A 461,373-nucleotide genomic window follows, 5' to 3' on the forward strand; every position below is an offset into this window, starting at 1 on the left:
CGTCCGCTTCCACTTATCCAGTCTAGCGTGAGTGCTGTTGGCAAGCTTAATCCAGGGGATACAGCTACTATTCTGGACAAAGTATCTGAATCCAATTCGTATTCATGGGTTAGAGGTCCTTATACTTCTGAAGAATTACTTAAATCTATGCAAGGCAAGACAACAACCAAGTTACCTAGTTCTATAAGTACACTTGAGGTGACTAAACGGGGTCCATCGGGACGAGTTATTGAGATGCAGGTAAACGGGCAAGTTCTAGAGGTGAAATATGCAGACATTTTCCGTTCTGCACTTAATGGGTTGCCAAGTACGCTATTTGATATTGTACCTATCGGAAGTTATACTGAATTAGGCTCTGACAGTACAACGGTTAAAGCAACAATGCCATCGCCTTTTTCAGCGATTTCTACTTTTGGAGGCAACAGTTTCAGTAATACACAAACGCCCATTATGAACGCTGACTCAAAGGCAAATGCTTTGAACAAAAGTCAGAAGTTTTTATTTGTAGGACGAGGTAATGGTCACGGCTTGGGACTCTCGCAATGGGGAGCCAAGGGGATGGCAGATGATGGGAATAATTATCAGGATATTTTGAAACACTATTATCAAAATGTCACTATTGTTAAGGAATGACGACACCATGGATGTAGAGTTATATAATTTTGACCTACCAGAACGATTAATTGCACAGACACCATTATTAGACCGAAGCTCTTCACGTCTGTTAACTTTAAATAAAGAGGACGGAAGTATTAAGCACGAGTCTTTCACAGCAATATTGGATTATTTACAATCAGGAGATACACTTGTGCTGAATGATACACGTGTTATTCCCGCTAGATTATTCGGTACAAAGGAAGATACAGGAGCGAAAGCAGAAGTGTTGCTGCTCAAAAATGTGAGCGAGGATCGTTGGGAAGCTCTTGTTAAGCCAGGTAAGAAGTTAAAAAAGGGAAATGTGATTCATTTCAGCGATGAGCTACAGGCTGTCATTGAAGAAGAGGGAGAGATGGGAGCGCGCATTCTTTCTTTTAACTATAAGGGCGTGTTTCAGGAAATTCTAGATCGGCTCGGACAGATGCCACTTCCACCTTACATTAAAGAAAAGTTGAATGATCGTGAACGTTATCAGACTGTATATGCACGTCATGAAGGTTCAGCTGCGGCACCTACGGCAGGTCTTCATTTCACAGATGAATTATTGGATGAGATACGTGCCAAGGGAGTGACTGTAACATTCATCACTTTGCATGTAGGACTAGGTACATTTAGACCGATGTCAGTAGAACGTGTCGAAGACCACGTCATGCATGAAGAATATTACTCTATATCCCAAGAGACAGCGGACTTGTTAAATAATGCCCGTAACCGTGGGGGAAGAATAATAGCTGTAGGTACGACTTCATGTAGAACTCTTGAAACTATTGGACAACAATGTGGTGAAGGTCCTCTCTCAGCAAGTAGTGGATGGACGAATATCTTCATGTATCCTGGGCATCAATTTACAGTAGTGAACGCATTGATCACGAACTTCCATTTACCTAAATCAACTTTAGTGATGTTAGTTAGTGCCTTGGCAGGAAGAGATCATGTATTAGAAGCGTATAAGGAAGCGGTGAAAGAGCAGTATCGTTTCTTCAGCTTCGGTGATGCTATGTTTATTTATTAAATACAGAAGAATGGCTTATTAAGGAAGGAATATACTATGGTAGCTGCAATTACTTACGAACATATTAAGACATGTAAACAGTCAGGAGCTCGTCTCGGACGAGTTCATACTCCGCACGGTGTTATTGAGACACCTACATTTATGCCTGTAGGAACACTGGCCACGGTAAAAACAATGAGTCCAGAAGAGCTTAAGCAGATGGATGCTCAGATTATTTTGAGTAACACGTATCATCTATTTCTTCGACCAGGACACGATATTATTCGTGAAGCGGGTGGGCTTCATAAATTTATGAACTGGGATCGCCCCATTCTCACAGACAGTGGTGGCTTTCAAGTATTTAGTCTGAGTGAAATGCGTAAAATTACGGAAGAGGGTGTTCATTTTCGTTCTCATCTAAACGGAGATAAATTATTCCTTTCCCCAGAGGTTGCAATGGAAATTCAGAATGCACTTGGGTCTGATATTATGATGGCATTTGATGAATGTCCACCTTATCCTGCAGAATATGATTACTTAAAGAAATCACTTGAACGAACTAGTCGTTGGGCTGAACGTTGTTTGGAAAGTCATGCTAGACCACAGGATCAAGGGCTGTTCGCTATTGTTCAGGGTGGTATGTATGAAGATTTACGCAAACAGAGTGCGCGTGATTTGACTTCCATGGATTTCCCGGGGTATGCTATTGGAGGACTGAGCGTTGGAGAGTCTAAGCAGCTGATGTATGATGTTTTAGATTACACAGTTCCACTGCTTCCTAGCAATAAACCTCGTTATTTAATGGGTGTGGGATCACCGGATGCGCTCTTAGAGGGGTCTATTCGTGGAGTGGATATGTTCGATTGTGTCTTACCGACTCGGATTGCCCGAAATGGGACAACGATGACAAGCCAAGGTAGACTTGTTATTCGGAATGCAAAATATGCACGTGATTTTGGTCCTCTAGATCCAGCATGTGATTGCTATACATGTCGAAATTATTCGAGAGCTTATTTACGGCATTTGATTAAAGCAGATGAGACCTTCGGACTGAGACTGACTACATACCACAACTTGCATTTCTTGCTAGATTTAATGCGCAAGGTCCGCGAGAGTATTATGGAAGACAGATTGCTTGATTTTCGTGATGAGTTTTTCGAACAGTATGGTCTGTATGAGAACCTCAAAGGTTTTTAAGACAGGAATTGAACTAGAAACTGGAAAGTTATTTTAAGGGGGAAGAAGAATGTTTGAATTTGCAGGTGCACCAGGAGGAGACGGAGCGGGATCTATATTTCAATTAATTTGGCCATTTGTTCTAATGTTTGCGATCTTTTATTTTTTGCTAATCCGTCCACAACAGAAGAAACAAAAGAAACGCGCTTCAATGTTAAGTGCTCTACAAAAGGGAGATAAAATTGTAACCATTGGTGGTCTTCATGGTACAATTTTGGAAATAACAGATGATATCGTTGTTATTCGTGTTAATGATGTAACGAAACTTACCTTCGACCGTAGTGCAATCAGTCAAGGTGTTCGTTCTGAGGATGCGTCAGTGTAACCAATCTTTAACTTAAAAACCTAACAAATAGAGGTTGTCCTATCCGCCATAAGGGCGTAGGGCAACCTCTATTTCCAGTTTATAAGGATGGAAGCTTGGTGCCTTCTTTCTTTATCGTACGCTTGGCCATATAAATTCCAAATGAGGATGCAAATACGCCAAGCAGTGTTCCTGCGATCATATCGGTCAACCAGTGAATTCCAAGGTAGAAAATGCTGAATAGAATAATAACAGAGCTAATTCCAGTTATGATTCTCCAGCGCATGTTACCTGATCGTGCGGCTAGAAGCATGATGGTAACTGAGAGAGATGTATGAAGACTTGGGAAGCAGTTATTTAGACCCGATAAAGGTCTATATTCTTGTTCAAATTTAGGAAATACATCTAACATTAAGAATGATACTCCGGCAGGAGGATGAGACCACACTTCATTCACCGGAAATAGTACATAAAAAGGGATAGCTACGGCATAATTCGTAATAATTGCAAAACAAATGGCGTATACGAGAACTTTATTTCGATCAATAATGTAGACTCCGATAGAACCAACCAAGAGAGATTGGAACACGATGATGTAAAAGAACACAGTAATCTGAGTAACGTATGGGTTACTGAAGATGTGCTGAACGGATTGTACAAAATGACCCTCCAGAGCATAAATCCAAGGAGTAAAGTCCGCATTGTAATCTAAGGATTCTTCAAAACTTAGCTCATACTTATTCAATAAAAGAATACAGATGACAGCTAACAGTAATACAAGAAACCTTCGTGATTTTATGAGATCCATGATGAATTTTCCGACGGGTAACAATGGAAATCTTAGAGTTCCTAACCAAATGAGTATAATGACTACACCTATAGTTGCTAATGAAATAGTTCCTAACGAATTGTACAGCACAACGTAAGTATCCTCCTCTTAATAGCATAACTTGCAATATTGTACCACAATTTGCTGATAAGAGACTAACAGATATTTTAGCGTTGATTACGCATATTAACTCCGAACATTCCTCCGAAGGAGCCTAAGACGTAAGCTGCTGCAATCCAAATCAATTTACTTAAAGAAAAGGAATTATCCAATGCGAGGAAACCTATAATCAGAATGATCACTCCATATAAGGCTCCTGTTAATCCACCCTGATACCAACCTTTGCGTCCGGATCTTTTACCAGATACTAAACCACCAATACTTACTGCACAAGCATGCACTACATAAGTATAGGCAGTTAAATCATCCTCTTTCATACCGCTTAACCACAAAAACAAGGATAAAATAAATGCACCGATCATCATCCAAGAGAAGGCGTAACATAACCCCGCTAGAATTGGATTAGTGATCCGTAGTGAGAATAGCCGTCGGATCTGTTGCATGTAAAAACCTCCTTTATTGTCCATATGTTACTGTCATTGTATGACTAGGCTTGCCCCAGTAGTACAACTCTATAGATTCTGAAAAAATAAGGATATGATAGTGCTTTTCTAATGTATGAATAGTGCTTGCAAAGCTAAAAATATAAAAAGTATTCATAAAAAAGAAGCCGAAGGGAGCGGATATAAGTGCCAGCCGATATTAGCATTTACATCTTTAGAACGCTTTTTTTGTATTTCCTTATCTTCTTAACCTTGCGTGTAATGGGGAAGCGTGAGATTGGAAAACTGTCTATCTTTGATCTGGTCATTTCCATAATGATTGCTGAAATAGCGGTATTTGTGTTGGAGGATATTAAGCGTCCTCTTTACGAAGGAATAGTCCCTATGGCCACGCTTGTCGTTGTACAGGTTCTAATTGCGTATCTTTCTTTAAAGAATCGGAAAATACGTCAATTATTTGATGGTAAACCGACAGTATTGATCTCTAACGGTAACATCCATCGGGATGCTATGAAAAAACAACGATATAATTTAGATGATCTTATGTTCCAAATGCGTGGTCAAAATATTGATAATGTTGCTGATGTAGAGTTTGCTATTTTGGAGACAACAGGACAGTTAACAGTAATCCCCAAAGATTCGCAGTCGGAAAACAAGACAAGATCCAATAAAAAGATATTTATTCCAGCTGGAAAGGTTACATACACGGGACTACCAATACCGCTAATTATGGACGGGATAGTCCAAGATGAAAGCTTGAAAATAATTAATAAGACACGATTCTGGCTTAAAAACCAAATTCGTTCTAAAGGCGCTGAAGAGTTCTCAGATGTGTTCTTCTGTTCTATCGACCATAAAGGAGAATTAAATGTAGATCTGTTAGATAAGCCAAGTGAGCCTTCTAACTAACGGAACCAATGATTTAGAATAGGAATCCTCCCTAAATCACGACGTGATACTAACTTGATTGTGAAAATGACGATCATATATAAGGTCATGCCTATGAAAGCAGACAGCAGAAATTGTAGCCATGCTATGTGATGAAAAGGCATATGGACGAAGCCCAATTGCGTACCACCGGCCATAATGAGCATGGCGGCTACAATTTTGAAGAAATCGAAATACTTGAAGCGAAAAGATAGCATTCTAATGACACTTACGCTATGAAGTAGGGTTACAATGATACTGTTGACAATAATGGCTATAACGGCTCCGTATATTCCAAATTCAGGTTGGGATGATAAGTACCAAATGATGAACAGTTTGATGATAGCGCCAATTAGCGTGTTACGTAGAGCTTTTCCTGGACGATCTAATGCTTGTAAAGTTGCTTGTAGTGGAGCCTGTACATACAAGAACAAAGCAAAGGGAGCCATCATGCGCAACATTTCTGAAATGCTGTCATTGTTGTAAAGCAATTGACAGAGTGGTGATGATAGAATAAACATCAGAACTGAGAAGGGAGCTCCGGTGACAAGTGCCAACCTTAGTGTCTGATTAAGCCTCTTATGGATGGTCACTAGATCATTACGTGCCGCAGCTTCTGACAGTGAAGGTACGAGAGATACGGCTAGCGAAGAGGTTAGTGCCCCAGGTATAAGCAATAAAGGTATGATCATGCCCTGTAAAGCCCCATATTGAGCTGTAGCAACAGATGTAGCTAGTCCAGCTACAATTAGACTTTGTGCTGTAATAATGGACTCAAATAAGTAGGAGAAGGACCCTACAAGCTTTCCGGCAGTGACAGGGATCGTTATTCTCAGCAATCTTTTGAGAAAATGACGGTCTGTAACATTCTTTTGTGTGGATTCTGAACTCTCAGTTATGTCGGAGTGATTTCTATTCTCTGCATGATATTGCCCTAGCAATATAAGTAAGCCTATAAATTCTCCAGCCATGACCCCTAGCATAGCACCTGCTGCTGCGAACTCAATTCCTTTAGGAAGGAGTAAGTAAGAGAACCACAGTACACAAACAATTCGAACTAATGTCTCTACAATGGAGGAGACAGCTGAGGGGATCATATTCTGCTTACCTTGAAAATATCCTCTGTATACAGAAGAGACCGCTATGATGACAAGCATAGGACTCATACTTACAAATGTGTGATATACTCTCGGGTCTGTCAGAATGACTTGGGTTATCCAAGGGGCAAAAAGTATAGCTAGTATCATGAATACAATACTTAGGCTTAAGGTTAAGCTTAGACTGATACGTAGAATAAGTTTTGAAGATTGGGGTTTACCCGCTGCTTCAGCTTCTGACACAAGTTTGGCTACAGCAAGGGGGATACCTCCCGTAATAAGAGTCATTAAGACTAGAAAGAAAGGATATCCTAATTGGTATATTCCAACTCCTTCAGCACCAATAATCCGGGGTAATGCAATTCTTGGGATAAATCCTAATACGCGATTAATGATGCCTGCTACTAATAATATTAGGGTTCCTTGGATAAATGTCTGCCTTTTTATCTTATTCAATGCTCACTCCCTCTTCCCCGGCCAGAACGCTAGTAGACCTTTTGTATATGGATATGCTCAACCTGTCCATTCTCATGACTTGGGTTTGAAAGAAGATTACATAAAAAAGAGGAAATGCTGGTTGGAAGGGCGAATTAAGATGTTGATATAGCCGATCGGACATCATGGAGAGGAGCAACACATGTGGGAGTTGAGGAAATAAGCAACATGCAGTTTGATGTAGACATTCAAATGATGTGTAAGAGTAAGGCAGAAGAATTCAGACTCATCGGGTATGAGCACGTGACAGGTAAAGATATCTGGACTTGTGTCAGCTCGAAATATGCGAAGGAAGGAATCCCTCCTCTCTATAAGCTGGCTAATGATATTTTATCTTTGAAGGTAACTAGTTTTATGAACTTTATGACGATGTCTGCTTATCGAGGAGCCACTTTCGATTAAGAAAGAGGTCCTTTTTATTTTATCCATATTTATAGGTTATTATTGAGTATACAAATATTGATAAATTGACTGCATTTTAACGCATAGCTATAATAGGAATATTGAGAACGAAAGGGGAACTAAGAACGGCATGAAAAGAATTATTACTTTTATCGTAACCATACTCGTATTATCTGGTGTAATGGCCGTGTCAAGCCCGGGGTTGCTGGACAAAGTCCGGTTGGGTCTAGACCTTAAGGGAGGATTTGAGATTCTCTATGAGGCTCAGCCCATTGAAGCAGGACAAAAAGTTACCACGGAATCACTAAACCAGACTGCTAAAAGCCTAGAGAAGCGTGCTAACGTTCTAGGTACAAGTGAACCGGAAGTTACAACGGAAGGCGCTAACCGGATTCGTCTTAAGATTGCCGGAGTTACCGATGAGGCAGAAGTTAGAAAAAAAATGAAAGAACCTGCTAATCTCACATTCCGCAGCGCAAATGGATGTAAAGACGCGACGGATTTTTGTAAGATTGAATTATTGGGTAGTGATTTCAAAGAAAATGGGGCAGAAGTACGTTATAATACCCTGAACCAACCTGAGATTAGCATCACAGTAAAGGACAAGGCCAAATTTGCTGAGGTAACCAAACGCTTAATTGGTAAAGAATTAGGAATTTATTTAGATGAAACTCAGCTTTCCGCTCCTGTTGTAAACTCGGAATTGACAGATGGGAATGCATCGATTACAGGTAATTACACTATGGAAGAAGCTAATACTATTCGTGATACGATTAACCTAGGTGCCTTACCTTTGAAACTAACAGAGAAATATTCTCAAAGCGTAGGGGCTACACTAGGTAAACAGTCGCTAGATAAAACGATCCAAGCGGGTCTGATAGCGTCAGCTTTTATTCTTATATTCATGATAGGAATGTATCGTTTACCAGGTATATTAGCTAGTTTTGCATTGATCTTGCACACATGGCTATTAATTCTTGTATTTGTTGCGGCGGATTTCACCTTAACACTTCCTGGTATTGCTGCATTTATTCTAGGGATTGGTATGGCTGTGGATGCCAATATTATTACGAATGAACGGATTAGAGAAGAAATGCGTAATGGAAGAAGTGTTATGTCTGCTGTTAAATTAGGGAATAAATCTTCGTTCCGTACGATTCTCGATTCCAATATTACGACTATCATTGTTGCAGGCGTCATGTTCGCATATGGAACGGGTGCTGTAAAAGGATTTGCGTTAGTGCTCATTGTAGAAATCGTATTGAGTATTGCCACGAACGTTTACTTCTCCCATTTCTTGCTTACCCTTCTGGTTAAAGCAGGTTTGCTTAAAAAGCCCAAGCAATTTGGGGTAAAGGAGAGTGAAATTCGTGCGCTTTAAAAAAGAATTTGATTTTGTTGGTGTGAGCAAGTATTTCTATACGATCTCTATTATCCTAACTATTGTTGGTATAATCTGCCTTAGCGTTTTTGGATTGAATTATGGTGTTGATTTTCGTGCTGGATCTAACGTAGATATATCTACGTCTAAAGCTCTTACAAGTGCTGAAGTACAACCCATTCTTAAAGAAATTGGGATTGGCGAGGATGCCAGTATTACTCCTGGCGACAAGCGGATTAATATTCGATTTACTGAAGTGCTAAATGAGGATCAGGATCATGCACTCAAGGCAGCTATTCTGAAGCTGGACAAGACGGCTTCCTTTGAGATTAACACGGTCGATACAGAAATGGCTAAAGAGCTTGGTCGTAATGCGATCTATGCTGTTCTGATTTCCTGTATCGGGATCATTATTTATGTGGGTATTCGATTTGAATGGCGCTTTGCTTTGGCAGCCATACTAGCTCTTCTCCATGATGCTTTCATGGTAATCACGGTATTCTCCATCTTCCGTCTTGAAGTTGATTTGATATTTATTACAGCGGTACTGACGATCATCGGTTATTCGATTAATGATACAATCGTTATATTTGACCGTATCCGTGAGAATCTGCGATTCAGTAAAACGAAAACACATGATGATATAGTAGTACTGGTTAATAAGAGTGTGAATCAGATGATTCTTCGATCTCTTTACACCGCACTTACTGTATTCATTGCAGCATTCTTCCTTTACTTATTTGGAGGAGAATCGATTAAAATGTTCTCGTTAGCTATGGTAATTGGATTGGTATTCGGTGCTTACTCTTCGATCTTTATTGCGAGCCCATTCTGGGTGTTACTTAAGAGCAAACAAAAGACTCAAAAGGCAAGTAATCCTTCAAAAGTTTAAGAAATTATATTATAAGGAAAGCCGCGTCAAAGACGACGCGGCTTTCTAAATGATGTACTCTGTATTTGTTCTTACAGTATCACACACCGTCGGTTACATATGTGACTGTGACGGCTCCGCCATATTTCGACTTGAATATCGGCATTGCAGTTGCTAGAGGGGGGCTAATGTGAGTATTGAACATTCATCACAATCTGAAAGCATCACTTGGACAGGAATCATTGGGGATTTAGTACTTGCGGTCACAAAAGGAGCGGTGGGTTATTTCTCTGAAAGTAAAGCATTACTTGGAGATGCCTTGTACTCAGCAATAGGAGCTGCAACTTCATTAGCTGATAAGCTTCCATGGACAAGAAAGAGATATGACCAGGGTAAGAAACGATCTGGTAGAATAGAATCGGTAGTAGCTGTTCTGATTTCCGTATTGGTACTAATGGGGGGGCTGCAAATTGCCGCTGCCGCTATTTGGGACCTTTCTTCTGATCAAGTACAGGCACCCGAAGGCTATGCACTTATTGCTATTTTTTGTTCTATTGCTATTAAAGAGGCTATTTTTCAATACCAATATCGACAATCTAAGAATATCAGTGATGGGAAGCATAGAAGTTATATAACAAATCATCGCTATGAAATATATACATCTCTAATTGTATTTATAGGTGTATTTCTATCGATGGTTGGTGATACGTATAGTTGGCCATGGCTATTATATATGGACTCTGTGGCAGCTTTGTTAATGTCATGTATTGTTCTTAGACGTGGATATATGCTCATTGTGAATGCCGTACAAGGTAAAATAGCTCAGCAAGAGCTTGAGGAAGAGAACTCCACCAATTTCATAGATACGGTTCAACGAGTACATGGGGTTATTACGGTAGACGATCTGAAAGCACAGGAACAAGGGCATTACGTCATTATTCATGTAAGAATAAGTGTGAATCCACGTATTACAGTATTTGAAGCACACGATATTGCAGAATGTGCTAAAAAACTTCTTATGCATCGGTTCCTTCACGTTAGTGATGCTATTATACAAGTCGTTCCTTATGATGCAGGGTACCCTTATAAGTCCAATCATGATTTGTCAGATCGGGACCTCCCAACATTGCTTCAATGATGATAAATAATGGATGATTTAGAACACAGCAAGGAAAGATAGGTGAAGACCATTGCTTCATTCGAAGTATAAGTGGCATCCGCAAATCAGTGAAGCTAAGGAGACGGTTCACGAATTATCAGAGGCATTATCGCTTTCTCCATTATTGGCTTCTTTACTGGTGAATAGAGGTATGAACACCGTAGAAAAGGCCAACTTGTTTCTAAAAGGTAACATGGAAGATCTACATGATCCTTTTCTTCTTTTAGGGATGACAGAGGCTGTACCTAGAATCAAGAAGGCAATTGATAGCGAAGAGCATATATTAATATATGGTGACTATGATGCAGATGGCGTATCAAGTACATCTCTGATGATTCTTCTTATGCGTCATTTAGGTGCATCTTTCGATATTTATATTCCTCATCGTTCAAATGAAGGGTATGGACTTCATAACCATGCTTTAGATTGGGCTAATCAACAAGGTGTATCTCTGCTAATTACAGTAGATACTGGCATTAGTGCTGTGGATCAAATCGCCTATGCTAATTCGCTTGGAATGGATGTCATTGTTACAGATCACCATGAACCTCCAGCTATTTTGCCTGACGCCTATGCATTAATTAATCCTAAGCTACCAGGGTGCCCTTATCCCTTTAAAGCTCTGGCAGGGGTAGGTGTGGCTTATAAGCTGTCACAGGCGTTGCTAGGTAATCCTCCTAGGGACTGGACAGAACTTGTCGCTATCGGTACAATTGCTGATCTAATGCCGCTGACAGGAGAGAATCGAATTCTTGTACGAGATGGACTCGAATCCATGCGCAGCACATCGTTCCCTGGTATTCAGGCTTTGCTTGAGGTTAGTGCTGTAGTCAAGGAGAATGTAACTTCTACGAATGTTGCTTTTGGTATGGCTCCCAGAATTAATGCAAGTGGAAGATTGGATCATGCAGGGAGAGCTGTGGCTCTTCTAACGACAGAAGATGCTTCTGAGGCGCTAAGATTAGCTCATGAATTAGACGGTTTAAATAAACAGAGACAACAGGTTGTAGAAGATATTGTACAAGAGGCACTGGCACAGCTGGAAGACAAGATAAGTAAGCGGGGAGTTCCCTCTGTTATTGTTCTTGCAGGTGTAGGATGGAATGTTGGTGTTGTCGGCATTGTAGCTTCTAAAATATTAGAACGTTATTATCGACCTGTTATCATACTGGGTATTGATGAAGATACTGGCATGTGTAAAGGTTCGGCTCGGTCGATTCCTAACTTGGATATCTATAAAGCTTTAACTTCATGCGATCATCTAATGGATCATTATGGGGGGCATCCAGCCGCAGCAGGGATGAGTTTACATCGAGATCAGCTTACTGATTTTGAGGCCGCTTTAGATCAATATGCGGAAGGGATTTTAACGCCTGATGATCTTGTTCCTGTGACTGAGGCAGATGGGGAATGGGAGCTAACGGATCTACCCTTATCTGTAATCGAGGGAATGAAGCTACTTGAGCCATTTGGTATGGCTAATCCTGTACCACGTTTTGTTTTACGCGGTTTAGATCTTCAAGAGACTCGCACGATGGGGCGTGAGAGCCAACACCTTAAACTGTCTCTGCAACAGGGAAACAGTAAGCTGGATGCTGTAGCTTTTGGTCAAGGTGAGCTGGCTCAGGTATTGACACTAGGAGTTACACTAGATGTCATTGGAGAGCTTACGATCAATGAATGGAATGGAACTCGTAAGGTTCAGTTAATGTTACATGATTTTACAATACCTGAACGTCAGGTATTTGATTTCCGAGGAGCGCCAGATGCTAGTACTGAAATGAATCGTTTCCGGCAAATGTTAGGACCACGTCTTCGTGGAGCTTCTGCTGAAATTGCTGTTTTGTTTGATGAACAAAGACAACCTAACTTAAGAAATCAATTGGATGATCTATCTCTTTGGGTATATGATGAGACTGGAATTACAGCAGCTAATGCCAGTGCTGATACGTTCGGAAAAGAAGTCATTACGACGCTGTTCGTGTTAGATGCGCCTCAATCATCACGACAGTTAGACGAAATGTTATCTGCGTTTAACTCGTTAAACAATATTTTCATGCTACATCCAACACAGAATGGACGAGAGAAGCTTCAAATTCCTGATCGGGAATTGTTTAAAAAGCTGTATATTCTATTGTCTAGAATGGGGCAAGGACCTATACTAGAGAACGAAGTTCTTACTCAGCTTAGTCGTCAGTCTTCTGCTTCTGTAAGAATGCTCTCGAAGATGATGGAAGTATTTGAAGAGCTTTCCTTCATCGAGCGAAGAGACGGATATATCCGATTTGTTACGAAACCCTCTAAGAAAGATTTGGGGACATCACGTTATTTCCGGGAACTTGAGATTGTTGCGGAAATGGAGCAGTACCTTCTTTATGCCAACACTTCGCAACTGACGAGTTGGATGATAACCCGTTTACAGGGAGCTTAATGAAAGCATTATTGTATGATAATAGGAGGAGAATTCATTTGGATTTAAAAAATTATATTCGTGTCATTCCTGATTTCCCCCAGCCAGGAATCAGCTTTAAAGACATTACAACGTTACTTAGTGACGGTCCTATGTATCGCAAAGCGATTGATGAAATGAAAGAATTAGTACAACATCTTCAAATTGATGTCATTGCAGGTCCAGAAGCTCGTGGTTTTGTGGTGGGTGCACCCCTAGCCTATGCTTTAGGTGTTGGGTTTGTTCCCATTCGTAAGAGTGGGAAGCTTCCTTATAAAACGATTGAAGCAGGATACAATTTGGAATACGGTAATGATAGCTTAGCTATGCATATTGATGCTATTGAAAAAGGTCAGAACGTCTTGATTGCTGATGATCTTTTAGCTACAGGCGGCACGATTGCTACTTCTGTTAATTTAGTCCGTCAACTTGGAGGGAACGTGGTAGGAGCTGCATTCCTAATTGAATTGTTACCTTTGAATGGACGCGATAAATTGCCAGATGTTGAAGTCTTTACATTGCTAAACTACGAAGATTAATAGATTAGTTTCCCGGGAAATATATATGATGAGTAACCAAAAAACCTTTTCCTATAATTAGGAAAAGGTTTTTTGGTTACTACTATACTAAGCAGAGCGGAGCTGTTTAACTTAATTAGTTGGGGTTTCATCTTTGTGCTTCTCTTGTTCATTAGACAGTCCTAGCACTTCAATTAATTTAATGAATAGACTAAGTGCAATACCTACAATCGTAGCTAGAGCCATACCCTTAAGCTCTACATCCCATAGTGTTAGCTTCACACCACTCAAACCGACGACTAAGACAAGGGTTGCCATAATCATATTCGTTGCTTTGGAGAAGTCCACCTTCTGTTCTACAAATATTCGAAGCCCTGAGGCTGCGATGACACCGAATAGTAATAGGGATACTCCCCCCATAACGGCAGGCGGTATATTAGTGATTACAGAAGAGAAGGTACCAGAGAAGGATAACAGTATGGCAATAATAGCAGCACCACCAATAACAAATACAGAATATACTTTGGTTAGAGCCATGACCCCGATATTTTCACCATAGGTCGTATTTGGGGTTGAACCTACGAAGCCAGATGCAATGGTAGAAATTCCGTTCCCTAATAATGATCGGTGAAGGCCAGGATCTTTAGAAAGATTTTTCCCTACAATGTTACTAGTGACAAGTAAGTGACCTATATGTTCCACAACAACAACCAGAGAGACTGGAATGATCGTTAGGATCACAGATAAATCCCAGCTTGGTGTGGCTAGATGCGGAGTGGAGAAGAAGTTCGCTGCAGAAATGGCTTCAGTATTAACCTCACCCATGAAATAGGCTAAAGAATATCCGGAGATAATACCGATTAGAATATGAATGATTTTGGGGAATCCACGAAACATGAGGGCTCCGATAATGGTTATACCAAGGGTTGTCATGGATATAATGATTGTAGGCATGTATGGAATCCATGGATCGCCTGAATGATCAGGAGCAATTAATCCAGCCATACCTGCCGCTACAGGCACAAGTTCAAGTCCGATTGTTGCAACAACTGCGCCCATGATTGCGGGAGGGAATACAACATCAATCCAGCCTGTGCCAGCAAGTTTTACAATAAGTGCGACGATACAAAAAATAATTCCGGTAATAATAAAAGCTCCGAGGGCTAGAGAGTAGCCTTGATCTGGATGTGATTTAATAACAGCTAACACTGGGGCTATGAAGGCAAAGCTTGAGCCTAAATAAGCTGGGATTTTACCTTTACAAATGGCAATATAGAACAAGGTTCCAATACCGTTCATCAGTAGAATCATCCCAGGATCTACACCAAAAAGATTAGGTACTAATACTGTACTACCGAACATTGCGAATAAGTGCTGTAGGCTGAGTAAAAAACCTGGGCCAAAAGGTAGCCGTTCATTTACTTGAATTTCTCGTTGCAACGAAGCTCACTCCTAGGTTCTGATTTCAATCTTATATAGATTATATAGATTTGTTACAGATTTCAACTATATTTTTAGATTTGTTGACTTAGGTGTAGATTATGGGCAAAGACTTATCTGCCTTTGGTTCCCATGGATGAAGTGTTGACGTATTCGGCCTCAAGCGTCATAATTATATAAAATCACACGGAGGGAACCTGCACAGAAGGAAAGAGTCGCGGGTTCCATTTTATATAGAAGGGAATCGGATAGGACTAGTGGGCATAGAGCGATTACTCGAAAAGGCTGAAGCCTATACAAAAGAACATGATCTGATTCGCATTCGTGAAGCGTATGAATTTGCAGACCTAGCTCATCACGGTCAAGTGCGCAAATCAGGAGAACCCTATATTTTGCATCCGCTTGCGGTTGCAGATATTGTCGTGAGTATGCAAATGGATACACTTTCCATTATTGCTGCTCTTCTGCACGATGTAGTTGAAGATACTACGGTCTCCTTAGAGGATATCCGGAGTGAATTTGGCGACACCTGTGCGATGTTAGTGGATGGATTGACCAAGCTAGAACGTATTCAATTTCGTTCTAAAGAGGAACAGCAGAATGAGAATTACCGTAAGATGTTTATTGCGATGGCCCAAGATATTCGAGTCATTGTTATTAAATTAGCGGATCGGCTTCATAATATGCGCACGCTCAAATTTCAGTCAGAAGAAAGTCAACGTCGAATTGCTTATGAAACGTTGGAAATTTTCTGTCCTATTGCTGATCGGTTGGGTATCTCTGCTATTAAAGGAGAGATGGAGGATTTATCTCTGCGTTATCTGAATCCACAGCAATATTATCGGATCGCCAATCTTATTCATAAGAAACGGGCTGAACGTGAGGAATTTATTGAGACCGTTATCCTTCGGATTAGAGAAAAGTTAGATGAGATGGGTATCGAGGGTGACTTGTCAGGTCGTCCCAAACATATTTACAGTGTGTTTAACAAGATGACTACGAAGAACAAACAATTTAATGAAATTTACGATTTGCTTGCCATTCGCATTATTGTGGACAATATTAAAGACTGTTATGCGACTCTGGGGATTATTCATACCTTGTGGAAGCCAATGCCTGGACGGTTTAAAGATTATATCGCGATGCCGAAGGCAAATATGTATCAATCGTTGCATACGACAGTTGTAGGACCGAATGGTGAGCCTACAGAGGTTCAGATTCGGACATGGGATATGCATAAAACGGCTGAATTTGGTATTGCTGCTCACTGGGCATATAAAGAAGGCAGTGCTGTAACTGGAAATTTCGAGAATAAAATGACATTTTTCCGTGAAATTTTGGAGCTTCAACATGAGGCAAAGGATGCATCTGAATTTGTCGAATCGCTCAAAATGGACTTTTTTGCTGACCTTGTCTTCGTATTTACTCCTAAAGGCGAGGTTATTGAATTACCGTCAGGGTCTGTTCCGCTAGATTTTGCATATCGAATTCATACAGAGGTTGGAAATCGAACGATAGGATCTAAAGTGAATGGTCGAATTGTGCCTTTGGATCATAAGCTGAAAACTGGGGACATTGTCGAAATTATGACATCTAAGCATTCTTACGGTCCGAGTCAGGATTGGCTCAAGATCGCTCAGTCTTCCCACGCCAGAAGTAAGATCAAACAATGGTTTAAGAAAGAAAGACGGGAAGAGAATGTCGAAAAAGGTCGTGAATCTGTTGAGCGCGAACTGAAGCGACTAGGTCTAGAGCCTTCTGAATGGATGGCAGACGACAAAATGATAGAAGTAGCTAAAAAGTTTGCTTTCAATGATATTGATGATATGTTGTCAGCAGTAGGATTTAGCGGTATTACAGCTTCGCAGATTTGTACACGTCTAACGGAGAAAATGCGTAAGGAACAAGAAGAAGCGAATCTGCTTGAATTGACCTCAGAGATTAAAGAGATCAAAGCGCCAACAACGGACAAGAAAAATCGCCCTACGAATGGTGTTCGTGTTAAGGGAATTGATAATCTGTTAGTTCGTTTTGCCCGCTGTTGTAATCCAGTCCCAGGTGATGAGATTATCGGTTATGTTACACGTGGACGTGGAGTATCCGTCCATAGAAGTGACTGTCCGAATATCCCTACTGCAGATGATGGAGAAGAAGCAGCACGGGTAATCGAAGTGGAATGGGAGAATCAGATTGAGGCTAACTATAGCGTTGACATAGAAATTACAGGTCACGATCGGAATGGCCTACTTAATGCGGTACTACAGGCTGTGTCTGAGACCAAGACGAACATATCGGCAGTAACAGGACGTTCGGATAAGAATAAAATGGCTCAGATGCATATGACCATCCTTATCCGAAATACGGATCATCTTCAATCTGTCGTAGAGCAGATCAAACGTGTGAAAGATGTTTATACGGTTCACCGTATTATCCAGTAATGTGGAGATAAGCACAAGGAGTGAGCATGACTTATGAAAGTGGTTATACAACGATGTAAGGAAGCTCGGGTCACCGTTGATGGCGAGCTTGTCGGTGCCATAGGACAAGGCTTAATGGTCTTAGTAGGGGTTACCCATGAAGATACGGAGAAGGACGCTAAATATTTAGCGGACAAGGTATCGGGACTGCGAATATTTGAAGATGCTGAAGGTAAAATGAACTTCAGTGTACTTGATACAGGAGGGGCAATACTTTCCGTATCTCAGTTTACGCTTTATGGCGATTGTCGCAAGGGGAAGCGGCCTAATTTCATGGCGGCTGCGAAGCCTGAGATGGCTAATGTCTTGTATGAATCTTTTAATCGTGAATTGATATCTAAAGGTCTACAAGTGGAGACAGGACGTTTTGGTGAGATGATGGATGTCTCCTTAACGAACTGGGGACCCGTGACGATAATTATAGATAGTCGGTTATCCGCATAGTTCATTCTGACGTTGGACATGATTAGAGTAAGGTTTCACCACACATCATGATCATGTCAAAGGAGTACTGCGGAATGCGTCAATCTCCAAAGCACAGTTCCACACAATGGCTGCCCTTGATGTCAAAAGGGAATCTTTATGAAGCTCTTCAGATGGATAGATCTGCTAATGGCTTGTCCTTTTCTATGACTCTGGAATATCCTAAAGGCAACCGAAGTGGGAGTATTCCAAGAAATTAAAAGTATATTAATTGAGCTGGAAATATATCTCTCTTCGGGACAACCTGCTGTGTAGCGGGTTGTTTTTTTGTTGCGTGTTATAAAAAGATTACATTCGGGTAATAACAAACAGATCGTATTTATTATGAGGAGGGCTTAAAATGGCGAAGCATATACAGGCATATTTTAAGACAGAAAACCAAGCGGAAATCTCAAAAACGACATTGCTTACTTACAAAACGGAACACTTAGAAGTGAGTAAACTTACGAATGCCATCGGAAGAAGAAGTAATGTTCTAATTCCATTAGTTGCGAACGATCCTTCTGGAAATGTATTTACGGGGAATGTTGTAGGCGTTGGGAGTACAATGGGTTCTGTCACACCTGGAAATGTAGTTCCTATAGTTGAAAGAAGTGATACCGCGAATTCAAATGTACCAGACGAGGAAAACACGGATGAGCAGGGAGCCTTACTGGAATCAGGAGATGTTACTATGGATGATTACGATGACTTGAGGTATGTACTTGTCGCAAAAGTTGAGGATATTCATTATCATGAGATTGTGCAAAAATTACGTCAAAATGGGGCACATATTGAAAGTTTAGATTAAAACATTATAAGGAAGCGCTTTCTATTCTGTAATATAACCGTAATATTAACTACATGTTCTCTTAACATTGTCTGTCTATAATAGACCTATGACCCCCTTTTTTAATATAACCTTGGACCTGCAATGTTGATTGCAGGTTTTTTTCTGTCATAATATGATGTCATGTCTTGACTTTAGTGCGCTAGTTCATTACAATCTAACAATAGTTTATATTTGATTCAATGACGGGAATAAGTACTCCGCGCCCCACAAGATCAGAGAAGAATCCCTTTGGCTGTAAGGATTCTCTTGATGACCGGAAGAATGACCTCCTCGAGAACAGTCGGCGAAAGACATATGTAGTAGCTGTACTGCGCTGAACGGGCGTTAATCGTGTAAAGCAGATACCCTAATGTAGTTAATTAGGGGTGTTATCTGGAATGTGGGTGGTACCACGGGTGATTTTATTTATAACAATCTCTCGTCCCTGGGTCTTTTTGAACAGGGCGAGGGATTTTTTTGTTATCTTATAATGTATGATTTTGTAAACGGAGGTAAGTTAAATGGCCTTTCAAAAACCGACAGGAACGCAGGATTTGTTACCTGGTAGCGTAGAAAAGTGGCAGTTTGTCGAAGAAAAAGCACGAGATTTGTGTCGACGCTTCAACTATCGTGAAATTCGTACGCCCATGTTTGAGCAGACGGATCTTTACGTACGGGGTGTAGGTGATACAACGGATATCGTGGAGAAGGAAATGTACACTTTCAATGATAAGGGCAATCGTAGTATGACCCTTCGTCCGGAAGGAACAGCAGGTGTGGTACGTGCTTACGTAGAGAATAAACTCTACGGGGAACCCGATGTTAGCAAGTTATATTACATTGGACCGATGTTCCGCTACGAGCGTCCGCAAGCAGGACGTTACCGTCAGTTCCATCAGTTCGGGATTGAAGCTTTTGGAGCGACAGATCCAGCTATTGATGCAGAGGTAATATCGCTTGGTTATCAATTCTGCCGTGAGCTAGGACTTCAAGGAGTAAAGGTGGAAGTGAACTCTGTCGGTAATCCTGAAATTCGGGAAGCTTACCGTGAGAAATTGCTGGCGTTCTTAAATCCCATGAGAGAGACCCTATGCAAAGATTGTCAATCCCGAATTGATCGCAATCCGATGCGGGTACTGGATTGTAAAATAGACCAGGGTAAGTTTGACGATGCACCTTCCATTCTAGATAGTCTTGATGAAGAATGCAGTAGCCACTTTGCGAAAGTGACACAACACTTGGATCGTATGGGAGTCGATTATACCGTCAATCCAAGACTGGTTCGTGGACTTGACTATTACACACACACGGCCTTTGAATTTAAGGCAGCAGGCATTGGGGCTATTGATACCATTGGAGGCGGAGGACGCTATAACGGTCTTGTGAGTGGTATTGGTGGACCTGATCAGCCGGGTATAGGAATAGGTATTGGTCTTGAACGTATTCTTCTCATTCTTGAGGATCAACAGATTGAGCTAAATGCTGCGAAGCCGCTAGATGTATATTTGGTTGCTTTGGGTGAAGAAGCCGAAACCGAGATTACGAAGCAAGTATTCAAACTACGTCAGCTGGGGATTTCAGCAGAACGTGATTACTTAGGACGTAAAATGAAAGCACAGATGAAATCGGCGGATCGCCTCCATGCTCGGTACACAGCTATTTTAGGTGACAATGAGCTAGAACGTGGTGAAATCGCTTTGAAATCGATGGAAACAGGTGAGCAGCTAACCGTCAAATTGGATGAGCTATCTCAACATCTTATTTAAAACGCCTATAAGTGCGTGTTCAAAAAGTTGACTTTTTGAACAACCTCTACATGGCTAATTATATTAAAAGGAGATTGATGAACACATGTTTAGGACCCATCAATGCGGAAATTTAACAACAGCAAATATTGGTGACACGGTTACACTGAACGGTTGGGTGCAGACTCGCCGTGACTTAGGAGGCGTATTATTCATTGATCTACGTGATCGTAGTGGAATTGTACAAATCGTATTTAATCCATCCTACTCTGGGGATGCATTAGCGATTGCTGATAAAGTTCGCAGTGAATATGTTTTATCTGTAACAGGCAGCGTTGTACAACGTGATGCAGAGACAGTTAATGCTAATCTGCCAACAGGACAAATTGAAGTCCGCATTACAGATATCGAAGTCCTGAATGGCGCTAAGACACCTCCATTCTTCATTGAAGATGGCGTAGAAGTTGATGAGTCGTTACGTTTGAAATATCGTTACCTTGACTTGCGTAGACCTGAAATGCAAAAAACGCTTATATTGCGTTCCAAAGCAGCTAAAATATTCCGTGATTTCCTTGATGGAGAAGGTTTTATTGACGTTGAAACTCCAATACTAACGAAAAGCTCACCGGAAGGTGCTCGTGATTACTTAGTACCAAGTCGTGTGCATGCAGGCGAATTCTTCGCATTGCCACAATCACCACAAATTTATAAGCAACTACTGATGGTAGGCGGCTTAGAGCGTTATTATCAAATTGCACGTTGTTTCCGTGATGAAGATCTTCGTTCTGACCGTCAACCTGAATTCACCCAAGTCGACATTGAGACATCTTTCATAGATCGCGATACGTTGTTAGCTATGATGGAACAGCTTATGGTGCGTCTGTTCAAGGAAACGATCGGTGTAGAGCTATCCATGCCATTCCAACGTATAAGCCATGCAGATGCTATGAATAAGTACGGATCAGATAAGCCGGATCTTCGTTTCGGTATGGAACTTATCGAGATGAATGATCTTGTAGGAAATAGCGGAGTAAAGGTATTTGCTTCTGTTATTGAAAAAGGCGGAGAAGTGAAGTGTCTAAATGCCAAAGGCTGTGGAACATGGAGCCGGAAAGAAATTGATGAGCTAGGTCCGTACGCAGCTCGTTATGGTGCGAAAGGACTAGCATGGATTCAAGTGAAAGAAGGCGAATTCAAGGGTCCAATCGTGAAGTTCTTTACAGAGCAAGAAATTGAAGCGATCAAGGAACGTACTGGAGCTGAAGAAGGCGACCTCTTACTCTTCTCTGCAGATACGAAGAAAGTGGTTGCGGATGTACTGGGCGCATTGCGTCTCAAAATTGGTCGTCAATTAGGATTAATCAACGATAAAGAATTTAAATTTGTATGGGTGTTGGACTTCCCATTACTTAGCTACGACGAAGACCAAAAACGCTATATAGCAGAACACCATCCTTTCACTCGTCCGAAGGATGAGGATGTAGCACTGTTCGATACAGATCCATTACAAATGCGTGCTGAAGCTTATGATATTGTACTGAATGGCTATGAAGTTGGTGGGGGCTCCATGCGGATTTACCAACGTGATATTCAGGAGAAAATGTTCGATGCGTTAGGTTTGTCACCAGAAGAAGCGTATGACAAGTTTGGTTACTTACTAGATGCTTTTGAATATGGTACTCCACCTCATGGGGGGATTGCTTTTGGATTCGATCGTCTGGTTATGTTATTGACGGGGCGTACCAACCTGCGTGAAACCATTGCATTCCCAAAAACAGCTAGTGCTACGGATCTATTAATGAACGCTCCGTCTGAGGTTGAGAACGTACAGCTAGAACAGCTTCATATCAAGCTGGCCAAAAAACCGGGTGAAGACAAGAAATAATAAAGGAGACCTTCTTACGATGGTACATCAATTCTCACGTACGGAACTTGCAATTGGGCCAGAGGGCCTTGAAATCATGAAGAATAGTACGGTGGCCGTGCTAGGGATCGGAGGAGTGGGCTCCATTGCGGTGGAAGCCCTTGCTCGTACCGGTGTGGGCCGTATTATCTTAATTGATAAAGATGTGGTGGATATCACAAATATCAACCGCCAAATTCATGCCTTGTTAACGACGGTAGGTCAGAAAAAGGCCGATCTGATGGTCGAAAGAGTCAAATTGATTAATCCAGAATGTGAAGCTATCGCGCTTAATATGTTCTATACAGATGAAACCTATGAAGAACTGTTTAAATATGAATTGGATTATGTTCTAGATGCGTCAGATACGGTCTCTTACAAAATTCATATTATAAAAGAGTGCTTGAAGCGGAACATTCCAATGATTTCGAGTATGGGTGCAGCGAACAAGATGGACCCGACTAAATTCCAAGTGGCGGACATATCCCAAACAGAGATGGACCCGCTTGCTAGAGTGATTCGTACTAAGCTGCGCAAGGATGGCATCAAGAAGGGCGTTAAAGTTGTATTCTCGACAGAGAAACCGATCAAGCCGCGTGAAGATGTGACGCAGCAGATTGTACCAGAGAATGCGCCTGAGATTCGTAAGGCGAAACAGCCGCCTGCTAGTAATGCCTTTGTGCCACCTGTGGTAGGTTTAATCATGTCTAGTGTAGCTGTGCGTGATTTGCTGTCAAAGGAAGGAATAGTGACCTGAAACGGAGAAATTCGCGCAGTGTGAAGAGTAAATCTGCTACAATTCCTGTAGAATAATAAAGATTTTTATTAAAAGCGTGGTACCGGGATCCAATGGGTGTCCGGTACGCATGCTTTTTTGTGCGGGATATAGGGGTATACTATATCGAGAATTATACAAGATGGGGGTTCTTTACTTGAGATTAGGATTTTGGAATAGAAGCTTGGGGATTCGACCAGAGGATAACTGGAAGACAGAATTGTTTGCGGGGATTATTTCGTATTTCTCTGTGGTATACATTGTCATGGTTAACGCTGCGATACTACACGATGCGGGGATGCCTATACAGGCAGCCATGGTAGCAACGCTTCTTACTTCTATTGTAGGTTGTTTGTTGATGGCCTTTGGCGGTAAGTCACCAATAATAGTCGTACCAGGTATGGGTATTAATGCCTTTTTCACATACACGCTGGTTCATTCCATGAAGCTAAGTTGGCAAGAAGCATTAGCCGTGGTGACAGTAACAGGAATTCTATTCGCGATCGTAGCATTTACGTCGCTGTATCGAATGATCAGTCAAGCGATTCCTTCAAATCTACAGCATGGGATTACAGTGGGGATTGGTTTATTTCTAACATTTATTGGACTTCAAAAAAGCGGAATCGTGATTGCACATCAGACTACTTTTGTAGCTATTGGACATTTCAATGATCCCTCTGTTATTGTGGCTTGTGTAACACTACTTTTGGCTCTCGTTCTATTTGTGCGTGATGTAAAGGGAGGACTACTGATCAGTATCCTTGTCGGGACGGGGCTGGCTTTCCTTCTAGGTGCAGTAAATACTTCACAGAAGGTAGAAGCGGGACAGACTTTTCAGCAATATGGAAAAGTATTTGCTCAGTTATCTTGGTCCAATATGGGTCAAATGGTGTTCTGGATAGCTATATTTCTATTACTGCTGATTGTGGTGTTCGAGAATATCGGTCTCATTGCTTCGCAGGTCGCTATGATTGACCGGCCGGAGAATTTCAAAGGAAGTTTGCGAGCGTTGGCGGTGGCCAATATATTTGCGGGTATATTCGGTAGTAGCCCGGTCGTGGCTGCAGCAGAGTCTACTGCTGGAATTGCAGCTGGGGCACGGACAGGGTTGTCATCTTTAGTATCAGCAATCTTATTTGGGGCAACGTTTTTTATTATACCTATCCTAACCTTAATTCCTGATAGTGCCATTGCACCGATTCTAATTGTGATCGGTGGGTTGATGGTACAAAGTGTGCGAGAAATGGACTTTACGGATCTTACGGAAGCTTTTCCTGCCTTTTTAATCATGGTTATGATTCCCTTCACATACAGTATCGTAGATGGTATGGCGTTCGGTTTCATTGCTTATCCAATCGTTAAGTTGGCTCAAAACAGGGGACGCGAGGTTTCGCCAGTATTATACGGTATTTCGTTACTGTTTGTAGCTAACTTTGTATTAAATGCACTACTTTAAAATAATGTTGTTACATAGTTATTGCGGGGTTGGGATTGTTCTTCCGATCGCTGCTGTCTCAAAATAATTAGAACAATAAAATATAACAGATAATTTGGCTAAGAGGTATCTTCTACAAGTAGAGGGTACCTCTTCTTAGTTACTATTCGTCAGAGAAGAGGGCTATAGTGTCACGGCTTGCCTTGTGATATACTTAGTATCCTTTTTGTGTCTATTTCAAAGAGGAGGGCAGACGGGGTTCAGAGGCCAAACAAATGAGCTCAAGTATTGCTACACAATAACTTTTAGGAGGTAACTGAAATTGGAGGAAAATTTTCAAAGTGCCTATCAAGAGGAAGAGAACAGGCTGAACGCAACCGTCTCAGAAATTGATAACCAGCTTCAAAGATTGCGTGGGATAGATGTCTATACGGGTCATGATTTCACGGAGCAAATTTTGGAGGCTGGGCGTGAAGAGAAGCGTCAGGATTTAAATAAAAGCCTGCAAGAGCCGTATTTTGGCCGTTTAGATTTTCAAAGTACCAAGGATCAAGATCGAAAGCCGCTATATATCGGCAAAATAGGTGTGGATCGTGAAGTGATCTCCGATCAGCCACTTGTCATTGATTGGCGTGCTCCGGTAGCGAGTCTATTCTACTCATTTACCGGTGGAGACGAAGCAGCAGCTTATGAAGCGCCGGAAGGACTAATTGAAGGTCTTGTGTACCTGAAGCGTAACGTCGTTATCCGTAAACAGATATTAGAGCGAGTTGCGGATACGTTTAACCGTGAGAGTGAACAACCTGCTGTATCTGATGAGTTTCTAGTCTATCGGCTTGGTGAGAATAAGGATAACCGTTTACGTGATATCGTCTCTACGATTCAGGCTGAACAGGATAAAATTATTCGTGCAGCGAAGAATACAGCGCTCATTATTCAAGGTGTCGCAGGTAGTGGTAAAACAACTGTAGCACTACATAGACTAGCCTTTTTGCTGTACCAATATAAAGATCAAGTATCTGCTGAAAAAATGATTATTTTTGCACCAAACCATATGTTTTTGGATTATATTTCTGACGTGCTTCCTGAATTGGGGGTCGGAGATATTCAGCAAAGTACATTCGCTGATTGGGCTATGGATGTACTTGAACTAGACCTACCGCTAGTAGATAATTCACAGACGTTGGATTATTGGTTTGAAGGTTCTGGAGGAACACGCGAAGTCAATGATGAGGTATCCGGTAGATTCAAGGGTTCCTTAGGGTTACAAAAAATGATTAAGAGCTGGATAACTGCCTTAGAATCATCCTCTGTTCCAGATGTAGATTTTATTCCATGGGAAGGTGCTGTACTGCCACAGACCCAGATTCTATATTGGTATAATGAAGAATATAAACCTTATCCTCTTGCCAAAAGAAAAGAACGAGTGATGGCGAGAATACATCGCTGGGTGGAAATGGAGCTCAAAAAGTCACCGTCTGAAGCCGTATTTAAGGATCGAAAGAAAAAGGCAGCCCAGCGAGAGAAAAGTTACGCAACGAAGTGGCCGAAATACGAGCCTTTAACTTTATATAAACAAATGTTTCGGGCGATCAAAGTCCCTACAGGTTCGCCAGAGGAGTTGCTACTAGGCATTCCTGTGCATGTTCTGAAATCAACGCAAAAGGATCTTAAACAAGACTTGATCCGTGAGGAGGATCTTCCTGCCCTTCTGTACATTCATTATTTATTGAATGATATGAAGAGTGAGCAACGATTCGATCATATCGTCATTGATGAGGCGCAGGACTTTTCACCTTTTCAGGTAGCCGTATTAGATCTATTTGTTCGAGGCCATTCTTTTACGATTCTTGGTGATTTATCTCAGGGGATCCACGCTTATCGTGGTGTTCATCATTGGGACGAGATGAGTTCATTATTTGAACCCGAGCATACTGCTTATTTCGCTTTAACTCGAAGCTACCGTTCTACCATGGAAATTATTGAATTTGCCAATGGTATTTTGGAGAAGGGTGTGGGCAGTGATTTAATGGCTGTACCCGTGTTCCGTAGCGGAGATGCGGTACGGTTGATTCAATATAGTGAGCATGGTCGATTGAATAATCTGCGTGATGCATTATCAAGACTTTCCTCAAAGGAATATCGGACGGTAGCGATTCTGACAAGGACGCTTCGAGAAGCCAAAGCGTTGTATGAGCAGATGGTAGGAGATGTAGAGGATCTGCATTTGATTGATGGTGGGAAGCAAGCTTATGAAGGCGGTTTGTCTATTCTTCCAGTTTATCTGTCAAAAGGGCTTGAATTTGATGCCGTCATTGTAGCGGATGCTGATCTTGAACATTATGGACCTCAGGCTTGGGATGCTAAGCTCATGTATGTAGGCTGTACCCGTGCGTTGCATGAGTTGTGGGTTCTCCATGGTGAACATGTGCCAGATTATTTAGGAAACTCTCAAGAGGAGATTATGGTTCACGGTTGGCCGGAAATTGAAGAAGCTACTAGGTAAAGAACACTTATAGTTATTCTTTCACTTGAGTCTACCCCTTGTTATATGAGTTAATAAGGGTGTCGGAACCGACTAAATGCTCTGAAAGGAGGCTGATTGAATTGATCACAGTATACGAGGTGGTTTCCGCGTAACGCGGAAGCCTCGCAAGAGGGAGACCATACGCGGTCTCCCTTATTTATTTGATGGGGAGTATTTGTTTGCTGGACTATCCTAAATTTGTAGGGGGCTCCCTTGTATATGAACAGCATTATTAATTATAATGTAATTAAAGATTTCATGAAATTTACAATTAGAGAGGAGGCGAAATCAATGGGTAAAAATAATTATGCTATTGGATCAGATAACGGAAAATGGTTCAAGGAGGACGTTGATTATCGCAAATTACAAAAATGGCAAGGATGTGCTTCCACCTCATTTGTTGAAGGAGCTTCAACATTATATTGAGGGAGAATTAATATACATTCCTAAGAAAAGCAATCAACGTGTGGGTTGGGGTGAACTCAGCGGTACACGTCAAATGATTACGAGTAGAAATGAAAAAATATTTGAATTGTATTCTTCGGGTCATTCCGTGGAGAATTTAATGCAATCTTATCACTTGTCGGAGGATAGCATCCGTAAAGTTATTTTTAAGATGCGCACTGAACATGGAAAAGCAACGATTCAAAGTTAGGATAATAAAGTTAACTAAAGCAAGGAAACCGATGTCCAAATGGATCTTGGTTTCCTTGCTTTATTTGGAGTGTGATATGATATAGAGGTATGAAATTAGCACAAGGAAGTGAGAAATGCATGGATTTATTTTCTTTTCAGCAGGAATCGGACTTGGGGTCACGTCTACTGGCAGACAGAATAAGACCGGTGAATCTGGATGAATATATCGGACAAGAACATATTATTGGTCCAGGAAAGCTTCTTAGACGAGCAATTGAAGGCGACCAAATATCCTCCATTTTACTTTACGGTCCACCTGGATCAGGTAAAACAACATTAGCACATATTATTTCGTTTCATACGAAGGCCGAATTTGTAAGATTGAACGCGGTTGAAGCTTCCGTCAAGGATGTTCGAGAGGTTATTGAACGTGCGCAGAGTAACAAATCGTTATATGGCACGAAAACAATTTTATTTCTAGATGAAGTCCATCGTTTCAATAGCTCTAGACAGGATGCATTACTACCGGCCGTGGAGAAGGGAACTATTATTTTTATTGGGGCTACAACAGAGAATCCTTTTCACTACGTAAACGGCGCTTTGATGAGTCGATCAACGCTGTTTCAGCTGAATGCACTGACGAAGGAACATTCTTTAATAGCTATGAAGCGGGCGCTTGTGGATGCGGAGAAGGGCCTTGGCTTCATGAAGCTACAAGCGGACGATGAGGCGTTGGATCATATTGCCACAATGGCCAATGGTGATGTACGTCGTGCATTGAATGCCTTGGAGTTGGCAGCGATGACGACACCACCAGAGAATGACGGTACCGTTCACATCACGCTGGAGGTAGCAGAGGAATCGATTAGACGCCCCCTTGTCAAAGCAGATGAATCTACCCAGTATGATGTGTTATCAGCTTTTCACAAAAGTATTCGTGGCTCCAGTGATGCTGCGTTATTCTGGTTCCTCTATGCTGTAGAGAAGCTTGGAATGGACCCTATGGTGTTCCTACGGCGTCTGATTGCAGCGAGTAGTGAAGATATCGGACTTGCTAATCCACAAGCTATGGTACAGGCTGTGAGCGCGTTAGAGGCATACCGTAACAACGGATGGCCTGAAGCGAAGCTTAACATTTCGCAAGCGATATTGTTCGCTGTAGAAAGTCCTAAATCTAATGCGGTATACACGGCTATTTCACGTGCGATGTCGGCGATAGAAGATATTAGGTCAGCAGAGGTACCACTTCATCTCCGAGATACCCACTACAAAGGGGCTGTGAAGCTTGGACATGAAGGATATAAATATCCTCATGATTATCCACAGCATTACGTGAAACAGAATTACCTTCCTACAGAGATATCAAAGCGAGTGTTCTATCAGGCTACTGAGCAGGGAAATGAATCTAAAATTAAGCTGAATCAGCAGCGACGGTTAGAAACGTGAAAATGATAGTTGAAGCACAGAAAAAGGACCTGACGATGAAATTCATCATCAGGTCCTTTTTGAAAATATAAGCATGAGTAAGTTTCAACTATTCTCTACGTATATTTCTTCTTGAGTGAAATAGGTATGAATGGGTTGTTTGCCTAAACTGCTGTATAGGCCACTTTTTCTACTTTATCTATTGTTCCGCCTCCAAGGCATTCCTCACCTTGAAAGAAAACAACTGCTTGTCCAGGCGTAATCGCCTTTTGATCATTCGCAAAGGTTACATGGACACTTCCATCTTCGAGCCAGTTCAAGGTTACCTCTTGATCAGGCTGGCGATAACGGAACTTGGCTGTACATTTGAAAGGTTCTGTAGGGATAGATGCTGAACCTGCAATCCAATTGACGCCAGTGGCGATAAGTCCCGTAGAATACAAGCTAGGGTGCTGATCCCCTTGGACAACATAGAGCACGTTATGCTTCAGGTCTTTATCGGCTACAAACCAAGGTTCACCCGAGCCAGAGCCGCCAATGCCGAGGCCTTGGCGTTGACCTAGGGTGTAATACATTAAGCCATCATGAGTCCCTTTGACTTCACCTGTTGCAATGTCGACCATATTTCCGGATTTAGCAGGTAAGTACTGACTTAGAAATTGTTTGAAATTTCGTTCGCCAATAAAACATACGCCTGTGCTGTCTTTTTTCTTAGCTGTTGAGAGACCCGCAGCTTCAGCAATACGCCGTACTTCAGGTTTAGGAAGATGTCCAATGGGAAACATAGCTTTAGAGAACTGTTGTTGATCTAACGCGTTCAGGAAGTAGGTTTGGTCCTTATTGCTATCTACTCCACGTAGCAGCTTGAAGACGCCATCTTCTTCGATTACTCTGGCATAATGACCTGTTGCTACATAATCAGCACCTAGATCGAGAGCTTTAGTCAAAAACTCACCGAATTTAATTTCCCGGTTACACATCACATCAGGATTGGGTGTTCGACCCGCTTTATATTCATCTAAGAAATAGGAAAATACTTTATCGAAGTACTCCTTTTCGAAATTGACAGTGTAGTAGGGAATATCGATCTGCTCACATACACGGCGAACGTCTTCTGCATCGTCCTCTGCCGTACAGTTTCCAAATTCGTCGGTGTCGTCCCAGTTTTTCATGAAAATGCCGATTACATCATAACCTTGCTCCTTGAGAAGTAGTGCGGTTACGGATGAATCAACACCTCCGGACATGCCGACGACGACACGAATATTTTGATTTTCTTTTGACATCGTCATCACCATTCTTATATTGAATTGTATTCATAATGTATTTTATCATAACTGAACCAAGATCACATACGCTTAATTTGTCCACCCAGGGCGAACATTCAACCATTTTGTACAGTTTCTTTTCCCTAATTGAACTGAATATGATACCATACTAAGAGTAATGATCGGAATAGAGTGGAATACTGGATTTATATCTAGTTATTACCTTTTCTTATTCGATAATCAACGATCAAATGAACAAACATAAATCATACATGGATTTTATGAAAATAGAAAGAGGTGTCATCGATGAAAATATCGACAAAAGGGCGTTATGGCTTGACCATCATGATGGAGCTTGCCGCGAGATTTGGTGAAGGACCTACCTCACTTAAAAGTATTGCTGAGAAGAATCAACTATCCGAACACTACCTTGAACAATTAATAGCCCCACTTAGAAATGCAGGTTTAGTGAAAAGTATCCGTGGAGCTTATGGTGGCTATATACTGTTTCGTGAGCCGGCTTCTATTACTGCTGGTGATGTTATCCGAGTTCTTGAAGGACCTATATCTCCTGTGGATTTCACTGAAGAGGATGATCCAGCTAAACGCGATCTATGGCTCAGAATTCGGGATGGTATTGCAAGTGCGCTTGATTCAACTACACTAGCAGATTTGATCTCTTTTGAAGAGAAAAAACAAGAAAACAACTACATGTTCTACATTTAATAGGTGGTGAGTTAATGATGAATTCAATTTATTTGGATCATGCGGCTTCCACCCCCATTCATCCTCAAGTTGCAGAGGTTATGATGAAGATCATGACAGAACAATTTGGGAATGCTTCTAGTGTTCACTCTTTCGGTAGAGCAGCCAAGCGTACGATGAGTGGAGCACGTGATAGTGTCTCTACACTATTAGGTTGTGGTCCGGATGAAGTGGTGTTCACTGGAGGGGGGACGGAGAGCGATAATTTAGCGTTGTTTGGCATTTCGTCTGCCTTGCAGACACAAGGCAAACATATTATTACGTCTGCAACGGAGCATCATGCTGTTCTACATGCATGTGCTGAACTAGAGAGACAAGGATACCAAGTGACATATCTACCTGTGGATCAGACAGGTCAGGTTCAAATAGAGGATGTTGAGAATGCGATTACGGATGAGACGATCTTAATCAGCATTATGTATGGGAATAACGAATCAGGTACAATTCAGCCTATTGAAGAAATTGGGAAGCTTGCGCAAAGCCGCGGCGTCCTTTTTCACGTGGATGCTGTGCAAGCGCTCGGGAGTGTACCTATTTCTTGCAAGGATCTACCTGTTGATTTGATGAGCTTCTCTTCACACAAAATTAATGGACCTCAAGGTGTAGGAGCATTATATATTCGCCGTGGTCTGAAGATGAATCCACGTTTGTACGGTGGGCTTCAAGAGAAGAAACGTCGTGCGGGCACGGAGAATCTAGCGGGTATTGCAGGTTTCTCTAAGGCAATGGAGATCGTTACGGAAAATATAGAAGAGAGACAATTACACTATTCATCGCTTCGTCGTACGTTACTACAAGGATTGGAACGGGAAATTGGGAGTACATCCTTTGTGGTAAATGGACATCCTTCAGCCTATCTTCCTCAAATTATTAATATAAGCATCCCAGAGATGGACACAGAAACGTTATTAATGAATTTAGACATAGCCGGAATTGCTGCGGCAAGTGGTTCGGCATGTACCTCGGGTTCTCTAGAATTATCTCATGTGCTCAAGGCAATGAAACTTCCTGATCATCTTTTGCGTTCTGCGATTCGATTTAGCTTCGGTCTGGGTAATACCATTGAAGAAATGGAAATTACAGCTCAAAAAATTGGAACCATTCTGCGTAGTATACGTATTAGATGACAGGGAATTCTCTAATGATGGACAAGGAGGGTATAGATATCTATTTCGTCGGGAAATTATAGTAGAGTAAGCATGTAAGTCGCATACGATGAACCTATAAATTTCTAGTTGAAGACGATAAGGAGGCATTCTGCTATAAAGCTTCAGGAAATGATTGAGCTTTCTGTATTCGACGTAGAAGCTGGGAAAGAAATCGGTAAAGTTTATGATTTCATTCTAAGTTCCGATTGGAAGATTCAAGCGCTTGAGCTTGAAGGTAAGGGATTGTTCTCTCATACGGCTAAGGTCGTCGCTTGGGGAGATATAATCGCATACGGTGAGGATGCCGTGATGGTTCGTAATCAACAGGCTGTTCGCAAGTTGGAAGCCGACAACATACAGTATACCTATTCGCAAGGAAAGAACAAACTGAAGGATTTACCTGTTCTAACGAAGGAAGGTGTTAGACTTGGGGTGATCTCAGATGTTTACTTTGATCAAGAAATGGGCAATACAATAATAAGTCTAGAAATAAGTGATGGTTTTGTCACAGACCTGATGGAAGGCCGTAAGTGGCTGCCTTGTACATCTGAAATGGCTATTGGAGAGAATGCGGTTATGGTTCCTTCTATGAGCGAGGAGCGGTTACGAAATGCCACTCATTCTGTAAACGGATAGGTGATCAAGAATATGAGATGTCCTAATTGCAATTCCAAAGATATTGGAAAGATCGGATCTCACCAGTTTTATTGTTGGGGTTGTTTTATTGAACTTACAGTTAACGGAGAGAAAATGTCGGTGTATCAAGTAGAAGAAGATGGAACATTGAGTTCACTGGATGATTTATTTTTTGGTGAAGAAATGCCACTCGATTTCCCTCACACACAAGTCTCTTCGTAATTGAAAGTTAATTTCTTTGAGATGATCATATTTTTACATATCAAGAGGCATCTTGTATTCATTGGCTCCGTTGAGTCAATGAATACAAGATGTTTTTTGTTTGTATATAAGCGGCTCTGGTAGACGAGTGCCGTCCTTTTGGAACGACAGAATCATTTATCTTTATAGAGATGAAATCTCGTTATATTTTAGGTTATTCTTCAAGTCGCGGACATATACTACTAATAAGAAAGCTAGTCCGCAAAAAGGAGGAATAATCGTTTGCAATCTCTCCCTCAGAATAAATGGTTTCGCCTTATGATATGGGTGTTAGTCGGATTAATCATTGTTTATTTCACATGGTTATTACGGCCTTTATTTGTACATGCCTATCAGTTTCTAAAAGTTATTCTTGCGCCCTTCTTAGTGGCTATGATTATTTCTTACGTACTAAATCCGGTGGTATGTATGCTTCAGAATCGAAAAGTCCCCCGTAGCATGGCGGTCCTGCTGATCTATGCTGTATTTATAACAAGCCTTGCTGTCATTGTGATTAATATGATTCCAATGTTTATCAAGCAGCTTGAAGAATTAAATGAGCATTTACCAGAAATGACTATGCATGCGCAAAGCTTCGTAACGAACCTCGATAATAACCTGCTACCATCGGGGGTAAGAACGGGGATTACCAATTGGTTTTTCCAATTGGAAGATAGACTGGCATTAGGGATTTCGAATTTTATGAATCATATTGGGAGTACCATTAATATGGTACTTAACATTTTTATCGTTCCTTTTCTTATCTTTTATATTTTGAAGGATTTCGATCTGCTGGAACGGACCGTTGTTGCTTATCTGCCTCGGTCTCGACGTAAATCAATTGTAGTTTTGTTAAAAGAAATTGATAATGCACTTGGCAACTATGTACGTGGTCAATTTTTGGTATGTTTCATTATCGGTGTGTTTGCTTATATCGGCTATATGATCATCGGTATGCCCTATGCTCTATTGCTAGCCAGTGTCGTAGCTATTTTTAACGTAGTACCTTATTTAGGACCTTTTCTAGGTGCTGCACCTGCAGTGGTAATGGCATCTACCGTTTCTATAAAAATGTTGTTATTGGTTGTTGTGGTGAATACGATATGTCAAATTTTAGAGAGTAATGTGATCTCTCCACAGGTGGTGGGGCGGAAACTGCATCTACATCCTGTACTTATCATCTTTTCACTTCTAGTTGGAGGGGAACTAGCAGGAATAGTTGGGCTGATATTAGCCGTTCCGTTCCTAGCTGTTATCAAGGTGATTATTGCTCATTTTTTTGCTTATTATGTGAAAAGGAAGACCATATAAGACCTAGATTGACAGAAGCATAGGACCTCTATATACTTGTACTGACAATGTGTAAACAATGGATAAATCGACGATGAAATGAAGTACGACGGTGTTCCTTACCCAGAGAACAAGCTCCTACATGACGGTAGTTATGAAGGCTGAGAGAGCTTGAAAGTGTTGCCGGCGGAAAGCTAATTTCGGAGTGTGAATCAACTTCACCGGGTGGACCCCGTTAGCAGCCGTTACAAAGGCGATCGCCAGCAATGTTCTCACAGCATATTTTATTGCGTGGAGAGAAGGCGATAACCAGGGTGGTACCGCGAGTTCCTCGTCCCTGAAGATTCAGGGGCGTTTTTTTTTGTGTTTACTGGCATGCATATGTCATACCTATATTGATGGAGGCGGTAGTTAATGAAAGCAAGTGAGATTCGTTCTAAATGGTTGGAATTTTTTACTGAAAAAGGACATAAAATCGAGCCGAGTGCTTCGCTCGTACCTCATAATGATCCATCACTTCTATGGATTAATGCTGGGATGGCTCCACTTAAGTCTTACTTTGATGGACGCGTAAAGCCTGACAATCCACGTATTGCTAATTCGCAAAAATGTATACGGACGAACGATATTGAGAATGTTGGAAAGACGCGTAGACATCATACATTTTTTGAAATGCTGGGTAACTTCTCTATTGGAGATTATTTCAAGGAGGAAGTGATTACTTGGGCATGGGAGTTCCTTACAGATAAGAAATGGATTGGCTTCGACCCTAACAAACTATATGTCACTGTATTTCCTGAGGATGAGGAAGCGTATAAATATTGGCATGAGAACATTGGACTTCCTGAAGATCATATCGTGAAGCTGGAAGATAACTTCTGGGATATCGGTGAGGGTCCTTGTGGTCCGTGTACGGAAATCTTTTATGATCGTGGTGATGCTTATGGGAAATTGGATTCTTCCGATCCTGAAATGTATCCGGGTGGAGAGAATGAGCGTTTCTTAGAAGTATGGAATCTTGTGTTCTCTCAATTTAATCACAATAAAGATGGAAGTTATACGCCACTTCCTAATAAAAATATTGATACCGGTGCAGGTCTAGAGAGATTGGCTTCTATTCTACAAAATGTAGAATCCAACTTTGACACAGATCTGTTCATGCCACTCATTGAACGTACTGCGAAGTTAGCAGGCGTGACTTATAAAGACAGTGTAGAGACGGATATTGCTTTAAAAGTCATTGCGGATCATGTTCGTACGGTTTCTTTTGCTGTAGCTGATGGAGTGCTTCCTTCTAATGAAGGACGCGGATATGTTATTCGCCGTTTACTTCGCCGGGCTGTTCGTTACGGGAAGATGATGGGGCTTAGTCGTCCGTTTATGTACACTCTGGCGGAAACGGTTGGAGACGTTATGGGTGTTTACTACCCAGAAGTTGTTGAGAAACGTGAGTTTATTGCTAAGGTTATTTTCACAGAAGAAGAGCGGTTCCATGAGACACTCTCTGATGGTCTGGCTATTCTAGAAGACATTAGTAGCCAAGCCCTTAAACAAGGTATTAAAGTGATTAATGGTAACGATGCTTTTAAATTATATGACACTTATGGTTTCCCATTTGATTTGACTGAAGACTATGCTGCAGAGCATGGCTTAACGGTAGATCGTGAAGGATTCGACACAGCCATGCAGGAGCAGCGTACACGTGCCCGTGCTGCACGGCATGAGGGAGACAGTATGAAGGTCCAAGGTGGCGTTCTTTCTGACTTTACGATTAAAAGTGAATTTGTTGGATATAATGATTGCGTAACCGAGGCACAAATTATGGCGATCATCGTCAATGATCAGTTGGTTGATACTGCAAGCGAAGGGGTAATGTGCCAAGTTGTACTCGACAAGACACCATTCTATGCGGAAAGCGGCGGACAGATTAGTGATCAGGGCTTGCTACACGGCATTAGCGTTGTAGCTAAAGTTGAAGGTCTATTCAAGGCTCCCCAAGGACAACATGTTCATCATGTACAAGTAGAGTCTGGAGAGCTGAAAGTTGGCGAGAAAGTTAAAGCGGAAGTAGATCGTACTAAACGTGCAGATATCGTGAAGAATCATACGGCTACGCATTTACTGCACAAAGCGTTAAAAGAAGTGCTTGGAGATCATGTGAATCAAGCGGGATCGCTTGTAGAAACACAACGTCTACGGTTCGATTTCTCTCATTTCGGTAGTATCACGCCAGAAGAGCTGATTACGATAGAGCAACGCGTGAACGAACAGATATGGAATAGCCTAGATGTTAATATCGAATACAAGCCTATTGATGAAGCTAAGTCACTTGGAGCTATGGCTTTGTTCGGAGAGAAGTATGGCGATATCGTACGTGTCGTACAGGTTGGAGATTACAGTCTGGAGTTATGTGGAGGTTGTCATGTCGATAATACTTCTCAGATTGGTATCTTTAAATTGGTGAGTGAAAGTGGTATTGGATCAGGAGTTCGTCGTATTGAAGCTGTTACAAGCCGTTCTGCGTATCAGTTCATGGAAGGACAGCTTGATGTATTGAAGCAATCAGCAGAATTACTTAAATCTAACCTATTGGATGTTCCGAAACGTATTGATGCATTACATCAGCAAGTTAAGGAAATGAATAGAGACAATGAATCATTACAAAGTAAATTAAGTATTATAGAAGCTGGTAAACTGAGTGATCAAGTTATATCCGTAGGGGGAGTTGATTTGTTAGCTGTTCGCGTTCAAGCGAGTAGTGTAGACGCTCTTCGTTCACTGGCTGATGAACTAAAGGGGAAACTTCCTAATGCTTTATTGGTGTTGGGAGCTGCTATGGAAGATAAAGTGAACTTTATCGTAGCGGTACCGCAAGATCTAGTGAAATCCGGTCTTCATGCGGGTAAATTGGTCAAAGAAATCGCTGCTGTATGTGGTGGCGGTGGCGGTGGTCGTCCAGACATGGCACAAGCTGGCGGTAAGGACGCAAGCAAGCTGGATGAAGCATTGGAATTGGCAAAAGAGCTTGTGGCAAGCAAGTAACGACGCCCCCCCAAAATTGTTGCTAAATATTTGGATTTATTTCACCTATAGATTTCCTTACAACGTAGTGACTATGGTATGATATGAATTAGAAACACAGATTGTTGAATCAATTGTTCAAAACATGGTTTCATGTTTTTGAGAAGCGAGGTGTCTTGAATGGATTCCATGGATAAGACGGTCAAATTTAATGTTACAGGCGATGAGTTGGAAGCTTCCTCGAAAGAGATCCTTCTAACGGTATATGATGCGTTGGTGGAGAAGGAGTATCATCCTATCAACCAAATTGTCGGATATCTTTTATCTGGTGATCCTGCCTATATACCTCGCCATAACAATGCAAGAAGCCTGATCAGAAAAAAAGAACGTGATGAGTTGATTGAAGAACTAGTTAAGTTTTATTTAGCCAATCACCGTTAGGAGAACTTCATGAGAATCATGGGATTGGATTATGGGGATCGCAGAATCGGTGTAGCAGTCAGCGATGCATTTGGCTGGACTGCTCAAGGGCTTGAAGTCATTGAACGCCGTCGTGAAGGGGCTGAGTTTGACCGGATTGCGGAAATAGTTCGTGAGCACGAGGTTTCTGAAATTGTGGTTGGTTTGCCCAAAAATATGGACGGTACCGTAGGTTTCCGGGGCCAAATATGCATTGATTTCGCAGATAAGCTGAAAGAATTATTGTCACTTCCCATTTATTTACGTGATGAGAGGTTGACAACCGTGTCTGCAGAGAAAACACTGATTGAAGCTGATGTCAGCCGGAAGAAGCGCAAAAAAGTCGTGGATATGATGGCCGCAAGTTTGATTTTGCAAAACTATTTAGATTCTAAGAGTATAAGGTGAGGGTGATACCAATGGCTAATGATAATATGAGTTTAGAAGAAGAACCGGAAATTATTTATATTCCAGATGATGAAGGCAATGAAGAAGAGTTTGAGGTCATCATGAAATTTGAAGTGGATGGTTCTGATAGTAAGTATATGATGGTTGTACCAGTGGACTCAGAAGATGAAGAAACGGATGAGGTCTATGCATTTAGATATGTAGAAGACGGTGACGATCTTCAGTTGTTTATGATTGATAATGATGAAGAATGGGCTATTGTTGAGGAAACGTTCAACACGCTTGTTGCTGAAATCGACGGAGAATAAGGGGTGTAATCTATGAGTGATTTTTCTGTGCATCAAGCTGCATGGACCAATCGTCTGAAAGAAATATTTGGACCTACTGTAGAACTTGAAGACGAGGACGGAACAACTTCTGTTTACGATCTAACGGCTGAGTTTGTAGTAGGAGATCAAAGTTATGCTGTATTGCAAAGCGTGGATGATAAGAGTGAGGAATATGACATTCTTAAAGTGGTGACTTCTGCAGAAGGCAACTTAGAGCTGGTTACGATTGATGATGATGAGGAATGGGAGAACATTGCTGAGTTATACGATGAGATGACCTTCCCACAAGACGAGATCTAGAATAATATTCTAACATTACATGCTGAGAGGGCGGATTAGTCCGCTCTTTTTGGCTGTGAAGGGACGTGGTTTTCTTGAAGGCTAGAACCAAAATCATTAGATTTCTGTTTTTGCTGCTAGTCTTGATCATTGGTGGCGCTGCGTTTTATGTATGGAATGGTATACAGCCGGTTTCAGAATCTAATGACCCTGTTACGTTTACGATTGAGCGCGGGATGGGCACAGCAGAGATTGCAGAACTGTTAGAAGACAAACAATTGATTAAGAATGAACTTATCTTTAAGGGGTATTTGAAATATACAAGTCAAGGAAGTCGCTTCCAAGCGGGAACCTACTCGGCTAAACCAGGGACGACGATGGATGAGTTGATTGCTATGCTTAACGAGGGGAATGTTCTTAAGGAAGAAATGATCCGCTTTACAATACCTGAAGGCTATACCATTGAACAGGTGACTGATAAATTAAGCACAGAAGGATTTGTCAATAAGGAAACCTTTCTGAAGCTAGTTAACGACTCATCGAGTGTTAAGAGCTCATTAGTAGCCAACATACCCAACAATACTGGCATTAAGCATGCATTAGAAGGCTATCTTTTCCCTGAAACCTATGAATTAAAAAAAGGAAGCACGGAAGCTGACATTATTGATACGATGACGTCACTGTTACAGCAGAAACTGGATAGTATTGATAATTTGGAACAAAAGTTGAAGGATCGTGGACTTCATGTGCACGAATTGTTGACGATAGCTTCTTTAGTGGAACGTGAGGTTGTCGCAGAGAAGGAGCGTTCATTGGTAGCGGGTGTTATATATAATCGCTTGGATATTGGACAAAAATTAGAAATTGATGCAACTGTGCAATATTCATTGGATCAGCCTAAGGAACGTCTCTTATTTAAAGATCTAAAAGTGGATAGCCCGTATAACACTTATTTGGTGGAAGGTCTCCCACCAGGACCGATATGTAACCCCAGTCTTGCTTCAATAAAGGCTGCTTTGAGTCCAGAGTCTACACCTTACTTGTTCTATGTAACGAAGAAAGATGGATCACAAGAGCATTTATTTGCTAAGACATATAAGGAACATTTAATGAATATTGAAAAAAGTAATAGTAAATCACAATAATAGAGGTGCAACATGAATAAAAAACCTGAGCTTTTAGTAACTGCAGGTTCTGTTGAAGAATCCAATGTTATGATGGATGCTGGTGCTGACGCGCTTTTAATCGGACAAGATAAGTTCGGTATGAGATTGTCTGGAGATTTCTCCATGGATGATATTCGAGAGACTGTCCAATTAGGACATGCCCGTAATGTTAGAATCGTTGTGAGTCTTCATAATTTAATGACGAATGATATATTGAGTCTTCTACCGGATTATGTGAAAGCGCTAGGTGAAGCGGGTGTTGATGCAGTCGAGTTTAATGATCCTGCTGTCATACTTGCGGTCAGAACGCATGCTCCTTCGGTGAAGCTGCATTGGAATGCAGAAATGACATCTACCAACTACGCAACGGCGAATTATTGGGGTAGAAAAGGTGCATCGCGTGTCGTATTGGCTAGAGAGCTTAGTATGGACGAGATTATCAGCATGAAGAATGAGCTTCAGATTGAGTCACAGGTTCAGGTACATGGGATGACAAATATTTATCATTCAAAAAGACATTTAGTGGAGAGTTATATGTCCCATCAGGGTCGTCCGGTGCTAGATGGTAACCTGAGTAAGGAAAGAGGCCTGTTTTTGATCGAAGCAGAGCGTGCTGAAGAGAGATATCCAATCTATGAAGATGTAAACGGAACACATATTATGAGTTCTGACGATATTTGTATATTAGAAGATTTACATCTACTTATTGAAAGTGGTGTGAACAGTTTTAAGGTGGAAGGACTACTCAAACCTCTTGTTTACAATGAGATGGTAGTGAAATCTTATCGCCAAGCGATCGATACTTATGTAGCTGATCCTTTAAATTATGTGTACCAGGAACAATGGATGGACAACATTCGAAATGTACAGGATCATAACCGTGAGCTATCATTCGGCTTCTTTTATAAAGAACAGGTATATTAATTACAAGCATAAGTGAGGTTGAAAAGAAATGAAGGTCATGAATGAGAAACCCAAGCATATCGGTAAAAGATATCGTCTGGATAAACCCGAGTTATTAGCACCCGCTGGAAATTTGGAAAAATTGAAATTTGCAGTACATTATGGTGCAGATGCTGTCTATATTGGGGGGCAAAAATACGGTTTGCGTTCTAACGCAGATAATTTCAGTTTCGAGGAAATGCGTGAAGGTGTAGAATTTGCTAAAAAATACGGAGCTAAAGTCATTGTAGCTACAAATATTTATACTCATAATGAGGATCTAGAAGGTATAGAGGAGTATTTAAGAAATTTACACAAAGCTGGAATTTCAGCAATTATTGTCGCCGATCCCTCTATTATTGAAATTGCACAGCGGGCGGTTCCAGAAATAGAAGTTCACCTAAGTACGCAACAATCGACAATGAATTGGCAGGCGGTTCAGTTCTGGAAGGAAGAGGGACTACCTCGTGTTGTACTAGGCCGTGAGGCTAGCCTACAGGAAATCGCTGAGATCAAACAGCATGTTGATATCGAGATTGAAGCCTTTGTACATGGAGCGATGTGTTCCTCCTTCTCTGGACGTTGTGTACTCTCTAATCATTTCACGGATAGAGATTCAAATCGTGGGGGTTGTTGTCAATCCTGTCGTTGGAAATATGACTTATTTGAAGGGTCCCCTTCAGAAGAAAATTGGGTTTCAGAAGAGGATTTTCATGAAGGTATAGTTACGCCTCCAACTAAGGTAGGAATCACAGAAATTCCATTATTTCAGCCAGAGGATAACGCCTTTTCAATGGGATCTAAAGACCTATGTATGCTGGGCAGCATCCCTGATTTGATCGAAGTAGGGATTGATAGCTTCAAAATTGAGGGGCGTATGAAATCGTTACATTATGTAGCCACGGTTGTAAATGTGTATCGACAAGCGATTGATTCTTATTTCGCTGACCCAGAAAATTATGTGCTTAAGCCAGAATGGGTTGATGAGATCAATAAGGCGGCAAACCGACCTCTTAATACAGGTTTCTTTTATGACACACCGGACCATGAAGATCATATTTATGAACCCGAAGAGAAGGGGAGTCCATATGATTTTGCTGGCTTGGTATTAGAATATGATGCTGAGAAGGGAACCGCTGTTATTCAGCAACGGAATCATTTCAAGAAGGGTCAAGAAATTGAGTTTTTTGGGCCTAACGGAACCTTTTTTAAACAAAATGTCGAAACTATATGGGATGAAAAGGGTAATGAATTAGATGCAGCAAGGCATGCATTACAGAAGGTTGTGATGAAAGTCGATCAGCCTGTAAAATACTTTGATATGATGCGAAAAAAGAATTAAATTCACTAAAGATCATTAATCCTACAGATTAATGATCTTTTTTTGTCGTAATCCAAGCTCCGTAGGTAATTAGATTTAAATAAATAAGCTAAATGCAAAGGATAATGGAAGATAGTGTCGAATAGTTAAGAAATAGCATAACGTAATAACTTACATAATGCGTCGTGCATGAAACTTAAGTGGTAGGTGAAAATTCATGGGAATAAGTCCGAAGAAGGAAATAAAGAAAGATAAAGTACAGGATAAAGTAAAGAAAGTTAGGGGGGCAATAAAGGATACTTATAAAAATCCAGGTGGAGTCAAAAGGGTGTTCAAATCAGTAAGACAGGTAAAGAAATTTAATCCATCTAAGTCGGTTGGGGTTAAGTTATTTTTGATTTTCTTTATTGCTATTATATCTTTTGTACTATTGGTAGGTATTCTTTCTTACTCAAAAGCAAAGGGAGTCATTGAGAAGAATGCGGCTAATGCCAATGAACAGACTTTAATTCAAACTGCTGATAAACTAGAACTTATATTTAATCAATTTGAAGAAAGTTCATTACAAATATTTTTTGATAATGATATGCAGGATTTACTAAATCAATTATCAGGAAACAATTCTGATTATGATTTGTTTGTATTGAATGATAAAATTGAAAAGAAATTAGTGAATCTAAGTAATGGTAATGAGTCTATTAAAGGTTTATTTATTGTACCTCCAGATGAAAAGCAGAGACCTTTCTCAACAGGGAGCATAAGCACGAAATTGGAGACAGTTCGTAGTCAAGAATGGTATGAAAAGTTAAAAGAAAAGAATGTCTCTTCCTGGTTTCCTTCAGAAGTGTCTGAAGACGGAACAAGCTATGTAAAACTAGCACGTACATTCAAAAGTATAAGAGGTAACTCTAAACCATTCGTTATCGTATTAGAGATTAAAGTGAATGTATTGATGCAACAATTAAAGAATGTTGATTTGGGTGAGGGGAGTAGGTTAGAGCTCAACTCCAAAGAGGGAATCGTTGTAGCATCCAATAAAGAAGGTTTGGCAGCTACCCAAACGACATTTACTTTTATGAATGGACAAGAAGAACCGTCGAATAGTCTAACAACTACTGATGAAAAAGGCAACGAAATTCTAGCGGTTTACAGCACGCTGGATAAAACAGGTTGGCAGCTTATTGGCACAGTTCCTACTACTGAATTGGTGAAGGATGCTAGATCTATCTTAATCCTTACAATTTGGTCTGCCGTTGCAGTTGCTGTCATTGCCCTTTTCATTGGATTGTGGTTAGTACGTATGATTGCACGTCCTTTAAGTGATTTGAAGAATTTAATGATTGAAGGTTCGAAGGGGAATCTCAAGGTTCGTTCTGGGCATGTGTCTAAAGATGAAATCGGGGAGCTCTCTGGCAGCTTCAATACGATGATGGAGCAGATAACAAATCTTGTACATCAGACGAATAATACGGCTCTGGAGGTTCTTCATACTGCGGAGGAGCTATCAGATGCATCTAAGAAAACAGCTATTTCAGCCAAAGAGATCGCTGTTGCTACTGAAGAAATAGCTAACGGTGCTAGTAGCTTGGCTACAGAAGCAGAACGAGGTAATGAACTTACAGATCATATATCGCGTCAAATGGTAGTTGTTGTTGAAGCCAATGGAGATATGGGTAAGGCAGCACGTCATGTTGAAAGTTCTAGTCAGAATGGTACTAAACAATTGAGTAACTTACTTGATTCAACACATCAGACTGAAGATATGACGCGTTCATTGATGCATAAGGTGGATGGACTCAAGGAAACGACCCTTTCGGTTAATAAAGTACTTGAAGTACTACAAAATATTACGAAGCAGACGAACATTCTTTCATTGAATGCGACCATCGAAGCAGCACGTGCTGGAGCTGCAGGTAGAGGGTTCATGGTTGTTGCTGATGAAATTCGGCAATTAGCAGAGCAATCAAAAAATTCTATCGAGATGGTTGGCGATATTACAGATCGGATTATGATGGAGATGAATGAAACGGTTAAGGCATTATCTGATGCTTATCCTCTGTTCCAGCATCAAATGAGCGTTGTACAGGAAACCAATGAAATATTCGTATCGGTTGAGGGGCAAATGGGAGACTTTATTAAACAATTGGACTCGGTAACTCAATCTATTGATGGATTAAACAATTCACAATCAATCTTAGCAGATGCAATGAGCAACGTAAGTGCAGTAGCAGAGGAGTCTTCGGCTACTTCAGAGGAAGTTGCATCATTAAGTAATGAACAACAAAGTATTGGTGAGCAATTGGTTCAGTTGTCAGCCAAACTAGAGAAAGTATCCAATGAATTAAAAAGTACATTATCTTACTTCACAATGTAGTATGCATAAAAAGAATGTAAGAAGGGTCTCTTTCTATCTAAGAAAGAGACCCTTCTTTTTTGTGTTTATTGGTGGAGATCGTGTTGGAGCTAATTCAAATCTGGTTGTGAATGGAGTGAAAGGGGCATAATGGTGGAAAAATGAAAAGAGGATGACAAGATGACATTAGGACAGAAAAAACGTATATGGGTCTCTCTTATCATATTAACGATCATTATTGTTGTTTTGATCATCCGGTTGGGATTTATACAGTTATTTATGAGAACATCACGCTTGCACGGAAGTACTTATACCCTTCAGGAAATGTCAGTGCTTCAACGAGAACGTGGAATTATACTGGATTCCGGACGGGGACGTTTCTATGATCGGAATGGGATTTCTTTAACAGGTGAAACGATACCTACTGCCGTGTTATTTCCAGTGAAGGGAGCAGTAAATCTGAACTTAGATGCAGAAAAATTAGAAGGTATTTCAGAGGCACTAGGTACGAATAAGCTCTCTTTTCAAAAGGTATGGGGTAATATAAGGGAACCCTTTATATGGAAAAATAAGAAAAATGAGGAAGTTATGGCTCTGAGTATCTCTCAGTCAAGGATCATAAATAATCTGAATATTAGTGGGATAGAAGTATTACCTTATCAAATGAGATACAAGGATGTATTATCTGGAATGCAATGGCTAGGATATTTGTCTCAGGCAGAAGCAGAACTCAATAAGAAGAATATAGGATATCATCTACAGACGGGTGCTGCAGGGTTAGAGAAGACATTAGAACCTCTGCTTCATGGGATAGGCCCTACGATTGCATATTATAGCGTTGATGGTCACAATAAACCCATTCCAGATACAGGGATCAGAGTAAAGGCTCCGGATAATCCATATTATCCGTTGAAGTTTATGACTACTATGGATAATGATCTTCAGAACAACATAGAAAAGCTCACTAGAGAATCGGGAATGGAGAAAGGTGCAGTAGTGGTACTGGATGTGAATTCAGCAGATGTTGTAGCGATGGTATCCTCTCCATTCTATAATCCTCATGATATTCATCCTGAGCGGGGCGAATGGAATAACAGAGCACTCCAAGCGACAGCTCCAGGTTCCATCTTCAAAACAGTGATCGCTGCAGCAGCATTAGAAGCAGGTATTACCTCTGCCAGCGAGCAGTTTCATTGTTCCGGACATTATGGTAAATATGGGCTATCTTGTTGGAGGGAAGGAGGACATGGCCATTTAAGTTTAGAACAAGGTTATGCTCAGTCTTGTAATGTAGTATTTGCTTCATTGGCAGAACGTCTGAGTGCTGAACAAATCGAAAGTACCGCTCATAGACTTGGACTGGGAATAAAGGTGGGATGGCAGGCTGAGAACTTTCTAGGAATGTCTTCTTTCAGACCTTTGGATCATGAAGATGCCGGTGTTATATTTGATGCTTCAAACCAGAATAGGGATGGAGGGATTCGTGTTCAGACTGGAATTGGACAGCGAGATGTCCAAGTGACACCGTTACAGGCAGCTAACTTGGTTGTTACATTACTTCATGAGGGACAGGTACAATCACCGAGAATTTTAGGGAAAATCAGTTATAATAATGGACAAACTATGAAGAACTTAGTGCCGCATCGCTTATCCTCTTCCCAAGGGACGGGAATTAAACCTAAGACAGCTAGACTATTACTTTCGTGGATGAGGCAGGTTGTGACTGAAGGAACAGGGCAATCACTAGCTACTTCAACATGGTCGTTAGCGGGCAAATCAGGTACAGCCGAAGTGGTGTGGAAAGGACAGCCTCGTAATAACCAATGGTTTATTGGATATGGACCTACGAATAAACCCAAATATGCCGTTGCTGTATTGTTTCAGAATGCTAGGGCGAATACAAAGAATCAAGCAACGGCTCTTTTTGGTCAAGTGATGGGCTTATTATCTTCCTCGTTAGGTACGACAGCGGATGGCGGCGATGGCTGACTCATATCGAATGGGGAAACTTCAAATTCATCCCGTGGCAACCTAATCCAGCTTTGTAAATATCCTTGCATTAGTAACTCTTTGATTAGAATAAGCAGTATTGGTGATAGAATCAAGCCAGCTAGACCGAATAGGGACAATGAAATGATCATAAAGGATAACATTAAGAATGCAGATGATACACCTATTGAATTTCCGGTTATTTTGGGTTCTAATAATTGACGAACAATTAATACCACCACAAGAAGGATTGTTAGGCCGATAGCAAGGCTAGTATTACCAACGATAAACAAGTACACAATCCACGGAATCAGAATTGCAGGAACGCCTACAAGGGGTAAAATATCGAACAAGGCGCTGACAAGCGCTAAGGATAGTTCACTGCCTGTTTGTAGTATGAGTAGCCCTATATACACAATTACAAAGGTTATCATGACCATAATAAGCTGAGCTTTTAAATAAGAACCAATAGATTTAAATACATGTGTCTTGAGGAATGTGAAGGCTGTTTTGAATGTCTTAGGCGATTTTTCTTTAGCAATGCGTTTCCATGTTTCAATCTCGATACTGAGAAAAAAGGCTAGAATAATGGCGATACCAAAATTAGCCATGAATGATGAGAATGAAGTCAGCGCAGTAATCATATAAGCAAAGAAGTTAACCATCCAACCTGTTGCAAAATCAGTTATGATGGTGAAATATTGATTCATTTTATCTGTAATATTTGGAGGGAGCAAGTCAATCTGATTATGTAGAAATCCCGTTAAATGCATGAATTCTCGTTGAATGACCATCGTATACTGCGGTAAGTTTTCTTGAACTTGTGCAACTTGTGAAATAACAACAAGCCCAGCTCCAAACAAAATACCTAGAATGATTAGCACGAACAATAGAACAGAGATGGAAGAAGCAAACGCTTTAGGGAGTCCTCTTCGGTGTAGGAAACGAGCAAATGGTTCAATGATCATAAAAATGAGAATAGATAGAAATACAGGTGCTGCTAGTTGGTATAGTTTACTGGAGACATACATGATTAATAATACTGTAAGTACGATGAGTCCAATGTCAAAAAAAGTACGCCAATATTTTTTGTATAGAGGTAGCATAAACTAAAAACATCTCCTTATTTTAACAATAATTTACTGAATTCTATTGTACATCATTTTCAAAAAAACGCCTATTTGTTTGGCAATTATGATAAAATGTATAATAGTGATTTTTTGGTCCCATTCTATATTGTATCAAAGTCTATCAGAGGAAAATGGGGGAATGAAATGCAGACTTTGCTGCTTTGGTTGTTCTATATTTCATCATTTTACGCATTCATCCCGGGTATGATTACTCGTATTTTTGGATTTCGAGTCTTTCGAAGGGGAAAGGGAAAACGGGCGTTTGCACTTACTTTTGATGATGGACCCGACCCGCAATACACACCCCAATTATTGGATTTACTTAAACAATATCATGCTAAAGGTACTTTTTTCGTAGTAGGAAGTAATGCCGAACAGCATCCAGAACTTATTAAGCGAATGCATGATGAAGGGCATCTCATTGGTATTCATAATTATACTCATAAGTCGAATTGGTTAATGCGTCCTAGAACTGTTCGTAATCAGATCATGAAGACAGATAAAATAATACATGATATAACGGGTGAACGTACATCTTACTACCGACCACCGTGGGGGATTATTAATTTGTTTGACTTCTCTAAGCGAAACCAATTCAAAATTGTGTTATGGTCATCTATGTTTGGAGATTGGCGTGAGAGTACGGGGGCGGATCGCTTGGCTACACGAATGCTGAGTAAATTGAAGCCTGGGGAAGTAATGCTTTTACATGATTGTGGTTCAACAGTTGGAGCTAATGCTAATGCACCAGAACAAATGCTCATTGCTTTAGATAAGGTTCTACAAGAGGCTCAGCAGCGTGATCTGCATAGTATTCGTATTGACGACATGATTTCTGCTAAAGAGAACGCAGCTGAGAAAAAGCTTTCACGTAGTAAGCTTGCCGTGGTTAAGTTGTGGTTATTATGGGAAATGATTTTCCATTTTGTTTTTCGTCTTCGAACAGTTACACCGCATAATCCATTTATCCACTATCGACTTCGTCCTTACCAAGGCAACAATATTACCCTAGACAATGGGATGGTTCTACATAAAGGTGACAAAGTGATTGAGCTTCATTTTGACAATGAAAAGTTGTTTCATATTGGAATCAATTCACGTTCAACCGTTCATTTGGCTATTAAAATGATTCGTTCAATGGAGAAAGAACTTCCTTCACTAGCACAGCAGTTAATGGACAATGATGATTTAAAGGATGCCAAGGCATTATATGGTGTAAGTATGATTAATCGTGGACCTGAGAAGTTTGGATTTAGCATTCGTGATTTACCAGAAGGTTGGTTTGCGAAAACAACAGGTCTTTATCTAAAACTTTTAATGAGAATTATACATCCAGCAGGTCAAGATCGCTTGAATGAATCCGCAGATAAATTGGTTCCCAAAATGCTTGTTATGCCAATAGATCAACTAAACAAATATTATGCGGTCAACGGCTCACATCGTAATCCAAATACGAAGGCAAATAAACAGGACCTTGGAGCTGAAGAAGAGCAATTACGGAGTGTATCTTTATTAGGAGCTTCTCAAGGATTAGAAGGTACGCCACCGATTGTATAGTATTCCTTTCAATTTAGATCGCATAATATTCAAATGAAAAAATCCGGACGCTCGTATGAGTGTCCGGATTTGTTATAAAGATCATGTATTGATTTAGTTAATGGCAATCTATTAAATCTTCAACACTCCGCCAGAACTTGCATTGGTTACTAGTTTAGAGTAACGAGCAAGATATCCTGTTTTGACTTTAGGTTCAAAGCCTTTCCAATTTTGACGACGACGCTCAAATTCCTCATCATCAATTTCAAGCTGGATTGTACGATTGTTGAGATCTAGCTCGATGATATCTCCATCCTCTACAAAGGCAATAGGTCCGCCTTCAGCAGCTTCTGGAGAAATATGTCCGATGCTAATACCACGAGATGCGCCTGAGAAACGACCATCTGTAATCAGTCCTACTTTAGCACCCAGACCCATTCCAACAATTTGTGATGTTGGAGCAAGCATTTCTGGCATACCTGGTCCACCCTTAGGACCTTCATAGCGAATGACTACAACATGTCCTTCTACTACTTTACCATTAGCAATTCCAGCTAGAGCTTCATCTTGGGAATCGAAGCAGATTGCAGGTCCTTTATGATAGCCACCTACAGAAGCGTCGACAGCACCTACTTTAATGATGGAGCCTCCTGGTGCTAAGTTCCCGAACAAGACGGCAAGTCCACCACGTTCAGAATGTGGTTGGTCTAATGGGTGGATAACATTGTGGTCAAGAATTTCACAACCCTCAACATTTTCGCGTAACGTCTTAGCAGAAACCGTAATACAGTCGCCATTAATTGCGCCTGGTTTCTTCAGTAGTTCATTAATAATGGCACTGACACCACCTGCATTGTGTAGATCCTCGATGTGCCAGTCTGAAGCTGGAGCGAGTTTAGCCAAATGAGGTACGCGGTTAGCTACTTCATTAATGCGTTCGATTGGATATTCAAGACCTGCTTCATGAGCTAGGGCCAGTGTATGCAATACGGTGTTGGTTGATCCACCCATCGCCATATCTAGCGCAAATGCATTATCTAGAGCGTCCATTGTAACGATATCTCTAGGTTTGATATCTAACTTGATGAGTTCCATTAACTGCTTAGCAGATTGTCTAACGAAATCTTTGCGTTCTGGAGCTACCGCTAGGATAGTTCCATTACCAGGTAGGGCAAGTCCCAGACCTTCTGCTAGACAGTTCATAGAGTTAGCTGTGAACATTCCAGAGCAAGATCCACAAGTAGGACAACCGAACTGTTCAAGTTCTAGCAAGCCCTCATCGGATAATTTACCTACTTGGTGAGCTCCTACACCTTCAAAGACAGAGGTAAGTGAAATGGAACGACCGTTGCTGTCCTTTCCTGCTTTCATAGGTCCACCACTGACAAATAAGGTAGGAATATTAACACGAAGGGCACCCATCATCATACCGGGGGTAATTTTGTCACAGTTCGGGATACAGACCATACCATCGAACCAGTGTGCTGCAACTACAGTTTCTAATGAATCCGCAATGATTTCGCGGCTTGGCAAAGAGTAGCGCATACCAATGTGTCCCATAGCGATACCATCATCTACACCGATCGTATTAAATTCAAAAGGAACACCTCCAGCTTCACGAATGGCTTCTTTGACAATTTTGCCGAATTCTTGAAGATGAACATGTCCTGGAACGATGTCGATATAAGAGTTACATACTGCAATAAAAGGTTTGCCGAAATCCTCTTCCTTTACGCCTGCTGCACGCAACAGACTACGGTGAGGAGCACGATCGAAGCCTTTCTTAATCATATCTGAACGCATTTTTTTGGTCTTCATGTTGTTCAATTTCCCCCCAAATAATTTATGGTTTCATTGCTTTAGCGCGGTTAATCGAAAGAGAAAACATGTAAAGGTTTTACATGAGTCTACCACAAACATATCATTTTTTCTAGCAAGCTATGAAAGAATAAGACACCACCTTTCCATTGAATAGGAGAGGTGGTGTCTTATGTTTGTTAATGCACATACTACCAGAATTATGATTGTTTTTGACACCCTGGAGGGTTACTGTTTAATACAATTCTTTAAAGAAGTGTACAGAATCCAATGTTATCATGATCGATTAAAGCCTCGACGTTCCAAGGAACTGACCCAATGGATTGAGGGTTCTATGATTGGGTGTGCTACAAAGCGTACTGCGGGTTGTGCCAATAGAATGGTTAGTATGACAGCACTTAGTATTAGGACTACTGCATCCAAAGGCCGTTGGATATGTTGATATAACCCAGATGAATAAGCTAGACGAATAATAAAGCCATGTAATAGGAACACGTATAGTGTCCGCCGACCTAATTCAGTTATGCGACTAGCATACATAGGGACCCAAGCGAGAAATGCAGCTGCCGAGATGAATTGCAAGAGATATAGAGCTATACGAAAGACACCAGAAAACCATCCATAAGATTCTAATTGCATATAAGTCATGCTTCCAAATAGCCAACCTTCGGGTAGATTCAATCCCCATAATCCTAGAATAACAAAGATACCCATAGATACGAATGCAGCGCCAAGTCTTTTTTCAAAAGTGAAAAAGTTCAAAAATTTCTCGAAATTAAGGTAGTGTCCGATTAAAAAGAATGGTAAATAAACAAAGGTCCGACTTACACTGAGCCACACGCCATCAAGTTGTAGGTATCCCACCATTACGCCCAAAATCAGAGAAATTATGATCTGATGAATAGGTGATAATTTATACATAGCTAGAGTTAACAAACGCCAAAAGAAGTGGCTAACCAGAAACCATAGCAATAGATAAGGGGCGAAGAAGGAGTGAGTAATAGATCCCATATGAAAGATAGTAATATCCAATAAAGAATAGAGGGACTGAAAAATAACATATTGTATACATATTTGAATTAATATTTCTCGTCCAATCGTACCATGTAGCTTAGCTTTAGAGAAATATCCTGTAACCAGTACAAATAGGGGCATATGAAAAGTGAGAATCCACAAGAATAGTTGATGTACCCCAGTCATTTCTTTAATTAAAGGTTCAATGGCATTGCCAACAAAAACAGTTACAATAAGTAGGAAACGTAAATTGAGAAAATAGGTTTCTCCCCGTTTTTCAAGAGTATTATCCATTGTAATTTCCTCCAGTAGCCTATCCAAAGGCGCTAATTCTCTAGAATGCTTCTCTTTATTTATCTACAATTTTAAATTACTATGCTTAACCGTTTTTAATTGTGATTTATATCACGAATGTAAGCGGTGTCACTTCAATTAGTTGTGTCTATCTATTGAATAGATTGAATACCACATACATTGACAATTTTTAACTGTCGTTCAACAATGGAATTAAATCAACGAAAGATAGTCTAAAGAGGTAAAAATGGAAGGGGGGACTGGATTGCCAATACTTCATGCAGGAATTCATCGAGTGTCTTGCGAAGGCATATTATTTGATAAAGACGGTACGTTGTTCGATTTTATGACTTTGTGGGGAGGTTGGGCAGATTCTGTATTGCAAAGAATGGAAGAAAAACTTACGCTAATCGGAGCTGAATACACAGGGGATAAACAATTCATACTTGGGACTGTACATAATGAGACAGGAAAGCTGTATAATTATGATACGAAAGGCCCTCTTGCTATGGCGACTACAGAGGAGACCATTGGGATATTAGCTTGGCAATTATACCACGCAGGAGTTCCATGGAATGAAGCTACTATGGAGGCATCGTATATTTGTAAAAGCGCTATGGAAGATGTTAAACAACGGAAACCAGCCCATCCCATGCCGGGATTACTAAATTTTTTGCTTCATTGCCGTGATTCCTCTTTGAAAATAGGGGTGGTCACATCTGATGACACTTCTTCTGCTATTGAGCAACTTCAATGGATTGGCTTGAAAGATTTCTTTCAAGTCATCATTGGCCGCGATCAAGTGAGCCAGAGTAAGCCGCATCCTGAAATGGTGGAGAAGGCAGGGATAATTCTTGGACTTCGACCAGAGCAAATGGTTCTTATTGGGGACAGTAACGGAGATATGCAGATGGCGAAGAACGCAGGGATAAGCTTGGCAATTGGGATTACTAATAGGAGCGACGGAGAAGATTACTTGCTTGATGCTGATGTGCTCATTACTAGCTATGATGAATTACAACTGAAATGATAAATGTGGAGGTAAATATAGAAATGCAAAAAATTGAAACCTTAGCTTCGTGGATTCAAGAAAGTGAGCGTATTGTTTTTTTTGGAGGAGCGGGAACTTCGACAGAGAGTGGGATTCCTGATTTTCGTTCAGCAGCAGGGTTGTATCAAAGTGAACAGCACTCACCGTACCCACCTGAGGAGATGCTAAGTCATCATTTTTTTGTAGAGCGTCCTGAGGTATTTTATGATTTCTACCGCACCAAAATGATTCATAAGGATGCTAAACCGAACACTTGCCATCATTTACTAGCTACTCTTGAGCAGCGGGGGCAGTTGAAAAGTATCATTACACAGAATATTGACGGGCTTCATCAAAAGGCTGGAAGTTCAAGGGTATTAGAATTACATGGTTCCATTCATCGCAATTATTGTATGGGATGCGCACATTTCTATGATTTGGACACCATTATTGAAAGTGTAGACTTAGTTCCTCGTTGTACCTCATGTAATTCAGTGATTAAGCCTGATGTGGTACTGTATGAAGAATCTTTAGATCAGACTATTCTTTATGAGGCTATGGAAGCGATCTCTAGCGCGGATTTGATTATTGTTGGTGGGACCTCGTTAACTGTGCAGCCAGCAGCGCAGCTAGTATCATATTATCAAGGAAATCGGTCTGTGCTACTGAACATCGATGCTACGCCTTATGATCATCGAGCAGACCTTCATATCTCACATAAAATTGGAGAAGTCATGGATCAAGTGAGTCGTATACTTGGACAATAATGAAGAAGGTTGAAGCCTGATTGTAATATTTATTCCTGGAATTAGAGAGGTGGATCATAATGGTATATACAGCAAATGAAGAAAGATATACTTCCATGAAATACAATCGTGTCGGGCGTTCGGGTCTGAACTTCCAGCAGTCTCTTTAGGTCTTTGGCATAATTTTGGTGGGGGTAATACATTTGTGCCTCTGTCTTTTTGAATGAGGACAATATTACGCCGGAAGTACTTCGTAAATTGCATGCACTGAATCAATTAGCAGCTACTAGAGGTCAGAGCTTAGCCCAGTTAGCACTATCTTGGGCATTACGTGGTAACAAATTGACATCCGTATTGATTGGAGCAAGTCGTGTTAGCCAGATTGAGGATAATGTGGCAGCTCTAAATAATCTTGAGTTCACAAGTGAAGAGCTCGATCGTATCGAGTCGATTCTTAAAACAGAGAACTAATTCCATTCTAAAGAGACATTCCTAAAGTCATATGGCTTGGGAATGTCTCTTTATTTGCTATATGGAAAAGGAAACTTATTTATCTGTTAGGGAGTATAGCTCTGATCTGCTTCAGCGCCTCCTCATAGTACTCCTCATTCTGATAGTACTCTGTAAAGTAATGCTCGAACCGCTCTAGCATTGCGCCGGCTCCTCTTGCGGTAAACCGTGCATACTGCGGTAATATAAAATCATATAACACGCGCCGCTTATCCGTGCGGATATCCTGTTCTGTTAGACCGCGTCCAATGAAATTCTGTAAGATGCGTTGGTAGCTGTCAATGAATACACGCCCAAAGTTGTAGCCGGTGGACTCATTGCCAGCATAAGTGAACATATGGCTATGAATGATACAGAATTTAGGATTATGCTCCAGTAAAGTGTACTGCCAATAGATTTGATTGAATGATGAATCAAGAAACAGCGTCCGATCATGCAATAATCCCCAATCCTCTCGGCGGAGAATAGTACCTGAGATGAATGAAGCATAAATAGAGGACGCGGTAAGATAGGAAGCTAACCCTTCTCCGGTCTCTACTTTAACTTGACCACCTTCTCCCAGCAGATCAATGTGAAAGACGGCGCAATCTTTATGGGTGTGAAGAATATGGAGTAGAGGAATAAGTGATCCTGCTACATAGAAGTCATCGTCGCCTTGAATTTTAATGAATTTCCCCTTCCCTTGCTCTAGTACATGTAGAATATTAGAATCTGCACCGATATTGTCCTGATTTCGTTCATAGAATAAATTCGTATAGGAAGCTTGATATCGTTCCACAACTTCCTGTGTAGTGTCAGTGGAAGCATTATCGGAAATACGAACTTCGATTAAATCCGTATTTCCTATTTGAGAATAGATAGACTCTAGGCATCTTGCTAGATCTTCTGCGCGATTATAGGTCGGGATACAGATGGATAGAAGGGGCTGATCGCGTCGTTTGTTAAGTAAGTGATTGGCTTCTTCAAGATCTCGGACCCGAACCCATTCACTTGAGCCAGGATCATAAACTTTAAGTAAACGGGCAGGGGAACCACCAACGACACAATAATCAGGTACATCGCGAACAACGACACTGTTTGCTGAAACAACGCTACCTTTGCCGATGGTTACATTTCCTACAATAACTGCATTAGCCCCCACCCATGCGCCTTCTCCAATAATGATGGAAGCTGTAGTTGTGGTAATTCCCTGTGAATGAATAGGAATACCAACCTCTCGGTATTGATGGTCGGTATCAGACAAATACACGTTGGGGCCAATTAACACATTGGCTTCTAATTCTACGTGGTTAACGGCAGATATAATCAGGCCTAGATTACATTGGCAACCGTCACCAATCAAGATTTTGGGAGAGGGCCCTATGCCAGGTGAGATGATGTTGAACCAATAGTGCGCTCGGATAAATACATTACTTCCAATGGATACTTCTTCGGGGTACACAAACTGTCCACCCTCCTGTACATATGTATGGGTTCCAAATCGATAGAAACGGGCAGCGAGTTGTTCCGTAATAAAGACCATTTTTATCCCCCTATTCCAAAAAGTTAAATCCTTTTCCGGATTTCTTACATATATATATACATACAGCTTGATTGAATTAAAGATTACGCTCTCTAGGTCGCCTTTAATTCATTCTATACAGATAGATTGAATTAAAGATTACGCTCCTTAGGTCGCCTTTAATTCAATCTATACAGTTAAGAAGTTTATGTTTCCTTCTCATATTCATGCCTCTTATTTGAAGAAGAAGTACTACGGATAGGTAATTCGTTACTTGGTTGTTGGGATATGCGACAACCACCATAAACGATTAGGAGGATTCATGATTCATGGAGAATTCTGCACAAAATTTAAGAGAGCAAATTTTGCGACTATCTGCGGAATACTACGCGCAAACTTGGCCTGAGAGAACGTTTGAAGCAGGGACTGACTATGTTCCTGTGAGTGGTAAGGTATTTGATCATGAGGAATTGTCCTTTTTGATCGACTCGTCCATGGATTTCTGGCTGACAGCGGGTCGTTATGCAAGTCAATTCGAGAGGAAGTTCTCTCAATTTATGAATCATCGATTTACGCTCTTGACTAATTCTGGCTCTAGCGCGAATCTGTTGGCATTGTCAGCATTAACATCTCCATCTTTAGGGGAGAGACAGCTTCGTCCAGGTGATGAGGTCATTACAGTTGCAGCTGGATTTCCCACCACGGTGAATCCAATCATTCAGCATGGACTCGTGCCTGTCTTCCTAGATGTGGATATTCCGACTTACAATATGGATGTTAAGCGACTAGAAGAGGCTGTTAGTGAGAAGACAAAGGCGATTATGGTCGCTCATACATTGGGAAATCCATTCTGCATTGATATGGTGAAGAAGTTCGCAGATAAGTATCATTTATGGCTGATTGAAGATACCTGTGATGCGGTTGGATCTTTATATAAAGGGCAACAGGTTGGATCATTTGGGGATTTGGCCACGGTGAGTTTTTACCCTGCACATCATATTACAATGGGAGAAGGTGGGGCTGTACTAACTTCAAAGCCACGTCTTAGAAAGATTGTAGAGTCTTTCCGTGATTGGGGGCGCGATTGTTGGTGTGAGCCTGGGAAAGATAATACATGTGGAAAAAGGTTCGATTGGAAGTTGGGTGATCTGCCAGAGGGTTATGATCACAAATATACGTATAGTCATATCGGATATAACTTGAAGGTTACGGACATGCAAGCCGCTATTGGTCTAGCACAGCTTAATAAGCTACCTGAGTTTATAGCCATAAGAAAACGAAATTTCAACTTTTTAAAAGAAGCACTACGGCCTTTAGAGGATGTACTTGTTTTACCTGAGGCGACACAGGACAGTGACCCTAGTTGGTTTGGTTTTCCAATGACTGTAAGAGAAAATGCTCCACTATCTCGTAATGAGCTCGTGCGAGCGTTAGAGCAGCAGCGGATCGGTACAAGATTGCTCTTTGCTGGGAATTTACTACGACAACCTGCATACAAGAACGTATCTCACCGGGTAGTTGGAGACTTAACGAATACAGATATCATTATGAGACAAACATTCTGGATTGGTGTGTATCCAGGTCTGACACAAGAGATGCTTCAGTATGTGGTTGACGTGCTTCATAAGTTGCTTCGAGGGAGGTCTTCCACATGAAGGTCGTTATTTTGGCAGGAGGTTATGGGACAAGAATAAGTGAGGAGACTCATTTGAAGCCTAAGCCAATGATTGAGGTCGGGGATAAGCCGATTCTGTGTCATATCATGAACATTTTCTCCAGTCATGGATTTCATGAATTTGTAATTTGTTTAGGATACAAAGGTCAGATGATCAAGGAATACTTTGCACAATACCATCTGCACGGGACAGATGTCACCTTCAACTTTGGTAATAACAACGAAACGATCCTCCATCATTCACATCGTCCCCCATGGAAAGTAACATTGGTGGAAACAGGACTAGATACGATGACTGGTGGTCGAATAAAGAAGATTCAAAATTATGTGGGGCAAGAACCTTTTATGCTAACCTACGGAGATGGATTATCGGATATTGATATCAGTTCGCTTGTTGCATTCCATACCATGCATGGTAAACAAGCTACTGTCACGGCTGTTCAACCGATGGGGCGATTCGGAGCTCTCCAAATTTCAGAGAATGAGGAAATTAAGGGATTTGAGGAAAAGCCAGTCGGAGATGGAGGTTGGGTGAATGGTGGCTTCTTCGTTCTTCAGCCTGAAGTATTCGATTTAATTGCAGGAAATGACACGGTGTGGGAGCAAGAACCTCTTGAGCAGCTTGCAGCACAGGGAGAATTGATGGCTTATAAGCACACGGGGTTCTGGCATCCGATGGATACCGTTCGTGATAAGAACTATTTAGAACAATTATGGAATTCAGGACAAATCAAATGGCAGAAATAAGGGGTGTCCACAAGGCGGATTCTTCGTTCTGGAATCATAGAAAGGTGTTGATCACAGGTCATACGGGTTTTAAAGGATCGTGGCTTTCTCTATGGTTGAGTTCCCTTGGAGCAGAGGTGACGGGATATGCGCTACAGCCATGTGCCACCCTTAATTTATTCAGCTTGTGTGGTGCAGATAAGATCGTACAGTCTGTCATCGCAGATATTCGTGATAAACATTGCCTGGAGCAGACTATACGTGAGGTGGAGCCGGAAATTATTATTCATATGGCCGCACAACCTCTTGTTAGAAGGTCATATCGCCTGCCTTCAGAAACCTATGAAATTAACGTGCTGGGCACGGTTTATTTACTAGAAGCCGTGAGAGCAGTTGTACAGGATGGATTAGGCATTAAAGCCGTGCTTAATGTAACGACTGATAAATGCTATGAGAACCGTGAATGGGCATGGGGATATAGGGAGAATGACAGCCTTGGAGGGCTTGATCCTTATTCCAATAGTAAGGCATGTTCGGAGCTTGTGACTGCGGCTTTCCGCAGCAGCTATTTCAGTCCGGCAGAGTATGAATCGCACGGGGTTAGTGTGGCAACAGCTAGAGCTGGTAATGTGATCGGTGGCGGTGACGGATCAGAAGACCGTTTAGTTCCAGATTGTATAAGAGCTTTACTCACAGGTAGTAGGTTTGCAATACGAAATCCTCTTGCTACTCGTCCGTGGCAACATGTTCTTGAACCCCTTCATGGATATTTACTCCTTGCACAAAAGATGGTGGAAGAAGGAGATCAATATGCGGGAGCTTGGAATTTCGGGCCAGAGGATGCCAGTGTGAAGAACGTAGAGTGGATGGTCACGAAACTAGGATCACTTTGGGGAGAACAATCTTTCTATGATTTGGATGTGGAAGGGCATCCTCATGAGGCAACGGACCTGAAGCTAGATAGTTCTAAAGCTCGAATGGGTCTAAACTGGCATCCTAAGTGGCGTGTGGAGACAGCGCTTGAGAAGACCGTAGAGTGGTTCCGAGTATACCAGAAGCAAGGGGATATAAGAGAGATGAGTCTGCGACAAATACAGGAATACATGCTCGAGCTGGTATAGGTAGACCACATGGAAAGGAGCATGAGCGTGAAGCTTTCTGATTATGTGATTGATTGTATTCGTGAACAGGGTGTCGCCCATGTATTTGAAATGATTGGGGGGGCGATCGCTCATTTGCTCGATTCAACGTATGGCAAGAGCGATATAGAGTGTGTGTCCATTCATCATGAACAGGCAGCTGCCTTCGCAGCAGAAGGGTATGCGCGTATCAATGGCAAGCTAGGCGTAGCTATGGCTACAAGTGGCCCAGGTGCACTGAATCTTTTGACAGGGGTTGGAAGCTGTTATTTCGATTCGATACCGTGCTTATTCATAACAGGTCAGGTAAATACGTACGAGTATAAATTCGATAGACCTGTCCGCCAAATTGGATTTCAAGAGACGGATATTGTCAGCATCGTTAAGCCTATCGTTAAATATGCAGAGCTTGTAGTCGATCCGTTACGTATTCGTTATCACTTAGAGAAAGCCATATTTATTGCAGGTCATGGACGGCCTGGTCCTGTATTGCTTGATCTGCCGATGGATGTTCAACGTGTGGATATTGATCCAGCGACTTTAGAGAGCTTTTTCGATAGTGAGGAGTATCGGCAATATCAATTAGCTATACCCATATGCACAAGTGAAGATATGGCAGAAGTTGTGGTGAGGCTGAAACAAGCGAAAAGGCCGGTGATTCTGGCTGGAGGTGGAATACGGGCAGGGGGAGCGGCAGAGGAGTTCCGTTCATTTGTTGATTTGACGGGGATACCTGTCGTTCATTCTTTAATGGGGTTAGATGTACTTCCGGCTACCCATCCGTCAAGCGTAGGTCTGATAGGTTCTTATGGTAATCGCTATAGCAATTTAGCGCTGGCTAATTGTGATTTCTTATTAATCTTAGGTTCGAGGCTGGATACAAGGCAGACGGGAACAAGACCGGATACCTTTGCTCGTGGAGCTGTTAAGGTACATGTGGATATCGAGGCCACGGAGTTAAATCAGAAGGTGAAGGCAGATTTCGTTATTCATGCGGATGTGAAGTCTTTTCTTATTGAAATTTCTAAAATTCTTCAAACGAATAAGGAGAAGATCTTTGATTATTCCGCGTGGTTACAGACGATCAGAGGGAATGAAAGCAAATATCCGAGTGGAAATACGGTAATAAAAGAGAGCATCATCGAGCCCAATCGGTTTATGGAGCTGTTGTCTTCTCGGAGCAGTGAGGGGGATATCATTGTACTTGATGTGGGTCAGCATCAAATGTGGGCTAGTCAATCGTTTCGATTGTTGGAAGGCCAACGCTTGTTAAATGCCGGGGGTATGGGAGCAATGGGTTTTGCATTGCCAGCGGCACTTGGTGTGGCCAAAGCTTCTCCGGGGAGTCAAGTTATCGTGATTGCAGGAGATGGTGGGATACAGGTCAATATTCAAGAGCTGCATACGATTGTACAGCATAAGCTGCCCATTAAGATTTTTGTCATGAATAATAACAATCTGGGTATGGTACGACAGTTTCAAGATCAGTATTTCGAAGGACGACGTCAATCTACGGTTCAGGGCTACAGTTGTCCTGATCTAGTAAAGATTGCAAGGGCTTTTGGAATGAAGGCATTAATGATTGATTCTAATGAACAAGCACAGTTAACGATTGATGAGGCTTTACAAACGGAGGGCCCAGTATTCGTTGAAGTGAAACTCGAGATGGATACAACCGTTAATCCAAAGCTTGCAGTCAATCGGCCAATCGAGGATATGTCGCCGTATCTTGATCGCACTGAACTAAATTCGCTGATGCTCAATGATATAGATACTAAGGAAGAATAGCCGGACTCTGATTAAATGATTTTCTCAGGGAGGGTATGTATGGTTACGATTAGCTTATGTATGATTGTGCGCAATGAAGAGAACAGTCTGCATCAATGCTTGTCTTCGGTGGAGGGCATTGCGGATGAAATGATCATCGTGGATACAGGTTCAACAGATAAGACGAAAGAGGTTGCCGCTGAGTTTGGAGCCATATTGCATGATTTCGAATGGATCGATGATTTCGCAGCAGCTCGAAATTATGCATTTAGTCAAGCAACACAGGAATATATTCTATGGTTAGATGCGGACGATACGATAACAGAAAAGGACAGGGTGCTGTTTAAAGAGTTGAAGCGAACGCTAGCTTCCGATGTGCATAGTGTGACAATGACTTATAATTTAGCTTTTGATAGAGACGGGAACGTGACTTCGAGTCTGAGGCGTAATCGTTTGATTCGTCGGGATTGTCAATTTCAGTGGATAGGTCCTGTACACGAATATTTGGCTGTGGGTGGTAACATTGTGAATAGCGATGTGTGCATTACACATAAGAAAGATAAAGAACATACAGATCGTAATTTACAGATTTATCGTAAGCGCGTGGAGCAAGGAGAACAATTTTCGCCACGGGATCTTTATTATTACGCTAACGAGCTTCGTGATCACAGCTTAGTTCAAGATGCAACGGAATATTATGAGAAGTTTCTGGCTACTGGGCAGGGGTGGATTGAAGATAATTTTCAGGCGTGTTTGAAGCTAGCGGAGTGTTATGAACAGCTTGAAGATCAGGAAAAAGGGTTCCATACCCTCTGCCGAACGTTGTTGTACGATACACCAAGAGCTGAATTCTGCTGTAAACTAGGCGCTTATTTTGTCTCAAAGCAACAATATAACCAAAGTATTTACTGGTATGAACTAGCACTACACTTACCTCCTAATGAGTCCATGGGCATCAGAAATTTAGCAATGTCGACATGGTTACCCCAGTTACAACTCAGTCTATGCTACGACCGAATCGGTCAACATCACAAGGCTAATTATCATAATGAGCTTGCCTTAAGCTTTTATCCGTCCCATCCGAGTATGCTCTATAACCGCAATTATTTCAAAAATTTATTAGGTTCAGAATACGTAGAAATAAACCGTTTCCCCAAATAATACTACTTTTATATTAATGAGGTGAGGCCGTGAAAACAAGTATTGTAATTTTGACCTATAATCAGCTCCACATGACGATTCATTGTCTGGAGAGTATCCGCCGAAATACCCCTGAGGATTATGAAATTATTGTGATCGACAACGGGTCAACAGATGAGACGGTCACCTATATGAAGACACAGACAGATGTCATTTTGCATGAGAACACAGAGAACCTCGGCTTTGGTAAAGGCTGTAATCAAGGTATTGAATGCGCCTCAGGTGATCAGATTCTTTTTCTGAATAATGATACCATTGTGACGAAGCACTGGCTGGAAAATATGCTAGATGCACTTTATAGCCATGAACGAGTAGGTATGGTGGGTCCCGTAACGAACTATTCTAGTGGTCATCAGATTATTCCGGTTCCCTATACGGAGTTATCTGGAATAGATGCCTTTGCTGAGAGTTATTGTAAAGAAAATGCTGGAAAGCATCTGGAAGTGCGGAGGCTTATCGGATTCTGTTTACTAGCTAAGCGGAGTGTTCTTGATGAGATTGGATGGTTTGACGAACAGTTCGGACTCGGGAACTATGAAGATGACGATCTTTGCTTAAGAGCCATTAGAAAAGGATACTCATTACTCGTTGCCCAAGATTCCTTCATTCATCATTTCGGTCACGCCACGATGAATCAACTACCTACAGAGGATTTACGTACACTGCTTGATAAAAATGGTAAAAAGGCGACAGAAAAATGGGGTAACAACATTCATCAATTGATTTATAAGCCAGCTATTCGTGTCAGCTTGTGTATGATTGTGTGTAATGCCGAACCATCCATACGTCATACATTAGTATCCTTAGCAGATCTAGTAGATGAAATCATTATAGTTGATACAGGCTCTACAGATCAGACCCTTGAAATAGCTAGTCAATATACACCCCATGTCTTTTCATTTGTTGGTGCTGAGGGGAATCCTATCGCTTACCAGTATGCTTTCGATGTAGCTACGAATGATTATATTCTTTGGTTACATGCAGGCGATGTATTGGACTGCAAGGAGAAGAGAGAGTTCTCAGGACTGAAGCTCTCGGTAGATAACGAGGTTAACATTATTACCATGACTGTGGGTGGAGCAACTGAACAACCTTTGCGATATCTAATTCGAAAAGATGGCGGATTTATGCCGTTGGAACATTTGGAGCGAAATCTTCAGGTGGGGAGTACGCTAGATAGCGGGATTCAAATCAAGCATATGGCATAAGGAGATGTTAGGTTAAGGTTCGGCAATAATATAATCTCCCAAAAATGAGGGTGTTCCAAAAGCCATAAATGGCTGAGGACGCCTTCTTTTTATTAACAAGGAAGAATGGGTGTTCTATAAGCCACTCTGTGAACGGAACGTTCCTCCAATCGATCTGGTCTCCAAATTTCTGGTTTGAACTCGAGCAGCAGTTGAAATTTGGAGATCAAGCATATGCTTACGGAACAGCTTTCCTTTGGAAAGCTTTTAGGCGACCAATGCCGCTTTTCCGTAATCGTTTCTTCCTCTATGCTGATTGTAGCGAAGAGGACGGAAATGTCATGGAGAAGCGAAGCGTTCGCCTTTGTCCCTGAATTTTAACCGCTAACAGCGATATATTGAAAAAAATTTGGAGGCAACAGCGATCGGAAGGACAATCCGTCCGCGTAGCGGTCATTATCAACATTAATTTTAGAATCCGTCACGAGTCTGGCTACGATAAGCACGATTATATCCCAGACTGCCACTCATTTGCTCAATGGAGACAGGGTGAGCGAACTGAGTGGACATATAGAGTATCATTTGCTTCATGGTGCGCTGAACTTGGGACTCAGTCCCAGTTAGACGAGATTGACTAGATAGAATATCTTCTGCTTCTGCAAGAATGAGGTATAAGTAACCAAGAGAAGCCAGATATGCACTTTCTTTTTTTGGTATAAAAGGCTTCTTGCATCTGGCCAATAGAGGAGCATGTGTTCTATGCACCTGGGCGTGTCAATCTGATTGGAGAACATATCGATTATAAAGGTGGTTATGTTCTACCCTCAGCACTTGAATTCGGAACGACTCTTATCTTGCGTGAAAGAGATGACAATAAAATTCATTTTGCTTCTACAAATCTTTCATTTAAGAGTACAATTGATATACATGATATTGGGAAAGTTAAGACAGATGAGTGGATCGATTATCCCATAGGTGTCATAGTTGAGTTGAAGAAAATTGCATGCCCATTGACTAAGGTTACGACCTTTTGTTCCATGGTGATATTCCGAACGGCGCAGAACATGTTGTGAAAGAGAATCAACGCGTGTTGGATTCTGTTGAGGCCCTAAATGGGAGTGATTTGGTGAAATTTGGACAACTAATGAATCAATCCCATGAGTCGCTAAGCTTCCTGTATGAAGTAAGCTGCGAGGAACTAGATGTTATGGTAGATGAAGCACAGCGTATTCAAGGAACACTTGGCGCTCGGATGACGGGAGCAGGCTTCGGTGGAAGCACAGTATCCCTCGTTCATGAAGATTCTGTAGAACAGTTTGTGAAGCAAGTTAGTGAGAATTATAAGACAAGAACGGGACTTGAGGGTGAGTTCTACGTGTGCGGCGTAGGTGACGGAGTGAAAGAACTAAAGGAGGAGATCTAGGATGGCAATCTTAGTCACAGGCGGAGCAGGATATATTGGTTCACATACTGTCGCTGCATTATTGGATCTAGGAGAAGAAGTTGTCGTTATTGATAACCTCCAGACTGGACATCGTGAAGCACTTCTTGGAGGTAAGTTGTACGAAGGGGATCTACGTGATAAAGCTTTGTTAGCCAAGCTATTCAATGAGAACGAGATTGACGCAGTAATCCATTTTGCAGCTAACTCTCTTGTAGGAGAAAGTATGCAGAATCCTGTTAAATACTATGATAATAACGTGTTTGGCACGCTGTGTCTGTTAGAAGTTATGGATGCTGCTAATGTTCGTAAAATTGTGTTCTCTTCCACAGCAGCTACCTACGGTGATCCTGAGAAGGTACCTATTGTGGAAGGAGACCGCACAGAACCTACGAATGTCTACGGTGAAACGAAGCTGATGATGGAGCGGATGATGTCATGGTTCGATAAAGTGTTAGGCATTAAATATGTAGCATTACGTTTCTTCAATGCGGCAGGTGCACATGCAAGTGGGCGAATAGGTGAAGACCATCGTCCAGAGAGTCATCTCATTCCGCTTGTATTGCAAGTAGCGCTGAAGCAACGGGAGAATATCGCTGTGTTCGGCGAAAATTATCCGACTCCAGATGGCACGTGTGTTCGTGATTATATTCATGTCAGTGACTTAGCAGATGCTCATTATCGAGCTGTAAGCTACTTACGTAATGGTAAAGACAGTAATGTATTTAATCTGGGTAACGGACAAGGATTCTCTGTGAAAGAAGTCATTGAGACAGCGAAGAAAGTTACGGGTCTTGATATTCCTGTCGTTGTACAGGAGCGCCGTGCAGGAGATCCAGCTACATTGGTAGCTTCATCTGACAAAGCGCGTAGTGTATTAGGATGGAAGCCCGCTCATGATAGTCTAGATAATATTATTCAAAGTGCTTGGAGCTGGCACCAATCCCATCCACAAGGTTATGGAGAATGGATTTCAAATCGGGCTTATGCCAGAGAATAGCGACACCTATCGTGACCTGCTAAATGCCAAAGTGATGGGTCTACTGATGAAGCGTCCATCGGAAGTAATCCAAGAGTTTTAGGATACGTCGGCACAGAGAGGCATTGAAACAGCGACAGACGGTTTCTATAAATTATCGATAGATTCGAACTACATTTCGGATGGATCGAATTTCTAACAATATTTACTGGAAGCAAGGGACGACGTACGATGACATTGAATTGACGATTAACTTGTCTAGGCCAGAAAAGAATCCTAAAGAGATTGCGATGGCTAAGTTACTCCCATCTCCAATTTATCCAAAGTACCAGCTTTGTCGTGAGAATGTGGGATACTCGGGCAGGGTTAATCACCCTCCACGTTAATATTTGCGTATCATTCTGCTTGAGATGAATAGCGTGCCTTCATTTTTCCAATATTCACCTTATGTTTACTATAACGAGCATTGTATTCCATCATGATCATGTGCCTATGGAATTGACAAAGGATACGCTAAAAAGACTAATATCCTTTGTGGACGTTATGCCACATTATTTTATTGGATCCAATGCGGATCTGCCCATTGTAGGAGGATCCATTCTAACTCATGAAGGGGGGCACACCTTCGCGATTCAAAATGCACCGAAAGAAGCTACATTTACTAACACTCAGTATAGGGGAGTAACAGTTAGTATTGTGAAATGGCCGATATCTGTTTTGCGCCTGACGTCACAAGACAGCAGTGTATTGCTAGAGAGTGCAATGACATCTATGAATCGTGGAAGCAGTATAGTGACCCGGAGGCTGACATTATAGCCTACACTTGTTCATGAGTGTATAGTAATGACCGTTTTTCTTATTTCTGGGAAGACGGTTTGTTTCATATGAGGTGTAAGGCTTATAATGTATAGATTGAACTAAAGTTGTCATCCCCCATGATCTATAGATTCTAAAGAAAATCAAGAATAAAAGGGTTTGTTTTTAGTTCATTCTATACAGGATGGCAGGTTATGCAATTATTACAGTGGAGGCGAACTGAGCAATGAAAGAATTTGAATTTAATAATCCTACTAAGCTGATCTTTGGAAAAGGCAAGCTTGATGCCCTTAGAAATGAAATACCTAAATACGGAACGAAAGTATTACTTGTCTACGGTGGCGGAAGTATCAAACGTAGCGGCCTTTATGATAATGTACTGTCTATTCTGAAAGAAATCGCTGTTGAGGTTACCGAATTGAGTGGTGTTGAACCGAATCCAAGACTAACCACAGTTCATAAAGGTGTAGATCTATGCAAAACCAATGGCATTGAATTAATTCTAGCTGTTGGTGGGGGAAGTGTGCTCGATTGCGCTAAGGCAATCGCAGTAGGTGCCAAGTATGATGGAGATATGTGGGACTTCTTAGAACGTAAAGCAGCTCCGAAGGCTGCACTTCCACTGGGAACCGTGTTGACGATGGCAGCAACTGGATCGGAAATGAACGGCGGTTCCGTGATTACGAATGAAGTCACGAAAGAGAAAATGGGTTGGGGCAGTCCTTTCGCTTATCCAGCATTCTCTATTCTTGACCCCGTTCATACCTTCTCTTTGCCTAAAGATCAGACAGTATACGGTATGGTGGACATCATGTCTCACGTGTTAGAGCATTATTTCCATCCAGAGAATAACACACAGGTTCAAGATGGATTCTGTGAGACGATTCTGAGAACGGTCATCGAGACAGCCCCTAAGCTTATTGAAGACCTTGAGAACTATGAATTGCGTGCTACTGTGATGTACTGCGGCACGATGGCACTAAATGGTGTGCTTAATATGGGAATGTCCGGCGACTGGGCTACACATAACATTGAGCATGCGGTATCAGCTGTATATGATATTCCACATGGTGGAGGCTTGTCGATTCTTTTCCCGAACTGGATGAAATATAATCAGAGCGTGGATGTGGCCCGTTTCAAGCGACTTGCCGTGAATGTGTTCAATATCGATCCAACAGGTAAAAGTGATGAAGAAGTGGGAGCTGAAGGGATCGAAGCACTTCGTCATTTCTGGAGCTCCATCGGGGCACCAAGCCGCTTAGCAGATTATGATATTGATGCCAGTGAAATTGAAGTGATGGCAGACAAAGCGATGCGTTTTGGACCTTTTGGTAACTTTAGAAAACTAAACAAAGACGATGTGATGGAGATTTACAAGATGTCTCTATAATTTGTAATTGCGATGATAGTAATACCATGTAAACAGTGTCTACTTCTTATGGAGTGGGCACTGTTTTTAATTAAGTACAATTTCAATAATGTTATAAACGTAGAAAATAGTTGAAACAAAGTAAGCGTTTTAACGTATACACTATTATAGTTAGACAGGAGGATGAAAGATGGAGGCACTATTCTTGGGCTGCCTAATAGGCGGAGTGCTTTTTGCCATTGTAACTGTACTACTAGGTGATGTTCTAAGTAGTGCACTTGATGGCATGTTGGATTTCTTGTCGGTGGATTTTTTCAATCCTACGATTGTAGCAGGAGCAGTTACAGTGTTTGGTGGAACAGGGGTTTTATTAGTCCGATATAGCGGATTTACTGCCACGCTTATTGTCATTCTATCCATCCTAACTGCTGTATTAATATCGGTTGTTATCTATTTTATATATGTTAAGCCTATGGGTAACAGCGAGAATTCAACTGGATACTCAATCCAGGAGATGGTAGGGAGAATTGGGGAAATCACCATCCCAGTACCCATTCAAGGGTTCGGAGAAGTCATGGTTAAAGTAGGCGCAGGGAATACATTACATATAGCCTCGAGCCTAGAACAAATTAGCTTGTTAGCAGGTACAAGAGTGGTAGTTGTAGATGTGGAAGACGGAGTTCTATGGGTTACCGAATTTGAAGAGAGAAGAGGAGAGATGGTATGACATTTGAATCAATACCCGATTATTTGCTTATTCCTATCGTTGTTATTGGAGTTATTATTGTGCTTGGCTTGGCATTCTGGGCTAGGTATAAGACGGTTGGACCTGATGAAGCCATGATCGTAACAGGTTCGTTCCTAGGAAATAGGAATATTTCAGAAGAAGATGGTCGTAGAATTAAGATCGTTCGTGGAGGCGGAGCATTCATTCTCCCGGTATTCCAGCAGTCGCAATTTATATCACTTCTCTCCCATAAGCTGGATGTCTCAACTCCGGAAGTATATACGGAGCAAGGCGTGCCTGTTATGGCTGACGGTGTTGCTATAATTAAGGTGGGAGGATCTATTGAAGACGTAGTGACTGCTTCTGAACAATTCATAGGTAAGCCTGTCGAGTCGCTCAGAGGTGAGGCACAGGAAGTATTGGAAGGTCATCTTAGAGCGATCCTAGGTACTATGACCGTTGAAGAAGTTTATAAAAACCGTGACAAGTTTGCGCAAGAAGTGCAGGGTGTAGCTGCACGAGATCTCAAGAAAATGGGATTACAAATTGTGTCCTTTACGATTAAGGACTTGCGTGATAAACACGGGTACTTAGAGGCTTTAGGTAAACCTCGTATTGCAGCAGTTAAGCGGGATGCAGAAATTGCTGAGGCGGATGCTGTACGTGATGCACGGATTCAGAAGGCTAATGCAGAAGAGCAGGGACAGAAGGCAGAGTTACTTAGAGATACAAATATTGCTGAAGCTTCCAAGGAGAAAGAGTTGAAGGTAGCATCTTTTAAGAAAGATCAGGATACAGCAAAGGCAGAGGCAGACCAAGCCTATCATATCCAAGAAGCACGAGCTAGACAGACGATGGTGGAAGAACAGATGCAGGTAGAATTGGTCCGCAAAAACCGTGAAATTGACTTGCAAGAAAAGGAAATTTTAGTTCGCCAGATGCAATATGATGCTGATGTGAAGAAGAAAGCAGATGCGGATCGCTATTCCGTTGAGATTGGAGCACAAGCAGATAAGGCTCGAAAAATGCTTGAAGCGGATGCATTGCAGTACTCCATAGAGACACAGGCAAAAGCATCCGCCGCACAGAAGCGGCTGGACGGTGAAGCGATGGCGGATTCAGAACGTGCGAGAGGTACCGCAGATGCGGATGTTATTCGGCTTCGTGGGCTTGCTGAAGCGGAAGCCAAAGAGAAGTTGGCCGAAGCATTCCAAAAATTTGGAGAAGCAGCAGTACTCGATATTGTCGTTAAAATGCTACCTGAATTAGCAGGGCAAATTGCCCGGCCAATAGCTTCTATTGACAAATTAACTGTAGTAGATACAGGAAAAGGTGAGGGAGCTGCTCGCGTTAGTAATTACGTGACTGAACTTATGTCTACTGCCCCAGAGATGTTGAAGAATGTATCGGGCATTGATATTGAGAATCTGATCAAAGGATTTACGCAAAAGAAACCATTCGTACAACCTGCAACGATTCCGGCTGCAGCACAACCGCAGGAAGATTGGGTGAATCTTGAGGCAGGTGCGACTAAAGAATAAGGGAAAGAGTTCCGGTATGATCCGTGCCGGAGCTTCTTTTTAATGAGAAAAACGGTAGTGATACTTCCTGTTATGTTTGACTAATGCTTGAATTTCTGTTAGGATCATGAAGTTTCAGATTTATTAATGAGGTGCAAATGTGAGTAGCTTACGTGTGTCCAAAGTGTTAAACAATAATGTCATTATTGCGGATCATCCTAAGTATCAAGAAGTTGTAGTTATCGGTAAAGGAATCGGATATAACCATAAAGCCCTTGATCATTTATCCGCAACATCTGTGGAGAAAATGTTTATATTGAAGAATCAGCAGGAGCAAGAACAATACAAACAGTTAATTCCTCAGGTTGCTGAGAATTTGATTGAAGTGGTTAATGAAGCTATTCTCTATATCAGTAAGAAGTGTCAGGGACCCTTGAACGAACACATACACATCGCGCTAACGGACCATATTTCATTTGCTATTAAGCGGCATGAGCAAGGGATTAGGGTCACTAACCCGTTTATGTTCGAGACGAAAGAAATGTATCCTGAAGAGTATCAATTGGCAGAGTATGTGGTAGATTTAATCCGCAACAAAATAGGTGTAGAATTAGAGCAGGATGAAGTTGGTTTTGTGGCATTACATATTCATAGCGCTCTCACAGATCAACATATCACAGAGGTTAAGAAACACTCTGAGCTTGTGGCTCGATTGGTCGATTTAATTGAAACCAACATGGATTATCATATCCCGCGTGCTTCATTAGATTATTCTAGACTACTCACTCATTTGAGGTTTGCTCTAGAACGGACGAGAAGGGGAGAGACTGAACTAAAGATTAGTTCATTGGATAAGTTGCTGCATGATCAATATCCCGAATTGTATTCACTGGCATGGAAATTGACCAAGGTGATGGAGAAGAGTTTGCATAAGCCGGTTTATCCTTCAGAAGTTAGTTATTTAACGATCCATCTTCAACGATTAGCGCAGAAAAAAGAGAACAACGAGAACTAACTTCAGATTAGGTATTGAATATGCAAATAAAAAGTGCTAGAATGGATTCGTATTTAACAATTAAATACTTCATTTAATTATACGTGTCACTGATTCGATCAGGCATGAGTTAATTACAGGTTTTTGGTTTTTTCTGTCCATTTTGGGCATTCTAACCTTGGGTTAGAATAACAAACCAAACCTGTATATACTCATGTCTTTTTTGATTTATTCACGTCAGCCCATGCAACCTATGCTTTTTCAATCATGAAAGGGGTTTAACTGAAATGTTTAAGAAACTTTTCGGAGTCTTACAAAGAGTAGGTAAAGCGTTGATGCTCCCAGTGGCTATTCTTCCAGCTGCCGGGCTTCTGTTAGGAATCGGGAATATGCTCATTAATCCAGATTTTCTACAGTACGTAACTGCTTTAGATACAGAATGGGTTAGGTCTGTCGCAACCATTATGATGAATGCTGGACAGATTGTTTTTGATAACTTAGCGTTACTGTTCGCAGTTGGTGTTGCGATTGGTTTAGCTGGTGGTGAAGGCGTTGCAGGTCTTGCAGCGATTATAGGTTATCTAGTAATGAACGTTACCTTGGGAACGGCAGTTGGTGTGACCCCAGCTATGGTAGGTAATGTTCCTGGATATGCCAGTATCCTTGGTATTCCTACTTTAAGTACAGGTGTATTTGGCGGTATTATTATCGGGATATTAGCAGCTGCCATGTACAATCGGTTTTTCAAAATCGAGCTACCTTCCTACTTAGGATTCTTCGCAGGTAAACGTTTTGTTCCCATTGCTACCTCAGTAGCTTCTCTCTTAGTGGGCTTACTTTTAGTTGTTGTGTGGCCACCCATTCAGGGTGGATTGAATTCGGTCTCTCACTTTATGGTCGATTCAAATCCAACATTGGCAGCCTTTATTTTTGGAGTGATTGAACGCTCCCTGATTCCGTTTGGTTTGCATCACATTTTCTATTCACCATTCTGGTTTGAATTTGGTGAGTATGTGAACCAAGCAGGCGTTCTTATCAGAGGAGATCAACAAATTTTCTTCAATCAACTTCGAGATGGCGTGGAATTAACAGCAGGTACTTTCCAAGTGGGTAAATTCCCATTCATGATGTTTGGACTTCCGGCTGCTGCACTTGCTATGTATCATGAAGCAAAACCACAACATAAGAAATATGTAGCGGGTATCATGGGTTCAGCAGCATTAACTTCTTTTCTAACCGGAATTACTGAGCCACTTGAATTTACATTTTTATTCGTAGCACCATTGTTGTTTGCTGTTCATGCGATTTTTGCAGGTATTTCCTTTATGACAATGCAAATATTGGGTGTGAAAATTGGGATGACATTCTCTGGCGGTTTTATCGATTTCCTTATTTTTGGTATTATTCCGAATCGGACACCGTGGGTTCTTGTCATCGTCGTAGGTTTGATATTGGCGGTCATTTATTACTTCGGATTCCGGTTTATGATCCGGAAATTTAATTTGAAGACTCCGGGGCGGGAAGAAACTACTGTTGAGAGTGAAGATTCGACCAAGGTTACAGCGGATGAGCTTCCACGTAATATTCTTGAAGCCTTTGGTGGTTCTTCAAATATTAAGCATCTAGATGCTTGTATAACACGCTTGCGGATTGAAGTTAATGATAAAACTAACGTTAATAAAGATCGTTTAAAACAGCTTGGTGCTGCGGGTGTCTTGGAAGTGGGTAACAACGTCCAAGCTATCTTCGGTACTCGATCTGATACGATCAAAACGCAAATGCAGGATGTTATGGCTGGACGCTCTCCGGTGGTGGCACCAGTAGAACCAGTCGCAGAAGTAGAAAGTGATGTAGCTCCAGATACGGAAGCTGTTGTATTGGAAGAGATTGTAATGCCTGTAAATGGTGAATTGATGGACATTTCCCTGGTTCCCGATCCAGTATTCTCTGAACGTATGACGGGCGATGGATTTGCAGTGTTGCCTCATGATGGTATGATTACTTCTCCGGTGAATGGTAAAGTGTTTAATGTATTTCCAAGTAAACACGCAATCGGAATTATGTCTGATGGTGGTAAGGAAGTACTAGTACACATTGGAGTAAACACAGTGAAGCTTAAAGGACAAGGGTTTAATGTTCTGGTACAAGAAGGGGATATTGTGACCGCGGGACAACCGATTCTGGAAGTGGATCTAGCGTATGTGAAGGAGCATGCTCCATCCATCATTTCCCCAATTATCTTCTCCAATCTACCTGAAGGCGTTTCTGTGACGCTTCATAAGACAGGCGTGTTGAAAATTGGCGAAGAGAACATTATTACGATAAAATGATTAGTAACAATGTTTCTACGTTAATGTATGGTTAATTAACGTAGAAACTAAACTATATTGAAAGTAGGATGATTATTATGCAAAAAACATTCAAAATTATTGACGAAGATGGAATTCACGCACGTCCAGCAACAGCTCTAGTGAGCGCTGCTACTAAATTTAAAACAACTGAATCATTTGCAGAATCCAATGGTAAGAAAGTAACTTTGAAATCTATTCTAGGTGTACTATCCTTAGGTCTTGAAAAGGGAGATACATTGTCCCTTATTACAGAAGGTGAACAAGAAGCTGAAGCATTGGAAACATTACAAGAAGTGATGATCAGTGCAGGGTTAGGCGAGCTTCATGAATAAGATTTCGGGTATCGCTGCTTCGGCAGGGATTGCGATTGCTCGAGCGTTTATTCTAGAACATCCGGATTATTCTATAGAGAAACAGCAAGTAGATGATGCCTGGGCTGAAATCACTAAGCTGGATGATGCTTTAGAGAAATCTAGAATAGAACTTGAGGCAATAAAGGATCGTACACTTCAAGAATTGGGTGAGAAGAAGGCTGAGATTTTTGAATCTCACCTTCTGATCCTGAGTGATCCAGAATTTATTAGTCCTGTGAAAGATCAGATTGCTGCGGACTCATTAAATGCTAGCTTCGTATTGAATGAGGTAGCTGGGCAATTCATTAGCATGTTTGAGAATATGAAGAGTGAATATCTACAGGAACGTGCTGCAGATATGCGCGATGTAACCAAGCGAATTCTAAAGCACTTACTAGGTTTAAATTATGTGAGTGCATCTGAGATTAGCGAGGAAGTTATTGTTATTGCTGAAGACTTAACACCTTCAGATACAGCGCAGCTAAATCGTCAATATGTTAAAGGTTTTACAACGAATATCGGAGGAAGAACCTCTCATTCAGCCATTATGGCTCGTTCACTTGAAATTCCTGCTGTTGTAGGTACTCAAGAAGTATTGAAACAAGTAACAAGTGGGGATCTTGTCATTGTAGATGGACTTGCGGGTGAAGTACTTATTAATCCTTCTGAAGAAACAGTTGCAGAGTATCGTGTGAAACAACACGAATATGATCTGCAAATGGCAGAATGGAAGAAACTTCGTGATGAGCCTACAGTTACTCAAGATGGTAAGCATGTTGAGTTAGCAGCTAATATTGGAACACCAGCTGATGTTGAAGGTGTACTTGAGCATGGTGGAGAAGCTGTCGGTTTATACCGTACTGAATTTCTATACATGGGACGGGATAAACTTCCATCTGAAGATGTTCAGTATAAAGCATACAAGACCGTTCTTGAGAAAATGGAAGGTAAGCCTGTCGTAGTTCGTACACTAGATATCGGTGGAGATAAGGAACTTCCTTATCTGGAAATGCCAAAGGAAATGAATCCGTTCCTAGGCTTCAGAGCGATCCGTTTGTGTCTGGATCGTCAAGATATTTTCCGTGTACAATTACGAGCTTTACTTCGGGCTAGCGTATACGGGAACCTACGAATTATGTTTCCGATGATTGCTACCTTGGGTGAGTTCAGACAAGCTAAAGCATTGCTGCTTGAAGAGAAGGCGAACTTAGCTGCTGAAGGAATTGAAGTAGCAGAAGATATTCAACTGGGCATTATGGTGGAGATTCCAAGTACTGCTGTACTTGCAGATCTGTTTGCTAAAGAGGTCGATTTCTTCAGCATCGGTACCAATGATCTGATTCAATATACAATGGCAGCAGATCGAATGAACGAACGTGTATCTTATTTATATCAACCTTATAATCCATCTATCCTTAGATTGGTCAATATGGTCATTGAAGCTGCGCATAAGGAAGGCCGTTGGGTCGGAATGTGTGGTGAAATGGCTGGTGATACAACAGCCATTCCTTTATTGCTAGGATTAGGTCTTGATGAATTCAGCATGAGTGCTTCTTCCATTCTTCCTGCACGAAGCTTGATCGCGAAGTTGTCTACATCGGAAATGCAACAACTAGCCGCAACAGCTCTTACGTGCGCTACTTCGGAAGAAGTAGTGGAATTAGTCAAGAACACGCTAGGTGAGTAACCATTATTTAGTATTGATATCATTCTCTAGCTGACGGAACTGTGATGCTATGTTGTACTTGTTCTGACAATCCGTCATATCAAAGAGCGGTTTTCCTTATGGAAACCGCTCTTTGCATTCCATTTAGTTACATGTAGACTTCAAAGTCTGTTTATGTGCGCATGTGGTTTCATCGATTGCTGTAACAAAATGTATTAAAAAACGGGGCTATGGCAATGATTATGAGGCTATAATCAAGCTGACCCTTATCATGATGAGCTGGCAATGTTCGGAACTAATGAACAAGTGATCCATATGGTGAAGGCTGGGAGGTTAGAGTTCATTCGAGGGGATGGGCTTTTTTACCTTGACGACTGAAGAAAAATAAGGGATAGGGTAATCATTTGTCGAATCAACACAGAAGTGGGTTACATATAACCTTAATTTGATCGATATGAAGATAATACCCTTGCAAAAAAGGCATGTGGTACATAGGATATGTTGAAAGCGATTTTTTGATATGATATAAGGCTATGTTGTAAATAATTTTTTTCTAAGGCACAATATGGTGGTGAAATTAGATGATGAATATAACAAGTTATTATGAAGGTCGAGATTTGGGCTGCAACTATTCAGCAAGTGGCAGTACATTTAAAGTTTGGGCGCCAACGGCGAGTCTCGTATCCCTAGTTCTATATAAAGATGCAGGTCATTATAATCCGCAAGGACAGGTAATAGAACATAGTGGCGGCACAGAGATTGTCATGGCGTTGGAAGCAAGTAGTGGTGTATGGTCTATCCATTTGGCTAAGGACTTAGAAGGCTTATTCTACATGTATAAAACGGAATTTGATAATCATAATATCCACTATGCAGTTGATCCTTATGCGAAAGCGGTATCGGCTAATGGTGGAAGATCAGCGATTATTGATTTGAGATCCACAGACCCGTCAGGTTGGAATGAGGATATAAAGCCCCCACTCCTTCATCCGACAGATGCAGTTCTATATGAGCTCCATGTAAGAGATTTCTCGATGCATCATGACTCAGGCATGAGTAACAAAGGGAAATTCATAGCATTTACGGAGAGTGATCTTAAGGATATCGAGGGTCATCCACTTGGAATCGATCATTTAGTGGAACTAGGAATTACTCACGTTCACCTGCTACCCGTATTTGATTATAAGACTGTGAATGAGCTGACTTCTCAGGATAATCAATCGGAAGTGCTTGTGTATAATTGGGGATATGACCCTCAAAATTTCAATGTTCCTGAGGGCTCCTATGCTACAGATGTGATGAATCCAGCTACAAGGATCAAAGAATTTAAAGAAATGATCCAAATCTTCCATCAAAAAGGGATTCGCGTCATTATGGATGTGGTATATAACCATACTTATGCGGTGGATGATGGACCTTTTGAACCGATTGTACCGGGTTATTTTTACCGAAGAGATGGTGCAGGCAGGCTGTCTAATGGATCGGGAGTAGGTAACGAGATTGCCTCTGAACGACCTATGGTGCGCAAATATATCAAAGACTCCGTCCGGTATTGGGCAGAAGAGTATCATGTGGATGGATTTAGATTCGATCTGGTTGGACTTATTGATACACAGACAATAGATGAGATTACAAAAGAGCTGCATGTAACAGTTGATCCTACTTTAATTATTTATGGGGAGCCTTGGACTGGGGGAGAATCTCCTCTAGTTCAGCAGACATTAAAGGGCTCACAAAAGGGGAAGAAGTTTGCTCTATTTAATGATCATTTTCGGCATGCTATTAAAGGGGACAATGACGGGTGGGGACGTGGATTCGCTACGGGAGAGTCAGGGAAAGAGTTTGCAATCATGGATGGAGTGATGGGTTCAATTTATGATTTTACAGATGCACCGGCCGAGACGATCAATTACGTGACCGTTCATGATAATTTAAATTTATGGGACAAAGTATTAACAACAGAAGGTCTGCGTCAAGAAGCTGGGTTGCTGGCTAACTACAGTGGATTAGGTACAGATCATAGAATTGCAAATGCTTTGGTGAAAGCTGATCCTTACAGAAGTGTGAAGATGAAGGATGTACTCCATAGTGAAACTGTTCGTAGGACCATTCTGGCCAATGGTATTGTATTAACATCTCAAGGAATTCCTCTGTTCCAAGCAGGAGATGAGATGCTACGCTCTAAATTTGGTGATCATAACAGCTACCGAAGTGGTGATGTTATTAATGCGATTCGGTGGGATAATAAACGGAAGTTTCGATCTGTATTTCACTACTATAAAGGTTTAATTGAGTTACGGAAGACTCATCCCGCCTTTAGAATGCATTCTAAAGAGCAAATAGAAGCGCATTTGGAAGTACTGCAATGTGAAGATAACGTAGTTGCTTATCAGTTAAAGGGTCATGCGAATGGGGATAGCTGGACTAATATAATGGTCATCTATAATGGTAACAACCATGAGAAGTTCGTCGATGTACCCATGTCTAACATAGGTTGGAATATTGCGGTTGATGAACACACAGCTGGGCTTAAGCCATTGAATAAAGTGTATGGAGATTATGTTGCTGTACCCAAGATATCGATGATGGTACTTTATCAGGAAGCAGATGCTAAGCCTTACGCTACAAGAGATATTGAACTTCACTATGAGCGCCCAGACGGCGACTACGAGGGATGGAACTTGTGGGTGTGGGGAACAGGTGTAAGGGAGCATTCTGTGGAATTCAGTAGAATGGAGAATGGTCGAGCGGTAGCGGTTATTCCAGTGTTACCTGATGCCAAGCATATAGGCTATATTATTCGTCTTCATGATTGGGAGGAGAAGGACGTAGAAAGAGACCAGTATATTGATCTCAGTATATCCGAAGATCCGTTCCATGTTATTGTGAAGAGTGGCAAGAATGAGTGGAAAATGACAAGCTAGAATCTTGAATAGTGAAGCTTGAATTCAACGAATGGATTGTCCTATAAGCTATGCTAAGGGACGGTCCATTTGTTGATATGCTATGTTATTTGATAAGTCTAAACTATTAGGGAATAACCTCCAATAATTTCTTTTTTTATTTAAATGTTTTAGTACGCTCAAAAATGGGTAATAGTTAGAAGAGCATTAATTATGACAAAAGACAAAGTATTTTATATTTTGGAGGAGATTATAATTATGACAACCCATTCTATTACCGCTGAGAAAAGAACAGATACACAAAACTCTTCACTTCGTAGCTTGAGAGAAAAGGGACGTATTCCTGCGGTTGTTTATGGATTTGATACAGAGAGTATATCCATTCATGTTGATGCCAAAGAAATGATGCAAGTGGCTCGTACGGGCCGTACTGAACTATTTAAACTAAAAGTGGATGGTGCTAAGGATTTGTCCGTGATTATTAAAGATTTCCAGAAAAAGAATGGTCAATGGAGCCATGTCGATTTCTTGCAAATTTCTGCGAACAAACCGCTTCGTGTTCGGATTCCTATTGATTATCAGGGTGTTGCTGAAGGAAGTAAGTCAGGTGGTGTTGTGCAGCATTTGGAACAAGATCTTGAAGTAGAAGGACTTCCTGCCGATCTACCAGCATCGATTGAAGTGGATATTTCTCATCTTCAAATGGGAGACAAGCTTGGTGCTAATGAAGTGAAATTACCTAAAGGTGTTACATTGATCTCCTCAGGAGAAGAGCTTCTGCTTGCTTCAGTAACCGCACCACGTGCAGTTGTAGAAGGTAACGCTGAGACAGAATCAACTGAAGAGGGAGCTGCGTCAGCAGTATCTGAAGAGAAAGAGTAGATTAATTATATAACAAAACCCAGCCATTCATGGCTGGGTTTATTGCTGATACTGAGAAGATTAGTTCTATTCGGCATTCATCCACTGTTCATAAAGTGTATCTAATTGCTGCTGAATCTCATCTCGTTCCTGCTGCAGAAGAAATAACTGATCTGCATTCCTAGAAATCTCTGGATTAAGCATCTGATGATCAAGCTGTTGAAGCTCATCTTCAGCTTTAGCAATTTGCGATTCCCAAGAAACAAGTGAGGAAGCTGAATTTCGTTTGTCGCTTGCTTTTGACGATTTTTTTGTATCCCCTGCATCTTTTGTATCGATAGAGGAGTTAGTTGTTATTCCCTGAGAATGGTTAGTTGCCAGTTTAGCTCTTTCTTCTTTATAATCCTCGAAATTGCCTGCAACGACGTGTAATTCTCCTTGTTCTAATACCCATATTTTACGTGCCATCCGATTAATGAAGTAGCGGTCATGAGATACGGCTAACAGCGTGCCAGAGAATTCCTCTAAGGCTTCTTCAAGCGCCTCTCTAGAATCAATATCTAGGTGATTTGTCGGCTCATCTAGGATGAGAAGATTAGGCATCATGTACATGAGGATGGCGAAACGTAATCGGGTCCATTCCCCACCAGATAAGGCATGAACATCTTTGAACACATCTGAGCCATAGAAGAGGAAACGAGCTAATTGACCCCGCGCTTCTCCCTCTTCCATCCCAACCTCTTCTTTGAAGTATTGGAGTACATTTTGTTTGCCACCTTGGGGCGTTTGTTCTTGTGCTAAGTAGCCGATACTTACACGTGAACCAATCGTTACTTCGCCGCTTGTCGGAGATTCCTGATCTAGAATGAGTTTTAAAAGGGTGCTTTTACCGCTTCCGTTATTCCCAAGTAACATAGTGGCTTCACCATACCGTAGTGTCTCGTTAAGATTATGGAAAAGAGTACGGTTACCGTATGATTTACTAAGCTTAGAAATCATTAATACTTGCTTTCCTGAGCGATCTTCTTGCTGCAATTGTAAGTCCATGGATTTCCGCTCTAGTATAGGACGTTTCAATTTTTGTATTCGATCTAGAGCCTTCTGCATAGAGGCAGCTCGGCGATGGAAAGCGGGATTGGGTGGATTAGAACGGTTACCCCAATCAATCAGCTGTTTAATCGATTCCTGCATCTTTTTAATTTTTTTCTGTTGTTCCTGGTAGTCAGCGAACTGTTGTAGCAATCTCGCTTCTTTTTCCTTCTGATATCCACTGTAATTACTATGATAGGAGATCGCTTCACCATCTTCGATCTCAATAACCTTAGTCACAACATGATCAAGAAAGTAGCGATCATGGGATATTGTAATGATAGTACCCATGTAGCTAAGGAGAAACTGTTCAAGCCATTCAATGGCCGACATGTCAAGGTGATTGGTGGGTTCGTCTAGCAACAGTACATCAGGATTTTCTAAAAGCAGTGTTGCGAGTCCAACCTTAGTCTTCTCTCCCCCGGATAAGGAAGTGAAGAGTCGATCATATTGCTCTACCGGAATACCAAGTCCACTGGCTATACGGTCAATCGTTGCATCCATTTCATAACCGCCAGCTTCTTCAAATTTTTCTTGTAGACGTCCATATTCCTGAAGCCATTGATCATAATCGGATTGATTTCCGGTGTGGACGGGTTCTGCCGCCATCCATCGTTCGAGCTCACTCATCCGCACTTGCCATTCGATGGGTAACGCAAAACTCTTCTGTAATTCATCGTATACGGTATTATTAACTGTTTCAGTAGGAACTTGAGCTAGGAAGCCGATTCGGGCCCCTTTACGGATAGAGATTTGCCCCTGATCTGGAGATTCGTTTCCTTTGAGTAGGTGAAAGAGGGTCGTCTTTCCACAACCATTTCGGCCGATTAGCCCTACTTTTTCTCCTGCACGTATATCTATTGTAATGTCGCTTAGAACTAGCTCGGCGCCGTGGTATTTTTGGATATTTTTACATTGAATCATCATTATATTTATCCTCCATTAATGCCCGAAACCATAACCAAAAAGCCGCAGGGAAATGTCCCTGCGGCTAGACGTGACAACGTTTCTTCCCGTTGAAGTCAAGGTAGGAGTGGCATTTCGCAATTTTGTGGTGAATTTAGATCATTGTAAATAGACAGACTTGTAGCGTCAGTCATTACTTTATAAAAAATGCCAAACAATGCCATTGGCAACTGGCTGATCATTTCATTCACAAAATTGGTTTTCACTCCTACTTCACCTCCCTTTAAATAAACTATGTACATTTTATATCGTATACTGATATAAATCAAGACATATTGTGACTGTATTCGTGGGAAAAGTATAAGAATGCCTATAAATCTGAACAATTAGATTGGAATTGAAGCATCGCTCCGTATATAATAGAAACGCAGAAGATATAGACAACATGCTATGACAACTCAAGAAATTAGGAGGAACCCATGACACAACAAATAACAATCGGGATTGTAGGATACGGTAACTTGGGTAGAGGAGTAGAGAAAGCGATTCGACAAAACCCAGATATGAAGCTTGCTGCGGTATTTACTCGTCGTGAACCTCAAGGGGTATCTGCTTCGGTTCCCGTTCTACACATTTCAGAAGCCGAGAAATATATCGGCAAGATCGATGTAATGATTCTATGTGGCGGTTCAGCAACAGATTTACCTGAACAGGGTCCATATTTTGCAAAAGGATTTAATACGGTCGATAGTTTTGATACACATGCGCTAATTCCACAGTATTTCGAAACTGTAGATGCTGTTGCTCAAGAAGCAGGACATGTTAGTGTTATATCTACAGGCTGGGATCCAGGGTTGTTCTCACTTAACAGAATGCTTGCAGAAGCTATCTTGCCTGAAGGTAAAGAGTATACATTCTGGGGGCGTGGTGTTAGCCAAGGGCACTCTGATGCGATTCGTCGTGTTGAGGGTGTTACGCATGGCGTTCAGTACACCATTCCTGTGGAAGAAGTTGTAGCCAAGGTTCGTGAGGGTCTGAATCCTCAGTTATCTACCCGTGATAAACATTTACGTGAATGTTTCGTTGTTGCTCAAGAAGGGGCAGATCTAAGTCGGATTGAGCAAGAAATCAAACAAATGCCAAATTATTTTGCGGATTATGATACAATCGTTCATTTCATTAGCGAAGAGGAACTGAAGAAGAACCATTCAGCCATGCCGCATGGAGGAACGGTTTTACGCAGTGGAATTACAGGAGACAACAATACACAAATTATTGAATTTGGATTGAAGCTTGATAGTAACCCTGAGTTTACAGCAAGCGTTCTAGTTGCTTATGCTCGCGCGGCATACAAACTGGCGGGTCAAGGACAGGTTGGAGCTAAAACTGTTTTTGATATTCCATTCGGATTGTTATCACCGAAATCGGCGGAACAGTTACGTAAAGAACTTCTTTAGTCTCTAATTCTAGATTCAACAAAGAGGACACATGCTAGCAATGGCAGCATGTGTCCTCTTTATTATGGTTTAGTAGGAGGGGATGGATTAGAAATGACATAAGAACATTTACTTCCACCTGTCGCTAAACATTCCGTTCGGTTTACGTCGACTTGGAGTATGGATTTGAATAAATCCAATTCACAGTGGCAAGCATGATTATACTCATTAGCGATATGGGATATAGGACAGTTATGTTCTTGAATCACAAAATCGCCATTCTCACGTTCTTCGTATTCTGCCATATAGCCATTCTCATTCTGAAGTTTCGTTAGTTGGAGCACTTTCTCCGAAAGACTAAGACCTTCCATAGTCGTCGCATACTTAGACTGAAGCTTGCTTTTACGCCGGTCAAAAAGGGTCTTTATCATATCCACGCCAGACTCCTGCGCTAGTTCACCTAATAAATCTAAAGTTAGTGTATGGTAGGTTTTGGGGAAGAATCCTTCTGCTAACTCGCTTAAGCGATAAGCAGCCGTAGGCCGCCCCATCGTTTGGCGAATCATACTCGTTTCTAAATATCCATCCCGTTCAAGTGTTGCTAGATGTCGTCGTACAGCCATTTCAGTAATCTGGAGTTCATTGGTAATGTCTTTGGCCGTTAGGGGTGCTTTCGTCTTCAACATGTGCACAATTTGTTCCCGAGTGGAGAGTTCAATTGTTCTGTTCATATGAGAGCCCTCCATTCTTCATCATTGTTTCTGAGCAGCCAATGCCATATATGTTTCTTCACATTGATCTGAGCAGAATCCATGATGCTCCTTCTCACACGCTTCACAACATACATGTTGTAGATGACAGTTATCATAAGTACAATCGATATACCGGTCTTCCGCAGTGCCACAATGATGACATTTACCAACAATAATATCTTCATCTGTACGATTAATAGGTACGGATACACGTTCATCGAATACGTAACATTTACCGTCAAATAGTCTACCTTTAACTTCAGGGTCTTTTCCGTAAGTTACGATACCGCCTTCTAATTGTGAAACATCATTAAATCCTTCATTCATAAGGAAGCCGGTTAGTTTCTCACAACGTATACCACCTGTACAGTACGTTAGTACTTTTTTATCTTTGTATTGGGTTAAATTGTTACGAATCCATTCTGGAAACTCACGAAATGAATCCACATCTGGACGAATAGCATTGCGGAAGTGTCCTATATTGTATTCATAATCATTCCGACCATCGATAACAACGACATCCTCTTGTTGAAGTTCTTCGTAGAATTCTACAGGAGATAGCCTTTTGCCGCTTAGTTGGTTGGGGTCTAACGGTTCTTCATAACGAAACGTGACAAGCTCTTGCTTGTGACGTACGAAAATCTTTTTGAAAGCATGCTCGTCGGATTCATCTATTTTGAATACCATGTTTGCGAATAGAGGATTAGCAAGCATATCTTTCATGTATTGATCCGTTTGTTCCACAGTTCCAGATAGGGTACCATTAATACCTTCTTCGGCTATTAAGATACGACCCTTAACGCCTAGATCTTTACAATACTGTAGGTGTTCCATCGTAAACTGTGCTGGATCAGCTATGTTAACGAATTTGTAATATAATAATATGCGATATTGATGTTGCTCTTGAGCCATACATAATCACCTTGCCTAATAGAATTTTGTATACTAATTGTAGATGAACTTCGCGCACTTAGTCAATATAGAAGTATAATAAGTATAAAAATGGAACACAAATCGTATGACGCGATTTTCATGCATTCAGTATGTTATACTTATCGAATTCTCTAAAAAGGGAATTATAATATGAAGTACGTTTTAAAAATATATAACACATAGGAGTTGAATCATCGTGGAAATTTTTCTGGATATATTAGTATTGCTAGCTATTATAGGTATTTCTAATATATTGAATCGTTTTGTTCCATTTATCCCTGTTCCACTAATTCAGATTACGTTAGGAATTGGGGTTGTACTTATCCCTCGAGGCATACATATGACTTTGAATCCAGAGTTGTTCTTATTACTATTCATAGCACCGCTGTTGTTCAATGACGGCTTAAGGACGCCAAGGAAAGAACTTTGGAATTTACGTGCCTCAATACTTATGCTTGCTTTGGGTCTCGTATTTGCAACCGTGTTGATTATAGGTTATATGATTCATTGGATGATTCCTTCGATCCCGTTGCCAGCTTCGTTCGCTCTGGCTGCTATTTTATCACCAACAGATGCAGTGGCTGTAGGAGCTATGGCAGGTCGGGCTAACTTACCCAAAAAAATTATGCGTTTACTTGAAGGGGAAGCACTGATGAACGACGCTTCGGGCCTAGTTGCTTTTAAATTTGCAATTGCAGCTATGGTTACGGGGGTGTTCTCTCTAGGAAATGCTACATTTAGTTTCATCATTATAGCTGTAGGCGGACTTATCGTAGGGGCAATTATTTCTCTCTTAATTATTTGGCTGAGAGTGTTTCTACGTCGGCTTGGTATGGAAGATATTACGATGCACATGTTGATTCAAATTTTAACACCCTTCATTATTTATATCATTGCTGAAGAGCTTGGAATGTCAGGCATATTAGCAGTGGTAGCTGGGGGAATTGTCCATGCTGTTGAAAGAGATAGAATAGAAACTTCTGCAACGATGAAATTGAGAATTGTATCCGAGAGCACATGGTCGATTATTATTTATATTTTGAATGGGCTAGTGTTTGTCCTGTTGGGATTACAGATTCCAGATGTCACCCGAGTCATTTTTGAAAGTAGTGCGTTCGATAACATGCAGGTTATCGGATATATTGTTGTCATAACGCTGGCTTTAGTGTTACTTCGATTTGCTTGGGTATATATCTTCTCTAAGGGAACATGGGCTTTTGGGAAAAGAGAAGAGTTAGACAAGCCGACATTATTGTCCGCTGTATTAACATCATTATCTGGAGTACGGGGAGCGGTAACTTTAGCAGGGGCTTTTTCCATCCCTCTTTTACTACAGGATGGGAGTCCATTTCCTGAGCGTGATTTAATCATTTTTATTGCATCAGGAGTGATACTGGCAACCTTAGTGATCGCAAGTGTGACATTACCCCTCTTCTCCAAAAAAACGGAGGTTACGGAAGTAGAGGGTACGGATCATCTGGAGCAGATTTCTAAAGTTAAGATTATGAAGGCAGCCATTCATGGAATTAGGCAAGAAATAAATGATGATAATGAAGCTGCAGCTTTATCTGTTATAGCAGATTACAATAAGAAATTGAGACAAATGGCCAGTAAAGAAATAATGGAGTCCTCTAACTCTAACTCCAAATTTAGACAATCACTCTTTGATGTTAGACTGATTGGTTTACAGGCTGAGCGTGATGAAATGGAGAGATTATTAGCGACAGAAGTTGTTTCGAAAGAGGTAGCTGATCAATTCGAAGAGGCTATTGACCAAATGGAAATGATGTTATCTAATCAAATGAAGATGAGGCTTTTGATATCAATGTTCAGAATTAGACGTCTTATTCTCAATATGGTGCATACGGATAAAGGAAGAAAGTCACAAGATGATATTAACTCTTTAAAAGAAGTCAAAATTAAGACCTCTCATGCGGCAATTTCCGCGATTAACAAACATATAAATGATGATAACCGAAAAGTTTCTTTGCTTATTATTGCACAGTACAATCGTACAATTGACAGAATGTGTAGCCGGGAATTCGAACAATTACAAGAAGATGAAGAATATCAGAAGCATAGAGTGGAACTTCAGTTCAAGGCAATACAGATTGAAAGAGATGAAGTTCAGAACATGTTTGAAGCGGGTACAATCTCACGTGAGGTTGCGAATGAATTACGTCAATTTATAAACTACTTAGAAGCAGGAATGTTAGAAGAGGATGAAGAGGATTAGGAGGACTTGCGCCAATGGGATTTCTGAATGGACTCATAGGAAATGCATCCCAAGTAGATTTACAGACAGTTCGGAGAGAATATAGTCAGATCTTAACCCCGCATGAGGTGATTGAGAAAGCCTATAAACTGGTGCGAGATATGTTTATCTTTACTGATAAGCGCCTTCTCCTCGTCGATAAACAGGGATTGACAGGTAAGAAGGTAGAGTACCATTCGATTCCATATCACAGTATTTCTCATTATTCAATTGAAACAGCCGGGCACCTTGATCTTGATGCAGAGCTCAAAATATTTATTTCTGGCAGTACACATCCTATTGTCAAAGCCTTTAATAAAAATGTTAGTATTTATGAAGTACAGAGTGTGCTGTCACAGTATATTTTGAAATAAGATTGGGGATCAAGATCGACGCCTTACCTTTCAGATTTTGTCTGCCATGGGAAAAGACACTCTCTTCAGGTAGAAAGTTCGTGGGGCATTATTCAGCATAACATGTGTAACTGAGTCCTATTCATTACAAAGCGACCCTTCCGGTATCATTATTCCGGAAGGGTCGCTTTGTTGTATTTGAGATCCGTAAAATTCAATGAATTTATTGAGCGGTTTGTGGTAGCCGATTATTAATATATTTTATATTGAGCGTAAGCCTAACCTCCTTGCAAGTTTTTTCTTTTAATTCTCATTGATGTAACACGGTTTAATCCGGTAGTCTATGATGAAATACACGTAATATTATTGCTGTATATGAAATGATGAATATTATTAGGACACACCAGATTATAGAGTTGGATGCTCTTCTGGATCTTTTTGTTGGTTTTTAATCCAGGGATATGTATGTCCAATTGGAAGATATTTATTGGCTGAAATTTCACAATTGAAGGATAGAATTACAATATGTAGAGTAGTATAATTATTTGAGCACAATATATTGTACGTTAATGATTTGGTGTCTTAGACCTCAATCCATGGGCGTCATTAAATAGGAGGTTGTTTTTTTGAGTGATTTACAGCATACACGCCGATTAGAAGGCTTAAGTGAGAAAATATTTTTGGATAGATACGCATGGAAAGATGCGGACAGTAATCATGCAAAGGTAGGAGATGTGGTGCTCGTCCTGACGAAGGATGATCCTAAATTCCCTACAAAAGAAGTGGGCGAAATTATCAAACGTGAGGGTAAAACTGTAACCGTGAAAACACGCAGTGGCGAGCTCGTAGAATCCGATGTTGAGAAACTAACATTGAATATTGAGAAGACGCCTGAAGAAATGTGGGGTCGCTTGGCGAAGGCAATGTCTTCTGTTGAGGAGACGCCGGAACTTCAAGCAGAATGGCAAGATAAATTCCGTTACTTGCTAGACGACTGGAAGCTCGTTCCAGGAGGGCGAATTGCTGCAGGTGCCGGTGCGAGTGATGAGCTCACTTTGTTTAATTGTTATGTTGTACCATCCCCGAAAGACAGCCGTGGTGGTATTATGAGCACACTTGCTGAGATGACGGAGATTATGGCACGTGGTGGTGGTGTGGGAATTAACTTGTCATCCCTTCGTCCGCGCAGATCCATTGTCAAAGGAGTGAATGGTTCATCAAGTGGTGCTGTTTCCTGGGGAGGATTGTTCAGCTATACTACAGGTTTAATCGAGCAGGGTGGTAGCAGACGTGGAGCGCTCATGTTGATGATTAACGATTGGCACCCTGATGTACTAGACTTCATTACGGTGAAGCAGACGATGGATCAAGTGACGAACGCTAACCTATCCGTTTGTGTAAGCAACGGGTTCATGAAGGCCGTTAAAGAAGATTTAGATTGGGAATTGGTATTTCCAGATACAACTGAGCCTGACTACAACGAAGTGTGGGATGGCGACTTAGACAAGTGGAAAAAGGCTGGACGAAAAGTTATTTCTTATCGTACGGTGAAGGCTCGTGAAATCTGGAATACGATTATTGATGCAGCATGGAAATCTGCTGAACCTGGCGTAGTATTCATGGAACATTATAATGACATGTCTAACAGCTGGTACTTTAATCCGATTATTTGTACAAACCCTTGTGGGGAACAAGGATTACCAGCTTGGGGTGTTTGTAATTTATCTGCGATTAATCTATCGAAGTTCTATGATGAAGAAAAGCATGATGTGAATTGGGAAGAACTTGCAATAACTACTCGTTATTCGGTACGGTTCTTAGATAATGTCATTAACAAGACACCTTATCACTTTGAAGAAAATGAGAAAAATCAGAAGAACGAGCGCCGAGTAGGTCTCGGTACAATGGGCCTTGCAGAGCTGATGATTAAGCTGAACATCCGTTATGGTAGTCCGAAATCATTGGAATTCCTTGATAAAATATATGCTTTTATTGCACGAGAAGCTTATTTGGCTTCAGCTGATATCGCGGGTGATAAAGGATCGTTTACAGCATTCGATGCTGAGAAATACTTACAAAGCGGATTTATGCGTAACATGACAGAGACTTTCCCAGAAGTGGGCGAAGCTATTAAAGAAAAGGGAATGCGTAACGTTACAGTTATTACTCAAGCACCGACAGGCAGTACAGGTACAATGGTAGGGACTTCAACAGGGATTGAACCGTATTTCGCATTCAAATATTATCGTCAAAGTCGTCTAGGTTATGATGAGCAATTCGTACCTATTGCTGAAGAATGGCTTAAAGAACATCCTGGTCAGGAATTGCCGGATTATTTCGTGACATCGATGGATCTGTCAGCTAAAGATCATATTCGTGTACAAGCTGCGATTCAGCGCTGGGTAGATAGCTCCATTTCGAAGACAGCCAACTGTCCTTCTGACTTTACCGTAGAAGAGACAGCAGAGCTCTATGAGATGGCATTCGATCTTGGTTGCAAAGGTGTGACGATCTATCGTGACGGTAGCCGGGATGTTCAAGTGTTGAACACGGACAAGAAGGAATCAGAAGATGTGGAAGTTGGAGTAGAGGAAGCAGAACAGCAAGCAGAACAGCAAGCGGCGGATCACTTTGCCGGTGAAGGGGCCGCTCTAGAATCGCTAAATGGAAGCTTTATAGCTGCTCAGGAGGTTGAATCACAAGGAAAGAAAGTCCTTGATAAGCAGTACAAGAGTCGTCCACAAGTTCTTCGTGGCGCAACGTATAAGGTGAATACGCCATTCGGGATGGCATATATTACAATCAACGATCTCGAGGGAATCCCTAGCGAAATTTTTCTTAATGTTGGGAAGGCAGGATCGGACGTATTCGCCATGGCCGAGGCGTTGGGGCGGGTATGCTCCTTATTCCTCCGCTATGGAGATCATGGGCATAAGGTAGAGCTCCTAATTAAGCACCTCAAAGGTATCGGCGGTTCCGGCGCTATTGGCTTCGGTGTGAACCGCGTAGAATCGATTGCAGATGCCGTCGCGAAAGCATTAGAGTCCCATGTGCAGAGCGGTGTAGGAAGAGAATATGATCACGATCCGGCACCTGTATCAGCTACCCTTGAGAGAGAATTAGTCGTTGATTATGATACGGATAACAGTGGTCACAAACCTAACCCGTCGCATACCTCTCGTGACCTATGCCCTAGTTGCGGTACAGCTTCTCTGATTAACATTGAAGGATGTAAGACGTGTAGTAATTGTGGGTATAGTAAGTGTTCTTAGTGTAACCCCTATGATATCTGCTTGCAGTTCCACCACTGTGTGGTGTCATAATTATTGAGAAAATCTTCAAAATTATTGATTCTGCATATTCAAGATTCTTGAGAAATGCATATCTATACATTGGTATGCAACCTGGTCGGAAATGAATTTGTTTGTTGTAAAAGATATGCATTAACTATTATAATAAATTTTCGCATTCAACACATATGGAATGGACTGGAATGAAGGGGCGAGCCTAGATAGGCTACGCCCCTTGTTTTAACTCGACTAAGCATCTTATGTATCATGTCGCGATCGTTTAGAGTTACATCATTAAAGTGGAGTTTTATAAGTTTACCTTACTTGAGTGAGTAAAAAGTAATAAGGAAATCTCAGAAAAACTACAATAATGCCCAAATGTTTTTTAGCGGAAGCTATGGCGATATTTTCTGTTAATCTTAAGTGAATCATTACCTTGATGAAAGAATCGAAGTAAAAAGTATAAAGGGAAAGGCGACATTTCGTTCAAAATCGAACGAAATGTCGCCTTTTTTTAATTTGAGGCACGCTTATAATTTTTAATAATACAGGTTTTCAGTGGCCTCTTACGAATAATAGGTGTCTCTGTTTCATAATAGGGCCAAAACACCCCAATATACATTTTCTTAGATCTGTCTCTTTATGTTTAAAAATCAAAATAATGTTTATTTGTAGAAATATTTAAATTGCGAATACTTAGAACTACACTGATATAGATTAGATTGTGTAGTAGAAATTAATATAGGACTACATATCAAGGAGTGGGATAGATGAATGTGTATGACAATAAAAATGGATGTGAAATATTGGGTGGTTCACCAAATAACACCGATACATTGAACAGGTACCCTTTGGCAAATAATCCGTATTCTTCTACTTTGAATCTCAATTCTTGTCAAAGCAGTGGTATTACTCAGTGGGTTAATAGAATTGGAGATGCAATTAGTGAGGCAGTATCTATTGGGACAACAATCATCTCTCTTCTTGCAGCGCCTTCTCTTACGGGGAGTATTTCTTTAGCATTTGGTCTTATAAGAAGAATGGGACCAGGAAGTAATGGAAGTTCTATATCAAATTTGTCTATATGTGACTTACTATCTATTATTGATTTACGGGTAAATCAGAGTGTTTTAAACGACGGGATTGCGGATTTTAACGGTGCGGTAGCTGTATATAATCTCTATTTGCAGGCTTTAAATGGTTGGAACAATAATCCCAATCCTACTACTGCTGAAGAACTCCGTACTCGGTTTAGAATAGCTGATTCAGAATTTGAACGTATTTTAACGCGGGGTTCTTTGACACATGGTGGTTCATTAGCCAGACAAGATGCTCAAATATTACTATTACCTTCTTTTGTAAATGCTGCATATCTTCATTTACTTATATTAAGGGATGCTAGTAGATATGGAGCTAGGTGGGGGTTATTTAGCATTACACCTACTATAAATTATCCAGAAAGATTACAAGATCTTATCGGAAGATATACCAATTATTGCATACATTGGTATAATCAAGGTCTAAATGAAATAAGACAACGAGGTAATACTGCTACTGTTTGGTTGGAATTTCATAGATTTCGTAGAGATATGACATTGATGGTATTAGATATAGTATCATCAATGCCATATCTTGATATTATAAGATATCCATTTGCAACAGATGTCCAATTAAGTAGGACAATTTATACAGACCCAATTGGTTTTGTAAATCGTACTACTAGCAACAGACTAAGCTGGTTTGATAGGCGTAATGAAGCTAATTTTTCAGCGTTAGAAAGTGAAATACCTACCGCTCTATTTCATCGGTTTTTGAATAATATAGATATATTTACCGGTCCGCTTGCTTTACCTGTTTCTCCTAATACCCATAGAGCAAGGGTGTGGTATGGTAATCAAAATATCTTTGCATCTGGTAGACAAACTTCTGGGGAAGTAACAAATGATATTCAAAACATTTTGGGTTTAGATATATTTAGAATAGATTCGCAAGCTTGTAATCTAAATAATACTACGTTTGGAGTTAATAGAGCTGAATTTTTTCATGGTGCTAGTCAAGGCTCCCGAAGATCTGTATATGAAGGATTTATTAGAACAAGTGGACTAGATAACCCTGTAGTTACTAATTTGCAAACGTTTATACCGGGAGAAAATTCAACTATACCAACCCCACAAGATTATACTCATATATTAAGTAACCCAATAAATATAAGGGGAGGACTTCGACAATTAGTACCTAATCGTCGTTCTTCTTTAGTCGTATATGGTTGGACACATAGAAGTCTGAGTCGTCACAATATGGTTACACCAAATAAAATTACTCAAGTGTCCGCTGTTAAAGCAAGTACTTCTTCCAATTGTACAGTAATTTCAGGACCAGGATTTACTGGAGGTGATCTAGTAAGATTACATTCTAATGGACAGTTCGTTATACAATTTCAAGTACCAACTCCACAAACAAATTATCGTATTCGTATACGCTATGCCTCTACGTTTGGATGTTCAATAAATATAATATTTAATGATGGTGCTCATTTAAGTACATTACCTTCCACAGCTTCATCACTTGAAAATTTACAATATAATAATTTGAGTTATTTTAACGTTAACGGTACTTTCAAACCTTCAATGGGTAATTCACTAACGATTGTAAATACAAGTTCAAATTCAAATTTAGTAATAGACAAAATCGAATTTATTCCAGAAAATATTTCCGAAAATCAATCGATTGAATATGCAGAAAAGGCTGTGAATGATTTGTTCATCAATAAATAAGATGAGGTCGTGAATGATATGTTTACTAAAAATATGGAAAATATGTTGAAAATAGAAACGACAGATTATGAAATAGATCAAGTGGCAAATTCTATAGAATGTATGTCAGATGAACAATATTCAAAAAATAAAATGATATTATGGGATGAAATAAAATATGCGAAACAATTGAGCCAGTTTCGTAATTTACTCCAAAATGGAGATTTTGAAGAATTATATGGATTTGGAAAAAATGGTTGGACAATAAGTAATAATATTACGATCCAAGCTGATAACCCCATTTTTAAAGGACATTATCTACACATGTCTGGGGCCAAAGACATTGACGGAACTGTATTTCCAACATATATTTATCAGAAAATTGATGAATCAAAATTAAAACCCTATACACGCTACCAAGTAAGAGGATTTGTCGGAAGTAGTAAAGATTTGGGACTTGTTGTGACACGTTATGGTAAAGAAGTTAATGTTGTTATGAATCCGGAGTATAACACACCAGTAACAGATGGATATACTTCTGATACGTGTTCATGCCAACCAAATTTAGAGAAAAAGCATGTTGTATGTCATGATTATCATCAATTCAAGTTCCATATTGACATAGGCCAATTAAATATGAGTGAAAATATAGGGATATGGGTCTTGTTTAAAATTTCTTCACCAGATGGTTTTGCAACATTGGATAATCTAGAAGTAATTGAAGAAGGGTCAATAACAGGAGAAACATTAGAACACGTAAAACAGAGAGAAAAGAAATGGAATTATCAAATGGAGAAAAAACGAATGGAAACACAACAAGCATATAATCAAGCAAAACAGGCTATAGATATATTATTCACAAGTACTCAAGAACTACAATATGATGTTACTTTAAATCATATTAAGAACGCTGAACGATTGGTGCAATCTATTCCATATGTATACAATACTTGGTTACGCACTGTTCCAGGTATGAATTATGATTTATATACCGATTTAACTGCAAGCATAGCACAAGCTCATTATTTATATGATGCACGAAATGTTATAACCAATAGTGATTTTACACAAGGATTATTGGGATGGCACGTAACAGGGAAGGTAGAAGTACAACAAATGAATGGAACTTCTGTATTAGTTCTATCCAATTGGAGCGCGGGTGTATCTCAAGATATGCATATCCAACATAGTCATAGATATGTGTTACGTGTTATTGCAAAAAAAGAAGGATTTGGAAAAGGCTATGTAATGATAAAGGATTGTGATGAAAATCAGGAAACACTTACGTTTACTTCTTGTGAAGAAGGATATATAACAAAAACAGTAGAGATATTCCCAGAAAATGATCGTGTACAAATTGAAATAGGAGAAAATGAAGGCTTATTTTATATCGAAAGTATAGAGTTGATTTGTATGAAAGGATAAAAAAATTCTAATATAATAACACGGTATTATGTACCTCATAATACGACGGGGCACGATAGTTGTATAAAAAATATTGTTGAGCAGGCTACCGCAGTCTGCTCATTTTATTAAGTTAAAACAAAACTTTATCTTGAATCCCCTTCAAAACCACCATATTATTTATATTTTATTAAGGGGTGAAGGGGAATTGAATAATGTCTGTTTCATAGATTTCTTTCCTTAAGGCCCGTAACATCAGGTAGTCGAGTCGAGTACCATCTACACGATATTCTCCGTTCGCGCTATCTTTATTGCTTCTTCTCGGTTGTTGACGCCGAGCTTCGAGTAGAGAATCGAGCAGTAATTGCGGATCGTTCCCTCCGATAAAAATAACTTGGCAGCGATCGACTTGTAGCGAAGTCCGTCCGACAGATGACCCAGAATTTCGATCTCGCGTTTCGTAAGCCCGTACGGATAGATTTTCAGACTTGAGCCGATCTTTTCCAACTGCTCACGTTGACGCTTCATCTCTTCGAAAACTCGCGTCGCAACCGATTGATCGATCCAGGTTCCTCCGTTATAAATAAGTTTTAAGGCTTCCTTCATCTCCCGCGGATGAGTCGATTTCAGCATGTATCCTTCCGCCCCGCACTCTAATGCAGTTGCTGCCTGCAAGGAATCCTCGAACGTTGTCATGAACACAACCTTCATTAGAGGCCATCGTTGTTTTACCTCGAGTAAAGTTTCAAGCCCGCCCATTCCTTGCATACGAATTTCCATTAGTACGATATCCGGTTGGGATCGCTCACAATGTTCTAATGCTTCTCGCCCGTTACCTGCCGTACCAACGACGATAAAATCAACATGCTGATCCAAAATCTGCTTCAAGCTGTCGGCTATGATCACCTGATCATCAACGATCAGCAGGCGGATCGCGTCGTCATGTACAGGTTCTGTCTGCAACGGAATATGACAGATGATAAATGTCCCTTGACCGGACCCGGAATGTATCGACAGTGTGCCGTGAAATTGTTCAAGCCGTTCCTTCATCCCACCCAGCCCAAATCCGAATTGGATTTCTTCCATGCCGATGCCGTTATCTTCAATCTGTAACCGGAGTTGCTGACTATCGAAATGCATCTGAACAGATATCACGTTCGCTTGACCGTGCCGAACTGCGTTGGTTAGAGATTCTTGAAGGCAGCGATGTAGACAAAAGTTTATTTTTTGCATCACGAGGATCTCACTGCCGATCACACGGAATTTGACCGTTGTACCTGTCGACTTCATGAACTCTTCGATTAACTGCTGTAACGACTCACTTAACGAATGGCTGAGCGGAGCATGAGAGAGCTGGTGCAGATGTTTTCGGATATCAACCAGACTGTGCTGAGCGATACCAACAAGCGAATCAATCCTCTCGATCTGCGAATTCGGTACGGTCGATCGCAGCGATTCGACACCGATGATAAGCGAGGTAAGCGAATGGCCAATCGTGTCATGCAGCTCATGTGACAGTCGGTTGCGCTCCTCGAGCAGCGTAAGCTCCTCAATCCGCTTAATATGCTGCTCCAGTAACTGATTCTGCTCTTGAATGATTCGGGCTTGTTGATGGGACTGAACTAAGATATTGAACGCAAAGCCGATGGCAAAACCTAGGCTGCAGCTAACGATGAACTCAACCGGGAGAAGATCAGCGATCCAACCGTTCAATACCGGGAATACGATTCCGCAGAGGATCCCTGTCCACACATAAGTTGTTCGACTGCTCGCCAATCCGATCGTTATCACGAGCAAGACAAATGACCATAGTAGTCCTGGAGCTGCGTAGGCTAAATAAAGATAAAAAAAGCCCGTTGCCATGACTTCAATAGGAAGATACCAAGCTTCTTTTCTATAGCGGACGATGAATGGAACGAGGTAAATGACGAGAGCAAAAGAAAGTACAAACCCAAGCGACCCAGTGATCAAGGACGGATCAACAAAACCAGCGCTTGCGATAATGACCAGCCAAATTGTTCGTATGGCTACAAGTATCCAATCATACCAGAACCATTTTTTCATGATAGAGAACACGAATTATGCACACCTGCTTGTATCTATTTGATCATCGATTTCCGATGGATTCAGACCCTATCATGCATCATTACATCTTGAGTCGTCAAGCGAAAGGGGGAGAACGGTTGGGAGCTTGGCTGCAGCAAGCACGTCACATGAGTCATTGACCATTTGTCATATAGCTATGTGACAAGATTTAAGGGCGATGTCATCAAAAGTTTGGCGGTTTCATCAATAGCTGTTTTTACAATTTCGGGGGTAAGGTGAAGGAGTGAATCAATACAACATTCCAAAATAATAGGAGCGATGCATTATGAAATCATTCATCAAGCACAAAAGAGTTGCACTTACGTTAACAGCGATATTGGCGGTTGCACCGGTATTCCCTGCTTATGGAACGCTGCACGCCGCGGGTCACACGGCAACCTATCAAGCGATCGATAAAGCTGCCAATAGCGACAATATTCCAGGCGTTGTCGTTACCGTGAAGAAAGGAGATGCGAGCTGGTCTTATGCTTCCGGTGAAGGGAATATCGAAAGAAACCATAAAGTAGACGCCGACTCCGCATTCCGAATCGGAAGTACAACAAAGACGTTTGTCGCTGCGGTTGTCTTGCAGCTTGCCGGTGAGAAGAAGCTGTCCCTTGACGATACGGTAGAGAAATGGCTGCCGGGGCTGGTACAGGGCAATGGGCACGACGGCAATAAGATTAAGATTCGTCAATTGTTGAATCAAACAAGCGGACTTCCAGACTACTTGACGCCAGAGCTAAGAACGAAATTACTCACGAATCCAGACGGAAATTATACAGCCGAACAGTTAGTCGCCATCGGATTGAAGCAAAAACCGGTAACGGGGTGGGCATACTCGAACACAAATTACGCGATTCTGGGACTCATTATCCAGAAAGCTACCGGGGAAACCTATGCAGAGCAGATTAAGAAGCGAATTATTGAACCGCTTCAATTGAAAGAAACATTCCTCCCAGGCAACTCGATGGATATTCCGAAAAAAAATGCCCGCGGCTACTTGGACACGGGAAATAAACTAGTAGATATAACGCTGCTCAACCCATCGATTGCGAATGCTGGCGGGGACATCATCTCGACAGGGGAAGACTTGACGACGTTTTTCCGTGCCTTACTTGGTGACAAGCTGTTGACACCGGAGATGAAGAAGGAGATGATGACCAGCACAGCCGATTCCCCATTTGGGCAGTATGGACTTGGCATCTATCAAACAAAGCTACCTAACGGTACCTACGTATGGGGACATGGCGGCGGTATTCCCGGATTTACTAACTTTGCGGGTGGAACGGAAGACGGTGAACATGTCATCTCGATCAATATCAATGTACTGGGTGATGCGGTTAAACACATTGACAATATTATAGCATCGGAGTTCGCAAGCGAACCCAAAAAAGAACTCACGGAAAAGGAAAAGAAAAGCAAGCATCGGGAAGATGTCAAACGCGTCATCGATGAAGTGATTACAAGCAAACGCGTCCCAAGTGTTGTGGCGGGCGGGCTGCAGGATGGGAAACGCTGGTCCTACGCTACAGGTACGGCCAGTTACGAAGTACCAAGCCGGGTAGAACCAGATTTTTCATTCCGTATCGGAAGCGTCACGAAGACGTTCACCGCTTCCGTTGTATTGCAGTTGGCTGAGGAGAAACAATTGAGTCTGGATGATTCAGTCGAAAAATGGCTGCCAGGCGTCGTAAAGGGGAACGGATATGACGGTAACAATATTAAGATTCGTCAGTTATTGAACCATACAAGCGGGCTTGCGAGCTATACGGATGATAATTTGCGGGATATAATCTTGCCTCAAAATCCTTTCCGTTACTATTCCGTCGACGATCTTATCGGCTTGGCACTTGCAAAACCGCCTGTATATGCACCGGGGAAGGGATGGAACTATTCCAACGTCAATACGATACTTGCCGGCAAAATTATTCAGAAGGTAACCGGGGATACGTATGCGGAACAGATCAGGAAACGGTTCATCGAACCGCTCGGGCTGACGGAGACGTTCGTCATGGAGAATAGCTCCCATATTCCGGGTAAGCATGCCACGGGATATAATATGGATAGATCGGGTCATTTGTATGATTTGACTGAAATGAATCAATCCTGGGCAAATGCAGCCGGAGATATAGTATCAAACGTCAAAGATTTGACCACCTTCTTCAGTGCGCTGTTAGGCGGAAAGCTACTAAATCAAGAGATGATGGACCAGATGCTCACAACAGTAGATTCACCTATGGGTAAAGTCGGACTAGGGATTTTTGAAGGGAAAACACCGGACGGGCAATCCTATTGGGGGCATGCCGGCGGTACTTTCGGATTTGAGACGAGAGCCTTCGGACCTCTAGGTGGGAAGCATATTTTGGTAACGGCCATCAACTCGGTAGGACCGGACGCTACTGCGGCTCACATTAAATTACTCAACAAGGAGTTTGGCCGTTAAGTTTAAAGCCGACATCGCGCTCTTTATTTGAGGGCGGGTGTCGGTTTTCTTAAGTGAATCGTAGTTGTCGCAGGACAAGAACATATACGCTTATGAAGTCGCGGAAATCGCGGCTTTTTTGTTTTAATGATGTAGGTTCTTATCCCAGGGGAAAGGCGTTATCATATATAATGAAATATAAAAACCCATGTGATTATAGGTAGAAAAGGACTTACGGAGGATGCGATGAATACGATTACCTACGAACTACAGGATGCACGCATGCTGGTGGATAAGGGAACGCTTAGTCCTACTGCATTGATTTTATCATTTGTAGCCATCATTGTGCCGACCGAGGCCATCGTCTTGCGTTCTGCGAGCGCTGTGTACAAGGTGGAAAAAGGAAAGTTTATCGTTCTACAACATGCAGAAGCGGACATGAGCATAGAACCCGCCGACATGGCTGAATTTGCGCCTGTATATGCAGTGGTTTTCCAGAGCTATCAATTAACGGAGCGGACGGACAATAGCTTGCTTTACCATATTCATCATGAGCATTTGCCAGAGCAGGGGAGTGTAATGGAATTTCCGCGGCATTCGTTCGTACTGCTGCAGAACCTGATGGAACAGCTTCGGCAGGCATTATGGATTCAGATTGCTCCCAGGTTGAATTTAATGCTCGATGAGCTGCTACGAAGCATTCTTGTCAGCAATGTGTATGGAACCAGCTTTATGACCCATGAGCCAGCGATCCAACGAGCGCTTTCTTATATGAACCAGCATTTTGACGCATCGATTACGCGTTCTTTTATGGCACGGATGACAGGGTTTAATCCAAGCTATTTTTCTTCACTTTTTCGCAAGGAAACAGGCTGGAGCTTTGCCGATGCTTCTTATTTGGGCAAAATGTTCAGAAAAATGGTCGGTTTAACACCTAGCGCTTTCCGTCAAAGACGGGGCGCAGAACGGATTGTGGGTATGCAGTTTCTTGGGGCATTGCTTGCTGTCGGCATCAAGCCCGTGGCTTCAACGCTTGATGTACTGCGCTCTTCTTTATTGCTCCACGAGGAGCTGGATGGAATTACAGAGATGGAGGAGATGCATACGGTGGAGGTGCTGAAGCCGTTAGCACCGGAGTTAATACTGGCTCCTACCTATTACTATAACTATCCTGATGCTCTTAAGGCGCTGGAGAGTATAGCCCCGGTAATTATGCTAGATTGGGGAACTATGGATAAAATGGATGAGGTTAGAGTGATAGGCAGCCTACTGGGCAGAAGCATCGAGGCCGAACGATGGATTTTTAGGCTGCAGCAGAAAGCCCTTACAGCTAGGCAGCTACTCAGACTCTGTATAGCTCCGCATGAAACGGTAGGGTTGTATGAAATGAGGCATGACCAGAGATGGCTAATTCCTCATGATTCGGTTCGTTCTGTCTTCAATCTCTATCGGTTGCTAAAGCTTGCGCCACCATCGCGCACCAGGGAAGAAGTGCTTGATCCGGCAAAACACCTTTTTATTCGGGAGCAGGACTTGCCTGGATATGCGGCAGACCACATGTTTTTGATCGTTCCGGGCGGAGACACAGAAGTCTTTAAGGGTAGGATGATGACACACGGCATATGGCAGCAGCTCGCGCAGGAGCAAGGCTGCAACTTTTATTTACTGCAGTTGGAAGAGTTCTGGATGGACGAGGGGGTATCACTAGAGAAGCAAATGGACATTGTGGTGGACATGCTGACATCAGGACAGCGGAGCCTGTCAGAAGAAAATAATGTTTTAGACTGAAAATTATCAAGACCTAAACTTAAGGAAATCAAATAAAATAAAGGGTTCTACATATTATGCATGACTAATATGTGGAACCCTTTATTTTTAACTATCGTTCCTCGTTAGCTTAATTCCGAAATCCCTCGGGCAGACCGAGGGGCGATAGCCCCAATACTTGAATATGGTGTTATCTGATGGATACGCCATCTAGGAAACACTAACATTTCTTTTACTTAATTTCTTAAATACCGAGTAATCCTTATTGGACTTAATAAAACTTAATATCTTTTCGGCACATTCTGTTGGATTCATCTCTTCCGTATTTACTTCGAGGTCATATTCATCAAAGCAATATACTTTGCTAAACTGTGAAGCTGCTAGTCCGATCGGTCTATCTCCTCTTGTTTGCTCTCTTCTTATGAGTTCTTCTTTCGAGCATATTACACCTATAAATAACGTAGGCTGATCGAAAAATTGATCAACAAACTCATTAAACCTCTTGTCATTGACGATTATGGTATCTACTATTACATTAAAACCCAGTTCTGATAACAATTTAATTGTCGAATGGTACACTGAGAATATGGAATCATCAAGTATTTGTGAGACAACTTGATGATCTATTTCTCTTGTAGGTTCATCTGGAAATTTATTATTAATAAAATCATTGTAATTATTAAAAAAATCATCAATTGATAAATGATAAAAAGGAATCTCTTTCTGATTTATCAGTTCAGTCGATATGGAGGTCTTTCCAGAACTTGAAGTTCCATTTAGATAAACTAATATCCCTTGCTTCAATTTAATCATCCCTTCAAAAAATAATCATTGCGTATCTTTCAGATAACGTTATATTCACAAAGTTCATATAAATTATCCAACTCAGAAAATATTCGAGAAACGATTGAATTATCCTGCCCGTTCGTATTATGAGATCAACCAGAAAGAACTGGTTGATCTCATAATACGATGGGCAGGTTAGCGCAGCCATGAGCTGTCATCTACATCAGAGTGAGCACTGAGGAGCAAGCATTGCAGAGGTGCAGCCTTGAAGCTCAAGTCGAAGAAGTTAAGGCAAAATGCCGGCAGGAATCCAGGGATTTTCCAGCAACGATGACGTACATCGGAGCTTCCGATGTGACGCCGTAAACGTTTGTCAATTCCACTGTCGATTCACCGACTGGAGTGCCCCGCGTCGTCTACGACATCACGAGCAAGCCGCCGGCGACGATCGAATGGGAGTAATGAAAGAAACTCCGAAAACCCAATACATTCAAGGGTTTTCGGAGTTCTTTTTTTAGAGTCAACCCTGCACAGGGCTGGTCTTCATTTCATAGATTTTTTGGAGCGTATGGACATGCTTCGTCTTCTCGTCATCGTCCTCTGTGTGGAGATACCACTCCACAAGCCTGTACCCGAATACGAGAAGGATCAGCTCGTAGACGCAATGATCGGCGATAGGGGATACATCCGCATACTCCGAAAAGCCTTTGTAATACGCGGGGACACATCGCTGGTAGTATTCGACCATGTGATCGATATCCGCTTCATCCGCAATCAGGCTTGCGAGATCCTCGCCCAGGTAGCCCCATCCGGATGTATCCCAGTCGATGAGCGCGATTTTCCCGTCGGCATAGATCAGGTTGGTCACCCAGAAGTCCCGGTGGCATAGCACGAGGGGCAATTTTTCGATGCGGGCGAGTATCTCGTCTGCGTGCTCATCGATGTCGATGAGCATTTGCCGCACGTGCTGCGGGAATTCGCAGTCCTCCGAGCGTATATAATCGTAGACGACCGGCCATGACCGGTAATGCAGATACGTATTCTTCATGAGATCCGCATGGCTCAGGTTGGTCAGGCTCTGCAGAACAGCGGGCTGCTCCGCATACAGCTTGCCTTGATAGCGTCCTAACTCCAGCACGGCCTGTTCATACATGTCACCGGTCAAGTCTAAACCGGTTACGCCATCGATAAATTCCAGCCACAGCTGGAATTTATTTTCTTCGGCATTGATCTCGGCGTGATAACATGTCGGCCAGCGGAAGGCATCCGAGAACGTCGCTCCCAAGTCAGACGCATAGAGATCATATTCCCGGCGCCATGAACCCGGATCGCCGTAACGCTCCCATTTCTTCTGGATTTTCAGCACGATACGGTATGGCAATTTTTCGCCATCCGCTGTTTCGGCGATCCCCGTTACCAGGTACACATTTCCCACAGTTCCGCCCTGTAACGGCATGGTTTGGCAGTCGGCCGAGATGATATCCTTCTTGAACCGTCGGCTTAAGGCATAGATCAGCGTTTCGAATTTAATATTCATTTCTTCCATCCTCCGTTTTTCTTCGTTTGCTTGCTCCACATGGCGATCGTTTTGTTTTGAGCCCTCTTGTCGATGAGGTAGCTCGTTTTATCCTGGACATACTTGTTCTCATGCTGCTGGGCAACATAATGCTCCCACCGTTCACGTGGCAACGAACCGTCGGCAAGCGCGGCAAGAACGGCACAGCCCGGCTCGGCCTGATGGCGGCAATCCGTAAATCGGCATTGCGGGAACCATTCCTCCACATCGGTAAAGCTTGCGCGTATGCCTTCGTCGGCATCAAAAAGCCCAAGCTCACGCATACCCGGCGTATCGATGACCATCGTACCGGAGGGGAGCATGAACAGCTGACGGTGCGTTGTCGTATGCCGCCCCCGGCTGTCGACCTCCCGGATCGCCTGAACCTTCATTACGTCCCGTTCCATCAACGCATTGAGCAGAGACGATTTACCGACGCCGGACATGCCGAGAAAGACGACTGTTTTACCAGGCATCAAGTAGGGATTGAGTTCGTTCAGTCCCAGGCCTGTATGACTGCAGATCGCGTGAACCGGCACATCAGGGATGCTTTGTGTGACTTCTGCGAGCGGAATATTGAAATCTTCAACGAGATCAGCCTTGGTCAGAATAATGACCGGCTGGCCGCCGCTCTGTCTGGCCTGTGTCAGATAACGCATGATGCGGGTAACGTTGAAATCCCAATTCAGAGAAGAAAGGATAAACACATAGTCAAAGTTGGTTGCGACGACCTGTTCCAGCACGGTTTTGGCATAGGCTGCGCCATGCCCTGAGTAATCCGCGCGTGAGAACTTGGAGCGGCGGGGCAGTACCGTAACGATGAGAGAATCTCCGCTCTCATTGTAGCGCAGCAAGACAAAATCACCGACGCACGGAAAGTCTTCTCGCGTTTCTGCGCTGTGATAGAACGCGCCTTTGAGCACAGCCGTTACCTCGCCCCGCTCTGTTACTACCGTGAAACGCTCCCGCCGAAGCTCCGTAATCCTGCCGGGCAATAACTCGCCGGGTATTTCTTCTATTTCTGTATAGCCATAGGTTTTTAAATCAATCATGTTTTTTTGTTAGCTCCTTATAATGTTGTTTTTTGGACGCAAAAATACCGCGGACAAGCAGCCTCTAAAGAAGCTGGTGTCGCGCGGCATCAAGACACAAAAAAAGATACGACCTTTATCGTATCCCGCAAACAGCAATATTCACGAAAGGTTACTTTGGATGGCATACCAAATAATACGGGGTTTTTCCCCGCTTTTTCCGCGTATGCCTGCTATTCAGTTTTAAGACCAAACCACCATATAAGTATAAGTAGTTGCCATTAAAACACATCTCCCTTCGTGTCAGGAACTTGCTTATCGCTAAGCTGTCTATAAAATAACCTATTTTGGAAAAAAAATCAATACCTGACAGCGCAGATTGTGTCGGCCTGCTCCATCGAGTCTGCCGTTGATAAAGAACTCACGAGCATCAAAAGTCAGCGTGAGCGCTTCCTCAAGTTGCTTGAAAGAAACGGCGTCGATGACGACCTGTTCTTCGAACGACTAGGCGAGTTGAAAGACCGTCAGGAGCGGCTGTTGTCCCGGAGGAACGAGGTCGAGCGCCAACTGGAGGACAGCATGGCGGAGTCCATTCCCCCTCCAGGTATCTCATCATTTTGTGACCCCAAAAAGCTCGCAGAATCCCGTTTGCGCCGATTTCGCCACCAAGCGTGCCCCTTCCTGAACCCATGTCCGGCAAAGCGCCCTTCCAAGCCTGCTGCGAGCTTTTCTCCAAAGAACTTGCCCTACTTGTGATACGGTTCACCGTGAATTATCCTACAATTTTTCGCATAGATTAGCTTATTTACAGTTCTCTCGATGCTCCGATAACCCATTCTTTAATCGTAGTGGAGTGCGAAAGAAAGTACCTGCTGATGCTGAGTCAACAATTCTTTGGGATGGTATATCAGAGATCGGCGAAATTGCAGAAATCGACAAGAAACTCATTGAATACTCGTAATTAATCATACAACTAACGGGACACGATTGCTTAATGTTAAGAAGGATTTAACTTGAATAACATAGAATAATTATTAAGAAGTGTGATTAGTAATAGGTTATCATAAATCGTGAAATTGCGATAAGGAGGGTTAAGATTGAACAATAATGCCGCAAATAACAAGCTCCATGCAAAGTCTATATTATGATCACGGCGGTTATTTGTATGGAGCATAATGAAGTAACCGCATGTTTTCATTCTGACTTGTATGGTGAAAACAGTTTATAGTATAGGTTTTGCTACCTTAAAATTAAATTCTATTTTAAGGAGTAGATCTACTTTGAAATATATAAGTGCTGAAGCTTTATTGCCAGAAGACTTACTTAAGGAAATACAGAAGTATGTGCAAGGTCGAATGGTATACATCCCCAACTCTGAAGGGTCTCGCAAAAAGTGGGGTGAAAAATCAGGGAACAGAAATTACCTGAACCTCAGAAACAGCCAGATTCACCAGAAATTCGGTGAGGGATCTAATATTGATCAGCTCTCAGAACTATTCAGCCTTTCCCATGATAGTATCAAAAAAATTGTGTATTCAAAAAATAACTAGATCATAAGGTTTGTCGGGGTAAACCCGCAAGCCTTTTTATGTGCAATACGAATAGTAATTGTTTTATATATATATATTTATAAGCAGTCAATTCTATAATTAGGATCATAGGATTCACATGAATGAATGAAATGACCCAAAATCGAAAGTAGGAGCTCATCATGGAACATATCTTTGGATTAAAAAAATTAAATAGTGAAGAAGTAACGATACTTGAATTACAGGATGCAATGGATAAGGGGGAAGTTACTTCAAGAGAGCTTGTAATGTATTACATGTATCGGATCGCAACGATTGACCAGAGTGGCCCGATGATAAACTCTATTATGGAAATTAATCCAGATGCGATTTTTATTGCAGAAGCATTAGACCAAGAAAGAAAATTAGTAGGAGCAAGAAGCCCTTTACATGGTGTCCCTGTATTATTGAAAGGAAATATTGAAACAAATGATAAAATGCATACAAGTGCGGGTGCACTAGCCTTGGAAAACCATGTAAGCTCAAGGGATGCCTTCCTTGTCCAAAAACTAAGGAACGCAGGTGCAATTATTCTTGGGAAAACAAATATGACAGAATGGGCAAATGGGATGTCTTCATCAATGTGGGCGGGATACAGTTCAATAGGGGGGCAAACAAAAAATCCATATGGGGATTTTTTTACTGGTGGATCTAGTACGGGATCTGCCGCATCCGTTGCAGCAAATCTTACTACAATCGCAGTTGGGACAGAAACATCTGGCTCTATTTTAAGCCCAGCTGTACAGAACGCTATTGTTGGCATAAAGCCAACCGTAGGTTTAATAAGTCGATTAGGAATAATTCCGTGGACCTATTCTCAGGATACAGCTGGACCTATGGCAAGGACTGTGACTGATGCAGCGATCTTATTGGGTGCTCTTGCGGGCAAGGATGAAAGAGATCCCGCTACTTGGAAGAATGAACATTCTAATGTGGACTATACAGCATTTTTGGATAAAGACGGATTAAGTAATGCAACCATAGGCGTCTTCAGAAATGTTCCACCTGAGAAATATCGTGACATTGGCGAGTATGATGAAAGATTATTTAATGATGCTGTGGCAAAACTTAAAGATTCTGGAGCCATAGTAATAGAAGATGTAGAAATTCCATCGTTCCATAAAGAGTGGGAATATAACAAAATGAACATTGAATTTAAGCATTCTGTTGAACACTATTTGCAAAGTCTCCCCGCTCATCTTCCTATTCATACTTTAAATGAATTGATTGAATGGAACGAACAGAATACGGAGAAGGCTTTGAAATACGGACAAGATTCATTGAAATATCGATCAACACTTGATAAGCCATTAAAGAGTCCGAAATATATTCTAGAGTCTATTACTGATTTATATTATTCACAAAATAGGGGTATAGATTATGCTTTAGAAAAGTATGGATTGGATACAATCCTGTTTCCTTCTTATGTCGGAGCTGATATATGTGCGAGAGCGGGTTATCCATCCATAGCAGTACCTGCTGGGTTCCAAGAGAATGGAAGAGCATTTGGAATTACATTCGCAGGAACGGCTTTTAGTGAACCGACACTAATTCGTATTGCATTTGCATTCGAACAAAAAACGAAACACAGGAGAATGCCAAATTTCAAGAATTAAAAGAAATAAGGCTTTCGCGCTCCACTAAAATCTCGATCAGCTCATTTTTTCTGCATTAAAATTAGATTAGAATATTCAACTAACGGAAAGGCTGCTGCGGCAGTCTTTTATTGCACTAATGGGCAGGATAGCTCCAAATTATGGTATCATGCCAATAGAAATATTATTACTTTGAATGGGAATGGAGACTTATGGGATGAGAATGTATACAGACCCTAAAGGTGAAGCTTACGAGCAGGTAATAGATTTGGCAATACGGAACTCGGAATGTTTTGTACTTGGGGAGAAAATATCGGCTGATGTGGTACGGGGCCATTACACAAGCGTATTGGAAGAGCTGGAACCCTATCTGGTGAAAACAATCGTAATCCAAGACGATAATATGGATGAAGTTACACAAATAAGTAATACCTATCGCAGTCATGCCTTTTATACCGTAGGAACCTACAATTTTTATAGATGCTGCGAAGAAAGCGGGTACCTACTGAAGCAAATGGCAAACCGCCTGTCGGATTGGATTTATCCTAGCCTACCGGAAGACTTGTGTTTCTTGAAAGAAGGTGGCGGAGACTACCTTTACTCGGTTGTACATGAACATATGTATGGTATGGAAGTAACTGAGGAAGAAGCAATCGAACTGATGGATCGAATTACAGGGCTTTTTTTGGAATTAAAGTCTCACCGGGACCTGGATCGTCTGCTAGATGATGCCATTAAGCATAAAGCTGACTGGATTTATATAAGTGGGCATGGGCTGACAGAGCTGCCTGAGCGAATCCGGGAGCTTACAGAGATGCGTGATCTAGAAATTTTTGAACAGGATCTTTATCGTCTACCCGAAGGGCTATTCGAATTAAGCAAGCTTGAACGCTTGACAATCATGACGGCTGATTTGGAGAGTATTCCCGCATCAATAGCCAGGCTGAAGAACCTGAGAGAGCTTTGCATCCATTGTGCGAGCTCGGATCGGCCGACTCCAGGGTATCGGATCAAGCCGAAGGAAGAGATCAGCCTAAACCGAATCCCACCGGAGATTGGAAAGCTGGAACAACTGGAGAGGCTTACGATTCAATACACCTCGATCCATGAGCTACCGCCCGAGTTAGAGAAGCTGAAGCGCCTGCGAATCTTGGACTTAGGAATGTGTATGATCAATCGGAAGCCTGATTTCCTCTATGATATGAAGCAACTGAAATACATTAATGTGTCACGGGACTCGTTATGGGAAACGATTGAATCAGAACAATAGCTTAATGCGTTACGCTAACGGGATACGATAGTTGAGTAATACACATTGATGAGCAGGTACTTCGGTATCCTGCTCTTTTATTAAGCTAACGGGCAGTATTGCATGGAATTATTACTCATGTAAACATAAATTGGGCACCCTATCTGTAAACTTGGATGAGGTGTAATCAATGATTATGAAAAAAATCATTATAGCTGATTTTCTGACTGTGGCATTGAGCCTGCTATCTCCTATGCAATCAAACGCCGAAACTAGTTATCACACTCCTCATGAAGACTCAGAAGAGCTGAGATTGCAGGATATGCTTATGAATTTTTTAAATCCATATATGAACGATGCTGTTCGGGATTATTATCAACGTTTATTGCTGGAACCGCCGCTAGTATATCCGTATTTCGTTGATGTAGTGGACTCAAAGAGGATAAATGGATTTCGTGGATTCATCTTATCAATAACGCTCGATGTGACGCCTGTTGTCGGATCACATATTTCTGTCGGAGAAGACAGGTTAACGTTTGAAATTTCAGCGGGACCTGAGGTTAAACTGGTTAATTACACCCACTTAAAGACTTATGAGCTCCCTCCTCATTGGCAGGACATTGTCAAGAAACCTGTGAAATAACTGAACTATCGGACTCAGGATAGAACATCTCCTTATTGCATTAAGCTCCCTCGAAATGATTCAATTTCCTCACTCAGACTCATGAATTCGCAGGATTTCACCCTATGGTAAGTGTGAGCGAAGAAGACATGGAGGAGCCAGTAGCTGCGGGAGAGTAAAAAGGGCATGCAGGAACAAAGGTGTGTGTACATCACCCATATCGTTCCATAATATGCACGTCTCCACGTAGCCCTAGCGATTCTCTCTCCCATGTCTCAACGGGTCTAAGCCCTTTCATTCTTCGTCACATCTATCTAAGGGGTGGAGGTCGGTCTTTCTAACGGAACGGGTCCGAGCCCTTTTGCGTAACGTCTCCCGATACTTCGTGCTTCTTATTATCCTGCGAATGCATGATCTGGTGAGGTGAGTCTTTTTGGTTTAGGCTGCTTGCGGAAAGACTTTGTTCGAGTCGTAAGCCTCGCGGCACTTAGCCAGACCAACAAGCATACGGGCAACTTTACCGCATAATTTCATAATGGATTTCATTTTCATTAGCTTTTTTACTTCCACGTTGAAGTGGTGCAAAGCCCTGACATCCGAATTGGTCATTACCATACACATTGTCATGAGATAGAGAAACCGCCGCAGACGGGGGCGGCCGCGTTTGCTGAGCGTCATTTTACCACGCCACTTACCGGAACTCGCCTCAGTCAAATTTAGACCGGCATGTCGTAACAAAGCATTTCCAAGTGCATAGTTGCTTAGATCACCAGCCTCGCCCAGTACACCAGCTAAGCTCGTTGTATTTACACCTTGTATTTCAAGTAACTTTTGAGTTCTACTAGTAAGTCATAAGTCCATCTCCATTTTTCTTCATAATCGGTTCTAAGCGCCGATTTTAATTCCGTGGAACAATTCAAAAAAACGGCCGCTGTTCGCATCGTTTGCGACAGGGCCGTTTTTTTGTTTTTCGTACGTTAGCTTCAAATTGCTATTCTTGCCAAACACTCATAGGGTCCCATGGCTTGATCTGATTGCCATATTTTCCGGCCAAAAAAGCTTTCATGTCTTCCAGCTTAGCAGGCACCTCGTTCCAAATTGGAAGGGGTGGTAACCCTCGTTTGCTTTTCAATAGGATATCCACTGTAACATACAAGCGTTCTGGCTGAATCCAATGAAGGAAGCGGGAAATATCAATTTGCTTGGTCAGGGACAAGGAATCAATTTCGTCATTGTAATGCTTGTTGAATTCGCTGATCAGGTTCAGGAGGTAGTCTCTCTGCTCCTTCACGAAGTCCAAGCCGCAGATGGCGCCATGTCCTGGAACAACGATTTCGGGTTTAATTTCATCAATAATGCGATCAAGCACTTTAATCCAATTGATGGTTCCCTCTTCGCTGTATGCCGTACAACCGTTAAACACGACATCGCCGGCGAACAGCACTTTTTCTTTTGGCATCCACAGCAGCAAGTCACTGTCAGAGTGGGCCGGAGCTACGTTGTAAATCATAACTTCCGTATCGCCAAGACGGATGTTGATATCGTCCTTTATCTCAATATTCGGGAGCACCCATTCTACGCCTTCCAGGTCGAATCCTTCAAATTCCGCTGCAAAAAACCGCTCGCCCGAAGTCGATTCCGGAGAATCCTTTCCTCTTCTGATGACGCTGTCCATCCAGGCGATATTTTCGGTGAGACGCTCTCTGGACGCTTCCTTGTGCATAATAATGCAAGCATCTTCAAACACTTTGTTTCCCCAGGCATGGTCGCTGTTATAGTGCGAGTTCACCACATATGCGGGAGAGCTGCCGTTGCTTACTTCCATAAAAGCCTCCCGCATTTCCCGCGCATGGAACAAATCGAAGAACGTGTCATACACCAGCCCATCACCCTTGTTGATGAACCCGGCATTGGCCCAACTGATGCCGCGATACGGCGAAATACCGGCAAAGACGCCATCTGCGACTTCAAAAAATTTAACGCGAGGTTTTTGGATAATACGTCCATACTTCATGAAAATTCTCCTTTGCGTATATGTTTTTGGGGTAAGGCATACTGACTATGTCTTTATTATAGAGAATGGAAAACAGAAATGCAAGCATGTACTTGCATGCATTTGTTCTATGCTATATGATAGTAACAGAACAACATCACACTACATGGATGGAGGCGCTGCAACATGAAGCTAGTAACCTTTCAAACCAAGACATCCCAGGAACCTTTGTTTGGGCTTGTAATTAACGAGAAATTTGTCGTGTCTTTTGCGGCAATCATGAAACAGCAGGGAACATTCGTTGACAGTCTTGAAAGTATGGACAGCTACCTTCATTATTTGCCGGTAAGTTATGATGCCGCTAAGGAATTGATGCAATATGCTGTTGAACAGTCGCATCAATTCAATGAAAATGAAATCTGCCCGATTGCAGCGGTAAAACTGCTGCCGCCGGTTCCGAATTCGGCTGCGCTTATCGATTTCGGGCTGACGCCAAGACATCTGAGAAATGCTGGCGTAAATCTGCTGCAAAGAGAATATACAGGGCCGGAAAGAGAAGAGCTTAAACGAAAAATTGCTGAAAAATTCCAGCAAGATCCAAATAAAGTAACTTTCAGTTATTACAAGTGTAACCATAATGCATTAATTGGCGATGGGGATACGATTCATTGGCCTTCGTACTCTTCCTACCTGGATATCGAGCCGGAGCTGGCCTTTGTTACAGGGAAGGGGAACTGCATTGCAGGTTATGTTATTTTTAACGACAGTACTGTCCGCGATGTGCAGTGGCCGGATTTCCAGTCGCTGACCGGACCGACGCGCTGCAAAGATTTTGATCGCAGCAAAGGAATAGGACCATTTCTGGTTACGCCGGATGAAATCGACAACCCGCTAGCACTGGATGTGGATGTACGCATCGGGGAGAGACTGCACTGGAAGGGAAGCACATCCGAGTACTCTGCACACCCTGTAAAAGTGATGGAGGAGGTTCTCAAAGTTTTCACGCCGCTCCCGGGCACGATTATAGGAATGGGGACGATACCGGATTGCTGCGCAATCGAGACCGAACAATGGCTGTTGCCCTCTGACCGAATCCAGATTACATTCGATAAATTAGGCACGCTTACGCAATTGGTGCCTGATCATGTCAAGATTACGGAACCAAGCCGCTGGGAAAAAAGAAGCGATTTACCTTAAATAAACGTTTATGAAAATGATGAACCCCGACCCTGCTGCATATGCAAAACTTGTAGTAGAATAGGTTTAACATATGCATGCAAAAGGAGAAATACAATGCAAACTTCAGACAGAATCATTGAAGCCGCGACAAGGCTCATCAAAAAGAAGGGCTATCGGGGAGTAAGCACCAAAGCCATTGCAACAGAAGCTAAAGTCAATGAATCTACGATTTTCCGGCAATTTGGAAGCAAGCAAGGCATATTGGAAGCCATCATTGAAAGACATTCGGATATCCCGCAATTCGAGAAGCTGTTAAAAGAGGAAGCGACCGATAATCCGGAAGTCGATCTGCTGAATGTAAGCCAGCAGTACCGTTTGTTTTTCCATAAAAATGCGGACATCATTTTGATTGGTATCCGCGACAAAGGAATGCTTCCCGAATTGGACAGAGTGCTGGCCGATCCGCCGGTGAAGCTGCACTCCTTGCTGGTTGAATATTTTGAGCGCCTGCAGAAGAAAAAAGTTATAGCCAGACAGGATGAGCGTCTTGCCGCCATGTCTTTTCTCTCGATGTGCTACGGATTTCAGATGAGCGAGCTGATTCACCGGCAATATCAGTCCCAACTCGTCACCGAGGAAGAGTTCTACAAGCACAGTGTCTCATTATTTGTTAAAGGAATTTTGTCTCAGTCATAAGCTTTGTTGATTTCTTTAAATATGCCTAAGACTGCTTTCGCAGCTCTAACTCTAGAACAATTGAAAGAAGATGCATAGCCGGAAAACTGAACTATGACCCGAGAGATGGACACTTTTAAAAAAAGTGCCCTCTCTGAGAGCCCTGCAAAAGCCTTGCTTTTGAGTAAAGAGAGATTCAATTTGGAAATGTAATCGAGAATACTAAAAAGCAGCTCGCTCCTCATCCGAGGGCGGACTGCTTTTGCTCGACTAGCTTTACCATTTGTTTCACATTCACAACAAATGCTGTGAGATACGTCTGTATTCGCATACGAAATAGACCTCGGTACTTGGCTGTTGCCATACCGTGGAACCTCTTCATCTCTGCATTTTTATGTTCAAAACCGGTCTGCATTTTTCCGTATTAACGTAGAATATATACCAAAAATATGGTGATCATGAAATTTACTTCTAGGAGGCTGCAACATGACGACAGAACGCTATCAACGAGGATGGAACAAACTAATGGAAGTAGGCGGGGGCGGAGGAGCAGCAGAACGTGTAATCGAATCACTGAAAGATATTGCTCCTGACGTTGCTAACTACATAATCGAGTTTGCATTTGGCGATATTTATTCCAGAGAAGGACTGAACCCAAAACAGCGGCAACTGTTGACGATTGCTTCCCTGACAACCCAAGGTGGAGTCGACTCAGAACTTTATGCCCATCTTCACGGGGCTCTTAATGTTGGTCTCTCTACGAACGAAGTCGTTGAAGCGATTACCCATTGCATATCCTATGCAGGTTTCCCACGCGTACTCAACGCTATTTCTGTAGCAAAGCGTGTGTTTGAGGAAAGAAATGTAAAAGTAGAGACATCACAAGAGCAGGAATGACAAACCTGACAAAGAGGATCGAATGTATTTACACTATCGGGGTGGCTTTCACTCGCCCATAAAACTATTGAAGCAAGCCACAATGGACCAGAAATTCCAAATAGCAGGTCAAGGATGAAGTGCTCCCTGTCAAGTGGACAGTGTAAAAAACAAAAATAGTTAGACCTCGATTCCTCGGCTGGTTTGAACAGAGCTGAGGTTTTTTGTTATACAGTTCGGCGGTATTCATTAGGTGACAAACCACCCAAACACTCTGTATAGCGGTAGTTGTTGTAATAGCGAATATATTCGCTAACGTCTTTAAAGACGTCTTCATAGGTGTGAAACTTTGTAAGATAATAGCTTTCTGATTTGTAAGTACCCCAAAATCGTTCAATAGGTTGGTTGTCCAAGCATCGGCTCACACGAGACATGCTTTTCATATATCCATATTTTACGTGGAGTCGATTATACTCATGAGATGTGTACTGGAAGCCTCTGTCGCTTTGGAGGAGTGGGGTTACACTGGGATTCTTCTTGTAAGCCTTCTTCAGCGTATCCATCACGAGTTTATTGTTGTTGGAATGGCTTAATACCCATGAAACAATGGCGTTATCGTATACATCGATAATAGCGCTTAAATAGGCCTTGCGACCATTCCCATACTTCAACTCGGTGACATCCGTACACCACTTTGAATTAGGAGAATTGGCATCAAAGTTACGTTTCATTACATTTTCAACGACATGGATTTCAGAGGCTTTCACGTAGCTCGGCCGTTCCCTACGGATGACTGCTTTGAGTCCAAGAGCACGCATGATTCGATAATAGCGTTTTTTGTTGTAAGTCTTTTTGAGTTTTCGGTTTAGCTGAGTACGCATTTGACGATACCCAAGTATCCCTTTTCGCTTGTCATAACGAAGCTTCACTTCTTTAGCTAGCGCATGAATTTCAAGTTCCCTGGCAGATGGCGTCCAGTTTAACCACTTGTAATAGGCAGATCGAGCAACCCCTGCTAACGCACACAACTTCGTAATTGCGTAACCTTTTTCTTTGTTCAGTTCTTGAATCGCATGATACAAGTCTACTTGTCGAACGAGGGTTAGCGTGTATTTCGTTGCTTGATCTGTGCCAACTTTTTTGCGAAGGAGTTCTCCATCTCCAGGTATTCGTTCCGAGCTTCTAATTGCTTGATCCGTAGCTTAAGACGTTCATGCTCATCTAGTTCCTCTACAGGCTTTTTGCGACCGCGATTGTCCTTGAGAGCATCCTCACTGCCTCCTTGATATTTCCGAACCCATGCGTACACTTGCTGATAGGATACATCGTACTTTGCGATCGCTTTCTGATAATCCAAATCATTAGCGATGGTATATTGTGCAATTTCAATGCGTTCTTCAAAAGATGTTTTACGTCCATTATTCATATGAGATAGTCCCTTTCCTTTACGAGTAGGTTTCAATTCTATCTCACTAGTATACTTGGAAATCCAATTCCTCAGGACACTTGTACTTGAAATATGGTACTTTTTTGTTACCGCTGATAAGGAGTAATGACCAGACAATAACTCTTTAATAGCAGCAAGCTTCGCTTTCTTTGAGTATGTTTTCCATGTCTTTGATTCCTTTAGCCCTTCCAAACCATCTGCCTTATATTTTCTTATCCAATCCGTGACGGTTCCCTTACTTACCCCGAGCTGTTTTGCTTCATAGTTTGGATTTGACTTATGCCCAAGACACCGCTGAACGGCGTGTAATTTTACTTCTAAAGAAGTAGGACTTCTTTTAGACATTAGAAAAACTCCCATCATTGTAGTAGTAGAAGGTTTGTTTTTTTCTACTGTCTACTATGATGGGAGCGTATCAGGATAACCACCTTGACCTGCTATTTTAATGCATCAGTCTCTCTTTTTCAGAATGGGATACTTAACAGTAAAATTGATTTTTTTCTTGGTTATCATACTCATCAAGTAGAGATAATCATTAAATTTAAATAATGGTAACCTTTCCCTCACTCTTACGTACTATCCCCTGTAGTGAACCATTTGTTCAGAAGGGGAGAGATATTATTGGGTTTCATGGATCAAGGTAATAATCAGAATGTAAATCAAAGCACGACGGGTCGGAAAATGCCTGAGTTAAAGCCTGGAACATATAAGAAAATAATGATTGGATTTGCAGCGGCAATCATTATTATCTTTGTGGGATCATCATCGTTCTATACGGTGCAAGAGCAAGAGCGTGCTGCCGTACTTACATTCGGTAAGTATTCGAATGAGACCTCGGCAGGACTGCACTTCAAATGGCCTTACCCGATTCAACAGGTTATAACGGTTCCAGCAGAGCTGACGCAACGGATTCACATCGGTTATCGCGATGAAGGTGATAAATCTGTTTTAGTTGAAGAAGAAGCGATGATGATAACGGGAGATGAGAATATCGTATCGGCGGACGCTGTCGTTCAGTGGAAAATAAGTAATATTCGCGATTATTTATACAATATTGATGATCCAGAGCAATTTTTGCGTAATGCGACAAGCTCCTCTATACGTGCGGTAATCGGTTCAGAGAAATTGGATTATGCGATTACAGATGGGAAGACCGTCATTCAAGATAAGGTTAGAGTGAAGCTGTTGGAGTTGCAGACCAAGTACAATACCGGGATCCAAATTATTGATATTAAATTCCAAGATATTGAACCGCCAGGTGGTCAGGTTACAGAAGCATTCCGTGAAGTAACGAATGCTCGAGAAGAGAAAAATACGAAAATTAATAATGCGGCGAAATATGAGAATGATCTCATTCCAAAGGCTCGAGGCGAGGCACAAGCCCTTATAGAGAACGCGGAGGGTGAGAAAAAGTCGCGGATATTGAATGCCCAAGGTGATGTGGCCCAATTTAATGCAATATTCAAAGAGTATAAGAAAAATCCAAACGTTACGGAGAGTCGCTTGATATTAGAAACATTAGAGAAAATACTGCCTAATGCTCAAATTTTTATAACGAATTCTAACAGTGATACCGTTAATTACTTGCCATTAAATGAGCTGTTGCGCAGCGGTTCTAATAAAACGACTACAACACCAACAAACCCACCTGCAACAACTGCTCCACAAGGAGGCGATGCACAATGAAGAACAAATGGATAGCTCTTATATCGGTGCTACTTATACTTATTCTGGCATCGGGCTCTATGTATATCGTCAAAGAAGGAGAGTATAAGGTCGTTCTTAGATTTGGTGAAGCAATAAGAGCAGTACCAGAGCCAGGATTAAAGTTTAAAATTCCGTTTGTGGAGAATGTCTCCACTCTTCCTAAATATCAGATGACTTATGAAAGCACGCCTACGACCATACTAACGAAGGATCAGAAGCCAATTGTCGTTGATAATTACACGGTATGGCGTATTAATAACGCTTCGAAATTTTTAAGAACTGTTCAATCGGTTAGTGGTGGTGTCCAACGAATAGATGAAGCAGTATACAACGCTGTTCGTCGTAAGTTATCGGAAGTTAACTATGAGAATATCATTAGTGAAAATACAGAGCGCGGTAACATCAACGATGAGATAACGAAGGATGTTATTTCAGCTTTAACGAGAGATGATTATGGTATTGAGGTGATTGATGTACGCATCAAGCGTACCGATTTACCAGAGGAAAATAAGCAAAGTGTGTATAATCGAATGATTTCTGACCGTCAATCTATTGCTGCTCGTTATTTGTCTGAGGGTGACGAGGAATCACGAAAAATAACGTCTAAAGCGGATCGCACGTCTACGGAGCTTCTTGCCCAAGCGAAAGCCGATGCCAAGAAGATTATTTCGGAGGGCGAGGGAGAAGCTGCAAGGATCTATAATCTAGCATATGGTAGTGATCCAAAGTTTTATAGCTTCTATCGGACATTAGAGAGTTATGTCGTGACGCTGAAGAATGAACCTGTGATCATGCTGCCCATCGATTCACCTTATGCGAAAATATTGTTAGGTAAGTAGTAACATAAACTATGTTTTATCCGATGTTTCGGAGAGGGACGGTTTTTGATTTAATGTTTGCGCAAACGGGTGAACTTTGTGGACATCACGAATAAATATGATCTGGAATATAAAAAGACAAGCGACTGAAATATCAGTACGCTTGTCTTTTTTCTTTGTATTAATATACTGGGATTAAGTCAATAGGTCCGAGGCTGCCATATGAGCCTTGAAATTGACCTTTAATTACATAGGTTGATGATGGGGACAGATAACCAACGTCAAATACCACTGGACTCGGGATGGTTGGACCTATATTTACGGTAGTTGAGAACTTTTGGTCAAGTTGACCAAGGGGTCCTTTGGTATAAAGTGTTAACTGAACTGTTTCATTCGTAGCGCTCCAAAGGCCGACGCTCATTTTATGTTGAGCAAATTGGCCAACATGCAAATCATGTGATGTTGCAGTATATGCGGCAAATGCGTTAGTAGAGATGGAGAAGAAAGCTAATAGTACGATTAGGACTACTTTTTTCATTGATTTCACCTCCCTTCTCGATCTGGAGTGAACGGTAGATGTGTAGTTATCTCAAATTTTTATTTAAAAGTAATATATTAACTAATATATCAGCTAAATGATAATCTGGATATATATTATTTAAAAGAAGACAAGCATACGGATATTCCGGTCACTTGTCTTCTTTGTAGTTATAAGGTTGGAGTTGCTGTTAGGAGATTTCTAGGGGATGACTTCTTCGGACGTTTCTTTGCAGGAGCCGAGAAGGGGGTATAACCTCCAGTAAACATCGACCCTATCTTGCAACCATGAGCGATGGAGAGTTGCATTGGACCCGAGTATTGTTCCTGTTCTAGTAGTTTCAATAGAATCGTAGCAGATGCACGAGCATCATCTAATGCATCATGATGGTTGAGCGGAATGTCATAATATTCAGCAATAACATTTAATTTATAGGAAGGCATGCCTTGCAACATTTTTTTGCTGAGTAGATAGGTGCAGAAGTATTGGAAAGTAGGGTAATCTATGAGAGATTTATCTAAACAGTAACGTAAAACGCTCATATCAAAAGAAGCATTGTGCGCAACAATCTGTTTTCCTTGCAGGAGAGGTTCGATCGTTGGCCATAGCTCATGGAACGTGGGCATTCCGCTAACCATAGATTCAGTAATCCCGTGGATCTGTATATTTCTATAGTCAAAATGCTGCTCTGGATCGATTAACCAGACTTGTTCTGATGTAATGATGCCTCCTTGTACTTCAACAAGGCCTAAAGCACAGGCGCTTGATCTGTTGGCGTTCGCTGTTTCAAAGTCAATTGCTACAAAATCCATATGTAAGAACTCCTTATTATTCGTGTCAGATATGAATAGCTATATCGTTAATGTCACTATTAATACTATCGTGGCATAGTAGAAAATACAATCATATAAAACGTTCCAGTCAAATATTAAGAATGACCCATAGCTCTCATTTGAGTAGCTATGGGTCATTCTAATATCAAGCCATCGCTCTCTTGAACTCTTCCGTCAAGAGTGGAACGACGACGAATAAATCTCCGACGATGCCGTAATCGGCCAATTTGAATATAGGCGCTTCAGGGTCTTTATTGATGGCGATGATGATGCGAGATTGACTCATACCGGCTAAGTGTTGGATGGCACCGCTGATTCCACAGGCGATGTAGATTTCAGGAGTGACCACTTTACCGGTCTGTCCGATCTGCATGGCATAATCACAATACCCCGCATCGCATGCTCCCCGGGAGGCGCCAACAGCTCCATTTAATACTTCAGCCAGCTCTTGGAGAGGCTTGAATCCATCTACACTCTTAACACCTCTACCACCAGACACGACAATTTTAGCTTCTGTTAGATCAACTTTGCCTGAGGTTTTGCGGATGACGTCTTTCACAATGGAACGAAGCGATGAAGGAGGAGAATAGGCGATTGTAACGATATCCGCTTGCGAGTCGTTGGTGTCAGCTGCAGCCATATTGTTGGGACGTATCGTAACGACTTGGGGACCGTCGATGAATTTTTTTTGTTCAAAGGCTTTACCCGCGTAGAGAGGTCGGGTATATCGAACCTCTGTTTCAACCTTCTCCATGGAAATCACGTCCGAGAGTTGACCTGCGTGTAAATATGCTGCAATCATCGGGGCAAGGTCACGCCCTTCAGCGGTATGTCCTAAGAAAACAGCATGCGGGTTCAAGGTGTCCAATACATTCTGAATAGCAGAAAAGTAAGTTTCGGCATTGTATGTTTCCAAATCTACATGGTCGATGACATGAATCTGTCCGCTAACGTACTGGGATAAATGCTCAGAAATAGCTGAAATCTGATGTCCTAATAAAATTGCCGCAACTAGATCTCCGTCCTCTTTAACGATAGTAATAGCCTGAAGTGCTTCTAAAGTGACCTGCCGTAGCTTGCCGCCGCGTACTTCTGCGATGACAACGTATGATTTACTCATATGGACATCCCCTTTATTGGATTAAATGGCTTTCACATCAGAATGTAAAAGAAGGTGAACGAGTTCGGAAGCTTGTTGGTTAAGCTCGCCTTGCAGAATTTGACCTGACTTACGTTGAGGAGGAAGGAAGAGGGAGATTCGTTCTGTCTTGGTACGGATTTCGGTTTCTGTAAGACCTAAATCATCTAGGGTGAGGTGGTGAAATGGTTTCTTCTTCGCCTTCATGATACCGGGCAATGAGGGGTAGCGCGGCTCATTCAACCCCTGCTGTGCAGTGAATAAAGCAGGGAGAGTAACCTCGACCGTTTCGGTATCCCCTTCGGAATCACGAAGGACAAGGGCTTGATGTTCGCTAACGTCAACTTTGATGATTGAAGCAACATGTGGAATGTTCAAGAGTTGTGAGAGTCGAATGGCCACTTGACCTCCTCCGTTATCAATGGAGAAATGACCTCCGAGAATAAGATCGTAGGATTGTTTGTTGAAATATGCAGCCAATACGTTGGAGAGGGTGAACTCGTCACCAACGATTCGGTCGTCGGAAATGTGCACCGCTTCATCAGCCCCCATGGCAAGGGCGGTTCTTAACGCTTCGGCTATGCGGCTTGGTCCAATGGAAACGACGATGATATTTCCTCCGTGCTGTTCTTTTTGGCGTAACGCTTCCTCGACTGCATATTCGTCATATGGATTGATGATGTATTTAACGCCGTCGTCGAAAATATCTCCATTTTGAATAACAATTTTCTCCTCCGTATCAAACGTTTGTTTGAGGATGACATAGATATTCATGTGACAAACCCCTCTCTAACGGTTATTTCAAACCTTTCAAGAAAAATTCCACGGTTTTGTCTACCTGGGCAGATAGCGAATATTTCCTACCAGAGGTGAGCCAAGAGGTGACAACCTCATCCATTCCCCCAAACAATAACAAACGGGTTAACTTAATATCGAGGTCAGGTCGAAATAACTTCTCCTGTACTCCTTGCTCTAGAATGTTCTCAATCAGTTGGATATAGGGTTTCACGACATGACCAATCGCTTTACGTAGCTCAAGCGAACTTTGGCGAAGCTCAATTTGTGTCACATAGGCGAGGTTTACGTTTTGTTCCAATTCGGTGAAATGGATCTCACAAATTTTGCGTATGGCATCATCTGCCGAGTTTGTTTCACGAACGCTGCTTTTGAACATGCTGACTAAATCACCTAATCGTTGTTGAAAGAGGGAAATAAGAATATCTTCTTTGTTCTTAAAATAAAGATAGACTGTACCGTCTGCTATACCCGCCTCCTTAGCAATTTTGGATATCTGAGATCCATGAAAGCCATTCTCTGCAATGACTTTTAATGCAGCTTCCAAAATCAGTTCAAACTTCTCATGTTTTCTACTTATCATGGAGACACACCTCGATGTTAGTGTATGAAAAATGAATGAGCCCTCATTCATTTTTTTTATAATCATAGGGAAAAGGTGCATGAAGTCAATATATTATCTATATAAATTGAATTAAAGGCGAACCTGGGAGTGTAAACTTTAGTTCATTCTATCAAAGAAAGGATGAGGTGAGATGGGTTGGCAGACTGCGAATTTCCTTTTGTTTTTGGTGGTAATGGGCTACGGCATCTATTTATTCTATAAAGCAGTGTATCATCGCTATCTGTACCTGCGGCTCGGAGGATCGGCGGACTTTCGGAAAAGTGGTAAAGGGAGATGGGCAGAGTTTCTGTCACAGGTGTTCGGACAGAAGAAGTTGATGAAGGATCCCAAAAGTGGATTGATGCACATCGTCATTTTTTACGGATTCATTATTTTGCAGTTCGGTGCTTTGGATCTGATCGTGAAAGGCTTAACAGGGGGTAAACATTTACCGATTCCCGGGTATGAAGTGTTCGGGCTTATGCAGGAAGTGACTGTATTTCTAATCTTGGTAGCTATGGGCTACGCTGCTTATCGTAGATATGGCGAAAGACTTACCCGGTTGAAGAAAGGTTGGAAACCAAGCATCGTCATTTTCTTCATCTTCTTCTTAATGTTATCTGTTGTACTAAGTTTAAGTTTCGAACGTTTATGGTTGAATCTGAATCTTTCAGGTTATTCTCCGATATCCTCCGTTCTCGCATTAGCTTTTACTGGAATTTCAAGTGTAACGGCATATGGTTGGTTCATTGCGTTGTGGTGGGTGCATCTGTTGATTCTCTTATCATTTTTGGTCTATGTGCCACAGTCGAAACATTTTCATATTATGACCGCTCCGATTAACATATGGTTCCGTCGTAGTGAACCCTTAGGTCGGCTCACAAAGTTAGATTTGGAAGACGAAGATGCTGAATCTTTCGGTGTCGGCAAGATCGAGGACTTCTCGCAGAAACAAATGCTCGATTTCTACGCCTGCGTGGAATGTGGACGCTGTACGGATGTATGTCCTGCGAGCAGTACGGGCAAAGTGCTATCGCCAATGCACCTCATTACGAAGTTACGGGATCATATGGTGGAGAAGGGAGCATCCATAACGGGGAAGTCACCTTGGGTACCTCAATATATGTTTTCTTCGAGTGGGAGTCATGCACTAATAATTGAGGAGGCAAATGACATTGAATGGAATGCAAATGATAGCGGCATCACGAATATCATGCCGACACTCGACTGGCATAAATCAACATGGATTGTACAGGACAAGAAACCTAAAGAATTGGAGCTTATCCGTGATGTCATAACGGAAGATGAAATTTGGTCCTGCACAACCTGTCGTAATTGTGAAGATCAGTGTCCAGTCAGTAATGAACACGTCGATAAAATTATAGATCTGCGCAGACATCTGGTGTTGATGCAGGGCAGTGTTCCTCACGAGGGACAACGTGCAATGCAGAATATTGAGAGGCAGGGTAATCCGTGGGGCTTGAACCGGAACGACCGCGCCATATGGATTGGAGATATAGGCGGGGTTCAAGTGCCAACGGTGAGGGAGAACCCTGAATTTGAATACTTGTTCTTTGTAGGTTCGATGGGCTCTTATGATCTTCGAAGCCGTTCAATTTCCCGAGCCTTTGCTCGCTTATTGAATGAGTCAGGCATTTCCTTTGCCATTCTGGGGAACGAGGAGAAGAACTCAGGTGATACCCCACGCCGAATGGGCAATGAAATGTTGTTTCAACAGCTATGCACCGATAACATTGCAATCTTTCAGAAATATGGTGTTCGGAAGATTGTAACCGCCTGTCCGCATACGTTCAATACATTGAAGAATGAGTATCCCGAATTTGGACTTGAAGGGGTGAAAGTCTACCATCACACGCAGTTACTTGATCAGTTAGTCCAGCAAGGGAAGCTGAATCCCCGTTATGAAGTGAAGGAGAGGATTACGTATCACGACTCCTGCTATCTAGGGCGTTACAACAATGTGTATGACGAACCACGCAATATCCTGAAAGCTATACCAGGCGTGGAAATGGCGGAGATGAAGCGGCATCGTGAGAACGGAATGTGCTGTGGCGCTGGTGGCGGCATGATGTGGTTAGAGGAGACGTCGGGTAAGCGGGTGAATCTGGCTCGGACCGAGCAGGCACTGGAAGTCAAACCAACGGTCATTAGCAGTGCTTGTCCTTACTGCCTGACGATGATGGAGGACGGTACCAAGATGAAGGAAGTTGAAGAACAGGTCAAAGCGAAGGATATCGCAGAAATCTTGGAGCAATCCGTATTCGGGGATCATCCCATCCGTTAAATAGAATTGATCTGAACTGGAGGAAAGTAGAAGATGAACAAAACCATTCGTAAGGCGGCTGTCATCGGTTCGGGGATTATGGGTTCAGGCATTGCAGCTCATCTGGCTAACGTTGGAATTCCATGTTTATTGCTGGATGTGGTACCGAAAGATTTGACGGATGAAGAAGTGAAAAAGGGATATACGCCAGATCATCCTGCGGTGAGGAATCGGTTGGCTACAGGAGCCATTGCTAAATTAAAAAAGAATACGCCTTCGCCTCTTTATGACGATACGTTCGTAGAACGGATCACACCGGGGAATCTGGAGGACCATCTTTCACACATTTCAGAAGTGGATTGGGTGATCGAGGTTGTTGTCGAGAATCTTCAAGTCAAAAAGGAGCTGTTAAGCAAAGTAGAACGTTATTGGAAGCCTGGAACGATTGTCAGTTCTAATACGTCAGGGATATCTATTCAAGAGATGGTCGCTGATTGTAGTGAACCCTTTCAACAATGTTTTCTCGGAACTCATTTTTTTAATCCACCCCGCTACATGAAGTTGTTAGAAATCATTCCCGGAACCAGGACCGATTCAGGGATTGTCCAACAAATGAAAAAATTTGCCGAGAATGTTCTAGGTAAAGGTGTTGTGGTCGCCAAGGATACTCCGAATTTCATAGCTAACAGGATTGGTACGTATGGACTTCTGATTACATTGCAAGAGATGCTGGAGAAAGGGTTCACTGTAGAGGAAGTGGATGCGGTTACAGGACCCGCCATGGGACGTCCCAAAAGTGCCACTTTCCGCACATTAGATTTGGTAGGCCTAGATACTTTCGTTCATGTAGCAGACAACGTGTGCACTAATGTAACAGATGAAACGGAGAAGGCAGCTTTTACCGCCCCAGAGACACTGACTAGCATGGTAGGAAGAGGCTGGCTTGGGGAGAAGTCTGGGCAAGGGTTTTATCTGAAGAAAAAGGGTGCTAACGGTAGTGAAATATGGTCGCTTGATTCATCGTCGATGGAATATTATCCACAGAAAAAGGTGACTTCTGGATCGCTGGAAGCAGCCAAATTGGCAAAAGGTGCAAGCGCGAAGACGAAGGCGTTAATCGCTGGAGGTGATCGTTATTCTGAATTGGCGTGGAACATTCTAAAGAAGGTGCTGATTTACTCCGCTGAAAAAGTCGGCGAAATCGCTAATTCAATCCATGAAATCGACGAAGCAATGAAGTGGGGCTTTAACTGGGAATTAGGTCCGTTTGAGACATGGGACGCTATTGGGTTAGTCAGTTCTGTCGAACGTATGGATAAGGAAGGGGTGATTGTTCCTCCGTGGGTCAAGGAATGGATCGCACAGGGCAATGTATCATTTTATCAGAAGGAAAAAGGGACTACATCTTATGTGTCTGAACAGAGCTTCAAGCGGGTTGAACAACCACCAGAAATCATTTCACTGAGTAGCTTGAAGGAGCAGAACAAGATTGTGAAGGGAAACGATGGGGCGAGCCTGATTGATCTTGGAGACGGTGTAGCCTGCCTCGAATTTCATTCGCCTAACAATGCCATTGGTGCAGATATTCTGATGATGATTCAGCAAAGCTTGGAGGAAGTGCGTCATAACTTCGAAGGGATGATCATCGCTAATCAGGGCCGGAATTTCTGTGTCGGTGCGAATATTATGTTGCTGTTAATGGAAGCACAAGACGAAGAATGGGATGAAATTGATGGCATTATCCGTATGTTCCAGAACACGATGTATAAAGTAAAAAGGTTCGAAAAACCTGTTGTCGCTGCTCCGCATCGGATGACCTTGGGTGGAGGCGTAGAGGCTTGTATGCCTGCGGATCAAGTCATTGCTGGAGCTGAAACTTATTATGGTTTAGTTGAAGTGGGTGTTGGACTAATTCCTGCAGGTGGAGGGTGCAAAGAGCTAACGATGAGGGTAAGCCAGCGTGTTGGACATCCCGAAGCAGATCTTCAGCCATACATCAATCAGATTTTTGAAACCGTTGGCATGGCTAAAGTCTCTACCAGCGGTCATGATGCTAAAAAGTTAGGCTATCTTCGCCCAACAGATCGCATTATTGCCAATCAGGATCATTTAATATACGAAGCTAAACAGGCTGTGCTGCGGATGAGTAAAGCAGGCTATGAGCCGATCCCAGAAGAGAAGATTCGGGTCGCCGGTTCCGAAGGTAAGGCAGTTCTGCAATTAGGGGCTATGGGGATGAGGGAAAGCGGCTATATCAGCGATCACGACCTGTTAATTGCAAAGAAACTGGCCCATGTACTGGCTGGGGGGAATATGCCAACAGGGACGCTTGTGAGTGAACAGTATATGCTTGATCTGGAGCGGGAAGCCTTCCTGAGCTTATGCGGGGAGTCGAAGACCCAACAGCGTATGCAACATATGTTGACGAAAGGTAAAGCGCTACGAAATTAACATTCCAAGGGAGTGTGGGGATTCAATGAAAGAAGCAGTAATCGTATCCATGGCACGTACCGCGATCGGTAAATCCAATAAAGGAAGTCTAGTACAGACACGTGCGGATGAATTGGGGAAAGTCGTTCTGGAAGCTGTAATAGATCGAGCACCGGGTCTCAAAAAGGAAGACGTAGAGGATATCATTATTGGCTGTGCGATGCCAGAAGGTGAACAGGGATTGAACTTTGCTCGCATTATGTCGCTGTACGCTGGGTTTCCGGTTACGGTTCCAGCAATGACCATCAATCGTTTCTGCTCCTCAGGGTTACAGTCCATCGCCTTAGCGGCTGAACGGATTATGTTGGGGCATGCCGACGTCCTGATCGCTGGTGGGGTGGAAAGTATGAGTCACGTACCGATGACAGGCTTTAAGATTTCACCTAATCTGAGAATTGTTGAGGAAATGCCGGAAATATATATCGGAATGGGGCACACGGCTGAACGTGTCGCTGAAAGATTTAACGTATCTCGTGAAGATCAGGATCGATTCGCTGCAAAGTCGCATGAGAAAGCAGCACGGGCAATATCGGAGGGGAAATTTAAGGATGAGATTGTTCCATTTCAAACGGAGATGAAGAATCTGGATGATGGTGAAGTTACGATTAAATCTTTTATTTTCGATACCGATGAAGGAGTCCGAGCTGATACAACGGTTGAAACGTTGAGTAAACTGAAACCTGTTTTCAAATTTGGAGGGTCGGTTACGGCAGGGAATACTTCTCAGATGAGCGACGGAGCAGCCGTGGTCGTGATGATGAGTAGAGAGAAGGCAGATGAACTTGGGTTGGAACCGCTAGCCACCTTTCGATCTTTCGCATTAGCGGGTGTGGAGCCGGAATTCATGGGAGTAGGACCCGTCAAAGCGATTCCTAAAGCATTGCAAATGGCCGGAATCACGCTTGAAGACGTTAGTCTATTTGAAATTAATGAAGCTTTTGCATCCCAATGTGTACATGTGATTCGCGAACTCGGCATCGACGAGGAAAAAGTTAATGTGAACGGTGGAGCGATTGCACTCGGACATCCGCTTGGATGCACGGGCACGAAAGTGACGACCACGCTCATTCAAGAACTACGGCGCCGCGGAGGGGGTTATGGTGTTGTTTCCATGTGTATTGGAGGTGGAATGGGAGCAGCCGGTGTATTCGAAGTTCATCCGCAATAAAATTCACTCGTGAGGCAAAGGAGAGGAAAGCGATGAGCAAAGTGTTGGGCGGAAGTTTCATGATTGAGGATATTGATTACCGACAAATCGTGACACCGGAGGACTTTACGGAAGAGCATCGTATGATTGCGGAGACGACGGAACAATTTGTGGCTAGTGAGATTATTCCAAGGGATGAGGAAATTGAAAAGCTGAACTACGAGTTGACGGTGGAGTTGTTGCAAAAGGCTGGTGAGATAGGTCTGCTCGGTGCTGAAGTTCCAGAGAACTATGGAGGTTTAGGGCTGGATAAAGTGAGTTCCACGTTGATTAATGAGAAGCTGACAAAGGCGTCATCTTTTGCCTTATCTTTTGGCGCTCATGTAGGGATTGGTACGCTTCCCATTGTTTATTTCGGTACGGAAGAGCAGAAGCAGAAGTATTTGCCGACGCTGGTCACGGGTGAACAAATTGCCGCTTATTGTCTAACGGAGCCATCCTCTGGATCGGATGCGCTTGGTGCCAAAACGACGGCTACGTTGACGGAGGACGGCCAGTATTACGTTCTGAATGGGAGTAAGCAATTCATTACGAATGCAGGTTTTGCTGATATTTTTATCGTGTATGCGAAGGTAAATGGTACGGCCTTTAGTACATTTATCGTGGAGCGTACGATGGATGGTGTGAGCATTGGTCCGGAGGAGAAGAAGATGGGAATCAAAGGTTCGTCCACGTGTCCGTTGATTCTGGAGGATGTTAAAGTTCCGGTTGATCACTTGTTGTGGGAAGTTGGCAAAGGACACTTGATTGCCTTTAATATATTGAATATTGGGCGCTTCAAATTGGCCGCAGGATGCGTCGGGGGTGCGAAAGATTCGATCGCGTATGCTGCTAAATATGCCAATGAGCGGACGCAATTTGATCGTAAAATTTCATCTTTTCCTTTAATCGGCAAGAAACTGGCGGAAATGAACATGCGAACTTATGTGTTAGAAAGTATGGTTTACCGAACGGCGGGTCTGTTCGATATTGGCTTAGCTGAAGTGGATTATGATAGTCCAAATGTGGGATATCAGTCGGCCAAGGCTATTGCGGAGTATCAGCTGGAATGTTCTATTAACAAAGTATTTGGTTCCGAAACGCTCGATTTCGTCGTGGATGAAGGCGTGCAGATTCACGGAGGATATGGATTCATTCAAGAATATAGCATTGAACGCAATTATCGGGATTCGCGAATTAATCGTATTTTTGAAGGGACGAATGAAATTAATCGTTTACTCATTCCGAGTACGTTGATCAAGCGGGCGATGAAGGGCGAATTACCTTTGATGCAAAAAGCGTTAGCATTACAATCAGAATTATTAGGCCTAGTTCCGGGTCAATTATTCGAAGGTACGCTTGAGCAAGAAACCCATATGCTGTCCATGTCAAAGAAGATATTCCTAATGGTTGGTGCGCAGGCCGTGCAAAAGTATCAAATGAAGTTAGAGCAGGAACAGGAGATTCTAAGCCATCTAGCAGATATGATGATTACCGTGTTCGCCATGGAAAGTGCTTTACTACGTACCCTGAAGATGATGGATCAAGTTGGAGAAGCGAAAGCCATAAATGCGATTCATATGACAGTGGCCTTTATACATGAAGAATTTGATCGGATCGAATGTTGGGCCAAAGAAACACTTGCAGCCATGGAATCCGGAGACACACTTCGAACTGGGCTCTCCGTGCTGAAAAAGATGACAAGAAGAACACAGGTAAACACGTTAGGCTTGAAACGGAAAATTGCTGCTAAAGTGATCGAAGCGGAAAAATACGTTCTGTAAATACGTGTTCAAAAAGTCGACTTTTTGAGCAACCTCTATAACGGATTCTTGAGGATGGGGTGACCAGCATGTTAAATAAACCTTGGCTAGAACATTATCCGGTTGAAGTACCCATAACATTTGATTATCCGAAGCAGAATTTGGCGCAGTTTTTGGTGCAATCCGCAGAATTATATCCAGAGAAGATAGCCATGGATTTCCTAGGGAATAAGATCTCTTACAAAGTGCTATTGGATTCGGTTTACCGGTTTACGAATGCTCTGCTCAAGCTGGGTATTTGTAAGGGAGACCGAGTAGCAGTTATGTTACCGAACTGCCCACAATCGGTGATCGCGTATTATGGAACGCTTCTAATGGGCGGCATCGTTGTGATGACGAACCCTCTTTATATGCCACGCGAGTTGGAGTACCAGTTGAAGGACGCTAGTGTACAAATCATTGTAACGCTGGATGTTCTAGTCGATCGGGTGAAGAAGTCGACGGAGAAAGAACCGTTGAATTATATTCTAGTGACTTCCATTAAGGACTATCTGCCATTCCCCAAAAATTGGTTATATCCTTTGAAAACTAAGAAAACGGGGAAGCCGGTCACTTACGGTAACGGTGTCCTGTCTTTTCTTCCATTTTTGAAAAAGTCAACGGCAACGCCTACTGATATCTCAATTGACGCTGATGAGGATTTGGCACTCATTCAATATACAGGAGGGACCACGGGTTTCGCTAAGGGTGTCATGCTTACACATTCGAATCTGGTAGCCAACACCATTCAGAGTAAGCTCTGGTTTTACCGCGCTGAAATTGGGAAAGAACGCTACTTAGCAGCACTTCCCTTTTTCCATGTCTTCGGTATGACGGTGTTACTTAATCAATCTGTTCATATGGCTGGCACGTTAATTCTAATTCCACGGTTCGACATAGGTCAGGTGCTTAAGGCGATGAACCGTTTGAAACCGACTGTATTTCCCGGAGCACCTACCATGTATATTGCAGTTATCAACCACCCTGATGTTCATAAATTCGATCTATCTTCCGTCAAAATTTGTATTAGTGGCGCTGCCTCTTTACCGCATGAAGTGCAGGAGCGGTTCGAGAGTATTACAGGTGGCACGTTGATCGAGGGTTACGGACTGACAGAGACTTCACCGGTAACGCATGCGAACAACCTTTGGGAGAAGCGCAAAGCCGGTTCTGTTGGCATTCCCTTTCCAGATACGGAAGCTCGTATCGTTCATCCGAATACTGGAGAAGAAATGCCACAGGGTGAAATTGGTGAGATGATTATCCGAGGTCCACAGGTTATGAAGGGATATTGGCAACAACCGGATGAAACGAATAAAGCACTTCGTGATGGCTGGCTCTATACGGGAGATTTGGCAAGGATGGACACCGACGGATTCTTTTATATATTAGACCGTCGCAAAGATTTAATTATCGCCGGAGGGTACAATATTTATCCACGAGAAGTGGAAGAAGTACTATTCGAACACCCGGACGTGGAAGAAGCCGTTGTCGCGGGTGTGGTGGATCCTTATCGTGGTGAGACAGTGAAAGCGTTCATTATACTAAAAGAAGGATCTACAGCCAATGAGGAAGAGTTAAAACGTTGGTGTAAAGAAAAACTGGCGGTATATAAAGTCCCTAGAATTTATGAGTTTCGTGCTACATTTCCAAAAACATTGGTCGGTAAAGTGTTGCGACGGAAACTGATTGACGAAGATACGGATAACACGCTTAAGTAACAAGCCAAGCATGTTGAGTTCCAGTCGATGGACCCATGTATGAGGTGAAATTAGGAGAGCGGAAAAAGTGAGGAGGACTTTTAATGAAAACGGATTCAGATGGTGTACATCCTAACTTTGAACATTGGGGGAAAATAGCTGAATCTACATTCTGGGGATTCGTGGGGTGTGAAATTGAAGAACTAGGTGAGTCAAAGGTGATCGTTTCCATTGAAATTAAACCGCATCACTTGAATCTAATCGGTATTCTTCATGGAGGCGTGCATGCGACGTTAATCGATTCAGCGATGGGATTGGTTGCGATGATTGCCAGACCGAATGATAACGTAGTCACAAGCAATTTAACGATGAACTATGTGGCACCGACAGAGAGAGGACGGGTTTTTGTAACCGCAGAAATCATTCATAGTTCTCGTAAAATGATTACAACTCAAGCTTTTGCAAGGGCGGAGAACGGAGATTTATGCGCTTTTGGAACGGGAACCTTCCGTGTGATTAATAAACCTGCTTAGAATGATGATTGTGAATATATAAATGATTAAAGGTGTTCCTATCAACCTAAAAAAAGTTCGCTGACAACAATCTGTCAGCGAACTTTTGCTATAGCAGGGCTACATAATAATAAGTAACATCAGTAGGCTGGTTACCACTTGTGTGAGGTACTGTGTATTCTGGTAATTTGCGGCAACTTACTTAACAACTACCGAATATCGCCAAATGATGCTATTTCTCCATTTATTGTGAAGCTAAGAGACTCTCGTAATAGGGCCTTTTAAAAAAAACTGCATCATTACTTAAATAGGTTTCTAGTGTAATCATTATAACCTAATTCTCATCAACGATTCGATTCACATCTTTTTCGTTAGGAGTGTTTGAACTTTGTAAATGGTGGTCGTCTTTTTCAAATTATCAATACCTTATTTTGGTTAATTAGCAGGTATGATATACTAGAAAACGATGATAAACATATGGACAAACATGCAAAGATAAAGTCGAGCTTAGATGTTTGAGGGATCATTGATTTTCTAGTGCGAACCTGAAGCACACATGAATTCCCTAGGAGGTTCGCACCAGGAAAGAATGAATAATAGCCTTCGTTTGGATAATATTGGATTTAAAAATGAGAAAAAAAGGATGGATTCATTGATTTTCACTTTAAAATGGGTTGAAATCTACTTTGTTCATTACTTTTTCGCAGTCGCACTCTGTATGAGTGCGTGGATTGAAATCACGAATACAATACGATTGTCCGGAAGGATCACGTCGCACTCTGTATGAGTGCGTGGATTGAAATTCGATCTAACTTGGCTTGTATCAGATTGTCTTGCCGTCGCACTCTACACGAGTGCGTGGATTGAAATCTATGGCGGTCACGATAATCCAACCGAAGATATCATAAGAAGGCATACAACCTCAATTCAAAATCTGGTTTCCCATTTGTATCATATTGATGACTTGATCGTTATCGACAATAGTGAATCAACCGGAGAAATTGTGTTGGAAATAGAGCATAATGTCCTTAAATATCAGGCTGACTTGCTCCGGATGTGGGTTCAAATTATTAAGCAATATTTTAGAGGTTAAAAGAAATAGAGAGTAATTTAAACGACCAGAATGATTACAAAGGGGTCGTTTATTTATGATAAGGATGGAATTAATCACTTGCACTACTATAGCTGAGCTGGCGAGAATCACATTGTTTTTCATCGAGGAATGAAAGGGGTGTTTTTTTCTCTGGCAATGCTAAATCTAAAGAGATGGCTGTTTCTGGTGGAAAGTTGGGCGGTTTGAGGGTTTGGCTTAGATATGTAATTACCACCGTTGAAGCTATGATGGAATTCAACGCTATAGCCTCCACTACACTTTCCGGCTTTATTTTATGCTATTCGTTTCCCGTACATGCACTTATAGGCAGGAGCCCTCATATAAATGAAGAATCGACTTAATTGAGCGCCGGGGGGAACGTGACATCCCTGGTAATCCAGCTTGGGGGTGTCCGATCTATGGGACTGTTCGCGACAATTGCACTGTTCATTAAACAGCTGTCACTGCTTGTGTCGTACGTCAAAAACAACGCTTTTCCACAGCCTTTACCTGAGAAGGAGGAGAGCAAATACTTAAAGCTGATGTCTGAAGGTGACGGGCATGCGCGTAACCTGCTCATTGAGCATAACTTGCGGCTAGTGGCACATATCGTTAAGAAATTTGATAATACAGGCGAGGATTTGGAAGACCTTATATCGATCGGGACGATCGGTCTGATTAAAGCTATTGAGAGTTACCAGCCAGATAAAGGGACCAAGTTGGCCACTTTTGCTGCTCGTTGTATTGAGAATGAAATACTGATGCATTTACGTTCTCTCAAAAAGACACGAAAAGATGTATCTCTCCATGATCCAATTGGTACTGATAAAGAAGGAAATGAAATTACATTGATTGATATTCTAGGTAGTGAAGCAGACGACGTGGCGGATCTCGTTCAACTGAAGATTGAGAAGAGTAAAATCTATCGTAACCTAGATATATTGGACCCACGCGAACAGGAAGTCATTAAAGGTCGTTTTGGGCTGGAACAGGGCGGAGAGGAACGGACCCAACGGGAAATCGCGAAGGAGCTGGGTATTAGTCGGAGTTATGTTTCACGTATTGAGAAGAGAGCGCTGATGAAGCTGTATCATGAGTTTTATAAGGCGAAAAGATAACTTGAAAATGTAGGATAATAGCCAGTAGGGATGAGATACTAATGTCTCAATCCTACTGGCTATTTTTGTTACTGCAACATAAATAAACGTAGGATATCATCGTAGGGATTCTTGCTTTCTTGTATACTGTACAAGGAGCTTAAAAAATACAAATAATATTTAGTGTAGGAGGCTTCAGTGCAAAATTTTGATGATGTTGTTTCGTTTATTAGCCAATCTTTTTTGAAAAAAGATGAGCAGCTAGAGATGCCAAGGACAATAGGCGAAACTTCACTTATAGATATAGATATTGTAAAAAGAACAGCACGTACGATAAGAAGAGTCGGGATCATTACAGTTGCTCGAGAGTATTCCTCAATTGTTGGAGCCCTCCCGGATCAGCAGCTTTTAAGTTGGACAGTGGGAAAACGTGCCTCACTAGACGATAATCAACAAACTTTTGATTGGCTTCATAAAGGATGGATTTTGAAAGAAGTTCGTTTTAAACGCGATGGGAAATCTGTAGAACGAATTCAGTACCGCATGGGCTATTTATTATATGTATATTTATTAAATAAGCAAACGGATGAGCATCGGGATTTTTTAAATCAATTTACGCAATATCAGTCGAATGCTGCGCAGAAAATGGAACAAATCACGTATTTACATGACGAACGATTACTTCAGTTGAAAGATTTGGCATTATTCTTGTCAGGTAGTTTACAATGGAGCCCTAATGATCTAGAAGATCAGTATATTTTCCCAGCGAATTGGAGTATATCTAAACGAATCGACGGCTTAAACTTTTTATTAGCATTTCTCTTGATTTCTAGTAGCAAAGAGATATTTGATTGGAAAGAAATTGGCGCGCATTACTACCCGGGTATTGGAGGCTCTAAGGCATTTGATGCGTATAAAATAGTGTTTCTTAACATTTTGGAGACGATAAGTGGTCAGTCGCTGGAAACGTTAGGGATGATTAGTGGTGGACAAATTACTTCAATCTATTTTGCCGGAGAGCTTGAAGGAACGTGGTCGAATTTTCGAGCAGGTCCTGTGCATGCCTTAACTAATATTTCGGTTTCACAAGACCATTATTCAACTAGAGCAACAACACTCTGGTTAGTTGAGAATCGAGCCATTTTGACTCGGATGTCAGCAGAACCTCATTTCTTGCAGGAGACAAATTCATTGATAGTTTGTGTAGATGGTCATCTTCGAAGTGCGCATAAACATTTCATCAGACAATTGTTGCTGAATAGTAGTATCGACCAAACGATTTTTTGGAGCGACTATGATGAAGCTGGACTGCAAATTGCAGGAGAGATGTTTCAATCGCTCATGGGACACGCTGTGCGGCATAAATGGATCTGTCTGGATCACTCGATAATAACCAATTGGTCGGAGTATCAACAGAGCATGGAGAGTTTACTACAAGATATGAAATCAGAACAAGAGATCGTGTTAGGGGAGGCAGATGATTGGAGAAGCTGGATCAACCATTAATTTCAATTTTTCAAACAAACGAATCCAAACCGGAAATGCATCAGGCATTAAGGGATATTGCCTTGTTATCTGGGGTTCTTAATGATCTCAACTCACAAAACTTCCTGCAGACACCTATCGAAATTTTACGATTTCTTCGTATTATTCAATTGATTAATGAAGAAGCTTTGGGACTCGATGATCCGATTGAAAACGCAGATACGCTATATTTTCGTTATCGTAACCGCTTTGATGACCTTGAACCACCAAGTAAGAAAAAGGTCGAACAAATTGTAAATGTTCTTGTGAAGTATAACTGGATATCCAAACAAACAAGACAGCTAAAAATGCGGGATGTAGGTAAGCGGATGATGGATACACTCATACGTCTTGCAAATGATTCTTTAGCCTATTATATGCATGATGATATTGGCAGATCGTTATTCCAAGCTAGACGGGATGCTGAGCTTAGCGAAGCATATGACGATCATGGCATTTCCGGTGGTAATAAAATTGCTAGTATGATTCGCAACGTTGAAAATGCAATTCAATTGATGAAAGAACGAGAATTAGAGATGCTAGCTGACCGTAATGCGCTACCTCAACTAGAGATCATACATCAGCTGATGCAGGAATTAGAAATTAAATTGTCGGAGCGTTTTCGCCAATTCCATACGTTAGAGGACAGTCTGGTACTCAGCAATTTAATGCAGTCAGGAACTTCTGCACTTGCAGACGGCACGAATTTGAGCATGGGGATGATCAATAAATATCTTAAATTCACGATGATGAAGCAAACGATGCTATTGTCCTCGATAAATCCGGAAAAAGTAAGGACATTTATTACACAAATGTATGATCCGCCTCAAGAATCAGACATTCCCAATGCACATCAAATTATGAGCTTTATGGAGCAAAATGAATACGAGGGTGAGTCTATGGATGGTTTATGGATTCCGATTAAATTCGCTGCTCCTCTTTCAGGAGAAGCAATTGGTGAAGCCATACAGTATCTAGAAAACTATGAGCCGATTGTTGACTTAATGCAAGAAGACGTCCAGGAAATCGAATATGTAAATGAGGAAATGGATATTGCTCAATTAGAAGATATGATGGGGGATTCGCAATGGTTGCTTACCAAATCCATGATTGAAACGGAAGCGATTGAAGTATTTATGAAGGAAGTGGAGGCTGCGCCTATAGAGACTGTAATGATTGAAGCAACATCTACGGCGTGGGGAGATGCGATTAATGCGCTTACTGCGGTATCTGCGTTGGTAGGCAGTAAGAAGTTAATATTGGAGGAAGCTACGGATGATTTAAAAGTACAAACCTCTCTGTATGACAAGGAATGGGATTGGATGGATCGTGATGATATGAATCAAGTGGTTAAGAATAAAAAAAATTGCACTATAAAGAATAGGGCCACAGAAAATATAGATGAAAGGAGTGATGATGAGCTTGACGGATGAAATGAATGTAAATCCTCTTAATGTCATGCAGGCTGTCAAAGGAATGTTAACCGAAGTCGAAGAGATCGTTTTTATGAATCTCTTATTCTCATCCTCTGCAACAATACGTGCGGGGAATTTCGGATTATCCAGGCGTGAGGTGGAAAAGCAATTAAAGATCACTGATGATCATGAGAAGTTCGATTCATTTCTGAAGCGGGTTAATCAAGCAGTAAGTCGGTATTTTAAAGTGATTTATGATGAGAAAAAGGATCAAATCGTCGTCATGATGAGAGTTCCTGCTAAAGCTGCACGCAGTACATTGTCTAAAGAAAGTTTAGCAATCCTTTTGTTTATGTTTTACCAGCAAGAAGTTTTACAGCATGAGTTTACACTATTTGATCAGCTGTTAAATGCCCTTGGACATGAGACCACAAAGGCAAATCAACGTTTGAATCTGAATATAGACCAACTGAAAAAAATCGGTGCACTTGAAGAATATGATACAAATTCTAATGAGAAGGCTTATGCAATTACTGCAATTGGTGCAAACATGTTCTCGGATTCATTTTTGCGGCGTACTGTTGAATTTAGTCAATCCAATCAATTAAATAAAGAAGAAGTATTGAAATTCTTCAAGCGATATAATCTGTATCAGGAAGGGACTGAAGAACTATGATCCCATGGAAAATGTGGTTTACTGGCATCAGAGATTATCAACCTACTATGATGGATTTGTCAGGAAAAGAATCGCATATACTGATAACCGGCCCTAATGGAGCAGGGAAATCTACTGTGACATACTGTATGGGGGTAGTTCTATATTCTTCCAAGGTGGATATTGAGGGTCTGAAATCTCGTAATCTCCTTCCGAATGATACGTGGAAGGCTCATATTCGACTTCTCTTTAAGAATGAGGGACGCATGCGCATTGATGCCCCTACTTATGTTGAATTTGCAGTTTATATCCTACAGGAACCAGGACAACCGACTAAGAAGGAATTTGTTATACATTCGGGGGATGATCCAGAACAGTGGGATGAAACAATTAAATATACGTCGGGTGATCGGCAATACAATTTCACCACCTACAAGAAGGATCTCCAGTACAAATATAAAATTGATCCAGATTTGTTCTATCTGATTTGGTACCAGCAGGAGGTAAATCAGTTTGCTGTTATGGATCCGCAGGAGCGGTTTCGTATTTTTGCCGAAATGCATGGTATTGATCAGGTGCAGCGAAATTGGGAAGAAAGTATGGAGCAGCTGAAGGATGTAAATGAGAGTTTAAGAACGGCTGATGTGAATGTAGCCAATAAAAAGCAATGGCTGGGTATGGCGCGATCAGCGCTAGAACGGTATGAAGATAATCAGAAACGGCTTGTAGAAGGAGGGAAGCTGTACGCTGGAGCTTTACTGAAATTAGAGATTTACTACAAGCAAGAACAAGTGGATTTAGTAGCCAAAGAAGAACAAATGCTCGTGGATCAGGATATCGCGAAGGATAGACTCGGGATGTTACAGGAGCTAGGCGATCGATTGAATAATGAGCTAAAGCAAATACAAGCAGAAAAAGGACAACTTGATACGAAAATCATTATATTACAGGAGCAATTAGCTGTTGTGAAAAAAGAAATTGAAGAAACTACAATTGAAATTGGAGAATTAGATATCCAGCTGAAGGAGCTTAATCAAGAAAAGTCTCAAATTACCCGTACTGAAGAAGATGTTCATCAGCAGCTATCGGAAATAACTAAGCAGCTCAATGAAATGAATATCGAGATTGAAAAGGCGGAAGCTAGTCTTCAAGAATCTGAAAATGTTATATCGCAATTAATTGCGTCAAGTTCTCAAATGAATGCGCAGATTCAACAGGATAAAGGATTGGATCATATGCACAAGGAACGGTTACGGCAGTATCGCAGCAGTCATGATGTACAGATGGAAATTGACCGCTTAGATCGATCAATTCCGCAATCCAAGCAGGAACGAGAAGATAAATCTAGACTACTTCAAGAATTATCCAATGAAAAACGGATGCTTGAACAAAATCAATTATGGTCAACTCGTCAAAGGGAATCACTATCTTTGTTCAAAGCCATGAGTGTGCGTGCCTATACATTAAATGAATTAGTTGAATTAAATGAGTCAGCTCGACTTATAGCTGAGGAACACTTTGAGACGATTAAGTATGCGATATTCTTTGATGGTTCGCACGTAAAAGCTCCTAATGATTTGTATCATGTTCCTTTACGAAGTATAATACCGGATCGTTCTGTTACTGAAATTCAGACACTCCAAATTCGAGTGAAGAAAGGAATTGGAGATGATGTATTCCCACATGCGGTCAAGGCTTTATGGTGGGTAAAGCAATTCTTTCTAGCAGGTGAGATACGAATAGAGAATGATGTACTCATCGACTCCAAGGGGATTCGAGGTCCACAAGAGAAGAAGAGCTATATATTAAGCCAGAAGGCTATGCTGAAACGTAAAGAGGAAATTCAGAAGAGAATTAGCGAGTTGAACATATCGCTTGCGAATCTTCAAGACTCCATCAAAAGTGACACGCAGACTATGCAAGAATTACATGCCATTATCCAATCCGTGCGTGAATCGGAAGCCTTTCTCACCAAGAAACATGAACGTGAGGGCAGGATCCTAAAGTATGAATCCGAGATACAGTACCTTCAAGAACAGAAGGAGCATAGTAAGGAAATAAAGACTTCGCACACAAAGTTCATTGAGGTACGAGTCGAGCTGAAGCATATACAAGGTATACTACAGCGTGAATCGGATTTTTATGTGAAATTAGGTCAGCAGAAGGAGCAGTTTGAAACGTTACAACGTAAGACTCAAGAGCTCCACAGCTTATCTATACAGCGAGATACGTTAAAGCAGCATTTTGATACAGCAGAAGAGCTAGTTGAACAAGTAGAAGGAAATGAACGCCGACAACAACGCAAACTTTTGAATAATCAAGACGAAATTCAACAAGCATCGCGTACTCTTAATCAAATTGATATTCAAATCAATGATACAAAAGAAGGTATTGATACATCTAAAATAAATCTGCTTACGGTTACAGAAGAAATTGAAAACCTTAAAGGGGTAGCGTGTTTTATTTATGATGAGGTGGACAAAGAGTTTGAACTTGAATCCAATTCCTCGAAAAAACAACAATCGCTTGCAAAGCTCCGTCAAGAGCGTGAGTCTGGAAAAGTTACATTTAACAGTGCTAGAAATGAGTCAGGCATTGATCCCGCAGCACCTGAAAATTATAAAGTGATTGAAGAAGAGGTTCATCGATTGCAGGATGAGTATAAGCGGACAAGTTTATTGTTTGAAGAGAATCAAGAACGAGCTGAGAAATTGAAAGATCAGTTGGAGACGACAATCAATATGCGAGTCCTTGAAATTCAACAGCGATTTAAGAACTACATGAGCATTTTTCAATTCGAGGGACAGATCGATTGGAATCAGCAAGAGGATCGTCGAGGTCGAGTGCTTTTCCATTTATTCATAAAGGCTCGCAAGGAAGGGCACCGAGGAACATTAGAGGATGTCAGTGTGAAGGCTCGTGGAGGAAGAGTTGGCAAAGGTGTTTCTGGCGGAGAAGAATCGCTCAGTTCACTACTGTTTGCTCTGGCTTTATTGCAGAATCTGCAAACGGCACCTGGATTTATAGTCATGGATGAGTTTGATAGCGCGTTAGATGAGCAAAGGAAGTTAAAGGTATTTGATCTTTATGCAGGTGAATTACAACGTAAATTGATTATCCTGTCGCCAAAGTCGCATGAGCACTCTTATCTGGATCGATTCTCGAAAGCGTACATTGTGCATCATAATCCTACTGTACCGCGAAGTAAAGTGGCGGGGTTAATTTTGAAACGTATATGACGGGTGAGAGAAATGAATTAGCCTGTTAGAGTGAGAAATACACAGATCATTCTTACGGGCTAATTGGTTGTATGATGCATACAGACTTAAGCTAATATGTAATGTACTGTGTTATACTCGAGCTATAATAAAAAATGAGGTGTTCGTATAAATGATGAATCTTACGCAGGACCTTGTTAAATTGATTCGATTAACGGGTGATCGTGCGAAATTGGATGCTAAAGCAAATGGGACATATATAGTATATAAAACATCCGAGGGGAAGATTGTTAAAGAATATAGCACAGGTGAGATCAAGGAAATGAATGAACAGGAACTTAACCATGACTGAGACCGTTGCAACCATGTTTGTGTTTGCTGGTAATAATGGAAGTGGTAAGAGCACAATCCGCAATTTGATTGTTGACCGACTTGGTGTAAGTGTGAATATTGATCCGGATGCACTAGCTCGCAAAATTGATACTCAACATCCTGAAAAGAGTAAAGTATCTGCTGGTAAAGCAGCCATAAGAATAGCCAGAGAATGTATCCGAAATAAGTGGGATTTCACTGTAGAAACTACTTTAGCGGGTGGTAACGTTATTCGACAGATGCGAGATGCAAAGGAACAAGGTTTTGAAATCATTATGTTTTATGTAGGACTAGGGGATGTTCGACTTAATATTGAACGTGTTGCTACGCGTGTGAAAAATGGTGGTCATCACATTGAAACCGAGGATATTATTAGACGAAATGTAACGAGTATGAATAATCTGTTGTCTCACTTGGACCAAATAGATCAATTAGTCGTTATTGATAATAGTAAAACAGATGGTGAAATTATTCTTGGAGCAGATAAAAGTGGAATAAAATATTATTTAGATGAATTGCCTGAATGGGCACAAATGATTGATCGACAATTACAGATCAGGAACAAAATAAAAAAGTAAACCAATTCGCATCGGAGCGATCGTAATTGGTTTATTTTTTTACATCGTATCGTGTCCACAACCTCAAGAAATTTGATAATACAGGCGAAGATTTGGAAGACCTTATATCGATCGGGACGATTGGTCTGATTAAAGCTATTGAGAGTTACCAGCCAGATAAAGGGACCAAGTTGGCCACTTTTGCTGCTCGTTGTATTGAGAATGAAATACTGATGCATTTACGTTCTCTCAAAAAGACACGAAAAGATGTATCTCTCCATGATCCGATAGGAACGGACAAAGAAGGAAATGAAATTACTTTGATCGATATTCTAGCTAGTCCAACTGAAGATTGAAAAGAGAAAAATCTATCGTAACCTGGACATATTGGACCCACGCGAACAAGAAGTCATTAAAGGTCGATTCGGACTGGAGCAGGGCGGGGAAGAACGTACACAGCGGGAGATTGCGAAGGAACTCGGTATTAGCCGCAGTTATGTGTCACGTATTGAGAAGCGGGCATTGATGAAGCTGTATCATGAGTTTTATAAGGTAAAGCGATAGTCTTAATAATGAAGCAGCTTGTCTATAGGAAAGCTGCTTTTGTGATTAAAAGAAGAATAAGATGAACAAGAGGCCTATGGGCATAAGCAACCGCAAGTATGAATCTAAAAATAGCCAACACTCAGAACATAATAATTTTTGTGAATTTGATTTCAATCCTCTTTATTAGCAGTAGACAGGGATAGAATCAGATTGTAGAAAACATTATTTCTGGGAGGTTATTGAGATGGAAACAGGATTTGTAATAGCCAAGGATATTTACTGGGTAGGAAAAATAGATAAGCGCGAGGTTCCTTTTCACCGTCTTCTTTTGACAAAAGGTACTACATATAACTCGTATTTGCTCAAGACGGGCAAACCGACAGTCATTGATACGGTGGATATGGAATTTGGAAGAGAGTACGCGGAGCGTCTAGCCGAGTTGATTGATCCGTTGGATATACAGTACATTGTCATCAACCATACCGAACCTGACCATTCGGGTGGACTAGCAGCACTCGCCTCCAAAGCCGTCAATGCCACCATTGTCTGTACGGAAATTGCTGTGCCTGAGATTCAGCAAATGTACAAACTGCAACACCGTAACTTTCTCATTGTTAAGGATGGGGACCAGCTTGATATCGGTGGGAAGACACTTCTGTTCAAAGAGACACCTTATCTTCATACGGAAGAAACGATGATTACCTATTGTATTGAGGATAAAATATTATTTCCTTGCGATATTTTCAGCACACATGTGGCCGCGGAGCATCTGTTCGCCGATGAAGCTGGATTTGATATCACGGAGGATTACATCGGCTATTATCAGGCAATCATTCATCCTCACAGAAGATATGTACGGACACTGATTGAAGCGGTCAAGGATCTGAAGATTGATATGATCGCTCCTTCTCATGGGTTTGTTCTGCGGCATGATATTGCCAAATATATCGACCTCTATGCCACGCTCAGTTCCGAGACGACGGAAGGTAAGAAAGTCGCTATCGTCTATGTAACGCTCAAGAATAATACCAAGAAAATGGCCCATATCTTACGGGATTCGTTTCTGGAGAACGGTATTGAAGTTGAACTGTGGGATGCGGATAAGGCAGATGAGGAGGATATCCTGAACAGCATTGCAGCGGCCGATGCGGTATTCATCGGAAGTTCTACCAAATACGCCGACATGACTGGGAACTTGGAAATCATTTTACGTAAGCTGAAGACCTTGAATTTGGATGGAAAATTGGCGGCAGCCTTCGGCTCGTATGGTTGGAGCGGGGAAGCGATTGAAGTAGTGCAGGACTATTTGAATGGAACCAACATGACGGTACAAAGCACTTCGCATGTGATCAAAACAACTGGAATGACTCATGTGGAGTTTCCTATTCGCATCCGCTTTTCTCCTAAAGAGGAGGAACAAATCCGCAAGATCAGAAATGCGGCTGAATTCGTTTCTGATTTACTGCTCAGCGCGATTTGACAACCTAAAGAAGAGGAAGCGGAGGAATAGATAGATGACAGAGAAGCATTATGTGATTGTCGGCAGTGGGGTTGCCGCTGTACATGCGTCCAAAGCAATCAGGGATCACGACGGGGAAGCAGCCATCTCGATTTTTGGGGAGGAAGACGTTTTACCCTACAACAGAATCAAATTGTCAAAGGGGTTGTTTACGGATTTGCACAGCGAGAAAGTATTAATAAAGAAGGAGAAATGGTATCGGGAAAACAAAATTGAGGTCCAAAGTGGAACTACAATCACTAAGATTGACCCGAACAGAAAAGTAGCTATGACTACATGCGGGCAGAGCATTGCCTATCATAAGCTGCTCCTTTGCACCGGGGCGAGTAACCGGAAGCTGGCAATGGATGGAGCGACAATGCACAATGTTCATAACATCAGAGACATGAATGATGCGGACCGGCTCAAGAACGGTTTGCAGAACGGCGACCACATCTGCATAATTGGTGGCGGCGTGCAGGGTATAGAGACCGCATGGTCCTTTATCGAAGCCGGTTATCAGGTAACGATTGTGGAGGCTGCTCCACGTCTTATGATCAGACAACTGGATGAGCAAGGCTCAAAGTTGCTGACGCAGAAAATTATCAGCTTCGGAGCGAACGTCCAACTTGGTCAGGGAGTCAAGCGTATTGTCGGAATTGACTGTGTACAGGGCGTTGAGCTGGAAGACGACTCATTGCTACGCTGTGAGCACGTCGTATATTCGATAGGCATTGTGCCGAACACGGACGTTGCCTGTCAGGCGGGTATTCAGGTCCAGACTGGCATTATAGTGAACGAGAACATGCAGACCAGCGACGCCAATGTGTATGCTGCGGGGGATGCCGCCGAATTTCAGAGTAAGGTTGAAGGGTTGTGGGGAGGGGCGATCGAGCAAGGAAAGATTGCCGGTATCAATATGACCGGCAATCACGTTGCCTACCAACGTCAGGTACCAGTCACTTTATTCAACGCTTTTGAAATGTCCCTATTCTCTATCGGTCTAGTTGATGAACAGCAATGCGATACTGGCTTGACCCGTGCGGGTGGTGAGCCATATACACGTATATTCATTAAGGACGGCCTCATTGCAGGAGCGATTTCATTCGAAGGTGTTGCCGCGTCGCTACCTTATAAGATAGCGATTGAACAGAACATTAAGCTTGATGGAATTGATCTCGCTCACAACAGCATGGAGGAGATTATGGGTGAAATCATGAAAAGGTCACAAAAATAACAACTTCATCTAATGATAAGGAGATCAAATTATGAAAAAATATATATGTCAGCCCTGCGGCTATATCTACGATCCAACAATGGGTGATCCCGACGAAGACGTATTACCGGGTACAGCTTTTGAGAATCTTCCTGAGGACTGGGTCTGCCCAGTCTGTGGTGAGGATACGAGCCATTTTTCTCCCGTTGAAGAGAAACAATAAGGCGCTGTCTTTTTATGCAAACCCGCGAAACATTTGCGGTCAAGCTATCGAACTATGAAAGAGGTGGTTGTATGACAGAGCATTCCTGCCAATATGCCAAGGACCCATGCGCCCGTAAAGTTCCGATATTTGCTTCGTTGTCTGACGAGGACCTCGCTAAGGTCAGCGCCATGATTAAGCACAGAAAATATAGCAAGGGGCAAGCGCTGGTTTTGGAGGAGCAGCCTTCAGACACGCTTTATATCATTAGGCAAGGACACGTCAAGCTTTTGAAAATCACACCGCAAGGTAAAGAACAAATATTACGTGTTCTCACAACTGGTGATTTTTTCGGTGAGTTGAACATCTTCAACAGTGATGAACTAAGTAATTTCAGTGCATATGCGCTGAAAAAAACCGATATCTGCATGCTAACCAAAGGCGATATGGAGCAGCTCATCCAACAAAACCCAGACATCTCGGTACCCGGGAAATCACGATCTGCGATATGCAAAAGCTGAACGAATATATCGATTAAGCCCCTTTGTAGCTTGGATATACCTGCGTATGGAGATATATGTGTATCCGACATTTCATAGAGCCTTTATAAGCGTTATAATAGAATAATAAACTCAATTAGCTCATGAGGAGGAACATGATGAAAGTTATGCCTTTAACATCAAGAGGAATATCAACTAGCCGTTTAGTACTTGGATGTATGCCGTTCGGTGGGGGTTGGAACAATGACCCTATTACGGAAACGGACAGGCTCTCAGCAGAGAAGGCAGTAGATGCTGCGCTCTCCATTGGTATTTCTATGTTCGATCATGCCAATATATATACAAGGGGTAAAGCTGAAGAGACATTCGGAGGGATTCTTAGAAACCGTCCGCAACTTCGCGAACAAATGGTGATTCAATCGAAATGTGGTATACGTTTAGCTGACGGCTCTGTTCCAGGACATTTTGATTTCTCTAAGGAACACATTTTAGAATCTGTTGACGGGATTTTAGGGAGATTAGGGATTGAATATTTAGATATCCTGCTTCTACATCGTCCAGACCCGTTAGTGGAGCCAGAAGAGGTTGCTGAAGCTTTAGGACAGCTTAAATCGTCGGGTAAGGTTCGTTACTTCGGGGTTTCTAATATGAGTGTAGCTCAAATGCGATTTCTTCAGCGTAGTATACCCGATCAATTTGCGGTGAATCAGTTGGAGATGAGCTTAGGTCATTTGGACTTCTTGAATCAGAGTATTCTGGTGAATCAAGAGTCAGGGGCTAATGTAAACTTCTCCGAAGGATTGATGGAGCACTGCCAAATGGAGAATATTCAAATCCAGTCATGGGGACCGCTAGCACAAGGCCGATTCTCTGGACGTTCCGTAGAGGACGAGCCCGAGAATGTACAGAAGACTGCTGCGCTAGTACAACAAATGGCGCAAGAGAAGGGAACGACTCCAGAAGCTATTGTGCTTGGTTGGTTGATGAAACATCCAGCGATGATTCAGCCAGTGATTGGAACTATTAATGCTGAACGTATCATTGCTTGTAAAGATGCTGAGCGGCAATCACAATTGATGACTAGAGAAGAATGGTACTGTCTTTATATAAGCGCAAGAGGGCAAGCGATGCCTTAACAGCAACATAGAAGTGAGGGGTTCTGCCATTAGGGAGAACCTCTTTTTGGACTGGTCTTGGTGTTGAGCCGTAATTATAGAAGAATTAGAAAAAATAGCTGTGTTTGTACAAAAAAAGACCGTCAGGATTAATTTATTCTCCATGACGGTCTTACTTTATAAAAGTCAACAATGCGTGCAACAACTCTCCCTTTGGCGCATTGCCGGTGGTTTAACCGAATTAAATTAGCTACGCTCCAAGATTGTATTTAGCGTTGTTCTGTCGAGGCCTTTTACAAGGGTAACTAACAACTCTTTAGCTGCTTCATAGTCATCTGTATGGATGATAGAAGATGAGGTATGGATATAGCGTGAACAAATGCCAATAACTGTGGAAGGTACACCAATACCACTAAGATGCACTTGACCTGCATCTGTGCCTCCTGGTGATACAAAGTACTGATATTTAATTTTATGAGTATCCGCAGTATCTTGTACATACTCCACAAGACCACGATGCGTTAGCATAGTAGGGTCAAAGATACGAAGCAACGCCCCTTGACCAATATGTCCGAATTGGCTCTTATCACCTGTCATATCATTAGCGGCACTAGCATCCAGAGCAAAAAAGATATCAGGTTGAATAAGGTTAGCGGATGTACGGGCACCTCTAAGACCTAACTCTTCTTGAACGGTAGCACCGATGTAGACTGTATTAGGTAACTTTTCTTTGTGCAGAGCTTGCAAGGATTCGATCGCAAGGCCAACACCATAACGATTGTCCCAAGCTTTAGCCATAACTTTCTTCGGATTAGCAAGCGGAGTGAATTCGCAAATAGGAACGATCTGTTGTCCAGGGTGTATTCCGAATGATTCAGCCTCTGCACGGTTATCTGCCCCAATATCTAGATACATGGACTTGATATCTACAGGTTTATTCCGTTGGGATTCATCTAGAAGATGTGTTGGTGTAGAACCAACGACTCCGATAATGGGCCCGTTGTCGGTTATGAGCTGCAGCCGCTGTGCAAGTATGGCTTGACTCCACCATCCTCCAAGAGGCTGGAAGCGGATCATGCCCGTATCTGTGATCCCTGTTACCATGAAACCAACTTCATCAAAATGCCCGGCTACCATCACCTTAGGGCCATTCTCATCCCCTCGAAGTACGCCAAATAAGCTTCCGAGTCTATCCTGTACAAATTCTTCCGTATATGAGGACATAGCCTCTTTTACCCAGGTACGTAAATCTCTTTCAAAACCTGAGGCGGCAGGGAATTCTGTTAGTTTACGAAATAAATCCATTGTAGTTTGGTTCATCTGAGGAACACTCCTTTTTTGTATGCTACATTTGTATGTATTTCAGTCACACTTTCTTTAGTATGAACTTTACACTAGTGATTGTCTACGTTCTTTACCTGAATTAAAAGCACCAATATTACGACATTTGAATAAAATGCAATGGTTAAATGCTCCGTACTAAGTTTTAGAAGGGGGCACAGATCATGGAGCTGGTGAAGAGAGAATTTGTTGTTATTTTTGTCTTGTTTATCTTGCTGATTATCGCTTTATTATGCCTTTTTTATTGACGATGCATAACAAGATTACAAGTATTAATTACATTGTTAAACAGACTTGTGTTATACGGTAGTAGCCATCCTTGGTTCTTTAGAGGATGGTTATTTGTTAATTTGGATGATTTACCAAACATAACAGAGAGGATAGTGGCAAATAATGATGATAATAGAATGAATGAAGTTAGGAGGTGTTCTTAATTTGTCAGCGAACACGAAGAGCAAGGAAGCAGGTTTCAGAGGTGATTCATTAGGACAGAAAGACTATAAGAAAATAGCTAAAAAGCATGAACCTTCACGAAATATATTTAAAAACTGTATACGGGCTTTTATCGTGGGTGGCTTGATCTGTGTAATTGGACAAGGGGTTCAACAAGCCTTCATGGCTATTTTCAAAATGACAAGTATTGAGGCAAGTAGCCCAACTGTGGCTGTGATGATTATTATTTCTGTTGTGCTGACTTGCTTAGGGGTTTATGACAAAATTGCACAGTGGGCTGGTGGAGGAACAAGCGTCCCTGTAACTGGATTCGCGAACTCTATGTGTTCGGCTGCTTTAGAGCATCGTGCAGAAGGATTGGTACTTGGAGTTGGATCCAACATGTTCAAGCTGGCAGGATCAGTGATTGTATTTGGTGTTGTTGCAGCATTCTTTGTAGGCATCATCTATGCAATTTTTGATATTCAGGGAGGTCATTGACGATGAGATTACTCGATGGACAGACCCGGAAATTTAATATTAGCCTCGAAATGGAGGGATCATGATGATGCAGTTTATTTGGGCATTTATAGTAGGTGGTCTGATCTGTGTTATAGGACAAATTATGATGGATGGATTCAGATTAACACCAGCCCATACCATGAGTTCATTGGTGGTTGCTGGAGCGGTGGCAGATGGACTTGGATGGTATGACCCATTGGTGAAATTTGCTGGAGCGGGAGCTTCTGTTCCAATTACAAGTTTTGGTAGTTCTTTAGTTCATGGAGCTCTGACAGAACTGCAGCGGGATGGATGGATTGGGGTCGTGACAGGAATATTCGATGTGACAAGCGCGGGTATTTCCTCAGCGATTATCTTTTCATTCTTAGCGGCACTGTTGGTGAAACCGCGTGGATAAGACGTTGTAAATAACAAAAAAATAGTATAAATACCCTTTACCGGAAACTTATGTTTCCGGTTATTTGCGTATTGTTTACAGAGTTTTCTATACATATCTGCGTAGAATAGAGATTCTTAACAATTGTACTTTATCGCTATTCATCATGTACAATATAAAGAAATGCTTATACATAGGAGGCCTGAAATACATGCCTGTTCGCAATGAATCTATTCAAATTATTTCAGAAGTTCGTAACAATTTAGAATCTTGTATTTTAGGTAAATCTTTCGAAATACAATTACTGCTCACGGCACTTGTAGCTGGTGGGCATGTTCTTATTGAAGATGTACCAGGTACAGGGAAGACCCAATTAATTAAAGCGCTTGCGAAATCAATTAACGGTGAATATCGCCGAATTCAATGTAATCCAGATATTTTACCAAGTGATATTACGGGAGTCTCCGTATTCCATCCGCGAGAGGAACATTTCTATTTCAGACCGGGACCTGTTATGACTAACATATTACTTGTGGATGAAATTAATCGTGCAACAACGAAGACGCAGTCTGCCCTTCTTGAGGTTATGGAGGAGCGTAACGTGACTGTAGATGGGGAAACCCATGAGCTGCCGAAGCCTTTTATGCTCTGTGCTACACAGAACCCCATTGATTTCGAGGGAACTTATATGCTCCCTGAAGCACAGTTAGATCGCTTCATGATGAAGATGAGTCTTGGCTATCCAGATGCTGCAACGGAAAAAAACTTACTCTTAAAACATCAAGATGGACAACCCATAGATCGACTCACTTCAGTTACCCATATGGAGCAGATTGCGGCGATGCAGATTGAAATCCGCGACATTTACATGAGTGACGCTATAACAGATTATTTGTTAGGTATTATAAGGAAGACAAGGGAGCACAAAGCTGTACTGCTCGGGGCGAGTCCACGAGCATCGCTATCATTCATGATGGCATGTAAAGCGTATGCATTCCTGCAAGGCCGGGATTTTGTTCTTCCAGATGATGTGAAGGTATTAGCTCCCTATGTTCTATCCCACCGTATTCTGCTGCGTCCCGAGTCGAGACTTGAAAGTATTAATGCTACGTCTGTATTGCAGAGTATCATCCAACATGTGAATGTGCCTGTTACTATGGAGCGATAAACATGCGTCAGTTAGGGTTGACACTAAAGACCGGACTGCGTTCACCTAAATTATGGGCGATAATGGTGGTATGGATGATCACTTTATTGTACGTACTATTTCAAGGCGGAAAAACGTCTATTATGTTATTTGCCATGATCAATCTGTTGGCTATTTATTTCATTGTCGGAAGCTATAGTGGGGTCCGCCGTGGTAGTGGAATTCGTAATATGACATTAAATGAAGAACGTGGAGAACTTCTATATGCGGGAGATCAGGTTCGAGTGAAGCTCAATGTTCACATCCCCGGCTTTCTTCCGTTTCCTTATATTATTGTTAAGGATGTATTGAAAAGACATAATGGACAATCTTGGTCTTTTGAAGAGAGCATAATTCCTAGTTTTCGTGGAAAAGGCGAACTAAGGTTTCAGACCCCGCCACTAGAACGTGGAAGCTATAGTTTTATGAAGACAGAATGCACAAGTGAAGATATATTTGGCTTGATGGAACATAAGGGCATGTTATATGCACCTGGGCAATTCAGAGTGAAGCCACGAACCGTATTTATTCCCTATTGGCAATTGTTTGATCGGAATTCTCATCATGCTGGACCACAAATGGCATTGTCGTCTTCCCGTAGAGAGACTACTCAAATTAATGGTGTACGTGATTACGTATACGGTGACCGAATTTCTCGAATACACTGGAATGCAACAGCCAAGACAGGCACATGGAAGTCTAAGGAATTTGAACATGAATCTGTTCCCAAAACGATGTTGATTCTGGACGCGACAGCATCTCATTATTCTTGCTCCGAGCAGTTTGAGCTTGCTGTATCGACGGTATCCTCTTTGCTAGAGTATGGGAACCGAGAACGGATTGGTATAGGATTATGTACTCTGGGGAGTAAACTGAATGTGTTTGTTCCATCGGAAAGTAAGATAGAACGTCAAAAAATGCTTTATCATCTTGTGGATCTGGATGCTGACGGACAAGGTAATATTCTTCCCAAGCTAGAGGCTGGAACTCGCAGGCTCCCTCAGGGTTCTTACTTTGTGTTAGTGAGTCCACTAAGTGGGCAACCCGTTCTAGATATTATGAGATGGGCGAATACTTATGGAATGAGCCCATCTCATATTCAAATCGTAAATCCCTCCGCAAAGAGTAAACCCGATTTCACATCGGTATTGAAATCGCGTGGAATTTACGGGTGCTCCATTTCCTCTCTACAAGATCTACCTAGCGCGATAGGAGGGAGGGTATCATGAAGGAGCAGGCCCGCTCTTTTTTGAAATATGATGGATTTAAGGCTTTTTCGTATATATGGATAGGGATCGTGGCTTTGCAGTGGCTTACTTATACAGAATCCATCTGGTATTCAGAGACAACTGCATTAGTTGGAAGAATTTTATTACTTATTGCTTTTATTGAAATACTACTTCCATTGAAGTTGCTTTATAGAATTGTAATTGAAGGTATCATGATGTTGATTGTAACTCGTTCAACGCTTATTTCTTATTCCGAATATGTTCCTTCTACAGGGGGAGTAGCAGATCAGATTGAGCAATTTATGGGCAATATGTATCCATATATTTGGTTTGCTTTGATCACTTGGGTAGTTTATATATTTTGCGCCGCCTTCGTGACAACTCATCGCCGTATTCTTCTGTTTATGGGAATCCATATTGCTACTTTTACCATTCTGGATTCTTTTACAGCGGAGGTATCATGGGTAGAAGTGGCTTGGATGGTATTTGCGCTTATGGGTTGGCTAGTAAGTCAGCATTTACAAAGCTTTAAGCAGAGATACCCGAGGGGATGGCGGCATCTCATCGAATATCCATTGAAGATGGTTGTACACATCGCTCTCATTTTTGCATTTATTCTTCTTCTAGGGGTAAATATGCCTACGGTTAAACCGATCTTCACAGATCCTTATACGATATGGAAAGACTGGAATGAAACGGGGGTTTCAGAGCCGAGTAACGATGAAGGCACGGGTATTCAGGGTCCTTCAAATGCGGCTTCTGGGTATAGTGCTGAAGATAACCAGTTGGGCAATGGATTTGAATTCGATTATTCTCCAGTCATGACGATTGCATCTTCTAAACGCAGTTATTGGCGTGGAGAGACTAGAAAAGTTTATTCTGGGACTGGATGGGCGGATAAGCCGAGTAAGGCTCGAGTCTACGATGACGTGGATGTAGATGAGAATCTCAGAGTTGAGTCTAAATCCAAAGTGAACACGGAGACGTTGCAGCAGAAGGTAACAATGTTGAACAATAATAACTATCCTGTACTGTTTGGCGCCTTTACCATTGCTTCTGTTCAAACGATTAATGAAGAGAAGGATACTTCTAAGCTGCAATGGAAAGGATCTCAAGGCGAACTTCATTGGAATACAGAAGCTGATCAGGCTGACTATCCTCGTAGATATACAATCACATCTGAGGTTCCTATTATTCCTGTTAAAGAGCTACAGAAGAAAAGTTATGATGATTTATACGCTAATTATGATGAAACTGAATATTTACAAGTACCTAATGATTTCCCGGACCGGGTGACAAATCTGGCTAAGGAGATTACGAAATCAACGGATGCTCCTTTTGTGAAAATGGCCTTATTACAACAATATTTACAAGAAAACTATTTGTACACGAATAAACCAGATCTTTCACTGAAAAAGAGTGATGATTTCGTAGATGGCTTTTTATTTGAAATTAAAGCAGGGTATTGTGATTATTTCTCAACTTCGATGGTTATGATGGCTCGTTCGCTTGATATTCCAACACGTTGGGTTAAAGGGTATGCCCCTGGTAGTCAACCTAATATGACGGAGCTTCAGATGAGACAACCGGATAGAGTCAATGTTGGAAGCTACACGGTAACCAATGCAGATGCTCATTCTTGGGTGGAGGCTTATTTCGGACCTTCTTATGGTTGGATACCTATTGAAGCGACACCAGGTTTTGATATGGCGCTTTTAACCGAGCAGGATATGAATGACTTAGACACACTGGACAAAGAGAATGATGAGGTGCAAGAGCAGAGTAATGAGAATACTTCTGAGAATGATCCAACCTTTTTGTCGTCACGAATGATTAAAATGATTACAGTAGGTGCAATACTAATAGTAATAAGTTGTATAACTTATATCGCGTGGCGTTTGCGCGTTTCTTTACATTATTTCATCCTACGATTAAGAATGGGTAAGGCTTTATCTGCTGATCTGAAGGTCGTGGTTGAAACAGAACGTTGGCTTCGTTATTTGCATAAGCATGGAATGACGCGAAATGATGATCAGACACTTCGTGAAGCTGTGATGGGGTGGGAGCGAAGTATGCCAGAACTTGCCGGATCACTGACACCGTTACTACAGCTTTTTGAGAAAGCCAGATATAGTCCAGAGACTGTGTCGAGTGAGGATTGGAGTAAAGTTCGTTCCTATGCAGTACAGCTTAGGGATCTAATGAGAACAAAAAAATAAAAAAACAGTGCATTTGAGTCCTTTTTGCTTATGCAAGAGGGACGTTTTGTTTTGTACTAACGCATCACATTATGGTATAGTTTGTCGTATGAAACTGAGGTGACTGGACTTGTTTGAAATGCTGATGCCTAAATTACAGGTGAATACAGTATTCGATATCGACTTGGAAGACTTATATGCAAAGGGATACCGGGGGATTATTACGGATTTGGACAATACGCTCGTAGGTGCCAAAACACCACTTGCCCATCCGGAATTGATCGCTTGGTTTGAATTGGTGAAAAAGATTGGTTTTCAACTAATCATTGTATCTAATAATCAATTGGCAAGGGTATCGGCTTTTGCGACTCCTTTGGATATTCAATTTGTACATCAAGCCCGTAAACCTTTCAATGCTCCTTTTCATAAGGCGATGAAGTGGATGGGACTTTCCAATACAGAGACCATTGTTGTAGGCGATCAAATGCTGACGGATGTGTATGGTGGTAATCGGCTCGGTCTATTGACGGTACTGGTGCTTCCGATTTCTGTGCAAGATGAAGGATGGACGACAAGAATTAACCGAAGAGTAGAACGGATCGCGTTGACACATCTTCGGAAAAAAGGATTATGGCTCGAGGAGGAACACAGAGAATGAATGAAGCAATTGGCGAGCAAGAGGCCATGAAATGTGGCGGTTGCGGGATTACTCTGCAAACGCAGCAACCTGACTTACCGGGCTTTGTACCGGAGAAAGCGTTGGAACAAGAACCTATCATTTGCCAGCGTTGTTTTCGTATCAAAAATTACAATGAATCATCATCCGTTACTGTAGATCAGAATGAATTTCTGAAGCTACTTAGCCAGATTGGCAATAAGGATGCACTCGTTATTCATATCGTAGATCTATTTGATTTCGAGGGTAGTATGATTTCGGGATTACAGCGTTTTGTAGGGAATAACCCTGTGATTCTTGTTGTAAATAAGATTGATCTTCTTCCCAAAGTAACGAACTGGAATAAGCTCAAGAATTGGGTGCAGAAGCAAGCAAAGGAACATGGACTGAAGACAGAAGAAATCATCCTCTGCAGTGCCAAGAAGAATCAAGGTTTCGATAGATTGCTTGAGACGATGAATTCTTTACGCGGTGATCGGGATGTATATGTAGTAGGAGCAACCAATGTTGGTAAATCAACATTGATTAATCGTCTTATTAGAGACTACAGCGATCTAGAGGAAGAATTGACGACTTCACGGTACCCAGGGACAACATTAGATATGGTAAATATACCCATTGATGATGGACATCATATTATTGATACTCCGGGTATTGTTTACCCTTGGCGTTTCAGTGAGATTGTGAGTCGTGAGGATCTTGGAGCAACGATGCCTGAGAATCCACTCAAACCACTGGTGTATCAGCTAAATGAGGGTCAGACGTTATTCTTTGGAGCCATGGCGCGATTTGACTTTATCCAAGGAGAACGTCAATCATTCACATGTTTCCTTAGCAATCGAATTGGTATACATCGTACGAAATTAGAACGTGCAGATTCACTGTATGCGGATCATGCGGGTGAGATATTATCTCCTCCGAACGTTGAGAATCTTCCAAAGCTCCCAGAGTGGATAAGACATGAAATTCGAATTAAACGGGGATCACGTTCCGATGTATTTATTTCTGGATTAGGCTGGGTCAAAATTAACAGTGATCAAGGTGCTACGATTGCAGTACATGCACCTCGCGGTATTAAAGTGCTAACTAGACCTTCTTTGATATAGATTAAATCATGGGAAGGTGGTGGATAAGCCATGAAAGAGTTATGGAGTGATATACCAACTAATGGGGATTCCATGCTTCTAGCGGTTATTGGCGATCCAATCCGTCATTCCAAGTCCCCCGCTATGCACAATGCAGCTTTAGCCGCACTTGGAATAGAGGGGGAGTATTGGCCTCTTCATGTGGTTCGGGATGATTTAGGACACGCGATAAATCAGATCAAGAAACTTGGATTCCGGGGTATCAACGTAACGATTCCGCATAAAATAGAAGTAATGGCATATTTGGACATCATCGATGATTCAGCTCATATCATTGGAGCTGTTAACACCATTGTGAATAATAACGGAGTTCTAACAGGCTACAACACCGATGGGATAGGTTATGTCCGTTCACTCAAGGACGAAGCTATGGCAGATTTATGTGGTAAGCGGATCATGGTCTTAGGAGCAGGTGGGGCTGCGCGTGGGATTATCCATGCTCTATCTCAAGAAGATCCTGAGACTCTGATCATTGCTAATCGTTCGGAAGACAAGGCAATTCAGATGGAAAACGAATGGAAGTCTCTAGTGAGCATTCGTGGAATCAGTATGGATAAGGTATCTTCCTATTTACCTGACATGGATGTCATTATAAACACAACATCTGTAGGTATGTATCCTCATATTTCAGCTGTACCCATCGATCCAGACGGAATTCCTTCAGGAATTGTGGTCAGTGATTTAATTTATAATCCATTGAACACGGAATTACTGAAAAGAAGTCAGGACAGAGGGTGCATCATACACGGTGGACTTGGGATGTTCGTGAATCAAGGTGCATATGCGCTTGAGTATTGGACTGGCGTGCCAGCTCCAGTAGAAGTGATGCGACAAGCCGTGCTGGATAGTCTCCAGAGCTGATAAAGGCAATTGAAATAATATATGAAATTAAGGAGTTTTGACATTACATGTTAACTGGACAACAAAAACGTTACCTTCGTTCCCTTGCACATCACCTAGATCCTGTCTTTCAAGTAGGTAAAGGGGGAACTAACGATCATCTCATCCGTCATATCGAAGAAGCGATAGAGAAGCGGGAATTGATGAAAGTGACCGTATTTAATAGTGCTCATGAAGATCGGAATGTGATCGCAGCAGAACTTGCTGAAAAATCGGGTTCAGAATTAGTACAAGTCATTGGAAAAGTGATTGTATTATACAAAGAATCTAAGGATAATAAACAAATTCAACTGCCTTAAGGTAGGGGGAGTAACCATGAAGATAGGTATCATGGGTGGAACTTTCGATCCGATTCATATAGGGCACCTGTTGGCGGCGGAATCTGCCAGAGACTCTTTTCAATTGGATGGAATCTGGTTTATGCCAAGTCACATTCCACCTCACAAAGAGATCGCTGGAGCAACAGGAGAGCAGCGCTTAACGATGGTAGCTGCTGCTATTGCGGATCATCCTTCTTTTCGAATGATTGATTTGGAAGTGCGTAGGGGTGGTATTTCATATACCATGGATACGATCAAAGAGCTTCAGCAAACCTATACAGAAGTGAATTTCCATTTCATTATTGGTGCCGATATGGTCAATTATTTACCTAAGTGGGATCGAATTGAGGAATTGTCACAGATGATCACCTTTATTGGTGTAGGGCGTCCGGGATCCTCCTTAGAAATTGATGCATTACCTTCATATTTACAAGGTAAAGTACTCCTAGCTGACATGCCACTTGTGGATATTTCTTCGACTGAGATAAGAGAAAGGGCTATGTCGGGTCACTCGATTCGGTATATGGTCCCAGAACCTGTACATGAATATATCGTAAGGAGCGGGATTTATGAGATATAGTCGTGATCAACTCATTGAAGCTGTGTCCTCGCAAATGCCAGAGAAGCGCTGGCAGCATACACAGGGTGTTATGGATTCAGCCATAAAGCTGGCTCATCAATATGGTGCTGATGCAGAGAAAGCTGAGTTGTCTTCTATACTACATGATGTGGCAAAGTATTGGCCTGTACAGAAATTGAAGAGCGTATTACAAGATAAGCAATTATCGAATGAACTCCTGTTATATAGCAAACAATTGTGGCATGCTGAAGTAGGGGCATATGTAGCAAAGTATGATTATGGAATGGATGATATTGAGGTGCTAGATGCTATTCGTTATCATACATCAGGCCGTATTGGAATGACCTTGATGGACAAGATTGTATGCCTAGCTGACTATATCGAACCTGGAAGAGATTACCCTGGTGTGAATAATATTCGGGAACTCGCCAACCATAGTTTAGAAGAGGGTCTTGTGGCCGGTTTTGATTCCACAATAACGCTGTTAGTATCACGAAAACAAATTATTTATCCGTTAACTGTATTGGCACGTAATGATTTAATTAAGCAATTGGAGGCGAATTCATGATTCAAAAATTTATTGAACCTAAAGAATTGTTAAGTATGGCGGTAGCTGGTGCGGAAGATAAGAAGGCGCAGAACGTTGTTGTCCTAGATTTAAGAGGAATATCACTTATTGCAGATTACTTCGTAATCTGTCACGGTAACTCGGATGTACAGGTACAGTCGATCGCAACTGAAATTCGTAAGCGTGCCATGGATGCCGGATCTACGATTCGTGGTATAGAGGGAATGGACTCTGCGCGTTGGGTACTTATGGATCTAGGTGATGTTATTGTCCATATCTTCCATCGTGATGAGCGTGAGTTCTATAACATTGAACGGTTATGGACTGACGCCAAGGTCGTGGAGAACGTATGAGTTTAGTCGCGGGTACAATTGTCTCGCTTGAAGTGGCCCGTGAAGTATCTCCGTATGGTTTTTTTCTATACGGGGATGATTTTGATGTGCTGCTACACTATACAGAAATCACTAAGGAGATCAAACCTGGTGATATTTTGGACGTATTTATTTTCTTCGATACGGAAGATCGATTAGCTGCGACAATGAAGGTGCCTTATTTGACTTTGGGTGAGACGGCGAAACTGGTCGTTGCAGATATACATCCACGGATGGGCTGTTTCTTGGAGATGGGTCTAGGACGGCAACTACTACTACCGATTCGGGAACTACCTGAAATTAAAGAGCTGCATCCTCGGGTCGGAGATTCTGTATTTGTTACGATGGAACACGATAAGCAGGGTCGGCTATTAGCTAAGTTAGCTGGAGAATATGAACTGGCTCCTTTATCCTTTAATGCTCCTGATTCATGGTTGAATCAATGGGTGACGGCGACGGTATATAAGACATTACAGATGGGGACGTTTGTACTTGTTGATGGCGGCGTGGTGGGTTTCGGTGTCATTGGTCTGATCCATTCTACTGAACGGACAAGGATGCTTCGTCTTGGCGAGGAAGTGCAAGCGCGGATTAGCCATATTCGTGAAGATGGTCGTGTTAACCTCTCTATGGCTCCTCTCAAGGAAATTGGTAGAGATATAGACGCTGATCGATTGTTAACCTTTTTGAAGGAACGTCCAGGTGGAGGAATGCCCTATTCTGATGCTACGCCACCAGATATTATCAAAGAGCGTTTCGGCATTAGCAAAGCCGCTTTCAAACGAGCTATGGGTAAATTGTTGAAGGAAGGTCTGATTGTTCAGAAGGAGAATTGGACATACCTAGTCAATCCAGAATCTGAGCAAGGAAACGAAGAACAATCATAACCTTGATATCATATTGAGGTTTCGGTAGTTATTAGAAAGAGTGGTGTGTCATCATGTCATCCTACCGAAAATTTGCATATGTATACGATGAATTAATGGAGGACATGCCGTATCCTGATTGGATACGTTTTGCGCAAACGGCTTGGGAGAAACATGGAATGCCCCACAGTGTAGTCGAGTTAGGTTGCGGAACGGGGAGCATTACCATTCCTTTGGTTAATTCAGGATTTGAAGTGACGGGAATAGACTTGTCTGCGGATATGCTCGCTGTTGCACGTGGCAAAATGGATGGGACTCCACAGGGTAAACGTCTTTTTCGTGAAGGCAGTATTCGCTGGGTCCAGCAAAACATGACGGAATGGGAGCTTCCAGAGTCTGTGGATTCCGTCATTTCTTTTTGCGATTGTATCAATTACTTGCTGGATGAAGAAGATATTAAATCGACGTTTGCTCGTACATACAGTGGCCTTAAACCGGGTGGAACTTTTCTCTTCGATGTACATCATCCTCGTACGATTCAGCGTTATGATGATGAACAGCCCTTCGTGTATGATGATCCTTCTGTGTCCTATATTTGGACTTGTGATCTTGATGTCCCACGATGTGAGATTGAGCATCATTTGAGCATTTTCGCGCGAGATGAACAGGGCAGTGATCAATATCGCCGATTCGAAGAAATTCATGTGCAGCGGGCCTATGATCCTGATTGGATGAAAGTAGAGCTTATAAAGGCTGGCTTTCGTGATGTGAAATGCTATGCTGATTTTAAATGGATTGAAGCAGAAGATGATGCTCAGCGGCTATTCTATGTAGCTGTAAAGTGAAACGCTGATCAGTTCTTATATAAGCTTGAGAGAGGGTTCCTGAATTATTCAGGAACCCTTTTTATTGATTAGGGATAAGTTACTAGAGCTGTTATAATATTAGAACTGAAGTATTCTCTTTAAGCAAATGTGTTAGAATATTAACAAATCTTCATAAATTGAGGTCGGGAGACGATATCATGGAACTCAAGAATAGAACAGCGATTATTACAGGTGCAGGTAAAGGGATTGGGCTTGCGATTGCAACCTCGCTTGCCCAAGAAGGTGTGCATCTTGGACTCATCGCAAGAACGGCGACTGATTTGGAAATGCTGCGGGACTCTTTAGTTGCCAAGTATGGTATTAAAGTTAGCATTGCGACAGCAGATGTGTCAGTGCAGAGTGATGTGGATACGGCTGTAGCAGCGCTTAAGGAGCAGTTAGGGACGATTGATATTCTAATTAACAATGCAGGAATTGCGGAGTTCGGCACGCTGCTTGAGATGGAGCCGGAAGTATGGGAAAGAATAATGCAGGTCAATTTGATGGGTACATATTATGTAACTCGTGCAGTGCTTCCAACGATGATCGAGCAGAATATGGGTAATATCATTAATGTGGCATCTACTGCAGGAGAGAAAGGATTTGCTACAGGTTCTGCGTATTGTGCATCCAAATTTGCTGTACTAGGCTTGACTGAATCCGTACTACAGGAAGTTCGCAAATTTAATATCCGTGTTGTTGCTCTAACTCCAAGTACTGTAAATACGGATTTAGCTCGTAATGCAGGTCTTAAAGTCGGAGATGAAGATCGAATGATGCAACCAGAAGATGTGGCTGAGTTAGCCTTGGCAACACTTAAGCTACCTCAGCGTGTTTTTGTGAAGACAGCAGGACTATGGACGACTAATCCACAATAAAAGGTTTATTGTATAGATTATAAACTAAATAAGCCTTGGACCCTTTGGTCCAAGGCTTATTTCAATCTGGCTTACGTTTTGAATCTTCCCAACCTCTAACGATGTTCGACCAGGTCAATAGCTCCTAACACGATGTGCGCGAGACCAAAACCTAGAGCTCCATACGCAGCAAGTTTATACTTGCTTCCAAGCAGTGCAGCGCTAGATGCAGATACTACAGTTCCAAGAACAGTAGGAATCATTCCTTCACGCATGTAATCACTCCCTTAGATTGAATTGGAAAGACAAATATTAGTCTTAGTCTAGAGGGGAGTATTTATGCATAAAAGTGATGTGTGCATATTCTCTTTATATTACATTCAAAGTTGAAGAGGATACGATCATTGACTTGATCGTGTTTATTCTATATAATATGTTCATTAAATTGAATATTTTAAACGTTGATGAGGAGTACTAATTTCGAAATATCACTCAGAGAGCCGACGATGGGTGCAAGTCGGTTGATAAATTGAAATGAACTTACCTCGGAGTCATGATATGAATGGAGAAGTTCCCGTGAAATATCATCGTTTTACCCACGTTAAGGGTGTAAAGTGAGTGGAGAACAAAGAATGTATTCCGCTAACTAGGGTGGTACCACGGGAATCAAACCTCTCGTCCCTAGCGATTATACGCTAAGGATGAGAGGTTTTTTTGATGGGTACATATTATGAATGGTCATTGTCCAGACACGCTACATACTTGATTATGTGTATGATTTCGAAGGAGGAGCAAAAGTAATGAGTGAACAACAACAGAATCATGGCTATCAGCCACAAACAATTGAACCGAAATGGCAACAGTATTGGGAAGATAATCAAACGTTTAAGACAGGTGAAGATCCAGAGAAACCCAAATTTTATGCATTGGATATGTTCCCTTATCCATCAGGATCGGGGCTACATGTAGGGCATCCAGAGGGATACACGGCAACAGATATCATATCACGGTATAAACGGATGCGCGGTTACAATGTACTTCACCCTATGGGCTGGGATGCTTTTGGATTGCCTGCTGAGCAGCATGCACTAGACACAGGAGAACATCCAAAGCATATTACGGTTAAGAACATTAACAATTTCCGTCGCCAGATTAAGTCATTAGGTTTCTCGTATGATTGGGACCGTGAGATTAGTACAACAGATCCAGAGTATTATAAATGGACACAATGGATATTCATTCAGCTGTATAACAAGGGGCTAGCTTACATAGCTGAGGTGCCGGTAAACTGGTGTCCTGCACTAGGTACGGTCCTTGCAAATGAAGAAGTTATAGATGGTCTTAGTGAGCGTGGAGGTCATCCAGTTGTTCGTAAACCGATGAGACAGTGGATGCTGAAGATTACAGAATACGCAGATCGTCTGTTGGATGATTTGGAGGAATTGGATTGGTCTGAGAGTATTAAAGATATGCAACGGAACTGGATTGGTAAATCCAAAGGTGCCGAAGTGAAATTTGATATTGAAGGTCATGATGCTCAATTAGCGGTCTTTACAACTCGACCGGATACTTTATTCGGCGCAAGTTACTGTGTTCTAGCTCCAGAGCATGAATTCGTGACTAAGATTACAACAGAAGAGCAACTGGCAGCAGTAGAGGCCTATAAGACTCAGGCTTCGCACAAGAGTGATCTGGAACGTACGGACTTAGCTAAAGATAAGACGGGTGTATTTACAGGAGCCTATGCTATTAACCCAGTGAATGGAGCAAAAGCGCCGATCTGGATCGCAGATTATGTTCTTGCCGGATATGGAACTGGCGCTATCATGGCTGTACCTGGACATGATTCCCGTGACTGGGAATTTGCCAAACAGTTCGGACTAGAAATCGTGGAAGTGGTTAAAGGCGGTAATATTGAAGAAGAGGCTTATAGTGGAGACGGAGAACACGTGAACTCCGAATGGCTGAATGGGCTGCAGAATGTAGAGGCTATTGCAAAAATGATAGCTTGGCTAGAAGAGAACGGTAAAGGTCAAGGCAAAATAACATATCGTCTGCGTGATTGGTTATTTAGCCGCCAAAGATATTGGGGAGAGCCTATTCCAATCCTTCATTTAGAAGATGGAACAATGAAGACCGTTCCCGTGGATCAATTACCGCTTGTCCTACCTGATGTAGATCAAATCAAGCCATCAGGTACGGGAGAGTCACCTTTGGCTAATGTACTTGATTGGGTAGAGACGACTGACCCTGAGACGGGAATGAAGGCTCGTCGCGAGACGAATACCATGCCTCAGTGGGCAGGAAGCAGCTGGTATTACCTGCGCTTTATTGACCCGCACAATAATGAAGAGCTATGTTCCAAGGAGAAGCAAAAGCAGTGGCTTCCTGTAGATCTGTATATTGGTGGCGTAGAACATGCTGTACTTCACTTGTTATATGCACGTTTCTGGCATAAAGTTTTGTATGATCTAGGTATAGTGGATACGAAGGAACCATTCCATAAACTCGTGAATCAAGGGATGATTTTGGGTACCAACAATGAGAAAATGAGTAAATCACGTGGCAATGTGGTTAATCCAGATGAAATTGTAGAGGGCTACGGTGCAGATACACTACGCATATACGAAATGTTCATGGGACCATTAGAAGTAACTAAGCCATGGAACATTAATGGCGTAGAAGGAAGCCACCGTTTCCTTTCCCGTGTATGGCGTCTACTGATTAACGAAGAAGGCAATTTGCATAGTAAAATTGTCGATGGTGAAGGCAACGATGAATTTAAGCGCATATGGCACAAAACTATTAAAAAAGTAACAGAAGATGTGGATAACTTACGTTTCAATACGGCGATTAGTCAATTAATGATCTTTGTGAATGAAGCATACAAGACTGAAGAGTTGCCACGTGTTGCTGTAGAGAACTTTGTACAACTGCTGTCCCCTCTGGCACCGCACATTTCCGAGGAATTGTGGCAGCGCCTTGGACATGAGGAGAGCATCACTTATGCAGAATGGCCAACGTTTGATGAATCTTGGACAGTAGATGCGGAAGTAGAGATTGTCGTGCAAGTGAACGGCAAGATCGTACAACGGACTTTGATTTCCAAAGATATGGATCAAGCAGCGATGCAGGCTCATAGTTTGGCTCTTCCAAGTGTTGAGCAAGCAATTGCAGGCAAGTCCATTCGCAAAGTCATTGCTGTTCCAGGTAAATTGGTCAATATTGTGGTCGGTTAGTTTCATGTTGACCGAGTGATTGGTCTAGCTTCTGTAAATCTTCCTTGTACTTATTATGAGTCGTGGTGATCAGGTTGTGGAAGGCGCCGTCTAAGCTGTGGTTTAACTGAGCTAGAGCTTGGGCGGTAATTCCACCGGGAACAGCGACAAGTTGTTGAAGTTGGAGTGGAGTCAGTTCAGCTTGCGTAAGCAACCTACCTGTACCAAGTATCATCTCACTGGTAAGGCATGTAAGTTGTTCTCTATCTACGCCAGTCATTTCTACAGCAGCATCAATCCATTTGGTTAAGAAAAAGCTAATGAATGCAGGCCCACAACTAGAGAAATCAGAAAAAATACGGGCCTGTAATTCATTAATTTCTACAGGTTTACTGATGTGAGATAACAGATTCTGTAATAGTAGCCTGTCTTCATCATTTAATCTGCTTCCATACATGACTAAAGAAGATCCGCTGTTAACCTTGTGCGTTACACTTGGAATAACTTTGGCAACCTTGCAGCATAGATTGTTCTCCAGATGATACAACTGTATTGGGCTTGTTATAGATACCAATAGTTGCTCAGGTCGTATGTGATCTTGTATTTCTTGTATGACAGCTTCGAATTGAAGAGGCTTCACACATATAAATATGACATGGCTATTTTTGACTGTCTCGACATTGGATTGACATACATGAAGACCTTCATGACGTTCTGATAGGTGATGTAGCTTAGGTACGGAACGATTGCTTACAAATAATTGCTTAGGATGTATTGCATCAGAATAGATGAAGGCATCCAACAAGAGGCTTCCCATACTCCCGGTTCCTATAAATCCTACCTTCATTTGAACATTCCCTCCTTTCATGCTTTACGGCAATGGCGTAGTCCTACTTCATAATATATGCGCTAGAACCTTTACCTGATGACGATTTTTGCGGAGTGACTGCATATAAAGTGAATTTATTTTATTTGTTATTCCATTATGTTGTGATAGAGGTGTAAAGAAATGAGACGTATGCATCAAGGAATAAGCTTGATAGCGGCTTTAGTAGGTAGTGGATTGATTCTGTGGTCCGGTACAGGAAAGGATAATGGTATTCAGGATTGGGAGCCATTAAATTTACAAATAGCAGAGGCATTAGGGGGAAATGAGGTTTCTGAGGAATCGAAGTCTGAAGCTAAAACAGAGACGCGTCCAAGTCCAGTAGTAGCGACTAGTTCAGATGGAGTAGAAAGTCCTCAAGAGATCGTTGATCAGTCATCTTCTTCAGAGACGAAGTCTACCATCCCCGAGCAGAAGGGTGAGACTACAGCCAATATAGAGCCCATTACTTCTAATGTGAAGCAACAACCTTCTAATGTCTTGAAAGTAAACGTGAATACAGCAGGAGCTGCTGAACTTACGGACCTACCAGGTATCGGCGAGAAGAAGGCTCAAGCTATCTTGGAGTATCGTAATCTTAAGGGACCTTTTCGAAAGGTATCAGATCTCTTGAATGTTAAGGGGATCGGTACAAAAATGTTGCAGAAAATAGCTCCACACGTAGAATTGTAAGCTGAATGAAAGAACACAAGGGGGAACCTGAGGAGATGACAGATAAACGTAAAGATTGGGACACGTACTTCATGGACATTGCTTATATGGTATCTACCCGTTCTCGTTGTTCACGTCGACATGTAGGTTCCGTTCTAGTGCAAGGTAAAAAGTTGTTAGGAACAGCTTACAATGGAGCACCTATGGGAATGCCAGATTGCTCAGAGGCCGGCTGTATGATTGCTGAAGATGTGGAGCTAATTGAGATTGACGGGAAGCAGCAAATGATCAAGAAACAACGCTGCATTCGGACGATACATGCTGAACAAAATTTACTTCTGTTTACAGATCGTGTAGATCGAGAAGGAAGTATGGTCTATGTAACAGATGAACCTTGTTGGACATGCGCTAATATGTTAGCTAATAGCGGCATAACTGAAATTGTATTTCATCGACCGTACCCTAAGGATACGAATAAGGTGACTCATATGATGAATAGTATGGGTATTATTTTTCGCCAGTTACATGAATATGAACCTCCTGCTGACACCATAATGACTGTATCTAACTGATCTGATTTTATAATTATACGGTTTGGAGGAAGAACCTCTTTTGCGTCTTTAGCAAAGGGGGTTCTTTTTTTTTGAATGTCGTCCTCTTGGGATGACGAAGTCGTTTGTCCTTGATTAATAATTTCAAAAGGAGTGAGGGTGATCGTGAAGGGCAGAGCCTTATTGATATTTACCCTAGCTTGGGTTGCTGGAAGTAGTATGGCCTGTCTGTATTCCGGTAAGCATTTAATGGGGCTGTGGGTAGGGGTAACCTGTTTACTTATAGCTTCGGTATGGATTCTGAAAGAGAGAATGGGGCTCATTATTGCGGTATGGTTATCGGTGACTGTATCAGGAGGTTACTGGGAATGGCATGATTATTTAAATGTTACTTCGTTACCTTCCTCTCTGCAACAAGATGAGATTAAGCTAGAAGGCATGTTAGTTGAAGCTACAGGAACGATGATTACAGCGGTGGTAGTGGATGGGGATCGGGCGGATCTGGAAGTGAGGTTATCGGGAGTTAATCAATCTAGTGTATCCGAGAAAGTCCTTGTGCAGGTGAAGCTTCAGACTAAGGAGCAGAAGCTTGAGGCTGGACAATGGCAACGTGGTGATTTGTTGAAGCTGAGCGGCACGCTGGAAAAGCCAGGAATAGCTCGTAATTTTGATGGTTTCGACTATAGAAATTATTTGCGGACGAAAGATATCCATTGGATCATGAAAGTACAAGGAATCCCAAATATAGAAGTAACACCGCCGTCTTCGTGGAGTATGATATCTATATTCCGAATGAATGATTTATTAAGAGAGACTCTGGCTATAAAGATGACTCAGTTGTTTCAAGAGCCACATGATGGATACATGAAGGGGCTAGTCATTGGCATGCAAGATGACGTGGATACGTTCACTTATGGTCAATTTTCTCAGTTAGGATTAACTCATATATTAGCTGTATCAGGTACACATGTGGCCGTATATATAGCCTGTCTTATGTTGTTGTTATCTTTATTCAGATTTACCCGAGAAACTAAGTTTACCCTGATTATTCTGCTGATACCTATCTATGTACTTCTTACTGGATTTAGTCCGTCCGTTGTTCGTGCGGGTATCATGAGTATGATTACACTCTATACAGCGAGACAAGGGCTTCTCAAAGATGGATTACATATCATTAGTGCGGCAGCGCTTATCATGTTGGTATGGAACCCCTACCTATTACTAAATGTTAGCTTTCAACTTTCTTTTATTGTTACATTAGGACTGCTGATTTATGTACCTCTTCTATTGCCGATGTTGTCAAAGTTACCTCGCAAATTTGCGATTGCGTTAGGTGTAACGGTAGTCGCGCAGCTTATTTCATTTCCGCTAACTATATATTACTTCAATCAATTCTCGTTACTTTCTATTATTGCGAACTTAATTCTTGTTCCTATAATTTCTTCTGTAACTATGCCACTTGGTATGTTTACGCTAGTGGTTGGAGCGGCATGGACCTCTGGGGCTAGAGGAATTGCAATGGGGGTTGAATGGCTAAATAATATAACCTTTGCTCTCGTTGAATGGATGAATTCATATGAAGCATTCATCATGATATGGCGGAGTCCATCTATTCTGTGGATAGGAAGCTACTATATCGTACTTTATTTACTTCTCTACTTCATTAGAGCTTGGGTACACAATCGACAACCACTTCCAGTACCTATTGATGATACGATGCCACTTGAAGGCGTGAAAAGGGTTGGAAAACCTCATCTAGAGCTCCGGAGGAAGGAGGGGCTAAAGTGGAAACAGATGATCATTGCTCCGTTAATAATCCTATTTGCCATCTTGTTGTATATAGGATATCAGCCCAATTCTTTGAGTGGTGCAGGCACGGTACAGTTCTTGGATGTGGGCCAAGGAGACAGCATTCTTATTACTACGCCTGAAGGAAAGAATATACTAGTAGATGGTGGTGGAACAGTGAATTTCCGTAAAGCAGAGGAGAGTTGGAGAACTCGAAAGGAGCCATTTGAGGTTGGAGCTAAAGTCGTAGTTCCCTTGTTAAAAAAACGCGGAATCCATCATCTAGATGCTGTTGTTCTAACGCATGGTGATCAAGATCATGCAGGTGGGTTACAGGCCGTATTGAATCAAATTCCTGTAAAGGCCTTTTTATTTAATGGAACGACTTCGGGGAAAACGGGTATTGATCAATTATTGACTACAGCAATTACTAAGGGGATACCTGTGTATGCTATTCATCAAGATATGTTTCTTCAAACAGATAGATATAGCGAAATAACGTTCTTATCACCTGAAATGACAGGTGACGAGCAGGCTAATCTGCCCCTTGTAAAGGAGCAGAATCATTCTTCAATAGCTTTTGTATTAACTATGAATGGCGTACGATTGTTATTTACTGGTGATATGGATATAGCAAGCGAGAATATTATACTTGAGGATGAATCTAACCTATCTATGAGATTACAGGGAGTAGATGTTATCAAGATAGCCCATCACGGTAGTAAAACATCTACTTCTGAGGACTGGCTTAGAGCATGGAAGGCATCAGCAGCGGTTATCTCAGCAGGAGTGAAGAATCTTTATGGGCATCCAAATCATGATGTAGTAATGCGTATAAAGGAGCAGGATATGCATATATTCCGTACAGATCAGCAAGGTGAGATTCAAATGAAGGTTTATGAGAATAAGGTATGGGTAAGAAACAAACTTGAATAAGTTGGACTAGAGGATCGTTAATAAAGATATTAGAGGAATGTTGAAATGGTGTTTCATTAATCTTCAAATTTATTCTAGGGGTTGAACTTCATGCTGTACTCTTGTAAGATTCCCATAGAGAGTCTATACTTGGGTCTTTATGTTTTGACGCTCTAATATTACCCGAATTAGGCTTTTTTCTATGCTTTGGATGGGTTTACATAGCGTTTTTAGTTCCTCTAATCATACTATGAATGTTTTAGATTATATTATAATAAAAGATGTTCAGAAAAAAGTAGTTATATTTGCAACAATTTGCTGGTCTTACACGTCTGTAAGATTGCAGGGAGAGGGGGATCCTTTGTGGTAGAGCTTGAACTCATTAGAGCGGCTCAATCGGGCGATCGCGACGCTCTAATTACCCTATTACGAGACATTGAGCAACATGTATATCGAACTGCGTTTTATATTTTAAATAATGAACAGGATGCTATGGATGCAGCTCAGGAATCCTTAGTTCGTATATACACGAAGATTAATTCTTATGAAGAAAAGGCACAATTTAAAACATGGGTGCAACGCATTGTAACGAATATTTGTATAGATAAATTTCGTCGCAATAAGCCTACGGTTTCTATCGATGAGCATGAACTTGTGTTTAGTGATAAACAGAATGTCGAGCAGGAGATACTGAATTCTTATTTGGCAGAAGACATCCAAGAAGCCATTAATCAACTACCTGAGCATCATCGAACAGTTATTGTGCTTAGGTATTTACAGGATTTCTCTTACAACGAAATTGCGGATTGTTTAAACCTTCCACTAAATACGGTTAAATCATATCTATTTAGAGCTAGGCAACAGTTACAGAATATGCTCCAAGAGTATCATAAAGGTGGTGTGTCAGGATGAATTGTCCAGAGGTGGTGGAATGGATGCACCGATATTTGGATTACGATCTTAGTGAAGTGGAAACAGCAGACATGTTTGAACACATTGCTGTTTGTCCAGAATGCGCGGACACATTCCGTGTGCTTAAATTACTTTCTCGTGAATTAGAAGATCTTCCTATAGTAGCGCCTAAGTATAGTTTGGTGGATGCTATTATGCCACAGCTTGATGCTTTGGATCGAGCGCGTAAGGAGAAAAGTGCTTCGGTGGATAACATTCCAGCTGAGATGATTCCAACGCCTATATCTCAACTTAAAGACCGGAGAAGAAGATTTATGGGTTCAACTGCGGCGCGTACCCTAATTGGGATAGCGGCAGCGGGGGTTATTTTGGGAGTGGCAGTTTTAAATTATTCCCCAGAGCAATTGTCTGATGCACAGGTTCAGTTATCTGAAGTTACTTCAAGTAGTGAAGATGGGGAGATGGCAGGAACTGCGTCGGCTACCAATGGCACGTCCGGGGCTGGTCTGTATAAGGATGCTACCGACACTCCAGACACTGCCGCATCCATGAAGACTGAGGAAAAAGCTACAGCACCTGAAGTGGCTGCTTCGAGCGATCCTGAGCCTGAGGGAAGCAACCAACAGCAGGCCGAGACAGGTAATAAGGTTCCAGTTATTCAGCCAAATAAAGCGAATTCAACTATAGAAGATAATAAACAGAATTCTATGAATTCAAACAACAAGGATCAAGTACCTTCAAGTGAGGGGTTAAACAGCTCTTTAAATGATAGTCAGAAAATGGCTTCAAATGCTGTAAGCAATAGTGGCGGTGCTGTTTCAGGGAATAAGGATGTTATAGATAGCGGAAGTGCTGCAAAGAGTGGGGCAGAGAAAGAGGGTATAGAGGCACCTAATCTGAAGACCATAGACCCTGCACAAGATCAATTCACTGCTAGAGTGGACTCTAACCCATCTGACAAATCTGTTAGTACCGACACTATAGCTGTATCTTCATTATGGAGCTCTCCTAATAATAAGTATGTGGCAGTTCTGGAAGGAGAGAAGCTAACTATCAATAAATTACCTGTTTTTGGATCTGAAGAGCTAAGCGAGGGAACTCATACGATTGACTTAGTAGGGACGTGGATATCTGGAGAATGGTCTTCGGATAGCATGATTTTCACGTACCAGTTGGATCAAGAGGGAAAAGCTGTTGTATTTACTTATCATGTGGATAGTGCGACTGTGAAGTCACCTTAAATAAATGCTATATGCATGCACCGTTCAATGATAAAATGAATATAGTATATTACACAATAAATAACCCAACATGATCAGCCATCCATATATAACCAAATGTCGTTATGACCACCGGTAAGATAATTTCTAGAGTTTTCCTTACCGATGTTTATATAGATGAGCTGGAACGAAGGGACCTTAAGCTATGTGCTGATAAGGTCCCTTTGTTGTGGTTGAAACCACTTTTGTTTGGTAAAATCATGAGAGTAAACATTATCTTATATATGATATAGAATGAACTAAAGACGAACTCTTATAGTCCTGATCTTTTTTAGAATCTATAGAACTTGGGAGGGCGGAAATTTTAGCTCAATCTAAATGATCTACATTAAAATAGAGAGCAGGGATTTGGCGTGGATGTTAAGACAGCTGTAAAGACGATTAAGCAAGGCGAAGTAGCACCCATGTATCTTCTTTATGGAACTGAGAAGTATCAGATGAAAGAATTTACTTCTCTGATGGAGAATCATTTGATTCAGAAAGAGGATCATGATTTTGCCATTGTGAATTATGATTTATCGGAAGTTCCGATTCAAACCATTGTGGAAGAGGCAGAGACTGTACCTTTTATGGTTGAGCGTAAGCTAATCTTTGTACGTGATGCTTCTGTATTTACAGCAGGTAAAGAAGGTGGAAAGATTGAGCATCGGATAGAATCACTTTTGGAATATATAAAGAATCCGGCGGAGTATAGCGTTATTATTTTTGTAGTGCAGCATGACAAGTTAGATGAGCGCAAGAAAGTGGTTAAAGCGGTTAAAGGGGCTGGAGTCGTTCTATCATTTGCTCCATTAGGCGGAGAAGAATTACTTCGTTGGGTGGACAAGCAGGCGAAGCAGAGTGGATGTATATGGGCACCTGGAGCTGCTGATATACTCATCAGAAATGCAGGTACACAACTCCAGACGTTGTCTGCTGAAATCAATAAGCTTTGCTTATACGCCGGGAATGGCGGAACGATAGAATGTGATACCATCGATCAGCTCGTAGCGCGTAGTACAGAGCAGAATATATTTGTCCTTGTAGAGGATATTGCTAATCTTCGAATAGATAAGGCGTTAGGTATATATTATGAGTTACTTAAGCAACGCGAAGAGCCTATCAAAATTGCTGCACTGATTGCCAGACAATTCCGAATTATTATGCAGGTAAAGGATTTGGCAGCTCAGAGCTACTCCCAGCAACAAATTGCTTCGCAGCTTAGCCTTCATCCTTATGCAGTCAAAATCGCTGGGGAACAAGCTCGAAAGTTTCGAGCTGAAGATTTACGTGATGTATTAAGTAGAATGGCTGATCTGGATTATCAAATGAAGACAGGAAGAATTGATAAAATACTAGGATTGGAATTATTCCTATTGAGGCTCGTTGCATAGAAAAACAATTAAATAGCATGCTAAAAAGTCCTGATCAGCTAACATGCTGTTCAGGACTTTTCCATTGTCGTATGGATAGCGCTCTTCTTATGCTTGTGCACTAAGGGCGTTAAGTTTTTTCGCCAAGCGAGATTTCTTACGAGCTGCTGCATTTTTGTGGATTAAACCTTTAGTAACAGCTTTATCCAGCTTCTGGGAAGCGGTTTGAATGGCAGCATTTGCAGCTTCAACTTCATTATTTACCAGCGCATTGTCAGCGGCTTTAACAGCTGTACGAAGAGCGGATTTTTGGGAAGCGTTGAGCGCACGGCGTTTGTCGTTCGTTTTAACGCGTTTGATAGCGGATTTAATATTCGGCATTGCATTCACCTCCTGTAAGACATTCAAGTGCATCGAAATGATTCATAACTTAAAATATTTTAGCACGGTGAACTTTAAAAAGCAATACCAAAAAGGCTACGTATAAACATCCACTTCCTCTCGCACACTATCATGAAAAGAAAAAGGAGGTTGATGGTGGTGACATTAGATTTACACAATTATTCTGTTCGGACTGATTTAGCTTTAGATGCGAAAGAAATGGCACAGAATAAGTCCAATATGCCAATCCCAGGAGTGGATGAAGAAGTATCTGAACAGGATGGAATTACAATCACTAGGTTGAATGTACTCAACGATGAAGGCTCACGAAGTATTGGCCGAGTCAAGGGACATTACGTAACGTTGGAGGTTCCGGGGTTACGTGGTGGAGATACGGGTTTACAAGAACGAGTAGCAGAAGCCTTTGCTAAAGAGTTTGAAGACTTCCTAACCTTAGTTGGCATTGACAAGGCTCATTCAGTGCTCGTTGTTGGACTAGGTAACTGGAATGTTACGCCGGATTCTTTAGGCCCACTTGTTGTAGAGAACATGTTGGTAACCCGGCAATATTTCGAATTGGTTCCTGATCAGGTGGCTCCAGGATATCGCGATATTAGTGCTATAGCACCGGGGGTACTCGGAGTGACGGGAATTGAATCAAGTGAAATTGTTCAAGGGATCATTGATCGCACGAAGCCGGATTTAGTCATTGCCATTGATGCGTTAGCATCTAAATCGTTGGAACGTGTAAATACGACCATTCAAATCGCCGATATTGGAATCCACCCTGGCTCTGGTATTGGTAATAAGCGAAGAGGTCTTACGAAAGAAATACTAGGAGTACCCTGTATTGCTATAGGTGTGCCGACTGTTTGTTATGCTTCTACAATTGTAAATAATGTCATTGAAATGATGAAGAGGCACTTTGATCAGGTGACAGGTAGCACTAAGGAAATTATGGGTATGTTGGATGACATGCCAGAGAATGAACGATTAGCATTAGTGAAAGAGGTTCTTGAGCCTTTAGGGCATGACCTCATTGTGACCCCAAAGGAAATTGATGAATTCGTAGAAGATATGGCGAATATTGTGGCGACGGGATTAAATGCAGCGTTGCATGAAGCTGTAGACCCTTCGAATGTTGGATCATATACTCACTGATTAGATCTATTCCATCAGAATAACCAAGAAAGCTCCGAATCTATATAGAATGAACTAAAGACCAACCTTATTATTGATTCTCATTAGAATCAATAGAAAATTGGGGCGAAAACTTTAGTTCAATCTATCTATCGGAGCTTCTTTTTTTTGTTTTCGGTTCTAGTAATTGTCTCTAGTTCATAGATTTGAATTATAAGAGATTTCAGGAGGACACTATGATGAGAACAAAATGGTTTCAACTATGGAATGTTGCCAAATGGAGAGCCAAATTGCTGCATGTCCTGACCATGGGACGTACATTTCTATTGCTTGTTTTTAGCTCAATGATATTTTTTGTGCTACTTGGTTTTGGTGGAATGGTAGAGCAGAGATTTAATTCATCTCCTGTAACCTCCATGAAGGGTTTTGCAGCAGCGCTCTCTAGTGGTGTCTTTATGGATATGCTTGGCATGGAAATGCCTCATCTGAATAAGGGCAAGGTTTCTTCTACATTATCGGGTGAGAAAATGACCGCTTTTGCGTTTCAGTTACTAACGAGCGTCAATCCAAATGATCCGAAAAGCATGTTAGCTAGAGAAATGCCAGGGATGGGAAGTAATGATCCGGTTCTTCTACGGACGGGCTCAGGAAATGAAGATGTAGAGGCGCCAGAAGATTATCATCCTGATTCTGGCAAGGTGGTAGCTGATGCTAAGACACAACAAGGCGAAGTGGTAACGCCAGAGCCGGTAGGTGATCCTGATGTTATCGAGGAAGAAGTTACACCTGAACCGGGTAGTAAGAAGAATGATCCAATACAAGGGAAACATGAAGTGCTAATCTATCATTCTCATCCAAGAGAGTCTTTCAATCCCTTCCTTGGCATAAATATTAGTAATCCGAATTCAGATGTTTCTTCCAAAAATATTATGCAAGTTGGAAGCTTTATTGCAAAGGAATTGAAGATGAGAGGAGTTGGAACCCTCCATCTTGAGAAGGACTATGCCTCCTATATACAAGATTATAACTGGAATTACTCCTATAAATATTCACGACAGACTGTGAAAGAAGCGCTAGCTCAGAATGATCAATTGACCTACTTATTAGATATCCATCGTGATTCTCAGCGTCATAAGAAAACGACAACGGTGATCAACAATGTGAGCTACGCACAAATGTATTTCATTATCGGTCATGAGAACAAAAACTGGCGTCAAAATGAAGCCTATGCGAATGCGATCAACAAACGCTTAGAAACCTCATATCCCGGCATATCTCGGGGAATTTGGGGGAAGACGGCGGAACAAGGCAATGGTGAATATAATCAGTCGCTTTCACCTAATAGTATTGTCATTGAAATTGGTGGAGTGGATAGTACGAAGGAAGAGTTGCAGCGGACATCGCGAGTTCTAGCAGATATCATTGCAGATATTTATTTCGCTGATCAAAAGGCACAGAAAGCCAGTGCTATGAAAACAGACAAGATGGATAAAACAGATAAAGCAAACAAAACAGACAAGAATACTGCTGGTATAGATAGCAAAGGCTAATTCATAAAATGAATGATTGGGAGGGGTCCCCATGTCTCGTATGGGTAGAAAAGTTTGGGGCATTGTCATCTGGACAGGAATGGCTGTTTTACTAGGCATGCAGTTGTCCGGTTTAGGAAAGATGTCCTCTTCGGAACCAGAAGTTCAGGTGGTACCGAATACCGGTCAGCAACAACAAATCACTATCCCTATTCCTAAGCAGAATCAACCAACAGGAGTAAGCACTTATACCATCACATTACAGCCAAACCCAGTGCCATCTGAAGAACAGAATCAGACAGAGATCTCGAATATACAAAAAGATGCAACGCCTCAGCAAATTTTAATACCTGAGGCATCCAAGCCTACAGTGGATGTATTGGCGGATAAGACCGCCAATTTATTGCAACAAGCCTCTGAGAAGAGCATTCGCTTCGTCGTATCTTTGTTTAGTTCAGCTACAGAATAATGCATGTTCAAGAACAAATTTGAGTTTGATTCATACACGGGATTGCCGCTCTAACATACAACTGCTATAATGAGGTGATTGACATATCAGGCTGTTTTGTGGGGGTAAGGCATGTTAGATGTAATGACTAGACAACAGAAAATCCGCAATTTCAGTATTATTGCGCATATAGACCATGGTAAATCGACATTAGCTGACCGAATTTTAGAATTTACTGGGGCATTGACGTCCCGTGAAATGCAAGAACAAGTTTTGGATAAGATGGATTTGGAACGCGAACGTGGTATTACGATTAAGTTACAAGCTGTTAACCTTAAGTATCGTGCAGATGATGGGGAAGAGTATATTCTGAATTTGATCGATACACCAGGACATGTGGATTTCACGTATGAGGTGTCTCGTAGCCTTGCAGCCTGTGAAGGTGCATTACTTGTAGTGGATGCAGCACAAGGGATTGAAGCGCAGACGCTTGCTAACGTCTATTTGGCACTGGATAACAACCTTGAGATTTTGCCAGTCATCAATAAGATTGATCTGCCTAATGCAGATCCGGAACGCGTCAAGCAAGAGATTGAGGATGTTATAGGCCTAGATACGAGTGAAGCTGTATTAGCTTCTGCCAAATCAGGGATAGGCATCAAGGAAATATTGGAGCAGATTGTAAGTCAGGTTCCGTCTCCTACGGGAGATTCAGAGCAACCACTTAAAGCGTTGATATTTGATTCTCACTATGATCCTTACAAGGGTGTTATCGTCTATGTACGAGTCGTGGATGGAAGCATCAAGGCAGGAACCAAGATCAAAATGATGGCAACGGAGAAAACCTTTGAGGTTATTGAAGTGGGCGCATTCATGCCGCGTATGACGATTGTGGATGAATTACATGTTGGTGATGTTGGTTTCATTGTAGCCGGTATTAAACATGTGGGAGATACACGCGTCGGTGATACCGTAACCAATACGAAGAATCCGGCAGCGGAAGCACTCCCAGGTTATCGTAGAATTAATCCGATGGTATATTGTGGTCTTTACCCAATCGAGACGTCGGAATACAACGATCTGCGTGAAGCGCTCGAGAAGCTACAACTGAATGATGCCTCACTGAGTTTCGAACCCGAGTCTTCAACTGCACTTGGATTCGGTTTCCGTTGTGGATTCTTAGGATTGCTTCATATGGAGATTATTCAAGAGCGAATTGAGCGGGAATTTAATATTCCTCTTATTACGACGGCGCCGAGTGTTATTTATCGGATTGCATTGACTAATGGGGAGACTATTGAGATTGATAACCCTTCTAACTATCCGGAGATTGGTACGATTGAACGTGTAGAAGAGCCTTACGTCAAAGCGGCTATTATCGTACCGAACGATTTTGTGGGTACAGTTATGGAACTGTGTCAGAATAAACGCGGTGAGTTCGTAAACATGGAATACCTGGATACCACGCGAGTGACGATAACATATCATGTACCATTGTCCGAAATAGTCTATGATTTCTTTGATCAATTGAAATCGGGGACCAAAGGATATGCGTCCTATGACTATGAGATCTCAGGATATCGAGCTTCTAATCTGGTTAAGATGGACATTTTGCTTAACAATGAGCAAGTCGATGCTTTATCATTCATTGTACACCGTGAACGCGCATATCATCGGGGTCGTATTGTTTGTCAGAAGCTTCGGGAGCTTATACCACGTCAAATGTTTGAAGTACCGATTCAAGCTTCTGTAGGAACCAAAGTCGTGGCTCGGGAAACCGTTAAAGCGATGAGAAAGAACGTACTCGCGAAATGTTACGGTGGTGACATCTCACGGAAGAGGAAACTTCTTGAGAAGCAGAAGGAAGGTAAGAAACGCATGAAGCAAGTCGGAAGCGTAGAGGTTCCGCAGGAAGCCTTCATGGCGGTATTGAAGATTGACGAATAAAGCACGAAATATTAAGTAATTACAATAATGGGGGGAAGCCGATGCGGCTTCCCTTTTCTAAATGGAGGGAATATTATGTCTATACTTCAGCAACAACCAGCACGTGGACATCAGGGAAGCCGTAAGACACAAGCGGTTTATTTGCATATTCCCTTTTGTACGAATAAATGTTTTTACTGTGATTTTAACTCATATGTCCTGAAGGATCAGCCGGTCATGGATTATTTGGTTGCATTGGACCGTGAGATGGAACTTACAGTAGCTAATAATCCTCCTGGACAGATTAAAAGTATTTTTGTTGGGGGAGGAACCCCTACGGTCCTTAAGCCTAATGAGATGGCATACTTTTTGAAGTCTGTTCGCAAGCATTTTCCGGATTGGGCAAGCGATATTGAATTCTCTATGGAGGCTAATCCAGGCACGACTGATTTAGAGAAATTGACGGTTATGAAAGAAGGCGGTGTAAACCGTCTCAGCTTCGGGGTGCAGGCTTTTCAGAACGATTTACTCTCCGGAATTGGTCGTATTCATAATACAGATGATGTGTATCGTAGTTTGGAGAATGCGCGTAAGGCTGGGTTTGATAATATGTCCATTGACCTAATGTTCGGTCTACCGAATCAGACGGTTGAAATGCTAGATGAGAGTGTCACGAAGGCGCTAGCGCTTGATTTGCCTCACTATTCTATATATAGCTTGAAGGTGGAGGAGAATACGCTCTTTCATACGATGTACCAGAAGAATCAGCTTCCTCTACCTCATGAAGATGATGAGTTACAAATGTACCTGCTGTTAATGCGTCGGATGAAAGAGGCGGGTTACGAGCAATATGAGATTAGTAATTTTGCTAAACCGGGCTTACATAGCCGTCATAATATGACGTATTGGTTAAATGAGGATTACTATGGTCTTGGAGCAGGGGCTCACGGATATGTAGGACGGCAACGTCATATGAACATTAAAGGGGTTAACGCTTATGTTGAAGGTATGGCACAAGGTCTACCACGCTTAGACGTCAATCCAATATCTAAAGAAGAAGCTATGGAAGATTTCCTTATGGTGGGGCTGCGGGTCATGACGGGCATATCTCGAGCTCATTTTGAAGAACAATTTCAAGAGCAAATGGATGAGATTTTTGCCAAACCTCTTCATAAGATGGTTAGTGCAGGACTTCTTGAAGTTACGGAAGATGGATATCGCTTAAGCGAGCAAGGGATTTTGTTCGGAAATGATGTGTTTGCTGAATTTATTGGTTCCATAACAGGGTAGAAATATAAGCATTTGACGTCTTGAACTTTTATACGCGTTGTTGTATATTTATTCATAATATAGGGAGCGTGTGTAAGGGGGAGACGGTCATGTCAGCGATATGTAGAAAAGCTGTACCTGACGATGTAGAGCATCTATTTAACATGATAGAGGGCTATGCAGAACAGGGAATTATGCTTCCTCGTTCACGTAAGGTGCTGGAGAAGCAGTTGGATCAGTTTGTTATAGCAGAAATGGCTGGGGAAATGGTGGGTTGCGGCTCGTTATGTAGACTTGGTGATGATCTAGTAGAGATACGTTCACTTGGGATATCTCCTAATCATCAAGGACATGGCATCGGGTCTTTGCTCGTGGGTGCTTTGATTAATGAAGCTAGAGAACAACAATTTCCGAAAATAATGGCCTTAACATATGCAGTTTCTTTTTTTCAGAAAAATGGATTCAGCATTGTAGAGAAAGAGATTTTTCCGGAGAAGGTGTGGACTGACTGCATCTTTTGTAGTAAACAAGATTGCTGTGATGAAATTGCCGTACTTAAAATACTGGACTGACTTGACAATGATCTTGTTAGTTCAGTATTTTATCAGACAATTGGCATAACAACGAGGATTTCTAGGGTCAATCTAGCAAGCCACTGTATCATTAGGACATCAAAATGACTAATGATATAGTGGCTTGTTTTTATTTAAATTTGCTATCAAAGACGAAAGGAAGTGTGCCGAGTGACTCGTTAAGCGCTTTCGGTGTCCTACTAAAATACATGTTTATTATTTCTTATTGACTTACAATTAAATGAGTAGTATATTTTGTATGTAACCGGTTACCTATGAGATGGAGTGAAAACATGGTTTCAATAAAAGATGTTGCGAAACATGCAGGAGTCTCCGTTGCCACTGTGTCTAGAGTGTTAAATGACAAAGGATATGTGGGCGAGGAAACAAGAAAAAGGGTTGAAAAATCCATTAAAGAATTTAACTACAAGCCAAACGAGGTAGCGAGAAGTTTATTTAAGAAACACTCGAATACAATCGGCTTAATCGTGCCAGATATTATGAATCCTTTCTTTCCAGAGTTAGCTAGAGCTGTTGAAGATACGGCTACTAAGTTAGGTTACAATATTATTCTGTGCAATTCAGATGGGAATAGAGAAAAGGAACAAGCCTATTTGGACGTATTGCAACAAAAATATGTTAACGGTATCATTGTCTCTTCTAATACGTTAACTGCTGGTCAGATTGAAAAGCTTAATATTCCGGTAGTAAGTATAGACAGAGAAATTAGTAAGGGTTTACCTACGATTGTTGTGGAGAATAAAAAAGGTTCTATTGTTGCTACCCGTTATTTGAAAAGTAAAGGGTGTAGGAGAATCGGCCACATTAGAGGTACCCGTGCGGTTGTCAATGCGGAAGAACGCTGTGAAGGTTATAAAGAAGTAGTAGGTAAGGAACCATGGTTTAGTGAGAGTTATATTGTGAATGGAAACTACGATATGCAATCTTCAATTGAAGCGACGATAGAGCTTTTAAGCCTACACCCTGAAATTGATGGTATATTTGCAGCTAATGATATTATGGCAATTGGCGCAATTAAAGCCGCTCACCAGCTTGGAAAAAAGGTGCCTGAGGATATTGCAATTATTGGCTTTGACGGAATTAGTTTATCCAGAGCAACGATACCGGAACTAACGACAATTGTGCAACCCATCTATGAGCTCGGAGAAATAGCAACAAAAATGCTAGTTAGTTTAATGGAGCAACAACCGCTTGAGAAAACCTACTTTATCTTAGATGTTGAACTTATAGAGAGAAATTCAACTTAAGAAGGGACAGATTGGTGTGGAACGGAAACCTAAAATAACTGTTGTTGGAAGCATTAATATGGATTTAGTTACGATTACTTCTCAAGTGCCGAAGAGTGGTGAGACGCTCTTTGGTGACCAGTTTCAAATGAATCCTGGGGGAAAAGGGGCAAATCAAGCTGTAGCTGCAGCCAGACTTGGAGCACATGTCCAAATGATTGGTTGTGTGGGTAATGACATATTTGGTAAGGATATTCTAGAACACCTACAAGATGAAGGTATCGATGTAAGCAATGTGGAACCGGTTACAGATGTAACTGGAACGGCTACAATTATTGTCTCAAATCAAGACAACAGTATTATTGTTGTACCTGCAGCTAATAGTCATGTGACAGCTTCGTTCGTTAATTCTAAACGAGATGTTATTGCTGACAGTGATATTCTTATCCTTCAGTTGGAAATACCATTGGAAGCTGTGCAAAAGGCGGTAGAAATTGCAAAAGAAAACGGAGTTACTGTCATTCTAAACCCTGCACCGATGCAAGAATTACCATCAGAGTTAATAAAGAATGTTAATTATCTTACCCCAAATGAACATGAACAGATGCTGTTGAAAAGAGAGAGAACGGAAGAAGAGTTAGAAGGAAAATTAATCGTCACTAAGGGAAGTCAGGGCGTTACTATTCTTGAAGCGACCAGGGATATAAATATTCCTGCTTATCCAATAAATGTAGTTGATACTACCGGCGCTGGAGATGCATTTAATGGTGGATTGGCCCTTGCATTAAGCAAAGGATTCACTTTAAGAGAGGCTTGTAAATACGGAAATGCAGTTGCGGCGTTATCAACGACCAAGCTGGGAGCACAAACAGGAATGCCTACTGGTGAAGAGGTCGCAGAGTTTATTAACAAGCGGGGGTGGTCAGACTAGAAAGAGTATCCCAAATGCCAATTCTGAAATCGCTTACTTATTATATTCTCAAGGAGGAAAATGAAATGACAAAAAGACCTATTATTATTGATACAGACCCTGGGATTGATGATGCAGTTGCCCTTGCAATAGCACTCTACAGTGAAGAATTAGATGTTCGTTTAATTACCACCGTTGCTGGAAATGTTGGACTTGATAAGGTAACGACTAACGCCTTAAGATTACTGAAATTTTTCAATAAAAATATACCCGTGGCCCTAGGAGCTGAAAGACCGCTTATCAAGGAACCTATAGATGCAAGTGATATACATGGATCTACGGGGATGGACGGATTTGATTTTGAAGAGCCAACAGAAGATCTTGTATTAAAAGAGAATGCCGTGAATGCAATGTATCGTGTCATTATGGAAAGTGAAGTACCCATCACAATAGTTCCTATTGGTCCATTAACGAATATTGCACTCTTATTAAAACTGTATCCAGAAGTGAAAGCAAATATTGCTGAAATTGTATTAATGGGAGGCTCCACAGCTCGAGGAAATGCAGGAGTGATGGCGGAATTTAATATTTTTGCCGATCCAGAAGCAGCAAAAATAGTGTTCCAAAGCAATCTGCCTATTGTTATGGTGGGACTCGATGTTGGATTGAAGGCTCTAGTGTACCCTGAAGATAGTGAGCAATTAAAAGATATGAATCAGACGGGTAGAATGATTTATCAATTATTCCAAAAATATAGAGGCGGAAGCATGAAAACAGGCTTGAAAATGTATGACAGCTGTGCAATTGCCTACCTACTAAAACCTGAAATGTTTCAAGTGACGGATACATTTGTTGATGTGGAGTTAAATGGTTCCATGACAACGGGTTGTACAGTGGTGGATTTCAAAGGATATCTAGGAAAGTCCAGTAATGCAAAAGTATGTGTAGATATCGATCCACAAATGTTTAAGCAATGGTTTATGGAAAGTTTGAAAAAATGTAATTAAAAGGTAGATCAGTATTTACAAGGGGGAAGTGAAATTATGGATTCGAATTTAGTAATGTACGCCTCTGCTATCGTTGCTGTATTAATCGTAATTTATATGTTAATTAAAAAAATGGATATAAAAATCACACTTTTCTTAATGGGTATAGTACTCATATTGATTAGTATGGGTATGGGAAAAGAGATAGCAGTTAAAGACTTTATATCAACGGGATCTATCTGGCTAGATCCGCTCCAGGTCATAGTCGTGCAGTTCAAACAAACTTTCGGTGCTGCAGGATTTATTATTCTCATGCTAGGCGGATACACAGCCTATATGTCTTCAATTGGTGCAAATGAAGTAACGGTGAATGCTCTAACGAAACCAATATCAAAAATCAAATCAGTGTATGTTTTAGTTCCTATCGTATTTTTATTAGGGAATGCACTTTCACTCGTTATTCCTAGTGCTTCAAATTTAGCAATCATATTACTTGCAACCTTATTTCCAATATTAAGAAAAACGGGTATGTCTGCTTTGACGGCCGGTGCTGTTATTGCTACTTCAGCAACTATAGTCCCAACTCCTTTAGGAAGCGACAATGTGGCGATAGCTGAAGAATTGGCAAAACATTCATCATTCGCAGGCTTAACTGTAACAGACTATGTATTTAACTATCATGCCTTAGTTTCAATACCAACGTTGATATTTATAGCTGTCGTTCATTACTTCTGGCAGAAGAGAATGGATAAAAAATCAAATCTACATTTACAAGCTGGAAACGAAGACAATGTTGAAGTAGGCAATGCCGAAGTAATCAGTGGGGGGAAGTTATATAAAACGGTATATGCGCTTCTTCCTATCTTCCCAATTATTCTTTTATTAGGTGCTTACGGTGTGCAACTTACTACAGGTAATTCAGTAGATATTAGTGTTGAGGTGGCAACATTAGTTTCGTTTGTCCTCGCTATAGTATGTGAGTTAATTAGACATAAGGGGAATAAGAACGTTCTAGAAAAGACGGAAGCCTTCTTTAAAGGAATGGGTGGAGCTGTTCCCATCGTGGCATTGTTAGTTGCTGCCTCCGTTTTTGTAACAGGTTTAAAGTCAATTGGCTTGGTTGACGAGCTTCAATCAGCGATGCAAAATATTCAAGGGAATGGGTTAGACTTTATTCTACCTCTTGTAATAGTAGCCTTGACTGCTCTTATAGTCATATTAAGCGGAAGTGGTACTGCTCTGATTTTTGCAATGGTGCCTTTAATCGTTCCATTAGCTGTAGCAGCTGGAATTAGCCCAATCGCGCTTTCTGTTCCTATGGGTCTATCAGGAAACCTATTCCGAGCTGTTTCTCCTGTAGCTGCAGTGGTGTTAATCGTTGCTGGAACAATTAAAGTCGATCCAATTGCCATTGTAAAAAGAACATCCGTACCTATGATTGCTGGTGTAGTATTTATGTTTATATTATCCATGATTATTTTCCTGTAAATCGTTTATAGACTACATCTTTTGTAGCAAACAAGATGATTGTGATGAAATCGCCGTACTTAAGATACTGAACTGACTTGACAATGATCATGTCAGTTTGGTATTTTTGTATTAGCAGTTAGCACTCATTGAATGTGAGTGCTAACGATGGTGAAAATTAGCCGACTGCGAGGAGGGAAAGATATGTTAACCGAACGCCAAAGAATGATACTCAATGCCATAGTTGACGATTATATCCGATCTGCCGAGCCCGTCGGTTCTCGTAGCATTTCCAAGCGAGGAGACGTTGGTTATAGCCCAGCTACGATTCGTAATGAAATGGCTGACCTGGAGGAATTAGGATTTCTAGAACAACCTCATACCTCCGCGGGGAGAATACCTTCCCATAAAGGTTACCGTTACTATGTGGATCATATGGCTCCATGGAATTCACTTAAGCCTGCTGAGCTAGAAACGATGCGCACATTTTTTGCCGAGAAATTAAATGCTATGGAACAAGTGATTCAACAATCTGCAATGATTCTTTCCCATATGACGAACTATACCTCGATTCTTCTTGGCCCGGAAGTGTTTCATACATCATTGCGTCATTTTCAATTGCTTCCGATCAATGAGACTACAGCAGTTGCAATTATTGTAACTAGTACAGGTCAAGTAGAGAACAAGACGGTAAAAATTCCTCAGGGAGTTTCTGTTTCAGAAATGGAGAGAGTGGTAAATTTGCTTAATAGCAAATTAATCAACGTTCCTCTCTATAAGTTGAAATCTCGTCTGTACTCGGAGATCAGTCAGGAATTGGAACGTCATACTTCGCACTATGAGGAGTTGCTCCTCGTGCTTGATTCTGTGCTTGATAATGATAATGAGCAGCGCGTATACCTAAGCGGTACAACGAATATGCTGACTCAACCCGAGTTCAAAGATGTAGATAAAGTGAAGACCATTCTAGATTTACTTGAAGAAACACCCACATTAATGAAAATGATGTCGCCTACCTTAGGAGACGGGGGTATTCACGTCCGAATCGGTACTGAGAATGATCATGAAGCTTTTGCTAACTGTAGCTTGATTACTGCGACATATTCTCTGGAAGGCGAGGCTTTAGGAACCATTGGAATTCTAGGGCCGACGCGCATGGATTATGCAAGAGTCATGAATATTCTTGGGATACTCTCCAAAGATTTAACGACATTATTGTCACATTGGTATAAATAGGGAGTGAAAACAATGAGCCAAGGACAGCAGCCAGTTCGCGAAGGTGAGGAGCGTTATGCTACCTTGCTTAACAACAGCAACGCAGTCCGTGCCATTACTTCTGCGGTGGAAGGCACACTCGGTCCTAAAGGACTGGATGTTATGCTAGTAGGAGCCCGAGGAGAAGTTATTATTACCAATGACGGAGTCACGATTTTGGACAAAATAGATGTAAGCCATCCTGCAGCAAGCTTGCTTATTCAAGTGGCAAGATCACAGCAAAGGAAGGTGGGCGATGGGACAACCACAGCCACGGTATTAGCTGGAGCGCTAGTGCAAGAAGGTGTAGCACAGATCGTGAAGGGCGTACCCGCATCTAAAGTAGTCACAGGCATGCTTCAAGGCATTACATTCGCGATTGAATCATTATATCGCCGTGTTCATGTTATTTCAGGACTTGAAGATCCTTTGTTAGAGAAGACGGCTTATGTTGCGGGTCGTGAACGCAGTGATATTGTCGATCTGGTTATGAAGGCTGCTGTTAAGATAGGAATCCCAAAGCTTACGGATCCGACATTTGTTCTTGCTGATTCTGTCGTGGCTATTGAGAAGGCTGATCATGAAGTTTTTGAAGGTATTCTATTACGACAAAAGCCGATCCATGTTCATGGAAAGTCAGCATTAGAGGTTACTCGAATATTGGTACTTCATGATGCGCTTGAACCCGAATTATTGGACGACGAAGTGCTGACTACCGAAGCTGGCTTTGCTCGCTTTATGGAGCTGCGTGAACAATTCGGTAGGGAACTATTACGGTTATCAGAGCTTGGTGTAGGACTGATTTTGCTGGAGCGTGGAATTCATCCAGACGCGGAGCAGTTCTGCTTAGATCACGAAATGATGGTCATTCAACGCGTAGGACGCCATGAGCTGGGTAGGATATGCGAGATGACAGGCGCAGTTCCACTTCGTCGTACTGCGTTACATAAGGATTGTGAACAACTTGAGCGTCTATTAGGTTGTTCTCCTCGGGTTGCCTATGACGAAGAACTGCAGCGTGTTCGTATACACAGTGATGGAACAAGTCATGAACCCGTGGTTACAATCATTGTCGGAGCTAGCACGGCCGAAATAGTTGGAGAATCAGCACGTATTACAGGAGATGCTGCTTCAGCTGTTCAGGCAGCTTTAGCTGGTGGTGTATTGCCTGGTGGAGGAACAGTGGAACTTGCTGTATCCTATGAGTTAGAACGTCGCAGAGAGGCAGTCAAAGGCATGGAAGCTTTCGGAATCGCAGCTGTTGCAGCAGCATTACGTAAACCTATGTCGCAAATCCTGTTGAATGCTGGATATAACCCTCTGGAGAAAGTAGAAGAAGCACGAGCTGCACAACATACAGAGGATTGTGATAGTATGGGCATGGACTGTGATTCAGGTCTTGTCATTAATTATGTGACAGAAGGTATTGTGGATCCGGCACCCGTCAAGATCCACGGTCTGAAGGCAGCAGGTGAAGTGGCTGCAGCAATACTTCGTATTCATAACGTGATTAAAATGAGGGAAGAGGATGAACGGATGAATGAAGATTAACAGCCGAACATGTTCTCCAAGACCTCATATTAAATAATCATTTTATATTAAGCTAGTAGTATAAGGAGGTAAAGACATCTTGAAAGATGAACAACAGCAGGAAATGAACGAAATTGTAGAAGAAACGGTTACACAGGCTACAGAAGCGAATGTTGAACAAATGGAGTCTTCACTAGATCAGGACGCATCTTCTCTAGAGGCTGAAGTTACAAGACTTCAAGGACTTGCAGATGAGAATCAACAACGACTTCTTCGTACTCAGGCGGATTTTGATAACTATCGCAAACGTACACAAAAAGAGAAAGAAGACTTTGCTAAATACGCATCAACCCAGATCATAAACGGTTTATTGCCTGTTATTGATAATTTTGAGCGTGCCATTGCAACCGCTGGAGATGATACAAATTTTGAGTCTTTCTCCAAAGGCGTGAGTATGATCTTCCGTCAATTGGAAGGCGTATTGCAAGCTGAAGGATTGAGTGCAATGGAAACCGTAGGTCAAGCTTTTAATCCTGAATTTCATCAAGCTATTATGCAAGTGGAAAGTGAAGAATATCCTGAAGGTACAATTGTTGAAGAAGTACAAAAAGGATATATGTTAAAAGATAAAGTGCTTCGCCCAGCGATGGTTAAAACAAGCGTATAGCTGTTTGAATAACTTAAAAAATTAAATTTTGTCCATAATTTAAGGAGGAATTATCCGATGAGTAAAGTAATTGGTATTGACTTAGGAACAACAAACTCTTGTGTGGCTGTAATGGAAGGCGGCGAAGCCGTAGTTATTCCAAACCCTGAAGGCGCACGTACAACCCCATCCATTGTAGGTTTTAAGAAAGATGGTGAACGTCTAGTTGGTGAAACAGCAAAGCGTCAATCCATTACGAATCCAGACCGTACAGTAATGTCAATCAAACGTCATATCGGTACGTCCCATAAAGAAAATATTGATGGCAAAGATTATTCATCCCAAGAAATTTCTGCTATTATCTTGCAAAAATTGAAAGCTGATGCAGAAGCATATCTAGGTCAATCGGTAACGCAAGCAGTTATTACGGTTCCAGCTTATTTCAATGATAGCCAACGTCAAGCAACTAAGGATGCAGGTAAAATTGCAGGACTAGAAGTTCTACGTATTGTGAATGAGCCAACGGCAGCTGCTTTAGCTTACGGTCTTGAAAAAACGGAAGATCAGACGATCCTTGTATATGACCTTGGTGGTGGTACATTTGACGTATCTATCCTTGAATTGGGTGACGGATTCTTCGAAGTAAAAGCAACAAGTGGAGATAACCGCTTAGGTGGAGATGATTTCGACCAACTTGTTATTGATTACCTCGTAAGTGAATTCAAGAAAGATCAAGGTATTGACCTTAGCAAAGATAAGTCTGCGGTTCAACGTCTGAAAGATGCTGCAGAAAAAGCGAAAAAGGAATTGTCCGGTGTATTGACAACGACTATTTCCTTGCCGTTCATTACTGTTGTTGACGGAGTACCACAGCATTTAGAGCTTAACTTAACTCGTGCTAAATTTGATGAACTAACAAATTCTTTAGTTGAACGTACACTTGGACCTACTCGTCAAGCGCTTAGTGATGCAGGTATGACTCCTAATGATATCGACAAAATCGTACTTGTTGGTGGATCTACTCGTATTCCTGCAGTTCAAGATGCGATTAAGAAATTGACAGGTAAAGATCCTCATAAAGGCGTTAACCCTGATGAAGTGGTTGCTCTTGGTGCAGCGGTACAAGCTGGTGTCTTAACGGGTGAAGTTAAGGATGTCGTTCTACTGGATGTAACGCCATTGTCTCTTGGTATTGAAACTGCTGGTGGTGTATTTACGAAGATGATCGAGCGTAACACTACGATCCCTACTAGTAAATCACAAATATTCTCCACATACGCTGATAATCAACCAAGCGTTGAGATTCATGTGTTGCAAGGTGAACGCCAAATGGCAGCAGGTAACAAAACACTTGGACGTTTCATGCTTGGAGATATTCCTCCAGCACAACGTGGTATTCCACAAATCGAAGTTACTTTTGATATCGATGCGAACGGGATTGTTAACGTATCTGCAACAGATAAAGGTACAAACAAGAGTCAAAAAATTACGATTACATCTTCAAGCGGCTTGAGTGATGAAGAAGTTGAACGCATGATGCAGGATGCTGAAGCACACGCCGATGAAGATCGTCAACGTAAAGAATTGATTGAAGCAAAGAATAATGCTGACCAACTGGTATACTCTACAGATAAAGTCATCAAAGACCTAGGCGACAAGGTAGACGAAGCTGAAGTTGAAAAAGCTAATGCAGCTAAAGAGAAAGTAACAGCTGCACTAGAAAGTGACAATCTTGAAGAAATCACCAAAGCGACAGAAGAACTAACAGAGATCGTACAACAATTATCTATGAAGCTGTATGAGCAAGCTGCTGCTGATGCTCAACAAGGTGAAGGTGCTGCTGAAGGCGATGCTGGAGCGGGCGCTAAAAAAGATAAAGTCGTTGATGCAGATTACGAAGTTGTTGACGAAGATAACAAACAAGGGTAACCTATAAAGAATGAAATAAAGGCGAATCTTCATATTCTTGATTTTGATTTTCTTTAGGAATCAGAACTTGGGTGCGCAAAACTTTAGTTCAATCTATATAATATAGAGTTTCCTTCATGAGTTGAGGGGAGAACAGGGAAGGTCAAAGCCGGGGCATCCCGTGCTTTGACTTTCCTTTTGTCCCAAGGTTTAGGTATCTATCTATATTAGAATATTAGTATATTATTGAAGGTTAGTGGGGGTGGAAGAGTGGCTGAGAAGCGCGATTATTACGAGGTACTGAGCGTTGGTAGAGACGCTTCAGATGAAGATATCAAGAAAGCTTATCGCAAATTGGCTCGCCAATATCACCCAGATGTTAATAAAGCAGATGATGCTGAGGCCAAGTTCAAGGAAGTAAAAGAAGCTTATGATGTGTTGAGTGATGGTCAGAAGAGAGCAGGATATGACCAATATGGACACGTAGATCCGAATCAAGGTGGCGGTGGATTCTCTGGCGACTTTGGCGGAGGAGGCATGGGTGATATCTTTGATATGTTCTTCGGTGGCGGTGGCGGACGTCGTGATCCTAACGCACCGCAACGAGGGAACGATCTACAATATACGATGACTATTGAATTCAAGGAAGCTGTATTCGGTAAAGAAAGTGATATTACGATTCCGCGTACAGAAACTTGTGATACCTGTCATGGTTCTGGTGCTAAGGCAGGAACGAAGCCTCACACATGTTCTGTGTGTAATGGTAGTGGACAACAAGAAGTCGTGCAGAATACACCATTCGGTAGAATGGTGAATCGTCGTGCATGTTCCAATTGCAGTGGTACAGGTCAAATTATTAAAGATCGCTGTACAACTTGTTCAGGGCAAGGAAAAGTTAAGAAGCAGCGCAAAATTCATGTCAAAATTCCAGCTGGTGTGGATGAAGGCGCGCAATTGCGCATGACTGGTGAAGGTGAAAGTGGGCTTCGTGGAGGACCGTCAGGCGATCTGTATATCGTTATTCGTGTGAAAGCTCACGAATTCTTCGAGCGTGAAGGAGACGATATTTATTGTGAGATTCCATTAACCTTTGCTCAAGCTGCTCTCGGTGATGAGATTGAAATTCCAACCTTATCCGATAAGGTTAAGCTTAAAATTCCAGCGGGTACACAAACAGGAACGTTCTTCCGTCTGAAAGGAAGAGGAGTACCTCGTTTGCGGGGGATCGGACAAGGGGATCAGCATGTCAAAGTCGTGATCGTTACACCAAGTAATTTGAGCGATGAACAAAAGGATCTACTACGTCAGATTGCTTCGCTAGATGGTGAGAAGACCCATGAGAATGAACAATCTTTTTTTGATCGTGTAAAAAAAGCATTCCGTGGTGATTGATAGATAGAACGCTAAACTAGATTATAAATTACGAATCAGAAAGTCCGGCCATAAAGGTCGGACTTTTTGGTGTGTCATGAAGCATAAAAAAATGCTGTGGCGGCAACCTACTAGTAGGTCGGAGGCAGTTGAAGAAATAAATCCAATGAAGAGTGGGTGGATTTGAATATGATGGAGAAGAATATATTAGCTTATTTCAAAAGTCCTGAACAGGCAGACGGTGTAGCTAGAAAACTTCAATCTTTACGTATTGTAGATATGTCCATTGATCGTTTCGGAGATGCAGGTACTGCAACAGCAACTACTATTACAAGCGAATGGAGTAATGGGGGATATGATGATGTTACAAAGGGATATGATATTCTGTTGACCCTCGTTCTTGAAGAGTCATCTTTAGAACCGGCTAAACGCATTATTGAGGAAGCTGGGGGAATGATATAATCGTTACATTACTAATTGGAGAGGGTGTTTAGGATGACTCGAAAAGAACGTAAGAATCACATTATGACGAAGACAGAGAAGACAATAGAACTCATGTCCTCTAAACTAGAGGATGTAGAATTCTCAGCTCTATCGGCTGATAAAGATGACGTGGAGGCTCTAGTTCGTAGTGAAGAAGCGGATGGACGTCAGCTAAGAAGGATGGAATCTAAATAAGTGAATTCTAAGGTGAAATTGAACACGGCTATGACATCCATATGAGGATGTCATAGCCGTTTTTTATACAGTCGTTAAAATTTTGTACACAGGTCATCATGTATAGTACAATAATACGTATGCAATGTTACAGAGAGGAAGAAAACACATAATGTTATGGCATGAATTTACGATACATACCACGGAGGAATCGATTGAGATGATTTCCAATTTCCTGCATGAAGCAGGAGCAGGTGGCGTATCTATTGAAGAGTCTGGAACACTAAATAAAGTTAGGGATACCAAATATGGTGAGCTGTATGACAAGCCACTAAACGACATTCCAGAAGGGCAAGCCGATATCAAAGGCTATTTCTATGAAGAGACAGGTATTGAAGAGGTTGTTACATCGGTGAAGCAACGGATTGAGGAACTTAGTCAGTATGGTATAGATACGGGCGAAGTTCGTTACGAAGTTAGAATCGTGAACGAAGATGAATGGGCCAACCAGTGGAAGCAATATTTCAAACCCCTACGTGTAACGGATAAACTTACAATTAAGCCTACTTGGGAAGACTATACGCCCGAACCTGGAGAGCAATTAATTCATCTAGATCCAGGGATGGCTTTTGGCACAGGAACGCATCCGACAACGTCGCTTTGTTTGCGTACATTAGAAAGTGTGATTCAAGGCGGAGAAGAGATCATAGACGTGGGTACAGGCTCTGGGATATTGGCTATAGGTGCGATCTTGCTAGGGGCCAAGCATGTATTGGCAGTTGATCTAGACCCTGTTGCTGTAGATAGTGCTAGAGAAAATACGGCTTTAAATGAGTTGACTGAGAACATAACGATTAAAGAAAGTGATCTACTCTCTGTGTTTACTAAGCAGGGACAGAACTTAGGAGTCACATTACCAGTAAATATCGTTGTAGCAAATATTTTGGCGGAGATTATTTTAATGCTTATTGATGATGTATACCAAGTGCTAGAGCCAGGAGGGATATTCATTACCTCTGGAATCTATAGCAATAAAGAAGAGGTAGTGCGAGAGGCACTTATTAGCTCTAATTTTGAAGTGATGTCTGTGAATCGCGAGGAAGAATGGATCGCCTTTGTGGCAAGAAAGAGGTAACTAATGGATTTTCTGAACCAAATACTTATATTTCCCATCGATAAAATGCCGTTTTATTTGATGGCTATCATCATTGCTTTTACAGTGCATGAGTTCTCTCACGCATACTTTGCGAATAAATTTGGTGATCCAACGGCTAAGTTATTGGGCCGTGTCACTTTGAACCCTACCGTGCACTTTGATTTCTTCGGTATCGTTCTATTACTAATTGCCGGATTTGGATGGGCGAGACCCGTTCCAGTGAATCGTGACAATTTCAGTAAGCCGCGTTTAATGGGGATCATTGTATCCGCTGCAGGACCTATAAGCAATTTCTTGTTAGGGGTACTGGGTTCTCTCATTTATGTATCGCTCGTTCAGTTTGGTGTATTTGATGCGATCACGAATGCGAAATTAGCAGAGGCCTTGTACACATTCTTACAACTATTTATTCTAATGAATTTTGTACTGTTTCTATTTAATTTGATTCCATTGCCTCCACTGGATGGATACCGTATTCTTGAAGATATCGTACCGCCACAGGCTAGAATGACGTTGAAGAAGTTCGAGCAGTGGTCCGTGTTTATCTTTTTGTTGATCGTGTTTATTCCCCAGCTTCGTGCCTATACGATTTCACCGCTATATAGAGCGGCACAAGGGTTATACGAAAGTTTCGGTCATATGTTCACGATGATGCTTGGTCATTGAATCATGTTATGGATAGGATGCTGATATAAGATGCAACGATATTTCGTGCAACCAGAACAGTTTAAAGAGGATATAGTGGATATTACAGGTGAGGATGCGCGTCATATCTCTAAAGTGATGCGAGGTAAGCCTGGTGATAAGTTCATTGTTAGCGATGGTCATGCTCGTGAAGCGCTGGTTGAAATAGATGTAATTGAACAGGGACTAATAACAACCCATGTGGTTGAGATTCTTGCAATGACTCATGAAGCACATGTGAAAGTTACGATCGCGCAAAGCCTGCCTAAAGGCGACAAGATGGAAACAGTGATTCAAAAGTGTACCGAGATTGGGGCGGTTTCCTTTGTACCGTTCCTATCTGAACGTACGATTGTGCAATATGATGCGAAGAAAGAAGAGAAACGAGTTGAGCGGTGGCGGAAGATTGCCAAGGAAGCGGCAGAGCAAAGTCATCGTAACATTATTCCTGAATTGGAGTCACCGCTCACATGGAAACAGCTATTGAATACATTTACTCAGTATGATGCTATCTATTTTTGTTATGAGAAAGAACATGGTTTACAGTTACGTGATGCCGTAAAGCCTTTCGTAGAAGCTAAGGACGCAGGCACTAACTCTACAATTCTCGTTATCGTAGGTCCAGAGGGTGGATTTAGTGAAGAGGAATGCCGTAAAGCTGAGGAGGCTGGAGCTACTAGTATAGGGCTAGGACGCCGTATTTTACGATGTGAAACCGCGGGAATGGTCGCCCTTTCCTGTATATTATATGAATCTGGTGAAATGGGAGGAGTTTGAGATATGCCATCCATAGCTTTTTATACTTTGGGGTGCAAAGTTAACTTTTATGATACGGAGGCCATTTGGCAGCTATTCAAGAATGAAGGTTATCAACAGGTGGATTATGAGCAAACAGCCGATGTTTACTTAATTAATACATGTACCGTTACAAATACAGGGGATAAGAAGAGTCGGCAAATTATTCGTCGTGCGGTTCGCCGTAATCCGAATGCAATTATTGCCGTTACAGGATGTTATGCTCAGACTTCTCCTGCAGAGATCATGGACATTGAGGGTGTAGATCTAGTTATTGGTACACAGGATCGAGATAAGATTCTACCTTACGTTAAACAACTACAACAATCACGGGAACCGATCAATGCGGTGCGAAACGTGATGAAGAATCGTGTGTTTGAAGAAATGGATGTGCCTGAATTTACTGACCGTACACGGGCTTTTCTCAAAATTCAAGATGGTTGTAATAACTTCTGTACGTTTTGTATCATACCATGGTCACGTGGGCTATCGAGAAGCCGTGATGCGAAAAGTATTATTACGCAGGCTCATCAGCTAGTTGAAGCGGGTTACAAGGAAATGGTCCTGACAGGAATTCATACGGGTGGTTACGGAGATGATTTAGACAATTATGATCTCTCTGATTTATTATGGGACTTAGATAAGGTAGACGGACTAGAGCGGATTCGCATTAGTTCTATCGAAGCCAGTCAAATCGATGACAAGATGCTTGATGTTCTTAATCGTTCATCCAAAATGTGTCGTCATCTTCACATTCCTCTTCAAGCAGGGGATGATACGGTGTTGAAGCGGATGAGACGGAAATACACGATAGAGCAATTTTATAATAAAATGGGTCTTATTCGCCAAGCTATGCCAGATGTAGGAATTACCACAGATGTTATTGTAGGATTCCCGGGTGAAACGGATGAAATGTTCCGTAACGGATATGATCTGATGAAACAAATCCAGTTCTCCGAAATGCATGTATTCCCTTATTCCAAACGAACGGGAACACCAGCAGCGCGCATGGAAGATCAAGTGGATGAAGAGGTGAAGCATGCGCGTGTTCATGATCTAATCGATTTATCTGAAGAAATGCAGCTTGCTTATGCGAAGAGATTTGTAGGACAAGTGCTTGACGTCATTCCAGAAGGTATTGGCAAGGTGGATGAGGGAACAGGCAAACTACATGGTTTCAGTGATAACTACTTACAAGTATTGTTTAATGGACCCGAGGATTTACATCGTAAAATATGTCGTGTTCAAATTACTGAGGCTGGTGTCAATGAATGTAAAGGTAAATTGATTAATGTGCTAGAACCTAGTCTAGAGGGCACACTTAGCTAGAATACTAGATACAAGGATTTCACCTCCAGTAGGTAGGAGGTGAAATCCTTGTTGTTGCTCATAGCGCTGAAATCTAAATCATTAGGGAGGGACCCGTCAATGGCAAAAAAAGAAATATCAGCAGGTGGCGTTGTATATCGTAAAGAGAATGGGGAGTTACATATTCAACTTATACTAGATCGCTATGGGAAAATCTCCTTAGCGAAAGGTAAAATGGAGCCAGGAGAAACGATCGAGCAGACAGCTCTTCGTGAAATTGAAGAAGAGACAGGCGTCATTGGTGAAATCATCTCCCCTGTGGATATTATTGCTTATACGTATTACAACTCGGTTCATGGTGAAGTGGACAAAGAAGTGCATTATTATCTAGTAGAAGCTAAGGCGGGGCAACTGAAACCGCAAATAGAAGAAATTAATGAGGTGGCTTGGTATGATCCTCACGAGGCTTGGAGCCGGCAACAACAAGGTGGCTATGATAATAACAATAGAATCTTACACAAGGCTCTTACTTTGTTAGAAGTGGACTTATAGATCATCTTATATTAGGCTGTTCGTCCAATCCTTTTCCATATAGGAAGATAACAACAGGGTAATGCAATAAGTGAACATACGATATTAAAAATAGTCTGAGCATGGGCAATTTGACTACCGAAGTCATTTGAGATCAGAGCAGATACTTGCTGAAGCTGCGGGATAAAGGGCATAAACAGTGCAGCACCTCCAACATTTAGAGCGACATGAGTCCAAGCGACAAACTTGCCAGATTTGGAGCTGCCGATGGATGCAACAATGGTCGTCACGCACGTTCCGATGTTAGAACCAAGGACGATGCTAATACCAACTTCTACGGGCAGTAGACCGGAACTCGCGAGTCCCATGGCTAAGGCAATGACAGCTGCGCCACTGTGAACGATTGCTGTTAGGCAAATCCCTGCTGCGATACCCCAAAGTACGTTCTGGGTGGCTTGATGTATGAACCATTCAAATACGCCGAAACTTTCTAGTGAGGGACCAATGGATTGCATGACACGGATACCAAACATAACGAGTGCGAATCCAGCAGTAGCTAGAGCTAAATGTTGTACAGGTTCAAAGTGATGGAGACGCCTCGGAGTCATTTCACTGAGTATTACGGTTACTGCCCAGGTAAAGACAGATATGAGTAGTAATGGAGCAGCGAATTGACCTAACTGTAAACCGATCAGTTCAGTTGTAAGGCATGTACCGATATTGGTGCCAAGAATAATACCAAGGGTGCGTTCATAGGTTAGCAAACCCGCTGTAACAAGACCTATGGTAATCACGGTAACGGCGGTACTGCTCTGTATAATGGCAGTAATTAGTGCGCTGAACATCATGCCCTTGAGTGGTGATTTGGTAGCTTTGTCTAGAAAAGAGGTCATGAGAGGACCCGCGAAGCGTGCGAGTGCTTGCTCCATAACCTTCATGCCGGCCATAAAAATGACAAGCCCGTAGATTACGGGGATAATGATGGATTGGAACATGGGCAGGGTTCTCCTTTGGTAATCTTGTCCTTGTTTTACTTATATGTTTATGAAAAGCAAGCCATGACAAAATCTGCTTGAGTGTGAAGATCATGACAGATAATTATTATTATATTAGGGAGTGAAGTATATTGGCATCGGTCATTCTACACCGCAGTCACAAGAAAAGAATAGAACAAGGACACCCATGGGTCTATAAAAGTGAAATAGCATCCGTTGAAGGTGAGCCTGAGGCAGGACAATTGGTGGATGTGCTCAATCATCAAAAGCGATATCTAGGGACGGGGTATTACAATTCAGCGTCGCAAATTACGGTGAGAATTGTTTCTTACCGTAAGCTCGAAGGTATGGATCAGGATTTTTTCGTGGAACGATTTCATAACTGTCTGCAACATCGGGAAAGATTCATTAAGGGGGAGAACGCGTACCGGTTAGTCTACGGTGAGGCTGATTTTCTTCCAGGTCTGATTGTTGATCGATTCAACGATATCCTAGTGGTTCAACTACTGACACTGGGGATGGACGTATGTCGTAAAGCTATTGTAGATGCGTTAGTGGAGGTTATGCAGCCACAGGGGATATATGAGCGAAGTGATGTCTCCGTGCGTGAATTGGAAGGCTTGGAACAACTCAAGGGTCCTGTGTATGGGGAATGTCCACGATATGTAACAGTGAAGGAGAATGGACTCTCCATTTGTGTGGATATTGTCGAGGGGCAGAAAACAGGATATTTCTTTGACCAACGGGAGAATCGTGCTTCTATCGAGCCGTTAATGACGGGTTGGGGAGGCCGAAGTGGAATCTCGTTACAAGAAATGGAGCAGGACGGAACGACCAAGCATCTGCCAGTGAATAAAAGTGGAAGTATTGTGACATTCCCATATTGGGATGGAGCTACTGTACTAGAATGTTTCTCACATACGGGTAGCTTTACGTTGCATGCTTGCAAATATGGAGCTAAGAAAGTGACCTGTCTTGATATTTCAGAGCATGCTATTGAAAGTGCTCAGGAGAATGTGAAATTGAATGGCTTCGAAGATCGTGTGGAATTTGTAGTTGATGATGCTTTCCAATATTTGCGTACACAGGTTAAAGGTGTGGAAGAGCGTAGTAAACGTGCCATTGTCGGTGGGGGTAAGGCGAAGGTAGATACCTCTAAACCTATGACCTCTGGCGGCGGAAGAACGTGGGATGTTGTTATACTTGATCCACCTGCTTTTGCCAAGACAAAGCATGCCGTTCAAGGAGCTAGTCGTGGTTATAAGGATATCAATCTTCATGGAATGAAGCTCGTGAATGAAGGTGGATATTTAGTAACAGCGAGCTGTTCTTACCATATGCGTCCAGAATTATTCTTACAGACTATCCAAGAGGCTGCGGCGGATGCCGGCAAGATACTTAGACTTATCGAATGGCGTGCTGCTGGTAAAGACCATCCGCAAATTCTCGGTGTAGATGAAGGTCATTACTTGAAGTTTGCAATCTTCGAAGTACGTAGTAAAACAAATTAAAGTGCTGAACAGTTCATGCGTTAAGGGGCTACGATTGAACTGATTCAAGGCCACGAAATGAACGGGCTCTATAGGAGTTCCGCGGCTAAGCGAGCAAGAAAGTATGTAGTTTGATAACAAGCGCCTGATTTCCATATAACTAATGGAGTCAGGCGCTTGTTATATATAAGTCCGGAAATCAAGTGATCTAAATAATAATGGTTTCCGGATGGAGTAACGGTTATGATTAAATACAATGAATTGCGATTTTGGCTGATAGATGTAAAGGGGGGTTATCATGCTAATAAGCAGGATTTATAGAAAACACCTCAAAAATAATTTATTTAAAAAGATGATCTTGCTCTTCTCTGTCATAACGATCGGGACCATTATTACATTCTCCTATTTAATGTTTCACTTTATGTCGCAGTCGGTTGTTCAGAGACAACTGGATATCCAGAAAGGCGCGATTCAAATCGTCAGCAATTACATCAGTCATAAGTATGACTCCGTTCAGGCGATGATGCGTGATATATATAGAGATGGTGTTCTGGCTGCCAATACTTCCTACTTTCTGGAGCATCCTTATGAGGAATATGTTAAGTATAGACTAGACCGCTTTTATAATGAAAGCGGCGCAACAGGCGATACTGTACAGTATTTCAGGAATCGTGTAGAGGATGATCCCAATATTGTAAGTCTAATGTTGTATAGTGCTGATCAGCAGTATCTATATGCATACAACAATAGGAATTTAAAAATTATTTCTACAAATGCTGCACGGTCTTTCATCCCTGACGCCATGTATTCAGAAGAGGGTGCTAACGTCTCTGTACCGAATATCTGGGTACAAAAGCAGAGTAATATACCAGAATCACCCATGTTTACCGTACGTGTTCCTATTAATAATAAATCGTCACTGCGCAATATCGGTCAACTACTTGTCTACTTCGATTCGGAAAAAATTTGGGACAGTTTGGAAAATTACAAAGGTGATTTCAAAGGTACGATTCTTGTACTGTCGAGTGCTGGTGATGTGATATTCGATTCATCGGATACTTTTTATGGCCGGGAATATCCATATGCTGAGCAGGTAAACACGTTATACGATAGTGATATGGTAGAGGATGGAATGTCGATCACAAAGTTGACGGACCTCCGAGAAGGCTTTACTGTACTCAGTGTGGTGCCGGAACAGGAACTTGCTGCGTCGTATCGCGGATTACGGAATACAATTTTCATGGTCAGTTCGATTTGTATTTTGTTCGCTATTTTGATTTCCACCTTGCTTATCAATAATTTCGCCAAGAGGACGCACAGCATTATCCGGTTTACAAGAAAAGTAAAGAACGGAGATTTGACCGCCCGGATTAAGGAGGTTAGAGATGATGAACTTGGACAGATCTCCAAGAGCTTCAACGATATGCTGGAAGAGCTTAATCTCTATATCGACCGGGTATACAAAGCAGAAATTAAGCAAAAACATACCGAGCTTGCCGCACTAGAGGCCAGAGTGAACCCTCACTTCTTGTACAATACATTGGAAGTTATCCGGATGCGAGCCATTTCGCAGGGAGCTACGGACGTTGGGGAAATGATCTACAGCCTGTCCGTGCTATTCAAGAGTTATGTTCAGCAAAAGCCAAGGTATACGCTGAAAGATGAACTTGAGGCCTGCCGTCTATATTTGGAGCTATTTCGGATCCGTTACAAGGACAAGTTCTCTTATCATATGCAGTGCGATAAGAGGCTGGAAGATAAAGTGGTGCTGAAAATGTCTTTGCAGCCGATTATTGAGAACTACATTCTACACGGTATGAGAACCGATAAGACCGATAATCAAATCTCCATTACGGTGACACAGGAGGAGGGAAGCCTTCGCGTTGAAGTGAGAGATAATGGACAAGGTATTTATCCGGAGAGGCTGGCAGAAATAAAGCAGGGGCTGTTGAATCCGGATGAGTACTCGGAATCCTTTGGGCTTCGTAGTATACACGAAAGACTGAAGTTGCTGTACGGCAGCTTTTACGGCGTTGATGTTCAAAGTGAAATAGGGAAGGGAACGGCTGTAACCGTATGGTTTCCCGATTTGAGGGAGGATGGAACACACGATGTATAAAGTATTTATTGTAGATGATGAACCATTTATTATAGAAGGCTTGTATGATATTGTCGATTGGGCTCAACTGGGGCTGGAAATCGTCGGTCAAGCCGAGAATGGGCTAGATGCCCTGAATGCATTAAAGGTTATTCCCGCGGACATTCTGATTACGGATATTTCCATGCCGATGATGAACGGACTTGATCTGATCCGCTCCGTTCGCGACTTCCAGCCAGAACTTAAAGTAATCGTATTGAGCGGATATAATGAATTCTCCTATTTGAAAGAAGGATTGACCCTTGGTATTGAAAATTACTTGCTGAAGCCTATCAATTTGGAGGAATTCAAGGCTACCTTGAATATGATAGTAGAGAAATTGAACATCTCCAAAGAAAAGCATACCTTTAACGAACATAGTATCATGATCCTCAGGGATAATGTGATGTATCGTTGGATGAGAAATCAGATCGATCCTCAGGAGTTTCAGGAACGTGCTGATATTCTCGGTATCATGATTAATAAGCCCTTTGTATCGGTCTCACTTTTGAGACCTGAGCATTCTTATAACGAGGTGTTCGAGTCTATCTTGGATCAATTGAGGAGTAATGCGTGGGTCATCCCATTCCGTGATATGGATGGAGATATTGTGTTGTTATATAATTTTGACGATCCGGAACAGGGGAAGAATGAAGTGCAAGACACGAATGACAAGCTATTGAATGGCTTGTCCGCCTACCAGCCACTGTATTTATCCATAGGGAGCGTGGAGGATGTACAAGCGGGTGCCTCACAAAGCTACATCAATGCGAAGAAGGCTCAGGAATACTTTATGATTTTTCCAGAAGAGAAGATCCTTCGATATGATGATCTTAAGGACAGAGAAGCGAATGCTGAACGTAGTCTTCTTATGAATTGGAATGACTACGTCAAGCTGATTATGGCAAAGAATAGAGAGGAACTACTTGCCCGTATAGAGGAGGATTTCGGCTCGTTGAAACAAATAGAAGGGATTTCCCCGGGCCTTCTTCAGGATGTGGCGATGGAATGGATGATTCGTTTCAAAATGCAATTGGAGGAAATCCAGCATGCTGAAGCATCTGATCTATACGCTAATCACTTCGACAAAATTCGAATGACGTCTTCCATTGAGGAATTAATTGACATTATGAAGGAAGTTGCGGCGATTACAGTGGACTCCCTAGCCCGTGACGTAAAGAGTCCCGTAGTTCAGCAGGTACTGAACTACATCGATGAGTGGTATAACGAAGATCTGTCTCTCAAGACGCTGGGCGACCTATATAATATTCATCCTGTATATTTGGGACATCTATTCAACAAGGAAGTTAATGAATCTTTCACCGAATATATTAACCGATATCGGATTGAGAAGGCGAAGGAATTGCTTAGATTAACCCAAATGAAGGTTCATGAAATTGCTCGAAGTGTAGGTTATTGGGAGACCGGATATTTCTATAAGCAATTTAAAAGATATGTGGGAATCTCCCCGAAGGAATATAAAGGGCTAAGCTAGCATTTTTTCTGCTTGACGCCCTTTCTTTATTTTGTACATGATTTATTTAATTTATCTTCTATTTGAAAGTGCTTTCATGTATTACAGTTAAGATAGTCCTTGAAGGAAACAATTTACACAATGTTCAAGGTTAATTAAAGGGGGGTATTCAACAATGAGTACGAGAAGAAAAAAGTTCTCTCTTCTGCTAACATCATTGATGGCGCTTACACTTTCGGTAAGTGCGTGCGGTGGAAACAATGCAGACAATAACAAGGCAACAGGATCAGCGGGGTCCGAGAAACCAGTTGAATTGATCTGGTACACGATAGGTGCTCCACAAAAAGATGTAGATCAAGTAATGGCGGAAGTCAACAAATATACCAAAGAGAAAATAAACGCAACCGTCAAGATGAAGATGATCGATTACGGTGATTATTCACAAAAAATGCAGGTTAATGCTGCATCGGGTGAGCCGATGGATATTATGTTTACCAGCTCGTGGGCGTTCGATTATGTGCAGAACGCACGTAAAGGGGCCTTTATGCAGATAGACGATTTACTCCAAACGCAAGGTAAAGACATTGTAGCAACTCTTGATCCTGCGTTCTTGGAAGGATCCAAAGTAGACGGACATAACTACGGGGTACCAGCTAATAAAGAACTTCCGGCCCAAGAAGTATGGCGGTTTAACAAAGAGTTCCTTGATAAATACGACTTGGATATTTCAAAAGTGAATACTATGGAAAGTCTGATCCCTCTGTTGAAGACGATCAAAGAGAAGGAACCGAACATTACACCATATGCTATGATCAACGATTTCGTACCTTTTATGCCATTTGACTATATCATCGAGAAATTGCCAATGGCAGTCTATATGGGTACGAAAGACTATAAAGTCGTTAACATTTTGGAAACACCAGAATTAAAAGAAATGCTAAAAACAGTACGTACATTCTATAAAGAGGGATACATTTCCCCTGAAGTATCTACGATTACCTCAGTCGATGACCTGAACAGGTCCGGCAAATGGTTTGCAGACCGTGCGCCGACTCAGCCTTTCGCCGATAACCTCTGGTCCTCGAGCCTTGGTTATCCAATAGTCTCCATACCGGCTGGCGAGCCCATTATTTATAACTGGTCAGTAATGGGCTCTATGCAAGCTATCTCTGCTAACTCCAAATATCCGGAGAAGGCTATGGAGTTCCTTAACCTGTTGAACACCGATCCGGTACTGCGCAATATGGTCGATTCCGGTATTGAAGGTGTTCACTACGAGAAAGTCAGCGATAATGTTATGAAGAATATGGATAATTCCAAGAACTACGATATGCCTACATTCTCGCTCGGTAACGTGTTAATTACTTATTTGAATGAAGGCGACCCGGAGAACAAGTGGGATGAATTCAAGAAGTTTAACGAGTCAGGCATTAACGCTCCATTGCTGGGCTTTAACTTCGATACTTCGAAAGTGACGAGCGAAATCGCTTCGGTTCAGAACGTGAAGGAAGAATACTGGTCCGCGTTGATGACAGGAACCGTTGATCCAGATGAATATCTGCCTAAAGCTATTGAGAAATTCAAAGCTGCTGGCTTGGATAAAGTCATCGCGGAAGCACAAAGACAAATCGATGAGTGGAAAGCGGCAACTGGCAAGTAGCATCAGAAATAATGAAAAAGATCGGGCGGGTGAGAAGCCTATTGCCCGATTTTTTTTCATTCCGGTACCTAGGCGGCCCTTTCCAACTTTTTACCATACGCGGCCGACAGTCAGCAGCATTGTAAATCATTACTTTCAGGAGGGATAAAACGTGAAAATGGTCGGTGAGTTTATTAGGAATATCATCAAAAATAAAGTTATGCTACTCATGGTTCTTCCCGGTGCACTTTGGCTTCTCTTTTTCTCTTATCTGCCGATGCTTGGAACGGTCATCGCTTTCAAGGAATATCGCTTCAGCCGTGACGGCTTCTGGGCAAGTATTGTGAATAGTAAGTGGGTTGGATGGGACAACTTCAAATTTCTATTCAGCACGAATGACGCTTATATAATTACGCGCAACACACTGCTCTATAATATTGTTTTTATCTTTTTAGGATTAATCATATCGGTATTAATGGCAGTTATACTGTCCGAGATTACTAGCAAAAAACTTTCTAAGACATACCAGACTGGCATGTTTCTTCCATACTTTCTATCATGGGTCATCGTCGGTTATTTCACGTTTAGCTTCCTAAGCTCAGACCGGGGATTGTTGAATGGGGTATTTGAATATTTTGGTATGGATTCGATTCAATGGTACTCAGACCCGAAATATTGGCCGATTATTCTAGTGCTTGTATATTTGTGGAAGGCAGTAGGTTATAGTAGCGTCGTGTATCTGGCAGCTATTATGGGGATCGACAGATCACTCTATGAGGCGGCTATGATTGATGGCGCCAGCAAGTTTCAGCAGATTCGCAGAATTACGCTACCCATGCTCACTCCAATCATCACAATTATGACACTGCTTGCAATTGGAAAAATATTTTATGCAGACTTCGGTCTGTTCTATCAAGTACCAAGAGACTCAGGAACCTTGTACGGAGTGACAAATGTTATCGATACTTACGTCTATCGTGGTCTCAAAACAACGGGTGAGATTGGCATGAGTACAGCGGCAGGGTTGTATCAATCCGTCGTAGGTTTCACTCTGGTCATGGCATCTAACTATATCGTACGCAAATTCAACAAGGACAACGCCTTGTTCTAATATACCGAAGGGAGTGAGTAGTGTGTCTCAAAGAAAAAAGAAAGAACGCGATTTTCATCACCTTTCAACACCTTGGAATATTTCGTTTAATCTCATTGCCGGCATCTTTGCTTTTCTCTGCGTGTTTCCTTTCCTGTTTGTGGTTATCATTTCCTTTACAGATGAAGGGGCGCTTGCGAGCGACGGTTATAGACTAATTCCCTCCAAATGGAGTCTTGGAGCCTACCGTTATGTATTTGAAATGGGGGATACGCTGCTCCGTTCATACGGGGTAACGATATTCGTCACGGTAGTGGGTACCATCATCAGTTTATTATTTATTTCTTTCTATTCCTACGCCATTTCGCGAAAGAACTTTAGATATCGTAATTTCTTTTCCTTTTTTGCCTTTTTCACCATGTTGTTCAATGGTGGACTTGTTCCGACCTATATTGTAGTTACACAGCTTCTGGGCCTTAAAGATTCGATTTGGGCTTTAATTCTGCCGCTGGCCATGAATGCTTTTTATATTATGATCCTGCGGACCTTCTATGTTACGAGCGTTCCTGACGCTATTATTGAATCGGGTAAAATGGATGGAGCCGGAGAGTTTAGAATTTTCCTCAAACTGGTGATGCCCCTGTCTCTTCCAGGTCTTGCGACCATTGCTTTGTTCAGCACACTTGGTTACTGGAACGACTGGTTTAATGCATTGCTCTATATCGATAATCCCAATCTCGTACCGCTGCAGTCCATGTTAATGCGCATCGAGACCAGTATGCAGTTCATTACGCAGAACGCGCAGAATAGCTCGCTTAGCATGGAAGCTATAAGATCGTTGCCTCAAGATACTTCGCGTATGGCGATGGTTGTGCTGGCTACAGTTCCGATTATTTTTGCATATCCATTCTTCCAACGCTTTTTCATACAGGGTCTTACTATAGGAGCTGTTAAAGAGTAAGATTGAGGAAGGCGGCTGAACTACAACCATGCCTCAGCCGTTGTGATGTCTCAGATTAAACTATAAAGTAGAGTTCATAAGTTCATAAACTATATAACATAAAGGAGCGAGACTGCATGGAACAATTCAGACTCCCGAAAATACCAATGCCAAAGCTGGAGTTACCACAGGCGATACAAGAAGTAATGGCGGAAGCCGAGGAGAAGCTGGCGCACCGTCCAAAACTATTGCAATTGTTTAAAAATTGTTTTCCGAATACGCTCGAAACGACAACCAAGCTGATGGACGATGGAACAACCTTTGTTATAACTGGCGATATCCCAGCTTCTTGGCTGCGCGACTCGGTAGAACAAGTGATTCAATACGTGCCGTTTGCAAAGGAAGATCAGGATCTACAACGTATCATTAGTGGGCTGATTAAGCGCCATATTCAATATATTCATATCGATCCGTATGCTAATGCATTCAACGAGTCTGCTAACGATTGGCATTGGAATACGACGGACGTTACGGATATGTCCCCATGGGTATGGGAACGTAAATTTGAGATCGACTCTTTATGTTTCGTTATACGTCTGGCCTACACATATTGGAAAGAAACAGAGTTGACCGATATTTTTGACGCTGGATTCAAATCGGCTATGAAACGTATTGTTGAGCTGTTCAAAACCGAGCAATATCATTTCGAGAAATCTCCTTATCGGTTCACGCGGAATAACGGGATTCCTGAGGATTCGTTGCGTAACAATGGACTTGGAATGCCAGTCAACTATACAGGCATGATCTGGTCGGGCTTCCGCTCTAGTGACGATGCTTGCGATTTCCACTACAACATTCCAGGTAACATGTTCGCGGTTGTGACACTTCGTCAGATGCAGGAATTTGCAGAATGGGTATTCCGTGATATGGAGTTCTTAGCTGAACTGAAGGAATTGGAATTTGAAGTTGATCACGGTATCAAATTATATGGTATTTACCGTCATCCTGAATTTGGACCTATCTATGCTTATGAAACAGATGGATTCGGAAACTATTGCTTGATGGATGACGCAGGAACACCAGGTTTGATGTCTATCCCGTATCTGGGTTACGTGAGTGCAGACGATGAAATTTATCAGAATACTAGACGTTTTGCGCTGAGTAAAGAGAACCCATTCTACTTTGAAGGTAAAGCGGCTAAAGGTATCGGTAGTCCACATACACCAGAGAATTATATTTGGCATATGGCACTTTCCATGCAGGGAATTACGGCTCAGACGGCTGAAGAAAAATTAGAAATGATCGCTATGCTAGAGCGCACAGATGCAGATACTGGATATATGCATGAAGGCTTCCACGTGGACGATCCTACGATTTTTACTCGTAAATGGTTCGCATGGTCTAACAGCTTGTTCTCACAGCTTGTGTATCGGGCGATGAAGGAAGGAATACTCTAAGCCTGTTTATACAAGACAAATCCGGATTGAATTGAAAGTATAAATGTTTCTAATAAAAAGGAGAATTTAAAATGAGCAAAATTATCGGAGAAAAATTGTCAAACATCCCTTGGCAGGAGAAGCCTGCCAACATCAACGCGCCGATCTGGCGGTATAGCGCCAATCCGATTATCAATCGGGACGCTATTCCTAATTCCAACAGTGTATTCAACTCGGCTGTGGTTCCTTTTGAAAATGGATTTGCCGGAGTATTCCGCTGCGACTCCAAATCTGTCAGCATGGACATTTTCGCTGGTTTCAGCGACGATGGCGTGAACTGGAAAATCAATCACGAACCTATCGTGTTTGAGGGAGAAGAAGAAGTAATTAAGCGCGAATACCGTTATGATCCACGGGTCATCAAAATTGGAGACCGCTTCTATATTACGTGGTGCAATGGCTATCATGGCCCTACCATCGGGATCGCCTATACAACCGACTTCAAAACTTTCCACCAATTGGAGAACGCCTTTTTGCCTTATAACCGCAATGGTGTGCTGTTTCCGCGTAAAATCAATGATTATTATGCTATGGTCAGCCGCCCAAGCGATACGGGCCATACTCCTTTCGGGGATATCTTCTACAGTGTAAGTCCTGATCTTACCTTCTGGGGTAAACACCGTTATGTGATGGGTACAGTAGATGGAGATACCTCCGCTTGGCAGTCCAAGAAAATCGGACCAGGTCCGGTTCCGATTGAAACGGACAAGGGTTGGTTGCTGATTTATCATGGGGTAATCAATACCTGCAACGGGTTTGTATACCGTATGGGTGTCGCTCTCTTGGATATTAATGAGCCGTGGAAAGTTATAGCTCGGTCACGTAACTATATTATGGGACCAGAAACCTTGTACGAATGCGTTGGAGATGTTCCGAATGTGACCTTCCCTTGCGCGGCTTTGACGGATGCCGAAACCGGACGGATTGCCGTTTACTATGGCTGTGCGGATACGGTAACGGGACTGGCATTTACGACCGTGGATGAGTTGCTCGATTACATGGAGAAGTATCCTTTGGAAGTAGAGGCTTAATAGACCGAACGGATAGAAGAGTAGAGGGAATATCGACCGGATGAGGTCGATATTCCCCTTGTGATAATAAAGGTTAAATGAAAGGGGAGTAATGGGGATTATGACTAACAAAAGAACAGCGCACATCATTTCCCACACGCACTGGGACCGGGAATGGTATTTACCTTATGAGAAGCATCATGTCCGTCTAGTCCAGTTGGTGGATGCATTACTGGACAAATTGGATGGAGATTCGGAATTCAAGAGTTTCTATCTTGATGGACAGACGATCATTCTAGAGGATTACCTCCAAGTACGACCGGAGAACAAGGAACGGTTGGAGAAATATATTACCGAGGGACGGCTACTGATCGGCCCATGGTACATTTTGCAGGATGCATTCCTGACGAGTGGAGAAGCGAACGTTCGGAATATGCAAATTGGTCACCAAGACGCAAAACGGTACGGAGAGATTTCTAAGATTGGCTATTTCCCTGATACCTTCGGTCTGGTAGGTCAGACCCCGCAGCTAATGCTGCAATCGGGCATCACTAATGCGTTCTTCGGACGCGGAGTGAAACCGACCGGGTTCAACAATATGGTATCAGACAGTGGCTATGAGTCGTCCTTCTCCGAACTGATCTGGGAAGGGCCTGATGGCTCCAAAGTGCTCGGTATTCTGTTTGCGAACTGGTATTCGAACGGTAACGAGGTGCCTGTGGATGAAGCGGAAGCAAGACAATTCTGGGAACGGAAGCTGGCGGATGCAGAGAAATACGCATCTACGGGTGAGCTGTTGTTCATGAACGGCTGTGACCACCAGCCCGTGCAACTCGATTTGCCGGAGGCGATCGAAACTGCGCGTAAGCTGTACCCGGATATTGAGTTCATTCATTCGAATTTCCCTGATTACTTGAAGGCCACGGAGGATGCGATGGATCGTGGTAATCTGTCATCTGTCAAGGGTGAACTGCGTAGCCAACGGACCGACGGATGGGGGACGCTCGTTAACACCGCTTCGGCGCGTGTCTATTTGAAGCAGATGAACCAGGAAGGCCAAGCCTTGCTCGAGAAGGTAGCCGAACCGCTGGCGTCATTTGCCCATTTATTAGGACAAGACTATCCACATCATCTGTTTACTTACGCGTGGAAGACGCTGATGCAGAACCATCCGCACGATAGTATCTGCGGATGTAGCGTTGATGAAGTGCACCGTGAAATGGTAACGCGCTTTGCGAAGAGTCGCCATGTGGCAGAGACGATTGTTGACGATAGTAAACGTGTCATTGCGGAAGCAGTAGATACATCGGCTTTCACAGCTTTTGGTGAAGACGTACTTCCGCTAGTGGTAATGAATACGACAGGCTGGGACCGTAGTGGTACAGTCACCGTGGAGCTGGACGCGGCACGTCTTTATTTGCGGGAAGGCTACACGCTGGAGGAGACGGCACGCCGTATGAAAGAGATTGATCTGTCTGGCCGCGTACTGGTAGATGAGCAAGGGAGTGCGCTCGATGTCTCCGTAGTGGATCTGGGATTATTGTTCGGTTATGATCTGCCGGACGACAAGTTCCGCCAGCCGTACATGTGCCGCCGGGTGAAGCTGACGTTCCAAGCTAAGAATATACCGGCGCTTGGTCTGCGTACCTATGCTTGGGTGCGTCGTTCCGAGGAGTTATTACCGTCAGCAAACGATTCTTTACTGACAGGTGACCGTATCATGGAGAACGCTGCAATGAAGGTCGAGATTGCGAATGACGGTTCGTTCTCTTTGACTGATAAGTCGACTGGCCGTATTTACCGCGATCTGGGCGTATATGAGAATACCGGGGATATCGGGAACGAGTACATGTACAAGCAGCCAGAAGGTGAAGAGGCGCTGACAACGAAGGGACTTCAAGCCAAGATCATCGTGTTAGAGAACAAGTCTTATCGTGCTTCAGTCGAGATAACGCATGATTGGGAGATCCCTGTCTCCGCGGATGAGAAGCTGGACGAAGAGCAGCGGGCACTAGTGTACTATCCAGAACGTAAGGCGCAGCGAAGCTTTGAGACGGTAATCTTGAAACTGCGTACAGTCGTTTCCTTGGAACGTGAAGGCAAAGGGGTACACATCGAGACGAATATCGATAACCGAGCCAAAGATCACCGTGTACGGGCGCTGTTCCCGACTGATCTGGACACATCTGAACACCACGTAGATTCGATGTTCGAAATTCCGGTACGCGATAACGAACCGGCACCAGAGTGGGACAACCCGAGCAATACGCAGCACCAGCAGGCATTCGTCGATGTTAGTGACGGTACAGCGGGGCTGACGGTAGCGAATCTCGGTTTGAATGAATACGAAGTGCTGCGGGATGGACGTAATACGATCGCAATCACACTGTTACGCAGTGTGGGTGAGCTCGGTGACTGGGGCTTGTTCCCGACGCCGGAGGCACAATGTCTTGGTGAGCACACCATGCGGATGGAGTTGATTCCCCATCAGGGAGACGGTATGACATCCGGTGCTTATACGGAAGCTTACCAGTTCCAAATTCCATGGACGGTATGCCAAACGGAGGTTCACGCAGGGTCGGTCACACCGACCTATACACCGTGTAAATGGGAGAGCAAGGAATTGGCCTTCTCGTCGATGAAGATGAATGAGGAGACAGGCGATTTGCTGTTCCGTTGGTACAATACGAGTAACGAGACTGCGGAATTGAACTTTAGATCGGAAATTCCACATCAGCATTTCTATAAGACGACAATTTTAGAAGAGCGGGAGAATCCGCTCTCCGGTAATACCGCAGAAGGACTATGTTTATTAACAGGGCCTTGTGAAATTGTGACAATAGGTATTCAGCGTTAACTTAAGATAGATTTGTAATAGGCTGTTCCCTTCTCCGCTCAGGCTGAAGGGAATAGCCTATTTTTTCAATGTCAGTAAGCAATTTCTTTTATCTGTTGTCGGGGACGGATACGTCAAGCTCAGTAAGACCCAGCTCGTTTACCATGATCTTATAACGTTGATGGCCACCAACCATATTGCCAGTACGTTCATTCCAAATGATCGGATCGATATAACCGAATTGTTCAATGGATCGCTTTAATTTCTCATACTCAGGATCACCAGGCTGAAGGTCGACACGAGGGTTATAAGTAGCTGCATTAATCTTATCGATAGTAATAGTCCTGATGTCGATAATAGACACTCCTTTGAGTTAAGTTGGTTATTAATATAGGTGAGACGAAAACAGACCCACACGCCCACTCAATGGCCCCATTCTGACGTTTTCTATCCGTAGTCCATTTATACGATAAGAACATACGCTCCTGAAATAGGCTTGTATAGTGTCATATGGGCAAAAGAAAACGCCGCCTATTGGGGACTATAGGTAGCCCAATTTATTTAGGCCAAGTGTCACTAATCATGTGTAGACATAATATATATTAACCAAAAGACGAAAGGAGAAAATCAATGAGTCTAGAAAACTATAGCGTTCAAGGATCTCAACAGAGGGATCCCCAATCCCCTTATCATTACGGGCATGAACATCATCCACATCATCCACATTATCATACCTCCGGTTACCCACATGGTCATCACCACGTCCATCATCACCATCATTATCACTATCATCACATGATGAGAGAGCAAAATACCCCTCAACAACAAGATTAAAAAAGGATAACAAAAATTTAAGGCGAGAATGGTTACGCCCGGTTCAACGACGCATTCATGCAGCCGTGTGTGTCGTTCTCACCTTTTTCTATGCTTACAAATAGCACATTTTATATTTACTTTAGAAGTTCCACTCCCGAAGGAATGGCTAGTGTCAAAAAGGTTTATATCTTTTTATGAAGGCAAAAGAAAAAGCACCCGGTTTAAGGTGCTTCACTAAAATATTCATTTAATTTCCATAGTGAGAACAGGATCATTTTACATATCTAATGGAAAGAGAGACAACATTGATGGGTACTGATTTTAAACATTAATAATATAAATAATTGTTCTCGAAAGAAATGACCTTGGACAGTTTTATGCATCTGCTTCTTATAATGGTGGTACACAATCAAGAACAGTAATTAACATTAATACCGCAAGATTCAAGATATTAGGTCCAGACCAACAAAAGGAAACTACTGCTCACGAAATGGGACATGCGTTAGGGTTGAGTCACGAAGATAATGTCCCAGCTATAATGATCACTTCAGGATGGTCATAGGGTACTTACCCTTTACAGGACGATAAAGACGGTATAAAACATATTTACATTGATTAAGGAAGAATACTTATGAAAAATCAATATAAAATTATTTCCATTGGGTCTCTAGCTCTGGTAATTGCTTTGTCCATTGCCCTTTCAAATAGCAAGACCGAAAAAGTCGATGACACCGTAAAATACATCAATTCATCTGCAAAAGGTGGAGACAATCCTCAACAAGAACCCTGAAGGAGAAGTCCTGAATTATGGAACTCAATCAGCTATAAAGCTGAATAAAGTTTTTAAATCTGATAATCAAAATATTGAAGACGGTTCAGAAATTACCGTTCAGGAAAATGGAGCAATTGATAAAACAGAAGAAGGTACAATCATCTATGGTTTAGAAGGATACCAACTTATGAATGAAAATGAAGAGTACTTACTTTTCTTAGACAAGAGTCTAACCGATCCTAATATATACTTTGTCAAAGGTGTATATTATGGGAAAGTGCCACTGGAAGATACAAATAAGCAGCAAATTTTATATCCTAATAATACTACTTCACAGTATCAAGGTGAATCAACTGAAAAATTAGAGAAGATTTTCACAGATGCCTTAAATAAATATGGAAAATAATTAAATCAATAAGGGGACTGTCCATTTTAAAAAGGCGAGAAGAGTTACGCCCCAGTTAGTGCTACGTTCAAGTAGCTGTTCGTGTCATTCTCGCCATTCCCCTTCGTGTATATTTGAATGAGAATGAGCCACGAACTATTAATGATATTTTCAATTTCCTCATACTTGATTATCGGAGCTCCTGAAGCGTAAGCCCCTATTGACTCTGCCATGCCTTGAAACTCTGTCTCTCGTTTCTTGGCTTGTTTCCGAACAGAATGTCAACAAAAAAAGATAGTACAAATGTTCGTATAAAGGTATAATAGTGGTAAATTAAAGTCAAAGGAGTCTTGCCTTATGAGTCAAAGAATTCCCTACTATGATGTTGCACCTGATGGTATGAAAATTATGATGGATATGGAGAAGTACACCAAAAAGTCTACAATTAATCGAGCTACAAGAGAACTTATCAAAATTAGAGTCTCTCAAATTAACGGTTGTGCCTTCTGCATAGATATGCATACATCCGATGCTCGTAACATGGGTGAAACCGAACAACGAATTTATTGTTTAAATGCTTGGAATGAATGTACTTTTTATACACCTGAAGAGAAGGTTGCTCTCGAACTATCTGAGCATATTACTCTAATCCCTACCAAAAGAGTTCCTGAAGACCTATATAAGCGAGTACGTGAACAATATGACGAGAAACAATATGTTGACCTTGTTCTAATCATCAATCAAATCAACAGTTGGAATAGAATTTCTATTTCAATGGGTAATACAGCAACTGAAAAATAATTGCTCTCAACGAACATCTTTTGGTGTTCGTTTTCCCCCTCGAAGCAGATATTCAACAGACTCTCCTGTCGTAAGCTCGACATCTCCGAAACCATAATGTCCATGGGGACTGCTTCCTTAATACACCCTCTGAATCAATCTTTGCAGATGCTCTGCTAATTAACCTACCGCCATCCTGCAGCTCGTTACTGCTTGCAGAAAGGGGAGTCTTCTTTTTTTTTTGAAAAAAGGTATAAGAAAGTATAAGTTTTCACTATACTTTGCCTATATTTCTACGAGAAACGGTTACCATCCTTTTAAGGACGGCGAAGCCGTTTTTTCTTGGTGCGCCTAGAATGCAGTTGAAATTGAAACATGGAAAAAATTCCTGGGTATGGGGATCGCTATATACGCCCTAAAGATAAGTGGTAAGTTACAGAAGGATGCATCGTCCCCTACTATTTGGCTCTACAGGAGACAATGTTTACCAAACGTATGTTCCTTATAAGTGACGATATGTTATACTGAGAGATAGCTATTTTACTAGGTTGATAAGCTGTCAGTTTACATATAAAGGAGGTATTCCCATGTCGGTTCATTTTCTTATCGGACGCTCGGGAAGCGGTAAGACGACAACTATATTGCAGGACATCTCAGCACGACTTCGGGAGCAACCACAAGGCAAGCCTATGATTCTACTTGTACCGGAGCAAGGCTCCTATCAAGCTGAGCACAGCCTTGTAACCTCTGGAACGATCAAAGGGAGCGTACGTGCTCAAGTGCTTAGTTTTCAGCGTCTAGCCTATCGAGTGATGCAGGAGACGGGCGGATCAGCTCGAGTAGGGATTAGCGAAGAAGGTAAAAAAATGCTTCTTTACAAAATCATCCAACGACGTAAAGAAGAACTGAGATTATTCGGAGCATCAGGAGATCAAATGGGATTCGTAGGCAGACTGGGACAACTCTATACAGAGATGAAGAGATACTGCATTGATGCTTCTCAAGTGGAAGGACAGCTCGCTAGTATGAGGGCAACAGGTGGAGGAACGCCAATTCTACGAGATAAGTTGGGTGACATTCTAACGTTGTATCAAGATTTTGAGCAGGAGTTGTCTCCCCTTTATATCGATAATGAAGATACGCTAGTAGCTCTCTCTGAAGCTGTTTCTCAATCTAGTTATATCAAAGATGCAGATATATGGATTGATGGATTTCATGGCTTTACTCCCCAAGAATTTGTTGTTATACAGCAGCTAATGAAATGTGCTTCTTCTGTAACGATCGCACTTACATTGGATAGACCCTATAGTTTGGGAATGCTCCCTCATGAGCTTGATCTCTTTCATCCGACAGCTACAACGTACGTGAAGATGAAGGGAATGGCATCCGAGTTAAGCGTGGATTCTTTTGATACCCTATTAAATTCAGACCCTCTTCCAAGGTTCGCAGAGAGTCCTGAACTAGCACATCTTGAACGTGGCTTTGACCGTCGAATTCCTTGGCAAGGCCAAGAACAGCACAAGGATGGGAGTTGTTCTGGAATATCATTGCATGTCGCTGTGAATCGCCGGACAGAGGTAGAAGGGGCACTGCGTGAAATGATACGTTTGGCACGAGATGAGGGTGTGAGATATCGGGACATGGCGATATTCGTTCGCCAATTAGGAGATTATGAGCCTATTATTGGATCTATTTTTCGTGATTATGGCGTTCCTTTCTTTCTTGACCAGAAGAGAAGTGAACTACACCATCCGTTGGTAGAGTTCATCAGATCCTCGTTAGATATTGTGCAGCGGCGCTGGCGATACGAGGATGTATTTCGCTGTATTAAGACAGATCTGTTGCTTCCACTGGACGGTTCACTAGATCGGATGGATATGGATCGGTTAGAAAATTATGTGATGGCAAGTGGAATTCAGGGCTATCGCTGGGGGGATGCCTACCCTTGGAAGCGAGTGCCTAGTCTTTCTCTTGAAGAAGGTGACCCTGATCGAGAGAAGAGTGGGGAGCAACTGCTTGAATTAATGGAACGATGCCGTGGCGCGGTAACGAGACCGTTGTTTTCTTTTGAAGAAAGACTTAAGGGGGGCGCATCGGCTCGTGATTTCTGTACTGCAGTCTATGGTCTCTTGGAAGAGGCTGAAGTTCCGCAAAAGTTGGATATTCTTCAGCATGAATCTTTGCAGAATGGATTTCCAGAATTGGCTAAGGAGCATCGTCAATTATGGGGAGCTATCCTCGATTTGCTGGATCAGATTGTAGAGATGATGGGTGACGAGAAGATTGAGCTTGAATTGTTTATTGGTATTCTAGAAACGGGCCTAACCGAGTTAAAGTTGGCTCTAGTTCCACCTTCTCTTGATCAAGTCTTGATCGGGAATATGGATCGGACACGGGCGAGTGGCGTGAAATATACGTTTTTATTAGGCTTCAATGAAGGTGTTGTGCCTGCGGCATATCAAGAAGATGGTGTACTTACGGAACAAGAGCGAAGTGTATTGATTGATTCAGGTATGGAGCTTGCACCTAGCATTTCGCGTAAGTTACTCGATGAAAGATTCCTTATCTATAATGCGCTCACCTCTGCAAGTCGTCATGTGTGGATAAGTTATGCTGCGGCTGATGAAGATGGTAAAGCTCTACTGGCGTCGGAAGTCATTAGACATGTGAGGAAAATGTTTGAGAATCTAGAGGAGCTTCCCTTATTAGGGCAACCGCTGCTTGGGCAGGCTCAGCAGCAACAGCAAGCTTTTGTAACGAGCCCTCAGCAGACACTAAGTCACTTCATTGTCCAGCTTAGACAATGGAAGCAGGGAACGGAGATTTCTGCATTCTGGTGGGATGTTTATAACTGGTATTTAGCGCGTGAAGAATGGCAGGGCCCTCTAGCGATGCTGTTACGTTCGCTATTTTATCGAAATGATACTAAAACGTTGCATGTCGATACTAGCCGTAGATTATATGGGGCTAAGGTAAGAACTAGCGTATCTCGGATGGAAAAATTCACAGCATGTCCATTCTCGCACTTTGCTTCGCATGGATTGAAGCTAAAGGAGCGGCAGGTCTATCGACTCAAAGCACCAGATATCGGTCAATTGTTCCATGCTGCTCTAAGCGATATGGCTACGCGCTTACAGACCCGTAACATAAGCTGGGGAAGTTTAACACCAGAAGAATGCCGTCAGGAAGCAGGAATTGCTGTAGATCGCTTAGCGCCACTCTTACAGGGTGAAATACTGCTTAGTACCAAACGTTATGGCTATATTTCTCGTAAATTAAAAAATATCGTAGGTAGAGCCTCCGTCATATTAGGGGAACATGCTCGGCGGGGAAGTTTTGAGCCTGTCGGACTTGAACTTGATTTCGGCCCCGGTAAGACGCTACCTCCGTTAACCTTTCCATTACGGAATGGTTCTGTTATGGAAGTCATTGGACGGATCGACCGTGTGGATATGGCGCAGGGAGAGCAAGGGATGTTGCTAAGGGTCATCGATTATAAATCAAGTCAGAATGATCTACGACTGCATGAGGTCTACTATGGGCTATCCCTTCAATTGTTGACGTATCTTGATGTCCTTCTAACCTATGCGGAGGAATGGCTTGGTAAGGCTGCTATTCCTGCGGGAACACTTTATTTCCACGTACATGATCCAATTCTACAGTCTGCAAATGGCATGAGTCATGAGCAAGCAGCAGATGAACTGCTCAAACGTTTCAAAATGAAAGGTTTACTTTTGTCTGATCGAGATGCCATTGCTAAGATGGATTCGACTCTCGATAAGGGTCACTCTGCGATTCTGCCTGTGGCAGTTAAGTCAGATGGAAGCTTCTATAGCAGTGCCGCTGTAGCAACCCCAGAGCAGTGGGATACGCTACTATCTTCGGTTCGCAGTAATATTGTGGATATTGGGACAAGAATTACTGAAGGAGACGTCACAATTGAGCCTTACCGAATTCAGCATGAGACGGCTTGTACCTACTGTTCCTTTAAGCCTGTATGCCAATTTGACGAAGCTATTGAAGGTAGCGAATATCATGTACTGGGTAAACCAGACAAAGCGCAGGTATGGAATTTGTTGTCACAGACCCAAGGAGGAGATACACCGTGCACGAAATAGTCAAACCCGAAAACAGTATGTGGAGTGATGACCAGTGGAAGGCTATTTCGCTTAGTGGTGATCATATCCTCGTTGCTGCAGCCGCAGGTTCAGGTAAGACAGCCGTTCTGGTAGAGAGAATTATTCGTAAGATTACCGACGAGCAACAGGGATTTAGTGTGGAAAGAATGTTGGTAGCCACCTTCACGAAGGCAGCTGCAGCAGAAATGCGTCAACGCATTCGTGAAGCGCTGGATAGGGCATTAGAGCAAGACCCGAGTAACGGACATTTACGTCGACAGTTATCTTTATTAGGTAGAGCATCTATAACTACGCTACATTCATTTTGTATGGAGGTTATACGCCGGTATTATCAATTAATACCGCTTGATCCAGGCTTTCGAATTCTTAATGAGAATGAGTCTGAGTTGATGCGACAGGAAATAATGGAGGAATTGTTTGAAGAGAAGTATGGAGAAGCAGAAGAAGGCGGTCTCTTCTTACGACTAGCAGATTGGTTTAGTGGTGAACGCAGCGATGATGCTGTCTATTTACTTGTACAGAAATTATACGATTTCTCACGCAGTCATCCTTGGCCTGATGATTGGCTGAGGAAGATGGCGTCAGCATTCAAGGTGTCAGATACAGCAACACTTGGACAAAGTCTGTGGGTGGAAAGCATTATTCAGGATGCCAAGTTGTCACTCGCCGGTGCGGCAGGATTGCTTCATCAAGCGATTACACTAGCTAAGTCACCAGGTGGGCCCGCTCCTTATGTTGATAACCTCACTGATGATCTTGAGATGGTTGAGTCACTTAGAGAGTGTCTTGAGGATTTCCCTTGGGATGCGTTGTATAACGCCTTTCAAAGTATTTCCTTCGGTAAATTAAAGAGCTGTCGTAAAGATGAGACGGACCCTGAAATACAGGAACGTGTCAAAGAGCTTCGGGATAGTGTTAAGAAAACGTTGAATGAACTAAAAGGGGCTTTGTTCGGACGCCCAGCGGAAACCTATTTATCTGAGCTACATGAAATGGCTCCTATTATGGAGGAATTGTCTGAGGTCGTTATTGCTTTTGGACAGCGTTATAAGGAAGCGAAGCAAGCAAGAGGACTGGTTGATTTCAGTGATCTAGAGCATTACTGCTTACAAATTTTACGTCATCCTGAGTCTTCACCAGATCAAATGTACCCTTCGGATGCAGCAATGGAATATCGGAATCAATTTGATGAAGTACTACTAGATGAGTATCAGGATACGAATAGTGTTCAAGAAAATATCGTAAATTTGATATCTAGAGAACTCCCAGGTAACCGATTCATGGTAGGAGATGTGAAGCAGAGCATTTATCGCTTTCGCTTAGCAGAACCAGGCCTCTTTCTAGAAAAATATAGCAGGTATGGCACAGATGATAGTGAAGGAATTGTCATTGACTTAGCTCGAAATTTCCGGAGTCGTATGGACGTAGTCCATGCGGTGAACGTTATTTTTCGTCAACTGATGAATGAGACCGTGGCCGAAATTAACTATGATGAACGAGCAGAACTGGTGTATGGGGCTTCTTTTCCAAGTGAGGAAGGAAGCGAAGCCGATTCTACGTATGCACCAGAACTTTTACTTATAGATCGGGATAGCAACGGAGGAGCTAGAGAGGCTGAGCCTATAGAAGACGAGGATAGTTCCTTGCTGCAAGAGGGCGAATGGCTGGAGATGGAGACAGCTCAGCTAGAAGCACGAGCGATCGCACGAAAGATCAAAGAGATGACAGGGGAAACAGGTGGTAATCCTCTGCACATTTACGATAAATCATTAAAAATTATGCGTCCTGTACAATATGGCGATATGGTCATTCTGCTCCGTTCCGCATACATTTGGGGTCCATTGATTATGGAAGAACTACGGCAACAAGGTATATCGGCTGATGGAGAACAGAATCAAGGTTATTTCGAGGCAACCGAAGTGGGGATTATGCTGTCCTTGTTGCAAATAATTGATAATCCGCAGCAAGATATTCCGCTCGCTAGTGTGTTGCGTTCGCCTATTGTGGGTCTGTCCGAGGAAGAACTCGCGCAGATTCGCTTGTGTGCTAAAGGTCCTTTCTATGAGGCGCTAATGGCGGCTGCGGGGATGAAGAAGTTGAATATACAGGATTCACATTCAGCTGCATATGAACAGATTCAATGGATGAATCGAGAGGTAGCTGCAACAGAAGAGGTTGCTACTCAAGAGTCATCAGTCGAATCGGAACTCGCCATTGCTGATCATACAGGGCAGTTATCCCCAGGTAGAGAGACTAGCAAAGAGACTAACATAGAGACTAAGCTCCAGCAGAAGCTTGATACTTTTCTACGTAAGCTGGAAGGTTGGCGAAATGAAGCGCGTAGAGGCAGTCTAGGTGATCTGATCTGGCATCTCTACCGAGAGACTGGATACATGGATTGGGTTGGGGGACTTCCTGGTGGAGTACAGAGACAGAGTAATCTGACAGCACTCTATGATAGAGCGGTCCAATATGAGCAGACGACGGCTTCACGGGGATTGTTTCGTTTCTTAACGTTTATAGCGAGATTACGTGATAACGGCTCAGATTTAGGAAGCCCAGGAAGAGCGGATAAACAAGACAATGCAGTACGGATCATGACCATTCACAAGAGCAAGGGGTTGGAATTCCCGGTCGTCTTTGTAGCAGGAATGGCTAAGACATTTAACCAGCGGGATCTGAATTCGCCATTCTTAATGCATAAGGAGCTTGGTTTTGGTCCTAAATTTGTGGATCAACATATGCGCGTAAGTTACCCAACGCTACCTTATCTCGCTATACGGCGTCGTTCTCAGCTTGAGTTGCTTGCCGAAGAGATGCGGGTTCTCTATGTGGCATTGACACGTCCAAAGGAGAAGTTAGTTCTCGTGGGTACGGTCAAAGATTTAGTCAAAAAAGTAACAGCATGGACGCAGGTTCAAGGCCATAAAGAATTTATGCTGCCAGATCATATCCTCTCCAGGGGACGTAGCTACTTAGACTGGGTTGGACCTTCACTTATACGTCATCCTGGGGCAGAAATATTGCGTCAGCTAGGAGGGGCTAGGGAGTTGCCTTCGGCTGTGTTGAACGATGATCCTTCATCATGGAGAGTATCTATACTGTCCGCAGACGAGCTATCCAAAGGAATAATAATGGGAATAGGTGAGGCGGAGGAGCCTTCACAAGATCGCGAATTGAAGTTACAAGCTATGATGAAGAAGCAACTTATTCCCATGGGATTAGCGAAAAGCGATGAGGATATGGATGAACCACCTATATCGATAGAAAGAAAGCTTGATTGGCGTTATCCCTATTTATTATCCAGTACGCTATCTGCTAAAACGTCAGTGACGGAAATGAAGAAGCTCATTACCTTACAGGAGCTTCCTTCTCTTGATTGGTTAGAAGAGAAGCAATTGCAACAGGAAATGGCGAATGCCGTCGGATCGGTCGGATCGGTCGGATCGCAGAATAGACCTACGTTGCAGCTTCAACGACCTAAGTTTATGGAGAAGAAAAACATGAGCCCTACGGAACGTGGAACTGTGTATCATACGTTAATGCAGCATATCCCACTCCATGAGGGAGACGTGGATGTTCATAAAGTAGAGGATACATTATATCGCCTTGTTGACCTTCAAATTGTAACTAAAGAGCAAGCAGATATGATCCAGCCCACTGAAGTTGCAGCTATGTTTGCTAGTGATATTGGAGCAAGGTTAATGTCCGCTTCTTGGGTAGCTCGTGAAATGCCTTTTAGTTATGGAATCTCAGCAACGGAAGCACATCAAGGGCTTCATTTCATAAATAATCAGCTTTTAGATGAAAGTAGGGCTATGATTGCCGAGCAATTAGACAAGGAGATTGTACTAATTCAGGGTATTGTCGATTGTATTTTCCGAGTAGATGGGAAATTGATTCTGCTTGATTACAAAACAGATCGAGTGAACAAGGAACACGGTGGTGTGGAAGTCTTGAAGGAACAGTATCGGTTTCAGCTAGAGCTATACAGTAAGGCTCTAGAAGATATTCTGGGAGAACCCGTGCATGAGATGTGGCTGTATTTCTTCGACGGTTCACATGTCGTTCAACTATAAAGCGGTTGTTCAAAAAGTCATCTATTGATTACGAAGAAACACAAGAAGAATATTCGGCATCGAATCTGAGTTCAACCCTCGAAGTCCGTTGCTCATGTAGGTTTGCCTACACTGGGCTACTCCTTCTTCGGTCTGTACTCACCTTCTGAAGCGTTTTGAAAAAACGCGGCATCGTAAGCATAAGCCTTGGTGCTGAATAGTCGACTTTTTGAGCTCGCATTTTAAGAGGTTGTTCAAAAAGTTATCTATTGATCACGAAGAAAATGAAAGAGGAGAGATGATATGCGAATATTGCATACTGGCGATTGGCATTTCGGTCGCACGCTAGAGGGACGAAGTCGCATGAAAGAACAGGAGGATTTCGTCGATGAGCTAGTGAGAATGGCTGACGACCAACAAGCAGACGTAATTCTCATGGCAGGAGATGTGTATGACTCTGTCAATCCACCTGCTGCTGCAGAGCAGCTCTTCTATGAGGCAGCTGCAAGGTTGACTGCGGATGGACGTCCCTTGGTTGTCATAGCAGGTAATCATGACCAGCCAGAGCGTGTGTCTTCTGTATCTCCGCTTGTCACTAGGCAAGGCATAACTTTAGTGGGATTACCTGTAGCGAATGCCATAACCGTTCAAGCCATTCGAACAGGCGAAATTGCCAAAATCGCTGCACTTCCTTATCCTTCTGAAGCTCGGCTTAATGAACTCCTTATGGTAGAGGGCAGTGAAGAGGATTTGAGACGGGCATACAGCGCTCGTGTCGGCAAGTTAATGGAGATGTTAGCTCGCGAATTCACACCACAGACTGTGAATTTAGCTATGAGTCATATCTATGTATTAGGTGGTGTAGAATCTGACTCGGAGCGTCCGATTCAGGTAGGAGGAGCTTACACGGTAGATCCATCAGCTCTGTCTATAGGTGCTCAATATACTGCGTTAGGTCATCTTCATCGCTCGCAAGCGGTGAAGGGAGATGGAATGGTTAGGTATAGTGGCTCACCGCTGGCTTATAGTTTCTCTGAGGCAGGGCAAGCGAAATCAGTTGCAATGCTGGACATATCTCCTGGGGGCGGGCAACCGCGTTTTGAGGAAATATTTCTATCTTGTGGACGACCGCTTGTTCGTTGGAAAGCTAAGAGTGGCTTAGAGGAAGTATATCGTTGGTTAGACGAGGGACAGGATGACCGTGCTTTTATCGATCTAGAAATCACTTTGACAGAAGCGATGTCACTTGGCGAGATTCAAAGACTGCGTAAAAGTCGTGAAGGTTTGGTACATATCCGTCCCATTTATCCAGAAATGGAAGTGGCAGAACTGGATACCGAACGTTCACGTATGCCCATTCATGAGCTGTTTCGCAAGTTTTACCAGCGTCAGACAGGGGGAGCAGAGCCAGATGATGGAATGGTTCAATTATTCCTTGATTTGATCGAGGAAGATTCCACTGCTCAGGAAGAAGGGGACGTATAGATGAAGCCGATCACACTGAAACTCTCCGGACTACAAAGTTATCGTGAAGTACAGCAGATTGATTTCGAGGACTTAACACAGATGGGCTTGTTTGGTATATTTGGGCCTACAGGTAGTGGGAAATCCACATTACTTGATGCTATTACACTTGCTTTATATGGCAAGGTAGAGAGAGCGATTAACGGAACACAAGGGATCATGAATCATTCCGAAGATTCTCTATTTGTCTCATTTACTTTTGAGCTGAACTCATCCGCAGGACCAGAGCAATATCGTGTGGAGCGGCGTTTCAAAAGATCGAATGAGCTTTCTATTAGTAATACTATCAGTCGTTTTATTGAAATAACGCCAGAGGGAGATCAGGTTGTTGCAGACAAACTAGTAGAAGTGACACGCTGTGTGGAGGATAAACTTGGACTCAAAATGGATGATTTCACACGGGCAGTCGTTCTACCTCAAGGGAAATTTGCCGAGTTCTTGTCTTTAAAAGGAACTGAACGTAGGCAAATGTTACAGCGTTTGTTCCACCTAGAGCAGTATGGCGATCAATTGGGACAGAAGCTTAGTCGACGTGTCAAAGAGAATGAGTCTTCTCTAAAGACGATAGAAGCAGAGCAGCAAGGCCTTGGCAATGCAGGGCGTGAAGCATTGGACGAAGTGAAGAAACAGCTAGAACAGTCTGTTGTATATGCTGATATTTCTCGGCGAAAATTTAATGAGATGACTCTTCAATCACAGCAACTCTCTAAGGTTTGGGAATGGCAGATTGAGCGAAACCATAGTCAGGCACAACTGAAAGAGCTAACCTCTGTAGAAGGTGAGATTATTTCATTGGAGGACAGGCTAACGAAGGCTAAAGTGGCACAGCAATTAATGCCGTTGTTGACGCAGTGGCAGGAGAGTAAACGCGAGTACGAGATTCGTACAACTAAATTCAATGAATTACAGTTAAGAGCAAAGGGATCAGAAGAGTCAGCGCTTCGTGCCATTCAAACGGATGATGCGGCGCAGGTAAAGCTATCCAATGAAGAACCCAAGCTACGGATAAGACAAGATCAATTGGAGCAGGCTGTGAAACTTCAACAGGAGCGAGATGCTCTTAGGTCCGAATGTCGGGAAATAGACAAGAAGAGAGTAGAGACTACAACCCTTCACTCTGATCTTCAAGCGATGCTTGCGAAAGAGCAGGAGTTGCTTATTAAGGGACAGAAAAGGCAAACAGAACTCCAGACCACGTTAAAGAAACTAGAGGTCCGTTCTCAGGATCGAGATATTCTTGGGCGAGCTGTGCAGCGCAGACAATTGATTCATTCGTATGAAGAGCAAGAGCAAACGATAATCAAGGAATGCTTAGTACAAGAACGCAAGCTTGCAGAGGTATCGTCTAGACTAGTTGAGGTTCAGCAAGGACAAACTGAGCTTCATGAAATGAACATGAGCTTTATTGATAATATTTCTTCTCTTATAACAAATCTATCGGAGCAGGATAATGGGGTTAAACAAGCAATTCTTCGGTTGGAAGTAGAGGAAGAACAGCTTCGTCAACAGCTCAAGCGACAGGAATCTCAAGCTCTAGCATTAACGTTAGCAGCGCAACTTGAGGAAGGACATCCATGTCCTGTGTGTGGTTCTGACCAACATCCGCATCCTGTGGATAATCGTTCAGCTGAATGGATAGGATTAGCACAGACGGACGCGATCCGTCCATTACATTCACGAATGAGAGAGCTTGGCTTTACTTTGCGACAACTTGCACATGAAGGTAAAACGATACTTGAATCCGTGATTATTGAGCCTGCTATATATCAGGAATCACTGGTGGCAGCAGCTGTTGAAGCTATCGACAATGTAACGATACCTCTTTCATTCTCGGTAGAGAATTGGGAGAGTCAATTGAATCAGTTGGAGGAAGAAACCGCAGTAAGCTCAAATGCTATAACAACGTTAAGGCAGGAAACCGTTAAATGGAAGCAGAGATCGGACAAGCTTCAGCAACTACATTTGAAATTTACTGCGGAAGCAGAAGCGCAGCGGAGCTTCTACGAGCAAACGAAATCAAAGCTTGAACAGGTTACAGCAGAATTGGCTAAGTTACAACAAACCTGGAATCATGACTTTCCTGAACTACCTATGGCAGAATCTGAGTTGAGATTTAAGGCAATGCAGGAAAAAGATAAAGAAGCTGATGCAATCAAAGAGCGGCTTGAGGTTAGTATTCCTTTCATAGATAGTAAGACAACGTCGGTTCAATCCATTGAACAGCAAATGAGGGAACTGGATAAGTCGCTTATTCAGTTGAATACTCAGTGGCAGGGAAAGATGGAGCAACTACACGAGCAAGATCAGAAGTTACTCTCTTGGATTGGTGAGGGTTCTGCTAAAGACCTCCTCTTAGAATGCAGACAACAATTACAAAGTTTGCAGCTAGCAGTTGACCACTCTAAGCAACTGCGTCACACCGCTGAAGAGGCGAAGCATGAAGCAATGAAGTTACTGGTTATGGCACAGCAGGCTGTTGAATCAGCAGCAGAGCATAGCGAGGCCTCAAGCATACGATGGCTGCAGCAGTTAGAAGCTTCACCGTTGTCTACTCCGGAAGACGTTGAGCGTTGCTGTCTGCAAAGTGAAGAAGAAGTACGGTACGCAGAACAGGTTAGACGGCATCGAGAACAAGAGCAAGAAATAGTCATGAAGCTACGTCACATAGAAGACAAGTTAGCAGGGGCTTCTTTAACTGAAGAAGAATGGAATGAAAGCTCTCGGTTGTTGGATGAAAGTCGAAATGCAGATGAACAGGCAGTCCAAGCTCGAGCGAGAGCAGAACGTGATTTAGAAGATGTGGAGCATAGACACGGACGATGGAAGCAACTTGAGGAAATGCGAGTAGAGAAGCGAGCCAAAGGGGAACAGCTTTCCAAGCTTCAATCCTGCTTACGCGGGAATGCTTTTGTTGAATATATTGCCGAAGAGCAACTTATGCAAGTTAGTCAGGATGCTTCCCAGCGCCTTCGCTTTCTTACAAGACAGCGATATTCTCTAGAAGTAGATTCTGGTGGAGGATTTGTTATTCGTGATGATACGAATGGGGGAATACGTAGACCTGTGTCCACTTTGTCTGGCGGGGAGACATTCTTGACATCGTTATCTCTCGCACTTGCCTTATCCGCGCAAATTCAACTTCGTGGTCAGTATCCGCTTCAATTCTTTTTCTTGGATGAAGGTTTTGGAACACTTGATCCGGAGCTGCTAGAGATGGTTATTACATCGTTGGAACGACTTCATAGTGATCATTTATCCGTTGGTATTATTAGTCATGTTCCTGAGTTAAGGGCAAGACTACCACGTAAGCTTGTCGTTCTCCCTGCTGAGCATGCTGGGGGCGGTTCTCGCATTATTAAAGAAAATATGTAGAGCTTTTATGGATTATGATGTACATCACAGTAACAGTAACAACCTGTTGTTATAATACAGACATAAAGCCGACATCTTTTGAAGCACTGAGGATGGATTTATGAATAGGAAATGTATTTTCCTGACATAAGTCTGAACGACAATTAGCATGTATTGCTAATTAGTGCTTCTTTTTTTTGCGTTTTTAGGATCTATCCGCCCAGACCTGAATATGATGTGAGTAGACGTTCATGGAGTATTAGGAGGATTAGATGAAATGGAAAACTTAGATCCCAAAAAATTGTGTTGTGAGCATATTCACCGTTACGTGCGAGTATGGATAGTGGACGGAAGAGCTTTCGATGGGTTTGTGGAGAGTGTGGATGACGAGCAGTTATACTTAGCTATTCCAGTTGGTCATGAAATGCCTCACAATGAACAGATCGGTTCAGAAAATGCAGGTCATCCGGAATGTTCTGTTGGGCATCATGGCAATTTTGGAGGTTACCCAGGGATTCAGACGCGAGCCTTGGCTCAAGGCTTTTACCCCTATCCAGGGGTCGGTCTAGGGTTTGGGTATCCAGGATATCCTGGCTATCCCCCATATGGTATCCGAAGATTCAACCGTTTGATTTTGCCGCTTACTGCACTGACGGCACTAAGCTTGTTGCCTTATTACTGAAATAGCATTGTTTTAATTCGAAGACCGTCCCTGGGTTAATTGGTGACGGTCTTTTACAATATAAGGAAGGTTAAACTGTCGCTGTACTTTGTTTATATTTCTAAGAGAAACGGTTACCGTTTCTTTAAGGACGGTGAAGCCGTTTTTTTGTATATGTCTATTGGACGATTGGATGCTGAATCCGTTATGATGTAATATATGTAATTAATTAAGGAGGCGGAGTAAATGGATTGTTTATTTTGCAAAATTGTCGAGGGTAGCATTCCTTCAAAGAAAGTATTTGAGAACGAGAATATATTGGTATTCCATGATATTGTGCCGGCAGCTCCTGTGCATGTGTTAATCATACCTAAGAAACATATCGATTCCATGAACGAAGTAGGTAAGGAAGATCTATCCTTAATTGCTGAAATGCATCAAGTGGCACAGCAAGTGGCTAAGGATCTTGGTGTCAATGAATCTGGTTATAGACTGATTAATAATTGTGGACCCGATAGTGGACAAGCAGTACAACATCTTCACTATCATTTACTCGGAGGAGCCCAAATAGGTGCACTTACTGGTAATTCCAGCTCTCATCAATCGTAATCTTTTAATTCTGAGTATAAGTATTTCATAAAAAAAAAGTTGTAGGTTGACACTCTATTTCTCTTTCACATATAATATAAGTTGATGAACCGTGTTATACTCTTGGACGGTCTGGTCGGAGGGAGGGAAAACTGGTGTCTGAAACGAAAGTTCGTAAAAATGAGACAATCGATGCTGCACTTCGTCGCTTTAAACGTTCCATCGCTAAAGATGGCGTCTTGGCTGAGGTGAAAAAACGCAAGCATTATGAAAAGCCAAGCGTAAAGCGTAAGCTAAAGTCTGAGGCTGCTCGTAAGAGAAAGTTTTAGGAGGATTTTACAATCATGAATCTTAGCGAGCGATTGAACGAAGACATGAAGCAAGCAATGAAGAGTAAAGATAAATTCACACTCTCCACCATTCGAATGGTTCGTTCGACTATAAAGAATCTTGAAATAGATTTGAAAAGAGCTTTGGATGACAACGAAGTGCTTGATATCTTAGGTCGTGAAATCAAACAGCGCAAAGATGCCCTCTATGAGTATGAAAAAGCAGGACGCGATGAACTTGCCGCAAATGCGAAAGTAGAAATTGATATAATTAGCCAGTATCTCCCAACCCAGCTTTCTGAAGAAGAAATTAAAGTCATTGTACAGCAGACCATCCATGAAACCGGTGCTTCTTCGAAAGCCGAGATGGGGAAATTGATGAGTGCCCTAATGCCTAAGGTAAAGGGACTCGCTGACGGCAAACTTGTGAACCAAGTGGTTCAACAATTTCTGCAATAAACATAACAGAGACATCCCTTGATCTTAAGGGGTGTTTTTTATTTTTTGAAACCTCAATTGGAGTGAAACGTAGTAACTCTCATAAGTTGGACACATAATACTTAGAGGGATGGTTTAAATAAGAGAGGAAGGAGGTATAGCTATGACTTTAATGAAAAGAATCGTGTCATCCTTAGTTCTGACTTTACTCCTAATAGGTCTGATTCTCCCTGTGCTAGGCGAAACGGTTAATGCGACTACAGTAGCACCTAAAGAAGGTGTTGAAAGTGGGGCTGTATACATTATCCCGGTGGATCAAGCTATCGAAAGAGGACTTGAGAAATTCATGGAGCGGGGATTTAAGGAAGCCGAGAGTATGAATGCATCACTTATTGTACTTGAGATCAATACCCCGGGCGGGCGGGTCGACACAGCTGAGAAGATTAGTACGATGATTCGTCAGAGCCCAATCGAGACAGTGGCATACATAAATGGTGATGCTGCTTCTGCTGGAAGTTACATTGCCTTAAATGCGAACAAAATTGTTATGGCACCTGGGAGTATGATCGGGGCAGCCGTTCTGGTGGATGGGGTTACAGGTAATCCCATTGAAGATCCGAAGACAGTTGCATTTTGGAAGTCCAAAATGAAAGGTGCAGCTGAAATTAATGGACGGAATGCTAAAATAGCTGAAGGTATGACTGACGTCAATATGGTAGTCGAGATGCCTGAAATCGATTACACCAAGGGAAAAGGAGATATTATTTCCCTGACTAGTGATCAGGCTCGTAAAGTTGGCTATGCAGATGGGATAGCTAATACTGTTGAAGAAGCCATTACAATAATGGGCTATTCTACAGATGATGTGTTTCGTATTGAACATACGGGTGCTGAGAAAGCAGCAGAATTTCTGACCAACCGTGTTGTTATGACCTTACTTCTCTTTATGGGGATCGCAGGTGTGATTATTGAATTAATCGTTCCTGGATTTGGAGTTCCAGGTATTCTGGGTATTATTGGATTCGGCCTCTATTTCTTTGGTAACTATGTGGCAGGATTCGCTGGCTCTGAGACATGGGTGCTCTTTATCATTGGACTGGTTATGATGGCACTTGAATTGTTTATTCCAAGTTTCGGTATACTAGGTTTACTTGGGTCTGCAAGTCTTATTGTTGGCGTAGTTCGTGCAGCCTACAGTACTTCTCATGTTGCCTTATCCTTAGGAATTGCAAGTGTATCCGCTTTGATAGTGATCATTCTTGTAGCCGTTGTCTTTAAGAAACGTGGTATATGGAATCGATTCATACTGAATGACGCACTAACCAAAGAAAAGGGTTATATACCATCTGCAAGTAAGGAAAATTTATTGGGTAAGAATGGTGTTAGTGTTACACCGCTTCGCCCTGCAGGAACTGTGTTAATTGATGGAGAGCGTTATGATGTGGTTACCGATGGAGAGTTTATCGGAAATAACATGACTATTCATGTTGTGAAGGTTGAGGGTTCTCGTATTATTGTTAAACCGATTGTTGACTAGCCTAGCTGGGTTACAATCTAGCAAAGTATTATATTATACTGATTTACTATGTTATACCAAATAGAAAAATGGAGGATGAACAAATAATGGATGCGACATTAATTCCTATTTTGTTGATTGCTGTAGTGGCGATCATTATTTTAAGCGTATTTTTCAGCTTTTTCCCAGTTATGCTGTGGATTGCGGCCCTGTCATCAGGTGTACGTATTAGCATTATTACATTGGTAGCGATGAGGCTGCGTCGTGTTACACCGAGCAGAATTGTTAACCCTATGATTAAGGCTACGAAAGCTGGTTTAGGACTTGATATTAATCAGTTGGAAAGTCACTATTTAGCAGGGGGTAATGTCGACCGCGTTGTCAATGCATTGATTGCGGCTCAACGTGCGAATATTCCATTGGAATTCGAACGTGCTGCTGCGATTGATCTAGCCGGTCGTGATGTGTTACAGGCTGTTCAAATGAGTGTAAATCCACGTGTCATTGAGACACCAATTGTTGCTGCGGTAGCGAGAAACGGGATTGAAGTCAAAGTTAAAGCCCGTGTTACCGTACGTGCGAACATCGATCGTTTGGTCGGTGGTGCGGGTGAAGAGACGATCATTGCTCGTGTCGGTGAAGGTATTGTAACAACGGTTGGTTCTAGTGATTCTCATAAAGATGTATTAGAGAACCCAGATATGATTTCTCGTACAGTTCTATCCAAAGGGTTGGATGCTGGGACAGCTTTTGAAATCTTATCCATTGATATCGCGGATGTGGATGTCGGTAAAAATATTGGTGCGTATCTTCAAACTGAACAAGCAGAAGCAGATAAGAGAATTGCTCAAGCGAAGGCTGAAGAGCGTCGTGCAATGGCTGTAGCGCAAGAGCAAGAAATGAAGGCGCGTGTCATTGAGATGAGAGCAAAAGTTGTGGAATCTGAATCAGACGTACCTCTTGCAATGGCAGAGGCGCTACGTTCAGGACAGCTTGGTGTCATGGATTACATGAACCTCAAAAATATCGAGGCAGATACTCAAATGAGAGGATCTATCGGCAAAACGGGAGACGGCGGAGATAGTTCTAACAATCCCAAAAAATAATAAGTAGGGAATGATGTATCCCATGAATATTATTTGGCTTATAGCTGTTATCGGATTTGCTATTTATTCTGCAATTGGAAATAAAAACAAGCCGAAGCAGGGAGACAAGACAAGTGGCATGCCAACATTCGGTGGACCACGTGAAGTTGTAGAGCGTCCTGCTAGATCTAATGACGATAAAAGAGATGAGTATCCATCAACTTCTTCAACTACGATGGAGATGGATGATCGTCACTTCACAGATGTTCCTGAATATCACTCTTCATCCTCGTCTGAATATGAGAGTGGTGAAGGGGTATCCCAGATGTGGCAGGAAAGTTCGCTTGAAGACTCGATGGAAGGTCGTCAGCAGATGATGCAGAACGATATAAATCGTGTAACTGCTGCTCTCGATAAGATTGCAGGGGGAGATGCTCAAGGTGAAGATGCGTATAGGTTATCGGATGATTCATTGAATCGGCAATCTGAGGTTTACAATGCAGAGCATCTGAGAACGGGTGTAGTCTGGGCAGAGATATTAGGTCCACCACGAGCTAAGCGTGCATACGTTAGCCGTAAATTATAAACGCTATGTATATAGGTTGAACTGAAGTTTTCACCTCTTAAGTACGAGAAACCGATCTTTTATATAAAGATCGGTTTTTTGTATGTCTAAATAGAATTTGTCCTGATCTTACAGCATTCAAGCCGTAAATCCTTACATAAAAATCATAATCCTCGCATATGGTTTACAGTACAGGAAAGGGGAAGACATTCGTATGACCCGGATCAGCCGTAAGCTGCGAAATTGGACATATGAGATGTTTGATTTGCCGCAGGATATCATATTTGATTTGCCTAGGTTGACAATGGTCGGTAATAAAGAGCTGCTTATCGAGAATCATCGGGGTGTGCTTCATTTCTCACCAGAGAAGTTAATTCTTTCGCTTACCGAAGGCTCATTAGAGGTGGAGGGTTCGGAACTGATGATTCGGTCTATTATGCCACAGGAAGTGATGGTAGAAGGTAAGATTGCTAATGTTAAGTACATAGGAACGGAGGGGAATCAATGAAAATCCCAACGCTAACTCATTTACGTGGATATGTTGTTATATTAATTACTAAAGGGAATATAGAATCATTTATTAATGCCTTGACACAATCGGGTATTCACGTTTGGGATGTAAGCCCGTCTAGATCGAATACAGCGGAAATGAAGGTACTGTTGAAAGATTTTCATGATCTCCGCCCTTTGTTGAAACGGACAGGCTGCCGTGTACATGTGAAGAACCGGATAGGTATTCCCTTTCAACTGGTAAGGCTTAAACAGCGTAAGTTTTTTGCTGTAGGGATAATTACATTCTTTATGTTACTCTTTCTCCTCTCCTCTCTGATCTGGGATGTGAAGGTTGTGGGCAACGTTACGATAGCAACAGAAGATATATTAGAAGCTGCTCAGAAAGAAGGGATACGTCCATTCCAGTGGACTTACCGGTTAAAGCATCTGGACAAGCTATCTAAGGAGCTGAATATGAAGCTCCCTGGCACTTCTTGGGTCGGTGTAGATAAAAAAGGGACGAGTATCACGATTCACATTGTAGAGGCTTCAGAACCCGAGCCTAAGCCGTTAGTGAGCCCAAGGCATCTAGTAAGTAAAAGCGATGCGGTGATTACAAATATATATGCGGAGCAGGGACGTCCGCTTGTAGCTAAGAATATTAGAGTTAAGAAAGGTCAGATACTGATTTCCGGTCTTCTTGGTGATGAAGCGAACTCACAGGCGGTTGTAGCTAAAGGTGATGTGAAGGGTTTAGTGTGGCATGAATACAATATCCAAGTGCCTATAGTGCAGAAGCATAAGGTATACACAGGGGATACTAGAAATAGGAAGTACCTTGTATTAGGTAATCGGGGTATTCAATTTTGGGGATACGGTAAAGTTCCCTATGAGAAGTATGATATAGTAGAGGAACAAGACCCATTAACTTGGCGTTCTTTGAAGCTTCCTGTAGGTTGGATGACAGAGAAAGTAATGGAAACAGAAATCACAAGTGAGACAATTACGGGCGAAGAAGCCAAAAAGCAAGGACTTGAAGGTGCTATCCGTGATATTTTCGCGAAATATGGCAATGATTCTAAGGTAATTAGTCAAAAAATTTTGCATGAGAAGAAAGAGAATGGTAAAGTTTATATGAAAGTGCTTTTTGAAGTAGAAGAGACGATAACGGAAGAACAAACTATAGTATATAACCAAGGAGAATGAGGCTATTTGTCAGAGTATACGCACAGCACACAAATATCACTTCAGAACGCGGGGGAAGGCTTAGCTATATTCGGACCCCAGGATACTTTTCTAAAAATGATTGAGGCCCAAATACCCGCACAGATTGATTCTCGTGAGGCTGAAATCACCATTCGTGGTCAAGACCGCGAAGTACAAATGCTACAGCAATTGTTCGAGGTGATGCTTCAGCTTGTCCGCAATGGATACGTTTTAACGGAGCGTGACGTGCTGTATGCGATTGACTTGGCTAAGGATTTCAGGGCGGATCAATTACTAGATCTGTTCAAGGGTGAAATAACGACGACTTATCGCGGGAAACCGATTCGAGTTAAAACGATCGGTCAGAAGCATTATGTAACGACGATCAAGAAGCGTGATATCGTATTTGCTATCGGACCTGCGGGAACGGGGAAAACATATTTGGCTGTTGTACTAGCAGTGGCTGCACTGAAGGAAGGCTCTGTTAAAAAGATCGTTCTGACTCGCCCAGCTGTGGAAGCTGGAGAGAATTTAGGATTTCTTCCGGGTGACTTGCAGGAAAAGGTGGACCCTTATCTACGGCCATTGTATGATGCCTTATTTGATGTCATGGGTCCAGACCAGACGGCTAAATCTCTGGAGAGAGGACTTATTGAAATTGCACCCCTTGCTTATATGCGGGGACGGACGCTTGAAGATGCATTTATTATTTTGGATGAAGCACAGAATACAACGCCTGAACAGATGAAGATGTTCCTGACACGGCTAGGATTTGGCTCCAAGATGGTCATAACAGGTGATGTGACTCAGATTGATTTACCAAGAGGTAAAAAGTCTGGGCTTGTGGAAGCAAACTCGATATTAAGTGTCATTGATGAGATTGGTTTCGTATACTTCTCGGAACAAGACGTGGTCCGACATTCGTTGGTACAGAAGATTATAGTCGCTTACGACCAAGCTGCAGAAAACCAAGGATAGAGGGGATTGTCTCTATGGCTTCGAAGCAACTATTTACTGAAAAATCATTGTCAACTAAAAACAAAGGACTTAAGTATAGCGTGACGGCACGCTATACTCTGTTTTTATTTCTAGTGGTGTTATTCTATATTAGTCTCGCACCTCAACTATTGCCTGAACGATATGATATTCAGGTCGGGACACGTAGTGAGAAAGAAATTACGTCTCCCATGCAACTTCCGAATAATAAAGCGACATTGAAAGCGCAGGAAGAGGCAGCTGATAAGGTACAGCCCATGTATAGCATCATTCCATTACGTAACGACAGCTTAGCTGTGCAAATTCTTGATCGAATTGATCGCTTAAATCAGGATGACCAGGTATCTAGTCAAGATAAAGTCTCTATTTATCGACAAGAAATTCCTCAGCGGGCACAGGATTTCGTTCAGAATTTCGTGAACTCCAATAAGAGCTCGGATACATACTCGACCAAGCTAATCGATGAAATGCTTCAAGTCATTAACCAGCAAACCTATCGCATCCCAGAAGAGACATTTATTAAGATTCCAAGACTCAGCAGCGAGGATATTCAGGAGATGAAGCCTGTTGCGCGAGAAATCGTCTCTAAACTAAACAATGATCAGGTAATCGATGCTCAGACTGCAAGAGCTAAAGTAGCGGAACTGGTGAGTACAAGTGCTCTTAGTCAACGAACATCCAGAGAAGTAGTGCAGGAAATTGCACGACTAGCGATTACAGCAAATAAATTTTATGACGATGAGAAGACGAAGGAAGCCAAAGTACAGGCACGTGAGAATACAGCGACTGTATTTGTTAAGCAAGGAGATATTCTAGTCAATAAGGGACAGATGATAACGGAGGAGATCTATACGCTCTTAGCTGAGAATGAGCTTCTCAAGAATCAAGTTAATTATTGGCCTCAGCTTGGGTTGCTTATGCTTTCCGCTTTGCTTTCTTTTGGATTATATATGTTTATTCGGCATTTTAGTACCCATACATTTAAATATAATAATGCCCAATTACTAATGCTTGTTGTTATCTTCACGATCACGATTGTATCCATGAATGTCATAGGTATTATTCAAAACAATGTGAGTTTTGATATCGGGTTTCTAGCCCCTGTAGCTGTAGGTGCCATGTTAGTCACATTACTGCTGGATATGACACTTGCTTTCTTTTGTACGATGGTTTTTAGTGTTCTCTCAAGTATCATCTTGAATGTGAACCAGGGTCAAATGTTTGATTTTAATGTTGGATTTTTTACTATGACCGTTTCCTATGTTGCAATATTTGCCATTCATCGAGCGAGCCAACGTTCTTCTTTGCTTAAGGGTGGGATTATGGTAAGTCTCTTCGGATCATTAGTTGTCTTCATTCTGACACTTATTGATGCTGGGGAATGGAATCAGATTCAAATGTTGTATACGATTGGATTTGCGTTTGCGAGTGGCTTATTGACAGCCATCCTTGTTATCGGACTCATGCCGTTTTTTGAAGTCACATTCGGTATTTTGTCTGCCTTGAAGCTTGTGGAATTATCCAACCCTAATCATCCTTTGTTGCGGAAGTTACTTACAGAGACGCCAGGGACTTACCATCATAGCGTTATGGTCGGTAATCTGTCAGAAGCTGCTGCGGAAGCAATCGGTGGGGATGGACTGTTGTGCAGAGTAGGTTCCTATTATCATGATATTGGGAAGACTAAACGCCCAAGTTATTTCATTGAGAATCAGAACAACATGGAGAATCCGCATGATTCAATTGATCCTAAATTGAGTAAGTCGATTATCATTGCTCATGCTAGAGATGGTGTGGAAATGTTGAAGGACTATAAGCTTCCTAAGCCCATCAGGGATATCGCGGAGCAGCACCACGGGACGACATTCTTGCATTTCTTTTATCAAAAGGCACTTAAAAAAGCAGAAGAACAGGGCAAAGAACCGGATTTCACGGAGCTTGATTTCCGTTATCCAGGTCCCAAAGCCCAGTCTAAGGAATCTGCTGTGGTAGGGATTGCGGATAGTGTAGAGGCAGCGGTACGTTCGCTACGAAATCCAACGGTGGAGCAGGTCGAGACGATGATTGAGAAAATTATAAAAAGTCGGCTGGATGATCATCAATTCAACGAATGTGATCTGACCTTGAAGGAATTAGACATCATAGGTAAAACGCTCAAAGAAAGCGTGATGGGCATATTCCATTCGCGAATTGAATATCCAGAAGAAATAAAGAAAACATCTTAGGGCAGAGAATTTATCATGCCAAGAAGGAGTGTTTAATATATGAGTCTACAACTTGCTTGGAATAACGAGCAGAATGAGCTGGAAATTAGTGATTCTCTCATATCTATGCTCGATGCGGCCTTGCAAAAAGCAGGGGAGTCTGAAGGTATATTAGGTGGTGAAGTGGAATTAACATTTGTAAATGATGATCAAATTCATGAAATGAACCGTGACTATCGTGGCATCGACCGACCTACAGATGTGCTCTCATTTGCAATGAATGAGTCTTTGGATGATGAATTGGAGATCGTCTACGAATTGGAAGAAGGGGAGGAACTGGATTCCGTTCCAGATGTGCTCGGAGATATTATTATCTCTGTGACACGGGCTAAATTACAAAGCGAAGAATATGGACATTCGTTAGAACGAGAAATAGGTTTTCTATTTGTTCATGGCTTCTTGCACCTTCTTGGGTACGATCATCAGGATAAAGCTTCTGAGGATGAAATGATGGGCAAGCAAGAGGCGGTTCTATCTCAAGTTGGATTAAGTAGGTAATGGCGATGAAATCCTTCCTATCTTCATTTAAATTTGCAACGGAAGGGATTTTTTATGCTGTTAAAACGCAAGTAAACATGAAGGTACATGTTATAGTTGCAGTGGTTGTCATTGTCGCTGCTGCCTACTTTCATGTATCCTCTGTTCACTGGTTATTTCTACTTCTTGCGATTACACTTGTGATGATGGCTGAACTATTTAATACGGCAATAGAAGCCGTTGTGGATAGGACCTCACTTGAGATTCATCCTTTGGCTAAGGCTGCCAAAGATACTGCCGCAGGAGCTGTGCTTCTTACTGCGGCTTTTGCCGTGGTTGTTGGAATTGTTGTGTTCTATAGACCCATTATAAATTTATTTACGGGATAGTATCCGATTTAGGGATTCTACTTGAGCACGTTTAAGTTGGTTAATTTGGAGGAATGATAATGGATTCTACAACTTTACTTCAAGAAGCAATGAAAGCACGAACAAAGGCATATGTTCCCTACTCTCATTTCGCTGTCGGGGCAGCGCTAGTTGATGCTGATGGACAGATACACTATGGTTGTAATGTAGAGAATGCAGCGTATGGCCCTTCAAACTGCGCTGAGAGAACAGCATTCTTCCGTGCCATCGCTGACGGACATCAAGCGGGTAGTTTTAAGGCTCTGGCTGTTGTAGGGGATACAGATGGTCCTATCGCTCCATGCGGTGTTTGTCGTCAGGTCATGATTGAGTTATGTGACCCCGACATGCCAGTTATTATGGGTAATATGAAAGGTGACATCCGTGAAACAACGGTAAGAGATTTACTTCCAGATGCATTTGGACCCTCTAATCTGGAAAGAACTAAAGGCTAAGTAAAAGTTGAAAATTTAGGCTCTACAGTATAATCAGTGCTTGCTGAAAATAGAATTTTATGCTGATAGTAGCACAGAGGATGGAATTGCCCTGGAGAAGCGTAGTGTTTGCCTAAAAGCTTTCCTTTGGAAAGCTACTTTGGAAGCATACGCCTTTGCCCCTGCACTTTAACCGCAAACAGCGGTAAATTCAAAGAAAATTGAGGGCAACTGCGATTCGGTTGGACAATTCATCCGCGCAGCGGTTATTTATCAATACTCATTTTCAAGTACTGATTTTAGTGTTGGGCTAGGTTAAGACGCAATAATTTATAGATAGATGGATTTTACAGGAGGATGTTATTGTAATGGCAAAGGTTAAATTTAAATCAGGTTTTGTCGGTATTGTCGGCAGACCCAATGTAGGTAAATCAACACTTATGAACCAAGTGATTGGACAGAAAATAGCGATCATGTCAGATAAACCACAGACGACACGAAACAAGATTCACGGCGTATATACGACAGAAACTTCTCAAATCGTATTTCTGGATACACCCGGGATTCACAAACGTCAATCTAAGCTTGGCGATTACATGAATCAGACGGCGCTTAACACCCTGGGTGAGGTTGAAGTTGTGTTATTTCTTGTAGATGCTTCTGAGGGAATGGGTGGGGGAGACCGGTACATTGTAGAACAAATGAAGAATGTTAGAACGCCAATTATTCTAGTATTGAACAAGATTGATCGGATTGACCCACCTGCTTTATTACCGCTTATTGAAGGATATCGTAAGTTGTACGACTTCGCGGAAATTATTCCGGTTTCAGCTAAAAACGGAAACAATGTGAGTACTTTATTAGGGCAACTTGATAACTATTTACCGGAAGGTCCACAGTATTATCCAGCTGATCAAATTACGGATCACCCAGAGCAATTTGTCTGTGCTGAGCTCATTCGGGAAAAGATACTCCGCTTAACGCGTGAGGAGATTCCCCACTCTATCGCTGTTACTATTGAGGCTATGAGTGTTGAGGATAATGGTGTCGTGAACATCTCGGCCGTTATTTTCGTTGAACGTGATTCGCAAAAAGGGATTGTCATCGGTAAACAAGGTGCTCTGCTTAAGGAAATTGGTCAATTGGCACGTCATGATATCCAAAACTTGCTTGGATCCAAAATCTTTCTTGAATTATGGGTTAAAGTTAAAAAAGATTGGCGCAACCAAGATCGGGTTCTCCGTGATTTAGGCTTCCACCGCGAAGTATAACATCTTTTCCCGTTTGTCAGGATTTGCAACACATATAATGCAGGACATCGCACATGCTAACTTCGAAGATGCAAACGTCATTTCCGAAGAGAGGATGAATACGAATGCGAGATTTCTCGTGGAAGTATTTTGCAATGACTGGAGATGTCGATGCTTACTTGCTTTTCAAAGAAGCAGGCAGCACGATAAGTGATGAGATTGCTGACAGCACTGTAGTGGAAGAGATGGTAAATTATGAAGAGAATGAATGAATGGTTGCTCCGTGAATGGTTGGGTGAAGAATCATGCTATACAGGGTGGAAGGTATCGTCATCCGCAGCATGGACTACGGTGAAGGGAACAAAATCATTACGCTTTGCACCGAAAACACGGGTAAAATAGGAGTATTGGTCAGAGGAGCAAAGAAAGTAAAGAGCCGACACGCTGCCTTGACACAATTATTTACGATAGGTGAGTATGTATTTTTTAGGACAGGAACTGGCTTGGGCACGCTGAATGCAGGTGAGATTAATGAATCTCATCACCGTTTAAGGGGAGATCTCACCATGGCTGCATATGCTTCCTATGCGTGCGAACTACTTGATCGTATTGTTCATGATGAGGAGACAGGTAGCTTCTGGTTTCAGCAGCTGAAGGCTTGTCTTACAGCTCTGGAGGAAGGTAAAGACCCCGGTATTATTCTCAATATTTATGAGATGAAAATATTACAAACTGCAGGTTATGGGCCACAAATGGATACTTGTATTTCTTGTGATCAGGAACGAAGTGACGATCAATTGTTACTTAGTCCAAGACTCGGAGGGGTACTGTGTAAATACTGTAAACATCATGATATGCAAGCTATGACGATGAGTTCGCGTGCGCTTAAGTTATTACGTCTGTTCTCAAGACTTGATTTGAGGAAGCTTGGAAATATTGATGTTAAAGAAGAGACTAAGGTGGAGTTAAAGATGATGATGAGAGCTTTCATTGATCAGCAACTTGGACTTAACCTAAAGTCTAGAAATTTTTTGGATCAGATGGACAAGTACGGAATATAATCGTTGATTATAGTTTGACAATCGTAAATTACTAATGGTACGATATTCATCATATACTTGATTTCATGATTTATGCATTGAACGAGAAAATAGCGGATTAGTATCCTACATGATTAGCGAGCTGGGGAAGGTGAAAGCCCGGTGGAAGGATATCCGTTAAATGGCAACTCGGGAGCATGATATGAATGAGTAAAAGTGAATTGCGACATAAGTCTTAAGGACTTAGCCGTAATTAAGTAGGGTGGAACCGCGGGGAATATCAGTTCTCGTCCCTATGTCTGTACAGCAGGCGTAGGAGCGAGGGCTTTTTGCTGTGCAGAGGTCGGAAATGATCGCGAAATCGAGATTGAAAATAAGCAAAGGAGTGTGACACTGATGAATTTTCAACAAATGATTCTAACACTGCAGCAGTTCTGGGCAGAACAGCAATGTATTATTGTCCAGCCGTATGATACGGAAAAAGGGGCGGGGACGATGAACCCCATGACTTATTTGCATTCTATTGGTCCTGAGCCGTGGAATGTTGCTTATGTAGAGCCTTCACGCCGACCAGCAGACGGACGTTATGGAGAGAATCCTAACCGACTCTACCAGCATCACCAGTTTCAAGTTATTCTCAAGCCTTCACCAGACAATATCCAGGAAATTTACTTAGAGAGTCTAAGCAGACTTGGGATTGATCCTCTTAAGCATGACATTCGATTCGTTGAGGACAACTGGGAAGCACCAACATTAGGAGCATGGGGACTGGGCTGGGAAGTATGGCTTGATGGTATGGAGGTTACTCAATTTACGTATTTTCAGCAAGTAGGTGGCATTGATGCTAGTCCAGTGGCCGTTGAGATTACATACGGAATGGAACGCCTAGCTTCTTATATCCAAGATAAAGAAAATGTATTCGATTTAGAGTGGGTTAACGGTATTACTTATGGAGATGTATTCCATCAGGCAGAATATGAACATTCTAAGTATTCTTTTGAAGTGTCGGATGTTCAAATGTTGTTAACACTGTTCAACATGTATGAAGAGGAAGCCAAAAGAGCTATGGAAGAGCACTTGGTATTTCCCGCCTATGACTATGTATTGAAATGTTCTCATACGTTTAATTTACTTGATGCTCGGGGTGCCATTAGTGTCACAGAGCGTACAGGATATATTATGCGCGTACGGAACTTGGCACGCCAAGTGGCTGCTACTTATTTAGAAGAACGTGAGAAACTGGGCTTCCCGCTTTGTAAGAAAGGAGATGTTCAACTTGGCTAAGGATCTACTATTTGAAATTGGATTAGAAGAAATACCTGCAAGGTTCATTCGTGCTGCGATGGAGCAACTTGAAGATAAATTCATCAAATGGCTTACACAATCTCGAGTTTCCTATGGTGCGGTTAAAGCTTATGCTACGCCACGCCGCCTAGCTGTATATGTACAAGGGGTTGCGGAGAAGCAGGAAGATGTACAGGAAGAAGTAAAAGGTCCATCTCGCAAAATTGCTCAAGATGCCACAGGCGCTTGGAGTAAGGCGGCTTTAGGGTTCGCACGTAGTCAAGGTGTCGATCCTGAACAGTTCACATTCAAAGAGTTGAACGGTGTGGAATATATATACGTTACTAAGAGCAGTGTCGGTGTAGAAACCTCCACTATTCTTTCTGAGGGATTACTTCATATTGTATCCTCCATGACTTTCCCTAAAAATATGCGTTGGGGCAACCATGAATTTAAATTTGTTCGTCCTATTCGCTGGCTTGTAGCTCTATTTGGTTCAGATATAATTGATTTGGATATAACTGGAGTAAAAGCCGGAAACATAACACGGGGACATCGATTCCTTGGAGGCGAAGCGGTAATTACAGAAGCTTCTTCATACGTTGAAGTGCTTCGTGAACAATCCGTTATTGCTGATGTTAATGAGCGTAAAGAACTCATTGTGAAACAGATCAAATCTCTTGCTGCAGACAAGAATTGGGAAATCGCAATGAAGGAAGATTTGCTAGAAGAAGTGTTGTTTCTTGTAGAGACGCCGACAGCCCTTTACGGAACCTTTGATCCTGACTTTTTAGAAATTCCACAAGATGTGCTTATAACATCTATGAGGGAGCATCAGCGGTATTTCCCAGTCTTAAACGATCAAGGTCAATTGTTGCCGTTCTTTGTTACTGTCCGTAATGGTGATAGCAACTCAATCGACGTTATTGCTAAAGGAAATGAGAAGGTTCTACGTGCGCGCTTGTCAGATGCGAAATTCTTCTATCAAGAAGATCAGAAGTTACGCATCTCGGATGCCCTGTCTAAGCTTGAGAACATCGTATTCCATGAAGAGATTGGAACGATTGGCGATAAAGTTCGTCGAATTCGTCGAATAGCAGATAGCCTAGCAACTACGTTAGAGCTCTCAAATGATAAGGCAGAATCGGTTAGCAGAGCAGCGGAAATTTGTAAATTTGATCTCGTGACACAAATGGTATATGAATTTCCTGAATTGCAGGGTGTTATGGGGGAAGATTATGCGCGTAAAGCGGGTGAGAAAGAGGATGTGGCTAGAGCCGTATTCGAACATTATCAACCTCGATTTGCGGGTGAAGAAACCCCTACTTCTATCGTAGGTTCATTAGTTAGTATTGCTGATAAAATTGACACGATTATTGGATGTTTCTCTATTGGGATTATCCCGACAGGTTCACAGGACCCTTATGCACTTCGTCGTCAAGCACAAGGGATCGTGCAAATTATGTTGGCACAAAAGCTTCCAATTACTTTGTCCCAGTTAATAAGTATCACATTAGAGGTTCATGAGAGCCTCCGTAAACTGAAACGCCCTGCGAATGAAATTCGTAGCGATGTATTAGAATTTTTTGGGCTTCGTGTCAAGAAAATATTATCAGAGCAACTTCGTTATGATGTCGTGGATGCCGTGATTTCATCAAGCTTTGATGACATTGTATCCGTAGTATCACGTGGTGAGTCACTGATGAATGCTGTGACTCATCAAGAAGACTTCAAAACAACGGTAGAATCCTTTAATCGTGTTAGTAATTTAGCAGGTAAAGCTGAACCTACCGTCATCAATGAGGCTCTTTTTGAAGAAGAGGGTGAGAAGGATCTTTATCAGGCTTGGAAAGCTGTTACTGAACCCTATCATACGGCGCTCGTGCAACGTGATGCTGTTGAAGCATTACAGTCGTTAGGCCGGATTAGTGGAGAGATTACTAAATTTTTCGATTCCGTTATGGTTATGGCTGAAGATGAGCATGTTAAGAATAATCGCTTAGCCGTACTAGCCGAAATTGATAAAGATTTGAAGAAATTCGCTGACTTTACGAAGCTAGTGTGGTAATGACTTAAAATAAAGGGGTATATATATACGGAATAATGTTCCTTATATGCCCCTTTTATTTTCTTTTTAAGAAGTTTGGCATAGATGAAGAAGGATTTTAACTATATGAACGCGTATATTATATATACGAGAAAACACATTTAGGTGAGAATAGGTGATATTCTGGCTGAGATTCTGAGTCATCGTATTGTTGTTGACGGGGATGCTTGTCCTGTCAAACAAGAAATAGGAGAAACTGCCCGCCGCTTTAATATTCCCGTGATTATGGTGTCATCTTATGATCATCTTATTCGGGAACAAGAAGGGGTTACTACTGTTCAGGTTGATCGAAGTGATCAAAGTGCGGATCTTTACATTGCCAATCATATTTTGTCAGGTGATGTTGTGGTTACACAGGATTATGGACTAGCGGCTTTAGCTTTGGCCAAAAGATGTTATGTGATTTCCTTCCGAGGGATAAGCTATGGTAATGACGAGATAGAACTTATGCTCGATCGTAGGCACCATCAGGCTAAAGCCCGAAGAATGGGGAAATACTCTAAAGGTCCGAAGCCAATCACAGCAGAGGATAAAAAATTTTTTCAACACAATCTGACAAAACTTTTGCTACAGTTGCAGGAGAATGTCCAACCATAGCGAATTATATTTACGTGCTAAAGAGATGAAGGTGGTAAGGTTGAGTGCCGGACAAGGCAATATACCAGAAAAAATCATCGACGCTGTATTAGAGCATCATGATATCGTGGATACGGTAAGTAAATATGTTCATTTAACGAAACAAGGAAAGTACATGAAGGGCCTTTGTCCGTTTCATTCGGAGAAAACTCCTTCATTCACAGTGACACCAGACAGACAAATTTTTTATTGTTATGGCTGCGGTAAAGGTGGAAATGCCATCAAGTTCATGATGGAAATCGAAGGATTATCTTTTCCTGAAGCTGTGAAGATCATGGCAGAAGAGAGTCATATTGTGGTGCCAGAGATTCAGGGATCTTCGGCTGTATCACATAATCCAGAGAGAGAACGGCTGATACAAGCGTATGAATGGTCAGCTAAATTCTATCATTATCTGCTTAAGAATACAGAGCACGGTAAGCCTGCAATGGAGTATTTGCGATCCAGAGGATTCACTGATAAACTCATTGATCAATTTCAGATTGGGTATGCACCGGACTCCTGGAATACCTTAGTTCAATTCCTTACCAAGCGTTCATTTGATCTTGAAGAGATGGAAAGAGGAGGCCTGTTGTCAACTCGTAGTGATGGTAGCGGCTGTATTGATCGTTTTCGTGATCGCGTCATGTTTCCGATAACGGATAGGAACGGTAAAATCATTGCTTTTGCTGGTAGAATACTTGGTGATGGACAGCCCAAATATTTGAACTCCCCTGAAAGTAAGCTATTTAACAAAAGTCGCACCTTGTACAATCTACACCAATCGAAGAGTGCTATTCGTAAATTAAGGCAAATTGTTCTTTTTGAAGGCTATGGAGATGTCATTTCATCTTGGGAAGCGGGAGTACACAATGGTGTAGCAACGATGGGGACTTCCTTAACAGAAAGTCATACTGCAATGATCAAAACTATGGCCGATGAAGTATTGGTATGTTTCGATGGGGATCGTGCAGGACAAGCAGCAGCAATGAAGGTTATTCCCTTACTTGAAAGTGCTGGATTGAACATTAAGATATGTGTGTTAAGTGATGGGCTAGACCCTGATGGATTCGTGCAAAAGTACGGCGGCGAAAGATATATGAATCAAATTATTGAGGGCGCCGTTTCCACTACGAAATTTAAACTTATATATCTCAAAAAAAACCATATACTGCTAGAAGAAGATGGAAAGATTTCGTATATGAAAGAAGTCCTTCCGATCATTGCCGCTTTACCATCCTCGACAGAGAGGGAAGTATATTTAAGGGAATTATCTTCTGAACACCATCTTTCTTATGAAAGTCTTAAGCAGGATTGCAACTTGATTCGGCAACATATGCAAAAAAACATGCAGGATGGGGATAATATTGAGCAAGAGTGGAATAATGGTAGGCATAAAAAAGGGAAAGCCCCAGCACCTATTTTATTACCTGCTTATCATACCGCTGAGCGAAGACTCCTCTCCTTAATGCTTCAGGATGCCGAAGTTGCACGTTATGTGGGAGAACACCTCGGAGATGCTTTTAACATTGATGATCATGCAGCTATTGCTGCTTATCTATATGCCTATTATGCACTAGGCAAACAACCGGATATCAGCCGTTTTATGTCATCGCTTCATGACGATCAGTTGGAGAAGACACTCATTTCTATCTCCATGATGGATACACCTCGTGATTGGAATGTCCAGGTTCTTGATGATTGTATTCGAGAAGTTCTTAAAGTTCCTCAACAACAAGAGATTGATCAGAAAAAAGAAGAGATGATGAGTGCAGAACGTTCTGGTGATTTTTTACGTGCGGCACAAATTGCAAGTGAGATTATAGCCCTAGAGAGGCAGTAATTGAGATGGTTACATGGTTGTTTCTAGGGAGGAGGGAGTCGAATTATGGCGAATGATCAGCATACTGAGATAGAGACAGAATTAACGCTTGATCAAGTGAAAGACCAATTGATTGAGCAAGGTAAAAAGAGGTCCACGCTAAACTACAAGGACATTATGGAGAAGTTATCACCATTCGATCAAGATCCTGAGCAAATGGAAGAATTTTATGAACATTTGAGCGATTTGGAGATTGAAGTTGTCAATGAGAACGATGAGGAAGTGAATACTCTTCGTCCTAATGATGACTCTGAGGGTCGTGAAGGTGACGAGATGAGTTTCGATGATGATATATCGTTGCCCCCAGGTATCAAGATTAACGATCCTGTGCGGATGTATCTCAAAGAAATCGGTCGTGTACAATTATTATCGGCAGATGATGAGGTACAATTAGCGAAACGTATTGAAAATGGTGATGAAGAGGCCAAAAGACGTCTTGCTGAAGCCAATCTACGACTCGTAGTTAGTATTGCTAAGCGCTATGTAGGACGTGGAATGCTGTTCCTCGATTTAATTCAGGAAGGTAACATGGGGCTTATCAAAGCTGTTGAGAAGTTTGATCACACTAAAGGATACAAATTTAGTACGTATGCAACCTGGTGGATTCGTCAGGCGATTACGCGTGCGATTGCAGACCAAGCACGAACAATTCGAATTCCTGTGCATATGGTAGAAACGATTAATAAGCTGATCCGTGTATCACGTCAACTTCTACAAGAATTAGGTCGTGAGCCAGCACCAGAAGAAATTGCTCTGGAGATGGAGCTAAGCGTTGAAAAGGTACGGGAGATTATGAAGATCGCTCAAGAACCCGTCTCACTCGAAACACCAATCGGGGAAGAGGATGATTCACATTTGGGAGATTTCATTGAGGATCAGGAAGCCTTGGCACCCGCAGATGCTGCAGCTTATGAGCTTCTCAAGGAACAGCTTGAAGATGTATTGGATACGTTAACTGAACGTGAAGAGAATGTACTTCGACTTCGTTTCGGTCTAGATGATGGACGTACAAGAACGCTGGAAGAGGTCGGTAAAGTGTTCGGAGTCACGCGTGAACGGATTCGTCAGATTGAAGCTAAAGCTCTTCGTAAATTACGTCATCCAAGCCGCAGTAAAAGGCTGAAGGATTTTCTCGAATAAATCGTTATATTGGACCTTCTGCAGCTATTTAGGCAGCAAGGTCTTTTTTCTAGGGTAAGATAAGCCTTGTCATTGTGATAGACATAGAAAGGTATTTCTTTCTTTTGGTATTTTTTCCTTGATTTGTATTGTTTGTTTTTATTTTAGCTCTTTTCCTTGGCCAATGCAAATCATTACGGCATTAATTATGGTAAGCACATGTTATGGTTTTGCAGGTGCATATCGTTTACGCTTACCTTTATTAAGCCTTTTGTTAGCTGGGACTGCTAGTTTAATGATGATGGGGTTTGGCGTATGGCTCATAGCGACCTAAGCCATAGCTATATTGATCCCTATCCTTATTGGTGGCTGTGGTGCGATATGGGCATTGCTAGGGCATGTGCTACGCATTGGATTAATTCATTATTGCGGATTAGGGCCTTGAAGTAGATGTCTTGTTGTTTCATCAGATAGAGATGCAAAATATATGTTTCTAGGTATCATTAAAGTGGTATCCGCTTTAGCGGTACTATTCTTTACAAGAAAAAAATGGATTGCGTGGGTGGCAACATGAAATTATCAAGAAGATTACAATATATTATGGAACAACTTCCTCATGGAAGCAGACTTGCTGATATCGGGTCTGACCATGCGTTATTACCTGTAGCTGCTATTAAGAGTGGCAGGGTTATTCAGGCGATTGCAGGTGAGGTTAATGTAGGTCCACTAGATGCTGCATCTAAGCAGGTATTAGCAGCCGGACTTAAAGACCAAATATCGGTTAGACTTGGAGATGGACTAGAGGTCATAGCTGCTGGAGAAGTGGATGTTATTACGATAGCGGGTATGGGTGGAGGACTAATTTCAAGTATTTTGAACAGTGGACAAAATAAGCTACAAGGGGTGAAGATGCTCGTACTTCAACCTAATGTAGGTGAGGATATATTACGGCGATGGTTACTGGACAATCACTGGGTACTAACATCGGAACATATTATGGAGGAAGATCGTAAGGTCTATGAAGTGTTGACAGCTGTCCCAGTGTCTGGTGATTACGATCAATCTAACGAGGATCTATATCGTGAGTATACGTTACATCATGCCACTGCACCCGAAGTAGAGGTTACGATGTCCACATTGCTCCGTATGGGACCATGGCTTTTGAAGAATCCCAATCCGATATTTATTGCAAAGTGGATGTCAGAAGTTCTTAAATTAGAGCGTATATTAGAATCCATTAATACATCTAATTTATCATCATCAGAAGAAAAGTCTAAAGAAGTATCGGAGGAAATCCAGCAGATTAAGGGGGTGCTTGCATGTTTGCAAAAGGACAGACTGTAATTCAATTCATGGAGCAGCTTGCTCCTAAACACTTGGCTGTACCTGAAGATAAAATTGGTCTTCAATTAGGTAGTTTGCAAAAAGAAATTCAGAATGTCTTGATCGCTTTAGATATTAATGATGAAGTGGTGGAAGAAGCGATCAAGCTTAATGTCGATCTAATTATTGCACATCATGCGATTATATTCCGGCCACTTAAGCAGCTACAGACCGATACACCGATGGGTAAAATATATGAAAAGCTAATCAAACACGACATTTCCGTCTATATCAGCCATACTAATCTCGATATAACGGAAGGTGGTATGAACGACTGGATGGCGGAGGCACTGGGGATTGAGCAGGGTGTACCTCTTGATGAAGTGCATACAGAGCAGCTTTCTAAGCTCGTCGTTTTCGTTCCTAAGAGTCATCACCAGCAAGTATTGGATGCCATTCTAGGGGCGGGCGCAGGCCACATTGGTAACTATAGCGATTGTAGTTTTAGTAACGAAGGATATGGAACCTATAAGCCTCATGCGGGAACTAACCCTTATCTAGGGACAGAAGGTAAACTTGAAACAGCTGAAGAAACACGTATTGAAACGATTGTGCCTCAGAGCATCCGAAATAAAGTAGTGCAAGCTATGCTAAAAGCACACCCATATGAGGAAGTAGCTTATGATCTATATTCTTTGGATCTTAAAGGCAGGACCTTTGGTTTGGGTAGAGTAGGGAAGTTAAAAGCTGCGATGTCACTATCTGAATTTGTAGAAGTTGTCAAAAAAAATCTACAAGTCGATCATGTACGTGTCGTTGGCGATTTGAATCGTTCGGTGCGGAAGGCGGCAGTGCTTGGAGGGTCAGGAAGTCGATATGTCTCTCCTGCAATATTTAGAGGCGCAGATGTATTGGTAACGGGAGATATCGATTACCATACAGCACAGGATGCATTAATGGCGGGAATTGCCCTCATTGATCCTGGTCATAATGCAGAGAAAATTATGAAATCTAAAGTGGCTGAATGGATGGAACATAAGCTTCAGGAAAAGAAGTATGAAACGAAGGTACATGTATCTGTCGTTAATACGGAAACTTTCCAATTTATGTAATACGTGCATTTAGGGTTGTATAGTTATTAAAATTATTGTAGAATATGTAATGTTGTCCCGAAAGTTTAACAGACAATCGCTGGTGGTGTTTAAGGCACCACGAGAGGAAAGTCCGGGCTCCATAGGGCAGGGTGCTGGATAACGTCCAGTCAGCGCGAGTTGAAGGATAGTGCCACAGAAATGGACCGCCGATGGCCGCTTAGCGTGCACAGGCAAGGATGGAACCGAGGTGTAAGAGACCCCGAGGAACGCTGGTGACTTCGTTCCTGGTAAACCCCACTTGGAGCAAGACCTAATGGAACGCACGCTTTCTCTTTCGAGGGAATGCATCCTTAGCCCGAGGCGCGTTCAGGTTGGTCGCTGGAGCCACTCAGTAATGTTTGGCCTAGATAGATGATTGTCGCTTGGAGTGGGAGGGTAGTTCCCGTATATACCACGAATAGCACAGAACCCGGCTTACGGTAAACTTTCACAACTATATACAACACTCATATTTACAACTGATTACTAACGAAATGGCAGTGTCTTACGGTTTAGAGCCGCAAGAACACGGTCATTTTTTTATTTTAGAAATATAAGCAGTAAAGTATAAGTTTTCACTATACGTTGCCTATTTTAGACAAATATACATACACACTGGACAATCGTACAAACGAAATAGGTAAATATTTAATAACCTATATCAAAATCAGGAAAGGAGCTACATCATATGAGCGATAATTGTTTCCAATGTCCACCTGCGGACCCCGTTATATGTGACCCTATTATTGTCTTTGAAGATTATTACTACCCACAAATTGTTCCTATTGTTCATACAGTTAAAGTGGTAAAGAGAAATCATTGTGTTCCTGTGCCGAAGCATATTTATAATTGTATTACTGAGGAACAAGAGGTAAATGTCTCCGGATACACTTCGAAAAAGGCGGTTGCTAAAGTATCTCAATGCTCCAAGAAAAAAACAAAAAAGAAGTAATCATACAAAAACATCAAACAATCCGTCTCTAAATGAGAGATCGGATTGTTTTTTAATAATATTTAGAAAGTATAAACTTGCTGCTAAGAGAGTTTAGCATATTCTCATTAATGAGTTATCTGCTTTTTACGTATAACGGACTGCATCTGGCTTTGTACATGCTGTGGCCAGAATTGTAAGGGGGCTCCTCCATTACCCGCAGCTTGAAGAGCTTTATAAATATCAATCTGTCCATAACCATAATACTTATCGTGACCACTAGTTCCTAAATCTACCACGCTGCTCCGCATAAGGTCCATGACTTCCACATTCGTCAGTTCAGGATTTCGTGAGCGGATTAGACCTGCCAGCGCAGCAACGTGAGGAGTGGCCATGGAAGTTCCAGAGAGGGAAGCATATTGCTTACCCGTGTAGGTACTGGCTATACTTTCGCCTGGTGCGACTACATCCACATAATCTCCATAATTAGAGAAAGAAGCTCGCTGCATGTTGGCATCCGTGGCTGATACGGAGAACACTTCGGGATAAGCAGCAGGATAACCAGGACGTTCTGTATTGTCGTTCCCCGTTGCAGCGATTAATACGATGTCTCTGTCATAAGCATATTTAATAGCATCATGTAGAAATTGCGAATCAGCATAGTTGCCAAGGCTCATATTAATCACTTTGGCTCCATGATCTGCAGCCCATATAATTCCCTCAGACACAGAATAAGTAGTTCCTGCACCTGAATTATCGAGTGCTTTCACAGGCATCACTTTATTGAACCAGCTAATCCCAGCTACGCCTTCATTGTTATTCACAGATGCAGCAATAATACCGGTGACATGCGTTCCATGACCCACATCATCTTTAGGAGGATTTGAAGGGTCGATGACATTATACCCCGGTGCTAGAACTCCCTGTAAATCAGGATGATCTGTTTCAACACCCGTATCCACTACAGCGATAATGACATCTTTGCTACCTTTAGATAAGTCCCACCCTTTGCCTGTCTCGATAGCCGGAAGATTCCACTGATATTTGCTGTAAAGAAGGTCATTGGGTATGTTTGAATTCATCGTTTGGTTTGGTTTATCTTGGAGATCATTGGTTAAGTACAGATAATGGGGCTCCGTATATTCAGGATTATATTTTTTCTTGAAATAAGCATTAAGCTTATGGTAATCCATATCAGAGGAGTGAAAAACATAAGAGTATCCCATTTTTCGAACCCATGTACTTCTGACTTCCTTAGAGATATTAACCATCTCTTTGTTGGTGAGAGGTTCGCGAAAATGGACTACAATTTCATTCTCGTAATAATGGCTCGCCTTTTCATTGTCATGTCCTGTTTTAACTTTAATATCACGTAATGTATCTGTATGTACAGATTCAATGCGGTAATTCCCTTCCTTTGGGTATGGGATTAAACGTAAATTGTTATCCTGATGTTTTTTGACTTCATTTAGGATCTTTAGATTCATTACCGTAACCACGCCTGATAGTCCTTTTGGTGAGGGTTCAGCGATTATAAAATATTGTTCACCATTCACTTCAAAAGTAGGTGACTGATATGATTTTTGTTTACTAATATTATTTTTGGCAATCATTTGATAGTTGGATAATTTTGATTTTTTTTTAGAGATTAAGGACATATGGTTAGTTGTATAAGGATATTGTTTATGATGGGTGAAATCATACCAGGTAATGCTGACTATATGATCATGAGCTTTTAGAAGCTGCTCTACATGCTTCGTTATTTGCTTCGGATTAGCATTGTTTAAGGTGTTTACTAACGTGGACATGTGCCTTTGGGCATCTGATCGGGACAACAAATGGGTGGATGTAATATCTTTTTGTCTAATTTTTAACTTCACCTTATCTTCTTTCTGTGGGGGTAGTGCTTCTGTGGTTGTGGAGAATGAGTTGTTGGAATTACTTATTCTAGGCAATACAATAATCAAGGTTAGGACAGCTATACTAGCTAGTATGCCTAATAAAGTCATTGCTCGGCGGAACATCTCTACACCTCCTAATATGTATAAAAGTTAATGATAGTGTTAGATATTGGGTCCCCTTTTATACTTGGGTATTTATGGGGAATGCCCACCATTCTAAACGAGGATAGAGACATAAAAAGGATACCGCTCTAGAGCAATGTATGATAGGATAGACAAGGAAATTGTTGGTGAAAGTAAGGGGTTATAATTATTATGACCGCTATTGATGAAGGTACAATAAGGGGGAGCTAGCGTTATGTCAGCAGCCAATATTCAAAAATTGTGTGAAGCCACTAGAGAAAAACTAATATCTTCTATTGCAACTTTGGAACCTTTCTTGAATGAGAATGCATTACCAGAACTGACAAATGATCAGCAGGATGAGGAAACGATTCTTTTTTACAAAGGCTTTTTATCTGAGCTTCGTCACTTACTTGTCTTTTCTGAAGTATCCTATGAGAAATTAGGTATAGTTCTTCGCCGAGCTAATTTTGATATCGAATTTGCTGAGAAAGCTTTATATAACGTATATCATCACTGTGTTAACAACTTCTTCTATCCTAAAAATGAAAGCTATTCAGAAGATGGTCGCTATGCGTATACTGGACAAGATGCTATTCGTTTCCGTATGAAACCCGTTCAGGCAGCTCATGATCTTATTATGGATATCACGAAAGTGTATGAAGAACTTAGGGACGATCTTGTATATTACGAAAGTGATTATTTGACGGAGCGTCGGATGCAAGTAAAAAGTAGGGTCTAAAAATAACAATATATAAGCTTAATTTATACTACGGCTGATTTATCCTTTAGAGGATAGATCAGCCGTTTTTTATGCTGTAAGTCATATTTTTGACATCAACTAACAGTTGCGTAGTCGCATAGTCGTTTCATGTAGAGGAGACAATGTAGGAGAGGTGATAATTAATGATTAATGAGCCCAGAACATACGTCAAATGCAGTGTAAGTAACTGTAACTATTGGGGTGAACACAACGTATGTCGTGCAGATCAAATCATGATTGAAATCGACAGTCATGCCAAGATTAATCTGAAGGAAGAGTATGGAAAAGAAGATTTTGTTGATCACAAAGACAAAGCTCAAAGTTCATCGTCAACTTGTTGCCTGACATTTAAACCGAAATCGTCTTAATAACATGATTTCTATTCCAATGAGGGGGTTTTGGGTATGGATGAGCATAAAAAGGATCGTGAAGTAAAACATGATGAGAGCATACACAATGAGGATATCCTTCATAAAAAAGGGAAGAACAGAGTAGATTATCCTAGGCTCAATCATAACCATGAAGAGGAATATGCAGCTGAAGTAGCTCCGCTACCTGTCCGTGGACGTGAGTCTCGTGTTGTAGATGATGCAGTAGATAAAGAGGAATATGCAGCTGAAGTAGCTCCGCTACCTGTTCGTGGACGTGAGTCCCGTTCTGTAGATGATGCAGTAGATGAAGATATAGATGTAGATGGTAAAACAGGCACCATGGCAGGATATATCGGGTTAGCTGTGGGAATTGCCGCATTGTTCATGTGGTCTATAGTTTTGGGTCCTATTGCAGCTGTGACGGGGTTGTATGCTTATTCCCAAGGAAGTAAAACAACAGGAGCATGGTCGATGGGCTTGGGTATCCTCGCAACGATAAGTTATTTTGTTCTTATTCCATTTGCAAGATAAATCGATAATTTAGTTTTTCATACCCCCTAAATCCTCTTCCATTAGAGGCTGGGGGTATTTTTGTCATCTTTCAAACTTTATTTAGAGAAATGTAGCGTATGATACACTCCCATGATAAAATGAATGAATCAGATTATGATGGAAGTTGGGAGATCAATATGCAAATCGACCCTGTGTCTACAAAGCAATATATAGATCAACAAGAAACAGCTACTATACGTAACAAAGAAGAACTACTACAAGAGCTGATTAACTCAGGTGGAGGTTCTAATTTTGATGGTCTGTTACAACAGATTATGACTATGGATCAATTAAATGTACAACAGGCCAGCGATACCGTATTAGCGAAACCACCAGGCGTATCTTGGAGTGATGGGCTATTATGGCAGCAACTTGGGGATGTGTCGGAGGACAAGCCTTTCGTGCAGGGTGAAGTGGTTGTTGATATTAAACGTTCAACTTCATCGTCACCAACATCGTATAATGATTTGATTCAACAGGCTAGTCGTAAATATGGAGTTCCAGAGGATTTGATCAAGGCTGTTATTGATACAGAGTCATCATTCAATCCACAAGTTGTATCTTCAGCAGGAGCTAAAGGGCTTATGCAGTTAATGGATGGAACGGCTGAGGGGCTTGGAGTAAGTAATTCATTTGATCCGGCGGAGAATATCGATGCAGGGACGCGTTACCTTGCTTATCAGTTGAAGCGATTTGATGGACAAGAGAATATGGCGTTAGCTGCTTACAATGCAGGTCCTGGAAGAGTGCAGCGTTTAGGATTATCTAATGATGTAGAGCTGATGAACAATCTTAACTTGCTTCCACAAGAGACAAGAAATTATATTTACAAAGTACAGAATGCTCGTTCTAAATACGAAGTGTAAAGCAGACAAATTATATAGCATTAGACAAGGGATCACACTGGGGATGACGCATGGGAATTGCTTAGAGTTTTTGAATCCTCCCCAATGGTTGATCTTTTTGTGTTGTTCTGAAGGAAAGGGGTGTCATTTAATTGATATACTGGGATCATGCTGCAAGTACGCCACCTTATGAAGATGTTATACGAACCATATCTGAGGTTATGAAGGAGCATTATGGTAATCCTTCTTCTATGCATACGCTGGGGGAGAATGCCGGAAAGTTGATCAAACGTGCACGTGAAGGTTGTGCAAGCACACTCGGGGTTAATCCTATGGAAGTTGTGTTCACTTCAGGAGCTACAGAAGGGAACAACATGGCGATTAAGGGAACTGCTCTTCAGCACATGAAGCGTGGTAAGCATATCATCACTACAGAAATTGAACATGCATCCGTATATGAAAGCTTTCTTCAATTACAACAATGGGGATTTGATGTTACTTTTCTTCCTGTTAATTCAAGCGGGCAAGTGGACCCCATGAAACTTGCATCTGAGATCAGAAAAGATACAACACTTGTCAGCATTATGCATGTCAATAACGAAGTCGGAGCGATTCAACCCATTGAGGCGATTGGCAAGCTAATTAAGCAAAAAAATCGACGTACACTATTTCATGTGGATGGTGTACAGGGTTTTGGTAAATTATCGGTGGATCTTCGCAAATGGGACGTTGATCTATATACGCTTTCCTCTCATAAATTTCGTGGTCCGAAGGGGACAGGGCTATTATATGTTCGAGAAGGAGTTGCATTAACGCCACTTCTAACCGGAGGTTCTCAAGAGTTGGGGATGCGCGCCGGCACGGAGAACATTCCACACATTGTTGCGATGGCTAAAGCGATGAGGATCGCTGGTGAACGGCAGGAGACTTTCACTGTAGGCATCTCTTTATTGCGTAATAGGCTATTACATACGCTTCGGGAGATACCGGGGATCGTACTGAATAGTGACGAGGCTTGCGCACCCCATATTGTGAACTTCTCTTACCCAGGTATGAAGTCGGAAGTGTTCCTGCACGCGCTGGATGAGCTTGATATGCTGGTTTCTACGAAATCGGCATGTTCTTCCAAGCTTACAGAACCCAGTCAAGTGTTACTTTCCATGGGGCGAACTTCCGAAGAGGCTTCAAGTGGAATTCGGATCAGCTTGGGGGATTGTCACACAGAGAATGATGTAGAACAGCTAGAATATGCAATTCGTAGTGTAGTGGAACGGTTACAACCGTTCTTGCAGAGAGGGATGAAGAGATGATGAACTATGACGTGCTATTGCTACGTTTTGGCGAATTTATATTAAAAGGTAAAAATCGTAGAAGATTTGAGAAATCTGTACTTTGCCATGTGGAATCCGTATTAACCCCGTTTCCAAAGGCGAAGCTAAGGAGCGAATTTGGGAGAATCTATGTTCATTTAAACGGAGAGATTGCATCCGAACTCATACCTGTTCTGAGAAAAGTATTCGGGATCGCATCCATTAGTCCAGTTATTGCTTGTGCGTCAAATTTAGAAGAAATATTAACAACATGTCAGGATTTTTTAGAACAGTTGAATATTCAAGAAGATACAACGTTTAAAGTGAATGCTAGAAGAGTCTGGAAAGGGTTTGCACATTCCTCACATGAAATGAATCATCTGGTGGGGTCGTTGCTATTAACAAATTTTCAGAAGCTAAACGTGAGCATGATCAAGCCGACGCTTGAGCTACGTGTAGAAATTAGAGAGAAAGATACGTACATTTTCTGTGAAGTCATATCTGCTGTTGGGGGGTTCCCGCGGGGAAGTAATGGGAAGGCTGTACTATTGCTCTCTGGAGGGATCGACAGTCCAGTAGCTGCATGGTCTTCTATGCGAAGAGGCTTACAAGTAGAATGTGTACATTTCTATAGTTATCCCTTTACAAGCCAGTTGGCCAAAGAAAAGGTTATTGATCTTGCGAGAGTATTATCAGGATATTCAGGTGAAGTTAAGCTTCACTTGGTCCCTTTTACAGATGTGCAAACTTCGTTTACAGGAATAGGTCAGGACAGTCTTATTATTACGCTGATGCGACGTTCGATGTTAAGAATTGCTACAATGATTGCTGAAAGGGAAGGGGCACTTGCGCTATTGACAGGAGAAAGTCTTGGTCAAGTTGCAAGTCAGACACTGTCCAGTATGAATGCAATTGGTAGAGCAACAGATTTACCGCTACTAAGACCACTCGTGATGATGGATAAAAATGAGATCATTGAAATAGCTAAAAATATTGGGACGTATGACCTTTCCATCCAGCCATATGAGGATTGTTGCACGTTATTTGTGCCGGAGTTCCCGAGCACCAACCCGAGTTTACGGATTGTGGAGAGAATTGAAGCTTCACTAACTTCTTTACCTCAATTGCAACAAGAAGCTTTTTCTCGGACGGAGACGATTATCTTATCTCCGAGTAGAGAGGCTAGAACTAAGGAGCAGGCTAACATACAAGAGGATTGGTTTTAAATATGTAACAAGGGTTTTTAAATATACAAAGGGGCTTCTCGTTAGCGAGAAGCCCCTTTGTATTCTATTATGATGCTGTAGATTTTTTTCCTTGATTTGAACGAATTTTCATGAATCCTGCTAGAAGTACCCCTCCGGTAACCAATACAATAAAGAGGATTCGAAGAGCGGTATGATGTTCAAAAAAAGTAGCTAACATCTTTTCCTCTGTCATCATATTTGAGGCAGTATAACCAAGTACGGCTGATCCTAAATAAATAATCCAGGGAAAACGATTGATTAATTTAATAAACAAGGTACTACCCCACACAACAATTGGTACACTAATAAGTAGACCAATAATGACCAATAGGATATTGTGATTCGCTGCTCCAGCAACGGCAATGACGTTATCAAGACCCATAGCTGCATCGGCAATAATAATGGTGCGAACAGCAGTCCATAAAGTCTGACCTGCTTTGACATCTGTGTGGTCGTTGTCATCGGTCATAAGTTTGTAAGCAATCCAGACGAGTAGAATTCCACCTATGAGAAGTAGCCAAGGGATATCTAATAACCAGACTACAATAATCGTTGCGACAATTCTAAGTAGAATGGCTCCAGCTGTGCCATAAAAGATAGCCTTTTTCTGTGTAGATGTTGGAAGATTTCTTGCTGCAAGACCAATGACAATGGCATTGTCTCCAGCTAGAACAAGATCTAGAAATACAATATTAAGTAATGCAGCAAGAAAAGCAAGTACTGATGTCTCCATGATTATGTCACTCCTCAATCTTTGTATACGTTACGTAAGTGTAAACAAAGTGGATTCATTATAGGGTAATTTTTTATTGAACGTCAAGCATAGATCTCCCATTTTCTTCATAGATGTAAAAGGGAGGGGGTTGTACCGTGGAACAAATAGGTGTGCTCTTGGAAATCTTAATGATTAATCTAGTGTTGAGCGGAGATAACGCAGTTGTGATTGCAATGGCAAGTAAAGACTTACCTCCAAAGCAGCGGAGATTAGCTGTATGGTGGGGGTCTATGGGTGCCGTTATCTTGAGATGTGGATTGACTTTTGCGGCTGTGATCATGCTTAAAATTCCCTACGTTCAGGCTCTAGGGGGTATGTTGTTACTCTGGATTGCATTTCAACTTATATTTGAGAATAAGAAAGACGTCAAGTTAGATGGGAACGTATCCTTATGGAAAGCTATTCGTACCATATTAGTTGCAGATTTGGTCATGAGCTTAGATAACGTGCTGGCTATCGCAGGCGTGGCTAACGGTGACTTGTCCTTAATTGTGATTGGAATAGCATTTAGTATTCCGATTGTCGTGTTTGGTAGTAGTATCATTGTGAATTGGTTGCATCGTTATCCTGTCCTAATTTATATCGGAGCCGGAATATTGGCCTATACCGCTGGCGATATGATGTTTCAGGATGTAAGTTTTGGTCACTTTCTTACGTCGATATGGTCTGAACTGCACTTGCTATTACCTATATCTTTAGCGATGATCGTTATGGGAGCTGGAACGTTCAAGAGAATGAAGTCTCTTAAAGTATAGTAGCCATCACTTTCATTTCAGAAACAACAACCATAGTTTTCTCGTTTATTTCATAAATGGATAATACTGACTCCCTATCCGGGAATGTCGTACTTTTTCTGTTTTATTAAAATAAATGATGGAAATATGGTTTTTTTTGCGCTATTCAGATAAACTAAAGAGAGAAAGTTGTCAAAATTTATTTTCGTGATGTGGATAATATCATGAGAAAGAGGGTGTGGTGGAGATGACCTCCAAAAATGATGTGAAGCTTGGATTGTTTATCGTAATTGCAGGATTAGTAATTCTATTGGGTAAGCTTGGCGTGTTCGGATTTCTTGGCCGCACCCTATGGCCGGTTGTCATATTAGTGCTTGGATTGTTACTCCATGCTCTATTCTATGGACGTAGTCTCCAACCGATTCTTCTTATTCCAGCAGGAATCTTGACGGTATGGGGGTTGCTATTCACCATCTGTAACCTATGGGGTTGGCATTTAATGGCGAACTTATGGCCTGCGTTGGTGCTAGGTATTGCGGTAGGATTGTACGAGTATTATTTTTATGAATCTCCGAGGGCCACAGGTATCCTGACTGTATCTGTTTTATTGGGTATACTAACGCTTATCTTGTTCTTCTTTAGTTTATTACATACAGGTGTAATCTATATACTGGCCGTAGCACTTATTGCCTGTGGAGCTTGGCTAATATGGGGGCGTGAGAGAAAAAGTAAGAGTAAATGGAATCGGAGTTGGTAATTATCCATTGATTTACCATGTTTTATTTCAAGAAAAAACTTGATTATTTCATATAAATAATTATAATATAAAGGATATGTTGAAGCGTCGGCATGAACGCCCGGCGCTTCTTTTGTGAGACAGAATAGATGAGTTGAATATGAAAGGATATGGATATTACCCATGCAATCAAGAGACCAGATTCGCAATATTGCGATTATAGCCCACGTTGACCACGGTAAAACGACACTTGTCGATCAACTACTGCAGCAATCGGGGATTTTTCGGGATAACGAAACACTGCAAGAACGCGCAATGGATTCCAATGACTTGGAACGTGAACGCGGCATTACCATATTGGCTAAGAACACAGCTATAACGTATAAAGAATTCACAATCAACATTATGGACACGCCAGGTCACGCTGACTTCGGTGGAGAAGTAGAACGTATCATGAAGATGGTTGACGGTGTATTGCTAGTCGTTGACGCTTATGAAGGTTGTATGCCGCAGACTAAGTTTGTACTGCGTAAAGCTTTGGAATCAAACTTAACACCGATCGTAGTCGTGAACAAAATCGACCGCCCGGCAGCACGCCCATCCGAAGTTATTGATGAAGTGCTTGATTTGTTCATCGAACTTGAAGCGACAGATGAGCAATTGAATTTCCCAGTTGTCTATGCTTCTGCATTGAACGGAACTTCAAGTTTAGATGCTGAGAAACAGGACGAAACGATGCTTGCATTGTATGAGACCATTATTGAAAAAATTCCAGCACCAACCGAGAAAATGGACGAACCTCTTCAATTTCTTGTAACGTTGATGGATTATAACGAATATATGGGCCGGATCGCTATTGGACGTATTAACCGTGGTATTATTCGCCAAGGTCAACCCGTAACAGTTATCATGCGTGATGGCAAAAGTAAAACAGCACGTATTGAGAAGCTTTTCGGCTTCCAAGGTTTGAAACGTATTGAAGTCGAAGAAGCCGGCGCTGGAGATATCGTAGCCATTGCGGGTATTAAAGATATCAACATCGGTGAAACTATTGCAGATCCGAATAATCCAGAAGCATTGCCTGTACTGAAAATTGATGAGCCTACACTACAGATGACTTTTGTTGTAAACAATAGTCCTTTTGCTGGTCGTGAAGGTAAATGGGTTACTTCCCGTAAATTACGTGAACGTCTTTATAAAGAATTAGAAACAGATGTTAGTTTAAGAGTAGATGATACTGAAACACCGGAAGCATTCATCGTTTCAGGTCGCGGTGAACTTCACCTTACGATTCTGATTGAGAACATGCGTCGTGAAGGATTTGAATTACAGGTTTCCAAACCTTCCGTTATCGTTAGAGAAATTGACGGTGTGAAGAGTGAGCCGATTGAACGTCTAATGATCGATGTTCCTGAAGAAAGTATGGGAGCAGTTATGGAGAGTCTTGGTCAACGTAAAGCAGAAATGGCTAACATGATCAATAACGGTTCAGGTAACGTGCGTTTGGAATTCCTTATTCCAGCTCGTGGACTAATCGGTTACCGTACTCAATTCCTTACACTAACTCGTGGATACGGTGTTATGAACCATGCTTTTGATAGCTATGGTCCTGTCGTATCTGGTCAAGTTGGTGGACGTTCGAAAGGTGTATTGGTTTCTAGTGAGAACGGAAGCTCTACATTATACGCTATGATGGGTATTGAAGATCGTGGTACTCTATTCGTAGAACCAGCTACTGAGATTTATGAAGGTATGATTGTTGGTGAGCATACGCGTGATAGTGATATCGTCGTTAACGTATGTAAAGAAAAAGCTGTAAACAACATTCGTTCTGCTAACAAAGAAGAAACAGTGAAAATGAAAACACCAATAATCTTCTCTATGGAACAAGCTTTGGAATACTTGAATGACGATGAATTATGTGAGATTACTCCTAAATCAATTCGTATGCGTAAGAAGATTTTGAATAAGAGTGAACGTGAACGTGCTGAGAAAAACCGCAAAATGGCAAACTCTAACTAATATTTATTAGTTAAGATCAGGTCCATTGATGAAAGGAGTGAACCCTACGTGCAAGTATGGTTTGCATCGCATCCGATTATTGCTTATCTTGTCATCTTTGTATTGATCACCTACGTGTATAACAAAGTATTTCGTGTTCATCAGAAATTACCGTTATTGAAAGAGATCATACTCTATGTATTGATGGCTTTAGGTTCCGGTATGTTGCTTATCTTTCAACATGATAAGCTACCGATCATTCAATGTCTGTTAGTTGCCGTTGGGCTAATGCTTCTAGTGCGTATTCGCTACTTTGTGGAAGGTCGGCAGAAGAAAAAGACAGAAGCCTCCACGAAGGAAAGTTTAGGATCAAGTGAACGATTATAGTGAGCTTCATAATTGTGCGCCCTTGTATTTAGGGCGCTACTTTTTTAATTCCAAAAGAAAAAAGGTGTTAAAGATGAGTCCTAGCAATTCGCAACTGCCACCAAGGGCCAAAGTTGGCAGTAAGCCGCAAAAAAAACTACCGCAGAAGAAAAAAAAGAAAAGTCCTTTTAAAACCTTTTTGAAATTCATGCTTATTGTCATTATCGTGGCTGTGTTAGCGATTGCAGGATATGTGGGTTACTTGTATCTGAAAGCCGATAGTACAGTTCTAGAGACAGGAAATAATAATCCAGTAGCTCCTGAAGCATCAGCAAAAGTAAAGCCTGTGACAATGCTTCTACTAGGTACGGATTACCGTCCAAAGACAGGAACGCATTTAACTGACGTTATGATGATAGCGGCTTTTAATCCTGACACGAAGTCGGCAACCATAGTTTCGATTCCGCGTGATACATTAATTGAATTGAATGGATATACTCAGAGTAAGGCTAATTCTTATTATCCTAAATTCTTGAGCCAAGAGAAGAAATCAGGATTAATAGCTACGGATGAGATGAAAGCGATGTTTAGCAAATATATGGACGTACCTATTGATTATGCTACGGTTATTAATTTCCAAGGCTTCAGTGATGTGGTGGATGCGCTGGACGGTGTGGACGTAAATATAAGCATGGACATGTGTTATATTGATAATGCTGATGGAACGAACATTAATCTCAAAAAAGGGCCTGCTAAGCTTGAGGGTGAAGACGCACTTGGTTATGTAAGATATCGTAAGTCAAGTTCAGGCTGTAAGCCGAGAACCAAAGAATCCGATGACTTTAGTCGTAACCAGCGTCAGAGCGAAGTTCTACACTCATTAATTGATCAGATGCAAACATTAGGTGGCGTGACCAAAATTGGTAAAGTGCTTGATGCCGTAGCTGATAACATGGAGACCGATTTAGAAAAAGATCAGCTGAAAAATGTAATTGCAACCTATTGGAATATATCTAAGGATAATGTGAAGTTTATGCCTGTGACTGGAACATGGCGAAGCCCTTATGTCTATGTTGATAATGAAGAACTGTCTAAAGCTAAACAGTCATTGAAGAATGAGATTGCTGGGAAGTCTGTAGAATCAGTAGATAGCAGTACAGATACAACAAATCCTTAATACTTGGATGCAATTTTTTACCTGTGTTATAATACAATAGAATAGAACGAATTGAACCGTATAGGGGGCTGGTATGATGTCCGAAGCTGTCACACAAATGACTGACAACTTATTATCACAGTTACAATCCGAAACTTTTGTACTCTTAAGCACTGTTGATGCAGAGACCGGAGGACCAACCTCTAGCGCTATTTCGTGGATTTATGCTTTGAATGCTTCCACATTACGTCTCGCGATTGATCATCGTTCACGATTAGTCGAGAATATCAAACGTAATCCGATGGTGACAATTACGGTATTTGGAGAAGGAACAGTACATGCCATTAATGGTAGGGCTATTGTTGCTTGTGACTTATTACCTGATGTTCCATTCAGAATGTGCTGCTTCGACATTAGTATAGAAGCTGTGCGAAACGCCTTGTTTTATGGCGCGCAGCTCTCTGCTGCTCCTCAATACGTCAAAACATATGACCGTCGTGCTTCAGAAAAGTTGGACGGACAAGTATTTTCTGCCATGCAAAAAGCCTAGTGAGTCATCACTAGGCTTTTTTTCATCGATTTTTGTTGGTTGGTGTAGTTAAGTTTTTGGTGGATGGATTATTTTGTTGGGGTTTGACATCCTTAGGTAGCTGTGGAATGATCCGTCCGACAATATCTGCTAGCTCGGAGGAAAATCCTGATATAGGTTGTCCTTTTTTAATGTGATTGCCCAATTGAGCAATTCGGTGAGATAAATCCATATCTGCAGTGACTATGGCGTTCATACCACGTGGATCTTTACGAAGCGCCTCAGCAACCGAATACTTGATTGTTCCTACACGAGAACGACTTAAGTGACCATCTACATCAATACCTACAACAACGGTATTACCCATGACGACACAATGAGCATTACTGACTCCACGTACTCTTTTGGCAATTGTTTCAAGATGTTCTTTTACAGATAGATCTTGCTCTGTTTTGTTGTTAGATTTCACAGATAACTGGTTCGATCGTTGGTTTTGCTGATGGATCGTGTTCGGTGCAGGTTTACTTTGAGGAGAGGGTGATGCGTCCTTCGATGCCGTACCACAGCTAGTCAGCAGAGAGAGCATAAGCATTAAGGTTAAATATGTTCTCATATGACATCCGTCCTTTCACGGAGTTATTTATTTCATACCTTCTTTTTTGTACTAACCTTAGCATGTCCCGGACGGACAAATGTATGTATCCAATATGAACACGCTGTGGAGGGGTTTAGATGAAAAAGATTTATGTATTAGATACTAACGTGCTGCTGCACGATCCGAATTCCATATTTACCTTTGATGAACATGATGTTGTTATACCAGCTGTAGTGCTGGAAGAGATTGATTCGAAGAAAAGAAATGCGGATGAAATTGGTCGTAATGCGCGTACAGTATCAAGGCTACTAGATGGACTCCGAGAACAAGGACACTTGCACAGTGGCGTGAAGCTGGCAAATGGGGGGAGACTCAAGGTCGAGCTGAATCACCGTAGTTTTGTTAAGGTGCAAGAAATGTTCGGTGAGGTATCGAATGATAATCGGATTTTAGCGGTTGGACTTAATTATCAGTTTGAAGAAGATCAGAAATCAGAGCCTTGTCCCGTTGTTATTGTAAGTAAAGATGTGCTGGTACGAATTAAGGCTGATGTTCTGGGTTTAATAACGCAGGATTATCTTACAGATCGTACGGGCAGTCTTAGTGAATTATATAATGGTTACTCTACGATTAGGGTTCACCCCTCAGTCATTGATGAGTTCTATAATTGCCGTTTCTTATCTATTCAATCATTACAGTTATCGTATCCTCTGTATTCGCATGAATTTGTTATTCTTAAAGATGAATTGGGTAGCACGAAGTCTGCTATATTGAAGGTAAATGCTGAGGCTACAAGGCTAGAACCTCTGTATTTATGTAATGAACCTATCTGGGGGCTTAATGCACGAAATGCTCAACAACGGATGGCATTAGAACTGCTATTGAATGATGATATCCCACTGGTGACCATTACAGGTAAGGCCGGGACAGGGAAGACACTGATTGCATTAGCAGCGGGTCTTTCGAAAGTGGAGGATGAACATAAATATAAGAAGCTACTGATTGCACGTCCTGTAGTTCCGATGGGTAAAGATATTGGATATCTACCGGGAGAGAAGGAAGAGAAGCTAAGACCGTGGATGCAACCTATTTACGATAATTTAGAATTTCTGTTCGATACAAAACGGTCCGGGGATATTGATAAAATATTAATGGGACTAGGTAGCATTCAAGTGGAAGCTCTCACGTATATAAGGGGGAGATCTATCCCTTCTCAATTTATTATCATTGATGAAGCGCAGAATCTTTCACGCCATGAAGTCAAGACTATTGTGTCTCGGGCAGGTGAAGGCAGTAAAGTTATCTTGATGGGAGATCCTGAACAAATTGACCATCCTTATCTTGATGCTGCAAGTAATGGGTTAAGCTACATTGTAGAGAAATTTAAGGAAGAACAAATTAGTGGTCATATTACGTTGGAAAAGGGAGAACGTTCCAAATTAGCGCAGTTAGCTGCAGATTTGCTATAACATTATTTCCCGAGTAATAATTCTAACACTTTGAGAGTGAAGTTAAACAATACAAAAGCCTCAGTACACGAATAGACGTGTAAATGAGGCTTTTCTTTATTTCTTGGGCCAAATAGGTAAAATATGGTAAGACAAGCGTGTTGTATATTTGATAATATAAGTGAAAAGGATGAGAGGAGCTCATAAGGCATGATGAAGCGTAAAAATTATTGGTTCTTATTTGCTGTTCTCTTGCTATCCTTAACTAGTTTATCACCAAGTCTTGATTTCGCTTACAATAATAAATTAAATGACACCAAAGATCCATCACGTCTCTTATCTCCAGATTCACCTGATCTAACTATGAATCAACAACCCATTCAGATAACGGTACAATTATCAGCAGAAGATTTTGCACAGCTTCAGCAGAAAAATGAAGGTTTCATGCGAGTTACAGGAATTCAAACTGAGCTTTCTAATATTGCCTTAGATTCTAATAAGTTAGTTGACTCTTTAGCACTGGGTGAAGGTCCTGATGTGATGTTAGTAAATAGTGAAGACATGTATTCATTAGCGACAAAGGGATATTTACTTCCAGTAGAATCTTATCGCAAACACTCACCAGAGAGTAATGGACTGAGCGCAATACTTTCATTAATGGAGTGGAATGGCTATCAATGGGGAACTCCTTACGATATGGATCCCTATGTACTGCTATGGCAGCCTCTGGCATTAGAGGCATTAGGATTTCATCAGCCACCTAAGACCGTGCAGGAGTGGAATGATCTACTGGAAAAGTATCAAGAATCCAAGGGTGAATATCTACTTGCCATTGAATCTGAGCAACCTTATGGCTTAGCCACTTTATTAGGGGAAGTTGGGGGAGATATTTCGAATCCAGAGGATGAGTCTTTGAACTGGATTGAACAGGCATTGCCTTATATGTATATCATGGATAAGCATATAGAGGAATGGAAGGAGATGACCAAAGAGAGTGTTCCATTGGTTATATCTCCATATTCAAATGCAGCTGTAGTACAAAAGCGGGGGATGCTTCTAGAGCTATCGGACAATGTCTACGCTAAACATCCTATTCTTCTGCGGAGTCGCTCTTTGGCTGTTTCTTCACACTCAGTTCTACCTGAACAGGCAGCAGAATGGATTGCTTATATGACGTCTCCTACGACTCAAATGGAGTGGTTAAAGGCTACTCATCGTTTGCCGGTTCTGACATCTCTCTATAATCATTCTTCGTCCTCATCTATAGTTTTATCTATTACTTTGAATAAATTGTTGGAGAATAGTGAAGAGGTAAATACTAAATCTATTCAAAGTAATGATCTAAGCACGCTGACTGACAATGTAGATCAACTTCTTAAGGGCTTAATCACGAAGAAGGAATTTAAAGATAATATAAGAGCAAATGAGAGCATCAATTGAGCATGATTTCAAAGCTATTTAGATAGAATGAACAAAAGACCAACCTTATTGTTAGTTCAATCTATTTTGATAACTTTAAAGTAACATGCAAATTTTTGTCCGTTACGCTAACTTCAGTAGCTTTAACGAAGGAAATAAGTTGTTGTGGATAGAATCCTAGATCAAATTCTTCTTCCAATGACTGGCGTGTCGTATCAGGTAGCTCTAATTTATTAAATAGTAATTTATCAACGTGAAACATAATGCCGTTCTTAGGTTCATTCACGATAGAGTAGTGTCCTGTAATCTCAATTTCTAAATTTCCACTTTGACCAGAGGCTGTAATGGACCCTTCGTTGAAATGAAAGGAAAAAACATTAAATAATTTATCTTTTGAGCGTAAAAATTCATTTAGCTCATCTTCTTTCAAATTAATAGAGTAGTTAGTACCGCTTATGCGGACTGCTCCCTCTGTTTTCTGAATAAATTGGGGCAAGTCGTTCATAGCTGCAGCTAAGGCTCTAAAGTGGCGCTTGACCTCGTAAATTCCTATATTTTCCCAGTAAAGTGTGAATTCCTCAATCATTTTTTTCATTGCCTCGGGATTACTACTAGTAGCTAGATCCCCCTCTATTTCTTGATGTAACACAACTACACGTTCTCTTTGCTGAATGAGATGAGCCATGATTTCTTTCAATTCCGCAGCGTTTCGAGTAATAACTTTTTGAGTAGCTTGAATGTCCTTCAGCTGCTCTTGATAGCCTCGCAGTACAGTTTGATCATGTTCCATAATTATTTCATAATAGCCATAAATCATGGCAAGATTACTAATACTCTTGGCTGAAAGGATGGAAGCAAATAAAAAGTCGCGTTCTCCCATGTAATAGGAACGAATGATTTCTCCTGCTTGAGCTTGTTGATCTTGTATTTGTTCCTGTTTCAGTAGAAGCTGGTTCTGCAATCTCTGCTGTCCCTGTTCCATCTCAGTCTGGCGAGCACTTATACGCTGAATCTCGCTATCGATCTCCACAATGGAGAGGCTGTCCTGGAGCAGCTTTTGAGTATATGTATCTGTAGTAGTGGGGGAAGTTGGTTCAGGTTCAGCGTATATAGCATTCTGATTATGTAAGGATGCATTTAGGATTACAAATAATAATATGTATATAATACTGCGAACGTATTTCTTAGATTTCAAGGTGATTCCTCCTCCCTTATTATAAATATATGTGAAGTTCATTAAAAATATCATACCTCTATAATAACAGTGTAAAGTGCTTATGAAACTAAAAACCAAAGAACAAGCGATCCAGCATTTGTGCCGGTTCGCTTGTTCTTTGGTTATTACCATATCAAATGTTTATAACGGCAATCCCATTTCAAAGATCGTCCAATAGCTAAAACCGGTGAAAGTCACGATCATATAGCCCCAAAAGAGAAGTATGTAGGTTCTTTCCGTAAATTTCAGATAACCTAAAATGACAAAAAATGCAGTCTGTAAAAAGAACAACAGAGCCATTTCAGTCATATTTCCGGCAAATGCCATTAGCCCAATTACAAGCGTGAAGAAACCTAGAACTCGAAACATGCGTCCCACAATCATATCCCCCTTTCCATACGTATGGCCAAATCATATTCTTTGCTCCATTATAACGTTTACATAAATTGCTGTAAATGAAAAACGTAACAAAACATTCAAACTTATCAATAAATCAATGATATTTAGTGTTGAAAATAATTAAAAGTAAATAATTGGTCAATTCCAAAAGATGAGTGTATGAGGGTGAGATAAAATGGAAATACAAAATAGTATCAAATAGATTCTATGAACTCTATGAGAGGCATAGAAATGAACTAAGCAGTTTTTATACCTTATTCATACTGGGTTAATTCTCGGTTAAGAAGATGGTTATTTTAGGACGTTGTTAGGAGGGCTTAATAGCATGACAGCAGTGAGACAAGATGCATGGAGTGTAGAAGATGACCTTATATTGGCTGAAGTAACTTTACGCCATATTCGTGAAGGTGGCACACAATTGTCAGCTTTCGAGGAGGTAGGAGAGAGAATTGGAAGAACCTCAGCGGCATGTGGATTCCGTTGGAATAGTTGTGTACGTAAAAAGTACGAAGAAGCCATTAGCATTGCCAAAGCACAGCGCCAAAAACGGAGCTACTATAAGAAGCAACCGTCGGCAGCGGGATTACAGTTGGCAAGTTTGACGACAACAGATGATGATCTTGGTTATTTTAAGGTCGATGGAGCGAGTGAAGAAACCTTATCTATGGATGCTGTCATACGATTCCTCAGACAGTGGAAAGGAACGGTTCAAGAGAATAGTCGTCAATTAAAAATGCTCGAGAAGGAGCTTCGTGAGAAGGATGATGAACTAGATCAACTTCGGGTTCTAAATGAGAGATTGTCTAAACAAGTGAATGCAGTACAGACGGATTACAGAGTCGTTAATGATGATTACAGAGCTTTAATTCAGATTATGGATCGCGCGAGACGCTTGTCTTTCTTGAATGAGGAAGAGGAAGAGAACAAAACGCGATTCAAAATGGATGCTAATGGTAACTTGGAACGAATGGAATAGCCTGAAGAGAAGAACTTATAGGAAATAATAACCCATGTGGATAACGTACCCAAGTACGTACCACATGGGTTTTTCGTTGTTAGATGTACAGTGTTATAATGACAAAATGAAGAATATTCGTGAAGTAGGTGAAGCTTGAATGAAAATAGATATTATTGGTGGAGGTGCACTAGGTTTGCTATATGGAGGCAAGTTGGCTACAGCTGGCAATGAAGTGCGTATATGGTGCCGAAGTGAACAGCAAGTACTGCAATTACACCAACAGGGGCTATATATTCGAAGTGCCGATGAAATGGCAGATCAGCATTTGAACGTTCCTTCAATTCAAATGGATACACTTGCTCGATTCGTGGATACTTGGGAGCAAAAACCAGGTAATTGGGTGTTTTTAATGACGAAGCAAAGGGATGTGAAAGAGGCATGTGCAACTTCGCTGGCACAATTGAGTCAGCAATCGCTCCGCGAGACGTACGGTGTTCTTTGCTTCCAAAATGGGACGGGACACGTCCCGTTAATTCGTTCTATATTACCTGAGTGGCATATATATTCGGTCATTACGACAGAGGCGGCTAAAAGAATAGCTTTAAATGTTGTACTTCATACAGGCCAAGGGCAGACATGGATAGGTGAATCTTCAAAGAAGAATGATACAAATTTAACTAGGGCTGTAAGTGTACAAAAGTATGAGCAACGTTTAAACCAGGAATTTCAAAAAGCAGGATTTGCAAGTGTTATGTCGAATGAAATCGAGAAGCATATTTACCGGAAATTATTAATTAATGCTGTAATAAATCCGTTGACTGCCCTTTGGAGAATTCCAAATGGTGAATTGCTCGCATCTGAAGCAAGAATTGAGCTTATGAAGGAATTATTCTTAGAAGGTACTGCGGTATATGATGCCAATGGTATTAACTGGAATAGCAATTTGTGGGATCAGATTGTAGATGTATGCAGATCTACTTCGGGTAATACGTCCTCTATGTTGAAAGATGTGCTTGAAGGCAGCCCTACGGAAATTAGATGGATTAACGGTGGCATCGTTGCTATGGCTGAGAAGGTGGGATACCAGGCAAATACCCACAAGCTCATCATGAAATTGATTGAAGGAATGAGAGTGAAGGAGGAGTGAATCATTGGACTTATTACGGAATTCAATAATCGTGTTTAGCATTTTGCCATTCGTTCCATTTTTGTTAGTATATTTTGTGCACTATAGGTGGATGAATAACAAGAACACAGCTTTATTGTTAGCGATGGATGTCACAACGGCTTTTCTTATTTTATCCGTTTCTGCACTATTTAATAATATATTTAATACGGGGTTTGGATTTTACCTCATTTTGCTTTTACTATTGATTGCAGTAGGTCTAGTAGGAGGAGCTCAGAATCGGATCAAGGGTGGAGTAGATTTAAAGAGAATGGGTAGAGCAGTATGGCGTATGACCTTTGTATTGATGAGTACAAGCTATATTTTATTTGCAATAATAGGATTAATTAGATACATATTCAAGTCTATGTGACTAAATGTTACACATCAAACACATTTTTTGAATGAAACACTTCAATTTTTCAGGAAAAGCGGTTATTCCCTGAAACAAGTTGTAGATTTTTTTGACCGGTGGTTGTATAATCAGATACCATATACTATATTGGCAGGGGGAAACGTTAGATGAAGAAGAAATGGCTAGGAATGCTAGCACTCATCCTTATTGTGAGTACTGTTCTTGCAGCATGTGGCGCAGACAACAAAAAGAATGATGGCGCAACGAATACTAACACTGAAAAACCAGCAAAAGATCAAGTACTACGTATTAACTTGAGCGCAGAACCACCGACATTTGATCCGGCACAAGCTAAAGATAGCCAAACTAATACGGTTCTTAAGCTAATGTACGAAGGTTTGACACGTTCTGAAGATGGTAAAGAAGTTCCAGGTATTGCAGAGAGCTGGGAGGTATCCCCAGATGGATTGAAATACGTATTTCATCTTCGTAAAGATGCTGCTTGGAACAACGGTGATCCTGTAACAGCTAAAGATTTCGTGTTTGCCTGGGAACGTGTGTTAAGCCCTGCAACGACTCCAGCTGCTCCCTATGCATACCAATTGTTCTACATCAAGAATGCTGAAAATTACAACACACCTAAACTAGCAGATGGTAAGGCTAATCCAAATTATATTTCTGATTTTTCTCAAGTAGGTGTTAAGGCTACGGATGATAATACGTTGGAAGTTACATTAGAGAATCCAACCCCGTATTTCTTAAATCTAACTTCTTTCTACACGTTTTATCCAGTTCATTCTTCAGTAACTGGTAATGCAGCGTGGGCAACAGATCCTAAATCCATGGTTACGAATGGTGCATTTGACCTAACAACATGGACAAAAGGGCAAAAAATTGAGTTTACTAAAAATGATAAATACTGGTCAAAAGATATAATTAAATTAAGTAAAATTACAGCATCTCTTACGAACAGTGGTGCGACTGAGCTTGCAAGTTATAAGAGTGGTCAATTAGATTATGCTGGTGAACCCAATGGTGCAATTCCAGCTGACCAACTTCCAGCAATTAAGAAAGAACTTCCAAATGAATTCAATGTTAAAGGTTTTGCAAGTACTTATTTCTATGAATTTAACGTAACAGCTAAGCCTTTTGACAATGTTAAGATCCGTAAAGCTTTTGCAATGGCGATTGATCGTCAAGCTATCGTTGAGAAAGTAACACTGGGCGGACAACTTCCAGCTTTTGGTTTCGTGCCTCCAGGTATCAAAGGTGTGAGTGATGAATTCCGTACTGAGAATAAAGATGATTATTTCCAAGAGAATGTGGATGAAGCTAAGAAATTGTTAGCTGAAGGTATGGCAGAAGAAGGTTATACAACTTTGCCTGAAGTAACCTTGATCTATAACTCCGATGAAAACCATAGAAAAGTCGCTCTAGCAATTGGTGATATGTGGTCGAAAAACTTGGGCGTTACTGTGAAAACAGAAAACCAAGAGTGGGGTGTATTCCTTCAGAATCGTCAAAACCTGAACTATCAAGTGGCACGTTCAGCTTGGTCAGCTGACTACAATGATCCAATGAGCTTTATCGATCTTTGGAAAACAGGTGGCGGTAACAATGACAATGGTTTCTCTAATGCTGAGTATGATGCATTGGTAGATGATGCTTACAAATCATTGGACAACACACAACGTATGGAAAATTTCAAAAAGGCTGAAAAAATCTTGATTCAAGATGAACAAGCTATAATGCCGATCTACTACTACACTAACAAATCGTTGACTAAAGAAAATGTAAAAGGTATTGTCGTTCATTATAATGGTTCAATTGACTTTTCCCGCGCTTATTTTGAGTAGTTAACGAATAAACTGGTTGTAGTTATTTCGGGATATATATGTGTACATTCATATATATCCCGAAATTTTTTTGTCTGTTTCATGACATTTTCCGAAAATTTCTTGAAAATGAAAATAATGTGATGGACAAAAAGCTTTGTTAATCTTTAAAATAAATAAATGTATTGCATAGGTAAGATAAAACCTACGGGAGGTGTGTACTGATGATACGTTATATTGCAAATAAATTCTTTTATCTGTTAATTTCGTTATTAATACTGATATCTGTGACTTTCTTTCTAATGAAAGCAATTCCAGGGGACCCTTTTATGTCTGAAAAAAAGTCTTCACCTGAAATTCAAATGCGTCTAATGGAGCAATATGGGCTGGACAAGCCCGTGTATCAACAGTATGTCAAATATTTGGGTGATATTGTTACAGGTGACTTTGGAATATCCATGAAGCATCAGAATCAGAGAGTTTCGGACATTATTGGCCAAACGTTTCAAGCATCTTTGAAACTGGGTGCTGTTGCTATTGTGTTCGCAGTTATTATAGGGGTACTACTAGGCATGCTCGCCGCACTTTATCATCGCAAGCTAATTGATAATGTTGCCATGGTTATTGCGGTGTTGGGTATGGCTGTTCCAAGCTTTGTGCTTGCAACCATGTTGCAATATTTGCTGGCGCTTAAGTTCGGCATGTTTAATGTCATGGGATTTGAAGGTCCAATGGACTATGTACTTCCAGTATTAGCTCTATCAGCACAACCAATTGCATTTATTGCACGTCTGACACGCTCTAGTATGCTTGAAGTACTTCATGCAGATTACATTAAGACAGCTAAGGCCAAGGGTCTGAATTGGTTTTCTATCATGTTCAAACACGTTATTCGTAACGGGATTTTACCAGTCGTAACCTATGTGGGACCTATGACTGCCAATATTATTACAGGTTCTGTCGTTATTGAGCAAATCTTTGGTATTGGTGGAATTGGTAAAGTATTTGTCGAATGTATTACGAATCGTGACTACACCATGATTATGGGTGTAACGATTTTTTACGGGATTCTATTGATGTTGGCAAGATTCGTTACCGATATTGCCTATGTAATGATTGATCCAAGAATTAAATTTAATCGAGGAAAGGAGGGCTAACTGTTGGATACTAATCAGTTAAACGAATTGAAATTAACACCTGAAGATTTCCAGAAAATAGGCACGGATGAGAAAGAAGCAGAAGTTATTCAGAGAGAAAGTCTCTCAGCATGGAGAGATGCAGGGCAACGTCTTTACCATAATAAGATGGCGATGACCGCTCTGGTTATACTAGTACTCATTATTATTTCATCCATTATAGGACCTATGATTTCTGAGTTTAATTATTATTCTAATGATTTGATGAACACCAATCAGGGGCCTTCCTCTCTACATTGGTTCGGTACAGATGATCTAGGACGAGATATGTTTGTTCGTACTTGGATGGGCGCACGAATTTCACTTATTGTAGGATTGGCAGCGGCATTGATTGACGTCTTTATAGGTGTTATTTATGGCGGTATTATGGGGTTCTTTGGAGGACGTGTTGATGAGATCATGAATAAGTTCTCAGAAATTCTATACTCTATTCCATATATGCTCGTAACGATTCTTTTATTGGTTGTGCTTGAACCCAGTCTAGGGACGATTATCCTTGCCTTGACTATAACGGGCTGGATTAATATGTCTTGGATTGTTCGTGGTGAGATCATTCAGTTGAAGAACCGCGAGTTCGTGCTGGCTTCTCGTTCCATGGGTGCCGGTTCGGGACGGTTATTATTTAAACATTTGCTACCTAATGCAATGGGGCCTATTATCGTTACACTTACGCTCTCTGTTCCAACGGCTATTTTTGCTGAAGCATTCCTTAGCTTCTTGGGTCTTGGTGTACAAGCTCCTGTGGCTTCCTTGGGATCGATGATTAACGATGCCTTGACAGGTTGGATGTATTACCCATGGCGGATGTTGTTCCCGGCCATCCTAATTAGTTTAACAATGCTATGCTTTAATATTTTCGGTGATGGCCTTCGTGACGCACTAGATCCTAAATTAAAGAAATAGGAGGTGGAACCATGGAGCCTATTTTACAAGTGAAAGACCTACACGTATCATTTCATGTAAAAGGCGGAGAAGTTCAGGCTGTACGCGGTATGAACTTTGACATTGGTAAGGGTGAGACGGTTGCAATTGTCGGAGAATCCGGTAGCGGTAAAAGTGTTACCGCTCAGACGATTATGCGCCTGATTCCTACTCCGCCTTCTCATATCAAGCAAGGTGAAATCATTTTTCAAGGGCAGAATTTATTAGAAAAGACGAACAGTGAGATGGAAGCGATACGTGGGAAAGATATTGGAATGATATTTCAAGATCCTATGACTTCTTTGAATCCTACGATTAAAGTAGGTAAACAAATTACTGAAGTTTTGATTAAGCATCAGAAAATGTCCTGGAGTGAAGCTGAAAAGCAAGGTATTGAGATGCTTAAGATCGTAGGTATCAAAAATGCGGAGGCTCGCTTCAATCAATATCCACACGAATTCTCTGGCGGTATGCGTCAGCGTGCGATGATTGCTATTGCCTTAGCCTGTCGTCCGGCACTTCTTATTGCCGACGAACCTACAACGGCTTTGGATGTAACGATCCAGGCTCAAATTCTAGATGTCATGAAAGAGATGCAGCAACGTCTAGGTACCTCTATCATTCTTATTACACATGACCTTGGTGTTGTAGCAGGCATGTGCGATAAAGTCATTGTTATGTACGCAGGCGAAGTAGTAGAGACGGGTACGAAATGGGAGATATTTAAGAACCCTCAGCATCCATATACGAAGGGTCTTTTACGTTCGATGCCACGTCTAGATCAAAAGAAGAATGAGCCATTGATTCCTATCATCGGTACGCCACCCGATCTTATTAAACCTCCTCTAGGTTGTCCGTTCTGTGCACGTTGCGATCAGGCGATGAGAGTATGTGAAAGTATTGATCCGAGTGCTACTGTGTTTAGTGAAACACATATGGCAAGATGCTGGAATCTGCATCCCATGGCGCAGGAGGGACAAATATCATGAGTCAACCATTGATAGAAGTAAGTGGTCTTAAGAAATATTTTAATGTGGGTAATGGAAATGTAGTCAAAGCTGTTGATGACATTAACTTTTCCATTCGTGAAGGTGAAACACTAGGATTAGTAGGAGAATCAGGCTGTGGTAAATCTACCGCAGGTCGTACCATTCTTCGGTTATATGAACCTAGTGGTGGTAGCGTAAAATTTAATGGTACAGATATCTATAAGCTCTCTCCGAGTAAAATGAAAGCTATGCGCCGCGATATGCAGATGATATTCCAAGATCCTTATGCATCGCTAAATCCGCGCTTTACAGTATCTGATATTATCGGTGAAGCTTTAGATATTCATAATTTAGCTGGAAGCCGGAAAGAGCGGAAAAAGCGTATTGAAGAGCTACTTGATACCGTAGGGCTTAATTCTGATCATGCCACTCGTTATCCACATGAATTCTCTGGTGGTCAACGTCAACGTATTGGGATCGCTCGTTCACTTGCTGTGAATCCGAAATTCATCATTTGTGATGAACCGATCTCAGCCCTTGACGTGTCAATTCAGGCACAAGTCGTGAATCTGCTTAAGGATCTACAGAATCGAATGGGATTGACTTATTTATTCATTGCCCACGATTTGTCTATGGTTAAGCATATTAGTGATAGAGTTGCTGTGATGTATCTTGGGAAGATGGTTGAGTTAGCGGATAGTGAAGAACTATACAATAATCCAATTCATCCTTATACCAAAACACTACTGTCTGCTATTCCAGTTCCAGATCCTGAGATTGAAGCTAATAAAAAGCGTATTATTATGCCTGACGATAAGTCAGGTCCGATATTCTCAGGTAAAGATAGTTCAGGGAATAGAATAGAGCCTAAGCTAGTCGAAGTATCTAAAGGACATTGGGTTGCAATGCCTTACGAATGATTTGTTATATAGATAAGCCGTCGGGTAAATTCGACGGCTTTTTTAAGTTGGCAGGAGGACCTAACTCCCTTTGACTGATGAGAACATATTGGTTACAATCAAGAAAGAATTTTAGAATGTAATTTTAATTGTAACAGAATGGGAGGCAGACCTCATGAATGTGGTTATAGATCCGTTAAAAAGTGGGTCGGCTCTGGCAAATGATTATATTAACCATTACGAGAAGGTTGAAAGTTTGTATGGTAAAGATTATCACCATGAGACAACTTGGATTGAACGGGCACAGTGGCTTGATGATACTGAAGACAGACGAGTTGATCGCCATGACTTGGTTGAAATATTGAGAGAATATAATGGGAAGCACAATGCCCATAATGCTGTACATACATCACTTGATAAACTGGAGAAACCTGGAGCCCTTGTTATAGTTGGTGGCCAACAAAGTGGACTATTTACCGGTTCGATGTTAGTTGTGTATAAGGCTATCACCATTATACAAGCAGCAAGAGAAGCGGAGAAGCGTTTGAAACGTTCTGTAGTTCCTATATTTTGGATAGCAGGAGAGGACCATGATTGGGACGAGGTGAACCACACCTACTTACTTACAGGAGATATGAACTTAACGAAGATTAGAATGGATAAGCATAAGCAGACCAGGTCTTCCGTTAGTCAGACTCCCGTCTCAGATAAAGAATGGGCCCGTGCCATTAACATGGTTATCGCTACGCTTCAAGATAGTGAGTTTAAAGCTGATATTGTATCCATAATCAGACAAGCGACAGAGAGTTCAAATAATTTAAGTGATGCTTTCGCGAAATTGATGGGTGAGTTGTTTGGACAATATGGTCTTGTCTTACTAGATTCAGCTGATCCAGAACTACGTAAATTAGAACAAACGGTATTTCAATCCATGATTGAGAAGAATGAAGAATTGGGACGGGCATATCAGGTTTCAGCAGGTCAAATTACGTCTCTTGGTTATGAATTACAAGCAGATGTGGCAGAGGATGGGGCTAATTTATTTTACATTCATGAAGGCAATAGACTACTCCTGACACGAGTAGAAGACCGATTCATGGATCGTAAAGGTCTGGTAGCTTTTACACGTGAACAACTTTTAGATATGCTACACAGCCATCCTGAGCGCTTCAGTAACAATGTGCTAACCAGACCCCTCATGCAGGATTCTTTATTCCCGGTACTTGGAAGTGTGTTGGGTCAGGGAGAAATATCTTACTGGGCGATTACACGTCAAGCCTTTGAAGTGCTTGGCTTAGAGATGCCTATTCTATTGCCGCGAATGTCCTTTACAATGATAGAAGGAACACAGCATAAGTATATGGATAAGTATGGATTATCGTTTCAAGATGTACAGCATCATCTTCAAGAGCGCCGAAATCAATGGCTCTCTGAGCAGGATACGGTGCATATAGATACGCAATTTGAGGCTACTAGGAAAGCTTTTGAACAACTTTATGAACCCTTGATTCAGCAGCTAGGAGATTTACAAGCGGGTCTTATAACGATTGGGGAGAACAATAAGTCCAAGATTCTAGATCAGATCACTTATATGGAAAGAAAAGCGAAAGAAGCATTAGAACAGAGGCATGAAGCGACATTACGTCAATGGGATAGAATAGAAACGCTATTGTTCCCCTTAGGCCAACCACAGGAAAGAGTCTACAATCTATTTTATTATGCAAATCGTTACGGTGTATCCTTTATCCGTAATATTATGGAAATATCTGTTGATTATTCAGGGGGGCATCGGATAATATATTTATAGGATGAGTTTATAGGAGGAGTAATATGAATGCTAGGACATTAAATGGCAGTATCGTTAAAGATATGGGGTTGGCACCTGACGGACATTTGAAGATTGATTGGGCAGAGGCTCATATGCCTGTATTGAATCGAATTCGTAAACAATTCGAAGCTGAGCAACCATTTAAAGGGTTGAAAGTGGCTATTTCACTTCATTTGGAAGCCAAAACGGCTTATTTAGCAAAAGTTGTACAGGCAGGTGGAGCAGAAGTTACTATTGCAGGCAGTAATCCTTTGTCTACACAAGATGATGTGTGCGCGGCATTAGTGGAAGATGGTATCACTGTGTTGGCACGACATAATCCTGAGCCTAAAGAGTTCAAAGAGATGCTAATTAAATTACTTGAAATTAAGCCTGATCTTATCATTGATGATGGTGGCGATTTAGTGACCATTCTGCATTCAGAACGTCCAGACCTTCTTGAGAATCTCAGAGGCGGAGCAGAAGAGACAACAACGGGTATATTGCGTCTGAAAGCAATGGATAACGATAACATGCTTAAATTGCCAATGGTTGCTGTGAATGATGCCTATTGTAAATATTTATTTGATAATCGTTATGGTACCGGACAATCTGTATTTGATGCTATCAACCGTACGACAAACTTGGTAGTTGCGGGCAAAACGGTTGTCGTTGTAGGATATGGTTGGTGCGGTAAAGGTGTCGCAATGAGAGCGAAGGGCTTAGGAGCTAAAGTAATTGTGACTGAAGTTAATGCCATTAAGGCTGTAGAAGCGCACATGGATGGTTTCCAAGTGATGTCTATGGTCGAGGCTGCTAAGCTGGGAGACTTCTTCGTTACGGTTACAGGTAACCGAGATGTTATAACAGGTGTGCATTATGATGTAATGAAGGACGGGGCTATTCTTGCGAATGCAGGTCATTTCGATGTTGAAGTGAACAAGCCTGAACTTTTAAGTCGGTCTCAATCTGTTCGAACTGTACGCCGTAATATTGAGGAATATCATTTCAATGATGGCCGTAAGATGTATCTAATTGCTGAAGGGCGTCTCGTAAACCTAGGTGCTGGAGATGGTCATCCGGCAGAAATTATGGATATGACCTTTGCACTACAGGCTATGTCACTGAAATATGTGAATGATAATTATCGCGAACTTGGGTCTCATGTCATTAACGTACCCTATGAGTTGGATGAACAAGTAGCACAGTTTAAGCTTGAGAGTCTTGGAATAAGCATAGACACCCTAAGTGAAGAACAGGCATTATATGTGAAGAGTTGGGATACAAACTAATTATTGCGACAATGAACAGTTACGATAAAGAGCTCCTCGATTCCATTCGAGGGGCTCTTGTTATTTATTACCAAAAAAAGAATGGTTATATAAAAAGGATATTGAACATAAATGGCGAATTTAATATTATTAGTGGTGGAAAGTGGTGTAAAGTGGGGGAGTTAGGTTAAAGGAGTGAGTGGGCCAATGTTTATGGGGGAATATCAACATAGCATTGATGACAAGGGCCGGATTATTATCCCGGTTAAATTCCGCGACCTTTTGGGAACCTCATTCGTTGTTACCCGCGGTTTGGACCAATGCCTATTTGCGTACCCTAAGGAAGAATGGGCTATTATGGAACAGAAGCTCAAATCTCTATCTTTGATGAAATCTGATGCACGTGCGTTTACCCGGTTTTTTTTCTCGGGTGCAACTGAATGTGAATGGGACAAACAGGGTAGGGTAAATCTACCGGGGAATTTGCGGGAATATGCTAAGCTTGAGAAGGATTGTATTGTGTTAGGCGTATCGAACCGAATGGAAATTTGGAGCAAAAATATGTGGAATGAGTATTTTCAACAATCCGAACAAACATTTAATGATATTGCTGAAAAATTAGTCGATTTAAACTTTGATTTATAGTCTGGAGGGCTGCAGCTTGTTTCATCACATCACGGTGCTTAAAGAAGAAGCGACAGAGGGGCTGCGCATCAAAAGAGATGGCATTTATGTCGACTGTACTCTGGGTGGCGCAGGTCATAGCTCATTGATCGCATCTAAGCTTGGAGAATATGGAAGATTAATTGGGCTCGATCAAGACGATTGGGCATTAGACCATGCAAAGGAACTGCTATCTCCTTACAGTGATCGAATATCATTGGTTAAGACAAACTTTCGATACTTGGAAGAAGCTTTGAAGGATCTCGCTGTCCCGCAGAAGGACGGGGTTCCCCAGGTAGACGGAATATTATTCGATCTTGGGGTATCATCCCCACAGTTTGATGAAGGCGACCGAGGATTTAGCTACAATCACGATGCTCCGTTAGATATGCGAATGGATCAATCTGCTAAGCTAACGGCTGCTGAGATTATTAATGAATGGTCAGAACAGGAAATTGCCAAAATATTGTTTATGTATGGTGAGGAGAAATTCTCTCGGCGAATCGCTAAGATCATTGTAGAGCGCCGGACCAAGGAGCCTATTAAAACAACAGGTGAATTGGTCGAAATCATTAAAGAGGGAATTCCAGCGGCTGCCCGTAGAACAGGTGGACATCCTGCGAAACGGAGTTTCCAAGCTTTGCGAATTGCAGTGAATGATGAGCTCGGCGCATTTGAAGAAGGGCTTCACCAGGCTGTGCGGTGCTTGGCACCAGGCGGAAGAGTATCAGTAATTACCTTCCACTCATTGGAAGATAGAATTTGTAAACAAATATTGGCGAGTTATTTAGAGAAATGTACCTGTCCAACTGATTTCCCTATGTGTGTATGTGGGGGTAATGGGCAAATGAAACTTGTGAACCGTAAGCCATTGGTTCCTAGTGAATTGGAATTGGAACAGAACTCACGTGCACGCTCAGCCAAATTGAGAATCGCGGAGAAACTGTAGAACATGATAAGGAGTGAGAGAAGTACAATGGCTTATACGCGGGGGAATTTAGCAGTTAAACCTAAACCGATAGAACGCGTATCTCCAGGATATCGCGAGCAGACAAAAGTAATCACACGACGTGCACCTCTTCCTATGAAAGAGAAGATGCTGTATTTGTTAACTGTTGTTGTATGTGTTGCTGTGGCAGGTCTTGTCATTTCACGCTATGCGAATATCTATGATCTAAATAAACAAAGTGAGAAGCTTAGTGTTGAAATTAGGAAAAATCAACTGTTATCGACACAAATGGAAGTGAAGAGGGAAACATTGAAGAATTCAATTCTAGCTACTGCAATCAAAGACGGATACGTGGAGCCATCTGAGCATGAAACGGTTTATGTGCCTCGTACTACGATCACCCCTGAGAAAGAAATATCGGATGTAGATTCAGCACAAAAATAGTGTCTGTGAGGGTTGATATATGGTAAAAAAAATAAAACTTCGTACACTGTTTATAGGAGGATGCATAACCCTCCTCTTTGTTGTTTTAATTACTAAAATATTTTGGATTCAAGTTGTAAAGGGAGACTTTTGGCATGAAAAGGCTGTGGGAAGCTGGTCCAGGGAAAAGGTCATTGCGGCTACTCGTGGAACCATTACTGACCGGAAAGGTGATGCCTTAGCCATTGATGCACCAGCGTATACGGTAACTGTTAATCCGAAAGTTATTCAAGAGAATGGGATCGAGGATGAAGTGGTTACAGAACTAAATAAAATTCTAGGAAAGCCAGAAGATGAACTACGCGCACTCGTTACCGCTAAGGATGATAAAGGGGAAGAGTATTTAACAAGTCGTGAAGTTCGGCCCGAAGGCTTGATGGTTAATCAGGATAAGAAGGACCAAATTGATGCATTAGTGAAAGTAATGAAGAAAAAACTGAAGGATAAAGGAAAAGTTGCAGATGCAGGGATCGGTACGCTTAGTCAGAAGAAGCGAATCTATCCTAAGAACAGCTTAGCAGCCCATATTCTTGGGTACACAGATCGTGATGGCAAAGCTGTTGCTGGCTTTGAAGCATTCCATGACGAGATACTCAAGGGAACGCCGGGCTCTAGCAATTACAAGAGTGATGGGCAATTAGACAAGCTTCCTAATTCAGACGAGGTCTATGTTCCGGCTGTCAATGGTAAAAATGTTCAACTGACAATTGACTCTACGATCCAGTATTATATTGAGGAAGCCATGAAAGAGGCCTATGAGAAATACAAGCCGGTCAGTATGACGGTCATTGCAGCCGATCCGAATACGATGGAAATATTGGGTATGGCCAATTTACCAACCTATGATCCGAATACGTACTGGGAAACGCCAGAGGCTGAGAATTTCACTAACCATGCTGTTAAATCACTGTATGAACCTGGTTCTACATTCAAAATTGTTACTCTTGCGGGTGCTGTTCAGGAGAAATTATTCAATCCTAATGCCACATACGTTTCAGGTCAAATAACAGTTCAAGGAACGAAACAGAAACTTTATGATGTTGTGCGTTCAGGATGGGGGACCATTTCTTATCTTGATGGGGTGAAGCATTCGAGTAACGTAGCTTTTATTAAGCTAGGTTCGGAAATGCTAGGGAAGGAAAGATTATTGAAATATATTACAGATTTTGGATTTGGTCAGAGAACGGGAATAGAACTACCAGGAGAGACTGCACGCGCAATTAATCTGCCAGGGCCCGTTGAAGTTGCTACAGCTTCATACGGTTACGGTGTTCAAGTCACTCCTATTCAACAGATCACTGCCATTGCCGCAGTTGCTAATGGTGGGAAATTAATGAAGCCACATATCGTTAAAGAAATTAATGATCCTAATACAGGAGAGTCGAAGAAGGTTCTCCCGGAAATGACTCGGCAAGTCATTTCTGCTGAATCAGCTAAAGAATCAAGTGGCTATCTTGAACAGGTAGTATCAGATCAGGTTATGGGTACAGGAAGAAATGCTTACATTGAAGGTTATCGTGTTGCAGGTAAGACAGGAACCGCTCTTAAATGGGTGAATAATGAATATAGCAAAACGAAGCAAATTATTTCTTTCTCTGGATTTGCTCCAGTAAATGATCCTAAAATTGCAGTCATCGTCATCATGGATGAACCTATGGATGGTACAGTGGGTGGGGGAAAAGCTGCGGCCCCCGTCTTCAAGAAAATAGTATCTCAATCTTTACAGTACATGAATGTCCCGAAGTTAGTAACAAGTGAGCAAACCAAGGAAAAGCAACCGAATGATAAGGGTGCATCGGGATCAGTAAGCTATACGACACCAAACATGCAAGGGAAAGCCATTGTCAAAGCCAAGAAAGAGCTTCTAAATACTGGAATCGCTTTTGAGACGCTGGGTAAAGGCAAAACAGTTATAAATCAATACCCGGCCAAAGGCTCGGTCATGAGCTCAGGTCAGCGAATTTATCTTCTAACCGAAGAGAATGATCGAATGAAAGTCCCTGATTTGAAGGGAGAATCTTTGAGAGATGCACTACAAGTGTTGACTTTAATGAAATTGACAGCTAGCGTAGAAGGTGAAGGGTTCGTTACTGAACAAAAGGAGATAAAAGAAGGTAATAAACGTAAAGTTCTATTGAATCTCTCACCTGCTGATGAGATGGCTTCGCATAAGGAAGAGGAAGTAGATCAATAGCTTGTTGGTGTTTTAGTGAATAGCTTGTTCTATCCCCTAGCTGTCCTGAATACTCATGATAACAACAATGTCATGAGCTCAGGACAAGTTGGGAGGGTGTATAATGAAAGTTTCAAATTTAACACTTAGACGGAGGCTACTGTGGAGCTTGCTGTTCTTTTGTGTGCTATTCGGTGCTTTGATCATAAGGCTGGCTTATGTACAGCTGGGATTAGGTAGTGAACTTTCTGCTAAAGCAGAGGATTCATGGAGAAGGAACATTCCTTATTCAGCTAAAAGAGGAGAAATTCTTGATCGAAACGGAACACCTCTAACCTTTAATATCAGTACTCCAACCATCATGGCCATTCCAGTTCAGGTTAAAGAACCAGAGGTCGCAGCGCAGGCATTGTCCCCTTTGCTTGGGATGACGCAAGAAAAAATATTAAAGGTCATTACTAAAAAAGGCTCTATGATTGAAAAATTACAGCCAGGTGGTCGCAAAATTACAATGGATCTCGCTCAGAAAATTCGAGATCTGGATTTACCCGGCATTGTTGTTGCAGAAGATAACAAAAGATATTATCCATATGGGGATCTGGCTGCACACATATTAGGGTTCACGGGAATTGACAATCAAGGAATAACAGGAGTCGAGAAAAAGCATAACGATAGACTATTAGGTATGAACGGTAGTATCTCCTACCTTTCTGATGCTGCGGGCAGGCTAATGCCTGGTTCATCTGAGAGGTATGTTGAACCTAAAGATGGATTGAATCTACAGCTTACGATCGACAAATCTATTCAGTCAATCATGGAACGTGAATTGGATCAAGCTATGGTACAGTTTCAAGCACGCGGTAGTTGGTCCATTGCAATGAATCCTCAGACAGGTGAGATCCTAGCCATGGCAAGTCGCCCTGGATATGAGCCTGGTAAATACCAAGAATATGCTTCTGAGGTCTACAACCGGAACTTACCGATATGGATGACATATGAACCAGGTTCAACTTTTAAGATCATTACATTAGCTGCTGCTCTTCAGGAAGGAAAAGTGGATTTAAAGCGGGATACCTTTTTTGATCCAGGTTATATCAAAGTAGGGGGTGCTACCCTGAAATGCTGGAAAAGGGGTGGACATGGTAGTGAAACATTTCTTGAAGTGGTAGAGAACTCTTGTAATCCTGGATTTGTAGTGCTAGGGCAGAAGCTTGGGAAAGAATCACTCTTTAAATATATTCGTGATTTCGGCTTCGGCACGAAGACAGGAATTGACCTTAATGGAGAAGAGAATGGTATATTATTTAAGTTATCACGAGTAGGACCTGTAGAGTTAGCTACGACTTCATTCGGGCAAGGTGTATCTGTTACACCGATTCAGCAGGTAGCCGCTGTGTCCGCTGCTATAAATGGTGGTAAATTGTATAAGCCATATGTCTCTAAGGCTTGGATTAATTCTGAGACGGGTGCTACGGTTGAAGAAATGAAACCTGAGCTTGTGAGACAAGTCATTTCAGAAGAAACATCTAAGAAGGTTAGAGAAGCTCTAGAAAGTGTTGTAGCTAAGGGGACGGGGCGCCCTGCTTTTATCGATGGATATCGAGTAGGCGGAAAGACAGGTACTGCACAGATTGTGGTTAACGGGCGATACTCTTCGACAGAGCATATCGTATCTTTTATTGGGTTTGCACCAGCTGATAATCCTCAGATTGTTGTGTATACCGCTGTAGATAACCCTAAAGGTATTCAATTTGGAGGTGTAGTTGCTGCACCCATTGTACAAAATATACTAGAAGATTCATTGCATTATATGAATGTTCCAGTGCGCAAGGATCAGCTGACGAAAGAATACAAATATGGTGAAACACCCATTGTTACAGTACCTGATTTAGTAGGTGCTACGGTACAGGATCTATATGAGGATTTGAATATGAATTTCATGCTGACTAAGTCAGGGAGCGGAAAGAATGTAGTAAGTCAAGCTCCTAAGGCGGGGAGTAGGGTGGAACGAGGGTCAACGATTCGGATTTATATGGGTAGTTCTGAGGCAGATGAAGATGTAAATAAGGCACCTTAGCGTGCCTAATATTCGTTATAATTGACGATAATTGAAATAGAGCGAGGGATTACTAATGAGACTTAATGAATTGGCTTCATCGATAGCAGTTAAACAGATTGTGGGTAGTGGGGATATTACAGTGTCTGGCATCCAGATTGATTCTCGGAAGGTAACTCCGGGTGATTTATTCATCTGTTTACCCGGTCATACCGTTGATGGACATGATTATGCATCACAAGCGGTGGAGCGAGGTGCTTCTGCACTTGTTGTAGAGAGACAGCTAGATGTAGAATTGCCTCAGGTCATCGTTAATGATTGTAGATATGCAATGGCTGTGTTTGCTAATGCCTTTCTCGGATCTCCAAGTAGCCAATTGAAGGTGATCGGAGTAACAGGAACGAACGGGAAGACGACAACGACCTATCTTATTGAGAAAATTATGAATGATCATGGCGTAAGGACCGGACTCATCGGAACCATTCAAATGCGCTATGGTGGACGTACATTCCCAATGTCAGGAACAACACCAGAAGCGTTAGATTTACAACGGTCGTTGCATGATATGGCAGCTAGTGGCACCCGTTGCTGTGTCATGGAGGTATCCTCACATGCTTTAGAGCAGGGGAGAGTGAAAGGGACAGATTTCAGAACAGCTATTTTTACAAACCTGACCCAAGATCATCTGGATTATCATAAGACGATGGAGGAATACCGTTCAGTAAAAGGCCTGCTGTTCTCTCGTATGGGCAACACCTTCATTAGTAAACCTGATAAGCGTAAATATGTTGTACTTAATGCGGATGATCCTGCTTCGAATTATTTTGCCCAAATTACGGCAGCTGAAGTCATTACCTACGGTTTGGAAGAAGGGGCAGATGTACGTGCTACTCAAATATCTATTACTGCACAGGGTACATATTTCCATGTTGATTCTTTCAAGGGAAGTACAGAGATTCAACTAAAAATGGTTGGTAAATTTAACGTGTATAACGCATTAGGCGCGATTGCAGCTGCTCTATTAGAAGGAGTGGGTCTAGAGCAAATAAAACGTAGTCTTGAGTCTATTTCGGGTGTCGATGGACGTGTTGAATCCGTTGATGCAGGGCAACCCTTTGCTGTTATCGTTGACTATGCGCACAGTCCAGATGGACTTGAGAATGTATTGAAGACGGTTAAGGAATTTGCACAAGGTCGTGTATTGACTGTATTTGGTTGTGGTGGAGATCGTGATAAAACGAAGAGACCTATTATGGGCAAGATTGCTGCGAAGTATAGTGACATTGTATTCGTAACTTCAGATAATCCTCGGACAGAAGATCCAGAATTGATATTGAAGGATATCGAAGCGGGACTTCTGGAAGATCAGATACCTCAGGATAAATATCAAATGATTATAGACCGGAGAACAGCAATCCAAAAGGCTATTGAAATGGCAAGCCCTGACGATGTAGTATTGATTGCGGGGAAAGGTCATGAGACCTACCAATTGATTGGACAGACGATTCATGAATTTGATGATCGTATCGTCGCCAAAGAAGCGATAAGGGGCCTAATACTGTGATTAGAAAAACGTTGGGAGAAGTAGCTGTGATGTGCGGGGGAAATCTCGTAAATAAACAGAATGAAGACACAGTGATTCACGGAGTGATCCGAGATTCACGTCATATGTCAGAGGGATGTCTATTCATTCCAATAGTCGGTGAAAACTACGATGGGCATGCTTTTGTGGCAGAAGGCTTGCGTACAGGAGCTGGTGGAGCTTTATGGCAGCGTGATCGGGGTACGCCTCCCGAAGGGGCCATTATCGAAGTGGATGATACTTTAGAAGCTTTACAAAAGCTATCCAAAGCCTATTTACGTGAAGTGGGTAGTAAGGTTGTTGGCATTACGGGTAGTAACGGTAAGACAACGACAAAAGATATGATAGCGGCTCTACTGGAAACAACGTATAAGGTGCATAAAACGGTTGGGAACTACAATAACCATATTGGTCTTCCGCTCACTATTCTTGCCATGGATATGGATGTAGATATTATCGTTCTTGAAATGGGAATGAATGCACGCCATGAGATCGAATTTCTTGCTGCTATTGCAGGTCCAGATGTAGCTGTTATAACGAATATTGGTGAAGCGCACTTACTACAGTTAGGATCACGGGAGGAAATTGCCCGAGCTAAAGCGGAAATTTCCAGCGGACTAAAGTCTGAAGGTCTGCTTATATATAATGGTGATGAGCCGTTGATTTCGGAAGTGCTAGCAGAATCGACTACGATTAAACCAATCAACATGAAGACGTGGACTTTTGGTATTAATCCAGATAATGATGAATATCCTATGGGAATGCTGAATCACAATAAGGGCGTTATATTCACAACAAATGTGCATAAGGAGCAAGGGATTGATTTGCCATTACTTGGAAGACACAACGTCGTGAACTGCTTAGCAGCGCTTGCAGTGGCTCGTCATTTCAACGTAACAGAGGAGAACATTCATAAAGGGTTATCTCATTTACGCTTAACAGCCATGCGTATAGAGCAGGTTGTATTGCCTACGGGGTTAACGATTCTGAATGATGCTTATAATGCTAGCCCATCTTCGATGAAAGCGGCTATCGATGTACTTCAAAGTATGAAGGGGTATCGTACAAAAATTGCAGTGCTTGGGGACATGCTTGAGCTTGGGTTGCAAGAGAATGAATTTCATGCCGAAATAGGTAGCTATCTGACCGCAGACAAAGTGAATTTGCTGTATACATATGGTCCTTTGTCCGCTTATACAGCAGAAGCAGCGAAAGTCCATTTACCGGAATCCAGCGTATATGCATTTGAAGATAAGAAGGAACTCATTAGTCACCTTGAGGAGAATCTTCAACCTAGAGATATAGTACTTTTTAAAGCTTCGCGTGGAATGAAGCTGGAAGAAGTAGTGGATGCACTAAAAGAGAAATTTTAGCAGATGTGACGTCATGAAGGGGTGAATCCATGGATATTCAATTATTATTACTTACAATCGGTGTATCTTTTATTCTTGCGGTTATATCCGCACCATTACTCATACCCTTGCTACGGCGTATGAAGTTTGGACAACAGGTTCGAGATGATGGTCCACAAAGCCATTTGAAAAAATCAGGCACTCCAACAATGGGTGGAGTAGTCATATTATTAGCATTTACGTTGTCTTATTTGAAATTTTCTGTTATCAATACAGATTTCTATGTTTTATTGGTTGCAACACTTGGATTTGGATTGATTGGTTTTCTAGATGACTATATTAAAGTGGTATTCAAGCGTTCCTTAGGATTAACGGCACGTCAGAAATTATTGGGACAATTACTTTGTTCCGCTGTGATCTGTTATTTATTATTTCAAAATGGTCATGATACCTCGATCAGTATTCCAGGCACATCATTTTCATGGGATTGGGGCGGTTTTTTCTATTATCCTTTTATTGTGATTATGTTGTTGGCTATTAGTAACGCTGTCAATTTCACGGATGGATTGGATGGGTTGTTATCTGGGGTAAGTGCAATTGCTTTAGGAGCGTTCGCTGTGGTTGCTATGCAAGCCACATCGCTTCCTGCCGCTTTTTGTGCGGCAGCGATGATCGGGGCTGTACTAGGGTTTCTTGTATTTAATGCACATCCTGCGAAAGTTTTTATGGGAGATACAGGATCACTCGGTATTGGTGGTGCTATTGCAGGGATTGCGATTGTTACGAAGAGTGAATTATTGTTCCTTATTATTGGTGGAGTATTTGTTATTGAGATGCTTTCCGTTGTTTTACAGGTGGCTTCATTTAAGACTCGAGGTAAACGTATTTTCAAAATGAGTCCGATTCATCATCACTTTGAACTTAGTGGATGGTCGGAATGGCGTGTAGTCATTACGTTCTGGGCTGTAGGTCTAGTGCTTGCAGGTCTTGGACTTTATATTAACAAGGGGTTGTAATTATGGATCAACTAGAGTCATACAGAGGAAAAAAAGTCATCGTTCTTGGCCTCGCTAGAAGTGGAGTTCAAGTCGCCAAAGTGTTACATGAGCTAGGGGCTTTGGTGACCGTCAATGATCGTAAGGAAAAAGAAGAATGTCCCGAAGCATCTGAATTAGAGGCTTTGGGAATTTGTGTTATTTACGGAGGTCATCCCGATGACCTTATTCATGATGAGATTTCGCTAGTCGTCAAAAATCCAGGAATCCCTTATTCAGTTCCTCCTGTGCAACAAGCAATGGAATTAGGCATTGAGGTTGTGACAGAAGTTGAGATTGCCTATTATCTATGCCAAGCTCCCATTATTGGCATAACAGGCTCTAATGGTAAAACAACAACTACGACTTGGGTTGGTAATATTCTTGAAGCTGCTGGATTATCTCCTATTGTGGCTGGAAACATTGGGACTCCGCTTTGTGAAGCGGCTCTAGAAGCCACAGAGGACAATTGGATGGTAGTTGAACTAAGTAGCTTTCAATTAAAAGGAACGCAGCAATTTCGCCCTCGTATAGGGTGTCTGTTGAATGTAGCAGAGACACATCTAGATTATCATGGAGGCATGGAAGACTATGTGTCTTCTAAAGCAAATATGTTTGCTAATCAGACAGAAGAGGATATCGCTATCCTTAACTGGGATGATCCATACTGTCGTAGTCTCGTGCCGTATGTTAAAGCAACCATTTTACCCATTTCCATGAATGAAGAATTAGTAGAAGGTGTGTATGTTTGCCCACCTTTTATTATGAATACTGAAGACGCGTTGTCACGTCATATTGTGTATCGGGATGGGGCGGGAACGGTTCATCAGATCATTCATGTAGAGGAAATTGGTATTCCAGGGCGATTCAATGTGGAGAATGCATTGGCAGCTTGTGCTATCGCTATAGCAGCAGGTGTCGAAATACAACAATTGACGGCTCCTCTTTCTTCTTTCCGTGGTGTCGAACACCGATTAGAGTTTGTGAAGAATATGAAGAAAGTGGCTTATTACAACAACTCCAAAGCAACGAATTCGAAAGCAACGACCATGGCTCTAACTTCTTTCAATAGTCCGATTGTGCTGATTGCAGGGGGGCTAGACCGTGGTTCTGATTATATGGAGCTTTTGGACGTTCTTAGTGAACGTGTTAAGGCTGTAGTGTTACTTGGGGAGACCAAGGAAAAAATAGCTAAAGTAGCGGAACTTGCGGGATTAAAGAAAATTTCTATCGTCGATACTGATGAGGACGCCGCCACCACACTTATACAAGCTGTGAAAGAAGCAGCTGCCTTTGCGGATGATGGGGATACTGTTCTTCTGTCTCCTGCTTGTGCTAGTTGGGATATGTTTGCTTCGTATGAAGAGCGTGGACGCATTTTTAAAGAGGCGGTGCATAATCTTTAAGTAGGGGGGTGTGTGGATAAGCCCCTACTTTAACGCAAGAGGTGGCCTCATCATGAATAAGACACGCCCGGCGCCAGATTTATGGCTCCTTATATGTATTTTGGGTTTGCTCACGATTGGAATTGTTATGGTCTATAGCGCTGGCTCTGTACTTGGCTTTCATGACTATGGAGATTCATACTATTTCGTTAAGCGTCAGTTGTTATTTGCAGGATTAGGACTCATTTCCATGTTTATAACAGCTAATGTAGATTATCATTTTTGGCATAAGTATGCGAAAATTGGACTGTTGGTGTGCTTTGTCCTCCTCATTATTGTCCTTATTCCAGGGATCGGTAATGTTCGGGGTGGAGCTCGAAGTTGGCTTGGAATCAGTTCCTTTGGTATTCAACCTTCAGAATTCATGAAGTTAGGGATGATTCTATTTCTAGCGAAATGGCTTAGTCATGAGCAATTTGATATTACTTCTTTTACAAAAGGGCTGTTACCTCCCTTAGGTCTAATTGGTACAGCTTTCGGACTTATTATGTTACAGCCAGATTTGGGTACGGGCACGGTTATGTTAGGTGCTTCACTTATGATTGTATTTACAGCAGGTGCGAAGCTTAAGCATTTGGCATTGTTTGGTTTAGCTGGTGTTGTAGGGTTTGCAGGATTAATTATCGCAGCACCTTATCGCTTGCTTAGAATTACAGCATTCCTTGATCCGTGGTCAGACCCTCTAGGGGCAGGTTATCAGATTATTCAATCTCTATATGCTGTTGGTCCTGGAGGTCTCGGAGGGCTGGGGCTTGGTATGAGTAGGCAAAAATATAGCTATGTGCCAGAACCACAAACAGACTTTATTTTCTCCATATTAGCTGAGGAACTCGGGTTTGTTGGCGGATTGATCGTGCTCTTATTGTTTCTAATTCTAGTGTGGCGTGGTATGCGTATCGCCATGACAATACAGAATGGTTTTGGTAGCTTGCTTGCCGTAGGTATTGCAGGAATGGTTGCTGTTCAAGTTATCATTAATATTGGAGTTGTTATTGGTTTAATGCCAGTGACGGGCATCACGCTACCTTTAATTAGTTATGGAGGATCTTCACTGACGCTCATGCTGACAGCTCTTGGTATTCTACTAAATTTATCCCGTTATGCGAGGTGAACAGCATGCGTATCGTTCTAACTGGTGGCGGAACTGGGGGACATATCTATCCAGCCCTTGCTATAGCAAGACAATGTGAACAAGAAGAAATGAATTCACAATTCTTATATATTGGTGGACAGCGTGGATTAGAGAGCAAATTGATCCCTCAGGAGAATATTCCTTTCGAATCTATCGATATTTCGGGCTTTCGACGGAAATTATCATTGGAGAATGTTAAGACTGTGATCCGCTTTGTAAAGGGTGTTAAAATATCCAAACGTTTTTTATCTACATTCAAGCCGGATATCGTGGTAGGCACAGGAGGCTATGTATGTGGTCCTGTTGTATATGCTGCTGCTAGATTGGGTATTCCGACAATCATTCATGAGCAGAATGCGATTCCAGGACTTACGAATGCTTTTCTAAGCCGATATGTTAGTACGGTTGCGGTAAGTTTCCCTAATTCAGAATCGTTTTTTCCTAAAGCAAAGCGTGTTATTTATACAGGTAATCCTAGAGCTACAATTGTGCATTCAGCCAATAGAGACAGAGGATTCGCTACGTTAGGTATTCCTATGGATAGCTCAGTAGTACTTATTGTAGGGGGCAGCCGTGGAGCTAAAGCAATTAATGAAGCTATGATTCAAATGGCTCCTCTTTTGGATACATTAAAGCATATCCATTTCGTATATGTCACGGGAGATTCTTATTTTGATGTAACACGTGAGGAGATCCGTAGTAAGCTTGGGAGTATGCCGAATTATCTTCACGTACTTCCTTATGTGCATAATATGCCTGAAGTGCTTGCGGCTACTTCCTTAATCGTTAATCGTGCGGGAGCTTCATTCTTGGCAGAAATTAATTCACTGGGAATACCTTCTATTCTTATTCCTTCTCCTAACGTAACCAATAATCATCAAGAGGCTAACGCTAGGCAGTTGGAGAAGGTGGGAGCGGCCCAAGTGATTGTAGAAAAAGAATTAACAGGAAATCAGCTTTTTCAGTCCATCGCAGGTATTATGGGGAATTTGGACGTTCATAGAGCGATGTCTGAGTCATCTCGCATGCTAGGCAAACCGGATTCCGCTAATTTAATCGTTGAAGAAATGCGGAGTTTGTCAAGAAGAGTTTAAAAGACAGTGCCGATTGTCACACACCTATGTACGATGACATAAGATATCTTATAATCGTGACAATCGCCCAAGGACACGGCATTATCGCACTAGGAACGCAAATCTTCTCCTAATTCACTGAGAGATGGCATTATTCGGTTTGAAGTTAAGGAGGTCTTTACGTTGCAGCAATGGATATCGCTATTATCGGAGTTAAACGTCGGGGATATTTACCTGAATGAACCACTCGCTAGACATACAACATGGAGAATCGGTGGACCTGCCGATGCTCTGATCATTCCTAAAACCAGAGAACAGCTACAGGAACTTATTACGCTACTTCATCAACAGGAGATTCCCTGGATGCAGATTGGCCGCGGCTCCAATATGCTTGTGTCTGATAAAGGAATTCGTGGTGCAGTCATCAAGCTGGGCTCTGATCTGGAATATGCTAATTTTCAGGAGGATGTTGTAACTGCGGGTGGTGGGTGCTCTTTTGTGAAATTGAGCATTATGGCAGGTAAGCGAGGATTAACTGGTTTGGAGTTCGCAGCGGGCATTCCCGGTTCTGTCGGTGGAGCCGTATACATGAATGCCGGAGCCCATGGGTCTGATGTGTCACGCATATTTAAGTCCGCTGAGATTGTACTAAATACAGGTGAAATGGTGTCTTATGCTGCTGAGGATATGACTTTTGAATATCGTCATTCTATTCTACATGAGCGCAAGGGAATTGTAGTGGAAGCTACATTTGAGCTTAACCATGGCGTGCGTACGGAGATAGCGGAGACTATGGCATCTTACAAAGATCGACGTCGTCGTACGCAACCACTGCAACTGCCTTGTGCAGGCAGTGTGTTCCGTAATCCGCCAGGCGATCATGCAGCCAGACTCATTGAGGCTGCTAATCTTAAGGGTTATGGTGTTGGTGGAGCAGAAGTATCCGTGCAGCATGCCAATTTCATTGTAAACACTGGTCAAGCTACAGCAGAGGACGTGCTCGCCCTCATGCACGAAATTCAGGAAAAAATTTATTCTGAGCAGGGTATCTCGTTGGTACCTGAAGTATTCGTAATGGGTGAGCGGTAAACTCGGAGGTGATACATTGGACAAATTGGTGATTGAGGGAGGCAAATCTCTATCAGGAACCGTACGTATCCATGGAGCAAAGAATGCCGCACTGCCTATATTAGCGGCAAGTTTGCTAGCTGATGGTGAAGTTCATTTGACGAATGTTCCACATTTATTGGACATTGAAGTTATGTTGAATATTCTGAATCGGCTTGGTTGTCAAACACGGCATGAACAAGAGGAAGTTATTGTGGATACGGCGTCCGCCAATTCGTTTCATGTACCGGATGATTTAATGAAGCAGATGCGATCATCCATTTTTCTAATGGGGCCTTTACTTTCCCGTTTCGGGGAAGTGAACATTTATCAACCGGGTGGTTGTGCGATCGGAGAACGGAAAATTGACCTTCATTTGCAAGGATTAAAAGCTCTAGGGGCTGAGATTCAAGAAGTAGATGGTCAAATCCATTGCAAAGCTAGCAAGCTTATAGGAGCGGATGTCCATATGGACTTTCCGAGTGTAGGTGCAACCGAGAATATTATGATGGCCGCAGCAAGGGCTGAAGGAACTACGACCATTACCAATGCTGCGAGAGAACCTGAGATACAGGACCTTCAGAATTTCCTGAATCAGATGGGAGCTAACATTATCGGTGCAGGAACAGATACGATAACTATTCAAGGAGTTACTCAATTATTTCCCTGTAGTTATGAAGTGATTCCGGATCGGATTGTTGCGGGTACTGTTATGATCGCTGCAGCGGTGACACGTGGTTGTGTAACACTAACGCATTGTAATCCAGCTCACCTAACCTCTCTTATTCATGTTCTCAAGCGGGCTGGTGTTCAAATTGGTGTCTGCAATGATATAATGAACATTAGCTGCATGAGCCGTCCTAAAGCGGTAGAGCGGATTATTACTTCACCTTATCCATCTTTTCCTACAGATCTGCAATCTCAAGTCATGGTCCTACTATCTTTGGCTGATGGATTAAGCTGTATGAAAGAAACGGTATTTGAAGGACGCTTTAAGCATGTCAATGAGCTCGCAGTAATGGGAGCTGACATTTCCGTAGACCTCAATTGTGCTTTCATAAGAGGTGTTAAAAGGTTGTATGGTGCAACCGTAGAAGCTACTGATTTAAGAGCCGGTGCGGCTCTTGTTATTGCAGGTTTAGCTGCACAGGGTAAAACCGTTGTGGAGCAGGTGCACCACATTGACCGAGGATACGATCATATTGAAAAGTTGTTCCAGAAATTAGGGGCCGATATTCAAAGGCATACTCCGGTACTCAAACAGTTAGATTTGGCCAATTAAAGTCCTGATTATCCCCTTCGATACGAGGAGGGGATAAGGGGCATTTTATGGAGAGTTGCTATGACACGATCGCATATTCCAGTTTTGAAAGAAAAAAAACCAAAAAAAATGAAAACAAGCCGCAAAATTATTATCATTTTGATGTTTCTTTTTATCGCGTTGCTTGCTGTACTTTTTTTTCGTTCTCCTATAAGCCAAATTTCTGAAATTAATTTTCAGGGAAATACATTCACCTCTCGTGATCAATTACTTCAACAAGGTAAGGTTGCGGTGGGAGATCAGTTTTTTGGATTGTCTACATCTACATTGACAGAACGCTTGGAGGGAATTAATTCAATTAAATTAGTTAAAGTGGACAAGCAGTTTCCTGGGACAATTCATGTGCAAATTGAGGAATATCCAACAGTGGCCTATGAATTAGGAAAAGATGGTGTTCTTGAAGCTATTCTATCGAATGGAGCACTAGTTTCGGTCGGGAGTAGTGGTATTGCAGTAGAGAAGCCTATATTGACCCAATGGAGCCCTGATGATCCTAACAAAATAAAGCTAAGTCAAGTACTAGGGCAAATCCCTAATCAATTAACTTCTGATATTTCCGAAATCATTCCATCACCTACTACATCTTTTTCAGATAGAATCAAGATCTATACTAGGTCTGGATTTGAAGTGATTACGGCAATATCATTACTTAGTGACAAAGTGGAATATCTCAATCAAGTGATTGAAACGCAAGAAGCTGGCCTCATCACGATGCTTGAAGCAGATACTTATGAATCATTTCCTTCTGTAAAAAGTGAAGTGTTAGATGAGGAAGGTACTACTAATGAATAACAAATAATGCTACAATGAAAATTATGAGTAAGCGCGTTCTCCTTTTTTTATTTATATGAATTTTATACTAGTAGAAAATCAACGCTAATATTAAAAAAAATGTTGAAAAAAGAGGGAAAGTTTAGAAGGTTGTTGAATAGGTACAAAGTGTATTTTCAAACAAACTTGAAAGTGATTTTGAAGTCATACCTATCCATTTTTCTAACGGTAAACAAGCGGTTTGATGCCGTAGTTGTTTATTCTTAAATTTGTTAGTCATTACGATAAAACAGGAGGTGCCACAGTTGAGCAACAATGACATCATTGTTAGTTTGGACATCGGTACATCCAAAGTTCGTGCTATTATTGGGGAAGTGAATAATGGAACCTTTAATATTATTGGAGTTGGATCTGCCGACTCAGAGGGAATACGCAAAGGCGCAATTGTAGATATTGATCATACCGTACAATCCATCCGTAGTGCAGTTGAACATGCGGAACGTATGGTCGGTATTCAAATATCTGAAGTATATGTCGGCATTTCTGGGAATCATATTGGACTTCAATCTAGCCACGGAGTTGTGGCTGTGTCGAACGAGGATCGGGAAATCGGGGAAGAAGATATTGAACGTGTGCTTAAAGCGGCAGAAGTTGTCGCACTCCCTCCAGATCGGGAAATTATTGATGTGTTTGCTAAACAGTACGTAGTAGACGGTCTCGAAGGGATTCAAGATCCACGGGGTATGATTGGTGTCCGTCTAGAAGTAGAAGCCATCATCATTACCGGCGCTAAGACAGCTATACATAATCTTTTGCGTTGTGTAGAGAAATCGGGTCTGAAGATCAAAGATTTGGTCTTGATGTCATTGGGTGCTGGACAAATGGCTTTATCCAAGGATGAGAAAACGATGGGTTCTGTTCTTGTAGATATCGGTGCAGGAACGACGAGTATTGCTATCTTTGAAGGCGGAACGATGGTAGCGAATTCTACACTTCCTATTGGAGGGGAGTACGTAACTAACGATATTGCCTATGGATTACGGACGTTGACTGATCAAGCTGAGAAAGTGAAGTTGAAATATGGATGTGCTGTCATTGAGGATGCTGCTCCAGATGTTATATTTAAAGTAACTCGCATTGGTAGCAACGTAGAAAAGGAATTCACACAGCAGGATTTGGCTGCCATTATTGAGCCTCGAATCCAAGAAATATTCCATCTCCTTCATCAAGAAGTGAAACGTCTAGGTTACAGTGAGCTTCCTGGAGGTTATATACTAACGGGAGGTACGGTATCTATGCCTGGAGTTCTGCAGGTAGCACAAGTTGAACTTGCTGCTTCTGTCCGTATTGCTGTGCCGGATTATATCGGGGTCAGAGATCCAGGATTCACTAGTGGTGTTGGTATACTCTACAATGTGATACGGAATATCCGTGTGCGTAGTAATACTACTGTGAGCAATAAAAAACCACCAAACCGCAACAATAAAGCAAATCCTGCGTCCAATCAAGGGAAGCCCCAAAAACCAGGTTTGGTAGAACGCGTCAAAAACATGTTCAGTGAATTTATATAAGGTGTTCATATAAGAGTGAACGGACCATCCATGCACAAAGAGGGGGAGATGGAATAGTATGTTGGAATTTGACTTTGAAATGGAGAGTTTAGCCCAAATAAAAGTGATTGGTGTAGGGGGTGGAGGCAGTAATGCTGTAAACCGAATGATCGAGAATGGTGTACAGGGTGTAGAATTCATTACTGTAAATACCGACGCTCAAGCCTTGCATATGGCTAAATCAGAACACAAATTACAAATTGGAGACAAGCTTACAAGAGGTCTCGGAGCTGGTGCCAATCCTGAGGTAGGAAAGAAAGCAGCGGAAGAGTCTCGTGACTTGATCTCGAACACATTGAAGGGTGCCGATATGGTATTCGTTACTGCAGGAATGGGTGGCGGTACAGGTACGGGTGCAGCTCCTGTCATTGCTGAGATTGCTAGAGAGTGTGGAGCGTTAACAGTCGGAGTGGTTACACGTCCTTTTACGTTTGAAGGTCGTAAACGTTTCTCACAAGCAGAACTAGGAATTGAAGCTCTGAAAGAAAAAGTTGACACTTTAATCGTTATTCCAAATGATCGTTTGTTGGAAATTGTAGATAAGAAGACACCTATGCTGGAAGCATTCCGTGAAGCAGATAATGTTCTTCGTCAAGCAGTTCAAGGCATATCTGACCTCATTGCAGTTCCAGGTCTTATCAACCTTGACTTTGCAGACGTTAAGACGATCATGACTGAGCGCGGATCTGCTTTAATGGGTATCGGATTAGCTTCAGGTGAGAACCGTGCAGCAGAAGCAGCACGTAAGGCAATTATGAGTCCACTACTTGAGACTTCTATCGAAGGAGCTCGGGGTGTTATCATGAATATTACAGGGGGTTCTAATTTATCTCTGTATGAAGTGAATGAGGCTGCAGAGATTGTCACTTCAGCTTCTGATCCGGATGTGAATATGATCTTTGGTGCTATCATTGAAGAAGATATGAAGGAAGAGATTAAGGTGACGGTGATTGCTACTGGATTTGAGCATAAGCCATCCACGCAACATATGCCAATTCGTAAACCAGGAGCAGGAACGCCTGAGACTGAACCAACAGACAATCGTAGTAACAATTTACGACCTTTTGGTAATCAGCCAAGCAATGAACAGTTGGATATTCCGACCTTCTTGCGAAATCGTTCCCGTCAGAACAACGATTAACTTTCCTATATAGTTCAAAAAAAAAGCCCGTTATTTCTTTCTAAAGAAATAACGGGCTTTTTTTAAATATAAGAAAGTATAAGTTTCAATATACTATGCTTAAATTTCTAAGAGAAACGATTACTGTCCCTTTAAGGACGGTCGTATCTTCTTGTTTGTTTATGGTATCGATCAAAGTTTGTCCTCCTTGTTTATCATGAGATATCTTGGTTCAAGTAACATCAATCGACAAAAAAAGTTCCGTGATCCCTCCTAGGTTTTGACAGACTTTGAAACATAATCTTCTTATACTAAACACATCTCCCAAAAATATAAAAGAAAACGAGTTGGATTCAGCGATTCTGAGGCTTCTTTGAAGATTCCAAGCGTTGATAGGTGAAGACAATGATTGTTTATATCGATCTTATTTTTATGACTAACCTACTTATCGATGGTTCTCTTCTATGGCTTACTGGCTGGATGCGTAAGATCACAATGCAGTGGTGGCGTATACTTCTATCGGCAGTGGTAGGGGCGTTATATGTCATGATGATGTTTGTACCACAGCTTTCTTTTATGTTTACCTTTCTAATAAAGTTTGGGCTTTCATTGATTATGCTGTTGGTGGCTTTTGGTTTTAGAAGTCTTCAAAACTATATACGTAATATAGGATCTTTCTATATTATCAATTTTGCAGCAGCTGGTGGAATTATTGGGATACATTATTTGTTGCAAAGTTCTAGTGAGTTATGGAGTGGGATTTGGTTTACGACATCAGGAGGTCTTTCTTTTGAATTGAAAATTGGGTTTTGGTTCATATTTATTGTTTTTTTTATCGTTATGATATGGTTCAAAATCGTACAGTCGTCAAGGAATAAATTAGTGAATAGGCATACTTATTTAGGAGAAGTGACAGTTCATATTGGGGGTCAAAGTGTGAGCTGCACAGGACTGTTGGATACAGGTAATCAATTAAGTGATCCATTAACACGGATGCCTGTAATGATCATGGAAGTGGCACTTTGGGAAGATCATCTACCTGCTTCTTGGAAGGGGAAATTGGCTGAAGGAGAAGCGGACAAACTAGTAGTTGAGCTTGGAGAGGATGAAAAATTCGCTTGGCAGGATCGGCTTAGACTTGTTCCATACCGTGGTGTCAACCGTGGCACTGCTTTTATGCTTGCGCTTAAACCCGACTCTGTTGAGGTTGTAATGGAGGGTAAGGTCACGATTACTACTAGGGTTCTTGTAGGCCTCGATAGTGGGATACTTTCGACGGAGAGAGCTTATAGGGCTATCATTCATCCTGACTTAGTACAGGAGGACAGTGCATCGCTAGAGGTGCATCACACGAAGTCAGCACCCGTTCCGCCTATTTAATATTGTAATAGTAAAAATGCTACGAAGTTAGTTTTCCTATGGAAAACTAAGCTCATGCTTACGAAGTTAGTTTTCCTAAGGAAAACTAAGCCCATGCTTACGAAGTTAGTTTTCCTAAGGAAAACTCTAGGAGGAGTATATATGATGGTTAAATGGAGATTAGTATTACAAGTTCAGTATTACCGAGTTCTTTTTTATTTAGGAATGAAAAGTGATGAAGTCTATTACATAGGAGGAAGCGAAGCACTCCCACCACCGTTAACGCGTGAGGAGGAGGAATATTTACTGCAAAGACTTTCTACTGGCGATGCGGCTATTCGCGCCATGCTGATTGAACGGAATCTACGATTAGTTGTGTACATTGCTCGTAAATTCGAGAATACAGGTATTAACATTGAGGATCTAGTATCTATCGGTGCTATAGGTCTAATTAAAGCTGTGAATACGTTTGACCCAGAGAAGAAAATTAAATTAGCAACTTATGCGTCACGTTGTATTGAGAATGAGATATTAATGTATTTACGTCGTAATAATAAAATTCGCAGTGAGGTTTCTTTTGATGAACCTTTGAACATTGATTGGGATGGAAACGAGCTATTACTCTCAGATGTACTTGGTACAGAGAATGATACAATCTATCGCAATATAGAAGAACAAGTAGACCGTAAATTACTGCATAAGGCACTCGATAAATTGAGTGAACGAGAACGGACGATTATGGAGCTTCGATTCGGATTACAGGATGGGGAAGAGAAAACACAAAAAGATGTAGCCGATATGTTGGGGATATCACAGTCCTATATATCGCGCTTGGAGAAGCGGATTATTAAAAGGTTACGTAAAGAATTTAATAAAATGGTGTAGCGGATTCATAATTATGAGGAATAAAATGAGCCTTCCGGGAGATAATGTACATTAATGTTTCTCCTTGGGAGGTAAATCATCATGACTCGAAACAAAGTCGAAATATGTGGCGTGGATACCGCGAAGTTACCGGTACTAACGAATGTAGAAATGCGGGAGTTGTTCCACAACCTTCAGCAAAATAATGAACGATCAGCTAGAGAAAAGTTGGTTAATGGTAATTTGAGGTTAGTACTCAGTGTGATACAAAGATTCAATAATCGGGGAGAGTTTGTCGATGATTTGTTCCAAGTGGGCTGCATTGGCCTAATGAAGGCTATTGATAATTTCGATTTAGGACAAAACGTAAAATTCTCAACGTATGCTGTACCTATGATCATTGGAGAAATCCGTCGATACTTGCGAGATAATAACCCTATTCGGGTATCACGTTCTTTACGTGATATTGCTTACAAGGCACTACAAGTTCGTGATTCCTTGACCAATCAGAATTCAAGGGAACCTACAATTTTTGAAATTTCTGCAGCGCTCAATGTGCCGAAGGAAGATGTTGTATTCGCTCTAGATGCTATTCAGGACCCTGTATCGTTATTTGAACCCATTTATCATGATGGGGGTGATCCTATTTACGTTATGGACCAGATTAGCGATGATCGAAATAAGGATGTATCCTGGATTGAGGAGATTGCTTTGCGTGAGGCAATGCATCGGTTAGGTCAACGCGAGAAAATGATATTATCTAAGCGTTTTTTTGAAGGGAAAACACAGATGGAAGTCGCTGAAGAAATAGGGATCTCGCAGGCTCAAGTATCAAGACTGGAGAAATCTGCTATCCAACAAATGCATAAATATGTGAAGACCTAAAGCGAAAATAAATATTAGTGAGATATTAGAGTCACAACAAATATCCAAAACGATCCCATCCGCGGATCGTTTTTTTATTTATCTTATGAAAACAAGACATTTTACGCATTAGTTACATATATTAACGATATACTATTTTTTCTTTGAGGTGTGATTATGTGATTCCAGAAAAACAAATGGTGGGGATAAAGATGAAAATCTCCGATTTTCAAACTAAAGATGTAATAAATATTGTGGATGGAAAACGATTAGGGCAGATAAGTGATTTAGAGCTTGATCTACGCCAGGGACGAATTGAGGCAATAGTGGTACCTACGAATAGTAGGTTTATGGGGATTTTTGGTGGGGGAAGTGATCTAATTATTCCGTGGCATAATATTGTGAAGATTGGATCGGATGTTGTTCTTGTGAAGATGGAGGAAGTAAAGGCAGCGCCAGAGGAGAATGAGAGGCTTGAAAGGGGAGATAGGAGATCGTATTAAGGGGAATTCAGACTCCTTAATATGGTACACTGAAATAGAGGTGAGGAGAATGGAACCGTTTGTAAAGAGAACAGATACTGAAGAAGCACTATTTATGTTAGAACCTTGGAAGCACTATAATGGGTTGACGGCTGGTTTTACAGGTAGGCATGGGGGTAGGGGCTCAATTCCATATGATAGCTTAAACTGTGCTTTCCATGTGGGAGATGACCCGACTGATGTTATAGATAATCGTAGTAAAGTTGCAGAGACGCTTGGATACTCTCTGGAGTCATGGACATGTGGCGAACAAGTGCATAGTCGTAACATCGCAATCGTGAGGGAAGAAGACGTTGGACGGGGTTGCCGTGATCGTACTTCTGCGATTCAGGACACGGATGGCTTGTTGACTAATGTTCCTGGTGTGCTTTTAACCTCATTCTATGCTGACTGTGTGCCATTGTATTTCTATGATCCTGTGAAGCAGGTTGTAGGTCTTGCGCATGCTGGTTGGAAGGGAACTGTAGCACAGATCGCATTGCATATGGTACAAAAGATGGAGCAGCAGTACGGTAGTCATGGTTATGATATTGTAGCCGCTATAGGTCCATCAATTGGTTCATGTTGCTATGAGGTTGATGATCAAGTGATGTCAAAGGTTTACGATTTAGAAAAAGTTGTTATGGATAATGAAAAGTATTCATCATCGTGGTATTCAAACAAAAAAAATGGAAAAACGATGCTTAACTTGAAAGAAATGAACCGACACCTTATGATAAAAGCAGGAATATTGCCGATTCATATCGAATGTACAACATGGTGTACAAGCTGCAATACCGATTTGTTCTTCTCCTTTCGTAAGGATGGCGGAGTTACAGGACGTATGGCAAGCTGGATTGGCTTAAAGTAAAGGTGGATTTTCAAATGACATTACAAGAACGGATAGAGGATGTAGAATTTCGCATAAATCAGGCTTGTCTTAGAAGTGGTAGGTCACGAGAAGAAGTTCATGTTATTGCTGTGACTAAGTATGTGTCCATGGATATGACAGCTGAGGTATTGAACCATCAAGAGCTAATGCATGTTGGGGAGAACCGCTGGCAAGACGCACAGGCTAAGTGGAACGAGTTAGGCCATTTAGGCATTTGGCATTTCATTGGACATCTTCAGACAAATAAGGTCAAAGATGTCATAGATAAATTTCAATATATTCATTCACTTGATCGATTTTCTCTGGCACAGGAATTAGAAAAGAAGGCGCAAGCGTTAGATATGGAAGTACAGACCTTCGTACAAGTGAACATTTCAGGAGAAGATACAAAGTATGGATTACAGCCTGATAAGGTAGCGGATTTCCTAAGAGAGATTCAAGATTTCACACATATTAAGGTTGTTGGATTAATGACTATGGCCCCGTTTGAGGGGAACGCTGAAGAAACACGTCCTGTATTCCGTGGATTAAGAGAACTTAGAGATGACCTTAACCGCCAGGCGTTAACACGTGAGCCGATTGTGGGTTTATCAATGGGGATGTCGAATGATTTCGAAGTGGCCATTGAAGAAGGGGCAACTTGGGTACGCCTAGGTACGATTCTAGTAGGAAAAGAGGAGGGGTAAGGATGGGTGTTATGAATCGATTCATGAATTTTATGGGGTTGCAAGAGGAAGAAGAAATCGTTGAACGTGAGCCACTTCCTTTTGACGAAGAAGAGCCCGAAGCTTCCAATTTAGAGCCGCGTAAGAATCAAAGAAATAACGTAGTTAGCATTCACTCACAGAAAAATGTTAAAGTAATACTACAAGAGCCACGTTCTTATGACGAAGCTCAAGAAATTGCCGACCACTTACGCTCTCATCGCACTGTAGTTGTTAATTTACAACGTGTACGCAATGACCAAGCGCTGAGAATTATTGATTTCTTGAGCGGTACAGTCTATGCTCTGAGTGGGAGTATATCCAAAATTGGGGGGAATATATTTCTATGCACCCCAGATACAGTTGAGATTCAAGGGAACATCTCAGAAATTTTAGCTGAAGATCTCCGACAATAACAAAAATGAGGTGAACCGAATTTGAATCAGGTTGAGCGGATTATTGATGCTTTATACAACATTTATTTTTACATGATCGTTATTTACATTTTGATGTCTTGGCTTCCTAATTTACGTGAAAATTTCATAGGGGAACTGCTGGCTAAGCTAGTTGAACCTTACTTGGCTCCGTTCCGTAAATTTATTCCACCGATTATGGGGTTGCTTGATATTTCACCAGTGATTGCATTATTCGTATTGCAATTTGCGCTAGTGGGATTGAAGGGGATTCTTCGTTACATCTTCTGGTAAGTAATGATATGAGACTAGATATCCAAGAACATTTTCATCCGGATGAACGCGATTTCGTGGACAAAGCATGGGAATGGGTCGTTAATGCTGGAGAATATCATGAATTAAAGTTAACTGATTTTTTGGATCCGAGACAGGCTTTTATACTTCAGACACTCGTTAATCGGCATCCAGATGTACATATGGCATTGAATGGTGGATGCGACGGGGCCGAAAGATGTCGTGCGATTGTTGCCCCTGATTATAGGGAACTTGATAATGAAGATATGGGGTTGTCAGTACTAAGCGTACACTCTGGAGATCAGAAGTTTCTTGAACTTGATCATGGGGATTATATGGGTTCAATTCTAAGCCTAGGTATTAAGCGTAGTAAGATCGGTGACATTCATGTGCTTGACGATGGCTGCCATACAGTTGTGAGTCAAGATATTGCTTCTTATCTCCAAATGAATTTAATTCAAGTGCATCGTATCCATGTGCAGAGTGAGATTTTGCCGCTTGAATTACTGCGGACAAGCCAAGTCTCACTCGAAACTGTGGACATTACGGTCGCTTCTTTGCGTCTAGACGGAATTAGCAGCGATGCGTACCGATTGAGTCGAAGTAAAATACTGGTACCGATCAAAGCTGGACGTTGTCGGGTGAATTGGAAGGTTATAGAAGATCCCTCCACTTCTTTAAAAGAAGGGGATATCATCTCCATTCAAGGCTTGGGGCGTTTCAAGGTGATGGTAGTCAGTGGGGTGACTAAAAAAGGACGATATCGTGTACAAATTGGCAAATTTGTATAACCTCTTTGCAGGAAGTCAGCTTTTCTTGTCGAATTAAATTATGCTAAGTGGTACTTAACAAACTAGTTGTTATGACCGATACATTCAAGGTAAGTTAAATTTAATTACATGATTACTGAGATTTCTAGGAGGTGCACACCTAATGCCATTAACACCATTGGACATACATAACAAAGAATTTGGACGCCGAATTCGTGGTTATGATGAAGATGAAGTTAACGAATTTTTGGATCAAGTTATCAAAGACTATGAGAGTGTTATTCGTGAGAACAAGGAACTTCATAACCAAATGATTATGATTCAGGAGAGATTGGATCACTTCACGAATATTGAAGATACGCTTTCTAAGACGATTATCGTAGCTCAAGAAGCTGCGGATGATGTGAAGAGTAATTCTAAGAAAGAAGCTCAGCTCATTATTAAGGAGTCCGAGAAGAACGCGGATCGAATTATTAATGAGGCTTTATCTAAATCACGTAGAATTTCTATCGAAATAGAAGAGCTGAAGAAGCAAGCATCTATTTATCGGACACGCTTCCGTTCGTTAGTCGAAGCGCAGTTAGAACTTCTAAGCTTAGATGGTTGGGAATCACTGGAGAATCAGGAAGTGAATGAAGTAAAGGAAGTTAAGGAAGTGTATTAGGCTTCTGTTCGGGTTGACTTTTTGAGTAAAGAAAGCTATAAATATAGTCATAACTGATTTATTTCGTTTATATGTATTTGATGATGGGATAAGTACGATAGTGATCTGATCTCCAGAGAGTTGGCGCTGTGCTGTAAGCCGATGTTCAGAACCTAAGCGGAAGATCCTCCCGGAGAAGTGAAGCTGAAGTGTCTTCTGACGCGTGTAAGCTGAACCGGTTCTGCCGAACGTTATATCGGCTCTATGTTGGAAGTATCAGCGTAGGTATGAGGTGTCGCTCAAGATAGGTATTTTTAAGTGAGCGAAATTAGGGTGGTCACGCGAGCGGAAGTCTCGTCCCTTTGGGGATGGGGCTTTTTTGTGTTCCAATCCCCCGTGATAAGGGAGATCTAGGAGGGGGAAACCCTCTGAATTAGGGCAATTGTCCTCAATAATATATGGAAGGAAGTTGAAATGAATGAAGAGAGTAGATGTTAAAGAAAAGGCACGGACACGTGATCTGCGTATCCTTAATAAGTGGAACGAAGAAGGAACGTTTCGCAAATCCATTGTTCATCGTGAAGGTAAGCCGAATTTTGTATTTTATGAGGGACCACCAACAGCGAATGGTAAGCCCCATATCGGTCACGTCCTGGGTCGGGTGATCAAGGATTTTGTTGGTCGATATCAGACGATGAAGGGGTTCCGCGTCGTACGTAAGGCTGGATGGGATACGCATGGTCTTCCGGTAGAACTGGGTGTACAGAAACAGCTTGGAATTACGCACAAGCATGAGATTGAGGAATACGGTGTAGAGGCTTTTATTCAGAAGTGTAAAGAAAGTGTGTTTGTGTATGAGGAGCAGTGGCGTGATTTAACAGAAGCTATTGGATACTGGACGGATCTTGATCATCCATATATCACATTGGATAATAACTATATTGAGAGCGTGTGGAACATTCTAGCTACGGTTCATGAGAAAGATTTATTGTATCGTGGTCACCGCGTTAGCCCATATTGTCCAGATTGTCAGACGACGCTCAGTTCCCATGAAGTGGCGCAAGGATATAAGGATGTTAAAGATCTGAGTGCTACAGCTAAATTTAAGCTTCATGATAGTGGCGAATATGTTCTAGCTTGGACGACGACGCCTTGGACATTACCTGGACACGTAGCACTTGCTGTGAATCCAGATATGGAATATGCACGGGTAAAACAAGAGGATGGCGTATATATCGTTGCTAAGAAATTAGTGGATGATGTAATGAATGGCGATTATGAAGTTGTGGGTACACTCAAAGGGTCTGAATTGGTTGGTAAGACATATGATCCTCCGTTCACATACGTTCAAGTAGAGAAATCTAACGTAATCGTGGGTGCGAAGTTTGTTACAGATGCTAGTGGTACGGGTATCGTACATTTAGCTCCCGCACATGGTGAAGATGACTATAGAGTATGTAAGGAAAATGATATTGGGTTTGTAAACGTTGTGAATCTGCAAGGCTGTTATGTGGATGAAGTGAAGGCATTAGCTGGACGTTTTGTGAAAGACTGCGATGTAGATATCGTTAAAATGCTCTCGGATCGCGGATTGTTATATAGCAAAGAGAAATATGAGCACAGTTATCCATTCTGCTGGCGTTGTGATACTCCACTACTCTATTATGCAATGGATAGTTGGTTCATTAAGACGACAGCTATCAAGGATCAGCTTATCGCTAACAATAACGAAGTAAATTGGTATCCTGGTCATATACGCGAAGGACGTTTTGGTAAATTCCTAGAAGATTTAGTAGATTGGAATATTAGCCGTGATCGTTATTGGGGTACCCCGCTAAATGTCTGGACCTGTGATACATGTGCTACAGAATTTGCTCCGCACAGTCGTGCTGAGTTGAAGGAAAGAGCAATCGGTGAGGTTAGTGATGATCTAGACCTGCATAAACCGTATGTAGATGAAATCAAGTTCCGTTGTACATGTGGTGGCGAGATGAAACGGACATCAGAAGTCATTGATGTATGGTTTGACAGTGGCTCAATGCCATTTGCTCAGCAACATTATCCTTTTGAGAATCAGGAGACGTTCGAGCAGCAATATCCGGCTGACATGATCTGTGAAGGAATTGATCAGACTCGCGGTTGGTTCTACAGTCTATTAGCTGTATCTACATTGTTAACTGGAAAAGCGCCGTACAAGGCGGTTATGGCCACAGGGCACGTCCTTGATGAACAAGGACAGAAGATGTCTAAGTCTAAAGGTAATGTCATTGATCCATGGGAGATCATTGAAGAATATGGTACTGATGCTTTCCGCTGGGCGTTGCTGTCTGATAGTGCACCTTGGAATAGTAAACGTTTCTCCAAAGGAATCGTAGGGGAAGCGAAATCCAAGATGGTGGATACGCTCGTTAATACTCATGCATTCTTGACTCTATATGCAGGAATTGACGGTTATAATCCATCGGAACATCCTTTCCAGCCTTCGAATCATAAGCTTGACCGCTGGGTGGTATCTCGTCTTAACAGCTTGATCAAGACCGTGGATAAAGGATTAGCTGTGAATGATTTCTTAAATGCTTCCAAAGCGATCGAATCATTCATCGATGAGCTGAGTAACTGGTATATCCGTCGTTCACGTGATCGGTTCTGGGGTAGCGGACTTACCGAAGATAAGCTTGACGCATACCGTACTTTAACGGAAGTATTATTAACAACAGCGAAGCTGATTGCACCATTCACACCTATGCTGGCAGAAGAAATATATCTTAATCTTGGTGGTAAAGAAGAAAGTGTGCATCTGGACGATTATCCACAGGTAAATGAATCTTTCATCGATGAAGCATTAGAACGGGATATGGAGACTGCACGCCGCATTGTTGAGCTTGCACGCAACGTCCGTAATGAGACAGGACTCAAGACGCGTCAGCCATTGTCTGAGCTCATTGTATCGATCGATCGTGATTTTGATCTGCCTGGCTATGAAGAGATCATTAAAGAAGAAATTAATGTGAAGAACATCCATACTGAAACGGATGATAGTGGATTCGTTGATTTCACGTTCAAGCTCAATTTGAAAGTTGCAGGTAAAAAATATGGTAAGAATGTTGGATTCCTGCAAAACTTCTTCAAGACCATGTCTGCGGAAGATACACGTAAAGCAGTGGAGAGTGGTTCTCTGAATGTGGTTTCTCCAGAAGGGGAAGATATTCAAGTCACTTCTGAGGAATTACTAGTAGAGAAGCAAGCGAAATCGGGCTTTGCTTCTGCTAGTGGCTACGGCATTACAGTAGCGCTGAATACGGATATCACGCTGGAATTGGAGCAAGAGGGGTGGGTTCGTGAGGTTGTACGTGCGGTTCAAGATTATCGTAAAAAGCTTGATCTACCGATTGAGAAACGTATCGTTCTAACTTTGGATACTGACGAAGAATTGAAGACTGCAATTACGAATTTCAATCATGTACTCCGAGACAATGTACTGGTTACCGATCTACTGTTTGGAAATAAAGAGGCAATGGAACAAGCAGATATTGCTGGGAAATCTGTGGGTATTCATATCGCCGACTAAGATGTACTCCTTTGGAACATAATAACAAGATCATGAAGTATAAGTGCAGGATCAATAAGATGTCATTTATCTTATGCTTCAAACAAAATACGAGCCAAATGCACCTTAGGGAGTTGATCCTCAAGGTAGCACTGGCTCGTTTCTTTTCATTCAAAGGAGTCTGATTGGTGTAATGGTAAATGATGATAAAGATACGATGCAAACACAGGATCGCACTGAGCAGATATTCAAACTCACTTCAAGCATTGCGCAGCAGCTAGAGAAATCGCGGATTACAGAATATATAGGGCTTCTGAATCGACCTTGGCGATTAATATGGCTGAATATGTTAGCCGGTACTGCGCGAGGGGTAGGGATCGCGATCGGGTTCACTTTTTTTGCAGCTACGATTATTTATCTTCTTCAAGTATTAGGAGCTCTGAATTTACCCATTATAGGTGATTACATTGCTGATATTGTGCGAATTGTACAGCGTCAACTGGAATTAGATTATTAAAATGAGATGGGTTTGAACATCCGTATTAATCTTGGTGACGAACGGGGGCATTAGGATCAAGTATATTAAAACCTTCCCCATTCTCCACATATTTAAGGTATTGCCTATTACGCATAATACCAATAGGCTTACCTGTAATATCTGCGGCTAAGAAACTTTCAAAAGGTTCAACACAGCCCTCCAATTCATCGTCAGCTTCGATTTCCATTTCATTGTAGCTACTAATGTTGTTTCCTTCAGCGAGTGCGGGGCTATCGGATGTACCCCAGTTCTCAACAATTTGCCATGCATCTTCTCCATCGAAGCCATTCTGATCATCTCGCTCATCGAGACTCGTTCGACCAAAGGGAGGCATAAGAAATTCTTCTTCCACTGGACGATAATCAGAAACGATTTGTCGCGGTGTGTGTTCAATACAGTATTCGGTTGCTGGAATAGCCGACAGACGATCATAAGAAATGGGGCAGTTACATCGGGTACATGTTCCGTAAACACCTTTATCCATGCGAGCGAGTGCTGTGTCAATGCGTTCTAGTTGTAAATCATCATGCTCTAGAAGAGATATATCCATTTCGCGGTTGTAGAGTTCAGTGGCCACATCAGCAGGATGGTTATCTATCGTTGATAATTCACCCGTCTGATCACGCAGAGATTCCTCTAGCCCATGATGTTCATTCTCCTTCGTTCGATGAGCGATATCTTCTCGTTCTTGCTCTAACTTCAAACGAAGATTGTTGAATTGGGATGACGAAAGATGGGACATAAACAAGCTCCTTTCATTGTCCATAGGGACAGCTATTTCTCTTTATATAGAGTGCGCTGTTCGAGTCCGTTTTACATAAGGAAAATGTTCTCGTCAATGGTCCATTATGGACGGTTTCAGACAGGCTGTGCTACAATAAATGAGCCTATTTACACTAGACGAACCCTTTTGCTGATATCAAGTGAGGGGATAAGCAAATCATAAGATTGGAGTGACTATTTGAAGTGATATATTACATTATTGCGTTCATTGCTTTGTTGGTGGATCAAGGAACTAAATATTTGATTGCTACCCGATTGGAGTTAAGTGAGCAAATACCCGTTATCGGTGATTTTTTCCTGATTACCTCTCATCGTAATCGGGGTGCAGCTTTCGGAATACTTCAAGATCAGCGTTGGTTCTTTATAGTGATTACATCGATCGTGGTGATTGGGATTCTCTGGTATTTACAGAAAGTAAGGCACTCCAACAACAAGCTTCTTCCGCTTGCCTTAAGTCTTGTGCTTGGTGGCGCAGTTGGGAATTTCATTGATCGTATGTTGAATGGAGAAGTCGTTGATTTCTTGCAATTTAATTTCGGTAGCTACACATTCCCTATTTTTAATGTGGCCGATTCATGTATTGTGGTTGGTGTAGCGCTTATTATTGTAGACTCATTGTTGGATATGAAGAGAACATCAGTTAATCAGAACGAGGAAGGAAATGAAGAAGCGTGAATGACACCATGGAGAACGAAGGCTACATGCTTGAGCAAGACTTAGATTTAAGGGAATGGACGATTGATGAGAGTTATGCTAAAGAACGAATTGATAAATACATAACCGAAGTGTGGGAAGAGGAAATATCTCGTTCTCAGGTTCAGTTGTGGATTACTGGTGATCATGTGAAAGTGAATGGCAACAGCGTTAAAGCGAACTATAAACTTTCGGTAGGTGATCATGTTGAGGTTGATGTTCCCGCACCCGTGACGGTGGAAATTATTCCAGAGAACATTCCACTTGAAGTTGTGTATGAGGATTCAGATGTCATTGTGGTCAATAAACCCAAAGGGATGGTAGTCCACCCGGCTCCAGGTCACTCGTCCGGAACGTTAGTTAATGCCCTTATGTATCATTGTACTGATTTATCAGGCATCAATGGTGAGATTCGCCCAGGCATTGTTCATCGGATTGATAAAGATACATCTGGACTTATTATGGCAGCTAAGAATGATAAAGCCCATGCTTCTCTCGCGGCTCAGCTCAAGGCACATACGGTTACACGGCGTTATATAGCGCTGGTTCATGGGAGCGTTAGTCATGATCAAGGAACAGTAGATGCACCTCTTGGACGTGATCCTAAGGATCGTAAAATGTTCACGGTTACGGAAAAGAACAGTAAGCGTGCGGTGACTCATTTCACAGTAAAAGAGCGTCTTGGCGACTACACATTACTTGAGCTCCAGCTAGAGACAGGGCGGACACATCAGATTCGTGTTCATATGAAGTTTATTGGACATTCGTTAGTCGGTGATCCATTATATGGACGTAACAAAGGGATTAAACTGAACGGTCAGGCACTTCATGCAGGTGTGCTTGGGTTCATTCATCCTTCAAGTGCAGAGTACATGGAATTCTCTGCTCCCATACCTGAGGATTTGGAAGAGCTTATTGCTGGGCTTCGTAGCCGTTAAAAGTACAAATCATTAGATAATTAGTCCATGGCATAACGCCATGGATTCCCTCATATTTAGGGGTAGAATTTTATATGAAATAAAATTTTGCTTACAATAGGAGATGGGATAATTATATGAGTATTGAACAATATCAAGCAACTTATATCCAAGGTAACTTTGCAGACCGCATCGGCGGTTCCAACTATGGTAAAGACACATCCATTTATAAATTCGAAAAAATTAAGCGTGCTAAAGCTGCCGCTAAGAAGGATTTTCCTGATATCGAACTTATCGATATGGGAGTTGGAGAACCTGATGAGATGGCTGATACGGGCATTGTGGCCAAGCTTGCTGAAGAAGCAGCTAAACCAGAGAATCGCGGCTACTCCGATAATGGTATCCCAGAATTCAAAGCAGCAGCAGCGCAGTATTTGAAAGAAGTATTCGGTGTAGCTGGTATAGATCCGGATACTGAAATCGTTCACTCTATTGGTTCTAAGCCAGCACTAGCGATGCTTCCTTCTTGTTTCATTAATCTGGGAGACATTACAATTATGACGGTTCCTGGATATCCGGTTATTGGAACACACACGAAATATTTAGGTGGAGAAGTGTTCACTGTGGAGTTGAAGAAGGAGAATCAATTTCTTCCTGACCTGAACAGTATTCCAGAAGACATTGCTCGTCGGGCTAAGTTACTATACTTAAATTATCCGAACAACCCAACAGGCGCTAGTGCGACAGTAGAATTTTTTACTAGTGTGGTTAAATGGGCGAAAAAGTATGACGTAGTTGTCGTGCACGATGCCCCTTACGCTGCACTAACTTATGACGGTATGAAGCCATTAAGTTTCCTTTCCGTACCTGGTGCCAAAGATGTAGGAGTTGAGCTTCATTCTCTATCTAAGTCTTATAATATGACGGGCTGGAGAATTGGGTTTGTAGCGGGGAACCCTTTGGTTGTGAAAGCGTTCAGTGATGTGAAGGATAATAACGATTCTGGACAGTTCATAGCGATCCAGAAAGCTGCAGTATATGGTTTGTCTCATCCTGAGATTACAGAACAAATTGCACTTAAATATTCTCGTCGCCATAATCTGTTGGTGGATGTACTCAACGAGCTTGGTTTTACTGCTGAGAAACCTAGAGGTTCCTTTTTCTTATACGTAGAAGCACCTAAGGGAATTAAAGGTGGACAGCGTTTCGAATCCGGGGAGGACTTCTCTCAATTTCTTATTCGTGAGAAACTAATCTCTACAGTGCCTTGGGACGATGCAGGACATTTCGTTCGGTTCTCAGTTACGTTCATTGCCAACGGTGAAGAAGATGAGAAACGGGTTATCTCTGAAATTAAGCGTCGTCTAAGTGATGTACAATTCGAATTCTAATGAAAAGGATCTGCATACTGCAGATCCTTTTTTTGTTCAATAAAATAGACAAACGACACCAGTTGACATGGTTCTCGTGTTCTGTCATAATTATTTTCAAATGAATAGCACCTTTAATTCAGTCCCGTGAGACTGGCAAGGTTACGTGAACCGAGGTTCACCAAACAGCATCCGTGTGAGCATGTGCTCTTATTGGATTGCGTTCGGTCTCCTCTCATTCATTCTGTAATGGATGAATTCGTGAACTCCTTGCCACTTGGGTAAGGAGTTTTTTGTTTGTCACGGGAGATGTTAAAGGAAACCCAACACTGAAGGAGTCTTGAATTATGAATAAAGAAGTACATGTCATTATGGATGAAACAGCGATTCGTCGAGCCTTGACTAGAATAGCACATGAAATATTGGAGAAGAACAAGGGTATTGGTGATTGTATTCTGATCGGAATCCGTACAAGGGGCGTATATTTAGCCCAAAGAATGGCAGAACGGATACATGAGATCGAAGGAACGCCGATTCCTTGGGGAGAGCTAGACGTCACAGGCTACCGAGATGATCGGGTACAGGCAGGTGAAGAGGGGATATCATCCGTTAATAACGTAGCTAACCAACTGAAAGAGAGTCTTGGAAACGTGAGTATACAAGATAAAAAAATTATATTGTTTGATGATGTACTGTATACAGGACGGACGATCCGTGCAGCAATGGATGCTTTGATGGATTGTGGGCGTCCGCGAATGATTCAATTAGCCGTGCTTGCAGACCGCGGACATCGAGAACTACCGATCAGACCTGATTATATAGGAAAGAACGTACCGACTTCCAACCATGAACAGATTGAAGTGGCCTTAATAGAAGCAGATGGTAAAGACGAGGTAACGATTTCTCAGTATAGAGAGGAGAGAGTGTAATGATGACAGCTACTCATCTGAAAGAACGTAGTCTGCTTGGTCTAAAGGATTTGAGCCGGAATGAGATCGAATCTATTCTCGATAGAGCAGCTTATTGGGAAGCACAGAGCGAGAAGGTCGTTCCTATGCTGAACTCACGATTTGTGGCTAACATGTTTTTTGAGAATAGTACAAGAACCCGATTCTCCTTCGAAATGGCTGAGAAACGTCTTGGAGCACAGGTGCTGAATTTTGCAGCAGCAGCTTCTAGTGTTGACAAGGGTGAATCGATCTACGATACGGTACGAACGCTTGAATCCATGGGTATTGATGCTGGAGTCATTCGCTTAAAGCCAGATGGGGTTCTACAGAATCTTGCCGAGACCGTTAATGTGCCCTTGATTAACGCTGGAGACGGTAACAATGAACATCCAACTCAGGCACTGCTGGATCTGTACACAATGCGTAAGAAATTTGGATACCTTAAAGGTCTGAAAGTGTCCATTATTGGAGATATACAGCACAGTAGAGTGGCTCGTTCAGATCTTTGGGCATTGAAGAAGTTCGGAGCGGAGGTAAGGTTCTGCGCACCTAACAGTATGAGAGCACCTGAACTTGAACAACACGCAGCGTATGTATCGATGGATGAAGCTATGGAAGCGGATGTAGTTATGATGCTTAGAGTTCAACTCGAACGTCATGCAACAGGTATCCTGAAATCCGCTGCGGCATATAGAGAGCAATATGGTTTGACAGAAGCAAGAGCAGCTAAGTTATCCAAGGATACGATCATTATGCATCCTGCACCGGTGAATCGTAATGTTGAGATTGATGATCTTGTGGTGGAGAGTTCACAGTCTATGATTTTTCCTCAAATGAGTAATGGCGTGCCCATTCGAATGGCGGTTATTGAACGCGCTTTGAGGAATTAAGAAAAAATAGACGATAAAAAAATTAATAAATATACACAAATATGAATTATTATTATACAATAGATTGAGAGAATTATGGAGCAATCAATGAGCGGAGGTCATTATGGTAACTATAATCATGAATGCAAGTGTTCTCAATGAGCAAGGTATGCAAGAGAGTAAACATATTATACTCGAGAATGGCACAATTAAATCTCTATTGGATGGTCATGTAGAGGTGTCCAACCTTCAACAAGAAGCAGCAGAGATTGTGGATGCAAAAGGTAGGCTAGTAACTCCAGGATTCATTGATATGCATGTCCATTTACGTGAACCTGGCTTCGAACATAAAGAAACGATTGAAAGTGGGAGTCGATCAGCGGCAAAAGGTGGATTTACAACCATTGCCTGCATGCCCAATACGCGGCCTGTAACGGATCATCCAGATGTAATTAAGCTTGTGCTTGAGAAGGCACGTGAAGCTGGAATTGTAAAGGTTCTACCTTACGCAGCTATTACGAAGAGTGAGCTTGGACGTGAGTTAACGGATTTCGCAGCATTGAAAGAAGCAGGAGCGATTGGGTTCACCGATGATGGCGTTGGTGTGCAGAGTGCGCAAATGATGAAGGATGCGATGTATAAGGCAGCCGCACTTGATATGCCAGTTATAGCACACTGTGAAGATAATTCACTGGTAGTTGGTGCATGTGTGGCTGAAGGAGATTTCGCTAATAGACATGGTTTGAAGGGAATTCCTAACGAATCCGAAGCTATACATGTTGGTAGGGATATTCTGTTAGCTGAAGCCACTGGTGTTCATTATCATGTGTGCCATGTTAGTACTGAACAATCGGTGCGGTTGATTCGCCAAGCGAAAGCCATTGGTATTCATGTTACTGCTGAGGTATGCCCGCATCACTTGGTGTTGTCCGAACAAGATATTCCGGGTCTAGATGCGAACTGGAAGATGAACCCTCCGCTGCGTTCACCACGAGATGTGGAGGCATGCATCGAAGGTTTGTTAGATGGAACACTGGATATGATTGTGACGGATCATGCTCCACATAGTGCTGAGGAGAAGGCAAAAGGAATGGAGCTTGCTCCGTTTGGGATTGTGGGATTCGAAACTGCGTTCCCACTTCTGTATACGAAGTTCGTAGCGACTGGGTTATGGGATTTATCCTTGCTAGTGCAACGTATGACTGCTGATCCTGCTAAAGTATTCGGTTTATCTACGGGGCGGCTTGTGGAAGGAAGTCCGGCTGATCTAACAATGATTGATTTGGAAGCTGAAAGGGAAGTTAACCCGAAGGAGTTCGTCTCCAAAGGACAGAATACACCTTTTACAGGATGGAAATTAAAAGGATGGCCAGTCACAACGTGGGTAAATGGCAACATCGTCTGGTCAGAGTAGACAATAACGCACAAACTACACAATAAACATGGATCTCATATGGATAAATTTAAAATATCGGACTAGAAGTACATGACAGAGGGAGTGGGATGGAATGCAGGCAAGATTGTTATTGGAGAATGGGACATTGTTTACAGGGTTGGCTTTTGGAGCAGAGGGTGAATCTACAGGTGAAGTTGTATTTAATACAGGAATAACAGGTTATCAAGAGGTTCTCTCGGATCCTTCTTACTGTGGCCAAATTATAACGATGACTCATCCACTAATTGGTAACTACGGAATTACTCGTGACGATTTCGAGTCTGTAGCACCATTTATCCATGGATTTGTCGTGCGCCGTCATGAGCCTACACCAAGTAACTGGCGTGCAGAGTACAGCGTGGATGATCTGTTGAAGGAACATGGAATCGTAGGTATTAGTGAGATTGATACGCGTATGTTAACTCGTATCATTCGTAGCTATGGCACAATGAGAGGGCTTCTAACAACTTCTGCTGCCTCTGTAGCAGAGTTACAAGAAAGATTAGTGGGTAGTGAAGTTCTGAGAGATCAAGTAGCACGCACATCTACAAAGTATACGTACAATAGCCCTGGATCAAAAGAACGGATCGTACTTGTTGATTTTGGAGCTAAAAGTGGGATTCTACGCGAACTTTCAGCACGTGGTTGTGATGTTGTTGTTGTCCCTCAAGACACTACTGCGGAGCAAATTAGCCGTTTACGTCCAGATGGTATTCTATTATCTAATGGTCCTGGGGACCCTAAGGATGTACCTCAAGCAGTAAAAACAGTATCTGAGCTTCTTGGGAAATACCCGATATTCGGCATTTGTCTAGGGCATCAATTATTTGCTCTTGCTTGTGGTGCAGATACGGAGAAATTAAAGTTCGGTCACCGTGGGGGTAACCATCCTGTGAAGGAATTGTCTAGCAACCGTTGCTATATTACTTCACAAAACCATGGTTACACAGTCAATGAAGAGTCTATTCTCAACACAGATTTAGAAGTTACGCATATTAACAATAATGATAAGACCATTGAGGGTCTAAAACATAGTAACTATCCAGCATTCTCTGTGCAGTATCATCCGGAAGCGGCACCTGGACCCCAAGATAGTAGCTATCTGTTCGACGAATTCCTGCAAATGATTGCGGATCATAAAATCAACTACCCAGCTAAACCGCGTCAAGCCGAATTAGCCGCAGCCGTGAAAGGAGCATTACAAAATGCCTAAAAATACTCAATTAAAGAAAATACTCGTTATCGGATCTGGTCCGATTGTCATTGGTCAAGCCGCTGAATTTGACTATGCCGGTACACAAGCTTGTCAAGCTCTGAAGGAAGAAGGCATGGAGGTTGTATTAATCAACAGTAACCCTGCGACTATTATGACGGATACGAATATGGCGGATAAAGTATATATTGAACCGATCACATTAGAATTTGTTACGCAAATCATTCGTCAAGAACGTCCGGATGGATTGCTTCCTACACTTGGAGGCCAAACAGGGCTTAACATGGCGGTTGAACTTGCTCGTGCAGGAGTTCTAGAGCAAGAGAATGTGAAACTGCTAGGAACACAACTTGAATCGATCGAGAAAGCCGAGGATCGCGATCTATTCAGAGAATTAATGCGCGAGCTGGAACAACCCGTTCCGGAGAGCGATATTGTAACTAGCCTTGAAGAAGCACTCGATTTCGCGAGTGAGATTGGTTATCCACTTATCGTACGGCCAGCATATACCCTTGGTGGAACGGGTGGAGGAATTTGTGACACAGAAAAAGAATTACGTGAGACGGTCGTCTCTGGAATTCGTTACAGCCCAATCGGACAATGCCTTATCGAGAAGAGTATCGCTGGACTAAAGGAAGTAGAGTACGAAGTCATGCGTGATGCAAACGATAACTGTATTGTTGTATGTAACATGGAGAATTTCGATCCGGTGGGCGTTCATACTGGGGACAGTATCGTAGTTGCACCTAGCCAGACGTTGTCAGATCGTGAGTATCAAATGCTTAGATCCGCGTCTCTCAAAATTATTCGCGCTCTGAATATTGAAGGTGGATGTAATGTCCAGTTCGCACTAGATCCACAAAGCTATCAATATTATGTTATTGAAGTTAATCCACGGGTGAGTCGTTCATCGGCGCTAGCTTCGAAGGCAACGGGTTATCCGATTGCTAAGATGGCTGCAAAAATTGCTATGGGTTACACGCTCGACGAAATTACAAACCCAGTAACGGGACAAACTTATGCATGTTTCGAGCCAACACTTGATTACATTGTAAGCAAAATCCCGCGCTGGCCGTTTGATAAATTTATTCACGCTAACCGTAAGCTTGGAACACAAATGAAGGCAACGGGCGAAGTTATGGCGATCGGTCGTACTTTTGAAGAATCCATTCATAAAGCGATCCGGTCACTTGAAATTGGTGTTCATCGCTTCCATCTTGAGGGTGCTGAAGCACTAAGTGAAGACGTGCTTAATGAGCGTCTTGTCAAAGCAGATGATGAAAGAATGTTCTTGATTGCAGAAGCGTTCCGTCGCGGATATACGCTTCAACAAATTCAAGATTTAACGAAGATTGACTGGTGGTTCCTAGATAAAATCGAAGGAATTATCAATTTCGAGACACGAATTCAAGAAGAACAAATACTCTCATATGAGACGTTGTATCAAGCCAAACGACTTGGTTTTACGGATAAATCGATTGCCGAGATTCGCAAGCAGAATCAAGCATCGACTAAGCATGTCTCTGAAGCAGAAGTTCGTGAATTCAGACTGGGTCATAAGTTGCGCCCGGTATATAAAATGGTTGATACATGTGCAGCGGAGTTTGAAGCTTCGACACCTTACTATTACTCTACTTATGAGACAGAGAATGAAGTGATTCAGACGTCGAAAGAGAAAATCATTGTGCTGGGTTCAGGTCCAATACGGATCGGTCAAGGTATTGAGTTCGATTATTCGACTGTACATGCGGTGTGGGCCATTCAGAAGGCGGGTTACGAGGCTGTTATTATTAATAACAATCCAGAGACGGTGTCGACTGATTTTAACACATCGGATCGTCTATACTTTGAACCCTTATTCTTCGAAGATGTTATGAATGTAATTGAACAAGAGAAGCCGGTTGGTGTTATTGTGCAATTCGGAGGTCAGACCGCTATTAACTTAGCAGCACCACTGAGTGCAGCAGGTGTTAAAATATTGGGTACGAGCTTGGAAAGTATTGATGAAGCGGAAGATCGTAAGAAATTCGAGGCGTTATTATCCCGCCTGAATATTCCTCAACCACATGGTAAAACAGTGACTTCTGTTGGTGAAGCTGTTGCGACAGCCGATATCATCGGTTATCCGGTTCTGGTTCGTCCTTCTTATGTCTTAGGTGGACGCGCAATGGAAATTGTATATTCTGATGCGGAATTGCTCAATTACATGGAACATGCGGTGAAGATTAATCCTGAGCATCCTGTGTTAATCGATAGCTACATGATGGGTAAAGAAGTAGAAGTGGATGCGATCTGTGATGGCGATACCGTACTGATTCCAGGAATTATGGAGCATATTGAACGCGCAGGAGTCCACTCAGGCGACTCGATCGCAGTCTATCCTCCACAGCATCTTGCAGATCATTTGAAAGAAAAAATCGTGAACATCACGATTAAGATAGCTAAGGAGCTCAAAACTATTGGTCTGGTTAACATCCAATTTGTTATCTATAAGGACGAAGTGTATGTGATCGAAGTTAATCCACGCTCATCACGTACGGTTCCATTCTTGAGCAAGGTAACAACGATTCCAATGGCTAACCTAGCTATGCAGGCAATTCTAGGTACGAAGCTGAAAGATGCAGGCTACCAAGAGGGACTATGGCCAGAAAGTAATTATGTATCCGTGAAAGTACCTGTATTCTCCTTCGCCAAACTACGCAGTGTAGATACTACGCTAGGACCTGAGATGAAGTCCACGGGTGAAGTCATGGGACGTGATCTTCAGTATGCTAAAGCACTGTATAAAGGCTTGATTGGAGCAGGTATGAAAATACCAGCAACGGGAGCGATCATTGCAACCGTAGCGGATAAAGATAAGGAAGAAGCGGTAGAACTTCTTAGGGGCTTTAAGAGATTAGGTTATAAAATATATGCCACAGGCGGAACGGCAGAAGCTCTCAATGATGCAGGACTTGATGTAACAACGGTTCAAAAGTTGAGCGATGGAACGCCGAACATTCTTGATCTGATCCGTAATGGTGAAGCGCAATTCGTATTTAATACATTGACGAAGGGTAAAATGCCACAGCGTGATGGATTCCGAATTCGTCGTGAGGCGGTAGAGAATGGCATTGTATGTATGACTTCACTGGATACTGTAAGAGCACTACTTATTATGCTAGATACCATCAACTTCTCATCCCAAGCTATGCCAGCATTTATTGGGCAATAAGGAGGTCTGTGGATTCTATGAATAATGAATATAACAACATGGCAGGTCGTCTGATCGTGGCACTGGATTATCCAGATGCCACACAGGCTTCTCAATTAATAGATCAATTACAGGGAATCCCCTGCTATATGAAGGTCGGGATGCAGCTGTTCTATGCTGCAGGCCCGGACTTTGTGCGGGAACTGAAATCTAAGGGTTACTCGGTTTTCTTAGACTTGAAAATGCATGACATCCCTAACACTGTACGGGGTGGTGCTGAGAGCATCACCCGTCTTGGTGTGGATATGTTTAATGTTCATGCAGCGGGTGGGACTCACATGATGCAGGCAGCTTACGAAGGCATGACTAATGCACTTGCTGGTGACACTTCGCTTAAGAAGCCGTTAATCATTGCGGTAACACAGTTAACAAGCACAAGTCAGTCTGTATTGAATGAGCAGATTGGTGTAGCAGGTAATATCCAAGACGCGGTTGTAAGATACGCCCAATTATCAGCTTCGGCAGGCCTTCATGGGGTTGTAGCTTCTGCTCAGGAGGTTCCATCAATTGGTGAAGCCTGTGGTAGCGACTTTATAACAGTAACGCCAGGAATACGGCCAGCAGGTAGTCACATAGGGGATCAATCTAGAGTGCTTACGCCTGGAGAAGCTATAAGACAGGGAAGCCATTACATTGTCGTGGGTCGTCCGATTACAGGGGCTACGAATCCCCGCGAAGCAACAGAACAAATCATTGAGGAGATGATCCAATCGTGAGTCAGTTGACAGAAATACCTGAAGTAATCGCGAAACATCTATTACAGATAGAAGCTGTAGCTTTGAGTCCTAAACAGCCTTTTACATGGACATCTGGCATTAAGTCTCCCATATATTGTGACAATCGTTTAACGATGTCTTATCCTGAAATTCGCGAATACATAGCAGAATCTTTTGCTACGGTCATTCGTGAGCAGTATCCAGATGTAGAAGTGATAGCAGGTACAGCAACAGCAGGGATACCTCATGCTGCTTGGGTAGCACAGAAGCTGAATCTGCCTATGGCCTATATTCGAGATAAGGCTAAGGGACACGGTAAACAGAATCAGATTGAAGGTCTAATCAGCCCGAACCAGAAAGTGGTTGTCATTGAAGATCTGATCTCCACTGGAGGAAGTTCACTGAAAGCAGCATTAGCTGTTAAAGAAGCAGGAGGGTTACCGTTGGCTGTGCTGGCGATATTCAGCTATCAGCTTGACCAAGCGGTTAACGCATTCTCAGAGGCAGGTATTCGGCTTCAGAGCTTGTCTAATTACGGTGCTTTGATGGATGTCGCCCTAGAGCTAGGGAAAATCGAATCAGAGGATGTACAGTCATTGAAGGCGTGGAGAGAAGATCCTACATCCTACGGAGTATAACTTCGAACCGAATAGTAGAATACAAAGACTTGCCCGAATTAAACTGTACCCTTGGTAAAGGACAAATGTAAAAAAGACTACGCTGCCCTGAGAAGATGATCCTGTATTGAATGGGGGTCATCTTCTTTAAGTTCCATTGATATCTGTAGTAGTTGTAGTAGGTCATATAGTCCTTAATCTCTCGTCTGAGCTCTTCCATAGTGGTGCAGGGTTTGATGGAGGCCTCGTCTTTGAAATGGCCGAAAAAGGATTCCTGGGGGGCGTTATCCCAACAGTTCCCCCGTCTAGACATCGATTGCCCCAAACCCATTTGCTTAACCAGCTTTTGAAAATCAGGGTGTGTATAATGTGTCCCTTGATCAGAATGAATAAAGGCACCTTCCGCCTTTTTAAACCTTCGATTTTTCTTCAGGTTTAGAAGGGTCTCCGTCGCAAGGTCCATGGTGATTCGATCTGACACATGATAAGCCACGATTTCATTGGTTGAACTGTCCTTGATCGTTGACAAATAGGCTTTCTTGCCTGTCCCGTAATATAAATAGGTGATATCCGTCAGTAATACCTTACCGGGAATGCCCTGCTTAAACTCCCTGTTTAATAGGTTCGAAGCAACCCTGTGCTCTTGTGTCGCCTTCATCATCCTTTTATAAGGATTTGCCTTCCTGAAGGGACACACAATGCCGTATTTCTTCATAATTCTCCTGATCCGTTTCAGATTGTATACAATCTGAAACTGCCCCTCCAGTGTCATCTTTATAGAACGGGCTCCTTTCTTACGTTTTTTGAAACGGAAGGCTTTTAGTATATTTCCTTTTACCTGTTCATCTTTCTGTTCTCTTTGGTTCCGCGTTTCCTCTGATGCGGAAGACCAATGCCGGTAATAGCCGCTTCTAGAGATCCCGGCCATCTTACATAAATAGTTCACCATCCGGTGAAGATGGTATTTCTTGATCACTGTACGGATTAGGTTATATTTCTGACAAGGTGGCAATTCTACTTGTCTTTCAGCCCCCATCCCGCAAAACGGATCTTTTTTAATAGCTCGTTCTCCGCTTTCAATAAGGTGTTTTGCGCTTCGAGCCTGGCATTCTTCTCCTCCAGTGTCAGTTCCCTTTTAAGGGGTCTTCCTGATGATTGGCTTCTTGTATCATGCAGACCCAATACGCCGTTTTCCCGGTAGTTCGCACGCCATCTTTTTCCCGAAGACCGGACTCTATGGAGTCCAATTACATTTACATCGAATCCACACTCTTCAAATATTTCCCTCGCCAGCTTGCCCTTTTTATTTTCTGAAATAAAGAGTTGCTTGAATGCATCTGAATAGGTGATTCCTTTGGATGTCACTGACTTTACATAAGGATTTTTGGAAAGTTCTTCGATCTCTTTCTCTGAAAATATCTTTTTACTCATTCCTATGTCCCCGTTCCTATTTTCTTCTTTGATAAATAAAAAGTACCCTATAGAGAGACTTTTTTAAAGTGTCTACTCTACAGGGTACAGTTTAAATAGGGGCAAGTCTTTTACTTTAGTTAGAGGATACTGCTTAGAGCCTATAGCGTTTGTCCGTTGCGAACTTCTCATAGAAAGAAGTATTTCTGTAATGATTCTATCAAGAAAAAATATCCATGACCCTAAATGAATGAACGCTTCTATCTTAGGTAACAATAGCCATCGACACCTTATTTAATCATAAGAAAGAGGGATAGGATATGCAGTGGATATATTTCGGTAAGCTGTATAAGAGCAAATTTCAGGCGGGCTGTCTTGCAAAGCGATTGGAACATGATGGCTGGATTTATGGATATGATGATCCAAGATCAGTGGAAATTTTTCGCTCTCGTCGCGGTCGTTTTGGAGTTCGATTTATTCCTTAATTAAATTTGCTTGACTTATTAGGTGAAGGTGTAGTATATTAATTCTTGTCGCTAATTGATTAGTGTTCTGACGCGGGGTGGAGCAGCCCGGTAGCTCGTCGGGCTCATAACCCGAAGGCCGCAGGTTCAAATCCTGCCCCCGCAACCAATTAAACCTGCCATTATTTTTTTCGTGGTTTACATATTTATTTAGGGCCTTTAGCTCAGTTGGTTAGAGCGGTCGGCTCATAACCGATTGGTCGGGGGTTCGAGTCCCTCAAGGCCCATACGCCAAAAACCCTTGTATATCAAGGGTTTTTTTGTTTGTCTTATTCTTTTATCATTTTGAAAATGAATGAGATACCTCTCATTGAACATGGCTGGAGTCATCCCCATACGTTCAGCGGCAACTTTTGGATTAATCCCGATCCGCAGCATGAATGAAGCATGAGAGTGTCGCATATCATAAAATCGGATTTTCTTTACGCCTGATTTTCGGACAAGTACGTCCATACCCTCAGTGATACGTTTTTAGGCTTTATATAGCCTCCTGTTGGATAACAACAAACCAAATCGTTATCTTCATATACATCTCCATATTCTACTTTATAAGATTGTATCTGTTCATACCGTTCTAGCAGGTCATCAATAATCATTTGGAATAGTTTAACTCGGCGTATGGAGTCATTAGTCTTAGGCCGCTGAATAACTAGTCCGCTTCTTGTCCAATTTGCTGTCAGGATTACTTTAAGTTCTTTAAGATCAAAGTCAATGTCACCCCAACGTAATCCGAGTATCTCGCCGCGGCGCATGCCAGTGTAAACGGTCAAAAAAAACAATGTAATGTACATGGTCCTTTGAAGATTCGAGAAACTGTGTGAATTCCTCCATGCTCCAGTGTTTCATTTCTTTCTGTTCATAAGATCCGACTTTACTCCGCATTGAAACTTTACTCATGACATCCTCAGCCAATAATCCAGACTCACTATAGGCAAGTCTCAGCGCCCGCTTAAGAACACCATGAATATTCTTCACATATTCTTTAGAGTATTTTTTTATCAACTCCGCATAGAACGCTTTAATTGCTCTAGGAGTAAGTGCCTGAAGGCGAATCTTTCCAAGAACCGGTATTATACGAGCTTCTATAATTGTTCGCTCTGTGTCATATGACGTGGGTTTGAAATTAGGCTTTGCATGAGTTTCTAGATATTCAATCAAGTATTCACGAACGGTTATTTTTGAGTCGTCAACGTGCAATCCTTTTTCGAACTCAGCTATTTTTATATGGCATGCTGTCCAAGCCTCCTTTTCAGTTTTAAATCCCCCTTTGGATTTTTGCTTTCGTTCTCCAGTTAGTTGGTCTCGGGATTGAGGTAAAACCTCTCTCCTAAAAGGAGGACGAGCAGAGATGGCACGAGACGATAATAAAGTTCTGATACAGGTTGAGCATCAGATCTACCCTGAGTGGGGAGTAGGGAACGTTTACGACGTTAAGCCACAAACAGATATGGCTCTAGTAGCATTTGAAAATGTAGATACTGAAAAATATGGATTAGGATCTGTTCGGAGGAAGTGGTATCCCTTGGATCACCTAGAAGGAGCAGAGGAAGAGATATGAGACATGGTCATTATGGGTTGAAAGGATCGGGAACTGATGAATAAACCTAATAAGCAGGAGCAAGCGCAGATAGAATCTACTCTTCGCCAGTTGGAGCGACTGCAGAATACTACGGATGACTCTCCCGGCGAATGGGGGTCAACGGCCGAAGTTCGGAATTATATCAGCCGATCCGGGAAGTGTCGAGGGATTGGGGAAGTTGGCCGATCGGGTTAGAGCATTAATAAAGTAACCCGGATCACTGGTACCCTTGCCAACAGGGCAACCGCCTTTTAATAAGAAATAGCGGAGCAAGCCGAGAAGAGGTTCTTTGGATTAATCCAATAGCAGCCGGCAGGTTGGACAGATTACTATGAATATATAATATTAGAAAAATATCAGGTTTCTAGAGGCTGGTTTGTTTAATTAAATTTACTATTTCAAAAACACTGTCTTTATAGGCTGTCATTAACTCATATCTTTTTGAGACATTTGTATAACGACCTATTGAAGATATTGTAATGCCGTTTTTATCCTTATATATACCCGAATCTACTTGACCAGGAGAAATATTATGTGCTGAATTATTTCTAAGTATTTTAATTCTTTTAAAGTTTTCAGATTTGATTATTGCGTTTAGCTTATTAAATCTGCTTGGATCAATTAATTTTAGTTTTTGAACAGCAGGGCCAAAGTAAATCATCTTACCATCCCATTTCATTTCAAAGTTAATTGAGAGAATATGGGCCATCGTATCTAAAGCGGAAGAAGCTTTGAACAAAAAAACTTCACTATAAAATTCAAAACCTTCTTTATTGGTCCAGTGTTCACTTGTGAATTCAGGGAAATATTTATTCGTTTCTTTATCGTAATAAGGTTCATCAGGTATACCTCTCTCGTAATAATAAGAGGACATAATATAGCTAAAATTAATTTCATGCAGGCGTTGTGCGAGCATTCTTACCCATGTATTGATTTCAATTGCTTCCTCATCAAAAAAAGATATAAACTCTTGTTTTATAAAATCTTTTGCGTGAAATTTGTAGTAAGTAGCCAATTCTTTTAATTGTTGCATTTCATCTGGGTTTGGGAAAGGTATATCATACATGGTTTAACCTCCTACTAATAGTAATACCCCGCACCTTGGTCGGCCCGCGGGGTCAATAAGTAACTATTTCCTCACTTTGATTATAACATGAGTGAGGGGATTATCATGGGGAAAGGCGATAAACAAGCAATTCAACTGGCTTTTGACATCCTCTCGATCGACGAAATTGAAACCCGTCGTAGGGTGGAAGAGCATCTGGAAACGATTCGTGTGTACCGGCAGATTGGATTCGTGCGGCGCTAGGCAGCACTAACGGCAAGCCCGGAACCACGGATCGAGCAGCGGAATTGGAGCAACAGTCGAAGTTATTGGATTTAGCAATGGGGAGGCTTAAGAAGGCGAAACGAGAGATTATAGAGCGGCGATATATGATTATGAGGATGAGTATGATTCGATTCTCTGTGGGGAATTTGGGATGAGTGAGCGGAAGTATCGGCGGGTGAAATTCGCGGGCAATTTATGTTTTGGCGTGTGCATTAAGGCTTGAGGTGCTGATTGATAAAGAATAATATTTGAGACTGGTGAAATCCAGTCTTTTTTTGTTGTAAAAAGGGAATCCATCTTATTAACGCGAATAACAATATAAGGAAAATAGGAGGGGTAATAATGGCAGACATAATTATTACAAGAAACGACTTTTTACACGAAGTTATTTTTGAACTGGCAGAAACAGCGCAAAATTTAACTTTTCCAATGCCGCGGGTTATTGAGTATTTAAAAAAAGAAGGGTTCATTATTAGTTTTACTGAAACTTACGGAAATGTCACAGTCTTACGAAGACAAGGTGCAAAAGCAATAGTCACAGAAATGACAATTTGTTTTGAAAAGTTAGATAGTGGAGAAAAGGAGAAGTTTCATCAGAACTTCCATTCATACATAGTTTCAAGAGCTAAAATATTTTTTGAATCTGCACTACAAAATAATAATGCAGCTAAGATCAATCTTATTCAAAATCAGTTTAGAACTTGTGTTAGTAACATGTACTATTCCTTGCATAATTCATTTGCTTCAATGGTCGAAAATTATAAATCAACTATTATTGAGAATGAAGATATAAAAAAAAGTATCAGTTCAGAGGATGAAGAAACAACTTTGGGGCATTTTACTCCAAACTCTCTAGAAATATTCCTAACAACAATAGATGATATTTGTCAATCTGAGAGAGAGGAGTTTCTTGTTCGTCCTGAACTAGGGAGAGGGAAGAAAAGTTATGAAAATCCATTTGCATGGCTGTATGTAATTTTTTATAACGATTTTGGTGGAGATGACCTACAGAGAATAATAATAGATATGAGGTCAGCACTGGAAAATGCAGACCTGAATAATTATGGAGTTGATGAATCTCAAAGAAGATCCAGTTTTGAAAACCAACTCAAAGAGAATTTAAATCGTATTCACGAAATAATTCAGACTGAGACAAATACAAGTTCCCCTAAATATGTTATTGCTATTTTAGCTGGATTTTTGTCATATGCGTATATGCTCAGACAATCAGGAGATTATGATTCATTATTTGATGTCAAAATGTCTCAACAAGATATAATTAATTGGACTATTACAACTTCAAATTTCATGGATTTAGTGATGATTAATTTAAAGGAAGGGTCTGAAACAGAACATACAAGAGTACAGAAGTTGGATGCTGCCAGTTCGACTGAGATTTTGAAGGGTAACGTCCCAGATAATTTTAAGCCAATAATGACAATAACCGGAATTATTATTTCAAGAGAATTTGAATTATTTAGCGCAATTAAAAAATTAAATCAAATTCAAGGGTACGCAAATATAAATTACTCAAAAAAAATGTCCGTGATTAATAACGACACAAGTATTGTAACAATCTCTAGAGTGTTATTTTCTACTCCATTAGTTTGCTATATTACATTCTCAAAACAAGGTCTATTTAGGTAGACGTTGCACTAGAACAGCATATTAATTCAGTTTCTAGATTAAATGTATCAAGATTACGAGAAGATATTAATCCATATTATTTAGAAAAGCTCGTAGAAAAAGATGTTATTGAAAAAGATATGTTAAGTTTAACAAATGACTCCTATATAGTTCGTGGGCTACCATTTTTCGATGTTGATAAAAACACCCATTATTATGGAATATTGACCGGAATAAGTGAGCATATAAATATGAATGTTTCAAGAAGTATAGGTCGTGAACTTACGATATTATCAGAGGAGCTAAGTTCACCTAATCAGCAAATTGTTATAAGTCTTTTCAATAATATAAATAAATATCTTGTAAGAAATAGGATTGATAGATATATAAAAAGAGGCGATGATCGATCTAAAGAGTCGTGGTTCATAATCTTCACTCCAGATGATCAAACATTCACAGAAGAGGATAAAAGTATAATAATGCGTCATGGATATTCCGAGGAAACAGAAATCACTTTGCATCATGTGAAATTTTCTGAGAGAGAATTAAAATTTATGTTACAAGGAGATTATAGTTTTTTAAAGTTGGTAATTGAGGAAATGAGGAAGAGTGTTCCAAATAATGCACCACAAATAGAAGAACAAATCATTATTGATGAAACCGAGCTAGATGATAGCTTTCCTAGTATAGAGATTGTGCATCTCAATTAATAGCTCTGACCGTTTTTTGACTGACATTTGACCGTACAATGGCCGTTCAGTAGGGTTTAGGCATGATATATTTGTATTGTAGAAATCAGGCGATAATGACACGTACAGCTGCATGAATGCGGCATTAAACTGGGGCGTAAATCTTTTCGCCTTTTCTATGTCCACCTAGTTAATAAATCACTATATGATTCGGGGCGATAAAATGGAGCAAGTCTTGGAAAAATGGGAATGCTTGAATGACGATTGTAACAGTTCGTTTCTGGTTGATAGAATTAGTGCTATAGATAAGATACTTTCTTGTCCTTTTTGCAGGGGTGAATGTGAAGCGGTAGCTCATTCAAATCCAACAACCGACTTAGTAATAATGGATCAATTAAATGGCTACTTGTATCCTTATTAAAGATAGGTAAGGAACGTGAGCATTTACAAGGAATAGTTTGATTGTATCCATAAATCCCATCATAGATCGTTGACTCTAGTTTTAGTGGATGGGTAAAATGGTCTTGTCCTTCTTCTATAATAACAAAGTACGTATGCTTTTAAAGCAAAGAGCAAAGCATTTTTGCTGCGGACGTTACGAACGCCAATCTTTTAGATACGTAATAATATTATCGATTATCGTAATAAAATCATGAAATAACGTACATATTCAGACGAAGTCGTTCCTTATGGGGCGGCTTTTTCTATTTTATAATTTAGGATTTTAGGAGGAATAGTGATGAAGAAGTTAAACAGGCTTAAGGACCCACCGGTATATAAGCAGCCAGCTAAGTGCAAGAGGTGCATTTGGGGCGAATGGACAGGCACTAAACAGTTTTGTAGCAGAGTGAAATGCCAGAAGGAAAAAACTCCCCGAGTGTCGAATTTGTGATATTAATAATTAGGAGGGTGTTTATTAATGTATATATTTAAATATTTAACCGTTCTATTTTACATCATTGCGGTTTTTGGTAATTATCAGTTGTTGAGGCATAAGGATTTAAATCGAAAAAAATGGATTATTTTAGGTGGTCCAATAAGTACAATAATTTTACTGTTCTTAAATGATAAAGGGCAAGAATGCGATGATAAGGTATTAAATTTTTTCATAAAGATAACGGAAGGTAGTAAGGGGATTCCTAACTGGAAATATCTTAATAAAGTCGTTGAAGATATAAAAAATGAAGAACTAGAGAAGAAAGATAAACAAAAATTACAAGCACTTATTAATTATGAATTAGAAGCTAAGAGAAATGCCTTGAATGTGTTTATATTCTCTAGTACAGCAGCGGTGTCAATGTTCATACTTATTTTATCAATTTCTAAACCAGAAAACGAAACTAATATTTTTGAAATAGTATTGACATCCTTAGCTGCATTACTTCCTTTATTATTAATTTATAGTTTTATACTTCTCTCAGTTGTTAGAGCTACTACTCGTATCAAAATTGTGAAAGAAGCGTTAGAGATTAATGAATCAGATTTAGCATCCTAACCGGGTGCTTTTTCTTTTTCCTTCATGTCACTCTACAAGCTCATTCCAGGCACGTATGTTCTTGTATTACAAATATCGGATGAAGGATATAAAACGTCAGAATGGTACCATTGCGTTGGCGTGTGAGTCTGTTTTCGTCTCATCTTAAAAACCAACTTAACTCATAGGAGGTGTCTATTATCGACATCAGGACTATTACTATCGATAAGATTAATACAACGGTTTATAACCCGAGAGCTGACCTTCAGCCTGAGGATCCAGAGTATGAGAAATTAAAGAGATCCATTGAACAATTCGGCTACATCGATCCAATCATTCGGAATGAACGTACCGGGAACATGGTCGGTAGACATCAGTGTTATAAGATTATGGTTAATGAGAAAGGCCATACAGAGTTAGCCGTATCCGTTGTGGATCTGGACGACCAACAAGAGAAGCTACTGAACATCGCACTGAACAAAGTCTCTGGTCGTTGGGATGATGAAGCGCTGGCCCGATTACTGGATGACCTACAGGTTAACGGAGCTGATCTGGATTTGACTCGAACGAAATTGAAGGACTTATCGAAGAATTCAAGGAGCTGCCTGATGATCAACTGGGTGACTTTGAGAACCGTGAACTGGACGTATCTGATTTTGATGAGTCTAGGTTTGATTGTAAATGTCCAAGGTGCGGGTTTGTATTTGATCGAGAGGAAGTATCATGAGCCGTCCAGCATGGGATTGGAAGCTGTCTGATTTAGCGGCTGTCCCTCAGCATGGTCGGACAGTGTTCAGTTGCTTCAGTTGCGGTGGTGGTTCCACGATGGGCTATAAGCTGGCTAGGTATAAGATGTTGGGTAATGTTGAGATTGATCCACAGATGATGCGTATATATCGGAAGAAACATAGCCCACCACATCCTTTCTTGATACCGATTCAGGATATAGATATCGAATTGCAGAAGGATGAATTGTAAACACTTCACTTGATTTTGTACCGTCCAGACGGTATAGTAAATTCGGGTGGTGATAAGATGAGCGAAACGAATAAAACGCCAAAACGAATCCAAATACTAATGGCAGCATCTAAAATTGTTAAAGAGCTCGGGTTAGAACATTTAACGCTTGATGCAGTAGCAAAGGAAGCAGGTATTAGCAAAGGAGGTTTGCTGTATCATTTTCCAACCAAAGATGCATTAATCTTAGGTATGGTCCAAGAGTTGACAAATCGATTTTCAACTGAAGTGGATCAGAAGGTTAAGGAAGATCGAAAAGAAAAGGGCAAATGGAGCAGAGCCTATCTTGAGGCAACTGCTAATAGTTCTAATGATATGAATTCAGTATTAGCAGCAGTTCTTTTTACAGGACCTAGTGTAGTGGAAGGATTACACGAGCAATATAAAACATGGCAAAAGAATATTGAAAATGATGGTTTGAACCCTGTACACTCCACAATTATAAGACTTGTCGCGGACGGGTTATGGTTTACTGATATGTTTGGTCTTGCTCCACCTGACGATGATTTGAAGAAAAAAATAATCCATGAGTTAACAAACTGGACAGGGGAGGTGAAGTAATGGCATATTTCTTTTTGGCTATCTCAATTGCAAGTGAGCTTGTCGGGACTTCTATGCTGAAAGCTTCTCAAGGGTTTACTAAACTAACTCCCTCACTCGTAACGATTATCAGCTTTGTTTGTTCATTTTATTTTTTGTCTTTGTCACTTAAATCAATCCCTTTAAACACTGCTTATGCTATTTGGTCAGGGATCGGTGCGGTAGCGACGACTGTTATTTCAGTTATGATTTGGAAAGAAAAAATTAATTTAGGGAGTATTGCTGGCATTGCATTGATTATTGTTGGAGTAGTTGTTCTTAATTTACTTGGTCCTGGTCATGGACCTTCAAATGAAGATGCAACTAAATTAGAAACGTCGGTATCTAAATAAACATATAAGGAAAAGGCGAGCATATCTGGCTCGCTTTTTTTGTTGGGGGTGGTGATGGTGTAACATGGCGAGAGAGAAGCCCAGAACGGGACAAGGTAAAGCAAATGTGGCTGGAGGAGGCGGGACGATGAAGCTAGAGTACATTTCCGCTGCTCTCTCCACTGGGGAAAGTAAGGTCCGGAAGTGGAAGTCACTGGACCGATGGGAAGACGATCTCAAAGGGAGCGTTCCACATAAACTTGAAACAAAGATCGCGAGTTCGGACAGAGAGAACAAAAATGCAATATTTGAAATATATAATTTACTAGGCGGTGAGTGATGAATATCATGAGCTGTCTTTTATTTTGGCTTCTCATGAAAACAGTGAAGGGAGGTGGAATGAATATGGTAATCGTAATGGTATCTCTAATTATTTGGGGCGACATTACTTTTGAACAAGTGCCGGATAACAGCAGGGTGCAGTTAGAGCGAAGCTTGAAGCACAGAGGCTTAATGAAAATGGACAACCCATAGAAACAGTTTAGACACGCCGCATATGGAGCGTGCTTTTTTATGCCTTCGGAGCCGATCTGGAGATTATAAAAAACGCTAAATAAATATAATAATTTACAACATTTAGGAATTTTATCACATTATTTTGTAGAAATATAGCGATATAATAGAGTCGAATCGGCCGATTCAAACTAGCTAGGAAGGGTGGAAGAATATGAAATCTAAAAAATTGGTTTCAGTCCTCCTTGCTATTAATTGGTATGATACAAGAGATACTGGAACGGGACCGGAAAAATTCGGAATTAATAAGTATTCTAATAACAAAGGGCCCTTTAGTAGATGTACTGATTATGTAATCTTCAATAATATTCTTTCTTTTGAAGCGAATGAGTATACAAACTAAGATATTAAGAGCTCTGCGGGAATCGCTAACGAGGCTTTTATCTGTTTCTAACCTCAATATAATCTCCCTTTAAGGTTTATCTTCTTCTATATAGATAACCCCTTTTAATAACATATACGTAAGATCCTGCTGGCATGTGCTGACAGGGTCTTTTATTTACCGTGTAACCCTTACTAATCCCTAATTACTACATAAGATATGAGGTACCTTAAATCAAAGGAGGTTGTACTCATGAGTGAAGTTGTTGGAGGATATGGCGGTGTTGGTGGGTTTGGTGGTGGAGGTATAGGGGCAATTTTAGTTCTGTTCATTTTATTAGTTATCATTTCCAAAGCTTTCTTATACTAAACTAATAGCTATTTTATCCTTAAAAAGATCTTGTTGGCTGGGTCTTTTTTCCTTGGAAGAAAAATTTCCTTTGCCATTAAACCCAATCTTCATTTTATGTTCTAACATATAGTAAGGGGTACTCAATTGAAAATGGAGGAATTACTACGAGAGAAATTGCTGGAGGTTAAGGTGGCGGGCCTCAACTGCCGTAATCTTTGTGCTGTTCGTCCTGATGGTAATTATCTCTAAGCTGATTTGAGTAAAACCGCTCATACTCCTTTCATTAACCCGTCGTTATTGTGGACTGACGGGTATTTTTTGATGGTAGAGAGTTAAGAAGGTTTTAGGGAGTTGATCAGGATTAACTAATCAAGTACGAAATTTTTACATAATAAATCCAATCACAAACGAAGCCACCCGGTTCTCCGAGAGGCTCTCTCTAGATATACCATAAATCATCTATACAATCTGGTGAGTACTTTTTTCAATTCAAGGCCTCGAATAACGAACCTGAATAGAACTTGCTTTATCGTTCCAAGATCTTCCTGGTTCCATCTGATGGTCTCCCAAATTTATCGTTCTATTATAATACTGAGCATTATCGAAATAAATTCCAAACCCAGAGAAGTCTATAAATTGCCAGAGAACAGTATACCCCGTCGCGGCGGTACTTAGAGAACTAATCTTGTTGTCCCAACCTGCCCAACTAATTCCTATATCACGAATATCATCTCCAACAGCTACATACCTATAGCCTCCACCTTTATTGGCATCATAATAGAAATCGGTGCAGCACGCACCTGTTCCTCGAGTAGACACATTTTTTGTCGATTGTGGGTTATTTTGAATATGTTCTAACAATCGTGCCTCACTGGTAAAACCTAATTGAATGTCATTACCATTTTCATCACCAGTCATCAAGACTACATTTACCGTAGCATCAGATGTGGCTGATACAGTTTTCTCACCATCAATCGAAACATAGCTACTTTGCTCAGTCACTGCAAATGAAATCGATGCAAAAGAGAAGATAACCATACTAACAACACTTAAACTCAAACAAATTCTTCTTAACATTTTTTTTACCACAATCCCTCCATTTTTAGATGTTTTCCATTAATACCTAAACGTATGAAGATTGCAAATAATAAAGAACCTGGCATAATGAAACTCATCTCGTATCCAAGGAAATTGTTGCCTTGTCGTATTTGTCCAATCATCGTTTGGGACGGAATCCATAGCTATGTACGGAAAACTGTGGACCTTATTGCTATACTCAAGGATATCTTACTTGAAGTGGAGGAGTAATAAGAAGCTTGAATACTACATACAAAGTTCTCACCACGGATACTGACCTATTTGCTGCAGCTTTCGCTCAAGTCTGAGTATATGTCGTACAGATCAATGAGGATCAACCTGATTGTATAGTGGATTATGGTGGGTCAGTGCAGAAGCATACTCCTAATTCCATCAAAATTTCCGACTCATATTATCTGCGAGACGGATTTGAGTTTCGTGTGCATTTGAAAAGTGGCGTATAAATTAACGCAATCTACATATGATTGGAGTTGGGTAAATGTCGGATCAAGAAGAACGAATACGATAACTTGAACACCATATTCATACGTTGGAAAGTAACTCGAATCAAGGTAGAGATTTTTGGAAAAAAGTTGTATGGGCTTTGTTAGGGATTTTTCTGGTTATTCACCTTATTCAATTCGTTATTGGAGTGCTCCAGTTTATAGCTTTTTAATAGTAAATACCCCTTAAAGCTCACGCTTTGCGAGGTATCTTTGCTTTCTACTAATGCAGTATCTGAGCAATACGCTCTATGTCTTCAATATCCTCGTAAGGAATCCACGTTGGACCTTCTGACGTTCGTATCTTAGCGCGTTCAGGATCGGCTGATACTTCTGTCACTCCTGTTATTACCTCGCCGTTATTAAGCTTCACATTTACCATCTGATGCATCACCGCAGCAATATGTAATTCGTTCATTTTATTCATTTAATCACTCCGTTCATACATTCGATATTCTCCCAAACCAAGAATAAACCCTTCTTCCTTGGAAAAACAATTCATTTGAATAAAGAACACTCGTTCTCATATAATACAAACAAATGTTCTTATTAGGAGTGAATAACATGCCAGTGAAGTATGTTGGGAAAATCATCGAAATCATGTATATGGACCAATCAGGAAAGATCACGCAGCGGCGCATTGAAGTGAATAGTAACTGTAACGGATTGATCAGAGCTACCTGTCTAATGACTGGATCACCACGCACGTTCCGTATCGATAACATATTGGCATGGCAAGCTCCAAGAACAGCAGTACGGGAGGCGTCTAATGCTAGTTGATGCGGAGCGTAAGCTATTAAGGGTGCTATATAACTATTATAGACGGCACAATGTAATACCGACCATGGGAGACTTGGAAAGATTTACAGGCAGGAATATGAACAGTGTACGGGAAAGCCTGACAGAGTTGGAGAGTCTGAACTACGCCAGAAACCTTTGTATACCAAGGGTTTTTTTGTTTGTCTAGAGTGCTAAAGAGAATAGAAGTGATTACCCAGAAACATAAAAAATAGTATTTATTCACATTTTGGTCAACGGCATCTCGTTGCATATTTGGTAACAGGCGAGATGGCGATCAAGGTATATATGCAAACTACTCTGTCCAAGTCGCTTAACTCCTCTTTCTTATTTTAATGAAAGGTTAAGAACGCAAGTTATTTTTTCCAACATAAATTTTTTTCGAAAGGGAGACAATATATTTTGGGGGAAAAAATTGTAGGAGGGCTTACCATGAAGAAGATTTCTGTTGCTATTTTATCCGCATGTTTATTGCTTTCAACTGTTTCTGCAGCAAGCGCTGCTCCGCTACATGAAACTCATGAAAAGAAAATGCATGAGAAAAAAATCCATGCCAAATCGTTGCATAAAGAAAAGGAACATAAGAAAAAAGAGAAAGAACTTCACATGAAGAGTCATAAAACAAAAACCATCAAAACCAAAGCCACAAAAATGCCGAAGTCTGGTTTTGGCGGTGCAAGTGAGCAAACAGAATAAGGAGGATGAAAGAGGGAATAAAAACCCCTCTTTCTTTTTTTAAATTATGAAAACTTGGCGATGGCTCTATATAGTGCTGATGCTAGTGATTTTTACATTAATCTCTACGGGCTGTTTCCGTTCGGGTCAGCAAAAAAAGACGAACCACAACATTACATCTGATTCTGGACAGTGGCAGTCCAATCAAAGAAAACAGACCAGCACGAAAATACCGCATCAAAAAAAAATTGAATCAAATGTTTCCCTTCCGCAACCCTTTATGCCGAAACACCTCATCATTCCAACTATCAATGTATCCGCCAATATCAAGCCGGTAGGAGTTCTTGAAAATGGTCAAATGGACATTTTAAAAGCGACTGATGTCGTAGGTATTTTACATCCTGGTATTCTGGCTGGTGCAAAAGGAAATTTGGTTCTTGATGGACATGTTGACAGTTATACGGGTCCAGCGGTTTTTTTTAATTTGAAAAAACTGAAACCTGGAGACGTAATTATTATTCGTGATAATAAGGATCACCAGTTAACCTATAGAGTTGAGTCCGTCGAAACGTTTATTACTTCGCAAGCCCCTATACACCGGATTTTTGGGGAAACAGATGACATACGTTTAAACCTTATTACTTGTACTGGAAGATATAGCCGAAAGAAAAAAGAACATGAACAAAGACTTATTGTCTTTGCGAAGCTGGATGGTGAGAAATGAGAGCCTTTGAAAAAATTAGATTGGTTTATATTTTGATTTTTCTAGCCTTATTTTTTAGCCTTACAGAAAAAATCGATGCCAATGAAAATAAGCAAAAGAAAGAAATTGAAGAGACACTGAACCATATTTTTAAGCAAAGAGCCGGAATAATGATAAATCAAAATATCCATGAGTTAGAGACCCATTACTTAATCAATCAACAATTGAGTAGTAACGCCTATCGAAACGAGAAGAATCGGATTAACTATGTCAATGAATGGGCTAAAAAAAGAGCGATAAGGCTGGTGAATGCCAATAGTGATATTCGTTTAGTTCGTTTGAATATAAGAGAGAATACGGCTATTGTTTCACTGGTCCAATCATTTAAACTTAGTTATGATTACTTAAACAAGATTGTTCCGGTACAGACCTTCGGTGTAGGCACTCGGCACTTTATTACACTGAAAAAAATAGATGGAAAATGGATAATTTGTAAAGAATGGTATTTGGACCCGCTTGATGAAAATCCTAACAAAATTGCAGAAACTCCTAATGGGATTGCTCCATCAGCTAAAGCCAAGTCAGAAATTTATAAAGGTAAAAAATATAACCGTTCCCAAGCGATTAGTTATGCTAATAAATATGCCGGGGCAGCTTTGGGAGCCGGCAACAATCATCGTTACAACAGAAAGTATTTAGATTACACTGGTCAAGGTGGCGATTGTACAAATTTCTCTTCTCAAGTAATTGGTGATGTAGAAGCAGGTGGCTTACCTATGACTGGTGCATGGCGTTACATTAAAGGGGCTGGTGGTAGCCAGAGTTGGATCAGAACCGATTCCTTTAGTAATTACATTTTACGTAGTGGTTACGGTGAACTCGTGTCTAAAGGAGACTTGCGTCACATTGTTACTCCAACTAAAAAGCATCCCGATGGAGCTATTTCACATATTCAACCAGGAGACTTAATTGGATATATAATAGACAATAACGATGTCGATCATTTTTCAATTGTTGTTGATTTTGATAAATATGGGTATCCTCTTGTAAATTCACATACAGCAGATCGCTATCGGGTTCCATTCGACTTAGGTTGGGACAAGAACACAAAGTATGTACTGATTCACATTAAGGACTAAGGAAATTGTAGCTTGTCAGCATAACCTTTTTTCAATGTCATAAAATAAAGACAAATGATATTGATGGTTATGCTGGGAGGCAATATGAAAATACCCCGCTTGTTGAAGCAATCTTTCACCAGAGCTACTGCAATGATAATTGTCAAACTGATTGGTTTGATTGGTCGTGTGATCTTAACAAGATTTGTTGGTGCCGAAGGAATAGGAATGTATCAAATTGCCTACTCTTTTTATGGTTTTTTAATTATGCTTTCAGGGGGATTACCCACGGCATTGGCTATTATAACAGCAAAAAAAACGGAGGTTGGATGGCATTTTCTAAAAATAATTTCTCTTTTTCTTGTACTTTTAGGCAGTTGTATAAGTTTGATCGTTTTTTGGAATTCGACCCTAATAGCAGAGTTGTTGGGTAACCCCCGCTTGGATTATGCTCTGCGAAGTCTTGCGCCGGCCATTTTGGCAGCACCTTTATTAGGCTTGTTGAGGGGTTATCTGCAAGGTCAAGAGCAATTTGGTATTATTGCAGCTTCGGAAGTAATTGAACAAGCCTGTCGAATTTCTTGTATGCTGTTAATTGTCTATCACTTGTTGCCGTTTGGAATAGACCGAGCGGTAGGGGCGGAATTTATGCTACTTTTATAGGATCATTTATCTCATTTGTTACTTTAACTATTTATGTCTCGATGGATAAGAAAAAGTTATTTCGCTCTCCTTACAAATCCTCAACCCTGCCGTTTGTCTGGTTTTTCAGAACTTCCTTTATTATTTCATTCACTCGTATGCTTATCCCAGCTTCTGAATTTATTGATGCTATTCTTATTCCTAATCGATTAATTTCAGCGGGATATAGTACCTCAGAGGCTACCTCAATATACGGTATCATTATTGGAATGGCGACAACCATTGCCTATACGCCTACCCTTGTAACAGGAGCACTGAGCCATACCATCACCATGCGAATTGCATCCTACTGGCAGCAAGGAAACTTTGATAAATTTCACAGCCTTTCACGTCTTTCTCTAAAAATAGGGTGGTTATGGGGATTATTCTCTGCAACATTTTTATTTGTCTATGCCAAAGAGCTTTCATTATTCATATTCAACACCGAGGATGCCTTTCTATCGATAAAATACTTGGCAGCAATCCCGCTTATCGTCGGATTTCGGGAAATATCGACAAGTATATTATGGTCAAAGGATGTTAGGAAAACTCCCTTTATAGGGCTCATAGTAGGGATTTCATGCTCTATAGTTTTACAATATTTTCTAATTGGGATCCCTAAACTGGGTTATATTGGCGCAGCAGCAGGTATTCTATCAATGGAGATTATATCGATGATTTGGAACTTTAAAGCATTAAATATAAGCAAATATAAGTTGAAGAAAACTTTTCCCTTTATTTTTCTAGATACTGCCGTTATTTTTTTCATAATGTTGCTATCTTATTATTTTATTTATTCATTTCAAGAAACTTTAATAGATACTACAAGATTTATAATAACTGGATGTCTATATTTTTTAATCTCAGGCTTTTATATGTATATTCGTTTGGCGCCAGCTCTTAAAATAAATAAAAACTAACTAATGATATCGAAATCATCATTATAAAAAATACATATTTCTTGGCTATATAACTAAGCAAGCATTAAGTAAGTATTATTCTTTTTTAATTAAAGAGGAGAACCCCGCATGACTAACATATTTTTAATGACGATGTCATAATGGACAAAACATATCCCATATGCCTAAAGTAAGTGTCTTTTTACAAAGGAGGGATATAAGTGGATCCATTTGTCGTTCGATCGTTAGACGAGATACGGTTTTGGTCTAGGATCATGAAGGAACATTCATTTTTCCTGGGGTTAGGTTTTAGAGCTGAAGATACTAAACTTATTAAAGAAGCTAATCAGTTTCACGCTATTTTTGAGAATATTGAGAGAAGATCGTATGAATTTAATAACGATACAGATCCTTACACAATCAGAGAGTTTAATACGGAGGTTCGGAATGCGGCGACTAATATTTGGGCATTTAAGAGAATGGTACTGGGCCTTATATTGCGATGCAAACTTCCGGGACAAACAAATTTCCCTTTACTAGTAGATCATATAAGTCGAGAAGCAAATTATTTCAGAAATCGCTTAGAGGAACTCAATTTAGGGAAACTCGAACCATTACCCGATGCTATTATCGATGAAAATATCTTCTTCTTAAAGATTATGGCCGATCACGCAAAATTTATTGGCCATTTACTTGATCCATCTGAACGTAAATTGGTCGAGCAAGCACGGGATTTTAGTCATGATTTTGATACGCTGATGTTCCAAGCAATTGATTTAAGTAATATGCGACCACAATCTCAAACGGTTCCGCTACTAAGCCAATTTGTTGATGAAAACCGAGTCTCTGTTAAATCTTTGCGTGATTTTAAGAAAACGGCACGTGATTTAATCGACGAATGCCGAATAAAAAGTATTATCCATCCTTTGTTAGCAGACCATGTATTTCGTGAAGCTGAACGGTTCCTTTTCATTCTCGATATGTTTGATCAATCCTTATCAGGTGTTAAAGTGAACAAAAAAGAAATAATGCATTGATTTTTCGTTGATAAAGAGAGATGGTTACGGATAGAAAATATCAATAACAAGTTGTAGATGTCCATGGAGAGTTTCTATGTATTAACAATCTACAAAATGAAGACCCGCAGAATTATCTGCGGGTCTTCATTTATGCTTGAATATCTAAGTTTCTTCCTAAATTAGGATTAGCACTTTGTTCAAGCATTTGTACGAGATTGTTGCTTTGGATGTCTGCTTGATTTTTGGCTAGAGTTAATAACTTGATTCCAACAGCTTGTGACAATGAAGCCTGGTTCATTGAGATAGATAATGCTGCAATATCCATATGACACCTCCCTTTTATATATATCGACATATGAGGACGCTTAATGAATCATTAGATATCAGGGCTTGTCTCAAAAATCATCATAAGTTGACTGTGGACAGCTCTTCTTCATTCTTAAGAAAACGTACAACGTAAATAGTTAATATTAAAAAAAGCTTGAAATTAATCGTAGAACGTTATATAATAAAAAAGCTGAAATTGACAACAGATTGTTCTTAGTAACAGAGCAAGTACAAGTTGTACGTCTTATTGTGCCGGAGTGGCGGAATTGGCAGACGCACAGGACTTAAAATCCTGCGGTAGGTGACTACCGTACCGGTTCGATTCCGGTCTTCGGCATCATGAATAACAAGTTTAAGTAAAATAGGCCGGCTCCGCTATGCGGGGTCGGCTTATTTTTGTAATACAGAGAAGGAAAAGAGGGCAATGTATGTTTGGTAATGATTGGGATGATATTTTACAGGATGAAATGAAAGAACCATATTTTCTGAATTTACAACAAACAATAGAGCGGGAATACAAGGATCATACCGTTTATCCTCCTCAGGAAAATGTGTATCAGGCACTCAAGTTGACGCCTTACCAAGAGACGAAGGCTCTTATATTAGGTCAGGACCCCTATCATGGTGCAGGACAAGCACATGGACTTAGTTTCTCTGTTCTACCAGGGGTACGTATTCCGCCTTCGTTACGAAATATGTATAAAGAACTTCATGCCGATCTAGGCATTGATATACCGAATCACGGTTGCTTAACACATTGGGGTCAGGAAGGGGTTCTTCTACTAAATACTGTACTTACAGTACGTGAAGGTCAGCCGGCCTCTCACCAAGGATTAGGCTGGGAGCTTTTTACGGATGCTATCATCAAAAAGTTGAATGAAAGGGAAGAGTCATTGGTATTTATACTATGGGGAAGTCATGCTATTAAAAAAACACATTTAATTAATACAAATATACATAAGATTGTGCAGTCTACGCATCCAAGTCCATTAGCAGCATATCGTGGATTTTTAGGAAGTCGTCCTTTTTCGCAATGTAATGAGTTCTTAGAATCTGTAGACAAAATACCGATTGACTGGGCAATTCCCAATCTTTGAGGCTATATTCGTGGACAGGAGGTGGCCTTTAGATGAAGCATTGGATCGGGAGGCAAGTGATCGTATACAGTGATACTGAGCATCACCCTCCAATAATAGGCATACTGCGTAGATGGGATAGTTCTGGATTCTGTATTGTGGGTGGAACGTATAACAAAAAAATTTATTTTCGTAATATTCGTAAAATAGAAAAGGTTAATGGAAGCCGTGAGAGCCAGAGTTCATCTCTTCATTCGGTAGGTTACATAATGAATACGTCACTTCAATTTGATAATGCTATTTATTTTAAGTCATTCGTCATGATTTGGAACAAGGATGAGCTGTTCGCTTATGGAGTTACGCTTATGGCTCATGATAACGAAACCGTAACTTTGTCAGATGATAGAATATTGTATAAAGATCAATTTCAATTCGTAGTACGCTCTTTGCGGAGTAAATTATAGTAACATCTTTAATATTGAGTTCAGATCTTATCTTTTACGTTGATCTTTCCGATATATGGAATAGATAGAATAAAGAGTTTTGTTCAGGTAGAGAAGATATAGATAAAGGAGAGAAGTTAATGAATCGTTGTACTAGATTGTCTAAACTACTCGTGGTTCTCATGATGCTGGTAGCTATAGTTATTCCTGCGGGAACGGGATATGCAGAGGAAGTGATTACCTCACTTGAATATGATAAGCCCGATAATATTGAAATTTCACTTGGTGTTGAGGGCGTTTCTGTAAGGATCTGGGGTGTGAATTCGGTAGAGGAGACTAAGCGGGATTATTCTGCTAAGGTTGAGTGGTCATTGAGTGATGATAAGATTATTAAAGTTGAGAAGGGTGTCCTTACACCGCTTGCGGAGGGGACAGTAACTCTTACCGCTAAATATCAAAACTTTCAAGTAAATAAGCAAATCAAGGTTACGGCATCCAAAGTAGTGGAAAAGGTAGTGAATCTAAAAGCTTCGGAGAATAGCTATACGCTATTAGCTGGTAGTGAACAGAAGCTACCTGTCATTGAGGCAGGGTTAGAGAGTGGAACGAAAGTAGATGTATCAGATAAAGTAAGTTGGGTATCCACATCTAATAAGATAATCACTATTAAGGATGGCAAGATTAAGGGTATGTCTGTTGGGAAAACAACAATTAAAGCGATGTACTCTGGAAAGTTCGTCAAAGTACCAGTCACTGTCGAACAGAAGATAGCCACTCTTACGGTCCAGCCTAAGAACATCGCTCTAATCGCTGGAAAGTCCGTAGCTTTGAAAGTGACAGGTGTGAACTCGGCGGGTAAAAGTGTGGTGTTATCAACCAAGGTAAAATGGGTGTCATCTGATACGAGTGTGGCAACGATTAAAGGGGCATCTGTAAAGGGTGTTGCGAATGGAACAACGACTTTGACAGGTTCATATCAAGGGATTCCGATTACAGTAAATGTTAGTGTAGTTCCAAAGCTGCTGAAGTTAACCTCGTCGACAAAGAATTATAGTTTTATTGTTGGTGGGGGTCAGAAGCTACCATTGATTCAGGCTGAATATGCAGATGGAACGAAATTAGATGTGTCAGATAAAGTAAGTTGGGTGTCTACATCAACAAAAGTACTGATGATTAAGGATGGAAGTCTAACGGCTGTATCTAAGGGAAAAGCAGCAGTGAAAGCTACATACCTAGGTAAATATATTAAGGTTCCTGTCACGGTCGAACAGAAGATAACTTCTCTTACAGTTGAGCCTAACAGCGTTGTACTGACTATAGGGAAGACTAAACCTATTAAAGTGACGGGTGTGAACTCTACTGGAGATCGCTCAGTATTATCTGCTAAAGTGAATTGGGTTTCGTCGAATACGAGTGTAATTACGGTTAAAGGTGCCACGATCAGGGCGATAGGTACGGGGTCAGCTACGCTCACCGGTTCGTATCAAGGGGTTCCTGTCACGTTAAGTGTTAGCGTAGTACCAAAAGGATAAATGACTAAAAATGCCCAATCTGTTGCAGTAAGCTTGCATCGAATTGGGTATTTTTTAATAGACGAAGTTGTTTATCTTTGATTTAAGAGCTTATTTAATGATTTCTTCGACCTTATCGGATAGAAAGAGCCCATAAATACGTACAATAATGATTTTTGAATTTGTTGAGCGATGATAATAATAACAATGGACCAAATGGCTATCGTTGGAGACACGGTTAGAGCACGACCTACTATGAAATTGCTTAGTGCTGTGTCGATTTCTTTACATACTTCTTTACCGTCTCTACGGTAGCTTCTAGGAAGCAATATGCCATCATTAAGTATTAGAGGCAGTTAGAATGGATGAAAAAAGGAAGGCAATTATCGCCTTCCCTTCCCTTAAATCATACTAGAAACATCTGTGGTGTCTTCTTCTGTGGCGGCGTTTTGCAGTGACGAGTACTTTTTGACCCGGACGTAAAGTAATTTTAATTGCTCTTCTAGAATGTCTCGACATGTGAATCACCTCCTAACTAACAACAATTTATGAACAATTCATGTAAAAAGTGTGGGGGGAAATGTAAAATAGGGAGATGCCACGCCATTATTTCTCTCACTCATAATGAAGTGAATTTTAGAAGAAACTTAACAGCTTAACCTGACAAAGTTTTTTGTTCGTATTTTGTTCTTGTTTTTCTTGTCAAAAGTTTGAGTTCTGTGATATATTCCAGACTTAGACTTTTTTTATTATGTGAAGGGAGAATGGTAAGTGAGAAAGTTGAAAAAGACGCTATCAAGCTTTATTATTGCTGCCATTGTGGCTGCCGTAGCCTACTATTTGAATTTGGATGTGTCGCTTAAGTCTGTTCCTGTTCATCAAAGCACGGAGTCTGATTATACTTTGGTGTTCCCAGGTGATCGATATCCAGAGACTGCAACTCATATACAGAAGGCTATAGAAGCAGGGCATTCTGCGATATGTACGATTGATCGATCTGGGGCAGAAGAGAATCGTAATGAATCTTTAAAGGGGATAGCAACCAAAAAAGGCTATGATCGTGATGAGTGGCCTATGGCCATGTGTGCAGAAGGTGGAGCAGGCGCAGATATAGAGTACATAAGCCCTAAGGATAATAGAGGTGCAGGATCTTGGGTTGGACATCAGCTTGAGAATTATGTGGAGGGTGCAAGAGTGGAATTTATATTTGAGTGATAGGTTATGGCGTGAAAGGTAATGCTGGCTAAACTGGGTAGATATAATAAAATAGACTGCTGCTAAGCAGTTATTATGATTGAACATCAAGTATACAAAAACTTGATGTTTTTTTTGCGAATGCTCGTAGTCTGATTCACTCCATTGAAATATAATGCTAATGATTGTTGATCATTGTGAAACAATAAAAAGCCTCGAAAAGATCCGAGGCTTCCTATTATTTAATCGCTTCTGATATACTAAATTTTATTCCGATCGTGTCTGAAGATTGGATCTGATATTGTAAGCCGTTACGAACGGTTGATTGGTTAAGGTTGGAGAAATCAGTGTTCTCATCTGTGAAGCCGATATCTCTGATAATAGCACCGCGATCTTCGGTATTTAAGGTAGGATTAGTGGCCATAATGAGGACGCCGATAGATAATAGAATGTCCGCACCTGAGTCGGCACTACCATCGCCACGACTAGTGATAGTCACATGACGGACGTTGCCATCTATTTTATCAACAATTCCTTGCAAAGATAAATTATCGACCAGCACGTACATGAAATTATCATTCACATTTCCGAGATTTATATTTAGCTTCGATATATTTAATCCAGTCTGAAACTCTTTGGCACTGGTGTTGAATGCTTGTGTGAATTGATCAACTGACATTCCTAAAGTTCCTGTAATGGGTTGATCAGATGGAAAAGAATGTTGTGGTACGACTGCTTCTTTGGCTTGTGTAGGTTCATCTATCTTGATGGAACTTACTTCTTCAGGTTGTTGTATTATTATATTTCTAGCACCATTAATAGCTCCAATGATCAAAATAACAATACCCCAGAACCACCATTTTTTAAATAACTGTTTATTCAATTTCTTGTTCCCCCTAAGTATGATAACAATCACCAAATAGTCTATCAGAGCTAAGTGAAAATATCCATGTTAATAAGCCGTAACATCTAGAATCATTCGATAATACATTTGATGAATCACCCACTGATTTGCCAAAAGGATGGGCAGGTTAATGCACAATGCGGAAGCTCCTGCGTATGTAGGCTATTTCTTTTAATCAGAACTGGAAAAGTGATATAATTATTGTATATCGTCTCGTAGGAATCGAATGAGTTGGGTAAGGAGCTGCTCCTGATTGAAGAGCCCTTTAAGCGATACCTGTCGAGCCTAAGGCGTTGGAAGAAATTTGAGGTGAATGACAAGAGGAAATGCAAAGGGTTGTAAAACCCGGAGGCATGGTTGTTTCACTAGAATTGTCGAAGCCAACATGGCAGCCGTTTAAAGGACTTTATTATTTTTATTTTAAAAATATTTTACCGCTAATAGGTAAATTGGTAGTCAAGAGGTATGAGCAGTACAAATGGTTGCCCGAATCATTGATTCACTTTCCTGACCATAAGCAGCTGGCCGATATTTTCAGAAAAACAGGGCTCACTCATGTACAGGCTTATCCGCTCACCGGTGGTATTGCGGCACTTCATATCGGCATTAAGAAGAAGGAAATAGAATAAGGACAAAAAAATGGGAGTAGGTCATCAGACTGTTAAAGAAGGGTAAAAATCTTCTTGGACAATGAAATTTTGTAACGTTGTAGATCTATAGCATCGCACGTGATGCGGGATCTAGGTCTGAACCAGTTAAAACATGGTTTCTACAAGTAGTGGGTGAATAGTTTTGGCGACGGGATGTGTTCCCTTGGACACGATAGTGCAACAGCAGATTTTAAAAATTTCGGCGTTCCTGCATCCCACACCATTGCCCAAGCCTCGCTAGAGTCTGCAGCATGTGCTGCAGGGTCTTTTTTTGTTTTGGTAAGGACAATTTTCCTGTTTTAAGAATAAATTTCCCTTGTCATTAAACCCAATCCTTATCTTATATTTTCACATATAATGAGGTGTACTGAATTGAATGGAGGAATTACTACGGGAGAAATTGCTGGAGGTTTCTGCCGCGTCACTGCCATAACCGGTTCTGTTCGTCCTGTTGGTAATTATCTCTAAGTCTATCTGGGTATAACAAGCTCATTTCTCTTTTGCTATACCCACCAGTCTTATGGACTGACGGGTATTTTTTGGTGTGTGGTTATGTCTGGATATTTACATTCTTTTAGAATGAAAATTAGACCGGATGCGTTAATAAGCATATGGTGCGGCGCTTGCGCTACATGTTTGGCAAACAGGCAGGTAATACAACCAAAATATTTATTGTTGAGGAAGAATTTACTAACTCAAGGCTGGTATACTAGCAATTTCTTTTATCGGTCATAGGATAAGATTGTATCAAATCCAATAAGACTAGGAGAGGATTAAATGCCCGTTCAAAAACCTGCCACCCAGAAAAAAGTGGTGCGTCGTGCAAAAAGAATCACGAGGACTGCAGCATTGTTGATGTACAGAAAACACTTATCCCGGTTTCATAAGAATCAAGCCGGAAAAGCCATCACAATCGGCCAGCGAACCGTAGTTATTGGTACAGATGATACATGGTTCAATGCTCAGGAAATTGAGAGGAATCCGGCTTGGGTTCCGGTAGCCAATGCAAGATACGTCTGGAATTCGCGCGATCTGGGCAGCGAGGTGGCTGTTATCTCTAGACGGTTTACACTCTCAACAAGAAGAAGTATCCAGAGCGCGAGCCTTTTCCTGTCTGTCGATAATTACGCCATCGTGCTCATCAACGGACGATTCGTCGTATTTGATACCCCGCAGGCCAATACCTCGTTTTTTAATCCCGGACGAACATTTAATATAAGACGGTTCTTGCAGAGAGGAACAAATGACATCGTCATTATCGCCTTTAATTTTGGTGGCCGTAGAACGGCAGATAATCCGGCAGGTGTCGCTGCACAGATCTCGATTCGTCAATCCTAACTCCACTAAGATCGAACTAAGGTTATTCTTTCTTATAGTTCCAAACAAACCTGGGTGGTGAAACGATAGTGTAACAAAAATCAGTCTAACACTGTAGCTTCGTGTTTTGACTGGTTTTTGTTTATAAGGATTGAATCAATTAATCCAAAGTGGTCTTTTTATTTTGATAAGGAAAATTGTTCTGAGGATTTTAGTATGGATTTAAATAAGCAGTAGAGTTGGCTCTGCTAAGTATGCATTCAATAAAACATGGAATAAGGGATCTTTCAGTAAGAGAACAGATTACGTAATTTTTGATGAAATCTTAACTTTTAACGTGGGTGAATACTCTTTTGAAAAATAACATTTACACATTGTTTCAATATTGGTTGCAATATATTTAACGGAAGTATCGTACCTTGCTAGTATTGGCAGGGTATTTTATGTTCGAGAAGAATGAAGCATTAGACTGGATGCGTCATTAAGCTAACGGGCAGGCTTGCTTATATAAATTTATAACCTAAGATTATACCGTAAAATCAGGCTAACTGTAGCGGGTAGGATAGTTAAACTTGCTAAACCCTCAAACGGATTACATTTGTTATCTACCAAAAAATTAAGTAGAATTTATAATGGATCATTTGGTAAAGTGGATATTTGGTTATTGTCGATTGTCAACAATATAGTCCGATTAATTTCCTCTTAAATCGCGGTTTTTTTATTTTATCTGAACATATTGTTGTCAAATATTAATGTCAACAATGTGTTCCGTTTATTAAGAGGTGCTAAGAATATGTACTGATTCTCGTCCTTAGCAATGATTCGGTTGAGTGAGTACGTGTCCTTAACAAGGTAACATGTTTTCCCGTATCTCATATTCTTTCACAATTGAATAGGGTATATAATGCGACACACCATATAAAAACCCTTGGTATACAAGGGTTGATGTCAATTTCTAAGATGTTTGTCCGGATTAGTTACTTTTTTATGTCATGGTTAGTTCAGACAGTGAGGTATGATTTGACGAACAAATGATTCGTTTGTTACAATGTCCCCATCAAATAGGAAAAGGATGAGGACGATGGTTCGTCGTTTGAAACGGTTTAAGAATGTTGCTACTGCATTAAGCTTCTAAGTAAAAAAAGATTTATATTACTTAGAAGCGAGGGAAAAGAATGAAACAACATCAGTTTAACCACTGGTCTGAAATTAAGTATCTAAAGGATATTGTCACCAACCCAATGATTGAAGTAGGGGAATACTCCTACTACTCTGGTTATTACGATAATCATGATTTTGAAGATGGGTGCGTTAGATATCTTTGGGGAGATGAAAAATCAAGAAAGTTATTTAACCCCATCGAAGACCATGGTTGGCATTTAGATAAATTGATTATAGGAAATTACGTATGCATTGCAAGTGGTGTAATTATTTTAATGGGTGGAAATCATAATCATCATCCTGAATGGATTACCGTGTATCCGTTTGTGGAGCAGATTGAAACTTCTTACGAACCAAAAGGGGATACAATCATCGAAAGTGATGCCTGGATTGGCATGGATGCAATGATTATGCCCGGTGTGAAAATAGGTGAAGGTGCCATTGTTGCGGCTGGATCGGTTGTTGTAAAAGGTGTCCCACCATATACGATAGTAGGCGGCAACCCTGCTAAAGAGATAAAGAAACGCTTTCCAGACAAAGAAATCGAAAAGTTAAAGGAAATGCGTTGGTTCGATTGGGAACGTGAGAAAATTGAACGAGCCAGTCATATCTTCTCAAGTTCTTCTATTAATCAATTATATGACTTTTATCAAAGGGAAATAAAACTATATGATCACCTCTTTTAATAAAAACAACTCGAATGCACGGATGACACGGAACAAGAACTTGGAACAAGTGAAGTAATAAAAACAATTTAAGCTATTAATGACTATGCTGATCTTATTCCTCTTTGCACAGAATGGTTGATGTACAGTTTGGCGTTCAATAAGTGAATTATGGATTAATCTAATCACAAATTATTCAACTAACGGGACACGATAGTTCAAAGGAGAGACCACAGAGGCATAACGCCAATGTGGTCTTTCTTTGATTCCTATTAATTCAAACTGAGCAAAGCCTTCTACGTTCGAATCCTTGCTCGCTCAGGATTATACTGATTTACATTATACATAAGCATCGTACCTTGCCAGTTTTGGCAGGGTAGTTTATGTTCGTGATTCAACTAACGTGCAGGTTAGTTGAATAAAAACATTCATTTGTGTTAACCTTAGCTGATTATGGATGAAGATTAGATTTAGCTGTAGAAAGGCGTGTGCTTAAATGAAAACACTATTATTTGTCACGGATCTGTATTATCAAGCAAATGGGCGAACTTATTATGAGGAAGATTTGTTTCTAACTTCCCAACTTAGAGAGTCATTTGCACTTACTATTTGTCACCCACAAGACATTCACGCTTTTGAGGAAAAGCATGAGCTAATTGTTTTCAGAAACGCTGGACCCATTGTTAATTTCAAGGACAAATACTTGTCTCTTCGCGAAAGAGTGATCGCAAATAAATATAAAACATATAATTCGTTTAATGGTAAGGGAGATATGAACGGTAAGGATTACCTCTTAGAGCTTACGAAGGCTGGATATCCCGTCATACCTACAATTGATGACATCGAATTAATTGAGAAGTTACCAGATGTTGAGACTTATGTTTCTAAACCGAAGGATGGTGCTGACTCAATAGGCTTCGAGCTTATATCTAAAAATGATCTAACATCCAAATTTGATGCAAATGTACGGAATGTCTTGATTCAGCCTTTAATTGATTTCGACTATGAAGTATCGTTTTATTTTATCGATCATGAGTTTCAATATGCATTGTATGCATCAGACAAAAAGAAGAGATGGATCTTATCAGAGTTTGTCCCGACTAAGGAAGATTTGAAATTTGCAAATCAGTTTATTGAGTGGAACAACCTTAATTGGGGGATACAACGTGTTGATGCATGCCGAACTACACAAGGAGAGCTTCTGTTGGTCGAACTTGAAGATTTAAATCCATATCTCTCTCTATTGGAATTAAAACCAGAACTGCGTCAAAGGTTCATTGAAAACATGAAAAATTCGTTACAAAAAGCTCTCCAGTCCTAACTCATCGTAGACATCAATACGAACATTGTTAGGCGAATCGATACTTTGCATTAAGCTAACGAGGAGCGATTTTGCATAGGAGAGACCACAGAGGCATAACGCCATTGTGGTCTTTCTTTGATTCCTATTAATGCATTACTGAGCCAAAGCCTTCTACGTTCTAATCCTAGCTCGCTTAGGATCGTTAGACTGTCCCACGCAACTCCCGGTAATTTGTTACATGGATACTTACGGTTTCATAGGTTTTTTATGCTAGTTGATCAGTATACTAAGATCAATGTTTTCACACTAGTCATTCCTTCGGAGTGGTCCTTCTAAAGTAAATATAAAATGTGCTATTTGTAAGCATAGAAAAAGGCGAGAACGATACGCACGGCTGCATAAATGCGGCGTTGAACTGGGCGTAACCATTCTCGCCTTAAATTTTTGTTATACTTTTTTAATATTATCGTTGAGGGGTATTTTGCTCTCTCATCATGTGGTGATAGTGATAATGATGGTGATGATGGACGATGTGCTGACCATGTGGGTGACCGGAGGTATGATGATAGGGATGATGTGTATGTTCATGGCCGTGATGATAATAGGATTGGGGATCGGGATCCCTTTGTTGAGATCCTTGAACGTTATAGTTTTCTTGACTCATTGATTTTCTCCTTTCGTCTTTTGGTTAATTCATATTATGTTTACGAATGATTAGTGACACTTGACCTAAATAAATTGGGCTACCTATAGTCGCCAATAGGCGGCTTTTTTAATTATTCTGAGTACATGTGATAATAAAGGAAATGGAGGTGCTTGTATTGATCGAACAGAATAATGACGTCAGACTTGCAGAAATACTAATTGAACACGGGAAAAGCGAATGCCCTAATGGATTTTTCTTTTATCTTCACGACACTGGATAAGCTAATTTAAGGAGCGTGTGTTCTTATTGAATAAAATGCTTGGTGAAGGGCAGGGGATTTCATGACGGTGCCGTAGCGTCGGCGTGTGAGTCTGTTTGCGATTACCTATATGGAAAACCTACTCAACACAAAAAGTGTGTCTATGGACATTAGAATGATACCCATTATTGAGATAAATACATCAATCTACAATCTTTACAGTAATAGCGTACTAAGCCCGTATAAAATGAATGTCGTTATACATATAACGAATCTATATCAGTAAGATATCAGCACCTATAGAGGGTCGCTTTTCTCATGTTCAGGAAAAGTTTCGTTAGCACAAACACATTAAATAGAGAGGGAGTTACACAGTTGGGGCGTAAAAGAGATCCCAAACGAGCCCTACTGACTTCGGTTGGTGGGCTTGTTTTTGTTTAGGTAAGGAAAATTTTCCTGAGCAAATAATTATAACGCGGCATGAAGGCCTGAATCTTCTTTACCATTAAACCCAATCTCCCTTTTAAGTATTTACATATAGTAATCTGTACCCGATTGGAAAGGAGGAATTACTATGGGAGAAGCTGTTGGAGGATACAGCAGAGGTTGTGGTGTTGGTGGAAGTACAGGGGCAATTTTAGTTCTGTTCATTTTGTTGGTTATCATTACTAGTGCGTTCTGTTACTAAACTAATGTGTATTCTTAAATAACCTCATACGATACAAGAGACCACAGAGGCATAACGCCAATGTGGTCTTATTTGATTTTTATTTATATTAAGCTAGCGGAGCTTTTATCTATTTTTGTTATTCTTGAAAAGATCTTGCTAGCAGGGTCTTTTTTATTTGGGAATGATAAATTTCCCTTGCCATTAAACTCAATCTTTATTTTATATTTTCACATATAGTAAGGTGTACTCAATTGAAAATAGAGGAATTACTACGGGAGAAATTGCTGGAGGTTACGGCAGAGGGCCTCCGCTTCCGTAATCTTGGTTCTGTTCGTCCTGTTGGTAATTATCTCATCCGATTTGAGTACACTAACTCATTACTTGTTCGTAGCTATTGGTATAATTCTTGGACTCGCAGTCAGCATAGTGTCGCGCTTTCGTAGCCCTAAAAATAACTGATTAATGACGGGTAGATTAGTGGATAATGCTCATTAAAATAAACAAGCTGGCTTCAGTGAAGTTTCTAAACTAACAAGTAATCGAGGGCACGGGGTTTCCCCTGCGCCCTGCTTTTCCTCACTAGTAGATGTCTAGTATCTGTTTATTCTGTTCGGTGTGTGTCGTTGTCGTTATCTTCAGTAGCTTTAGCCACTTTATTGCCCAACGAAGCGCCTACGATGCCACCTACGACGGTTCCAACAGGACCCAAAGCGGAACCCACGACAGCGCCCACAGCACCACCACCCGCGGTTCCTACAGTTTCTCCAGCGCCAAAGCCATCCGTATTGGTCGTGTTACGGTCAGAACCATCTTTTCGATTGTTGTCATTATTTTTAGTCATCTAATCTCACTCCCTCGTTTTATGAATGCTGCTCCTTATGGTGCAGTCCCAAAATATATCTTGCCCTAACCAGTCTGAAAGGATTCTTAATTATAAATCCACGGGAATGTAGATGCGGATATTATTCACATTGACTTAAGAACATTAGTTCGTACATAATACAAACAAACGTTCTTATTAGGAGTGAATAACATGCCAGTGAAGTATCTTGAGAAAATCATCGAAATCATGTATCAATCAGGAAAAATCACGCAGCGGCGTATTGAAGTGAATAGTATCCATAACGGATTGATTAGAGCTACCTGTCTAATGACTGGATCACCACGCACATTCCGTATCGATAACATATTGGCATGGCAAGCTCCAAGAACAGCAGTACGGGAGGCAGTCTAATGCTAGCTGATGCGGAGCGTAAGCTATTAAGGGTGCTATATAACTATTGTAGGCGGCACAATGTAATTCCGACCATGGGAGATTTGGAACGACTGACAGGCAGGAATATGAACAGCGTACGGGAAAGTCTGAACGAGTTGGAGAGTCTGAACTACATCTTTTGGGAAGACAAAGCTTCAATGAGTTCAATTCAGATTATAGAAGGATGGGAGAGAGAGAAGAGTAAACCTGCAACTCCTCTGGCATCAAAGGACAACACCAATTATTGGGTGGAACATTGAAAGTCAAAGAAGACCACAAGGGATTATCTCCGATGTGGTCTTGCTTTAAGTTACCCTCTGACTTCGTTTTGCAGCTATATGTAATTCTTCCTTAATGTTCATGATTATTTATCCTTAAATTTAGTGCGAACTTCATCAAAGGATTGTTTCATTTGCTCATCTGTTTCCGTTGAGATAAACCCCCACCCAAATTTATCATCCATTATCAAAGCGATAAATTCTTTGTCTCCGTCACCTCGCATGAGAGTTAAGGTCCCTTTTTTACCAGCACTTTCATAGTCAGTTGTTTCAACCACTCTCGGATTTAAAAACATCTTATTTTTTTCGGTGACCATCGAAATGGTAAACTCAAGTATTTGTTTAGTGTCAGGGTGAACTTTTTCATCGACAAACTTCTTCTTCGCATCAAGATCAGTTCCATTCAGGTAAGTATTTACGTATTCAATAGATAATTTCTCCCCAGGTGTTAGTTCTTTTTCCTTTTCAGGTTCAACGGTTGGCTCGGATTTTTCCACTGGAGTTTGCGTTCCTTCGACTTGGGGAGTGGTTGCAGTCTCATTCGTTAACACGTTATTTGAGTTGTTGTTACACCCTGCTAAAAGTACGAACGTTAACATTAGAGAAAATATAATAGCTTTCTTCAATAAGTGGTACCCTCCTTTATTTTCTAAACTATTTTGATATGTCTACCAAAAAAATGTAGGGATAGCTCTTTCAGAACTAAGAAAATATCGCGACGTGAAAAGCATTTGTGTGGGTGCCCTACGAGGATATTGAACGCATAGAACGGACTACTCAGATACTGCATTAAATAAGATCACATTGGCGTTATGCCTTTGTGGTCTCTTCATTGCACTATCGTATCCGTTAGCTCAGTAACAGTCAGCTGAAGAAAACAGTATCTCCCCTACCTAATTCAGTGAGTAATTGGCGCATTTTCGATTTGCCTCGCACATGCACTTAAATAAGATCCCTACATTACTTTGTTGGGGATACGAGTACTAATCTTCTGGCATTTGCCAACCCGTTTCCTCATCCCAAATGGCATCCGTATCATCTAGATGCACATGCCAATCCCCATTAGAAATACTTCTTCTAATATCCGTCAAACAGGTCAACCAATAAAACAGCGCATGCAATGTATCTTCAAAATCATCTGAAAAGGGTAGCTTTGTTGAACCTGCAAAGATCACTGTTGGTTCATCCTGATCATAGTCATAAACACAAAATGTTTCTCCAATATCCTTCATTTCAAAACCCGCATTGTATTTATCAATGATGGCCGTTATCTCTTGCTCCTCACTGTTGGTAAGGTTATAGTTTCTCATACAAGTGTAATAAACAGAAACTCCCATGCTACATTTCTCCTTTTTCTCAGTGTATCAGAACTAATGTTCCCATGTACAATTAATCGACGATGTTTACTTTTTTGCTCCTATACTATTCTACTTACATTTCATTGCTAATTAAAGTATCTTAATTCCTAAGTTTCAGTCAATTACCCTTCTTTACTCTTAATTCTCAGGATATACAAGGGCTGCGCCGTCCTTCGCTTACAGAGAAAACAAAGCCGTTTGTCTAGAAATATATAAAGATGGTGAAACTTTCTTAAATTTTCAAAAAAGAGGCACTCCATCTACATGATGAAATGCTTCTTCAACTTCTTTTACCAGCGGAAAGCGCAGTTACTTCCCTCTTGAATAACTTACAAAACCTTGTCTTTCTATAGTTTTAACAATGATCACTAAAGAACCTACGTTCTCATTATTATTCCATATTAATCCATTGTAAGTAAATATTCATTGCATTAAACTGCCCGTTAGCTTAACAAAGGGCCACCTCTCGGCAACCCTTATGTATTGTGCTATAGTGTCCCGTTAGCGTAAGAATATTATCTACCACATCATTAAGCCGTTATTTATATTCAGATGTTTTTTCTGCCCAGCGTCTTATAACTGCTTGATGATTAATTATTATTCTGTCTTGCTTTAACCACTCTCGGTATTTTTTCCTCGAAAATGGATAATACATGTGAAATCAATTTTTCGCTCGGGATCATGTTATCTTTCAAAACAGCATATATAAGGTTCAAGAAAGTCTTCGCATCTTGTTCAGTTAAACTTTTGATTGATTCCATGGTGCTATCATTCGAGAAATTTTCTTCCTTCGTCTCCATAACTATTCCTCCATATCTATGTATCATTTATTCTTCCTACACGACATTATATATGAGTCCCTTGGATATAACGCTTTTAGTCGTTGAAAAGTTGCTTTAACCAGCCCGTTAGCTTAATCACTAACATAACTAAACTAACCTTCAAAAACTAGCAATGGACGTCGCTCACATAAATGTAACATCAATAATTCATTTGGGATATCGTGTAAATGAAGATTTGCAATGCCTATCGTATTTTGTACTCGTAGGTTTCCCCATTTATTTCTATCTCTGCATTTAAGGGCTTCTTATCTGTTGTTACTATTTCCTTGGGAATCTCAGCTAAATAGAGTAGGGTGCCTGTCTTTAAAGGCTCAATACTTGATATATTGGCGTAAGTAAAATCCTCACCACTACCCTCTTCAAGAACTTTAAAGGTATTGTACTCATACTTGTTGTCATATTTAATTTTAACGTCCGCTAATTTGTCGGCTGTTTTACCTAACTCGGTAAGGTTTTTGATCTTTAAGGTGATCGCCAAATAGGTAGTCGCACAGGAAATGGATATCAGCCGTGGTGCAGCTCAGACAATGTTGGATAGAGCAGAAGTGAAAATAAAAGACAACAAAGCAAATAGCCTATTCCTTGTGGGATAGGTTTTTATCTGTCATAAATCTACAACATATAGTATATTCAAAAATGGTAATACAAAATAATCCAATAGGGGTGTTATTTTGACAAATCGTATCTCGAAGAAGGAAAGAAATCTCATTATTAATAGTCAAGTAATTGAGGACTATATGTGGTTAAAGGTTTTACTTGAATCAAAATGGTCTCTATTAATTAATGAGGTTCCAGACGAACACAAAACAGATTTTCAATTTGTAGTTCCATATATACTAAAACAATGCGGTGATGAATGGAAGGGTGATGAATCGGTATTACATCCTGTCGAAGACTTAGGAGATGGAAGGCGAGCCTGTGGTCTTTGCGGTAGGGAAAATAGGTATATCTACTACATCCAAAATAGACTTAATGGGAATAAGTTAAATGTTGGTGGAGACTGTGTGGAAGATTATGTTGACATCGACTTTTTACATGAAGGTAACTCCAGAGGGCAATTATTTAGAAAGGCAAAGGAAATAAGAAGAAGAAGAGGGTTGATTAATCAACGATTTCCCGGTATACAAAATAGAATTGATAATTGGTTAAACAAAGTAGTGAAATATGATATTGTATTGCCTACACATCTAGAAGAACCCTATTTATTTCAAGGGGCAAAACTTCGGGAATTGCATAATACATTTCTGAGAAGAGAAGCAGATGAAGCAATTCTTGATGAAATGGAAGATATTCTAAACAAGGAGATAGAATATATACGTACATTCGATGAAAATCAACTTCATAATCGTGAAAATCAATTCATTGCTACAAAAAGAATTATGACTTGGCTAGAAAATCGGCGTGATCATAAGACTATGAAAACGCTCAAACAAAACGGAGTTATAACAAAAGAGACAATTTCATGCATATGGGAGAGCAGCTTTGTAGAAAAGAGCTCGGACCTAATTTCTGGACTCTTTAAATCAACAAGCTTCGAAATAATTGAAATTGATTATGATAACGATGGATTTATAATAAAAAAGGAACCTTCAAAATTGGAGTTGATCTTAAAATTCGATAAATTTTTCTCGAATTTTGGTGAGAGAATTATGGGGCATAACACGAATGCTGCGTTTTCGGATAACAATATTTCAAAATTAAGTTCAATATATGGAACTAATTCACCTTATGTGTTTCGAGATGAATTAAAAAAGAAGATTGGAGCTTGGAGTGTAGGAATTAGTATATTAGATGAAGAAGTGGAGCATAACCACGGATATTTGTTGGACAAAAGAAACCAAACCTATGTCCAAGTCAAGCTAAACGAACTTGTGGCGGAAGCTAAAGGAATCGTTTTAGGGTTGAATAACCCCGATAGAAATAAATTTGAAAAATATGTTCGTGAAAAAGTGGGGAAAAGGTATAATTTTGTATTACACATGCCACCTATAATTAGAGAGACTAATTAATCGTGGAGGAGCTTCACTACGAAACCTACAATAGATGAACCGATATACATACAACCTGAGAAGTGTGTTAGATGTGTATGGGGTGAGTGGATAGGCACTAAACAGTATTGTGGTAAGCAGAAGAAGCAGTGTGTAAAGAAGGTAAATCCTTCCTGATGTCGAATTGTGATGCTGGGAGGCAGATATTATGGATTGGAAAGTAGAGATGTTTGATTGGGAAATGATTTCGAATGTGGCAGTACCATTTATTATAGCTATCATTGCAATTTTGGTGGCGTTCGCTGCGGTACGCTCAGTCCTTAATTCGCTTCCAGATAGATTGGCTGAACTATTAAAAATAGTGGCGATTAAAATATGTTTAGCTGCAGGAGCAATATCATATTATATTGCCAGTCATATATGGGAATCGAGATAAGTACCTTAACGGGTGCTTTTTTCTATTTTACATAAAGGAGCTGATAACGATGGCATTGACAGCCAAACAGCAAATGTTCGTAAAAGAATACCTGATTGACCTGAATGCCACTGTTTAGATACAGCGTTAAGAATGCGGTTAAGATCACTCTAATTTATATTATGACCTAATGGTATGTGCAGGTTCGAATCCTGTCAAGAGTGAAAATTCACGTTGTTGGTTGTTGCTACTCTAGTGAAACCATTGCTGCATAAGGTTTTTTTGTGTTCGTATATTTGTTCGCTTTTGTTCGTTTTTAGTGCCGTTTTTCAATTTTCGGCACCAGATTCGGCACCAGATAGGAGGGAGATTTTTATATCTTTAGGCAAATACGAAGACCGCTGAGGTTGGGTAGTTTGTATGAGATCCTGAATCCATAGGAATCAAGAAGAGAGCAGCACCCGACACAATCATGTACCTGTTTGACGGCGTAATAGCCGCAAGGGTAGAGAATGCGGGATAACTGTTCTCTTTTGGTTTAATAATAGAGCTTGACGGTTAAATGCTGGAAGGCGCGCCTATGAGAGGGTTTAGTGTAGTAGAAACATAACGGTCTCCAAAACCGTAGTCGGTGGTTCAATTCCATCAGCCTTTGTTGATTATGTGGTAATAAGTGGAAGTTTTCCTTTGATGTCGAATTGTGATGTTGAGGGAGGTGAAGGATATGCCAAAAACACATGAAGAAATTGCAGATGAAATTGTCCAGGCGGCTATGACAGCGAGAGGTCAAACGCTCTCCGGAATGGGTAGCAACAATGCGGCTGTCGGCGCTAACCATTTACAACAGTTGAGCAATGCGGCCGTTGTTTCACTGTATAAAGAAGTGATCAGGGCTATTAAAGCGCCAGATGGTACATTATAGGAGGATAATTAAAATGTGAAAAGCAGGGGTAATTCCCCTGCTTTTGCTCTGTTTTATCTCTCAGAGCGGGAGTCTGGACTTGAACCAGAGCCAGCCGACATTAGTTAATCAGCAGCATCCAATATCCAACATAGACGCGCAATAGAGCGTAAACTAAGTTAAAAGAAGCGCATATCAGCATGTACAAGTATTATGCATTGGTTATTTTATTCACCATGCTGGAAAAAAGGAGCCTCGGATGTGATTCTAAGGCTCTTTCTTATTAATTATTACCCTTAGCAGGTGTTTTGAAGTGAAAGAAGAATAAGATATTGAATAAAAGACCGAAGGGATTTTATGAACGTGAAGGAAGAACTACATATAGCAGTTGCGAATGGTCAGAGGGTAACTGTAAAGCTTCATGACGACGAAATCATAACAGGAGTAGCAGAAGTGTCCACCGATCCTAAACATGCTAAGATTCAATCGTCAGAAGGTCCTACATGGGTTCCTTACGAGGATATAGAACATGTTTCGATGATTGGAAATCCGGTTCATTAAACCTACTAAGTGAGGTGGTGCAGTATGTGGAAGCACACTTATAATAGAATGCTTGCAAGAGGAGTAACTGAGTACGTGGATTCAAAAATGAAGAACAAAGCTACGGCCAAAGCATTTAATAATGTATTGAGACAGCATGAAGAAGAAAGGAAACATTTCGAAGCATACCTTGATAGTTATATCATCCGCTTATCTACTCAAATAGAGCAAACAAATTTATTTTTAATTAATCAAATCGATATTGAACGAAAAATTGAGAAGCACAGAAAGAGGTTTACAGAATGTTTTTCATCAACTTACCCCGTATACCATAATTATAATCAGATAATGCTCTCTCCAAATGATATGGGATCGCTGAATTCAATTATAACAATCAATAAAAGTGATTACATTTCTATCTCTCAATACGAGCAAAAAGGCAAGCAAACCACTATTGCGTTTATTATCTATAACACAGAAATCATACAAAATCTGAAAGAAAAATTTGTTAATGAGAATATTCGTCTGTCAATTAATGTTCAATCATATAGCGCTTACTCTTCCACTCATGTTATCGGTTTTCTATTATCTCAACAAAAATAGCCCCACCGACCAAAGTCAGCAGGGCAATGAACAAATACATTACTTAGTTATGCTTAGCCAAATATAGAATCAATACTTAAGGATTTTTTTCTGTTTGTCACTATTCTTATCATCGCTCGTATCACTGAATAACAACTCCGGAAATAGATCAGAGAGCTTTGTATTATCGATCACTAACTTCTCAATTCCCTCAATGTCGGTTAAGTTTATACCCATTTTCTCCGTAATATCTTGCCAGTAGAGGAGTTCTATGCGTTTTTGTTCAAAGAGAGCGTTTGTGTCCCTTAACAACTGAAGGTATTTTCTTTGTTTCTTCGCGTTTACGTATTCATTGAAAGCGGAGGGAGCATCTTCCAAACTGCGTATGCTGGCGACTACTCTTGATCGGTTATCAAAGGTTCTAATTCAAGGAAGCTTAGGCACTTATCCAAACATAAATAATGGATTCATATTTCTCCACAATGGAGATTCAAGGGAGAGGATTAACTATGACAGACAAGCCAATTGATGGACATGTATCACCGTTTGAAGAAGTGCGGCAGGTGGATGAGAACGCAAATGAGTATTGGACAGCTCGTAGCTTAGCTAAGATATTGGATTATACTGACTTTCGAAACCTTGAAAAGACAATTATGAAGGCACAAACTGCCTGTATGAACAGCGGACAAGAAGTGGAAAACCATTTTGTTAAGTCCAACGAAATGGTTGAGATTGGCTCCGGTGCAAAACGATCTATTCGAGACTACCGCCTTTCTCGGTACGCATGTTATCTCATCATTCAAAACGCTGATCCAGCAAAGGAGATTGTAGCTCTGGGCCAGACCTATTTTGCAGTTCAAACTCGCAAGCAGGAGGTATTTGAGCAGGCCACAGAAGATGAACGGCGTATCATGCTGCGTGATGAATTGCGGAAGCATAACATTCAGTTGGCTGATGCTGCTTACCAAGCAGGAGTATTAACGACCATTGATTTTGCTGTGTTCCAGAATCACGGGTACAAAGGTCTGTACGGCGACTTGGATGCTAAAGGAATTCACAATCATAAAGGATTGAAGAAGAGTCAGAGGATTCTCGATCATATGGGCAGTACCGAGTTGGCAGCTAACCTTTTCCGCGCTACTCAAACCGAAGAGAAAATACGTAGAGAGAACATCCAAGGAAAAGAAGAAGCAAACCAGGCTCACTTCGATGTAGGCGTCAAGGTACGGCAGACGATCCGTGAACTAGGCGGCACTATGCCAGAGGATTTACCGACACATGAAGATGTTAAGAAAGTTGAAAGGAGATTGCAGCGAGGTCAGTTAGATCTGTCATCTGGAGATAAAGACTCATCCAACAAATAACTATAAGGTGGCGTATATTATGGCAGTGATCAAAGATAAGAACGTAAAGGTTAATCCGTGGTATTTTACTATTGAGGTAGGTAAAGGAAGTGAACGCAAGCGAATCAAGCGTCGTGGATTCAAACGAAAGCAAGATGCTACAGAAGCAGAAAGGGCTCTATTAAATGAATTAGGACAAGGCCTTAATCTGGATGCTTCTAAGACACTCTATCGTGACTTTATGCAGGACTTTCTCCGTGATAAGAAAGCCAGAGTCAAGCAGGGTACGTTAGATACTTATACTGCTTTGATCAAAAATCACATTCTTCCTACGCTGGGTGATCTGCAGCTCGGCAGTATCACGCCCCGGCATATACAGAATCTGTACAACGATATCATTGAATCTGGACGACTCTCAGGAGAGAACTTGCAGAAGGTCCACACGCTAATTAATGAAAGTTTGAAGAAGGCTGCCGGTTGGGATATGATCATTAAGAATCCAGCTGCTGTGGTGGATCGTCCTATTGCCACTCTCAAAGAGATGCTTTACTGGACAGATACAGAATCTCATATGTTTTTGGAGGCGGCGAAGGTGGATCCGTTATATTGCGCCTTCTTGCTAGCTATAACAGCCGGAATGAGACAGGGGGAAATACTAGGTTTAAGGATTCAAGACAGCGACACAAAAAATAGGACAATCTCTGTACGTCAAATCCTTAATCACAATGGAAAGGACATAGAGCCAGGGGCAAAGTCTGCATCAGGGATCCGAGCTATTGGAATTGATAAGGTTACAGCTGCAGAGCTGGGGGAGTTGGGTCACAGGGTTAAAGAAAGGAAGATGTTGAATAGGGATATATATGAGGATAATGATCTGCTTATTTGTACTGAGTTAGGAACGCCAGTATCACCGAGAAACTTGAACCGATCATTCTATAGAATTATCAAGAAGATCAATGTAGCTATCACTAAACGTATAGAGAATGGTGAGCAGGTGGAGCTTTTGAAGAAGATTCGTTTTCATGATCTCCGACATACACATGTGGTCATGTTGCTGAAGATGAATGAGAATAGCAAGAGGATTGCGGAGAGAATGGGGTGGTCCAGTATAAAGATGCTCGATCGATATTCACATATTACACCGCATATGCAGCAGGAGACTGCGGAAGCATTCGGAGAGATGTTTTTTGCGGCACCAAATGGCACCAGTAAGGAAGTTAATTCGCTTTAGTTGAATAAAGGGCACCAGTTCGGCACCAGATGGGCATTTTGGAGCCTTATTTGAGGACTGTATTTAACCTATGAAATAACAAAAACCCTTGATACACAAGGGTTTTCAGTGATGATCTGTACTGGATTCGAACCAGTGACCCCTACCCTGTCAAGATAGTGCTCTCCCGCTGAGCTAACAGATCATAATATGTAATTATCTTGTTTTCCAAAGACTTTTTCTATCATATCAGCCCTTATAGCAGGTGTCAATACTTTTGGGTCAATAAGCGTGATTCTAGCAATCTATAGGTTTAAACATGGGTAAAAGAGTCTACAATGCTTGGTATATCCATTCGCAAAGGAAGTGGTGATGGTATGCCGACGAATAAGAGCTGGTGTCTGGTGGTAAGTGTCGTTATCGTTATTATGCTTAGCGGATGCTCTTTGGAGCAGGAACAATCAACAACTGTTGAGTTAGAAAGGTTAGATTCGCATAATACGCCTGTGATGGAAGAAGTATACTCAGATTCGGTCATAGAAGAGGTTTACTCTACAGATGAAATTTCTCTTCCATAAATAATAGATCAAGGGCCGCCATTTGTTTATGGTGGCCCTTGATCTATTATTCTTCTTCATCCCATTTACGTGAATAACCCTTTTGGGTGACGTAAAAGAAAGAGAAGATGAGTACTATGGTCATCACGACACCAAGGAAAATAGTCACACCCATGCCCATAATGATGTTAGCTCCTTCTCTGAATGAGTTTATCGAATTTTACTCAACTATACAGGAAATTATTTTTTTTGTATAATAGTCGGACGACAATTGGGTCTCAACATTAGAGAGAAGGAGAGGATAGATAATGGCTGCAGAGATTATCCATGTAAAGACTGAGGACCAGCTCCAATATGGTCTAGATATTCGGAAGAAGGTATTCGTAGTCGAGCAACAAGTACCGGTGGAAATAGAGATTGATGAATATGACAAGATTAGTCCAGATGTACATCACATTCTTATCCAAGATGATGGTGAATATGTCGCTACAGGACGGTTGATATATTATGATGATGATACGGCGAAGATGCAAAGGATTGCTGTAGATCGTGATTATCGGACAAAGGGTTTTGGAAGAGTATTGTTGATGGCTATGGAGAACTTGGCACGGGAATTGGGTATGCATTATTCGCTGCTCGATGCTCAGTGTCAGGCGGAAACGTTTTATCGTAAACAAGGTTATGAAGTTATCTCAGAAGAACCATTTGATGATGCTGGTATTCTCCATGTACGGATGAAGAAAGCTTTATAGTTTTTTGTTGCATGGAATTACTTCTATATGGGAACCATAGATATAACCTTTGAAATAAAGGTATTACATGGACTAAAGAGGAGTGATTCTATGGGAAATGTAGAACGTGAGCAATTCGTTGCTGTACAGAAAAATGGCGATGGAGATTTGACCGCTTTTCGGACTTCCTCTGGTCGTGTGCTGGATTATAATCAGGCTAAAGAAGAAGTAAATGCGGGGAATATCGCCGGTGTTAATTTATTTAAAGGTAGGGATGGCGAGTTATATATTCGTGGAGACGCGGATGGAGACCCTACCAATAATTTGGACCAACTTCCTCGTTTTGAATAAATTTGCATGAACAAGCAGCTTCAAAGTACCTTATGGGTACTTGAAGCTGCTTTTTTAATATCAGAAAGTATAAATTTCCATCTATATTTCATCGGTAACCGAATGCCATTCTTTTGGGACGATGATGTTGGTTATCCTTGTTTCTGTATTATTCATATTCATAAATACGTTGCTGCTCTAAAAAAGTCATCGAGCCTGTTGCATCTATAAACTCGTCTTTATTGTCTCCATAATGCATTAGATAGATGATCCGTTGGATGTCCTCAGGAAGTGTTAATAACTCTTGTAGTGTTGAATGTACTTCACCTGATCCTGTTAATTGGCAGTCATGAAGGATGACATCACAGGATCTCTCGTGTACTAAATAAGCCAGTAATGAAGGATTAAATTTCATATCAGCACTATAGAAGATATGTTCATTCAGATAGAGTGAGTAACTCATTTTACCAGGGATATGTTCTGTAGGTAAAATTTCAACATGGATCTGATCAGATATGAACTGTGCTTGACCGGGGGAGAGGGGGATGATTATGAAGATATCCTCCAGCGTCATAATTTCACCTTTTTGGTATAATCCACCCTTTAAGGTGTGTTCCCATAGAATGTCGATGAGTGTGTCAGCAATATATAGAATCATTTTGCGCTTATGTTTAAATTTCATAGTGAAGGCTAGTTCTTCAAGTCCACCGACATGATCTGCGTGGATATGGGTGATTAATACAGCATCGATATCGTCAAAGGAAACGTTTAATTGGTGCAAAGCTATCGGTGCAGTTACACCACAATCAATTAACAATGTGAACTCTTTATCGTAAATTAGAGCGTTGTTGTTGAAATAACGTCTGGCAAAAGCACTGCCTGTTCCCAACATCTGTAGTTGTATGCTCAAACGGTGTAACCTCCTTAACATTTGTATTCAATATACCATTAGATAAGGGGGGCATAACAGGTACATTATTCCAGAATGGTATGACATCAGAGTTCCCAACTGATCCATTTCTCATACAATGGAGAGAGGCATCAGATAAGGAAATGAGGAATCACGTATGGTTAAAGCTAAGGGGAAGAAGCCTGTTCAACCTAAAGGAGAAAAGGCGAGAAGAGGGATGAAAATCGTGACTTCGGATGTATGCGAAGTATGTAAAACACCTTGCCCTGCAGGCATGGAATATGCCGCGCGAATGAGAATTCCAGGTACAGTTGGTAAAGGAATACCTTGCATTCTTACAAAATAAGTTCATAAAAGATGAGATCATAAAGCCTGCTGGACGATTTATGCAGGTTTTTTTCTAATGAATACCATTAACACCGCAACTTGCGATTTAACTTGTAGTATAAATAATGACAACATGAATGGAAGGGGGGATCAATAATGAGATGGAAGAAAATTATGATAAGCACACTTGTACTTTCTTTGATGGGCGGATCACTTTTGTTTGCTGATTCGGTTTCACAGAAGGTTGGCTTGTGGGTTAATGGCCAAGAGGTTCAAGATGGCGGATATATGATTAATGGTAAAACTTATGTGCCAGTTCGTGAATTTAATGGGGTTGTGAATTGGAGTTCAGAGAATAATGAAGTGAAATTCTTGAAGCCTAACGTACATATTTTCCTTTTCAAAGGGGATACTGTATTTGGGAATGTGAATAAGGGGAAGCTCAAGTTCAGCGTGTTCTCTCAAGTAGATGGATTAACAACGAATATAGCTAGCGTGAAGGTGGCTATTACGGACCCCGCGGGTAACATGTTAGATATTCAATCTCAGGATTTAAGTAGTGATCAGAAGGATAACTTTTGGTTCAGAACATATGATTTTACTTACGATTTCAAAACGACTGGAAAGTACACCATAGGCTTCTACATAAAGGTATCTAAGAATGCTGAATACCAACTGGTCACTCAGAAAATTATTACAGCTTTGAATTGATGCTAGAGAATGTGTAGTGGGGAGCTGAGGGGCCAATAGAACTAGGTGCAGTTCCAAATTGACCTCCACAGTCTTCCATGTTACGATAACAAACGTATGATAATCCAACCAGAAGTGAGGTTTTCAAATGAGTGATCACACACATGAACACGGCGATGGATGCGGTTGCGGACATGATCATGAGCAAGGCCATGAGCATGAAGAGTTTGTCATAACGTTGACAGATGAGCAAGGCAATGACGTGGAAATGGTTCTTGTAGAGACTTTTGATGTAGGCGAGAAGGTCTATGCTCTGCTGCTAGAACGTGAGAACCCTGAAGCGGATGGCATCATCCTGCGAATGGAAGAAGAGAACGAGGAAATGGCGCTTTATAATATTGAAGACGAAGAAGAATGGAAGTCTGTTGAAGAAGTATATAATGTGCTTGTAGCACAGCAGGAATAGATGACATTCTAACCCAAGATATTATATGAAAAGAAGCACTGTATATACAGTGCTTCTTTTTGTGGCCAAATATTAGATAAATATTTCATCGGTAATCGAATATCGTCCTTTGGAACGACGTAGTCGTCTACCCTTAGATGATGTTAGAATATAGCGTCTGTCTCTACAATGACTTTAACATTGTGGATATAACGGTCTTCAGGTCCCTTAACGGGAAGGCCTACTTCAACATGATCAATGATGTAATCAATGTTATCTTGGGAAATGACTTCACCGGGCAGTAGAATAGGGATTCCTGGTGGGTATACATATATAAATTCTGCGATTATCCGGCCTGCCGATTCCTTGAATGGAATGACTTCAGTATCTGCATAAAAGGCATCTCTAGGTATGAGAGAAAGCTGTGGTGTTTCTGGGATTTTGATAACGAGTTCATGAGCTGGGTTCACTTGATAATAAGTTGAGGACATTTTACGCAAGGCACTCAATAAGATATCTATTGTATCTTGCTCATCACCGGGTGTAACTAGACAAAGGATATTGTACATGTCACTCAGTTCAACTTCCAAGTTGTAATGCTCACGTAGCCAGTTCTCAGTCTCGTACCCTGTAATTCCTAAATGACGAACATGAATAGATAGTTTTGTGGGATCATAGTTATGAGTCGCTTCTCCACCCAAGATTTCAGCCCCGAAACAGTAGAGACCGTCAATTTGGTTGATTTCTGTCCGCGCATACTGTGCCAGATCAATAGCCTTTTGCGCAATATCATGTCCATGCAACGCCAAATTGCGTCTTGAAGTATCAAGTGAGGCTAGAAGGATGTAAGAAGTTGACGTCGTTGTTAGCATGCTAATGATGGTCTGAACACGATGGGGTTTCACGAATCCATTCTTCACATTCAGATTAAGGACAGAGCTTTGTGTCAACGATCCTCCTAATTTGTGCACACTAGTAGCAGCCATATCGGCGCCAGCTTCCATCGCGGACATCGGAAGATCTTCATGGAAGTGAATAAGTACGCCGTGCGCCTCATCAACAAGTACAGGAACGTTACGGCTATGAGCTAGCTCCACAATTTCCTTAAGGTCTGCACATACGCCATAGTATGTTGGATTGATCACAAGGACAGCTTTCGCATCAGGATGACGATCAAGCGCTCTTCTGACAGAACTGGTGGTAATGCCATGGTCGATCCCTAGGTTCAAATCATGTGCTGGAGAGACAAATACAGGTTTAGCTCCCGCAAATATGATGCCTGACATGATTGATTTATGTGCATTACGTGGAACAATGATCTTATCACCAGGAGAACACATGGATAGAATCATGGTCATGATTGCACCGCTTGTACCTTGTACACTAAAATAGGTATAGTCCGCTCCGAATGCATCCGCTGCTAGGGTCTGTGCTTCTTCAATGACACCTGTAGGTTGATGTAAATCATCAAGTGGCGAAATATTGATTAGATCTATAGAAAGGGCATTATCGCCTATGAAATCCCGGAATTCCTTATCTGCACCTCTACCTTTTTTATGTCCAGGGATATGAAATTGAACGGGATTGCTGTCCGCATGTTTTTTGAGTGCAGTAAAAAGCGGCGTGGAACTATGATCCATGTGTGATGTCACAACCTTTCTTTAGTTGAAATACAAACATGAGTATAGCAAATTAGGGGGGGAATGCAAGTTTTAGTTTAATCTATTTAGGATGTGAAATTTATTCGTAATATGGGTAATTTATATAATAGATCTTCAGATTAGAAAGGGATGAGATAAATATGACGCAAGAAACGCAGCATAATGAAGACGCAACGGTCGTCAGACGACGATTGAGATCTCCTTTTTTCATCCAATTGATGATTATTATCTTCTTGGTAGAATTTCTAAAAGGCTCATTACTCGTGACGTTACTACCCGTGTACATGAAGAATTCACTTGGATTAACCGCTTGGAGTATAGGGATAGCTTTCTCACTGCAATATGTAGGGGACAACCTGTTTCGCAGCCCTTCAGGCTGGATTTCTGAACGTTTGGGCTTTCGTAAGACGTTGTCAGGAGCGCTGTTACTTACGGTGATTGCTGTTGCAATTATAGCATTCTCATCTGCGCCCCTCTGGCTTGCCATAGCTTGTTTAATCTTAGGAATCGGAACATCCCCTCTTTGGCCCTGCGCAATGACAGGTGCAACAGAAATATCGGGTCCGAATAACAGTAACGGTACAGCGATTGGGGCGCTTGAAATGGCTTCACTTGCAGGTATTGGTGCGGGACCTGTTGTGATGAATTTCTTGATGCAACATACAGGTTCTAACTATCACACGGCTTTCTTGTCTTTAATTGGCTGTGGTGTCTTGTTAGTTCTCGTTGCATTGTTGCTTCCTGGACGTGTTCATAGTGTTGTACCACATATTCAGGAGGAGGAAATCGTACATCGTAATGTACTGGCTTATGTAGCGTTCAAGATATTAAAGCTTGTGAACAGTGTTAAGAAAACTTTGCATGAAGTGAAGCACACCTTGAAAGTCAGCTGGCTTGTTTATCCCGCTTTATTTATGCAATCATTTGTCATTGGATTGTTGACACCTGTCATTACGTTGTACGTACAGAACGATCTACACTTTAGCCCTAATATGTACAGTATTCTGTTAATTGCGGGTGGGGGAATTACGGTTGTTGCTCTTATACCGTGTGGTAAGCTTGTAGATCGATTTGGGACCACTCCTTTTCTACACGCTGGTTTTATCCTAGCTACTGTTTCTATCGCAATCTTTTCCATGGTTCGATCATTGCCTCTTGTATTTGTATTTGTCGCCTTGATCGGTATTAGTTATGCGTTTATTCTACCTGCATGGAACACGTTTATATCGCATTTGGTACCTAAAGGTGAGAGAGGTGCGGTGTGGGGATTCTTCTTGACCTTGCAAGGATCTGGGATGGTTGTAGGTCCGATTGTATCGGGGAGAATGTGGGATGTAATGGGGCATGCTGCCCCATTCATCACAAGTAGTGTCGTCATGGGCTTACTGTTCATCACGCATTGGGTGTTGACTAAGAAACAAACAAATGCAGCCCACTAAGAAAAGGATTGTTTGTAAAGTGGAAGCAGGTTCTCGAACGTAGACTGGATGAGAGATATAAGTTGGTCACCATTGCTCAGAATAGCATCGTCGTTCGAGATACGCAGACCACATAAAATTTCGGATTTTTTAATGGTTGATAATTTAATTGCCATCGCCTGTAACTCTTCCGTTGATGTGTCTCCGTTTAGTTTGCCCTGTGGTTCCATATGATCCATGGACCAATAGTAATGGTTAGGAATTATTTTTTTGAATTTGTTCGTATCATCTGCTAAATTTTTGCCGAATACGGCTTTATTAGAGCTTTCATAAATCACTGCAAAAATAATAAACAGATGTGATGAGAACATCCCAACTTGGAAATGTGGGAGTGCCTTATATCCTCTTTTATTAGCGGCCCAAGCTACCCATGTATCGTTAGGTGGATTAACTGTACGCCGCGCATGTTTGGCGACATGTTGATACATTTCTTCGCCACAGAGTGCAGATAGAAAAGGAGAAATCTCCCCTCCAAGTATCTCAAGTTTAGGTCGAACATTGGCTATCAAGGCTTCCATTCGTTGTTCTAGCCCTGGTACTTGAAAGACATCAAAGTCTTGTTGGTTAAATCCAGTGAATGACATATCTATATCTCCTATTCATGCGTTGCAAATTGTAACGCTTTTTTGTCTTTTCTTCATTATATCATAGACTTGTCCAAGCACTCATCTTGGATAAAATGCACCTAATTTTGAAAGGACAGGTTTGCAAAGGCATAGAAAAGGGTAAAAATAGTCAATAAACCAAGTTACACTTACATAGGATAAAGTATAAAATAAATAGTAAGCGAATTAGATCTCAGTAGGACGTGTTATATCTCTAAATCAGTCGTTATTCTTATGATATCAACCAAGTCTTAGGGGGGGAGTGCCGTGAATAAGAGCTATGAAGTGGAATACAGCAATCTGGAACTTAGATTTAAAAGACGGCATATTCAAGACTTAATCAAAGAATTGATTCAAGAGGGCTACTCCCTTTATTGGAGTGAGAATGAAGCTCTATTCATTGTTTCGGTAAGAACAGGACGTAAATTGGTTAAGTTACGCTTTGTGAGAACACGTAGTGGTTACAAGATGGTTGGAGATTATATTATTCGTGATGCTCGGCTTGCGGATTGGATGGAGAAATTGATTGAAAATACGCGTGGGCATGCAGTGGTAAAACGATTTAAAGATCGACAAATTCTCATCGAGAATATATTGTTCGGTGAAGTAATTCAGTTAGTCGAGATTTCCGGTTATCAGCAAAGAGTTCTATTTCAGAAAGCCCCTCTTGTAACAGAACAAGAGATGGCTGGAATGTATCATTCCAATGAAGGGGATTTACGCCTTAAGTTACGGCAGGTTGAAATGGACGATGAGCTAGAAAAGTTGTACCAAGCGATGGAAAATAAGGATACAGAAATGATCCAGCAGTGTAAAGATCAGCTTAGTCTAATCAGCCGTGAATTGATGATGCTTGAATGGTGAGAAAGACTTTGGTTTACAATAGAAGAATCTCTTGAGTTAAACACCTCGAAATCGAAAGCGGGGTGTTTATTCATGAGAGGAATTAGCAGCAGGGGTTCACTTCTACTCGTAAACACGTTAATATAGTAGTATTCTATATAAATAATTAAAAATAAATGGAGCAAAGGATGAAGAAACCAGATGGCTAAACAACAGATAGGTGTCATTGGACTTGCTGTAATGGGCAAAAATTTGGCTTTGAATATTGAAAGCAAAGGCTTTACAGTTTCAGTATACAATCGCTCTCCTGAGAAAACGAATGACCTTCTCAAAGAAGCAGAAGGCAAGAATTTGATTGGGGCTTTTTCCGTTGAGGAATTTGTGGAATCACTTGAAGTGCCACGCAAAATTCTAATCATGGTCCAAGCAGGTAAAGCAACCGATGCAACGATTGAACAATTGTTACCCTATCTTGATCAAGGTGACATCATCATCGACGGAGGTAACGCATACTTCCCAGATACACAACGTCGTAGTAAAGAACTTGAAAACAAAGGATTCCGTTTCATTGGGGCTGGCGTTTCTGGTGGGGAAGAAGGAGCATTGAAGGGTCCTTCGATCATGCCTGGGGGTCAAAAAAGTGCTTATGAGTTGGTTCAACCCATTCTTACAGCCATTTCTGCTAAAATAGACGGCGAACCTTGTAGTACATATATTGGACCAGACGGTGCAGGACACTATGTCAAAATGGTGCATAACGGCATCGAGTATGGAGATATGCAATTAATAGGTGAAGCTTATCATCTGTTGAAGGATGTATTACACCTAAATGCAGAAGAACTACATGAAATCTTCACGGAATGGAACAAAGGGGAATTGGATAGCTACCTCATCGAGATCACAGCTGATATTTTCTCTAAATATGATGCAGAGACTAGTAAACCAATGGTGGATGTTATCTTGGATGCTGCGGGTCAAAAAGGAACAGGTAAATGGACAAGCCAAAGCTCACTTGATCTAGGTGTGCCTTTATCTATGATCACTGAATCCGTCTTCTCACGTTTTCTTTCTGCTATGAAGACAGAGCGTATAGAAGCGAGCAAAATATTGAATGGTCCTGTAGTAGAACCTTTCCAAGGTGACAAGGCAGAGTTCATTGAGAGTATTCGCAAGGCTCTGTTTGCAAGTAAAATCGTATCGTATGCTCAAGGATTTGCGCAGCTTCGTGTCGCTTCTGACGAATATGGCTGGGACTTGAAATATGGTGAACTTGCCAAGATCTGGCGTGGCGGATGTATCATTCGTTCCCGTTTCCTACAAAACATTACCGATGCTTATGAGAACAATCCAGCGCTTAAAAACTTACTACTAGATCCATTCTTCAATGATGTTGTAAGTAAATATCAAGGGGCTTGGCGTCAAACGATTGCTACTGCTGTAACAAGAGGTATCCCGGTACCTGGGTTCGCAAGTGCTCTTGCATACTTTGACAGCTATCGTACAGAAAGATTGCCTGCCAACTTGCTTCAAGCACAACGCGATTACTTTGGTGCTCATACCTTCCAACGTGTAGATAAAGAAGGATCTTTCCACTACAATTGGATGCAAGAATAGTCAAATCTTAAATGGGTGGTTCAGGTTGTGAACCACAAGAGGGGACAAGGCCATGCATGACTTCCATTAGGCATGACCGCATTCTTTCTTGGTCAAGATCATTTGGCCAAGACCTGCTCAGTAGCAGTAGGGTCACCTCACCAAAACATTGGAATTTGTGTAACAATCGTGGCTTAGAGAGATCCAGCAGTGCTGGGTCTTCCTGAGCCACTTTTTGTTGTATGTAATGGAACACCCAAATCATGTCGTCACGGCAAAGCACATGACTGGGGTCATAGATCTGTTCAATACGCTTTAATCCAGTTATGGGTGTGAATTCTATATGTGACATCTCAGATAGTCCACTCCTTTCTATCTATTCAAATAACTCTCTACTAAAATATTGAGTTACTTTAGTATATGAATTGATAGCTATAATAGAATCACTTTTTTGGATGATTGTCGAAGCTTTTGGGGCTGTGTTATGATATGACAATGAGATCATGATGAAAGCTAAAGGATCGTTAGATTAAGGGGTGAAACTTTGAATCAATCCCAAGATAATATCATCCTAATCGGAATGATGGGGACGGGTAAATCTACGGTTGGTTGCTTGCTAGGGGAGCAACTTGGATATAAGTTGGTAGATCTAGATGCTGCTGTAGAGCAAGAAGTTGGATGTAGTATCGCTAGCATGTTTGCTAATCATGGAGAAGCTTACTTTCGACAAGCAGAGACATCCATGCTTCAGAAGGTGTTGACAGGCACACAGCAGGTGATTGCAACAGGCGGTGGAGCTGTGCTTAATCCTTTGAATTGTGAGCTTATGAAGAACCAAGGATGGGTCGTAGCATTAACCGCGGAAGTGAATGACATTGTTGCACGTGTACAGGGGGATGGAGTAAGACCATTACTCGCGGATAATCCGGAGAGCAGAATTCGTGCCATACTCGAAGAACGGAAGAGTGCGTATTTATTTGCTGATTACACAGTCGATACATCGCAATATTCTGTGGAAGAAGTAGCATCTTTGATTTTAGCACATTACCGCGTCTAAGCTTGTTGCCAAAGCCCAAAGTATTAATCTTATACGTGATTGGAATTATATTATATAACTGTTGAAGAGGAGCTATATCACTATGGACGTTATCGTTAGACCGACACCGGAGTTGAAGGGAACCATTGGAGCTTTATCTTCCAAAAATTATACAACACGCTACTTGCTTGTAGCTGCATTAGCCGAAGGAACGAGTACGATCTATTATCCTGCACATAGTGAAGATAGCGATGCTATGAGACGCTGTATTCAGGATTTAGGTGCCGTTCTAGAAGAGGACGAGGAGAAGGCTGTAATCACAGGGTTTGGCAGACACCCCAAGGATATTAAGGAGCTTAATGTAGGTAACGCAGGGGCTGTATTACGCTTCCTCATGGGTATCGCCACATTGTGCCCGGAGGTTACTTTTGTTAATACATATCCTGATTCTTTGGGGAAGAGACCTCATGATGATTTAATAGAAGCACTGGGATTATTAGGAGTTGAAGTAGATCACAACAACGGACGATTACCAATAACGATCCGGGGCGGGCAACCTAAGGGTGGTAAGATAAGCGTATCAGGAGCTGTGAGCTCTCAATATTTAAGTGCACTCCTCTTTCTAACACCGCTATTGGCTGAAGATAGCGAAATTGAAGTGTTGGATGATTTGAAATCTAAAGTTGTTATTGGTCAGACCCTTGAAGTACTTGAACAAGCGGGAATCGTGATTCATGTGTCCGAGGATTACATGCATTTTCGAGTGCCTGGAGGACAGTCCTATCAAGCGAAAACCTATACAGTACAAGGGGATTATCCTGGATCTGCGGCAGTTCTTGCTGCGGCAGCCGTCACTCAATCTGATGTCGTGATCGAACGGTTACCTGTATACAGTAAACAAGGAGAACGTGCCATTATCGATGTGCTTAAGATGATGGAGGTTCCGCTTACCCATGAGAACGATATTGTACGTGTCCAAGGGAACGGTCACTTAAAGGCTGTGGAGTTCGATGGAGATGCTGCTACAGATGCCGTACTAGCTATGGTAGCCGCAGCAGTGTTCGCAGAAGGAACCTCTCGTTTCTATAATGTAGAGAACTTACGGTACAAAGAGTGTGATCGAATTACTGATTATTTAAATGAGCTTCGTAAAGCAGGCGCTAATGTGGAGGAACGGCAAGCAGAAATTATTGTACATGGTCGTCCAGAAGGTGTTGAAGGTGGCGTAGAGATTAACGCCCATTACGACCATCGTGTGATTATGGCTCTTAGTATTGTAGGACTGCGTTCTAAGAACCCAATTATAATTAAGGATGCTCATCATGTGGCTAAATCCTACCCTCAGTATTTCGATCATATTCGAGCGCTTGGCGCAAAGGTAGAATGGGTACAATAGAAAAAAGGAGGGATGAAGGATGTCATTTACGAATCCGACTCGTGAACAAATTGGTGTGATTCTAGAGAAGGCTGGCAATATTGCAGTGGTAGGGTTATCTGATCAATCCGATCGCACTTCTTATATGGTTGCCTATGCAATGCAATTGAAAGGGTATCGAATTATTCCTGTCAATCCAGTGGCTAAGGATAAGCAAATACTCGGTGAGGTCTGTTATTCATCGCTTAAGGATATTCCTGAGCCTGTTGACATTGTTAATGTATTTCGACGTAGTGAATATTGCGCAGCAGTGGCTCAAGAAGCCGTAGACATCGGGGCGAAGGTACTTTGGTTACAACAAGGTATCATAAGTGATGAGGCAGCTAAGATCGCTGAAGAGAATGGCCTGGCCGTTATAATGGATCGATGCATTAAGGTAGAGGATTCATTAGCTCTAAGTCATCGTGGTAAGAAAGAATAAAATGACAGTTCATCAATTGGGAGACACCAAGCAAGCGCTCGTCATGGCTTCTTTGGTGTCTTTCACTCGTTGTTATATTGTATTCATTCGTTTTTAGGTTTTTGATTTCTTGAAAATGAGTAGTGGCTTTTTATTTTGACAAAATGACTAGTAACGCTTACCATTCAATATACATAGGTTAAGCGCGGTGTAGACTTACATCTTTGGTAAGCACTATGGAGAAAGGGGGGGTACCTTGAATTGGTTGGGATCTTTACAACAGCTCGGTAGAGCAGTCATGCTCCCTACAATGGTGCTACCTTCTGCTGCTATTTTGTTGAGTATCGGCAGTCTGCCTTGGGAAGCATGGGGTCTTTCATCCGTAGCAGAAGTAAGTACGTGGGCAGGACAAGCCATTTTTTATTTCTTGCCTTACCTATTCTCTGTTGGAGTAGCATGGGGACTTGCCAATCAAGCTGGGCCAGCGGGTCTTGCGGCATTGGCTGGAATGTTTGTCTACGATCAAGTGACGGGACATCTTGGGAATGGCGGTATCCAACCTTCTACATTAATCGGGATTATATTTGGGATTATAGCAGGTGTCTCATATAACCGATTTCGAAATATTAAGCTTCCGGAAATCGTTCAATTTTTCGGCGGATCAAGATTTGTTCTACTGATCGTTGGACTTTTTTCAGCTGGATTTTCTTGGGCAATGGTTGGAATAGCACCTCTTTTGCAGAGGGGTCTTAATGAATTGACCTTTATTATGACACAGCTGGGTGGATTCGGGTTGTTCGTATATGGCATGTTATACCGAATTCTAACCGCGTTTGGATTACATCATTTGCTCAATAATGTATTTTGGTTTCAAGTGGGAACCTTTACCACAGCTGATGGGACTGTTATCCAGGGGGATTTACCCCGTTATTTTGCGGGTGATCCTACAGCCGGAATTTTCATGGCGGGATTATTTCCGATCATGATGTTTGCACTGCCAGGGATTGCCTTTGCGATTACCCATGAGGCTCGTGAGGATCTTAAACCTAAGATCAAGAAGACATTCTTAACAGCTGCTTTAGTCTGTTTTTTGACAGGAGTGTCTGAGCAAATTGAATTTGCATTTTTATTTGTTGCTCCTTATTTATTTATAGTGCACGTTGTTTTGTCAGGTTTAGCGATGTCTCTTACATATGCACTGGACATCCATCATGGCTTCTCATATTCAGCAGGAGTTATTGATTACATACTTAATTTCCATCTATCCCACAATGCCTGGATGCTACTTCCGATTGGTGTAGGGTATGGACTGATCTATTACTTGTTATTCAGATGGGCAATCCGGAGGTTTCGGATTCCGACACCTGGACGAGAAGAAGGATCTGTACTGGAAGATTGGGGAGGGAGTATTCCTTATCAAGCGCCACTTATACTAGAGGCACTTGGTGGAAAGTCCAATATTGTACAAGTTGAATCCTGTATTACACGTCTTCGCCTAACGGTCAAAAATGACAGATTGATCGATAGTAATGGACTTAAATCGTTGGGTTCGGCAGGACTGATCAAGTTGGGTGGGGGTAATGTTCAAGTTGTGTTTGGTACGTACTCTGAACTTATTCGTGAGGAAGTGAACAAGCTGATGCAAAGAGATCTGCAGCAAGTATTGTTCAATGCACCCGTTAAGGGAGTCATGCTACCCATCGAAGAAGTGCCAGATCACATTTTTGCGGCCAAATTGGTGGGCAATGGTGTAGCCTTTCTGCCGGAACGAGATGAATTGGTATCTCCCGTGTATGGAACAGTTATTCATGTATATCCAACGATGCATGCCCTTGGTATTTCTACACCAGAGGGGCTTGAGGTACTGCTTCATATCGGAATAGATACTTCTCAATTGAAGGGTGGACATTTCACAGCTATGGTTAAAGAAGGGGATAGTGTAGTTCCAGGGCAATTGCTTGTCAAATTTGATTTACCGTATCTTCGCAACCACGCTGCTTCATTAGTAACACCTATGGTTATTACTAATCCAGAGCGAGTGAGATCTTGGAGCTTTGCTCCTTTTAAAAGTGTTAAAAAAGGGCAGGCATCCGTAATGTCTGTTGTTCTACACGACAGGAATGTTGGAGGGTTTGAATCATGATACAAGGCATCGGCGCTGCGGCAGGCGTAGCAATAGGTAAGGCATTTGTTCTTCCGAGTTGGGAATGGGATCTCCCTGAGTCTAGAATGGATGCTGTAGATTTAGCCAAGGAGTTTGAGCGGCTCTATGAAGGTATTCGTACTTCTAGAGATGAGATCGAGTTCATCAGGAACGAATTCAAAGAGGTGGTTGGAGGGGAAGAATCCAGTATTTTTGATGCCCACCTTGCTATTCTAGAAGATCCTGTTTTTATGAATGAAATTCAAGGTATCATTGAACGCCAATATAAAGCGGCAGAAGTTGCAGTGAAAGAAGCCATTGATCATTTTGTCACGATGTTCGATTTGCTAGATGATGAGTACATGAAGGAACGGGCATTAGATATTAAGGATGTAGGGAACCGATTATTAAAACATTTGCTGGGGGCACCTGAAATTACACTCCCAGTGGATACGCAACCTTATATTCTAGTGGCCAAAGAACTTTCACCGTCTCAATTCGTGCATCTTAACCCTTCACACGTGCTAGGCATTGTAACCTTAGTAGGTGGCAAAACATCACATTCGGCTATTATGGCACGCGCGATGGGAATTCCACTGGTATCGGGGCTTGAGAATAAACTTGAGACGCCTATTCAGACAGGGGATTTACTCGTCATTGATGGAGATCAGGGGCATGTGTACATTCACCCAAATGATGCTAAGGTAGTACAGTATGAAGCTATTCGGAAAAAGCAACAGCAGAAGAAAGATCAGCTCCAGCTGCTCTCTGCCGTGGACGCGGTTACGAAAGACGGGACAAAGATACACCTTGCTGCAAATATTAGTTCGGTTAAAGAAATGGACCTAGCGTTGAAGTTTGGTGCGACTGGGGTTGGTTTGTTTCGAACAGAGTTTCTCTATATGGACCGGACTTCCTTTCCAAGTGAGAATGAGCAATTCGAAGTTTATCGCCGTGTAGCCGAGCAAATCGTGATGGGGTCTGTCGTGATTCGAACGCTTGATATTGGGGGAGATAAGCAGCTTGATTATTTCTCTTTACCAGAAGAAGATAATCCCTTCCTAGGATACCGGGCTATCCGAATTAGTCTGGATCGTAAGCCATTGTTCAAAACTCAATTAAGTGCGATCCTACGGGCCAGTGCTTACGGCAATGTTAAGATTATGTTTCCAATGATTTCATCTGTTGATGAAGTGAAACAAGCTAAAGACATAGTACGCGAAGCGATGGCTGAGCTAGATGAACGAGGACTGGCTTATGATGCTAATATTCAGATTGGTATCATGATTGAAGTGCCTGCTGCCGTAACGATAGCGGATTTACTTGCAGAAGAAAGTGATTTCTTCAGCATAGGTACCAACGATCTAGTGCAATACGTATTAGCTGTGGATCGTATGAATGAGCAAATTGCTCATATGTACCATCCCTTCCATCCAGCGATATTAAGGATGCTTAAAATGACTGTGGAAGCAGCACATGCAGCAAATATCCCAGTGAGTGTCTGTGGTGAGATGGCAGGAGATGAGCGTGCGATTCCATTATGGCTTGAGCTTGGAGTAAATGATTTAAGTATGTCTCCGCAATCATTACTTAGAATGAAACATCGTTTATTAAATACCAATGCTGCCGATGATCGGCAAGTTGCCAAAGACTGTTTCAAGATGCGTACGAATTCTGAGATAGAGGGCATTCTAACTCATTATCATGAATCCCATGGCAGTAGTCGTTCCATGGCTAAAGATTAAGGACGCATAGAGTTAAGCCTCCGTATACATTTCTATTGGAATGTATACGGAGGCTTATTTTTCAAGCACTGATTTCGGTGTTGACGTTAATAATAGTTTATTTCCCAGCTAATGCATCACAGAATGCCTTACCGTATGGAGGTAGATCTGGGGGTCTTTGTGCTGAAATAATATGTCCATCAACAACGACAGACTCATCTTTCCATATCGCTCCGGCATTCTCCATATCATCCCGAATTCCAGGCGTTGAGGTGACCGTCACCCCACTTAGAATCTTAGCCGAGATAAGTACCCAACCCGCATGACAGATTTGCCCAATAGGTTTCTTAGCTTTATTCATTTCCTGTATAAGAGAAATAACCTTGCCATACCTACGTAGTTTATCAGGAGCCCAGCCTCCGGGTACGAGAATAGCATCATAATCTGAGCTTTCTACTTCCTCATAGGCATAATCACTAGTGGCAGGTACACCATATTTCCCCATATATGTTTTCCCCTTCTCAGATCCAACGAGGTGAACAATAGCGCCCTCTTCACGTGCTCTATAGATCGGATACCATAGTTCTAAATCCTCGAAATCTTCATCCACAAGGGCAATGACTTTCTTACCACTTAATCTCATTTAAAACATCTCCCATCTATTTCTATCACTAGTATAGTTTAACCCATTCGTATTCATTCTATCAAAAAGGGATTCTATGACAATTAAATATCTGATATAAAGGATGGAGGAATTAGTGCATCCAAAGTCGAATATGGAGGAAACAACCTAATTAATGGGGTGTATTTAAATGAGTCAACAGTGTATATGTGGCCAACAGATGAAGCTAGAGCTTAGAACGGTTGTATATGCCCGTACAGTGGAAATTCTTCATGTTCCGGTTCGTACATGCGAGGATTGTTCCACCTATTTTCTTCTGCCACCCATTAAAAATGTACTTGCGGAGTACATGAATGAATTGGGTAAACAACCGAGTAAAAGAAAAGTTTCTTTTACGGAATTTAATGAGCTATCACATGTTATTCATGAGGTATTCTCACAAGAGGAATCTGATTGTTGTATAGAAATGGAGAATGCGGTGAAAAAAGCTATTCATGATCGAACGAATCTATTGCTGGATTTGTACAGATATGCAGAAAGTGTGAAAGACCATAAATGGACAGAGAATCTTCGACAACGATTGACTCAGCTTTCAGGAATTTTGTCGAAAATAGGAAGAAATTGATTGCATTTTCATAAAATAAAGCATATTTTATGCGGCATAATAGCTTTTTTTCGCAGTTTTTGTTACGATAGTGAAAAGAAGTGAAAAGATTTCATGAATTGAGGAGGTAAGTATATCGAATGGCTACAATGACTAGACTAACTACAAATGAGCAATTACAATCCGCATTGGAGACGTCAGGGGACAAGCCTTTACTTGTTTTTAAACATAGTACTCGTTGTCCTATAAGCAGTAGGGCATATGAAGAGGTTATGACTTACTTACAGGATAAGCCTAATGAGTCCGTTGAGTATGCGATTATTTATGTAGTAGAAGATCGAACAGTGTCGAATGAAGCAGCTTCTTTAATCGGTATTAGACATGAATCTCCTCAACTGATTCTAGTCAATGTTGGTAAACCAACTTGGCATACTTCACATTCTCATATTACTTCTGATGCACTGAAAGAACAATTGCATTAGAAATGAAGCGTTATCATTGCGTAAAGTATTATTATATCGTATCATTAATTTTAATATGACTGATCGAACTGAAAAAATTTATTGACAATTGGAGAGAAAGAAATTGACGGTAACCATTTACGATGTGGCACGTGAAGCAGGCGTATCCATGGCCACGGTTTCGAGGGTTGTAAATAATAACCCCAACGTGAAGCCTCAGACCCGAAAGAAAGTATTTGAAGCTATTGAACGTTTAGGATATCGACCCAATGCAGTGGCTAGAGGTCTTGCAAGTAAGAAGACGACGACTGTGGGTGTCGTAATACCGGACATCTCAAACTCTATATTTGCAGAAATTGCTCGCGGTATTGAAGATATTGCAAACATGTATCATTACAATATCATTCTATGTAATGCGGACAAGAAGAAAGAAAAGGAAATTCGTGTTATTAATACATTATTGGAGAAGCAGGTAGATGGATTGCTGTTCATGGGCGGAACCGTAACAGAAGAACACATTCATGCTTTCCAATCTTCTGCTGTACCCATTGTACTATGTGCTACGAGAGATGATAATGGTAACTATCCATCAGTTGACATTGACCATGAGACTGCTGCATTTGATGCTGTAAATACATTAATTCGTCATGGACACCGTGAAATTGGCATGATTAGTGGCACGCTTCAAGATCCAGCAAACGGTTATTCTAGATTCCAAGGTTATAAGAAGGCGCTTGAAACAGCTGGTATTGAATATCAAGAAGACTGGGTTCGGATCGGTAATTACCGCTATGAGTCTGGTGTTGAAGCTATGAAATATTTCTTAGGTCTTAAGAAGAAGCCGACGGCTATATTTGCTGCAACGGATGAGATGGCAATTGGTGCTATTCATAGCATTCAGGATGAAGGACTTAAAGTACCAGACGACTTCTCTATTATTAGCGTGGACAATATTCACATGGCCTCTATGGTACGCCCACAACTGACTACAGTGGCTCAGCCAATGTATGACTTAGGCGCCGTTGCTATGCGGTTGTTAACTAAGCTGATGAAGAAAGAGAATGTGGAGAACCCAAGGGTTATTTTGCCGCATGAGACGATCCTTCGCCTTTCTGTTAGTCATGTGAACGAATAATTCGATTATGGATCATGATACCCTAAATACAAGGAAGCTCCGATTTGGAGCTTTTTTTGGTGGAGTTAATGAATTTTAGTAATAAGAAGGAGGAAATAGAAGTGTCTAATTATAAAGAAACTATTGGTCTTATAGGGGCTATGAATGAAGAGGTAGAATTGCTTTTGTCTGAGATGGAGAGAAGTGAAGAGGTCACGAAGGCTGGAGTACATTACGTCACAGGCACACTGCATGGTAAGTCGATCGTTGTATGTAAGTCTGGCGTAGGTAAAGTGAATGCTGCTGTTACGACACAGATCCTAATTGATCAGTTCTCTGCTTCCAAGGTCCTATTTACCGGTGTAGCAGGCGCAGTTCATCCAGACCTAAATATCGGTGATATCGTCATCTCTTCAGTTTGTATTCAACATGATGTAGATGTAACGGCTTTAGGATTCTCACGTGGGGAAATACCTTACCAAGAAACGTCCGCGTTTCCAGCAGATGAGCAGTTGATATCTTTAGCAGAGCAAGCTTGTCTTGAAGTGTGTGACGGGAACTATAGAGTAGGCAAAGTACTCTCAGGCGATCAATTTATTGCTAGTAGAGATACAGTTGCATGGCTTAGTGAGCACATGGACGGTGCCTGCGTAGAGATGGAAGGTGCTGCGGTTGCCCAAGTATGCCATATGAATAGTGTGCCATTTGTTATCATTCGTTCGATGTCTGACAAGGCGGATGGATCGGCACATGTTAATTTCGCTGAATTTACTGTCGCTTCGGCTCAGCGCTCTCATGACATCTTAGAGAATATGTTAAGCAAAATGTAAAATAATATTGAAGTATTAATCATGCTGATATGGCTCTGCACTCTGTAATAAAGAATGCAGAGCCATATGTGTTTAATACATAAAACGCTGCTGGAACCGAATATGATCGAATTGCTCCTTAGAAGATAAGGGGACATCTCTGCCCATTCGAACCATTAGGCAATTGGCGGGGTGGGAACATATTTCAGGGTCATCGGTCGCATACCATTCCATATCGACGATTTTCATCAATTTCTCCATCATTTTCCGATAATCCCACACACTTAATCCACTTCCCTTTAAATCCCAATGCCAATAATATTCTGTCGTAAACACGATATATTGTTCCATCTGATTATCCTCAAAGGCCGTTGTAATCATCTTTTGTCCAATTCCCAAGGAACGGTAATCATCTGCAACTTCTATAGCACCAAGTTCAATGAGATCGATCATGTGCTCTTGAGACCAGCGTTCTTGCTCGTCCGCATAATGGAATGTCACGTAGCCAACAATCGTCTGTTCATCTCTTGTAATTATAATTCTTCCTTCAGGCAGATTAGCAATTTCAATTAAGGCTTTATGTTGTTCAGAAGGAGGACGAAAGGCGTCTAGATCAGGATGCATTGATAACTCGGCTAATCGTTCAGGCGCAATAGGCCCCTCAATTATTAAGCAAGAATCACGCCAGGGTAATGGATGAACATGGTAGTATTTGGGGTGTTTGATAAGTACACTCCTTTCTATTACTACCTTACTTATAGCAAAAAAACAAAAAAATGAAAAGGGATGGCAGAGAGTTCTATCCTATGCTATAATCTTTTTGACATAATTTAGTCACAATTTAACTTGATTAAATAAGATAAATTTTAAGTTATTGTGCGACGTGATGAAGTGGACATGAAAGCGTTATCTTACTGTTATTGAATGATTGGAGGAGGAAGAAAAATGGAACTTCATCTTAGCGAACAATTGCCAAGTGTAAACTCTTCGTCCAATATGGGGGATTACAATGCGGCCCTTGAGCAATTTAATTGGGAGGATGTAGAACGGCAATTTAGTTGGTACGAAACAGGACAAGTTAACATGGCATATGAAGCGATTGATCGTCATGTAAAAGAAGGACGAGGAGACAAAACAGCGTTATTGTACAGTGATGCTTCTCGGGAAGAATCCTATACTTTTGCTCAATTAAGTGAACGTTCTAATCAGTTTGGTAACATTTTACGTGATCATGGCATCGGTAAGGGAGATCGTGTATTTATATTTATGCCTCGTAGCCCAGAATTGTATATTTGCCTGCTTGGAATTCTTAAAGTAGGTGCTGTGGTAGGACCACTATTTGAAGCATTTATGGAGACAGCAGTCAAAGACCGATTGGAAGATAGTGGGGCCCGGGCGTTAATTACGACTCCTGAGCTATATGGAAGGGTCCAGAGACAAGAGCTACCTGAGCTGAAGCATGTCATTATTGTAGGTGATAGCGCAGAACAGAATGGAGATACGATTAGCTATCAAGAAGAGATGAAGAATGCATCTCAGGATCTTGAAATAGAATTTCTAGATCGAAATGATGGTTTGATTATGCACTATACTTCGGGCTCTACAGGTAAGCCCAAAGGGGTCTATCATGTTCAGAATGCGATGATCCAGCATTATTATTCAGCGAAGGTTGTGCTCGATTTACAAGAGGATGATATATACTGGTGTACTGCCGATCCTGGATGGGTGACAGGGACGTCCTATGGTATATTTGCTCCATGGTTACATGGAGTAACAAATGTTGTCCGTGGGGGACGTTTCAGCCCACAGGATTGGTATGCAACCATCGAGAAATATAAAGTCACGGTATGGTATAGTGCTCCAACAGCTTTTCGTATGTTGATGGGTGCAGGTAATGATCTCATATCTAAGTACGATCTGAGTAGTCTTAGACATGTACTATCTGTAGGTGAGCCACTAAATCCTGAGGTAATCCGTTGGGGGAATAGTGCATATGGTCACCGAATTCATGATACTTGGTGGATGACAGAAACAGGCGGTCAGATGATCTGTAACTATCCAAGTATGACCATTAAGCTTGGATCAATGGGACGTCCGCTACCTGGGATTGAGGCAACGATTAAGGATGACAATGGGAATACAGTACCTCCCTATACGATGGGGAACTTAGCTATTAAGTCACCTTGGCCATCTATGATGAGTCAGATATGGAATAATCCTCAGAAATACCAAGAGTATTTCCGTGTAGAGGGATGGTACATTTCAGGAGATTCAGCTTATATGGATGAGGAAGGTTACTTCTTTTTCCAAGGACGAATTGATGATGTCATTAATTCATCGGGTGAACGAATCGGACCCTTTGAGGTGGAGAGTAAATTATTAGAACACCCAGCGGTAGCTGAAGCGGGAGTAATTGGTAAACCAGATGTCGTTCGTGGAGAGATTATTAAGGCATTCATATCACTTCGAGAAGGATATACACCAACTCAGGAGCTGAAGGATGAAATATATCAGTTTGTGAAGGTGGGGCTATCTGCTCATGCAGCACCGCGTGAAATTGAGTTCAAAGATAAATTACCAAAGACTCGATCTGGGAAAATTATGCGCCGGGTATTGAAGGCGTGGGAGCTACATCTTCCAGAAGGTGACTTATCTACGATTGAGGATTAATAATCATATTTAAATATCATACCGGAAACTCCTTTGGAGACTTGTGAAAGATTGATATTACGGGGATCCAAAGGAGTTTTCTATGACAAAAAAAACCTTCAATACCACTAAGAAAGTGGCGTTGAAGGTTTTTTGTTCTAGACATCATGATACGTGCAAGGCGGTTATTCCTTTTCGTGATAGACAGGACTAGAGGGTTCAGATTCACCCACATCATTTACTGCAGTTACACGATACCAGCCTTTAAGTGGAACGCTTGTCACATACAAGTAATTCGTGGTACTGCTCGATCCTATAGGAGAATATGGACCATCTTGATTCTCGCTGTAGTAGATTTTGTAGTTAATACCGGTACTATCGCTTCCTGGAGCCCAATGTATCGTTATGCCATTGCTTGATGACTCCACTTGAAGCTGTCCAGGTGACGTTGGTGTAGTGGAGGGTTCTCCTGTTTCCGGTGGAAGCGTGGAACCATTGCCGTTTCCAGCGCCGTTCTCACCTGAGTCTGTAGGTGGGACAACAGTATCAGGTACAATAATCGGATCAACGGGATCTGGAACGATGTCGGTTGATCCATTTGTCTTTCCAACAATTTGACTAGGCGCTGATTCCTTTCCGGATACATCGACTGCTACGACATAGAAATTATAATTTCCATTAGCTGTAACGTTACTTGTGAATGCTTTGGTATCATCACTGAGAACGACGTTACCAAGATATTGAAAGCCATTGTTATTCAATGATCTATAAAGTCTGTAACCTACGACGTCAGGTGATCCACTAGCATTAAAGGTGATGATTGCCGAGTTATTAGTATAAGTAAATCGTACGTTTTTCGGTGAAGTAGGTGCAGCTCCATCATCTATTCGTGGGTCGATTCTAGTAGGCATATCACTTGTAGCATCTTTTGGAAGATAATATCCTAAAGATTCATGATTTCTCATAACCCTAAATGCGACTTGGAGTTCCTTAATTAGATCCTGAATTGATTTTTCACGCTTGATGACTGTTTTTTCTTTTAGCATGTCATCAGGTGTACCATCTCGTGGAATATAATTCACACCATTATACGTGATGTATTTAGCCTTTGCGATGCCATCATCACTATCCATAGGGACATATTTAGCGTTAAATAGATCTGTTACAAATTTGTCTGTAAGTGATGTTGGAAGTTTACCACTGTAGGCGGATACCGTTTTGTTGACAATTCCGCTAGGTCTCTCAAATTTAGAAGTTGTGAAAAGTTCGGGTCGCTTGTCTATCGTTTCATTCATAATCAGTGTCCATATGGATTGAGCATGTTTTCTCTGCGTGTCTACCAAGACGTTGACAGACTCCTTGTAACCTACCCAGACGCCTAAGGTAACGTCAGGAGAGTAGCCCATGAACCACACATCAGCATAGTTTTGCGTTGATCCTGTTTTACCCACGATAGGTACTTTGTTGAAATGTTTATACTTTTCTTTAACAAGACTTGCTGTTCCTTCTGTAATGGCGGTACGTAACATATCCGTCATGAGGTAAGCCGTTTGCTGAGAAAATACTCTGACAGGCTTTTTCTCGTGTTGATATACAATTTTACCGTTAGAATCAACAATCTTCTCAATCATATAGGCATCATTAAAATTACCTTGATTTGGAATAGAGCTATATGCGTTTGTCAACTCTTCAACCGATACTCCCTTTGCTAGACCGCCGAGTACACCCGTTTGTGCACTATAATCTGATTTCTGAAGAGTGGTTATACCTAGTTTTTTGGAAAAATCCCATGCTTTATCAATAGTTATTACGTTGTTAAATAATTTCAAAGCAATCGTATTCTTGGATTTATTCAGAGCATAACGTGCTGTGACCAATCCTTCATAGCCACGAGATGAGTTCTTGGGAATATGGTATCCCTTCTGACCATCTTTAAGAATGATGGGTGCATCATCCACAATGCTAGCTGGCTGAATAGCACCTGAATCTAGTGCAGGTAAATAGGCCGCTATAGGCTTCATGGCCGATCCTGGCTGACGAACCATCTGCGTAGCATAGTTCATCTGTTCCTTATAGAAATCACGGCCCTCAATCATGCCCAGAATAGCCCCTGTTTTGTTGTCCAGCATCATTGCGGCCGTCTGTTCCATACCTTTTTCTTTACTATCAGCATAGAAATGATCAGGGTTGTCTGAAATTGTATGCATGGACTTATAAATGCCCTTATCAATAGTTGTATAAATGCGGTAGCCACCTGTTGTCAGTTGTTGTTTAGCAGCTTCTAACAATTCGTTGTTATCTTTTACTGGCTGATCAGTTTCTTCTGTAGCGGCAGCATTTAACGTCATTAGAATTTCGGCAGCCTTCCGTTCAGTTTCCATCATAAGATATGGATAGGTCGAATAGGCTTTGATTTGCTGTGAAGCTAAAGATTTTTTGATATCGAAGGTTAAGGCATCGTTATATTCGCCATTTGTAATTTTACCTTCTTCCAACATGCGTCGAAGTACAAGTTTCTGGCGCTCCATGGCACGCGCAAAAGCATCTGGAACAAATTCACCTTTCCCATTAAAAGCTGAATAGGTTGAAGGCAGTTGAGGCAGACCCGCTAGATAAGCCGCTTGAGCTATATTTACTTTGTCTAAGTCATTAATGTTGAATATTCCCTTGGCAGCAGCTTTAATCCCATACACGTTGTACCCGCTTGAGCCATTCCCAAAGGGAACTTTGTTGAGATAGGCAGCTAGGATTTCATCTTTCTTAATAAAGCGTTCTAATCGAAGCGATAGTAGCAATTCCTTAATTTTACGATTATCAGTTCGGTCAAGGTTTAGAAATACGCGTCTTGATAACTGCTGTGTGAGCGTACTACCACCGGTCTGTACAGATTCATTCAATACCCTTTGCTTGATGGCACGCAGGGTACCATTCATATCTATTCCTTTGTGACTGAAGAAATTGTTATCTTCAATGGCCAGGATGGCATTAATGACAAGGGCGGGAATTTTCCCATACTCCACAGGGCGTCTATCCTCATCTGTACGTAACTGGCCAATCGGTGTACCATCACGAAAATATGCGAATCCTGTAATGCTATTCTGGCTCATCTTCTGTTCGATTTCAGCTCTTGACCGTACGGGCTCATCTTTGACAATAGCAGAAACATAGCCGAGTCCTGCGCCCCCAACGAACAGCACTCCCATGGTCATAAGAACAAACAACCACAGTACAGTAATTCCTAGTGTACGTCCAAAGGACCTTTTACGAGGCTGTTGTTCTTCTGGCGTAGTATTATTATTAGTATCAACCATCCGTGTTATATCCTCCTTATTAACGGAACTATTATAGCACAAAAACCGACATTTGAATCCCTATATTCTACCCAGTAGCTAAGAACTAACTAATTTGACTTATTAAAAGTTAATGAGGTAAAAATTAATATATCGGAGGAATGGCTATGAAATGGAAAGAATTATCTCCTGCGTAGCAGGAAGTGGAGCGTCAATTAGAGGTTATTTATTGGCTCTAATTCATAATCAGTGCTTGCCGAAAACAGAATTCTATGCTGAATCGTAGCGGAGAGGATGGAATTGTCTTGTAGAAGCGAAGCGTTCGCCTTTGCCCCTGAATTTTTACCGCAAACAGCGGTATATTCAAAAAAATTTGGGGGCAACAGCGATCGGAAGGACAATCCATCCGCGTAGCGGTCAGTTATCAACACGGTACATTATTCAAGCACTGACGTTGGTGTTGAGTCAATAAACATGAAGAAAGCATAAAAAAACCTGGAACATAAGTTCCAGGTTTTTGATATTCGGATTAACGGTTGTAGAATTCGACGATTTGCTTTTCATCGATATCTTGGGACAATTCAGAACGTTCCGGGAAACGAATGAATTTACCTTCGAATGAAGTATCGTTAAATTCAAGGTAAGCTTGAAGGTGTGAACGGTTCTCCAAAGCTTCTTTAATAGAAGAAAGACCACGACTTCTTTCACGAAGACTGATAACATCACCAGTGTTCAGCATGTAGGAAGCGATATCTACTTTCTTACCGTTGACAGTGATATGTCCATGAGATACCAATTGACGAGCACCTGCACGGGAATTTGCAAAGCCAAGACGGTAAACCAAGTTGTCCAAACGGCTTTCTAGTAGGAACATAAAGTTCTCACCAGCGATTCCTTGCATTTTTTGAGCTCTATTGAATAGAGTTTTAAATTGCTTTTCACCCAAACCGTACATGTGACGAAGTTTTTGCTTTTCAAGCAATTGCATACCGTAGTTACTGATTTTTCTGCGTTGGTTAGCGCCGTGTTGTCCCGGAGGGAAAGGGCGTTTCAAATCTTTACCTGTACCGCTGAGAGAAATTCCAAGACGACGACTTAATTTAAATTTAGGACCAGTGTAACGTGCCATTGTATAGTAGACTCCTTTATTGGTTAAATTTCAGTAGGGCCCTATTTGTGCCGTATGTTGTTTCATGTGCTGCGGCTCATAGGCCCAAAGCACAACTGACATGAAAGTTCAGCCGCTGTCTTGTCAGTAACAATATACGTGAGGGTGACACAACGTTACGCCCAAAGTTCTTAACAAGAACAATGTTATTCAACAATGAATTTTATATTAAATCATATACAAAAGTCAAGTCCTAACAATTAACGAGAAAAGTCATATTATGTCGATAGTTCTTTGTACCTAAAAAAATACTGTGAATATATGAAATAGGCGTGCAAATTTAGTTGGGAGAGAGTAGAATGTGATTAGTATAATTAAGTGATGCTTTTAGCGGTATCTAGAGCTTAACGGCTTTCTTATTCACAAGTGGGCTAGCTTTACTTGCATAATTACTATCGAAAAAGATGTGCCATAAGTCTTACTTAACTTGATCTTGTTTAATATAGATGTAAAGGAGCGCTTTTTTATGTTAGAGCATCAGCTTAAGGTTTCAAAGCATGAAAGTATGCCCGCGGGTTACGTTCCAATACTTAGGTCTGGCTCTGAATCTTTTAATTTGTGGATGCACCAAATGGATATCACATCCTATGATTTTCCTTATATTAAATCTCTTTTACAAGAAAGCTATTTAGATTGGCAAGAGCAAGTATCCTCGTTACCCATTATGGAAAAATTGGTTTGGGGATTACTTCATTGTGATGGCTCATGGATTGAAGGTGATGCCTCCATTCAAAGCTACATGTCACAAGAGGGACAGTCTATCTTTGCTCGATGCCTGACAGACAAAACGGAGATTCGTGCACATTGGCAAGGAAATCTAGGCGATGATCATTCTGAGCACATGATATCTATGATTCCCTTATTTACAAAAAGTCAGCAGGAGCTTTACGCCGTTATGGTAGTCATTATTCCTGAACAGGTAGCTGAACTAGGAGGCGTGAGTGTGGCTATAGCTACATCGCTCCATTTTCAAGCCTGCTTTTACAAACGGTTTGAATACATATTTGTGTCAGACGTAATGAACGCACAGATTAAAGAAGGACGAGAAGCAAGTCGTCGATCTATTTTATTTCAAATTGTCCAGCGGTTACACGATCAGATTGATGTTGACACCGTTCTGACTGAGGTGCTAGATAGCATTGAAATTCTTTACCCTACAGCAACATTACAACTATTCATGTCACAAGATCATCAGAGTAGTAATCCAAGAGTTAAACCGCTTATTCTTAGTTCAGGATTAGATGATGTACGTATTCAGACATTTATGGAAGGTTGTCTTACAAGGCAAGAATCTACGCTGAGTAATGGTGCTAAGATGATGGAGATTGGGATTCCATTCGGTGGTAAACAAGGCGTATATGGTGTGTTTCTTCTACAGATAAGTAAAGAATTTTTTGCTGAGTTAGATTTACAATTGGTTACAACTTTAGTGGATACCGCTGGAAGTGCTTTTGAGAACGCTAAGTTGTACGAGCAGTCCAATCTTCTTATACAAGAATTAAAACATATTAATCAATTAACAAAGCTACTTAATCAGAGTCTTCAATTGAACGATATTTATCAATCTGCAAATGAAGAAATGTTAAATATTTTCAAGGCAGATTATTGTTGCATTCTTCAGTTTAACGAAACTATAGATGGTTTAGAGGTTCAATCTTGTAATGTACCTTCTCTTGAAAAGGATATTTTTGCTAAAGACTATGGATTTTCCGGATTGGTATATACGAATGGGGAGCCCCTTATTCTATCGGACTATCTAGTGAACTTAAATGTGTCATCTAAATTTATGGAAGATACAGGGTCTTCATCTCTCATTGCGAGCCCTTTAACTATTAAAGGAGAAGTAACAGGTGTTATTCTGTTATCGCATGAGAAGTCACATTACTTTTCATATGATAATTACAGATTACTGCAAACGTTGGCTAACCACATTGGTCTGGCAGTTAGTAATGCCTTGCTCCATGCTGAGGTAAGACGTATGGCTTGTCGAGATGTGTTGACGGATCTCTATGCTCGTCACTATCTGGATGAGGTCATCCGAGAGAAAATGATAAATGATTACTGCGGTTGTTTAGTTGTAGTAGATATTGATGAGTTTAAACAGGTAAACGATAAGTATGGTCATCAAAAAGGTGACAAGATACTGAAGAAGGTTAGTGAGATCATTAAAACTTCTATTCGTAAAAGTGATACACCCGCACGTTGGGGAGGAGAAGAATTAGCTATATATCTTCCACAAATGAGTATTAAACAGGGTCTAATTGTTTCTGAGCGGATTCGAAGACGTGTAGAAGAAGAAACCAATCCAAGTGTAACGATATCCATCGGGATATCAGAATGGAATTGGCTAGAAGAAACGGTTAGTGTAGATTCACTCTTTTACCGAGCGGATATGGCGCTATATCGGGCTAAAAATAATGGTCGTAATCAAATACAAGTGGAAGATAGACGTGAATGAGAGTGCCTGCGGGTACTCTTATTTTGTTTCGACCAGCTTGAACACACATTGAGAAGGATAAAAGGCTTCGAACTTTCGGGTTTTTATGAATATATCGATAGATTTATTTGTGGAAGGTATGGGCACAATAAATGAATGAAAATTGGCTACGAGGATGGATAAGGAGGTTGTAATCATGAATATGAAGCTGAAAAGCATATTAAACTGGATGTTTACGATAGTGATATGTTGTTTACTCACCAGCTGTAACCTTTTGTCTAACGGTAGATCTCCTGATGAATTGTTCCAGTTAACGTTGAGTGGATTAACGGGCAGTGACGCTTTTACATTTAAGGGTGAAACCGCACTGCGCAGAAATGAACAAGATAAGTTTCAGCAACACTTTGCCTATGAGGGTAAGGTTAAGAATCATGATGAACTAGTAATTCAGAGTATTATACCTATACAGAGTTCGCGTGCAGCAACTGATCAACAGAGGTCTGCTCAGAGCCAGAATCAAATGACGAGTCTGCGACTGACGGATGGGCAGTGGATTCAGACGTCTAATACAGATACAGATATAGGTATGAATCAAGTGCTGATCAGGCTTAATCCACTCGGTCAGCTGGAAGGTATTAATAAGCTGAAGAAGGGGATTAGAGAAGAAGAAGCAGCCGCAAGAGGGACGAAGGTACTTCGAATTGAATTAGATCCTAAGGATGCTCGAACGTGGCTAGACGACCAATTAAGCGATGAAATGAACCGTCTGAGGGATGAGGCTATAAGTGCTCAAGTAAGTGACTCTAAACTGCAGAAAGAGCTAGATCAGATTTGGGGTGAAGGAAAGGAACAGATGAAGACGATGTTTGAACAAGCTGACGTAGGCACTGTCTATCACTTAACGATTGATCGAACAAGAAATCTTCCGCTGAGACTGACCTCAGAAAGTAAAATTGCATACAAGGATGTAGAAGGAAATGAGCAGCGCGAGACGATGGTTAGTGATGTCACTTTTCAACATTAAATTGCTCATGTCTATAGGTATCTACTGCTGACTTACAAATTACATCGTGCTACAATAGAGAATGTGAATTAACCAGTGTTCAAAAATTAGAAAACATTAAGGAGGGGATAGCAATGCGTGATCCTAGAATTCAAGAATTAGCGCAGAATCTCGTACAATATTCCGTTGACGTACAACCTGGGGAGAACGTTCTGATTGAGATGATCGGTAGCGAGCGCGATCTTATTAAGGCTATAGTGGAAGAAGTGGCTAAGCGTGGAGGTCATTCGTTCATCCAGCTTACAGATAAAGCGTTACAACGTACAATGCTTGTGCATGCTACACAAGAGCAGATGGAAACGTGGACTGAACTTGATTTAGAACGTATGAAAAAGATGAACTGTTACATTGGTATCCGTGCTGGAGAGAACGTTAATGATCAGGCTGATGTTCCAGAAGATAAAATGAAATTATTCAATTCCATATATAATCATAAGGTACATAGCAAACAGCGCGTCAACCATACGAAATGGGTGGTATTGCGTTATCCTAATCCGAGTATGGCACAGCTTGCTAATATGAGTACGGAAGCTTTTGAAGACTTCTATTTCGATGTATGTAATCTCGATTATGGCAAAATGGACATCGCACAGGACCCGCTTGCTGAGCTTATGAGAAAAACGGATAAAGTACGTATTGTGGGTCCAGGGACAGATCTTAACTTCTCTATCAAGGGAATCGGTGCTGAGAAATGCTCAGGTCAAAAGAACATTCCGGATGGTGAGGTGTATAGTGCACCCGTCCGTGATTCTGTCAATGGGACAATAAGCTACAATGCACAAACAGTGTACAATGGTATTTCTTTCGAGAATATCAAGTTTACGTTCAAAGAAGGAAAGATCGTAGAAGCGACGAGTAATGATACGAAGCGCCTGAATGATATTCTGGATTCCGATGAGGGAGCAAGATATATTGGGGAGTTCGCTATTGGGTTCAATCCATACATTCTTCATCCAATGAAAGATATATTGTTTGATGAGAAAATTGCAGGTAGCCTACACTTTACACCAGGTCAAGCTTACGATGTAACCAACAATGGTAACACGTCATCGATTCATTGGGATCTAGTCCTAATTCAACGTCCAGACTACGGTGGCGGAGAAATATATTTCGATGATGTTCTTATTCGTAAAGATGGAATATTTGTAATTCCAGAGCTTGAAGGATTGAACCCTGATCATCTAAAATGAATGAGAAACCACTTGCGTTAGAAAGCGGATTCAATGTATCATTATAGAGGTAAGATAAGTGAAAATGATTCCGAAAGTTACGGAGGGATAATATGTCCAGTAACAACGCAGCAGTTGTTGAAATTGCTCAAACAGCAGGTAAGTTCAGTTCTTCGATTGTACTACAAGCAGATAACAAGTACATTGATGTGAAAAGTATTTTGGGCTTGTTTACGACACTAGTAAGTCGTAAAGCCTACGAACTACATGTTCATGGTCCAGATGCAGCTGAAGCCAAAGTAGCTATGCAGGAAGTGTTTTCTAAACATGGTTTGGAAATCGTAGTTGTAGCCGATTAATGGTTGTAAAAGCACCCTTACTGAGCTCAGTAAGGGTGCTTTTTTATTGAGGGTTCTTGTATTGGTGTGTGATTTCGTCTAATATTAAGGATAGTAGCAAAGTAGTGACTTTTAGACATAGGGGGAAGATGCATGACTTCATTTGATTTACAGGAACAATTGAATATCAAAGCAATCAATCTTCTACAAGAAGATGCAGATAAAATTCAAAAGCTAATTGAAGTACAAATGGAGAATCTAGCAACACGTTACTGCCCTCTATACGAGGAAGTACTAGACACCCAAATGTATGGATTTTCTAAAGAGGTTGATTTTGCAGTGCGGGCGGGACTCTTGCCTGAATATACAGGGAAACAGTTGGTCAGTGAGCTAGAACGTAAGTTAGCCATTCTTTATGAAGCCTTGAACAATAAAAGTGGCCTGTGAGTAACAGGCATACATAGAGCAAGTTATATAAATAAAAACGGGTACCTCTATCGTAAGAGGTACCCGTTTTTATTTAGAGTGTGTTAGACCAGATAGAAGGATACGCCTAATATTACATAGACAACTAATAGTAATAGTCCTTCATACCAGTTGGTTGAACCGTCATCAATAATAGATTTAGCTATGAATACGGACACGGATATCGCAACGAGTTCAATGATCGTGAATATAATATCCATCGTATCGCCCGTGAAATAACTAATGAAGACTAGGACAGGGGCAACAAATAAGGAAATTTGTAGACTGCTACCAACAGCGATTTCAACAGCAGCGCCCATCTTGTTCTTCATCGCTAACATGATTGCTGCACTATGTTCCGCAGCATTACCAATAATAGCTACTACGAAGGCCCCTACAAATAGCTCACTGAGTCCAAAACGGGTGGTGAACATTCCGAGAGTACCTACAAGCCACTCACTGACGAATGCCACCATGATCGTAGCCAAGACGAGGTACAGGATAGACTTACGTTTGGACCATTGAGGTTTATGCTCGTGTGGTGTCTCCTCCTGATTATCTTCTGTAACATCCCCCAAATACGCTTTGTGGGTAATCATAGAGAAAATAAGCCAAGCGATATAGGCAACAATGAGGATTCCAGCTACGACCAAGCTTAGTGTTTTGGTACCTGATTCCGTGATGGAGTGCGTATTAAAGAAAACAGCTGGAACGAAGAGGGCAATGACAGCAAGGATCATGAGAGAACCATTCATTCCAGCTAATGAAACATTGAACTTCTGTACTTTGAACTTTAGCCCTCCAGCAAAAAGGCTCAGACCTAGAACGAGGAGCAAATTACCGATGATGGAACCGGTTAAGCTAGCCTTTACCATGTCGTACAAGCCCTCTTTAACTAAAAATATGGCGATGATTAATTCGGCTGCATTACCAAAGGTTGCATTGAGGAAACCACCAAGTCGTTGCCCGGCATAATGCGACACACTTTCGGTAGCCTTTCCAAGGAATCCTGCAACAAAAATAATCGATATTGCGGATAAAACAAACTGGACAGTTGGGTCCCAACCTGCGAAATGACCTAATGCGCTCAGAATAAATGTGATAAATAACAAGGAAGGACTCATCCATTTCTTCAACGTTAACACCTCTTTAAAAGTATAAGTTTGGTTAAGATTCTTATTCAATATACCCAAAATGGTTATAGTTGTAAACATGGATTAATACACGTATAATGCGGTTATTAGAGGGTATATCTAAACCAATAACATATCAATTCATAGATATTAAACTTTTTTTAATATTTTGTGCAAGCAAGATTTGCTTTTAGACCCTTTAGGATTTACAATAACGAATAATGAGGTGAAGGGGGATGGGCATGACGGAACAACTTCAACTGGATAATGGAACTATACGGATTTCGGATGATGTCGTCTCGAAAATTGCTGGCATGGCAGCACTGGAGACCCCAGGTATTGCTGCGATGTCCGGAGGGCTATCCGAAGGATGGGCTAAGCGTCTTAGTGGCAAGAATGTACAAAAAGGAGTTACGGTAGAAGTTGGTCAGTTAGAAGCAGCTATCGATTTACGAATTATTGTGCTTTACGAAACACCGATTCATGAAGTATGTCGTATGCTACAACAAAATGTACGCGAAGCTATCGAAAGTATGACGGGATTGCATATTGTTGAAATCAACGTCAAAGTGGAAGGCGTCGCCTTCAAAGATGATGAAATTGATGATTTAGTTATTCGTAATAAATAAATATCATACGAACGATGAATTCAAAAAAAAGACTACACGGAGGATAATCCGCGGTAGTCTTTTTTGGATTTAATATATTCTTGCGTGACAGCAGGTTTATTGCTTTCGCGTGAAATACTAAGCACTATGCCCATGCTGAACATCATGACAAGTAAAGAGGAACCGCCATAGCTAATGAATGGCAGGGTAACACCAGTCAAAGGAATAGTCTGAGTAACTCCGCCAATATTAATGAATGCTTGGATAGCGATGAGTCCCATAATACCAATGCCAACTAATGTTCCGAATGGATCAGGACATCTTAGAGAGATGAGAATTCCTCGCCATATAAAGTATAAGTATAGTAATAGAAAGATGGCTGTGCCGATAAAGCCGAATTCCTCACCTATGACAGCAAAGATAAAGTCATTATAAGGGTTCGGTAGATAATGAAGTTTCTGTACGCTCTGTCCGAATCCAGCGCCGGTTAAACCACCTTCTCCGATGGCTGTTAGAGATTGAATAAGATGGAATCCCGTTCCTTCTTCATCTTGAAAGGGATCTATAAAGGCCTCGATCCGACCCATCTTATAGTTCTTCTGTACGGAAGCCGAGGGGTCATCCGGCGCAATAGATTTAATGGCCGCATTTATTCCGAGGACAAGGCTTGCTCCGACGATGAGAAGCGCAATGGAACTTGCAATATGTTTCATACTAGCTCCACCGGCATAGATAATTAAGCCACAAGTTAGGACTAGAATTAAACATGAGCCCAAATCGGGCTGCATCATGATCAGACCAGCGACCACACCAACAATAAGCATAACGGGTATAAAGCCCTTTTTAAGATCACGCATCCGCTCCCCTTTTTTGGTGATCAGGGCTGCAAGGTATAGAATAGTTGCAATTTTGGCAAGCTCTGTAGGTTGAACTCCTAGTGTGCCGATACCGAACCAGCTTCGAGCACCATTCCTAACTTCGCCAATATAGGGAACTAATATAAGCATAATTATCGTGACAATAAAGATAGGCATGAACAATTTTTTATATTTACTGTAATGAATATTCATAGCAATAAACATGAAGAAGCCCCCTACGACAATCCACAAAAATTGACGCTTAGGGAAAAATAATGCGTCGTCTTTACTGACAATGGTTAGACTTGAGCTTGAACTAAATACCATGACAAGGCCAAATCCCACAAGTAGTAACGTGAGGATAAGCAACTGGAAATCCGGCGTTCCTCTTTTGGATTGAGGCTTGTTTTTACTCATGATTGAAGTCCCATTTAAGCTTCTAACATTTCTTTAAATTGTTGCAGTTTTTTGTTTGCAATACCTTGAACCGCGGCAGGAATGGGAGTTTCATATTCTAGACCGTGTGGGAAAGTTGCTTTACCCATATATACCGCTTCTATAACAAGAATGGTATCCGGTTTCTCAAGCTTGCCTTCGACAACTCGGGTATTCATACGTACATAGTATTCCGTTTTATTATCCTCAATTTTATACTCGTATGTTGCGCGGTAGTATTCCCACTGCCAACGAACAAATCCAGCTTTTTCAGCTGTTTCATCTAGCAAAGCTAAATCGCTTTTCACACCATTTAAACCTGTATTTTCGATCATCATGATTCATTCATCTCCTTAATTACATTCACCTATTCAGTTCTTTATTCATGATATTATGTTTCAGGGACTTGTGCAAGCTTTGAAGACCTTAAGGAATACACGGTAGCAGGCATTTCTGATACAATAGTAGAACATATTGACCCAAGTCTAAGAAGAGGTGAAACACCTCATTTTTGGAATCCTTCTTAATTGTGGTCATGCAGGACGGCAAGATCGTAGGGTAATGCTCGAAAAGGAGTGAATTGTATGACAAAGGAAATGTTTTTAAGTGAATTACAACCTAAATTGGTAGAGTGGAGAAGGTATTTACACCGCCATCCAGAGCTGTCTTACCGTGAGCAGAACACAGCTGAATTTGTTGCGACTAAGCTACGTGAGTTAGGTATTGAAGTGCAGACGAATGTTGGTGGGGGTCATGGCGTTGTAGGACTGCTTAAGGGAGGGAAACGGGGAAAAAGAATTGCTCTACGAGCAGATATGGACGCATTGCCCATTCAAGATCAGAAGAAATGTGAGTACAGCTCTGAGGTGGATGGCGTGATGCATGCTTGTGGACATGACGGTCATACGTCTATTCTTCTCGGCGTTGCTTCCTATTTCAGTCGGTATCAGCATGAGATTCAAGGCGAGATTGTATTTATTTTTCAACCCGCGGAGGAAGTGTGTCCTGGAGGTGCTAGGGGCATGATTGAAGGTGGGGTATTGGATGGCGTAGATGCTATATACGGAATTCACTTATGGACACCTCTTCCCCTAGGAATGGTTGGGAGTAACGGAGGTTCCTTGATGGCAGCAGCTGATGAATTTTTTATTGATATTAAGGGTAAAGGGGGCCACGGTGGGATTCCACATGTGACCATTGATAGTGTGGTTGCAGGTTCTGCTCTTGTGATGCAGCTTCAGAGTATTGTTAGTCGCTCTGTTGACCCTCTACAGCCGGCTGTAGTAACTGTGGGGACGATTGCAGGTGGATCTGCACAGAATATTATTGCGGAGCAATGCCGGATTACAGGAACGGTACGGTCATTTGATGAGGATACGAGATGGTTTATCCGTGACAAAATCGAATCCATAGCTATGCTCACTGCTCAAACGTATGGGGCAGAGGCCAGTGTGGAATATGTGATGGGATATCCACCGCTCGTTAATGACGAAGCTGAAACACAACGCTTTTTCACAGAGGCTCCACACATTTTTGGAGCTGAATATGTTCAGCAAATGTCTAAGCTGATGCCAGCAGAGGATTTCGCTTATTATGTTCAACAGGTACCGGGGTGTTTCATGTTCGTTGGTGCAGGTAATGCAGATAAAGGAATGGATTATCCTCATCATCATTCCCTTTTTGATTTTGATGAAGAAGCTATGCTGCATGGCGTGAAGCTACTCCTAACGATGGTTCAATCTGCGCAGAAAGAATAGTGAATGAGGAATATCCTTTTGGGACAGATTAACATTAAAGTTCGTCATTTAAAGTGAAGTTCATTTCCGGTTACACTTCGGAGATGGGCTTTTTCTCATTGTAGCTAAGAGGGAGGATATTCATGGATAACGGTAAAGCTTGCATTGTACAGCGGGATCGAACGGTGTTGCTCGAATGTAGGCATCCCCACTTCGAGTTGGCAAGGGAGAAACTCTCCTGTTATGCAGAATTGCTCAAAAGTCCGGCTTCCTTTCATACCTATCGAATTACTCCGCTCTCTTTATGGAATGCGGCCGCGCTAGGGTGGACAGCTACTATGGTGAACGATAGTTTGCAGTCCATTTCTCGCTTTGATGTTCCTGTAAATTTGTTGGAGGACATTCAGCAACTCATATCTAGGTATGGGCAATTAACGCTAGAGGTAGATACGATTGTTCCACAGCAACTGATTCTCAAGAGCTCGGAACCGCATATTTTGGAAGAGATTATGGGATACGAGGATCTTCTCTCTCTTGGAATGCGGCAACGATCTATGACGGAAGTCACCCTTCATCAAGAGCGAAGGGGGCGCTTGAAGCAAGAGTTGACGAGGATTGGGTTTCCTGTTCTAGACTTGGCTGGATACCATGAAGGTCAACCTTTAGTATTCTCGTGGCGAGAGGATTTCCCAGGACTCAGAGATTACCAGAAACAAGCGGTTAAGGCATTCGAAGGAATGCCAGGTAGTGGAGGTAGTGGAGTTGTCGCGCTACCATGCGGTGCAGGGAAAACAGTTGTTGGTATGGCCGTAATGGAGAAACTGCAATGTGAGACCCTTATCTTGACATCCAATACAACCTCCGTTCGCCAGTGGATCGATGAGGTTCTTCAGAAGACGACATTAACAGCTTCTGAAATCGGAGAGTACTCCGGACAGAAGAAAGAAGTGAAGCCCGTCACGGTAGCCACTTATCAGATTCTGACACATCGCCGATCTAAAGAAAGTGAATTTCAGCATGTGAAGCTGTTTAATGAGCGTTCTTGGGGGCTTATTATTTATGACGAGGTACATCTTCTGCCTGCCCCTGTATTTCGAGCAACAGCAGACATTCAGGCTACACGACGTCTTGGGTTAACGGCCACACTAGTACGTGAAGATGGATGTGAGCAAGATGTCTTCTCCTTAGTAGGACCTAAACGGTATGACATGCCATGGAGACAGCTTGAAGAGCGTGGATGGATCGCTAAGGTAGATTGCATTGAGGTAAGAGTTGCGATGCCACCTGAAGTAAAGGAACAGTATCTTTGTGCAGAGAATAAATACAAATTTCGATGGGCTGCGGAGAATCCAGCTAAGCTCTCAATGATTAAAAATATAATAAAGCGTCATTACGATTGTACCATTCTTATTATTGGCCAATATATAGATCAGCTCAAGATGATTGCAACAGTTATTCAGGCACCCCTTATATCTGGCATGATGAGTCAACAGGAACGAAATGATTTATATGCTGCATTTAGGCAGGGAGATATTCCTATTCTCGTTGTGTCTAAAGTGGCTAATTTTGCGGTTGATCTACCCGATGCATCTATTGCTATAGAAGTATCAGGAAGCTATGGATCTCGTCAAGAAGAGGCGCAGCGGCTGGGTAGAATATTACGTCCCAAATCTAATGGAAAAAGGGCCTACTTCTATACTCTTGTAACTAGGGATAGCAAAGAGGAGGATTATGCCCTTCGGCGCCAGATGTTCCTTATTGAACAAGGGTATGAGTATCTCATTCAGAATGCGTCTGATGAAGAACCGGTTCGTAATGCGGGTGAACAACTTCAAGTGGAGGAGGACGCATCTTTGCTATGAAGGACCTATCCGTTCTGGATCAAGAGCTTTTACATCAAATATATATTCACTTTGCGGGAATGACCTTCGAGGAGACAAGTGTCATTCCTTTAAGAACAGAGGGGCAAAGTGGGGCTGAACTCATGCTCGCATTTCTATCTTTAAGGAGAAAGGGATATGTAGTAGCTACTGAGAAGTATTGGGGGGAGCGGCTATATTGTATTTCTCCAGAGAAGATTCCTTCCATACACGAAGCTTTTTTCACTCCTAATCTAGATGAAGTAGAGGGCACTGGAATTCAACTTATTAGGAAAGAAAAACAAGGCATCGTTCTTGATATATTCAGTACATTGGTATTTCTTTCTCAGTATAAGCCCCTCCTTACGACCAAGGGAACGTTGTATAAGAAAAGTATTCAGGGGTTAACAGCGGTCATTCAGCTTGATTTAGAGGACTTAAGAGATCTTTCCTTGGATGTGTTACAGCCTCTGCTAAAGGACTATCCACAACCTATAGCCGTTATACTTGATTTGCTTGTTCTGCTGAATCTTGTATCGATAGATATGGAGGAGAAGCAAGTCATTATACATGAAAAATCTTTGTATCAATGGTTGAGCTTAAGCACGGAAGAAATGACCAGCATTGTATTTCACATAGTGAATGAACGTTACAATGACCAACATCGTGAGATGCAACATTTTTGTCAATCCATCAGATGTTCAACTTTTAGGGCAGGAGCTTGGTTGGATGTGGACAAGATTATGCATTGGATGATCGGACAGGGGCTCTTGGTAGAAGCGCAAAGAGGGGAATGGCAATCTAAAGCCGTAGCATGGCTACATGCTTTGGTTGGTTTCGGTTGGATGGACATGGCGATATCAGAAGGCTATTTCCGTTGGAAAAGACAGAGTGAGTATATGGATGAGTCTGCGTCCAGCGCAACGGATTCCGAGTATAGTAGTTTTTACGTACAGCCGGATTACGACATTATGATCCCGCCTAATGTAGGTTTCTTACAGCGCTGGAGAGTTCTTTTGTTTACCGAGATGATGAAGAATGATCATATGTCTGTCTATCGGTTAACGAAGCAAAGTATTGCAAGAGGGCTGAGCAAGGGGATCGTTATAGAGGAAATGATCCAATTCTTAGAGGAGCATTCCTTGGGTGAGGTGCCAGAGCATGTGTCTATAGTACTTGAACAGTGGGCTAGAGAAATGCATGATGAGTCATTTGAAGCTAGAAATGGGCAGTTATTTCATAGCATTGAAGGGGAAGGAGCGAATGGAGTATTTATGGATTCTGTTCGCTTATTGTCTAATACAGTTGAAGATATCCCTACACCTGAGTCACTATTTCAAGGCATGGAACAAATTCCGATGAGGTGGAGGAAGGAATTTAGGAGTTACCATTTCTCAACGACTACAACGATTGTTGAACAAGCTTTAGCATGGCATACGAAAGTGGAGATGACCATGAATGGGAAGCTGGCTGAATTTACGCCAACGAATATATGTTACAGTCCTTGGATGGTACGGGGTGAACTAACGGTACTTCAGGATCAGGATTATCAAGTGATTGAATTGTACCCAAATGACTTTCAAGAAATTAAGTTGCTCATCCCTCCTTTTAAGTAAAAAAAAGTAAGTTTCGTTATGGAAAGTCCTTCATAAGAAACGTCGGATATGATATGATGGAGGGGTCTCCTGATAGAAAAGGAGAACTTTTTTAGAATTGAGATGAAGTTCATGGACGTATTAGAGTTACAAACAGTCAACATGGCAGAAGTGTTGATGTACGCCTATGAATTAGGCGATATGATTAATCAGTCTGTCAATGTGTCAGATTATCTATATTGGAAGAGTCAAGTTGAAGCTCATCCTGAAATCCAATCTTTAGTTAAAAAGTTGGAGGCTAAGAAGGAACTGTTCGACGAAACGCAGCGTTTTGGGCACTTCCACCCTGATTTCCATGCTGCTAAAGAGAATGTGCAACTTGTTGAAGCTGAGCTCGAGTCTTATCAAGAAGTGGTTAACTTCAAGTTAGCGGAGAAGAAGTTGGATGATTTGTTGCATCAGATGTCAGAGACGATTGCCTTCTCTGTTTCAGATACGATTAAAGTACCTAGTAATGATCCTGCACCTAAAGGATGCGGTAGTGGGGGCGGCTGCTCTTGCGGTTAATTGGTTAGTTAGAGAAAGAGGGGGGTTAATAACATGTTCGCGGAACGTACTGGTTACATCATATGGGTGAACGATTTGAAGGCAGCACGGAATCTGGAGAAATACGGAACCGTTCATTATATATCCAAAAGAATGCATTATGTGGTGATGTACGTGAATGCTGATAGAGCAGAGGAAATTTCCAAAAATATACGTAGGCTTTCTTATGTTCGCAAGATTGAACGCTCTTATCGCAATGAAATTCAGACTGAATATAGCAGTGATATTCCAGATAAAACAAGCTATTATGGTCTCTAGATTCTCTTAAGTAGTAGCAGAGAAGAAGGCGTAGAACCCCCTTTATGATTCATAATGATGCGGTCCCTAAGGACCGCTTTTTTTGTATAGTTGTTCTAGAAAATAAAAGTTTAGTACACAATTATATACATAGGGACGTAGTTATTAGATAATTCTATTTAACTATCTATATATTGCAGCGATAGAGAGCGTAAAATATTTTGTGTAAATAGAAAAAGGAAGACCTTTTCTTGTAGAATTGAGTTACCACACAACAATTCAAAGAGAGGTCTTCCCTATGAATCATTTTACAACAGATTTAGTCCAAGCTCTAGTCACAAAGCAAGATGTAACGGAAGTATTTCGCAGTCACTTAGAGTCTGCCATGAATCATCTGCTAGAGACGGAGCTTACTGCATTCCTAGACTATGAAAAATATGACCGTATAGGCGTGAATTCAGGTAATTCTCGAAACGGTGGCTACTGCCGAACGCTTCATACCGAGTATGGGGACCTGCAGTTAAACATTCCCCGAGATCGTAATGGAGAGTTTAAGCAACAGACCGTAGCACCGTATAAACGCTCGAATGACACGCTAGAATCCTTCGTCATTCACATGTTTCAAAAGGGCGTAACGATGACGGAGATTGCCGACCTAATCGAGAAAATGTATGGTCACCATTACACGCCACAAACCATATCTAACATGACAAAAGTAATGGTCGAACATGTCGACGCTTTTATGAAACGCCCACTTGAGAAGCGATATGTATGCGTCTATATCGATGCTACATATATCGCAGTTAAGCGTGAAACTGTATCTAAGGAAGCTGTCTATCTTGCCGTGGGAATTCGTGAGGATGGTTCTAAGGAAGTACTCGCGTACGCCATTGCACCAACCGAATCAGCGTACATCTGGAAAGAACTGCTCCATGACGTGAAACAGCGTGGTACTGAACAAATCCTTCTCTTTATCTCCGATGGACTCACAGGTATTGTGAATGCGATTCAGGAGATCTATCCGCAGGCAAAGTACCAAACATGCTGTGTTCATTTAGCTCGTAATATAGCCCATAAAGTTCGCGTCTCAGATCGAGCAGAGATCTGCGAAGACTTCAAATCCGTCTATCGATCCGATGATGAAGAAGCTGGTAAAGCAGCTCTAGCAACCTTTTGTGACAAGTGGAGGGCTGCTTATCCTAAGGTCGTTAAATCCCTACAAGAAAATCCCTACATCTTTACGTTTTATAGCTTTCCAAAGCCTATTTGGAGAAGCATTTATTCGACGAATTTAATCGAATCGTTTAACAAACAGATTAAGAAATACACAAATCGTAAAGAGCAATTCCCCAATGAAGAAGCACTTGAAAAGTTCTTGGTTTCACAGTTTGAAAGCTATAACCAACGCTTTGCTACACGTTGTCATATTGGTTTTGATCAAGCTCGCTCAGAACTGCTAGCTATGTTCTCGACCAAAGACTAATCCTAGTTCTTCAAGACAAGGTTATTTTTATTTACACATAAATCTTGACGCTCCCCAGCGATACTCACTTGTGAATCATAGAGGTATACTGTAATATAATAGGTATAAATACATAGATATAAAGACCTATGTGGTGGAGAGTGATATTCCATGCGCGACAAGGGGACAGAACGTTGGAGCACATATGAATCTTTTTTTGTGGCTCTAAGTGACAAGAAGGTAGCTGATATTGTTGTTACTAACCATGCTAGAACACGATATTTAGACCGGGTTGAGCATGGAGAGAAAGATAATAATGAGATTGCAGCATGGATGTGGGAATGTCTTAAGCAAGATCGAATAAAGCCTTATTATCGTAATGAGCAAGACGTGTATCTAATTGATGAGGATATCGTTGTAGTCGCTGAGTTTACAGAGCTTGAAAATGAACTGGATATTTATGGAAATATTCTTCACAAGATGATTATTGTTACCTTTTTAGGTAAAATGTCAGAAACGATGGAATTAAGGGATTTAAAGACGTACTATTCTTGGCTTAGACATTCCCGTAGGATGACACTTATTAAGAACGGCCGCAAACGAAAATAAAAGTAATGAAGACACGAGGATACTTCATGACCGATCATCATAAATAGTAGTCATTTTACACATGCAGCTTGTTTTATTGCATGTTTTTTTTGTTACCATGTTCCGTTACAATAGAGTCACGAAGAAGGGGGAGCTCACGATATGAATTTTCACCAGCTTCATATATTCCATACCGTTGCGGAGCGGGGAAGTTTCTCTTCAGCAGCTCAGATGCTACATATGTCACAGCCGGCAGTAACGATGCAAGTACAAGCGTTAGAAGAGTACTTTGGAACCAAATTATTAAACCGTTCAACCAAAAAAATTGAATTATCTGATGCCGGTAGAGCGCTATTACCTTATGCTAAGCGAAGTATAGAATTAGTACATGAAGCGGATGTGGCGATGTCTTCTTTTACTTTTATGTTACAGGGGAGATTACAGCTCGGGGCTAGTCTTACGATCGGTGAATATGTTCTACCGAGAATACTCGGACCTTTTGGTCAACAGTTTCCTCATATTAACATCATGATGAAAGTCATGAATACAACGCAAATTATAGAGGAAATTACGAAACATCAGTTGAATTTTGGCCTCATTGAGGCACCGATTGAGCATCCTGATATGGTTATTGATGTTGTCATGCAAGATGAGTTAAAGCTAATTGTACCCGCTCTCCATCCTTTAGCTGAGTATGAAGAGGTGGATTTGGACATGGTGTTAGAATACCCCTTTATTCTAAGAGAACGGGGCTCTGGGACACGTCAAGTGATGGAGGATCAACTTCTTAGCAAGGGATATCCGGCAGGAAATCTTCACACGGTGATGGAATTGGGAAGTACAGGTGCGGTGAAGTCAGCAGTGGAGGCGGGACTAGGCATAACGATGTTATCCCCATCATCAGTCAAGCATGAAACAGCACTAGGCTTAGTCAAAATTATTAATATTCGTGATGTGGAGTTTAAGCGGCAGTTCTACGCCATACATTTGAAGTCCACGGTACTGCCTATTCCGGCGGTTACATTCCTTACTTTTTTACAAAATAACACAATATAGTATGGATGATTATAGAGTAAGGGGTGATGGGATATGACAGAAGAACAAGGTCGGTGTGATCTACATACACATACACAAGCATCGGACGGGATGCAGCCACCAGCTGATAATGTTAGGTTGGCGAAAGAAAAGGGACTCTCTGCGATTGCTATTACGGATCATGACACAGTTGCAGGAATTGCAGAAGCTTTAGAAGCGGGGAAGAAATATGGTGTGTCTGTGATCCCTGGTGTTGAAATTAGCACCCGAGCAGAGGGGAAAGACATTCATGTGTTAGGTTACTATGTTGACTATCTAGACGAAACGTTCCTCAAGAGATTAGCTGAGCTCCGAGAAACCCGTCAACTTCGCAATGGTAAAATTCTGAAGCGTCTTCAGGAGCTGGGTATCGCTATAACCTTGGATGAGGTTGTGCTTGGATTAGGGCGTGAACTGAAACCCGATGAAAGCGTGGGTAGGCCTCATATTGCCGATGTTCTAGTTCAGAAAGGATATGCAACGGATATGCGCGATGCATTTGATCGCTACTTAGCCGAGGGAGCAGCAGCTTTTGTGTCTGAGCCACGAATTTCGCCTGAGGATGCATGTATATGGATTCGTGAAGCTGGAGGTGCACCTGTTCTTGCCCATCCTGGATTGTATAAGGATGATGGCTTAGTTAGACAGATTATTAAGAGTGCGAAGCCGGTAGGCATTGAAGTGTATCACTCAGATCATGGGGCTGAAGAGGAAGTGCGTTATCTTGCCCTAGCAGAGGAATGGGGGCTTGTTGTGACTGCGGGCTCAGATTATCATGGGGCCAGACAAGGCGTCGTCTTTCATGGAGATATCGGTAGTGTAACCATCTCTGTAAATGTACTGGGACAACTTCAAGGCCACTAGGTGGTATTAGTGTAAGGATAATAAGAACGATATTAGCATAAAAGAAGCTCTAAGGAGGCGTTCAAGTTGACCGCCCTTAGAGCTTCTTTTTAATTTTTGATGACGCTAGGAAGACGCTTGATTAGCTCTTCATCGGGTGTAATGAATAAAGTTTTCTGGTGATCGTAGATCACAAATCCAGGCTTGGATCCACTTGGCTTACGTACGTGACGGATGAGTGTTGAATCGACAGGCACGCTGCTTGATTCTTTGGCTTGACTGTAATAAGCAGCGAGCTGTGCAGCTTCTTCGAGTGTTGCTTCTCCAAACTCATTGCTCCGAATGACGACATGTGATCCCGGGATGTCTTTCGTATGGAGCCAAGTATCATTCGGACCAGCAAGTTTGTTCGTAACATACTCATTTTGCAAGTTGTTCTTGCCGACGTAAATATCGATGCCTTCTGAAGAAGTGTATACATGTAAGGTTGGCTTGTCGGTTTTCTTCTTCTTTTTATGTGTTTTCTTGCTGCGATCTCGTAAGTATCCTTGTTGTATTAATTCCTCACGAATTTCTTCAATATCGTTCATCGAGGCAAAAGATAATTGCTGAAGCAGCTCATCCATGTAACGAATTTCCTCACGTGTCTTATCCAATTGTTCTCCGATAACGATAAGGCTATTTTTGTATTTGCTATATTTTTTGAAGTAGCGTTGTGCGTTATCTGATGGACCCAATAGAGGATCTAGTGGAACCGTTATTATGGCTTGCTCTTCATCATAAAAGTTGGATAACTGGGCAGATTTATCACCTTTATTCATTGTGTGAAGTGAGGCAAAGATCAGCTCACCCCAAATGCGGTATTGGTCGGCATCTCCTGCATCCGTTAAGTCCTCATTGAGATGATCTAATTTCTTAATATTTTTAGAACGTTCATTGTGGAGGAATCGGAGTAAGTCACTGACCTTTTGTTTGACCGTGTCTCGTTCGGCCTTTTCTCCGTAATAATCTTCCATACAGTCACTGATGGAATCGTAGGTTTTGTATTCATCTCCCAATAGTGCAAGAGGAACTGCAGAGAACACCATTTTTCCCTTGGCATTGGCTCCCATAACCGGTTTAAATTCGTGGTTCTTCACGTGTTCCATCACACGCGAGAATGCATGCCATAGTTTAAGTGGGGCGTTATATTGTTCAGCAACCTCTTCCTTCTCTGCTCGCAAGACAATGTCTTGGGCAATCAGGGGGCTTAATCCACTGAAAGAATCAACAATCCAGGAGATGGGTTCTTGTTCACCCTCTGTGTAAGCTGTAATGAAAGAATCTTTATCGATCTCTAGCGGATTTAGCTTGTTCTGCTTAGGGGGTTCTGTATAAGCTACACCCGGCATCACGATGCGGTAACTGCTGATGGCTGGCGTCACATGGTGAATACCATCTAATATGTTACCCGTAATGGAATCCATCAGAATAATGTTACTATGACGTCCCATAAGTTCAATGATAATTTTTTTCAAAGATACATCACCGAGCTCGTCACGCTGACGAATGGTTATATGAATAATTCGTTCCATACCCACCTGCTCAATTTCTTCAATAGTACCACTTTCACAGTGCTTCCGCATAAGCATGCAGAACATGGGAGCTACCTGAGGATTAAGAAAGCTTCTCTCTGTTAGCTGAACACGAGGATAGGTTGGATTGACGGAGAGGAGTAGCTTAGCATTTCCTTCCCTTGACCGTATGTTGAAGAGAATATCGTGATTATTCGGTTGATATATTTTATTGATTCGGGCGCCTTTGTATGGCTGAAGTTGTTGCACAATAGCCCTCGTTACTATACCGTCTAATGCCATGTTACATATCTCCCATCGATTATGTTTGAGTACAAATCTAATTACATTATGTCATTTACATGTTATTAAATCCCGTTAATTATAGGATTTCGTGATAAGCTGTGTAGCCTTGTATCCTCTATGATGCCATAGTTCGGTCAAAAACTTAAGAGGTGTCTCTGTGATATTTTAACACCTGTCCGAATATGAATACGATATACAAGGTGGAAAAGCTGTTATGTCGCCGAAACTGCGAAAGAGACCGGGAGGGAACGGGAAGCATGGAATTAAAAAAATGGCATCAGATGCGTGCGGAAGAATTGCAGGATATGTTAGGTGTTCAACCGCAACAGGGCCTTACAGAAGAAGATGTGGAACGAGTCAGAAAGAAGAATGGATGGAATGAATTAACCGAAGCTAAACGGATATCGCCCATTATCCTGTTCTTGAATCAATTTAAAGATTTCATGGTATTGGTATTAATGGGGGCGACTCTTCTATCGGGAATGCTAGGTGAGTATTTGGATGCCATCACGATCATTGCCATTATTCTCTTAAATGGAATTCTAGGATTTGTCCAGGAGTTCCGAGCAGAACGTTCATTGCTTGCCCTTAAGCAATTGTCGGCTCCTAGCGCAAAAGTTATTCGTGGGGGGAAACTAGATGTGATCTCCACGAAGCTACTTGTTCCTGGAGATATCATTGTGGTCGAGAGTGGGGACCGTATTCCGGCAGATGTCCGCTGGCTTGAGACAAATAGTTGTAGTGTTGAAGAGTCTGCGCTGACAGGTGAATCATTGCCAGTGTCGAAACATAGCCAAGCCATCGATGAAGATGAAGTACCATTAGGAGATCAGAAGAATATTGGTTTCATGGGTACGATGATGACCAGAGGAACGGCAAAAGGAATTGTTGTTCGAACGGGTATGGAGACCGAGATGGGTAAGATTGCTGATCTTATACAGAATACGGAATCACAGGACACACCTCTACAACATCGCCTTGAGCAACTTGGTAAAATTCTGATTATTGTATCCTTAGCATTAACTGTTCTGGTCGTTGTTGCAGGTATTATGAATGGACAGCCTGCCGTAGGGATGTTACTTGCTGGTGTTAGCTTGGCCGTGGCTGCGATTCCAGAAGGGCTTCCGGCAATCGTAACTGTAGCCTTAGCACTGGGTGTACAAAGAATGATTAAGCGTAAAGCTATCGTTCGTAAGTTGCCATCTGTGGAGACATTAGGTTGTGCATCTGTTATTTGCTCAGATAAGACAGGAACATTAACACAGAACAAAATGACAGTCACCCATGTTTGGGTGGGTGGTCGAGACCTTGAAGTTACAGGAGATGGATATGCTCCTCTAGGACAAATTCTAGAGAACAAGTGTCCAGTTGAGCTCAAGAATGATCAAGGACTGCGTCGATTATTACAGATTGGGACACTTTGTAACAATGCAGAAATTGTGGAGACCGTTTCAGATGAAACGGGTGGAAAAAGGAAAGGAAAAGAGGAAGAAGAGACTGATTCTAGCTGGGATTTAAAAGGAGATCCCACAGAGGGTGCACTTGTAGCCCTTTCCTCCAAAATGGGAATGTCTCCATCCTCACTCAATGGTCTATATAAACGTGAAGAAGAATTTCCTTTCGACTCAGAACGTAAGCTAATGTCTGTTGTTGTATGCCATCAAGGTGGAAGACTTCTATGTACCAAAGGAGCGCCTGATGTATTACTTCGTAAGTGTTCATATATATTGTGGGAGGGGAAAGTTGTCCCTTGCACAGGCACGTTACGACAGAAGGTACTAGATGCTAATGAAGAGATGGCCTCCAAGGCGCTTCGCGTTCTGGGTACGGCCTACCGCGATTTACGTCCACAGGAAAGAGTGGGAAGCGAGGGTGAGGCAGAGTCACAGCTAATCTTTGTGGGACTCACCGGGATGATTGATCCACCACGTAGGGAAGTTCGTGACGCTATTGCTACATGTCGCCGTGCAGGCATTAAGACTGTTATGATCACTGGGGATCATGGCACTACAGCTGAAGCAATTGCACATCAGCTTGGTATTATACCTCGTGGGGGACTTTCCATGAGTGGGCAGGAACTATCTGGATTAAGTGATGAACAATTGGATGCTCAAGTAGATCATATCTATGTGTATGCGAGGGTATCACCTGAGCATAAGTTACGCATAGTGAAATCGTTGCAGCGCAAGGGACATGTGGTGGCTATGACGGGGGATGGTGTAAATGATGCCCCTGCTATCAAGGCGTCTGATATCGGTATTGCTATGGGGATCACGGGAACAGATGTGACCAAGGAGGCTTCATCTCTTATCCTAAGTGATGATAATTTCTCCACTATCGTATCCGCGATTGAAGAAGGGCGAAATATTTACGAGAATATCCGTAAATTTATTCGTTACCTACTGGCCTCGAATGTGGGGGAGATCCTGACGATGTTATTCGCTATGATGCTAGCACTACCTTTACCGCTGCTACCGATTCAAATTCTATGGGTCAATCTCGTGACCGATGGTTTGCCAGCAATGGCTCTAGGTGTAGATCAACCCGAGAAGGATTTAATGGAACATAAGCCTCGTGGAGCGAAGGAGAACATATTTGGTCGTCGTCTAGGCTGGAAAATTATTAGCCGCGGATTTCTCATTGGGTTATGTACGCTTGGCGCATTCTGGCTAACGTTACGTATTGCTCCAGATCAACCTGGGCAGCTTATCAAAGCACAATCCGTTGCTTTTGCTACATTGGTGATAGCCCAATTGATCCATGTATTTGACTGCCGCAGTTCACGCTCGATATTTCATCGTAATCCGTTCCAGAATAAATATTTAGTCATAGCCGTGTTATCATCCTTAATTCTGATGCTGGCGGTATTTTATATTGAGCCACTTCAACCGATCTTCAAGACTGTACCACTTGGACTGCGTGAATGGGCACTTACGATTGTAGCTGCCAGTATTCCTACCTTCCTTATGGGAATCGGTAGTGTGTGGGGAGGCAATCGTCATAAACATCGTGGTAACGGTAGAATCGTGGTGAAAAGTACAAAGATTTCGGCATAAAATCAATACAACTGTCCCCTTCTTTCCGTTATGCTAACTTAAGTTAAGAGCAGGAATCGTGAAGGAGTGGGATCATGGAATTTACTAAAATGCATGGATTAGGTAACGATTTTGTTATTATATTTGGTGAACAAGAATTACCACATAACGCCGCAGAACTGGCTGAGAAATATTGCAATCGATTTTTTGGTATCGGTGCAGACGGCTTTGTATATATATTGCCTTCGGATATTGCCGATTATAAGATGAGGATTATCAATTCAGATGGGTCAGAAGCAGAACAATGTGGGAACGCAATTCGTTGTGTAGCTAAATATCTTTATGATCACGGATACGTTCAGAAGGAACATATTACGATTGAAACGTTAAGAGCAGGAGCACAGGCCGTACATCTTCAATTGAAGCATGGACAGGTAGACAAAATAACTGTTGATATGGGTGAACCTGTGTTGGAAGGGATCACAATCCCAACCACCGTAGATGCCAAAACCGTGGTGAACTATCCAGTGAAGGTAGATGGACGCGAATTCCGATTCACAGCCGTCTCGATGGGTAATCCGCATTGTGTCATTTATGTCGATGATGCGGCCTCTTTTGATCTGGGTACATGGGGACCTAAGCTCGAAGTACATCCTCTGTTTCCCAAAAAAGTGAATGTAGAGTTTACTACAGTACATGATCGCGGTAAAGTTGACATGCGTGTGTGGGAACGCGGCGTAGGCCCCACGTTAGCTTGTGGAACAGGCGCGTGTGCCACACTTGTGTCTTCTGTGTTAAATGGATATACCGATCGTTCTGCTTGGATCAGCCTCAAGGGTGGGGATCTATTCATTGAATGGAATGAAGAGGATAACCACGTCTATATGACCGGCCCAGCTTCAGTTGTATATAAGGGAACACTTGAAGTGTAGATCCACAGACACTAGAATTGTAAAGTTTAAACACATAGATCCAGATGTAGTGCTATCCGGCACATGTAGAGACAAAAAAATAACTCCGAGCACATCATGCGGAGTTATTTTTTTGTCTGCTTTTATTTTGTTCAACTATCGACGTGGTACACAGATAACTAAGCTGCCCGTAGTATTATTTGAAGCCAATCTAATGTTCACACAACGCAAACCGCTTTCACTTGTAAAAAAACTAATCCTAGGTGTGGGAAGCCCAAGAATATCTTTAACCGCTTGAGCATTTCGATTCCGAACCGCTGCTCTGAAAGCATCCGTATTAGCGGAAATTCTTGAAGTGTACAATTGATATGCATCCGAAACTATTAATAAATCATCACCTTGTTTAATTCTTACTTTTTTCAATGACTTCACCTCTTCTATCAGATTTAATATATTCTATTCACGTGATTCATAGAATGTTTGGGTATCACTCCGAAAGTGATCATACCCTGTAGAAACCTTTTTTATATGAAGCTTATCTTTGATAGGGATATATGTTACATTTATATGAAACTAGCGTGAGGGTGGAGGGGCATTTATGAAACCGGATTTGCGGCAAGCATGGGAGAACAATGTATTAATCGGTGATGGTGCAATGGGCACTTATTTATACAATTTAGGATTTCCTGTAGGTATTTCATATGAAGAGTTAAACCTGACATCTCCGGAGGTTATCGCAGATGTGCATCGTCGTTATGTTGCAGCGGGTGCACAAATACTGGAGACCAATACGTTCTCAGCTAACTATGATAAATTGTCCAAATACGGATTGGAATCTAAAGTAGAGGAGATCAACCGTGCCGGGGTTCGTATTGCAAGGAGTGCGGTGGGGGATAATGGTTATATCGTAGGGGCTATAGGTTCTATACGTGGGGGCAAGCGAACCAATGTATCTGCATCTGAGCTTAAGTATTATTTTGAACAGCATATCCATGCGTTACTTATGGAAGGTGTAGATGGACTCTTACTTGAAACTTTTTATGATGTGGAGGAGCTTGTACTGGCTCTATCCATTGTAAGAAAAATGAGTGATTTGCCCACGATTTGCCAGTTCGCTGTAGAAGATGTAGCTCGTACTTTGGATGGTTATGCGATGCCTGAGGCTTTCCAGATCGTGCAGGATTCGGGTGCGGATGTGATTGGCTTCAACTGTCGTACAGGACCCAATGGTATTATGCGTGCGGTAGAAACTCTTGGAGGTCAACTCACTGTACCTGTATCTGTGTTCCCTAATGCGGGTATACCGGATTATGTAGATGGCGAATACCGTTATGCAGCGACACCCGAATATTTCGGCCAAATGGCTGTTCGTTTTGCAGACTTAGGAGCAAGAATCATTGGGGGTTGCTGTGGAACTACGCCGGAACATATTGCTCATATTGCAGAGGCTCTAACGGATTACGTGCCTGCGCCGATTGATCGCACTAGCGTGTTTGAGTCTCATGTATCCCCAGTTATCATAGATGAACAGCCTAATGATAGTGGCGACTATGGGAATCTTGGATCCGAACCGAATATCGTTGATATTGTGAAATCGCGTCATACTGTCATTATCGAGCTTGATCCTCCTCGTGATCTGGATATCAATAAATTTATGCGAGGTGCTGAAGCTTTGAAAAAAGCTGGGGCAGATGCGCTGACGTTGGCGGATAACTCTCTTGCGGTTACGCGTATGAGTAATATGGCACTGGGACATCTCATTTATGATCGGATAGGTCTTCGCCCACTGATTCATATCGCTTGCAGAGACCGTAATTTAATTGGGACACAATCTCATCTTATGGGCTTTGATGCACTTGGTATTGATCATGTTCTTGCTGTAACAGGAGATCCAGCACGGTTTGGAGACTTGCCAGGATCAAGTTCAGTATATGATCTTACTTCTTTTGAAATCATACGTATGATTAAGCAGTTAAATGACGGTATCGCGTTTTCTGGTAAGCCATTAAAGCAGAAGGCGAATTTCGTAGTAGGCGCTGCGTTTAATCCTAATGTGAAGTATTTAGATAAAGCCGTACAGCGATTGGAGAAGAAAATTGCTGCCGGGGCTGATTATATTATGACCCAACCCGTGTATGATCCGAAGCTAATTGCGTCGATCAAGGAAGCTACAGCTCATCTGAGTATTCCAATTTTCCTTGGTATTATGCCACTTGCGAGTGGAAGAAATGCAGAATATCTCCATAATGAAGTGCCTGGTATCCAGCTATCGGATGAAGTACGTAGTAGGATGGCTGGACTTGAAGGTAAAGAGGGAAGGGCGATGGGAATAACCATTGCTAAAGAACTGCTGGATGAGGCAATGAAGCATTTTAATGGAATCTATATTATGACTCCATTTATGTTTTACGAGATGAGTGTAGAACTCATGGAGCATGTGTGGCAGAGAACAGGTCGTGAATTAACCCCCTTGTTTCGTTCATAATTATCAATTACAATAGTGTAATGGATGTGGTGCTGAGTGTTATATAGTATGACCGGATACGGTCAATCTGCCTTGAATTTTAAGGGATACAAAGTTGAATTCGAGATCAAATCTGTGAACCATAGATACTGTGAAGTTGTATTCAGAATGCCTCGCGAATGGACGTGCTTTGAGGATGTCATGAAGAGAACAGTACAGCGGATTGTGAAGCGCGGGCGTATTGATATTTCTATTAATAAAGAGGCAGAAGAAGGAGACGTGCTATTCGGAGCACTTAATCATTCTGCTGTTAAGGCATATATGCAAGCTGCAAGCGATCTTACGGACCACTATGGTGTAGAAGGATCTTTGTCAGTACGAGATATGCTATCTCTGCCTAATATTCTAATCCCCCCTGATCATCTACCTGCGAACGCTGAGGATGATATGGAGGGATGGGGCACATTCCTCCAAGAAGGACTTGAACAAGCTCTTGAAAGATTGGTGTTCATGCGAAGTACGGAAGGTAGTCATTTATTGCAGGATGTAGAGCATCGATTACATCATTTGCAATCCCTTCATGGTGAGATGGTAAGCCTTGCGCCTACCGTAGTCGAGGATTATAGATTGAAACTGAAACAGAGATTATCTGAATTGAAGGATCATTCTTTCGTCTTTGATGAACATAAATTTGGAATGGAAATGGCAATATTTGCAGATCGTTCCAACATTGATGAGGAATTAATTCGGCTACAAAGTCATTTCAAACAATGCAAGGGGTTACTTCGATCAAATGAACCCATTGGACGTAAGTTAGATTTTCTTATTCAAGAGATGAATAGGGAAGTGAATACGATAGGTTCTAAGGCTAATCATCTGACATTGATCACTCGTGTTGTAGAAATGAAAGCGGAGCTCGAAAAAATTCGTGAGCAAGCGGCGAATATAGAATAAGCATACATGCATTTGCGAGTCTAGAGGGTCAAATGTATAGGGGGAAAAACTGCATATGGCAATCAAACTCATTAATATCGGCTTCGGGAACATTGTATCTGCTAACCGTATCGTTTCAATCGTGAGCCCAGAATCTGCTCCAATTAAGCGGATTATTCAGGAAGCGAGAGATCGACATATGTTGATCGATGCAACTTACGGACGCCGGACGAGAGCTGTTATTATTACCGACAGCGATCATGTCATACTATCAGCGGTACAACCAGAGACGGTTGCTCATCGTCTATCTAGCAAAGATGATGATAATGACGAATAAGATGGAGAGTAAAATGTCTAAAGGATTATTAATTGTTTTATCCGGCCCTTCAGGTGTCGGTAAAGGAACTGTATGTAACGCTTTACGTGGTAAAATGGATAATATAGTCTACTCTGTATCCGCGACAACTCGTCATCCTAGACTGGGTGAAGAGAACGGAGTTAATTATTTTTTCAAGAGTCGTGAGCAATTTAATGATATGATAGAACATGATCAATTACTTGAATATGCTGAATATGTCGGTAACTATTACGGTACACCACGTGATTTCGTGGAGCAGACGTTGGATAACGGGCAGGATATCATTCTGGAAATTGAAGTGCAGGGTGCTCTGAAAGTAAAAGAGAAATTTCCAAAAGGAATATTTATCTTCCTACTTCCACCTTCACTTGATGAACTAAAGGATCGTATTACTGGACGTGGAACAGAGTCTCAAGCTACCATAGATCATCGGTTGTCCGTTGCAGTGGATGAGATCAATTTAATGGAGCATTATGATTATGCTGTTGTTAATGATCAGATTGATAATGCCTGCAAGCGAATAGAATCTATCGTTATCGCCGAACATTGTAAAGTAAAGCAGAAATAATCTCTTAAAGTGCGAGTTCAAAAAGTTGACTTTTTGAATATCCTTTATAGAATATTTCTTGAACTCTAGAAAAAAAGAAGAGGTGTCTTATCGTGTTGTATCCTTCCATTGATGAAATGATGAAAAAAGTTGACAGTAAGTATTCGTTGGTTATAGCATCTTCCCGTCGTGCAAGACAATTGCGTGAAGGTGGAAAGACGAATGTGAAGAGCCCGAAATCGCATAAGAACGTTGGTATCGCACTGGAAGAAATATACGCCGATATGATTGTTGTTGAACCAGGAACTGAAGAAGAGAACAACAAGTAGTAACGATAGTTTAGATTATCCATAATTTATGAGGCATTACTGCTGCTCGTCAGCAATAGTGCCTGTTTGTTCAACAACCGTAAGGTTGTTGTTTTTTTTCTTTATCCCAGATGAAAGCGGGGGAGTAAGCATGTTAAACGGTAAAAAAATAGTGTTGGGCGTAACCGGTGGAATTGCCGCTTATAAAGCGGCCATCCTGTGTAGTAAGCTAACACAAAAGGGTGCGGATGTTCACGTCATCATGACTTCTTCGGCTAAACAATTTATTACGGAGCTGACATTGCAGTCACTATCCAAGAATCCGGTATATAGCGATACCTTTGACGAACGTGATCCATCGGTTGTATCTCATATTGACTTGGCTGATTTGGCTGATCTTGTCCTTGTGGCACCAGCAACAGCTAATATGATTGGCAAAATGGCACATGGGTTAGCTGATGATATGTTATCTACTACTTTGCTTGCAACGATGGCTCCTGTTATGGTAGCCCCAGCTATGAATGTGCATATGTACCAGCATCCAGCTGTACTAGATAATATGAATACGTTAGCGTCCCGTGGTGTGTTGATGATCGAACCAGGTGAGGGCTTGCTAGCTTGCGGATATGTGGGCAAAGGACGGATGGAAGAACCTGAGACGATCGTACAGGTGGTTGAGCAATTTTTCGCAGAGCAGCAAGCGGAACCGAAGCTTTTGGAGGGCAAAAAGATCGTTGTTACAGCAGGAGGAACGATAGAGCGGTTAGATCCTGTTCGTTATATTACGAATGACTCTTCAGGCAAAATGGGTTTTGCTATAGCTCAAGCCGCTCATGATATGGGTGCGGAAGTTCACCTTGTAGTCGGCCATACAGACATTGCTCCCCCCACAGGAATTAACGTTGTATCGATTCAGTCTGCGCAAGAGATGTATGAGGCTGTGCTTAAGCTATGGGAAAATAGTGATGTGGTCATTAAGGCTGCAGCTGTTGCGGATTATCGTGCGGAGCATGTGGCTAGTAGTAAAATAAAGAAGTCTGGGAACAGAATGACACTTGAGTTGGTCAAAACGGTAGATATTTTAGAGCAGCTTGGTAAGTTAAAGAAATCTCAGTTTCTGATCGGTTTTGCTGCGGAAACGAATGATGTCGAGACGTTCGCTAAACAGAAGCTCGTACGTAAAAATTGCGATTTGATCGTAGCTAATGATGTGACCTCTACAGGAGCCGGTTTTGGAACAGACACCAATATTGTACAGATCTATGATGCTAACGGTCTCGTAGAACAACTACCTATGCTCTCCAAACAGGAAGTTGCCCGTCGATTACTTAGGATTACCGCAGAACGTCTACATGGAGTTTATTCTTGATGGAAATGGCCAAGGTGATTGTCGATGTTCCCTCACGGGAAACCGATCGTCCATTTGACTATCTTATTCCGGAGTCCATGCGGGCGTGGATCGAAGTCGGAAGCAGAGTAGGTGTACCTTTTGGGCATCGTACCGTGCAAGGATTTGTAGTATCGCTGCATCCTAAGCCACAAGTGGAAACGTTCAAGATGAAGCCGATACAGGAAATATTAGATATTGTTCCTCCTTTGTCCCCGGATCTTGTTGAACTAGCTGGATGGATGAGTCGTAGTTATGCATGCCGTGAAATAACCGCTATTCAGGCTATGGTACCCACTGCGCTCAAAGGGAAGGCAGAACGTTATATTTCTATCGCGGATACAGAACAACTTGAACAAGAGGATTTGTTATTTCCAGATGTAGTGCAGACAGCAACGGAGGAAACCCAGATCGTTTCGTTCATTAAACACAAGGGTGAAGTTACGCTGCAACAATTGAATAGAGCTTTTTCAGATCATGCTGTGATGCTTAAATCTTTACTTCGTAGAGGTATTTTGCAGGAAAATCAGACGATTAAGGACAAGCTACATAAGAAAACGCTCAAAGCCGTCCATTTGGCTGTAACTTTAGAGGAAGCTCAGAATATAATAGAGCAGTTTCCAGCTAAGGCAATGCGTCAGCGTGAAGTATTTCAATTCATTGTAGAATCCATTGAGTTACTCCCATTACCGCTGAAAGATATCATGTCCACTCTGCAAGTAACTTCGGGTACGGTTAAAAGTATTGCAGATAAAGGATACATTACAATTGAGGATCAAGAAGTATTTCGTGATCCATATAAGGGTAGACATTTCAAGCCGACGACGCCGCTGACGTTAACGGAGGAGCAAGGTCGTGCATATGATCAGATTGTGGATACTCTAGATCAGCGACGGCATGGCGTATTTCTACTTCATGGTGTAACGGGAAGCGGGAAGACTGAAATTTACTTGCAAACGATACAACGTTGCTTAGAGCAAGAGCGTCAGGCGATCGTGCTGGTACCGGAGATTTCGCTGACTCCCCAAATGGTGGAACGTTTTAAAGGGCGATTCGGCGATCTGGTCGCTGTTATGCACAGCCGATTGTCTGCTGGAGAGCGTTATGATGAATGGCGCAAAATACGTGAGGGTAAAGCCTCTGTTGTCGTAGGCGCCCGTTCGGCTGTATTCGCGCCTTTCATGAATCTGGGTCTCATTATTATGGATGAAGAACATGAAACGTCATATAAACAGGAAGAAAGTCCGAAGTACCATGCTAGGGATGTCGCTGTTAAGCGGGCACAACAACATGGAGCAGTAGTCATACTAGGCTCTGCAACACCGTCACTAGAGACGTACCATGCTGCTAGATCACAGTCCAACCCTAACTTTTCACCGATTCTATTAGAGATGCCAACGCGTGCGTTAGGTAATAAGCTTCCCGGGGTACAAATTGTTGATATGCGTGAAGAGTTACGTGAGGGTAACCGATCAATGTTCAGTAGGGCATTACATGAGGCTATTAATATTCGTTTAGAGAAGCAGGAGCAGATGGTGCTGTTGCTTAATCGCCGCGGCTATTCTACTTTTGTAATGTGCCGGAGCTGTGGTTATGTTGCAGGTTGTCCTGAATGTGATATTTCTCTAACCTTCCATCAAAAATCGAACAATTTACGTTGTCACTATTGTGGTTATTCAGAGCCTGCCCCAGAAGTATGCCCAGAGTGTGGGAGCGAGCATATTCGATATTTTGGTACGGGAACGCAACGCGTGGAGGAAGAGCTTGCGAAGCTCTTTCCAGGTATACGTGTCATTAGAATGGACGTGGATACGACAACGGAGAAGGGTTCTCATGAGAAATTATTAAATCAGTTCCACAATAAAAAAGCTGACGTGCTTCTGGGGACTCAAATGGTGGCTAAGGGGCTTGATTTTCCAGATGTGACCTTGGTCGGTGTGATTACGGCTGATTCTGCGCTGAATTTACCGGATTTCCGGGCTGCAGAGAAAACTTTTCAGCTTCTTACGCAGGTCGCAGGTCGTGCAGGTCGTCATCATTTGCCAGGTGAGGTCTTGATCCAGTCGTATACGCCAGATCATTATTCAATTATTCATGCAAGTGGACACGATTACAGCTCTTTTGTCAAAGAAGAGCTACAACATCGCCGTGGGCTCCATTACCCTCCGTATTGTAGATTAATTCTAGTAACCTTATCTCATGAGCAGTTACCTTTGTTAGTACGAATGGCCGAGAATATGGCCTCTACCTTGCAAGGAAAGGCTAGGCAGCGTGGTTGGTATGGTAGCCTGGATCGATTATCGGCAGAAGCTCTTGAGGTCTTAGGACCCGTAGCTTCACCTATTCCTAGGATAAAAAATAGATACAGATTCCAATGTATGATAAAATGGCGTGGGAACATCGATGCCATCGGGCTTGTGCTGGAGGCCACGGGACATATTCAAGATTCCGTGCACGACTCCAAGTTTCAAATTAGCATAGACATAGACCCACAAATGTTAATGTAACAAACATATAATGAAGATCATCATGGTATGATTTATAAAAGTGTAAAAAAGACAATTTTTAAGGGACGGTGTTAGATCTAATGGCTATTCGTATTATCGTATTAGAACCGGATGAAGTGTTACATCAGACAGCAAAAGAAGTGAAGAAGATTACACCTAATGTTCAGAAGCTCCTGAACGATATGGCGGATACGATGTATGATGCTGAAGGAGTAGGGCTTGCAGCACCACAAGTAGGTATTCTGAAACGTTTAATTGTGGTCGATGCAGGAGATGAGCATGGCCTTATCAAGCTTATTAATCCTGAAGTTGTGTCTCAAGAGGGAGAACAATTCGGCCCTGAGGGTTGTTTAAGCATCCCTGGTATCAACGGTGACGTAAGACGTGCTGAGACGGTAACCGTTAAAGGTCTTAACCCAGAGGGTACAGAGGTAACCATTACGGGAACAGGATTGCTTGCACGTGCTTTTCTACATGAGATCGATCATCTGAATGGTGTACTCTTTACCGACATTGCGGAAAAAGTATATGAGTATATACCGGAACGGCTTGGAAAGGAATGACGGCTTTATGAACATTGTATTTATGGGAACACCTGCTTTTGCTGTCCCTAGTTTACGTAGGTTAATTAAAGAGGGCTATAATGTTGTCGCGGTTGTAACCCAACCAGATCGCCCACAAGGACGCAAAAAGGTACTTACCCCAACACCAGTGAAGGAAGTTGCGCTTGAGTTCGGATTGCCTGTATTACAGCCGCAGCGTATGCGTAGTCCTGAGGCAGTGGAACAGTTGGCGGTTTATCAACCAGATCTGATCGTTACTGCTGCTTATGGACAGATTCTTCCAAAGGCGGTATTAGATATGCCGCGACTTGGATGTGTTAACATTCATGGCTCGTTATTGCCAAAGTATAGAGGAGGAGCGCCTATTCAGCGCTCCATCATTAATGGTGAGACGGTTACAGGGATCACACTCATGTATATGGCAGAAGGGTTAGATACAGGGGACATGATCTCTCAAATTGAGATTCCTATTGAGGATCATGACACTTCAGGTTCGGTGTTTGAGAAGCTCAGCGAGGTGGGTGCCTCATTGCTTCAAAGGGAATTGCCTTTGTTACTGGAAGGTCGTGTGACGGCTATTCCTCAGAATGATGAAGAGTCTACGTATGCACCGAATCTTAAACGTGAAGACGAGAAGATTGATTGGAATCGTAGTTCACGTGATATATATAACCAAATCCGTGGCTTACTGCCCTTCTCTGGCGCCTTTACGATCTGGGAGGATGAAGTGTTTAAAGTGTGGGAAGCTCTTGTGCCTACTGGACCTTCGTCTGAAGGTACTTCTTCGATAGTTCCAGGAACGGTGTTACAGCTGAGTTCGGAAGGTATAGAAGTTGCAACAGCGGATGGATCGCTAAGGTTGATAAAGGTGCAGCCTAGTGGTAAAAAAGTGCTAGAAGTTGATTCGTTCCTTCGTGGAACCAGTATGGCTAAAGGCACGGTGCTGACATGAGTAATAGCGGGAACAAAACATCTAAGGGACATAAGCCCACGGCAAGAGAGCTAGCCGTAGATGTGCTCACACGAGTGGAACAAGAGGGTGCTTATAGCAATCTACAGCTAAATGCAGGCCTTCAAAGAGCTTCTCTGATTAGAGAGGATGCTGCACTTGCGACTGAATTGGTGTATGGTACAATATCTCGGCTCAATACACTAGATTATTTCTTGAATCGTTATGTTAGTAAAGGAATGGACAAGTTACAACCGTGGGTACGAAGTGTATTACGAATGAGCTTGTATCAACTTCTTTATCTTGATCGAATTCCTCCTCACGCTGTCGTGAATGAAGCCGTTAATATCGCTAAGAAGCGAGGGCATCAAGGTATTTCAGGTATGGTCAATGGTGTATTACGCAATATATTGCGTAATAAGGAAGAGCTAGTTATACCTGAGAACCTTTCGGCTGTGAACAAAATTAGTCTTCAGCATTCTCATCCGAAGTGGCTTGTGAAACGCTGGATAGAGTTATATGGCGAAACTGTAGCTGAACAGATTTGTGCGGCAAACAATGAACCTCCCTCTGTTAGTGTTCGCGTCAATACGACGATGATTAGTCGTGAGAAGATGCTGGAAGCCATGTTAGAGAGTGGAATAGATGCTGTTCCTTCTCCTCTGACTTCCGAGGGCATCCTCGTGAAGAGTGGGGGGAATATGGCTTTAACGGATTGGTATCGTGATGGATTGCTGTCTGTTCAGGATGAAAGCTCCATGCTTGTTGGTACGGCGGTTGGACCTGTCTCTGGGATGAAGGTGTTGGACTGCTGCGCTGCACCTGGAGGGAAATCCGCTCATATAGCTGAAATCATGAAAGATGAGGGGTTAGTGGTTGCCAATGATCTATACCCTCACAAACAGAATCTGATTCGCGAACAGGCAGAACGGCTTGGGTTAGAATCGATTGAAACGGTTGTAGGAGATGCATTGGAACTGAAGGATAAATATTCAGAAGCTTCCTTTGATCGTATTTTACTGGATGCCCCTTGTTCAGGTCTTGGGGTTATACGTCGTAAACCCGACTTGAAGTGGGCCAAGACGCCTGAAGATATTGAAGGCATTGCAGCTCTTCAGTATGAAATGTTGGAGACAGTGGCCCCGCTACTCCAGGTTGGCGGCATACTGGTATACAGTACTTGCACGATTGAACCCGAAGAGAATGAGAGATTGGTAGCTCGATTCTTGGACAACCATCCACAATTTGGAGCTCCTACAGAGGAGCCAGCTTCTTGGGATGATCTACACAAAATAGCATTGCCACGTGGTGGCGGTATGCAGATTTTACCATACCATTTCGGTAGTGATGGATTCTTCATTGCCAGAATTCAGAGATTCTCCTAAGCTTCAATGCTTATTATATAAATTATTTTTGGGTAAACATACAGTTGTGGAAAGATGCCTATGGTTGTTTATCTTTGGCTTTTGCTTCATGTAACCCGCTGGCGCCGAGCTTTAGCGGGTTTTTTCTTTTACCGTTACTTTACTTGTGTTAAAATAGTAGGAATGAGAAATAATAGTTGTAATAATCTGAACAAGAAGAGCAGGTGAGAAGATAATGAAACCTTTTATATATGATTACAGCTTCCAAGATCTTCAAGATTGGGCGAAAGAGAATGGTGAACCCGCATTTCGGGGCGGCCAAATTTTCGATTGGCTGTATGTGAAACGTATTAACAATTTCCAGGAAATGACCAACCTCTCCAAAGAGCTACGTCAGAAGTTGGAGGATCAGTTCCAATTCGTTACACTCAGTGAAATTACTAAATTCGAGTCTAAAGATGGAACCATGAAATTCTTATTCGGATTGCATGATGATCATGCAATCGAAACCGTCATTATGAAGCATAATTACGGCAACAGTATTTGTGTCACAACCCAAGTGGGATGTCGGATTGGTTGTACGTTCTGCGCTTCGACACTTGGTGGCTTGAAGCGGGATTTAACGGCAGGTGAGATCGTGGCCCAAGTCGTTCAAGCTCAAAAGATACTGGACGAGAAGAATGAACGCGTGAGCAGTATTGTTATCATGGGCACAGGAGAACCTTTTGAAAATTATGATGCTACCATGAAGTTTCTACGGATTATGATTCATGAGAAAGGCTTGCACATTGGACAACGCCATATTACAGTATCAACAAGTGGGATTGTTCCTAATATATATAAATTTGCAGATGAGAATACACAGATTAATCTTGCAATCTCAATTCATGCGCCAAATGATGCATTACGCTCGAAGTTAATGCCGGTTAACCGTCGTTTTCCTTTTGATGATGTGATGGAATCGCTTCGTTATTATCTGGCTAAGACCGGTCGCCGTATTTCCTTCGAATATGCTCTCATTGGAGGCGTCAACGATCAACCAGAGCATGCAGAGGAATTGGCTTCTGTATTGAAGAATATGTTATGTCATGTCAACCTAATTCCTGTTAACCATGTGCCTGAACGTAAATATGTTCGCACATCGCGCAATGACATTTTTCAGTTTCAAAAGATTCTTGCAGATAACGGAGTGAACGTGACAATTCGCCGTGAACAGGGCCACGATATCGCGGCCGCCTGTGGACAACTACGGGCCAAGCATATGGAGTTGAGGTGATTATAATTGATCAAAAAAGTATGTGTCAGTCATATTGGATGCGTGCGTTCGGTTAATGAAGATTCAGGATGGATCAGTGGTGAAGATGCTAGATATATGCTCGGAATTGTTGCTGATGGTATGGGAGGTCACAAGGCGGGCGATCGGGCAAGCCTCCTTGCAGTTGAGACCATCTCGACAGATTTATCTGCGCTTGAAGAAGGAATGTCGGCAGAAGCTTTGCAAGCCGCTCTCGGAGACGCTATCTTACACGCGAATGACATCATCTATCGAGAGGCAGCTAGCAATGAGAAGTATCACAACATGGGTACGACAGTTGTAGCTCTACTTCTGGATGGAGTTTCTGGATGGATTGGTCATATTGGGGATAGTAGAGCATATAAAGTGACTAAGGGGGAAGCCGTCCAAATCACGGAAGATCATACCCTAGTCTATGAATTGTATAAAAGCGGACAAATAAGCAGTGAACAATTACAAAGTCACCCACGTCGTAATGTGATTACAAGAGCTCTTGGGACCGATGCAGAAGTATCTGTGGACTTCAATCCTATTACGCTTTCTCCAGGAGAGGTTCTAGTTCTATGTAGTGATGGTCTGACCAATATGGTGAACAGTCAGCGTGTAGGGCAAATAGCTGGAATGCAAGATGTCGCGCTGGAAGAAAGAGCAGATCGTCTTCTACAATTGGCACTACTTGCTGGAGGCGACGACAATATCACAGTCGCCCTGTTTGAACTTCAAGATGAGGCTTTAGGGGAAAGTACAAAGGAGTGGGATTCATGATCGGACATGAATTGGGCGGTCGTTATGAAATTATCGAGCGAATTGGTGGGGGCGGAATGGCCCTCGTCTATAAAGCTCATGATATTTTGTTGGGCCGAAACGTTGCTATTAAGGTGCTTCGTCAACAGTTTGTGCACGATGAAGAGTTTATTCGGCGGTTTAGACGCGAGGCTCAATCAGCGGCGTCTTTATCTCATCCCAATGTAGTTAGTATTTACGATGTTGGGCAAGAAGATGAAATTCATTATATTGTGATGGAGTATGTCGAAGGTTATAATCTGAATGAAATTATTAAGGAGCGAGCACCCTTGCAGGTGGAAGAATCTGTGAGAATTGCTACGCAAATTTGTGATGCACTGGATCATGCACATCAGAACCAAATTATTCATCGAGACATTAAGCCTCATAACATTCTTATTGGTCGAAATGGTCGAGTGAAAGTTACTGACTTCGGTATCGCAAGGGCAGTGACTTCAACAACGATTACACAGACGGGTTCTTTGATAGGGTCTGTGCATTATTTTTCTCCCGAGCATGCTAAAGGCGTTGCCACAGGCGAGAAATCTGACTTATATTCTCTTGGTATTGTCATGTACCAGATGTTGACGGCTACACTCCCTTTTCTAGGAGAAAGTCCAATCAGCGTGGCCTTGAAACATTTACAAGAGGAATTTGACGATCCGCGAGATGTGAATCCACTTATTCCGCAAAGTGTAGAGAATATTATATTGAAATCCATGCGCAAAAACCCTCATGAACGCTATCAGTCAGCGAAAGAGATGATAGTAGATATAGAGACTAGCTTACTTCCTGAGAGAAGAAATGAACCTAAAATGCAATTTGCTGATTTTGATGCAGATCAGACGCGGGCATTACCCGCAATTAAAGTACAGCAGCAAGGAACATCTCTTAGAAGAAATAAGGATCTATTCAATGAAGATGATGAGGATGATAAGCCTATGACAAGCAATAAAGGCAAGAAGAAGTGGACCAAGCCTGTACTTTGGATATCATTAACGCTCTTTATATTAATTGCTATGGGAAGTATTGTCTGGTATGTGAACAATAAGTTATCCGTACAGGAAGTCGCAGTTCCGAGTGTGATCAACATGCAGGAAGATGCTGCAGTGGCTAAACTGAAGGAGTTCGGCATTGAAGTTGGTGAGATCACACGTGCGTACAATCCTGAGTTTGACGAAGGTATGGTTTATGACCAGAGTAAGAAGGAGGGTACGACGATCAAGGAAGGATCGAGTATTAATCTTTCGGTCAGCACAATAAAGCCGTTTGTCACCATGCCGGATGTGAAAAGTCTAACTTTTGAAGAGGCATCCAAGATACTCATTGGTAAAAAGATTAAAGAAGATAATATTAAACAAACAAGTGATTACAGTGATGAACCTAGTGGAACCGTTATTTCTCAGAGTCCAGGAGCGAACGCGGAGTTCGATGGAGATACGCAGGAGATTGTTTTAACCGTAAGTAAAGGTCCGAAAAACATTCCTATGCCTAACCTAGTTGGTAAGACTCAGCAGGACGCACAGAGCGAGCTTGAGAATTTAGGGCTAGAGCTTGAAGCCATTAAGGAAGATACTAGCTTCCAGATTGAAAAAGGCAAGGTAACGCAGCAGTGGCCATACGATCCGAAGGCACCTGTATCTCCTGGTTCTCCTGGTTCAAAGATTACACTGTTTGTTAGCACAGGCTATCCAGCAGAAGCGTTAGATTATACGTTCAGGCTACCCGTTGCACCTGTAGAGGAAGGTAAGAAGACGAAGGTTCGTATCGTTTACTCTGATGCACGTAATGAAGAGGGCTCGACCAAAGAGTATGGTACACAGACGATTCAGACTACACAAGTTTTCCCGGTTAAGTTAGTGCTGATGCCAAATAAAGATGCTGTTGTTTCAGTGTATCTGGACGGAAAACCTTTTGATGAGTTCCGTATTCGTTATAATGATGTTAAGAATGGTACTGTTCCTGAAGTGGTACTTCCGCAGAAGGACCCTGTAGTACCACCTATTACTGAGGATGAGCCTGTTGACGTGGTTCCAGATCAGAATAATGAGGAAGACCCTAAAGGGAATGCTGACAATAATACTGATGATGTAGAGGACGATACAACGGCTATGACATCTTCCGGTAAGTTAGATAACAATAATAAGAACAAAGATAAAGGTCATAAAGGAAATAAAGATAATAGAGATAATAGAGGTAATGATAGAAATAACGGCAACCGATTAACTTCTTCTAGACCATAACAACTATATCAATGAAAGATCTACAGATCGATGGAAAGTGAGGCCAATCATGTATGCCAGATGGTGTGATCGTAAAAGCGCTCAGCGGATATTATTACGTCAAGCCACTGTTGGACGGCAGGGCGGTAACGACGGCAGGCCAGCAAGCGATACAATGTAGAGCTCGAGGTGTTTTTAGGAATAGGGACATTACGCCTTTAGTGGGAGATCATGTCGTATATTCACTAACAGAGAATGGCGAGGGGACGGTCACTGAGGTTAAACCTCGCCATTCAGAGTTAGTTCGGCCTCAGGTGGCTAATGTACAATTTGCTGTTCTGTTATTCTCTCTTCGTGAGCCAGATCTTAATTTGGGATTATTGGATAAGTTCCTTGTTCATATTGAGCATTCTGGACTGGATACCCTGATCTGCTTAACGAAGCAAGATTTAGTAGACAACGAAATTCTGGACAAGGATGATCCGATTACTTACGTGCAGGAACTTTACGAGAGTATTGGCTACGAAGTAATCGTCACAAGTTCTCGTTCTGGTGCGGGTCAGGAGAGATTAAAGGAACGTCTAGCCGGAAATATTTGTGTGTTCTCAGGACAATCTGGGGTTGGTAAATCATCACTCATTAATGCGCTAATGCCTGGATTAGATTTAGAAACTAATGCAATAAGTATGAAGCTAGGTCGAGGGAAACATACGACTCGTCATGTTGAATTAATTGAATTAGATAACGGTGCTTTTGTAGCAGATACACCTGGATTCAGTCAGCTTGACTTCTTAGAGATGGAAGTAGATGAGTTATCTTCTTGTTTCAGAGAGTTCGCTTCATTAGCGGCTAACTGTAAGTTTAGAGGGTGTAGTCATCTACATGAACCAGGCTGTAAGGTGATTGAGGCTAGAGACAATGGTGATATTGCCTTGGGCCGTTATGAGAACTACAAGCATTTCTATTCAGAGATAAAAGAGAAGAAGCGGAGGTATTAATCCTAATGATTAAAATTGCACCGTCTATATTATCAGCAGATTTCGCCAAGCTTGGGCAAGAAGTTGCCGAAGTTGAAGCTGGTGGGGCAGATTGGATTCACGTTGACGTAATGGATGGACACTTTGTTCCTAATATCACATTGGGTCCACCTATTGTGAGTGCGATTCAGCATCACACAAGCCTACCTTTAGATGTACATCTCATGATTGAACAACCGGAACGGTATGTTGCTGACTTTGCCAAGGCAGGCGCGAAGGTCATCACGGTTCATGCTGAAGCAACGAACCATCTTCACCGTTTGGTGCATATGATCAAAGAGCATGGTGTCATGGCAGGCGTAGCCATTAATCCAGGTACTCCTGCCTCAGTCATCCAAGAAATGTTAGGTGACATTGATATGGTGCTTGTGATGACTGTAAATCCTGGTTTTGGAGGACAAGCCTTCATACCTCACACGCTCCATAAAATTCGGCAGCTACGTCAATGGATGAACGAAGCCTCTTATCTTGATGTTCATATTCAAGTAGATGGTGGAGTTACAGCTGAGACAGCCCCGAAAGTAGTAGAAGCAGGTGCAGATGTGCTAGTGGCGGGGAGTGCCGTATTCGGGCATAAGGATAGAGCTCATGCGATCTCTCAAATTCGACAAAGCATAGGAGGAAGGTAAGTAATGACTTTCAAAGAGGCGTTCTGGCTTACGCTTGCAAGTCTAGGTACAGGCTTTTTGATTGGTATTTACTCATTGTTAGCATCTCCTATAAATTTGATAGCGTCAGTGCTTGCGATGATTATCGCTTTTTATTATTTCCGAAATTTTCAACGTAAGGGTCTAAGAATCGGATATGTTATATTCGTTATTCTTTACTACATCTTTTTTATATTTGCGGTGTCAGTGTATAAATTTAATCAGCTTGACCTTACTTTGATGCCAGGCATAGGGTGAGATGTCCCCGCATAAACATGGTTACATGAGCAGATTTCTCATGTAGCCTTTTTTGTTTATATATCAGAAGGTGAAGTTCATCATGCTGCTTTTTGATATTTCATGGTAAACGTAAGATGTAGGCATGGGAAAGATGGGGAGGGTGAGGTATGAAATTTTACACATTCAAGCTACCAAGGTTTTTGGGAGGGTTCGTTAAAGCCATTCTTAACACATTTCACAAAAGTTAAACTACTGCAGTGACCTTACATCAACATCAAGGAAATCTGACAGAGGTGTCAATCGTGCCGTCCACCAAATCTAGATGGTTCAACGCATCAAAAAAGCACCTGCTGAAAACAAGGTGCTTTTTGTTTATATGCTATTGTAGATATTAGGCGCGAGTGACTTTACCAGCTTTTAGTGCACGAGTGCTGACGTAGACACGTTTCGGTTTACCATCGACCAAAATACGAACTTTTTGCACATTAACGCCCCAGGTACGTCGGTTACGGTTGTTGGCGTGAGAAACATGATTACCGCTGCCTGGTTTTTTACCTGTCACATGACATTTGCGAGACATAGATTACACCTCCTTGTTACAATACACCTGCATAAAACAATACTTATATATAATATCACAGCAAAAATTGCTTCGTCAACCATTAGCAAAAACATTTATTTCTTATGACTCTTATAGTACAATATTGTATAGCCCTTATTTTGCTTACTTGGGCAACGATTTTTTGAGGGTAATGAGTCATAGATCGGACATTATTTGTAGCCCAAGGGGTGAAACTTTTAGCATTAACAAATGAAATGATTTATTATATGATAAGCGTTTATAATAAATTTGATTGGTAGAGATATGTAACGTAAGATCTTTATTGAAAAGTAGTCATTGAAATATACAACAGATGCGAGTTTTGATGCAAGCTAGGAAGGGGATTTCTCACTTGAGTAAGCGTTTTTTGAATGGAACAGATTTCACAGGTATGGTACTGCTTGGTGCAGAACAATTGCAGCAACATGCGGAGCACGTTAATGCCCTTAATGTATTTCCAGTACCTGATGGTGATACGGGAACAAATATGAATTTGACGATGACGGCGGGAGTTACAGAATTAAAGAAGAATAATACGGTCTCTATTGGATATAGTGCAGGGGTATTATCTAAGGGGCTTCTTATGGGAGCGCGTGGTAATTCAGGTGTTATTCTGTCCCAATTGTTCCGTGGGTTCGGACGTTATGCCTCAACCTATGAGGAATTGAATACTCAGCAATTTGCTGCGGCATTGCAGATTGGTGTGGATACAGCATATAAAGCTGTAGTTAAACCTGTTGAGGGGACAATTCTTACTGTAGCGAAGGATGCTGCTAAACATGCGGTCTATATATCACGCCGTACAAGCGACATTACAGAACTGATGGAACAAGTGCTTATGAAAGCTAAAGAATCATTGTCTCAGACACCAGATTTGCTTCCGATCCTTAAGCAAGTAGGGGTAGTTGATTCAGGTGGTCAAGGACTTGTCTATATTTATGAAGGATTTCTACAATATCTAAGAGGTAATGTCACTACACATCCATCGGTCAATGCTTCTACAGATACGTTGACTCCAGTGCCAAGTTATACGGTTACACCGCTCCAGCCACAACCTGCCCTAAATGTTCCTATTACGGCGCAATCTCAGCTTGAGACGGAAGATATTGAGTTCTTATATGATATGGAGTTTTTCATTAATCGTCAGTTAAGCAATACGCAAGCTTCATTTCATGATGAGCAATTTCGGGAAGCCTTATCAGTAAATGGGGATTCTATTATTGTTATTGCCGACGATGAAATCATCAAGGTACACGTTCACTCTAAATGTCCTGGTGAAGTGTTGAATTTGGCCTTGCAATATGGTGAAATCACACAAATTCACATTCTGAATATGCGAGAGCAACATCGTGACTTGCTGTCAGCAGGGATGGATAGTGCGCCTATGCCAGAAATATTTGCCGATATTCCAATGCCGCAGAAGACGGTTGTAGTGGCGCCAGCTGAACCTCCTGCTGAAGAGATGGCTATGTATGGCTTTATTGCAGTGTCTTCTGGTAAAGGGATCACAGAAATTTTCACAAGCTTAGGTGTGGATGTAGTACTGTTTGGTGGACAAACCATGAACCCAAGTACAGAGGATTTCGTGAATGCGATTTCTTCCATTTCAGCGCAGCATATTTACATATTACCGAATAACTCCAATATTGTACTTGCTGCAGAGCAGGCACGAGAACTGCTTGAAGGAGAGCGTAGTGTCACTGTTATTCCAAGCAAGAGCATCCCACAAGGGATGGCGGCTGCCTTTGCATTCTTGGAGGAAGAGGACCTGGATAATAACACAGATAATATGTTAGTGGCGATTACTCAAGTGACTTCTGGACAGGTAACTCATGCTATTCGAGATACTTGTATTGATGAACTGGAAATTAAAGCAGGTCAATTTATTGGTATCCAGAATTCCAAGATTGTAGCGGCTACAGAGAGTGTACTTACTACTTGTCAGGATTTATTATCCAAGATGCTAGTGAACGGGGATGAGGTTGTCACGGTCCTTTCAGGTGAAGAAGCTGATCCTAGGATGACCGAGGAACTTGATGCATGGTTGCAGGATAACTATCCTAAAGCAGAAATAGAAGTTCATGAAGGCGGACAGCCGATTTATTATTATATATTCTCAGTTGAATCCTAATCGATCATTGTGAAGAGGGGGATTTTCTTGGCTCATACCATTATAGTAACGGACAGTACTGCGGATATTCCTGCGGAGTTAGCACAGAAACATCATGTTTATGTCGTTCCTCTGCGATTATTGTTTGGGCAAGAGACATTTCTGGACGGTGTAGATATATCAGCGAAACAGTTTTATGATCGATTAGCTCAGGCTAAGGAGCTTCCGACAACGTCACAGCCGTCGCCTGCTGACTATGTGCGCATCTACGAGCAAATTAGGGAAGAGCATCCAGGGTCACCGATCCTCTCCATTCATATTTCTTCTGCGCTTAGCGGAACTTATCAATCGGCTCTGATTGCTAAGTCTATGATGGAGGAAGAAGCTGATATTACGATTGTTGATTCATTGTCAGCTTCCTATGGGTTCGGTGTGTTAGTCATACATGCGGCTCGGCTTGCAAGTGAGGGATTGGCTGTCGAGCAAATTATGGAAGCAGTGGAACAGTTGCGGAAGCAACGTAAGCTTTATTTTCTGGTGGATACACTTGAATATTTGCAAAAGGGAGGGCGAATCGGCAAAGCGGCTGCTTTGTTTGGTACCCTACTCAATATTAAGCCTATTCTATCTATTGATGAAGAGGGAATCATTTATCCAGTCGAGAAGGTTAGAGGCCGTAAAAAAGCTGTAGCTCGAATGATTGAATTATTTCAACAGGACTTGGGTAATATCAACAAAATAAATGTGGCAGTAGGACATACGGCAAACCCAGCTTCGGCAGAATCGTTTTTGGAGGATCTTTCTAGTCATTATAAGCTAGAAGAAGTCGTTCTAACGAACGTTGGCGCTGTAGTAGGTAGCCACGTTGGGGCTGGAGTCATTGCCGTATTTATATGGCCGGCTTGAATCGAGGTATAAATCATGAGTACAACTCTCAGTCTAGATCAAATTTCGGTGAAGCAGGTACGTGGCGTGAGTGCTCTCAAAGAGGGGGAGCTTCACGCCTTTGGCATCTTTACGGTTAAAGACTTAATAGAATATTATCCTTATCGCTATGAAGATTATCGTCTTCGTTCTTTAAGTGAGGTTAAGAGTGGGGACAAGGTGACTATTCAAGCCAAGATCATGGGAATCCCAGTTCTACAGCGTTATGGGGGGAAGTCCCGATTGACATGTAAATTGATGTCCGAAGAGTGGATGTTTACTGCAACATGGTTCAATCGCCATTTCTTACGGGATCAATTAACGCCAGGTCGAGAAATTATTGTGAACGGGAAATGGGATCAACGGCGGATGCAATTGACAGTATCAGACTCAGAGTTCCCGGATCAAGGGGTAAGACGGGGTGGGTCATTGCAACCGGTATATTCTGTAGGCGCTAAGATTACGCAAGCTTGGATGCGCAAAACGATAGGACAGGCCCTGCAGCAGTATGGGGATATGATTCCCGAAATATTGCCTTATTCTCTTTTAGAAAAGTATCATTTATTGCCGAGAAAGCAAGCTATTACAACCATCCATCAGCCAGAGGATACGAAAGAAGGACAACAAGGGCGTGAACGGATGGTGTATGAGGAATTATTTCTTTTTCAATTAAAAATGCAGGCCTTTCGCGCGTTGACCCGGGGCAGAATGGATGGCGTTGTCCATACGGTTGAGAACGCAGTAGTGCGTGAATTTGTCCGCAGTCTGCCATTTGAATTGACAGATGCGCAGAAGCGGGTCGAATTAGAAATATTGAAGGATATGCGGGCTTCTTATTGCATGAATCGATTGCTTCAAGGTGATGTGGGATCAGGGAAGACGGTCATTGCAGCCATAGCTCTCTATGCTAGTGTGCGATCAGGATTCCAAGGTGCTTTGATGGTGCCTACAGAAATACTGTCAGAGCAGCATTTACGATCGTTAGTACGCCTATTCGAGCCATTTGGTATTTCTGTCGGTATGCTAACAGGTAGTGTGACAGGACGTAAGCGCAAGGATCTATTGGCTGCATTACAAATGGGGATGATCGATGTTGTGGTGGGTACACATGCGTTGATTCAGGATGAGGTGTTCTTTCGTAACTTAGGACTGGTCGTCACAGATGAGCAGCATCGCTTCGGTGTGAATCAACGGAGTGTTCTACGCCGCAAAGGATACAATCCGGACGTATTGACTATGACGGCGACACCAATCCCGCGTACATTGGCTATTACTGCTTTTGGCGATATGGACGTCTCTACCATAAATGAACGACCCAAAGGACGTATCCCGATCTCTACGTATTGGGTGAAGCATAGCATGATGGAGCGTGTGCTCGGATTCATTTCTCGTGAAGTAGATCAAGGTCGTCAGACCTATCTGATCTGCCCTCTCATTGAGGAGTCAGAGAAGCTGGATGTGCAGAACGTTATTGATCTACATATTCAAATGCAGCAAGCCTTTCCAACCTATCGAGTGGGTCTATTGCATGGCCGAATGACACCTGCGGAGAAGGAAGAAATCATGCAAGCCTTCAACAATAATGAGGTCCAACTGCTTGTCTCAACAACGGTGGTAGAGGTCGGGGTCGATGTACCGAATGCAACACTGATGGTTATTATGGATGCGGATCGCTTCGGACTATCTCAACTGCATCAATTACGTGGACGTGTCGGTCGTGGAGCGCATGCTTCTTATTGTGTTCTGATCGCAGATCCGAAGACCGAGATCGGTCAGGAACGAATGCGGGTGATGACAGAGACGGATGATGGATTCGAGGTGTCAAGACGTGATCTAGAGCTAAGAGGCCCTGGAGATTTCTTCGGTACGAAGCAGAGTGGGCTGCCTGAATTCCGCTTAGCGGATATGGTTAGCGATTTTGCCGTGCTGGAGCAGGCGCGAGATGATGTTGCATTCCTAGTCAGTGAGGATTCCTTTTGGACATCTCCTACCTACGCTCCGCTACGTCATTATTTACAGCAGGAACAGATTTTTGAAGGAAACCTAATTGATTAGGCAATTGGACAAGACCCCCGTCATATACTAGGGTAGAACTGTAATTGACGGGAGGTGCCCATCTTGGGCTATCAGCAGTACGGAATCACCCCGCAGCTAGTGGAGCGGATTAAACTCAAAATGAAAAACCCGGCCGCCAAAGAGCGTGTCAAAAAGTTACTTGATGGCCTTAATAAGTCCGATCTCCAAGACAGCGCTAAGGTACAACGACTTGTAAAGTCTATCGGGAGCGCCCTGCATGAGAAGCTGACCCCAACCGAAGAGGGCCAGATTGCTAAATTTGTTCTATCTCAGCGAATTGATCCTAACAGCACACTTCACCTGATCAAGCTGTGGGGTATGTTTCGTTAATATTCGATCTATTGTGGAATTCAAATCCTCTGCATGGACATCTAGAGTCACATGGCAGGGGATTTGTTATGTCAACTTGAGGACTTGACGATACAGGAGGGTGAATCGTTTCTTACAGAATTCACTTCTGTGCTGACAGGATCGGCTTGCATAGCCTCAGCGGGATAGGGGACGAGTAGTTGTTGTAGAGAGGATGTTGTAATTTCTTGGCGATTCAGCCATTTCATCTCATCTTCTGGTTTCAATATAACAGGCATGCGATTATGAATAGGGGCCATTAAAGAGTTGGGGGTTGTGGTAATAATCGTGCAAGTACTTGTCTTACTGCCGTCTGGGGCTATCCAAGTATCATATAATCCTGCGAAGCTGAACATACTGCCGCTTCTAAGGGTGATCCGATAAGGTTGTTTGCTGTTCTCACGCTTCTGCCATTCATAGAAACCGTCTGCTGGAATTAAACATCGCTTGCGTGCGAAAGGGATCTTATACGCAGGCTTGTCTTTCAGAGTCTCACTGCGTGCATTGATCATCCTGCTCCCCATACTCTCATCCTTAGCCCAAGATGGTACGAGACCCCATCTCAGCTCTCCTAGTCGGAAGTTCTGCCCGTCATGAATCACGGATACTACGAGCTGGGTAGGTGCAATGTTGTATTGCGGATGATGGTATGGAACAGCCAATGCTGCATCGATCTGATAGCGTAGCATAAGTTCTTCCAGCGTAACCGTTAAACTATAGCGACCACACATGAAAACTCCTCCTCACGATTAAAATATCTTAATCATATTAATTTGTCCTTATATTAAATGCAACCTAGCAAGCTAATGATCACCTGTCCAAAAGAATTGTGTGAGTAAAATAAAACAATATACAATGGGGTAGATTAACTAATAGGGAATACTACCTATTTTAGGATGGCGTTCGAGTGTTACATTTTAAATTTTCCATCGAAAGTGGTGCAGTAATGACATATATCCTACCTATACAAGTCGCCTTTATAATATTTAGTATCTTGGGTTTTTTCCTAATCATTCCTTGGATGATTTATAGTTATAGAAAATATGGTTTTTTCAGTTTATGGACCTCATTAATAGTTTACTCCTTCAGCTTCTATATGTTATCAGCTTTATTTCTAGTCCTGTTGCCTCTTCCGACAACTCGGAATACATGCGCCCTTCAATCACCTGATACGGTTTATTATTCATTAGCTCCATTTTCTTTTATTCGGGATACATTTACAGGAAGTTCCATTGTATGGTCACAGCCCACTACCTATATTCAACTATTTAAACAAAGCGCATTCTTACAAGCAGCATTTAATTTCATATTATTGCTGCCACTTGGAGTGTATCTAAGATACTTTCTTCAGGAGAAACGATACTGGAAGAGGGCATTTGGTTTAGGTTTTGCACTTTCCCTCTTTTATGAAATCACGCAACTAACAGGAATTTATGGGCTTTATACATGTCCTTATCGCATATTTGACGTTGACGATCTTATATTGAACAGTACGGGTGCTCTTTTCGGTTTCCTTATCGCTCCCGTAATACTAGCTTTGTTTCCTTCTAAAAAGAGCGTTTTAGCCAAAAAGGAAAAAGTACTTAAGGAGAACATAGTATCACCCTTAGCGCGGTTACTAGCTGTAATAATAGACTTTTTAGTTATTGGAATCGGCTGGTCGCTAACCATTGGGCTATTTACATCGAGTAGGTTTATAGAGATTATTTTTACCACCATTGGTTTTCTTGTAGTATTCTTTATTCTGCCAGTTTTTTGGGGAGGAAAAACATTAGGCACAAATATTATGGGATATAAACTTATAAGTACGGTGGAAAGTAGACCTTCTTGGCAAGCATTTTTAAAAAGGTGCTTGGCGTTATATTTGCCTTGGGTGATATTAACATTACTAAACGTAATAACGGGTATGAACATAGATATAAATTCCGATTTATATCCTTATCATGTATGGGTCAGTCTTGTCGCATTCATTTTTGTGTTTATCATGTGGTCTGTTCTGTTTATTCATGCCATTCTCGTTATTTTCAGAAAAGATAATCGTCCCTTTTACTTTGACTATGTCGCTAATTTAACACTAAGAAAAAAATAAACCTTAAAAAAATAAATCCCATTTAGGGATTTTATTTTTTTAAGGTTTATGTAAGGTTAAAATTAAAACAGTGTAAGGTCAAGGAGAGATAATTAAAGAAGAAATTGAAAATATATTTTATATGTAAAAATAGAAATTAAGAGGTGAAACACTGTGAAAGGAAATAAAATTCTATCATCTTTATGTTACTTTAGTATCTTTTTTACACCGTTTCTATTCCCACTCATTGTATTTTTTGTAGCGGAGGAAGATGTGAAATATCATGCCAAAAAAGCATTATGGACACATCTCATCCCCTATGCAGCTTTAATTGCTGGGCTTGTGGCATCTGGAGTAATCGGACTGAGTACACAAACTGAAACTGCAATGGTAATGGGGATAATCGTAGCTTATATTATTTTTGCTGTTATTGGGGTTTACTTTTTCGTTTGGAATATTCTAAAAGGTATAAAACTGTTAAGAGAAATTTAATTTTCCATAAGAAGGGTGCTCTTTTTTACTTAAAGCATAAAATACTTGACTCCTACTTTAGTTGTAACTATAATAATTACATCGTAGGTGGTGTTACATCTTAATGCATTCTACATGGAGAGAAGGCATATTTTTTTGTCTCAGTTGTAACTATATTAGTTACAACTAGGAACTAAATAAAAAAAGTGAGGGAATATAATATGACTGTAAAAATAAAAGCTTATTCAGATTTTATATGTCCATTTTGTTTTTTAGGGAAAGGTCCTTTAGACGAAATCGTAAAGGAAAAAGATGTAGAAGTAGAGTGGATGCCATTTGAATTACGTCCGAGTCCTTATTCCAAAATTGATCCATGGCAAGACCCTGATAAGTTGAGTTCATGGGATTCCTTTATTCTTCCTACTGCCAAAAGGCTAGGAGTTGATATGCGTTTACCGCATGTTTCCCCTCATCCTTATACACATTTGGCTTTTGAAGGGCATCAGTTTGCAAAGGAACATGGAAAAGGAAATGAATTTCATCATAGAGTATTCACTGCTTTCTTCCAAGAGGAACAAAATATTGAAGACATTGAAGTATTAACAGAATTAGCGGGTGAAGTTGAACTTTCTAAGGATGCTTTTAGAGAAGCGTTAGTATCACGGAAATATCGTGAAGTGCATCAAGAAGCTATAAAACATGCTTATGAGAAAGCTAAAATTACAGCTGTTCCAACGTTTATAATCGGTGATGAGGTTATTCAAGGACTAGCTAGCAAAGAAAGATTAGCACAAATCATTGATAAGGAATTAGAAAAAAATAAAGCCAACGAATTTGAAGGTATGCAATCATGAGTCAAAAAATGAATTTAGAGATTATTCGTAGGACATATGAAGGTCCATCTTCTTCCAATGCCCAGTATTTACTGGCAGCTTTTTCAGAGCATGTGGAATGGACAGAAGCTGCAGGGTCTCCATATGGTGGAACATACAAGGGTGTAGAAGCTGTCATGGAGAATGTATTTAGTCGTTTGACATTAGAATGGGATGATTATAAAGCGAGTGTAAATACGTATCACGAAATAAAAGACAAGGATATCATTATTGTTGAAGGAGTTTATTCCGGTACCTTTAAAGAAACTGGAAAAGCATTTCATGCAGAATTTGTACATGTGTGGGAACTTCAAAACAGGAAAATTATGAAATTTAAACAATATGTAGATAGTCATCTTGTTCAACAGGCTATGATAGTCTAAAAAACTAAGACCGACCATTTAAATAACAATAATCTCCATTAACCTTCGTCAAGGTATAATCTATATCTTTTGACGGAGGTTTTTGTCATGAATGAAAAGATCGATTTCGGATATTAAGGGATATTAAGGTTGCTGTAAGGTTATGGCTATAACCAGGTAAGGTTGAACGCCTATAATTTAATTAATCATACTTATAGTAGACAGGAGTAAAGAGAAATGACATTAATCAAAAAATGGATGGTTTTAAATAGCTTCCAACTTAAACTAATTGGTATCCTCTTGATGGTATTTGACCATGTGCATCAATTTTTTCACACAGAAGGAATACCGTTGTGGTTCACTTGGCTGGGACGAATTGTTGCACCTATCTTTTTGTTTGCCAGCGCGGAGGGATTCCATTATACGCGCAGCAAGTCTAAATATTTGCTTCATTTGTACGCCGGCTATTTGTTTATGCTGATAATGTCGGCTACGATTCCAGCTTTTTTTCCAAGCGATAATGTGCTTATGAATAATATTTTTGGAACACTCTTTCTTTCTGTATTATACATGACCTTGATTGATCGTTTTATAGAAGCAATCAAACGCCGGAGAGGGGGAGCTATCGTTTGGTCCTTCGTTCTGATGCTATTGCCGATTATATGGACATTTGTCTCCATGTATATGTTTTCATTTCTGGCCTCCCAGGAAAAGATATCCATAATGGGACTCTATATGATTCAATTTTTCCCATCTCTTCTTATGACTGAAGGATCTTTCATTTTTGTCTTGCTTGGAGTCATGTTTTATTATTTGCGTAAGTACCGTATGGCCCAAATAGCTGCGCTGGTAGCTGTGAGTATTTTCGTTGGGCTCAATTCACCTGTGCCTATGTATAATCTGAATGGGAACTTTCAGTGGTTAATGGTGGCAGCGGCAATCCCTATTTATCTATACAACGGACAGAAGGGGAGAAACATGAAGTATTTCTTCTACCTGTTCTACCCTGCACACATTTACTTTCTTTATATACTCGCTTATTACTGGAATCGCTAATTCATTTCACAATTGATAAATAACGAAATATAAGCGAGGAGAAGCAACTCTCCTCGCTTATATTTCGTTTAATCCTATTTACTTTTGCTATCAAGGATTGCTACACATCTTCTATTCTTTTTACGGATATAAATAATTACAAATAGCACAATACAAACCAATAAGATAATGATAATCCAACCATGGAAAATAATATTTTGGTAAGAAACATGTGATAGAATGTGAATTTTTAGAAGATGAAACATATGAAGTAACTGCTATTGAGTTTAATAATTTCGAAGCATATTTGTTGCCTTTCAAACCTAAAATTCCAATTATATTTATAGTATTTCCGTAGTAGCGAATAAATGGGAATGATCTGCTAAAAGACGGAAAAATAAATTCAATCTTATTAGAAAAGAAAAGCAAGAAAGAAATAGATTAATTACTGGAAGTCAGTTGGATTAAAGCAATGCAAATTGTTTATTGAACTAATGGATAACTATAGTTTGAAATTGGAAGGGCTGCCACGAGGTAGTCCTTTTTCAACTAACGGCAGGATAGTTTAATTATATTTGTTCAATCCATCTGTATAATGCATCCACATGAATAGTGTAGGATTGACTTGGACTAAATTCTTATCATTGATACTCAAGAAGTTAACGTTTCCGACTACGTAATCCATGCGATCAGTTTCTGTTATATTGAAATTTTGTCGGAGTTAATTGTAACCTTTTGGCTATAATTCGTATCTAACAATTGATTGGACTTTACAGTCATGATTAATAAGGCGAAGGAGAATCATCAATGTGAGCAATAAGCAAGATGTAAGAAAAGCAAGAAATGGAGATCACGAAGCATTTATACGACTCATCACCGAAATGAAGCTACCTCTATACCGTATGGCGCATTCCATATTGAAAAGTGATGAGGACTGCGCCGACGCCATTCAAGAAACAATCCTTAAAGCATACAAGGCTGTACATACTCTTCAAAAACCGGATTATTTTCAGTCGTGGCTATTTCGTATTCTGATCAATGAGTGCAATCGGCTACTGGCGAAGCACCTCAAGCTAGGAGAGGTTGAAGCGATTGAGAGGCTCTCGTATATTGAACCGGGGTATGGGAATATCGATATCCGCGAAGTTGTGAACGATCTGGATGAATCGTTGCGAATCGTTGTTATTCTGCACTATTTTCACGATATGACAATGAAGCAGATTTCCGATATTTTAGATCTTACAGAGGGGGCGGTAAAAACGAGAATGCACCGTGCCCGTAAGCAATTACTTGAATGGTTGTCAAATTTAGAGACAAAGGAGCATGAGGCATGAACGACTTTCAGTTGCAATCCAAATTGTTGGAACTGCGTGCAGAAGAGCCCGAGATCTTACCAGAGATCGTTGAGTTAAAAATGATGGAAGCTTTTGCTGAGATAGAACCTTTAAAAAGGACTGCGAGCAACAAGTTTAAACTTACGCTGGTTGCTGCCGTGGCAGCTATTCTGTTCGGTGGCCTCTTCGGTTCAGCATTCGTCTCGCCTACAATAGCACAGACTTTGAAGGGAATTCCGTTCATGGATCGGTTATTTACGCTTACCGGCAATGTTGGGCTTCAGAACGCCGATCAAAAAGGGTTGCTCTCGGAGTCCAGCTACAGCATAATGAAAAATCAAATCACTGTAAGTATAACGAAGGTCATCTATACGGGTTCAAACGTCTCGTTCGTGCTGCAAGAGCAGGCCGAAAAAGGGAAACGTGTTCCGCTGCGGTACCAGGCGATTGTTCAAATTGACGGTAAAGGAGCGCCTATAATCCTTTCAAGCGGCCATACGCAAATAGACGAATTGAATCCAAGCGAAGGCGCTGCAGTTATTAGCATCAGCCACTCCGACGAGGTAGATAGCCTCACTGGTGAGCCCTATTCGTTCCCGGATACGTTTCAACTTGGTTTTACTGTATTGCTTGAAGGGATGGAGGAAACGCCGTTCCAATTCGAGATTCCTGTCAAGAAAAATGCAGATGACAATAAGTTTACACCTCCTAATGCCGAGAAGACATGGAATGAAGTAAGCCTTTCTGTAAAAAGCTTAGAATTCACACCAGTCATGACACAACTAGTGGTTCACATCGATAACTCGGATGAAGCGGATAAGCTTACCGAAGGGCAGTATTTCGAATATGTGATCGAGGATCAATCTGGAAATATCGTTGAAATGTCGAAAGGCAAATCGGGCTATTGGATTCCCGGTACGGAGGTGTTTTCCACGCTTGCCGAACTTACGCCATTCGAGAATGTTCCTCAGTCTGTTATTGTGAAGCCGTATATTTCCATTTACAAGGAAGACGGGACGATATCAAGAATGTATATTCCTGAGTTAGAGATGCCGATCGAGATAAAACTCAAAGGTTAAACTATCGTTAATGAAACACCAATGTAATAAAACATTTATTCAAGTAACGGGAAATGATAGTTGAATAACATACATTGTTGAACGAGCTGAGGTAGCCTGCTCATTTTATTAAACTATAAGGCAGTTTATTTATAATATTGGTTTGGTTCTTGACCAGAAGCGATTTCACCTAATATAATTATCCATTAATAACCAATGCGAAAAGGTCCAGGTCCGTTATTACCTGTATAGATCGTCGTTAGTTGTTAATGGCTATTTGGGTGGCACCGCGAATAATTCGCCTCATATTGTGGGACATTTTTTTGTTTTTATTTAGCAAAGGAGGGTGAAATTTATGGAACCTACGCTTACAGCCGATCTTGAAAGAATTCTGCGAAAACTTGAAAAAGCTGATTTAATTAATCTTTTAGTCGATAGGATATCCTCAAGTGACTTGAATTCACTTCTCTTAAAAGTATTCAGCGAGAAAACAAAAACATCTTCTCCGAATGATCTACTTAAAAGATATCGGGAAAACCGTTTTGTACACCCAGCTGAGGTCGATGTACTCTTGCTTAAGAAGTTGGAGATGGATGTTTTAGATATTGCTTCTAAACATTCTATTTCGGCAATTCAATTATCTCCCGTAGCACCTTTGGGTTGTGCTTCTGTGCTAGGAACGGTTGATCAAAACAAAGCCATCTCAGCCCTTAGAGGAACGGAAGTTGTATCAGATGCTACTAATCTCTTAGCACTACATATCAGTGAATTAATTAAAACAAATTATTCAAAGAATAAGAGAGATCATTTTATTCGCTTCTGTACAACCCATAGGCATGTCCGAGCGCAATTCTTTGGAGATGCTCCAGGGATGCTACCACATTTCCATTTATTTTGTATGGTGACTTCTGGAGTAGACGAAGGTTCCTACAGCTTCGAAAAACAATCATTATGGGAACATATAAAAGTTTACCAAAGTATATTTAAGACTCTTTTTGGATCTGAAATCGAGATCATCTTAAGTGAACGTAATGGTTACAAAGATACTGCTGGTCTGGTCTCAAGGATCATAAAACACGGGCATGAACTGTCAATGAATGTGTCGGTAAGTACAGGTGAGCAGAATAAGGAAAACCAGTATTACAAAGGATTGCAATTCACTTTAAAGACAGTTATAGGTGAAACGGAGTATTACATTGGTGATGGTGGCTTTGTAGATTGGACACAAAATATGTTAGGTAGCAGGAAAGAGCGGCTATTAATTAGTGCAATTGGTCTGGATAGACTAATTTTATAAATTTCCGTAGCCTCATTGCACTGACGGGAAACGATAGTGCAATGGAGAGACCACCGAGGCATAAGTGGTCTTCTTTTTTGTTTTGCTAAGGAAACTTTCCCGCACCTATAATCCTTTTATAACATATCCCAAATATATTATATTTTTTAATAGGTACATGGTAGTATTTGGGTGAAAGGGTGAGCAAAGTTGAGGCAGAAGAAATATTAGGGTTGGGTGAAATTGATTCAACTATAAAACTAAAGAGAGTGGTTTAGATGACTTTTTAGGAGAAATTAGCAATATATGCTGACTTGATCTTAAGTGTGGGCTTGAATGTCAAACCAGGAGAAAACATTCAGATTAAATTTGATTCACAAAATCTCGAATTAGTTCGATTGACTGTCAAAAGAGCTTATCAAATGGGAGCGGCTCATATTGTATATGATTTTCAAGATGATGAAATGAATTTGGCAAGATACCAACATTTGAACGATGACCTTTTAGACGATTTTCCATCTGTGGTGGCAGATTTTAAACTGAATTTGTACAAAGTAGGTTATCTGCAATTATCGCTAGTATCTCCAAATCCAAACCTATTGAAACAAGTGGAAAGTGATCGAGTGGGAAGAATTAATAATGCTCGCTCAAAATCCATGCAAGAATCGATGAGATACGGTATGGAAAATCACTCAAAATGGGTTGTGGTAGCTGCTTCATCAAAAGACTGGGCAAAAGCTGTTTTCCCAACCTTACCTGAAGAAGAAGCCATATCACTTTTATGGGAGAATATCTTTATGGCAACACGTGTTACTATGAAAGATCCTAAAGAGGCCTGGTTAAAACACGATGCTCGGTTAAAAGAGTATCAAACGTATTTGAATCAAAAAAGATATTGTAAATTGCATTTTGTGAGTGAGCTGACTGATTTAACAGTAGGGCTTGTTGAAGGGCATGTCTGGAATGGTGGTTCGGAAAAAACCGTTTCAGGAGAAGTATTTATATCCAATATGCCCGTTGAAGAAGTCTGGACGATGCCCAACACAATAGAAGTAAATGGATATGTTACCATGGCTAAACCGCTAATCATTTCTGGTAAACTTGTGAATACGTTGAAATTGGTATTCAAACACGGAGAAGTTGTGGAGTATGAAAGTGATCAGCCAGACACCATTAAGCTGTTACTAGAATCAGATAGTGGAGCTAAACGTTTAGGAGAAGTTGCGCTAGTTTCTATTGATTCACCAATTGAGAAAACAGGTATCCATTTTAAAAATACATTATTTGATGAAAATGCTGCGAGTCATTTGGCGTTTGGACAGGCCTACTTAGATAATATAGAAGGCGGTAATATTATGAGCCTTGAAGAAAGAAAAGAACGCGGTATGAATCACTCTTCAATCCATAAAGATTTCATGATTGGCAACAAAGAAATGGCAGTTTATGGTGTGACAAATGATGGGCAAGAAGAAGCAATAATGATAAAAGGGCAGTGGGTTATTTAATAAAGAATGGAATTTCAATTATATATTGAAATAGAGTATTCCGATGAGAAACTTGGACGCAAGAGGGGGATGATAACGGCGAATGAAAGGGACTATCCATCCGATCTTGTTGGCTTAATTGAGCTATACCAGCTAATAGCTTGTCAACATTACCAGTAAAGTGAAGCCATATCATGTGATATAGTTAAAATAAACATGCCAAATAACCCTCCAGTTCAAGCAACGATTTGGAAGGTTAAACCAATTAGATTGGTTAAGCCGGACGGAATGCCTTCTTACTTTTCAAGATGGCATGTAGCCAATGAACTAGCTTATTTGCACATGCGACCAATGCCACTTTATGTGGTTTTCCCTCGGTTCTTTTGCGTTCGTAAAATTCTTTGAGCCGAGTGTTTCGAGAACGGATAAGTCCACATTGAACAGCCATCACCAGCGCGTAACGTAGCTGCCTTGAACCGCGTTTCGTGATTCGATTTCGAGTTGCTGTAAACTTACCTGAAGCAAAGACACTTGGGTCAATGCCTGCAAAGGCGACTAGCTTTTTAGGATGATCAAATCGGTCGACTTCTCCAATTTCAGATAAAATTGTTGCCGCAATTTTATGTCCAATACCGGGAATCGACTGAATTAAATCAAATTCTTCAATTTCTTCAGCCAGAGCATCTATGTTCTGTTCCAATCCTGTAAGATGCTCTTGGTATTGAAGAATGAGGGTAATAAGGACTTTCAAATTAATTAAGTGGCTTGCGTACATGGTTTGCTGAAATGGGTTTTGTTTAGCCGCATTTAGCAGCCGTTGAACGCGTTGGTTAATCCAGTCCGCTGAACGTCCTCGTTTCGAAGAAAGCAGTTCTTTCATTTTAGCTTTGAGTGTATCTTCGTCCGTCTGCAAAACCGAATATGAGGTTGGGAATTCACTTAAAAACCGTAGCGAAATACCTGAATACATAGATCCAAAGACACCTTTGTAAGCAGGGAAAACTTGATCTAGAACAGCTTGGAATTGCAGTTAGTCTGTACACACATCTTTGAAAGAGACTCATATTGCCTTGTCAGATAGCGTAGATTGAGCAGTTGCACACCCCTTTTTTTAAAAGGTTCAAACTCTTCTTTGTAGTACAACTCTCCCAACAGATAAGCGTCAGCAGCATCCGTCTTTACTTTACGAAGCTGAGACTTCCTAAGCCGATTTGAGATGAGTGGATTAATGACAATGTAAATATATTGATGCTCCTCTAGGAACTGAACAACGGGGCTTTGGTAATGTCCGGTTGCTTCTAGAATAAGTAAAGGACGTTGTTTGGATATAGACTCAACGTCCTTTAAAACTTGATGGAGATTCGCTAGACCATCACGAGTGTGCTGGAAATGGAACGTCCCTCTGAATGGGTTTCCGCGCTCTAAAAAGGCTTGTCCATGGCTTTCTTCTTTAGAAATATCTAGACCGATAACTGGATTCATTTCATCTCTCCCTGTATGTGTAGATTTACTGGCAGCCCCTACGTTTTCCTCTTGTCGCTCCATAGCATCGCTTGTTATACGGGATCTTACGTCCCAACCAGCCTCAAACATGGTCATGACAAGTAGGGGTGAACATTATAGCGCTCGGGATCAAGTCCCACGGGCAGGTACGTTCGACCAGACTACCTTAATCCTCTATGCAAATGAAAAAAGGATCAACCAGAAAGAACTGGTTGATCTCATAATACGAACGGGCAGGTTAGTTGAATATCAATTTTTGAGCAGGCTTCGGAAGCCTGCTCATTATTTAAAGAAAATATAACCATCAACGCCCCGGTTGTACTGATGATTTCAATAAAAATTCCTCATTCTCCTATTTCTGTTCCGTCCCTTTTTCTAGAGCGTGAGCAATGCTAATCTCCACAAAGTTCAGCACTTCGTCGGATACGGGATATAGTCCTGACTCTAACGTAGGGAGCTTCCTCACTTCCCAAAACTTGTCCATCAATTTCTCGTCTCCATTAAAGGTTTCGTGTGATAGCTTCATTAACTCGCAGGCAATGTTATAACCTTCATCAGATTCAGGTGGAACAGATTGCTGTATGCACCACTCAATCCGGCGCAGCAAAGAGACATATTGCTGAGTGGTCTGGTCATTACTGCTGAGATTGGGTAGTGCATTCTGTAGAAATGCACTTTCGTCATCGTTGAAGTAATCGATCCACTGTTTAGAAATGGGTTGTACGTTATGGACCAGATGAGAAACCCGATCCCAGGAGAGTGTACCTTCTAGATCTATCATGTTGATCAAAGACGTAGTATTTGCAATACTGCCCTGAAGAGAAGTGAGCTGCTTCTGAAGATGATTATGATGTGCGATTAGAATATGACGAAAAGATAGCATGTCCATTACATTTTGAATGTCTTCAAGCGGTAGTGATAGTGATTTAAGCAACGTTGTCTTTTCGAGAGTGAATAAATCTTCCACTGAATAATAGCGGCGACCGTTATCTTCCTTATAACTCGGCGTAAGAAGGCCTATCTGATCATAATAACGCAATGTACGGACTGAAATGTTCCGCTGTTTGGATACTTGTCCTGTTGTCCACCTCTTCATGTTAAATCCTCCTGAAAATAATGCTTGAAGGTAACGTAACGTAACCTATTATAGTTGAATTATAACACAGAGAGTTGAGGGATTAAGTATGAATAAGACAGAAATCTGGAAGAAGATGGACACGTGGACATGGCGTGAACTGACTGCTTTACTCGCGCTTGAATTTATATTCGTGATGTTCGTTATCAAATACGCGGTACAGTCAATGTATGAAAAATGGTTGGGTAATACGCTTTATTCAGGGACTCTTACAGGGCTTACGATCGCGATTACACTTTTGCTGGGATTATATTTAGTTGCCTTACGGCCGAAGAATCTGTCCTGGACAGATGTAGGAGTAAAGAGGTTTCCTGCTAAAGATTGGTGGAAGATTCCACTCTGGACAATGGTTCTCTTCGTACTTAGTGTGATGGCATTTTATCTCACAAGTTTTCTTGGAAATACGGTGGATAATAGCAAAACAGAGAGTCTGCAGCAAAATGTCACTTTATTTACTGTTCTTATAGGTATTGTATCAGCAGGGATCGTGTCGCCTTTCTATGAAGAGATATTTTACCGTGGATTTATATATCGCTGGCTGCGGACACGTGTTGGTATGAGGTGGGCAATTGTGATTAGCTCGCTGATCTTTAGTGCTGCACATTTTCCTACATTGAATGTTATGCCTGTGAGTATTGTTAGTGGAGTTGTGCTTGCATGGACATATGAGCGGACGGGATCGGTAGTGCCTGGGATGATCGTTCACGGGGTGTATAATACGATTGCCGTGTTGCTAACAGCGATGAGTTAGAATGATGATTATATTATGTATACACGATGAGCGCTGATGAGCCTCTGTGTTTCTGCATTAATTGGACGAGAGAGCAGCGTATTTAAGACTTGGGTACTGACCAAAAGCCTGGGTGTAATTCAACTAACGGGATACGTTAGTTCAATAAATACAAGAGGGCAGCTGGTCATCTCGATCGGGTGCCTTTGTTCAGCTGACGGGCAGGAAAATGTAATAGCCACATAGAATAAATTCATAGCGTGCTTTCATAGGATGAATTTCATCAGAATAATCAAGTTAGCAATGAATCGAGGTGTGATCATATGACCAGGAGAATGAAAATGAATACTTCAAATTCAACTTATGATGCAAGTGAAGCCAATGAAATTGAAGCAGAGATTAATCGCCTTAAAGCACAGGCTTTGATGGGATGGGAGAAGGAATATCAATATTTAGAATGGCATGGCTTGGAAGATGGAATGAATGTGTTAGAAGTGGGTTGTGGACCGGGATTTGTTACGGAACAGCTTATTAAGAACCTGCCAAATAGTAAAATAACAGCATTAGATTTTGATAAAAAGCTACTAACTAACGCTGAACAGCTCTGTACTGCTCTGTACTGCCTCAAATGTAAACTTCATTCAATCCTCTGTTTATGATATGAGCCTTCCGGATAATAGATATGATTTCGCTATAGCTCGTTTAATTTTCCTTCACTTATACGAGCCTGTAAAAGCAGTAGAAGAGATTTTTAGGGTGCTGAAGCCTGGTGGAAAGTTAGTAATCATTGATATAGATGATGGCATTTTTGGTGTTGTACAACCCAATATCGACAATCTCCATTCGATCATTAGCAAGTTAATTCGCATGCAAGGTGATGCTGGAGGTAATCGTGAAGTTGGACGAAGTTTACCCAGATTATTGAAAAAAACGGGTTATTCTAATATTAGTTTGGACGCAATTTCTATACATAGTGATTTAGAAGGAATAGAAGGCTTTGTGGAGCAATTTAATCCAAAGAGATTTGAACCATTTTTTAGGAGTGGGACTCTATCTGAAAGTGACTTTCATCATATAGAAAAACATATGAAAATTTATTAATTAATCCTGATTCGTATGTTATGATGATTTTTCTTTTAGCGTGTGGAACAAAGCCGTTAAATGGTACGGATGATAAATGAATAGCTAGGCTCTAATGGGAACCACTGCTGTGCTTGTCTACCAGCTGGGCAGTGGAATTTCTTCCATTAAATAAAAACTTGAATGGATGAGAACGCATAATAATATATCGTTGAACCTAAAGTGAATTCAATATCAATAATGAGCATGCGAATAGCCTTCCTATTATTATTGGAAGGCATTTCTTTCAGAAGAAAGTTCTGATTCTAGACGATATCCATAAAGGCTTCTTTTCGTGTTAAAACGGCAAATATCCAATGAAGCAGCTTGTTTATGCAAGCCACGACTGCCACTCGGTATGGTTTTCCCTCACTACGTTTCTTATCATAGAATGCTCTTAACTTCTTTGCTTCCAGAAGGTCTAATCCCGCATAAAACAGCAAGATACAGGGTGTGTCGAAGTCGTTTGGAACCACGTTTTGTGATTCGATTTGTTGTTGCCGTAAATTTCCCAGACGACTATACACTAGGATCAATGCCTGCAAATGCAACTAGCTTCTTCGCGCGATTTTATTGCCGATACCGGGAATCGATTGAATAATTGGATATTCCTCTACTTCAGTAGCAAGTGCATCAATCTGTTCCTCCAAATAGGCTAGATACTGAAGTAGTAACCCCACGTACAAATTAAGGCTTATTAGGTGGCTCTTATACGTTATTTTTTGAAAAGGATTGCTACTTGCTGTAGCTATGATGAGCTTTGGCTTTGCCTTTTCTTCTGCCCAACGTTCAGAACGGCTTGATCTAAGACGGCTTGGAATTGCAACTTTGCTTGAACATACATATCCGTGATGGACTCAAATTGCCTTGTTAGAAGACGAAGATTCAAGAGTTGAATGCCCCTCTGTTTGTGAACCTCGAACTCTTCTTTAGTAATACAGTTCACAGAGCTGGTAGGCATCCACTGCGTCTGTTTTTACCTTGCGTAGACTAGATTTCTTCGCTTGATGAGAAATGAGTGGATTCACAACAATGAAATGGATTTTTTGTTATTCAAGGAATTGAATGACTGCTTCGTGATAATGTCCTGTTGATTCTAAAATGACAGCGGCAGAAACCCTAGATTTCGTTTGAAGGGTCTTCACTATGTTGAATAATTCCTCTAGCCCTTCTTGTGTATGAAGAAAACAAAAGCTTTTACCGTAAGGTTGTCCTTTATTTAAGAATGCTTGACCTTCGCTTTTACCTTTTGAGATATCCAGACCAATAACTGGATTCATACGATTCTCATCCTCTCTGATTGTATGGTTGCCGGTAACCCCTATGACATCTGCTTGCAGTTCCACAGCATCGCACGTGATGCGAGATCTAGGTCTCAACCAGCCAAAGCATGGTTTCTACAAGTAGGGGGCGAACAGTTTTAGCGACGGGATGTTATCCCAGGGACACGATCGATCAACCCCGACTACCGTTATTAGACCCACTTAATATAAAGAGGTCAACCAGTAAAAACTGGCTAATCTCATAATACGACGGGACACGCTAGTTCAGTAAAACAGATTAAACCCTCTCATTTCAAGCAAACCTAGATTTATTAGGTCTAATGGGAGGTTTTTTATGAAGTTAAGTGATTTATGGAGACTTTACGAAGCAGACAAACGAATTCAGGGATTTAGTCCGTTCACCTTAAAAGCTTACTCATTACAAATGAAGATGTTGATTAGCGAATTAGGTGACCTTGATATAGGAGAGATCACTTTACATTTGCTAAAGGAATATTTATCTAAACAGTCCGGGCGATTGAAGCTAAGTAGTTTAGGACACCGTATTCGATTTGTACGTTCTCTTTTTCGCTTTGGTTATGAAGAAAGGTACCTCACGATGAACCCCTCTCTCAAATTAAGGGAACCGAAGATGGATAAACGCATTCCGAAGTTCTTAATTGAAGAGGATGTGGTTCATCTGAAGATCTCTTGTCTATCCTCTCGAGAACGAGCTTTACTTGAATTCCTATATAGTTCTGGCTGTCGTGCTGGGGAGGTACAGAAGATAAACATTGAAGATCTTAACTGGGAGAATTGTTCAGCAATTGTAAACGGCAAGGGAGCCAAACAAAGAGAAATTTACTTCACCACCGAATGCAAAGTGTGGTTAAAAAAATACCTGGAGAGTCACGAGGACTCCTGTAAGGCACTCTTTGTGACCGATACACACACCCTAACGACGAATGGCGATCCCGACGATCAGATGGGCATTAAAGCGATTAGCAAATCGAGGAGAAATTGAAGCTAATGTGTACCCTCATCGATTTCGCCATACCTATGCTTACCAATTACTAGATAACGGAGCCCCTTTGGAATTCATTCAAGGAATGCTGGGGCATGAGAAAGCATCGACCACTCAGGTATACGCTCAACTGCGTGGAGAATGTAGACGAGAGTTGTATCGTCGTTTCTTTTAATGTGCCTACAGGTGAAGGTAGTTGACCAAGGGTGGGCTACCTTTTCACAATTAACGGGTAGGATAGCGTGTGGCAACTAGCGAGTAATCGGCGTTCTTGAGGCTATAAGGCAGTTATGTGGAATAAAAGTTTGTTATTTATCTATTTCAAATGGCAC

The 461,373-nt window shown here is 41.5% G+C and carries 422 protein-coding genes, 5 tRNA genes, 1 other RNA gene, 12 pseudogenes and 2 other annotated features (1 of these 442 only partly in view); of the genes and pseudogenes, 364 read left to right on the forward strand and 76 right to left on the reverse strand.

Features of this window, described 5'->3' with window-relative positions:
• The 4 genes in view from UB51_RS02460 to yajC are tightly spaced (at most 49 nt apart) and all read left to right on the forward strand, a layout consistent with a single transcriptional unit that may run on beyond the window.
• A protein-coding gene (locus UB51_RS02460; RefSeq protein WP_044875916.1) for a SpoIID/LytB domain-containing protein crosses the window boundary here: on the forward strand, positions 1–633 show its final stretch. Its footprint begins 1,467 nt before the window's first position; 633 of the gene's 2,100 nt are visible here — the last part of the coding sequence; the start codon falls outside the window, past its left edge; it ends in the stop codon at positions 631–633.
• Between the two features lie 7 nt (positions 634–640).
• The gene (gene queA / locus UB51_RS02465; protein WP_044875917.1) at positions 641–1,669 is read left to right on the forward strand and encodes a tRNA preQ1(34) S-adenosylmethionine ribosyltransferase-isomerase QueA; all 1,029 of its coding nucleotides are present in this window, start codon (positions 641–643) and stop codon (positions 1,667–1,669) included.
• A 36-nt stretch (positions 1,670–1,705) separates the two neighbouring features.
• Positions 1,706–2,845, forward strand: a complete 1,140-nt coding sequence (tgt, locus tag UB51_RS02470) for a tRNA guanosine(34) transglycosylase Tgt (RefSeq protein WP_044875918.1) — start codon at positions 1,706–1,708, stop codon at positions 2,843–2,845.
• A 49-nt stretch (positions 2,846–2,894) separates the two neighbouring features.
• Positions 2,895–3,209 carry a preprotein translocase subunit YajC gene (gene yajC / locus UB51_RS02475; RefSeq protein ID WP_044875919.1) on the forward strand — a complete coding sequence of 105 codons (315 nt, stop codon included), beginning with the start codon at positions 2,895–2,897 and terminating at the stop codon, positions 3,207–3,209.
• A gap of 79 nt (positions 3,210–3,288) precedes the next feature.
• Here yajC and UB51_RS02480 read toward each other — a convergent pair whose 3' ends face one another.
• The gene (locus tag UB51_RS02480) at positions 3,289–4,107 is read right to left on the reverse strand and encodes a phosphatase PAP2 family protein (RefSeq protein ID WP_052675736.1); all 819 of its coding nucleotides are present in this window, start codon (positions 4,105–4,107) and stop codon (positions 3,289–3,291) included.
• Between the two features lie 77 nt (positions 4,108–4,184).
• Complete coding sequence (locus UB51_RS02485) at positions 4,185–4,580, reverse strand: TIGR04086 family membrane protein (RefSeq protein ID WP_044875920.1); 396 nt, start codon at positions 4,578–4,580, stop codon at positions 4,185–4,187.
• Between the two features lie 186 nt (positions 4,581–4,766).
• On the opposite strand from UB51_RS02485, the gene UB51_RS02490 reads away from it, so the two are divergent.
• Complete coding sequence (locus tag UB51_RS02490) at positions 4,767–5,489, forward strand: DUF421 domain-containing protein (RefSeq protein WP_044875921.1); 723 nt, start codon at positions 4,767–4,769, stop codon at positions 5,487–5,489.
• On the opposite strand, the gene spoVB is transcribed toward UB51_RS02490, so the two are convergent.
• Positions 5,486–7,051 carry a stage V sporulation protein B gene (gene spoVB / locus UB51_RS02495; RefSeq protein ID WP_044879848.1) on the reverse strand — a complete coding sequence of 522 codons (1,566 nt, stop codon included), beginning with the start codon at positions 7,049–7,051 and terminating at the stop codon, positions 5,486–5,488. The two genes, UB51_RS02490 and spoVB, sit on opposite strands and share 4 nt — an antisense overlap.
• A 216-nt stretch (positions 7,052–7,267) precedes the next feature.
• On the opposite strand from spoVB, the gene UB51_RS02500 reads away from it, so the two are divergent.
• From UB51_RS02500 to UB51_RS02525, 6 genes are all read left to right on the forward strand, one after another.
• On the forward strand, positions 7,268–7,501 hold the full coding sequence (locus UB51_RS02500; protein WP_445322364.1) for a post-transcriptional regulator: 234 nt from the start codon (positions 7,268–7,270) through the stop codon (positions 7,499–7,501).
• Between the two features lie 130 nt (positions 7,502–7,631).
• Positions 7,632–8,882, forward strand: a complete 1,251-nt coding sequence (gene secD, locus UB51_RS02505; RefSeq protein WP_044875923.1) for a protein translocase subunit SecD — start codon at positions 7,632–7,634, stop codon at positions 8,880–8,882.
• Positions 8,872–9,774 carry a protein translocase subunit SecF gene (secF, locus tag UB51_RS02510; protein ID WP_044875924.1) on the forward strand — a complete coding sequence of 301 codons (903 nt, stop codon included), beginning with the start codon at positions 8,872–8,874 and terminating at the stop codon, positions 9,772–9,774. Before secD ends, secF begins: the two co-directional genes overlap by 11 nt.
• Before the next feature lie 169 nt (positions 9,775–9,943).
• Positions 9,944–10,891 carry a cation diffusion facilitator family transporter gene (locus UB51_RS02515; RefSeq protein ID WP_044875925.1) on the forward strand — a complete coding sequence of 316 codons (948 nt, stop codon included), beginning with the start codon at positions 9,944–9,946 and terminating at the stop codon, positions 10,889–10,891.
• 52 nt (positions 10,892–10,943) lie between these two features.
• Positions 10,944–13,343, forward strand: a complete 2,400-nt coding sequence (gene recJ / locus UB51_RS02520; RefSeq protein ID WP_044875926.1) for a single-stranded-DNA-specific exonuclease RecJ — start codon at positions 10,944–10,946, stop codon at positions 13,341–13,343.
• Between the two features lie 38 nt (positions 13,344–13,381).
• A complete protein-coding gene (locus UB51_RS02525; protein ID WP_044875927.1) occupies positions 13,382–13,900 on the forward strand; it encodes an adenine phosphoribosyltransferase in 519 nt (172 codons plus the stop codon).
• Between the two features lie 111 nt (positions 13,901–14,011).
• Here UB51_RS02525 and uraA read toward each other — a convergent pair whose 3' ends face one another.
• Positions 14,012–15,319 (reverse strand): uracil permease, encoded by a 1,308-nt coding sequence (gene uraA / locus UB51_RS02530; protein ID WP_044875928.1) that lies wholly within the window; start codon positions 15,317–15,319, stop codon positions 14,012–14,014.
• 257 nt (positions 15,320–15,576) lie between these two features.
• Here uraA and UB51_RS02535 point away from each other — a divergent pair, with 257 nt between their 5' ends.
• The 10 genes from UB51_RS02535 (at position 15,577) to UB51_RS02580 (ending at position 29,557) form a co-directional block, all read left to right on the forward strand.
• The gene (locus UB51_RS02535; RefSeq protein ID WP_044875929.1) at positions 15,577–17,757 is read left to right on the forward strand and encodes a RelA/SpoT family protein; all 2,181 of its coding nucleotides are present in this window, start codon (positions 15,577–15,579) and stop codon (positions 17,755–17,757) included.
• Positions 17,758–17,790: 33 nt separating this feature from the next.
• Positions 17,791–18,240, forward strand: a complete 450-nt coding sequence (gene dtd, locus UB51_RS02540) for a D-aminoacyl-tRNA deacylase (RefSeq protein ID WP_044875930.1) — start codon at positions 17,791–17,793, stop codon at positions 18,238–18,240.
• 379 nt (positions 18,241–18,619) lie between these two features.
• The gene (locus UB51_RS02545) at positions 18,620–19,069 is read left to right on the forward strand and encodes a hypothetical protein (protein ID WP_044875931.1); all 450 of its coding nucleotides are present in this window, start codon (positions 18,620–18,622) and stop codon (positions 19,067–19,069) included.
• 542 nt (positions 19,070–19,611) lie between these two features.
• The gene (gene hisS, locus UB51_RS02550) at positions 19,612–20,856 is read left to right on the forward strand and encodes a histidine--tRNA ligase (RefSeq protein WP_044875932.1); all 1,245 of its coding nucleotides are present in this window, start codon (positions 19,612–19,614) and stop codon (positions 20,854–20,856) included.
• 85 nt (positions 20,857–20,941) lie between these two features.
• Positions 20,942–22,720, forward strand: coding sequence for an aspartate--tRNA ligase (aspS, locus tag UB51_RS02555; protein WP_044875933.1), 1,779 nt, complete (start codon positions 20,942–20,944; stop codon positions 22,718–22,720).
• A gap of 19 nt (positions 22,721–22,739) precedes the next feature.
• Positions 22,740–23,495: a tRNA threonylcarbamoyladenosine dehydratase gene (locus UB51_RS02560; protein ID WP_044875934.1), complete on the forward strand. Its 756-nt coding sequence runs from the start codon at positions 22,740–22,742 to the stop codon at positions 23,493–23,495.
• 175 nt (positions 23,496–23,670) lie between these two features.
• Positions 23,671–24,969 (forward strand): NCS2 family permease, encoded by a 1,299-nt coding sequence (locus tag UB51_RS02565; RefSeq protein ID WP_044875935.1) that lies wholly within the window; start codon positions 23,671–23,673, stop codon positions 24,967–24,969.
• 301 nt (positions 24,970–25,270) lie between these two features.
• Positions 25,271–27,454 (forward strand): HelD family protein, encoded by a 2,184-nt coding sequence (locus tag UB51_RS02570; RefSeq protein ID WP_044875936.1) that lies wholly within the window; start codon positions 25,271–25,273, stop codon positions 27,452–27,454.
• Between the two features lie 373 nt (positions 27,455–27,827).
• Positions 27,828–28,130 carry a CD3324 family protein gene (locus tag UB51_RS02575; RefSeq protein WP_234405619.1) on the forward strand — a complete coding sequence of 101 codons (303 nt, stop codon included), beginning with the start codon at positions 27,828–27,830 and terminating at the stop codon, positions 28,128–28,130.
• Between the two features lie 119 nt (positions 28,131–28,249).
• Positions 28,250–29,557, forward strand: a complete 1,308-nt coding sequence (locus UB51_RS02580; protein WP_044875938.1) for a replication-associated recombination protein A — start codon at positions 28,250–28,252, stop codon at positions 29,555–29,557.
• Between the two features lie 143 nt (positions 29,558–29,700).
• Here UB51_RS02580 and mnmA read toward each other — a convergent pair whose 3' ends face one another.
• Positions 29,701–30,828 (reverse strand): tRNA 2-thiouridine(34) synthase MnmA, encoded by a 1,128-nt coding sequence (gene mnmA / locus UB51_RS02585; RefSeq protein ID WP_044875939.1) that lies wholly within the window; start codon positions 30,826–30,828, stop codon positions 29,701–29,703.
• 282 nt (positions 30,829–31,110) lie between these two features.
• Here mnmA and cymR point away from each other — a divergent pair, with 282 nt between their 5' ends.
• The 15 genes from cymR (at position 31,111) to UB51_RS02660 (ending at position 47,150) form a co-directional block, all read left to right on the forward strand.
• Entirely contained in the window at positions 31,111–31,530 is a 420-nt protein-coding gene (gene cymR, locus UB51_RS02590) for a cysteine metabolism transcriptional regulator CymR (RefSeq protein WP_044875940.1), read from the forward strand.
• Positions 31,531–31,547: 17 nt separating this feature from the next.
• Positions 31,548–32,696 carry a cysteine desulfurase family protein gene (locus tag UB51_RS02595; protein WP_044879849.1) on the forward strand — a complete coding sequence of 383 codons (1,149 nt, stop codon included), beginning with the start codon at positions 31,548–31,550 and terminating at the stop codon, positions 32,694–32,696.
• Between the two features lie 135 nt (positions 32,697–32,831).
• Positions 32,832–33,353, forward strand: coding sequence for a PRC-barrel domain-containing protein (locus UB51_RS02600; protein WP_044879850.1), 522 nt, complete (start codon positions 32,832–32,834; stop codon positions 33,351–33,353).
• A 12-nt stretch (positions 33,354–33,365) separates the two neighbouring features.
• The gene (locus UB51_RS02605) at positions 33,366–33,575 is read left to right on the forward strand and encodes a hypothetical protein (protein WP_044875941.1); all 210 of its coding nucleotides are present in this window, start codon (positions 33,366–33,368) and stop codon (positions 33,573–33,575) included.
• A gap of 297 nt (positions 33,576–33,872) precedes the next feature.
• Positions 33,873–34,904: an AI-2E family transporter gene (locus tag UB51_RS02610; RefSeq protein WP_445322365.1), complete on the forward strand. Its 1,032-nt coding sequence runs from the start codon at positions 33,873–33,875 to the stop codon at positions 34,902–34,904.
• Positions 34,905–35,297: 393 nt separating this feature from the next.
• On the forward strand, positions 35,298–37,925 hold the full coding sequence (gene alaS, locus UB51_RS02615) for an alanine--tRNA ligase (RefSeq protein ID WP_044875943.1): 2,628 nt from the start codon (positions 35,298–35,300) through the stop codon (positions 37,923–37,925).
• Between the two features lie 159 nt (positions 37,926–38,084).
• Positions 38,085–38,345, forward strand: a complete 261-nt coding sequence (locus UB51_RS02620) for an IreB family regulatory phosphoprotein (RefSeq protein ID WP_044875944.1) — start codon at positions 38,085–38,087, stop codon at positions 38,343–38,345.
• 9 nt (positions 38,346–38,354) lie between these two features.
• Complete coding sequence (ruvX, locus tag UB51_RS02625; RefSeq protein ID WP_044875945.1) at positions 38,355–38,771, forward strand: Holliday junction resolvase RuvX; 417 nt, start codon at positions 38,355–38,357, stop codon at positions 38,769–38,771.
• Positions 38,772–38,782: 11 nt separating this feature from the next.
• Positions 38,783–39,079 carry a DUF1292 domain-containing protein gene (locus UB51_RS02630; protein ID WP_044875946.1) on the forward strand — a complete coding sequence of 99 codons (297 nt, stop codon included), beginning with the start codon at positions 38,783–38,785 and terminating at the stop codon, positions 39,077–39,079.
• 12 nt (positions 39,080–39,091) lie between these two features.
• Positions 39,092–39,400, forward strand: coding sequence for a DUF1292 domain-containing protein (locus tag UB51_RS02635; protein ID WP_044875947.1), 309 nt, complete (start codon positions 39,092–39,094; stop codon positions 39,398–39,400).
• A gap of 74 nt (positions 39,401–39,474) precedes the next feature.
• A complete protein-coding gene (gene mltG / locus UB51_RS02640; protein WP_044875948.1) occupies positions 39,475–40,524 on the forward strand; it encodes an endolytic transglycosylase MltG in 1,050 nt (349 codons plus the stop codon).
• Between the two features lie 12 nt (positions 40,525–40,536).
• The gene (locus UB51_RS02645; protein ID WP_044875949.1) at positions 40,537–41,469 is read left to right on the forward strand and encodes a peptidase U32 family protein; all 933 of its coding nucleotides are present in this window, start codon (positions 40,537–40,539) and stop codon (positions 41,467–41,469) included.
• 28 nt (positions 41,470–41,497) lie between these two features.
• The gene (locus tag UB51_RS02650; RefSeq protein ID WP_044875950.1) at positions 41,498–42,829 is read left to right on the forward strand and encodes a peptidase U32 family protein; all 1,332 of its coding nucleotides are present in this window, start codon (positions 41,498–41,500) and stop codon (positions 42,827–42,829) included.
• 196 nt (positions 42,830–43,025) lie between these two features.
• Positions 43,026–45,182 carry a methyl-accepting chemotaxis protein gene (locus UB51_RS02655; RefSeq protein ID WP_044875951.1) on the forward strand — a complete coding sequence of 719 codons (2,157 nt, stop codon included), beginning with the start codon at positions 43,026–43,028 and terminating at the stop codon, positions 45,180–45,182.
• Between the two features lie 159 nt (positions 45,183–45,341).
• Positions 45,342–47,150, forward strand: coding sequence for a peptidoglycan D,D-transpeptidase FtsI family protein (locus UB51_RS02660; RefSeq protein ID WP_044875952.1), 1,809 nt, complete (start codon positions 45,342–45,344; stop codon positions 47,148–47,150).
• On the opposite strand, the gene UB51_RS02665 is transcribed toward UB51_RS02660, so the two are convergent.
• A complete protein-coding gene (locus UB51_RS02665) occupies positions 47,090–48,256 on the reverse strand; it encodes an AI-2E family transporter (RefSeq protein WP_044875953.1) in 1,167 nt (388 codons plus the stop codon). The genes UB51_RS02660 and UB51_RS02665 overlap by 61 nt on opposite strands.
• 168 nt (positions 48,257–48,424) lie before the next feature.
• Between UB51_RS02665 and UB51_RS02670 the strand changes: the two genes are divergently transcribed.
• On the forward strand, positions 48,425–49,837 hold the full coding sequence (locus tag UB51_RS02670; RefSeq protein ID WP_044875954.1) for a polysaccharide deacetylase family protein: 1,413 nt from the start codon (positions 48,425–48,427) through the stop codon (positions 49,835–49,837).
• Between the two features lie 111 nt (positions 49,838–49,948).
• Here the strand turns inward: UB51_RS02670 and ilvD are convergent, their stop codons facing one another.
• Together ilvD and UB51_RS02680 are read right to left on the reverse strand one after the other, a co-directional pair.
• Positions 49,949–51,634 (reverse strand): dihydroxy-acid dehydratase, encoded by a 1,686-nt coding sequence (gene ilvD / locus UB51_RS02675; RefSeq protein ID WP_044875955.1) that lies wholly within the window; start codon positions 51,632–51,634, stop codon positions 49,949–49,951.
• A 276-nt stretch (positions 51,635–51,910) separates the two neighbouring features.
• Complete coding sequence (locus tag UB51_RS02680; protein ID WP_044875956.1) at positions 51,911–52,942, reverse strand: acyltransferase family protein; 1,032 nt, start codon at positions 52,940–52,942, stop codon at positions 51,911–51,913.
• A gap of 265 nt (positions 52,943–53,207) precedes the next feature.
• Between UB51_RS02680 and UB51_RS02685 the strand changes: the two genes are divergently transcribed.
• The 3 genes and pseudogenes from UB51_RS02685 to UB51_RS02695 all read left to right on the forward strand — a co-directional run.
• A complete protein-coding gene (locus UB51_RS02685) occupies positions 53,208–53,972 on the forward strand; it encodes an HAD family hydrolase (protein ID WP_234405527.1) in 765 nt (254 codons plus the stop codon).
• Positions 53,973–53,995: 23 nt separating this feature from the next.
• The gene (locus UB51_RS02690) at positions 53,996–54,739 is read left to right on the forward strand and encodes an NAD-dependent protein deacylase (protein ID WP_044875958.1); all 744 of its coding nucleotides are present in this window, start codon (positions 53,996–53,998) and stop codon (positions 54,737–54,739) included.
• 189 nt (positions 54,740–54,928) lie between these two features.
• Positions 54,929–55,189: pseudogene (locus tag UB51_RS02695) on the forward strand (aldo/keto reductase); the annotation flags it as partial.
• A 79-nt stretch (positions 55,190–55,268) separates the two neighbouring features.
• Here the strand turns inward: UB51_RS02695 and UB51_RS02700 are convergent.
• The gene (locus UB51_RS02700) at positions 55,269–56,750 is read right to left on the reverse strand and encodes a glycosyltransferase (protein ID WP_044875960.1); all 1,482 of its coding nucleotides are present in this window, start codon (positions 56,748–56,750) and stop codon (positions 55,269–55,271) included.
• Between the two features lie 308 nt (positions 56,751–57,058).
• On the opposite strand from UB51_RS02700, the gene rfbH reads away from it, so the two are divergent.
• The 7 genes from rfbH to UB51_RS28130 all read left to right on the forward strand — a co-directional run bounded on the left by rfbH (position 57,059) and on the right by UB51_RS28130 (position 64,804).
• Positions 57,059–58,384, forward strand: a complete 1,326-nt coding sequence (gene rfbH, locus UB51_RS02705; RefSeq protein WP_044875961.1) for a lipopolysaccharide biosynthesis protein RfbH — start codon at positions 57,059–57,061, stop codon at positions 58,382–58,384.
• The gene (gene rfbF, locus UB51_RS02710) at positions 58,381–59,151 is read left to right on the forward strand and encodes a glucose-1-phosphate cytidylyltransferase (RefSeq protein WP_044875962.1); all 771 of its coding nucleotides are present in this window, start codon (positions 58,381–58,383) and stop codon (positions 59,149–59,151) included. The genes rfbH and rfbF overlap by 4 nt, the downstream gene beginning before the upstream one ends.
• Positions 59,139–60,251, forward strand: a complete 1,113-nt coding sequence (rfbG, locus tag UB51_RS02715) for a CDP-glucose 4,6-dehydratase (protein ID WP_044875963.1) — start codon at positions 59,139–59,141, stop codon at positions 60,249–60,251. Before rfbF ends, rfbG begins: the two co-directional genes overlap by 13 nt.
• Before the next feature lie 27 nt (positions 60,252–60,278).
• On the forward strand, positions 60,279–62,057 hold the full coding sequence (locus UB51_RS02720) for a thiamine pyrophosphate-binding protein (RefSeq protein WP_044875964.1): 1,779 nt from the start codon (positions 60,279–60,281) through the stop codon (positions 62,055–62,057).
• A gap of 39 nt (positions 62,058–62,096) precedes the next feature.
• Positions 62,097–63,197 (forward strand): tetratricopeptide repeat-containing glycosyltransferase family 2 protein, encoded by a 1,101-nt coding sequence (locus UB51_RS02725; protein ID WP_044875965.1) that lies wholly within the window; start codon positions 62,097–62,099, stop codon positions 63,195–63,197.
• 29 nt (positions 63,198–63,226) lie between these two features.
• Positions 63,227–64,444, forward strand: coding sequence for a glycosyltransferase family 2 protein (locus UB51_RS26170; RefSeq protein WP_052675737.1), 1,218 nt, complete (start codon positions 63,227–63,229; stop codon positions 64,442–64,444).
• Positions 64,445–64,657: 213 nt separating this feature from the next.
• Positions 64,658–64,804 (forward strand): hypothetical protein, encoded by a 147-nt coding sequence (locus tag UB51_RS28130; RefSeq protein WP_160297219.1) that lies wholly within the window; start codon positions 64,658–64,660, stop codon positions 64,802–64,804.
• 90 nt (positions 64,805–64,894) lie between these two features.
• On the opposite strand, the gene UB51_RS27535 is transcribed toward UB51_RS28130, so the two are convergent.
• Positions 64,895–65,188 carry a hypothetical protein gene (locus UB51_RS27535; RefSeq protein ID WP_144406938.1) on the reverse strand — a complete coding sequence of 98 codons (294 nt, stop codon included), beginning with the start codon at positions 65,186–65,188 and terminating at the stop codon, positions 64,895–64,897.
• Between UB51_RS27535 and UB51_RS26780 the strand changes: the two are divergent.
• From UB51_RS26780 to UB51_RS02790, 12 genes and pseudogenes are all read left to right on the forward strand, one after another.
• Positions 65,155–65,846 (forward strand): annotated as a pseudogene (locus UB51_RS26780) (galactokinase). The gene UB51_RS27535 and the pseudogene UB51_RS26780 sit on opposite strands and share 34 nt — an antisense overlap.
• Before the next feature lies 1 nt (position 65,847).
• On the forward strand, positions 65,848–66,864 hold the full coding sequence (galE, locus tag UB51_RS02740) for a UDP-glucose 4-epimerase GalE (RefSeq protein ID WP_044875966.1): 1,017 nt from the start codon (positions 65,848–65,850) through the stop codon (positions 66,862–66,864).
• Positions 66,812–67,667: pseudogene (locus UB51_RS26785) on the forward strand (UDP-glucose--hexose-1-phosphate uridylyltransferase); the annotation flags it as partial. The gene galE and the pseudogene UB51_RS26785, both read left to right, overlap by 53 nt.
• A 218-nt stretch (positions 67,668–67,885) precedes the next feature.
• Positions 67,886–69,049, forward strand: coding sequence for an iron-containing alcohol dehydrogenase (locus UB51_RS02750; RefSeq protein WP_044875967.1), 1,164 nt, complete (start codon positions 67,886–67,888; stop codon positions 69,047–69,049).
• 169 nt (positions 69,050–69,218) lie between these two features.
• Positions 69,219–69,755, forward strand: coding sequence for an NfeD family membrane protein (locus UB51_RS02755; RefSeq protein WP_044875968.1), 537 nt, complete (start codon positions 69,219–69,221; stop codon positions 69,753–69,755).
• Between the two features lie 11 nt (positions 69,756–69,766).
• The gene (locus UB51_RS02760; protein ID WP_044879852.1) at positions 69,767–71,296 is read left to right on the forward strand and encodes a flotillin lipid rafts scaffold protein FloT; all 1,530 of its coding nucleotides are present in this window, start codon (positions 69,767–69,769) and stop codon (positions 71,294–71,296) included.
• Between the two features lie 139 nt (positions 71,297–71,435).
• A complete protein-coding gene (gene glcT, locus UB51_RS02765) occupies positions 71,436–72,290 on the forward strand; it encodes a glucose PTS transporter transcription antiterminator GlcT (RefSeq protein ID WP_044875969.1) in 855 nt (284 codons plus the stop codon).
• Positions 72,291–72,556: 266 nt separating this feature from the next.
• Complete coding sequence (gene ptsG, locus UB51_RS02770) at positions 72,557–74,599, forward strand: glucose-specific PTS transporter subunit IIBC (protein WP_044875970.1); 2,043 nt, start codon at positions 72,557–72,559, stop codon at positions 74,597–74,599.
• Between the two features lie 77 nt (positions 74,600–74,676).
• Positions 74,677–74,952: an HPr family phosphocarrier protein gene (locus UB51_RS02775; protein ID WP_044875971.1), complete on the forward strand. Its 276-nt coding sequence runs from the start codon at positions 74,677–74,679 to the stop codon at positions 74,950–74,952.
• The gene (gene ptsP / locus UB51_RS02780; protein WP_044875972.1) at positions 74,945–76,660 is read left to right on the forward strand and encodes a phosphoenolpyruvate--protein phosphotransferase; all 1,716 of its coding nucleotides are present in this window, start codon (positions 74,945–74,947) and stop codon (positions 76,658–76,660) included. Before UB51_RS02775 ends, ptsP (UB51_RS02780) begins: the two co-directional genes overlap by 8 nt.
• 563 nt (positions 76,661–77,223) lie before the next feature.
• Positions 77,224–79,563 carry a type I pullulanase gene (pulA, locus tag UB51_RS02785; RefSeq protein ID WP_445322366.1) on the forward strand — a complete coding sequence of 780 codons (2,340 nt, stop codon included), beginning with the start codon at positions 77,224–77,226 and terminating at the stop codon, positions 79,561–79,563.
• A 237-nt stretch (positions 79,564–79,800) separates the two neighbouring features.
• Complete coding sequence (locus UB51_RS02790; protein ID WP_044875974.1) at positions 79,801–80,424, forward strand: 50S ribosomal protein L25; 624 nt, start codon at positions 79,801–79,803, stop codon at positions 80,422–80,424.
• 66 nt (positions 80,425–80,490) lie between these two features.
• On the opposite strand, the gene abc-f is transcribed toward UB51_RS02790, so the two are convergent.
• Positions 80,491–82,419 carry a ribosomal protection-like ABC-F family protein gene (abc-f, locus tag UB51_RS02795; RefSeq protein ID WP_044875975.1) on the reverse strand — a complete coding sequence of 643 codons (1,929 nt, stop codon included), beginning with the start codon at positions 82,417–82,419 and terminating at the stop codon, positions 80,491–80,493.
• 458 nt (positions 82,420–82,877) lie between these two features.
• On the opposite strand from abc-f, the gene UB51_RS02800 reads away from it, so the two are divergent.
• Positions 82,878–83,855: a diaminopimelate dehydrogenase gene (locus UB51_RS02800; RefSeq protein ID WP_044875976.1), complete on the forward strand. Its 978-nt coding sequence runs from the start codon at positions 82,878–82,880 to the stop codon at positions 83,853–83,855.
• 62 nt (positions 83,856–83,917) lie between these two features.
• Here UB51_RS02800 and UB51_RS02805 read toward each other — a convergent pair whose 3' ends face one another.
• Together UB51_RS02805 and trhO are read right to left on the reverse strand one after the other, a co-directional pair.
• On the reverse strand, positions 83,918–84,565 hold the full coding sequence (locus UB51_RS02805; RefSeq protein WP_044875977.1) for a helix-turn-helix transcriptional regulator: 648 nt from the start codon (positions 84,563–84,565) through the stop codon (positions 83,918–83,920).
• Positions 84,566–84,586: 21 nt separating this feature from the next.
• A complete protein-coding gene (gene trhO / locus UB51_RS02810; protein ID WP_044875978.1) occupies positions 84,587–85,498 on the reverse strand; it encodes an oxygen-dependent tRNA uridine(34) hydroxylase TrhO in 912 nt (303 codons plus the stop codon).
• A 217-nt stretch (positions 85,499–85,715) separates the two neighbouring features.
• On the opposite strand from trhO, the gene UB51_RS02815 reads away from it, so the two are divergent.
• The 5 genes from UB51_RS02815 to UB51_RS02835 all read left to right on the forward strand — a co-directional run bounded on the left by UB51_RS02815 (position 85,716) and on the right by UB51_RS02835 (position 95,594).
• The gene (locus UB51_RS02815) at positions 85,716–87,755 is read left to right on the forward strand and encodes a Na+/H+ antiporter (RefSeq protein ID WP_044875979.1); all 2,040 of its coding nucleotides are present in this window, start codon (positions 85,716–85,718) and stop codon (positions 87,753–87,755) included.
• Between the two features lie 14 nt (positions 87,756–87,769).
• Complete coding sequence (locus tag UB51_RS02820) at positions 87,770–88,147, forward strand: PH domain-containing protein (protein ID WP_044875980.1); 378 nt, start codon at positions 87,770–87,772, stop codon at positions 88,145–88,147.
• A gap of 605 nt (positions 88,148–88,752) precedes the next feature.
• A complete protein-coding gene (locus tag UB51_RS02825) occupies positions 88,753–91,398 on the forward strand; it encodes an adenosylcobalamin-dependent ribonucleoside-diphosphate reductase (RefSeq protein ID WP_044875981.1) in 2,646 nt (881 codons plus the stop codon).
• A gap of 788 nt (positions 91,399–92,186) precedes the next feature.
• On the forward strand, positions 92,187–94,190 hold the full coding sequence (locus tag UB51_RS02830) for an insecticidal delta-endotoxin Cry8Ea1 family protein (RefSeq protein WP_044875982.1): 2,004 nt from the start codon (positions 92,187–92,189) through the stop codon (positions 94,188–94,190).
• Between the two features lie 18 nt (positions 94,191–94,208).
• Positions 94,209–95,594: a hypothetical protein gene (locus tag UB51_RS02835; RefSeq protein ID WP_044875983.1), complete on the forward strand. Its 1,386-nt coding sequence runs from the start codon at positions 94,209–94,211 to the stop codon at positions 95,592–95,594.
• A gap of 258 nt (positions 95,595–95,852) precedes the next feature.
• On the opposite strand, the gene UB51_RS02840 is transcribed toward UB51_RS02835, so the two are convergent.
• Entirely contained in the window at positions 95,853–97,649 is a 1,797-nt protein-coding gene (locus tag UB51_RS02840; RefSeq protein WP_044875984.1) for a hybrid sensor histidine kinase/response regulator transcription factor, read from the reverse strand.
• 295 nt (positions 97,650–97,944) lie between these two features.
• Between UB51_RS02840 and UB51_RS02845 the strand changes: the two genes are divergently transcribed.
• Positions 97,945–100,104: a serine hydrolase domain-containing protein gene (locus UB51_RS02845; RefSeq protein WP_044875985.1), complete on the forward strand. Its 2,160-nt coding sequence runs from the start codon at positions 97,945–97,947 to the stop codon at positions 100,102–100,104.
• A gap of 225 nt (positions 100,105–100,329) precedes the next feature.
• Positions 100,330–101,871, forward strand: coding sequence for an AraC family transcriptional regulator (locus UB51_RS02850; protein WP_044875986.1), 1,542 nt, complete (start codon positions 100,330–100,332; stop codon positions 101,869–101,871).
• A 189-nt stretch (positions 101,872–102,060) separates the two neighbouring features.
• On the opposite strand, the gene UB51_RS02855 is transcribed toward UB51_RS02850, so the two are convergent.
• Positions 102,061–102,654 (reverse strand): chloramphenicol phosphotransferase CPT family protein, encoded by a 594-nt coding sequence (locus tag UB51_RS02855; protein WP_044875987.1) that lies wholly within the window; start codon positions 102,652–102,654, stop codon positions 102,061–102,063.
• A 204-nt stretch (positions 102,655–102,858) separates the two neighbouring features.
• Between UB51_RS02855 and UB51_RS27540 the strand changes: the two genes are divergently transcribed.
• The gene (locus tag UB51_RS27540) at positions 102,859–103,002 is read left to right on the forward strand and encodes a hypothetical protein (RefSeq protein ID WP_267884750.1); all 144 of its coding nucleotides are present in this window, start codon (positions 102,859–102,861) and stop codon (positions 103,000–103,002) included.
• 27 nt (positions 103,003–103,029) lie between these two features.
• Positions 103,030–103,098: pseudogene (locus tag UB51_RS29545) on the forward strand (GMP synthase (glutamine-hydrolyzing)); the annotation flags it as partial.
• Between the two features lie 58 nt (positions 103,099–103,156).
• On the opposite strand, the gene UB51_RS02865 reads toward UB51_RS29545, so the two are convergent.
• From UB51_RS02865 to UB51_RS02875, 3 genes are all read right to left on the reverse strand, one after another.
• The gene (locus UB51_RS02865) at positions 103,157–104,173 is read right to left on the reverse strand and encodes an aminoglycoside phosphotransferase family protein (RefSeq protein WP_044875989.1); all 1,017 of its coding nucleotides are present in this window, start codon (positions 104,171–104,173) and stop codon (positions 103,157–103,159) included.
• On the reverse strand, positions 104,170–105,243 hold the full coding sequence (gene rsgA, locus UB51_RS02870; protein WP_044875990.1) for a ribosome small subunit-dependent GTPase A: 1,074 nt from the start codon (positions 105,241–105,243) through the stop codon (positions 104,170–104,172). Before rsgA (UB51_RS02870) ends, UB51_RS02865 begins: the two co-directional genes overlap by 4 nt.
• A 433-nt stretch (positions 105,244–105,676) precedes the next feature.
• Positions 105,677–105,988: a hypothetical protein gene (locus UB51_RS02875; RefSeq protein ID WP_144406939.1), complete on the reverse strand. Its 312-nt coding sequence runs from the start codon at positions 105,986–105,988 to the stop codon at positions 105,677–105,679.
• A gap of 514 nt (positions 105,989–106,502) precedes the next feature.
• On the opposite strand from UB51_RS02875, the gene UB51_RS02880 reads away from it, so the two are divergent.
• The 4 genes from UB51_RS02880 (at position 106,503) to UB51_RS02895 (ending at position 110,277) form a co-directional block, all read left to right on the forward strand.
• Positions 106,503–106,772: a CD3324 family protein gene (locus tag UB51_RS02880; protein ID WP_044875992.1), complete on the forward strand. Its 270-nt coding sequence runs from the start codon at positions 106,503–106,505 to the stop codon at positions 106,770–106,772.
• 161 nt (positions 106,773–106,933) lie between these two features.
• Positions 106,934–108,406, forward strand: a complete 1,473-nt coding sequence (locus UB51_RS02885; RefSeq protein ID WP_044875993.1) for an amidase family protein — start codon at positions 106,934–106,936, stop codon at positions 108,404–108,406.
• A 196-nt stretch (positions 108,407–108,602) separates the two neighbouring features.
• On the forward strand, positions 108,603–109,655 hold the full coding sequence (locus UB51_RS02890; protein ID WP_052675741.1) for a leucine-rich repeat domain-containing protein: 1,053 nt from the start codon (positions 108,603–108,605) through the stop codon (positions 109,653–109,655).
• A gap of 169 nt (positions 109,656–109,824) precedes the next feature.
• Entirely contained in the window at positions 109,825–110,277 is a 453-nt protein-coding gene (locus UB51_RS02895; protein WP_234405529.1) for a DUF3888 domain-containing protein, read from the forward strand.
• Between the two features lie 417 nt (positions 110,278–110,694).
• Here UB51_RS02895 and UB51_RS26795 read toward each other — a convergent pair.
• Together UB51_RS26795 and UB51_RS02905 are read right to left on the reverse strand one after the other, a co-directional pair.
• Positions 110,695–111,090, reverse strand: a pseudogene (locus tag UB51_RS26795) (IS110 family transposase); the annotation flags it as partial.
• A 157-nt stretch (positions 111,091–111,247) separates the two neighbouring features.
• On the reverse strand, positions 111,248–112,270 hold the full coding sequence (locus tag UB51_RS02905) for an MBL fold metallo-hydrolase (RefSeq protein WP_044875995.1): 1,023 nt from the start codon (positions 112,268–112,270) through the stop codon (positions 111,248–111,250).
• A gap of 165 nt (positions 112,271–112,435) precedes the next feature.
• Here UB51_RS02905 and UB51_RS02910 point away from each other — a divergent pair, with 165 nt between their 5' ends.
• Together UB51_RS02910 and UB51_RS02915 are read left to right on the forward strand one after the other, a co-directional pair.
• Positions 112,436–113,446 carry a fumarylacetoacetate hydrolase family protein gene (locus tag UB51_RS02910; RefSeq protein WP_044875996.1) on the forward strand — a complete coding sequence of 337 codons (1,011 nt, stop codon included), beginning with the start codon at positions 112,436–112,438 and terminating at the stop codon, positions 113,444–113,446.
• 96 nt (positions 113,447–113,542) lie between these two features.
• Positions 113,543–114,124, forward strand: coding sequence for a TetR/AcrR family transcriptional regulator (locus tag UB51_RS02915; RefSeq protein ID WP_044875997.1), 582 nt, complete (start codon positions 113,543–113,545; stop codon positions 114,122–114,124).
• Positions 114,125–114,344: 220 nt separating this feature from the next.
• On the opposite strand, the gene UB51_RS26800 is transcribed toward UB51_RS02915, so the two are convergent.
• A complete protein-coding gene (locus UB51_RS26800; RefSeq protein ID WP_082063006.1) occupies positions 114,345–114,518 on the reverse strand; it encodes a transposase in 174 nt (57 codons plus the stop codon).
• A gap of 71 nt (positions 114,519–114,589) precedes the next feature.
• Here UB51_RS26800 and UB51_RS02925 point away from each other — a divergent pair, with 71 nt between their 5' ends.
• Entirely contained in the window at positions 114,590–115,000 is a 411-nt protein-coding gene (locus tag UB51_RS02925) for a carboxymuconolactone decarboxylase family protein (protein ID WP_044875999.1), read from the forward strand.
• A 206-nt stretch (positions 115,001–115,206) separates the two neighbouring features.
• On the opposite strand, the gene UB51_RS02930 is transcribed toward UB51_RS02925, so the two are convergent.
• Together UB51_RS02930 and UB51_RS02935 are read right to left on the reverse strand one after the other, a co-directional pair.
• On the reverse strand, positions 115,207–116,166 hold the full coding sequence (locus UB51_RS02930) for an IS3 family transposase (RefSeq protein WP_144406940.1): 960 nt from the start codon (positions 116,164–116,166) through the stop codon (positions 115,207–115,209).
• On the reverse strand, positions 116,082–116,771 hold the full coding sequence (locus UB51_RS02935; RefSeq protein ID WP_044876000.1) for a helix-turn-helix domain-containing protein: 690 nt from the start codon (positions 116,769–116,771) through the stop codon (positions 116,082–116,084). The genes UB51_RS02930 and UB51_RS02935 overlap by 85 nt, the downstream gene beginning before the upstream one ends.
• A gap of 285 nt (positions 116,772–117,056) precedes the next feature.
• Between UB51_RS02935 and hflK the strand changes: the two genes are divergently transcribed.
• A complete protein-coding gene (hflK, locus tag UB51_RS02940; RefSeq protein ID WP_052676100.1) occupies positions 117,057–118,112 on the forward strand; it encodes an FtsH protease activity modulator HflK in 1,056 nt (351 codons plus the stop codon).
• Positions 118,109–118,972, forward strand: a complete 864-nt coding sequence (gene hflC, locus UB51_RS02945; protein WP_044876001.1) for a protease modulator HflC — start codon at positions 118,109–118,111, stop codon at positions 118,970–118,972. Before hflK ends, hflC begins: the two co-directional genes overlap by 4 nt.
• 160 nt (positions 118,973–119,132) lie before the next feature.
• Here the strand turns inward: hflC and UB51_RS02950 are convergent, their stop codons facing one another.
• The 5 genes from UB51_RS02950 to UB51_RS02970 form a co-directional block, all read right to left on the reverse strand.
• On the reverse strand, positions 119,133–119,489 hold the full coding sequence (locus tag UB51_RS02950) for a hypothetical protein (RefSeq protein ID WP_044876002.1): 357 nt from the start codon (positions 119,487–119,489) through the stop codon (positions 119,133–119,135).
• A gap of 170 nt (positions 119,490–119,659) precedes the next feature.
• Positions 119,660–120,301, reverse strand: a complete 642-nt coding sequence (locus UB51_RS02955) for a 3'-5' exonuclease (RefSeq protein WP_044876003.1) — start codon at positions 120,299–120,301, stop codon at positions 119,660–119,662.
• A gap of 166 nt (positions 120,302–120,467) precedes the next feature.
• Positions 120,468–121,442 carry an electron transfer flavoprotein subunit alpha/FixB family protein gene (locus UB51_RS02960; RefSeq protein ID WP_044876004.1) on the reverse strand — a complete coding sequence of 325 codons (975 nt, stop codon included), beginning with the start codon at positions 121,440–121,442 and terminating at the stop codon, positions 120,468–120,470.
• 21 nt (positions 121,443–121,463) lie between these two features.
• Positions 121,464–122,234 (reverse strand): electron transfer flavoprotein subunit beta/FixA family protein, encoded by a 771-nt coding sequence (locus tag UB51_RS02965; protein WP_044876005.1) that lies wholly within the window; start codon positions 122,232–122,234, stop codon positions 121,464–121,466.
• A gap of 22 nt (positions 122,235–122,256) precedes the next feature.
• Entirely contained in the window at positions 122,257–122,838 is a 582-nt protein-coding gene (locus UB51_RS02970) for a fatty acid metabolism transcriptional regulator FadR (protein ID WP_044876006.1), read from the reverse strand.
• A gap of 172 nt (positions 122,839–123,010) precedes the next feature.
• Between UB51_RS02970 and UB51_RS02975 the strand changes: the two genes are divergently transcribed.
• The 7 genes from UB51_RS02975 (at position 123,011) to UB51_RS03010 (ending at position 133,926) form a co-directional block, all read left to right on the forward strand.
• Positions 123,011–125,164, forward strand: a complete 2,154-nt coding sequence (locus UB51_RS02975; protein ID WP_044876007.1) for a (Fe-S)-binding protein — start codon at positions 123,011–123,013, stop codon at positions 125,162–125,164.
• 33 nt (positions 125,165–125,197) lie between these two features.
• Complete coding sequence (locus UB51_RS02980) at positions 125,198–127,594, forward strand: 3-hydroxyacyl-CoA dehydrogenase/enoyl-CoA hydratase family protein (protein WP_044876008.1); 2,397 nt, start codon at positions 125,198–125,200, stop codon at positions 127,592–127,594.
• Between the two features lie 25 nt (positions 127,595–127,619).
• Positions 127,620–128,801 (forward strand): acetyl-CoA C-acyltransferase, encoded by a 1,182-nt coding sequence (locus UB51_RS02985; RefSeq protein ID WP_044876009.1) that lies wholly within the window; start codon positions 127,620–127,622, stop codon positions 128,799–128,801.
• A gap of 32 nt (positions 128,802–128,833) precedes the next feature.
• Entirely contained in the window at positions 128,834–130,603 is a 1,770-nt protein-coding gene (locus UB51_RS02990) for an acyl-CoA dehydrogenase family protein (RefSeq protein ID WP_044876010.1), read from the forward strand.
• 68 nt (positions 130,604–130,671) lie between these two features.
• A complete protein-coding gene (locus UB51_RS02995) occupies positions 130,672–132,342 on the forward strand; it encodes an AMP-binding protein (RefSeq protein WP_044876011.1) in 1,671 nt (556 codons plus the stop codon).
• Positions 132,343–132,425: 83 nt separating this feature from the next.
• Positions 132,426–132,854, forward strand: a complete 429-nt coding sequence (locus UB51_RS03000; protein WP_044876012.1) for a PaaI family thioesterase — start codon at positions 132,426–132,428, stop codon at positions 132,852–132,854.
• Between the two features lie 775 nt (positions 132,855–133,629).
• Positions 133,630–133,926 (forward strand): hypothetical protein, encoded by a 297-nt coding sequence (locus UB51_RS03010; protein WP_144406942.1) that lies wholly within the window; start codon positions 133,630–133,632, stop codon positions 133,924–133,926.
• Between the two features lie 70 nt (positions 133,927–133,996).
• Here the strand turns inward: UB51_RS03010 and UB51_RS03015 are convergent, their stop codons facing one another.
• Entirely contained in the window at positions 133,997–134,185 is a 189-nt protein-coding gene (locus UB51_RS03015; protein WP_044876014.1) for a hypothetical protein, read from the reverse strand.
• 160 nt (positions 134,186–134,345) lie between these two features.
• On the opposite strand from UB51_RS03015, the gene sigK (UB51_RS03020) reads away from it, so the two are divergent.
• The 13 genes and pseudogenes from sigK (UB51_RS03020) to UB51_RS03080 all read left to right on the forward strand — a co-directional run bounded on the left by sigK (UB51_RS03020) (position 134,346) and on the right by UB51_RS03080 (position 147,862).
• A complete protein-coding gene (gene sigK, locus UB51_RS03020; RefSeq protein ID WP_044876015.1) occupies positions 134,346–135,044 on the forward strand; it encodes an RNA polymerase sporulation sigma factor SigK in 699 nt (232 codons plus the stop codon).
• Between the two features lie 177 nt (positions 135,045–135,221).
• Positions 135,222–136,529: a DUF2399 domain-containing protein gene (locus tag UB51_RS03025; RefSeq protein WP_044876016.1), complete on the forward strand. Its 1,308-nt coding sequence runs from the start codon at positions 135,222–135,224 to the stop codon at positions 136,527–136,529.
• The gene (locus tag UB51_RS03030; protein WP_234405530.1) at positions 136,505–137,980 is read left to right on the forward strand and encodes a hypothetical protein; all 1,476 of its coding nucleotides are present in this window, start codon (positions 136,505–136,507) and stop codon (positions 137,978–137,980) included. The genes UB51_RS03025 and UB51_RS03030 overlap by 25 nt, the downstream gene beginning before the upstream one ends.
• A gap of 1 nt (position 137,981) precedes the next feature.
• Positions 137,982–138,638, forward strand: a complete 657-nt coding sequence (locus UB51_RS03035; protein WP_234405620.1) for a hypothetical protein — start codon at positions 137,982–137,984, stop codon at positions 138,636–138,638.
• On the forward strand, positions 138,635–141,856 hold the full coding sequence (locus UB51_RS03040; RefSeq protein ID WP_044876018.1) for an SMC family protein: 3,222 nt from the start codon (positions 138,635–138,637) through the stop codon (positions 141,854–141,856). Before UB51_RS03035 ends, UB51_RS03040 begins: the two co-directional genes overlap by 4 nt.
• A 151-nt stretch (positions 141,857–142,007) precedes the next feature.
• Entirely contained in the window at positions 142,008–142,187 is a 180-nt protein-coding gene (locus UB51_RS03045) for a hypothetical protein (RefSeq protein WP_044876019.1), read from the forward strand.
• A complete protein-coding gene (locus UB51_RS03050; protein WP_044876020.1) occupies positions 142,180–142,785 on the forward strand; it encodes an ATPase in 606 nt (201 codons plus the stop codon). The genes UB51_RS03045 and UB51_RS03050 overlap by 8 nt, the downstream gene beginning before the upstream one ends.
• 56 nt (positions 142,786–142,841) lie before the next feature.
• A pseudogene (gene sigK, locus UB51_RS03055) lies at positions 142,842–143,328 on the forward strand (RNA polymerase sporulation sigma factor SigK); the annotation flags it as partial.
• Between the two features lie 226 nt (positions 143,329–143,554).
• On the forward strand, positions 143,555–144,790 hold the full coding sequence (locus UB51_RS03060) for an FprA family A-type flavoprotein (RefSeq protein ID WP_044876021.1): 1,236 nt from the start codon (positions 143,555–143,557) through the stop codon (positions 144,788–144,790).
• Positions 144,791–144,824: 34 nt separating this feature from the next.
• The gene (locus tag UB51_RS03065) at positions 144,825–146,045 is read left to right on the forward strand and encodes an NAD(P)/FAD-dependent oxidoreductase (RefSeq protein ID WP_044876022.1); all 1,221 of its coding nucleotides are present in this window, start codon (positions 144,825–144,827) and stop codon (positions 146,043–146,045) included.
• Positions 146,046–146,076: 31 nt separating this feature from the next.
• The gene (gene rd / locus UB51_RS03070) at positions 146,077–146,247 is read left to right on the forward strand and encodes a rubredoxin (RefSeq protein ID WP_044876023.1); all 171 of its coding nucleotides are present in this window, start codon (positions 146,077–146,079) and stop codon (positions 146,245–146,247) included.
• A gap of 71 nt (positions 146,248–146,318) precedes the next feature.
• On the forward strand, positions 146,319–146,747 hold the full coding sequence (locus UB51_RS03075; RefSeq protein WP_234405531.1) for a cyclic nucleotide-binding domain-containing protein: 429 nt from the start codon (positions 146,319–146,321) through the stop codon (positions 146,745–146,747).
• A gap of 137 nt (positions 146,748–146,884) precedes the next feature.
• Positions 146,885–147,862 (forward strand): aldo/keto reductase, encoded by a 978-nt coding sequence (locus UB51_RS03080; protein WP_044876024.1) that lies wholly within the window; start codon positions 146,885–146,887, stop codon positions 147,860–147,862.
• 225 nt (positions 147,863–148,087) lie between these two features.
• Here the strand turns inward: UB51_RS03080 and UB51_RS03085 are convergent, their stop codons facing one another.
• Positions 148,088–149,161 (reverse strand): M42 family metallopeptidase, encoded by a 1,074-nt coding sequence (locus UB51_RS03085; protein WP_044876025.1) that lies wholly within the window; start codon positions 149,159–149,161, stop codon positions 148,088–148,090.
• Between the two features lie 456 nt (positions 149,162–149,617).
• Here UB51_RS03085 and spoVAC point away from each other — a divergent pair, with 456 nt between their 5' ends.
• The 15 genes from spoVAC to UB51_RS03160 all read left to right on the forward strand — a co-directional run bounded on the left by spoVAC (position 149,618) and on the right by UB51_RS03160 (position 162,295).
• The gene (spoVAC, locus tag UB51_RS03090) at positions 149,618–150,115 is read left to right on the forward strand and encodes a stage V sporulation protein AC (protein ID WP_044876026.1); all 498 of its coding nucleotides are present in this window, start codon (positions 149,618–149,620) and stop codon (positions 150,113–150,115) included.
• A 67-nt stretch (positions 150,116–150,182) separates the two neighbouring features.
• Positions 150,183–150,533, forward strand: a complete 351-nt coding sequence (gene spoVAE, locus UB51_RS03095) for a stage V sporulation protein AE (protein WP_044879859.1) — start codon at positions 150,183–150,185, stop codon at positions 150,531–150,533.
• 190 nt (positions 150,534–150,723) lie between these two features.
• On the forward strand, positions 150,724–151,680 hold the full coding sequence (locus UB51_RS03100) for an AAA family ATPase (protein WP_044876027.1): 957 nt from the start codon (positions 150,724–150,726) through the stop codon (positions 151,678–151,680).
• Between the two features lie 2 nt (positions 151,681–151,682).
• A complete protein-coding gene (locus UB51_RS03105; RefSeq protein ID WP_044876028.1) occupies positions 151,683–152,927 on the forward strand; it encodes a DUF58 domain-containing protein in 1,245 nt (414 codons plus the stop codon).
• Positions 152,924–155,146, forward strand: a complete 2,223-nt coding sequence (locus tag UB51_RS03110) for a transglutaminaseTgpA domain-containing protein (RefSeq protein ID WP_044876029.1) — start codon at positions 152,924–152,926, stop codon at positions 155,144–155,146. The genes UB51_RS03105 and UB51_RS03110 overlap by 4 nt, the downstream gene beginning before the upstream one ends.
• Before the next feature lie 109 nt (positions 155,147–155,255).
• Entirely contained in the window at positions 155,256–155,783 is a 528-nt protein-coding gene (locus UB51_RS03115; protein ID WP_044876030.1) for a YqeG family HAD IIIA-type phosphatase, read from the forward strand.
• Positions 155,780–156,907 (forward strand): ribosome biogenesis GTPase YqeH, encoded by a 1,128-nt coding sequence (yqeH, locus tag UB51_RS03120; protein ID WP_044876031.1) that lies wholly within the window; start codon positions 155,780–155,782, stop codon positions 156,905–156,907. Before UB51_RS03115 ends, yqeH begins: the two co-directional genes overlap by 4 nt.
• Positions 156,908–156,937: 30 nt before the next feature.
• Positions 156,938–157,807 carry a shikimate dehydrogenase gene (gene aroE / locus UB51_RS03125; protein ID WP_044876032.1) on the forward strand — a complete coding sequence of 290 codons (870 nt, stop codon included), beginning with the start codon at positions 156,938–156,940 and terminating at the stop codon, positions 157,805–157,807.
• Between the two features lie 47 nt (positions 157,808–157,854).
• The gene (yhbY, locus tag UB51_RS03130) at positions 157,855–158,145 is read left to right on the forward strand and encodes a ribosome assembly RNA-binding protein YhbY (RefSeq protein WP_044876033.1); all 291 of its coding nucleotides are present in this window, start codon (positions 157,855–157,857) and stop codon (positions 158,143–158,145) included.
• A gap of 16 nt (positions 158,146–158,161) precedes the next feature.
• Positions 158,162–158,746: a nicotinate-nucleotide adenylyltransferase gene (locus UB51_RS03135; RefSeq protein ID WP_044876034.1), complete on the forward strand. Its 585-nt coding sequence runs from the start codon at positions 158,162–158,164 to the stop codon at positions 158,744–158,746.
• Entirely contained in the window at positions 158,736–159,314 is a 579-nt protein-coding gene (gene yqeK, locus UB51_RS03140) for a bis(5'-nucleosyl)-tetraphosphatase (symmetrical) YqeK (protein ID WP_044876035.1), read from the forward strand. The genes UB51_RS03135 and yqeK overlap by 11 nt, the downstream gene beginning before the upstream one ends.
• Entirely contained in the window at positions 159,311–159,667 is a 357-nt protein-coding gene (gene rsfS / locus UB51_RS03145) for a ribosome silencing factor (protein ID WP_044876036.1), read from the forward strand. The genes yqeK and rsfS overlap by 4 nt, the downstream gene beginning before the upstream one ends.
• On the forward strand, positions 159,664–160,572 hold the full coding sequence (locus UB51_RS03150; RefSeq protein ID WP_044876037.1) for a CvfB family protein: 909 nt from the start codon (positions 159,664–159,666) through the stop codon (positions 160,570–160,572). The genes rsfS and UB51_RS03150 overlap by 4 nt, the downstream gene beginning before the upstream one ends.
• A 53-nt stretch (positions 160,573–160,625) precedes the next feature.
• Positions 160,626–161,396 (forward strand): class I SAM-dependent DNA methyltransferase, encoded by a 771-nt coding sequence (locus UB51_RS03155; RefSeq protein ID WP_044876038.1) that lies wholly within the window; start codon positions 160,626–160,628, stop codon positions 161,394–161,396.
• Between the two features lie 179 nt (positions 161,397–161,575).
• Positions 161,576–162,295, forward strand: coding sequence for a 3-ketoacyl-ACP reductase (locus UB51_RS03160; protein WP_044876039.1), 720 nt, complete (start codon positions 161,576–161,578; stop codon positions 162,293–162,295).
• A gap of 95 nt (positions 162,296–162,390) precedes the next feature.
• Here UB51_RS03160 and UB51_RS03165 read toward each other — a convergent pair whose 3' ends face one another.
• On the reverse strand, positions 162,391–162,549 hold the full coding sequence (locus tag UB51_RS03165; RefSeq protein ID WP_044876040.1) for a hypothetical protein: 159 nt from the start codon (positions 162,547–162,549) through the stop codon (positions 162,391–162,393).
• A 177-nt stretch (positions 162,550–162,726) separates the two neighbouring features.
• Positions 162,727–162,960: a binding site (T-box leader), on the forward strand.
• 114 nt (positions 162,961–163,074) lie between these two features.
• Here UB51_RS03165 and leuS point away from each other — a divergent pair.
• The gene (gene leuS / locus UB51_RS03170) at positions 163,075–165,513 is read left to right on the forward strand and encodes a leucine--tRNA ligase (RefSeq protein WP_044876041.1); all 2,439 of its coding nucleotides are present in this window, start codon (positions 163,075–163,077) and stop codon (positions 165,511–165,513) included.
• Here the strand turns inward: leuS and comER are convergent.
• Positions 165,494–166,339 carry a late competence protein ComER gene (comER, locus tag UB51_RS03175; protein ID WP_044876042.1) on the reverse strand — a complete coding sequence of 282 codons (846 nt, stop codon included), beginning with the start codon at positions 166,337–166,339 and terminating at the stop codon, positions 165,494–165,496. The genes leuS and comER overlap by 20 nt on opposite strands.
• Before the next feature lie 162 nt (positions 166,340–166,501).
• On the opposite strand from comER, the gene UB51_RS03180 reads away from it, so the two are divergent.
• The 6 genes from UB51_RS03180 (at position 166,502) to holA (ending at position 173,848) form a co-directional block, all read left to right on the forward strand.
• Complete coding sequence (locus tag UB51_RS03180) at positions 166,502–167,050, forward strand: ComEA family DNA-binding protein (RefSeq protein ID WP_044876043.1); 549 nt, start codon at positions 166,502–166,504, stop codon at positions 167,048–167,050.
• A gap of 35 nt (positions 167,051–167,085) precedes the next feature.
• Positions 167,086–167,601 (forward strand): deoxycytidylate deaminase, encoded by a 516-nt coding sequence (locus tag UB51_RS03185; RefSeq protein WP_044876044.1) that lies wholly within the window; start codon positions 167,086–167,088, stop codon positions 167,599–167,601.
• A gap of 144 nt (positions 167,602–167,745) precedes the next feature.
• Entirely contained in the window at positions 167,746–170,304 is a 2,559-nt protein-coding gene (locus tag UB51_RS03190) for a DNA internalization-related competence protein ComEC/Rec2 (RefSeq protein WP_234405532.1), read from the forward strand.
• Between the two features lie 342 nt (positions 170,305–170,646).
• On the forward strand, positions 170,647–171,195 hold the full coding sequence (locus UB51_RS03195) for an RNA polymerase sigma factor (RefSeq protein WP_044876045.1): 549 nt from the start codon (positions 170,647–170,649) through the stop codon (positions 171,193–171,195).
• On the forward strand, positions 171,192–172,436 hold the full coding sequence (locus UB51_RS03200) for an anti-sigma factor family protein (protein ID WP_044876046.1): 1,245 nt from the start codon (positions 171,192–171,194) through the stop codon (positions 172,434–172,436). The genes UB51_RS03195 and UB51_RS03200 overlap by 4 nt, the downstream gene beginning before the upstream one ends.
• Before the next feature lie 392 nt (positions 172,437–172,828).
• On the forward strand, positions 172,829–173,848 hold the full coding sequence (holA, locus tag UB51_RS03205; RefSeq protein WP_044876047.1) for a DNA polymerase III subunit delta: 1,020 nt from the start codon (positions 172,829–172,831) through the stop codon (positions 173,846–173,848).
• Between the two features lie 87 nt (positions 173,849–173,935).
• Here the strand turns inward: holA and rpsT are convergent, their stop codons facing one another.
• The gene (rpsT, locus tag UB51_RS03210) at positions 173,936–174,208 is read right to left on the reverse strand and encodes a 30S ribosomal protein S20 (RefSeq protein ID WP_044876048.1); all 273 of its coding nucleotides are present in this window, start codon (positions 174,206–174,208) and stop codon (positions 173,936–173,938) included.
• Positions 174,209–174,367: 159 nt separating this feature from the next.
• On the opposite strand from rpsT, the gene gpr reads away from it, so the two are divergent.
• The 22 genes from gpr (at position 174,368) to UB51_RS03320 (ending at position 197,563) form a co-directional block, all read left to right on the forward strand.
• Positions 174,368–175,369, forward strand: coding sequence for a GPR endopeptidase (gene gpr / locus UB51_RS03215; RefSeq protein WP_044879861.1), 1,002 nt, complete (start codon positions 174,368–174,370; stop codon positions 175,367–175,369).
• A 218-nt stretch (positions 175,370–175,587) separates the two neighbouring features.
• A complete protein-coding gene (locus UB51_RS03220) occupies positions 175,588–176,898 on the forward strand; it encodes a stage II sporulation protein P (protein WP_044876049.1) in 1,311 nt (436 codons plus the stop codon).
• A gap of 31 nt (positions 176,899–176,929) precedes the next feature.
• Positions 176,930–177,346 (forward strand): hypothetical protein, encoded by a 417-nt coding sequence (locus UB51_RS03225; protein WP_044876050.1) that lies wholly within the window; start codon positions 176,930–176,932, stop codon positions 177,344–177,346.
• Between the two features lie 111 nt (positions 177,347–177,457).
• Complete coding sequence (gene lepA, locus UB51_RS03230; RefSeq protein ID WP_044876051.1) at positions 177,458–179,272, forward strand: translation elongation factor 4; 1,815 nt, start codon at positions 177,458–177,460, stop codon at positions 179,270–179,272.
• Positions 179,273–179,347: 75 nt separating this feature from the next.
• On the forward strand, positions 179,348–180,541 hold the full coding sequence (gene hemW / locus UB51_RS03235) for a radical SAM family heme chaperone HemW (RefSeq protein WP_044876052.1): 1,194 nt from the start codon (positions 179,348–179,350) through the stop codon (positions 180,539–180,541).
• 89 nt (positions 180,542–180,630) lie between these two features.
• Entirely contained in the window at positions 180,631–181,092 is a 462-nt protein-coding gene (locus UB51_RS03240) for an N-acetyltransferase (RefSeq protein WP_044876053.1), read from the forward strand.
• 293 nt (positions 181,093–181,385) lie between these two features.
• Positions 181,386–182,360, forward strand: coding sequence for a LacI family DNA-binding transcriptional regulator (locus tag UB51_RS03245; protein ID WP_044876054.1), 975 nt, complete (start codon positions 181,386–181,388; stop codon positions 182,358–182,360).
• 16 nt (positions 182,361–182,376) lie between these two features.
• Positions 182,377–183,270 carry a ribokinase gene (rbsK, locus tag UB51_RS03250; protein WP_082063010.1) on the forward strand — a complete coding sequence of 298 codons (894 nt, stop codon included), beginning with the start codon at positions 182,377–182,379 and terminating at the stop codon, positions 183,268–183,270.
• A 65-nt stretch (positions 183,271–183,335) separates the two neighbouring features.
• Positions 183,336–184,256 (forward strand): ribonucleoside hydrolase RihC, encoded by a 921-nt coding sequence (rihC, locus tag UB51_RS03255; protein ID WP_044876055.1) that lies wholly within the window; start codon positions 183,336–183,338, stop codon positions 184,254–184,256.
• A 36-nt stretch (positions 184,257–184,292) separates the two neighbouring features.
• Positions 184,293–185,723: a C4-dicarboxylate transporter DcuC gene (gene dcuC / locus UB51_RS03260; RefSeq protein WP_044876056.1), complete on the forward strand. Its 1,431-nt coding sequence runs from the start codon at positions 184,293–184,295 to the stop codon at positions 185,721–185,723.
• Between the two features lie 183 nt (positions 185,724–185,906).
• Positions 185,907–186,938, forward strand: a complete 1,032-nt coding sequence (gene hrcA, locus UB51_RS03265; protein ID WP_044876057.1) for a heat-inducible transcriptional repressor HrcA — start codon at positions 185,907–185,909, stop codon at positions 186,936–186,938.
• Between the two features lie 12 nt (positions 186,939–186,950).
• A complete protein-coding gene (locus tag UB51_RS03270; RefSeq protein ID WP_044876058.1) occupies positions 186,951–188,507 on the forward strand; it encodes a TCP-1/cpn60 chaperonin family protein in 1,557 nt (518 codons plus the stop codon).
• Between the two features lie 79 nt (positions 188,508–188,586).
• Positions 188,587–189,153 (forward strand): nucleotide exchange factor GrpE, encoded by a 567-nt coding sequence (grpE, locus tag UB51_RS03275; RefSeq protein WP_044876059.1) that lies wholly within the window; start codon positions 188,587–188,589, stop codon positions 189,151–189,153.
• 57 nt (positions 189,154–189,210) lie between these two features.
• Positions 189,211–191,061 carry a molecular chaperone DnaK gene (gene dnaK / locus UB51_RS03280; protein ID WP_044876060.1) on the forward strand — a complete coding sequence of 617 codons (1,851 nt, stop codon included), beginning with the start codon at positions 189,211–189,213 and terminating at the stop codon, positions 191,059–191,061.
• Positions 191,062–191,310: 249 nt separating this feature from the next.
• Entirely contained in the window at positions 191,311–192,432 is a 1,122-nt protein-coding gene (dnaJ, locus tag UB51_RS03285; protein WP_044876061.1) for a molecular chaperone DnaJ, read from the forward strand.
• A 168-nt stretch (positions 192,433–192,600) separates the two neighbouring features.
• Positions 192,601–192,873: a hypothetical protein gene (locus tag UB51_RS03290; RefSeq protein ID WP_044876062.1), complete on the forward strand. Its 273-nt coding sequence runs from the start codon at positions 192,601–192,603 to the stop codon at positions 192,871–192,873.
• A gap of 33 nt (positions 192,874–192,906) precedes the next feature.
• Complete coding sequence (locus UB51_RS03295) at positions 192,907–193,089, forward strand: YfhD family protein (protein WP_044876063.1); 183 nt, start codon at positions 192,907–192,909, stop codon at positions 193,087–193,089.
• Positions 193,090–193,240: 151 nt separating this feature from the next.
• Positions 193,241–194,203, forward strand: a complete 963-nt coding sequence (gene prmA, locus UB51_RS03300) for a 50S ribosomal protein L11 methyltransferase (protein WP_044876064.1) — start codon at positions 193,241–193,243, stop codon at positions 194,201–194,203.
• Positions 194,204–194,206: 3 nt separating this feature from the next.
• On the forward strand, positions 194,207–194,890 hold the full coding sequence (locus UB51_RS03305) for a site-2 protease family protein (RefSeq protein ID WP_044876065.1): 684 nt from the start codon (positions 194,207–194,209) through the stop codon (positions 194,888–194,890).
• Positions 194,891–194,920: 30 nt separating this feature from the next.
• Positions 194,921–195,685, forward strand: coding sequence for a 16S rRNA (uracil(1498)-N(3))-methyltransferase (locus UB51_RS03310; protein ID WP_044876066.1), 765 nt, complete (start codon positions 194,921–194,923; stop codon positions 195,683–195,685).
• A gap of 3 nt (positions 195,686–195,688) precedes the next feature.
• Positions 195,689–197,032 (forward strand): tRNA (N(6)-L-threonylcarbamoyladenosine(37)-C(2))-methylthiotransferase MtaB, encoded by a 1,344-nt coding sequence (mtaB, locus tag UB51_RS03315; protein ID WP_044876067.1) that lies wholly within the window; start codon positions 195,689–195,691, stop codon positions 197,030–197,032.
• A gap of 99 nt (positions 197,033–197,131) precedes the next feature.
• Positions 197,132–197,563 (forward strand): NUDIX hydrolase, encoded by a 432-nt coding sequence (locus UB51_RS03320; RefSeq protein WP_044876068.1) that lies wholly within the window; start codon positions 197,132–197,134, stop codon positions 197,561–197,563.
• Between the two features lie 11 nt (positions 197,564–197,574).
• Here UB51_RS03320 and UB51_RS03325 read toward each other — a convergent pair whose 3' ends face one another.
• The gene (locus tag UB51_RS03325) at positions 197,575–198,537 is read right to left on the reverse strand and encodes a Na/Pi cotransporter family protein (RefSeq protein WP_044876069.1); all 963 of its coding nucleotides are present in this window, start codon (positions 198,535–198,537) and stop codon (positions 197,575–197,577) included.
• 131 nt (positions 198,538–198,668) lie between these two features.
• On the opposite strand from UB51_RS03325, the gene UB51_RS03330 reads away from it, so the two are divergent.
• The 9 genes from UB51_RS03330 to UB51_RS03370 all read left to right on the forward strand — a co-directional run bounded on the left by UB51_RS03330 (position 198,669) and on the right by UB51_RS03370 (position 212,670).
• Complete coding sequence (locus UB51_RS03330; RefSeq protein WP_044876070.1) at positions 198,669–200,048, forward strand: class I SAM-dependent rRNA methyltransferase; 1,380 nt, start codon at positions 198,669–198,671, stop codon at positions 200,046–200,048.
• A 277-nt stretch (positions 200,049–200,325) separates the two neighbouring features.
• Positions 200,326–202,146, forward strand: a complete 1,821-nt coding sequence (locus UB51_RS03335; protein ID WP_044876071.1) for a cache domain-containing sensor histidine kinase — start codon at positions 200,326–200,328, stop codon at positions 202,144–202,146.
• Positions 202,139–203,659 carry a response regulator transcription factor gene (locus tag UB51_RS03340; RefSeq protein ID WP_044876072.1) on the forward strand — a complete coding sequence of 507 codons (1,521 nt, stop codon included), beginning with the start codon at positions 202,139–202,141 and terminating at the stop codon, positions 203,657–203,659. Before UB51_RS03335 ends, UB51_RS03340 begins: the two co-directional genes overlap by 8 nt.
• Positions 203,660–203,813: 154 nt before the next feature.
• Positions 203,814–205,298, forward strand: a complete 1,485-nt coding sequence (locus UB51_RS03345) for an ABC transporter substrate-binding protein (RefSeq protein ID WP_044876073.1) — start codon at positions 203,814–203,816, stop codon at positions 205,296–205,298.
• 157 nt (positions 205,299–205,455) lie between these two features.
• Positions 205,456–206,388 (forward strand): ABC transporter permease, encoded by a 933-nt coding sequence (locus tag UB51_RS03350; RefSeq protein ID WP_044879863.1) that lies wholly within the window; start codon positions 205,456–205,458, stop codon positions 206,386–206,388.
• 22 nt (positions 206,389–206,410) lie between these two features.
• Positions 206,411–207,328, forward strand: a complete 918-nt coding sequence (locus tag UB51_RS03355) for a carbohydrate ABC transporter permease (RefSeq protein ID WP_044876074.1) — start codon at positions 206,411–206,413, stop codon at positions 207,326–207,328.
• A 116-nt stretch (positions 207,329–207,444) separates the two neighbouring features.
• Entirely contained in the window at positions 207,445–208,764 is a 1,320-nt protein-coding gene (locus UB51_RS03360) for a glycoside hydrolase family 125 protein (protein ID WP_044876075.1), read from the forward strand.
• Between the two features lie 71 nt (positions 208,765–208,835).
• Positions 208,836–209,834: a glycoside hydrolase family 130 protein gene (locus tag UB51_RS03365; RefSeq protein WP_044876076.1), complete on the forward strand. Its 999-nt coding sequence runs from the start codon at positions 208,836–208,838 to the stop codon at positions 209,832–209,834.
• Positions 209,835–209,934: 100 nt separating this feature from the next.
• Positions 209,935–212,670 carry an alpha-mannosidase gene (locus tag UB51_RS03370; protein WP_044876077.1) on the forward strand — a complete coding sequence of 912 codons (2,736 nt, stop codon included), beginning with the start codon at positions 209,935–209,937 and terminating at the stop codon, positions 212,668–212,670.
• Positions 212,671–212,758: 88 nt separating this feature from the next.
• Here the strand turns inward: UB51_RS03370 and UB51_RS03375 are convergent, their stop codons facing one another.
• Positions 212,759–213,013 (reverse strand): ParB N-terminal domain-containing protein, encoded by a 255-nt coding sequence (locus tag UB51_RS03375; protein ID WP_234405533.1) that lies wholly within the window; start codon positions 213,011–213,013, stop codon positions 212,759–212,761.
• A 900-nt stretch (positions 213,014–213,913) separates the two neighbouring features.
• Between UB51_RS03375 and UB51_RS29550 the strand changes: the two genes are divergently transcribed.
• The 3 genes from UB51_RS29550 (at position 213,914) to UB51_RS26190 (ending at position 214,643) form a co-directional block, all read left to right on the forward strand.
• Positions 213,914–214,027 carry a matrixin family metalloprotease gene (locus tag UB51_RS29550; protein WP_445322367.1) on the forward strand — a complete coding sequence of 38 codons (114 nt, stop codon included), beginning with the start codon at positions 213,914–213,916 and terminating at the stop codon, positions 214,025–214,027.
• A 69-nt stretch (positions 214,028–214,096) separates the two neighbouring features.
• On the forward strand, positions 214,097–214,255 hold the full coding sequence (locus UB51_RS28135) for a hypothetical protein (RefSeq protein ID WP_160297220.1): 159 nt from the start codon (positions 214,097–214,099) through the stop codon (positions 214,253–214,255).
• Positions 214,227–214,643 (forward strand): hypothetical protein, encoded by a 417-nt coding sequence (locus UB51_RS26190; protein ID WP_052675743.1) that lies wholly within the window; start codon positions 214,227–214,229, stop codon positions 214,641–214,643. The genes UB51_RS28135 and UB51_RS26190 overlap by 29 nt, the downstream gene beginning before the upstream one ends.
• 44 nt (positions 214,644–214,687) lie before the next feature.
• On the opposite strand, the gene UB51_RS28140 is transcribed toward UB51_RS26190, so the two are convergent.
• Entirely contained in the window at positions 214,688–214,855 is a 168-nt protein-coding gene (locus UB51_RS28140; protein ID WP_160297221.1) for a hypothetical protein, read from the reverse strand.
• A gap of 124 nt (positions 214,856–214,979) precedes the next feature.
• Here UB51_RS28140 and UB51_RS03385 point away from each other — a divergent pair, with 124 nt between their 5' ends.
• The 31 genes from UB51_RS03385 (at position 214,980) to UB51_RS03525 (ending at position 252,637) form a co-directional block, all read left to right on the forward strand.
• Positions 214,980–215,423 carry a carboxymuconolactone decarboxylase family protein gene (locus tag UB51_RS03385; protein ID WP_044876078.1) on the forward strand — a complete coding sequence of 148 codons (444 nt, stop codon included), beginning with the start codon at positions 214,980–214,982 and terminating at the stop codon, positions 215,421–215,423.
• Between the two features lie 566 nt (positions 215,424–215,989).
• Entirely contained in the window at positions 215,990–219,520 is a 3,531-nt protein-coding gene (gene addB / locus UB51_RS03390) for a helicase-exonuclease AddAB subunit AddB (protein ID WP_044876079.1), read from the forward strand.
• Positions 219,469–223,620, forward strand: coding sequence for a helicase-exonuclease AddAB subunit AddA (gene addA / locus UB51_RS03395; RefSeq protein WP_044876080.1), 4,152 nt, complete (start codon positions 219,469–219,471; stop codon positions 223,618–223,620). Before addB ends, addA begins: the two co-directional genes overlap by 52 nt.
• A gap of 282 nt (positions 223,621–223,902) precedes the next feature.
• Positions 223,903–225,084, forward strand: coding sequence for an exonuclease SbcCD subunit D (locus UB51_RS03400; RefSeq protein ID WP_044876081.1), 1,182 nt, complete (start codon positions 223,903–223,905; stop codon positions 225,082–225,084).
• On the forward strand, positions 225,085–228,495 hold the full coding sequence (locus tag UB51_RS03405) for an SbcC/MukB-like Walker B domain-containing protein (protein ID WP_044876082.1): 3,411 nt from the start codon (positions 225,085–225,087) through the stop codon (positions 228,493–228,495).
• A gap of 322 nt (positions 228,496–228,817) precedes the next feature.
• Positions 228,818–229,156, forward strand: a complete 339-nt coding sequence (locus UB51_RS03410; protein ID WP_324607744.1) for a hypothetical protein — start codon at positions 228,818–228,820, stop codon at positions 229,154–229,156.
• Between the two features lie 225 nt (positions 229,157–229,381).
• Positions 229,382–229,744, forward strand: coding sequence for a histidine triad nucleotide-binding protein (locus tag UB51_RS03415; RefSeq protein ID WP_044876084.1), 363 nt, complete (start codon positions 229,382–229,384; stop codon positions 229,742–229,744).
• A 134-nt stretch (positions 229,745–229,878) separates the two neighbouring features.
• Positions 229,879–230,052: a 30S ribosomal protein S21 gene (gene rpsU / locus UB51_RS03420; protein WP_044876085.1), complete on the forward strand. Its 174-nt coding sequence runs from the start codon at positions 229,879–229,881 to the stop codon at positions 230,050–230,052.
• Between the two features lie 15 nt (positions 230,053–230,067).
• Positions 230,068–230,511, forward strand: a complete 444-nt coding sequence (locus UB51_RS03425; protein WP_044876086.1) for a GatB/YqeY domain-containing protein — start codon at positions 230,068–230,070, stop codon at positions 230,509–230,511.
• Positions 230,512–230,653: 142 nt separating this feature from the next.
• A complete protein-coding gene (locus UB51_RS03430) occupies positions 230,654–232,027 on the forward strand; it encodes an NfeD family protein (RefSeq protein ID WP_044876087.1) in 1,374 nt (457 codons plus the stop codon).
• Between the two features lie 86 nt (positions 232,028–232,113).
• Positions 232,114–233,112 (forward strand): flotillin-like protein FloA, encoded by a 999-nt coding sequence (gene floA, locus UB51_RS03435; protein ID WP_162484583.1) that lies wholly within the window; start codon positions 232,114–232,116, stop codon positions 233,110–233,112.
• Between the two features lie 22 nt (positions 233,113–233,134).
• Positions 233,135–233,677, forward strand: a complete 543-nt coding sequence (locus UB51_RS03440; RefSeq protein WP_144406943.1) for a hypothetical protein — start codon at positions 233,135–233,137, stop codon at positions 233,675–233,677.
• A 193-nt stretch (positions 233,678–233,870) separates the two neighbouring features.
• On the forward strand, positions 233,871–234,164 hold the full coding sequence (yqfC, locus tag UB51_RS03445; protein ID WP_044876090.1) for a sporulation protein YqfC: 294 nt from the start codon (positions 233,871–233,873) through the stop codon (positions 234,162–234,164).
• The gene (yqfD, locus tag UB51_RS03450) at positions 234,161–235,354 is read left to right on the forward strand and encodes a sporulation protein YqfD (RefSeq protein ID WP_044876091.1); all 1,194 of its coding nucleotides are present in this window, start codon (positions 234,161–234,163) and stop codon (positions 235,352–235,354) included. The genes yqfC and yqfD overlap by 4 nt, the downstream gene beginning before the upstream one ends.
• Before the next feature lie 6 nt (positions 235,355–235,360).
• A complete protein-coding gene (locus tag UB51_RS03455) occupies positions 235,361–236,332 on the forward strand; it encodes a PhoH family protein (RefSeq protein WP_044876092.1) in 972 nt (323 codons plus the stop codon).
• A 14-nt stretch (positions 236,333–236,346) separates the two neighbouring features.
• Positions 236,347–238,575 carry an HD family phosphohydrolase gene (locus tag UB51_RS03460; protein WP_044876093.1) on the forward strand — a complete coding sequence of 743 codons (2,229 nt, stop codon included), beginning with the start codon at positions 236,347–236,349 and terminating at the stop codon, positions 238,573–238,575.
• A gap of 39 nt (positions 238,576–238,614) precedes the next feature.
• Positions 238,615–239,112, forward strand: a complete 498-nt coding sequence (ybeY, locus tag UB51_RS03465; protein ID WP_044876094.1) for an rRNA maturation RNase YbeY — start codon at positions 238,615–238,617, stop codon at positions 239,110–239,112.
• Positions 239,112–239,480 carry a diacylglycerol kinase gene (locus tag UB51_RS03470; RefSeq protein WP_044876095.1) on the forward strand — a complete coding sequence of 123 codons (369 nt, stop codon included), beginning with the start codon at positions 239,112–239,114 and terminating at the stop codon, positions 239,478–239,480. The genes ybeY and UB51_RS03470 overlap by 1 nt, the downstream gene beginning before the upstream one ends.
• A 59-nt stretch (positions 239,481–239,539) precedes the next feature.
• The gene (gene cdd / locus UB51_RS03475; RefSeq protein ID WP_044876096.1) at positions 239,540–239,953 is read left to right on the forward strand and encodes a cytidine deaminase; all 414 of its coding nucleotides are present in this window, start codon (positions 239,540–239,542) and stop codon (positions 239,951–239,953) included.
• A 347-nt stretch (positions 239,954–240,300) separates the two neighbouring features.
• Positions 240,301–241,203 (forward strand): GTPase Era, encoded by a 903-nt coding sequence (era, locus tag UB51_RS03480; protein ID WP_044876097.1) that lies wholly within the window; start codon positions 240,301–240,303, stop codon positions 241,201–241,203.
• A 104-nt stretch (positions 241,204–241,307) separates the two neighbouring features.
• Positions 241,308–241,454, forward strand: coding sequence for a YqzL family protein (locus UB51_RS26810; protein ID WP_082063019.1), 147 nt, complete (start codon positions 241,308–241,310; stop codon positions 241,452–241,454).
• A 33-nt stretch (positions 241,455–241,487) separates the two neighbouring features.
• Positions 241,488–242,243: a DNA repair protein RecO gene (gene recO, locus UB51_RS03485; RefSeq protein WP_044876098.1), complete on the forward strand. Its 756-nt coding sequence runs from the start codon at positions 241,488–241,490 to the stop codon at positions 242,241–242,243.
• A 375-nt stretch (positions 242,244–242,618) separates the two neighbouring features.
• Positions 242,619–243,506, forward strand: coding sequence for a glycine--tRNA ligase subunit alpha (gene glyQ / locus UB51_RS03490; protein WP_044876099.1), 888 nt, complete (start codon positions 242,619–242,621; stop codon positions 243,504–243,506).
• Entirely contained in the window at positions 243,499–245,574 is a 2,076-nt protein-coding gene (gene glyS, locus UB51_RS03495) for a glycine--tRNA ligase subunit beta (protein WP_044876100.1), read from the forward strand. Before glyQ ends, glyS begins: the two co-directional genes overlap by 8 nt.
• A 150-nt stretch (positions 245,575–245,724) precedes the next feature.
• Positions 245,725–246,210, forward strand: coding sequence for a YaiI/YqxD family protein (locus UB51_RS03500; RefSeq protein WP_234405621.1), 486 nt, complete (start codon positions 245,725–245,727; stop codon positions 246,208–246,210).
• Positions 246,197–248,071, forward strand: coding sequence for a DNA primase (gene dnaG, locus UB51_RS03505; protein ID WP_199924981.1), 1,875 nt, complete (start codon positions 246,197–246,199; stop codon positions 248,069–248,071). The genes UB51_RS03500 and dnaG overlap by 14 nt, the downstream gene beginning before the upstream one ends.
• A 45-nt stretch (positions 248,072–248,116) precedes the next feature.
• Positions 248,117–249,250 (forward strand): RNA polymerase sigma factor RpoD, encoded by a 1,134-nt coding sequence (gene rpoD / locus UB51_RS03510; protein ID WP_044876101.1) that lies wholly within the window; start codon positions 248,117–248,119, stop codon positions 249,248–249,250.
• A 549-nt stretch (positions 249,251–249,799) separates the two neighbouring features.
• Positions 249,800–250,573 (forward strand): tRNA (adenine(22)-N(1))-methyltransferase, encoded by a 774-nt coding sequence (locus UB51_RS03515; protein ID WP_044876102.1) that lies wholly within the window; start codon positions 249,800–249,802, stop codon positions 250,571–250,573.
• Positions 250,549–251,664, forward strand: coding sequence for a Nif3-like dinuclear metal center hexameric protein (locus UB51_RS03520; RefSeq protein WP_044876103.1), 1,116 nt, complete (start codon positions 250,549–250,551; stop codon positions 251,662–251,664). Before UB51_RS03515 ends, UB51_RS03520 begins: the two co-directional genes overlap by 25 nt.
• Positions 251,665–251,724: 60 nt before the next feature.
• Positions 251,725–252,138, forward strand: an RNA gene (gene rnpB, locus UB51_RS26695) — RNase P RNA component class A.
• Positions 252,139–252,373: 235 nt separating this feature from the next.
• Positions 252,374–252,637: a hypothetical protein gene (locus UB51_RS03525; protein ID WP_044876104.1), complete on the forward strand. Its 264-nt coding sequence runs from the start codon at positions 252,374–252,376 to the stop codon at positions 252,635–252,637.
• 107 nt (positions 252,638–252,744) lie between these two features.
• On the opposite strand, the gene UB51_RS03530 is transcribed toward UB51_RS03525, so the two are convergent.
• Positions 252,745–254,640: a S8 family peptidase gene (locus tag UB51_RS03530; protein ID WP_044876105.1), complete on the reverse strand. Its 1,896-nt coding sequence runs from the start codon at positions 254,638–254,640 to the stop codon at positions 252,745–252,747.
• Positions 254,641–254,875: 235 nt separating this feature from the next.
• Between UB51_RS03530 and UB51_RS03535 the strand changes: the two genes are divergently transcribed.
• The 6 genes from UB51_RS03535 (at position 254,876) to thiI (ending at position 259,707) form a co-directional block, all read left to right on the forward strand.
• Entirely contained in the window at positions 254,876–255,382 is a 507-nt protein-coding gene (locus UB51_RS03535) for a YpuI family protein (protein WP_044876106.1), read from the forward strand.
• A gap of 164 nt (positions 255,383–255,546) precedes the next feature.
• Positions 255,547–255,771 (forward strand): DUF1540 domain-containing protein, encoded by a 225-nt coding sequence (locus UB51_RS03540; protein ID WP_044876107.1) that lies wholly within the window; start codon positions 255,547–255,549, stop codon positions 255,769–255,771.
• A 36-nt stretch (positions 255,772–255,807) separates the two neighbouring features.
• Entirely contained in the window at positions 255,808–256,305 is a 498-nt protein-coding gene (locus UB51_RS03545) for a hypothetical protein (protein ID WP_044876108.1), read from the forward strand.
• Between the two features lie 158 nt (positions 256,306–256,463).
• The gene (locus UB51_RS03550) at positions 256,464–257,192 is read left to right on the forward strand and encodes a lytic transglycosylase domain-containing protein (protein ID WP_044879868.1); all 729 of its coding nucleotides are present in this window, start codon (positions 256,464–256,466) and stop codon (positions 257,190–257,192) included.
• Between the two features lie 131 nt (positions 257,193–257,323).
• Positions 257,324–258,481 carry a cysteine desulfurase family protein gene (locus UB51_RS03555; RefSeq protein ID WP_044876109.1) on the forward strand — a complete coding sequence of 386 codons (1,158 nt, stop codon included), beginning with the start codon at positions 257,324–257,326 and terminating at the stop codon, positions 258,479–258,481.
• Positions 258,481–259,707 carry a tRNA uracil 4-sulfurtransferase ThiI gene (thiI, locus tag UB51_RS03560; RefSeq protein WP_044879869.1) on the forward strand — a complete coding sequence of 409 codons (1,227 nt, stop codon included), beginning with the start codon at positions 258,481–258,483 and terminating at the stop codon, positions 259,705–259,707. The genes UB51_RS03555 and thiI overlap by 1 nt, the downstream gene beginning before the upstream one ends.
• A gap of 67 nt (positions 259,708–259,774) precedes the next feature.
• On the opposite strand, the gene UB51_RS03565 is transcribed toward thiI, so the two are convergent.
• Positions 259,775–260,461 (reverse strand): TerC family protein, encoded by a 687-nt coding sequence (locus tag UB51_RS03565; RefSeq protein WP_199924982.1) that lies wholly within the window; start codon positions 260,459–260,461, stop codon positions 259,775–259,777.
• Positions 260,462–260,598: 137 nt separating this feature from the next.
• On the opposite strand from UB51_RS03565, the gene UB51_RS03570 reads away from it, so the two are divergent.
• From UB51_RS03570 to UB51_RS03595, 6 genes are all read left to right on the forward strand, one after another.
• On the forward strand, positions 260,599–261,258 hold the full coding sequence (locus UB51_RS03570; protein WP_044876111.1) for a TerC family protein: 660 nt from the start codon (positions 260,599–260,601) through the stop codon (positions 261,256–261,258).
• A gap of 226 nt (positions 261,259–261,484) precedes the next feature.
• The gene (locus tag UB51_RS03575; RefSeq protein WP_044876112.1) at positions 261,485–261,994 is read left to right on the forward strand and encodes a hypothetical protein; all 510 of its coding nucleotides are present in this window, start codon (positions 261,485–261,487) and stop codon (positions 261,992–261,994) included.
• Positions 261,995–262,156: 162 nt separating this feature from the next.
• On the forward strand, positions 262,157–263,995 hold the full coding sequence (typA, locus tag UB51_RS03580) for a translational GTPase TypA (protein ID WP_044876113.1): 1,839 nt from the start codon (positions 262,157–262,159) through the stop codon (positions 263,993–263,995).
• Between the two features lie 48 nt (positions 263,996–264,043).
• Complete coding sequence (locus UB51_RS03585; protein ID WP_044876114.1) at positions 264,044–264,361, forward strand: YlaH-like family protein; 318 nt, start codon at positions 264,044–264,046, stop codon at positions 264,359–264,361.
• Between the two features lie 73 nt (positions 264,362–264,434).
• Complete coding sequence (locus UB51_RS03590) at positions 264,435–265,517, forward strand: LCP family protein (protein WP_044876115.1); 1,083 nt, start codon at positions 264,435–264,437, stop codon at positions 265,515–265,517.
• Between the two features lie 76 nt (positions 265,518–265,593).
• A complete protein-coding gene (locus UB51_RS03595; RefSeq protein WP_044876116.1) occupies positions 265,594–266,046 on the forward strand; it encodes a pyridoxamine 5'-phosphate oxidase family protein in 453 nt (150 codons plus the stop codon).
• A 22-nt stretch (positions 266,047–266,068) separates the two neighbouring features.
• On the opposite strand, the gene UB51_RS03600 is transcribed toward UB51_RS03595, so the two are convergent.
• Positions 266,069–266,638 (reverse strand): YhcN/YlaJ family sporulation lipoprotein, encoded by a 570-nt coding sequence (locus tag UB51_RS03600; RefSeq protein ID WP_044876117.1) that lies wholly within the window; start codon positions 266,636–266,638, stop codon positions 266,069–266,071.
• A 119-nt stretch (positions 266,639–266,757) separates the two neighbouring features.
• Here UB51_RS03600 and UB51_RS03605 point away from each other — a divergent pair, with 119 nt between their 5' ends.
• Both UB51_RS03605 and UB51_RS03610 read left to right on the forward strand, forming a co-directional pair.
• Positions 266,758–268,089, forward strand: coding sequence for a PhoH family protein (locus UB51_RS03605; RefSeq protein WP_044876118.1), 1,332 nt, complete (start codon positions 266,758–266,760; stop codon positions 268,087–268,089).
• A gap of 189 nt (positions 268,090–268,278) precedes the next feature.
• The gene (locus tag UB51_RS03610) at positions 268,279–269,508 is read left to right on the forward strand and encodes an ABC transporter substrate-binding protein (RefSeq protein WP_044876119.1); all 1,230 of its coding nucleotides are present in this window, start codon (positions 268,279–268,281) and stop codon (positions 269,506–269,508) included.
• 61 nt (positions 269,509–269,569) lie between these two features.
• Here the strand turns inward: UB51_RS03610 and UB51_RS03615 are convergent, their stop codons facing one another.
• Both UB51_RS03615 and UB51_RS03620 read right to left on the reverse strand, forming a co-directional pair.
• A complete protein-coding gene (locus UB51_RS03615; RefSeq protein ID WP_052675744.1) occupies positions 269,570–270,682 on the reverse strand; it encodes a hypothetical protein in 1,113 nt (370 codons plus the stop codon).
• A 162-nt stretch (positions 270,683–270,844) separates the two neighbouring features.
• Positions 270,845–271,081 (reverse strand): DUF2626 family protein, encoded by a 237-nt coding sequence (locus UB51_RS03620; protein WP_044876120.1) that lies wholly within the window; start codon positions 271,079–271,081, stop codon positions 270,845–270,847.
• A gap of 346 nt (positions 271,082–271,427) precedes the next feature.
• On the opposite strand from UB51_RS03620, the gene UB51_RS03625 reads away from it, so the two are divergent.
• The 38 genes from UB51_RS03625 (at position 271,428) to UB51_RS03810 (ending at position 313,757) form a co-directional block, all read left to right on the forward strand.
• Positions 271,428–272,078 (forward strand): RsfA family transcriptional regulator, encoded by a 651-nt coding sequence (locus UB51_RS03625; protein ID WP_044876121.1) that lies wholly within the window; start codon positions 271,428–271,430, stop codon positions 272,076–272,078.
• A 139-nt stretch (positions 272,079–272,217) separates the two neighbouring features.
• Entirely contained in the window at positions 272,218–273,207 is a 990-nt protein-coding gene (locus tag UB51_RS03630) for a ketopantoate reductase family protein (RefSeq protein WP_044876122.1), read from the forward strand.
• Between the two features lie 31 nt (positions 273,208–273,238).
• Positions 273,239–273,598 carry a DUF3397 domain-containing protein gene (locus UB51_RS03635; RefSeq protein WP_324607773.1) on the forward strand — a complete coding sequence of 120 codons (360 nt, stop codon included), beginning with the start codon at positions 273,239–273,241 and terminating at the stop codon, positions 273,596–273,598.
• Between the two features lie 149 nt (positions 273,599–273,747).
• Positions 273,748–275,436 carry a peptide ABC transporter substrate-binding protein gene (locus UB51_RS03640; RefSeq protein WP_044876124.1) on the forward strand — a complete coding sequence of 563 codons (1,689 nt, stop codon included), beginning with the start codon at positions 273,748–273,750 and terminating at the stop codon, positions 275,434–275,436.
• A 203-nt stretch (positions 275,437–275,639) separates the two neighbouring features.
• On the forward strand, positions 275,640–276,572 hold the full coding sequence (locus tag UB51_RS03645) for an ABC transporter permease (protein WP_044876125.1): 933 nt from the start codon (positions 275,640–275,642) through the stop codon (positions 276,570–276,572).
• A 3-nt stretch (positions 276,573–276,575) separates the two neighbouring features.
• Positions 276,576–277,514 carry an ABC transporter permease gene (locus UB51_RS03650; protein WP_044876126.1) on the forward strand — a complete coding sequence of 313 codons (939 nt, stop codon included), beginning with the start codon at positions 276,576–276,578 and terminating at the stop codon, positions 277,512–277,514.
• 11 nt (positions 277,515–277,525) lie between these two features.
• Positions 277,526–278,521: an ABC transporter ATP-binding protein gene (locus UB51_RS03655; RefSeq protein ID WP_044876127.1), complete on the forward strand. Its 996-nt coding sequence runs from the start codon at positions 277,526–277,528 to the stop codon at positions 278,519–278,521.
• Positions 278,518–279,441: an ABC transporter ATP-binding protein gene (locus UB51_RS03660; RefSeq protein ID WP_044876128.1), complete on the forward strand. Its 924-nt coding sequence runs from the start codon at positions 278,518–278,520 to the stop codon at positions 279,439–279,441. Before UB51_RS03655 ends, UB51_RS03660 begins: the two co-directional genes overlap by 4 nt.
• Positions 279,442–279,595: 154 nt before the next feature.
• Complete coding sequence (gene bshC / locus UB51_RS03665; protein ID WP_044876129.1) at positions 279,596–281,227, forward strand: bacillithiol biosynthesis cysteine-adding enzyme BshC; 1,632 nt, start codon at positions 279,596–279,598, stop codon at positions 281,225–281,227.
• A 23-nt stretch (positions 281,228–281,250) separates the two neighbouring features.
• Positions 281,251–282,519 carry an adenosylhomocysteinase gene (locus UB51_RS03670; protein WP_044876130.1) on the forward strand — a complete coding sequence of 423 codons (1,269 nt, stop codon included), beginning with the start codon at positions 281,251–281,253 and terminating at the stop codon, positions 282,517–282,519.
• 186 nt (positions 282,520–282,705) lie between these two features.
• Positions 282,706–283,143, forward strand: a complete 438-nt coding sequence (gene mraZ / locus UB51_RS03675; protein ID WP_044876131.1) for a division/cell wall cluster transcriptional repressor MraZ — start codon at positions 282,706–282,708, stop codon at positions 283,141–283,143.
• Between the two features lie 16 nt (positions 283,144–283,159).
• Entirely contained in the window at positions 283,160–284,110 is a 951-nt protein-coding gene (rsmH, locus tag UB51_RS03680; protein ID WP_044876132.1) for a 16S rRNA (cytosine(1402)-N(4))-methyltransferase RsmH, read from the forward strand.
• Positions 284,111–284,137: 27 nt separating this feature from the next.
• Positions 284,138–284,554 carry a hypothetical protein gene (locus UB51_RS03685; protein WP_044876133.1) on the forward strand — a complete coding sequence of 139 codons (417 nt, stop codon included), beginning with the start codon at positions 284,138–284,140 and terminating at the stop codon, positions 284,552–284,554.
• Between the two features lie 19 nt (positions 284,555–284,573).
• On the forward strand, positions 284,574–286,787 hold the full coding sequence (locus UB51_RS03690) for a penicillin-binding transpeptidase domain-containing protein (protein WP_044876134.1): 2,214 nt from the start codon (positions 284,574–284,576) through the stop codon (positions 286,785–286,787).
• A 103-nt stretch (positions 286,788–286,890) separates the two neighbouring features.
• Positions 286,891–288,843, forward strand: coding sequence for a stage V sporulation protein D (locus UB51_RS03695; RefSeq protein WP_044876135.1), 1,953 nt, complete (start codon positions 286,891–286,893; stop codon positions 288,841–288,843).
• Positions 288,844–288,898: 55 nt separating this feature from the next.
• The gene (locus tag UB51_RS03700) at positions 288,899–290,386 is read left to right on the forward strand and encodes a UDP-N-acetylmuramoyl-L-alanyl-D-glutamate--2,6-diaminopimelate ligase (RefSeq protein WP_044876136.1); all 1,488 of its coding nucleotides are present in this window, start codon (positions 288,899–288,901) and stop codon (positions 290,384–290,386) included.
• On the forward strand, positions 290,386–291,777 hold the full coding sequence (locus UB51_RS03705) for a UDP-N-acetylmuramoyl-tripeptide--D-alanyl-D-alanine ligase (RefSeq protein WP_324607774.1): 1,392 nt from the start codon (positions 290,386–290,388) through the stop codon (positions 291,775–291,777). The genes UB51_RS03700 and UB51_RS03705 overlap by 1 nt, the downstream gene beginning before the upstream one ends.
• A gap of 29 nt (positions 291,778–291,806) precedes the next feature.
• Complete coding sequence (gene mraY / locus UB51_RS03710; RefSeq protein WP_044876138.1) at positions 291,807–292,772, forward strand: phospho-N-acetylmuramoyl-pentapeptide-transferase; 966 nt, start codon at positions 291,807–291,809, stop codon at positions 292,770–292,772.
• Positions 292,773–292,774: 2 nt separating this feature from the next.
• A complete protein-coding gene (gene murD / locus UB51_RS03715) occupies positions 292,775–294,196 on the forward strand; it encodes a UDP-N-acetylmuramoyl-L-alanine--D-glutamate ligase (RefSeq protein ID WP_044876139.1) in 1,422 nt (473 codons plus the stop codon).
• Between the two features lie 52 nt (positions 294,197–294,248).
• Positions 294,249–295,346, forward strand: a complete 1,098-nt coding sequence (spoVE, locus tag UB51_RS03720) for a stage V sporulation protein E (RefSeq protein WP_044876140.1) — start codon at positions 294,249–294,251, stop codon at positions 295,344–295,346.
• Between the two features lie 5 nt (positions 295,347–295,351).
• The gene (gene murG, locus UB51_RS03725) at positions 295,352–296,461 is read left to right on the forward strand and encodes an undecaprenyldiphospho-muramoylpentapeptide beta-N-acetylglucosaminyltransferase (protein WP_044876141.1); all 1,110 of its coding nucleotides are present in this window, start codon (positions 295,352–295,354) and stop codon (positions 296,459–296,461) included.
• 162 nt (positions 296,462–296,623) lie between these two features.
• Positions 296,624–297,529: a UDP-N-acetylmuramate dehydrogenase gene (murB, locus tag UB51_RS03730; protein WP_044876142.1), complete on the forward strand. Its 906-nt coding sequence runs from the start codon at positions 296,624–296,626 to the stop codon at positions 297,527–297,529.
• Between the two features lie 16 nt (positions 297,530–297,545).
• A complete protein-coding gene (murA, locus tag UB51_RS03735) occupies positions 297,546–298,829 on the forward strand; it encodes a UDP-N-acetylglucosamine 1-carboxyvinyltransferase (protein WP_044876143.1) in 1,284 nt (427 codons plus the stop codon).
• A gap of 60 nt (positions 298,830–298,889) precedes the next feature.
• Positions 298,890–299,660: a cell division protein FtsQ/DivIB gene (locus UB51_RS03740; RefSeq protein ID WP_044876144.1), complete on the forward strand. Its 771-nt coding sequence runs from the start codon at positions 298,890–298,892 to the stop codon at positions 299,658–299,660.
• A 284-nt stretch (positions 299,661–299,944) separates the two neighbouring features.
• Positions 299,945–301,210, forward strand: coding sequence for a cell division protein FtsA (ftsA, locus tag UB51_RS03745; protein WP_044876145.1), 1,266 nt, complete (start codon positions 299,945–299,947; stop codon positions 301,208–301,210).
• A 58-nt stretch (positions 301,211–301,268) separates the two neighbouring features.
• Positions 301,269–302,390 (forward strand): cell division protein FtsZ, encoded by a 1,122-nt coding sequence (ftsZ, locus tag UB51_RS03750; RefSeq protein WP_044876146.1) that lies wholly within the window; start codon positions 301,269–301,271, stop codon positions 302,388–302,390.
• A gap of 384 nt (positions 302,391–302,774) precedes the next feature.
• Entirely contained in the window at positions 302,775–303,749 is a 975-nt protein-coding gene (gene spoIIGA, locus UB51_RS03755; protein ID WP_044876147.1) for a sigma-E processing peptidase SpoIIGA, read from the forward strand.
• A gap of 141 nt (positions 303,750–303,890) precedes the next feature.
• Positions 303,891–304,613: an RNA polymerase sporulation sigma factor SigE gene (gene sigE, locus UB51_RS03760; protein WP_044876148.1), complete on the forward strand. Its 723-nt coding sequence runs from the start codon at positions 303,891–303,893 to the stop codon at positions 304,611–304,613.
• Positions 304,614–304,694: 81 nt separating this feature from the next.
• Positions 304,695–305,477: an RNA polymerase sporulation sigma factor SigG gene (gene sigG, locus UB51_RS03765; protein WP_044876149.1), complete on the forward strand. Its 783-nt coding sequence runs from the start codon at positions 304,695–304,697 to the stop codon at positions 305,475–305,477.
• A gap of 176 nt (positions 305,478–305,653) precedes the next feature.
• A complete protein-coding gene (locus tag UB51_RS03770) occupies positions 305,654–305,959 on the forward strand; it encodes a YlmC/YmxH family sporulation protein (protein ID WP_044879871.1) in 306 nt (101 codons plus the stop codon).
• A 49-nt stretch (positions 305,960–306,008) separates the two neighbouring features.
• A complete protein-coding gene (gene pgeF / locus UB51_RS03775; RefSeq protein ID WP_044879872.1) occupies positions 306,009–306,848 on the forward strand; it encodes a peptidoglycan editing factor PgeF in 840 nt (279 codons plus the stop codon).
• A 14-nt stretch (positions 306,849–306,862) separates the two neighbouring features.
• On the forward strand, positions 306,863–307,555 hold the full coding sequence (locus tag UB51_RS03780) for a YggS family pyridoxal phosphate-dependent enzyme (protein WP_044876150.1): 693 nt from the start codon (positions 306,863–306,865) through the stop codon (positions 307,553–307,555).
• 2 nt (positions 307,556–307,557) lie between these two features.
• Entirely contained in the window at positions 307,558–307,989 is a 432-nt protein-coding gene (locus UB51_RS03785; protein WP_044876151.1) for a cell division protein SepF, read from the forward strand.
• A gap of 21 nt (positions 307,990–308,010) precedes the next feature.
• Complete coding sequence (locus UB51_RS03790) at positions 308,011–308,280, forward strand: YggT family protein (RefSeq protein WP_082063023.1); 270 nt, start codon at positions 308,011–308,013, stop codon at positions 308,278–308,280.
• A gap of 8 nt (positions 308,281–308,288) precedes the next feature.
• The gene (locus UB51_RS03795; RefSeq protein WP_044876152.1) at positions 308,289–309,071 is read left to right on the forward strand and encodes a YlmH family RNA-binding protein; all 783 of its coding nucleotides are present in this window, start codon (positions 308,289–308,291) and stop codon (positions 309,069–309,071) included.
• Between the two features lie 142 nt (positions 309,072–309,213).
• On the forward strand, positions 309,214–309,714 hold the full coding sequence (locus tag UB51_RS03800) for a DivIVA domain-containing protein (RefSeq protein WP_044876153.1): 501 nt from the start codon (positions 309,214–309,216) through the stop codon (positions 309,712–309,714).
• A 71-nt stretch (positions 309,715–309,785) separates the two neighbouring features.
• Positions 309,786–310,058 (forward strand) — a binding site (T-box leader).
• Positions 310,059–310,171: 113 nt separating this feature from the next.
• Positions 310,172–313,261, forward strand: a complete 3,090-nt coding sequence (gene ileS, locus UB51_RS03805; RefSeq protein WP_044876154.1) for an isoleucine--tRNA ligase — start codon at positions 310,172–310,174, stop codon at positions 313,259–313,261.
• A 196-nt stretch (positions 313,262–313,457) separates the two neighbouring features.
• Positions 313,458–313,757: a DUF5665 domain-containing protein gene (locus UB51_RS03810; protein WP_445322368.1), complete on the forward strand. Its 300-nt coding sequence runs from the start codon at positions 313,458–313,460 to the stop codon at positions 313,755–313,757.
• Positions 313,758–313,782: 25 nt separating this feature from the next.
• On the opposite strand, the gene UB51_RS03815 is transcribed toward UB51_RS03810, so the two are convergent.
• The gene (locus UB51_RS03815; RefSeq protein WP_044876156.1) at positions 313,783–314,520 is read right to left on the reverse strand and encodes a TraR/DksA C4-type zinc finger protein; all 738 of its coding nucleotides are present in this window, start codon (positions 314,518–314,520) and stop codon (positions 313,783–313,785) included.
• 224 nt (positions 314,521–314,744) lie between these two features.
• On the opposite strand from UB51_RS03815, the gene lspA reads away from it, so the two are divergent.
• The 10 genes from lspA (at position 314,745) to pyrE (ending at position 326,615) form a co-directional block, all read left to right on the forward strand.
• The gene (gene lspA, locus UB51_RS03820) at positions 314,745–315,236 is read left to right on the forward strand and encodes a signal peptidase II (RefSeq protein WP_044876157.1); all 492 of its coding nucleotides are present in this window, start codon (positions 314,745–314,747) and stop codon (positions 315,234–315,236) included.
• 26 nt (positions 315,237–315,262) lie between these two features.
• Complete coding sequence (locus tag UB51_RS03825; RefSeq protein ID WP_234405623.1) at positions 315,263–316,192, forward strand: RluA family pseudouridine synthase; 930 nt, start codon at positions 315,263–315,265, stop codon at positions 316,190–316,192.
• A gap of 116 nt (positions 316,193–316,308) precedes the next feature.
• Positions 316,309–317,562: an LL-diaminopimelate aminotransferase gene (locus UB51_RS03830; protein ID WP_044876158.1), complete on the forward strand. Its 1,254-nt coding sequence runs from the start codon at positions 316,309–316,311 to the stop codon at positions 317,560–317,562.
• A gap of 326 nt (positions 317,563–317,888) precedes the next feature.
• Complete coding sequence (pyrR, locus tag UB51_RS03835; RefSeq protein WP_044876159.1) at positions 317,889–318,470, forward strand: bifunctional pyr operon transcriptional regulator/uracil phosphoribosyltransferase PyrR; 582 nt, start codon at positions 317,889–317,891, stop codon at positions 318,468–318,470.
• The gene (locus tag UB51_RS03840) at positions 318,470–319,381 is read left to right on the forward strand and encodes an aspartate carbamoyltransferase catalytic subunit (protein ID WP_044876160.1); all 912 of its coding nucleotides are present in this window, start codon (positions 318,470–318,472) and stop codon (positions 319,379–319,381) included. The genes pyrR and UB51_RS03840 overlap by 1 nt, the downstream gene beginning before the upstream one ends.
• A 103-nt stretch (positions 319,382–319,484) precedes the next feature.
• Positions 319,485–320,774, forward strand: a complete 1,290-nt coding sequence (locus tag UB51_RS03845; protein ID WP_044876161.1) for a dihydroorotase — start codon at positions 319,485–319,487, stop codon at positions 320,772–320,774.
• Positions 320,775–320,868: 94 nt separating this feature from the next.
• A complete protein-coding gene (gene carA, locus UB51_RS03850; RefSeq protein ID WP_044876162.1) occupies positions 320,869–322,008 on the forward strand; it encodes a glutamine-hydrolyzing carbamoyl-phosphate synthase small subunit in 1,140 nt (379 codons plus the stop codon).
• A complete protein-coding gene (carB, locus tag UB51_RS03855) occupies positions 322,001–325,222 on the forward strand; it encodes a carbamoyl-phosphate synthase large subunit (RefSeq protein WP_044876163.1) in 3,222 nt (1,073 codons plus the stop codon). The genes carA and carB overlap by 8 nt, the downstream gene beginning before the upstream one ends.
• Positions 325,223–325,239: 17 nt before the next feature.
• A complete protein-coding gene (pyrF, locus tag UB51_RS03860; RefSeq protein ID WP_044876164.1) occupies positions 325,240–325,977 on the forward strand; it encodes an orotidine-5'-phosphate decarboxylase in 738 nt (245 codons plus the stop codon).
• The gene (gene pyrE, locus UB51_RS03865; protein WP_044876165.1) at positions 325,974–326,615 is read left to right on the forward strand and encodes an orotate phosphoribosyltransferase; all 642 of its coding nucleotides are present in this window, start codon (positions 325,974–325,976) and stop codon (positions 326,613–326,615) included. Before pyrF ends, pyrE begins: the two co-directional genes overlap by 4 nt.
• Before the next feature lie 80 nt (positions 326,616–326,695).
• Here pyrE and UB51_RS26815 read toward each other — a convergent pair.
• Positions 326,696–328,025, reverse strand: a pseudogene (locus UB51_RS26815) (IS3 family transposase); the annotation flags it as partial.
• A 299-nt stretch (positions 328,026–328,324) separates the two neighbouring features.
• On the opposite strand from UB51_RS26815, the gene UB51_RS28435 reads away from it, so the two are divergent.
• The 3 genes from UB51_RS28435 to UB51_RS03885 all read left to right on the forward strand — a co-directional run bounded on the left by UB51_RS28435 (position 328,325) and on the right by UB51_RS03885 (position 328,755).
• Complete coding sequence (locus tag UB51_RS28435) at positions 328,325–328,489, forward strand: hypothetical protein (RefSeq protein ID WP_199924983.1); 165 nt, start codon at positions 328,325–328,327, stop codon at positions 328,487–328,489.
• A 71-nt stretch (positions 328,490–328,560) separates the two neighbouring features.
• Positions 328,561–328,637, forward strand: a tRNA-Met gene (locus tag UB51_RS03880).
• 44 nt (positions 328,638–328,681) lie between these two features.
• Positions 328,682–328,755: transfer RNA gene (locus UB51_RS03885), tRNA-Ile, on the forward strand.
• Positions 328,756–328,950: 195 nt separating this feature from the next.
• Here the strand turns inward: UB51_RS03885 and UB51_RS28660 are convergent.
• The 3 genes and pseudogenes from UB51_RS28660 to UB51_RS29240 form a co-directional block, all read right to left on the reverse strand.
• Positions 328,951–329,319, reverse strand: coding sequence for a tyrosine-type recombinase/integrase (locus UB51_RS28660; RefSeq protein ID WP_324607745.1), 369 nt, complete (start codon positions 329,317–329,319; stop codon positions 328,951–328,953).
• On the reverse strand, positions 329,243–329,725 hold the full coding sequence (locus UB51_RS28665; protein ID WP_234405535.1) for an N-terminal phage integrase SAM-like domain-containing protein: 483 nt from the start codon (positions 329,723–329,725) through the stop codon (positions 329,243–329,245). The genes UB51_RS28660 and UB51_RS28665 overlap by 77 nt, the downstream gene beginning before the upstream one ends.
• Positions 329,726–329,734: 9 nt before the next feature.
• Positions 329,735–329,905: pseudogene (locus UB51_RS29240) on the reverse strand (Arm DNA-binding domain-containing protein); the annotation flags it as partial.
• On the opposite strand from UB51_RS29240, the gene UB51_RS03895 reads away from it, so the two are divergent.
• Together UB51_RS03895 and UB51_RS27550 are read left to right on the forward strand one after the other, a co-directional pair.
• Positions 329,877–330,086, forward strand: a complete 210-nt coding sequence (locus UB51_RS03895) for a hypothetical protein (RefSeq protein ID WP_044876167.1) — start codon at positions 329,877–329,879, stop codon at positions 330,084–330,086. The pseudogene UB51_RS29240 and the gene UB51_RS03895 overlap by 29 nt on opposite strands.
• A gap of 36 nt (positions 330,087–330,122) precedes the next feature.
• A complete protein-coding gene (locus UB51_RS27550; protein ID WP_144406945.1) occupies positions 330,123–330,302 on the forward strand; it encodes a hypothetical protein in 180 nt (59 codons plus the stop codon).
• A 169-nt stretch (positions 330,303–330,471) separates the two neighbouring features.
• On the opposite strand, the gene UB51_RS03900 is transcribed toward UB51_RS27550, so the two are convergent.
• Positions 330,472–331,173: a Cthe_2314 family HEPN domain-containing protein gene (locus UB51_RS03900; RefSeq protein ID WP_044876168.1), complete on the reverse strand. Its 702-nt coding sequence runs from the start codon at positions 331,171–331,173 to the stop codon at positions 330,472–330,474.
• 105 nt (positions 331,174–331,278) lie between these two features.
• Here UB51_RS03900 and UB51_RS28670 point away from each other — a divergent pair, with 105 nt between their 5' ends.
• The 12 genes from UB51_RS28670 (at position 331,279) to UB51_RS26825 (ending at position 338,418) form a co-directional block, all read left to right on the forward strand.
• Positions 331,279–331,416, forward strand: a complete 138-nt coding sequence (locus UB51_RS28670) for a hypothetical protein (RefSeq protein WP_234405536.1) — start codon at positions 331,279–331,281, stop codon at positions 331,414–331,416.
• A gap of 363 nt (positions 331,417–331,779) precedes the next feature.
• On the forward strand, positions 331,780–333,084 hold the full coding sequence (locus UB51_RS03910; protein WP_044876169.1) for a hypothetical protein: 1,305 nt from the start codon (positions 331,780–331,782) through the stop codon (positions 333,082–333,084).
• 119 nt (positions 333,085–333,203) lie between these two features.
• Complete coding sequence (locus UB51_RS03915) at positions 333,204–333,773, forward strand: hypothetical protein (RefSeq protein ID WP_144406946.1); 570 nt, start codon at positions 333,204–333,206, stop codon at positions 333,771–333,773.
• Positions 333,774–334,671: 898 nt separating this feature from the next.
• Positions 334,672–335,247, forward strand: coding sequence for a hypothetical protein (locus UB51_RS03920; protein ID WP_044876171.1), 576 nt, complete (start codon positions 334,672–334,674; stop codon positions 335,245–335,247).
• Between the two features lie 170 nt (positions 335,248–335,417).
• Positions 335,418–335,984, forward strand: a complete 567-nt coding sequence (locus tag UB51_RS03925) for a ParB N-terminal domain-containing protein (protein WP_234405537.1) — start codon at positions 335,418–335,420, stop codon at positions 335,982–335,984.
• Positions 335,950–336,204 carry a DNA cytosine methyltransferase gene (locus UB51_RS03930; protein WP_044879875.1) on the forward strand — a complete coding sequence of 85 codons (255 nt, stop codon included), beginning with the start codon at positions 335,950–335,952 and terminating at the stop codon, positions 336,202–336,204. Before UB51_RS03925 ends, UB51_RS03930 begins: the two co-directional genes overlap by 35 nt.
• Positions 336,205–336,261: 57 nt before the next feature.
• Positions 336,262–336,804: a TetR/AcrR family transcriptional regulator gene (locus UB51_RS03935; RefSeq protein ID WP_044876172.1), complete on the forward strand. Its 543-nt coding sequence runs from the start codon at positions 336,262–336,264 to the stop codon at positions 336,802–336,804.
• A complete protein-coding gene (locus UB51_RS03940; RefSeq protein WP_044876173.1) occupies positions 336,804–337,175 on the forward strand; it encodes a DMT family transporter in 372 nt (123 codons plus the stop codon). Before UB51_RS03935 ends, UB51_RS03940 begins: the two co-directional genes overlap by 1 nt.
• Before the next feature lie 64 nt (positions 337,176–337,239).
• A complete protein-coding gene (locus UB51_RS03945) occupies positions 337,240–337,494 on the forward strand; it encodes a phage terminase small subunit-related protein (RefSeq protein WP_044876174.1) in 255 nt (84 codons plus the stop codon).
• A gap of 65 nt (positions 337,495–337,559) precedes the next feature.
• Entirely contained in the window at positions 337,560–337,688 is a 129-nt protein-coding gene (locus UB51_RS29245; protein WP_267884724.1) for a hypothetical protein, read from the forward strand.
• Between the two features lie 193 nt (positions 337,689–337,881).
• Positions 337,882–338,070 carry a hypothetical protein gene (locus tag UB51_RS03955; protein ID WP_044876176.1) on the forward strand — a complete coding sequence of 63 codons (189 nt, stop codon included), beginning with the start codon at positions 337,882–337,884 and terminating at the stop codon, positions 338,068–338,070.
• Positions 338,071–338,301: 231 nt separating this feature from the next.
• Positions 338,302–338,418: a sporulation protein YjcZ gene (locus tag UB51_RS26825; RefSeq protein ID WP_082063025.1), complete on the forward strand. Its 117-nt coding sequence runs from the start codon at positions 338,302–338,304 to the stop codon at positions 338,416–338,418.
• A gap of 471 nt (positions 338,419–338,889) precedes the next feature.
• Here the strand turns inward: UB51_RS26825 and UB51_RS03960 are convergent, their stop codons facing one another.
• Positions 338,890–339,459 (reverse strand): hypothetical protein, encoded by a 570-nt coding sequence (locus UB51_RS03960; protein WP_044876177.1) that lies wholly within the window; start codon positions 339,457–339,459, stop codon positions 338,890–338,892.
• A gap of 744 nt (positions 339,460–340,203) precedes the next feature.
• Positions 340,204–340,407 carry a hypothetical protein gene (locus UB51_RS03965; protein ID WP_044876178.1) on the reverse strand — a complete coding sequence of 68 codons (204 nt, stop codon included), beginning with the start codon at positions 340,405–340,407 and terminating at the stop codon, positions 340,204–340,206.
• 137 nt (positions 340,408–340,544) lie between these two features.
• Here UB51_RS03965 and UB51_RS03970 point away from each other — a divergent pair, with 137 nt between their 5' ends.
• The 7 genes from UB51_RS03970 (at position 340,545) to UB51_RS04000 (ending at position 345,891) form a co-directional block, all read left to right on the forward strand.
• Positions 340,545–340,760, forward strand: a complete 216-nt coding sequence (locus UB51_RS03970; RefSeq protein WP_044876179.1) for a hypothetical protein — start codon at positions 340,545–340,547, stop codon at positions 340,758–340,760.
• A gap of 450 nt (positions 340,761–341,210) precedes the next feature.
• Complete coding sequence (locus UB51_RS03980; RefSeq protein ID WP_044876181.1) at positions 341,211–341,474, forward strand: hypothetical protein; 264 nt, start codon at positions 341,211–341,213, stop codon at positions 341,472–341,474.
• A gap of 85 nt (positions 341,475–341,559) precedes the next feature.
• Positions 341,560–342,177 carry a class F sortase gene (locus UB51_RS03985; protein WP_160297222.1) on the forward strand — a complete coding sequence of 206 codons (618 nt, stop codon included), beginning with the start codon at positions 341,560–341,562 and terminating at the stop codon, positions 342,175–342,177.
• The gene (locus tag UB51_RS03990) at positions 342,174–343,295 is read left to right on the forward strand and encodes an amidase domain-containing protein (RefSeq protein ID WP_044876182.1); all 1,122 of its coding nucleotides are present in this window, start codon (positions 342,174–342,176) and stop codon (positions 343,293–343,295) included. The genes UB51_RS03985 and UB51_RS03990 overlap by 4 nt, the downstream gene beginning before the upstream one ends.
• A gap of 84 nt (positions 343,296–343,379) precedes the next feature.
• On the forward strand, positions 343,380–343,937 hold the full coding sequence (locus tag UB51_RS28685; RefSeq protein WP_052675746.1) for an oligosaccharide flippase family protein: 558 nt from the start codon (positions 343,380–343,382) through the stop codon (positions 343,935–343,937).
• Between the two features lie 41 nt (positions 343,938–343,978).
• Positions 343,979–344,875 (forward strand): MATE family efflux transporter, encoded by an 897-nt coding sequence (locus UB51_RS28690; RefSeq protein ID WP_234405538.1) that lies wholly within the window; start codon positions 343,979–343,981, stop codon positions 344,873–344,875.
• Positions 344,876–345,075: 200 nt separating this feature from the next.
• Positions 345,076–345,891 carry a DUF2935 domain-containing protein gene (locus UB51_RS04000; RefSeq protein ID WP_044876183.1) on the forward strand — a complete coding sequence of 272 codons (816 nt, stop codon included), beginning with the start codon at positions 345,076–345,078 and terminating at the stop codon, positions 345,889–345,891.
• 130 nt (positions 345,892–346,021) lie between these two features.
• Here UB51_RS04000 and UB51_RS26840 read toward each other — a convergent pair whose 3' ends face one another.
• A complete protein-coding gene (locus UB51_RS26840; RefSeq protein ID WP_082063028.1) occupies positions 346,022–346,198 on the reverse strand; it encodes a YjfB family protein in 177 nt (58 codons plus the stop codon).
• A 253-nt stretch (positions 346,199–346,451) separates the two neighbouring features.
• Between UB51_RS26840 and UB51_RS04005 the strand changes: the two genes are divergently transcribed.
• The 5 genes from UB51_RS04005 (at position 346,452) to UB51_RS04025 (ending at position 350,445) form a co-directional block, all read left to right on the forward strand.
• Positions 346,452–346,537 (forward strand) — tRNA-Leu (locus tag UB51_RS04005).
• A 91-nt stretch (positions 346,538–346,628) separates the two neighbouring features.
• A complete protein-coding gene (ung, locus tag UB51_RS04010; protein WP_044876184.1) occupies positions 346,629–347,297 on the forward strand; it encodes a uracil-DNA glycosylase in 669 nt (222 codons plus the stop codon).
• Positions 347,298–347,329: 32 nt separating this feature from the next.
• A complete protein-coding gene (locus UB51_RS04015; protein ID WP_044876185.1) occupies positions 347,330–347,740 on the forward strand; it encodes a hypothetical protein in 411 nt (136 codons plus the stop codon).
• Positions 347,741–347,859: 119 nt separating this feature from the next.
• Complete coding sequence (locus tag UB51_RS04020; protein WP_052675749.1) at positions 347,860–349,251, forward strand: hypothetical protein; 1,392 nt, start codon at positions 347,860–347,862, stop codon at positions 349,249–349,251.
• Positions 349,252–350,070: 819 nt separating this feature from the next.
• Positions 350,071–350,445, forward strand: a complete 375-nt coding sequence (locus UB51_RS04025) for a NucA/NucB deoxyribonuclease domain-containing protein (RefSeq protein ID WP_445322369.1) — start codon at positions 350,071–350,073, stop codon at positions 350,443–350,445.
• 217 nt (positions 350,446–350,662) lie between these two features.
• On the opposite strand, the gene UB51_RS04030 is transcribed toward UB51_RS04025, so the two are convergent.
• Entirely contained in the window at positions 350,663–351,307 is a 645-nt protein-coding gene (locus UB51_RS04030; protein ID WP_044876186.1) for a hypothetical protein, read from the reverse strand.
• Positions 351,308–351,651: 344 nt separating this feature from the next.
• Here UB51_RS04030 and UB51_RS04035 point away from each other — a divergent pair.
• From UB51_RS04035 to UB51_RS04050, 4 genes and pseudogenes are all read left to right on the forward strand, one after another.
• A pseudogene (locus tag UB51_RS04035) lies at positions 351,652–351,957 on the forward strand (class I SAM-dependent methyltransferase); the annotation flags it as partial.
• A 798-nt stretch (positions 351,958–352,755) separates the two neighbouring features.
• Positions 352,756–353,316, forward strand: coding sequence for a hypothetical protein (locus UB51_RS04040; protein ID WP_052675750.1), 561 nt, complete (start codon positions 352,756–352,758; stop codon positions 353,314–353,316).
• Positions 353,317–354,470: 1,154 nt separating this feature from the next.
• Positions 354,471–355,142 carry a CatB-related O-acetyltransferase gene (locus UB51_RS04045; protein WP_044876187.1) on the forward strand — a complete coding sequence of 224 codons (672 nt, stop codon included), beginning with the start codon at positions 354,471–354,473 and terminating at the stop codon, positions 355,140–355,142.
• 475 nt (positions 355,143–355,617) lie between these two features.
• The gene (locus tag UB51_RS04050) at positions 355,618–356,442 is read left to right on the forward strand and encodes an ATP-grasp domain-containing protein (protein WP_044876188.1); all 825 of its coding nucleotides are present in this window, start codon (positions 355,618–355,620) and stop codon (positions 356,440–356,442) included.
• 445 nt (positions 356,443–356,887) lie between these two features.
• Here UB51_RS04050 and UB51_RS27560 read toward each other — a convergent pair whose 3' ends face one another.
• On the reverse strand, positions 356,888–357,088 hold the full coding sequence (locus tag UB51_RS27560) for a hypothetical protein (protein WP_144406949.1): 201 nt from the start codon (positions 357,086–357,088) through the stop codon (positions 356,888–356,890).
• 815 nt (positions 357,089–357,903) lie between these two features.
• Between UB51_RS27560 and yjcZ the strand changes: the two genes are divergently transcribed.
• On the forward strand, positions 357,904–358,017 hold the full coding sequence (gene yjcZ / locus UB51_RS28700; protein WP_234405539.1) for a sporulation protein YjcZ: 114 nt from the start codon (positions 357,904–357,906) through the stop codon (positions 358,015–358,017).
• 233 nt (positions 358,018–358,250) lie between these two features.
• A complete protein-coding gene (locus tag UB51_RS27565) occupies positions 358,251–358,442 on the forward strand; it encodes a hypothetical protein (protein WP_144406950.1) in 192 nt (63 codons plus the stop codon).
• Between the two features lie 158 nt (positions 358,443–358,600).
• Here the strand turns inward: UB51_RS27565 and UB51_RS04055 are convergent, their stop codons facing one another.
• A complete protein-coding gene (locus tag UB51_RS04055; RefSeq protein ID WP_044876189.1) occupies positions 358,601–358,840 on the reverse strand; it encodes a glycine zipper domain-containing protein in 240 nt (79 codons plus the stop codon).
• 192 nt (positions 358,841–359,032) lie between these two features.
• Here UB51_RS04055 and UB51_RS04060 point away from each other — a divergent pair, with 192 nt between their 5' ends.
• Positions 359,033–359,233, forward strand: a complete 201-nt coding sequence (locus UB51_RS04060) for a hypothetical protein (protein ID WP_044876190.1) — start codon at positions 359,033–359,035, stop codon at positions 359,231–359,233.
• Positions 359,233–359,514, forward strand: a complete 282-nt coding sequence (locus tag UB51_RS04065; protein WP_199924984.1) for a LexA family transcriptional regulator — start codon at positions 359,233–359,235, stop codon at positions 359,512–359,514. Before UB51_RS04060 ends, UB51_RS04065 begins: the two co-directional genes overlap by 1 nt.
• Positions 359,515–359,618: 104 nt before the next feature.
• Here UB51_RS04065 and UB51_RS04070 read toward each other — a convergent pair whose 3' ends face one another.
• The 4 genes from UB51_RS04070 to UB51_RS04085 all read right to left on the reverse strand — a co-directional run bounded on the left by UB51_RS04070 (position 359,619) and on the right by UB51_RS04085 (position 362,210).
• Positions 359,619–360,158 carry a hypothetical protein gene (locus UB51_RS04070; protein ID WP_044876191.1) on the reverse strand — a complete coding sequence of 180 codons (540 nt, stop codon included), beginning with the start codon at positions 360,156–360,158 and terminating at the stop codon, positions 359,619–359,621.
• A 357-nt stretch (positions 360,159–360,515) separates the two neighbouring features.
• A complete protein-coding gene (locus tag UB51_RS04075) occupies positions 360,516–360,869 on the reverse strand; it encodes a hypothetical protein (protein ID WP_044876192.1) in 354 nt (117 codons plus the stop codon).
• 611 nt (positions 360,870–361,480) lie between these two features.
• Positions 361,481–361,690 carry a hypothetical protein gene (locus tag UB51_RS04080; protein ID WP_044876193.1) on the reverse strand — a complete coding sequence of 70 codons (210 nt, stop codon included), beginning with the start codon at positions 361,688–361,690 and terminating at the stop codon, positions 361,481–361,483.
• 226 nt (positions 361,691–361,916) lie between these two features.
• On the reverse strand, positions 361,917–362,210 hold the full coding sequence (locus UB51_RS04085) for a hypothetical protein (RefSeq protein ID WP_052675751.1): 294 nt from the start codon (positions 362,208–362,210) through the stop codon (positions 361,917–361,919).
• Between the two features lie 193 nt (positions 362,211–362,403).
• On the opposite strand from UB51_RS04085, the gene UB51_RS04090 reads away from it, so the two are divergent.
• From UB51_RS04090 to UB51_RS04130, 8 genes are all read left to right on the forward strand, one after another.
• A complete protein-coding gene (locus tag UB51_RS04090; protein WP_044876194.1) occupies positions 362,404–363,741 on the forward strand; it encodes a hypothetical protein in 1,338 nt (445 codons plus the stop codon).
• 187 nt (positions 363,742–363,928) lie between these two features.
• The gene (locus tag UB51_RS04095; protein WP_044876195.1) at positions 363,929–364,156 is read left to right on the forward strand and encodes a hypothetical protein; all 228 of its coding nucleotides are present in this window, start codon (positions 363,929–363,931) and stop codon (positions 364,154–364,156) included.
• A 563-nt stretch (positions 364,157–364,719) separates the two neighbouring features.
• Positions 364,720–364,790 (forward strand) — tRNA-Trp (locus UB51_RS04100).
• Positions 364,791–364,859: 69 nt separating this feature from the next.
• Positions 364,860–365,057, forward strand: a complete 198-nt coding sequence (locus tag UB51_RS04105) for a hypothetical protein (protein ID WP_044876196.1) — start codon at positions 364,860–364,862, stop codon at positions 365,055–365,057.
• Positions 365,058–365,399: 342 nt separating this feature from the next.
• Positions 365,400–365,597, forward strand: a complete 198-nt coding sequence (locus UB51_RS04110; RefSeq protein ID WP_144406952.1) for a hypothetical protein — start codon at positions 365,400–365,402, stop codon at positions 365,595–365,597.
• A gap of 24 nt (positions 365,598–365,621) precedes the next feature.
• On the forward strand, positions 365,622–366,179 hold the full coding sequence (locus UB51_RS04115; RefSeq protein WP_044876198.1) for a hypothetical protein: 558 nt from the start codon (positions 365,622–365,624) through the stop codon (positions 366,177–366,179).
• A 488-nt stretch (positions 366,180–366,667) separates the two neighbouring features.
• Entirely contained in the window at positions 366,668–367,522 is an 855-nt protein-coding gene (gene dinD / locus UB51_RS04125; RefSeq protein WP_044876200.1) for a DNA damage-inducible protein D, read from the forward strand.
• Positions 367,523–367,541: 19 nt separating this feature from the next.
• Positions 367,542–368,732, forward strand: coding sequence for a site-specific integrase (locus UB51_RS04130; protein ID WP_044876201.1), 1,191 nt, complete (start codon positions 367,542–367,544; stop codon positions 368,730–368,732).
• Between the two features lie 112 nt (positions 368,733–368,844).
• Here the strand turns inward: UB51_RS04130 and UB51_RS04135 are convergent.
• Positions 368,845–368,916 (reverse strand) — tRNA-Val (locus tag UB51_RS04135).
• A gap of 133 nt (positions 368,917–369,049) precedes the next feature.
• On the opposite strand from UB51_RS04135, the gene UB51_RS04140 reads away from it, so the two are divergent.
• From UB51_RS04140 to UB51_RS04150, 3 genes are all read left to right on the forward strand, one after another.
• Entirely contained in the window at positions 369,050–369,289 is a 240-nt protein-coding gene (locus UB51_RS04140) for a hypothetical protein (protein WP_044876202.1), read from the forward strand.
• A 287-nt stretch (positions 369,290–369,576) separates the two neighbouring features.
• Positions 369,577–370,020 (forward strand): GNAT family N-acetyltransferase, encoded by a 444-nt coding sequence (locus tag UB51_RS04145; RefSeq protein ID WP_044876203.1) that lies wholly within the window; start codon positions 369,577–369,579, stop codon positions 370,018–370,020.
• Between the two features lie 90 nt (positions 370,021–370,110).
• Positions 370,111–370,350 carry a DUF3892 domain-containing protein gene (locus UB51_RS04150; RefSeq protein WP_044876204.1) on the forward strand — a complete coding sequence of 80 codons (240 nt, stop codon included), beginning with the start codon at positions 370,111–370,113 and terminating at the stop codon, positions 370,348–370,350.
• Positions 370,351–370,498: 148 nt separating this feature from the next.
• Here UB51_RS04150 and UB51_RS04155 read toward each other — a convergent pair whose 3' ends face one another.
• Positions 370,499–371,239 (reverse strand): MBL fold metallo-hydrolase, encoded by a 741-nt coding sequence (locus UB51_RS04155; protein ID WP_044876205.1) that lies wholly within the window; start codon positions 371,237–371,239, stop codon positions 370,499–370,501.
• Between the two features lie 157 nt (positions 371,240–371,396).
• On the opposite strand from UB51_RS04155, the gene UB51_RS04160 reads away from it, so the two are divergent.
• The 3 genes from UB51_RS04160 (at position 371,397) to UB51_RS04170 (ending at position 372,722) form a co-directional block, all read left to right on the forward strand.
• Entirely contained in the window at positions 371,397–371,585 is a 189-nt protein-coding gene (locus UB51_RS04160) for a hypothetical protein (protein ID WP_044876206.1), read from the forward strand.
• A 137-nt stretch (positions 371,586–371,722) separates the two neighbouring features.
• On the forward strand, positions 371,723–372,277 hold the full coding sequence (locus tag UB51_RS04165; RefSeq protein WP_044876207.1) for a copper amine oxidase: 555 nt from the start codon (positions 371,723–371,725) through the stop codon (positions 372,275–372,277).
• 127 nt (positions 372,278–372,404) lie between these two features.
• The gene (locus UB51_RS04170) at positions 372,405–372,722 is read left to right on the forward strand and encodes a DUF1292 domain-containing protein (RefSeq protein WP_044876208.1); all 318 of its coding nucleotides are present in this window, start codon (positions 372,405–372,407) and stop codon (positions 372,720–372,722) included.
• A 143-nt stretch (positions 372,723–372,865) separates the two neighbouring features.
• Here the strand turns inward: UB51_RS04170 and UB51_RS04175 are convergent, their stop codons facing one another.
• Positions 372,866–374,341 carry an aminotransferase class I/II-fold pyridoxal phosphate-dependent enzyme gene (locus UB51_RS04175; protein ID WP_044876209.1) on the reverse strand — a complete coding sequence of 492 codons (1,476 nt, stop codon included), beginning with the start codon at positions 374,339–374,341 and terminating at the stop codon, positions 372,866–372,868.
• A 161-nt stretch (positions 374,342–374,502) separates the two neighbouring features.
• Here UB51_RS04175 and UB51_RS04180 point away from each other — a divergent pair, with 161 nt between their 5' ends.
• On the forward strand, positions 374,503–375,801 hold the full coding sequence (locus UB51_RS04180; RefSeq protein ID WP_044876210.1) for an MFS transporter: 1,299 nt from the start codon (positions 374,503–374,505) through the stop codon (positions 375,799–375,801).
• On the opposite strand, the gene UB51_RS04185 is transcribed toward UB51_RS04180, so the two are convergent.
• Positions 375,798–376,424 (reverse strand): YktB family protein, encoded by a 627-nt coding sequence (locus UB51_RS04185; protein WP_044876211.1) that lies wholly within the window; start codon positions 376,422–376,424, stop codon positions 375,798–375,800. The two genes, UB51_RS04180 and UB51_RS04185, sit on opposite strands and share 4 nt — an antisense overlap.
• A 288-nt stretch (positions 376,425–376,712) precedes the next feature.
• Here UB51_RS04185 and UB51_RS04190 point away from each other — a divergent pair, with 288 nt between their 5' ends.
• Both UB51_RS04190 and gndA read left to right on the forward strand, forming a co-directional pair.
• Entirely contained in the window at positions 376,713–377,309 is a 597-nt protein-coding gene (locus UB51_RS04190; protein ID WP_044876212.1) for a hypothetical protein, read from the forward strand.
• Between the two features lie 180 nt (positions 377,310–377,489).
• The gene (gndA, locus tag UB51_RS04195) at positions 377,490–378,902 is read left to right on the forward strand and encodes an NADP-dependent phosphogluconate dehydrogenase (protein ID WP_044876213.1); all 1,413 of its coding nucleotides are present in this window, start codon (positions 377,490–377,492) and stop codon (positions 378,900–378,902) included.
• A 7-nt stretch (positions 378,903–378,909) separates the two neighbouring features.
• Here gndA and UB51_RS04200 read toward each other — a convergent pair whose 3' ends face one another.
• Positions 378,910–379,233 (reverse strand): hypothetical protein, encoded by a 324-nt coding sequence (locus tag UB51_RS04200; protein ID WP_044876214.1) that lies wholly within the window; start codon positions 379,231–379,233, stop codon positions 378,910–378,912.
• Positions 379,234–379,425: 192 nt separating this feature from the next.
• On the opposite strand from UB51_RS04200, the gene UB51_RS04205 reads away from it, so the two are divergent.
• The 5 genes from UB51_RS04205 (at position 379,426) to ptsP (UB51_RS04225) (ending at position 385,640) form a co-directional block, all read left to right on the forward strand.
• The gene (locus UB51_RS04205) at positions 379,426–379,938 is read left to right on the forward strand and encodes a shikimate kinase (RefSeq protein WP_234405540.1); all 513 of its coding nucleotides are present in this window, start codon (positions 379,426–379,428) and stop codon (positions 379,936–379,938) included.
• An 82-nt stretch (positions 379,939–380,020) separates the two neighbouring features.
• Positions 380,021–381,313, forward strand: a complete 1,293-nt coding sequence (gene aroA, locus UB51_RS04210) for a 3-phosphoshikimate 1-carboxyvinyltransferase (protein WP_044876215.1) — start codon at positions 380,021–380,023, stop codon at positions 381,311–381,313.
• Between the two features lie 19 nt (positions 381,314–381,332).
• Positions 381,333–381,773 (forward strand): CoA-binding protein, encoded by a 441-nt coding sequence (locus UB51_RS04215; protein ID WP_044876216.1) that lies wholly within the window; start codon positions 381,333–381,335, stop codon positions 381,771–381,773.
• 235 nt (positions 381,774–382,008) lie between these two features.
• Positions 382,009–383,895: a glucose PTS transporter subunit IIA gene (locus UB51_RS04220; RefSeq protein WP_044876217.1), complete on the forward strand. Its 1,887-nt coding sequence runs from the start codon at positions 382,009–382,011 to the stop codon at positions 383,893–383,895.
• Complete coding sequence (gene ptsP / locus UB51_RS04225) at positions 383,892–385,640, forward strand: phosphoenolpyruvate--protein phosphotransferase (RefSeq protein WP_044876218.1); 1,749 nt, start codon at positions 383,892–383,894, stop codon at positions 385,638–385,640. The genes UB51_RS04220 and ptsP (UB51_RS04225) overlap by 4 nt, the downstream gene beginning before the upstream one ends.
• 97 nt (positions 385,641–385,737) lie before the next feature.
• Here ptsP (UB51_RS04225) and UB51_RS04230 read toward each other — a convergent pair whose 3' ends face one another.
• Positions 385,738–386,262, reverse strand: a complete 525-nt coding sequence (locus tag UB51_RS04230; RefSeq protein ID WP_044876219.1) for a type 1 glutamine amidotransferase domain-containing protein — start codon at positions 386,260–386,262, stop codon at positions 385,738–385,740.
• A gap of 169 nt (positions 386,263–386,431) precedes the next feature.
• Here UB51_RS04230 and UB51_RS04235 point away from each other — a divergent pair, with 169 nt between their 5' ends.
• From UB51_RS04235 to UB51_RS04250, 4 genes are all read left to right on the forward strand, one after another.
• Positions 386,432–386,866 carry a hypothetical protein gene (locus tag UB51_RS04235; RefSeq protein WP_044876220.1) on the forward strand — a complete coding sequence of 145 codons (435 nt, stop codon included), beginning with the start codon at positions 386,432–386,434 and terminating at the stop codon, positions 386,864–386,866.
• 119 nt (positions 386,867–386,985) lie between these two features.
• Positions 386,986–387,327 (forward strand): bacillithiol system redox-active protein YtxJ, encoded by a 342-nt coding sequence (ytxJ, locus tag UB51_RS04240; protein ID WP_044876221.1) that lies wholly within the window; start codon positions 386,986–386,988, stop codon positions 387,325–387,327.
• 103 nt (positions 387,328–387,430) lie between these two features.
• Positions 387,431–388,441 (forward strand): catabolite control protein A, encoded by a 1,011-nt coding sequence (gene ccpA, locus UB51_RS04245; RefSeq protein ID WP_044876222.1) that lies wholly within the window; start codon positions 387,431–387,433, stop codon positions 388,439–388,441.
• 68 nt (positions 388,442–388,509) lie between these two features.
• Positions 388,510–389,250: a 5'-methylthioadenosine/adenosylhomocysteine nucleosidase gene (locus tag UB51_RS04250; RefSeq protein ID WP_044879884.1), complete on the forward strand. Its 741-nt coding sequence runs from the start codon at positions 388,510–388,512 to the stop codon at positions 389,248–389,250.
• A gap of 72 nt (positions 389,251–389,322) precedes the next feature.
• Here the strand turns inward: UB51_RS04250 and UB51_RS04255 are convergent, their stop codons facing one another.
• Complete coding sequence (locus UB51_RS04255; protein ID WP_044876223.1) at positions 389,323–389,955, reverse strand: GNAT family N-acetyltransferase; 633 nt, start codon at positions 389,953–389,955, stop codon at positions 389,323–389,325.
• Between the two features lie 219 nt (positions 389,956–390,174).
• On the opposite strand from UB51_RS04255, the gene acsA reads away from it, so the two are divergent.
• Positions 390,175–391,899: an acetate--CoA ligase gene (gene acsA, locus UB51_RS04260; protein ID WP_044876224.1), complete on the forward strand. Its 1,725-nt coding sequence runs from the start codon at positions 390,175–390,177 to the stop codon at positions 391,897–391,899.
• Between the two features lie 164 nt (positions 391,900–392,063).
• Here acsA and UB51_RS04265 read toward each other — a convergent pair whose 3' ends face one another.
• Together UB51_RS04265 and rpsD are read right to left on the reverse strand one after the other, a co-directional pair.
• On the reverse strand, positions 392,064–395,189 hold the full coding sequence (locus UB51_RS04265) for a transglycosylase domain-containing protein (RefSeq protein ID WP_044876225.1): 3,126 nt from the start codon (positions 395,187–395,189) through the stop codon (positions 392,064–392,066).
• 508 nt (positions 395,190–395,697) lie between these two features.
• A complete protein-coding gene (rpsD, locus tag UB51_RS04270; RefSeq protein WP_044876226.1) occupies positions 395,698–396,297 on the reverse strand; it encodes a 30S ribosomal protein S4 in 600 nt (199 codons plus the stop codon).
• 505 nt (positions 396,298–396,802) lie between these two features.
• Here rpsD and UB51_RS04275 point away from each other — a divergent pair.
• The 5 genes from UB51_RS04275 (at position 396,803) to UB51_RS04295 (ending at position 401,790) form a co-directional block, all read left to right on the forward strand.
• Complete coding sequence (locus UB51_RS04275; RefSeq protein WP_044876227.1) at positions 396,803–398,794, forward strand: sensor domain-containing diguanylate cyclase; 1,992 nt, start codon at positions 396,803–396,805, stop codon at positions 398,792–398,794.
• 175 nt (positions 398,795–398,969) lie between these two features.
• Positions 398,970–399,797 carry a hypothetical protein gene (locus UB51_RS04280; RefSeq protein WP_044876228.1) on the forward strand — a complete coding sequence of 276 codons (828 nt, stop codon included), beginning with the start codon at positions 398,970–398,972 and terminating at the stop codon, positions 399,795–399,797.
• Between the two features lie 113 nt (positions 399,798–399,910).
• Positions 399,911–401,026, forward strand: coding sequence for an aminopeptidase (locus UB51_RS04285; RefSeq protein WP_044876229.1), 1,116 nt, complete (start codon positions 399,911–399,913; stop codon positions 401,024–401,026).
• A gap of 92 nt (positions 401,027–401,118) precedes the next feature.
• Positions 401,119–401,364, forward strand: coding sequence for an HPr family phosphocarrier protein (locus tag UB51_RS04290; RefSeq protein WP_044876230.1), 246 nt, complete (start codon positions 401,119–401,121; stop codon positions 401,362–401,364).
• Positions 401,365–401,496: 132 nt separating this feature from the next.
• A complete protein-coding gene (locus UB51_RS04295; protein ID WP_044876231.1) occupies positions 401,497–401,790 on the forward strand; it encodes an Fpa/YlaN family protein in 294 nt (97 codons plus the stop codon).
• An 83-nt stretch (positions 401,791–401,873) separates the two neighbouring features.
• Here UB51_RS04295 and cax read toward each other — a convergent pair whose 3' ends face one another.
• Positions 401,874–402,944, reverse strand: coding sequence for a calcium/proton exchanger (cax, locus tag UB51_RS04300; RefSeq protein WP_044876232.1), 1,071 nt, complete (start codon positions 402,942–402,944; stop codon positions 401,874–401,876).
• A gap of 239 nt (positions 402,945–403,183) precedes the next feature.
• On the opposite strand from cax, the gene UB51_RS04305 reads away from it, so the two are divergent.
• Positions 403,184–403,570, forward strand: coding sequence for an Asp23/Gls24 family envelope stress response protein (locus UB51_RS04305; RefSeq protein ID WP_044876233.1), 387 nt, complete (start codon positions 403,184–403,186; stop codon positions 403,568–403,570).
• A gap of 32 nt (positions 403,571–403,602) precedes the next feature.
• Here UB51_RS04305 and ftsW read toward each other — a convergent pair whose 3' ends face one another.
• The gene (gene ftsW, locus UB51_RS04310; protein ID WP_044876234.1) at positions 403,603–404,823 is read right to left on the reverse strand and encodes a putative lipid II flippase FtsW; all 1,221 of its coding nucleotides are present in this window, start codon (positions 404,821–404,823) and stop codon (positions 403,603–403,605) included.
• Positions 404,824–404,837: 14 nt separating this feature from the next.
• Entirely contained in the window at positions 404,838–405,179 is a 342-nt protein-coding gene (locus UB51_RS04315) for a YugN family protein (RefSeq protein WP_044876235.1), read from the reverse strand.
• Between the two features lie 246 nt (positions 405,180–405,425).
• On the opposite strand from UB51_RS04315, the gene UB51_RS04320 reads away from it, so the two are divergent.
• The 9 genes from UB51_RS04320 to UB51_RS04360 all read left to right on the forward strand — a co-directional run bounded on the left by UB51_RS04320 (position 405,426) and on the right by UB51_RS04360 (position 414,862).
• Positions 405,426–406,598 (forward strand): amidohydrolase, encoded by a 1,173-nt coding sequence (locus UB51_RS04320; RefSeq protein ID WP_044876236.1) that lies wholly within the window; start codon positions 405,426–405,428, stop codon positions 406,596–406,598.
• 122 nt (positions 406,599–406,720) lie between these two features.
• The gene (locus UB51_RS04325) at positions 406,721–408,439 is read left to right on the forward strand and encodes a DNA repair helicase XPB (RefSeq protein WP_044876237.1); all 1,719 of its coding nucleotides are present in this window, start codon (positions 406,721–406,723) and stop codon (positions 408,437–408,439) included.
• Positions 408,436–410,052, forward strand: coding sequence for a helicase-associated domain-containing protein (locus UB51_RS04330; protein WP_044876238.1), 1,617 nt, complete (start codon positions 408,436–408,438; stop codon positions 410,050–410,052). Before UB51_RS04325 ends, UB51_RS04330 begins: the two co-directional genes overlap by 4 nt.
• 111 nt (positions 410,053–410,163) lie before the next feature.
• Positions 410,164–410,598: a YlbF/YmcA family competence regulator gene (locus UB51_RS04335; protein WP_044879885.1), complete on the forward strand. Its 435-nt coding sequence runs from the start codon at positions 410,164–410,166 to the stop codon at positions 410,596–410,598.
• 33 nt (positions 410,599–410,631) lie between these two features.
• Positions 410,632–410,895 carry a YlbG family protein gene (locus tag UB51_RS04340; protein WP_044876239.1) on the forward strand — a complete coding sequence of 88 codons (264 nt, stop codon included), beginning with the start codon at positions 410,632–410,634 and terminating at the stop codon, positions 410,893–410,895.
• 277 nt (positions 410,896–411,172) lie between these two features.
• Positions 411,173–412,357 carry an IS256 family transposase gene (locus UB51_RS04345; protein ID WP_044876240.1) on the forward strand — a complete coding sequence of 395 codons (1,185 nt, stop codon included), beginning with the start codon at positions 411,173–411,175 and terminating at the stop codon, positions 412,355–412,357.
• A 150-nt stretch (positions 412,358–412,507) separates the two neighbouring features.
• Positions 412,508–412,945 carry a hypothetical protein gene (locus tag UB51_RS04350; protein ID WP_044876241.1) on the forward strand — a complete coding sequence of 146 codons (438 nt, stop codon included), beginning with the start codon at positions 412,508–412,510 and terminating at the stop codon, positions 412,943–412,945.
• A 141-nt stretch (positions 412,946–413,086) separates the two neighbouring features.
• Positions 413,087–413,980 (forward strand): selenium metabolism-associated LysR family transcriptional regulator, encoded by an 894-nt coding sequence (locus tag UB51_RS04355; protein ID WP_044876242.1) that lies wholly within the window; start codon positions 413,087–413,089, stop codon positions 413,978–413,980.
• Between the two features lie 33 nt (positions 413,981–414,013).
• Entirely contained in the window at positions 414,014–414,862 is an 849-nt protein-coding gene (locus UB51_RS04360) for a PHP domain-containing protein (RefSeq protein ID WP_044876243.1), read from the forward strand.
• An 89-nt stretch (positions 414,863–414,951) separates the two neighbouring features.
• Here the strand turns inward: UB51_RS04360 and UB51_RS04365 are convergent, their stop codons facing one another.
• The gene (locus tag UB51_RS04365) at positions 414,952–416,697 is read right to left on the reverse strand and encodes an Rqc2 family fibronectin-binding protein (protein ID WP_044876244.1); all 1,746 of its coding nucleotides are present in this window, start codon (positions 416,695–416,697) and stop codon (positions 414,952–414,954) included.
• 260 nt (positions 416,698–416,957) lie between these two features.
• Between UB51_RS04365 and UB51_RS04370 the strand changes: the two genes are divergently transcribed.
• The gene (locus UB51_RS04370) at positions 416,958–419,756 is read left to right on the forward strand and encodes a calcium-translocating P-type ATPase, SERCA-type (RefSeq protein ID WP_044876245.1); all 2,799 of its coding nucleotides are present in this window, start codon (positions 416,958–416,960) and stop codon (positions 419,754–419,756) included.
• Between the two features lie 74 nt (positions 419,757–419,830).
• Complete coding sequence (dapF, locus tag UB51_RS04375) at positions 419,831–420,667, forward strand: diaminopimelate epimerase (RefSeq protein ID WP_044876246.1); 837 nt, start codon at positions 419,831–419,833, stop codon at positions 420,665–420,667.
• Positions 420,668–420,802: 135 nt separating this feature from the next.
• On the opposite strand, the gene UB51_RS04380 is transcribed toward dapF, so the two are convergent.
• A complete protein-coding gene (locus UB51_RS04380) occupies positions 420,803–421,069 on the reverse strand; it encodes a hypothetical protein (RefSeq protein WP_044876247.1) in 267 nt (88 codons plus the stop codon).
• Positions 421,070–421,244: 175 nt separating this feature from the next.
• Here UB51_RS04380 and UB51_RS04385 point away from each other — a divergent pair, with 175 nt between their 5' ends.
• The 17 genes from UB51_RS04385 to spoVM all read left to right on the forward strand — a co-directional run bounded on the left by UB51_RS04385 (position 421,245) and on the right by spoVM (position 438,497).
• Positions 421,245–423,131 carry a bifunctional homocysteine S-methyltransferase/methylenetetrahydrofolate reductase gene (locus UB51_RS04385; protein WP_044876248.1) on the forward strand — a complete coding sequence of 629 codons (1,887 nt, stop codon included), beginning with the start codon at positions 421,245–421,247 and terminating at the stop codon, positions 423,129–423,131.
• 36 nt (positions 423,132–423,167) lie between these two features.
• Positions 423,168–424,064 (forward strand): YicC/YloC family endoribonuclease, encoded by an 897-nt coding sequence (locus tag UB51_RS04390; RefSeq protein WP_144406954.1) that lies wholly within the window; start codon positions 423,168–423,170, stop codon positions 424,062–424,064.
• Positions 424,065–424,119: 55 nt separating this feature from the next.
• Positions 424,120–424,380 (forward strand): extracellular matrix/biofilm regulator RemA, encoded by a 261-nt coding sequence (remA, locus tag UB51_RS04395; protein ID WP_044876249.1) that lies wholly within the window; start codon positions 424,120–424,122, stop codon positions 424,378–424,380.
• Between the two features lie 13 nt (positions 424,381–424,393).
• The gene (gene gmk / locus UB51_RS04400; protein ID WP_044879887.1) at positions 424,394–424,969 is read left to right on the forward strand and encodes a guanylate kinase; all 576 of its coding nucleotides are present in this window, start codon (positions 424,394–424,396) and stop codon (positions 424,967–424,969) included.
• Between the two features lie 92 nt (positions 424,970–425,061).
• Positions 425,062–425,277: a DNA-directed RNA polymerase subunit omega gene (gene rpoZ / locus UB51_RS04405; protein ID WP_044876250.1), complete on the forward strand. Its 216-nt coding sequence runs from the start codon at positions 425,062–425,064 to the stop codon at positions 425,275–425,277.
• A 130-nt stretch (positions 425,278–425,407) separates the two neighbouring features.
• Positions 425,408–426,625, forward strand: coding sequence for a bifunctional phosphopantothenoylcysteine decarboxylase/phosphopantothenate--cysteine ligase CoaBC (gene coaBC / locus UB51_RS04410; protein WP_044876251.1), 1,218 nt, complete (start codon positions 425,408–425,410; stop codon positions 426,623–426,625).
• A complete protein-coding gene (gene priA, locus UB51_RS04415) occupies positions 426,625–429,150 on the forward strand; it encodes a primosomal protein N' (protein WP_044876252.1) in 2,526 nt (841 codons plus the stop codon). Before coaBC ends, priA begins: the two co-directional genes overlap by 1 nt.
• A gap of 80 nt (positions 429,151–429,230) precedes the next feature.
• Entirely contained in the window at positions 429,231–429,713 is a 483-nt protein-coding gene (gene def, locus UB51_RS04420) for a peptide deformylase (protein ID WP_044876253.1), read from the forward strand.
• Between the two features lie 7 nt (positions 429,714–429,720).
• A complete protein-coding gene (gene fmt, locus UB51_RS04425; protein WP_044876254.1) occupies positions 429,721–430,665 on the forward strand; it encodes a methionyl-tRNA formyltransferase in 945 nt (314 codons plus the stop codon).
• Complete coding sequence (rsmB, locus tag UB51_RS04430; RefSeq protein WP_044876255.1) at positions 430,662–432,047, forward strand: 16S rRNA (cytosine(967)-C(5))-methyltransferase RsmB; 1,386 nt, start codon at positions 430,662–430,664, stop codon at positions 432,045–432,047. The genes fmt and rsmB overlap by 4 nt, the downstream gene beginning before the upstream one ends.
• Before the next feature lie 214 nt (positions 432,048–432,261).
• Positions 432,262–433,302, forward strand: coding sequence for a dual-specificity RNA methyltransferase RlmN (rlmN, locus tag UB51_RS04435; RefSeq protein WP_044876256.1), 1,041 nt, complete (start codon positions 432,262–432,264; stop codon positions 433,300–433,302).
• 6 nt (positions 433,303–433,308) lie between these two features.
• A complete protein-coding gene (locus tag UB51_RS04440) occupies positions 433,309–434,085 on the forward strand; it encodes a Stp1/IreP family PP2C-type Ser/Thr phosphatase (RefSeq protein WP_044876257.1) in 777 nt (258 codons plus the stop codon).
• Positions 434,082–436,346: a Stk1 family PASTA domain-containing Ser/Thr kinase gene (gene pknB, locus UB51_RS04445; RefSeq protein WP_044876258.1), complete on the forward strand. Its 2,265-nt coding sequence runs from the start codon at positions 434,082–434,084 to the stop codon at positions 436,344–436,346. The genes UB51_RS04440 and pknB overlap by 4 nt, the downstream gene beginning before the upstream one ends.
• Positions 436,347–436,399: 53 nt before the next feature.
• Positions 436,400–437,323, forward strand: coding sequence for a ribosome small subunit-dependent GTPase A (gene rsgA, locus UB51_RS04450; protein WP_044876259.1), 924 nt, complete (start codon positions 436,400–436,402; stop codon positions 437,321–437,323).
• A 5-nt stretch (positions 437,324–437,328) separates the two neighbouring features.
• Positions 437,329–437,991 (forward strand): ribulose-phosphate 3-epimerase, encoded by a 663-nt coding sequence (gene rpe, locus UB51_RS04455; RefSeq protein WP_044876260.1) that lies wholly within the window; start codon positions 437,329–437,331, stop codon positions 437,989–437,991.
• Positions 437,992–437,994: 3 nt separating this feature from the next.
• Positions 437,995–438,267, forward strand: a complete 273-nt coding sequence (locus tag UB51_RS04460) for a hypothetical protein (protein ID WP_044876261.1) — start codon at positions 437,995–437,997, stop codon at positions 438,265–438,267.
• A 149-nt stretch (positions 438,268–438,416) separates the two neighbouring features.
• Positions 438,417–438,497 (forward strand): stage V sporulation protein SpoVM, encoded by an 81-nt coding sequence (gene spoVM / locus UB51_RS26850; RefSeq protein ID WP_082063033.1) that lies wholly within the window; start codon positions 438,417–438,419, stop codon positions 438,495–438,497.
• Between the two features lie 143 nt (positions 438,498–438,640).
• On the opposite strand, the gene rpmB is transcribed toward spoVM, so the two are convergent.
• On the reverse strand, positions 438,641–438,829 hold the full coding sequence (gene rpmB, locus UB51_RS04465) for a 50S ribosomal protein L28 (RefSeq protein ID WP_044876262.1): 189 nt from the start codon (positions 438,827–438,829) through the stop codon (positions 438,641–438,643).
• Positions 438,830–439,202: 373 nt separating this feature from the next.
• Between rpmB and UB51_RS04470 the strand changes: the two genes are divergently transcribed.
• The 4 genes from UB51_RS04470 to UB51_RS04485 all read left to right on the forward strand — a co-directional run bounded on the left by UB51_RS04470 (position 439,203) and on the right by UB51_RS04485 (position 444,290).
• The gene (locus tag UB51_RS04470) at positions 439,203–440,981 is read left to right on the forward strand and encodes a DAK2 domain-containing protein (protein WP_044876263.1); all 1,779 of its coding nucleotides are present in this window, start codon (positions 439,203–439,205) and stop codon (positions 440,979–440,981) included.
• Positions 440,982–441,008: 27 nt separating this feature from the next.
• Entirely contained in the window at positions 441,009–441,866 is an 858-nt protein-coding gene (locus tag UB51_RS04475) for a DegV family protein (RefSeq protein ID WP_044876264.1), read from the forward strand.
• A 15-nt stretch (positions 441,867–441,881) separates the two neighbouring features.
• Positions 441,882–443,939, forward strand: a complete 2,058-nt coding sequence (gene recG / locus UB51_RS04480) for an ATP-dependent DNA helicase RecG (protein WP_044876265.1) — start codon at positions 441,882–441,884, stop codon at positions 443,937–443,939.
• A gap of 63 nt (positions 443,940–444,002) precedes the next feature.
• On the forward strand, positions 444,003–444,290 hold the full coding sequence (locus UB51_RS04485; RefSeq protein WP_044876266.1) for a stage VI sporulation protein F: 288 nt from the start codon (positions 444,003–444,005) through the stop codon (positions 444,288–444,290).
• A 71-nt stretch (positions 444,291–444,361) separates the two neighbouring features.
• Here UB51_RS04485 and UB51_RS04490 read toward each other — a convergent pair whose 3' ends face one another.
• Entirely contained in the window at positions 444,362–445,039 is a 678-nt protein-coding gene (locus UB51_RS04490; protein WP_044876267.1) for an SOS response-associated peptidase, read from the reverse strand.
• A gap of 176 nt (positions 445,040–445,215) precedes the next feature.
• Here UB51_RS04490 and UB51_RS04495 point away from each other — a divergent pair, with 176 nt between their 5' ends.
• From UB51_RS04495 to UB51_RS04535, 9 genes are all read left to right on the forward strand, one after another.
• The gene (locus UB51_RS04495; protein ID WP_234405541.1) at positions 445,216–446,397 is read left to right on the forward strand and encodes a VanZ family protein; all 1,182 of its coding nucleotides are present in this window, start codon (positions 445,216–445,218) and stop codon (positions 446,395–446,397) included.
• A gap of 153 nt (positions 446,398–446,550) precedes the next feature.
• Complete coding sequence (locus tag UB51_RS04500; RefSeq protein ID WP_044876268.1) at positions 446,551–446,868, forward strand: magnetosome magnetite crystal formation protein family; 318 nt, start codon at positions 446,551–446,553, stop codon at positions 446,866–446,868.
• Between the two features lie 200 nt (positions 446,869–447,068).
• The gene (locus tag UB51_RS04505) at positions 447,069–447,701 is read left to right on the forward strand and encodes a DsbA family oxidoreductase (protein WP_044876269.1); all 633 of its coding nucleotides are present in this window, start codon (positions 447,069–447,071) and stop codon (positions 447,699–447,701) included.
• On the forward strand, positions 447,698–448,102 hold the full coding sequence (locus tag UB51_RS04510; protein WP_044876270.1) for a nuclear transport factor 2 family protein: 405 nt from the start codon (positions 447,698–447,700) through the stop codon (positions 448,100–448,102). The genes UB51_RS04505 and UB51_RS04510 overlap by 4 nt, the downstream gene beginning before the upstream one ends.
• A 216-nt stretch (positions 448,103–448,318) precedes the next feature.
• Complete coding sequence (locus tag UB51_RS04515) at positions 448,319–449,137, forward strand: TraX family protein (RefSeq protein WP_044876271.1); 819 nt, start codon at positions 448,319–448,321, stop codon at positions 449,135–449,137.
• A gap of 788 nt (positions 449,138–449,925) precedes the next feature.
• Positions 449,926–450,450, forward strand: a complete 525-nt coding sequence (locus UB51_RS04520) for a sigma-70 family RNA polymerase sigma factor (RefSeq protein WP_044876272.1) — start codon at positions 449,926–449,928, stop codon at positions 450,448–450,450.
• Complete coding sequence (locus tag UB51_RS04525; RefSeq protein WP_044876273.1) at positions 450,447–451,529, forward strand: DUF4179 domain-containing protein; 1,083 nt, start codon at positions 450,447–450,449, stop codon at positions 451,527–451,529. Before UB51_RS04520 ends, UB51_RS04525 begins: the two co-directional genes overlap by 4 nt.
• Positions 451,530–451,863: 334 nt before the next feature.
• A complete protein-coding gene (locus UB51_RS04530) occupies positions 451,864–452,805 on the forward strand; it encodes a hypothetical protein (RefSeq protein ID WP_044876274.1) in 942 nt (313 codons plus the stop codon).
• Between the two features lie 281 nt (positions 452,806–453,086).
• The gene (locus UB51_RS04535; RefSeq protein ID WP_044876275.1) at positions 453,087–454,289 is read left to right on the forward strand and encodes an aminopeptidase; all 1,203 of its coding nucleotides are present in this window, start codon (positions 453,087–453,089) and stop codon (positions 454,287–454,289) included.
• A 253-nt stretch (positions 454,290–454,542) separates the two neighbouring features.
• On the opposite strand, the pseudogene UB51_RS04540 reads toward UB51_RS04535, so the two are convergent.
• Both UB51_RS04540 and UB51_RS04545 read right to left on the reverse strand, forming a co-directional pair.
• Positions 454,543–455,750, reverse strand: a pseudogene (locus UB51_RS04540) (IS110 family transposase).
• Positions 455,751–456,123: 373 nt separating this feature from the next.
• Entirely contained in the window at positions 456,124–456,867 is a 744-nt protein-coding gene (locus tag UB51_RS04545; RefSeq protein ID WP_044876276.1) for a MerR family transcriptional regulator, read from the reverse strand.
• 88 nt (positions 456,868–456,955) lie between these two features.
• On the opposite strand from UB51_RS04545, the gene UB51_RS04550 reads away from it, so the two are divergent.
• From UB51_RS04550 to UB51_RS26215, 4 genes and pseudogenes are all read left to right on the forward strand, one after another.
• Positions 456,956–457,657, forward strand: a complete 702-nt coding sequence (locus UB51_RS04550; protein WP_044876277.1) for a CPBP family intramembrane glutamic endopeptidase — start codon at positions 456,956–456,958, stop codon at positions 457,655–457,657.
• A gap of 320 nt (positions 457,658–457,977) precedes the next feature.
• Positions 457,978–458,295, forward strand: coding sequence for a class I SAM-dependent methyltransferase (locus UB51_RS29250; RefSeq protein ID WP_052675754.1), 318 nt, complete (start codon positions 457,978–457,980; stop codon positions 458,293–458,295).
• A 1-nt stretch (position 458,296) separates the two neighbouring features.
• Positions 458,297–458,392 (forward strand): annotated as a pseudogene (locus tag UB51_RS29555) (SAM-dependent methyltransferase); the annotation flags it as partial.
• A complete protein-coding gene (locus UB51_RS26215) occupies positions 458,393–458,737 on the forward strand; it encodes a methyltransferase domain-containing protein (RefSeq protein ID WP_052675755.1) in 345 nt (114 codons plus the stop codon).
• A 284-nt stretch (positions 458,738–459,021) separates the two neighbouring features.
• Here UB51_RS26215 and UB51_RS04560 read toward each other — a convergent pair.
• Positions 459,022–460,035, reverse strand: a pseudogene (locus UB51_RS04560) (IS110 family transposase).
• Positions 460,036–460,372: 337 nt separating this feature from the next.
• Here UB51_RS04560 and UB51_RS04565 point away from each other — a divergent pair.
• A complete protein-coding gene (locus UB51_RS04565) occupies positions 460,373–461,041 on the forward strand; it encodes a tyrosine-type recombinase/integrase (RefSeq protein ID WP_234405542.1) in 669 nt (222 codons plus the stop codon).
• Positions 461,042–461,048: 7 nt separating this feature from the next.
• The gene (locus UB51_RS28705) at positions 461,049–461,216 is read left to right on the forward strand and encodes a tyrosine-type recombinase/integrase (protein ID WP_234405543.1); all 168 of its coding nucleotides are present in this window, start codon (positions 461,049–461,051) and stop codon (positions 461,214–461,216) included.
• The last annotated feature ends 157 nt before the right edge of the window (positions 461,217–461,373 follow it).

Source organism: Paenibacillus sp. IHBB 10380, from assembly GCF_000949425.1.
In the GTDB taxonomy this organism is placed as follows: Bacteria; Bacillota; Bacilli; order Paenibacillales; family Paenibacillaceae; genus Paenibacillus_AQ.

What these genes read in the sequence shown, in the direction of transcription:
- queA (WP_044875917.1), top strand. Translation starts at nt 641, where the DNA reads ATGGATGTAGAGTTATATAATTTTGACCTACCAGAACGATTAATTGCA.
- tgt (WP_044875918.1), top strand. Translation starts at nt 1,706, where the DNA reads ATGGTAGCTGCAATTACTTACGAACATATTAAGACATGTAAACAGTCA.
- yajC (WP_044875919.1), top strand. Translation starts at nt 2,895, where the DNA reads ATGTTTGAATTTGCAGGTGCACCAGGAGGAGACGGAGCGGGATCTATA.
- UB51_RS02485 (WP_044875920.1), bottom strand. Translation starts at nt 4,580, where the DNA reads ATGCAACAGATCCGACGGCTATTCTCACTACGGATCACTAATCCAATT.
- UB51_RS02500 (WP_445322364.1), top strand. Translation starts at nt 7,268, where the DNA reads ATGCAGTTTGATGTAGACATTCAAATGATGTGTAAGAGTAAGGCAGAA.
- secD (WP_044875923.1), top strand. Translation starts at nt 7,632, where the DNA reads ATGAAAAGAATTATTACTTTTATCGTAACCATACTCGTATTATCTGGT.
- dtd (WP_044875930.1), top strand. Translation starts at nt 17,791, where the DNA reads ATGAAAGTGGTTATACAACGATGTAAGGAAGCTCGGGTCACCGTTGAT.
- UB51_RS02545 (WP_044875931.1), top strand. Translation starts at nt 18,620, where the DNA reads ATGGCGAAGCATATACAGGCATATTTTAAGACAGAAAACCAAGCGGAA.
- hisS (WP_044875932.1), top strand. Translation starts at nt 19,612, where the DNA reads ATGGCCTTTCAAAAACCGACAGGAACGCAGGATTTGTTACCTGGTAGC.
- aspS (WP_044875933.1), top strand. Translation starts at nt 20,942, where the DNA reads ATGTTTAGGACCCATCAATGCGGAAATTTAACAACAGCAAATATTGGT.
- UB51_RS02560 (WP_044875934.1), top strand. Translation starts at nt 22,740, where the DNA reads ATGGTACATCAATTCTCACGTACGGAACTTGCAATTGGGCCAGAGGGC.
- UB51_RS02580 (WP_044875938.1), top strand. Translation starts at nt 28,250, where the DNA reads ATGGATTTATTTTCTTTTCAGCAGGAATCGGACTTGGGGTCACGTCTA.
- mnmA (WP_044875939.1), bottom strand. Translation starts at nt 30,828, where the DNA reads ATGACGATGTCAAAAGAAAATCAAAATATTCGTGTCGTCGTCGGCATG.
- cymR (WP_044875940.1), top strand. Translation starts at nt 31,111, where the DNA reads ATGAAAATATCGACAAAAGGGCGTTATGGCTTGACCATCATGATGGAG.
- UB51_RS02595 (WP_044879849.1), top strand. Translation starts at nt 31,548, where the DNA reads ATGAATTCAATTTATTTGGATCATGCGGCTTCCACCCCCATTCATCCT.
- UB51_RS02605 (WP_044875941.1), top strand. Translation starts at nt 33,366, where the DNA reads ATGAGATGTCCTAATTGCAATTCCAAAGATATTGGAAAGATCGGATCT.
- UB51_RS02610 (WP_445322365.1), top strand. Translation starts at nt 33,873, where the DNA reads ATGATATGGGTGTTAGTCGGATTAATCATTGTTTATTTCACATGGTTA.
- alaS (WP_044875943.1), top strand. Translation starts at nt 35,298, where the DNA reads ATGAAAGCAAGTGAGATTCGTTCTAAATGGTTGGAATTTTTTACTGAA.
- UB51_RS02620 (WP_044875944.1), top strand. Translation starts at nt 38,085, where the DNA reads ATGGATTCCATGGATAAGACGGTCAAATTTAATGTTACAGGCGATGAG.
- ruvX (WP_044875945.1), top strand. Translation starts at nt 38,355, where the DNA reads ATGAGAATCATGGGATTGGATTATGGGGATCGCAGAATCGGTGTAGCA.
- UB51_RS02630 (WP_044875946.1), top strand. Translation starts at nt 38,783, where the DNA reads ATGGCTAATGATAATATGAGTTTAGAAGAAGAACCGGAAATTATTTAT.
- UB51_RS02635 (WP_044875947.1), top strand. Translation starts at nt 39,092, where the DNA reads ATGAGTGATTTTTCTGTGCATCAAGCTGCATGGACCAATCGTCTGAAA.
- UB51_RS02645 (WP_044875949.1), top strand. Translation starts at nt 40,537, where the DNA reads ATGAATAAAAAACCTGAGCTTTTAGTAACTGCAGGTTCTGTTGAAGAA.
- UB51_RS02650 (WP_044875950.1), top strand. Translation starts at nt 41,498, where the DNA reads ATGAAGGTCATGAATGAGAAACCCAAGCATATCGGTAAAAGATATCGT.
- UB51_RS02655 (WP_044875951.1), top strand. Translation starts at nt 43,026, where the DNA reads ATGGGAATAAGTCCGAAGAAGGAAATAAAGAAAGATAAAGTACAGGAT.
- UB51_RS02660 (WP_044875952.1), top strand. Translation starts at nt 45,342, where the DNA reads ATGACATTAGGACAGAAAAAACGTATATGGGTCTCTCTTATCATATTA.
- UB51_RS02665 (WP_044875953.1), bottom strand. Translation starts at nt 48,256, where the DNA reads ATGCTACCTCTATACAAAAAATATTGGCGTACTTTTTTTGACATTGGA.
- UB51_RS02670 (WP_044875954.1), top strand. Translation starts at nt 48,425, where the DNA reads ATGCAGACTTTGCTGCTTTGGTTGTTCTATATTTCATCATTTTACGCA.
- ilvD (WP_044875955.1), bottom strand. Translation starts at nt 51,634, where the DNA reads ATGAAGACCAAAAAAATGCGTTCAGATATGATTAAGAAAGGCTTCGAT.
- UB51_RS02680 (WP_044875956.1), bottom strand. Translation starts at nt 52,942, where the DNA reads ATGGATAATACTCTTGAAAAACGGGGAGAAACCTATTTTCTCAATTTA.
- UB51_RS02690 (WP_044875958.1), top strand. Translation starts at nt 53,996, where the DNA reads ATGCAAAAAATTGAAACCTTAGCTTCGTGGATTCAAGAAAGTGAGCGT.
- UB51_RS02700 (WP_044875960.1), bottom strand. Translation starts at nt 56,750, where the DNA reads ATGGTCTTTATTACGGAACAACTCGCTGCCCGTTTCTATCGATTTGGA.
- rfbH (WP_044875961.1), top strand. Translation starts at nt 57,059, where the DNA reads ATGGAGAATTCTGCACAAAATTTAAGAGAGCAAATTTTGCGACTATCT.
- rfbF (WP_044875962.1), top strand. Translation starts at nt 58,381, where the DNA reads ATGAAGGTCGTTATTTTGGCAGGAGGTTATGGGACAAGAATAAGTGAG.
- rfbG (WP_044875963.1), top strand. Translation starts at nt 59,139, where the DNA reads ATGGCAGAAATAAGGGGTGTCCACAAGGCGGATTCTTCGTTCTGGAAT.
- UB51_RS02725 (WP_044875965.1), top strand. Translation starts at nt 62,097, where the DNA reads ATGGTTACGATTAGCTTATGTATGATTGTGCGCAATGAAGAGAACAGT.
- UB51_RS28130 (WP_160297219.1), top strand. Translation starts at nt 64,658, where the DNA reads ATGCTTACGGAACAGCTTTCCTTTGGAAAGCTTTTAGGCGACCAATGC.
- galE (WP_044875966.1), top strand. Translation starts at nt 65,848, where the DNA reads ATGGCAATCTTAGTCACAGGCGGAGCAGGATATATTGGTTCACATACT.
- UB51_RS02750 (WP_044875967.1), top strand. Translation starts at nt 67,886, where the DNA reads ATGAAAGAATTTGAATTTAATAATCCTACTAAGCTGATCTTTGGAAAA.
- UB51_RS02755 (WP_044875968.1), top strand. Translation starts at nt 69,219, where the DNA reads ATGGAGGCACTATTCTTGGGCTGCCTAATAGGCGGAGTGCTTTTTGCC.
- ptsG (WP_044875970.1), top strand. Translation starts at nt 72,557, where the DNA reads ATGTTTAAGAAACTTTTCGGAGTCTTACAAAGAGTAGGTAAAGCGTTG.
- UB51_RS02775 (WP_044875971.1), top strand. Translation starts at nt 74,677, where the DNA reads ATGCAAAAAACATTCAAAATTATTGACGAAGATGGAATTCACGCACGT.
- ptsP (WP_044875972.1), top strand. Translation starts at nt 74,945, where the DNA reads ATGAATAAGATTTCGGGTATCGCTGCTTCGGCAGGGATTGCGATTGCT.
- pulA (WP_445322366.1), top strand. Translation starts at nt 77,224, where the DNA reads ATGAATATAACAAGTTATTATGAAGGTCGAGATTTGGGCTGCAACTAT.
- UB51_RS02790 (WP_044875974.1), top strand. Translation starts at nt 79,801, where the DNA reads ATGACAACCCATTCTATTACCGCTGAGAAAAGAACAGATACACAAAAC.
- abc-f (WP_044875975.1), bottom strand. Translation starts at nt 82,419, where the DNA reads ATGATGATTCAATGTAAAAATATCCAAAAATACCACGGCGCCGAGCTA.
- UB51_RS02800 (WP_044875976.1), top strand. Translation starts at nt 82,878, where the DNA reads ATGACACAACAAATAACAATCGGGATTGTAGGATACGGTAACTTGGGT.
- UB51_RS02805 (WP_044875977.1), bottom strand. Translation starts at nt 84,565, where the DNA reads ATGAACAGAACAATTGAACTCTCCACTCGGGAACAAATTGTGCACATG.
- trhO (WP_044875978.1), bottom strand. Translation starts at nt 85,498, where the DNA reads ATGGCTCAAGAGCAACATCAATATCGCATATTATTATATTACAAATTC.
- UB51_RS02820 (WP_044875980.1), top strand. Translation starts at nt 87,770, where the DNA reads ATGGGATTTCTGAATGGACTCATAGGAAATGCATCCCAAGTAGATTTA.
- UB51_RS02830 (WP_044875982.1), top strand. Translation starts at nt 92,187, where the DNA reads ATGAATGTGTATGACAATAAAAATGGATGTGAAATATTGGGTGGTTCA.
- UB51_RS02835 (WP_044875983.1), top strand. Translation starts at nt 94,209, where the DNA reads ATGTTTACTAAAAATATGGAAAATATGTTGAAAATAGAAACGACAGAT.
- UB51_RS02845 (WP_044875985.1), top strand. Translation starts at nt 97,945, where the DNA reads ATGAAATCATTCATCAAGCACAAAAGAGTTGCACTTACGTTAACAGCG.
- UB51_RS02850 (WP_044875986.1), top strand. Translation starts at nt 100,330, where the DNA reads ATGAATACGATTACCTACGAACTACAGGATGCACGCATGCTGGTGGAT.
- UB51_RS02865 (WP_044875989.1), bottom strand. Translation starts at nt 104,173, where the DNA reads ATGAATATTAAATTCGAAACGCTGATCTATGCCTTAAGCCGACGGTTC.
- rsgA (WP_044875990.1), bottom strand. Translation starts at nt 105,243, where the DNA reads ATGATTGATTTAAAAACCTATGGCTATACAGAAATAGAAGAAATACCC.
- UB51_RS02885 (WP_044875993.1), top strand. Translation starts at nt 106,934, where the DNA reads ATGGAACATATCTTTGGATTAAAAAAATTAAATAGTGAAGAAGTAACG.
- UB51_RS02890 (WP_052675741.1), top strand. Translation starts at nt 108,603, where the DNA reads ATGAGAATGTATACAGACCCTAAAGGTGAAGCTTACGAGCAGGTAATA.
- UB51_RS02895 (WP_234405529.1), top strand. Translation starts at nt 109,825, where the DNA reads ATGATTATGAAAAAAATCATTATAGCTGATTTTCTGACTGTGGCATTG.
- UB51_RS02905 (WP_044875995.1), bottom strand. Translation starts at nt 112,270, where the DNA reads ATGAAGTATGGACGTATTATCCAAAAACCTCGCGTTAAATTTTTTGAA.
- UB51_RS02910 (WP_044875996.1), top strand. Translation starts at nt 112,436, where the DNA reads ATGAAGCTAGTAACCTTTCAAACCAAGACATCCCAGGAACCTTTGTTT.
- UB51_RS02915 (WP_044875997.1), top strand. Translation starts at nt 113,543, where the DNA reads ATGCAAACTTCAGACAGAATCATTGAAGCCGCGACAAGGCTCATCAAA.
- UB51_RS26800 (WP_082063006.1), bottom strand. Translation starts at nt 114,518, where the DNA reads ATGCAGACCGGTTTTGAACATAAAAATGCAGAGATGAAGAGGTTCCAC.
- UB51_RS02925 (WP_044875999.1), top strand. Translation starts at nt 114,590, where the DNA reads ATGACGACAGAACGCTATCAACGAGGATGGAACAAACTAATGGAAGTA.
- UB51_RS02935 (WP_044876000.1), bottom strand. Translation starts at nt 116,771, where the DNA reads ATGTCTAAAAGAAGTCCTACTTCTTTAGAAGTAAAATTACACGCCGTT.
- hflK (WP_052676100.1), top strand. Translation starts at nt 117,057, where the DNA reads ATGGATCAAGGTAATAATCAGAATGTAAATCAAAGCACGACGGGTCGG.
- hflC (WP_044876001.1), top strand. Translation starts at nt 118,109, where the DNA reads ATGAAGAACAAATGGATAGCTCTTATATCGGTGCTACTTATACTTATT.
- UB51_RS02950 (WP_044876002.1), bottom strand. Translation starts at nt 119,489, where the DNA reads ATGAAAAAAGTAGTCCTAATCGTACTATTAGCTTTCTTCTCCATCTCT.
- UB51_RS02955 (WP_044876003.1), bottom strand. Translation starts at nt 120,301, where the DNA reads ATGGATTTTGTAGCAATTGACTTTGAAACAGCGAACGCCAACAGATCA.
- UB51_RS02960 (WP_044876004.1), bottom strand. Translation starts at nt 121,442, where the DNA reads ATGAGTAAATCATACGTTGTCATCGCAGAAGTACGCGGCGGCAAGCTA.
- UB51_RS02965 (WP_044876005.1), bottom strand. Translation starts at nt 122,234, where the DNA reads ATGAATATCTATGTCATCCTCAAACAAACGTTTGATACGGAGGAGAAA.
- UB51_RS02970 (WP_044876006.1), bottom strand. Translation starts at nt 122,838, where the DNA reads ATGATAAGTAGAAAACATGAGAAGTTTGAACTGATTTTGGAAGCTGCA.
- UB51_RS02975 (WP_044876007.1), top strand. Translation starts at nt 123,011, where the DNA reads ATGGGTTGGCAGACTGCGAATTTCCTTTTGTTTTTGGTGGTAATGGGC.
- UB51_RS02980 (WP_044876008.1), top strand. Translation starts at nt 125,198, where the DNA reads ATGAACAAAACCATTCGTAAGGCGGCTGTCATCGGTTCGGGGATTATG.
- UB51_RS02985 (WP_044876009.1), top strand. Translation starts at nt 127,620, where the DNA reads ATGAAAGAAGCAGTAATCGTATCCATGGCACGTACCGCGATCGGTAAA.
- UB51_RS02990 (WP_044876010.1), top strand. Translation starts at nt 128,834, where the DNA reads ATGAGCAAAGTGTTGGGCGGAAGTTTCATGATTGAGGATATTGATTAC.
- UB51_RS02995 (WP_044876011.1), top strand. Translation starts at nt 130,672, where the DNA reads ATGTTAAATAAACCTTGGCTAGAACATTATCCGGTTGAAGTACCCATA.
- UB51_RS03000 (WP_044876012.1), top strand. Translation starts at nt 132,426, where the DNA reads ATGAAAACGGATTCAGATGGTGTACATCCTAACTTTGAACATTGGGGG.
- sigK (WP_044876015.1), top strand. Translation starts at nt 134,346, where the DNA reads ATGGGACTGTTCGCGACAATTGCACTGTTCATTAAACAGCTGTCACTG.
- UB51_RS03035 (WP_234405620.1), top strand. Translation starts at nt 137,982, where the DNA reads ATGAATGTAAATCCTCTTAATGTCATGCAGGCTGTCAAAGGAATGTTA.
- UB51_RS03040 (WP_044876018.1), top strand. Translation starts at nt 138,635, where the DNA reads ATGATCCCATGGAAAATGTGGTTTACTGGCATCAGAGATTATCAACCT.
- UB51_RS03045 (WP_044876019.1), top strand. Translation starts at nt 142,008, where the DNA reads ATGATGAATCTTACGCAGGACCTTGTTAAATTGATTCGATTAACGGGT.
- UB51_RS03050 (WP_044876020.1), top strand. Translation starts at nt 142,180, where the DNA reads ATGACTGAGACCGTTGCAACCATGTTTGTGTTTGCTGGTAATAATGGA.
- UB51_RS03060 (WP_044876021.1), top strand. Translation starts at nt 143,555, where the DNA reads ATGGAAACAGGATTTGTAATAGCCAAGGATATTTACTGGGTAGGAAAA.
- UB51_RS03065 (WP_044876022.1), top strand. Translation starts at nt 144,825, where the DNA reads ATGACAGAGAAGCATTATGTGATTGTCGGCAGTGGGGTTGCCGCTGTA.
- rd (WP_044876023.1), top strand. Translation starts at nt 146,077, where the DNA reads ATGAAAAAATATATATGTCAGCCCTGCGGCTATATCTACGATCCAACA.
- UB51_RS03075 (WP_234405531.1), top strand. Translation starts at nt 146,319, where the DNA reads ATGACAGAGCATTCCTGCCAATATGCCAAGGACCCATGCGCCCGTAAA.
- UB51_RS03080 (WP_044876024.1), top strand. Translation starts at nt 146,885, where the DNA reads ATGAAAGTTATGCCTTTAACATCAAGAGGAATATCAACTAGCCGTTTA.
- UB51_RS03085 (WP_044876025.1), bottom strand. Translation starts at nt 149,161, where the DNA reads ATGAACCAAACTACAATGGATTTATTTCGTAAACTAACAGAATTCCCT.
- spoVAE (WP_044879859.1), top strand. Translation starts at nt 150,183, where the DNA reads ATGCAGTTTATTTGGGCATTTATAGTAGGTGGTCTGATCTGTGTTATA.
- UB51_RS03100 (WP_044876027.1), top strand. Translation starts at nt 150,724, where the DNA reads ATGCCTGTTCGCAATGAATCTATTCAAATTATTTCAGAAGTTCGTAAC.
- UB51_RS03105 (WP_044876028.1), top strand. Translation starts at nt 151,683, where the DNA reads ATGCGTCAGTTAGGGTTGACACTAAAGACCGGACTGCGTTCACCTAAA.
- UB51_RS03110 (WP_044876029.1), top strand. Translation starts at nt 152,924, where the DNA reads ATGAAGGAGCAGGCCCGCTCTTTTTTGAAATATGATGGATTTAAGGCT.
- yqeH (WP_044876031.1), top strand. Translation starts at nt 155,780, where the DNA reads ATGAATGAAGCAATTGGCGAGCAAGAGGCCATGAAATGTGGCGGTTGC.
- aroE (WP_044876032.1), top strand. Translation starts at nt 156,938, where the DNA reads ATGAAAGAGTTATGGAGTGATATACCAACTAATGGGGATTCCATGCTT.
- yhbY (WP_044876033.1), top strand. Translation starts at nt 157,855, where the DNA reads ATGTTAACTGGACAACAAAAACGTTACCTTCGTTCCCTTGCACATCAC.
- UB51_RS03135 (WP_044876034.1), top strand. Translation starts at nt 158,162, where the DNA reads ATGAAGATAGGTATCATGGGTGGAACTTTCGATCCGATTCATATAGGG.
- yqeK (WP_044876035.1), top strand. Translation starts at nt 158,736, where the DNA reads ATGAGATATAGTCGTGATCAACTCATTGAAGCTGTGTCCTCGCAAATG.
- rsfS (WP_044876036.1), top strand. Translation starts at nt 159,311, where the DNA reads ATGATTCAAAAATTTATTGAACCTAAAGAATTGTTAAGTATGGCGGTA.
- UB51_RS03150 (WP_044876037.1), top strand. Translation starts at nt 159,664, where the DNA reads ATGAGTTTAGTCGCGGGTACAATTGTCTCGCTTGAAGTGGCCCGTGAA.
- UB51_RS03155 (WP_044876038.1), top strand. Translation starts at nt 160,626, where the DNA reads ATGTCATCCTACCGAAAATTTGCATATGTATACGATGAATTAATGGAG.
- UB51_RS03160 (WP_044876039.1), top strand. Translation starts at nt 161,576, where the DNA reads ATGGAACTCAAGAATAGAACAGCGATTATTACAGGTGCAGGTAAAGGG.
- UB51_RS03165 (WP_044876040.1), bottom strand. Translation starts at nt 162,549, where the DNA reads ATGCGTGAAGGAATGATTCCTACTGTTCTTGGAACTGTAGTATCTGCA.
- leuS (WP_044876041.1), top strand. Translation starts at nt 163,075, where the DNA reads ATGAGTGAACAACAACAGAATCATGGCTATCAGCCACAAACAATTGAA.
- comER (WP_044876042.1), bottom strand. Translation starts at nt 166,339, where the DNA reads ATGAAGGTAGGATTTATAGGAACCGGGAGTATGGGAAGCCTCTTGTTG.
- UB51_RS03180 (WP_044876043.1), top strand. Translation starts at nt 166,502, where the DNA reads ATGAGACGTATGCATCAAGGAATAAGCTTGATAGCGGCTTTAGTAGGT.
- UB51_RS03185 (WP_044876044.1), top strand. Translation starts at nt 167,086, where the DNA reads ATGACAGATAAACGTAAAGATTGGGACACGTACTTCATGGACATTGCT.
- UB51_RS03200 (WP_044876046.1), top strand. Translation starts at nt 171,192, where the DNA reads ATGAATTGTCCAGAGGTGGTGGAATGGATGCACCGATATTTGGATTAC.
- rpsT (WP_044876048.1), bottom strand. Translation starts at nt 174,208, where the DNA reads ATGCCGAATATTAAATCCGCTATCAAACGCGTTAAAACGAACGACAAA.
- UB51_RS03220 (WP_044876049.1), top strand. Translation starts at nt 175,588, where the DNA reads ATGAGAACAAAATGGTTTCAACTATGGAATGTTGCCAAATGGAGAGCC.
- UB51_RS03225 (WP_044876050.1), top strand. Translation starts at nt 176,930, where the DNA reads ATGTCTCGTATGGGTAGAAAAGTTTGGGGCATTGTCATCTGGACAGGA.
- lepA (WP_044876051.1), top strand. Translation starts at nt 177,458, where the DNA reads ATGTTAGATGTAATGACTAGACAACAGAAAATCCGCAATTTCAGTATT.
- hemW (WP_044876052.1), top strand. Translation starts at nt 179,348, where the DNA reads ATGTCTATACTTCAGCAACAACCAGCACGTGGACATCAGGGAAGCCGT.
- UB51_RS03240 (WP_044876053.1), top strand. Translation starts at nt 180,631, where the DNA reads ATGTCAGCGATATGTAGAAAAGCTGTACCTGACGATGTAGAGCATCTA.
- UB51_RS03245 (WP_044876054.1), top strand. Translation starts at nt 181,386, where the DNA reads ATGGTTTCAATAAAAGATGTTGCGAAACATGCAGGAGTCTCCGTTGCC.
- rihC (WP_044876055.1), top strand. Translation starts at nt 183,336, where the DNA reads ATGACAAAAAGACCTATTATTATTGATACAGACCCTGGGATTGATGAT.
- dcuC (WP_044876056.1), top strand. Translation starts at nt 184,293, where the DNA reads ATGGATTCGAATTTAGTAATGTACGCCTCTGCTATCGTTGCTGTATTA.
- hrcA (WP_044876057.1), top strand. Translation starts at nt 185,907, where the DNA reads ATGTTAACCGAACGCCAAAGAATGATACTCAATGCCATAGTTGACGAT.
- UB51_RS03270 (WP_044876058.1), top strand. Translation starts at nt 186,951, where the DNA reads ATGAGCCAAGGACAGCAGCCAGTTCGCGAAGGTGAGGAGCGTTATGCT.
- dnaK (WP_044876060.1), top strand. Translation starts at nt 189,211, where the DNA reads ATGAGTAAAGTAATTGGTATTGACTTAGGAACAACAAACTCTTGTGTG.
- UB51_RS03290 (WP_044876062.1), top strand. Translation starts at nt 192,601, where the DNA reads ATGATGGAGAAGAATATATTAGCTTATTTCAAAAGTCCTGAACAGGCA.
- UB51_RS03295 (WP_044876063.1), top strand. Translation starts at nt 192,907, where the DNA reads ATGACTCGAAAAGAACGTAAGAATCACATTATGACGAAGACAGAGAAG.
- prmA (WP_044876064.1), top strand. Translation starts at nt 193,241, where the DNA reads ATGTTATGGCATGAATTTACGATACATACCACGGAGGAATCGATTGAG.
- UB51_RS03305 (WP_044876065.1), top strand. Translation starts at nt 194,207, where the DNA reads ATGGATTTTCTGAACCAAATACTTATATTTCCCATCGATAAAATGCCG.
- UB51_RS03310 (WP_044876066.1), top strand. Translation starts at nt 194,921, where the DNA reads ATGCAACGATATTTCGTGCAACCAGAACAGTTTAAAGAGGATATAGTG.
- mtaB (WP_044876067.1), top strand. Translation starts at nt 195,689, where the DNA reads ATGCCATCCATAGCTTTTTATACTTTGGGGTGCAAAGTTAACTTTTAT.
- UB51_RS03320 (WP_044876068.1), top strand. Translation starts at nt 197,132, where the DNA reads ATGGCAAAAAAAGAAATATCAGCAGGTGGCGTTGTATATCGTAAAGAG.
- UB51_RS03325 (WP_044876069.1), bottom strand. Translation starts at nt 198,537, where the DNA reads ATGTTCCAATCCATCATTATCCCCGTAATCTACGGGCTTGTCATTTTT.
- UB51_RS03335 (WP_044876071.1), top strand. Translation starts at nt 200,326, where the DNA reads ATGCTAATAAGCAGGATTTATAGAAAACACCTCAAAAATAATTTATTT.
- UB51_RS03340 (WP_044876072.1), top strand. Translation starts at nt 202,139, where the DNA reads ATGTATAAAGTATTTATTGTAGATGATGAACCATTTATTATAGAAGGC.
- UB51_RS03345 (WP_044876073.1), top strand. Translation starts at nt 203,814, where the DNA reads ATGAGTACGAGAAGAAAAAAGTTCTCTCTTCTGCTAACATCATTGATG.
- UB51_RS03350 (WP_044879863.1), top strand. Translation starts at nt 205,456, where the DNA reads ATGGTCGGTGAGTTTATTAGGAATATCATCAAAAATAAAGTTATGCTA.
- UB51_RS03360 (WP_044876075.1), top strand. Translation starts at nt 207,445, where the DNA reads ATGGAACAATTCAGACTCCCGAAAATACCAATGCCAAAGCTGGAGTTA.
- UB51_RS03365 (WP_044876076.1), top strand. Translation starts at nt 208,836, where the DNA reads ATGAGCAAAATTATCGGAGAAAAATTGTCAAACATCCCTTGGCAGGAG.
- UB51_RS03370 (WP_044876077.1), top strand. Translation starts at nt 209,935, where the DNA reads ATGACTAACAAAAGAACAGCGCACATCATTTCCCACACGCACTGGGAC.
- UB51_RS28135 (WP_160297220.1), top strand. Translation starts at nt 214,097, where the DNA reads ATGAAAAATCAATATAAAATTATTTCCATTGGGTCTCTAGCTCTGGTA.
- UB51_RS28140 (WP_160297221.1), bottom strand. Translation starts at nt 214,855, where the DNA reads ATGGCAGAGTCAATAGGGGCTTACGCTTCAGGAGCTCCGATAATCAAG.
- UB51_RS03385 (WP_044876078.1), top strand. Translation starts at nt 214,980, where the DNA reads ATGAGTCAAAGAATTCCCTACTATGATGTTGCACCTGATGGTATGAAA.
- addB (WP_044876079.1), top strand. Translation starts at nt 215,990, where the DNA reads ATGTCGGTTCATTTTCTTATCGGACGCTCGGGAAGCGGTAAGACGACA.
- addA (WP_044876080.1), top strand. Translation starts at nt 219,469, where the DNA reads ATGGAATTTGTTGTCACAGACCCAAGGAGGAGATACACCGTGCACGAA.
- UB51_RS03400 (WP_044876081.1), top strand. Translation starts at nt 223,903, where the DNA reads ATGCGAATATTGCATACTGGCGATTGGCATTTCGGTCGCACGCTAGAG.
- UB51_RS03405 (WP_044876082.1), top strand. Translation starts at nt 225,085, where the DNA reads ATGAAGCCGATCACACTGAAACTCTCCGGACTACAAAGTTATCGTGAA.
- UB51_RS03415 (WP_044876084.1), top strand. Translation starts at nt 229,382, where the DNA reads ATGGATTGTTTATTTTGCAAAATTGTCGAGGGTAGCATTCCTTCAAAG.
- UB51_RS03425 (WP_044876086.1), top strand. Translation starts at nt 230,068, where the DNA reads ATGAATCTTAGCGAGCGATTGAACGAAGACATGAAGCAAGCAATGAAG.
- UB51_RS03430 (WP_044876087.1), top strand. Translation starts at nt 230,654, where the DNA reads ATGACTTTAATGAAAAGAATCGTGTCATCCTTAGTTCTGACTTTACTC.
- floA (WP_162484583.1), top strand. Translation starts at nt 232,114, where the DNA reads ATGGATGCGACATTAATTCCTATTTTGTTGATTGCTGTAGTGGCGATC.
- UB51_RS03440 (WP_144406943.1), top strand. Translation starts at nt 233,135, where the DNA reads ATGAATATTATTTGGCTTATAGCTGTTATCGGATTTGCTATTTATTCT.
- yqfC (WP_044876090.1), top strand. Translation starts at nt 233,871, where the DNA reads ATGACCCGGATCAGCCGTAAGCTGCGAAATTGGACATATGAGATGTTT.
- yqfD (WP_044876091.1), top strand. Translation starts at nt 234,161, where the DNA reads ATGAAAATCCCAACGCTAACTCATTTACGTGGATATGTTGTTATATTA.
- UB51_RS03460 (WP_044876093.1), top strand. Translation starts at nt 236,347, where the DNA reads ATGGCTTCGAAGCAACTATTTACTGAAAAATCATTGTCAACTAAAAAC.
- ybeY (WP_044876094.1), top strand. Translation starts at nt 238,615, where the DNA reads ATGAGTCTACAACTTGCTTGGAATAACGAGCAGAATGAGCTGGAAATT.
- UB51_RS03470 (WP_044876095.1), top strand. Translation starts at nt 239,112, where the DNA reads ATGGCGATGAAATCCTTCCTATCTTCATTTAAATTTGCAACGGAAGGG.
- cdd (WP_044876096.1), top strand. Translation starts at nt 239,540, where the DNA reads ATGGATTCTACAACTTTACTTCAAGAAGCAATGAAAGCACGAACAAAG.
- era (WP_044876097.1), top strand. Translation starts at nt 240,301, where the DNA reads ATGGCAAAGGTTAAATTTAAATCAGGTTTTGTCGGTATTGTCGGCAGA.
- UB51_RS26810 (WP_082063019.1), top strand. Translation starts at nt 241,308, where the DNA reads ATGCGAGATTTCTCGTGGAAGTATTTTGCAATGACTGGAGATGTCGAT.
- recO (WP_044876098.1), top strand. Translation starts at nt 241,488, where the DNA reads ATGCTATACAGGGTGGAAGGTATCGTCATCCGCAGCATGGACTACGGT.
- glyQ (WP_044876099.1), top strand. Translation starts at nt 242,619, where the DNA reads ATGAATTTTCAACAAATGATTCTAACACTGCAGCAGTTCTGGGCAGAA.
- dnaG (WP_199924981.1), top strand. Translation starts at nt 246,197, where the DNA reads ATGTCCAACCATAGCGAATTATATTTACGTGCTAAAGAGATGAAGGTG.
- rpoD (WP_044876101.1), top strand. Translation starts at nt 248,117, where the DNA reads ATGGCGAATGATCAGCATACTGAGATAGAGACAGAATTAACGCTTGAT.
- UB51_RS03515 (WP_044876102.1), top strand. Translation starts at nt 249,800, where the DNA reads ATGAAATTATCAAGAAGATTACAATATATTATGGAACAACTTCCTCAT.
- UB51_RS03520 (WP_044876103.1), top strand. Translation starts at nt 250,549, where the DNA reads ATGTTTGCAAAAGGACAGACTGTAATTCAATTCATGGAGCAGCTTGCT.
- UB51_RS03525 (WP_044876104.1), top strand. Translation starts at nt 252,374, where the DNA reads ATGAGCGATAATTGTTTCCAATGTCCACCTGCGGACCCCGTTATATGT.
- UB51_RS03530 (WP_044876105.1), bottom strand. Translation starts at nt 254,640, where the DNA reads ATGTTCCGCCGAGCAATGACTTTATTAGGCATACTAGCTAGTATAGCT.
- UB51_RS03535 (WP_044876106.1), top strand. Translation starts at nt 254,876, where the DNA reads ATGTCAGCAGCCAATATTCAAAAATTGTGTGAAGCCACTAGAGAAAAA.
- UB51_RS03540 (WP_044876107.1), top strand. Translation starts at nt 255,547, where the DNA reads ATGATTAATGAGCCCAGAACATACGTCAAATGCAGTGTAAGTAACTGT.
- UB51_RS03545 (WP_044876108.1), top strand. Translation starts at nt 255,808, where the DNA reads ATGGATGAGCATAAAAAGGATCGTGAAGTAAAACATGATGAGAGCATA.
- UB51_RS03550 (WP_044879868.1), top strand. Translation starts at nt 256,464, where the DNA reads ATGCAAATCGACCCTGTGTCTACAAAGCAATATATAGATCAACAAGAA.
- thiI (WP_044879869.1), top strand. Translation starts at nt 258,481, where the DNA reads ATGAACTATGACGTGCTATTGCTACGTTTTGGCGAATTTATATTAAAA.
- UB51_RS03565 (WP_199924982.1), bottom strand. Translation starts at nt 260,461, where the DNA reads ATGGAGACATCAGTACTTGCTTTTCTTGCTGCATTACTTAATATTGTA.
- UB51_RS03575 (WP_044876112.1), top strand. Translation starts at nt 261,485, where the DNA reads ATGACCTCCAAAAATGATGTGAAGCTTGGATTGTTTATCGTAATTGCA.
- typA (WP_044876113.1), top strand. Translation starts at nt 262,157, where the DNA reads ATGCAATCAAGAGACCAGATTCGCAATATTGCGATTATAGCCCACGTT.
- UB51_RS03590 (WP_044876115.1), top strand. Translation starts at nt 264,435, where the DNA reads ATGAGTCCTAGCAATTCGCAACTGCCACCAAGGGCCAAAGTTGGCAGT.
- UB51_RS03595 (WP_044876116.1), top strand. Translation starts at nt 265,594, where the DNA reads ATGTCCGAAGCTGTCACACAAATGACTGACAACTTATTATCACAGTTA.
- UB51_RS03600 (WP_044876117.1), bottom strand. Translation starts at nt 266,638, where the DNA reads ATGAGAACATATTTAACCTTAATGCTTATGCTCTCTCTGCTGACTAGC.
- UB51_RS03605 (WP_044876118.1), top strand. Translation starts at nt 266,758, where the DNA reads ATGAAAAAGATTTATGTATTAGATACTAACGTGCTGCTGCACGATCCG.
- UB51_RS03610 (WP_044876119.1), top strand. Translation starts at nt 268,279, where the DNA reads ATGATGAAGCGTAAAAATTATTGGTTCTTATTTGCTGTTCTCTTGCTA.
- UB51_RS03625 (WP_044876121.1), top strand. Translation starts at nt 271,428, where the DNA reads ATGACAGCAGTGAGACAAGATGCATGGAGTGTAGAAGATGACCTTATA.
- UB51_RS03630 (WP_044876122.1), top strand. Translation starts at nt 272,218, where the DNA reads ATGAAAATAGATATTATTGGTGGAGGTGCACTAGGTTTGCTATATGGA.
- UB51_RS03640 (WP_044876124.1), top strand. Translation starts at nt 273,748, where the DNA reads ATGAAGAAGAAATGGCTAGGAATGCTAGCACTCATCCTTATTGTGAGT.
- UB51_RS03645 (WP_044876125.1), top strand. Translation starts at nt 275,640, where the DNA reads ATGATACGTTATATTGCAAATAAATTCTTTTATCTGTTAATTTCGTTA.
- UB51_RS03655 (WP_044876127.1), top strand. Translation starts at nt 277,526, where the DNA reads ATGGAGCCTATTTTACAAGTGAAAGACCTACACGTATCATTTCATGTA.
- UB51_RS03660 (WP_044876128.1), top strand. Translation starts at nt 278,518, where the DNA reads ATGAGTCAACCATTGATAGAAGTAAGTGGTCTTAAGAAATATTTTAAT.
- bshC (WP_044876129.1), top strand. Translation starts at nt 279,596, where the DNA reads ATGAATGTGGTTATAGATCCGTTAAAAAGTGGGTCGGCTCTGGCAAAT.
- UB51_RS03670 (WP_044876130.1), top strand. Translation starts at nt 281,251, where the DNA reads ATGAATGCTAGGACATTAAATGGCAGTATCGTTAAAGATATGGGGTTG.
- mraZ (WP_044876131.1), top strand. Translation starts at nt 282,706, where the DNA reads ATGTTTATGGGGGAATATCAACATAGCATTGATGACAAGGGCCGGATT.
- UB51_RS03685 (WP_044876133.1), top strand. Translation starts at nt 284,138, where the DNA reads ATGGCTTATACGCGGGGGAATTTAGCAGTTAAACCTAAACCGATAGAA.
- UB51_RS03690 (WP_044876134.1), top strand. Translation starts at nt 284,574, where the DNA reads ATGGTAAAAAAAATAAAACTTCGTACACTGTTTATAGGAGGATGCATA.
- UB51_RS03695 (WP_044876135.1), top strand. Translation starts at nt 286,891, where the DNA reads ATGAAAGTTTCAAATTTAACACTTAGACGGAGGCTACTGTGGAGCTTG.
- UB51_RS03700 (WP_044876136.1), top strand. Translation starts at nt 288,899, where the DNA reads ATGAGACTTAATGAATTGGCTTCATCGATAGCAGTTAAACAGATTGTG.
- mraY (WP_044876138.1), top strand. Translation starts at nt 291,807, where the DNA reads ATGGATATTCAATTATTATTACTTACAATCGGTGTATCTTTTATTCTT.
- murD (WP_044876139.1), top strand. Translation starts at nt 292,775, where the DNA reads ATGGATCAACTAGAGTCATACAGAGGAAAAAAAGTCATCGTTCTTGGC.
- spoVE (WP_044876140.1), top strand. Translation starts at nt 294,249, where the DNA reads ATGAATAAGACACGCCCGGCGCCAGATTTATGGCTCCTTATATGTATT.
- murG (WP_044876141.1), top strand. Translation starts at nt 295,352, where the DNA reads ATGCGTATCGTTCTAACTGGTGGCGGAACTGGGGGACATATCTATCCA.
- UB51_RS03740 (WP_044876144.1), top strand. Translation starts at nt 298,890, where the DNA reads ATGACACGATCGCATATTCCAGTTTTGAAAGAAAAAAAACCAAAAAAA.
- ftsZ (WP_044876146.1), top strand. Translation starts at nt 301,269, where the DNA reads ATGTTGGAATTTGACTTTGAAATGGAGAGTTTAGCCCAAATAAAAGTG.
- spoIIGA (WP_044876147.1), top strand. Translation starts at nt 302,775, where the DNA reads ATGATTGTTTATATCGATCTTATTTTTATGACTAACCTACTTATCGAT.
- sigE (WP_044876148.1), top strand. Translation starts at nt 303,891, where the DNA reads ATGATGGTTAAATGGAGATTAGTATTACAAGTTCAGTATTACCGAGTT.
- sigG (WP_044876149.1), top strand. Translation starts at nt 304,695, where the DNA reads ATGACTCGAAACAAAGTCGAAATATGTGGCGTGGATACCGCGAAGTTA.
- UB51_RS03770 (WP_044879871.1), top strand. Translation starts at nt 305,654, where the DNA reads ATGGTGGGGATAAAGATGAAAATCTCCGATTTTCAAACTAAAGATGTA.
- pgeF (WP_044879872.1), top strand. Translation starts at nt 306,009, where the DNA reads ATGGAACCGTTTGTAAAGAGAACAGATACTGAAGAAGCACTATTTATG.
- UB51_RS03780 (WP_044876150.1), top strand. Translation starts at nt 306,863, where the DNA reads ATGACATTACAAGAACGGATAGAGGATGTAGAATTTCGCATAAATCAG.
- UB51_RS03785 (WP_044876151.1), top strand. Translation starts at nt 307,558, where the DNA reads ATGGGTGTTATGAATCGATTCATGAATTTTATGGGGTTGCAAGAGGAA.
- UB51_RS03795 (WP_044876152.1), top strand. Translation starts at nt 308,289, where the DNA reads ATGAGACTAGATATCCAAGAACATTTTCATCCGGATGAACGCGATTTC.
- UB51_RS03800 (WP_044876153.1), top strand. Translation starts at nt 309,214, where the DNA reads ATGCCATTAACACCATTGGACATACATAACAAAGAATTTGGACGCCGA.
- ileS (WP_044876154.1), top strand. Translation starts at nt 310,172, where the DNA reads ATGAAGAGAGTAGATGTTAAAGAAAAGGCACGGACACGTGATCTGCGT.
- UB51_RS03810 (WP_445322368.1), top strand. Translation starts at nt 313,458, where the DNA reads ATGCAAACACAGGATCGCACTGAGCAGATATTCAAACTCACTTCAAGC.
- UB51_RS03815 (WP_044876156.1), bottom strand. Translation starts at nt 314,520, where the DNA reads ATGTCCCATCTTTCGTCATCCCAATTCAACAATCTTCGTTTGAAGTTA.
- UB51_RS03825 (WP_234405623.1), top strand. Translation starts at nt 315,263, where the DNA reads ATGCTTGAGCAAGACTTAGATTTAAGGGAATGGACGATTGATGAGAGT.
- UB51_RS03830 (WP_044876158.1), top strand. Translation starts at nt 316,309, where the DNA reads ATGAGTATTGAACAATATCAAGCAACTTATATCCAAGGTAACTTTGCA.
- pyrR (WP_044876159.1), top strand. Translation starts at nt 317,889, where the DNA reads ATGAATAAAGAAGTACATGTCATTATGGATGAAACAGCGATTCGTCGA.
- UB51_RS03840 (WP_044876160.1), top strand. Translation starts at nt 318,470, where the DNA reads ATGATGACAGCTACTCATCTGAAAGAACGTAGTCTGCTTGGTCTAAAG.
- UB51_RS03845 (WP_044876161.1), top strand. Translation starts at nt 319,485, where the DNA reads ATGGTAACTATAATCATGAATGCAAGTGTTCTCAATGAGCAAGGTATG.
- carA (WP_044876162.1), top strand. Translation starts at nt 320,869, where the DNA reads ATGCAGGCAAGATTGTTATTGGAGAATGGGACATTGTTTACAGGGTTG.
- carB (WP_044876163.1), top strand. Translation starts at nt 322,001, where the DNA reads ATGCCTAAAAATACTCAATTAAAGAAAATACTCGTTATCGGATCTGGT.
- pyrF (WP_044876164.1), top strand. Translation starts at nt 325,240, where the DNA reads ATGAATAATGAATATAACAACATGGCAGGTCGTCTGATCGTGGCACTG.
- UB51_RS28435 (WP_199924983.1), top strand. Translation starts at nt 328,325, where the DNA reads ATGCAGTGGATATATTTCGGTAAGCTGTATAAGAGCAAATTTCAGGCG.
- UB51_RS28660 (WP_324607745.1), bottom strand. Translation starts at nt 329,319, where the DNA reads ATGTACATTACATTGTTTTTTTTGACCGTTTACACTGGCATGCGCCGC.
- UB51_RS03895 (WP_044876167.1), top strand. Translation starts at nt 329,877, where the DNA reads ATGGCACGAGACGATAATAAAGTTCTGATACAGGTTGAGCATCAGATC.
- UB51_RS27550 (WP_144406945.1), top strand. Translation starts at nt 330,123, where the DNA reads ATGAATAAACCTAATAAGCAGGAGCAAGCGCAGATAGAATCTACTCTT.
- UB51_RS03900 (WP_044876168.1), bottom strand. Translation starts at nt 331,173, where the DNA reads ATGTATGATATACCTTTCCCAAACCCAGATGAAATGCAACAATTAAAA.
- UB51_RS28670 (WP_234405536.1), top strand. Translation starts at nt 331,279, where the DNA reads ATGGGGAAAGGCGATAAACAAGCAATTCAACTGGCTTTTGACATCCTC.
- UB51_RS03910 (WP_044876169.1), top strand. Translation starts at nt 331,780, where the DNA reads ATGGCAGACATAATTATTACAAGAAACGACTTTTTACACGAAGTTATT.
- UB51_RS03915 (WP_144406946.1), top strand. Translation starts at nt 333,204, where the DNA reads ATGTTAAGTTTAACAAATGACTCCTATATAGTTCGTGGGCTACCATTT.
- UB51_RS03920 (WP_044876171.1), top strand. Translation starts at nt 334,672, where the DNA reads ATGTATATATTTAAATATTTAACCGTTCTATTTTACATCATTGCGGTT.
- UB51_RS03930 (WP_044879875.1), top strand. Translation starts at nt 335,950, where the DNA reads ATGAGCCGTCCAGCATGGGATTGGAAGCTGTCTGATTTAGCGGCTGTC.
- UB51_RS03935 (WP_044876172.1), top strand. Translation starts at nt 336,262, where the DNA reads ATGAGCGAAACGAATAAAACGCCAAAACGAATCCAAATACTAATGGCA.
- UB51_RS03940 (WP_044876173.1), top strand. Translation starts at nt 336,804, where the DNA reads ATGGCATATTTCTTTTTGGCTATCTCAATTGCAAGTGAGCTTGTCGGG.
- UB51_RS03945 (WP_044876174.1), top strand. Translation starts at nt 337,240, where the DNA reads ATGGCGAGAGAGAAGCCCAGAACGGGACAAGGTAAAGCAAATGTGGCT.
- UB51_RS29245 (WP_267884724.1), top strand. Translation starts at nt 337,560, where the DNA reads ATGGTAATCGTAATGGTATCTCTAATTATTTGGGGCGACATTACTTTT.
- UB51_RS03955 (WP_044876176.1), top strand. Translation starts at nt 337,882, where the DNA reads ATGAAATCTAAAAAATTGGTTTCAGTCCTCCTTGCTATTAATTGGTAT.
- UB51_RS26825 (WP_082063025.1), top strand. Translation starts at nt 338,302, where the DNA reads ATGAGTGAAGTTGTTGGAGGATATGGCGGTGTTGGTGGGTTTGGTGGT.
- UB51_RS03965 (WP_044876178.1), bottom strand. Translation starts at nt 340,407, where the DNA reads ATGAATAAAATGAACGAATTACATATTGCTGCGGTGATGCATCAGATG.
- UB51_RS03970 (WP_044876179.1), top strand. Translation starts at nt 340,545, where the DNA reads ATGCCAGTGAAGTATGTTGGGAAAATCATCGAAATCATGTATATGGAC.
- UB51_RS03980 (WP_044876181.1), top strand. Translation starts at nt 341,211, where the DNA reads ATGAAGAAGATTTCTGTTGCTATTTTATCCGCATGTTTATTGCTTTCA.
- UB51_RS03990 (WP_044876182.1), top strand. Translation starts at nt 342,174, where the DNA reads ATGAGAGCCTTTGAAAAAATTAGATTGGTTTATATTTTGATTTTTCTA.
- UB51_RS28685 (WP_052675746.1), top strand. Translation starts at nt 343,380, where the DNA reads ATGAAAATACCCCGCTTGTTGAAGCAATCTTTCACCAGAGCTACTGCA.
- UB51_RS28690 (WP_234405538.1), top strand. Translation starts at nt 343,979, where the DNA reads ATGGATAAGAAAAAGTTATTTCGCTCTCCTTACAAATCCTCAACCCTG.
- UB51_RS26840 (WP_082063028.1), bottom strand. Translation starts at nt 346,198, where the DNA reads ATGGATATTGCAGCATTATCTATCTCAATGAACCAGGCTTCATTGTCA.
- ung (WP_044876184.1), top strand. Translation starts at nt 346,629, where the DNA reads ATGTTTGGTAATGATTGGGATGATATTTTACAGGATGAAATGAAAGAA.
- UB51_RS04015 (WP_044876185.1), top strand. Translation starts at nt 347,330, where the DNA reads ATGAAGCATTGGATCGGGAGGCAAGTGATCGTATACAGTGATACTGAG.
- UB51_RS04020 (WP_052675749.1), top strand. Translation starts at nt 347,860, where the DNA reads ATGAATCGTTGTACTAGATTGTCTAAACTACTCGTGGTTCTCATGATG.
- UB51_RS04040 (WP_052675750.1), top strand. Translation starts at nt 352,756, where the DNA reads ATGCCCGTTCAAAAACCTGCCACCCAGAAAAAAGTGGTGCGTCGTGCA.
- UB51_RS04045 (WP_044876187.1), top strand. Translation starts at nt 354,471, where the DNA reads ATGAAACAACATCAGTTTAACCACTGGTCTGAAATTAAGTATCTAAAG.
- UB51_RS04050 (WP_044876188.1), top strand. Translation starts at nt 355,618, where the DNA reads ATGAAAACACTATTATTTGTCACGGATCTGTATTATCAAGCAAATGGG.
- UB51_RS27560 (WP_144406949.1), bottom strand. Translation starts at nt 357,088, where the DNA reads ATGAGTCAAGAAAACTATAACGTTCAAGGATCTCAACAAAGGGATCCC.
- yjcZ (WP_234405539.1), top strand. Translation starts at nt 357,904, where the DNA reads ATGGGAGAAGCTGTTGGAGGATACAGCAGAGGTTGTGGTGTTGGTGGA.
- UB51_RS04055 (WP_044876189.1), bottom strand. Translation starts at nt 358,840, where the DNA reads ATGACTAAAAATAATGACAACAATCGAAAAGATGGTTCTGACCGTAAC.
- UB51_RS04060 (WP_044876190.1), top strand. Translation starts at nt 359,033, where the DNA reads ATGCCAGTGAAGTATCTTGAGAAAATCATCGAAATCATGTATCAATCA.
- UB51_RS04065 (WP_199924984.1), top strand. Translation starts at nt 359,233, where the DNA reads ATGCTAGCTGATGCGGAGCGTAAGCTATTAAGGGTGCTATATAACTAT.
- UB51_RS04075 (WP_044876192.1), bottom strand. Translation starts at nt 360,869, where the DNA reads ATGGGAGTTTCTGTTTATTACACTTGTATGAGAAACTATAACCTTACC.
- UB51_RS04080 (WP_044876193.1), bottom strand. Translation starts at nt 361,690, where the DNA reads ATGGAGACGAAGGAAGAAAATTTCTCGAATGATAGCACCATGGAATCA.
- UB51_RS04095 (WP_044876195.1), top strand. Translation starts at nt 363,929, where the DNA reads ATGGATTGGAAAGTAGAGATGTTTGATTGGGAAATGATTTCGAATGTG.
- UB51_RS04105 (WP_044876196.1), top strand. Translation starts at nt 364,860, where the DNA reads ATGCCAAAAACACATGAAGAAATTGCAGATGAAATTGTCCAGGCGGCT.
- UB51_RS04115 (WP_044876198.1), top strand. Translation starts at nt 365,622, where the DNA reads ATGTGGAAGCACACTTATAATAGAATGCTTGCAAGAGGAGTAACTGAG.
- dinD (WP_044876200.1), top strand. Translation starts at nt 366,668, where the DNA reads ATGACAGACAAGCCAATTGATGGACATGTATCACCGTTTGAAGAAGTG.
- UB51_RS04130 (WP_044876201.1), top strand. Translation starts at nt 367,542, where the DNA reads ATGGCAGTGATCAAAGATAAGAACGTAAAGGTTAATCCGTGGTATTTT.
- UB51_RS04140 (WP_044876202.1), top strand. Translation starts at nt 369,050, where the DNA reads ATGCTTGGTATATCCATTCGCAAAGGAAGTGGTGATGGTATGCCGACG.
- UB51_RS04145 (WP_044876203.1), top strand. Translation starts at nt 369,577, where the DNA reads ATGGCTGCAGAGATTATCCATGTAAAGACTGAGGACCAGCTCCAATAT.
- UB51_RS04150 (WP_044876204.1), top strand. Translation starts at nt 370,111, where the DNA reads ATGGGAAATGTAGAACGTGAGCAATTCGTTGCTGTACAGAAAAATGGC.
- UB51_RS04160 (WP_044876206.1), top strand. Translation starts at nt 371,397, where the DNA reads ATGGTTAAAGCTAAGGGGAAGAAGCCTGTTCAACCTAAAGGAGAAAAG.
- UB51_RS04165 (WP_044876207.1), top strand. Translation starts at nt 371,723, where the DNA reads ATGAGATGGAAGAAAATTATGATAAGCACACTTGTACTTTCTTTGATG.
- UB51_RS04170 (WP_044876208.1), top strand. Translation starts at nt 372,405, where the DNA reads ATGAGTGATCACACACATGAACACGGCGATGGATGCGGTTGCGGACAT.
- UB51_RS04175 (WP_044876209.1), bottom strand. Translation starts at nt 374,341, where the DNA reads ATGGATCATAGTTCCACGCCGCTTTTTACTGCACTCAAAAAACATGCG.
- UB51_RS04180 (WP_044876210.1), top strand. Translation starts at nt 374,503, where the DNA reads ATGACGCAAGAAACGCAGCATAATGAAGACGCAACGGTCGTCAGACGA.
- UB51_RS04185 (WP_044876211.1), bottom strand. Translation starts at nt 376,424, where the DNA reads ATGTCATTCACTGGATTTAACCAACAAGACTTTGATGTCTTTCAAGTA.
- gndA (WP_044876213.1), top strand. Translation starts at nt 377,490, where the DNA reads ATGGCTAAACAACAGATAGGTGTCATTGGACTTGCTGTAATGGGCAAA.
- UB51_RS04200 (WP_044876214.1), bottom strand. Translation starts at nt 379,233, where the DNA reads ATGTCACATATAGAATTCACACCCATAACTGGATTAAAGCGTATTGAA.
- aroA (WP_044876215.1), top strand. Translation starts at nt 380,021, where the DNA reads ATGGACGTTATCGTTAGACCGACACCGGAGTTGAAGGGAACCATTGGA.
- UB51_RS04215 (WP_044876216.1), top strand. Translation starts at nt 381,333, where the DNA reads ATGTCATTTACGAATCCGACTCGTGAACAAATTGGTGTGATTCTAGAG.
- ptsP (WP_044876218.1), top strand. Translation starts at nt 383,892, where the DNA reads ATGATACAAGGCATCGGCGCTGCGGCAGGCGTAGCAATAGGTAAGGCA.
- UB51_RS04230 (WP_044876219.1), bottom strand. Translation starts at nt 386,262, where the DNA reads ATGAGATTAAGTGGTAAGAAAGTCATTGCCCTTGTGGATGAAGATTTC.
- UB51_RS04235 (WP_044876220.1), top strand. Translation starts at nt 386,432, where the DNA reads ATGAGTCAACAGTGTATATGTGGCCAACAGATGAAGCTAGAGCTTAGA.
- ytxJ (WP_044876221.1), top strand. Translation starts at nt 386,986, where the DNA reads ATGGCTACAATGACTAGACTAACTACAAATGAGCAATTACAATCCGCA.
- UB51_RS04250 (WP_044879884.1), top strand. Translation starts at nt 388,510, where the DNA reads ATGAATTTTAGTAATAAGAAGGAGGAAATAGAAGTGTCTAATTATAAA.
- acsA (WP_044876224.1), top strand. Translation starts at nt 390,175, where the DNA reads ATGGAACTTCATCTTAGCGAACAATTGCCAAGTGTAAACTCTTCGTCC.
- UB51_RS04265 (WP_044876225.1), bottom strand. Translation starts at nt 395,189, where the DNA reads ATGGTTGATACTAATAATAATACTACGCCAGAAGAACAACAGCCTCGT.
- rpsD (WP_044876226.1), bottom strand. Translation starts at nt 396,297, where the DNA reads ATGGCACGTTACACTGGTCCTAAATTTAAATTAAGTCGTCGTCTTGGA.
- UB51_RS04275 (WP_044876227.1), top strand. Translation starts at nt 396,803, where the DNA reads ATGTTAGAGCATCAGCTTAAGGTTTCAAAGCATGAAAGTATGCCCGCG.
- UB51_RS04280 (WP_044876228.1), top strand. Translation starts at nt 398,970, where the DNA reads ATGAATATGAAGCTGAAAAGCATATTAAACTGGATGTTTACGATAGTG.
- UB51_RS04285 (WP_044876229.1), top strand. Translation starts at nt 399,911, where the DNA reads ATGCGTGATCCTAGAATTCAAGAATTAGCGCAGAATCTCGTACAATAT.
- UB51_RS04290 (WP_044876230.1), top strand. Translation starts at nt 401,119, where the DNA reads ATGTCCAGTAACAACGCAGCAGTTGTTGAAATTGCTCAAACAGCAGGT.
- UB51_RS04295 (WP_044876231.1), top strand. Translation starts at nt 401,497, where the DNA reads ATGACTTCATTTGATTTACAGGAACAATTGAATATCAAAGCAATCAAT.
- UB51_RS04305 (WP_044876233.1), top strand. Translation starts at nt 403,184, where the DNA reads ATGACGGAACAACTTCAACTGGATAATGGAACTATACGGATTTCGGAT.
- ftsW (WP_044876234.1), bottom strand. Translation starts at nt 404,823, where the DNA reads ATGAGTAAAAACAAGCCTCAATCCAAAAGAGGAACGCCGGATTTCCAG.
- UB51_RS04315 (WP_044876235.1), bottom strand. Translation starts at nt 405,179, where the DNA reads ATGATGATCGAAAATACAGGTTTAAATGGTGTGAAAAGCGATTTAGCT.
- UB51_RS04320 (WP_044876236.1), top strand. Translation starts at nt 405,426, where the DNA reads ATGACAAAGGAAATGTTTTTAAGTGAATTACAACCTAAATTGGTAGAG.
- UB51_RS04325 (WP_044876237.1), top strand. Translation starts at nt 406,721, where the DNA reads ATGGATAACGGTAAAGCTTGCATTGTACAGCGGGATCGAACGGTGTTG.
- UB51_RS04330 (WP_044876238.1), top strand. Translation starts at nt 408,436, where the DNA reads ATGAAGGACCTATCCGTTCTGGATCAAGAGCTTTTACATCAAATATAT.
- UB51_RS04335 (WP_044879885.1), top strand. Translation starts at nt 410,164, where the DNA reads ATGGACGTATTAGAGTTACAAACAGTCAACATGGCAGAAGTGTTGATG.
- UB51_RS04340 (WP_044876239.1), top strand. Translation starts at nt 410,632, where the DNA reads ATGTTCGCGGAACGTACTGGTTACATCATATGGGTGAACGATTTGAAG.
- UB51_RS04345 (WP_044876240.1), top strand. Translation starts at nt 411,173, where the DNA reads ATGAATCATTTTACAACAGATTTAGTCCAAGCTCTAGTCACAAAGCAA.
- UB51_RS04350 (WP_044876241.1), top strand. Translation starts at nt 412,508, where the DNA reads ATGCGCGACAAGGGGACAGAACGTTGGAGCACATATGAATCTTTTTTT.
- UB51_RS04355 (WP_044876242.1), top strand. Translation starts at nt 413,087, where the DNA reads ATGAATTTTCACCAGCTTCATATATTCCATACCGTTGCGGAGCGGGGA.
- UB51_RS04360 (WP_044876243.1), top strand. Translation starts at nt 414,014, where the DNA reads ATGACAGAAGAACAAGGTCGGTGTGATCTACATACACATACACAAGCA.
- UB51_RS04365 (WP_044876244.1), bottom strand. Translation starts at nt 416,697, where the DNA reads ATGGCATTAGACGGTATAGTAACGAGGGCTATTGTGCAACAACTTCAG.
- UB51_RS04370 (WP_044876245.1), top strand. Translation starts at nt 416,958, where the DNA reads ATGGAATTAAAAAAATGGCATCAGATGCGTGCGGAAGAATTGCAGGAT.
- dapF (WP_044876246.1), top strand. Translation starts at nt 419,831, where the DNA reads ATGGAATTTACTAAAATGCATGGATTAGGTAACGATTTTGTTATTATA.
- UB51_RS04385 (WP_044876248.1), top strand. Translation starts at nt 421,245, where the DNA reads ATGAAACCGGATTTGCGGCAAGCATGGGAGAACAATGTATTAATCGGT.
- remA (WP_044876249.1), top strand. Translation starts at nt 424,120, where the DNA reads ATGGCAATCAAACTCATTAATATCGGCTTCGGGAACATTGTATCTGCT.
- gmk (WP_044879887.1), top strand. Translation starts at nt 424,394, where the DNA reads ATGTCTAAAGGATTATTAATTGTTTTATCCGGCCCTTCAGGTGTCGGT.
- coaBC (WP_044876251.1), top strand. Translation starts at nt 425,408, where the DNA reads ATGTTAAACGGTAAAAAAATAGTGTTGGGCGTAACCGGTGGAATTGCC.
- priA (WP_044876252.1), top strand. Translation starts at nt 426,625, where the DNA reads ATGGAAATGGCCAAGGTGATTGTCGATGTTCCCTCACGGGAAACCGAT.
- def (WP_044876253.1), top strand. Translation starts at nt 429,231, where the DNA reads ATGGCTATTCGTATTATCGTATTAGAACCGGATGAAGTGTTACATCAG.
- fmt (WP_044876254.1), top strand. Translation starts at nt 429,721, where the DNA reads ATGAACATTGTATTTATGGGAACACCTGCTTTTGCTGTCCCTAGTTTA.
- rsmB (WP_044876255.1), top strand. Translation starts at nt 430,662, where the DNA reads ATGAGTAATAGCGGGAACAAAACATCTAAGGGACATAAGCCCACGGCA.
- rlmN (WP_044876256.1), top strand. Translation starts at nt 432,262, where the DNA reads ATGAAACCTTTTATATATGATTACAGCTTCCAAGATCTTCAAGATTGG.
- pknB (WP_044876258.1), top strand. Translation starts at nt 434,082, where the DNA reads ATGATCGGACATGAATTGGGCGGTCGTTATGAAATTATCGAGCGAATT.
- rsgA (WP_044876259.1), top strand. Translation starts at nt 436,400, where the DNA reads ATGCCAGATGGTGTGATCGTAAAAGCGCTCAGCGGATATTATTACGTC.
- rpe (WP_044876260.1), top strand. Translation starts at nt 437,329, where the DNA reads ATGATTAAAATTGCACCGTCTATATTATCAGCAGATTTCGCCAAGCTT.
- UB51_RS04460 (WP_044876261.1), top strand. Translation starts at nt 437,995, where the DNA reads ATGACTTTCAAAGAGGCGTTCTGGCTTACGCTTGCAAGTCTAGGTACA.
- spoVM (WP_082063033.1), top strand. Translation starts at nt 438,417, where the DNA reads ATGAAATTTTACACATTCAAGCTACCAAGGTTTTTGGGAGGGTTCGTT.
- rpmB (WP_044876262.1), bottom strand. Translation starts at nt 438,829, where the DNA reads ATGTCTCGCAAATGTCATGTGACAGGTAAAAAACCAGGCAGCGGTAAT.
- recG (WP_044876265.1), top strand. Translation starts at nt 441,882, where the DNA reads ATGAGTACAACTCTCAGTCTAGATCAAATTTCGGTGAAGCAGGTACGT.
- UB51_RS04490 (WP_044876267.1), bottom strand. Translation starts at nt 445,039, where the DNA reads ATGTGTGGTCGCTATAGTTTAACGGTTACGCTGGAAGAACTTATGCTA.
- UB51_RS04505 (WP_044876269.1), top strand. Translation starts at nt 447,069, where the DNA reads ATGACTGTAAAAATAAAAGCTTATTCAGATTTTATATGTCCATTTTGT.
- UB51_RS04510 (WP_044876270.1), top strand. Translation starts at nt 447,698, where the DNA reads ATGAGTCAAAAAATGAATTTAGAGATTATTCGTAGGACATATGAAGGT.
- UB51_RS04515 (WP_044876271.1), top strand. Translation starts at nt 448,319, where the DNA reads ATGACATTAATCAAAAAATGGATGGTTTTAAATAGCTTCCAACTTAAA.
- UB51_RS04525 (WP_044876273.1), top strand. Translation starts at nt 450,447, where the DNA reads ATGAACGACTTTCAGTTGCAATCCAAATTGTTGGAACTGCGTGCAGAA.
- UB51_RS04530 (WP_044876274.1), top strand. Translation starts at nt 451,864, where the DNA reads ATGGAACCTACGCTTACAGCCGATCTTGAAAGAATTCTGCGAAAACTT.
- UB51_RS04545 (WP_044876276.1), bottom strand. Translation starts at nt 456,867, where the DNA reads ATGAAGAGGTGGACAACAGGACAAGTATCCAAACAGCGGAACATTTCA.
- UB51_RS04550 (WP_044876277.1), top strand. Translation starts at nt 456,956, where the DNA reads ATGAATAAGACAGAAATCTGGAAGAAGATGGACACGTGGACATGGCGT.
- UB51_RS29250 (WP_052675754.1), top strand. Translation starts at nt 457,978, where the DNA reads ATGAATACTTCAAATTCAACTTATGATGCAAGTGAAGCCAATGAAATT.
- UB51_RS04565 (WP_234405542.1), top strand. Translation starts at nt 460,373, where the DNA reads ATGAAGTTAAGTGATTTATGGAGACTTTACGAAGCAGACAAACGAATT.